We start from the raw sequence: 461,373 nt of genomic DNA, 5'->3' as shown, positions 1-461,373 counted from the left end.
ACCGTCACCGAAGTCGTCGCTGACGGATTCAATGACGACGTGGAGGAGTCGGGTGCGGCGAATCATCCGCCGGTCGAAGAATGGCAAATCGAACATTCCGTCGAAACCGTGCTCTCTCGTATGAAACTCAACGGCGAAGACCGGTTCGCGGCGCTCTCGTCCGGGATGAAACGCCGTGTGCTGTTGGCACGAGCCTTGGTCCGCGAGCCGAACATTTTGTTACTCGACGAACCGACAAACCACCTCGACATCGAAGCCATCTCCTGGCTAGAGGGCTTTCTCAAGAACTACAACGGCACGTTAATTGTCGTCACGCACGACCGGGTCTTCCTGCAGGCAATCGCTACTCGGATCATCGAAATCGACCGCGGACAACTCTTCGACTGGACCTGCGACTACGCCACTTTTCTGGACCGGAAACAAGCAGCGCTGGAAGCCGAGGAAAAACAAAACGCCGCCTTTGACCGTAAGTTGGCTCAGGAAGAAGTCTGGATTCGTCAAGGAATCAAAGCCCGCCGAACGCGCAACGAAGGACGCGTGCGAGCGCTGAAGAAACTGCGTGAAGAACGCAGTCAGCGTCGCAACCAAGTCGGCAACGTCCGCATGGAAGTCTCTGAAGCTGAGAAATCGGGACGGATGGTGATCGAGGCCAAAAACATCTCGTTCTCCTACGGCGACACACCGATCGTCGACGATTTCTCAACGCTGATCACGCGCGGCGACCGCATCGGCATCATCGGCCCCAACGGCGCCGGCAAGACGACATTGCTGAAACTCCTGCTAGGCGATTTGGAACCCCAGCAAGGTAGCCTGCGGCATGGCACGCGGTTGGAAGTCGCCTATTTTGACCAGTTGCGGGAAACGATCGAAGAAGACAAGACCGTCGCTGAAAATGTGGGCGAAGGTCAGGACAAACTGATGATCAATGGCCGCGAAAAACACATTTATGGATATCTGCAAGACTTCTTGTTCACCCCCGAACGCGCCCGCCGACCGGCACGATATCTCTCAGGCGGCGAACGCAATCGGCTGATGCTGGCCAAACTCTTCAAGCGGGCCGCCAACGTGCTGGTATTGGACGAACCGACGAACGACCTCGACACTGAAACGCTGGAACTGCTCGAAGAATTGATCGACAACTTCGGCGGCACACTGTTGATCGTCAGCCATGACCGCGCGTTTCTCAACAACGTCGTCACCGGCACGTTTGTCTTCGAAGGGGAAGGGCAAATCAAGGAGTACGCGGGAGGCTACGACGACTACATCCGCCAACGTGACCTGAACCTTGCCGCAGAACAGCCCGAAAAGCCGGCGAAAAAACAGGCCAAGAAAACCGAACGCACGCCGCAAAAAAAACTGACATTCAAAGAACAACGCGAATTGGCCGACTTGCCCGAAGAACTCGGCTGGTTAGAAAAACAAATCGCCGACCTGCACGATGCGATGGCCGATCCCGCCTTTTTCAAACAAGACAGCGCAGCAATCACCCAAGCCACCACCGAGTTGGAGTCACTAGAAAAGCAACTCGCCGAGACCTACGAACGCTGGGAATCACTCGAAGCCCGCGCGTAAATCACCCGCTTTGGGTGCCGCTGCTGGCTTGTCCAACAGTGCCATCAAAACAGTTAGTACGCCAGCGCATAGCCGTCGCGGCGAGGGTCGGCGGCTGCCATTCGTGCGCCCGACTCCGGATCGATCATGACCCCTTGCCCGCCACCGACCAACGGCGAGAAATCTCCGACCGGTTCCAGTGCGTGGTGTCGACGTGTGAGTTGATCGCGAACGGCACGGGGAATCCGCGTTTCAATTTGCATCCGCGTCCGCTCCCACACGCGAAACCGCGGTGCTTCGATTGCCGCTTGCAGATCGGCACCGAATTCGGCGACGTTTAAGAACATCTGCATCGTCGTCTGCAAAATCCCCCAGCTCCCCGGTGTCGCCACCGAAAACCAAAACCGACCGTCGCGAAACGCGTGCAGCGGCGCCATGCAACTCGACCAGCGTTTGCCGGGAGCAATCAAATTCGGAGTCGGACAAGCGGGATCGATTTCGCACCACCAGGCAAAATTGTTCAGAACAATTCCCGTACCGGGAATCATCACCCCGCTGCCAAAACCATTCCCCAACGACTGTGTAATACTGGCCACATTGCCCGCTTCGTCCACCGCCGCCATGTGCGTGGTCATGCCATTGATTCGCCCGGGACCGACGGTTGCCTCATCGCGGGGACCAAACCAACGTTCCCCTTCACTGTGTGAGGCCCACGTGCGGTTGATCAGGCTTCGACGCTCGGCGATGTAGTCGTCGCTCAGCAATCGCTCGAGCGGAATTTCACATAACTTGGGATCGCCGTTGTTTGCAATACGATCCGCTACAGCCAGTTTGATTGCTTCGCTGACCAGCTGAATGTAATCGGCCGAATTGTGCCCCATTTCGCCTAAGTCGAACGACTCCAACATGCGCAGTTGCTGCAGGATCTGAAAGCCTTCATTATTCGGCGGACAGGTCTTCACCTGCGTGCCGCGATAATCGACCCCAATTGGTGATTCCCACTCCGGACGATAGTTCGCCAGATCCTCACGGCTGAGCAGGCCGTCTTGCGATTGAATATGCTCGGCGATCTTGCCAGCCAATTCGCCTCGATAAAAGGTCTCCGCTCCTTCGTCGACGATCTGCCGGTAGCTGTTCGCCAAGTCGGGTTGTTTGAGCACCGCGCCGATACGATGCGGTACCGTCGCAAAAACCCGTTGCCCCGTGTCGTTGAGTCGTGGTGTGCAAATCTTCAAAAAGTGCACGTTCGTCGGATGCAGCGGAAACCCATCCTCGGCATGACGTATCGCCGCGGCAAAGATGTCGCTGCGTTTTAAAGTCCCCTCACGTTCGACCGCTTCCAGCCAACCAGCAAGGTTGCCGGGAATCAAACAAGCCCGCGGACCACACTCATGTGATTCCGGAGTGAATTGATCGGGCGTGCCGGCGGCTGGTGTATTGCCGCTAAAATTCAACACCCGCGTCGTGCCGTCGGCTTTGTGTAACAGTAGAAACCCAACGCCACCCGGTCCGCTCATGTACGGCTCGACGACAGCCAGCGTCGCAGCAGTCGCGGCAATCGCATCGACCGCGTTTCCGCCGCTGCGAAGAACATCCAACCCCGCTTGCGAGGCCAAGGGGTGCGCCGAGGCGACGGCGCCGTGCAAACCGCTGATCGTGGGACGCGTGCGCGCCCATTTGTCGGCATGGGACATCTGGATGCGTTTTTCGTCAAGAGCGAATCAAAACAAAACAGCGTTATGCGGCGCAGCTTATTCTTTTTTCAGCGGATGCAATTCGATTTTGCGAAAGAAGATCTCGGCGCCTTCGGATTGGAACATCAGCTTGCCGGATTCCGGTTCCGCCATCTCGCCATAGTTAACGACGGTCCCGTTCACAATATTGGTGATCTTCCCACCGTCGCAAATGCATTCCAACCGAGTCCATTTTTGACCCGGGCTGTCTTTGTCTTGCTCAAAACGAATCCCCAATTCGTCTTTCCAATCAGGGTCGCGCCCGAACCAATTGATGCGTCCACTGGTGAAAGCCTGCTTCTCGCCGCCTTTTTTCCAAACGGCTTCGCCGTCACGGTCTTTGACGAACTCGCAGGTCAGTTTGGGGACACGTTTGGTCCCGTCGTTGTCGGTTCCTCCCAACACGAGAAAATCGCCGACGCCCCCTTCGATGATCTGGCACTCGATACCCGCCATCCAGGGTGAGTTTCCACCACCCTCGTTGTAATTGCCATCGTCGCCGTTGCAGTGCAACAGGACGCCGCTGTCCTTTGCTGCCATTTTCCGTTGGCCCCAGGTCAGCTCACCCCAGCGGTACTCGACCACCAAGTGGTAATTGGTATATTTATCCTTCGTCACAATTCCGCCAAACCCGTCTCCTGAAGCGCGGATCACCGGCGTTCCATCGGCTTCTTTGGTTACGGTGAAGACCTTGCGAGGATCTTCACGTTTCGTATCCTGCAACCAGGTATAAAAATTCGTCAGATCCTTGCCGTTAAACAGCACGATCGGAGCATCCGTCGGCGTGATGACCTTTTCGGCCTCCTCTGCGCCGGCGGCGATTCGCACCGAAAAGCAAAGTGCGAGCAACGTACAAATCCAACAAGCCAATGTGTGTTTTTTCATGGTGATCGTTCTTTAGCGGGCGCTGTGTCTTTATATCTTCCACAGAGCGTTTCACAGAAAAACCGTCAACAACACATTCAGCGTAACAAGTCGCAAGTTCCGATGCCAGATACCGGGCACTCCCGGCCATGGTTTCTGGTCTCCGACTGCGGTATATGTAGAGCCTGCGATAAGTCAACATCCTCGCGTAACGTAACCGGGGAGGCAACCGAAATCAGCAGAGAATGTGCGAAACGTTTGTACCGCTTTCGCAGGCAAAGGGTGAAACAAATGGCTCGCCACTCATTCCGATTGCCGGTTTCAACCACCGCACAAATCGTTGTCCTCACAGCTACTTTACTCGCATGCTCGCAACAGGTCGCCATGACTGAAGAACAAAAAATCCCCGTCGACAAAGCACTGTTAAATCAAATCGTGACCGCCGTCAAACAAGGCGACGACACCTATGCCGCCATGGCCGAACTGGAAGCCGCTGGTGAACCAGCTGTAGTGGCCGAGCATTACTCGCAACTGCTCCGCCAATTCTATTTTCAGGAGAAGAACGTCCCGCAAATGGTTATGTTCGGTCGCGGCGGAATTGGATATGCGCTCTCGCAAGCAAAGCAACTCGAAACCACTAATCCGAAATCCGCAGAACAACTTCGCGGCATAGCCAAGACGATCGCTTATAACCTGGGCGTGAACTGCTGGCCCGGTTGGCGGGACGAGGGGATTACGATCACCGCATCGGATCGGGCGGCAGGCTACGATGCTGCGTTATTGAACCTTCGCTTGGCCCGTGAATTAAAACGGGACGCCGAAATACTGGGCCATGCTCATTGGCTCGTCGGCGCGCATCATCTGGCAGCCCATCGACATGCCGACGCGATTGCGGAATTCAACAAATCTTCCGTAGAATTTACGAAGGCGAACAAGACCGATTATCAATTCATGGCCGCCGGGTACACCGCGCTCGCAGATCAACTCTCGCCGAACGCAGCAGCCGACGCCAAACAAAAATACGAAGCCGCCCTCGCCGCCCTAAAATCCCGCAACACGGAGGACGCGAAATTCTTCGCCGAACAAATCAAAACAGCGGCCGAGGTATTTGCCGAGCCATAGCCTCTCCTCTCAATCAAACTTTCTGCACCCGCTGCCGAAGGGAACTCATGCACTTACGAATCTCACTCGCCACGCTCCTATTCTTGATCGCGTTTTGCACCGCACCCGAAATGTCGCGCACCACGCTGCGGGCTGCGGATAGCGAAACGGCACAAAATGCCACCACGCTCTTTGAACTGGGCGAAGGAAAAGAGAGCGAATTTGGTTTTCGTATTCCTGCATTGGCACGGACCAATTCGGGAACCTTGCTGGCGTTTGCCGAACGGCGCCTTGGTTTGCACGACCATGCCGAAAACGATATCGTGCTGCGCCGCAGTCTCGACGGCGGTCGCAGTTGGCAGCCGTTGCAAATCGTTGCCGAAGCGGGGGGCGATTCGCTGAATGATCCTTGCGTTGTTGTGCTGGACAGTGGACGTATTCTTCTACGGTACACGCATTTCCCCAAAGGCGTGCATGCCCGCACGACCAAACACACCGTCATCGCCGAGCCGGGATACGGGGGCCCGAAAAACGTGTCCCTGTTTTTGACACATTCTGATGATGACGGCGCCACTTGGTCGAAACCGCGCAACGTCACGCGAGACATGCGGCGAAAAACGGCGATCTCCGTCGGCAGCCCCGGCGCCGCTTTGCAACTGACCCGCGGCCCGCATCAGGGGCGCATCGTGTTCCCCAATTACGAAGTCTACCATCTGGGCGGCGACAAGCGAAAATCGGCGAATAGCGTTTCGTATAGCGACGATGGCGGCGCCAGTTGGAAACTCTCAGGTACGATTGCCGAACCGGGACCAAAGGGATTTGGAAATGAAGCCCAGTTGGCCGAACTGGCCGGCGGCGGCATCCTCCTATCGGCCCGTGATCAAGAAGGCGGAACCGTTCGGAAGCTCTCCGTGAGCAGCGACGGCGGAGCAACCTGGTCGCCGCATCGATTGGCTACCGATCTACTGACCCCGCAATGCATGTCCAGCGTCATGCGCTATACCTGGCCCAACGACCAGCAAACGGGTGTGCTCTTGCACACCTTGCCGCACACCAAGGACAAACGTGCCAACGGCACGATCATGATCAGCCGCGACGAAGGCCAATCCTGGAAACCGGCCCGCGTAATCGTCCCAGCCGGTTTCGAATACAGTTGTTTAATCCGCTTTCCCGACGGCGACATCGGCTGCCTGTATGAAACAGACCACTGCCGCTCAATCGATTTCCAACGTCTGAAAGCAAAGACAATCTTCGGCGACCAATAACTCTATTGGACGTGGCCACGAATTCACCAGACCTCAAGGCTGGTTAAATCGATTTCATCCTCGCTCGGGATTCGCCAACCAGAGCGTTCCATGTGCCGAACGAACTCATCCGAGATTTGTAGATGGTGCTCAGCAACGTAGAAAGACAACGCATCCGGCCAAACGTACACGCCATCTGTGTATAACCCTGTGACATTGTGAACAATACTGGGATCAGTTTGCTCGCCCGGGCCACCGGGGGAAAACGCCACTAAATGCCCTTCAGTTAGGTACCGAACAATTTTCTCTTCGTCCTGGACGGCGTGGCTGCGGAACAGACTCTCCATGGGAACGCCATCATTGTTTCCCAATCCAAACTCTCGAAAGAAGCCCTCTGTGCGTAGTTTCATGTGGCACCCTTTGTCATCGGCCATCTACACGGCGTCGTTGTCTTGCAATGCGGATTCAAAGGCGGTCCAGAAACTGTGGTCGCGGGCGTATTGATCGGGAGGCGTTTGATTTTTGAAAGACTCAAGCGACTCGATCGCCTTGCGAGCTTTGTTCAAATAGGAATAGTCGGAACTGGCCATCGGATTGACGAAGTCCGCATCCCCCGGTTCGGAGCGACTGAGAAATCGGCCCTGGTCATCAACTTGTATGTTGGCCAGCAAAATCTCCGATGTCATTTGAAGTTCGCGCGTCATCCGCTCAGAGAAACTCAAACCAGCAGTCGCCTCTTCCCAGGCATCAGCAACCGCACGCGGAGTATGACTGTCGGGAAAACGCAACGAATAACCAATGCCCGACTGGGTCAGACCGTCGTGATTCAAGTCGACTTGGGCTGGCGGAGGCAACAGAAGATTCAATGCTCCTTCGTCCGACAATGCGCCCACGTTGATCGGCTGGGCCAAATGGTGAACGTGTTGAATCGTTTGCAATTGGTCGTCGCTGAGACCACTGAGAAACGCTTGCGGCGCCGCATAGGCGCCGGCATCGTGAGCCTGGACCATTAACTCGCTAAAGTCCTCCAAGGTCGACTCAGCCGCATCCAAAGTGGTGTACCGCGTGTGACCCGAGACATTCAACCACTCGTGCCAACTGTCGGTAATTTCGTCGGCAGTCACTGCGGAACCGTCGCTCGCCTCGGCGGAGGCAAAGCCGCTGCGGCCCACGGACGACAAAATATCCGTGAAGACTTGTTGCACGCCCCGCTCGGCGGCAACGCGTTGCGTGTTGGCAGTGACGAGCACCGAATCGTTGGCCTGAACTCTCATGACTCCGGCTTCCTTGCGCATGAAACTGGGCGAGCGGAATGACACTAAGCCCATTTTCGACGCCTCCCCACTCCCCACTTGAGGTCCCCCAGCAACTCAAAAGTGCCGATCGTGCACAACCTACGGGTTTGACCTGTTAGGCCCCCTGTTGAAAATAGGCAGACTTTGCGGCCCACCCTGGATAATCAACCACAAGGGTGGCCGCGATAGCGCCAGCTATCGGGGCGGGCGCAGCCCGCAAGAAGCCGCAATTTCAGCGTTGCCAACCGAAGAACTTTCGACGACCAACTCTCGCGTTTGATTCCCCCTGGTTCCCAAACTCCAGTTTGGGAACCCGATTTCTCGAAGCTCTGCTTCGAGTGATCATCCCGAAAGCAAACCTTACAGTCATGCCAATCAGCGAAACAGAGCTTCGCGAAATGGCGTTCCAAGTCGGAGCTTGGGAACCAAAAGCAACTTCACTTGTTACGCGAACTCAAGTAACTAAGCACTTGATACACAAATCCCCAAAGTATTCCAAAAGACAATCCCAGAGCTATCCAAAAAGCCCCGTCGTTGCTCGAACCATCGATGGATCCTATCGGTGTCATCATCAACAGAAGTTCCATCAGTGCCCCAATTGCCAGCCCAATCATGCCGCAGACCAAACAAAACACCCCGCGCCCAATCCGGTCACGCAATGAATGTTCAGCTCCTTTGGTAGGAAGCATTAAAACCACTGTCAGAGCAAAAAAGACGATTGCTAATGGAATTGAATATTGGAAGACGCTAGACATTGGGTAAAACTCCTCAATTCTAGTCGGGCCCCCGGTGATTCCGTGGTTCGCTCGACGTGAAATAATCACTCCATCAACCCACGATCCTTCAACCACCCCACAAACGCCGTCGGCCACTGGTTGATCGGATTGCCGCGATCCTTGATGCCGTAACCGTGGCCCCCCTTTTCGCGAATGAAGGTGGTGCATGGGACTCCCGCGTCTTTGCAGGCGGCGGCGAATTGGTGGGTGTTTTTGACCGGGACGGCGGTGTCATCTTCCGTATGCACCAAAAATGACGGCGGCGTGTTCTTGGAAACATGCAGTTCGTTGGAGTATTGGCGAATCTGCTGCGGCGTCGGGTTTTTGCCGAAGGCCGTTTTTTGATAACGGCCGCCGGTGACTTCGTTCCGTAGTGAGACCAATGGATAGCCCAGCCCGACAAAATCGGGACGGCATCTTTGCCGCTCGACCGGGTCCAAGGAACTGCGTTGCCCTGGATCGAAATGCGTGGCCGCATACGAAGCGATTGATCCGCCGGCGGAAAAACCAAACACGCCGATCTTCTGCGGATCAATGTTCCATGCCGCCGCTCGCGCCCGCGTAAGCCGAATCGCTCGCTGCACGTCGGCCGTCGCCGCGCTGATCCCGTAAAAATGAGCTTTCGATTCCGCTGTCCGGTACTTGAGCACAATGCCGGCAACGCCGTGCTGGTTCAGAAACTTCGCGAAATCAATGCCCTCCTTGTCGATCACCACCCGCGAGAATCCGCCGCCGGGACAAATCACGATCGCTGCGGACGGTTTCTTGGCTTTCGGCAATAACACAGTCACGGTCGGCTGGTGCACCTGAGCGATGCTGCGATCGCGATACCCCTTGCCTGCACCTCGATCCATCACGATTTCCGCCTCGTCAATATTCTCAGACCCCGGCGCGTCCCCCGACCACAACGGCAGCACCAGCGGTTCAGCCGCAAAAGCAGTCAGCGGACCGGAAAGCACCACAAGCAGGACCAAAAACGCTGCACACCGGCGGAATACAAAAGTCGTCTTGGAATCGATAGGAATCATGATCGTTGATGTCTGAGAGAGCAGGTTGGCGGATTGTCCACTTCGCAAGGAGCGGTTCTTAGGCTCATCATGGGACGAAAACGTTGGTCGGATCAAGGGAGAGTAGGTATTTCGGTTTTTTCTCGTCGTCAAAAAAACGTTTCCAACATTCCCCCAATCTATCGCGTAGTTATTGCAATTGAATTGCGGATAGACTATTTCCGTAGCAACACAACTATTGCCTGCTTCGACTGCTTGACTCGAACGGGATCTGCAAAGATGATGGCCAACAACGAACGCCGCTCAACCTTGACGGTCGTTGCAAACAGCTGAAATGGAACCACTTACGAAATGCGCCCTCCGCTAAAAACTGGCTGAGATCGTGTCCGCAGTCACTCCCGGATGATATGGAGCCGGAATGTCGTTAGAACTTAAAGGGGTCCGCAAAAGCTACACCGAGCCGGACGGCACGAAACTGCCGATTTTGGACGTGGAGCATTTTGCGCTGGAAAAAGGGGAGCAGGTCGTGCTGGTCGGCGAAAGCGGCGGCGGAAAGACGACCTTACTCAACGTGATTTCCGGCATCACCCAAGCCGATGCCGGCAGCATCGCCGTCGATGGCTACGACTTGACCGGCATGATGGAGGTCAAACGGGATCGGTTTCGCGCGGAGCGGATTGGGTTTGTCTTCCAAACGTTCAATCTGCTGGACGCTTTCACGGCGTTAGAAAACGTGATGCTGGGCATGAGCTTCGCCGGCAACTCGGGCGGTAAGAAAGTCGCTCAGGAACTTCTGGAACGGGTCGGTTTGGGACATCGCCTCAATCACCGTCCCGGCACGCTTTCGGTCGGCGAACAGCAACGCGTGGCCGTCGCCCGCTCGTTGGCCAACCAACCTTCCTTATTGTTAGCCGACGAACCGACTGCCAATGTCGACGTCAAAAATCAGGAGTTGGTCTTAAAGCTCATTCGCGATGCCTGCAGCGAACGGAACGTTTCGTTGTTGCTGGTCACGCACTCGCTGGACGTTGCCGGTCAATTCGACCGGACGGAACGACTGGGAGATTTCAATAAACCGGGAGGGTCGAAATGAACCTAGTCACAATCGCATGGAAAAGCATTCGGCAACGGGCCTTGGCATCGTCGCTCACGGCACTGAGCGTCGCACTGGGCGTCACGTTAATGGTGACCGTGCTGGTCATGCACGGCGTGATTTTCAAAACATTCAATCAGCCCGCCACGGGGTACGACCTAATCGTCGGCGCCAAAGGCAGCTCGCTGCAATTGGTACTCAACACGATTTTCCACCTCGGCAAACCGGTCGAAAACATTCCCTACCTGTATTACAAAGACCTCAAAGCCAACCCGCGCATCGAAGCAGCCATTCCCCTGGCGCTAGGCGATACCACCCAACAGGGGGGCTTTCGCATCATGGGCACCATTCCGGAGTTCTTCGGCGTCGAATACATGCCGGGCAAAAAATATGGCGTCTATAAGGGAGGGCGGTATATCTCCAAGCCGTTCGACGCGGTCATCGGTGCTTCGGTCGCCCGCGCGAACAACTGGGACATCGGCAGCACCTTCAAACCGGTCCACGGTGTCGACGACGGCTCGGGCGATGCGCACGTGCATGATGAAGAATTCACCGTCGTCGGTGTCCTCGGTCGTACCGGCACACCAAATGACAAAGGGGTCTTCGTACACCTCGATGGGTTTTACATGATCGAAGGGCACGAAAAACCCGCCGACGAAGCCGCCGCGAAAGCAGCCGCTCTGAGGAAAATGAAAGGCGAAGCCGTACCTGCCGCAACAGCGCACGATGAGACACACGACGACCACGCAGACGGTGACGATGCTCATGGCGACGATGCGCATAGCGACGATGCGCATAGCGACGAATCGCACGATGCTCATGCCGGGCACCATCATCACGATCACGGACCGATCCCCGACGAGCAAAAGGAAGTCACGGCGGTCCTCGTTCGTACGAAATCGCCAATCGTCACGCCGCAGTTGCAGGGCTTCATCAACGACCAACCCGAGGCTCAGGCGGTCAGTCCGATTCAACAGATCAGCCTGTTGTTCTCAACGTTCATCGACAACGTGCAGTTGATGCTGCTGGTGTTGATCTCGATGATCATCTTGGTCTCGGGTGTGGGAATTTTTGTGAGCATTTACAACTCCATGTCGGACCGCAAACGCGAGATCGCCATCATGCGGGCTCTCGGCGCGCGACGCGGCAGTGTGTTTGCCATCATTCTGGCCGAATCGATTTTGCTCTGTGTGGGCGGTGGAATTCTGGGCGTTCTGCTCGGACACGGATTGGTTTTCGCCGCAGCCCCGTATGTCGAAGCCAAAAGCGGTATCGTCATGAATCCGTGGGCGTTTGAATGGTTTGAACTGGTTTTGATCCCCGCACTGGTTGTACTGGCATCCCTGGTGGGAATGGTGCCTGGGATGACAGCTTATCGCACGGATGTGGCCAAAGCACTGTCCAACTAACAGTTGACTCTGTCGGCGATACGTGTCGCGCAAAATCCAGCGGCATGCAGGAAAAGACCTCGGCGTTAGTCAACGTTTTGACGGACGAGGGGTAGTCCTGCGCTGGTTTGATGATATGATAGTACGTAGTATTTCCTTACGTTTCTTCTCCGATTCGCGAGGCCGCTCACGGTCCAGAACCGGCAAACTGTTTTATCTTGTTATTTCATTGCGTTAATCCAGGACCTGAACTGACGACAGGGTGGCGATTATGTCGACGATCGAAGCTCCACAACATCATGAGATGGAAGAATCCACGGAAACGGCCGTCGAGACTTCTACAGCGACGCCGATATCTCCAGCAGTAGACAAAGAATTTGATTACCGACCCGTAACGCCCTTGGCGCCTGTTGCGCTGTTTTTTGGGCTTTGCTCGGCCGCCGGTTTCTTGGCGTGGGAAGCCTTGGCAATCGGGGCGATGGGTTTTCTGATGGGCGCAGCAGCGCTATGGAAAATCCGCAGCTCCGGGGGTGAGTTGGGCGGCGGCATGCTGGCTAAGGTGGGCCTAGCGCTTTCATTGATCAGCGTGATCGGTGGTTCGACTTTTTTGACCTACCAATACATCGCTGAACTCCCTGAAGGACATGAGCGAATTAGTTTCAAGTGGTTTGCCCGTCAGTCCCCGAAAGTGGTCAACGGTCAGTTCCAATTGGATGAGGATATCCAAGCGTTAGACAACAAGGACATCTTCATCAAGGGCTATATGTTTCCCGGACGCAAGACGACGGATATTGATACGTTTGTGCTCGTTAAGGATTCGGGTGATTGCTGTTTTGGGGGACAACCGAAAATCGAAGACATGATTTTGGTTGAGTTGCAAAACGACATGAAAATTGATTTGCGCTCACAAACAACGCCGGTTGGAATCGGCGGCAAACTGAGGCTGGACAACCGCGTCCGTATTTCCGATGGCCTCAGACCCGTATATACGTTGGAAGGATACCACGTGAGATGAAAAGCAAACGTTGCGCTGCGCAGTCCATTGGGTTATGCATGATTTTGGTCACGGGTGCCGGCCTGCTCTCCGGTTGCGGCAAAAATCCCCCCGACAAACCGCTGCTCACAATCGATTCTTCGGAAATGCAGTCGACGTTAGCTGAGCTCGAAGCGGAAAAACAAACCGCTGCTGAAGCAACGTCTCCGACGGAATCCACAGCCGCAGAGCAAGCCACTAAGCAAACCGCAGACCAAGCCGCTCCCATCGAGCGACCACCGGCTCTCTTTGCCTCAAAAAACCCACCCGAAGATCCCTCCTTACAACTGGCGACCGCATCGACGGCGCCGGACGCCTCAGCGACCAACACGGCGAACTTTCCTCCCACAGCAGCGAACACGCTGCCCAATGGCATGCGGCCTGAAGAGATCACCGGTGAGGATCCGTCGGAGTTGATTCCCGCTGAACCGCGAGAAGTCAAACTGCTCATCCCGGACAAGTCCTTTCAAAAAGTGGAACCGGACGGAGCACTGCGCGTCTCTTACGACGACGTTGACCTATTGAAGATCCTCAACATGGACCCAGTCTCGCTAGACGCTCCAGATTTGATGCCAAAATGGCTGAAGGACCTCGACGGCAAACGCATCCGCTTGCGGGGGTTTATGTACCCACCATTTTCAGATACCGAAAATCCGTCGTTCATCTTAGCGCGCGACAACGAAATCTGCTGCTTCGGCCGCAATCCCAAACCTTATGACGTGATACAAATCGTGATGCGCAAAGGCGTCACCACGAAATACATTCAAAACCGTCCCTTTGATGTTGTTGGCACGTTTCATATTGAAATGCTGACCTACGACGACAAAAAAGTCGACGGGCTGTATTTGATCGATGACGCGATTGTCATGGATCGTTAATCCCACTTTCAAAACCCGGCCGCACCTATTTGCGAGACTGACAGTCAATCGTCCGCGGAAAGCGACTGAGGGTTTTGCAACAAAATTTCACAGAATTCACAGTTGGTTCGGCCTGTTCGGACAAGGAGTACTTCACATGCGAATCGCCCGCCAGATGGTTATGTTGTTAGCATTGGGCATCGCAACGTTCGTATCGACGGCCGAAGCGACGCTACTCGCTTGTCCGTTTTGCAGCGCCCCCTCGTTGACCTTCAGCGAACAACTCGCCACCGCCGACGCTGCGGTCCTGGTGCAATGGGTCTCCGCTAAGAAAGGGAACGCATTCGACGATGATGGCTTGGCGCTTGAGGACCCCACCAAGCTTATTCCCGCTAGCACCACTTACAAAATCACCCAAGTGCTGCGGAACACCAAAGAGAAGACCCTCAAAAAAGGGCAAAAAATAGATTTGGCTCGCTTCCGTTCCGCCAAAAAAGGCGACCTTTTTCTGATCCTGGGGACGCAGGGGAACGAACTGGAATGGGGTAGCCCGATTGAAGTCACCGAAACCAGCTTCAACTACATTGCTCAAGCGCCGTCGCCGGAATCGGATCAACAGAAACGTTTGGCGTACTTTCTGAAGTTTCTAGAGTTTCCCGACGAGATGATCGCCAACGACGCCTATGCGGAATTCGCCAATGCTCCCTATAAGGACATCGCGCAACTGACCGATCAACTGCCTCGCGAAAAACTCGCCGGATGGATTACCAACGACGATACCCCAGCCACACGACTCGGCCTGTATGGCCTATTGCTTGGCCTGTGCGGTAAAGAGTCCGACGCGGAATTGATGCAGAACAAAATCACCGAAGAGACCGAGCAATTTCGGTTGGGAATGGACGGCATCATCGGCGGTTATCTGCTGCTCTCCGGCGAAGAGGGCTTGAAAGTGATCGAGCAGACCAAGTTCGTCAAAAACCCCGACAAGAAAGTCCCGTTTAGCGAAACTTATGCCGCCATGCAGGCGCTGCGATTCGTCTGGAAGTATGCGGATGACCGCTTCGAGCCGGAACGTTTGCGGCAATCGATGCGAATTCTCCTGGAGCGCCCCGAGCTGGCCGATTTGGTGATCGCTGACTTGGCGCGGTGGAAGGATTGGTCGGTGCTCGAACAATTGATGGCGCTCTACGACGCCGAGGAATACAACGTTCCCTCAGTGAAACGGGCCATCGTCCGCTACTTGCTGACCTGCTCGAAAGATGATCGCCAAGGCGAAGACATCCAACCCCCACCCCGCGCCGCCGACGCCGAAAAGGCCTTAGCCGTCTTGCGTCAAAAAGACCCCCGCACCGTCAAGGAAGCGGAACGGTTCTTCATCATCAATTGAACAGACCGCTGCAGCCAAATTATCTTGCGCTGCCGGAAATGGATTGATATATGCAATCGCCAGATCCCGTTGTCTCCCGAATTCACCGGGCTGGATATGTCTTCTGCTTGGCGGTGGTTGGTGTGTTGCTCTGCGCCGCGACCACGGTTGCTTGCCCGTTTTGTGCTCCGACTGACACACTCGCCAATCAGATTTTTCTGGTCGATGCCACCGTGGTCGTGAAACGTGTTGCTGGTGAAGAAGGCCAAGACGGGCAGCCGGGGACGACGACGGTCCGCATCGAACGAGTGCTGCATATCTCGACCGCTTTGGCCAAGGCCTTTGTCATCGACCAATCAGCGGACGCCAAACCCGGCGCCATGCCGCCGGTCGTCGGCGATGAGATCGTGATCCGCCGCTACTATCCCCCCAAAGAGGGAGCACAGTACCTGCTCCGCGGCGCCGATCCGGAAAACCTAGTCTGGGGTGACAACATGATCGAGGTGACCGACGAAGTCATCAAGTATGTGATGGACGCCCCTCCTGTCGATGCACCGGCCACCAAACGGGGAGATTACTATTTGGCGCTACTGGAAAACAAAAACCCCGAAATCGCTCAAGACTCCTACGCCGAATTCGCTTCGATGCCTTATGAAGACGTGGTCTCGTTTCGGGATCGCATGCCGCGGAAAAAATTGCGGAAGTGGATTTTCGACGAACAAATCCCCGGCACGCGTCTCGGACTGTACGGCTTGATGCTGGGGCTGTGCGGCGACGAAACGGACGCAGCGCTATTGGAGAAAAAAATCCGCGAACGCGCGTCTGATTTTCGCTTGGGGGTCGATGGCGTGATGGGGGGCTATCTGCTGCTCACTGGTGATCGTGGACTCGATTTTCTGGAAACCGAAGTCCTCAAAAACAAAGACATCCCCAACGGCGAATTGCTGGCCGCCATGCAAGCCATGCGGTTTATGTGGACTTACGGCAACGGCCGCGTGAGCAAGCCACGTTTGCGTGCAGCCATGCGACTGCTGATCGACCATCCGCAGCACATCGACATGGCAATACGCGACTTGGCTCGCTGGGACGATTGGGACGACATGGACCGCGTGGTTGGCCTGTATGGCACAAAAGACTACGACGATTTAACCGCCCGCGTAGCGATCGTCAAATACGTCCTCGCAGCCGTCAATCGCAAACCGAACGGCGACGAGACCGGCCTGCAAGAAAAAGCCCGCCGGCATTTGGCTGAACTGCGCAAGAAAGATCCCAAAATCGTGCAACGTGCCGAACGTTTCTTCGACATCCGCTAGGCCGGGTTCTGGTTATTGCAATCGCCTCACTCCTTGCAGAGCGGCATCAACGACCTGCCGTCCTAAATCACGTCCATAAAAACTGACGCTCGCCTCGTATCCACCGCGGTCGTATTCCTCTGCTGAGAGAATGTAGCTGACCCATTCATCCGCTAACCCGCCTATGACGGGATATTTTGCGCCGGTGATCAACTCAGTATCCTTTTTGATTTCCAGTCCCAACTCCACCGCCAATTCACCCGGGACTCCCACGATCACCAAGTCCCCCAGACGCACAGCGACGCTGGCCGACGTTGTAGGAAACATCTTCGGCAACATCTCTTTCAAAACCTCTTCGGTCAAACCGTACTCTTTGCCGCCCGTTTCTTTGAAATTGGGATGCCATGCCCGCTGCGGCAAAGTGATTGTCTGCCGTACTGTTTGAAAGATGACATTGGGCCGCGGCGTGATTGTCCGCCACTGCCGAAATGCGATGACCGCGAGATCGCGTCCGAAAGCCTCGGCGCGCTCCCAATGACTTTCGCCGCTGCCCGGCCGGGCAATCGGCGATTGGTCCCCTTCGGCGCCGTTGTAGTACATGACCGTCACATCTTGTCGAATGAGCGACTCCAACGTGCGTTGCAAGTGTCCTGGCCAACCGCCGGAAAACCACATATCCTCGCCCGACATAAATGTCGGATGCGCCGTGAAATTCACCAACACCGCCAACGCGCGGCCGTCCGCTTGGTCGATGCGTGTTAGCGTCAACTCTGGGTCAACCTTCCCGCGTCGTGCGCGGCGATTTCGATTGTAGCCCTGCGTTTGGGTACTCGTTGTTCCAATCGTTACCGGGACCAATTTTGCTTCAGCCGCGCGAATTGCTTGGGCAAAGTTGGCAACCGTGAATTCAAACAGTTTCGGATCGTGAATACCGATCTGAGGAATTTGAAACACGTTCAACGGATTGATGGCGTTCATTTCGATGCTGGTATGCGAATGGCTGGGCAACAGCATCAGACGTTCGTGCGTCCAGCTTGGATCGTCCAGTTCATCCAATACCGCTTGCTTGAACGGCGGGGGGAAACCCAACATGTCGGCCGTTACGATCGCAATTTTTTTACGACCGTCGGAGACCACTAACGCTTTGGCAAAAATGCGATCGTGCACTCCCGTAGCCGGCCGATTGAGCCGCTCTCCATAACCGCCCAACGGCGCTTTCATCGACAACGGCGGCGTGAGGTCAACTCGCGCCACTCCCGCATGAAGTTCCGCGCCATAAACCACAGCGGAGGACATCAACAACATCCCGGACGTGGCGATCACCAAACAAATAGTGCGCAGCATGAATAGCCCCTAATTAGCCCGTTAAAGAAATCAGAAAACCGTTACAAGGTAGGTACCACTGCTAGCCTGTTAATCAGTGCCATTGCCGGTCACGCCGTTTGCAATAGCGGACAAGCTACCAGTGGCACTCTTTGTTAACGGCCTGCTATCGAAAGCATTGAAAGACAAAATCGACTACCGCACCATAGCATACGGGGGATTTTGTGACGACAAACACCTGCTCGGCAAAGCCAACGCTCCAATTCTTCATCCCCCACAGAATTCACGCGTGGAAATCGTAGGAAAATTCCTTAGGATTCGCCATCGAAACTCGATAATGAATAGACTGAAATAGAGAACGCAACGGTATCGTCAAGACGTATGCGACATGCGTAATCAAGCAGTAGAACGTTCGTCATACGTTGAATTCACAGCTGCATAGTATGCTGTCCACTTTCAGGCACGCAACTGGAAATCTGTCGTGAGTCATTTTCAATTCAACTGTCGTTCACTCTATAATCGCCCCAGCATCCCAATGGGCAGAGTTGAGCGAGGATAGTGAATGAAGGCATCGCTCACCGGTCTTCACATTTTATCGAAAACTGTTTCATCTCGCAGGCTATAATGACTGAACTCACTTACCGCGAGGGTGTACCGCAATACACACTCGAACATTATGAAACCGACTACGCCGACCGCCATTTGCTGCATGGGGTGATTCGAAAATGGGCTGTCGAAACACCCGATACAATCGCGATCATCGATGCTGAGACGGGCAATCAATATACCTATCGGGAATTTGACGAAGCCATCACCGCATTGGCGCTCAGGCTATTAAACCTCGGCTTCGGCCCCGGTGATTTTCTAGCGACGTCGTTGCCGCTGTACGTCGAACACATTTTCTTAGAGTACGCTTGCTTTCAATTGGGTGTCATCCACGCGCCGCTCGACTTGCGACTCAAAGAGGAGGAAATCGTTCGCTCGCTGGAAATGATCCAGGCCAAGGGCTACGTCTTCCCAGGCGATACGGGTGTCGTCGACCTTTCGCACCTAGGCCGCATTGTGCAGGAACAATGCCCGTTCGTCGAGCACTTCATTCAGATGTCGCCAACCGGCGAAACCATTCCCGGCGCGCTGGCTTACGAGACCCTTGCCGCGCAACCCATTCCCGCCGACTCCGACGTGCATGCTCGCTATGTCGAAATCACTGCTGCGGTCAAACCGACTGACGGCGCACAAGTGATTTATACGACCGGCTCGACCGGCCTGCCCAAGCCCGCACTGCTGACGCACCGCAACATCACCTGCCAAAACATGTGTTTGGGAGGTGGTTTTAATATGACCCACTCGAAGCGGCAACTCGTCAATCTGCCCCCTTCGCACGTCGGTTGCCAAGCCGAACAATTGATGACCAGTTTCTTTTGCGGCATCACGGCTGTGATCCTGTATGTGTTTGACGCTGAAAAAACATTGCGGGCCATTCAGGAATATCAGGTCGACTTGTTCGGACAAATCCCAGCGATGTTCAACATGCAGCGTTTGCTGCCCAACTACGACAGCTACGATTTGTCGTCTGTCCAAGCGGTGATGTTTGGCGGGCAGCAAGTTCCCACGCAATTCGTCGAACAGGTGCTGGCCGAGTTCCCGAGCTCCGCGACCGGTTTGGGACTGTCAGAAATGGCCGGGTTTGTCACGTATACACCGGTGACCCGCGATGTGCGTCAATTGACCGAAACGCTCGGATGGTGGATGCCCGTGACCCCGCTAACGATCCGCGCGCCGATGAACGAAGACGGAACGGCCGGTCCGGAATTGCCCGATGGTGAAATCGGCGAAATTTGTTTCAGCGGGCCGCAAGTCTTTCGGGAGTATGTCGGCAATCCCGAAGCCTATCAACGGACCGTCTCCCGCGACGGAGTCTGCTATACGGGCGACTTGGGCGCAAAAAGCGAGCATGGGCTCAAATTTTCCGGGCGTTCAAAATTAGTGATCAAACCCAAGGGGTATCAGATTCACCCAGCGCAGATCGAAGAACATTTCTCCCGGATGAAGGAACACGTCGCGACCTGCGGAGCGGTGGGAACGGATCATGCAATTTTCAGCGAAGGGGTCGTGTTGTTCGTCGAGCTAAAGCCAGACGCCACCTTGAGCCGCGATACTTTAGAAGAACACGCACGCGAAATCGCATCCTACATGCGACCGTCGCACTACGTGTTGATGCCGCCCGGTTCGTTTCCGCTCAATCGTGTCGCCAAAAGCGATTACGTTCGTTTGCGGGAAATGGCGACCGCGGAAGTCGAGAATCTACGTGCCGAGGGGGGTTGGGATTGTGTGAAACCGGAAACATCCCACAGCACTTAAACGCCGTCCCGCCTGAAGTTGGATCGGGGAGAAGTTCAGAATTCTATCAATCGAGCAACGCCAATGAGCCAGCAACAACGCGTGGAAGAGATCCGCCAATTTTATGAATCCCAGTTGGTTTCTGATTGGCATACCGCAGAGCAAGAGAACATCAACCAATTCGGACGCGCCACCGGTGACGAGGATTGGCTACACACCGATCCGGAGCGGGCGGCCCGCGATAGCCCGTTTGGCGGAACGATCGCTTTCGGATTTTGGACAATCGCGATGCTGACGCACTTGTCACGGCAGGCTGCCGGTCAGGATTATCCCGAGGGCGCGCAATTCGGCATCAACTACGGATTTGACCGTCTGCGGATGATGGCTCCGGTCCGAGTCGGCAAACGCATTCGCTGCCACATCCGGCTCTTGGATGTCACGCCGCGCGGCGAATCACGTATCTTGGTCAAAACAGAAAACACCATCGAAATCGAGGGAGAAGACAAACCCGCACTGGTCGCAGAATGGCTCGTTATGATGTTTTATCCAGAGCAGACGAGTTGATTTGCCGTAGAGAGTTCTCCGCAATGAGTCCCTGCCGGTCGCGATAATCGCCGTCCTGAATGCGTCATTATCGCTGATGTCCCCCGAGATAAAACGACCCAAAAATCGCACGGCGGCCAACTGTTCATCGCCCAAGGCACTCGCTATGATGCGCTCTCAAACGACTAGTTTAGGCGAGTTGGGGACTGAATGACATATGTCTGGCCGCTCGCAAACCACGTAAATCGCGTGAACATGCTCGCCAGGGTTTCTCGTGATCGGCACGATGTTGTTGAGCATGAAAGCGTCGCTCCATGGCCGTAAAACTTGTCTTGATCCTTAGCGTGATTGCCCAATTGACGGCCGCCGGCTTGGCGTTGCGGCTGAATCAATTGTACCGCCGCCGGTCCGCATGGATATTTATCTCCGCAGCTGCCATCGTGATGACCATCGGCCGTGGTACGAGCCTGGTCAGCACGTGGGGCGAGCGACTTGCTGATGCAGAGGCCGACGCCGCATTTTGGACCGAAAGCCTGATCAGCCTATTGGTGTCGATCTTGCTCGTGGCTGGAATCGCCCTCATTGAACCGCTATTTGTTGAACTCCACAAGGCGGATGCGTTGCTGAGACGCGATAAAAAACGGCTGGAGCAGGTTGTCCGGCGGAATGAAGACGAGCTGCGCATCGCTCGGCAAATTCAGGAAAACCTATTTCCCGACGAACCGCCCGACATCAAAGACTACGACGTTGCCGGGGCATCGAAGCCGGCCGAGTGGGCCAGCGGAGATTATTTCGATTACATCCCCATGCACGACGGCAGCCACATCGTAGTCGTGGCTGACGTCAGCGGACATGGCATCGGTCCTGCGTTGTTGATGTCCGAAACGCGGGCGTTTCTTCGGTCCTTGGCCCAAACTCGCAATGACATCGGCGAGATCCTGACACTGGCCAACCATGCCGTCGCCCAGGATGTCGAAGAAGGACGCTTCGTAACTATCTTCATGGCGCGGCTGGAATCAGGATCCTCGACAACAACATACACCAGTGCCGGGCACAATGCCTATCTACTACGGGCCAACGGCGAAGGGCAGGTCCTTAGCCCCACCGGCATCGCATTGGGCATTGACGAAAACGCCGTGATAAACAACTCCCAGCCGATTCACCTGGGACGCGGCGATCTCATGTTACTGGTGACCGACGGAATTTTGGAGACAACTGATTCTGAGGGCACACTGTTCGGCGAGGAGCGACTCTTCGAAGTGGCACGACAAAGTCGTGACCGTCCAGCTTTAGAGGTGGTTGAAACCATCTTCAAAGCTGCCGATGATTTTTCCGCCAGCAGCACTCAAAAAGATGACAATACCGCCGTGGTTGTCAAATTCCGCTGAGGCACCACGGAGACACAGCCGACTCAAAGAGCATTCTACATCCACCGATTTTGCTCCGTATTTTTGCGTCAAACACGGGCCGCATCTTAGATCGCGAATCGAATGTAAAAAACGCCAAAATCCATCGTCGCGCAGTACGTCGTTTTTACAAACTACCGGCGCTTAGTCAACGCGGCGACTAGAGAAAGATCGTGTCATTTAAGAAGTCGTGACGATCGTCGGTCCCCGAGGATCGCGAATCCTCATCGTTGGCCTCTTCCATTGATTTCAAACGGTCCACTTCGGCGATGAGCGACAAAACATGTTTGCGCCACAAGGGGTTGCAATAGGCAGTCTCGAGGAGATGTTTGATTTCCGCCAATTCGGCGTCGGTCATGGGAGAGGTCATCGTGTTCGGGCCCGCTGGAATTTTGAGAGAGATTCGACAAGCGGAGAATACTGCTAAGCTCCGCATGCACAATCGAGAGGCGGGATGAGCAGTGCAGTTTTTGTGCCAGGATCAATAGAGATCCACAACTTGCAGACGCAAGAATCGCGTCGGGAGGGGTGAAGTGACGTTGACGGGAGGGTGTGGAAATTGGACTGCGTTTTATTCCCACCGCGCAGCAAGAAACGCCCGACAATGCGGGCGCTTCTTGACAATACAATTCATCTGCGAAAACTCAATCTCTGTCGATCATCGGCGTCAATTGTGTTGTGATTTTCGCAATCAGTTGGTTTGGCGGATTTGGCGATGAGTTCCTGGGAAGGAAGGCACGATTGCTTTCCTCCCCAGGCATTCTACTCACGTTCGCAAAGCAGCCGATTTGGTTTGCAGCACTCAGGATGTTCATCCCAGCCGGCAGCTTTGTATCCGATCAACCAATCAGTCAACTAGGGAGCACAGCAGCCAGCGGCAGCCGGGGCACAGCAGTTGGCCGGAGCCGGGGCACAGCAGCTGGGAGCGGCCGGAGCACAGCAAGTCGCCGGAGCCGGTGCACAGGCAGCCGGAGCACAGCAAGTTGTCGGAGCCGGGGCACAGCAGGCCGGGGCACAGCAGGCCGGGGCACAGCAGCTGTTGCAGCACTTTTTCTTCTTGAACTTACGGCACATCTTTTTGAACCAACCGCACTTTTTCTTTTTGCAGCAGCAGCTGTTGCAGCAATCAACCGGAGCACAGCAGGTCGTCGGGGCGCAGCAAGTCGTGGGAGCCGGAGCACAGCAGGCGGCCGCGGGGGCACAGCATGAAGGCGCGGGCGCACAGCACGAAGCTTGGGGGGCACAACAACGATTTTTGTGCTTACCGAACAAGCCGGCGTCGGCTTGGCTCGTGATGGCACAACAGATCATCAATGCCGCAGTAAAGGTCATCCACTTCATATCAGAGCATCTCCTAATTTTGCTAATGCGAACGTGAGCGACACCCTCGGTTCACAGGAGGCGAATCACGCCATTGGGTTTGAGGATTTTTTGTCGCCCATCAAGTCATTTCGGGTAAGACGTAGTTTTTTTCGGCGATCTGACGAATCCAGGCACATCGAATATTGAGATCGGACCGTAATCGGGCGAATCCCGCTAGCGATGGGACGATTATTTCGATTGTCGCGATCTCTCCATGCACGGATATCCTCCGGAATACGTGCAATCGGCGCGACCCTATCTCATTGAACTGCGCCCCGATTCGCTAAACCATTCGGAGCGAATTTCGCAGCACACAATTCGCTCCCTTTTAGGCCGATTCCCACCTCACAGGTCAAACCGGGCTTGAGAGAATCAGGCTTCTAGCTACCATTAACTAGGGAGGGTGTCCGCAAGAGGACAAAACTCACCCGCCGTTTTGTGTTCCTCAGCGAGGTCCCTTGGATGAACCGCGTACTTGCACTCACTTTATTTTGCCTCGTATTGGCATCTGGAGCCGAATCTCAAGCAGCACGGAAAACCGACCCCAAAGTGGCCGGTGCTGTCCAACGTGCCTTGGATTATCTCGCCCGCGAACAACGGCCGCAGGGTTATTGGGAAGCCCAACATTCCCAATACCGTGTTGCCATGACCGCCCTGGCGGGAAATGCCTTGTTGTGCGAAGGTTCGACCACCACGCGCGGAAAATATTCCCGGCAGATTCAATTGGCCGTCGACTATCTCATAGAGCGTTCCCGCAAGAACGGCTTGATCGGCTACCAAAACGATTACCACTATATGTACGGCCACGGATTCTCCATGCTGTTTTTGTCGCAGGTGTTCGGCGAAGAAGAGAAGGAACAGCGCCGCGAGGAACTCAAATACGTCCTCACCAAAGCTGTCGATTTTTGCGGCAAAGCACAAACCAAATCGGGCGGTTGGGGTTACGTCTCCGCGCGTGACGGTAACGATTTTGACGAAGGTTCAACCTGTATCACGCAAGTGCAGGGCTTGCGGGCCTGTCGCAATGCCGGGATTCCCGTCCCCAAGGAGATCATCGACAAGGCGGTGACCTACATCGAAAAATGCACGACCAAAGAAGGGGGCGTGCAATACTCCATTCGCGGCGGCGGAGCCCGTCCCCCCATCACAGCCGCCGCATTGGCCTGCATGTTCAATTCCGGCGAGTACGAGTCGGAATACACAAAGCGGCTGCTGGCCTATTGCAAAAAGAACCTCACCGTCACCGGCGGTTCCTCCCGCTCCTTCGGCCATTGGCATTACGCGCACTATTATTACGCACAGGTGATGTATCGGCTGGACGGTAAGGAATGGAACAAATACATCCGCGACCTAAGCAACACCATTCTCCGCCGCCAATCAGCCGACGGCAGCTGGAAAGAAGGGCACGTGGGACCGGTCTACACCACCGCAATCAACGCCACCATCCTACAACTCGAGAACGGCTTCTTGCCGATTTACCAGCGTTGAGTTCTGAAAAAACTTAGCCACGGATTAACACGGATTAACACGGATAGAAGTCGTTGGCCCGCGTTTCACACACGTGTCCTTCCCGCTCCGTGCCTCCGTGGTAAACTTTTGGCGATCACGCAGCTAGGCATCTCGTGAATCGGTCGACTGTTTCACTTCGTCCCAGAGCGGCCCGTAGACTTCCTTATCAAACGGCGGGCAGCCGGTTGCATACTGGCCGAGTTTGTTGTGCTTGGCGCGCATCAAATTCGTGCAATACGAAAATGTGCGACAGACCTTCTTGCGATTGAGACTTCCGGTCTCTTGAATCGTTTTGACGAAATCGGGATGCGACAACGTTGCCCGGCCGAAGCCCACGAAGGCAATGCTGCCGTTGGCCACGTTGGCGGCGCCGACGTGCGGGGCGAAATCCTGCAGCCAACTGTATCCGCTCCCCACGACAGGGACCTCACCGACAGTTTGTTGGATCCGCTGCGCGATGCGAAAATGCCGCGCAATGCCGTCCAATGGATGTTCGGGCGAGTGATAACCATCCACCGGCGGAAATTCTGCTGGACGCACAATGTGCGGATTCGCATAAGGATTGCCCATCGAAACACTCAGCAATTTCATGCCCCATTGCTTCATATTCTCCGCCAACTGCACCGGTTCGTCGAGCTGTTCCTTGCGATGATTCTGCGGGTTGGTTCCAAAGGCGACCTGTAACGGCAACTCGTGAGGATACGGCTCGCCGATTTTGTCCTCGGCTCTCGAACGATAGGGAATCCCATCGTAGGCATTGAACCGCGTCGCCAGGATCAGCTCCGGCAGTTCCGCCGCAATCCGCTGGGTGATATTGCGAATCAACCGCGTCCGATTCTCAAAGCTCCCGCCATATTCGCCCGGACGATGCTTCGCCCCCAACAATTCCGACAGCAAATAGCGGTGGCATTGTTTGAGGTCGATGAAATCACAACCCACCTTGGCCGCCAGCCGCGCTGCTGCCAAGTATTGATCTTCAATCTGTTTCAAATCGTCATCGGTCAGCACCGGATACGACGCATCGATAAATTTCCCGGTCGATTTATCCAGCGTGATCGGATCGAGGATTGGGTCATGGCAGGCGATTTTTGGTTTGCGAAAACTAAATCGTCCCGAATGCGTCAGTTGCAGACCGAGCAACAAATCGGCATCGTCGCCAACCGATTCACGATGCGCTGCCCGGCAATCGGCGAGCATATTTTCCAACCCAGCGGCATTCGCGTCATTGATCAACAACTGCCGCGAATTCATTCGCCCGTCGTCAGCGATCGCGGTCGCCTCGCCCCAGATCAATTTCGCGCCGCCGGCGCCGAAGCGCAGGTACCGCCGATAGGTCAACTCATCGGGATGCCCATCCAACGTGCCGTCGCAACCCTCCATCGGATGAATCGCGAACCGATTGCCCACGGTGCGGTCACCAACCGCGACCGGCTGAAACAACGGCGCAAGGTCTTCGGTGGCGGGAATGTCATACCCCAACGTCGCGGCATCGGCGGTCACGTCACTGGGGGACTTGTACTTGAAAAAGCGAGCCATGGAGGGATATCAATGTTTGGGGAGAACGAATCATCAGTTTTCAAACCAGTCGCCATGATACCCCCGCAATAACACATCGGCCATCCACCGGGCCTCGGCTTCGGTGAGACTAAAAATTTCCAACGTGTCACGGTTGTCGTTGTCGACGAATGCGAGCGAACATGGCGAATCATCACCGAGTTCGTGAAAAGAGTGCTTGTCCCTATCGCCTAGCACTTGTGGATTGTCGGTCCAGCGAAGTTCAATTCGATTGAGACGGCCGGCGTCGTAGTATCGATCGCGACGGAATCGCCCCAGCCGAAAACGGCGGCCGATATTGTGGGACGTGAATGCATACGAGACGCTCTTCCAAGGAGTCAACAGCATCCACACAAAATAACCAATCAATGAGACGCCAATCACTTCAAACGGGATGAGAAAAAAGAATAGCAACCATTCAAAATCGGTAATCAATTTGTAAATAAACACCCCCACAATTCCGTTCCAAAACAAGTTCAAAAATGCCACGCCGACCACAGCCAGGACGATTTCTCGCCGCGAATTGGGAAGCGACGTAAATTGCGAGGTGTCGTCGGCTTGAGCGCAGCAGATGCGGCTTCCGTCGGGCTGACTTCGCGGGACGTCGCTGATCCCCACTATCTCAACGTCTTCCGGGGCGATATGACGCTGATCCCAATCGACGATTTCGTCACCGTCGCGGTCCGCCTGTTCCAAACGCTCGGCCAAGATTTCAAGGATTGTTTTACATTCAGGCAATTGCGCGCCGTCAGCAAAAATAAATGATTCTCCGTGCGTCTTAATCAAAAGACCGTATAGCTCTAGCTCGTTTTCCGAGTTGCGAAGATCGCCAAAAACGATGCACACACGGCGGATATCCACCCGAGGAACTGTCCATTGTCTAGCAAACTTCCGAACGCCTTTACGGTACGAAAGTGCGACTTCGCCGAGAACCAACTCTTCCATACCCCACATTTCGCAGCGGATGAGGAATGGCGTCCCTACCCAGAGGGCGAAGAATGGTATCGCAAATAATACCGTTCCCCACGACGGATGATCAATCAACAGAAAAACTAGAACGCCGCAACCAAATGTCCAAAACAGCCACCACAGGGAAAGAAAAACCACGATGCCGTTCGACCCAACGCGGCGGCGTACGTGCAGACCGGATTCGTCCTCAACGATTTGCAACTTGGACTTGTAGGCCGGCAATGGCAAGGTTGGATATGCTGCCAAAGCGCTCATGGAATCCTCCTCCGGCGGCTATTATGACATTCACCGCGCGACTTTCAATTCTATTCTACACCAATCGCCGCCAACCGGCTAGAATTTGCTTAAGCGTCATACGGTGATTTATTCCTTGCGTCTCATTCGATTTTCCCAACAGGAGGCAATCCATGACGGCTGCCGCTTCTCCCCTCTGGATCGACGGACTGACGATTGGTGAGATGCTCCGCGAAACCGCGCAGCGATCTCCCGATGCCGATGCGCTGGTCTTTCCGCAACTCGACCGGCGCTGGAGTTACACCCAACTCGACGCCGACGTCGATCACGTCGCCCGCGGTTTGCTCGCGCTGGGCGTCGAGACTGGGAGCCATGTCGCCGTCTGGGCTACGAATTGGCCGCAATGGGTTTTGCTGCAATTCGCCACCGCGCGGATCGGTGCCGTGTTGGTCACGATCAATCCTGCCTACCGTGCCTTTGAACTGCAATACGTCCTCAAACAAGCCGACATCGATACGCTATTTTTATTAGACAAATTTCGCGGTTCCGATTACCGCGCCATGCTCAACGAAGCAGTGCCCGAACTGGTCGGCTGTGATCCGCAAAATGTGCAACTGAAAGATTTCCCCAAACTGCGGCACGTCATTGCCATCCAAGGCGAGCCCACCGTCGGCATGTTGAGTTGGGAGTTATTTCTCAAAGGGGCCGACACGGTAACAGGCGCTGACCTTTCCGAGCGCGAAAGCCATTTGAAACCCGCTGATGCGATCAACATCCAATTCACCTCCGGTACGACCGGGTTTCCCAAAGGGGCGACACTCACCCACCGCAATTTGCTGCTCAACGCCTATTACATCGGCCAGTGCCAACAACTGACCGCCGCTGACCGTATCTGTATTCCCGTGCCGTTTTATCATTGCTTTGGCTGCGTTTTGGGTGTCTTGGGAGCTGCTGTGCGTGGAGCAGCGATGATCATTCCGGCCGAACATTTTGATGCCGAAGCGACGCTTGCCGCAATTGCCGCCGAACGGGCGACGTCGATCTATGGCGTGCCGACCATGTTTATTGCTCAATTGGATCACTCCACACGCCCCGCACTCGATTTGAGTTCTCTGCGGACCGGGATCATGGCGGGCAGTCCTTGCCCGATTGAGGTGATGCAGCGGGTCGTCGACGAATTAGGGGCTCGCGAAATCACGATCGCCTATGGACTGACCGAAGCCTCGCCGGTGATCACACAAACCCGCACCGACGACCCCTTGGAACTACGCGTCAAAACCGTCGGCCGGCCGCTGCCCGACGTGGAGGTCAAAATCGTCGACCCGGCCAACGGTGAGGAATTAGGCGACGAACAACAGGGAGAACTCTGTGCTCGCGGACACGTTGTGATGCTAGGCTATTACCAAATGCCCGATGCGACCGCCGCCGCCATCGATGACGACGGCTGGCTGCATAGCGGCGACTTGGCGGTGCGTTTACCCAACGGCTACTACCGCATCACCGGCCGCATGAAGGACATGGTTTGTCGTGGCGGTGAGAATATCTATCCCCGCGAAATCGAGGAATTCTTATACACCCACCCCGCCGTAGGAGACGTCGCCGTCGTCGGCGTGCCCGACGCAAAATACGTTGAAGAACTCGCCGTCTGGATCCGCCTCAAACCCGACGCAACTTTGACCGAACAAGACGTACAACAATTCTGCCGCAGTAGCTTGGCGCACTATAAAGTGCCACGCTACGTCAAATTCGTCACAGGATTCCCGCAAACAGTGACCGGAAAAATCCAAAAGTTCAAAATCCGCGAAACCATGATCGCCGAATTGGGCCTCAACGAATCCGAAACGGCGTGACTTAGAAATCACCACGGAGGCACGGAGACGGGAAGAGGCCTTAGACCGTAGGCTTTAGGAACGAGTCAGAGTGTCTTCCTAAGGCCTACGGTCTAAAGCCTACTGTCTCGTTTTCTCCGTGTCCTCCGTGCCTCCGTGGTGAACTTTTAACTTCCATAAACGAATGCCACATCCATGATCCTCGGCGACTTTCAACTCACCACAATTTCCGGCGGCGTTTTTCGTATCGATGCGGGGACGATGTTTGGTGTTGTTCCTAAGGTCCTTTGGCAACGCGTTGTCGACGTCGATGCGAATAACCTGATGACCTCTGCGACGAATTGCGTGCTGATCGAGACTGGTGAAAAGACGATCCTCATCGAAACCGGGTATGGGTCCAAGTTTTCGGAAAAGAAGCGGCGGATTCATGGGGCTGAGCCGGGGGATCCGTTGGTCGAAAATCTGGCGACTCACGGCATCGGCGTTGAGCAAGTCGACATGGTGATCCTTTCGCATCTGCATTTCGACCATGCCGGGGGAGCGACGCAATTGGACGATCAGGGTAATCCACGTCCGACATTTCCCAATGCGACCTATGTGGCCCAGCGTCTGGAATGGGTGAATGCCACGGCAAATTTCCCCGAACTGCAAGGCGCGTATCCACAGGACAATTTGTTACCCCTTGCCGCAGCGGGACAGTTGCTGCTGATCGATGGCGATGTGGAGATCGTGCCGGGCATCCGCGCTGAAGTCAACGGCGGCCACACCAATGGGCATCAGTCGCTGTTCATCGAAAGTGGCGGAGAAACCGCTGTGTTCATTGGCGACATTTGTCCCATGGCAGCGCATCTGCCGCCGCTGTGGTGCATGGCGTATGACATCGACCTGCTGCAAACACGCCGCGCCAAGCCGGAACTACTGGGCCGCATCGCTGAACACGGTTGGTGGGCGCTGTTCGATCACGACCCCGACATCGCCGCTGCCCGTTTGCAACGCGATGCAAAACGGGGATTTGCCATCGCCGAACAGTTGCCGCAACTCTGAACAGTCGCAGCTACGTTGTGAAAAAACGGGTGCTACTTCCTCCGCTCTCGACGATCGGCACGCGGATGGCTGTGGCGCAGCGGGGGCACCAACCGGCATAAGCGTCGCCGGCGGCGTTGGGGTAAATCCGCTGATAGATGTTGCAGCACTTCAGGTGCACCGACAAAAAAGGGCGACCCGTGGCAGCGGATGGTTTTGGCTTTTCATCCATGTTGAGCCTGCGTGGTTCATTGTCTTCTAAATGAGAAAAGTCGCACGACGGCGCAGAATTGTGCCTACGAAAAAAGCCGGACTCATCCACTCGTCCGGCTCTTCACAGTGTCTCTTGGGGGTTCAGTCGTCTTGAGATTCTTCGTCGATATTTCGCATTTCTTCGAGAACGACCGGATGCCATTCCATGTCCCGATCTTCTGCGGAAACAAAGTTTTGCCGTGCCCACGTCCGCAAGCGAAGCTCCTCTACGAAATCGACATCCACCATTGTAGACGAATACATCCTCAGAACCTTTCCGACTAGTGCGACTGAGTTGTGAAAGACCAACTGCCGGGCCATGCCCGACGTGCCAAACTGCTAACTGTCGTAGCTATTATCGTACCGATTCCGCCTTCACCCACAACCCGATTCCAGGTTTTTCAATCCAATTTCTGGGGAATAATTGACCGACGAATTCGCCGATTTTGCCGGTTTTGTTGACCATTTCGCCTTCAAAACCGACTTGGCGCTGCCCGGTAGCCACGGTACGCTCCGATCCCAACCACTACCTTTCCTAAACCAAACTACGGAACCGTTGCCTGTCAACGGAGTTCAATATGCGGACTTTTAGCGAATTGGCTGCTTCACGGCGAGACTGGATTGATCGAATTCTCATTCCCTGGTGCAAGCAAGCCTGCCGCCGCGATTTGCTCGCCGCCCTACAGGATTGGCCCAATATCGCGGGTAAGATCGATGCGCATAAAACCCTCTGGTTTTGGGCATGGAGCCGGTTTCCCGATCTGGTCCACGACGAGTTATCCGGGATTGATGAAACAGTCAACATCGTCGTCACGCTGAACGACGGCACCACCGCTGCGGGATTCCCGGATGCCCGCGAAAGCGATCTCGGTCAACTCGTGCTGATAGCGACCGCGGCTGATGCGAACCGTCGCGTCGAACAACTGGGACCGTTCTCCATCGACGATGTCGTCTCGATCACACGCCGGTAGCTGTAGCTTGCCACATCCGGCTGCGGGAAATTTGCTCCGGATTAGCTCCGGAAAAACACCCGTTCGGCCGTTTTGCGGAGTATCCACTCGCGGTCATCCGCTGAGAGGAATTCGAGCTGTTTTTCGATCAACTCGATCGATTGCAGGTACGTATGGTCGACCACTTGAAACGGGCAATCGGTGGCCCACATCAACCGCTCTGGCCCAAACGCGTCGTACACCTGCCGAATCATCGGACCGAGATCCTTATAAGGCGGCGTTTTCTTGCCCAAGGCGTAAAAGGCGGACACCTTGACCGTCACGTTTTTGTGAACAGCCATGTCGCACAGGGCGCGCACGTCGGCTTCGCGAATTTTGCCATCGGTGCCGATGCGGCATAGATGGTCAATGACCACCGGTGTGTCGGGAAATTCCCGGCAGGTTTTATCCAGCGCGGGTAACGCATCCGTGTCGATCAGACAGCACATATTCAGATTTCGCTTCGCACCGAATGCGAACATCTTTCGCAGTCCCTTGTTGTCCAACCACCGCTCGACCGGTTGGTCTTTGGGATAAATGCGAAAACCGGTCACGCCTTGCTTCTGCAACCGGCCCATACGGATTTCCGGATCCTGGGCGTTTTGGTCAATGACCACCACTCCCACAAACTGATCGGGAAACCGTTCGATCGTGTCCAGCATGTAGTCGTTGTCGTAACCGTAAAACGACATTTGAATCAACACCACGCGATTGACCCCGGCGGGCTTCATCTGCGCCTGTAACTCTTCAACCGTAAAACTGGGAGGCTGCATGTTCGCTCGCCGGAACCCGGCCGCCAGCGGATAGTGGGCGGTGTCGGGTGTCCAAATATGCGAATGGGCATCAATGTACTTCATGAGAGCAGCCTATTCTTCAACACGCGTGTTGTGGAGATTTTTTTTGCGGAAATAGCGATCAACTAACTCCGCCGGCGGTGGGGGCGTCATCAGTGTCACGACATAGACAGCAATGAACGAAACGAATAGCCCGATCACGACCGGATCAAAATCGAAGAGTTGATACGGGCGGACATTCTGGAAGAAATCTTCAAACATGAAGATGCCCGCCACATACATCGACAAGTGAGCCGCAAAGCCCGCCAACATTCCCGAGATCACCCCAGGTGCATTGGCCCGCGGCCAATACAGGGTGAACACCATCGGCCCCAAGAAGCAGGCCGCCAGCCCGCCGCCCGTGTAAACGATGATGTCCTGCAGGTATTGCGGCGGATTCAAGGCGCCAAGCATGGCCCCGGATCCGACGACAAATGTGCAGGCATAACTCAGCAGTTTGACCGTCTTTTCCGACGCCTTGGGGTTGATGTTCCGCTGATAAATGTCGCGCACCACAGCAGAGGAAATCATCAACAAAAAGCTGTCCACAGTAGACATGACAGCCGCAAAGGGCGCTGCCACCAGCAATCCCGCCAACCACAACATTCCCACATTTTTCGTCAACAGAATCGCCATCTCAGGCATGATGCGATCGGTCGTCGAGTCCATACCCGGAAGCAAAATCCGCGCACAGCAGAAGATCACCACCAGTGGAAAGTAGATGAAGGAGAAATACAACGTGACGGTAAAGATCGACCGTCGCAGCGTTGTCGAACTATTGAATGCCATCAACCGGACCATACTACTCGGCTGCCCGGCTCCGGAGATTGCCCACATAAAGAAGAAGGAAATCGCCAGGGAAAGCGGCAAAAATCCGTTCGAGTTGCTTTTGTGCGGACCGGGACCGACGACATACACGCCCCGCTTCCCGGCGCCGAATTCGTATTCGCTGACCTCAATGTCGCTGAGTTGGTATTCAACTGGCAATTGATCGGTGACGGGATCGCGTTCCAACTGGCCTTTGATACGGGCGATTTCCTCAGGCGTGGTGATCTCGACGACATCCACTTCCTCCACCTGGGTTCCTCCCGGTGGAATCGAGGTGTTCTTAGATACGCGAAACAACCGAGCTTGCTGATCTTCACCCGGAGCCTTCAGCCAAGTTTGTGCCTGCAGTACGAAACTGTCCTGTTGCGGCTCAGAGAGTTGCAATGTCACCGTCCCAATCCGGGGCGGCGTCATTTTAGACATTTCCTCCGTGGCATGCTGCATGCCGCCCGCCTGCCAAATGGCCAAGGGCAGCATAATCATCACGCCGATGACCATCACGACCCCTTGCATCACATCGGTCCAGACAACCGCGTGAAATCCGCCATATGTCGTGTAGATAATTACGGCGACCCCGAATGCGAACAAGCAAATCAGATAGCCAGGATCCACAGCAGCCAAAAACGGTACGCCGGCCGTCATCTCATTCACACTAGCGGTCGCGTCGTGATAAAGTTCGACATCGCTCAACAGCGTCGTCAGGATTGTCGCCCCGGCTTTGAATTGCGCCACCAGGTTGAAAGTCATGAAAAACACGATGAGCAGCGTCGCTAAAATCCCAAACGCCGCGCTGTGAAAACGATCGCGCAATACATCGGGAACCGTAATCGAGCCGGAGATGCGGGCGACTTGGTTGATTCGCTTGCCCAACAAACCCATGGCACAGATCGGCACCACCATGTAACTGCCGATCCACAGTGCCAATGTCCACCCGTGGGAATAAATCTTCGAGGGAAAACCAGTAAAACTTCCCCCCGAGGCACTCGTCGCAGCGAACGTTAGGGCAAAAGCCCACACGCCCAAACTCCGACTCCCCAAGAAATACTCGCTCATGAAGCTTTTGGATTTGAGCAGTTGGTTCGACATGGCCGCCAACCCGAACACGGCCAGCGTATAAGCCAGAAACGTGTACAGAGCCGCATTGGAACCGGCTGCTAAAACCGGTGTGATAATGAGTCCGTCGCTCATGGGTTTGCTCCCTTTTGCTCCGCGTCCATTTCGGAGATTTCTTCAGCGAGGTCACTTCCCTCGTTCGCGACGCCTAGGTCGTCATCCTGCATGTAAAAGAAGCAGAACCAAATCGTAAACACATTCGAGAGCAGCCAAGGGACTAAAATCCCCCAACAGACCCAACTGGGAACACCCATGTAGGTCGAGAAGGTCTCCGGATTGAACTCCTCATCGCTCGGCGGATAACCGTAGAGGTAGCAGTAGGGAACGGACCAAGCTAAACAAATGAGCCAGACACTAAAAATGATCCATGCCTCACGGCGGGCGTTGAGAAATACCGGGTCAAACGATTGATCATCGCGAGCTGGCTCGCGGGAGACTGCATTCATAATAGTTGTTGGTCCCCGGGACTCTCCTTGGTCGTAGCATCAATAGATTATCAAATGACGATTGTAATGACGCCAGCGCGTAGTTGCAAAAGGGATGAGGCCCAACTTTTTCATCAAGTGCCGGTTGGCTCCGCTGCTTCTCTCACGGTTGTTCCTGTCATTGCTGGGGGACAGAACAACAGGAAAGGTGCATTTTTTCAAGTTTTTTGTTGCCATAGGCTGGTATTTTGGTACAAACGACTGCACTTTGTGGTTGTCGTTTTTGACAATAACAGCAAGATGTTGTGTCTCATGTGGCACTCCAGATGCAAGGACGGTACCGGAAAGAGGCTTTCCAAAAACGGTGGACCTCTTTTCAGACTTCCAACCGCGTCGCGATTTTCAAGGCGATGTCTCCATTGCCAATCGCAACGCAGATGAGTTCGTTCTGCTCTCGCAAACAGATTGTTCTGACTCGGCACGCTTGGTCCTGCCATCCCGCAATGGGATTGTTCACTTTCTAAAAATCTCGTCACCGCCGATTCAGCGGTATTCATAGAAATGTTCGCCGGTAATCTTCCGTAGCGTTCGACGATCATCACATCTCAGAGAAAACTTCAGCAAAGTTCATGGATTGAACCTTTGGCGTAGGAGAACCGCATGAATAGCAATCTTTCACAGTTTCATGCGCCCCGTCCGCAATCAAAGTGCTTGGAATTTCACCCGAGCACCGCACTAGCCTCGCACCCGGATTGTGCTGCGCTCTACCAAAAAATTTCCGACATCAAAATCGAATTCGTTGCCTGCGAAATGTTCTCCATCCCCGCCGCCCAGGAAAAGATTCTAGCGCCGGAACCGCTCGCCGAGGATACCGCCCACGAACGATTCCTGAACGAATCGGTAAAGAAACCCCCATCCGGCATCCCCCCCTATCTGGCGAGTCTCTACGAGACGCCGCTACTCACTCCCGAACAGGAATTCCACCTGTTCCGGAAAATGAATTTCTACAACTACCGGGCAGCCGAACTGCGGGCCGCTGTCGATGCTGACACCGCCACTTACCGGCAACTCGAAACCATCGAAGGGCTACTTCAGCAGGCGCACGCGATTCGCAATCAAATTGTGCAAGCCAACCTCAGATTGGTCGTTTCGATCGCCCGCCGTTTTGTCGATACGGCCAATTCGTTCGAAGACCTTGTCAGCGAAGGAAACGTACCTTTGATTCGCGCCGTCGAAATCTTTGACTACACGCGGGGCTACCGTTTCAGCACCTATGCCACCTGGGCGATCCGCAACAGCTTCGTACGGTTCACGCCGCGCAGTCGGCGGCGTTCGGCGCAATATCTCACCGGGACCCAGGACTTATTCGAAGAATTTTCCGACGCAGGCATCAGCCCCACCGAGTACGAACGCGAGCATCGCCAAATGACCACATTGGTCTCCAGCATGCTGGCCAGTCTCGACAACCGCGAACGGACGATTGTCATGTCCCGTTTCGGGCTGGATGGATCGGGAACCAAAATGAAGTTCCGCGAAATCTCCAGTCAATTGGAAATCAGCACCGAACGGGTCCGGCAAATCGTCGCCCGCGCCTTGGCCAAACTCCGCACCACACTCGCCGAATCCGGCACCGATTGCTTTGATCTCCGCTCATAGAGTTGGCGGTGAGGCGTGAAGGGACAGGCGTGAGGTAATGCAGTCTGGGTGAGTGTTGGGCTGTTGGCTAGTTTTCCGACTTGGAGTTGGGAAAATCACTTGTCCTACGTGAGAAAGGTGCGTCGCGAGGCACCCTACGTTCTCTGCTTGTGACCTTGGAATTCCCTAGGTACGATTCACTTTGTGCGCTATTCCCTATGGCTACCGGTCACTTCTTCTCTTCGCAACACCATGAACGACGATCGTTTCCACGCTGCCTCGCCGACCGCTGCCCGCGCTGCTACCAATTGGCGGAAACGAACCCTCGTGATCGTGGTGCTTGTCGCGGGCTTGGCTGCCGGCAGCTATGCCTTTTTTGCACGCCAGCAACCGCCCGGCGAAGAGACGCTCAAGCGGGCCACGCAGGCGTTGTTGGACGAAGATTACAACGCCGCCGAACGCCATGCGAACCTAGTACTGGACATTCACCCGCAGTCCGGCCGGGCACTGATGATCGCCGGTGAAGCGGCCGCCAAACTCCGCCGCTATGGCGATGCGGTCAATTATTATGGTCTAATCCCAGAACAGGATCCGGCCGCCCCGTTGGGACTGGCCGCCGCGGCCGACATCCTTCTGAAGAGCGGACAACTTGCCGATGCAGCGGCGCGGCTGCGGCGTTTGGTTCTGATCGATCCCGCCGATCAACGCGCGGCACGGCAGATGGCCTTTGTGCTGGACATCTCCGGACAACGCTGGGCCGCCGAACGGTATCTCTTTCAATTGGTGCGAACCGGCAATGCCAACTTGGACGAACTGTTGTTATTAGGCGACCGCCGAACATTGCTCACCTTGCCACACAACGAGGAAGTTGATAACTCTCGCTCCTCGGTCGATCCGTTCGTCGTGCTTGCAATCGCCAAACAGGCGGTCCGTCGACAAGAGTGGGATGTCGCGGAACCCTTGCTACAGGAATTGATTGTCAACTCTCCCAAGCTTGTCGAAGCCCATGCGCAGTTGGGCATCCTGCGGCAGGAATCCTCGCCCTTGCCCGCTTGGCAAGCCTGGCAAGCAGCGTTGCCCTCCGAAGCGGACCGGCATCCTGATATTTGGGTTGTGCGGGGAAATCTCGCCGCACAAACAGGCAACATGCAAACAGCTGCCCGATGCTACTACGAATCGCTGCGTCTGGACCCGAATCATCGTCAGGCGAACTACCTGCTGGGCCAAACATTGACCGCTTTAGACCGCTCCTCGGAGGCTGCACCGTTTTTCGCACGCTCTGAAGTCATGCAACAATTGGAACAGGTTTTGTTTGAGATCTATCACGCGGCCGACCGCACCGCTGATCCGGACCTGTTGCGCCGTGCGGCTGAACTCAGCACATCGGTCGGCCGTTACTGGGAAGGCTACGAATGGGCGAACCATGCCGTGGCTGCCGGCGCTGACTTGTCATGGGCCACTCCGTTTGTGGAACAGACCAAAGTCGCGTTGAATACAATTCCCCCCCGAACGCATCGTCCAGCGACACCGGTTTCCGATATCAACCTGTCGGATTACCCGTTACCCCAGAGTGATGCCACGAACCCCAGCGAGGGTCGCCGCCCGTCGCTGGCCAACAGTACCGCCACGATCACTTTTGCCGATGTTACAAAAACGGCCGGCATCAACTTCACATACTTCAACGGAGGGAATGCCACTCAGGAAACAAAGAAGATGTACGAATTCACGGGCGGCGGCATTGCCGTGTTGGATTACGACAGCGATGGCTGGCCCGACATCTATTTCACGCAAGGCTGCACCTGGCCGCCGGTCGCGGGACAAACCGAGTATCTCGACCGCCTGTATCGCAATCGCGGCGACGGCACGTTCGAGGATGTCACCACCGCCGCTGGAATCGTCGAAGACCGCTTCAGCCAAGGAGTCACCGCTGGCGATTACAACAACGACGGACACACTGACCTTTTCGTCGCCAACATCGGCCGTAATCATCTGTACAAAAACAATGGCGACGGCACGTTCAGCGATGTCGACGATTCAATCGCCACGCAAGACGAAGCCTGGAGCACCAGTTGTGCGATCGCCGATTTCAACGGCGACGGCCACCCCGATATCTATGCCGTCAACTACCTCACCGCTGCGGACATCTACGACGTGGAATGCGAGTTCCCCTCCGGCTATCGCGGGCTGTGTCCCCCACAACGATTTGAGGGACAACAAGACCGTCTGTTCCTGGGCACCGGCGACGGCCAATTTCGCGACGCCACCGACGAGACCGGTATCGGGGTCCCCCACGGAAAAGGTCTCGGGCTATTGGTCGCTGATTTTACGGGGAACCAACGACTCGATATCTTCGTCGCCAATGACGGCGTTGCCAATTTCTTTTTTCGCAACACCACCCCCACCGACAGCCAGAAATTACACTTCACCGAACAAGGACTCGCCTCGGGGACCGCTTTGAATTTCGAGGGGGTTGCCGAAGCCGGCATGGGCATTGCCTGTGGAGATGTGAATGGCGATGGGCAACTCGATTTATTTGTCACCAACTATTATCAGGAATCCAACACGCTGTACTTGGGACGCGGCGCCGGATTTTTTGAGGATGCCACCCGCCGCGCCGGCCTGCATATCGTGAGCTTGCCGTTCCTGGGATTCGGCACGCAGTTCCTCGATGCCGACCTGGATGGCGACCTGGATTTAGTGATCGCCAATGGTCATGTCGACAATCCTCCCGGCGACCCCAAACCGTATCACATGCGTCCACAACTCTTCCGCAACGATGGCACAGGCCGGTTTCAGGAATCCGCAGCAGAAAGCCTCGGCCCCTATTTTGAAGCCTCACATCTCGGCCGCGCTCTGGCCAAGATCGATTTCGACGGCGATGGCCTGGAGGATATCCTCGTTTCCCATCTCGACGCACCAGTCGTGCTGCTCAAAAACACAACCCCGCGCCCCGGCAACTCCCTCACCCTCCGCCTCCGCGCGACCGGGTCCCCCATCGACGCCTTGGGGACAACCGTCATGCTGACCGCTGGGAAGCAAACTTGGCAACGACAACTCACCGCCGGCGATGGCTACCAAGCCAGTAACGAGCGGCAACTCGTTTTCGGCCTGGGCCGGCATTCAACGATTGATCGCTTACAAATCCACTGGCCCTCCGGCCACGAACAAGTCTTCACGGACGTCGCTGTCGGTCATACATTAGAAATCACTGAAGGCGAAACTCCCCACCCGATCGTGCGAAAACGTCCCGCTACTGAAACGGCCGAGTGATTGTTTTCCGTGCGCCCCGCTGAGCGCACAAAAAAACCGCTTGCAACTGCAAGCGGCGATTCCACGATTGGACCAGCGCGTCACTACGACGGCGAGAAGCCCAAAAATATCCCCGCCACGATGGGAGCGATCGACGCGATTTGCAACAAAAACGGCCGGCCGGCTTTGTTCCAATGGATGACCAAAAAGAACAGCGACACAAACGGCAAAAACAGACAGCCCAAGCCCCACAGGATGTTTTCCGAAAACGCTTCAAACAAAAACCAGAGCCCCCCGGCAATGCTGCCCAACATGCCGAGATAAAACAACGTCATTCCAAAGATTTCCATGCGATGTTCCTTATTGATCAAGAGCCGCAGAGATTTGCCTAGCGAAGCGAGAAAACGGCGCAGCATCTCCTCGCACCAGTCACGCTGAACCGTATGTCGCGTGAGCGCATCCCGCAGAGTTTTTTGCGGGATTGGCAGCAGGCCTCACGGCGCCGAAGAACGGTTATGCGGAATTTGCTGGCAATACGGCATCAATTGTTGATAGCTCTTCGGTCGGACGGCTGCCTGCCGCAGCCCGGAATCATTTGGCCGAATGGATGTTTGGTTGAATTTGTTACCGGGTTGTGCGACCTCCACGAATGATGTGGGAAGCACTTGCCTTCGCGCGAAGGGGCCGCATAGGTCAGCAATCACAAATATCGATATACAATTCCTTCGAATTCCCGTATATGTTAAGGACACGTCAGTAGCGAGCGCCGCCCCGAAACTTCCAATTGGATGAGGAAGAGATGCTGATTAAAACCAAGCGAAAACTGTTATGGATCGCGCTGATCGGCACGATGCCATTCTTAGTTGTTACGATAATTTGGGGTCTGTTCCTCTTGAACTGTATTAACCCCATGCAACTCGCCTTCATCTCAGATTTCGAGATCGAGAATAAAACGCAACAGACTATCTGGGTCACACCGGTGGGGACATTCAACTCCGGCTTCAAGGCTGTTTTACCCCAATCAATGGCGGCTTTCCCAGCGATTCCCGCATGGCATTCTCGTGACCTACCGATCGCTCCCGGTGCGCGCCGCCGGGTCTACTATGATTGGGACGACATTAACTTTTCGGAAATCGTTGTGCGTGACGCGGTCGGTACGGTCGCCGTACAGCTTGTCGATGCCCACCCGCCCACAAAAGATTACTATGCCAACAAAATGGCTCTCTATGAGATATCCGACATTGGAACACTTCCAAAACCAACACCCGCTGTGACGAAAGCCGTTTCACCTCCGCCACACCAAACTCTTTTTTGGACTCTTGCTGTGTGCGGGCTGTTAGCCCCATTTCCCTTAATCTGGATCCGGCGACAGTTTCGACGCTTGCCCAAAATGCACGCGACACCAATCAGTTGATATTGCGGCGTCGGGAGAAATATCAATGTTAGTGCTTACCCGCGAGGTGGGGCAAAAGGTGATGATCAATGGCGACATTGCGGCGACAGTGTCGGCCATCGGACGCGACTTTTGCGACGTAAACATTAGTCATCGCGACGGTCGCCTGATCAGCAACGTGACTCTTCGTATTGGCATGAGCCGCCAGGAATTGGCGCACGGCGTGTGGGGTCACCTTGCCAATGTGGCACCTCAGAAAAAGGTTCGCTTAGCTTTTGAAGTCCCCAATGGCGTCACGGTTGTACGAGAAGGTTAAGGACGGACATCAGACGCAGCTCGGAATCATTTGGCCGAAGGCCTCTTTCCACCATAGCCTGAGGCAACGCCCCAGGTGGGAGAATCAATAGGTCCCGTTTGGCCGAAGGCCATGTACACCGCTGGCCATGCAGTCCTGTGAATTTGACCGGTGGCCAAATCAATGTTGGGTTGGGATCGCATTCCAGGGGCGATGCCCCAGGCTAAGGTGTCGAATGGCCTTTGGCCATTCTTTTGCATGGAACGCCTGATGTGCTAAACGACGTGCCTTACACGCGATCAAATGATAGGTTCATTCCCCAATACATCCGCCGCAATGGAACTGGTTCGACGACCTAAATACTCGTCCCACTCACATCCACCACAGTGGTGTCGCGGTGCGAAAAATCATCGACCGAAGCGTCGCGATCTGGGCGAGGGATTGTCGCTATCAAAGAGCGTCACAGTGGTGCTGATAGACGTGCAAATCAACGCGCAACAACCATGAAGAACAGGCAAATCTTCGACGCGTAATGTGCATCATGTATCGGCTCGTAAACCGCCGCTGTTGGTCGCCATGGGGCGTGGACAGGGAAAAACGACGCTTTTTCCCTGTTTTCTGCGGGAAAAAGGCGGAAATTCGTGCGAGTGTACATTGACAACTTGCTTGCACGAGACTTAACTACTACACCAATGACGCTTGATATTGCGGGCGCAACGGCGAATTGGCCTTGGATGGGCGAGTGGAATTCGTTGCCGTGAAATCAAGACAAATGAGATTACCCACCAGTGTTGCGGTATCCGCTTGACCCCGATGGAATAGGAGCAAACATGGCGAAGAAAGCAGCAACCCTGAAGCCGTTGACCAAGACCGAGATCCTCGCTTCCTTGGCAGAATCAACCGGCTTGACGAAGAAGGAAGTCGGCACCGTTCTTGAGGAACTTGGCAGCCTGATCGGTTCGAGCCTTGGCAAAAAAGGCCCGGGCGTGTTCAACGTTCCCGGCTTGATGAAGGTCAAGGTTGTCCGCAAACCGGCTACCAAAGAACGCGAAGGCATCAACCCCTTCACCAAAGAACCACAAATCTTCAAAGCCAAACCAGCACGCAACGTCGTCAAGATTTTGCCGCTCAAGGGATTGAAGGACATGGTCTAAGCGACCGTTTGGCAACGTGCCAAACTACGGAATCAACCTGAAAGCCCATTCCGCATCGCGGTATGGGTTTTCTCTTTGACCTGCTGCAATAGACCAAACAGGAACGACTCATGCCCAAGCCGTTGGTGGTCATCAATGTCGTCGGACTGACGCATGAACACCTCGGTCCGCACACTCCCAACATCACAGCGCTCGCTGCCGATGGATTTGCGCAACCGCTGGGCACAGTCCTCCCCGCCGTCACGTGTTCTGCGCAAACCACGTTGCTCACCGGGTTGACGCCCCGCGAGCATGGGATTGTCGGCAACGGCTGGTATTTTCGCGACCTCTCCGAAGTCTGGTTGTGGCGGCAATCGAATCGTCTGGTGCATGGTGAGCGGATCTACGAAGCGGGCCTCCGCCGCGATCCCGCGTATTCAACCGCCATCATGTTTTGGTGGTACAACATGTACGCGCGGGCCAATTGGTCCATGACGCCCCGTCCCAGCTATCCGGCGGACGGCCGCAAGGTCTTCGACTCGTACAGCCAGCCGCCGGAGTTGCGTGACCGCCTGCAAGAAAAATTCGGCGTGTTTCCCCTGTTGCGATTTTGGGGAGCAGGAGCCGACATCACCAGTTCGCGCTGGATCGCCGATGCCTCCGTTGAGGTGATGACCACACACAGCCCGTCACTCACGTTAGTTTATCTACCGCATCTAGATTACAACCTGCAGCGACTGGGACCGGACGACCCGGCTATCGCTGAGGATTTGAAATTGGTCGATGCCGAAGCGGGCAAGGTGATCGACGCAGCCCGCGCGCGCGGCGCGGAGGTCGTGGTGCTTTCGGAATATGCAATCACCGCCGCGCAAAAGCCGGTCCACATCAACCGCGTTCTGCGTGATTCGGGTTATCTGCAAGTTCGCATGGAACCGCTCGGCTGGGAAACGTTGGACTGCGGAGCCTCCCGAGCGTTTGCCGTCGCCGATCATCAAATCGCACACGTCTATGTGGAGCGTCCCGAAGATATTCCCACCGTCAAAAGTCTACTGCGCACGACCGACGGCATTGAACTGGTGCTGGACCGGGAAGAGCAAGCGGAGTTTGGCATCGACAACGCACGGTCGGGAGAATTGGTAGCTGTCGCCGCGCCTCAGGCATGGTTCACCTACTACTTTTGGCTGGATGACGAGTTAGCACCTGACTACGCGCGAACAGTCGACATCCACCGCAAACCGGGCTACGACCCGGTGGAACTGTTTCTCGATCCGAAGCTGCTCGCCCCCAAACTGCGCATCGCGTCTCGGCTACTCAAAAAGATGCTCGGTTTCCGCTACTACATGGATGTCGTCGGGCTGGATGCAAGCATCGTTCGCGGCACGCATGGCCGACTGCCCACGCCCGGTCGCGAAGCTGCCGAAGCCCCAATCTTTGTCAGTTCGTCCAAAGCCATTGAACGCAACGACATCCCCATGACAGCTGTGAAGCAGATGCTGCTCGACCTGCAATTCAACTAATGATTGGCTGAATATGACACGAAAACGCACTAGTCGTCACTCATAGTCGTACTTCACCACCCAGGGGTCCTTGGTTTGTTCCTGAAATGCCCGCAGCTTCGCCTGTAACTTTCGTAGCTCATCCGCATAGGCCGGATCGTCCGCGAGGTTTTCGATCTCTTTGGGATCCTCAGAGATGTGATACAGTTCGTGCCGTGGGCGATGCAGATAAGCGTCGACACTGCGGCTGCCGTAATAGGAATCCTGCCGCTTGAGCACCCCTTGCCACGTCAGCGAGTCGTGTAGATCCGAGGCGAACGGAAACGGCAACTGGTGCGCCAAATTCAACACGTATTTGTATTTATCGGTGCGAATCACCCGCATCGGATAATACATGGTGATCTCGTGAAAGGTGTGCGACCCGAACACCTGATTCCACCCCTCAGGTTGTTCCTCTTCCAATACGGGTAAAAACGATCGGCCATGCAATGGATAATCCGGCCCGGCTGCGCCGGTGAAATCGAGAATCGTCGGAACCAGATCGACCCAACTCACCATCGCCTCGGTCCGCACGCCGTGCCGTTTCTGATCAGGAGACCGCACGACCAAGGGCAGATTCATTCCTGGGTCATACAAATTCGTCTTAGCACCGGGGAAAGGGATGCCGTTATCGCTCAGATAAATCACAAGCGTATCATCCGCGTGCCCCGTGTTCTCTAAAGCTTGCATCAACCGCCCCAAACCTTGATCGGCGCGATTCACCGCTTGGTAGTATTCCGCCAATTCCGCGCGCGACTCCGGGCTGTCGGGCAGGTAGTGCGGCACGATGACGTCGTCGGGGGAGACCTTGTTTTCCTTCACGCCGGGATACTGCCGGTTGTTTGCAAAGCCAACCCGAGCACGGTGTGGATCGGCGGTGCAGAAGTAAAGGAAAAACGGCCGATCATCTTTTTCACGGATAAACTTCTCCGCATTCTCCGCCATCTGCACGGTGCTCCGCGAACCGCCGTCAAGTCCTTTGTTCGCATACGTCTCGAAGTGATACGTCGCCTCGGGCTGCACGTGGTACTTGCCGATTGAGCAAGTGCGATACCCCGCTTTGGCCAGCAGGACCGGCAGACTCTTCACGAATTTCAATGTGTGAAAATTGTGGTAGCTATGTTGATGCCCATATTGCCCGTTGGCGTGATTGTGTAATCCACTGAGAATCACCGACCGGCTGGCACTACAACTAGCGGTCGTGCAAAACGCCTGCGTGAACAACGTCCCCTCAGCGGCCAGAGCATTGAGATGTGGTGTGGTAATCTGATCGTTGCCATAACAGCCCGCATCCAATCCCTGATCGTCCACGACCATCATCACCACATTCCGTGGCGGGGCAGCTACGACAGTCGAACAGGTCAGCACAAACGTTACTGCAATCGCGGCGATCAAACGCAGCATGAGCGGGCCTTTCCAAAAACAAGACGGCAATAGTTATGCGCGTTGAATGGCGGTAATTTTCCTACTGAGTCGCTTGCCATAACAGTCTGTCACCCGACGACCGGGCAATTTCTAGTTTTTCGACCGGTTGTTAGCCGTTCGGCTCAAGCGTTCAAACGTGCCGAAATCTCGGCGACAACGTCGGCCAATGGAATCCGTGATTGTTCTAACGAATCGCGATCCCGCAATGTGACGGTGTTGTCCTCGGCCGTTTGACCGTCAATTGTGATGCACCACGGCGTGCCGATTTCGTCTTGCCGTCGATACCGTCGGCCGATGGCCGCCTGTTGGTCGAACGTGCAAGCGATGCCGGCTTGCTTCAGATCGCGATACAGCCCAGCTGCCGTTTCGGGCATGCCGTCTTTTTTGATCAACGGGAAGACAGCTACCTTGATCGGGGCCAATTGCGGATGAAATTTCATATACACCCGCGTTTGCATCTTGCCCTTTTCGTCCGGCTGCTCATCCTCTTGATACGCTTCGCAAAGAAACGCCAACGTCGCTCGGTCCGCACCGGCGGCCGGTTCGATGACGTGCGGCACGAATCGCTCGCGGGCCTGATCGTCGAAGTACCGCAGATCCTTGCCGCTGCCACGATATTTTGGTTGACCATGCTCATTTTGTTCGACAACCAACTCTTGGTTCTCATCGAGCACCAACTTGCCTTCCATATGAGAACGCAAGTCAAAGTCGGCGCGGTGTGCGACGCCTTCCAGTTCGCCGTATTCGCCGTCGCTGAGGAACGGATAGGCGTATTCAATATCAGCAGTCCCCACCGCATAGTGTGCCAACTCTTCGGGCGTATGATCCCGCAAAATCAGACGATCGCCTGCCAGCCCGTATTTCACATACCACTCGTACCGTCGGTCGCGCCAATATTCGTACCATTTGCGTGAATCATCCGGATGGCAGAAAAACTCCATTTCCATCTGCTCAAATTCCCGCGAGCGGAACGTGTAATTCCGCGGCGTGATTTCGTTGCGAAAACTCTTGCCGACCTGGGCAATGCCGAACGGCACCTTGACCCGGCCGCTATCGACCACGTTTTTGAAGTTCATAAAGATGCCCTGTGCCGTTTCAGGCCGCAAAAAGGCAGTGCCTTCTTCACCCGCCATTGCGCCGACGGTCGTTTTGAACATCAGATTGAATTCGCGAGGCAGCGTTAATTCGCCGCGGCATTTCGGACACCCGGCTGCCGGACCGCCGACAGGGGCCGCTTTCAAATAGTCGTCCAGGCTCATTGTCACCTGTTCGCACTCAATATCGTCGCCAAACTCCTTTTTGTATTGACCCACCGTCTGATCGAGTCGTTTCGACTGCGTTTTGGACAAGCCGGTGCCCGTTTCCGCATCGACGATAAATGTTTCGCATGCGACCGGTTTTTTGTCACCCGTGGTTCGCCGAACAGCCACCGTCACATGATCCACGCGAAAACGACTTTTGCATTCTTTGCAGTCGACCATGAAGTCGTGGAACAGATCGTAGTGCCCCGAGACCTTCCAGACCTGCGGGTGCATGATGATCGAACAATCCAAGCCGGTCATCGAAAACGACGACGGGGCTCCCTCCAGCACGCTCAATTCGTCGTGCCGCGTAATCATATCCTTCCACCACGCCTCTTTGACGTTGCGCTTCAATTCCACACCGAGCGGACCGTAATCCCAAAAACCGTTCAGCCCGCCATAGATCTCCGAAGACTGAAAAATAAAACCCCGCCGCTTACACAGGGCTACAATCTTGTCCATTTCCTTGGCCATGCTGATCTTTCTGTCTCGAAAACGTTTGCAACGCTGATGTTCGGTGTTTTTTCACCACGGAGGCACGGAGTAAACTAGACTGTAGTCCATAGACTGTAGGTTTTAGGGTTGGTCGATCATATCTTTCCTAAAGCCTAGGGTCTAAAGTCTACAGCCTTTTTCCTGCTCCGTGCCTCCGTGGTGAATTCTGTTTGTTTAAACGGCCCCAGCCACATTCTAATGCGGTCGGGCGGATTCACAAGCACTCGTTGGCGGGTGGATTATTTCGCTGGTTTCAGCCCCGATGGCAGATGCCACTGAGAGTTGAAAACGTCGGCGAATACGGTCTCTTCCTGGTATTGGTCGCCGGTCTCGTCCTGCGTGAATTTTTGCACGGCAATGTCCCCCAATCGCGGAAACAACCAGGAATTGGAAGATTTGAAATCCTTTTCGTGCATCGTGTGGCCGGAATTGACCACGACGTAGCGCCGCGGGTTCAACGGATTGGGATAGACCAACGACAGGCCGTGCAGGTTCGGGTCATAGTCGACACCCTCGACCGTAATTTTGTCTTCAGTCCATTGGACCGGCAGCTTGGCAAGCACTTTGGCCAGCAGGGAATTCGAGCCAGGATCGCCGAAGAGCACCAGGTTTTTGTTCGCGATCATCTCTTCGGTGACCTGTGTGTCGTCGATGACCAGTACTTTGCCCCGCAGCCATTTGTCGAACTCCGCCGCAAATCGGTCGAGCGTCCAGGTCGCCCAATCGTGATTCGCTTGCGACCACGGCTTGCCGGTGCCCCGCACGCAGACAAACGGTTCCATAAAGGCGTCATCAATCGGGCCTTGCAGATCGTGGCGTTTGTGCAGATCGGGATTTTCCGCAAACCTTTCCGCCTGGTCCGCGGTCAGTTTTCGCCATTTCTCCCCCTCAAGAACCAGTGTTTCCCAAACCACTTCGTCGGTTTGCGGCGGCTCGAAGCTGATGTAACTGCTGTCGATGAGCAGATTCGGCGAGATACGGGGATCAACCTGCAGCGCGCTGACGTTGGTCGTGGTGACCTTCAACGCGTCATCGGCAACGACTTCGGAGGCCACAATCGCCGGTTGATAAACCAGCGGCATCTCCTCAATCGTCAGCCATTCGCAACGATTGTATTTCAGCGAATACGTTATGAAGCGGATCTCCTTTTGTCCCGGCTGGGCAGGGCGGCCTGTTTGGGAATGTAGGCGATGAAACTCCATGAACTTCTTTAAGCTCTCCGGATCAAACTTGTGCCCCATCCCCGGGCCGATCAATTGCACGATGTCTACCGCATATTTTTTGGCAGCTGCCACGCTCATTGTGCTGGCGAGCAACTGCGCGTCCTTCTCCCCACCGTAGGTGATCACCGACACATTGTCGGCATTGAGCGCGTAGTCGACGGCATCATAAATGTGCAGCAGATGATGCTGATGGGCTGGCCGGAGTTCGGTTTGTTTTTGATACGTATAGAAATCCACAAACCCCGCACCCGCTCCGACCGAGGACCACAGCGACGGATGATGCAGGCCCAAATGCCATGCGCCCGCTCCCCCCATTGAAAACCCCCACAACGTGATGCGGTTGTCCTCGATGTTGTAGCGGCTTTTTACGTCGGCGATCGCCTCGAACACATCGGTCTCACCCGCCCAGCGATAGGCGTTGTTGGTCCGTCCATAGACATCGAGTTGAATCCAATCCTGCCCACTCTCTGGCGGACGATTGTCGTGCTGCTTGATGAAGGACACTTCATTCATCCGGCCATTCCGGCCGTGCAATTTGACGTACAGCGGCCACTGCTTGTCCGATCCAGGGGTGTAATTCAGCGGCAGTGACAAAGCATAAGGTTGGACCGACTCATCAACGCGCGAAACATAGCCTCGTGCCGTCGTGCCGATCTTTGTGGTCCAGGGCGATTTCCCTTCTGCCAGTTCACGAACCCGCTGTTGGCCTAACTTGAGCACCACCAACGTTTGTTTGGCGTAGTTCTCACGATAAAACTCACTGTGCCGCGCGATCCAATCTGCCGCCTTAGAATAAATCTGCACATCGGCCATCAATTGCGGCCCAATTTTTTGCGCATCGAGTTCGGCAATGCTCTTGTCTAATGTCGCCCGTTGTTCACGGATCTTAGCGAGATCCTCATCCGAAGCAGACTGTGCATAAAGTGGAGACGCCGCCGCGACGACTAAAAACAAAGCGATTAGCAGCCCGCGGGCCGAACGTATTTTGGAATGGTACATCATGTTGGTTTTCGTCAAATCCCCAGGTGATCAATAAAACAGCCATTCAACTAAGAGCCGGATCGATCCGCTTCAAACTCCGCCTGCTTATGAGCGCCGTCACAAAATGGCCGGTTCGCGGACTGTCCGCAACGGCAGAGCACAAAATCATCGCAGTCGCCGACGTCAATTTCGTTTCCTTGCGAATCAACCAGCTTGACCGGTCCGCTAACTAGGTACGGTCCGCGATCGCGTACCTTAATGGTGACCGATTCCGGCATCAACTTGTTCCCTTCGCCGAGATTATTCATTTTGGATTTCTTCAATCCGTTTCCGGCAAGCATCGATCTCTCGTTCCACACGAGCGACCTCATCCGGTTCATCTGTCTGTTTGCGTGCGGATGTCAGGACCTGTTGTAACTTGGACATCTTTTTTCGCTCAACGTCCAACTGCTTTTTCTGCTTCTTATTCAGAGCCATCAGCGATGCCTTCTTGGCAAAATTGTGATCAAAACGGACACCCTGTTTTTTGACGTGTTGCGTTGAGAGCTCGGCACGCAACACGTTGCTTCAATTCTAACACCACAGACGACTTAGCTCCACACCCCCGCCCCAAGAGCTCACCCGCCCCATTCGCATTTTCATCAGGCCATTGGTATCGTCATGAAAACGGTATCGTCCTGAAACCATTCCCCCCGTCGAGGTTCGGGAGAAACATCCATGCTAGTCGGCTATGTCAGTAACGAACGCTATGTCGCTCTGTGCGACGTCGCTTTGGAATTCAACAACGAATCGAGCACCGTACAGGCTCGCTCCTCGGCCTCCGGAGCCGTGCATGCCGACATCTCGCCGGGGACCTACCAGGTCGCCCTTCAGCATCCCGGCTACGGTTCCAAGCGGGTCACGATGACTGTCGATCCGGACCAACCGTATCATTTCCGGTTACTCACAGATTGTCTGTTGGGCTACATGTGGCCCAAAGCGGCCGCTGCCGGGGAAACCTCGGAATTTCGCGTCCATGCGGTCGAAGAGTACCGACTGGAGTTGTGGCGGTACGGAGCGGAGAAACAATTCATCCGCCGTATCGGTACCTTCGACGAACATGGTCCGCGGGCCACGATGCAGATCACCCCCGACGGCGACTACACACAAACCGGTGTCCAGTGGAACGACCAGGGCTACAACCGCGTCGCCCAAGGCCAACACCTCACGGCTCCTGATCGCAGCGGACTGTACTACTTGCACGCCCGCACAAAATCGGGCGACTTCTTTTCCTTCCCGTGGGTCGTCTCCCCGGCGAAACCACAATCTCGCGTAGCTGTCTTGGCCAGCGACTTGAACTGGAACGCCTACAACAGTTTCGGCGGCCGCAGTAATTACATCATGCCGGACGAATTTCCCGCTGTGCCGATCGTCAATTCCCGCCAAGAATTGGAACGGTATACCCGCGCGGACCATTTCAATTACGGCAGCGAAACCTATCCGCCGTTGTCGCTGGATCGCCCCGAACCGTATAACCACATCGACGAACGGGAACAACTCAACGATCCGGTCGAAAGCCGCCAAGGCTGCCATCTCGCGCCGACCGAATGGCGGTTTTTAGGTTGGATGGAACAACAAGGTCTCGATTACGACCTGTACAGCGAAAGCCAATTTCATTTCGATCGGTTTCAGCTAGATGACTACCGCACGTTGATCATCACCACGCATCCGGAGTATTGGACGCGGCACATGTACACCACGCTCAAAACCTGGGTCTACGAGCGGGGCGGGCGACTGATCTATCTCGGCGGCAACGGCCTGAATTGCGAGGTGGAATTTCAGGGGGACGACCATCGCGTTGTGCATCATAACGGCCTCTGGCATCACCCGCCCATACTGGTCGAGCATTTCGGCACACCGGAGATGCCCTACGAAAGTCGCATGCACGCGCGGCTGGAATCCGAAGCGAACCTGCTGGGTGTGGTATTCACCTTCGACGGCGCCATGGGAGCAGCGCCCTATCGCGTCGTCGACGAAACGCATTGGTGCTTCGCCGGGACAGGCTTAAAAAGCGGGGACACCTTCGGCCACGAAAGTCAAAACCGCCGCGTCCCCGGTGGAGCATCGGGACACGAAACCGATAAGGTCTCTCCCAGTTCGCCGAAGAATTTGAAGATCCTCGCCCAAGGGACCAACCCCGGTGCCGGCGGAGCGCACATGATCCATTACGAAACACCGACCCACGGCGAGGTCTTTTCGGTCGGCAGTATCACTTGGCCGGCGAGCCTGCTGATGGACGAACAGGTCTCCACCATCACCGCCAACGTCATCCGCCGCTTCACGCAGGCGTGAAGCTTTGCTGCCAATGCAATACGAATTTAGCCACAGATTGAACACAGATCAAACACAGATTTTGTGAGCCGTTCATCCCAGGCTAGGTTGCCCCCACCGCTGGATCAACGTGCGTCGTCCTCTAAATATAATGGGACGCACAATCACTTTTCATCTGTGTTCTTTCCGTGTTTCATCTGTGGCTAAGAATTCAAACAGCAACCCGTGGCCACTAGTGCCAAGTGCCGTCTTTGCCGAGTTGAATTTTGTACTTCGCTGCCGGGTCGCCCAGATCGAGTTTGTCGCCCACTTCCCATGCCGGTCCGGTGGAGTAGGAATTGACTCCCCGCGGCGGGTAGTGGATGCGGTCCAGGTTGACGTGCGGACGGTATCCATATTCGTACCAGGTTCGCTGGTCCAGCCAATACGAATCCAAGTCTTGCTGTTTGACGATGGCGCCCAGGTCGCGCCGTCCCAGAATGTTTTCTTTGCCGGTGACGTTTTGGGCATCACCGAACGCGCCGGTCACGTCTTGCGCATCGGCGGTCGTGGCCAACGGCGCGACGGCCAAGATGCCGGCAATCACCCATTTGATTTGCAGAATATTTCGCATTGCACTTCTCCCAAAAGGTGTATTTTGCAGTTGTGTTGATTTTGCTTGCCTGAAAACTCGAAAGCAGGCGTTATTTTTTCAACGCTTTGACTTCCGCCCGCAATTCTTGGACTTCCTTCAAAACGGCCTGCATTGTGATTTCCAGACGTTGATTCTGTTCCATCAACCGCCGGAACATTTCGGCGTTCATGTCCTTGGCACTGACGCCGGCAAAATTAGCCGATTTCGGATCGCGCGGGTCGCGACGCATCATTTCGTGGATATAACTTTCGTGAAATTCCCGCAAGCTGCCCACGATAGCGGCAAGTTCCACTTCGTTGTCGCCCCGCATCACCGTGATCGTCAGTGCAGAACCTGGTTTGGATTTTTCAACAGCTTCGATCAGCATTTTCGGTGATGTCAATTTTTTATTGCCCACACTGACAATTTTATCGCCAACGCGAACACCCGCACCCGCCGCCGGACCACCCGGAAAGACCTTCTTGACCAGGGCTCCCCCTTTAGATTTCTCATCCAGCACCACACCGACCCAACCAGCGCTGGCCGCTGCGGCAGGTTTCGCCCCCTTGTCGGCTGCGACACTCGTTGAACTTTGGCCCAAAGCCAGTCCCAAGAGCACCAGCACGGTTGCGGCACCACCCCATTTGAGCATTGACATCGTTGACTCCTCACCTCGATTAGTAAGCGTTAACCTGATTTGCATGAACAACAAGACGAGTTTCGCCCCGATTCTCCACCAGCAGTGAAGTCAATATACGTTAAAAACGTGGTCTGGGCGATGTTTGAAATTGTATCCTACTTTACGGCATATTGCAGCAGTTTTCTTTGATTCTCCCCATGCGCGGTCAATAGAACGACCGCCTGGAAAATCTCCGCAAGCGCATGAGATCAATGTGCTTTCCAGAACGAAGGCACAAAGAGCACTAGAATTGCAAACAGTTCCAACCGCCCTAACAACATACAAACTGTCAACAAAACTTTTCCTGCTCCGGAAAACCCCGCATAGTTCTCTGTGGGGCCGACGACCCCGACACCGGGACCAATGTTGTTTAGCGTCGCGGCAACGGCGCTGGCACAATCCAACAGTTTCTCGGCCCTGTGCGGTCGATGTTCGTCCGCCATTTCAGCCACGGACAATGTCGTATCGCGCCATTGATCGTCCGTTTCGATCGCCGCCAGCAACATCCAACTGCCGATATAGATGGTGAGAATCAAACAGAAATAAACCAAAACATCATGCCGCAATGAATTGTCCAACGTGACCCCCGCAATTCGGAGTGGACGCACCACATTCGGGCGAAACGCTTGCTCGATCTCCAACCGCATGATCTTGGCAAACAATACAAAACGAATCACTTTCAGCCCGCCCCCGGTCGAACCAGCGCAGCCTCCCACGAACATCAATAACAAGAGCAGGCCTTTAGAAAATTCGCTCCAGCGATCGAAATCATCCGTACCGAATCCGGTCGTAGTCATGATGCTGACGACTTGAAAACTTGCGTTTCGAAAAGCATCGAGCACACTTTGATAATGCTCGATCCAAAGCAAATCCATCGTCAATATGATGGTGGCGACAAAAATAATCGTAAGATAGGCGCGGAATTCCACGTCGCTAAACAGAGGCTTGAATCGCCCCCACCACCCCTCGCCGTACAACGGATTACGTCGCTGTAAAGTGACGAGGTAAAACAACGTAAAGTTGGTCCCGGCGGCGATCATAAAAATGATGATCGTGTATTCGATCAGCGGGCTATTGAACCCGCCGACACTCCCATTGAGCGTACTGAACCCGCCGGTGGCCATCGTGGCAAACGTATGGCACAGCGCGTTATAGATCGTCATTCCTTCCAGCTGCAAAATGCCGACCAAGATGGCGCTGAGCACCACGTAGATCACCCACATCACGATCGCCTGTTCGCGAACGCGAGGCCGCACTGATTCCGAAATCGGTCCAGGGACTTCCCGCCGCATCAGCGCCTTACCCGCTGCTCCCAGTTGGCCCAGGATGGCAACAAACAAGACGATGATGCCCATCCCCCCCAACCAATTCGTAAAGCACCGCCAAAACATGATGCAGCGCGGAATCTCCGTAGGGTCTTCCAATTCCGTCAGCACCGAGGCCCCGGTCGTCGTAAATCCCGAAACCGACTCAAAGACTGCATCAGGAATCGACATCGGCGTCTCGGCATCCCGCATGGTGCCGGAGAACAAATAAGGCAACGCGCCCAGCAATCCGGCCAAGATCCAACCCAGGCCCACGATGGCCAGGGCCTCTTTGCGCAGAATCGTGCTATGTTCCTTCCTCCCCAGGAACGAGAGTGTGCCCCCCACCCCCAAGCTGACGCCAATTGCTGAAATCAGTCCCCAAAAACCATGGAACTCAAACTCCGTCGTCTGGCCGAATTCAGGAAAGGCCCAGGGCAAACTGAACACCATCGACCCGCCGACCAACATCGCCAACAAGCCCAGCATGCGACACAGAAGCAGCCAATTCATAGAAGTTGATCTGTCGTAAACTGAGTAGTTGAAAACCGAAAGGCCGTCCGCAAGCAGGTAACCATTCCTGCCCTGGCCGCAAAGCGCAATAGTTTAACCGGTCGTCATGCAACACAACAGCCACGCTCACAAGCAGTGCCAGCTGGGCACGAATCCACGTCGAATTCGCAGTTGTTGCTGCATTTCCATCGATTGATCTCGTATGATTCGCAGAATAGCGACCGATCCGTCGAAAATGAAAGTAAACCGTTATGTCTCCCTCAGCCCTATTATCCGCCGAGCAATTCGCCGATCGCAAGTTCGATTTTCCCGAAGGAGGCCGCTGGACGGAGTTGCACGCGGGCGAAGTCGTCTCCTTGTCCCCTCCCGATGAACTGCACGGCAACGTGGTGCTCAATTTCACCAAGGCGCTCGCCAAACATGCCCAACAAGTCCAAGACGGCTATGCCTGTTTTGAACTGGGGCTGATCGTTGCCCGCGCCCCCGACACAGTCTGCTGTCCGGCAATCAGTTACTTTCAATCGGACGAGCGCTTTGCTGAAACGGACAACCTAGTCACCAAAACCGTTCCCACACTGGTTGTGGAAATCGCCTCCACCAACGATCGTCGCCGCAATATGGCTGCGCGGGTCGAGAACTATCTGAATTGGGGCGTCGGCCATGTCTGGTTGGTCGATACCGAATGCCAAGAAATCCACCTCTTCCAATCCGGCGTTTCCACAATCAAACTCGGCAGTGACGAAGTGTTGCACGGCGGAATGGTCCTCAGCCAATTCCGCAGCCGCGTCGAAGACCTCTTCGCCAAACCCGCTTGGTATTGAGAAGAAACCGTAGGGCAGGCTCCTGCCTGCCACCGCAGACATTCCAAGCGTCTCGTACTCTGCCGGCGCACATCACACACAACGCCCACGCGCATCCACCGGCCAAATCTCGACCAGCGTGTCGCCCCGCACACAATGATAATGGTCGAAGAGATTCACCGTCGGATCACAATGCGACGTAACGCACAACACTTGGTCCCCCACCGTCGCCCGGTACGCTGCATCGGCATACAGCAGGTGGCCATGCTCGTCGCCGCGAAATTCGTATTCCGTATCCAGCGGTGCGCCGGCGGCAATCGCCGGTTTCGGACCACGGGGGAAGAAGCATTTGTAACCGGCGTCGATCGTGGCCAATCCGGGATGATTCGCGCTGACGATGGTCGTCTGGACAAATAGGCTGGTCTCGAATCGCAACCGTTCCTCCGGCGAAGCGGCGACCGCGTTGTAATCGGAGTCCATAAACAAATACGAACCGCACTGCAGTTCGTTGAACACATCCAACGACGCATCAAACTCAAACGTCCCCGTGCCGCTGCCCGTTACAATCCGCGGGGAATGGTCGGCCGCATCCAGTGCGTCGCACACGACGCGCAACTCGGCGTTCGTCGCCAGCGCCGCCGCCCGCCGCTCGTCGTATTCGATAATGTGCTGCAATTGCCCCGCATAGGCATGCACGCCCTGATACTCCACACCTTCGGTCTCGCGAATCAATCGCGCCAACTCAACCGCCGATTCGGGATTCGCAACCCCCATACGGTGAATTCCCAAGTCGATTGCGACCAACACTTTTAAAACCTGTCCGGCGGCTTGTGCTGCCGCTGCGAGATCCCGCACGTTTTGTGATTGATCGGCCACCACCAGCAAGTCGTCCGCTTGCGCGTTGATCGCCAACAACCGTTGAATTTTCCGTTGCGCAACAAGCGGCGATGTGATCAGTACATTCCCGACCCCCGCACCAACCATCACTTCGGCTTCGCCCAGTGTCGTGCAACAGACACCAACTGCCCCGGCAGCAATTTGCCGCCGCGCAATTTCGACCGACTTATGCGTCTTGGTATGCGGCCGCAATGCATGGGACCGCCCAGCGGCGAAATCCGCGAGTTTATGCAGATTGCTTTCAAAGACATCTAGATCCAACAGCAAAACCGGAGTGTCGAGCAATTTGCGCGAACCGGGTTGTCCGATCAAATCGGTATTGGGTAAATCAGCAGACGGAAAATCGGGCATGGGCGTGGGGCCTGTAGTGATTCAAGAACGATCGAGTAGCGCACCCAAGATAGCGGGCAGACCTCGTCCGAATCAACGACCAGCCGCCGCTATTGGTAAAACCCACGCCCCGCCGCCGCCAACGCTTCGATCTGCCGTCCCGCCACATATCGCGGCCCTAACCGCCGCAGCGGACGCAGCATTTCCAGAATCGTGGCCAGCCCCACCCCGTCGGCCCAGCGCAATAATCCGCCGGTCGCTTCAGGAAAACCGATACCGTGAATCAACGCTTCGTCAATGTCCTGCGGACTCGCAACCAGCCCCGCTTCCAAAACCAACTCCGCCTCGGTCAGCATCGGCAGAATCAGCCGCGCAGTCAATTCGTCGCGTGAGAACGCACGTTGTTCGCGGCGTCGCTCGTGAATCAACTGTTCCGCGGAATGTGAAAGGGTCCCACCGCCCACATCCCCGTCGTATTGAAAAAAGCCGCTGCCGGTCTTTTGGCCAAACTGTCCGGATTGAAATAGCATCAACAACAGTTCCGAGGTCACCACCCGCTCAGGAAACGCGTCGTAGATCGTGGTCCCGGCTCGCAAGGCGACGTCGATACCAATTGCATCAATCGCTGTGAGCGGTCCAATCGGCATACCGAACTCGGTCGCGGCGGATTCAATCGCACCGACCTCCGCCCCTTCTAATAACAATTCCAAGGCCTCATTCAGGTACGGTGTCAGCAACCGATTGACGACAAACCCCGGACTGTCACCGACCACCACCGGCCGCTTGCCGATCGCGCGGGCATAGTCGATCGCAACGGTAATGGTTTCATCGCTCGTCTGTTCACCACGCACGATTTCCAACAACATCCGCTCCGCCACCGGATGGCAAAAGTGCAGTCCGACGAAATTCTGTGGTCGAGTCAATTTCGCCGCTATCTCGGTCACGGGAATACTGGACGTATTGGACGCAAAGATCGTCTGCTCATGAGCGAGCGACTCGAGTTTCTTAAAGACGCGACGTTTGACCGGCAGCCGTTCGATGACCGCTTCGATCACCAAATCCGCCGCAGCCAACTCTTCCGCTGCTTGGCTGCCGCGAATCAACGTAGAATCCACATGCGTTTGGATATCCGCCACACCATGCGCGACGGCTTCCTCCGAAGTATCCGACAACATCACACGAATACCGTGCCGCGCATTGGCCATAGCAATGCCGCGTCCCATCACTCCTGCACCGATGACTGCGGCAGTGCTGATCGCGCGCGTCCCTGCTGCATTCGTACCGCGATGTTCCGCGAGCCGCGTAATCCATTCAGGAGAATTGACAGTTGTTTTAGTGCCGGTCGGCATGTGATTGCTTGCCCGTTTTGAAGGACCACTACAGGGGTGTCACTGTCGGCTTGATCGTTAAGCGGCCCAGCGAACTGTGGCAGTGGATGAGGCTTCGTCGAAGCGTGAGAGGACCAGCGCCGCGTTTTGGCCGCCAAATCCGATGCTGTTGCTCAACACGTGCCGGCAATCAATTTCGCGAGCGATGTTGGGTATATAATCCAAATCGCACTCCGGATCAGGAGTTGAATAGTTGATCGTCGGTGGGGCGACCCCATGTTTGATCGCCAACAAGCAAACCGCTGCCTCGATTGCGCCACAAGCAGTGGTCGCGTGCCCCAGCATGCTTTTTGTGCTGGAAATCGGCACCGAATGCGCCTGTCGGCCAAAGGCTCGTTTGACTGCCAACGTTTCGATCTTGTCATTCAGAACCGTGCCGGTCCCGTGCGCGTTGATGTAATTGATGTCCTCGACGTTCAATTCCGCTTCGTACAACGCCCGACCAATGGCTGTCGCGATACCGCGGCCATCGGGATGCGTATCGGTCACGCGATACGCGTCTTGCGAGGACCCATAGCCGTCGACCTCTCCCCAAATCTCCGCACCGCGCCGCCGCGCGTGTTCCAGTTCTTCCAGCACGAAGACAGCTGACCCTTCACCAATTACGAAACCATCCCGCTCGCGATCAAAAGGGCGGACAGCTGTTGCCGGATCGTCGTTCCGGGTACTCAACGCCGAGAGCCGTTGAAAACCGGTCACCCCAAACGGATGTATCGTGCTGTGCGATCCACCGGCTAACATGACATCGGCATCGTCGCGGCGGATCAACCGTGCCGCTTCGCCGATGGCTTGCGTACTAGAGACGCAAGCAGCGATACAATTGAAATTGGGGCCTTGCGCGTCGAACAACGATGCCAGATGACTCGCCGGCAAATTCGGCTCATATTCACATTCCGCATGTGGATCAAAAATCCGTAGCGCCGTGCTATTGAATTCGCCGGTCGTATCTCCGCCAACCGTGGCCCCGCTGATGGATTGTGTAAACCGGTCAAAATCCGCAAAGGCCTCGCCGCAACCCAAATAGACACCCATGCGCACCGGATCAATCCGCGATGTTTCCAACGATGCAGCCCGTCCCGCTTTGAGTCCCGCGCCGATAGCAAATGTCGTTTGCCGTGGACAATGTTCCCATTGCCGTGGGTTTTCGCCGACATCCCACAAGTCCCAATCACGAACTTCAGCCGCAATCCGCACGGGAAAATTGTCAGCATCGAACAACGTCAACGGACCAATCCCAGATCGTCCGGCCGTCAATCCCTGCCACAATTCCTCCGTGCTGGCCCCCAGAGGAGTCACGCAACCCACACCGGTGATCACAATGCGTCGTTTCATGCCCATGCTTCCATTCCCACTATGACTCCCTCTCCCTCTGGGAGAGGGCCGGGGCGAGGGCCGCACAACAACCGACTTCCCCACCCGCTAAAAAACCTCAATCACAAGCCCCCACCGCCAAACAACTTGCTTGGCCCTGGGCGACAATGCTTAGATTCACAAAACTTTCTCCCGCCTCACAATCCGCCGAACGGACCGGCGCGACCGGACATTGTGGGTCGGGTTCTTCATAATTCAAAACCGGAAACAGTCGCCCTTTTTTGAGCGCCAACAAACTGGCCACCAACTCCAAAGCGCCGCTGCCGGCACCGGCATTGCCCGTGTTGCTCTTGGCGGCCACGACCGGCAATTTTGACGTCCGTTCGCCGAACACCGTGCGAATCGCTTTGGCTTCCTCTATATCCGAGCGATGTGTGCTCAACCCGTGTGCGTGAACATGGCCGATGTCATCCGGCGATAGATGCGCTTTTCGCAAAGCAGCGCCAATCGCGTTGGCCAAAGCCTTATCCCGCTGGGCCACCCGGCCTGGACTGACCACGCAGGACGAACCGACGCCCTGAATCTCGCCGAAAATCGTAGCGCCACGATCCAGGGCCGCTTGATATTCCTCCAGCACCAACGCCGCCGCCCCTTCGGCTATGACCGCTCCCTGCCGATCGCGATCAAACGGCCGACAGACGGCATCGGGATGTTGTGTGTCGAGAGCGACTTGCCCTTCGAGTTCCGCATGCAATCGATTGAACGGTAAAATGGTTGTACCGGTGGCGCCGCTAACCATCGCATCGGCAGCCCCTTCTTGAATCGCATAACACGCTTCAGCGACCGACAGATTCGCTGCCGCTTCGCGCTGTGTGATCGAATTGTTCGGACCCCGCAAGTCGTTGTAGATCGCCATGTAACATGCAGGCATGTTCGGCAGACATTTCAGCAACCACAGCGGCGCGATCTGATCAAGCCCTTCGCGCCCCCATCGCTGAAAATCAAAACCCGCCGCATCGCTGCATGCACGGACGCCCGCTTCGAAGTCCTGCGGCATCATCGAGACGTTGCCCGCGCCGAAACAAACCCCGACGCGTTCCGGCTCATAACCAACGCTCAGCAGCTCGCTGTTATTGAGCGCCTGTTGCGCGGCTGCGACTCCCATCTGGGTTTCGCGGTTCATCAGTTTGAGCGCTTTGCGGATGGTCTTTTTGAGGCCCTTTTCCAGCGGACCAAAATCATCGATCGCCCCAGTAAAATCACGGGCGACCCCGGCACACATGGGGACCTGCGGCGATGGTTCTTCAGCGACAATACCGCTGCGGCCATCGACGAGCGCTTGCCAGAATTCGTCCACCGAATTACCAAGCGGACTGACAACTCCCACGCCGGTTACCACGACGCGTCGTTTCGTATCAAAGGCGGAAATCACGTATGCATCCTTGCATAAATTGCCGCGAAATGGGAAAGGGAAATCCCGTTGCTTTCAAGAGGCGGAAGAATACGGAAATGCCCCTTTTCTGTCGAGGCGAGTTTTGAGTTGACCGCAGACCGTTTTGAGATATTTTGAACCGCTCCACACTGCCGTACGTTGGCTATTTGGCGGCACCGGGCCAACGTGGTACAGTCGCTGAAAGTTATCTCATTTCTCATTCACTTCACGACAGCACGAAACCATGAACTCCTACCGGGCGTGTCATTGTTGCGGAATGATTCACAGCTTGCCGGATTTGGTTGCCGGACAAGTCGCCGCGTGCACGCGGTGTCGCGCCACCATCTGCCGTGCGGGAAACGAACGGCGCTCAGCGCAACGCACCACAGCTGCCGCCCTGGGCGCATTCGTACTTTTTTGGCCGGCCATCTTTCTGCCAATTTTGGAAATCGAAAAACTCGGTCATCATCACGAATCGAGCCTGATCGGCGGCATCATCGAATTGTTTGCACACGGCAACTTCTTCGTCGGCGGAATCGTGTTGTTGTTCTCCGTGATCTTTCCACTCACAAAAATTGTCATGCTGCTCGAATTGAGCCTGCTGGAATTAATGCACCGCAAACACAAGGCGGTCACCTACCGCATCATGGAGACGGCCGGCAAGTGGAGCATGATGGATGTGTTGCTGTTGGCATTTCTGGTTATGTTGGTCAAATTGGGCAGTCTCGTCGAATTTCATTTCGGCCCCGCCGTGTTTGCATTCGTCGCTTGTGTCGCCATGAGCATGCTGGCCTCCTTATCCTTTGACCCACATGAAATCTGGGAGGTCACCGATGAGTGAACAGCCAGCAAATACCAATCCACCTTCTGCTCCGAGCGAATTTCCTCAAGCAGAAATCCGCGCTGCCGCAAATACTTGGTGGCGCCGCGCCGCCACCGGACATCTGTGGTGGCTAACCGCCGCTTGTGTGATCTTGGCCGTCTATTTGATCGTCTCAGCCGTTCGCGCGCGAGGGCCGGAGATTGCGATCCATTTTCAACAAGGACACGGCATCAAACCGGGGGACCTGTTGCGACATCGCGGTATCGCCATCGGTGAGGTGACTACAGTCGAGTTAGACAAGGACCTGACCGGCATCACGGTCCGCGTCGCTATGGAACCCCGCGCCGTCGGCTTAGCCCGTGCTGGAAGCCGATTCTGGATCGTCCGGCCTCGCATCAGCTTGGGACGCGTGAGTGGTCTGGAAACGGTTGTCGGAGCCAAATACATCGGCGTCCTGCCCGGTCCCCCCGATGCAGAAAAACAAGTCGAATTCACAGGCGCCGAATCGCCGCTGATGATGCTGGACACCGAAGTCGTCGATATCACGATTCACTTTCGTCAAGGATACGGACTCTCTGTCGGCGATCCGATCAAGTACCGCGGCATCGCGGTCGGCGAAGTGACCGCTGTTGAACTCAACGAGGATCAAAACGGAGTGGATGTGGCGGTGCGACTTTTGGCCAACGCCAGCCGCTTGGCGCGCGTCGGCAGCCAATTTTGGGTCGCCCGCCCCGACATCGACCTGACCGGCATCCGCGGCTTGGAGACGGTCGTCAGCGGCCGGTATATCGCCGTGCTCCCCGGACCAAACGAGACCGAGCCACTCACACAGTTTCACGGACTGGATTCCGCCCCTCCTTCCAGCGAACGGGAGCCGGGTGGTTTAGAAATCGTCCTTTACACCCCACATCGCGGCGGCCTGCAACGCGGGGTGCCGGTGATGTATCGCGGCATTCGCATCGGACACATGATGACCGCCGGCCTCTCCAGCGATGCGACCACCGTCGAAGCCCGCGCCTATATTCAACCCGCCTATCGCGAACTGGTGCATGAAAAAACCGTCTTCTGGAATCAAACCGGCATCGATTTCCATTTCGGCGTCACCGGCGTCGACTTCAAAGCCGATTCGCTCTCCAGCGTCGCTCTCGGTGCGGTGGCGATGGCCACACCCGATTCCCCGGGCCAGCGCGTCACCACCGGGCATCGGTTTTTGTACCATGCCGAAGCCAAAGACGAATGGCTAACGTGGCAACCCAGCATCCCGGTCGGCTCCGCCCTGCTCCCCGAAGGGATGTCGCTGCCACAACCATTGCGGGCAACGTTACTCTGGCAAGTGCGGACTTTGGGAATCAAACGCGACCAAGAAAAACTAGGTTGGGTTCTGCCGCTAGCCGACAATCGTCTCATCGGTCCGACTGACCTTCTCACCCCTTCTACCGATGCCATCGAGAAACAACCCACACTAGAAGTCGCTGGCCAAAAGTTAACGATCTCCGCTGACACGACCCGCACCTACGGCGCGCTGGCGGAAATCGCAGTCGGCAAATCATTCTCAAACGCCTGGCCGGTCGACCGCCTCCGCGCTCCCACAGCTATCGAAGAATGCCTGATCGTCGGAGCGACACAAAAAGACCGCATTCCCCTCCCCGCAGCGCGACTCTCAGCAGGGGAGGGGGGCTGGAAAATCGATCCCGCGCTGCCCATCGACCCCGACTGGCACGGAGCCAGCGTCCTGGCCGTCAGCGACGGAAAACTGATTGGCGTTATAACAATCGATCAAGCCGTCGCCCAAGTCACACCACTCACCGAAGAGTTAGTCTTCAACGACCAATAAATAGCAGCTGGATGCGACGCGTAGCACTCTAAGCTATCCGTGCGAATCCGTAGCAAAAACGCATCAATCCCGCAGATGAAACAACCGCCTCAGCGCGTCCATCAGACCGTGCGGGGTGCCTTCGCGAGCTTCTTCTTTGAGTGCTTCCAGCGGCGGGTGCAGGAGTTTGTTTACCAGTCGGTTAACCCATTGCTCGACGATTTTGCGTTCGCGGTCGTCCATCTCGCCCAATCGGCCGAATAGCCAGGCGAGTTCTTCGTCGGTCACATCCCGCCATTTTTCACGCAGGTTGCGGATGATCGGTCCGGTCGCACGGTGATAGACCGCGTGCATAAACTCGTCGGTCTCTTCGTCGATGATTTTTTGCGCTGCGGCAATCTCTTTTTTCCGGACCTTGCGGTTGTTTTCGCAGGTCTCTTCCAGATCATCGATGCAATATAAAAACACATTGTCGTCGATGTCGCCCACGGACGATTCAAAATCACGCGGCGCGCCCAAGTCGAGAATGAAGACTTGTTTGTACTCGCCCTGCTTGCGAACGGCGGCAAAGCGATCGCGGGTTACGATCGGACGATCCGCACCGGTGGTGCTGACAATAATATCCGCCATCGCCATCAACCGGTCGAGTTGGTCAAACTCCACATACGTTCCGCCCCACTCATCGGCCAATTCCTGTGCGCGATCGACGCTGCGATTCACCACGACCAGTTCGCGGACCCCTTCCTCCTTGAGATACCGCAGCGTTTCAGTCGCCATTTCCCCCGCCCCGATCACCAACACCTGTTTGTCGTCGAAACGGTCGAAGATGCTTTTGCCGAAATCCCCTACAGCCACACTGGCAATCGAGATGCGTCCCTCAGCTAAGCCGGTTTCGGTGCGGATGCGTTTGCCGACCTTTAAGGCCCGCTCGAACATCGCGTTCGCCATCGGCCCCGATGCCTGATTGACACGTGCGGTGGCGTAGGCTTCGCGAACTTGGCTGACGATTTGCGGTTCCCCCACCACCATGCTGTCGACACCCGAAGCGACGGAGAACAAATGCCGCACCGCATCGGCCCCGGTCCGTTCCAGCAGGTTGTCGAAGAACTCGTCGACCGGAATGGCATGAAAATCAGCGAAGAAACCGGCCAGTTGTTGGTGAGTGGGAATATTCTCTTTGGACTCTTGAGCGGTGTAAAGTTCGACGCGGTTGCAAGTCGACAGCACGACGAATTCCGAATCCGGAAATTGGGAACGCAAATGGTCGTAGGCGCGGACCTTCTCTTCTTCCGAGATGGCGAGCTTCTCGCGCAACGTCAGATCCGACCCTTGGTGGCTACAGTAGACGACTTGCAGGTTCAACGCCGACTCCAGAATTTCATCGTAAGTGTCGGCCGCGCCGAACACGCCTTGGTTTCGCGTGAGTTTAATCGCATCATTCGTTGCAGCTAGCTATGCCAACTGTCCATATTCAAGACCTGCAGGCCCACGATCGTGAGTAGTAAAAATCCGCAGCCCCAGATCGTCATCCACGCGACCTGTTTGCCCGCCGCCGGTTTGGCGCGCAGCAGCCAGCCGAAGAGCACCGCCATCACCAACCAAACAACGCCGTAGCCAATAATCACCGGATCAAGAAACTGCACCGGCTCGGGTGTCTTTTGGGAATACAGCCCCAAACCGACACCGGTCAGCATTCCAGCGGTCAGCAGCGGAAAACTCAGCATGACACACAGACGGTTCCACCGCGCCAGCCGCGCTAAACTGGGCATGCTCAAGCCGGTCGTCTGACCATGTTTGCGTTTGAGGCGTCGGTGTTGCACCAGATACATCATGCCGATCACAAAACCGATGGTCACCCCCCCAATTCCAATGACGAGTAAGCCGGCATGCACCATCTTTAGGTTTTGTTGTGCCGCCAATAATGGTTTGGGAGCATCCCCCACCAGATACGTGGAGGCCACAACCAACAACACCACCGGCAGAATAAAGACTCCCCATGCTGATGTCTCATCTAGAAACGTAAAGACCAAGTAGAAAAGCACCATCAACCAGGCCAACACCAGCATCCAATCTTGTTGCGATCCAACCAGTGGCGGCAAATTGGTCGCCCGGCTCCGCATGAGAAGATAAATCGTATGCGCACACAAACCCGCTGCAGCGAAAAGCAAGACGAACAACCGGCTCGCTTTGCTGCGACCCCAAAGTCGTGTGGCTTCTAACACAAACGCCACGAGATAACTGGCGAGGAAACAGTAGATGCCGACATTCGTAAAATTCATAATGTCCGATATCAAAACTTTGAACCGGTTTCGTGAGGGACCTTAAACGTCGCGCCCCGTTTGTGATCGTTCTCGACTGACCAGCGACTCATTCCAAACTGCGCTCTTTAGGCGAGTTATGCCTCAAAATACACGCGAGGGAAGGTCACCGGGGGAAAACCCTGTGAAAAACGAATTGATTCTTCACATTTGTTGATTATACGATAACGCCCATGGCTGAAACAACGTGGCGCTCCGGGACAACGCGGAAAACCATCCGATAGGGAGATGTCCGCTTCCCAGCGGGATAAGGCGATGGAACACGACCTCGCGATTATATTCGCGGCAACAATCATTCTCTCATTGCTGCGATTGTTGCCCGAATTCCGCATCTGGATCACACCAGTCGTCATCCGCTGCTCTGGCGAACCACTCAAAGGGCATGAGCGGTCCGTGGAGTACTACTTTCGCACGGTACTGGATTACCGAGGAACCTTGACCGTCACCGGACGGCATACGCAGAGCGGACGGCTCAAACTGCGGTTTCGCGGAAAGATTTCCGACAACGACCGCCAACTGGTCTCCGCCTTTCTGACGGCGATCACCTATTGACCGACTTGCGACACGCGACCAAGATTTCTCGAAAACGCCGACCTAGCTCCGCCCTTCGTAGGCGAGGCCGTCAATGAACTTTCGAGCGGCGATGTAGTCGGCGCTCGGCATGCTAGAGACATGTTGCTTGAGCGTTTCTCGCATGGAGACCGTCGTCGACTTAATCTCATCGCTCGTCTTTGCCCCCATAGCGCCACCAGTTAAAGTCAGATGCTCAAAGAGATCGTCAAGTTTGGCGCGGTCTTCCTCGAAATCGGGCGATTGCAAGACTTCTGGCCAGAGAATCTTTCCGGTTACCGAATCAAAATCGTCAGGGCCGAGTCCCTGATACCGGGGACCGTTGCTGGAGCTTTCGAGGTTCGCGCGGTTCTTGGCACGCCGTTCCGCGTCCCGTTGATATCCCTCTTCCTTTTGCTGACGGTAACGGTCCTTCATCGCCCAATAGGTATCGGCCGCCTTTTTATTGTTTTCGATATTCTTCGTGCGGGCCTCTTCGCGTGTGAGCTGCGCCGCGGCGTTGTCTTTGTTTGCTTGGCCTTGGGCGCGAATCACTTGCGACATCCCCTCCCCATAGCCGCCGGCGACCGTACTGGCGCCAGAATTCCAACCCCAGCCCCCATATCCGTAGCCGCCATACCCGTAACCGCCGGGGCGATACCACCGCCTAGCCCCGCCGACCCGCACTCGATATTGGGCTTGCGCGGAGTTTTCACTCCAGAGCATGGCAACACCCGTAAAACCGGTTACGAGCAGCAAAACGAATGAGGTACTTTTCATTGGGCCTCTCCCAGAAGCGATACGGTCCGAATTCTGTTTTCGAAATCCGCTTGCGAAGTCCCAGGCGAATGGGAAAAACAGGTCTCCACAGACGCATCCCTGATCGTGAAAATCAGGAGATTGTCGTCAACTTAATTTTTCACAACACTGAAATACGTGAAAACAATACTGTAAATTGGCGCGTCGCTGAGTAGAATGAACGCACACCGTTTACGTATATATATTATGGAACTTTGGCGGCCAAGGCAATCACCTTCTTCGGAATTGGCAAGCGGAGCGAATAATGAGACGATTTTTGATGTTTAGCGTCGTAGCGATCCAATTGGCAGCCTGCAGCGTCTCGTATGCGGAAGAAGCCAGTATCTCCGACCTGTTACGCGACCTGAAATCCCCGGAACCCTCCGTGCGTGCCGCTGCTGCCATCGAACTTGGCCAACGGCCCAACGTCCCGCCGGAAGTTGTCTTGCCGCTGGCAGCTGTGCTGCGGGATAAGGACCGCACAGTCGTCGAAGAAGCCCTGATTGCCATCCAACGCATCGGCCCCGAAGCCCGCGCTGCCGTCCCCACGCTCATCAGCCTTCTCAACAAGGAAGATCCGGCCCTCAATCACGAAACCTTGCACGCCTTGGCGGCCATTGGCCCGGCCGCAGCGAAAGCAAAACCGGGAATCCAAAAATTCCTGGATAGTCCCAACAAACGCTTGAAGATTGTCGCCTCCATCGCGCTGTGGCGGATCAATCCCGAAGACACGGAACCGCTGCAAGCGATTCTCCCCGACGCCATCGCCGCATTGGGTTCGGGGGACGAACACCTATCGCGTCAAGCGGTGCGACTGTTATCAACTATGGGACCCGTCGCTGTTGCTGAACTGGTCAAAGCGGTTGAAGCGGGAGACCCCGCCGTCTGCTGGCGGGCGAGTGATGCGCTGGCCAACATCGGACCGGATGCCCAAAGTGGCGTGCCCGCTTTGGCAAAATTGGCCGCGGCAGAAGATGAGCGAGCCTGTTGGCACGCGATTCGCGCCATCGGCGAAATCGGTGTCGCTTCGCCCGTTGCTGTGGAAAGCCTGACGACGGCGCTAACCAACGAATCCCCCATGGTCCGCGCTCATGCCGCTACCGCTTTAGGGAAACTGGCCCCCGACTCCAATTCGGCAGTGCCTGCACTCATCAAGGCCTTATCCGATGACGAATTGGGTGTTCAAATTAGCGTCGCCGATGCTTTGGGAATGTTGGGACCCGACGCTGCTGACAGCTCCGACGCGTTGGTCGTCGCCGTGCAAACCGAGGAACCGGCCGTTGCCATTCACGCAGCCAATGCCCTCTCCCAAATCGGCGCACCGGCGGCACCGGCCGTTGCCAAATTATTGGCCGATGAAAACTCGCGGCAGTTGGCCGCCATGATTCTCGGCGAGATGGGCCCCGGCGCAAAACCGGCTGTTGATAACTTGATTCAAGCGATCGATGATAAAAACGAACTCGTCAAACGAGACGTAATCGTCGCCTTGGCACTCATCGGCCCCGATGCCAGCAAGGCCTCTGACAAACTCATTGCCCTGCTGGACGACCCCGATGCCGCCGCACGACCGGCCGCTGCATTTGCCTTGGGAAAAATCGGTGAAAAACGGGCGATTCCCATTTTGGAACGGACCGCCATCGTCAAAGATAACGACCGCCTCCGTCTGGCAAGCGCTCATGCACTGATCACGTTGGATCCCACAAACGACAAGTATATCCAACTCGCCGTCCCCCGCTTGACCAAAGCCCTTTCCAGCGAAATGCCCAGGGTCCGACGCGAAGTGGCTGCTGCCTTGGGACGCATCGGCGCCAAAGCGAATTCAGCGGTTCCTAAGCTGTCCGAACAACTGGCCATCGAAGAAGACGAAATGGTCCGCGATCAACTGTTGGTCACCTTGGCCGAACTCGGCCCGGCGGCTGGTCAGGCCGTCCCCACCATTGTCGGCCTACTGAACGATGACAATGCCGCCAATCGATATACCGCTGCATTTGCCCTGGGTAAAATCGGCCCCGAAGCAAAAGAAGCTATTCCAGAATTACGAAAAAACCTCCGGGAATCCGACCGCTTTCTGCGGTTGGTTAGCGCCTGGGCCTTGGTACAAATCTCGCCGGACGACTCCGATATTGGACGTGAGGCTGCCCCCATTCTGCGGACCGGCCTGGATCATGCCGACGCGCAGGTCCGCGTGCAGGTCATCAATGCCCTAGCAGAAACCGGGAGAACCGATCCGTTGGTCCTGCGGGCCTTGCGTAAAGCGGCCAAAAGTGACAATGAAGACGTCCGCAATGCCGCTCAAGACGCTCTTAAAAAACTTGAACCCCAAAAATAGCGCCGGCATCCGCCGCGTTCCTACCGAATTCGTTTCCGCCTCCGGTTCTGCTGGGGGCGGACTCTTTATCTTTCCCCCCATCGTGCCCCGCCACGTTCCACACAAGCCGAATTGTTGACACTATGACGACGTCTATCCAGTTCCCCGGTGAAGAACAATCCAACGAAAACCGCGCGACGGTCGACGCCTATCAACCGGCCGCACTCAAAACTTTCACCCCCAGCCAAGCCGTGCTCGCCAAATCGGCCGGATGTTTTCACTGGACCCCCGAAGGCCGACGGCTTTACGATTACTCCTCCGGTGTGCTCGTCTCCAACCTGGGACACAACCCGTTGCGTTGGCAACAAAGTTTCGCCCGGCATCTCGGCTGGACTCCCGAACAGCTCACCGCTCCCACGGCTGACGCTGACCAACCCGATACCTTCTTCGAAGCGCTGCCGCTGACCGCCTACAACGCGCTGACCCCCGTCGAAGCGGCCGCTGCTCAGCGGCTTGTTGCCAATGCTCACAATCGCCCCGGCGGAGAGCGGATCAATGCCGTCATGTGGGCCGCCTCGGGGTCGGAAGCCATTCAAAAAGCGATCTGGGCCTGCCTGCACCGAGATGAAAACCGCGATCTGATTATCGCCACCCGCTACGGCTTCCACGGCAAAAAAGGATTGGCCGGAGCGGTAACCGGTTGCGAATCCGACGCCGACCGCGATCCCCGTGTGAAGTTCATAAGCTTTCCCATGCACGAAATCGACGACGTCAGCAAATATGGCGACGATATCGAACTCGACACCTACCGCGATGAGCTGGAAGCGCTCTGGAATGAATACGGCACACGGCTAAATTGCCTAGTCACCGAGCCTTACTTGGGAGGCGGCGGCAGCTACCATCCCCCCGCGGCCTATCACCATCTGTTGGAAGAATTCTGCCGCGCGCATGATATTCTGTTGATCTTCGACGAAGTCCAAGCTAACTTCGGCCGCACCAAGTGCATGTATGCCTTCGAAGCCTACGGCATCGAGCCGGATCTGGTCGCCCTGGGCAAGGGACTGGGCAACGGCATCCCGGTCGCCGCTGTCGTCGGCCGCCGGGATGTGATGGACAGCTTGCACTACGGCGAAGCCTCCGACACTTGGAGCGCCAACCCACTTTCCTGCGCAGCTGTACTGGCGACGCTGGATGAATTTGAAAACGCCGGCGTCTTGGAACATGCCGGTGGAATCTCCAAAATCATGTTCGCCGAACTCGCCAAACTCAAAGAGACTCCCGTGATCGCCAAAGTCCGCGGCGAAGGGATGGTCTTCGGCATCGAATGCGCTGCTGTCGGAGAGTTATCCGCCGAGCAAGTCGCCAACGCCATCGTCGAAGCCGCCTATGTAGGAAACGGCGGAGACGGCATCCACCTGTTAGGCCCACTCGCCGGCAAAGTCATCCGCATTAGCCCGCCACTGACCATCAGCGAAGCCGAAGCAACAACATCGCTGCGGCTGTTGCAAGACATCTGCGCCCAAGTCGCCAGTGGCACCCAGATGGGCATCACGAAAATCGCGAAGCGATTCAACGAATTGAGGTTGGAGCACTAAGGGCATTCAGTTTTGTCCGGCGGTTACCAGTTGTAGGCCATGTTGCAACGGCTACGTCACGCCTTCAACTCAGTAAGATGTTGGCAGTGAATCTGAATCTCGCCGAAATAATCCAAGCCTACGAAAACGAAAATGTCGCCATCTTTGGACGGTACCTTGGTGTCGATTTGAATCGTGTCACAGCGTGCGAGATACGCATCTTCGCCGATGGCGTCATTGTTGATTGAGGCGATAAATCGAGAGACTGAATGATCGTTAAAGACTCCGCCAAATCGCAGAGTAACGGTAGGTGGTTCAGAGTAGATGATTGGGCAGAGTTTAAAAACGAGAGACGCTTCGCGTCGCGGGCCGGACGTCGCTGTGACAAGGCCAGCGTCGTGGTATTTGTACTGGATTGCGATCATGGATAACCAAGCGTAACCACCAGGATTTAAATCGTAGGTCGATTATCAGCCGCCGCCATCCGCAATTCAAGCCCACCCCGCAGCCACCTAATTCAGCGAAACGCGGCGACGTACCGTGACGCCGTATTCCAATTCACCGGCGGGAGAATCGTCGTCAGCTTCGCCGTAGGACTTGATCGGAATTACCGGAAGATTGAGGACCGGTTCGTCCCCTTCAGGAACGTCGATCACGACCCAATCGATATCATCGATGTCGAACTCCCGCTCTTTGATCACGTCACCATCGGCATCGCAGACGGTCACTAGAACCTTATCGATCACGCCATCTTCGTGGATGTAGGAAAGATCGATCGTGTCAAACGGATTCGTACAAGTGATCTCCAACACGCCGTTGCAAAGTTCCACGTCAGCGGCCATTAAACGCGGGTCGTCCAGGCAATCAAACCGGATCTTTTGGTCCATGGTGGATGACATCATTTCTCTCAACCTTTGGAATAGGAGGATAATGTAGTAGTAGGTCGTTGAAAGTCAGGAACAAGCATCGCTCTATTAGGAAATGCCCAACGGCCTGATCGAAAGGCCACAAAAATCACGAAATCCTCAAAAAACGCGATTTTCGAACCGAATAGCGGCAAACCCAGAAATAGATTTGCGTCGCAAGTTGTTTCCGGGTAGTGTGTTAAGGGCAATCTCCCGCCAAAGGAAATACGTCCATGAGCAACAATCTCTCAGCCGATGATTCCGTCGTGGGATGGATCGAAGGGCTAAAGCAAAAAGACGAACATTCCGCGCAACAACTTTGGGAGCGATACTTCTCGCGTTTGACCGCCTTGGCCGGCAGCAAACTTCCCGGAAATATTCGCCGTGACTTCGACGAAGAAGACGTGGCGCTCAGCGCGTTTCACAGCATGTGCCGTGGTGTGCGGCAGGATCGGTTTCCCGATCTCAAGGACCGCGACAACTTATGGTCCTTGCTAGTCGTGATCACCGCCCGCAAGGTGTCCCATCAATTGCGGGAACGGTCGGCAAAAAAACGGGGTGAGGGCGCGACCCGCGGCGAGTCGATCTTCGAGGTCGACGTCAATGCGATGATGGCGGGGATCGATCGTGTGATCGGCAATACCCCCACGCCGGACTTCGCTTTACAGGTCTCTGAAGAATCCGAGCGACTGATGGGAATGCTGCCTGATGATTCGTTTCGCGAAGTCGCACGGTTGAAATTCGAAGGCTATTCCAACGAAGAAATCGCGCAACTCAGCGGGCAGAGCCTACGCACTGTCGTTAGGCGGATGAGTTTGATCCGCAAACTGTGGAACAGTGAATTTGAAAGTGAAATGCCGGCCGAATGACCGAACCTTTGTCACAAACCGGACTCAGCCTCGAACACGAGTTGCAACTCGATACGCTGTGCGTTCAATTCGAGAAAGCCTGGCGACACGGTCACACCACGGCGATCGAAGAGTACTTGGAACAGTCCGCTGCGGTCCTCCACCCCGCATTGCTCAAGGAACTGTTGCTGATCGAACTGGATCGACTACGGCAAAAAGGCATTGCCACCGACCCGGGTGATTATCATCGACGTTTCCCCCATTGGGCTAGCATTGTCGACGCCGTGTTCCAAGAAGTCTCGGCGACAGAAAACCCATCGGGCGCAAGCGTTGCACACACCGAATACGAAATCATTTCCCAACTCGGCGCCAGTCGCGAGGGCTTGAGTTATCGCGCCATCCGTTCCGGCGACGGCAGCGAAGTCGACATTGTCGTTTTGAATCAGCTCGAACCGACCGAAGCGGACCGCGTCAAAAAACGCGTGCGGCTGGCGCGGCAATTGTCGCATCCCTCGGTAGCGCGCGTGCTCGAATTGAACTTGGATGGCGACGAACTCTCCGTAGTTCTCGAACCGGCAGCTCAACAACGACTCTCCGACGTGGACCTGCCATCGACCAATGGCGATTCGCACCAATTGATCGACTATAGCTGTCAAATCGCCTCGGCTATTTCAGCCGCCCATCGCCTGGGGTTGGCACACGGCGGTTTGACGCCCGCGTCGATTCGCGTTCGCTCCGACGGCAATCTTCAAATCGATTTTGTCCGCCCCTCGTCACCGGGCGATTCAGCCAACGATGAGACGGTGGACACACAAGCACTCACCAAGGAGGTAAGCCCTCTAGCAGAAGCTGACATTGCCGACGATGTCTACAGTCTTTCCGCCATGCTGGTCTGGTTATTCACCGGCGAGCAAGACCAGCCTATCGAACAGGTGGAGAATTTTCGCGAGAAATTACTGCAATGGATTCCAAAGTCCGCGCAGTCCGAAACTCTGATCGACGGATTATGCAAAGCGGTCGAACATGCATTGAATTCCGATCGCAGCGAGCGCGGAACCGCATTGGACATTTGCCAACAATTGGAACTGGTGGCTCGCGCCGCCGGCATTGCCTGGCCGGTGGAACAAGGCGAGAAGCCAACGTTCCTCGACGGTTCCGCTGGATTGTCTCCACAACAGCAGGCAGATGAAACGCTAGATGACAATCGACTCTCAACAGGTCGTGCTGAAAAACATCCCGCACAAATTGGCCGGTTCCGCATCGCGCGAAAAATCGGCGCCGGCGGGATGGGCGATGTGTTTGAAGCGGAAGATTCGTCCGACGGAACGCGCGTGGCAATCAAACTCCTCAGCCAACGTATCCTCGATCATCCAGATGCCATTCGCCGATTCTATAAAGAAGGACGATTGCTCGGCGAAATCAACAGCCCCTACGTCACGAACCTCGTTGAGGTGAACGAAGACGCTGGCCAACATTACATTGCCATGGAATTTGTGTCCGGCACGGATCTGCGGCAACTGATTCGCTATCGTGCTCCGCTGGAAGAACGCGTCGCGCTCTCGCTGATCGCCGATGCCGCTCGCGGACTGGTCGGCGCCCACGAACTGGGCATGATTCATCGCGACATCAAACCGGCTAACATCTTATTGGCTTTCGATGGCGGCAATGAACATTTCGATGCCAGTTTGTTAAATCCGACTCCGCAGACGGTCAAGCAACTACGCGTCAAGCTCTCCGACTTTGGTTTGGCGCGGCAGATCGACCAAAGCGAATCGATGCGGATGACTCAAACCGGCGCGCTGCTGGGCACGCCGTCTTATATGTCGCCCGAACAATTCGCCAATCTCGGCGATGTGGGCCAGGCGACCGACATCTATGCGCTGGGCATCACGCTGTTTGAAATGCTGGCCGGTAAACCCCCGTTCGAAGCGGGGGATGCTGCCAGTTTGATGAACATGCACTGCAACGAACCCGCCCCGCCACTGCAACGATTCAACCCCGATGCCAGCGAAGCCACCTGCGCGATCATCAGTCGCGCGCTGGCTAAAAAGCCGCAAGACCGTTATGCCGATGCTGCGCAGTTTCTGCACGAGGTCGACCGCCTTCTGCGGGGTGACGCAACCGCGATTGAAGTCCATCCGCACCTTCCGCCGCACGACCCGAAAAAAATCTTCGAAGAAGTCTTCGAATGGGACCTGAAAGGATCCGCCGAGGACCTGTGGCCCTACGTTTCCAACACCGATCGCATCAACTGCGCCGTCGGCGTGCCGTCGGTCGTTTATCAAACCGCGCGGGACGAGCGAGGACGACTCCGCAAGTACGGCGAATTTCGCATGGCCGGACTTCAAATCGGTTGGGAGGAACATCCGTTTGAATGGGTCGAGGGACAACGACTGGGCATTCTCCGCGAATTCAGCAAAGGTCCTTTTGAGTGGTTTTTGAGTATCGTGGAACTGATTCCACTGGCCTCGGGCGGCACGAAACTGCGGCACACCGTACGGATCAATCCGCGGGGTTTGGTCGGCCGACTGGTGGCCACCATGGAGGTGACCGTCAAAGGCAAGCGGGCTTTAGATCGTGTCTACAGTCGCATCGATCAATCCGTCACCGGCCAATTGAGCCATTCGCCCACCACAGATCCATTTATCGAACCGCAGCGACTCACCAAGTCAGGCTCACAACGTCTGGAGATCCGCCTGGATGCCCTGGCTCAACATGGCATCGACCCTGAGACGATCGAGCACCTCACGGAATTTCTCCGCGACGCCCCCGCCCAAGAACTCGGACGGATTCGACCACTCGCTGTGGCTCGCAACTTCGGATTAGACGACCAGCAATTCGTCGTCAGTTGCCTGTATGCCGCACGGGAAGGGTTGTTGAATATTGGTTGGGACATCCTTTGTCCTACTTGCCGGATCTCCGCACGCGTCACCGACACACTCAAAGAGATCCAGCAGCACGAGCGCTGCGAGGTCTGTGATCTCGATTTTGAAGTCGACATGGCCAACTCATTGGAGTTGATCTTCCGCGCACATCCGGAAATCCGTGCGGCCGACGTGGGGACGTATTGCATCGGCGGCCCGGAACATTCACCGCACGTTGTCGTACAAATCCGTTTGGCGGCAGGCGAACGCGCGGAGTTGTCACCGGTTTTATCCGAAGGGGAGTACGTCCTGCGCAGCGCGCAACTCGATTCGGTGCATCGCTTGCGCGTCCTTCCGCTGAAAGGACCCACCCACGGAGAAATTGGCTTATCCCCTGAAGTGATCGGCCCCTCCTCGCATCATCTGCGCGCGGGACGCATCGTGCTGGCCATCACCAACGACTATGACCAGGAGATCGTCGTTCGCTTAGAACGCCGCATCCCGCTACAGGACGTTTTCACCGCCGCTCAGGCAGCGGCGCTCCCCGCGTTCCGCGATCTGTTTCCGGAAGAATCATTCCAATCGGGCCGGTTGTTGAACGTCGCGACAGTGACCCTTTTAGCAATCGACTTAGCCGACGTGGACCGCCTGTTCGACGAACTGGGTGATGCGGAAGTCTATACACGGGTCGAGCGCTTTCAACAACTGGTCGATCACAACGTCCGTCTACACTCTGGCGCTCTCGTACATTCGCTCGGCACCGGAGCACTGTGTGCATTCGACGCGCCGCAAGATGCGATTTCTGCCGTGTTGAGCCTCGATAAAGACCTCAGGCGCCCGACAAACCGTAACCTGCAACTGCAAGCCGGCATTCACCGTGGAACGGTGTTGGCAACTTCCGACGCAGGACGGTTGGGATACTTCGGAGCAACCACCCGCATTGCCGAAGCGCTCGTTCGAAAGGCACAGCCGGGTGAAGTATTACTCACTGAAACAATCGCCGCCGACCCGCTAGTGGCTGCGTTGCTTGAGCAATCTCACCTTGTGAGCGAAATCTGTGACCTGCCATTGCCCACTGATCAGGGGCATCGCTGCCGTAGGATACGCTTGGGCTGACGGCTATCTCAATTCCCGATTCCGAGTGCACGGTCCAACTCCCGACATACGCCTAGGTAATTCCCCCACAAATCCCGCAAAATCGACAAAGTCGACAAAAGCACCCCATGCTACCCAGCCGGCACGGCCGATACCTGAGAAGTCAGGAAATGCATCACAAATCTACGGCAGAGATTCTATCTGCTCAACATGGCATGGGGCGTGAATATGAAATTGGTAGTTCCTCACACGCGCAAATCGGCGTGCATCAGAAACATTGTCTTGATCACGGCCGTCATCCTCTGCGGTAGAGCGGCGATTGCCGGGGACGCTGATTATGGAACTAAATCACCGGCGCTTACGTTTGGAGCGCGTTCATACGGAGCAACAGACGAGACCCTGTCAAAAGTCAATGCATCCTCGACCACAAGGGCTGAATTCTTTCGCACAGAGAGCGATGCGAATTCCATACAAACCGTCTCGCATGAAGTCGGTTGCGACACCTGCGACCCCGACCAACCGTGCGAATGCGGCTCTGCGTGGTACGAAAACCTGTCAATATTCGGCGGGCTGGATGGATCGAAACAGCCACAAGATTTCGGGGTGAACGCCCAGTTCGGCGGCCGCTTCCACGTCAACTTGGGACTTCCGTTGTGGGAAGAACAAGGACTCGGTGTGCAAATCGGGACAGCGCTAAACTACACGGACAACGCCGTGCAAGTCTTCGAACGCCTCGACGGCACGAAAGATCGATTTCAAAACTACACGACGGTCGGATTGTTTCAACGAATCGATTCGGGATTCATGTGGGCCATCGGATATGACTTTCTGTACGAAGATTACTACGACGATTTCAATTTGGGACAATGGCGCGGCGACGTCGGGTACACCTGGGACGATGAGAATGAATTCGGGACTTGGTTCACCATCTCCAATCAAAAAGATAGCGGTCACTACCTCAACATTCCGTTAACGCTCGATCCGATTACCCAAGGCAACCTGTATTGGCGGCGCACTTGGGAAAATGACGCGCAGACGACCTTTTGGTTGGGTATCGCCGAAGGTCATGGCGAAGTCAATCTCGCGTTGGGCGATCTGCGACCCGTAAATGAACGGTTGGTGTTCGGAGCAGATGTATTCGTGCCGCTCAGCCCCTATTTAGCGTTGTTCGGTCAAGCGAACTTCATCACACCGGCTGATTCAGGAACCGTCGACGCGTTTTTGGGAATCGCCTTCTATCCCGGCGGTTCACACGGCGCCCGCAACCGCCGCTTCGCTCCGCGACTTCCCGTCGCCAACAACACAACGTTTGCGACGGACCTGTCTCGGTAACGGTTGAACTTATACGATCAGTCCCAGTCAAGGTTGCCGTCCGACACGGCGTTTTCAGGGGCAGCCAAAATATTGTCGCCAACGGCGCCCCCTACGGTATTGTTCCGTACGAGATTGTTTTTGCCACCACGAATGCGGATGGCTTGTTGCATGCTCGGTTGTTCACGGCGATCAATAACGTGATTGCCCGTCACGCGGCAACGGGTGCAGTTTTCCAACTCAATGCCCCGATGCCGCGGATCGACGATGTTGCAGTCGCTCACCGCAAAGTCACGGCAATCGACGAGCGTCACCGCAGCGCCTGCCTCTGGAGATCCACTGCTCAAACCGTGTGTCACCAACCCCGACAGCACGCCGTTGTCGCACTCTTCCACACGAATGCCATCGCGGGGCGGGTCATTGGGCAAACCTTGCCAAGCAACTGTATTGCCCGACATCGACAGGCCCGAACAATGTTTCGCAAACAGCGACAAATCGGGCGCCCCATAAATCGTGTTGCCTGTGATGGCGACACGTTGCGCCGAGATCAGTTCGATGCCGCGCGTCTGGCTGCCCAGGATATTGCCGATGATCGTCAACAGCCGCGCACCATACGGAGCATGCTGACCGGAACCATGAATGCGAATGTTCGCGCCGCCCGGTTGCACGGTCGCTTGAATCGTATTGCTGGCAATTGTGACTTCGCTAATCACGCCGTCGGGCGCTTCGAACCAAATCTCCGCACCGGTCGGTTCGCCGTTCGGCGACTCGTCGACGCCGGGATGATTGTTGTATTCGATATCGTTGCCGGTGATTTGTAGATTGTGCACGTCGCCATCAAGCGACTTGATCCCGGCACGTTTGTTGTAGCTGATGTGATTTCCCGTGACGTTGATCTGATGCAGATTGCAACGATCGAGAAACAGCCCGTATTCGGCATTGTCATAAATATGTGAATCGCACAGCAAAAAGTTGCGATTCCGTTCGACCAAATGCACCCCGTATTTGCAATTCCGCACGAGCACCTTCGAAACGGTCATTTGCATCGTTTTGCGCAACTGGATACCAATCGCCTCGGGATGTTCGCCGAGAATTTCGATTCCGCTCACAATCGGAAACCGCTCATTTTCCCAAGTGTGCGGTTGGACGGTATCCGGCTGTGCGGTCCCGCGATGATCCCCTAAGACTTGAATGGCCGGCCCTGGTCCCGCCATGACGATCCGCGCGGTCCCGCCATCACCGAGAATTGCGGTATACCCTTGTTTCGTGAGGTCAAACACTAGAGGCTTTGTGATGCGATAGGTTCCCTTGCTCAGCTTGAGCACGCCCCTCCCTTCTTCGATGGCGTGCTTCAGGGCATCGGTATCGTCAGTCACTCCGTCGGCAGCGGCGCCGAAATTGTAGGCGTAAGGCATGGTTCTTCGTTTCGCAGTTGGAGAAATTCAATGTTGATTGTCTCCCTCAATACTACTGGAATTGCGGCAAAATCAAAATCGACCTGCGCTGAAGTTGGCTCCCCCCAACTTGACCCTCGCCGGGCACCCGATACACTCAAGCCAACGGAATGACCCGATACGGAACCGCCACGGACTGAAAGGCCCGACCAGTGAGTGATACACAATTTGTTGATGCCGCCGTCCGGGCTGCGCGATTGGCCGGGGCTGTTTTGCAGGAGTGGGCCGACAAATTCACGGTCAAGCACAAATCTCACGCCGCCGACTTGGTGACTGAAGCAGATTTGGCTGCGCAAAACGTGATTTACGACGCGCTACACGGACAATTCGCCGATCACGGCTTTCTGGGCGAAGAAGGTTTGCAACACGACGGCGGGACCTCCCAATATCGCTGGGTCATCGATCCGCTAGATGGCACCTCCAACTACGTGCACGGTTATCCCGCCTATGCGGTTTCCATTGGATTAGAACACCAAGACGAACTGGTCGCTGGTGTGATTTTTGATCCGAATCAGGACGAAATGTTCACCGCCGCAAAAGGGCAGGGGGCAGCCCTAAACGGCAAGCCGCTGCAAGTCAGCGACGCCGATCAACTGTCCCAATCCATGTTGGTGGCAAGTTTTCCCCCTGGTGTGAAGCGAGACGGACCAGAGATCGCTCGGTTTTTGAACGTTTTACCGCAGGCGCAAACCATCCATCGCACGGGATCAGCGGCCCTCAACCTGGCCTACATCGCCGCAGGGCGGATGGAGGGATATTGGTCAACCAGTTTGAAGCCGTGGGACATGGCAGCCGGGGTACTGATTGTCCGAGAGGCAGGGGGACAAGTCACCGCCTGCAACGGTCAACCTTGGGTGTTGGAAGATGCCGACCTGCTGGTAACGAATGGCACGGCAATTCATGCGGAATTGATTGAATTGCTAACGTGATGCGGAATTCGGTCGTGTTATCAATTTGGTGCTTTCCCCACCCCAATTTGAGGGGTAGAATGAGGGAAAAGATATTGATCATGCACGTGGCGCAGGTGCGTCTGGGTGCAGTTTAAGTCTGATACTTAAGGTCTTGCCGGTTTTCCGACACCATTTGGCGCGAGAGTGCAGTCTGGGTCAACACCCATTAGTGTCGATCACCGCCAAGAACGCTCTGTCGGAATGACAATTTTCCCCGGCAGGCACAAGTTTCGTTGAAAAAACGGAGTTTTCTCAATGAACGGCTGAAAGTCAATTTCCACCGCATTTTCGATAGCATTTCTATTCTGGGTCCCCGTCCGAATTCGCTTTCAATAAGAAAAGTCTCGTGGTCAACGCTACTGCGCATCGTCGCTGGAGAATTGGACCGATTCGTTTCCTTCGAATGCGGATGCTTTGCGCGCTTGGTCTGGCACTCTTCTGGGGATTCACGTCGCAGTCATTGAGCGCACAGCCACCAACCGATGGAAACAAGACGGCCCCCACAGCCACACAGCCCCAGACACGCTCCTCCTCGACTGCCCCCAACGAATCGTCTCGTACGATCATTTATTGGATCGACGAAACAGGAAAACGAATTCCTGTGCTACGGGGCGAACCGGGTGAGACCTTGGAACAGGCGCTCGACCGATTAAAAACAGACGAAACCGCGTCGAAACCTCCAGCTCCACAAACGGCGACGATCACTCGCATTGACCTTTCCGGAAAAGTCATCGGCGAGCGCGCCGAGTTGACCGCCGATTTCACGGTAGAAGTCTTGTCCGAAGATGCATTTGTGCCGATTCCGCTACGGATCCCCGAAGCGACCATTACCGGCGACGCGAAACATACAGGGCCCGGCAAATCGATCCCCGGCGGGATAGATGGCAAGGATGGTTACACATGGTGGTTGCGTGGCATAGGCGAACATCATCTGCAGCTCAACCTCAGTGTGCCTATCGAAGCCCGCTCTCCCAAGTTGCGGCTCAAAATTACGTTGCCACCGACAGCGGTCAGCAAATTCACATTGCAAGTCCCACAGCCACAGGTCTCGGCGACGGCTCAAAACAAGGATTCACGTTCGCAGCCGGTGATTTCAAAGATCGACGGATCGCAAATCGTCGTGCTTGGATTGGGAACAGCATTTGAATTGAGTTGGCAATCCACCAGCGTTGCCGAGCCGGGTAACTCGGTGCTTGAAGTTGAAAATACGATATCCGTCGATGTCGACAACGAGGCGGTTTTTGTCAAAGCGCAACAACGTCTCAATGCCATCGTTGGCACGGCAACGTTCAATGTTGTACGAGTCGATTTGCCAAAAAATGCCAAGTTACAAAGTTTGCACGGTTTGGATGTCGTCGGACATGCGGCCGATCCCGCTGCGCCGCAAACAATCATTATTCAACTTGCCAAACCGACACTCGGCCCAGTGGTATTGAATTGGCTCGTGGAATTGGACCATCCACAAGGTGTGACATCGCTGTTGGTGGAAGGTTTCAACGTGCACGAAGCGGTCCGTCAAAGCGGACTGATTGGAATGCGTAGCGATGCCGACCATCGTCTGGACATCGACGCCGATGCATCAAAATTCGTCAGACGCGTCGACGTCGCCTCGGTCAAAAATTACTTCGACTTCGAAGCAGCTCCCGATTCGGCTTTTCGCTTTAGCAAACAGCCGTTTCGATTGGTTACAAAAATTCGCAAGGTCGAACCGCAATTGACGGTCACACCGCAAGTCTTGCTTTCCTGCTCGGGTAGCGCGATCGACTTTGAGGGCACATTTCAATTTCGAGTCACCGGCGGCGAAATTGAAACAGTGGATATCAATTGGCCCGACTGGCAAAGAAATGGTTGGACGCTACAACCCTTTGAACCACAAGGCGAGATCGTGGAACGGTCCGAAGAGGGAAACCGTATCACGTTTCGATTGAAAAAGCGGACCGGTTCGGCGTTCACCGTCCAACTCAAAGCCCAACGGGCGATTTCCGACGAGAAGGAACCGCTCGATTTCGATTTACCCGCCGCCGAGGCCTCACGGCACCAAACGGCTGTTGTGATTGTCGCTATGAACGACAATGTGCAAATGCAGTTCGAACCCGAGGGAGGGGAAACTGTCGCACGTCTACTTTTAGAACCGCTGCCCGTTGCCTTGCGGCTTCCAGAAACGGTCCGTGATCGCCGTCATATTATTTATGAACTGGAATCGATCTCGCGACGATTTACCGGACGGTTATCGACTCACAAGAAGCTTGTGCAGACCAGCACGATTGTCAAGTTGATTCCCACAGCACCGCAAATGACCGTGCGACAGACCATCTCTTACACGGTCGCATGGGGCCGACAAGCCACGGTTTCACTGCTGGTCCCCAATTCCCTCAAAGGTCGCGTGCGGTTTACTTCAGATAGCGACGACGAATTACTGCCCACCCCGTCACAAGCCTCGTCGCTACCCGATTACCACCAAATCAATCTTCCGCTCAAAGCGCCCGGCACGCGGCGATTTCATGTGATTGCTGAATTTAATATCGACGACGTTGCCGTCGGGGAGCCAAGCGGCGAAGCAACAGTCACGCTGCCGTTCATCAAATCGCTCGACGGCGCATTCGCCTCAACCACAATCGAGACCGAACAATCGGCCAAAGTCCAAGTGCAATTTGAGCAGGAAGGCTGGCGACAGCAAACCGACGCAGCCGGGAATTCTACCTGGAGAACCAACCGCGACGTTATATCGATCCCGGTCACAATTCGCCGCATTGGCGGGCCGCTGGATCAACCGGGCATTGTGATCACAAAAGCATTAGCGCGCACAGAGATCGATGCCACTGGCACCGCTGAAACGCAATTGGTCTATGAGCTACAGCAGACCCCCGACCGGATTGAAATCACATTGCCGACTGGGCAAACACTCGTTGAAGTCCTCTGGAACGGCAATAAACTACAGCGCGAGTCGGTCGAATCAAGTTCCGAAGCACTGGATCGTTACGGATACAAAATCCAGCCGACCACTGACCGTGATGGGCGACGGTTATTGATTCGCTACCGGGCTTTGACCAGCCAACCGTTGGCATTCACTGGATCGTATCGGCTGTCCATTCCCCGCATCACTGGTGAGGTGTGGGCAGGGCAATCTGTCTGGGATGTCCAATTGCCTCGCAACCAAATCCTGTTCATTGATCCCGCTGGATTCACATCACAAAACCAGTGGACCCGCGGTGCGCTGGGTGGACTGCTGTGGCAGCGAAGACCGCAACAAACTCCGGCGGAATTGCGGCAATGGCTCAACTTCGCCGAACCAACCGATGCCCCGTCTCCTTCGGGCGGAGGACACCGTTATCAGTTCGCGCGGTTGGCGCCGCTACGGCAGTTGAGTGTGCAGACCATCAGTTGGCCCATGCTAATCGGCATCGGGTCCGGCCTTTCGCTGATTCTGGGTTTGATGTTTCAATATGTTCCCGCCACTAGAAACGTGTTGGCCTTACTCCTCATTGGCTGTGCCTTGGCGGTGGTGGGAATCTGGTATATGACGCCCGTGATCCTATTGTTGCAGGCCTCGGTCTTGGGAATGGTCTTGGCATTCATCAGCGCCATGATTCAAGCCTCCATCCGTCGTCGTCGCTCAACAGTGGTCACAATGTCCTCGGGAAGCGGTATCGGCTCGATGGCGGGATCCTCATTCGAGCAGGATGTGATCGGCACCGCCGGGTCCCAAACGCTGGTTCGCCCTCCCTCGGCGGCAGGCAGTTCTCCCGGCCAATCGATTCCCTCCTCGACGATTTCAGGAGCATCCGAATGACAACGCTGCGCTATTCTGGCGTTGTCCACAGCTTGCTCGGCCTGGGAATGCTGTTGCTCGCCTGTGGTTGGGAAAACAGCTCGCTCCTGTTCGGCCAAGAGAGCGAAGCTGCGGTTCCGAACATTCAATGGAATTTAGTCCCGCTAAATAAACGCAGCGTCTGGCCGCCAGGCGACTGGCAACCCATTCGACGAGATCGGCTCAAGCAACAACACACCAAGGACGGCAAACCAGCTGCTCAGGTGCCGCGCGAATTCCCAATTCGCCACGCGGTTTATTCCGCCAAGCTCACGTCAGAAAACGCCCTGGATGGCGGACTCGTATTGAAGGTCGATCAACCGCAAGACGGCCCGGCAATGATCCCCTTGGATCCTCTTTCGCTGCCGGTGCATGATCTGACTTGGCCCAACGGGGAAGCAGTCTGGGGTTCAACGCCGCAGGGACAGCTAGTTGTGAAGTCCCACTCCGATCAGAAAACGTTGACGGGGCGTTGGAAACTCCGCGGCGAGAAACGCCCTGGGGGGTTCTTGTTCGACGTGCAGGTTGCTCAGGCAGCCGCATCGCAGCTTATGTTGACAGTGCCGGAAACCTACGACGTCCAGTGTGAAACCGCCGTCGTCGATGCACCGGTTGCCGCCGATGTGCCTGGCTGGCGGAAATGGAGAATTGAACTCGGCCGCCAGACGCGCTGCCGAGTGGTACTGTATGAGACAGAGCCGGACGAGAAGCCTGCGCCGCTGATTGTGCTAAGCGACAACCGCGTCAAATACACATCGGCTCCCGAACAATTCCGAATTCAAAACCGGATGCAGCTCGACATTCTGAAAGCTCCGCTGTCCGATTTAGAGTTTGTCACTGATTCCGACGTGCAGATTCACGCCGTCTTGGCCGGGGCTGCCGCATTGCCGATGGAGCAGCACATCACCGAGGGCCGCCGGACGGTGCGTGTGCATTTCGACCCTCCGATCTCCGGTCCCGGGCACGTGCTACAACTGCAAGCGACAGCCCCGCTCACTACGGAACGCCAAATTCAATTGCCGCGAATTTTGGTTCCCGGGGCCGTAGTCGGCGGTGGGCGGATTGACGTCATCGTCCCCGCTCCCTTTGAGCTTCAAAAAATCACCACCCCTCCCAGGTATCGGCAAGAAGATGCTTCGAGCGGCGGAAACGCAGTCGCCTTTCATTACTATGGAGCTGCGGGCAACGTAACGGCGGTCTTCGGTTGGCCCCGCGCTGAAGTCAGCTGCCGCATATTCAGCCACCTGCGATCCACGCGCGACCAATGGGAAGCGCAAACGCAAATGCAGTGGCAATGCCAGTCGGGACAGCGGTTTACTTTGCAATGTGAGTTTCCTTCAGAGTGGGACATCACCGTTGTCTCACTGCAAAACAGTTCTGGAAGATTCGTCACGGCCGAGGATTGGACCATCGTCCCCGGCGCGCGTGATACGCGGACTTTGGTCGTCAAATTGAGCGAATCCTTATCCGCCACCAACCCGGTGACCATGGAATTCATCGCAATGCGACCGATGACCGCACACCATGAACCCTTGGCAATTCCGGCCCCCGTTCCGTTGAATACCGAAGACGTGGAAACATTGGTTTCGGTTGCCGAAACCTCTAGCGTTCAACCCATGCTCCAACCCGGCACAACGTTTTCGCCAATGTCGCGGCCCCGCGTTTCCCCAGCCTGGCAACAGTTTTCTCTGTGGGAGACGGCCAAACAGACCGACCGATCCTCACAAGTCTTCCTCTCAACCGCCGCACGTCCCCAGGGACAATTCCTCTTCCAGTCGGACCAAACTCCACTCAATATCGCCGCCAAGGTGCAGATGGAATTGTTCGAAGACCGTGCCCAGGAAGACCTGAAGATCATCGGCCGCGCTACTGGCCCCGCAGTCTCTCAAGTCCTCGTTTTCGTCAACGAGCCGGGACCAAAAATCTCCTGGGAGTTGCCCGAAGACAAGGAAACAAAAGTCACGCCCCGCAGACTCACCACTTCGCGGCAGCTTGCCCTAGGCCTGCCCCGTTTCGGCGAGTTGTGGGAAATTGAATTCACACCCCCGACAGTATCATTTACGCTGGTCGGTAGCCGATCGCGGGCTTTCTCCGCCTCGGGACAGGCCCCATTAGTTTCAGTACCGCGTGCTGAGAGTTTTCAAGGGACAGTGGAAGTCGAGTCCCCTCCGGAAATTCAGCCGCGGTTCATCCCCCAGGACTTAGTCGAACTGCAAGAAGTCGACGCATCTCCCGGCAACAATCCATCCGCCGCAAAAGTGCAGCGTTGGAGCTATCGTGCGGTGGATGCCAGACTGCGTATTGAAACACAAGTTCGCTCCAGCGGATCGCCGGCTGCCGCCATCTCCTCAGTCGATATCCATTCGCATCTCTCGCCCGCTGCTGATGGTGAAAATCGTCATTGGGCGGTGGTTGATCTGACCGCGCTATCCGAGACCGCTGAACTCGAATGGACCCTCCCCGAGTCCGCATTACCAGGCTCGGTCCGCGTGGGAGACCAAACTGTCGAGCCGTACCGTGTGAGAGAATCTTTTCGCTTGCAACGGGGTACGCGCGATCAAACCGGCATGGCGGTCATCCATTATCGGACACCTTCGGTGCCGCAGTTCGGACCAGGGATTATTCAGACTCCCGTGCCAAAATTCAACGTGCCTGTCCTACGATTTTCCTGGACAGTTGTTTGTCCGCCCCGTACACAAATACAGATACTCAACTTAAATGCCCGCCCCTATCAAGCGGCCATCGGTGATTCGTGGAGCCGACGTTTTCTAGGACCGCTGGCCCAGCAACCAGCATCCTCGCCCAGCCAAAACGCAGAAGAAAATCCGATACTGAATCGTTCCCTCGACCAAGGGGAAGCAGGGACGGGAACGGCAATTCCGGACGCTCCTTCCGGTTGGCAGCCGCAAACTTTTGAATTCGCAATGTCCCCCGTAGCCATCTCAGCCGCTATGTGGGACGTCGACCGTAGCCGGTTCATTGCGGTGGCGCTCTTGATGAGCTGCTTGATTATCGCCGCCGGCATCCGAGCCTGTGGCCTGAATTTCAGCCGACGTTTTGTGATCGTCTGGCTTTTACTGTGTGTGGTGATTGCTACTTGGGTACCAACCGCCTATGCGGAAATCGCCGGCGGAATTGTTATCGGTTCATTGCTCGCCTGTCTGATTCCACTGGTGGAAAAAATCATCGTCCGCGATTCTTCACGGCCGGAAGAGCCGGTCTCGATGGGCAGTACGCGTAAATACATCCCGGTCGCCACGGCAATTGTCATGGCAGCGCTCTGTCTCAGTCGGACAATGGCGCAGGAATCGACGACCACCCGCCGCAGCACACAACCGGAGTTGCATCGAGTGCTCATTCCCTATGAACCCGGGGATCCGTTAGGCCGCAATGCCAAATGGGTTTATGTTGAGCCCCATACTCTCGCCGCATTGTCAGCCGGTCAGCCGGACGAGTCTGCCATTCCGCCTTATTTGTTCCGCTCAGCGCGCTACGATCTTGCCGTCACTCGACAGGGGGGAAGCCAATGCGACATGCGTTTCGACGTGGATGTTCTGGCAACTTCCGACGACGTGACAATCCAACTACCGTTGGAAAATGTGAATCTCCTGGCTGATGATCCCTGCCGGGTGAACGGTAAACCGCATCCGGTTTGGCGAGACGCCGTGACCGGAAACTTGAGCCTGCGACTCAGCGGCCCCAAGCCGATTGCGGAGCAATCACCCGCATACGATGCTGCCAATACGGACGGCGAATCCGCGTCCCCCTCTCCCCAGCACGTGCGGTACCGGATCGACTTGTCGACTACAATTGCCAACGTTGCGGTGGAGAATCACAATAATCTGCGCTGGAACATCCCGCGCGTGGCCAATAGTCTCTTGTCGGTCCGACTACCAGCAGACCAAACGTTTGCACGCATCGGGTTGGATCAGCGACCGCCGTTCATGCTCCAGCTGAAAAATGAAACAGAGCCGGAAGTGATCTCGGTGGGCAACGCCGAACATGTGGACGTCGTTTCGTCCGCTGAGGTGATTCCCAGCGCAGGTCGCGTTACCGTTTCAGCTGTCTGTCTGGCGGATGTGACCCCATCACTGATTCAATACCAAGCGCAGATCTCCTACCGAGTGCGGCAGGGGTTTGTAAACCATCTCCTGTGGAAGCTGCCTCCCGATATTGCTGTCCGTTCGATCCACGGCAAAAATGTGGCCGGGTTTCACGTATTGAACAAGCAACAGATGGTTGTGGTCGAATTGGATTCGCTCAGTTCCGATCCCATTGAGATTCTTGCTGATTTCGTACTGCCGATTGCTGATGAATCACACGAACCGGTTGTGCCCGCTTTGGATTTCAGACCGCAAGAGCAGCTCGTCGAGGACTCTATGTCCCCCGTGCAAATATTCGCTGTCACTGCGCCCTCGGAATTTGAACTGGAAATCCAACCCGCGGATACCAACATGGCGGCGTCGCTAGAGAAGTCGAATTTCCTACAGCGTTGGAAAGGCAACGCCGCGCAACCGCGCGCCGTGTACGCGATCGAAGGCTCGGTTGATTTCGAAACGCACCTGCAATCTTTGGCTCCCAAGCGCAACGTAAAGACAGTTTTTCAAGGGCGGATTTCTCGGCATCATCTGAATTGGGAACTCACCGCCGAAATGGACGTGCGAACCGCGCTGGCGTTTCAGCACCGCATGCAAATTGATCCGCGACTTCGCATCGAATCCATATCGATCCAACAAGCCGACGCAGAGCGTCTACGCCGTGCAACGCGAACCCGTGATCAACTCGTGTTGTTTTTGAAAACCGGCGCTACGGGAAACCAAACCATCCGAATCAAAGGTGCGATGTCGCTGAAGTTTCCCGGCGAATTCACGCTCCCTGCGATCGGGTTTTTCGACGCCAACCTGACGGACGCCGAAGTCGTCCTGTGGCAAGAAAATGATTTGGAGGTCCAATTGACGGGAATCGATGAGAATCTTCCCGTCCCTGACCGCACCGCCTGGGAATTGGTGAACGACAGCGACCTATTGGTCGGCCGGTACCAAATTCCCACTGGAACGGATATGGAACAAGTCGTCGTCAAGATCGACAAGAACTCCCCCGACATCGTCATGGATGCGGTCAATCTCCTCGATATGCGGGTGGTCGGCATTCAAAAAATGACAACTGTGCTGCGATTCCAGGTCGCCTCGGGCCACGCTTCGGAATTCTCCGTCAGACTGCCCAAGCAATTCGCTGATACCTGCGAAGTCATTTCGCCAGCGTCCACTCGTAAGGAACTCCGTGATGACGGATTGGAATTGACCTTCCTCCCCGACGACCCACGTCAACAAGAGATGGTTGCGCGCCTCAACTTCCCCATCGAACTCGATAAAAATGGGGAACTGGTGATTGATGAAATCTTTCCCATCAACGCCACCGTGGGAGAGGTTTTTGTACAAACTCTCACCGACGAAGAATCGTTTGGTCCGGCGGCCGAATACTCTGGCCTGACCGAAGAGGAACTACCGGCGCAATTCGCCGATTGGATTCCCGTTGAGACACCGGCAGCGTATTCCAAATCTTACCGTGGCGGCGCGGGGCCTTGGCGATTTCGTAACCGCAACAGCCCCTCACAGGACGCGCTGACGATTGAATTGGCTGATACGCGACTGTGGCTCGATCACGCGCGGGGACTCGTCGGCCACACCAGTTATTTGATCTTACCCGGCAACAAAGAGCAGTTGGATGTGACGCTGCCCGCTGGCGCGAAATTGCGTGCTGTGCTCACCGATCACGGATTGGCCACCGTCTCACAAGTCAGCGGCCAGGACATCACGATCACCTTGGATTCCGCGCAGGTCGGCCAGATGATCATGCTCTATTGGACGCGCCCCGCCGCCGACCACAACTTGCTCACCGATTTCTATCGTCGCATGAATGTCCCCACCCCGCAACCACAGCACTTCGTCGTCAAACAAAGCGCGATGACCGTGATTCCCGCAGCTCACATCGGCCTAGAAGGTGCCGGGGATGACCTCACGCCGTTGAAGTACGCGCTGCTGCGGCTGGATGCGGAATTCACATTGTGCCGCGCTCAAACCAATGCCGGCCACCCGCGGCTGAAGTTCTTGTGGAATCGGCTGGAAGCACACTATCAACAAGTCGCTCATCTCTTTGATCAAGATGCCGACGAATTAACCGGCGACGATGCGGCACAGCTTCGTACAGAATTCGCTAAACTCCAGCAGCGGATTACCAACCAGTTGAGGCAATTGCCCTCATTAGAGATTCCCGTTCTCGCCATAGACGACACACCGATTAGCGATCCCACGTTATCGGACATCGTTTCCCCCTACGGCAGTCTGCATGAATTCGATGCGATGAAATCTCGGCAGGCTACAAATTTCTCGACATCGGTATTCGACGAACGGCTAGCGCCGGCCATCGCGACAGTTATTGGAATTCTTTTAGTCGCTATGGTCCGCTACATTTTGCGGCGACATATCGAATTCGATACCATCGCATGGCTGATCGACCATCCCCGCATCGCCTGGACCGCCGTCGGCCTCTTCTGGTGGCAGTTCATGAGCCCCAGTTGGCTAGGACCGGCGATTGTCGTGATCGCCATCATCTCGCGATTCTATCCCCGGCAAAAAGCGGCGAATGCGAGCACAGAACTAGACTTTGTCGTCGGCACATCCAGCAGCGCGTAGCGCGGGTGCCAATGGCTTTGCCAATGCCTCTCAAAGCCTAACATCAAAATACGCTCTAGCAACTTCCCAAACCCGCCACGGGAGGGCGAAGCTCCTGCTGAGCCGCGTATTGGCATTTGGTGTTGGGAAATGTGGAGATTTCAATAGCCGAGGCAGCGATATGGTGCATTGTTCAAAGGGTCTCGCTACCTGACCGGTTCCTCAACACCATTCTCCGATCAGCCCGCGGTCGACCACGGTCCGAGTTGCCAGATCAGCGTTCCGGTGGCCATCGCCAAGCAATAGTAGGCGAACCAATGCAGCCGCATTGTTGCCACTGCTTTGAGGAGCAGCTTGAGCGCTACCACGCCGACGACGAATGACGTCAGCGCGCCGGCCAGCAGTGCCGGCCATTGCGTGACCAACATGGAAATGGCGGATTGGTCTGCCGACTCGAGCGAGAGCGCATCCATCAGTACTTTCAGCGCCGCTGCTGAGATGGCGGGGATGGCGATAAAAAATGAAAACGTGGCTGCGTCATTCCGCCGCAGCCCGCAGAGCATGCCCCCGGAGATCGTACTGCCTGACCGCGAGATGCCCGGCACCAACGCCACGGCTTGAAACAGGCCGATCATGATCGCCTGCCAGGCGGTCATTTCTGCCAGCGGTTTCGCTTCGGGTCGGTTGGCCGATTTTTGACCGACCAGCAACATCCCCGCTGTGGCGATCCATCCGATTGCCACTACCATCGGCGTCTCAAAAGCGCGGTCCAAGAGCGGCTTGAGCGTTAGTCCGGCAATCCCCAACGGAATCGTCGCCAGCACGATGTACAGGCACAGGCGAAAGTCCTTGAGCAGGTCCCAGATTGCGCGGCGATAGACCACTAGAATGGAGAGCAGGGTGCCAAGGTGCAGCACCACATTGAGCACCAGATTCTCGTCGCTGTGAGCGGTCGTTCCCAGCCAGCGGCCGACGGGCGGGCCAAAGACCACCAAATGCCCGGACGAGCTAATCGGCAGAAACTCGGCAATCCCTTGCACGACGCCCAAAAGGACCGCTTGCCAAAATTCCGGACTGAACATGGGGTATCAATACATCTCGTGAATGCGCGTGGGCCGGCAGGCGACGACTACCAACAGGCCGGACGAAAGCTGACTCACCACAGTATAACCGGTATTTGTGACTGCGGCGGCAGTCAGCCACCTTACGCCTCGGTCGGCATCTCTAGCGGCCTCGGGTCGGAACGGTTACGCCGATAAATCAGCCCGGATTCCTACGCGACCGAAGACTTTGAGCGACAGTATCGGGGGCTATTTCTAAAACATCCCCAGATGATCGCGGGCATCGTCGGTCATACGCTCTGGACTCCAAGGCGGTGCCATGACCAGTTTGATCTCGGCTTCGCTCACATCTTCCAGATTTTCAAGCGCCATTTTCGCCTGTTGCATCAATTGCGGACCAGCGGGGCAAGCGGGGCTAGTCAACGTCATATCAACCGAAACTTTGCCGTCATCATCCTCGATGGCATAAATCAATCCCAGGTCAACAATATTGATCATCAACTCCGGATCAATGACATCTTTGAGTGCTTCAAGCAGCGCGGCTTCGTCAGCCATGTTCGGTACTCCTAAAGGGATCTTTGTAACTATTGTCCCCCGCGTAGGGGGCCACTGCCGCCCAACCAATGCCGCAGGCGACCACCACCAAAAACGCCACGATCGCCCGTCGCCGTTTTCGACTCCAAATGCTTCGAGCTATGACCCATAGCCCAACACCTATACCCAACGATAACGCAGAAAACAGCAGATTCAAGGGGGTCATGGCAATTGCATTGTGAGCATTTTCGGCGTGAGGAACGATCGGCCCATATTTGATGTTGAACCACAGCATTAACGCCAGTTGCGCACCATACCCCAATATCATCAAGCCGCTGCATACATAGCAAAACGAGACCGCAGCCATACTCAGCGGACGCGACTTTCGCTTTTCTGGGTCGGGCTTGAGGTTCATCGAACGCGCTCCCGCATGCCACGAATTCCGGCACCTTTGAAAAAAACGTCGCAGCCAGACACCGTTGGTCCTGCTCACGTCGTCATCTCACGACGAGTGCTCTCGCAATGAATGAGCAAGCTGGAGCAGAAAGTCGCGGTTGTCGGCGGTCAGATAGCGCATGTGGCCGCCCATGCGATTGAAGCTCTTGTTGTAGCGCAGGTAGTAATCAGGGTTGTCGACCGGCGGCTCGCCTTGGGTCCAGTCCCAGTGAGACTCAGCCAGATCGACGACGTAGATCGAGTGATCTTTGATCAAGTCGTCGTGCTGAATGGCGACATTCTGGGAGATCGACAGCGATTTTTCGAATACCATCGGAGACATCACCGCCGAGCCGATCGAAAGGTAAACGCCCCCATCGAGCCGGCTCACACTCTCGGCGAAGGTGAGGAAGTCGCATTCGGCAACGCGGCCCACGCTGGCGCCGTGATTCATCGGATGGTTGTAAATAATGTCGTGACCGAACATCGGATGCCCCGTGGATGGCACACCGAGTCGATACGCAGCGGCTTGTACGCTGAAACGCTTCCAGGCATGCGACACCTTCATCCGTCCTGCTGGCAGGTCGAACGTCTTGATGATCGACAGCAGGTCAGCGGCTGCGGCTGCGCGAGCCGGGTTATCGGCTGCGTGCGTGTTGATTTCTTCGAGCAGCGAGGCCGTGTCAGGAATGTCGCCTCCTTCATTCTCGATGAAGGCGCCGACCGACTCGCCATAACCTTTGCCTTCGTAAGCGCCGAGGTTCAAGGCGAGGTTGATGTTCCGGCCGGTTTCCTCCCAGTTGCCAAACTGGCCTTTTTTGACATAACCTTCAACGTCTTCGCTGGATTGCCCCTGAAAGGCGAACTCCCAGTCGTGAATGATGCCGGCGCCGTTTGTGGCTAAGTGCGTAACCCAGCCCGCCTCCATCAGTTCGATCATCACCAGCGCTAGACCGTTTTTGATCGAGTGAGCTCCAAAGGTGAGCATCACCGGCGCGTCATTTTGACGGGCCTTGACGATCTGCTCGACAGCTTCGGCGATTACTTTTTGGGCAACATCGGTGAGTTGTTGCGGTGCAGCGTCGACGGGGACGTGGTCGCGCTCGATTTGATTTTTGTTGACGCGCGTCGAGAGCGGCAACATCTTGATCTTATGGCGGTCAAACTGCGGATAAGGCATAGCTGTGTCACAATTCCAAATCAATCAAACCGAGCAGTGTGGTTTTCACTGTGGCTTAAGTTTTAATCAAACCCATGCGCCGACTGGGTCGCATCAAACATCCGCGCCGTTCGTCAAATACGCTAACAACGCATCTCGTTCGCGGTAGTCGGGGATAATAATATCCGCGCCGGCGCGCATCAGGCGATTCCGTTTCCACTCGTTGATTCCCTCGCGATGTTTTTCATCGCTGGCAACACCCACAGCGATGCCTCCCACGCGTTTGATCTCTTCGATTTCCACGTAGCCATCACCGAATCCCAACAGCCCGCCGTCTCCGAGGCTATTCTCCGCCATCAGTTTTTCGATGATCATTTTCTTGGAAAAGCTTTTGTACTCATCCTGGGCGCCATACACGTGCGGGCCGAAATACGCATCCAGTTTCAATGCGGCCAACTCGTCAGCGACGAATTGGTGATCGGTTCCACTGGCTAAATACAGATCGCAGCCGGCCGCTTGCAGTTGCTCCAGCAGTTCACGCGATCCCGGCACGGTCAGGATCTCCGCTTCGACGCTGCCGTCTTTGAGGCCTGAAACTCGTCCCGAAACCCGTTCCCACAACAGGTCGTGGTATTGCTGTTTGTATTCGAGCGGTTCCTTGGCCGTGCCACCCCGCTTGCCGACCTCTTCGGCCAGATGAATCATCTGGTAGATGGTCTGCTTGCCGTTGAGCCGCATAACGAACTCTTCGACGTGCTCGGACAATGCTTCGCGCGGTTCCGCCTGCGGAGTTTCCGCGAGGATGTCGACCATCATCGGGATCATGACTTCCGGCCAACCTTCGCGGACCAGCGACAACGTCCCGTCAAAATCAAACAACACAGCTGAAAACTGCCCACGCGGCAGATCAGGATTCACAATTTCAATACGGGTTCCAGGTAGGAACATAGGTGTGACTTTTTTCTGGAGCAATGTTTATGGAGTTTCTTCACCACGGAGGCACGGAGGAAATAGACCGTAGACTGTAGGCCTTAGGAACTAGCGATCTATTTCACAATCCTAAAGTCTACGGTCTATGGCCTAAAGCCTTTTTCTTCCCCCGTATCCTCCGTGCCTCCGTGGTGAAATACTTAATGTCAAATAATAATCGTCTGTTCGCGGTCAGGACCGATGGAGATGAATTCCACGGGGACACCGACCAACTCGGCGACGTTGTCCAGATACTTGCGTGCGTTGGCTGGCAAGTCTTCAAGCGTACGTGCACCGGTGATGTCGGTTTTCCAACCCGGCAGCGTGCGAAAGATCGGCTTGACCAACGCCAAGTCTTCGACATGCGAGGGAACATCGGTCGTTCGTTGGCCGTTGATTTCGTAGGCTTCGCAAATCTGGATTTCGTCCAGTTCGCTGAGCACGTCCAACAGCGTGACGGCGATGCAATCGACGCCGCAGACTCGGGCGCTGTAACCGGTCGCCACGGCATCCAACCAGCCGCAACGTCGTGGACGTCCGGTGACCGTGCCGTACTCGTTGCCGGTGTCGCGAATCAACTGGCCGATCTCGTTGTCCAGTTCCGTAGGAAACGGGCCGCCGCCGACGCGTGTGGTGTACGCCTTGACGATGCCGATCATGCGTTCGATATGCCGTTGCGGCACGCCGCTGCCGTTGTGAATTCCAGCTGCGGAACTATTCGACGACGTCACAAACGGAAACGTACCGTGATCCACATCCAGCAAACTGCCTTGGGCCCCTTCGAACAACAACCGCTTGCCGGCGGTGATCTCGCGATGCAGCCGCGCCGTCGTGTCGGTCACGTGCGGTTTGAGTATGCGGGCGTATTCTAAATACTCTTCCGCCACAGCCGCATGGTCAATCGTCTCAGAGCCAGGCGACAGGGCTTGGATGATCGTATTTTTCTGGTCGACGATACTTTCCAGCCGACTGCGGAAAGAAGCTTCGTGGTACAAATCGCCTACCCGAATCGCATGCGTGCGTCCCGCTTTATCACGATAGCAGGTGCCAATGCCCCGCATCGTGGTGCCGATCGCATCGTCTTTGCGGCTGGCTTCAAGCACCGCTTCTTCGGCCATGTGGTGCGGGAAAATGACATGAGCGCGATCGCTGATGATCAGGTTCTCGCCGATCTCGATCCCTTGCTGGCGAATCGCCTCCATTTCGCTGAGCAGGGCTTTAGGATTCACGACCAAACCCGGCCCGATCACCGACAATTTCTCCGAGCGCAAAATGCCCGTCGGTAAGAGCGACAGTTTGTAGGTCTTGCCGTTAAAGACGACAGTATGGCCGGCATTGTTGCCCCCTTGGTAGCGCACGACGATATCGTGCTCAAGGGTCAAAATATCGACGAGCTTCCCCTTGGCCTCGTCACCCCACTGTAATCCAACGACTGAAGTTGCCGACACGAGATTCAATTCCTCAATAAATTTCCCGCATTCCCATCCGGTCACTTGCGCCGAGTCGGAATGTTTTTAGTGATATACGGGCGCATACTCTGCCCGAAAACAGGCCTGTTGTTTCAATGACCGAAGATTCTGGACTTAGCATTCCGCTCGCGCGTGTCCGGTCATCCCAGCGGTACCATGTGATTTCTTACCCGGTTGCGGTAGAGCCAGTGGTGGACCAATTTCGTCCAATCTGTCCCGCTACCTGCATCAATGAATCTGTCCGCAGGTCGCTTCACGATCAATAACGATTCACCGGATTCGGCAGTCGCTGGGACGTGGTTTGCCCCGTAAGGACATCAGATTGTGAAGGAGTTGCATCCTGTTTGCAAGGCTCGCGCAAGGGGCCAGTCGAGATAAAGCCGACTGGCAATGCTAATTCGCCGGAACCTGCTTGACAGTAGTAACTTGCGAGCACGCATCATCAAAACCGGAGGAAGAGCGATTTTTGCTGGGAATCTTGAAGACTTTTTACGTATTCCGCCGACAACGAGTACTGGTCCGTTGTATGTTTAAAGCAGGCATAGGAACTCGACAGTGACAAATGCCCGAGCACAGCGGTCACCTTCCTCCCCATGTTTGTTGCCGGTGCTGTGATGAGTGACAGTAAAAAACGCGTCCTTGTCGTTGACGACGACAACGAAATCCTCGACTCCTTAGAGATGGCGCTGGGGTCGCGCGGTTACGACGTCGTGCTCGCACACGACGGCAACGAAGGTCTCGCCCGCGTCGAACGGGATTCCCCGGATTTGGTGATCCTCGATATCGTGATGCCGCGGCGCAACGGTTTTAACGTGCTGAAGTGCCTCAACCTCATGTCGACGCTCAACCCGCGGGTGATCATGGTCTCCGGGAATGAGGACCCGCGGCATCGAGCCTTCGCCGAATCTAGCGGCGTCGATGCCTTTGTCAGCAAACCGTTCGATGTCGACTACGTGCTCGATTTAGTCGATCAACTGCTCACGTTCAAATAGCGTGCGGGGCTTTCACCAATCTTTGACGTCACCACGATTGCGCGCCTAAAGCATTTCGCGAGGGACGTTGCCCCCTTCCAGCAGATGCACGGGGCGCCCAGTGGGATCGGTGATCGTGTTGTCCGGCTGTAAGCCCAACGCGTGATAGATGATGGCACAAAAATCATTGACGCCGATTTTACGCGAGGTGGGATGCTCGGCATTTGCGTTGGTACTGCCAATGACCTGACCGTGGCGATATCCCCCACCGGCAAACAGAATGCTTTGTGCCTGTGGCCAGTGATCGCGACCGGCGTTGGCGTTGATCTTGGGGGTCCGGCCGAATTCTCCAGCTGTGACCACCAACGTATCGTCCAACATGCCGCGCTGCGCCAGATCCTCGATCAGAACCCCCACCGCTCGGTCGTGTCGCGGCATCTTGCTGTTCAAGGCATTATTAATGTTGCTGTGATCGTCCCAGTATCCGGTATTCAGCGAGACAAACCGCACCCCGGTTTCGATCAGCCGCCGTGCCAATAACGCCTGTTCTCCCCAGCCCGGTCCGTAACGCTCTCGGGTCCGTGGATCTTCTTGGTCCAATTCAAACGCCTGTCGCGTGCGACCGGAAAGCACGATGTCCAACGCCTTTTGATCGATCTGATCCAGGTTTTGAAAATCGGAGTTGGAATCGACCCGGCGGCGCAAGCCGTCAAATTGCTCCTGCAAGGCGACGCGATTCATCAAACGGTCGCGACTCAAACCGTCAACAAGTTGAAAACTTTTGTGATCGCCGGTCGGCAAGCGGCCCGCTTCGTTCCCGTAGCTGTATTCCCCGTAACGGAACGGATTGTGCGCGACTCCCATCCAAGCGGCACCGTGGTAGCCAAAGCCGCCGTCGTTCATGTTCACCGTCGCCAGCGTGTCTTTTTTTCGCGGTCCCAGCAGGTGAGACGCGACCGCCCCCATCGAAGGTTGCCTTGCCGGTCGATCCGAACCTGTCGCCCCCAGACGTCCTGTCAACATCCAGTGCGCTGCGGCCCAGTGATCGCCGTTACCGTGTGAAAAACTGCGGATGACCGTGCACTTGTCCATCACCTTCGCGTGATAGGGCAACAATTCGCCGACATCTAAACCGGGTAGATTGGACTGAATCGACGAATAAGGCCCACGCACTTCGGCTGGGGCGTCGGGTTTCATGTCGAAGGTATCGAGTTGCGAAGGTCCGCCATGTTGCCAAATGAGAATCACCGAACGGGGTGAGATTGCGCTTGCCGCGGCTCCACCAACGTTGGCTCCGCTGGCCGTTCGTCGCAACAAATTCGGCAACGATAATCCTAAGAGTCCCAGCGAACCAATCTCAAGGAAACGCCGCCGGTGAATTCCGTCACAAAATTGACCGGCCGGTCTTGAAGTATCTGCGATGCGAAACACAATGAATCCCTACCGAGGAAGGTGTCGTCTGGGGTGTGAACACGTAAGGGGGCGTGGAATCAATCAAACGGCAATCTCGCCATTTGACCGAACAAAATTATAGCACGCTCCCGATGCTAAGGGCAGCCTTCTTGGCTCGCTTGGCCACAACCGTGAACTCGGCAGTTCCCGAGGTGCATTGAAGTTTCGCTCCTGGGACCGTTCAATGGGAAACAACCCCAGCCTGTGAGCGGCGCGCGTCGTTGCCCTTAGCAAATGCGGGGTCTGCATTCACTTCCCGGGAAACGGCCATGCAAGACTTGTCTTTCAACAATCTCCTCCGCACCGCACAGCGTGGACGGTTTCAAACGCTATTCGTCAGCTTGATTCTATTCGCATTGATGACGCCTTTCGTCAAGCACTCATCGTTTGAAGGCGTGCTTTTCTATGGCTTGCTCACCTTGAGTCTAGCTGCGGCAGTTCTGGCCGTCAGCGATCAACGCAGCCTCGCCTACGTAGCCAGCGCTTTGCTAGGAATTGCTTTCATGTCCATTACATGGGCGACCTTTATCGAGAGCTCGCTGATCTCGAATGTCGCGGCGAATACCATCGCTGATGGGGCGGCATTTATCGCCTTCGCATTTACCGCCACTTTGATTCTCAAGACCGTAGTCAAGCCGGGACCGGTCACTACGGAAAAAATTTTTGCCGCCGTCTGCGTCTATTTGGTATCGGGCATCGCCTGGGGTTTATTGTACGTTCTGGTGTATCTCAACGATCCCAGCTCGTTCATGTTTTCTTATGGTGAGCCTTGGCGCGAAAACGCACCAAACGAGACATCTTCAGTCTTTTCGGTGTTTTGTTATTTCAGCTTCGTAACCATGACAACACTAGGCTACGGCGACATTTCTCCGACGTCGGATATCTCCCGAACGTTGGCCTGGCTTCAAGCCGTGCTGGGGCAATTGTATATCGCGATTCTGATCGCCCGCTTGGTCGGCATGCATGCTCAAACTGAGCACGAACAACTCCAAATTGACCAACCCACCAAGAAATAGGCACCTTGGCACGAGGCAGTCTGATCGGTGCATCGTTTGGACGACGTTGAAATAGACGTCGCGACGGTCGCAGATTGCGTTAAGGTGCGGGCTTCCGCGAGCTCCAACCGTTAATCTTTGTCTTGTTGAGCAGCGTATTGTTGGTCGGCCGCGTCGATTTGGCGGATGGCTTCTCTACCGGCGGAACGGCATTCGTTGCCGGTTCGCTTTTAATGGGCATAGTTTTAAGCAATTCCGGCGGCGCGGGCTCTGTTTTCTCAGCAGGCGGAATCGCTGTTGGCGGCGGTTTAGGAGACTCTCCGGCCACCTGTTTGACTTCAGACTGTGGATCCGGCGTTTCGGAATCAGCAACCACCATTGTGGATTTTGCACTGGCAAAATGTGCTTCGTCCTCGAAAGGGATCACTGGCGAGTCCGTCTCTTCGACTTCTTCGCCTAACAATGGCAAGGCAATCTTGGAACCGGCGAATTCCGTCCCTTTGTGAATCGTACCGGATTGAAATGGACCGATGCCAAATACGGTGGTGCTGCGTGCGGTGCTCTTGGATTGATTCGTTCCTGATTGCCAAATCGGTTGTCCTGTTTCGCGGTGATAGGCAAAAACACCAATTTTGGCGACCGCCAACTCGTCTCCCTTTTTGGCGAAAGCAATTTCCGGAATTGTCGGCGGCGCCGCCGACGGGGCATTGGGGACCGCTGAGGCGACTGTCCCCAATAGATTGTTAGCAGGGATTCCCCACACGATTTCGTGACGATCCGCCCCCAACGCACCCACGCGGGCCTCGATGACAAAGTCCGCTTGCTCACGGGTTTCCCGTAACCGGCAGTCTGCTGCCATCATTTGCTGACGCAGAGAACTGATGATGTAATCGGAATTCACAAAACCAACTGAGGCCACGTTTTTGATATAAGTTGTGTCAAAAAACACGTTTTGGCCGCGCAAGTCCCGAAAATCGATATCGCGAACGGAGCGATCAACCGCGTCGGAGGCCAACAATTGCTCCGTCGCGTTCCGGCTGATTGTGGTCCCACAGCCACATAGGAGCAGACTTACAGCCGCAAACAGCAAATTGAGTCGAATAGTGGCGTTCGGGATCCGCATGGTTGTTGGTTTCGTGCCGGAATGGGCATCGTGAATGAGAGGGCGGGCATTCGATTGTTGGACGGCCCCCCGGCAAGGGGAGGCCGCATTCAAGAGGGGCGGGAGTATAACGGATCGCCGCTGATCTCCAAACGGGAGTTTTCGCGAGAAATTCGCATCTCAAATCGGTTTGCGCGGGTCGCGAAACCCGCTCCGGACATTCTCATTTTTGATAATTTCCCGCTGAAGTCGAAAAACCGCATGAGCCACGATTGGCCAGTCCCACGTGAGCCGACTATAATTTTAGGACAGGCTAGTGCGCATGACGGCCGGCTGCCGTCTAGCAGAATTGGTCAATCGAGTGATCCACGGATCCCTCGAACGGCAGCCATTTCGGATTTGACGATTGGAGAGACTTTCAACGATGACGATTTCAGTCACCGACTATTTCGAAACCCGCAAAGCGGACCGCAAAAAAGAGACCCGCTACTTGGCGGTCATCAATAAGGACTCCTGCACGTCATGTAATTCCTGCGCGACACAATGCCCGGTGGACTGCATCTACGAAGTCGTTAGCAACATTCCGTCGGAAAGCTATCACCAGATCGACACATCCCGCTGCATCGGCTGTCAGATGTGTTACCGAATTCCAGCGGAAAGCAACGACCACTATAACTTGGAAATCTGTCCCTGGAACGCGATCGACATGCTTCACAATCCCAACGTGAAGCCCGATGAAGTCTCCGCGATCGAGCCGTACTATCAAGGCGAGGAAAGCGATCTGCCTTGGCCCAAACTCGAAGAGTACGCCTACCAGTTCTTCCTCGACGGCGAAGTCTTTCTGCCGGTTGGTGATGAGGGTTTAATTGCATTCATGCAACCGCTGGCGGCTGACGTGTGGTTTCTGACACCGGATGAAAATGCACCCCTCATCGTCGAAGTCCCCGGCGGTAACGACTTTGTGCGTTATCGTGCCACTGAAGAAGGTCGGGCGATATTGGACGCGATGTTCGAAGATTACGACCGCATCTTTTTGGACTGATAGACAAGCCGCAGAATTCGGCTTGAAGCGTAATCACAAAGCAAGACACTTGCCGGGATGTCTCAGAGGGTTTTAAAACGACTTGTAGGGACGACACACGACAAAGGCGGTTCCGTGAAAGTTCTCGTCCCCGAAACAGAAATTCAATCGGCCATCGCGAAACTGGCCGCAGAGATTCACGCCGAATACCAGGGTCGTCCGCTGACCGTCTTGGGCATTTTGACCGGCAGCGTGATTCTCTTAGCCGATCTGATTCGCCAAATCGAATTGCCGCTCCGCGTCGGTTTGCTGCAGGCCTCTAGTTATCGCGGCACCGCAACGACTGCGGGGGACTTTGTGATCAATCCCGATTTCATTCCCGATATCGCCAACCGCGACGTGCTGCTGCTGGATGATATTCTGGATACCGGGCAGACACTCACGCGAATCTTAGAGCAAGTCCAGACACTCAAACCGCGCAGCATCCGTACAGCTGTGCTCTTGTGGAAACATGAGCGGACCACCTTCGAAGTGCAGCCGGATTACCATTGTTTTCGGATCCCTGATGAATTCGTCGTTGGCTATGGGCTGGATTACGACGATCACTATCGCAATCTCCCCTACATTGCCACGTTGGACGACGAAGATATCGCCGCCACGGGCAATTGAGTTTTTTCAATGCCCAATGCTGTTGCCACTGCTGAAGTCATCACCCCCCGCGGGCGGGGCGCCGTGGCGACGCTCGTACTCACCGGCGATGGCGACCTATTGGACCAGGCACAGCTATTTCGCGCCGCCAATGGTCTGTCGGTGAGCAGTCAATCGCTGCAACGCATCCTCTTCGGAGACTGGGGCAGCCAGCCGAGCGAACAAGTTGTCCTTTGCCGGACCGCGGACGACCAACTCGAAATCCACTGCCACGGCGGAGACGCTGCCGTCCGCAGGATTCTCGCCGACCTGCGGCTGGCTGGATATAGGACGGCCGATTGGGAAAACAAAATATCGCAGGCAGCCAGCGGTTTCGCCGAAGAATGCGCTACAGCAACCGCAAACGCCAGTACACTGCGCACAGCGGCCATTGCCCTCGATCAACAAAATGGCATCTTGCGAGCCGCCTACGAGCAATTGCAAATCACCGACTGGAATGAAACGACGCGTGCAGCGGCAACTTCGCAATTAGACGCGCTGCTGTGTTGGGCCGACATCGGCCGACACCTGACCCGGCCTTGGAGTGTGGTCCTGGCCGGGCAACCTAATGTCGGCAAATCGAGCTTGATCAATGCATTGGTCGGATTTTCCAGAGCGGTAGTACATGACCGTCCCGGTACGACGCGGGATGTCGTCACCGCCGAAACCGCACTGGAAGGTTGGCCGATTCAATTCGCCGATACTGCTGGAATGCGCGCAGCAGCGGAACACATCGAAGCGGCCGGTATTGAATTGGCGCAAACGAAATTTGCCGCGGCCGATTGTCGCATCCTCGTTCTCGACCGCGCTGCTCCGCCCAACGACGAAGCCCGCGCTCTCCTGGCCGCTTGGCCCGATGCGATTGTGGTGGCCAACAAATGTGATCTCCCCAACGCCTGGAACGATGCCTTGCCGACCGACGCACTGCTGACATCCGTGACTGCCCCGCAAGGCATCGATCAATTGGCTCGAGTCGTCGTCAAGCGATTAATCCCCACCACACCACCCGACGGCACTCCCGTTCCACTATCGCAGCGGCAGATCGATTTACTACAGATCGCCCGCGCCGCCCTCGTTGAGGGAAACCGAACTGAATACGCTCCAGCCATTGAAGCAATCATTGCAGGAAGCGTGTAAAGGAATGACGCGCCTGACCTAAAACGGTACTTTCATGCTCTTGAAAATGCTGCCAATGAATGCGGTGACGGGGGCTGATGGGATGTGCTTACACAGGATTATGGATGCAAAACGGGGCCACTTCTATACCAATTGCTGATAGAAGGTAGACGTCATGAGGATTGACAAAAAAACGAAGGAAGCCTGGGTCCACGAAATCTTGAATGAGTTGGAAGACACCATGAAAGAGCTCGGCTTCAAGAGGGCTAGCAAGCACAAGTATAAAAAAGTGGTGGATGGATGTGAGAGCCGCTATCTATTTTCCATTCGCCATCCCAGATACGGGGACGATCCCCATCAATTATACGTCAATCCTTGCGTTCAAGTTGTTCACAAGAAGTTTCTAAAAGCATGCTGTGAAGTGTACCACGAACCACGCTATTTGGAATTCGCCACGCTAGGAGGGAGCTTGGGATTGTACATAGCCGACGTCGGCAACAGTCAGGAGTGGCCTGTCGACGACGAGAAATCTGCCAAAACATTGGTGCCACAGTTGCTAGCTGACAAATCCTCAGTTGCAGTTCCGTTTTGGGAACACTTGGACTCGCTCAGCAAGGTTCTTGATTCGATTGAACGAAATGATATTTGGGCTCAGAGGACAGATTCGTGGAAGTATAAACAAGTAGTGTTGTTGTTTCTTGAACGAGGTATTGACGAAAGTCTGCAATTCGTAATTGAAAATAAGAAAAAATTTAGAGAGATTGATATTGATGTGCTGAGAGCAAAGCTGTTGGCACTTGAGTAGAATTGCCGCCCCATGTTCCAGGTCTATTCATCGCGACGCAGCACCTAAAACGGTTCCTTCATGCTTTTAATGATGCTGCCAATGAAGGCACTGGCAGAGACGTGTTTGAGCAGTTGATCGCGGCCCCAACCCAAGGCGCTCGAATCGACGAACATCATGCGGCCGGCGGTGCGGGAATCGTTTTGATTGGCTTTGACGATCTTGTAGCACCGCTTTTCATACAGCTCTAATGCCAGTGGCACGAGTTGGGCATCGGCGCGGGAGAGTTCATCGGCCAGCGCCGCGGCGGAACGCATGGCGTTGGAGGCACCGACGCCGGCAGTGGGCAAAAAGGCCATACCGGAATCCCCGCACAGTACAACGCGGCCTTTGGTCCAATGTTCCATGCGGACGTCGTACATCGGCCAAGGAAACAGTTTCGGAGCCTCGTCCAATGCTTGGGCGACCGCTTTGTCGTTGCCGGTCAGTTCGGCTAGATGCATGGTGAGTGCGTCCCTCACGACATCGTCGGGAGCATGTTTATCGCCTACCACTTTGGTGGGCAGTCCGGCGCAATACATGCGGCGGTCCGGGGCAGGGTACCCCCCAAAAAACCAGCCCCGGCCCCAATACTCGCGAACCAGTTCCGGCGGAAACAAATCGCCGCTGCCCCACCAAGTCCAACAGGTCCACTCGGAATCAAATTTCTCACCCGTGCCGAAGACTTGTTTGCGCATGTCGGAGTGAATGCCGTCGCAGGAAACGACAAGGTCAAACTCGCCTTGTGTCCCGTCACTAAAGGTGGTGTGAACCGTTTCGCCTGTTTGCTCGACTTTGGAAACCGTCGTCCCCATACGGATCGGCAAGTCGCCGCACGCCTTACGCAACAGATCGATCAACGCCGAGCGCGAGAGCATGTACATCGGGCCAATTTCGTTGGTCAGGACCGACATGTCCAGGCTTTGCAGGACTTCGCCCGTATGATCGGCGATTTCGTAGCGCTGTACTTCCAAACCGCAGGCGACCAGATCGTCGTAGACGCCCAGTCCGTGGAGCACGCAACTTCCCAGCGGATAAAGGCCGATGCCGTAGCCGATGTCGGTGTACGCGTGCGCCTTTTCAATGACGACCGGTGTGCGTCCCTGTTGTCGTAATTTCGCTGCGAGTGTTAACCCGGCGATGCCGCCTCCCACAATCAAGATACGCATCCGTGGTCTCTCCCTTTGTTTGAATGGGGCGTCTTCAGCGGTGCTTAAGATCTTCAACCACGCTCAATTTCACTACCGATTGCTCCCTCATCGACAGTGGCTACTTGCTGGAAAATAGTACTATGTCTTCGCTCCAATGGCGACCCTAGGAATCCCTCCTGAGCTGTTTTGACCGTCAATACATGAGTAGCGGTTGGGGATTACCAGTAATCGAATTGAGAACTTTATCTCATAACCGCGAATTTGTCGAAATCGACAGAAGCGGTGCCTGGACATCCGGTGCGTTCACTATCGGCTGCTTGCTGCTCTGCTGGAAAGAAGCCCTGATCCATGAAAGACTCAAGCCATCTAACAAGTTGGGGCGGGCAGGACTGCCTGACGTCGACGAACGACTTAACGACGTTTGTTAAAGACCTGATTCCACGACAATCCCACACCGGGCGTGAGATGCGAATTAATCTCCGTCGCTCCTTTGTCGCCGAAATCCTGGTGCAAAAGGTCAATAAGGATTGCCAACCGGTAGAGGATGAGTTTGTGACTGTCACGCGGGACATTTCTGTCGGCGGCCTGTGCTTCATTGCCCCGATTTTCATCGAAACCCCGCTGGTGATTGTGCAAATCGAGCATCCCTCGGGTGTGACTAAGCGACTGCTGATGGAAGTCTGCCGCTGTCGTCCGTTTCGTAAGTACTTCGAAGTGGGCGGCCCGTTCGTAACGAATGTGCCCTAAAGCGGCCGCGCGTCAAACGCGATATGTGGCAACGGCCGCTAGGACTGCCTATCGTCCTCGACGGACGGTTTATCACCCGGCAGGCGACCGGCGTCTCTGAGGGCTTGTCGCAACAGATATTCGATCTGACCATTGATGCTGCGCAACTCATCATCAGCCCAACGTCGGACTGCGTCCAACACTTGGGGATCAGCTCTCAACAAAAACGAATCACGCTTCGCCAACGAACTAGCTCCTGTTCTGCTAGGTTGCACCACGAAGTTTAAGAGACTGTTGGCTAAAAACTGTAGGCTGTAGGCCATTGCGTAAGACTGTCTATTCGACCGCCTGCTGTCCACAGTCTACGGCCTCCTTATTCCTCCGTGTCTCCGTGGTGAATATTTTGCATTAGTGATACAGCGATCCCGTATTGACCACCGGCTGTGTGTGGCGGTCGCTGCAAAGGACGACCAATAGATTGGAGACCATAGCGGCGCGGCGTTCGTCGTCCAACTCTACAATTTTGTCTTTCGCCAAATGCTCCAGCGCCATTTGCACCATGCCGACGGCCCCTTCGACAATTTTTGTGCGGGCAGCGACGACCGCTTGTGCTTGTTGCCGCTGCAACATGGCAGCAGCAATTTCCGGGGCATAGGCGAGTTGGCTGATGCGGGCTTCGATGACATGCACGCCCGCTTTGTCAAGCCGTTCTTGAATATCGTGCCGCAATTGGTCGCTAATTTCGGTCGTACTGCCGCGCAGCGAAACCTCGTGGTCCTCACTGTCATAAGGATGCCGACTGGCAAGATTGCGCAATGCCGCTTCGCTTTGGATAGCGACAAAGTCCTCGTAGTCATCAACTTCAAACATCGCCTCGGCGGTATTGACGACCTTCCAGACCACGATGGCGGATATGTCGATCGGATTGCCGTCGCGGTCATTGACTTTGGAAGGAGATCCGGCAGAGCGTGATTTTTTCTGCGTCACGCGGCCTTGCTCGTTCTTGATTTCAGGGGTGGTTGTGGAACCGGTTTCGAAATTGTGGACTCGCAACGAGACCTTCTTTTTGGAGAGAAATGGATTGACCCAATAAAAGCCGGAGGTGACGACCGAGCCTTTATAAATCCCAAACAACAACAGCACCCGCGACTCGTTTGGTGCCACGGGTAGACAGCCAAACAGGCCCAGCAAACCGAACAACCCGACTCCGACCCCGAGCAGGATCGGTGAGAATTCATTCTGACTCGCCCCCACCCCGATGAGGACAGGCGCCGCAACCACCAAAGCCAAGCAAATCACTAAGGGAATCCAGCCAGCCGGCGGCTGAACTTTTCGTTCTTCATGCATGAGCATTTTCCTCATAAATTGAGACAAAGTGATATCACTATGCTATCTTTCCGGTATCGTCGAGTCTAGGGCATTTTGGATGATGAAATCGCTGTTTAGCACCAGAGAGAACGGGTTGATTTCGGGATTGGATCACGGAGTCAGACGTTGGGCCTGCATGGCTACGATATAAAGGAATTGGGAATTCGAAAAATATTAGCAATTCATTGTCAGTTGGAATCAACGGTTTCACCCAATTCACCCGAGAACAGGGCAGAGGCAAGGTAAAATTTAGTGCAGTGTATCAGCGGCGATTCGATTGACTCCCTCGCAAAACTAGGGTTTAGTACCAGCCCCAAAACTGCAAATACCGCATGTATGACTAACAGGAACGAGATGCGCTCGGTGGAAAGATTTAAACGCGATGTCGGCTCATGGACAGGCTGAGGGCACTAGTAATCAGTCAATTCTTACGAATGCCGAGGAATTATCGGCATTTGTTGCGTCGTTGGTGGGCAATGCTGACTACAGCGGACGCGAGAAACGAATCAGTCAACGGCATCCGTTTTCAGCGGAAGTGACCATCCAGCAGCTCGATTCGAATCGCCAGCCGGTTGGCGAGGCTATTGCGGCGGTGACACGCGATATTTCTACAGGTGGTGCGAGCTTAATTTCCCCAACGTTTGTGAGTGCGGCGTTTTTGATCGTCGAAATTGCTCACCCGACAGGAACGAAGAAGAGACTGTTGATGGAGGTTAGTCGCAGTCGTCCGTTTCGAAAGTATTTCGAAACCGGTGGTAAATTCGTAACTGAATTGTAGTAGCCGCTGTAGGATGATTTACGGGGGATCGCCGCGATTCGCTTCCCGGTGAGCTTGCTGGAAAAGCGGAATTGTATTGCCGTGCTCAGTGAGGATTGACGCCCGTAACACCCCACCTTAGACTTATCGGTCACAGTCGCGGGACGTAGCTCAGCTTGGCTAGAGCACCGGCTTTGGGAGCCGGGGGTCGCAGGTTCGAATCCTGTCGTCCCGACTATCTTTCCAAACAAGCCCATCGTCGTTTTGACGGTGGGCTTTTTGCTTGGAATCGCAGGAATTCTCGCTCATCCTCTTCGGTTCAAACGGTGTCCATTTACCAGAAGGTTGGTGAATCGACTTTGCTGCAAGTCCTTGCCTGCCAACAAATGGCGTTGTCCGAAAAAACCGGCAACAACCTGCCACGAGGTTTGTGTTCACATCGCGTCATGACCACTAAACTGGCAGAAATCAACTTGGAACGATCACGCTAGTAGGAGTTCGCCAGAATGAGTGTTGAGAGCAAAGAATGGTCGGGATCGAAGGAAGCCAAAGAATTTGTGGAGCAGTCCATCGTTCTTGATTTTTTTGCGTCTCCCCACGGCACGGGATGGACCGAACCTGCGGAGTTGCTGAACTATCTGGCTTCGGCGAGGGCAGCGGGGGTGACCGGCCACAGCATGACGATTGCTCAGGCAGACGATAATTGGGAGACATTCCTGAAATCCCACCATCAGTTCCGCAACACTTTGTTGCAGGACAAAGAAAATGTGACTTTTGTTCATAGCGTGCGAGACATTGAACATGCACATGAAAACGGCACCACTGCTGTGATTTGGAATTCGCAATCATCGACCATTCTGAGCGGTGATCTGACTAGGGTTGCGGCACTTAGGGAATTCGGTATCGCCAACATGCAGCTTGTGTATAACGGCAGATTCCGAACGGGTGTTGGTTGTATCGAAGCAATGAATACCCCCGACACGGGATTGACTGACTGGGGACGTGCCATCATTGACGAGATGGTACGGCATGGAATCGTACTAGACCTCAGCCATGCAAGTCGCAAGACCACTGAAGATGCCATCGCCCACATGGATCAAAATCACTCTGGCGTGCCTGTTGTCTATACGCATTCCATTCCTTCAGGACTCTACAAGAACGAGCCAAATGCGACTCCAAACGGTTGCTATCGCAACATATCAGACGAACAGGCGCAGAGGGCTGCTGAAACAGGAGGTGTGGTTGCACCTACGTTCACGGAATGGATGATGGACGGTGTTTGGCCAGACGACATCACGCCGCTGCAATGTGCCCAAATGATAGATTACTACGCCAAACTTGTCGGCGTGGATCATGTCGGAATCGCTACTGACGACATGATGAGGTTGGACTTGGTGTTGGCATTCACTAAAGCAAACCCCTCGCTTTACAACGATGGAGGCTACATGGTTGATGCGTTTGATCGGGGAGCAGCCGGATGTGGCGAGTTGTCGAAGATTATTGCTGCGGTGACTGATGAACTCTGGAAGATGGGTTATTCCAACGAAGACATCCAGAAATTCTACGGCGGGAACTTCATGCGTGTGTGGGATCGAGTGTGGATGTAGCACCGAAAAGCCGTGTTAGGTCACGCCGCCATCACCAAACGCACGACATCACCATCCCACTCGGCGACAGAGGCCACGAAAAGTTCAACTGGGCTTCTGAACTCTCGACTATTCGTAACTGACGTTGAAACAGTAGTTTCTGTTACCTGCCGGCGGTCGGCAGTGCAGCCTGAGATTCAACGAAATCCGGTAGTCTACCGGATTCGGTGAAATGGAAGGTGCACTACCATGCCGAAATCGCCCTCTCTTCGCGTCCCGTCCTATCGCTGCCACAAGCCCACAGGGCAGGCTGTCGTCAACATCTACGGCAGGGACCTGTACCTCGGCAAATGGAACACCGCAGCAAGCAGGAATGACTACGACCGCCTGATCGCCGAACTCCTCGCCAACGGGCGACGACTGCAATGCGATGCTGATGTGACCGTGGTCGAAGTACTCAATGCTTACCGGAAGTTTGCTGAAGGCTACTACCGTGAAAGCGTCAAGCAGTGGCAAGAGCGGCTTACCGACAGGCAGCGAGCCGAACTCGACCAGTGGAAATCTGACCATCGGTGGAGTCCCAACCGCTTACGCCACTCCGCCGGAACAGAGATCCGGAAACGGTACGGGCTGGAAGCCGCGCAGGTTATTCTGGGACACGCATCGGCCGACGTCACGCAAGTCTATGCCGAACGGGATTTGCAAAAGGCGGTGGAAATTATGCGGGAGGTGGGTTGAGACAAAAAAGCAACATTGGCTCGTGCATATCTCGTCGTAAAATAGTGCGATACGGCCACGCGGATAGGCCACACGATGAGGTACAGACGCAAAGGGAAAGTCATGAACGGATCATTTACAGCGGACCAAGTTGAGCGGGCGGCGCAGTCCCCTGGTGATTCCACGGCTGGGGCCATTCACACGCGTGAGGTTGATCCGCTGACCGTGACACGGAGACTTCAGTGTGAGGGCCGGTGGAAGGACATCGAGTCCGAGCGCGATGAAATGATGCGGCTGAGCAAGAAACGGATCCCCGATAAGTTCGAGCGGCAATTGTGGGTCTATGGCGAACTGGACCGAATGTACCCACCGCTGAATCCTTCCCCCAGATTGCCCAGAACCAGGTTTGGTTAACCAAAAGCGGAAAATCTCCGTTTCAAATGCAGGGACGGGGAAAGATGGGGAAACGCAGCCCTGGTCCGATGATGGCCAGATTCAGGGGCTCGCAGCCATTCCCGCGGCGTGGCCCGAGCTGCTGGCAAACGCTTCGCTATCGGCCGAGTTTGGTTGGATGCAGGCGAACCGGCTGCGGATCGTCGAGGAGCGATTGGCGGGTGCGACCCTGGTTCATCTTGAGATGGCTCTGTCTCCTGCCCCGAGCTGGGCCGCACTCGGTTGGTTGGAAACCAGCATCCGCAGCTACGCGAAGTTTGTTGACGTAGCTTCAAAGGCCACAAGCTCAGATGACGGTGAGCATGGTGTGATGCGGCGAGAACGCATGGCCATTGATGAGATTAAGGCGCTACTCGATGAGATGCGAGAGGCCGAGCCGAGGCCATGTCCTCATTGCGGAAAGCCGATCTGACGGCGACCGGAAATCGAACCGGAACCGGCCCCCGGTTGATGAGCCTCATACGTAATATGCCCCTCAAATCTAATGCTCCCACGGGTGTTAAACTAGGCGATTCGGCTGTTGCCCTGTTTGGTTGCGTTTGTGGGCCTTGCCGCTGGAAGCGGGCGCGTTCCACGGAATCGGGAGGTCAAGCCGATCAAAGTCTCAAATTGACATTTTGATTCTTCGCTTTCGCCATTGGTGCTTATCCTTGTGAGTGGTGATTCGGACGACTGCCACCAGAAATCGGACCAAACTCCACGGTGTCTGTGGGTTGTTTTAGTGCAACCCGTGTACAGCGCAGCTTTGGCCATTTCACAGATGAATTAATGATCAGCTGCAATAAGCGTTAATAGATCGCCGATTTTTCGGTGGGCTTCAATCGGATGCCGCAGAGGTGCGTCCAAATTAACGCGATAGTGATTACGCCGCCCAACTCGCTCACGCTCAATGTAACTGTCGGCTTCAAGATCCTGCACGATACGCTGAACTGCGCGTTCGGTGATTCCGACTTGTATAGCCACTTGCCGCAGCACGAGTTCGGGATTTGTGTGAAGCAATATCAACACGTGCGAGTGATTGGTTAGAAACGTCCATTTGTGCATCGCGCTCGTTTTTGGAACTGACGGTTCAGCTGCAGCAGCCAATTTGCCAGGCGTTTTGGGCTTTTTCCTCGCTCGATTTGTGTTTGCCATTCTCGCTGAACTCCAATCCACGCCACGTGTAAAAACAAGCGAGGCAATCCACTTTCCTGTCACTCAGTTCAGCTACGACGTGTCTGCCATGGCCCATTTTGCGAATCTCAATTCACGAATCATAGTACATTTGTCCATGCCACACAACGTTTTTCGCATTCCCAGAAAAAACACTCAATCCACGACGTCTTTTTGGCGAATAACTATTGACGACATTAATTTCGCGTATTATATATCATGCATCTCGTGTCGCTGTTCTTGTGCTAGGGAGGTTTTCTCATGCAGACTGTCATTGCCGCAACAATATCCATACCAATTTGGGCCATGCTCTCAGCGGTGCTTTTAAATAAAAGCTGGGCGAATCGACATGCGACCAACGTCATTTGGACGCTCAATAGTATCGCAGCAATAAATGCGGTAGCGGCCCTACTTTGTCTAGTGTTTACGATTAACAATGGGCCGCTTTATCTGGTGCTTTTCGACCTTGGACAAGACAGTCTATTTAAGGTCAGTCTGTATTTAGACACGGTGTCAGCGCTTATGCTGTCATTGGTGGCAGGCCTTGGTTGGGTAATCTGCAAATTCTCGATTCGATACCTCGACGCTGAAAAAAACCAAGGCGAATATTTTCGTTGGACGGCGTTTACGATCGGTGCAGTCTCCCTGGTTGTTGCTGCGGGCAACCTCGCAATGATGTTAGTTGCCCTACTTCTAACGAGTCTCGGCCTGCATCAACTGCTGGTTCATTACTCTGAACGTCCGGCCGCTCATCGAGCGGCGTCCATTAAATTCATTTTCAGCCGGGTTGGCGATTTGTGCCTTCTATTGGCCTGCATTCTACTATATGGCGAGTTCGGGTCTCTTGAGCTGCCGATACTTTTTTCCAAGGTCGGGACTTTAGACGAGACGGGAATCGCCAATAGTGATGCCATCCAGCCAGCAGGCTGGCTACTGGCGTTATGCGCGGTATTCAAATCGGCCCAATTTCCGTTCCATAGCTGGCTTCCTGAGACGATGGAAGCACCGACCCCGGTTTCGGCTCTAATGCATGCCGGCATCGTAAATGCTGGCGGCTACCTGCTGATTCGCATGGCTCCAATCGTGTCATTAACACCAATGGCAATGTGGGCCATCGCAGGACTTGGAGCATTCACGGCCTTTATCGCAGCTTTAGTGATGCTGACGCAGACCAGCGTCAAGCGAACGCTCGCTTGGTCAACGATCTCGCAGATGGGTTTCATGATGTTGCAATGTGGCCTCGGGGCGTTCTCCGCGGCAATGCTGCACATCATTGCGCACTCGTTGTACAAGGCTCACGCGTTTCTGGCTAGCGGTAGTGTGATGTCGGAAAAACTAGCGATGGCTACCGCGAATCCGAGACCTCGAAGCAACCTTGCAAGCTTTGGGCTATTCGCTGCTTCGGCTGCAATTTCACTTTGCTTATTGACCGTAATCGCGTGGTTGTTGGGAGTTTCCTTGCAAGAGAAACCAGGCGGTTTTCTGCTAGGGCTGATTGTGTGCTTGGGACTAACCCGATGGATGTGGCACATGCTGGAAAACGGCGGACGTTTCGTCATACCAGGTCTCGCAATGACTACGCTGTTCATCGCGGCCTATCTAGGGAGTTTTACTGCCATCGATGCGTTAGTTGCTGAAAATGTCCGTTCGCTCCCGATGGTGCTATCCAGCCAAAGCTTGATGTTCATCATTGCCATCGCATACATGGCTTTGTTTGTACTGGATCTGACGGCTTACCGGAGGCAGCAGTCAAAGTGGCTCCGGGCTCTCTACGTTCATTCATCCAACGGCTTCTATGTCGATATTCTCTGGAGGCAATTGGCTAAATCCGTTTCCACCTGACGCAACTTCGGGGGCAATCCACGACCACTCAAAACTCCGAAGTCAATCAATCAAACACCTACTGGTAATTAACGAAGGATGAGCAAATGTCCATGATTCAGCACGCAACGACTCCGGCACTCGATTTCGAAATAGAATCAACATCTGAGCGTCCGCAAGATGCTTCTTTGAAATTTGCGGCAACAGGCTTGGAACCTCAAGCACGGGACACTTGGATTGAATCGAACACGGGTGCTCGACATCTCAAACATGCCATACAAAATGTTTCCGCCAAAATAGCCCCGGTTTGGCCCCTCAAGGACTACGTGGCGGTCAATCCCTTTCTTGGGTTAGCGGATCAACCCTTTCTGAAAGCCCGCAAAATACTGCGAACAATTTCCAACTGCGAAACGCTGATGTCACTGAGCTACTACCAAACAAAGTTTCAGAACGGAGAGCTAAATGTTCCCGAAATCGAAGCTGCCGTAGCTCAGATTAACGAGGGATTTGATCTGCCACATATCTTGGTGGAGGAGGTGCTACAACAACTTAAAACAGTGCAAGATGACTCCGAATCGGATGTGACGCTCAATCCAGAACGCCGCTTTCGATCAGTGGCGGAAATTGCGGGAAGGTATGGAACGCAGGACTGGCCAAGCATGATCCTAGAAGAGATCAGCAAACACTGTGCCGCCCATTATGACGAGGGACAAGCCACCTGGATGAGTCCATGGAAGAAATTGCCGTTATTCCAAGCGTGGCATGAGGCTGCTCAACAGGACCTGCGTTTCAGTCTCCTAGGCGCGGCAGGTTTCCGCAAATTCGTGGGCGCACTTCCCCATCTGCCAGAAGCGGCTATCGCAATCTTGCTTCAGAAGTTGAGCGTACCTCAAGATCTATGGGAACCGTTCCTACACTGCCAAGCCCAAACTATTCCCGGCTGGAGTGCGTGGACGAAATACAAGATCGAGGCGGCGAAGAAATGTGGTCGAGATACCCACGACTTTACCGACCTAATGGCAATTCGACTCGCATATGATGTGGCCGTGGCTGAGGCAACCGATATTCAAATCGACTGGAGTTCCTACTACGGAATCGCCTCGTCTCCCAATACGTCGGCTCAGACCACAGCCGATCAGGAGGTCATCATCCGGTTTGCTTTATTGCGCGCGAGCGAGATTGCCTATCAGCGTAAACTCGTTGGTGCATTGTCATCTCAATCATTGACATCGAATTATGACGAGGCAGCGCGGACCTTATCAGATCCACAGTGCCTTGCTCAAATGGTCTTCTGTATTGACGTCCGATCAGAACGGTATCGTCGTCACCTGGAGCAAAGCTCAAAGGCCGTGCAGACGTTCGGATTCGCAGGATTCTTTGGTGTCCCGATGGCTTATGAGGCCCTGGGAGATACGACACAAACGCCTCAAGTGCCTGCATTATTGTCTCCAAATCTGGTCATTCATGAACACTTACGCGACACCAACAAACACGAGACGACGGCTGCCGCAGACCGTAAACGGTTCAGACGCCTCATTAGAAAAAGTTGGAAGCAATTTCAAACTTCGGCGGCGAGCTGTTTTGGTTTTGTGGAAACTTCGGGCCTTTTTTATGCGTGGCAACTGCTAAGGAAATCTGCCGGGGCAAAGGGCAAAAACTCGAGATTTGATGGTGTCAGGTCAAGGGACAAGGCGAAGCTCGGGCCCGACCTCTCAAACCTGAACCAGCAAGGACTACCAGCGGCCAAGCAAATTGAACTTGCTGAATCGATTCTCCGTGGTATCGGACTGACACACAATTTCGCCAAACTGGTCGTTTTCTGTGGCCACGGTAGCACGACACAGAACAACCCCTTGCAAGCAGGTCTGGAATGCGGCGCGTGCTGCGGTCATTCGGGAGAACCGAATGCGCGTTTCGCTGCTGCGTTGTTAAATCAGCCGCATGTCCGTACCGGACTGAAGGAACGTGGCATTGCCGTGCCCGATGACACCTGTTTCCTTGCCGCACAACATGACACGACGAGTGATAGCGTTAGCTATTTCGATACAGATCTGCTTCTCGAAACACGCCAAATCGATCTACAGGAACTTGCTGCGCACACATCGGACGCGACAGCAAAGTGTCAGTTGGAACGCATGCCCAATCTTAAAGCAGCAAACATTCATGATGTTCTGAAACGCACGGAGGATTGGTCGGAAGTCCGACCTGAATGGGGATTAGCCGGCAACGCTGCGTTCATTGCGACTCCTCGGAGTGTGACCCAAGGCGCAAATCTGGAAGGGAGGGCGTTTCTGCACAGTTACGATTTTCGAGATGATCCAGGATTTGGCATTCTGGAACAGATCATGACAGCCCCAATGGTCGTTGCTCATTGGATCAATATGCAGTACTTCGCCTCCAGCGTCGACAATCAACACTTCGGTAGTGGGTCAAAAACTATTCACAATGTCGTAGGACAGTTTGGCGTTTTTTCAGGGAATGGCGGTGACCTCACCACCGGTCTACCGTGGCAATCCCTCCACGATGGCGATGAGTTACATCATGAGCCGCTACGACTGTTGAGTGTGATCGCAGCCCCGCGCAATGCTGTTGCGGAGGTGATCCAAAGCAATCAAGTCGTTGAGGATTTGCTAATTAATGGATGGCTGAACTTAATCGTAATTGAACACGGTGAATTCTATCGGCACACGACAAACCAAAAGTGGCAAAAAGTCGAAACCGATTTGCACGAACTACAGATAACAATGTAAGTCGAAACCCTTCCCCTTCGAGGCAACAGGCCTGAATATAGTTTAGTCCGCAGTTCTGCCGCCACATCTTCACAGAATCTAGGAGCTTGTATCATGAGCCAGTTAGACACGGTAGCATTTTCCCATAGTAGGTATATCAAAGTTCTACGAGATTTGATTGCAGGTGAGTCCAAGCCAGTCGACACTTTGATTATTGCGCACGACGACTACGCCATGATCAAAGCGATTGTCGATGCCATGCCGGACGGTTTGATTGCCGTTTTACCGATCCGTCAAGCAGAGTGGGAAGGCAACTTGAAGGAAGTCATCGCGTGTGCGATCGACTCACAAATTAATGATATTCTTATTGCCGGGCATTCATCAGGGCTTGAGATCCTATCGCCGGAGCTTTTGCGAAAAGAGTCGCAAAATTTCGGACGCGAAACCTCTTTGCCAAATTACAACCGACTTCTGTCAGGTGCTTGCAAAACAGGGCTCGCAAACAGGAAATCTAGGCAGCATTTTGCAGATCAGATCTCGCAACTCGTTGACTGCCACGAGCTGGGCGAGCAAATGTGCAATGATGACTTTCGATTGCAAGCGATCTTCTATGTGAAAAACAGCGGTGTGTTTCTGCTTCATGATTTTCGAGACGGAGTCTTTGCTCCCATTTGGAAACAGAATTAAAGATCCTTGAAACATCACACCTCAAAAAATCCTGCGGTTTGGGACGCTAAACATGAAGGAGGCAAACCGGTGCAGAGCAAACGTTTCGTAACGCAGCGTTTTATTCTGCTATCGCGCGATGAGGAAGATAATCAGGGGAAGTCGCTTCCATTGGCATGAATAGCAGCACATATGTTTCTTCCAAGGAGGACCACGTAAATGATCAAGAGTCGACGCAGTTGGTCGTGGCGAAATAATTTCGGGGGAACCTAAATCACAATTCAAAGTCAACCGAGTGAGAATTTTCCTCGTGATGCCGCGGGTGGCCCCGGCAACCATAGGTAAAGATCAATATTCCAAGGATTGCGAGGTAGAAAACATGCTTGACGAAAACTCCGCACAGCCACAGGTCGGCATAATAATGGGTAGTCGCTCCGATTGGACGAGTATGCGATGTGCTTCCGAAGTGCTGAATAATCTTACGGTTCCTCACGAATGCCGTGTGGTATCCGCTCACCGAACTCCGGATTGGATGGTGGAGTATGCGAAATCCGCGCAGGATCGCGGGTTAAAAGTCATCATTGCCGGTGCGGGTGGGGCGGCACATCTGCCTGGGATGGTTGCGTCGCTGACCGATTTGCCAGTTCTCGGCGTTCCGATGCAGAGTCGCACGTTGAACGGCATTGATTCATTGCTATCAATCGCCCAAATGCCGAGAGGCGTCCCAGTTGGCACATTGGCCATTGGCGAAGCTGGAGCAGCTAACGCCGGTTTACTCGCGGCGCGGATCCTAGCAACGCTCGACCCGGAATTGGCAAAGCGAATACAAACTTTGCGGAAATCGATGCAACGCCGTGTTATGGATGATGTCAACCTCGATGAAGAGATGAAAAAGGAATAGTCCGAATGATTCTTCCTGGAAAAACGATCGGAGTATTGGGCGGCGGTCAGTTAGGGCGTATGTTCACGTTGGCTGCACAACGCATGGGCTATCGTGTGCATGTATTTTCCCCGGGGAGCGAGACGCCAGCAGGACAGGTCGCCAATTTAGAGATCACTGCTAGTTTCGACGATGAGGATGCGCTCCGTACTTTTGCGAGTCGTGTTGATGTCGTGACCTTTGAGTTCGAGAACATTCCACTAAGTTTGATCGAATCAATTGCAAGAACCGTTCCCGTTCGTCCGAGTCCGGAGGTTGTTGCTTTGACGCAAAACCGTATTGCGGAAAAGACGATGCTGCATGCGGAGGGTTTTCCGGTTGCTCAGTATTCGCCGGTTCGTGAGGGAACAGAAGCCGTAGGTTTTTTTGATCAAAATCCGATGGTTCGCCGCGCAGTCTTAAAATCGGCTGAATTTGGATATGATGGAAAGGGTCAAGCTGTCGTGAATGATCGTGAGGCCGCCGTTAGTGCGTTCGCCGATTTGGGCAGTGCCCCTGCAGTCATCGAGGAACACATCGAATTGGATTACGAACTCTCAGTAATTGGTGCGAGGTCAATCGACGGTGAAATTGCGTGTTTTGGCCCGGTGTTAAATCGACACTGCGATCATGTTTTGGACGTTTCCATCGCTCCGGTCGAACACATAGATCCGGTGATCAAGTCAGAAACGATTAACGTGACGCGGGAATTATTGGAAAGCCTCGATGTCTGCGGCGTGATTTGTGTCGAGTTTTTCGTCGACAACCGGGGCCGCCTACTGGTTAACGAAATCGCGCCTCGCCCTCATAACTCCGGACACATGACGATCGAAGCTGCTATCACTTCTCAATTTGAGCAACAGGTGAGAGCAATCTGCGGCTTGCCGTTAGGATCCATGGAGCAGACTCGTCCAGCTGCGATGGCGAACATGCTTGGACAACATTTCGGCAAAGATTCTTTGAAATGGTGTGAGGTATTTCTCCACCAAAACCTGTATCTGCATCTTTATGGGAAACGAAATTACCGACATGGCCGAAAAATGGGGCACCTGACGGCAACCGCCATGAAGGCAGTCGATGCCGAGGGTGTCGTGCTATCAGCGCGAAGCGCAATCGTGAACGCTGATTCACAAAACCAACAAATTGCCAACGTCTCGTGAGGCAAATACCGGAGTCATATTGCACGTGGTGTGAAGAAAACTATGCGGAACGACATGGAAAACCTAGGAGTCGAATAGATAGTCCAGGCTCTCTCTTAGCAGATCGAGGTTCATATATGGTTTGCGTCGAGCGGACTCACCGCAATGATTCAAGCAGTTTCACTGCGTCTAAATTCATGCAAGAACGGGATTTGTTTTTCGAACAGCATTTCTGGCTGCGACCATTTTGCTAACTGAGAATACATTTCCGAATTGATTCACCCTAATTCCGGTGATTCAACGACGGAAGCCTTCCGGTCACCCCCACTAGTTGCACGGCCTGCGTTTGAATCGAAAAAAATTAGGCAGGTATGATCGCACCAATTGGTGGAATTGGCTTTGTAACACTTCTGGGGTATGCCATTCCATTCGGCTGCAGCAATACTTCATCAAAAGATACCCAGTTGTCTAGGACTACAGGCTTGACTGATCCATCAATAAAAACAGCAAAACTTTCAACGAGTGAGAGTCCCAAAAGGTGCAAAACGCGAATCATTCACAGGCGGCTGGTCTGTGGAATCTTCGTGAGCCTATTCCTACTTGACTCGATTTTTCTGGTCGGTGCGGTGATGAACGGGCTGCCTTCAGCAGACTTGACCAATAGCATTGGAATGAGATTCCGGATCATCCCGCCGGGGGACTTCTTAATGGGTGCACTTCCTGGGGACACAAAAGCAGACGACGATGAGCATCCTCAACACCTTATAGCAATTTCGCGAGTATTCTTGCTGGGGCAATTTGAAGTCTCGCAGGCGGAGTATCGGCAAATTATGGAGCGGAATCCCAGCCGGTTTCAACCGGGGGAACGAGGCGAGACTCATTTGCACTGGTGGACAGACCCTGACAACTTACCGGTGGAAATGGTGTCCTGGTACGATGCGGTTGAGTTTTGTGAACGACTGAGCGCTCTTCCTGCCGAGGTTGCAGCGGGGCGATCTTACCGACTGCCAACTGAAGCGGAATGGGAATACGCGTGCCGCGCTGGCAAGACGACACGATATCATTTTGGTGAGATTTTTCGTCCCGGTATGGCGAACATGAATGAATCTTATAACCGTCCGTTGGCTCGGGGATCCTTTCCGCCCAATGGGTTCGGTCTATATGATATGCACGGCAACGTGTTGGAGTGGTGTGAAGACTGGCATGATCCGAATTACTACGCGGTCTCGCCAGAAACGGATCCTCAAGGACCACAATTTCCCGACGAAGATCATCACGTGCTTCGCGGCGGAGGCTGGGCATTTCCTGCTGCAAGCTGTTCCTTTCGAGACCGGATCCCTACACAACTCAAGGGGCCGGCGCACGGCTTTCGTGTCGTCTGCGAGATGGACGACCCCGCCTTGTTGATTCCATAGAACACCACGTAAACATGCGTTCTACACTCTCGGAGTTTCGTTTGATCCAATTTGAATTGCCAAACTCACCAATTGAGTGAGTTCGAGCCTGCGCGACTCATCGAAGGTGTCATTACTATAACAGGGAGCATGTCTGATGGCTAAGATTCCGTCATGGATTCGACCAGCACGTGAGAATTGGACATATCATGGTCAGACCCGGCCTCCGTTTGCAGTACCGCCCGAGGCAGGTCAAGAATCGGTCTGGGATTATCCCCGTCCCCCGCGCATTGAAAGCGACTCCCGAGAAGTGGTCGTCAGTCGAAACGGCATTGAGATCGCACGAACCAATCGCGCACTCCGCGTCTTGGAAACGGCCAGTCCTCCCACGTATTATTTGCCGCCACTAGACGTGCGCGTCGACTATTTGGCAGAAGCGTCTGGCGATTCAATCTGTGAATGGAAGGGCTTAGCGCGGTATTGGTCTGTTGCTCTGCCGGACCAAAGACTGCTTCAAAACGCAGCATGGTCTTACGAAGATCCGTTCGAGGGTTGTGAACAGATTGCTGGTTACTTTTCCTTTTATGCCAGTCTTCTGGAGTGTTATGTCGACGGAACTCGCGTTAAGCCACAGCCAGGAACAATTTACGGCGGCTGGGTCACTCACGAAGTGGTGGGACCGTTTAAAGGCGAATCGGGCTCAGAAAATTGGTAGGTCTTGAATGTGTTCTCTGCGGTATGCACGACAGCCGGCGCGAATGAATAAGAGGGGAGAGTACAGGATCGAACGCAGCCAGGTGCCGTACAGAGTCGCAGCCGTCTCCATTTTGGGCACAGTGACGCAGAACCCGTATACTGGTACTTCATCGGGCGGTTCGTCGAGTTGCAAATCAGCGGTCCAAGCGGACCCGGCGGAGGTATGTCTTCCTGCCTTTCGGCACACGCCGCCCGGTTCGGCCCGACGATAGAAAGGCAGGCTTCACATGGAATTCTACGGCATCGGGCCGAACACACCCAACGCCGATCGGTGGCAAGAAGTTGCCAGACAGATCGTGGACATTATTCGGGAGTCGGGGGATCGAGTTCTTCCGGCAGGCCGTCAGGCAGGTGGTATGCGACCGGCTGAAGATTGAAGATGAGCGGGAACGACGTGAGGAAGAAAGGCACGAGGTGCTGAAGGAGCAGGGTGTTTTATACCGCGATGGTGCAATCCCGGAACGCCCGGGAGGCGACTGGCACTTTCACCAGGATATTCTCGGCGGCTATGTCAAGTGACCCTCGAAGGTCAAATTGCCGCCAAAGCAGCCGGAGCGTCCGAAACCTCCGCAGTGTTTACGGGACCCCAAACTGCATAAAGACTGGGACGAAGCAAACAAGAATGCGGTTGACAGCTTCCACGCGGAAGAGGCGAAGTACAACAAGAGAATCCAAGCGTTCTGGCCCAAATGTCACAGAGCTATCCTTCTACTCTTTGAGAAAGTGAAGAAGCGGGGATTTCCGAACGACGACAAGGGCGAATATCGATATGACTTCGACCTATGCTGCTGGGTTCCTCGCGAACTGCACCCGGCCAAGGATCCACGTAACGAGGAACTTCTGCCAGTCCCGAGGCGAGCGCTGACGGACGTTGAGAAGATCACGGTCTTAGCGGCCGTTTACGACGCTCATTCGCGGGGAAGCGAAAAGGTTGCACCGTAGGGCCTGTCTGAAGACGGCAGCGACCCCGATGCCTGGCAGGCAGGCGCAGAGCAAGACGAAAAGCGGGCGGCGCTTGTTTACTTTTCGCTGTTTCAGAAAGCTCGGCAATTGGACGACTTCGACCAGCCGGTTGTCGAGAGTTGGCTCAAAGATTTACCAATGGCCATAAAGTAAGGTGGAGGCTGACGAGCTTGAAGCCGCGGAAGAGAACGCAAACGAGGATAGGCAAAACGGGAGTGTGAAAAGTACTCAGCCAATGGCTTCTTCGGACTTCGAAAGGGAATTGCAGAACGCCTTGGAGGCCCACGGAATTCGCATGGACGTTGCCGAAACGCTTTCACCGGAACAGAAACGAAACATCATCATGGCGCATTGGTCTGATACTCCCGCGAAGACACGTGATCGATGGCAAGAAGCGAAGTGGCTACCATCACTCGGCAAAGAACGCAATACGAAGGTGCGCGACAAAGTGAAGACCTATATCACACGAGGGCAGAAAAAGTTGAAGGAACTGGCCAGCCAAAAATGAAATTGTCCCCGGTGTTCCCTATTCTTGTTCCCTAGTGTTCCCCATTCTATTCCCTAGTCTCATCGCTTGACTGTTCCCGCAGAGCTCATCGTACCGTTGCATCAGTAGTTAAATCTCACTGATCTGAGGTACTGAAATGAGCATCGACCTTGCGAACGAAACTCCCATCACTCTTGCCAAAGCCGCCCAGACGCTTCCTGGTGGTGCAGTCCACGTTTCCACGATTCACCGCTGGCGGATGAAAGGTGTTCGTGGCGTCCGACTCGAAACGTTTCTCCGTGGCGGCATTCGCTACACCACCGATGAGGCGATCGAGCGATTCTTTGCGGCCACCACCGCCGCGGCCGATGGCGACACTCCGCCCGTTCGGACACTGCGACGGCGGGAGCGGGAAATCACAGCAGCCGAGCGTGATTTTGACACCAACATCTGAGCTACGGAGCACAAAGCAAGCCAGTGCGGCCCAGTAGCTCAATTGAATAGAGCGCGCTTTTGTCAAAGGCGGGGATGTCGGGTCGAGTCCGACCGGGGCCAAACTGGCTGTGTGAAGCACAATGGATAGTATCACATCGCCCAAGTCTACGGCTAGAAGGCGGCAGCGGAGTGCGGAATTGGGACATGACCCAATTTCAGAACGTCCGCTTTTGGAAATTCGTCCGTCGCCTGAAAACGACGATATCTACGGCGTCATCAATCGCGATGATCCAGAGATTATCGCGATGGCCGAATCTATTCGGGAATTCGGAGTTCGCGAGCCCCTGGTGATCAGCTTGGACGGCTTCATCCTTTCCGGCCATCGTCGCTACACCGCGGCTAAGCGGCTAGGGTTGCTGACCGTGCCTTGTCGGGTTGATCCAATTCGGCGCGAGGATGACATCGACCAATTCGTTCTGTTGCTCCGCGAATTCAACCGCCAACGTGATAAGAGCTTGGCCGTCAAACTGCGCGAAGAGCTGATTAACGCGAATCCTGAAGAATCCCACCGGGCGCTTTCGGAGTATCGAACACAGCAATCCGGTGTCGATGCCGATGCTTTCGAAATCGTTGGTCGCAAACAGCGGGCGAAGATCAGCAAGGCCAAGCAGCCGATGCTGGATGCGATTTTCAAAGTCATTAACGATGGGAGGAAGTTCTGGCCGTTGTCGGACCGCGCGATTCACTACGGCCTGCTGAACGATCCACCGCTGAAACACGCCAGCAAATCCAATTCGGTATACGACAACTCGGGAAAGTCGTACAAGGCATTGGTCGAATTGCTCACCAGGGCGCGGTTGGCTGGTCACATCGACTGGCGTGCAATCCATGATCCCACGCGGCCGGTCACCACGTGGAAGGTGTACGCTAACCCCCGTCGATTCATCCGGGAACAAGTCGATCATCTTCTCAAAGGTTACTACCGGAATCTGATGCAATCGCAGCCCCATCACATCGAGATTGTGGCCGAGAAAAACACCATCAAACCGATTCTTAAGCCCGTGGCAGGAGACTTCACCATACCGCTAACCTCGGGTCGCGGGTATTGCAGTTTGCCACCCCGGTACGCGATGGCCAAGCGGTTTCAACGCAGTGGCAAAGCCAAGTTGATTCTCCTGATGGTTTCCGACTTCGATCCGGACGGTGAAGAGATTGCACAAAGCTTCGCCCGGTCGAAGCGTGATGATTTCGGCATCGAGGAAATCCATCCGATTAAGGTGGCGCTGACCGCGCAGCAGGTGCAAGAATACGAATTGCCACCTGTGATGACGGCCAAGGCCACATCGACCAATTATGACCGGTTCGTTGATCAGTACGGCGATTCGGTTTTCGAGTTGGAAGCCCTCGATCCGGACGACTTGCAGACGATTCTCACCACGGCGATTGAATTGGTCATCGACATAGACGCCTACAACCACGAGGTTGCAGAGGAAGAAAAAGACGCGGCATTCCTGGACGGCGTGAGGAACACCGTACACGTTGCACTCCAGCAAATGAATTGGGAGTCCGACGAATGAACGGACTTTTCCAATTCTGCTTGCCTGAATCGTTTCACCCGCGTGAATTCCTGCGGACACCGAATTTGATTCACCAGGCTGATGACGCTCGCTATTTCATGTCGCTGATTCTCACCAAGACAGCTCGCGGTCAAGTTGATCAATTTGGGAACGTCCGCCTAATGGCCAAGTACTTACGGAACATCATGCACAAGCACCGCTACAACCATGTGGTGGATGCATTGCTGGAACGTGGAGCTGTTGAGCGAGTTCCTTATCAGGTAGGGAAGCAGTCGTTCGGGTATCGGTTGGCAGAGAGATTCCGCGACGACAAGCACGTCCGCATCGCGGCGGAAGATTTCCGGTTGATTGATCGACTGCGATCGTTTCACGAGGAAGCAGAACACGAGCGGCAATCAAGAATGAAGCCCGAGCACTTCGCCCTGGAGCGGCATCAGCAACTTTTGACGATCGACGGGAATCAGGTCCGTGACATCATCGCGTCTTTGCCCCAACGGTCGAATCCGTGGGATAGCCAAGGCGTGCTGGTCCGCGATATCGAAGATCGGGATTTTCATGTCAACGTCGGTCGATTCGGACGACTGAGCAACAACATCACTTCCATGAAACTGGAGATTCGGCCGGCGCTTCGCCTCCGGTCAGAACCGCTACAGCACGTCGATATTCGCTGTTGTCAACCAGCACTCATCGGGAGAGAGTTAAGGTCCAAGACAGAGGACAAAGCCCAATCAGGGCGCAGGAAGGAACAGGCAACAGAAGCAGGACAAGCGGGCTCCATCGTCCCACGGCGGGGATGTTGATCGATACTGCGAGCTGGTCCAGACGGGTGAATTCTACGATTTTCTGCTGACCGAACTGAGAATTGGGGCATGTCCCAATTTCACCCGCAACGACCTGAAGAAGCGGTTTCTGGCCGATGTCGTAGCGAAGCGGAAGGCCAATCGACACGGGGCTGAATATCCGTCCGATGTCGAGGATGCATTCCGACGGTTGTTCCCTTCGGTATACCAATTTATTCGCGAAATAAACCGGGACGGTTGGGAGCACGAAAACCTGATTCGTCGGCTACAGCAGGAAGAGTCGAAGCTCGTCATTGAGACCGTCGCGGCCGACCTGATTGCCCGGCATCCCGAAGTATTCGTGCTGACGTTGCATGGCGCGATATTTACCACGGCCAGCGGAATCCCGGTGGTGGTCGGCGCATTTGAAGCGGCATTCGATCAGATTGGATACCCGATGTCGTTGAAGGTGGCATGATGCGACGCAGATGCCAACCGCTGTGTATCGCCATATCCCCCAAACGGTGAGACGACGGGGCAAACGCGGCCTGGGGGATGTCCTTCTGGGGCGAGAGAGGATTCCGAATTCTTTCTTCTCCCTCGCACGCACGCGCGAGGCAGGACTACCGGTAGTCTACCGGATTCGCCACCGGCCGATTCTTAAAGTACCGCGAAAACATGGGAAACAATGCACTTCAGTGATAGTGTTTGCAAAAGGCGTTTTGGTGGCTAGAATGCCTATAAACACCGAGGAATTTCAGGCTATTCGCGTCTAAGATAGTTGCTTTGGGAGCCGGGGGTCGCAGGTTCGAATCCTGTCGTCCCGACTATTCTTTCAATCCGGCCATTTGTTTGAACGCTGCTCTCATCGGTTTGGCCGTCCAATTACTACTTATATCTGCCGCCAACAATTAATTGTTCTTGTGCGTCGCAAACAATATAACTTGGCCGCGACATGCTCACCGTCGCGTCAAGCAAGGCGTAGATGGGGACGCTTTTGTGGACCACCGACGCGGCTTTCGCCACCTTGAAACTGTTTGTCTAGAACCAGTTTCAAAACCCGGTTGCGCTTGTTCTCGAAACGTTCAGATCAGTGTCAGTGAGACGCGTCAGAGAGTTTTGAAACTACTTGTAGGAGTTTCCGATGATCTCTGCACGAATCACCTTCGCATTGTTTTTCTGCCTCACGTCGACTGCGGCGTATGCCGGCGAACCAGTCAATGTCCTGAACTATGTTCGTGCTGAGAGCGACATGCAGTTTAAGGGCTATGCTGACAAGGCCGGGGGCGTGGGCAAGTTCATGAACTTTCGCGAGGTGTACTCGGTCGAGAACCAGACGACGATCCGTGGCAACCGGGACACGCTGTACTCGTTCGGCGTTTATGACCTGACCAGCCCGGTGACGGTCATCAAACCGGAATCAACGGACCGGTTCCAGTCGCTGTTAGTGATCGATCAGGACGAATACAACCCGGTGCTCAAGAACGGCGCGGGCGAGGTGAAGCTGACGATCGACACTGTCGGCACGCGGTATGTGATGGTTTTGTTCCGCACGTTTTGCGATCCGAACAGCCGGGAGGACATGAAGAAGGCCCACGCAATGCAAGACGCGATCCAGATCAAGCAGGCGTCGCCGGGCAAGCTGGAATTGCCGGATTGGGACGAGACGTCACTCGTGGCGACCCGCAAGGCGCTTAATGGTCTGGTGTCGAAGCTCGATGGCGTGCCGAAGGCCTTCGGTCCCCGAGGTGAAGTCGACCCGACGCAGCACCTAATCGGTGCCGCGTACGGCTGGGGTGGCAACCCGCAGCGCGGAGCGATGTACTTCAACGTCGTGCCGGAGAAGAACGACGGCAAGACCGCCTACACGCTGACGATGCCCAAGGACGTGCCCGTTGAGGCCTTTTGGTCCGTCACGCTCTAAAACAAGGACGGTTTCTTTACTCCTAACAAACTCAACGCCTACTCGTTCAACAGCATCACCGCCAAACGCAACAGTGACGGAACGGTCACGATTCACTTTGGCGGCGACCCAAAGGCGACGAACTACTTGCCAATCAATGACGGGTGGAACTACATCGTTCGTTGCTACTTGCCCGGCTGGCAAATCATCGAGGGCAATTGGACCCCGCCAGCGCCGCAACCAGTCAAATGAAAGCCACGTTGAGCACCGTTATCTAAAGCCAGGTCGCTCCGCAACGTCGTCCCGACAATGTTAGAAAACGAGCCTTTCGACGCGTCCTGCAGGGCACTCGGCGAAAGGCTTGCTCTATTTCCGAGGCGGCGGTTTTGTTTGTTTGCCCCTGCGCCCCAGGAGAGACCATCAGCGCTGATAAATCGGGAGTAGCTGATACGGGGGTGTGAGGGCCAGGATGGTGAGGGCTGTCGTGTAGACGTTGCCGAATTGGCCGTCGTGCATCGCTTCGCGGTCCCAGGAACCGTCGGCCCGTTGATTGGTGAGCAGCACTTTTTGCAAGTCGGGGTAAAACCGCTCCCAGTATTTTCCGCCGAGCTGAAACATGGCTTGGCTGCAATAGTAGGCGCTGTAGTGGTAACGGTCGTCGCTTTGTTGACGGCGATTGTAGTGCGTGAAGGGGTGTTGCAAGATCCAGCGTCCGCCGGCCTGCGCCATTTCGGTATGGTGTTCACCGCCCATAGAGAGGGCCACAATGCCTCCGCCCACAGTGCCGCCACTGGCGTAGTGTTCTTCGTCATGCGCTAGTCCATAGACGAATTCCCCCTTCTGCGGGACATAACAGCGGCGAACGTACCCCATTGCATCATCGATGAATTCGGCCGGCACGTCGAATTCGGCGTTCTTGGCGGAGCGGTAAAACATCAATTGCCAACTCGTGGCGGTCAGGTCAGAATCGTTGGGGCCGTAGGGAGCAATGTATCGCCAACCGCCGTGATCGCGGGGATTGCGTTTGCGGCGGGTTTGTCGCATGCGGGAAAACTTAAGCGCGCGGGGAATTGATTCTCGGATGCGGTTGCTGAGATCTCCGGTGGTCATGCCATAGACCTCGCCTAGCATCAGCCCGGCGATGGCATGATTGTAATTCGGCCGCCCCCTGCTTCCGCTGCCACGAGGCTCGATCGAGAGAACGCCGGAAGCATGTTGTGTGGAAAGGACAAATTCAATCGCGCGTTCCAACTGATCGCCATAGGGCCCCATGCCGGGAACATGCCCGCGCGAGAGAAACGCCATGATGCACAAACTGGAAACGCCGGGTTGCCCTGACCTGAGAGTCATGAACGAACCGTCCGCTTGTTGATTCCGGGCAATAAATTCCAGACCGCGATCAACAGCCGTGTCGATTTGTTGCCACTGCCCCGCGGAAAGCACATTGAGATTGGGTGTGGTATTCGTCGCGGCAATTGACCGCTCCTGCGCAACGGCCGTTGCTGCCGGAAAAATGCAGAGAACGGCCACGCATGTGAACAGTAGAATTCGAGAAGGTTGCGACATCGAGTGCATAGTCAGCCACCGTGCTAGGAGACGTTCGAGGAGTGGGCGGACAGGGATCGGTACGCAAACCACTAACCTTCTTTCGTGTTTTGCAGCGGATTCTTAATGTAACATACGCGCCGCAGCAAACCACCCGAGTTCTAAATCGGCCGGTCTCGAGAAACGATGAGATGAGCACCGTTCGGTACTACCGAGAGAGCATTACCGTCAAATAAACAGGGCCTTTGTTCTGAATTTCGCGCGGCTTTCCGTCTTGTCCACCGACCGGGATGATCACGGTTCCGTAGCCGGGTGCGGAAACTTCGGCCCAGACTTTTGACGTGAGCACGGATCCGACTTCGGAGTACCGGCTGTATGTGCCGTGGGCCATGAATCGCCGCGTCAGCACGACGCGCCCCTGCTGGTCCGTCTCCCCCTGTAGAGGATTCGCATGATCTGCATCGGGACCAAAATGTATTTTACTCAGGTTTTCTGGGCGTATTTCCAATGGATGTGATGGCCCATCGAAAAGAGTGACCATGGCCTTCGGTATGGGCATTTGCGTCCTTGCATCGAGCACAAGGACGTGCACGTCAAGTTCGTGGGAACCAATCCAATGGACTCGGGTAAAAATACCGGCCGCGGAAAGAAGGCCGAACAAAATGCCAAGTACGGCCAACACCGCTAAAATAATTAACCACCACCGCCTGCGGTCTAGGCGTGCAACGTAAGCATCCAATTCTGCGTCGGTTGACTTCTGCATACACATCTCCGGGAGTTCACCCATCAATCATATCCGCGGCCGGTCGTCGAGGCAAAACGGGGATTGTGCTTGCGAAATCAGATTCGTTCAACGCACAATGGTGGTATCACACGAATGATGCACGGCAGACGGGGTCTGCCCGACAATGCTGCACTACGAATCAATGCAAAAACAGGGAACTGAAATTCATGGCCGATCAATACCGCGTGGCGATCATTGGCAGTACCGGGCGGGGCAATTATGGGCATGGGCTGGATACGGTGTGGCATGAGATTCCCCAAACCGAAGTCGTTGCCGTCGCGGATGACAACGCCGAGGGACTGGCCGCTGCTTTAAAAAAGACCGGGGCGGCTAAGGGATATGACAATTACGCACAGATGCTCAAACAGGAGCAGCCGGATATTGTCGCCATAGGACCGCGGTGGATCGACCGGCATCACGAAATGGTGCTCGCCTGTACCGAGGTCGGCGCCCATATGTATATGGAAAAACCATTTTGTCGTACGATGGCCGAAGCGGATGAAATGATGAAAGCCGTTGAGGCAACCCACGTGAAACTGGCGATCGCTCACCAAAGTCGATACTCGCCTGTGCTAACAGCCATTCAAAAAATGATTGCCGAAGACAAACTCGGTACGCTGCTGGAAATTCGTGCGCGGGGTAAGGAGGATCGCCGCGGTGGAGCGGAGGACCTATGGGTGTTAGGGACGCACGTGCTGGACTTGATGCGCGCACTGGCCGGTGATGCCCGTTCTTGCAATGCGCGGATGACGAACAAGGGACAACCGTTGACCAAAGCGGACGTCCACCCCGGCGGCGAAGGACTCGGCCCGTTGGCCGGTGATGGCCTGTCGGCGACGTACGTTTTTGATAAAAATGTGAACGGCTATTTCTCGTCGTATCGCAATCAGGCGGGCAATCCGCGACGGTTTGGGCTGCAGATATTTGGCTCCAAAGGGATCGCGGAGCTATTCACCGGATATCTGGTGCCGGGCTATTATTTGCCCGACTCGTCTTGGTCGCCGGGACGTACCGGCGCGCAGTGGGTGCCGATCACTTCCAATGGACCGGGCAAACCGGAAAGTCTCGACGGCGGCAACTTGCATTCGGGCAACGTCGCAGCCGTTAAGGATTTGATCGTAGCGATCGAAGAAGACCGTCTGCCGCTGGGCAACATCTACAATGCCGCCGGCGCGACGGAGATGATTCATGCGGTCTTTGAATCGCACCGCCAAAAAGGCCCGGTCGAGTTCCCGCTGAAGAACCGCGAACACGCGCTGACGATGTTGGACTGACAGCCGACTAGTATGTGGCGCTGGTCGGCGCGTTGAGCGTGTGCCCGGTCGATTCGTGCCAGACCTGTCGCGCTTCCACGACATTGGTGGTCGTCCCCTTCCAGTCGGGCAACAACGCCTTGGCTCGCGCGGCGGTACACGCCGGGCAGCTCAGCAACAGCAGTGTGATTAGGACATATCGCATGCAGGTCTTATCGACATTGCACAACAGGGCACTTGAATGACCAGTTGTGAGATGGCCGAAAGGTGCGAATTCTGTTTCCTAGCGCAAACCGCCGCCCCGGGACGCTAGCATGAGCATCCCGGGGGGCGATTTCGTTATTGGAGACTAGGCGATGGTCTTGCCGGTGGAGCGGAGTTCTTCGCAGGCTTGGCCGAGACGTTCGGCGACGCCAGCTTCCCCTTTTTTCAGGTAGCTCCGCGGATCGTAAGCCTTTTTGACGCCGATCTCACCGTCGATTTTCAGCACGCCGGCGTAGTTCGTCATGATGTGATCGACGATCGGACGCGTGAAGGCATATTGCGTGTCGGTGTCGATGTTCATCTTCACGACGCCGTAGGCCAACGTTTCGCGGATCTCTTCCAACGGCGTGCCAGAGCCACCATGGAACACGAGATCGAATTCGGCTTCTTTACCATGCTTAGCAATCACCGCGTCTTGGCCTAGCTTCAAAATATCCGGACGCAATTTAACCGCACCCGGTTTGTAGCTGCCGTGTACGTTGCCAAATGTGGCGGCGAACAGAAAACGTCCGTGCCCGTTGAGGGTTTCGTAGACTTCCAGCATGTCTTCGGTCGTTGTGTACAACTTTTCGGCCGGTTGATCAGAGTGATCCACGCCGTCTTCTTCACCACCGACGACACCCGCTTCGACCTCGAGAATGATCTCGTTGCCCGCACACAGCTTGAGCAATTCGAGTGAAAGTTCCAGATTCTCTTTGAGCGGCAATTCCGAAGCGTCCAACATGTGCGATTGGAACAGGTTGGGCAAGCCGGCTTCGCGGCGGCGGGCTGTTTCGGCAATGAGCGGACGCAAGAATCCGTCGACTTTGCCCGGTTGACAGTGATCGGTATGCAGGCCGACGAAGATGTCGTATTCCGCAGCCAGGCGATGCGCCGCTTCGGCGAGCACGATTGCGCCTTTGGCGGCGTCGTTGACGCTTAAACCCGAGGCAAATTGTCCGCCACCGGTGGAGACCTGAATGATGCCGTCCGACTTGTTATCGGCAAACGCCTTCAAAGCGGCGTTGATTGTCGTCAACGAGGTGACGTTGATCGCGGGATACGCATAATCGCCCGCTTGGGCGGCGTCGAGCATACGGCCATACTGTTCCGGTGTTGCAATGGGCATTGTCTGAAGCCTAGTCACATAAAGAAGAGAAAATTCGCGCAAAATCCAGCCAAACGGCTTTCAGCGCAACGACCGCGCACGACAGAATGGGGCGGTCAGGCATCTGTATTACCAGCTTTACCAGTTCGGTTCAAGCGAGCGAGTTTTCGCCATAAAACGGCACCGCACAACGGCTTTGGCAATGACTGGGAATGGCCGATTTACGCTACAATATCGGTGATCACATTGCCGCCGTGGGCGATCGCAATCGGCCGGTTCGTGCGGTCGGGAACCATCATATGCGGGTCGATGCCCAGCAAATGGTAGATTGTGGCAACGATATCTCCCGGTGAAACGGGGTGGCTAGTCGGATAGGCCGCTTGTTTGTCAGTGGTCCCGAAGATCGTACCGCGACGGACTCCGCCCCCGGTGAGCAGGCTGAATCCGCACTGCGGCCAATGGTCGCGACCCGCTTTGGCATTCACCCGCGGAGAACGTCCCATTTCTCCCATGACCACAACCAGGGTCGAATCCAGCAAGCCACGTTGTTCGAGGTCTTCGATTAGTGCCGGGTAGACCATGTCGAGTACCGGCAGGTTTTCTTCTTTGAGCATGCCGAAATTGTTTTGGTGCATGTCATACGAATGCCCATAGCGGCCGAAAATCTCGGCGTGCACGCTGATAAACGGCACCCCCGCTTCGACCAATCGCCGTGAAACCAGCAGGCTGGAGCCCATCATGTTTCGACCATATTGATCGCGCAAGGAGTCTGGCTCGCGGTCGAGATCAAAGGCATCGCGGACTTTGCTGGTGGAGAGCATGGCCAGCGCGCGTTGTTGGACTTCATCCATGCGAGCAATCGCCGGCGACGATTCCGCTTGCGCGAACGCGCTGTCTAGTTTTTGCAGCATCGACAAACGACGGTCGAGTCGATCGACGTTCATCTCCGGTAAGACGTCCAATGCCGGCAGCGTCGGCGCTCCCATCGGGCGGACTGGATCGTAATAATTCACGCTCGGTTCGCGATCAAATTTCGGATCGCATTCTCCAAACAGCGGATCGTAGCGATGTCCTAAAAATCCGCCGTAAGGTCCCGGACGGCGGATACCGGGGTACATGGTCCGTTCGCCGAAACCGGGAAAACAAGGCAAGCAAACAGCCCCCGGCATTTCCCGGGGCCCCATATTCAGGTACTGGCAGATGGCGCCGATATCGGGCGGATCGGTGGGTTCCGGGGCCAGTTGATTGTTGGCCCCGCCGGTGAATCCGGTCATCATAGCCAACGGATTGTGTGCGTTGTAGGTGTGAGTGACCGTCCGCACGATGGTCGCCTGATGCATGTACCGCGCGGTGTTGGGCAAATGCTCGCAGATTTGTAATCCGGGCAATGAGGTGTCGATGGGCTGAAACTCACCGCGGACTTCCACCGGCGCGAGCGGTTTCATGTCGAACATGTCCATCTGGCTCGGACCGCCCAGCAAGTTCAGCAAGATCACCGACTTCGCAGTACCACCGATCGGAGCGGCGGGGGAGGGACGTGCGGCGGCTAATAAGCGAGGCAACGTCATGCCGCCGAACAGAGAAAGCCCACCGACGCGCATCAACTCGCGACGGGGCAGGCCATCGCAAAGTTGTGTGCGGCTCCCGAGAATTCGTAGCATGGAAGCCTCCCACCCCAGAGAATCCAGCAAAGCTGATGTTTATCGCTTATTTAATGTATCGCTGCCTAAGCGGCGGGTCAACGACATTCTTTTGTCAGTTGACCCTCGTTCAGTCGTGCGTTAGCGTGGAAATTTGAGGAAATAACCACGATCCGCCATTCTGTCCTGTTGGAAAGCAGTCATCATGCCCATGATTGATCGCCGCGCCTTTTTGGGAACCGCCGCAGCTGCGGGGTTTGTGACCGCCCAGTCGGCCGATGCAACTGAAGAGGTCTCTGCTGAAGAGCTCAGCCAATTGGGTCGCACGCCACACACAAAATTCGCAGTCAACATCGAAATGTGGTGGAAGAAGCTCCCCTTCCTGGAACGGATCAAACAAGCGGCCGCGTTCGGTTATCCCGCTTATGAATTCTGGCCCTGGGAGCGGCAAGACATTGACGCGATGGCTGCGCTAAGCCAAGAATTGGGCATTGAGTGCGCTCAGTTCACCGCCTGGGGATTTAGCCCCGGACTGAACGACCCTAAAAACCATGCAAACTTCGTCAAGAAAATTGAGGAAGGATGCGCAGCGGCGAAAAAGCTCAATTGCAAAAAGATGACTGTCGTCGGCGGCAACGACCAACCCGGCATGACGCAAAAGGAGATGCACGAGAATATCATCACCGGTCTGAAATTGGCTGCTCCCATCGCCGAAGCCAACGACATCATGCTGATTCTGGAAGCGATGAACATCCGCGTCGATCACAAAGGGCATTGCCTGTATGGCAGCCCGCCGTCGATTCATATCTGCAACGAAGTCGGATCGCCGCACGTGAAGATCAATTGGGACCTGTACCACATGCAAATCACCGAAGGGGACTTGTGTGGGCATTTGCGGGAAGGGATGAAAGCAGGGCAGATCGGATATCTGCAGTTGGCCGACACCCCCGGTCGCAATGAACCGGGGACAGGCGAGATCCATTACAATCGTGTGTTGAAGGAAGCGTACGACTTAGGTTACCGCGACTTTCTGGGGCTGGAATGCCGCCCCAAAACCACAGAATTGGCTGCCGCACAAGGAGTTGCTGCAGCCGACGTGTGGTAACCCAGGCAACACGCTCTCTGGACCTCTTCTTTGCAACCGCATCGGGGTATGGTAGACTGCAAACAGTTGTTCATCTCTTAAAGAGACCGCGTTTCTCGAAGGGTCAGTCGGGCGGCGCAGTTCGTTCGGGTAATTGGAGTTGGCTGTGACGCAAAGCACGCTAAACGTCCGTGCGGCTGATCCCCCAGGGACGGCTTCCGCTACAAAGAGCGGTCCGGCTTATTCCCGCTCAAAATGGCGTCTTCCCCGCGGCAAAAGCGCCCGCGCTTGGATCGCCAGTCTCGCATTTCATTTTGGACTGATGCTGCTCTTGGGCAGCGTCACTTATGTCGCCACCCAGGAATTCAAAGCGGCCGAAATCGAGAGTACGTTCGATCAACCGGAGCCGCGACGTGAATTTGAAACCGTGATACAGGCCGACGCCATCGGAAATGATTCCGATATGCAGTCTCAAGCCAACTCGGCAGCGATGGCCGCGATGTCGGGGCAGAATCCAAAGACGAATCTGGATGAGCAGCTCAAGGAACTCGATGACGCCGATTTCACCTTACCGGATGTGATTGAAAGTCCCGCGATGGCGGACTTGATTGAGCGGGTTGAGGTCAGTGGTGAATTTTCGGATATGGTCGGCGGTGTCGAAGGAGCACTGGACCGGTTGGTGGCCGAAATCCGGCAGTCGTTGCAAGAGCGCAAGACACTCGTGGTTTGGTTGTTCGATGCCTCCGGTTCGCTCAAAAAACGACGCACAGCGATCGCCGATCGTTTTCAAAGTATCTATTCGCAATTGGGCCAACTGCACGAACAAGACGACCCGCCACTAAAAACAGTCGTCGCTGCGTTCGGCGAAAGACACACCTTCATCACGGACAAACCGGTCGACGACATTGCCAAGATGACTGAGGCTGTACGTGACATCGTGATGGATGAATCGGGGACCGAAAACGTTTACGCCACCGTGCGCGACGCAGCGCAAAAGTACTACAAATATCGCACACGCGCCGGTTACAATGTGATGATCGTCGTGGTCACCGATGAGCGGGGGGATGACGAAGCACTGCTGGACAGTGTGATCAAATTCAATCGCCGGTATGGCATCCGCACCTATACGATCGGTAACGCCTCTAGGTTTGGCCGCGAGCTGGGATATGTCACCTGGACCTACCCCGATAAATCCACCAAACAGTTTCCCGTGCATCAAGGACCGGAAACAGCGATGGCGGAACGGTTGCGGCTCAGTTTTTGGGGAGGATCGAATCGCAACATGGTGCTGTCATCGGGACACGGACCATACGGCCTGACGCGATTGAGCGCCGAAACGGGCGGGTTGTTTTTGATTACCGATGACGTCGCCGGTGGTGCCAAATTCGACAAAGCAGTCATGAGAAACTATCGGCCCGACTACGTATCCCGTGCCGAATACGATCGGCGCGTGTCACAAAACAAGGCCAAAATGGCATTGGTGCAAGCCGCCGCCCTAACGAAAAACGAACGTGATGGCGAGATCAACGTCCCCCGAACTGAGTTCCGCGCCGACAGCGACAACATCCTGCGGCAACAGATGACTGAATCCCAAAAACCGATGGCCAAACTGACCTATCAGTTGGATCAGATTTTGAGCATCTTGGAAACCGGCGAAGCGGATCGCGAGAAGATTAGCGAGCCGCGTTGGCAGGCCGGTTATGATTTGGCGATTGGCCGCGCGTTGGCCATGAAGGTCCGCAGCTTAGGTTACAACTCCGTGCTGGCCGAAATGAAGGGCCAGCCGCGTAAATTCTCCGACCCCAAGAACGATCAATGGGCGCTCATTCCCTCCGACCAAATCATCTCCGGCGCCCGCGTGAAAAAACTAGCGGGTCGTGCGCGCACCTATCTGACACGCATTATTGACGAACATCCCAATACCCCTTGGAGCCTGTTGGCCGAACGCGAACTTTCGCAGCCACTTGGTTGGCAATGGGTTGAGCGCAGTGTGGGCTATGCCAAGATCGAAGAACGCATGCGTCAAGCAGGCGAAAACCAACCGCCGCGCGATGAAGCGGCACAGAAGAAGCGCCAACAACTTCAACGCGATGGACCGAAAGGGCTGTGATTGAATACCCGTGCGATAAGCCGCCGCGTCTCTTATCGAGATAAAGACGGATGCCCGCGCGATGCCCGGCCGCAGGCAGGAATCGTAAATACAGCACAACGAAACGATCGGAATTCCCTCATGCGTCAAAAACGAGAAGCGTCAGCTTTGATCACCTCCTTGGCGGTGCATCTTTTCATTTTGGCTGCACTCTTTATGGTGCAGTATGCGGTGGTCCAAAAGATCGAAGAGATCGACATTCAAACGGTGTTTGAAGAACAGGAGCGTCAGCAGCCAGAGTTCAACAGCACCTTAGATGCGGAGACCGAAATCTCCAACTCTCTGGCCGCCATAGCCGGCGGCGTGGCGACCGACGCTATCGGCGGTAACGAAGTCAATAATAACGCGAGAAAGTCGATCGAGGATACCACTAAGCCTAAGGACACCGATTTCCAGGCGAATATTCCGGCACCGCTTCCAGGCTTTGAGGAGATGGGCGACCAATTGGAGGACGGAGGAGAAGTGAACGGCGAGACCGGCGCTGCCGTCTCAGGCTATCCCGTGGCGATGAGCCGTATGACAGATGAGCTGCGACGACTGATGCGTGAAGGGAAGGGGCTGCTGGTCGTCTGGCTGTTTGACGAGTCCGACAGCATGCAGAATGACCAAAAGATGATTCGTGACGAATTCCATAAGATCTATGAAGAGCTGCGGATCGTCGAAGAGCAGGGCAAGCGCGCTGCCAAAAATCAGGACGCACCAATTCTGACAGCCATGCATAGTTTTGGCAAAGGAATCACAGACCTGACCAAAAAGCCAACCTCCAATGAAAACGTGATCAAAGCGGCGATCAACAATATCAAAGTGGACAAAAGTGGCGAAGAAAATATGAGCGGCGCCATCTCATACGTCATCGACAAGTATTCGACTATCGCCAATCGCGGCAATCGGCGATTGATCCTCGTCATTGTTTCGGATGAATCGGGAGATGACGGGGAAGCCTTTGACCTGACGCTGGTCAAGGCTAAAAAGGCCCGTGCCCCTTGCTACATTCTTGGCCGCGAATCGATCTTCGGGTATCCCTATGCCCGAGTGCGTTGGAAGGACTCGCAATTTGGGCTGACGCATTGGCTGCAGATTCGCCGCGGCCCCGAAACCGCTTATCCCGAATCGTTGCAATATGATGGTTTGCACGGACGCTGGGACGCGCAATCCGCCGGCTTTGGCCCCTACGAGCAGGTCCGGCTGGCCAAGGAATCGGGTGGAATCTTTTTCATCCTCCCCAGCGAAGAGGAAAATCTTGTTACGACCCAACATGGGGAGGAGCGGAAATTCCGTTTTGAGGCGATAAGAGAATATGCACCGGATCTGGTGTCCAGGAACGAGTATGCGCAGGATCGCAATGAAAGCGAATTTCGACGCACGATTTGGGATGTGATCGTCAAACTCAATCCACATCGTGACAAAGACTTGTACATTCGCGAACATTGGTATCAGGGCGACGAAGAAGGTTTCCGCGAAGAAGCGAAAATCTATTTCGGCCGCGCACTCCGCGCCATGGGCATGCTCAACGAAGCAAACAAAACGTTAGACAGCATTAAAGATCTGCGTGACACGGAGACCTCGCAGCGCTGGAAGGCCAATTACGACCTAGCTGCGGCGCAGGTCCTGGCCTATCGCGTGCGGCTGTTTCAATACTTGCTGGCAATGGACCAACACGCCAAGAACTACCCCGAACCGAAGAACCCTAAGAGCAATCGCTGGAACCTCCGTCGCACCAAGCAAATGCTGCCCCCGGATGAAGAGCAGGTAAAGATCACAAAGGTCGACATGAATGAGTTGAATAATCAGTTGGCACTGGCCACGAACCGTTTTCGGCAAGTCATATTCAAACATCGCGGCACCCCCTGGGCCTACCGGGCCAAATACGAAATGGACCAAGGCTTCGGCATGGAGTTCTTTGAAACGTTCCGCGACCCGCGTTACGATGAAGTCACAGTCGAATTGCCAAAACAATAACCCTCCTCGCGGTCACTTCTCCGTGGCAACTATAGATTCGGTCACGTCGGCCTCCGCGGCCCAACGGTCGGCCACTGCCGTGTCGACAAACAATTGCGACGCGTGATACATCAGCATCGGAAACACGGCAAACGGGAATGCCCCGAACATTGCCGGGTCGGTCGCGATGTAGACTCCAATCGGCAAGGTCTTTTGGCTGCCCGAAATCGCCACCGCTTTACCATCCGCCTCCGTAATGCCCAGCTTCCCGGAGAAATACCGGCCCGCAAACAGCACTGTTGTGTGAATTCCAACGCAGCTGGCCCAGACCACAGCCACGGCCAACAGACTCACGTGAGCATTGGTTACGGCTAAATTCCGGCCTGACTTCAGCGCCGCAAACAGCACGAGCACCAAGACAAAAGACTGGGCAACAACACCCAGCACCGTCTTTGCGCGGGTCGCAAAGTCTGCGACGACTCCCCGTTGGCGAAGCAGCTGTCCAACAGAGCAGGGGATCAGCACCGTTTCGACTAACCGGCGGACCATCTCCCAAGCATCCAAATGGGCGGCGCCGGTAGGGATCGCCATGTTGAGCCACAGTGGCGTGACGATAAAGCAGATGGCATTGGTCGACATGGTGACCAACAACGACACGGCGTCGTTTCCCCGGGCCTTGCGCGTCCAGACCGAAGCGGCCGCCATCGTACAGGGTACGCTCCCGGCGATCATCAGACCAAAACGAAAATCCTCGGAGAGTTGTATCGACATCAGCGCCCAAGCGGCGGTCGGTACAACCAGGTAGTTCAGCCCCACAGCCAACAGCACCGGCGCGGGCGCACGAAACGAGGCACGTAGCTGTCGGCTGTCGAGTGTGATCGACATCAAAAACAACACAAACCCGGTCAGCCATCGCGGATGCACAAATTCGGTGAGACTCTCAATCCCCTGCGGACGCTGCCAGCCGTACAGAATCCCGCTGGTGATTGTCACCGCCAGCCCGACCAGGAACCATTTTTTGATGAAGAATTGTTTCATGGAGGAATATATTCAGAGTGGTGAGTGGCCGGAAGAAGGAGCGTTCGCGTCGCCGGTGCTCTGCCTGCTAAATACTGCTCAAGCAGCGTAGGCAATCTGAGCGTGCGTCGCTACTCTCGTCGGCTTGGTTTCTTGTTATAAGTGATCGCTTGCTCCGTATGTTCTGACGGGCGTAAAAGGCAATCCCAGCAAGTAACTCCACTGGCCATTTGAGATAGCCCAACTGCACATGGCTCACCTTGCTGCTCTTGAGCGAATGTGCTAAAAGCCCGCCCTTCCTCTCTCGACTCATTGTAATATCCAGCGGCATGGAGGCTGCGCATGACGGTACGCTATTCTCGCGCGAAAATGAAACTGGCATTGGCCACGGCTTTGATTCCGCTGGTCTGTTCAATCGCCGCCCATGCCTCCGCACCTTTGGCGCGACCCTTCGCGGTCAATCCCTCCCCGGCATCGCTGGCATTTACGCAATATCTGGTCGACAAAGGACTGGTCGATCCCACGGCAGAGGAAAATGCAAGATACGGTTTCGTGAATCGCGGGAACACACCCGTGATCATGACCAAAATCTCCGTCAGTTGTGGATGTTTGAAACCGGAAGTGATCGTCGGCGATCAGCGTTTTCGCCCCAATGATAAAGACGAACTGCTGCTCCCGATTCCCCCCGGCGAACAAGGCATGATCCTGCTGCGTGTGCTGATGGCCAACCAAGAACCGGGTAACCATGAGTACACCGTCACCGTCGAAACCCGCCCCGCGCGTTCCAAGGAATCACAAAGCACGGATTTGGCATTTCAACTCCGCGTCCCGGACCGCGGCGTGACCGTGCGACCGGCCAGCATGGTTTTATATCACAACGGCGGCCGAATTGAGGAGCAATCCATTACCGTAACCGACATGCGTCCCGATCACTTTCGGGTTGAGGGTGTCAGTTGTGACTCCGACCTCGTCCAATTGCGCCTCGAAGATGCTGTCGCTGATGAAAACGGTTTCCGCCGGATTCCCGTCAAACTGGCAGTCAGCGATCAAGTCCCGTCCGGCAAACATGTGACGGTGGTGCGAATCTTCACTGACGATCCAGAATATCCGGAGCTACGCGTGCCGCTGTGGATCTATGGACCCCAGCAACCGAACGCACAAATCTCCACCGGCGATGCGCCGACAAAGCACTAATCTTAGTCACACGCCTCCCGCAGAACCGGTTCCATCGGGCTGCCGTGTTTAGTGGTCGCCGTCGAAATAGGGTTCGACGTGGACGACCACATCGCGGACAGCGGGCCAGTCGGTTTGAATTTGGGCGCGGACGTGTTGCGTGATGACATGCGCCTCACTGACGGTTTGACGCGGATCGACTTCGATGTCGATATCAACATGGGCATCTGGACCGGCACATTGCATCCGCACTTTTTCGACGTCCAACACCCCTTCGACCTTCTCCGCCGAAGTCCGTACGCGTCGAAACCATTCCGAGTCAGGGACGCGGTCGAGCAGTTGATGCACGTTTTGCCAAACGGCGGTCGCTCCCAAGCCCAGCATGATCGCCGCGAGTAGCATGGCTCCGATATGGTCGACCAAATTGCTGAACTGCGGAATCGCGCTGGCCACCAGCAATCCCACGGCGGCCAATAAACTGGTGATGCCGTCGACGCGATAATGGTACGCCTCGGAGATGAGTGCGGTACTGTGCTCGCGTCGCCCGATCCGCAAAATCATGCGGCAAATCAATTCGAAGATCACAGCAGCCGCTAACGGAATTGCAGCCACCCAGACATTCACGTTGCCCGCGGGGGCTTCGGTGAAGACGGCAAAGAATTGCTGGCCGATCACTCCGCCCCCCAACATGCAAATGAGAATCCCCATTTGCATACCAGCCAGCGGTTCAAAGCGACCGTGACCGAAGGGATGATCCTCATCGGGAGGTCGCTCGGCAATTTTAATGGCAATGATAATGGCGACACTCGCCACCACGTCCGCCAGCGACGCGACCGCATCGACCAGCAAGACCGAATAGCCCCACACCCAAAACCCGGCCAACTCAATGCCGATAATCATCAACCGAACGACCACGCCAATCGTGGAAACCCCCACTAGACGCGACGTGCGGGTCGCACGCGCAAGGTCCACGGTTTCAGGCAGCCCCACCGGATCGGGGAATTCACGATGCGGATCGACATTGTTGTTGATTTTAATTGTTGGCACTGGCAAAAAATGGTTGTGATTGAAAAAACAATTTCGGGACAAGCCGAGCACCTACAAGAACCCAACCGCTTGCTACAATGAAGTATGTCAAACCGCCCGCCCCTTTGGCAACAATGATCAATAGTTTCGACCCGCCCAAATCGCTTTCTACGAGAGGCCAAAACATGCGTCGCAAGCAGACATTCTCAACGGATTGATACCATGGCTAAGGACTGAGGAAGGGCAGGGCGGTCGGATTGTAGAGTCGCTTAGCACACGCAGCACAGAGTGATAAACTCTTCGACGCCGCGTGCATGATATTCAATCGAGGTTAGCTCGCCATGAAGTTATTTTACGACAAAGACGACCTGCCCGACGCGAAACGCTTGCGCGACAAACGCTTGGATTGGCTGATCGAAGTCAATGCCCTGGACATCCAACAGTCTCATCGGGATGACATGGGTTTCTTATTCGGCTACGAGTGCGGAGTTGAAGACCTTGACTGACAAGTCGGTGATCGTCCCCACATTCATGATCGCCCGGAAGAACGCCGGGAGCTTATTGGCTTAGACGATGTGCTCGGAAAACTTGAACAACATAACATTCAAGTCCCGATGCCAACGACCTGGGTGATTGGTCTTGATGATGAAATACCCAACGATCTGACATTTCCACTTTTTGTACGAACGCCAAAGTCATCGTGGAAGCGCGGCGGTCAGCAGTCAAAGGTGGCGGACCTCAAGGAATTGAAAGACGAAGCTCAACTCCTCAGGCGGAGTTTTGGCTGGGACAAGCCGATCATTGCCCGTCAATGGCTGGATATCGCCGTTGCCGGTCATTGGATGTACGGCGATGTACCACAAGAAATCCGCACATGGATTATTGACGGTGAACCGGTAGCGTGGAGTTTTCACTATCTGGATGCCGTCGCAGAGCCCAACGGATTTCCACCAACAACACGAGATTTGCGTCAATTAAAAGCAATGGCTGCTTCAATCGCTGGTCCTTTTCGATCTCGATTGATTGCCGCAGATTTCGTGCGCGACGTTCGAGGTGAGTGGTGCTTCATAGAAGCCGGACCGGGCGCCGTCGCAGGAACAGCACACGAGAAAGTCTTCAAATATGTTGCACGAAGACTAATAGGCGAGATGCCGGCAGCGCCAAAGTCAATCGTTGGCGGCGCATTTTAACGCGGTTGCATTTCCGGTACCGAAAATCCCCGCTTCACGCCGATTCCCGCAACGGAATCAGCTTGGGCACGGGCAGGCGGATGCCGACGACTCCGCCGTGTTGTTTGGCGAGTTTGCGAAAGTCGGTTTTGAGGAACTTATGCTGCGCGGCTGGCGGCTTTTGCTTTAAGTATTGATCCACCAAGCGGGCGCACATTGCGTCGTATTCTTTTTGGCTGTGCGAATGCACGTGGTACCGGCCGGAATGTCGGCGGATGTCTCCGTCGAAATGGGGGCTGATGTGGTGCAATTCATGGACGATCGTGATCATCTTTTCACGAAAGTCATGATCTAAAAACCGCGGCAGGTAGAACGTGAGTATGTAGAGGTACTCATTTTCGCCGCTGTGATCGTACAGCCGTTGGACCGTCCATTCCCGGCCATAGCGGGAGGTCGTCAGCGATCCCCCTTCGAAGCGCATGGGGGTCAGTTTGGCCTGCAGTCCATAAGGGACGCGGCGGCGGGCTTGTGCGAAGGTGACGGCTACTTGGTCCATCCGCACATGCGAGAATTCATCGAGCCTGCCGACGATGTCGCGGCAGAGTTGTTCCATTGCCCAGCTAAAATCAAATCCGCGGTTGGCCATATTTGTTGAGAATCCTTTCTCAACTGGGCGGGGGCGACGCGGCAGGATGATCCGCGCGTCGCGTTGATTATGCTTCAGCCTTTTTGTCATCGTCCGCCGGTTCCTCACCAGCGACCTCTGCTGTTTCCGCCTCAGTCTCGGAAGTTTCGCTTCCGGCGGCCGATTCGTCAACTGCGGTTTCGCTTTCCGTGTCGGCGTTGTCTTCCGTGTCGGCGTTGTCTTCCGTGCCGGCCTCGGTTTCGTCATCTTCAACGACCATGGGGGCCGCAGCTTGTTTGCTCGTGACGCGGTCACGTTCGCCAACGAATTCGATCAATGCCTGTTCACCGGCATCACCGAGACGAACATCGGCCAATCGAATCACACGGGTGTATCCCCCGGGGCGATCTTCAAACCGTTCAGCCAATTCGGCGAACAAAACATCGACGGCCGTTTTATCGCGCAACAGGGCGAACGCACGACGACGATAGTTGACGGCCGGTGCAATCGCTTGATTCCACTTGTTCCACTCTTCCGAATTCCGCCAACTCTTCCACTCTTCGGTGTTGCGATCGGCGGAGGTGCTGAACTCGGCAGCGCGTTCGGTATGGGCCAATGACTTACGAGCCATGGTGACCAGTTTTTCGACGTACGGGCGGAGTTCCTTGGCCTTGGCCACGGTTGTCACAATCCGTCCGGGAACCTTGGGCGCCTGCGGATCATCTTCATCCACGCGGACAGAGCAGATCAGGCTGGTGGCCATGTTGCGAAACATCGCGCGGCGGTGTGATGCATTGCGGCCGAGCTTGCGGCCTTTCATTCGGTGACGCATGGGACTCTCTTCAGTCTTCGATCAGTATTACAGTTGCGCGAAACCGGCGATGACTCGTCAGTGGAAATCCAAACCGTTTCGGTGTTTATTACAAAGTCCGTGTTACATACCAGCGGGCATGCCGGGCGCGCCTTGCGGCACACGCATCCCCAATCGCAAGTTGATGGCGTCCAGCCGTTCACGAACTTCGGTCAAAGTGGTTTCGCCGAAATTGCGGACTTGCAACAATTGGTCTTCCGTGCGAGACACCAAATCCCGCACGGTATTGATTCCTTCGGATTCCAGACAGTTGGTCGCACGAACCGAGAGGTTCAATTCGGCCAACGACTGGTTCAGCTTTTCTTCCAGTTCTGTATCGACTGGAGCGTAACCGGTGGCTTCCATCATTTGTTTCAAACTGGCGTCCGGCGGCAACTCGGGACCCGGTTCGCGATAAGTCACAAACGGGTTGAGGTGTTTGCGGAGAATCTTGGCCGCTTCGACCAACGCCATTTCCGGTGTGACCGTGCCATCGGTCCAGATCTCCAAGATCAGTTTGTCGTAGTTGGTCTTTTGACCGACGCGTGTATCTTCGATTTTGTAACGCACCCGCACAACCGGCGAATACAGAGCATCGAGCGGAATGACACCGACTTCGGTTTCCATCTCATACTGTTCGCTGGCCGAAACGTATCCACGACCGGTTTGTGCTGTCAGTTCCATCACCAACGGCACGTCATCGGTCATGGTGGCGATCACCATATCCTTGCTGATGACATCAACCGTTTCATCGGTGATGATATCGGCACCGGTCACCACACCGCGCTCATGACGCTCGATGCGGAGTGTTTTTGTGTCCCCGGAGTGATTCTTGAGGACGAGTGACTTGAGGTTCAACACCACGTCGGTCACATCCTCGACAACGCCGGGGATTGTGGTGAACTCGTGCTGCACACCTTGGATTTTGACTTTTGTCAAGGCAGCGCCTTCGAGGCTGGATAGTAAAATCCGCCGCAGGCTGTTGCCAATCGTAACACCGAAACCACGCTCAAACGGTTCGGCGACAAACTTGCCGTAAGTCGGGCTGGCCACGTCCAATTCGGGACAGACCTTGCTCGGAAGCTCCAAACCACGCCAACGAATTCGCATCTGGTTCTCTCCAACAAACTTGATGACAAGGCGAAACTCCGCCTCGGTCATAAACTCTCAATGTGATATCGCTGCCTGCCGTTTCAACCGTGGCCCAATGGCTGAAAAATCACGAACAGGGGCGCGATGGACTCCGCTCGCCCAAACGCATCAAACGCGGCGGCGTTTGGGAGGACGGCAGCCGTTGTGGGGCAACGGGGTCACGTCTTCAATGGCTTTGATCGTCAAACCGGACGACTGCAAACCGGTGATCGCACTTTCTCGGCCTGACCCGGGACCTTTAACGCGGACTTCGATTTCCTTCACGCCAAACTTGGCGGCACGCTCGGCACAGGTTTCCGCAGCCCGCTGCGCTGCAAAGGGGGTGCTTTTCCGACTCCCTTTGAAACCGCTCGTGCCTGCGGTTGCCCAGCAAAGCACGTCGCCGTTGACGTCGGTCACGGTCACCGTGGTGTTATTGAAAGTCGCCTTAATGTGTGCGACAGCGCGCGTGACGTTGCGTCGCACCTTGCGTCGTTTCGACTTGGCCACTGCGGACTCTCCTTCGGAATGTTTTCCGTAAATGTGTGTATGGGGGCGCTATATGTAAAAAATTGCAGGACGGCGCAAACGCCGACAGCATACCGGTTATCTGTCTTTGACACCCTTTTTGCCGGCGACCGTTTTGCGGACACCTTTGCGCGTCCGGGCATTGGTCTTGGTCCGCTGGCCCCGTGCCGGCAAACCGCGACGATGCCGCAAGCCGCGATAACAACCGATATCCCGCAAACGGGCGATATCCTGCTGCACCTTGCGTCGCAACTGACCTTCGGTCAAATAGTCTTTTTCAAGCAGATGCGCGATCCGCGTGATGTCATCTTCGGTCAGATCTTTGGCCTTAGCGTGCAGATCCAAACCCAGCGTGTAACAAATGTTGATCGCCGAAGCTCGCCCGACCCCGTAAAGGTAGGTCAACGAGATATACACCGGCTTGTCATTGGGAATGTCGACGCCCTGAATACGAGGCATAAAACAACAGCTCCATTGTGCGAATTGGTTACGCACACCTAATAAAAAAGTTTAGTTCGGCACGGCGACGATACGGAAACCATCGACCCTCAAGTCGATGCTGGCCCACGCGATTCCACCAGCGGTGGCGACTACGCGGATCGTCACGATGGCGTTAACCCTGCCGCTGTTTGTGCCGCGGGTTGGATGAACAAATCACGTAGATCTTGCCTTTACGGCGGACGATCTTACAGTTTTCACAAATGCGTTTAACGCTGGCTCGGACTTTCATGACGCCAACCGAATCTCCTGTAATTCAACGATGTTTCGCTGACCGCGAAACAAAAAACGGCAAGATACACACCAACCAAGGATCGAAATCCCCGTCCCATGGTCAACACGGTCAGCGACTCCGTCAGCCTGCCGAGGAGGGATGTTGCTTGATTTCTTTAGATTGACCCGGATTATAAGCACGCCCTCAGGGGGCAAACAAGTAATACGACACACTTTTCAGCGAATTTGGAGCTTCCCGTCCGCACGAGCGCGGAATTTCCCCCAACCAATCGCCGCTTTGCCTATTTTCCCACCGCTGTGGTGGAAAATCGCCACTCAATTTTACGGTCTGCGACAAACGCAACCGTAACTTTCCCTCCGGCGAGATCAGAGTGCCGTTAAAATCCGGACTCCCTCGGCTGTGATGGCCAAGGTATGTTCATAGTGCACGCTCGGGCGACCGTCAGCTGTGACGATCGTCCAGTGATCGTCCATCAGGCAGACGTCCGCGGTCCCTGCATTGAGCATGGGCTCTACGGCAAGCACCATTCCGGGCACAAGTTCAAAATCATATTCTTCTAATTCAGGAGTGACGAAATTGGGGACCTGCGGATCTTCATGCATTTCCCGGCCAATTCCGTGCCCCACGAGTTCTTCGACGACCGAAAACCCCGCATCCTTCACAGTCGATTCCATGACCTCGGCGACCCCCGCCCAAGTCTGTTGACGCTGCAACTCGTCAATGGCGGTCGTCAGAGTCGACTGACCCGCCGCCATCAATTTTTGTTTCTCTTCGTCGACGCGGCCCACCGCATAGGTCCAAGCGGCATCTCCACACCACCCGTCCAAGCGACAACCGGTGTCGACGCTTACTAAATCGCCTTCCTCGAGCCGGCGGTCCGATGGAATTCCATGAACGACTTCGTCGTTGACCGAAATACACGTTGCCGCCGGAAAGGGGACGACTCCGGGAACCCCTTTGAACAACGGTGTGGCATTGTGTTTTGCGAACACGCGTTCCACAGCGTCGTCAATTTGCCTGGTACTCACCCCAGGTGATACAATTTTCCCAACCGCTCGATGCGCCCGAGCCACAACAAGGCCCGCCTCACGCATCTTTTCAATCTCAGCTGGGCTCTTCAAAACTATCACGGGTTAGCCAACTCATTCGGTTCGCGCTGATCCGTATGAAATGGAAACTGGGAAAGCACCCCGCAACCCGACATGGACCAAACCAACGCTAGTTCCGGTCCGTGCTCAATGTAATGATTGGAAATAGTACTTTGCCCCGACGCCACTCCATTCGGCGTGATGCGTTATCCACCGCAGCCCAGTCATTCCCACGGGGGGAAAGTTAGGACGCAGCGCGGGAATCATCGGAATCCAACAAGCCCGAGTAATTCCGCATCACGAGGTGGCTGTCAATTTTTTGTACTAAGTCCAAAGCAACAGAAACAACAATCAACAATCCGGTGCCACCAAAGAAACTGGCCACCATAAAGTCGATTCCCATAACCGAAGCGATGACTGTCGGAATCACGGCCACGACCGCCAAGAATGCAGCCCCGACATAAGTGATCCGCACCATCACGCGTTCCAAATACTCGGCAGTCCGTTTCCCTGGACGATACCCGGGAATAAAGCTGCCGTAATCTTTGAGGTTGTTCGCCATATCCTTGGGATTGAACGTGATGGCGGTCCAGAAATAACAGAAGAAATAAATCAAACCGACGTAGCTAATGTTGTACAAAAATCCGCGTCCCGCACCGCTGAACGCCGCGGCCAGATCGGACCAAATCACCGAGTCGAACCACTTGGCCAACTGGCCGAAACCAATCATGGGGATCATCAACAAACTTGAGGCGAAGATGATCGGCATCACGCCGGCTTGGTTCACCCGCAAAGGCAGGAATTGTCGTTGTCCACCGTAAACGCGACGACCGCGGACGTGCTTGGCGCTTTGTGTGGGGATCTTGCGCTGGCCTTGCGTCATAAAGACCACTGACCCCACCACCACAACAAATAACACCGCCAAGACAAGCAGTTTTTCAATTCCCGAGTCGGACCCGAGAGCGACTCCGTTTTCCATGGCCGGACGCAACAACTGGATCGCAGCGTCGGGCATACGGGCCAAAATCCCCGCCATAATCAGCAAGCTGATCCCGTTGCCGATCCCGTATTCATCGATTTGCTCACCTATCCACATCAGGAAGATCGTGCCGGCCGTCATGGTGATCGTGGCCACCATATGGCCAAAGAAATTGTTATAGTCGGGGATGATCGTCCCCCAGCCGGATATTGTTTTGACCCAAAAGTAGCTTTGGATTAAACAGAGTACGACTGTCGCGTACCGTGTATATTCATTGATTTTCTTACGACCCGATTCCCCTTCCTTTTGCAGTTTTTCCAAAGGCGGATAAACACTGCCCATCAACTGGAAGATAATCGAGGCGGAGATATAGGGCATAATCCCCAGACCGAAGATCGTGCTCATGCCGATATTCGATGCGGAAAATAGTTGAACGATCTGCAGCGCTTGTCCGATCCCGCCACCGGTGGCCAGATTTTCCATCTTATCGGCCAGGGCTTGTTGATCGACAATCGGCAACGGTACCCAAAACCCCATACGGTACACCGCAAGCAGTGTCGCAGTCAGAACGATCTTCCGACGCAACTCCGGGATTTTGAAAACAGTAATCAGTTTTTCAAACATCGTTTCCGATTCCTCTCCGAGGAATGATTATGCCAAACTTCGCCGCAGTTTGTGTTGTCAAGGTGCCGGCCGTCAAGGGGTGCAAGAAATTAGCAGCACCCACATTACAAAAAATACCAACGACGGCGAACATCAACAGCGGGCCAACAGCAAATCGGCCCGGTCGACGCGAACTCCGGCGTCGGTGAACTTTATTATCAATATTCCTCAGAGGGAAGCCCAGATCGCCATGGCGGCTCGGCTGCCTTCACTTATGCGTAGATGATTTCAATGCTGCCGCCGGCTGCGGTAATCTTCTCTTCAGCCGACTTCGAGCATCGATGGACACGAACGGTGAACTTTTTGGTGATGTCGCCATCTCCCAGAACTTTAATGACATCGAAGCGCCCCTTGGCCAAATTCGCTTCGGCCAGCGCAGTCGCATCGATGGTCGCACCGCTATCGAAGCGTTGTTCGAGGTCACTGACATTTACGATCGCCACTTTCGTTGCGAAGCGTTTGTTATTGAAGCCCCGTTTGGCAATCCGCCGCGCCAAAGGAGTCTGTCCCCCCTCAAACGATATGCGTTGGGACGAACCAGCACGACTGCCGTAGCCATTGTGACCGCGTGCTGCGGTTTTACCGTTGCCCGAGCCAGGACCACGACCAATGCGTTTCCGCTTTTTGTTCTTTTTAATTCCGCGATGGACGTCATCAATAATCATGAGGACACTTCGTTCCGAAGATTCGTAAAGTTATAAGTAGGTGTTTGGTGACAACAGCAGCACTGCCCCGGACCGATCTGCCGGTCACGTTAGACGTTCACGCCTCTGAGGCGGGCGACATCTTCTCGCGTACGAAGTTGTTCCAAACCGTTGATTGTCGCTTTCACCAAATTCATGGGATTGTTTGAACCCCGGCTTTTGGTGAGAATGTCATGAATACCGGCAGCTTCGACGACGGCACGCACGCTGGCACCGGCAATCACGCCCGTTCCCGGTCGTGCCGGCATGAGCAACACGCGGGCCGCTCCAAAGCGACCAACCACCGCATGCGGAATCGTCGTTCCGGTCACGTTCACTCGCGATGAGTGACGATGGCAGTTCTTATTGGCTTTATCTACGGCAAGCGGAACTTCGGTCGCCTTCCCATATCCGTAGGAGACGCCGCCCTTGCCGTCACCATTGACAACCAGCGCGGTAAAGCTGAAGCGACGGCCACCTTTGACTACGCACGAGCACCGGCGAATTTGCACGACTTTTTCTTTGCCATCTGATCGGTTGTCTGTCGACACGGCGAATTACTCCAAAGCCTTTACGTGATTTAAAAACTCGTTTCCACACTCGATTGTCGCCAGCCTCACAGCGGCGAAATTGCCATCGAATTTGGAAATGGCATGTCTGAACTATTTAAAAACCGGGTCGATTAAAAATCTAACCCACCCTGACGAGCCGCGTCGGCCAAAGCGGCGACACGACCATGGTATTTGTACAATCCGCGATCAAAGGCGACCTGGGTGATTCCAGCTTCGAGAGCTTTTTTGGCCAACGCTTCACCGACCTTTGAAGCCGCTGCGACGTTCCCGCCATTTTCACCATCAGCACAAATGCCCGCTTCACGCGTACTCGCGGAAATCAACGAACGTCCTGCGACGTCATCAATAATCTGGGCATAAATGTGCTTGTTGCTGCGGTAGACCGAAACTCGCGGCCGCGATGTGGTCGCACGAATCTTGTTGCGAACGCGAAAGCGACGACGGCTACGCTGTTTATTGACTTGGGCTATGTATTTCATCGAACTGCTAACTTTCCTACCGATCGGCCCTGTTTTTCACTGACCAGAAACATCGCAAACCATTTAAAGACAAACATCACCGCATCAGCCGCTGGCCAACGCCTTACCGGCTTTCCGACGAACCTGTTCGTTCTGGTACCGGATTCCCTTGCCTTTGTAAGGCTCAGGCGGGCGGACGCGGCGGATTTCAGCGGCGAACTGTCCCACCGCTTGCTTGTCAGCACTCTTCAGGGCGATCTGAATATTACTGGGCAATGAGCAGTCGACATTTGCGGGAATCGGCAATTCGACAACGTTCGCAAACCCAACCTGCAAGCAGAGCTTCGTACCGTCGATTGTGGCTTGGTAGCCGACACCCACGATGTCCAATTTCTTTTCGAAATATGTCGTGACGCCGGCCACCATGTTATTCAACAAGCTACGGGTCAGCCCGTGGAACTTGCGATTGTCGCGCAAATCGGTGGGGTTCTCCACCACGAGTTGCTTGGAGTCACCATCAAAACTGACCGAAACGGATGGATGATGGTCCAACGTCAATTCGCCGTTGGGGCCTTTCACCGTAACGACGGTGCCATTGATCGATACTTCGACAGCATCGGGGACCGCAATCGGTTTTTTCCCGATTCTTGACATGATACTTTGCCTTCTTCTTTTTTACCGAAACCGGCCCTCAGGGCTCGGATCCGTCAACTGTTTTTACTTGCGTCTGACAAGAACGATAATGCCGCAGCGGCGGGGAGACCCGCTACCAAATACTGCACAGCACTTCGCCGCCGACCAACTGTTCCTTGGCTTCGCGGTTGCTCAACAAACCTTTGTTCGTCGAAACGACGCTGATGCCCATGCCTTGCAGAATTTCCGGCAAGTCGTTGACACCCAAATAGACCCGGCGTCCCGGCTTGCTGACGCGATCGATTTTTTGAATCACACGTTCGCCGTTGGGACCGTATTTCAGATGGATCCGCATGGCACTGCAAGGCTGCTGTTCGATTATTTCGTAATCCCAAATATAGCCTTCGCGTTGCAACACATCGGCAATTCCCCGTTTCTCTTTCGAAAGGGGTACGTCGACGAATGCGCGCTCAATCGACACCGCATTACGGATTCGCGTGAGCATGTCGGCAATCGGATCTGTCATCATAATGGAGTACACCTCAAGGAGCATTGCTCCTCTACTTTTCGAGCGGTGCAAGACATATTGCCGCACCATCTGTGCTGTGTCGTTGTTAGTATAGGTTTTGCGAAACGCACCCAGTCGCCGCCGGGCTTACCAACTCGCCTTCTTGGCACCGGGGATCATGCCGTCCAAACAGAGGTCGCGGAAACAAATCCGGCACAGTTTGAACTTGCGGTACACCGCGCGGGGACGTCCGCACAGGGCACAGCGCCGTTCGAGACGGCTGCTGAATTTTGGCGTCCGGTTTGCCTTTTCGATCTTTGCTTTGCTGGCCATCTCGCTAAATTTCTTCTGGAAAAAACCTGTAGCTTATGAATTACACTTTATGTTTTACGCGGTGAGTTCTTTACGCCGTGCAGCAATCTCTAAAACCGCCGGACACTAATCTTTGCGAAACGGCATTCCCAGTTCTTTGAGTAATTGCCGCCCCTCATCATTAGTCGTGGCTGTCGTCACTAAGGTAATCGTCATACCTTGTTGATTCTTCACGCGATCCGGATCAACTTCCGGAAATACCATTTGGTCGCTGATACCCAGGCTGTAGTTTCCATTGCCGTCAAACGCTTTGGGGCTCAGGCCCCGAAAGTCGCGGACCCGCGGTAGGGTCAACGTAATCAGTCGGTCCAGGAATTCATACATCCGCTGCGAGCGGAGCGTGACCATGCAGCCAATCTCCATCCCTTCGCGAAGTTTGAACCCGGCAACGGACTTGCGAGCGCGGCGAATGACCGGCTTTTGTCCACTGAGAATCGTTAAATGCTCGACGGCTTCTTCCAAGCACTTCCGATCTTGAGCAGCCGCCCCAACACCCATGTTGACGACGATCTTCTCCAACTGGGGAAGCGAGTGGGGGTTTGACCGCCCCAGGGATTTCGCGAGTGTCGGCCGGATTTCATTCCGGTATCGTTCCAATAACCTGGCCATTGTACTTACACACATCCAATTTTCGCCACTCACGTCGAGCAAGCGATTACTGCCGGATTGCGATTGAAGGTCGACCCTCGGCTACACACCGAAGCCTCCGCACACATCTGCTATTTGCTGTTACCAGTCTCGCTGCCGACCTTCGAGAAGAAGATCAAAAGGCTGCGTCGCTGGATTAAAAACTGTTATATTTGCGATTGTCGTAGCAACCGCGTTTTAAAAGAGACCGAAAGCCGGCCTCGCCGTCGCCAGATTTATGACTGAGCGTAATGAGCCTTGGGAGGGCTGATGTTACCGAGCCCGGCATCGCAAATCTTGCAACACCGCTCTTTACTGCCATCTTTTGTATAGCGATACCCAACCCGCACGCCTCGACCGCACGAATCACAGTAAAGCAACACATTTGAAATGTCAATTGGCATCTCTTTCGAGAGCCGGCCCCCTTGCGGACTGCGGGGATGGCCGCGTTTTACGTGTTTGTAAACGCGGTTCACGCCTTCCACAAGAACCTTTTTTCCACCGGCCTCGACCGAGAGGACTTTCCGTGCTGTCGTGCTGGCGTCGTCGCCAGCAATGACTTGCACCGTATCTCCACGTCGAATCTTCATCGGTCAAACTACCTCACTTGCCAGGCTGACAATTTTCATAAACTTGCGCTCACGCAGCTCGCGTGCTACTGCACCGAAGATACGCGTCCCCCGCGGGTTGGCATCTTTATCGATCAACACGATCGCATTGCGGTCAAAGCGGACATAACTTCCATCACTGCGGCGCGTTCCCTTGCGGCAGCGAACAATCACACCCCGCACGACTTCGCCCGATTTTACCGAACTACCCGGAATGGACTTTTTAATGCTGACGACGATAACGTCTCCCAGCCCGGCGGTCCGCCGTCCCGTGCCTCCCAGAACTTTGATGCAACAGGCGACCTTGGCCCCCGTGTTGTCACAAACGTCCAGAAGTGTTTGCATTTGAATCATGATAACTTCCACTGAATCTCAAACAACGCCGTACAAACCCACGCGACGATCACCGTTCGTGGCCAACCGTTACTCAACCACAACTGCGGCGCGAACGATCCGCACCAAACTCCAACATTTTGTCTTCGACAAGGGGCGGCACTCGATGATTTCGACAGAGTCGCCTTCGTTGGCCTCGTTCTTTTCATCATGAACGTGGCATACGGTACGACTACGGATAATCTTTCCGTAGCGCGGGTGTTGATAGTTCTTCTCAACCTCGACCCGCAACGACTTGTCCATCTTATTGCTCGTCACTACGCCGATCAATTTCTTACGCATCTTAACCTGTCCTCAACTTGCCTCGAGACTCGCCCGCCGCAACCGGCGATATTGTGTCATCAGTGCCGGTCACCGCAATTGCGGGGGTTTCGAAATATGTGTCTGTAACCGCTGTCCCTACTCATTGCCACCTTGTGCCGGCTGTCGAAAACCACTTGCCAGCCGCAAACCTTGCCCCCGTCTCAGGCTTCCGCCTGTGGCGCCAGATTGGCTTCCGCTTCTTGCGCCAATTCCCGTTGCCGCGCGATTGTGTGAATGCGGGCGATGTCGCGGCGGATCTTCCGCAACGCGCTCGGCGCATCGGATCGTTCCGCAGCCGCTTGGAATCGCAGGCGGAACAATTCTTGTTGGGCTTCGCGCAATGTGAACGCTAACTGTTCGTCACTCATCTCGCGGAGTTCTTGCGGCTTGGTCATGTCGACTCGTCTTTATCTGCATTTTGTCCAAAAGTAATAGCAATTCATTCCGTACATCGGCTCAGGTACCGGGACGACGGCCTACCAACCGCACGCGGACCGGCAATTTGTGCGCCACACGATTGAAGCAATCCTTGGCAGCATCTTGCGAGACGCCGGCCAATTCAAACATTACCGTGCCTGGACGAACAACTGCGACCCAGTGATCCGGTTCACCTTTACCTTTACCCATCCGAGTTTCCAACGGACGAGACGTGCAAGGCTTGTCCGGGAAGATGCGGATATACAACTTCCCCTCACCGCGGACGTATTGTGTCGCGGCAATCCGGCAAGCTTCGATCACGTTGGCTTTGATATATCCACCGTCGAGCGACTGCAAACCCCAGTCACCCAACACCACGGTATTCCCGCGGGTCGCGTTACCTTTTATACGTTTTCTTTGGCTTTTTCTGTGCTTGACCCGTTTGGGCATTAGCGCCATCGCCATCCTCCTCGTCTGTATAAAGACCCAAGTCGATCCACACTTTGATCCCAATAATTCCCTGGGCCGTGCGTGCCTTGGCAAAACCGTAGTCAATATGTTTCTGAATTGTCGACAAAGGAATTGATCCCCTCATCGCTTTTTCGGTCCGAGACATTTCCGCTCCGCCCAATCGGCCGGAGAGGACAATCTTCACACCCAACGCGCCCGCATCCATCACCGAATCCATCGAGCGTTTGATCGTGCGCCGAAAGCTGGACCGTTTGCTCAACTGCTGAGCAATGTCTTCAGCTACCAACACCGCGTTTTTCATGGCGTTGTTGATTTCGACGATCTTCAATTCCATTCGCCGGCCGGTCAGATCTTCGAGCTCTGCTTTGAGGCGGTCAACTTCCTGCCCCTTGCGGCCGATGATGATGCCCGGACGGGCTGTGTTCAAATGCACGACCACTTGATCGCGCGTGCGTTCGATTTCAACTTTCGAAATCCCCGCAAACTGGTATTTCTCTTTGACGAACTTGCGGATCTTGAAGTCCTCGACCAAGAGGTCGCCGAACTCTTTCTTTGACGCGTACCAACGACTCCGCCACTCTTCAACAATCCCTACGCGGAAACCCGTCGGCCGAACTTTCTGACCCATGATCCGTATGCCTTATGTAATTCAAAAACTGCTGGAATAACGAACGAACAACACCACAGCGAAACCAACACAGTCTGCTCATCGCAGCCTGGCCGCCGCCAACTAGACGATGTCCGGACCTTCAATCCCTACATGAATGTGCGAAAAACGCTTCCGAATAATAAATGCCATTCCCCGTGCTCGCGGTTGCAACCGCTTGAACATCGGACCGCCATCGGCGCGGGCATCCTTAATCATCAGACTCTCAACATTACGCGCACCGGACTGCTCCGCGTTGGCCATTGCGGTCCGCAAGACTTTTTCCAAGAACCTTGCACCGCGATTCGGCACAAAACGCAACAAGTCCAGACCTTCGCCGGCTGACTTCCCACGAACCAATTCCGTAAACGGTCGGACTTTTGTCGCTGAAATCCGCGCGAAACGATGCGTCGATTTGTATTCCATAGCTATCTTCCTCAACCTGTCCGTCAACCAATCTCGTAGACCAATGCCGCAATCGCGGGAGGTTATCTTTTAGCCTTACCGCCATGCCCGCGGAACGTCCGCGTTGGTGCGAACTCCCCGAGTTTGTGCCCCACCATTTCTTCCGTGACGTACACATTGATATGTGCCCGCCCATTGTGCACCAGGAAGGTATGGCCGATAAAATCCGGTGAAATCGTCGAACGACGGCACCAGGTGCGAATCGGCTCTTTGCGTCCGGCATCATCCAATCGCTCAATCTTCTTGAGCAATTTGGCATCAACGTAAGGCCCTTTTTTCAGAGAGCGACCCATCCCGCTGTCCTTCTGTTTTTTGACTTAAATCAAACTTAGATGCGTCCGCGTCAGCCGACAATTTCTTAAACGCCACATCAACCCAAACAACACCTGACCAACTATCAGAGCTTCAACTGGCCATAACGCCGCGACTTACGCCGCCTGACAATGGCTGCCGATGACGACTTCCTTCGCTTCCGCGTGCGGCCACCCTTGGCCAACTTGCCCGTAGGACTACAAGGATGCCGACCGCCCGAGTTGCGACCTTCACCACCACCCATCGGGTGAGCGACCGGATTCATAGCTGTTCCCCGCACGCGAGGCCGCCAACCCATCCAACGCTTCCGCCCGGCTTTACCGAGCACAATTTTACTGTGTTCGCTGTTTCCAATCGGCCCGATCGTGGCTCGGCAACTACTCGGGACACGTCGCACCTCACCAGAAGGTAAGGTGATTTGTGCCCAATCGCCTTCGCGGGCATTCATCACCGCTGCGGTCCCGGCACTGCGACACAATTGGCCACCACGTCCCGGTTGCAGTTCGATGTTGTGAATCGTGGCCCCTGTAGGAATCGCCGACAACGGCAAACAGTTGCCCAAGGTTGGCTCCGCATTCGGACCGCTCTCAACAACCGCACCCGCATTGAGCCCCTCGGGAGCCAAAATGTATGATTTCACCCCGTCGACATAGTGCAACAAGGCAATCCGTGCAGAACGATTCGGATCATACTCGATGGACTTCACACGCGCCGGAATCCCGTCCCGCAAACGCTTGAAATCTATTACCCGATACATCCGCTTGTGGCCGCCGCCACGATGACGGGCAGTAATTTTGCCCTGGTTGTTGCGGCCACCTTTTTTCTTATACCGTGTCAGCAACGACTTTTCCGGCTTTTTCTTACGGTCGGTGATCTCCGCGAAGTCGCTTACGGAGGCATCCCGACGGCCGGCCGTCGTTGGCTTATAAAATTTGATACCCATGACTGTCTTTTTCTGTTATTTGCTCGAACAATCGAGAATTCCGCCACCGGACCAAACCGGCTCTGACTCTAACAAGACTGCAGTAGCGGCCTAAAAGAACGCGATCCGATCTTCATCGTGCAATTGCACGATCGCCTTCTTCCAACCACTTGTCCGCCCGACCTGATTCTTAGTCCGCCGCGGCTTGCCGATGCGGTTCTGAGTCCGCACAGCAACAACGCGAACCTCCCACAGCTTTTCAACCGCTTCTTTGATTTCAGTCTTTGTGCACAGCGGATTCACTTCAAACGGGTACGCATTGTACCGCGTTGAAATGTGCGTACCTTTTTCCGTGATCAACGGACGATAAACGACCTGATACGGCTCCAATGTCAGCCCCGATTTTTTTTCCACCGTAGCCATTGCCACACACCTTTTCAAATACGCCAGCATCTCGTGGCGAGAACACACTTACTCCGCGGAGACGCCGCGCAATTTATCCAAAGCCGCTTTGGTCACCAAAAACTGCCGCTGACGCAACACGTCATAGGCGTTCAGGTCCGCAGCCGGCGAGACTCGCAAATCCGCAATATTTCGTCCGGACTTCCACAAGTCAGCGTTGTACTCATCAATAGCCAGCAAACAGGACTGCCGATCCAAGCCGAGCGACCGCAAAACACCGGCCACAACCTTTGTCTTGGGAGCATCAACCGACAGCTCATCCAAAACCACTGCCTGGCCGTCCAGAAACTTGCTCAACAAGGCCATCCGCGTCGCCAACCGAACTGCCTTTTTGGGCAGGCGATAACTAAAGTCGCGAGTCACTTTACCAAACGTAACACCACCACCGCGACGAACCGGCGTCCGCTTGGCACCGGCCCGAGCACGACCCGTACCTTTTTGGCGATACATCTTCTTAGTGCTGCCTGCCACCTGCCCACGCGACTTGGTCGCCGAAGTACCAACACGACGGTTCGCTTCGTACATCACAACCACATCATGGAGCAACTGCCGGTTCACACCAGGCGCCAAGTCAGCGGGGTCGAACTCATACGTCCCCACTTCTTGCCCGGACTTGTCGCGAATCGGAAGAGAAATCATAACTCACTACTCTCAATAACGTGCACGTTTAACTGTATGGAATCAACTGCCTGAAACGCCCGAGCCAAGCCGCAAAATGACTAGCCCAGCTTGTTTGTTTTCCGAATCACCACGTAGCCACCCTTGGGGCCGGGAACCGAACCGGCCACCAGCAACAACCCATTCTCGCCGTCGACTCGCGTCAACTCGAGATTCCGAACCGTAATGCGAGCGTTGCCGTAGCGACCCGCCATTTTTGTCCCTTTAATCACGCGTGCCGGATCAGCACTCTGCCCGATCGATCCACCATGGCGATGCACACGCTTCACACCGTGACTGGCACGCTGGCCGGCAAAATTGTGCCGCTTCATGACACCCGCCGTCCCACGCCCCTTGCTTGTCGCAATCACGTCCACATTAGATACGTCCGCAAACAGATCAACGGTCAACTCCTGACCAACTTCGCAATCGCAACTTTCTCCGTCTGTACGAAACTCACGCACAAACCGCTTTGGTTCACAATCCGCTTTCGCCGGCAACTCAACACCCGCAGCCGCACGAGCCTTGGACCGCTTGCTTTTGATCGCCGCTACGTGCCCGCGTTCCGACTGCCGAGCCAACCGCCGCGGCTTGTCACCAAACCCGACCTGCACAGCCTCGTAGCCATCGCGTTCCAACGTGCGAACCTGCAGCACCACACAAGGTCCGGCCTGAATGACCGTCACGGGCGTAATATCGCCCGCCTCGTTATAGACCTGCGTCATGCCGATTTTGCGCCCCAGTAGTCCAACTGACATGATCGTGCCTCAAATCCCTGCAACGCTATACGAAATATTTCACAACCAACAATAAATAACCACAAGCAGAATTGCCGCCCAGCCTGAAGACCACAGCAACCCCGCAGACATGGACCGATATCGCCGAAGCAACACAAGCCAGTCGAAACCCGAGGAGCAACTCCAGGGGATACCCCAGAGCCCAAGCCAACCGCCAGCGCGAAACACGCCCGCCGAACCCAGGCAACCGGGCCCAACAAGACGCAGAACAGCCAACCGCCACCACTTCACAGCCAAACGGCCGATCAGCGACCCGCAGCAGCCGCCTTAATCTTGATATCCACACCAGCCGGAAGAGACAACTTATTCAACGCGTCGATTGTCTTCCCCGTTGGCTGCACAATGTCCACCAAACGCTTATGCGTCCGGATCTCAAACTGCTCGCGAGATTTTTTGTTCACGTGCGGACTCCGCAGCACCGTGTAACGCTCAATCCGCGTCGGAAGGGGAATTGGTCCGTGGACATCGGCTCCGGTCCGCTTTGCCGTGTTGACGATTTCCGATGCTGATTGATCAAGCACCGAGTGATCGTACGCCTCCATGCGGATTCGGATTTTTTCTTGCTTCTTGCCGGCCACTCAAACCATCCTTCGCTAACAGTTTATGCCTACACCAATAACGACAATTTCCCCGCACTTTGGGCGGGAAATTTCGCAATGGTAGTGGTCTAGAATACTTTTGTCAATAAAGTGACCCACGACTTTTGTTTATTTCAAATCTTTGTGAATTCCAGGCCCCTGCGACCCGCTTTCAACCACAAACTACACCCATTTGCCCTTCGATTAGCCCAACATCTCCTTCAAAATCTCCGGCGGAGCCTCCCCGTAACGCAGCGGCTCCATAGAATATGATGCTCGACCGGTCGACAAGCTGCGGATCTGGGTGGAATAGCCAAACATTGCCGCCAGTGGGGCCTCTGCATTGACCACCCGCAAATGCTCCCGCTGCTCGCTATTAAGAATTGTGGCTCGCCGGGAGTGCAAATCAGCGGTAATGTTCCCCAAAAACTCGTCCGGAGTCACCACCTCGAGCTTCATAATCGGCTCCAGGAGCAAGACATTCGTATCGGTTAAAGCGGCTCGGACCGCATCGATAGCCGCAGCCAACACCACCGACTCCACGTCATCCGAATCACTATATTTGATGCCCAGCAGCGTGAGCTTGACGTCCGCCAAGCGATATCCCAGCACGCCACCCCCGCTGGCCTCATCCTTGACCGCCTGGCGAGCCAGATTGGCTAACTGCGAAGGAAATTCATTCGGCTTCAACTCGTCTTCGAATGTTAAGCTAGATTCGCCCTGGAATGGCTCAACCCTCAATTGCACCTGGGCAAATTGAGGGACGCCGGCGACCTGTCGATTAAACTCACCAGTCACCGTAATCGACTTACGAATAGTCTCGCGGTAACTGACGCGGGGCTTGTGCGTGCGGATTTTCAGGTGAAAATCTCGCTCCAGGCTGTGTTGGATGACTTCCAAGTGCAACTCACCCATCCCGCTGATGATGGTTTGTCCCGTTTCCTCGTTGGTCACAGCCGTAAAGGTCGGGTCTTGCCGGGCTAGGATCGCCAGCGTTTGGGCCAATTTCTTACGGTCCGCACTCGATTCCGGTTCGACAGCCGTCGAGATCACCGTCTCAGGGAAGACAATACTCTCCAGCAGCATCGGATGCTGCTGCGCACAAAGCGTGTCCCCCGTAACGACAGTCTCTTTGAGGCCCACCACACCGACGATGTCACCAGCCGAGACCTCGTCAACTTTTTCGCGGCTGGAGGCTTGGATGTGCCACAACTGGCTCACCAGTTCTTTTTTTCCAGTCCGCGGATTCAAAACCCGCGAGCGGCTTTTCAACACGCCGGAATAGACCCGCACAAAGCACAAATCGCCATGCTGATCGCTTTGAATCTTAAAGACCAACCCGCAAAACGGCTCCGTCGGCGAGGGCTTGCGAACTTCGATCTCCCCTTTTTTCTTAGGGGTCATATTTTCCCCCTGCACCGGGGGACGATCGAGCGGACTGGGCAAATACAATGAAACCGCGTCCAACAACGGCTGCACACCAATGTAGTCCAGCGACGAGCCACACATGACCGGCTGAAGTTGACCGGAGATTGTCCCTTGCCGCAGCAATCGGTGAATATCCTCGACAGGGATGTCTTCGGTCTCAAGATAGCTCTCCAGGACCTGCTCATCGAGCTCGGCGATCGCCTCCAGCAGTTGCGACCGCGCGCTCTTGGCCGCCTCCTGGTACTCAGCGGGAATCTCCTCGGTCCGGAAGTTCTCCCCACGGGATTCCGCGTCGAAGTAAATCGCCTTTTGCTCAATCAGATCAATGATCCCGCTAAAGGCCTGCGGGTCAGGGGGTGAGCCCGCCCCCATCGGCAGCTGAATCGCAATCGGATTCGCATTGAGGCGGTTCTTGATTTGTTGAAACGTACGCTGAAAATCCGCACCGATTCGGTCCATCTTGTTGATGAAGCAAATCCGCGGCACCCGATATTTGTCAGCCTGCCGCCAGACAGTCTCACTTTGCGCCTCGACCCCTTCGCGGGCGCTAAAGATCACCACGCCGCCGTCTAGAACTCGCAAGCTGCGCTCGACCTCGGCCGTGAAATCCACGTGCCCCGGCGTGTCGATGATGTTGATCGTCGTATCGCGCCAGGTGCAGGTGACGGCAGCTGAGAAAATCGTGATCCCCCGCTCCTGCTCCTCGGGATTGAAGTCGGTTTCAGTGGTGCCGTCATCGACGCTCCCCATGCGGTGCGATGACCCTGTGTAGTACAAGATCCGCTCGGTGGTGGTCGTTTTACCCGCGTCGATATGGGCAATGATCCCGATATTCCGGAGATGTTCTATGAGTCTGGACATGGATCCGCATCTTAGGCATGAATGACAATAAAAAGCACCGAGCAATCGCAACAAAGCGCATCGGACACGCAAGCTAGCGAAATGGTTCAACCAGCCACAGGATAATGTTCATATCGACTGTCCAGTAAAACCACAAGCTGCCCAAACGGCCCGCTGCCCAACTACATCCGCGCAAAAAGCAACGCGGGACTTTTTCACAAGTCCCGCGTTTAAATTCGTCCGCCGCCAAACGGCGGGGAATATCAAGTTTTTCTAGCGACGGCTGTAGCCGAAGTGGGCAAACGCCTTGTTCGCTTCAGCCATACGGTGGACGTTTTCTCGTTTGGTCATCGCGGCGCCCTCACGACGGTAGGCGGCCAGCAATTCGTCAGCCAAGCGATTCGCCATCGGACGACCCCGTTTTCCGCGAGTCACTTCCAGAATCCAACGAATGGCGAGCGTCTGTTGACGTTTGGGGCTTACCGGAGTCGGCACCTGGTAGGTCGCACCACCGACCCGTTTAGAACGCACTTCCACCGACGGCTTCACGTTCTCGACGGCTGCGTTGAAGACTTCGATCGGCTCTTGCTCGGGGGCTCGCTCTTTGATGATGTCGAGCGCTCCGTAAAACAAGCCTTGTGCGACGCTCTTTTTGCCGTCACACATCAAGCAGTTGATGAACTTGGATGCCAAAATTGATCCACAACGAGGATCGGGACGCAACTGGGTCCGGCTGGCGGTGAATCGAGTGGCCATCTTAAATTCTCAACCTTCTGCGAGTTATCTGTTTGAATTCGGCTGCAACGCGTATTCGCCACCCGGTCCCCACTGGACGGCAGCGCTGTTGATTGACCCCTGAGCCCGGACACGTCGACACTGTGCGAATCGACCTGTCGGCATTGCCTGCGGCGGCCGATCTATTTAGGCCGCTTGTTTCCGTAACGACTACGGGCTTGACGGCGATCGGAAACGCCCAAGGTATCGAGCACACCACGAATGACTTTGTACCGCACACCCGGCAAGTCGCGAACACGTCCACCCCGCACCAACACGATCGAGTGTTCCTGCAGGTTGTGGCCTTCACCCGGGATATAGGCTGTGACCTCTTTCCCATTCGAAAGTCGCACACGTGCCACTTTCCGCAAAGCCGAGTTCGGCTTTTTCGGTGTAATCGTTTTGACCTGCAAGCAAACGCCCTTCTTCTGCGGGCAAGTTTCCAATAGCGGAGTCTTGCTCTTTTGGACCTGCTTTTTGCGGGGTTTTCGAATGAGCTGATTGATCGTCGGCATGAACTTTACCCGAACCGTTTCGTAGGCTGCTCCAACAAGTGTCCCGGCCCGGCATTGCTGTGTTTCAAGCGTCGGCCGCACCGCGAGATCAACTCGCGCCTGGGAACCTGGAGTCTGGTTGTCAACGTTTTGCTATGAATTGAATCGATATTAAATAACGCGGTTGCCGGACAACAAAAATGACCGAAACCGTTTACAAACTGGGGGAACCTTCGACGCACTGCACGGATCGTGAGACGAAATCGGACAGTTGCGCGAATGTAGCAATCTATAGTGATTGCCTGCCAGCGTCAATGGTCCCGGCGGGAATCCCGCCGGAACAGGTCGGATCTTGGTTGATTTTCCTATGGTTTCCGCTCACTCACCACTCTCCGGAGCTGCTGCACCGCCCGCTTCTCCTCGCGAGACGTCCATCGCCTCATCCGGAATGATGGGTGATTCACTACTCCCTTGAGGCAGAGACTGAGGTTGCGGATCGGACTGCGGCTCAGCCGGTTGGGGTGGCTGAGGCGGTTGCGGTGGCTGAAGCGGACGTGCCTCACCGGCCGGCAATTCATCCCCCTCGTTGAGTAGGTTAAACCGCGCCTGCAAGATCCGTTCTTTTTCTTCCTTCAACTCTTGCAGAGCTTCGGGCTTGATACGAACTTCCGCTTGCTGGTGCGTATAAAAACCGGTACCCGCCGGCACCAAGTGCCCCAGAATCACGTTCTCCTTCAGACCGACCAGATTGTCGCTCTTGCTGGCCAACGCCGCCTCGGTCAGTACCTTGGTGGTTTCCTGGAAACTGGCCGCCGAAATGAAACTTTCACTTTGAACAGCCGCCTTGGTAATACCCAATAACATCGTGTTGGCCGTCGCCGGACGTGGTCGGGCGGAACTCGCAGGAGTTGCCCCCGCAGCCTCGACTTGGCTATTCACCTCTTCCAATGTTTCCGCCGGGACAATGTCGTCGGCATGGAATTCGGTATCACCCGGATCGACCACGCGAACGCATTCCATCAACTGTTGGTTGATGCGGCGGAACTCGAATTTGTCGATCACAATACCGGGCAACAAGGTGGTATCGCCCACGCTTTCGATGCCGACTTTACGCAACATCTGGGCGACGATGATTTCGATATGCTTATCGTCGATTTCCACACGTTGCGAACGATAGACGTTTTGCACTTCACGCAGCAAATACTGCTGTACGGCTTCTTCGCCACTGACGCGCAGAATATCGTGCGGAACCAACGGGCCATCGACAAGTTGGTCCCCCGCATTGACCAGATCTTTGGCATGCACCCGCAAGTGCTTTCCGTGCGGAATGATGTGCTCGATCTCAGTGCCGTCTTCGCCGCGGACAATAATCACCCGCTTGCCACGTTTCTTTTCACTGACCAGGTCGATCTCACCATTGATCTCGGCAACAACCGACGGGTCTTTGGGACGCCGTGCTTCGAAGAGTTCGGTCACCCGCGGCAAACCACCGGTGATGTCCTGCGTTCCGCCCGCTTCACGCGGCGTCTTGGCCAAGACCATTCCAGCGGTGACTTGCTGACCGTTGCCTACTTCAATGTGTGCACGTTCAGGCAGGTAATAGAAGTCGAGAATCTTGCCCGTACCGTCTTCCAAAATAATCTGCGGATGCAAATCGCTTTTGTGCTCGATAACGGTCAAGCGGACGTTTCCGCTGGCCTCCGTTTCCGACCGAACCGAAATCCCTTCGACACATTCTTCGAGGCGGACTTTACCGCCGACTTCAGCAAGAATCGGCACCGAGTGAGGATCCCACGTACAAAGCAGGTCGCCCGGTTGCACTTCTTGGTTCTCTTGGGCGACGATCACCGCTCCGTTGGGGATCGTATACTTCTCGAGTTCCCGCTCCTTGGCATCCAACAGGATGATTTCGCCGCTTCGCGCCAAGACCACGTTTTGGCCTTCGTTGTTCACCACACTGCGAATGCGAGCAAAGCGAACTTTACCGGCACGTTTCGTGCGGATTTCGCTTTCTTCAATTTCGCGAGAGGCGGTCCCACCAATGTGGAACGTCCGCATCGTCAACTGTGTTCCCGGTTCGCCGATACTCTGAGCAGCGATAATCCCCACAGCCATACCTTCCTCGACCAACGAACCGGTCGAGAGATCCATACCGTAACACAAACGGCAAATCCCGAGTTGTGCCTCGCAGGTCATCGGGCTGCGGACCTGGATTTTCTCCAGTCCCAACTGCTCAATCTTGTGGGCGATGGCGACAGTAATCAATTCGCCTTCCCGGACGATTAGTTCGTCGGTGATCGGATTGACGATGTTTGTCCGGCTGACACGTCCCAAAATCGCGTCGGTCAGGCTGACTTCAACTTTTTCGCCCCGATAAACAACACCACGCGTAATCCCTTGGATGGTGCCGCAGTCGTAGGACGTGACAACCATATTTTGGGCCACGTCGGCCAGTTTCCGCGTCAGGTAACCACTATCGGCTGTCTTGAGTGCCGTATCGGCCAAACCTTTGCGGGCACCATGCGTGGAACTGAAGTATTCCAACACGGTCAACCCTTCACAGAAGTTGGCCTTAATCGGTGTCTCGATGATTTCACCACTCGGCTTGGCCATCAGACCCCGCATACCAGCCAATTGGCGAATCTGTTCCACACCACCACGGGCACCAGAGTTGGCCATGAGGAAGATCGGATTCACATACGAACCGTCACCACGGACGTCGTTCTCCAGTTCCTCCATCATCGCAGCCGTAATTTGTTCACGGGCGTGCGTCCAGGTGTCGAGCACCTGGTTGTACCGTTCCTGGTTCGTGATAATACCGCGATCAAACAACTTCTGTTGTTGCAGCACTTTCTTTTCCGCTTCGCCGATGACTTTATCTTTGTTGGGCGGAATCTTCAGGTCACTGGTGGCAAACGAGAGGCCGCTCCGCGTGGATTCTTGGAACCCACGTGCCTTCATGCGATCCAGCAATTCAATCGTTGCCCGCCGTCCCAGGATCTGGTAGCAGTCAGAAACGACGTTCGCCAGGTCCTTGCTCCGCATGGTGAGGTTGTAATAGGGCATCCCTTGGGCGACCACATCGTCGTTGAAGATCACGCGGCCGACGGTCGTGTCAATCAAACCACCGGGCTTAAAGGTCTCGGCGCCTTCCCCTTTGATCTGCGTATCGGATGCCAATCGGAGTTTAATCCGAGCATGCGTGGTGACCTTGTTTTGAGCAACCGCCATATGGACTTCGGCCACCGACGCAAAAACCGTGCCCTCGCCGGGACGATCCGGCTTGGAGAGTGTCAGGTAATAACTACCCATCACGATGTCTTGCGACGGACTAATAATCGGCGCACCATTGGCCGGGCTGAAAATGTTGTTCGTCGACATCATCAGCGTTGTGGCTTCGACCTGGGCTTCGATCGACAGCGGCAAGTGGACCGCCATCTGGTCGCCATCAAAGTCAGCGTTAAAACCTTTGCAGACCAACGGGTGCACCATGATGGCGTTCCCTTCGATCAGCGTCGGTTCGAACGCCTGAATTCCCATACGGTGCAAAGTCGGAGCACGGTTGAGCATGACGGGGTGATTGCGAATCACCGCATCCAAAATGTCCCAAACATCCTCGTCCTTGCGTTCGAGCATCCGCTTAGCGCTCTTGATGGTATCCGCATGCCCGAGATCCTTCAGGCGGCGAATCACGAACGGCTGGAATAACTCCAAGGCAATTTTCTTGGGCAAACCGCATTGGTGCAATTTGAGTTCCGGACCGACGACGATCACACTCCGTGCAGAGTAGTCGACCCGTTTCCCCAGCAGGTTCTCACGAAACCGCCCTTGCTTCCCTTTGATCATGTCGGTCAGCGACTTGAGCGGACGGTTCGACGATCCTAATACGGGCCGCTTACAACGGCTGTTGTCGAACAGGGCGTCGACCGATTGTTGCAACATCCGCTTTTCGTTGCGGACGATGACTTCCGGCGCGTTGAGGTCGACCAACTTTTTCAAACGCGTGTTGCGATTGATAATCCGACGATAAAGGTCGTTCAAGTCGCTGGTCGCAAAGTTGCCTGAATCCAACAGCACCAACGGCCGCAGATCCGGCGGAATGACCGGAATCACATCCAGTACCATCCACTCGGGATGGTTATCACTGTCGCGCAGGCTCTCCACCGTTTTGAGCCGCTTGATCAGATCCTTCATTTTCTGCTGACTGCCGGTTTCGCGCAGTTCGTTGCGCAATTCGTGCGATAGCTCGACCAGCTTGAGCTTGCCCAGCAGTTTCTTGACTGCTTCGGCGCCCATTTCGATTTCAAACGAATCGTCCCCATATTTAGCGCGGGCGTGGCGAGCTTCTTCTTCGGTCAGCAATTGCCGTTCACGCAGCGGGGTGTCACCCGGATCGATGACGACATAATCTTGGAAATAGACCACCTTTTCCAAGCTGGTTGTCTTCATGTTCAACAACGATCCCAAGCGGCTGGGCATCGACTTGAAGAACCAGATATGTACAACCGGCGCGGCCAATTCAATATGGCCCATCCGCTTGCGGCGAACGCGACTATGCGTCACCTTCACGCCGCAACGGTCGCAGATCATTCCCTTGTATTTCATCCCGCGATATTTACCGCAGGCGCATTCCCAGTCCTTCTCCGGACCAAAAATCCGTTCGCAGAATAAGCCGTCACGCTCCGGACGATAGGTCCGGTAGTTGATGGTTTCCGGCTTCTTCACCTCGCCGAACGACCAACCGCGAATATCGTGCGGACTCGCCAACCCGATTTTCACCGCGCCGTAGTCGTTAATGCGATCGTATGCTGCTTCGCCGGTGCTCACTGCACACACTCCTAAAATAATGTTGGGGATCTGGCGTAACTGTCAATTCGAGCCGCTCGTGTGATACACACCCACACTGGGACTCGGTCCCATGGCCGCGTTATATCCGAGTTTTCTCAAGCTGCAGATTCAAGGCCAGCCCGCGAATTTCGTTGTTCAAAACGTCGAAGCTCGCCGGGGTACCCGCTTCCAGCGTGTTCTCCCCTTTGACCATCGACTCGTAGATCTTCGTCCGTCCTTCGACGTCGTCACTTTTGACCGTCAACAATTCCTGCAGAATGTAGGCGGCCCCATAGGCTTCCAAGGCCCAGACTTCCATTTCTCCAAACCGCTGTCCGCCAAATCGCGCTTTACCGCCCAATGGCTGCTGCGTGATCAACGAGTACGGTCCAGTAGCCCGTGCGTGGACCTTGTCGTCCACCAAGTGGTGCAACTTGAGCATGTAGATCCGGCCCACGGTCACCTTTTGATCCAACTGTTCACCAGTCCGACCGTCGAAGAGCACCGACTTGCCGTCTTCGGGCAATCCAGCGGCTTTCAACTCGCCTCGCAGTACATCTTCAGAAGCACCGTCGAAGACCGGGCACACCGCACGGTATTCCAACTTCTCAGCAGCCCAACCCAGGTGGGTCTCCAAAATCTGTCCCACGTTCATCCGACTCGGTACGCCCAACGGGTTCAAAATGATGTCGATCGGCGTGCCATCTTCCAAAAACGGCATATCTTCTTCAGGCAACACTTTGGAAATCACACCCTTGTTACCGTGCCGTCCGGCCATCTTGTCTCCGACGGAAATCTGTCGCTTCGATGCCACGTAAACCTTGACCATCTGCAACACACCGCTGGGCAATTCGTCGCCCCGTTTTAGCGAGTTGAGCATTTGGTTGTGCGTATCGATCGCATTTTCGACCGTGACCCACGAACTTTTGATAACAGCATTGCAGGCCGATTTTTTCTGCGGGCTGCGGATGTCCAAACCTTCGTAGCGGGACAAAAACCCTTCGGCGTACTCGGCAATCGCTTTTTCGTTTTCGCTGGAACCCACGTTTTGGCCGTCATCGTCGGTGAGTTTTTTACCCAAAGCCGATTCAAACTCTTTCAAGAATTCCAAGAATGCCTCGGCAATCGCCTTGTGACCTTCTTGCTCCTTGGACTTGAGTTCCGCATCGAACTTCTTGCGCTCCCCTTCGGTCAAGCTCATCTTGCGGGAGAACTTTTGCGTGTCGATCACGATGCCTTCCACGCCCGAGGAGACTTCGAGGCTTTCATTCTTCACGTCTTCGCCGGCACGTCCGAAGATGGCGTGCAGCAACTTTTCTTCCGGAGTCAATTCCGACTTGGCTTTCGGAGAGACTTTGCCAACCAAAATATCTCCAGAACGGACACGCGTACCGATTTGTACGATCCCGTCCTCGCCCAAATGCCGCAACGCCTTTTCGCTCACGTTGGGAATATCACGCGTGAACTCTTCACGCCCCAACTTTGTTTCACGAATTTCCACATCAAATTCATCAATATGAATCGACGTGTACGTGTCAGACTTGACCATCTTCTCGGAAAGAATAATCGCGTCTTCGAAGTTGTAACCTTCCCACGACATGAAGCCGACCAACACGTTCCGGCCCAATGCCAGCAGGCCATTTACTGTGGCGGCTCCGTCGCACAGTACTTGTCCTTTTTTGACTTTTTGCCCCAAGGCCACAATCGGCTTTTGGTTCAGGCAAGTCCGTTCGTTCAATCCCACGAATTTCTTCATGGGGTATTTCCGGCCGTCCACCTCGACGACATTCGCATCGACGTAATTGATCGTGCCCGATTTTTCGGTGCGAACCAACATGCCGGAGTTTTCCGCAACCGGCCCTTCAATGCCCGTTCCCACCAGCGGCGGTTCGGCGACCAACAGCGGCACCGCTTGCCGTTGCATGTTGGAACCCATCAAAGCCCGGTTGGCATCGTCGTGCTCCAGAAACGGAATCAATCCCGCCGAGACACCCACCATTTGCCGTGGTGAAATATCGATGTAGTTGATCTCATCGGCGCCGACCCAGACAAAGTCGCTGCGGTGACGTGCGATCACGCGATCGTTGGTCAGTCGGCCTTTTTCGACCGGAGTATCAGCCGGGGCCAAGTGCGACGACGCTTCTTCGTCGGCACGCAGCCAGCAAATTTCGTCGGTCAGCTTGCCCTTGTTCACTTTGCGATAGGGCGTGGTCAGGAAGCCGTAATGATCCACCTTGGAGTACATACTCAAGCTGGAAATCAGGCCGATGTTCGTCCCTTCCGGCGTCTCAATCGGACAAATACGACCGTAGTGCGAAATGTGAACGTCACGGACTTCAAAGCCGGCCCGTTTACGATTCAAACCACCCGGCCCCAACGCACTCAAACGGCGTTCGTGCGTCAGCATCGAAAGCGGGTTCGTCTGGTCGACAACTTGCGACAGTTCGCTACGACCGAAGAAGAACTCGATTGCTGCCGAAACACTCTTGGGATTAACCAAAGTCCGTGGAGTCATTTCCTCCACATCCTTGTGTGTCATCCGTTCCTGGACCGTCCGCCGCAGTTTCAAGAAACCTTTGCGAACCTCATCGGCACCCAACTCATCAATCGTCCGCAAACGGCGATTTCCCAGGTTGTCGATGTCGTCGACATAGGCCGTCGGATCGCTCACCCGCAACCGGATGATATAACGGATCGCGTTGATGAAGTCCTCGGCACGCAGAGTCATCTCCGTGTCCGGCACGTCTTGATTGAACTTGCGATTAATGCGGAAGCGTCCGACGCGACCCAACCGGTAGCGATTCACGTCGTAGAACTTTTCACGGAACAGGTCCGTCGCCTTATCCAATTGCGGCGGGTTCCCCGGACGCAACCGTTGATAAATCCGCAACAAGGCTTCTTCGTGACTGCAGGTTGTGTCCTCTTCCAGACTGTTGAGGATCAACGCGTCATCGACCTTTTCAATCACCGAAATCGACTTTAGCGACGACTCTTTGATGTCGTCGTGCATCTTCTCAGTGAGTGCCTCGCCCGCCTCGGCAATGATTTCACCGCAACGCTCATGCCCTGCGGGAAACACGATGTCTTCGGCGGCAATCTTGCCTAACGTTTTTTCCAAACTGGCCGGCGACGTCTTGTTTTCGGTCACCTCGTAGAACAACTTCAACAACGAAGCATCGGTCGAGTATTCCGGGTCCATGGCTCGCAGCAACGTGAGAGCCGAGAACTTACCACTTTGGTCAATCCGAACGCCAAGACCTTCCTTCTTCGAGATGTTCAACTCGATCCAGCTTCCCCGCTCGGGGATCACGCGACAGGAATAAGTCGGCTTTCCACCCGGTTCCGAAGAAGAGACAAAGTCCACACCTGGCGAACGGTGCAACTGGCTCACAACCACCCGCTCGGCACCGTTGATGATAAACTCACCACCACCGAGCATGATCGGCATGTCGCCCAGATAGACTTCTTCCTCGATCGGCTGCTCTTTGTTGAGGCGCAACCAGACACGGAAGGGACGACCGTACGTCATCCGCAACTGGACACATTCGGTCGGCGTGTAGCGAGGCTTTCCCAGCTCATACTTGACGTAGTCCAGCGAATACTGGCCGTCATAGCTTTCTACGGGAAAAATCTCACGGAGGATACCCTCCAAGCCTTGGTCCTTGCGTTGCCGCGAGGGAATGCCGACCTGCAAGAACTCCGCGTAAGACGCGGTCTGAATCTGAGTCAGGTCAGGCAACTCAAATTCGTCGGGGATTTCACCAAAGTTACGAACTTCATCAAAAATCAACGTGCGTTGGTGAGGAATAGGCATGCGTGGCTCTCTAAATTCCTAGGTTCTGCCTGATGTGCGTGACGGCGGAAACAGGAGACTAATCCATGAACAGCCCCCAATCGCGACCTTCGCCTGCGACGCGGAACATCACGCGCGTCGAAACAGCTTCGCGCAAGCAGCGACATGACGCGCAGCGCGTTTGAGGGCCAGCGATATCCGGGACCGAATGAGTGACAACTCTCAGCCAAATTGCAGTGGGGCGATGTTTGAGCAAGAGCGAAGATTACCAAGGATCCATGAAGTTGGTTTCAGGGGCGGACAGCTCGCCGCCGTGGCGTTACACCACGGCACACGCGCCATACAGTCATCACCACAGCGGCTCCAACCACTGTGGCCAGCGCCTCAACGGACTCGACCCGACAAGCAAACGACTTAGCCGCGCAATTGCCGAACCGCACTCCGCCAGAGACTGCCTCTACACGCCTGCACGATCAAAACCACAACTGCCAACGACGGAGCTATTCCCCAAACCCACCTGGACAATACACCCCGCCGAATCCTCACACGGTTGCCTAACAAAATCGACAACCGCCATCCCTCAAGCAGCCCGCACCACGGCAACACCTGCGATCACTTGATTTCGGCGGTACCACCAGCGGCTTCAACTTCCGCCTTCAGCTTCTCAGCATCTTCCTTGGAGACACCCTCTTTCAATGGCTTGGGAGCACTCTCAACCAACTCCTTGGCTTCCTTCAAGCCCAATCCGGTCGCGGCACGCACGACTTTAATCACCGGAATCTTGCTGTCACCAAACCCGGTGATCATGCAAGTGAATTCCGTTTGCTCGGCCGCAGCTTCGCCGCCGCCACCATCTCCACCGGAAGCCACCATAACCGCGCCGCCGCCAGCCGGCTCGATGCCATGGTGATCTTTCAAATAGTCGGCCAGCTTCTTGGCCTCCAACAATGTCAAGCCAGCAATCTTGTCACCCAACTCAACCGTCGGTTCATCGTATTCAATAACATCAGCCGTCGCCATAACCGTGTTCCTTTCTCAGCACATCAAAATCGTTGGACGCATATACAGAATTTATAGGAGATTCGCAGACAGGATCACTCACGAGCCGACGCCCCCAATCGACGCAAATCAAGCTCTTCTAGTTTCCAGCCGCTCTTCAAAACTCAACTCAAACAATAAACCGAAGCGACTACTCTTCTTCTCGCTCCGAGTGGGCCTTAACCTGCCCGGACACCTTACCGCCGGGACCAAGCAAGGCACCGACCAATTGACCACCTGGGCTGAGTGCCAACCCGGCAATCTGACTGATCAACTCCAGACGGCCTGGACTCTTACTCAGGACTTCCACGTCAGCGGCCGACAACGTCGTCCCCTCAACCGTGCCGCCCTTGATTTCCAATCCGTCGATTTCCTTGGCCCAGCTGGCCATCTCCTTGGACAACGCGACGATATCCTCGCCACCCCAAACCAAGGCCGACGGACCGGCCAAGATCGGATCCAAGGCGGAAACACCCGCCTGATTCAGTGCCATACGGGCCAAGGAATTCTTGACCAGCACCATCTTGATTTCTTTTTTTCGCAGGTCCAAGCGCAACTGATTGGTTGTGATCGCATCGACCTTCGACGGATCAATCACCAAAAGCTCCTGCACGTCGCCGATCCGCTCACGGACATCCGACGCAATCAATTCCTTGATGTATTTACTCATGCTACTTAACAATCAATGCTAGTGCGCCCAGCGCAAATTTTTCACCGATCCCAAGGGCAGCCCAGGAGGCTGCTACAAACCGGCTGCGCCGGGGCTTCTCGCGTACACTAAACCAACGGGAGAAAAAAGTCACGCGTCCGAAGCGATTTCTATGCCAAAAGCGTCAGAATCGCCCAAACAATCCCGCCGATGCCACATTTCAAGCAGCCATGTTGACTGAAAAACAGTCAATGCGTCGCTCAGCACACACTCCGGCCAACCGAGTGCGTACCGCCGCAAGTATCACAACGCGATACCAATTCCCGGGCTGTGTGTGGCTGACACGGCGATGGTTCGCACGTAAACCCCTTTGGAGCCCGACGGCTTCATCGCCCGAATCTGTTTGATGAAAGCGGAAATATTGTCCACCAACTGCTCTTCACTGAACGACAATTTGCCCATCACACAGTGCACATTGCCACCAGCATCAGCGCGGAACTCCACCTTACCCGCTTTGTATTCCTTGACCGTGTTCGCCACATCTTGGGTCACCGTGCCAGCACGAGGCGAAGGCATCAGCCCCCGCGGTCCCAACACACGGCCCAACGGCCCCACTACACCCATCATGTCGGGCGTAGCGATCGCTGCGTCGAATTCCAGCCAGCCATCCTTCACCTTATCCGCCAATTCCTTGCCACCCACAAAATCAGCGCCGGCTTCTTCGGCCGCGGTCGCATTTTCACCCTGAGCAAAAACCAGTACCGTTTTGGACTTCCCGATTCCATGCGGCAACACAATGGAACCCCGCACCATCTGGTCAGCCTGACGGACGTCGATGCCCAACCGCATAACGACTTCTACTGTTTGGTCAAACTTACAGGCCGGAATCTTCTTAGGCAGTGACGGTTCCAAGCCCTTGAGCTTGGCGACCGCTTCGGTCAAACCAACACTCGTTAGCCCCTCGACCTGCTTCAACAGAAATTCCTGCCGCTTGGATTGCTTTGCCATCATCGAGCCTCGACTACTCTTTCCAACTGACTTGATCACTTCAAATGTATCCGGTGCCTTCACAGCGCCGCTGATTAACCGACGACTTCCAGCCCCATGCTTCTCGCGGTGCCGGCAATGATCCGTGCTGCCTGGGCGATGTCCGGTGCATTCAGATCTTCAAATTTCGTCTTGGCGATTTCTTCCAACTGCGCCTGTGTCACAGTGCCGACCTTATCCGCTTTGGGGTTACCAGACCCCTTGGCGATTTGAGCCGCTTGCTTGAGCAAAATCGCTGCAGGCGGGCTTTTCAGCACGAAGTCGAACGAGCGATCGTTGTAAACACTAATGATCACCGGAATCGTGGTACCAGTGAACTCCTTGGTCCGTTCGTTGAACTGCATCACGAACTGACCAATGTTCACACCGTGAGGACCGAGCGCGGTACCGACGGGAGGGGCCGGCGTTGCCTGGCCACCCATCACCTGAACCTTGATCGTTGTAACTAATTCCTTCGCCATCGCTTGCCTGCTTTATTAAACTGCCGAAAAATTGTTTCTTGGTGACATCGAACCCGCTGGCCGATCCCTCAATATCGCATTCCCCGAACGAGACGCACGCTCCGCCACGCTGATTTCAGACGGCCTCAACTTGCCAATGCTCGAGCTCTTCGACCGGTGTCGTGCGGCCGAAAATTTCAACCAGCACTGTCAAACGACCGGTTGTCTCATCCACGGTATCAATCGCGCCTTCAAACCCCTCAAACGGGCCTTCTTTGATTTTCACGGTATCCCCCACGCCAAACGTCAGGGCCACCCGCGGCGCCTCTTCCTCCTTCTGCTCTTCACGACCCAGCATCCGAGCGATTTCGTGCTCCTGCATCGGAATCGGCTTATTCGCCGAACCGGTAAAGTCCCCCACTCCGCCTGTTTCCCGCACCAGAAACCACGTATCATCATTGAGGATCATGTTGACCATCAAATAGCCGGGAAACAACTTGTGCTCGGTGACTTTCTTCTTTCCGTTTTTAACTTCCGACACTTTTTCTGTCGGAATGATAATCTCACCGAAGTAGCGTTCCAATCCCTCACGATTGATACGCCGCTCAAGCGACTTCTTTATGGATTTCTCACGGTTGCTCTGAATCTTGAGCACATACCAGAGCATTTCCGTATTTTCAAGCTCAGCGGCTTCGCCACCTGCATTGGTCTCATCAGCCATGACGGCCTTTCCTTCACCCTGCCGGAACCCCAGTAGAATTTGACGACTAAACACAATCGCCAACAAGGCTCCCGTCTGCAAGCGACGCAACACAGCAGACGACCGGCCAACCCACACACCAAGGGCGATCTCGCCCCATAACGCTAAGACGACGCCTCAACAAGCACGCCGACTGTTGTCATTAATTTGTACCAAAAAAGATCGTATACCAACAGCATGCCGCCCAAAGCGAACATCGTCACCACAACAACGATCGTCGAATTCTTCAATTCCTGCTTGCTGGGCCAGGAGACCTTGGTCAACTCTCCCTGCACGGCAATCAAAAAGTCGGCAAACACAGAATAGTTCACAACCCGAAAAGCGAACACCAAGCCAACCAGAAACAACAACACCGGTACACCGATGCGAACCAATTCCGGCTCAACACCAACCATCGGGCCCTGCGAGAGCGAAACCGCCCCGAGCAGCGCAATCAGCGCCACGCCAGCTGTCGTCAGCTGCCGGACAAGCCGTCCCTGCTTTGGCTTATACGACTGCAAACTCAGCAGTTCGCCCAAAAATGAGGTGCTTTTTTTTGCGTTTGCCATGAATTCACGCCCCAGGGCGATTTGTATCACGTGTGAACGACCGGCAACCTTTTCCTAAAAGCTGCGTGGCCATGAAAATTGGCTCCGAAAAACCACATCCGCACTACGGCGGCCCCCGCCATCCTCTCAACAGCCTGGACAATACGCGGCAAACTGCCGGCAAGCCACACCATCCTCAATCATGTCGTGCCAGCGGCAAGTCAGCGGCGAGCATAAAAACAGGGGCGGAGGGACTTGAACCCCCAACCGCTGGATTTGGAATCCAGTGCTCTGCCAATTGAGCTACACCCCTAGGCATTGGTGAATTGCCGGACTCCCAAAAACGCGACGGAGAACCCGCCGCCCATCGCCGCGACATCACTTCTTCCGTGACTCTTTGTGGACCGTATGACGGCGAAGCCGCGGGCAATATTTTTTCAATTCCAGCCGCTCTGCACCACGTGTTTCTTTTTGAACACGATAGTTCCGATCACCGGTCTCGGTGCATTCCAGCCAAACATACTCGCGGGCCATGACTTCACTCCACCTATTCCCGGCACGGGCACGCGGCCGCGCCGAAACCGATACAGAAAATGAACACCCGCCGAAAAACTGCCGGCGGGTGCCCACTGAATCACAATTACTCAACAATCTTGGTCACAACACCCGAGCCGACGGTCTTGCCACCTTCACGAATCGCGAAGCGACTTCCGTCCTCCAAGGCGACCGGCGAACCCATTTCGACTTCCAAGCGAACATTGTCGCCCGGCATGCACATCTCGGCATCACCCAGCAGCTTGGCAGCCCCGGTCACGTCGGTTGTACGGAAGTAAAATTGAGGACGATAGCCACTGAAGAAAGGCGTGTGCCGCCCACCTTCGTCTTTACTCAGGACGTAAACTTCGGCTTCAAACTTGGTGTGCGGATGAATCGAACCCGGCTTGGCCAAGACCTGCCCACGCTCAATATCTTCACGCTTAACACCACGCAGAAGCAAGCCCACGTTGTCGCCAGCCATACCTGTTTCGAGAGTCTTATTGAACATCTCGACACCCGTGCAGGTGGTCTCGACGGTATCCTTCAAACCGACGACTTCAATTTTTTCGCCGACATTGACAACGCCCTGCTCAATCCGACCAGTGGCAACCGTCCCACGACCTTCGATCGAGAACACGTCTTCCACCGCCATCAGAAACGGCTTGTCGGACTCACGCGCCGGCTCAGGAATATTCGAGTCCAAGGCGTCCATCAACTCGGCGATACAGCCATTAAAGGCTGGATCAGTCGGGTTATCCAACGCACCCTTGGCATTTCCGCGAACAACCTGAATGTCGTCGCCGGGGAAGTCGTACTTGCTCAGCAATTCACGAACTTCCATCTCAACCAGCTCGAGCAACTCTTCGTCGTCGACCAGGTCGCACTTATTCAGAAAGACCACCAACGCCGGTACGTCAACCTGACGAGCCAACAGAATGTGCTCTCGCGTCTGAGGCATGGGGCCGTCAGCCGCAGACACCACGAGGATCGCCCCGTCCATCTGGGCCGCCCCGGTAATCATGTTTTTAATATAGTCAGCGTGCCCAGGACAGTCGATGTGGGCATAGTGACGGGTTTCAGACTCGTACTCGACGTGACTAACGGCAATAGTCACCGTCTTTGTCTCGTCACGGACGGTTCCGCCCTTAGCGATATCGGCGTAACTTTTCACCGTCGCCAAACCCTTGGCACCCTGCACCATCAACAACGCCGCGGTGAGTGTCGTTTTTCCGTGGTCAATGTGACCGATCGTCCCAACATTGACGTGTGGCTTCGTACGCTCAAAGACCTCTTTGGCCATCTCTTCTCCCTACCTATTCAATCTCCCGGGACAGTTGTTAATTCCAACTCAACACTTAATGCAACACGGCCTCATCGACCGCAAAAACTTGCTCGCCAAAATCAGCTGCAAGAGCTGCTGGCGGGACTTGAACCCGCGACCTCGTCCTTACCAAGGACGCGCTCTACCGGCTGAGCTACAGCAGCGAATCAAGTCGCTCGGACTCCCAACTCGAATCGCCAAGCCGGCCACCCCGCAACTCATCGCGAAAAAGCGGGCGATGGGAATCGAACCCACGTCTCCAGCTTGGAAGGCTGGGGTAATACCATTATACGACGCCCGCAACGTTTCTCCGGAACCTACGACCAACAGCAATGAACGCCGAATCACCGCTGCCCTCTTGATTGGGGGAAGCAGGATTCGAACCTGCGAAGGCTGAGCCACCAGATTTACAGTCTGGCCCCTTTGACCGCTCGGGAATTCCCCCTAATTGTCGACTTCAAACAAACGGCGAGCAACAGCCTTGCGACCCCAGCCTCGCCCCTCACGAAGCGGACCACCGAAGACATCTCCTCCGCCTGTCCGCTGGAGCTAGCGGTGGGACTTGAACCCACAACCTCCGGTTTACAAAACCGGGGCTCTGCCAATTGAGCTACGCTAGCGGTAAACTAAATTTATTCGCTGTGAAAACTAATCGAAACAATTCCGACGCAACAAGCTGCCCAATATAGCATTCCGATCCGCCCATGCAAGTCGAAACGCAAGGAGATCGCAGAAAACCAGATTGAGTGGTCGGCACATGCTGGGAACAGGTCGAACTTCAACCAGCCCAATGGGCTGAGACCTTCGACGTCATTGCCAGTGCGAAACCGCGTATTAGACAAACGTCCTGCGGATTTATCAACGCTCCGGCTCCCCTTTTCTGAAATTTTGCTCGCTTGCACCCCAATCACGCCACATTCAACGATCCGCCGACGCCCCTGGGCACCTCAAATCACCTTTGCACACCCCAAAATGGAGCCAAGCCGTTTTCCAAGTTTGGTGATGACCAATAAAAAAAACGCCGCAAACCTGGACACCCTGATGGGTGAGAGGTTCGCGACGTTGTGATGCGATACCAAACTCCCAACGCCTTGCGGCGCGATTGCTCGGCAAGCCGGGAGGGAGTTTTAGACTCCGGGAATGTCGAGCCGGGCCTCCTGGGCAATTTTTCGCAACTTATTTAAGGCCCGCGCTTCCAGTTGTCGAATTCGTTCCTTCGTCACACCGAAGTGGTAACCGACCTGCTCCAACGTCTGGGGCTCGGTTCCCTGATTCAGTCCGAAACGGAACAAAATGATGTCTTTTTCCCGGTCGTCCAGTTGCGACAGGATACTCATAATCGCTTCGTGCTGGCGTTGATTATTCAACTCCAGCTCAAAGGGAACAGAACGCGTATCCGATTTCGCCTGGAACACCTCTTCGTTTCCGGTACGAAAACGATCCAAACGGGTGTGCTCGGCTGGGATCGATCGCGCGAAGTTCTTCATAATCGCCCAGGTGGCGTAGGTGGAGAACTTATTCCCGCGGCTATAGTCGAATTTTTCAATCGCCCGCATCAGCGACATATTCCCATCGCTGACCATTTCGAAGAAATTCGTGTTTGGTCGAAAATGCCGCTTGGCAATCGAGACGACCAATCGCAAATTACTCCGAATGAGCAGGTTCTTGACCGAAACGGCCTCATTGAGCAGCTTTTCGATCGCGTCCATTTCTTTCGATTTGGCTTTTCGCGAATCCAGGCTGCCACGCAATTCGGCCGCTTTGAACTTCAGGTAGTTCATTTTACGGAAGTAGTAGACTTCCTCGTCCTTAGTCAGCAGCGGCACGCGGTACAGGCTGGCCAAATAGGGCGGCAAGCCCGGCGGCGGCTTAAATGCGGCTGCCTTCTTCTCGACGACGGGTACCGGGCCAAGAATCAACTTGTCGGCATCGTCCCGCACGAAATCTTCACTGTCGATGAAATCGATCGGTTGAGCAATCAGCCGTTGCGCCCGCATTTCCGATACAATTCGGTAAATACTGGCCTTGGTGCGGCAAAACTGCTTCGCCAACCGCTCAACGGGAATTCCCCGGCGGAAATTGCGGTAGATCTGCTTCTTGCCTTCGTCGGTCAACGGACCACTAGCGTGCGGAAATACCGCGGATTCTGGGTGCTCAGCGTCATAATGCTTAAGCGTGTAACGGATCGTTTCCGGGGACCGACCCAACCGCTTGGCAATACGTCGACTAATTTCAGCCGGGCATCCACCAGCGCGAGCGAAACGGCGTGCCCGTGTGATTATGTCTTCACGCTCTTCCACCGTCAGCTGGCTAAAGCGCGTGCTACGGTGCACATCGTCGGAATTGCGTCGCACAAAACGATCCACCGAGGATTTCAGGAAGCCGATTCGCTTACGGTTACCAAACTTGAAGCGACGACTCACCAAGCCCTTGCTCCGCCAGCGATCGACGGTTTTCGTGGAGACGTTAAATTGTTCGCTGACATCGCCAACCGTGAGCACCGGCTCCGCCAAGCTCTCGACGGCAATGTCTGCGCTGTCAGATAAGTCTTCGACAAACAAACGCACGTCGTGCGCCGCATCAGCCCCAGAGAGGACTAAGTGCGGGTACATCTCGGCCTTGTAGGTCGTGATTTTCTGACAGAGATCATTGTAATGATACTCTTTATCGAGGTCGATTTCCTCGAGGAGTTGTTCGGCGCGTTCGATCTGCCGAAGGCGAGCGTCGCGCGGCGTATAGCGGACTTGCTGCTCGGTAAGTTGTCGAATTGCCGGATTACGATAGCGGGACATTTCCAACGTCCTCCGTTTTCTAGGGTGGCGCTCCCCAAGTTGCCGGGATACTTGACCAATTTCCAACACGGTTTGTGCAACTTCGCAGTGAAAGGCAGGCTGCACAAACAAGACATTACTTGTGCCTATCCTTCAGATGTTGACAGTTCTACGTTGTGAAAGTTCGCCACTGAAACATGAACCGACCCTCGAATTCGCCCCCCATGTTTGGATGGGTGCTTGACGATCGGCGTTTCAGTGATCAGCTTTCATGAGCAACTTCCATACCTGCTTAAAACGTAAACAACGTTTGGGAAACTTGCGGGACTCACTTGTCCGTCCATTTCGCGTTGTCCAGAACCTAAACCGGCAATGCTATTTGCCAAAAACTATTCTTAAGACGCCGCCATTTTGGCTTCTGATGACTACGCCCTTGTACCAACTAATACGGGAAACAAGACGCAAATGTGGGCAAAAAAGTTCGCATGCGAACAGTTTTCTCGTTTAATCCCAAGCAGAAGTCGTAAGTCTCATTTAAAAAACACCTTGCGTCGACGAGGCTGTGATGAAAAATCTGCTAAATTACAAAGAGTGACGCAGGAATTTTGTCCGCTGAGAGGTGGTATCGTTGACCAGGAAGTTGCGAGCAAACTGACTCGCCCCCTCCCTGAATAGAGATATTCGTTTGTGCATTATTTATCTTAAAATCTCGGCCAGCGTCTGTGAGGTATTAGACATGAGTGCCGCGAATTCCAATCTTTCCTGCGAAGTCCGTTCGAGTAAATTCTGCAAACTCTTGCATGGGCCTGCAGTTTGGGGCTCATTCGCTGGCAAAAAATTGCTCGATTCCCCAGAGATGCATGGCCAATATGTTTCCAATGATCGATTTGCCGCATAGGTATTAACGCGAATTTCAGTATAAAATTCGCGCACAGTCGGTGTACCTCGTCACCGATATTTAGCCCCGATGCCGGTCGACAGCACATCACACTGATCGCCTATGCGTCAGGATGCCTTCGCGCAGAAACTCGTGCACAACCCCGCTCCGACGCCCGGTCGTTGACTTGATGTCGGACCGCTCTAGAATGGAATTTACGTCAGAAACAGTGTGTAAACTCACTAGAGCCAGTTTCAAAACTGAGTATTGCTTGTGCCGAAACTTGCAAACCCAGCCTCAGCAGGACGCGTCAGAGGGTTTTGGAACGATTTGTATAGATTGCTTTGCCATGCCTGGTGTCCTCGTTGCTCTGCCCGTTTTCAACGAACAAGAGCATGTTGCTGATGTCCTGCAGGCGGTCCAAAAGCTTGGCTCCCAGATCCTGGTCGTCGACGACGGATCGCAGGACCGCACTGGCGAGATCTTGCGTGGATTCCCAAACGTTCAGGTAGTCACACACACGGAAAACCAAGGCTACGGAGCGGCACTCCGTTCTGCGTTCGCTTACGCGCAGGCCCACGCCTATGACGTTTTGGTGACGATCGATTGCGACGGACAGCATCAGCCCGAATTGATTCCCACGATTGCAGCGGAGCTCACTGAGGCGATCGATATTGTCAGCGGCAGCCGATATTTGCGTTCCTTTGACGAGGACAGCCTCCCGCCCGAGGATCGGCGGCGCATTAACGCCACAATCACGCAGGAAATCAACCAACGCTTGGGATTGTCGCTCACGGACGCTTTCTGCGGATTCAAAGCGTATCGCGTCTCGGCATTGGCAGCGCTGAGCGTCACCGAAACCGGCTATGCCATGCCGCTGCAGGTTTGGGTACAAGCCGCTCGGGAAGGGTTGACCATTCAGGAAATCGCCGTTCCGCGGGTCTATTTGGACGAGGAACGCTCTTTCGGGGGTTCGTTGGACGATGCGGAGCGGCGGCTAGCCTATTACCGTACCGTGCTGGATCGCGAGCTTGGGGTGCAACCGACATCATCCGAAATATCGTCGTCATCCACGCCTGCGACATGTAACCGCGAGAAGCTCCGCGAGCCGTGCCGCATGAGTTGAGTTTCGGGGGCAAGTCTCCTTAACATGGATTGGACAGCCAAAACGCAGCTGATAATCGTTCCTCGAAACTTGTTGCCACCCACCTATGTTTGAATCGCTGGTCATGCCGGAATCGGAAACTCAAGCCCAGGTCGCTCAGCGGCGGATACGACTGAGCGTCCCCCGCGACGATGGCAGTTTGTATTCCGTTCCCGCTTTGGAAAACGCAACACGGTTTGCCAACGAAAACCATCAGCTTCTCACAGCGGCCACCACCGATATTCAGGGACGTTCACTTTCCGTCGTACGGGCCGGAGCGCGAAAGGAACTGTGCCAAGCCGCCCGAAGCTATACCGGGACCTGGGCGGATGTGCCGAGCTGCAGCGACTCGACGGAACTTGTGTACGTGACGGGGCATCAGCCGCTGCTGTTCCATCCCGGAGTCTGGGTCAAGAATTTTGCGATTGGCAAGCTGGCGCAAGCTCCCCAGGCGATCGGCATCAATCTGGTTGTCGACAACGATACATTTGCCTCAGCGGCATTGCGTGTTCCCTCCGGCAATCGGGACCAGCCGTCGTTCGGGTCCATCGCCTTCGATAGCGGCCATTTCGCCCGCCCCTGGGAGGGAGCGGAAATCCATGACCGCAAGTTGTTTGAAAGCTTTGGGGATCGCGTTGCTGACGAAATGTCGTCTTGGGGCATCGACCCGTTGATTCGAGAGTTGTGGCCGTTGGTCGTTGAACGCTCGCGGGATTCCCAACAGTTCTCCGATTGCTTTACGGCAGGGCGAAACCAATTGGAACGGCGTTGGGGTGTGAACAATCTGGAGCTGCCGCTCAGCCGATTGTGTCAGAGCGAGTCGTTTCTGTGGTTTTTCAGCCATATCGTTGCGCAGCTACCCCGATTCGGAGACGTCTACAACACCGCATTGGCCGAATACCGCACGATTAACAAAGTCCGAAGCCATACCCATCCTGTTCCCGAATTGCGACAGCAGGACGATTGGCTGGAGGCACCGTTTTGGATTTGGCGTGACGGTACCCACGAACGCCGCCGCGTTTATGCCAAGCAAGTGGCAGCGGAGATTCATCTCCAAGATGGTGAAACGGTCTTCGCCAAATTGCCCTTAACGCCCGATGACGAAGCATGTTGTGCGGTCGAGGTGCTGCGTGAATTGCCGCAACGGGGCTATCACCTGCGTACCCGGGCGTTGACGACGACGCTGTTTGCGCGGCTCTGCTTGGGGGACCTGTTTTTACACGGCATCGGCGGTGCGAAATACGATGAAATGACGGATCGAATCATGGCCCGCTTCTATGGCCTAGCGCCGCCATCCTTCATGGCCGTTTCCGCCACAGTCTTGTTGCCGCTGCACGCGCATCAGGTCCAACAGGAAGACGTTACGCGAGCCAATTTCATGTTGCGTGACATGCGGCATAATCCTGAGAAATATCTCAGCGAATCCCAAGTGAGTGAATTCATGCCGCTTCTGGAAGAGAAGCACAAATTGCTGGCCGAAGCGAATCACGAGCGAGACCAACCGCTCATGCGGCGGCAGCGTCGTGCGGGTCGGCATGCCCGCATCAACCGTGGCCGCCGTTTGCGTGAAATCACGGCCACATTCGCTGTTGCGGTCGCTGGTCAAACCGAGCAGATCGTCCAGGAGCGCTCCGAACTGGAGAAGCAGCTCGTCGCCAATCAGGTCCTCTCCAGCCGCGAATTCTCGTTTTCGCTGTATTCCGAGGAGAAACTGCGACCGTTCATGGAAGGCATCTGCGTCTAAAACGCGAGATGCGGAAGGTGGATTTCGACGCTCTGGCTTGATCCGGCCCTTGATGTTCGCGCGGTGCGACGGGACAATGCAGGGGAGTTCCCGCGCGTTAGTTGTGGGCCACACTTCACGACGGAGGAGAACGTTGATGTCAACGGGGCCGCGAACCTGGGGCGGACGTTTGGTTCGAAGCAGCGGCTTGCAGTGCGCGGCGGTTCTCGTGTTGTGGATGGCTATAGCCGATGATTTGTGGGTCGGCACGTCGCTGCTGGCCATGCTGCCTTTGATGATCGGCAACGGGTCGGCGACGCCGGAGAATGGTCGCAACGGCAATGGATCGCTGCTCAGTCGGGCCTGGAAACGATATCGCCGCCGCTCGATGCGAGCCCGGATCCCGTACGAAGGATTAGCCTATATGGTGATCCTGATCATCTTGATGTGCGGGGCGCTATTAGGAAAATCAAACCTGCTGTTGTTGGTCTTCGCATTCATGGCAGGACCGTGGATCGTGAACGGCAGCCTGTGTTACATGTTGTTGCGCGGGATTGATGCAACACGGCGCAGTCCTCGCCACGTGATGGCGGGTGAGCCGTTTTCGGTAGAAATCACAGTGACCAATTCCAAGCGGCTGTTATCTTCTTGGGTGTTGACGGTGATGGATCGTGTCCAGCACACGCACGAACAGGTGCTCCCCCGTGTATTGTTCACGCGGGTTCCCGCTCGTTCTCAACGATCAGAGCACTATCAAGCGCGGCTGATGCATCGCGGCAAATACGAATTGGGACCGATCCGAGTGACCACCCGGTTTCCGCTAGGATTGGCCGAACGGTCGTTGATTATCCAGGAGGCGGAGGAGATCCTGGTGTATCCCCAAGTGGGTGACCTAGCTCCTCGTTGGCGGCGACAATCCCAGCACGCGCGGGAGTTGGTCCAACAATCAGCGTCGCAGCGTGGCAGTTACGATGATGAATTTCACCGAATCCGCGAATACCGCACCGGCGACGATCCCCGTGCGATCCACTGGAAGACCTCGGCTCGTCAGAATGAACTGATGGTGCGGGAGTATCACCAGAGTCGCGAGGATGACCTGACGATTTTGTTGGATCTATGGACCCCCAGACGGTCATCGGTTGCCAACTATCAACGTGCGGAATACGCCATTAGTTTTGCCGCGACAGTGGGATATATGCATTGCCTCGATGCACGGGGCAGTCAGCTGGGAATTTCGGTACTCGGTCAGGAAGTGGACGAGTGGTCAGGTGTCGCCGGTCCCTTCGCGATTCACCCTTTTTTAGAACGCTTAGCACTTTCTCAAGCAGGCACCGCGCGGACGTTAGACGAATTTGTGAACGAAGCCATGTCGCTGCACGGCACAAAGGGACGCTGCCTGTTGATCACTACGCGACCCACACGGCCCGCTGAGACACCCATGCCGAACGGCAAGGGACGTCGGTGGAACACCGGCGGCGAGGAATTGCGGGTGGCGCATGAGGAATTGATGCAATTATCAGCTGCGGATCGTGCCGACCGCAGTCAGTACAGCATGGAGATTATTGAGGCCAATCCGCAGGTCCTCTCCGATGTATTTCACCTCGCATCGGAGCCAGAATAAACCATCATGCCGTTCCTCAAAACCTTTCAATTGAGCATGTATGCCCAGGTCTTCTTGGCCAGTGGGCTGTTAGCGGCAGCCGAGGGGGGGGCATCGCCGGCCTACCTAACATTCGTCGTTGGCTTAGTCGCGCTGATTTTTAATGACTCACGCCGAGAGTTTGGTCTGTCGGAGTGGTGGGCGAATGGTTTGGCGTTGGGAGCATTTTTGGTGGCGACTTGGGAGTTCATGGGCGACAGTCCAGAATCCAAACTCCTCGCCGGAACGCACTTGATCATCTATTTGCTTTGGATCGTGCTCCTGTGGAATCGGGAAATGCGGCATTTTTGGTGGATCTGCGCCTTGTGCTTGCTGCACGTTGCACTGGCTGCCGTATTAACGCAAGCCAGCTGGTTCGGCATGGTGCTTGTCGTCTACGTGCTCTTCATGGTCTGGAATTTGACGCTGTTTTCGTTGTATCGCGCAGAAGAAGAGGTTGTCTCCGCCCCCACGGTGTTTGCTTCCGATACGGGGACCGCGCTACTGCAAGCTTCAGGGGAAAACGCGGGGAGACATAGCCGTGTTCAGGGCAATGTGCAAAGCGACTTCGGCAGGTCCCGCGTGGGAAGCCGTTTGGCATTCGGTTCACTTGTCACGTCGTTATCCGGTTTATTGGTGGGCTCCGCCATTTTTGTGATGACTCCCCGCGTGTGGATTCCACCGAAAAAATCGGAGCAAACCGAATCCCCCAATGTTTCGCCCATTCGATCAGTGACCGGCTTCACGGAGGAGGTTCAGCTAGGTGACATTGGCGAGATCCTGGAAAGTAGCGAGCCTGTGCTGTCAGTGCAGGTTGTCGACAATGATACGAATACGGCATTAGACGTAATCGATTTTGCCAACTCATATGATATGAACGAACCATACCTGCGCGGCTCAGTCCTCGTGAGATATCGCTCGGGCAAGTGGCACACAGGGAAGAGGGATAGCCATCCAGACCGAATGTCTCACGCACCGCCTAGAGGAAGCCAAGGGTGGATTCGCCAGGACATCACGTTAGAACCAATGGGCACCAAGCTGTTATTTGCCATGCGGCCTTTCTGTTCTGGCAGGACCGCCATCGGGGCACGTGACGGCAACGAAAACGCGCTCTTTCTGGGATATCCCTCCTATACGATTACCCCGCGTTCGCGCGAGTCTGGTTCGAAACAAATCAGATATGGAATTTATTCCCGCCCGCCAAACAACAACTCATCGCTCCCAAAAGATTTTTTGTCGTTTCGGTACCTGGAAACGACGCAAGCTGGCCGTGAACTGGTCGCAGTTCCCGAGTCAACGAAGCTGAACGCACTTGCGCAGCAAGTCGCCGCACGCGTCGATCAACAATCGCTACAAGAGGACGACTACACATTGGCCGTGGCCCGTGCTTTGGAATCGCATCTGCGCGACAGCGGTGAATTTAGCTATTCACTCAGTGCGGCGGTGATGGATCCAAATATTGACCCGGTGGATGATTTTCTATTCAACCGCAAATCCGGGCATTGCGAATACTATGCCGCCGCGTTGACGTTGATGCTACGTTCGGTTGGGATTCCCGCGCGGCTGATCAATGGATTCAAAGGGGGAGAATACGATCCACAAGAGAAGGTCCTGCGGGTCGAACAGCGGCATGCGCACTCTTGGGTTGAAGCGGCGATCGGCGACCGTTGGCTCACAATGGATGCGACGCCTGCGGCGGAGCGACAACGAATTGTTGCCTCACACAAGCCGGGATATTGGGAGGTCTTGAAACGGACTTTTTGGGGATTTTGGCAAGAGAACGTGGTCAGTTTTTCGTTGGCACAACAGCGACGGGAGATTTTCGATCCCATGCTGGCATATCTCAAAAAAGCGTTCAGTTCCACTGCCGGGATGCGGGCCGCTGCGGTCGATTTTTGGAATTGGTTTTACAGCACAGTCACCAATCCGCAGCGATGGATCAGTATCGATGGCGGGATACTTGTGTTTTTGCTTTTGGGTGTTCCGGTCTTGATTTTCCATTGGACAAGCAAAATCCTGCGTCGACTGCGAGGGAAATGGTCGCGGGGGAAATCGGCTCACTCCGGTCCGACCCGCTTGGTTGAGTTTTACCAACGGTTTCAAGTCCTCACGCGTCGGATGGGATTTATCCGGCAGCCCCAACAGACACAACGTGAGTACGCCGCCGCGATCCAGCAGGTCGTTGATGCCTCAGCGGAGGAACCGGAGCTGAACAACGTCAGCACCGCGATCGCCGACTCGTTTTATCGTGTTCGCTTTGGGAACGATCCCCTCGATGCCGAGGAACAACGGCAGGTCGATCGACAATTGCAGTTGATGGAAGCGTTGTCGAAACGGCGGCCCCGATAGTCTTAGCTTCGGCCGCGTTGGTAGCAATCGGACGCTGCGGGGAGTATTCTACCCATTGGCAATCGCTGGAAACGATCCATTGACGAACTTTCAGCTTGCCGCCCCTGACGGTATTAGTTTTTGCACACAAGGAGCAACAATGAGACTCACCGCGATCATCTGTACCATGGCCCTGGTTGCCGCCGTTTTTTCAGCAACGGCGCATGCTGGCAACGACAACGTGCCCCCCAAAGGCTTTAAAGCACTGTTCAATGGAAAAGACCTTGCTGGTTGGAAAGGGCTTGTTAAAAACCCCAAAGAGCGGGCCAAAATGTCGCCTCGGGAGTTGGCCACGGCACAAAAAGCAGCTGACGAAAATATGCGGCAACATTGGAGCGTCGACGACGGTGTGTTGATATTCGACGGAAATAACAAAGGCGGGCCGCTTTGCACCGACAAAGATTACGGCGACTTTGAAATGCTGGTTGATTGGAAGATCAAAGAGAAGGGGGATAGCGGCATCTATCTCCGCGGCAGCCCCCAAGTGCAAATCTGGGACATCAAGCTGTTCGACACTGGTTCGGGTGGGTTGTACAACAACAAAAAGAATCCCTCCAAACCGCTCAAGACCGCCGATAACCCCATTGGGGAATGGAACACGTTTAAGATCAAAATGGTCGGTGACAAGGTCACAGTACACCTGAATGACGAATTGGTCGTGGACAACGTGACGTTGGAGAACTTCTGGGAACGTGACAAGCCGATCTACCCCACGGGGCAAATCGAATTGCAAAATCACGGAAACACGCTGTACTTCAAGAACGTTTACATCCGCGAAATCCCGCGGAAGTAAACGAAGCCGTCAGGTCAACCACATCGGAAAGCTGGGACCGTGAACGTTTTGATCATTGGCTGTGGGTATGTCGGCCAACGCGCCGCGCAAGCCTGGCTGAGCGAAGGTCACTCCGTGAGCGCGTTGACGCGAAATGCCGAAAACGCGGCACGGTTGGCTGCGCAAGGCATCACGCCGATCATCGGTGATGTCACGCGGCCGGCATCGTTAATCGACCTGCCGGCCGCGGACTTGGTGTTATACGCCGTTGGTTTCGACCGATCGGCTGCGCATTCGCAACGTGACGTCTATGTGAACGGTTTAGAGAATGTTCTCTCTGAGATTCACGCGCGCACGGGCCGTTGGATTTACATTTCGAGCACGAGTGTGTACGGCCAAACCGGGGGCGAGTGGGTCGATGAGTCGTCCCCGTGCGAGCCCATTCGTGACAACGGCCAAGTTTGCCTGGATGCCGAACGTGTTGTCGAATCGCAACTGGGCGGCAATTCGCCTGCGGAGTTCCATATTCTCCGCCTGGCGGGTATCTACGGGCCGAACCGTTTGTTGGCCCGCGTCGCTGCCCTCCGCGACGGTGAACCGTTGGCCGGCAATCCTGATGGGTATTTGAATCTGATCCACGTCGACGACATTGTCCGCACAATTTTGGCCTGTGCGGCGCGCGGTGTCGCTGGGCAGACGTACCTAGTCAGCGACGACCGTCCTATAACGCGTCGCGCATATTATGAAACCTTGGCCCAACTGATTGGAGCGTCGCCTCCCCAATTCGGCGGTGGTGGCTCGGGTCGGCACGGGGCGGAGAGTCTCAACAAACGCTGCAAGAACCGCCGGTTGCGTGATGAATTGGCGGTCGAACTGGCGTATCCGACGATCGAAACCGGCCTGCCCGCGGCTTTGGGCGAATTACAGTAAGCGACCGACGGGCTCAGGCAAGGTGATTTCGTCTTGTTCCGGAGCGGGAACCAAGCGATCCATCCAGCGAATGCCGAACGCTTCGATTTCTGATGTCAGCGAGTTGACGAGACGCCGGGCGCGGCTGCGGCTGTCGTCCGCTCGCGCCCGGCGTTGTTCTACGCGTGCCATCAGCCCCTGCCGCTGCTCAGCCCAATACTGCGTCGCACTGTTGCGGACATCGTCCAGCCATGGCCCCCATTGCATGACTTGCGGCTCGGCAGATTGAGTGGGCGCGGATGCCCGCATCGATTCGAAGCAGGCGCCGGTGGGATAGGACTCAACGTCGCCCGCGGCCGTGTGCTTACCTGCGGGGGTTGATGTCGTGGCGGCGAGTTCGAAGGCGCGGAGGTTTTCAAAAATCCAATGCTGACTCTCCAGGAACAACAGATTGAAATCTCGCTGAGGCGTGGCTGTCCGGTTTTCGGCAGCGCTGATTTGCTCCGACACAAAGTCGAGGTTCCGCAAAGCATCACGGCAGTTCCCAACGCAGCAGCATTCCGGCCAAATGCCGTCGGGCGAGGGAAATGACGCAATGTGAAACAGATCCACGGAAAAACAGGACACGTCGCGGGATTGCTCGGCAACGGACACAATCCTCACGGTGGAAGGGGCGACATCGTCGAGCGCCAATTGCGATGCGGCAACAGCGCGGCGAGCGATACGCTCTTCTCGATTCTTGTGTTCCGTGGACCAAAGCCACGCAAACAGTGTTAGAAATGCCACCAGGGCGATAATGCGGTCGTTCATGGGAGTTCGTACGTCAATATTTCGGCAACAGGGACGGCTGTTGCGTTCTGGATTTCTACAATTGTCTGCGGACGGTCCTAGAACCCGATTCAAAACCCGGTTGCGTTTGTTCTCGAGACTTACAGATCAGTGCCAGCGGTACGCGTCAGAGGGTTTTGAAACGACTTGCAGGAACATCGATCCTCACTACGCTGTGCATCGGAAATTGCAGCCACGTCCGATTAGGGGAAATGCGGAAAATAGGATCATGCGGGTTGTGGCTGATAAGATTGCCCTCCCGACGATTGGCCGGGAAGCCGAGCTTTGATTGTGGGTTTTAAGGCATGCTCCTATAATGGGTTACGAGATTCCCCTCCCAGTAAGAACCGCTTGGGGGATACATCTCCGGGAAAGCACGCGATTCCCCACACTCATGGCTAACGCAACATTTCACAACCAAGTCACGGCGGCTGAACGACAATTCGACTATGTCTGACCCACTCCCCATTTCGCACGTCACACAACCACTCTCGGGGACTGTCCGTCCGCCCGGTTCCAAGAGTCTCACCAACCGTGCCTTGATTGTGGCCGCTTTGGCCGATGGAGACTCGGAATTGACGGGCGTTTTAGACAGCCAAGATACGCAGGTCATGCTCGAAAGCCTGACGCGGCTGGGTTTTAAAGTGCAGCATGATCAGTCGCTGGCCAGAGTCAGTCTGAGAGGCTGTGGCGGAACGGTCCCAGCCGGTGGTGCGGAGTTATGGCTGGAAAACAGCGGCACGAGCATTCGATTTCTAACGGCACTTTGTGCGGCGGGCCAAGGCGATTTTCGTCTCGATGGGTCGACGCGCATGCGTGAACGCCCGATTGGCGATCTGATTGCCGCTTTGAATCAACTGGGAGGCCAAGTCACTTCGGTTGCCGGCACGGACTGTCCTCCGGTACGCGTTGTTGCTGACGGTCTGCGGGGAGGCACGGTCGATGTCCCGGGTAGTATCTCGAGCCAATTTCTCAGTGCCGTGTTAATGGCAGCCCCCACGGCGGCAAATCGTGTGGATATTCAAGTCGCCGGCACATTGGTCTCCGTGCCCTACGTCGAAATGACGTTGGCCGTGATGCGACAATTTGGTGTCGAAGTCGAATATGATTCGTACACGCGATTTACAATCGAACCGCAATGCTACGCGCCGACACGTTACGCGATTGAACCGGATGCTTCGGCCGCCAGTTACTTCTTCGCCGCCGCGGCCGTCACGGGGGGAGAGATTACGGTGCAAGGTTTAACCCGAGACGCACTGCAGGGGGACGTGCGGTTTGTCGATGCGTTGGCGGAAATGGGCTGTACAGTGATCGATGGCAGCGACAGCATCTCCGTGCGTGGCGGAGCGTTGCGAGGGATCGACATCGACATGAACGCGATCAGCGACACAGCCCAGACATTGGCAGCCATCGCGCCGTTCGCCGAGGGGCCGACACGGATTCGCAATGTCGCCCATATGCGGCACAAAGAGACGGATCGAATTTCCGCCCTGGTCATCGAATTGCGGCGGCTGGGCGTGCGAGTCGACGAATTCGACGACGGGCTGATGATCCACCCTGGTCCGTTACACCCGGCAACGATTGAAACCTACGACGATCATCGCATGGCAATGAGTTTCGCGATCACGGGCCTCAAATCGCCCGGCATTCAAATTGCGGACCCGGGCTGCACTGCGAAAACGTATCCCCGCTTTTTCGAGGACCTCGCCCAGCTGACTGACGCCCCGTAGGCGACCGACAGAGCACCAGCGCCTCAATTGAGCCATCGATCCCGGCACGCGTGCTTCGCACTACGGCTTGGACCACAGCCATCCGCCCGATCGAGACGCTGCGGGTTGCCGCGGCGACGGTTGAGCTTGTGTGGGGCGATTCGAGACCGAACGAACGGGGCGTTCGTATCCCGACAACTCGATCATGCGTTGATAATCCTCTTCGTCGCTATAGTCCGCGGGCAAGGAGACCGACTCGTCGAACTCCAGGTCCATTTCGAACTGCTCATTCAACTGCGGCGACAATTTGGGTTCCGCTTCAGGCTCCGGAGCCGGCACAGGAGGAGTAGATACCGGGGGCGGGGGCGGAAGTTCCTCGGGCATCGGGGGGACACCCGACTGGGGAGGCTGATTGACTTTGGGGATAGTCGTTGTGGGTTGTGAATAAGATTGCGCCGGCTTTGTTGGTGACGAAGAAGTGGGAACCGAGGGCGTGGTCGACTCCGCATAGTCCGTGTTTTCCAACCAGCGCAAGTCCTGCACTCGGCGGCGTTCATCCCAACCGGTTTCAACAAGTTCCACAAATCCCGACGGTTTTTTGCATTCGCGGAAATCCAATCCTCCGCGCAACGTGATACCCTTCTTGGGGTGGCAGCAACACCCGGCGCAGGGGGCGAGTACGATCAGGAGTCCCAAAAGTTTTAAGATGCGCGAAGGAGTCATGTGCAGTATCCATCCTACCAACCATGTGCTGTTCTACCGCGTCGACCGGGCAGCTGCCTGTTATTCCGCAAAGCCAAATCACTTTGCGTGTCTGTCAAAATCGGCACAACTAGAATTTGAGACACAGGGCAAGCTCAGCACATGGCACCGCTCAGCGAATGGTTCGTTCTACGCGCCGCACGATCCCTAAAACCCGAAACCCCTGCGTCGTCTAGCTGGTCGGCGAACCTTGCCTATTCTCAAGTCGCATGCACGACGGTCAATCAAAGTAACCGCACGATTTGAGCGTATCGACGCTGTCGATGATTCGTTGCTGCGTCTCAGCGAGAGAAAGCTCCGGTTCGCCGCGAATGCCTTCCAGTTCTAAACTGTAGGGTCCTGTGAATCCGCAGCCGCGCATGATGTGCAGCACCTGCAAGAAATCAACCGCCCCTCCAGACCCAAGTGCCGGAAAATACCATTCGCCTGGATTTCCCTGGCTGTCCTTCAGGTGCAGGTGTTTGACGTAGTGGGAGACCTTGGCCAATCCGACTTCAACGAAGATGTTTTCGTTGTAGTACAACATGTTGCCGGTATCGAAGTTGATCCGCAGATTGGGGTGCTGCAGCTCCTCCATGGTTTGCAGCATATAGCGATGATTCACACAGATTCCCGGATGCGTCTCGAAACAATAAGTGATGCCGTGCGTCGCCGCGCAATCGCCGATCTCACGGAGATGCGTGTAAAGCTGCGAAAGTTGTTCAGCACCCTCCGCTTCTCCCGCGCCCCCGACAACGAGTTTCACGCCGAACTCGGCGGCGATGCCAAGTTTGTGTTTTGTGATATCGACGACATCACGCTGCAGTGGGTTGCCGCTGGTGATATTGCAGCTGGCCAGTTTGACACCATGATCGCTGAGCAGACTTTGGACAGCTGTTAAATCCGCCGTGCTCGTCTCGGTTGTTACTAGTGGCTCATCGCCGAAAATCGATTTTGCCCCGGCGGTGCGGATCGGCAGTTCGAGGTATTCCAACCCAGCAGCCTGGATGTTTTCAATCGCGCCCCGCGCTCCGAAGCGTCCGTAACTGTTCGTCAAACAAGAAACAATTGCCCGCATAGATGAATCCTTAACGCCAATGTGCTGTGTCAGTCCTGTCATTGTGACGGGATACCGACGGCACGGCAATGACGGTATCCGTCGCCGAGGGCCGAATTGTTTGGTATAACGTGGCAAGGCGGAAATCTCCGCACGAAACCTCTGCACTTCTTCCCTCATTCATTCCATGCGATACCATGACAACCGAAGCTTATCATCCCGGACTGGAAGGCGTGATTGCCGGCGAAACTGCGATCTCGACGATTGAAGGGGGATTGCAATACCGCGGTTATTCGATCGCCGACCTCGCCGAGCACTCCACGTTTCTCGAAGTCGCTTATCTCTTACTGCACGGCAAACTCCCCTCGGAAGAAGAGTTGGCGGACTTTCTGGCCATCTATTCCGAATCGGCGGAAGTCGACGACTCGATCATCGAGTTTTTGCGGCAGATTCCGCTGCACGTCGGGGCGATGGACGTGTTGCGAACCGGAATCAGCGCAATCTCGCATTTCGACCCGCAACTCGACGATGATTCCGAAGGGGGCAACATCGCCAAAGCGGTCCGCATGTTAGCGCAGATTCCCATTCTGATCGCGGCGCGGTATCGCATGAGTCTGGGAATGGACTTGATCGAACCCGATCCCGACCTCAGCTTCGCCGCCAACATCCTGTACATGATCACCGGCAAATGCCCGTCGGAACAGCGGGAGCGGGCCATGGATGTCTCGCTGATTTTATATGCCGAACATGAGTTCAACGCATCGACATTCACGGCGCGGGTCGTGACCTCGACGCAGTCCGATATTTATTCGGCCATCGTTGCGGCGGTCGGGGCGCTCAAAGGTCCGCTGCATGGCGGTGCCAATGAACGGGTGATGGAAGTCCTGGAGGAAGTTGGGTCTCCGGATAACGCTGAAGATTGGATCCGTGATGCGCTGGCGAAGAAACGTCGCATTATGGGATTCGGACACCGCGTCTATAAAACGGGTGACCCGCGGGCTGTGATTTTGAAACGTTACTGCGGGGAATTGGCTGAGAAAACGCGCAACCTGGAATTGGAAAAAATGGCCGACGTGATTGAAGGGATTGTTGTGGAGGAGAAAGGACTTCCTCCGAATCTCGATTGGCCCAGCGCGCGGCTGTATCACTATCTCGGCTTGGATGTCGAATTGTATACGCCCCTGTTTGTCGCCAGTCGCGTCTCCGGCTGGGCGGCACATGCCATCGAGCAAACGGCCAATAACCGACTGATTCGTCCACGCAGTCGCTACACCGGACCAACCGGGCAACGCTTCCTCCCCATCAGCGGCCGGTAACATCGTCTCTGGGATTGGCATCCCACATTCGCATTGAATTTCACTCCATAACGGGACACATCCGCATGGCGGCCCCGGATGACAACGTAGCCACGACTCAACCCGCCGTCGCTGCCCAGACCGCAGGAACACGTCCGCCGTTGCTGCAGCGCCTCCCCATAGGCGGAATCGTGGTGTCGATTGTTGTGTTACTGCTGATGGGGATCACGGTGCGCGACTACGGTCTGACGACCGATGAACCGATCTACATTCTCAACACGCATCGTTTCATCGATTGGACGGCTGATTTGTTTCGGCAGGGACCGTCGGTTGCGTTTGAGGAGGAGCGATTGCGGGAAGGGATTTACTTTGCGCGGAGCGACAGCAAGAATCTTCCAGCCACAACGCTGATTGCCGCATTGGGCTACGTCACCGTTGGCCAGTTCGATTCCGCCCCGGCGGCTTATCGTTGGGGGAACGTGATTGTTTTTGCCATCACGTGTGGCGTGGTGTTTCAATGGATACGGCGGGAGTTGTCGTACGGCGCCGCCCTGATTGCCGTGCTCGCACTGCTCGGCACACCGCGACTGTTTGCCAATGCGCATTTTTTGAACATCGATACGCTCGTGGGCTGCTTCTGGGTCTTGGCCGCCTGGGCACTGTACTACAGCCGCGAGAATTGGCGGTGGCCGATTGGGTTTGCCCTGTTTTGCGGCGTGGGCATGATGACCAAACCGACGTTTTGGTTTGCGCTGCCGTGGTTTTGTGTGTGGGGTCTGTTCTATCACCGGCGAGGACTGTGGCGCGCGGCAGTCTGTTTGGCCACCGTGACACCGTTGACGGCGCTCTTGCTGATTCCCCTGTGGTGGTCCAATCCCGTTGGCGGGTTTTTTGATTACATCGCTCTGTTGCGGCAAGAGGAAAACGGTTGGCAGATCGATGCCTTTTACCTGGGCGACGTCTATCAAATGACCGGCATGCCGCCGGTTCCCTGGCACAGCGTGATCGTATTGCCGTTGGTCACCACGCCGATTTGGATCTTGGTTTTAGCTGCGGGCGGATTGGTGCATTGGCTGCGCCGCGAACGCACTTCGGACCTGTTGGGGCTGTGGGTCGGCAGCAGCGTGGTGCTGCCGTTGATCGTCATGCTTCCCTCGACCCCGGCTCATGACGGCGTGCGGCTGTATCGCGCATCATTTTTCTTTTTGGCGCTGATCTCCGCTTATGGATTCCAAACACTCAGTGACCGATGGCTACGGCGGACAGACCAATCCACAGACTCGACGCGTTCGCGCTGGGAGTGGGCGGCAATCGCCGCGCTGGCAGCCGTAGCCGTTTGGCCGCTGTGGCGGATGCATCCGGGGCAGCTTTCGTATTACAACCTGGCAGTCGGCGGACTGCACGGTGCGGCCACGCCGCAGGAGGTGAGCTCCTTGCCGGGGAATCTCAAACGCCCGCAATTTGAAATTGATTATTGGTGGGCAGCGATGAACAAAACGGCCTGGGCGGAGATGCAACTGCAACTGCCGCAAGGGGCCAAGCTGTGGGTCTTTCCGGAACACTTCGGACTCGAACAGCTGCAAGAGTGGGGCGACCTGCGGCAGGACATCACGATTGTCGGCCCCGATCAAGCCCAGTATCTGCTGCTTTATGGACGACTAGGACGCTTGCTGGACCCTCGCAGCGGAAACCTGGGGCGGTTGTTTTTACAGGGCCAGCCGCTTTGGGAATTACGGATCGACGACGTACGTGTCGCTGCGTTGTTCCGATTGTGAGAAGCCTGCCCTACTCGTGGCCTGAGCCGCAACCGCCCGAACCGCAGCCTCCGGAGCCGCAACCTCCCGCTTGTGGCGGAGGTTCGACGAGCGGGAAAAAGCGGACCTCGAAATGGAATTGCTTCGAGAGTTGCTCGCCGATGGTTTCCAACTCGGGGAGTTGCTCTCCCAAGAAATACAGCACAACCGTCTCGCCATCGAACAGAAACTCGAAGTCGACGACATCCACCGTGGGGTCGTGTGCGGCCAACAATTGCTCGCAGGCATCCAACAATCCGGGGGGTTCAGCAGACATCAGTTTGACTTGCGCCAGATCATCGTCGCTCGCGCGGCGTAGCACTTCGCCGGTTGGTTTTTCGGCGTTGACGGAAAGAGGACGGCGTCCGTCCAACGGGCTCGACAGAACTTCTCCGAGTTCCAAACCGCGTGAGGTATTTACTACGACCCGGTCTTTGTGGCGACATTCCACCGTTTCAATCGAACCGAACCAAGCGACCCAACCCAGCGCGCCGTAACGGATGAGATAACGATGCACGCCATCGTCCTTGACCGGCGGGGGTTCGACGGCCGGAGGAATTTCGATTCGCAGCTCGCCCGCTTCAACATGGACCTCGAACCGCTCGACCGGGTTGCCTGCATGCGAGGTGCAATCGCCGGTGATGACATCAAATTCCCAGCCATGCAGCGGACAGGAAACAATTGTCCCCGACAGGTGACCCACAGCCAGCGATGCACCGCGATGGGGGCAGGTGTTGTCGATGGCATGAAATTGGCCGTCAAGATTGAAAACCGCCACGCGGCGACCGTCCGATTCAAAAATCTTGCTCGCTCCGAGCGGAACCTCGCTCGCTAGACCGATCGGTATCGTTTCCAACATCCACTCAACTCTCTCGATATTTAATTTCGCCCCGCCCACGGCAGGTACGAGGAAGTTCAGAATCCCTACGTCACACGCCGACGGCGGAATTCTCCGATGGGCTTGTGACGGGCCTTTCATCTAATAATACTCGTTAGAGGACCGGTTTTTATAGTCTGGATGCGGAGAGGCACTGGAAGATGTTGGAGATGAACCGCGGTGTGGTCTGCTTGACTCTGTTGCTCGGACTTGTGATCTACGCTCCGGCGGCGAGCGGGCAAGGTTATTCTCCTGCCGACGCGGCTGGAAAGATGACCGTCAGCGACGGGCTGGAGATCCAAGTTTTCGCCTCGGAACCGGAAATCCGGCAGCCGATTTTTGTGAAATGCGACGATCGTGGGCGACTGTGGACGATCCAATACCTGCAATATCCCAATCCGGCGGGGCTGAAACGGGTCAAAGTCGATCGTTGGTCGCGGACTGTCTACGACCGCGTCCCCAAACCACCGCCGCACGGACCGCGGGGTGCGGACAAGATCACGATACTGGAAGACACCGATGGCGACGGACACGCCGACAAATCACGGGATTTTGTCGATGGATTGAATCTTTGCACGGGCGTCGCCTTTGGGCAGGGCGGAGTATTTGTCTTGCAGGTGCCCTACCTGCTGTTTTATCCCGACAAGAACCGCGACGATGTTCCCGATGCGGATCCGGAAGTGCTGTTAACCGGCTTCGGCATGGAAGACGCGCAGTCGCTGGCCAATCATCTCACCTTTGGACCGGATGGTTGGTTGTATGGGCTGAACGGTAGCACGACGACTTGCAACATTCGCGGGATCGAATTTCAACAAGGCGTCTGGCGGTATCATCCGGTGACGAAGGAATTCGAATTGTTCGCCGAGGGCGGAGGCAACCTGTACGGGCTGACTTTCGACGCTGACGGCAATCTGTTTTATAGCTCCAACGGCGGATTGTTTTGGCATGCGGTGCAGGGGGGGTACTATCAAAAAAGTTTCGGCAAACATGGCCCGCTGCACAATCTTTATACCTACGGCTATTTCGCCCACACCCAGAACTCCGGCGTCACCGGCACGCCGACCACCGGCGGCACGATTTATTTGGGCGATACGTTTCCCAATAGGTTTCGCGGCGCGTTTTTGTGTGGGAATTTTTTGGGGCACTCCGCTTCGTGGTGGAAAGTGACGCCACGGCAAACGACGGTCGCGGCAGAGCACGGGGGATTGTTGTTTGATTCCCACGACACCTGGTTTGGGCCGACCGATTTGGCGTTGGGACCGGATGGGGCGATGTACTTCGCCGACTTTCACGATCAACGGACCGCCCACCCCGACCCCGATGCGAATTGGGATCGCAGCAACGGTCGGATTTATAAACTTCAAGCGACGGACGCGAAACCGACGCCACCGATCAATCTGGCGGAGCTTTCGAGCAACGAATTGGTCGATCTGCTGTCGCATCCCAACGGTTGGTACGGACAGCGGGCGCGGGTTTTGTTGGCCGAGCGGCGGGATGCCTCGACGTGGCCGCGGTTGCGTGAAATCGCCCTCACTCAAGACAACGGTCGTTATGCACTGCAAGGGCTGTGGGCCTTACATGTCAGTGGCGGACTGGACGATGAATTCGCTGCTCAACTGCTCGCCCATCCTTATGAATATGTACGTGCCTGGACGGTGCGATTGTTGGGGGATGCCAAGTCGGTTTCTGAACCGATGGCGAAACTGCTGATCGCCTTAGCCGAAACGGAACCGAGTCCGATCGTGCGAAGCCAATTGGCCTGCACCGCCAAACGGCTCCCAACAGCGACGGCCTTGCCGATCGTGCAGGCGATTCTGAATCGCAATCTGGACAACGACGACCTACGAATTCCGCTTTTGTTGTGGTGGGCGGTGGAGAGCAAGGCAGTCACCGATGCCGATCAAGTTCTGGAACAATTCGCCCACGCAGACGCCTGGAATGTGGTGGCCAATCAACCGATCCTGCGAAACCTGATCCGTCGTTATGCCGCCGAAGGGACACCGGCCGGGTATGCCGCTGGCTTGCAGCTCTTGCAAAACACACCCTCGCAAGATTTAGCCGAGGCACACAAAGCGCTCGGGCAAGGGTTGTCGGAACGAGCGGGCGGATTAGGGGGGATTGGACATGGCGGACTGTATGCGCAATTCGCAGCGGGCGGAAACGACGCGGCGGAGCGGGCTCGTCGCACATTTGTCGAACCATCGCCGGAGCTGAAGCAATACATTCTCGGCATCTGGCGAAAAAATCAACAAGACCGCGACGCCTTAACGCTGGCGCTGCGGGCGGGCGTTGAGGAAGCACATCAATATCTCCTCGAGACCACGATGCAAGCGGCGGCCGACGACCCCCAATTGATATCCTTATTGTCGCTGCTACAGGAATTTGGTCGTGAGGATTGCGAGGCTGTTGTGTTGCAGCGTCTAACCGATGACCAGCCGGACGACGTCTGGGCGGCGGCGATTCAAGTGCTCAATCGGTTTGGATCGGCGGAATACATTGACGCGCTGTTTGAGCAGTACGCGACTCTTCCGGCACCGCTGCAATCGCAAGTTCGCGACGTACTGTTGGCACGGCATGATTCGGCACGGCGGTTATTGGCACTCGTGGAAAAGGGCTCGATTTCACCGGAGAGTCTCCCCGTCGATCAACTCCGCCGCGTCGCGTTGTATGAGGATGAGGAGTTGGATGCGATCGTCCGTAAACATTGGGGCAACATTCAACCCGGAACAGCGGAAGAAAAACTCGCACAAATGCGGCGGTTCAATAACGATCTCCGCGCTGCCTCCGGGAACCCCACCGCAGGAGCTGAACTCTTTAAGAAGCATTGCGCCACCTGCCATACACTCTTCAACGAAGGGGGCAAGATTGGTCCCGATTTGACGAAAGCCAATCGCAACGATCTGGCAGCACTGTTGGCCAACATCGTCGACCCCAGCGCTGTGATTCGCAAGGAGTATCTCAGCTACGTGTTGGAGACAACCAACGGACAAGTCATGACCGGGATTTTAGCGGAACAAGACGCGGCGACGATGACGTTGGTTGATGCCAAGGACAAGCGCACCAAAGTGCCGCGCAATCAAATCGAAGCACTGCATGAGTCGGCGACATCGCTGATGCCGGAAAATTTGCTACAGCAACTGAGTCCGCAACAACGGCGGGATTTGTTTGCGTATCTGCAGGGCAATGCCAAGCCGTAGCATTGATTGGCCTTTTATTCTGGTTCCCAAACTGGAGTTTGGGGACCAGGGGGAATTACTATTCACCGTTTTAGACTGCCATCAACGGTGCTACAGATGACGTTTGCGACATCGCGAGCGGCGAGGGGGCGGGCGAGGGTGTGCATTGCATGACGCATCTCCAACCTTCTATTTTCATCAGCCAGCAGGTGGGAAAGTTGTTTTGCCAACAGTTCAGCGGTTTGATCCAGAGTCGATTGTTGCTCGACGATCTTCGCCGCTCCCGCGGTCTCAAATTCGCGAGCGTTGAGTCGTTGGTGGTCATCGGCGGCATAGGGGTAGGGGATGGCGATTGTGGGACATCCCGCGCAGGCCAATTCCGCTAGCGTGGTCGCCCCGGCACGTGAGACTGCCAAACCAGCGGCCGCATACCGTTGCGGCATGTCGGAGAAAAACGGTGACGTCGTATGCTCGAGCCCGAGTCGTTGGTATTCATGTTCCACTTCCCGCCAATCGTTGATGCCGGTTTGATGTACGATCGTCCAACCGGTCAATTGGTCTCGCAAATTTTCCGCAGCCATTGTCATCGCGCGATTGACCGCCGAGGCTCCTTGGCTGCCTCCGAGAATCAATAATATCCGGCGGTCGTCGGTGTGGCTCGAGGCGACTAAAGCGGCGATGTCGGTGTGCATTGGATTGCCGGTCTGTTCCACTTTCACCGCGGCCGGCAGATGCTCCGCACTAGCGGTATAGGAAACGCAAACAGCCCGTGCGCGGCGGCACAACCAGCGGGTGGCGCGGCCGGGAATGATGTTTTGCTCTAAGAGAACAGTGGGGATCCCCATCCGCCGCGCTGCTACGACCGGGGGGACACTGGCAAAGCCGCCGAGTCCGATCACCGCCGTAGGTTTTTGAGTCTGAAACAGCGTCCTCGCCTGCCGTACCGCTCGCCAATTCCGCCAGAGAAATTGCCAAGGCCGCCGCCGCGCTGTGGCAAGTGATTCCGACGACAACGCATAGTGCTGGAAACCAGCAGAAGCGACCAATCCCTCCTCTTGGGGCCGTCCCGACCCAAGGAACTGCATGACCGCCTGGGGATAGCGTTGCTGCAATTCACGGGCGACGTTCAAACCTGGAATCAAATGTCCTCCCGTACCGCCACCGGCAAAACAGAAAATCGGGGAGGCGTTAGATGAGGGTTCGGACACGAGGTGAATGGCGCTTGCGGCGAACGAATAGGTGGAATGGTGGTGAAGACGAATCGATCATGCGCCTGCAAGGTTAGAACGAATTGCGCTGCTTGGCCAGAGGACTTAGGTCGCAATTGCCTAAACGCTTTTACGCGGCGAGCGGCTGTGGCGTCTCAACTTCTGAATCATCGACCGCGGCTGACTCAACGGATTCTGGTGCGCGTGAAAAACTCACAATCAGGCCAACGGCCATTAAAGTCGTCACGAGGTTACTGCCACCGTAACTCATCAGCGGATGGGGAATGCCCTTGGGCGGGACCATGGCTGTCACCACGGCCACGTTGATCGCCGCTTGCAAAATGATCTGCGTTAATAACGTGGTCCCCGCTAAAAAAGTAAACGAAAGTTTGTCGTGGCAGGCCAACAAGCGGATGCCGAATATGTAAACGCCGATCCACAAAGCGATCACGGTAAACGTGCCGATCAGCCCCAGTTCTTCACCAATCACAGCAAAGACAAAGTCGGTGTTGGCCTCGGGCAAAAAACTCAATTTTTGCCAGCCTTTCCCCAATCCAACGCCTTGTCCTCCTCCCGCCCCCAGTGTCATCAAGGACTGTTTCAATTGATACGGGGCAGAACTGGGATCGGTCCATGCTGCCACGAACCCCGAGATCCGCTGCATTTGGTAGGGGCGATGGATCACCAGATAGGCGATGGCAGGAATGGTCGGCGCAGCTATCAATGCGAAATTGCGCAGCGGCCAACGGGCCACGAACAGCAGAATCCCGCTCCCCGCCGCCAAGAATAAGGCTGTCCCAAGATCGGGTTGCCGCATGACGAGCGGCACCATCACTGCCGCCGGCAAACACGGTAAGAGAAAACCCGCCCACCAACCTGACTCTCTCACTCGGACTTGCACCACCAACCGCGCTAAAAATAGCGGCAGCGCCAACTTGGCCAATTCGGCGGGCTGCATCGTAAACGTGCCCAACCGCAGCCAGCGCTGCGCGCCGTTGACCTGCGTACCGATTCCAGGCAGGAGCACCAAAACCAACAGACCGGTCACCACGGCAAAGAGATAGGGGGCGGCGCGATAGAAGAAGCGTGCGGGCATCAGCGAGGAGATGATGCCTGCCGCGATACCGCAGGCCAAGAACACCAAGTGCCGTGACAGATAAATCTGCTCCGATTGGCTGGGGTGCGACGTCATACTGGCGCTATGCACCATCAGCACGCCCAAGGCGAGCAGCATGCCAATCAATACCAGAAAGAATCCGCGATCGTTGTTCACGGTTTGAACATTCGGCTGGGGTGATCCGCACCCCGATAGACCGGGATACGGCTGATAAACAGTGTGCGACGTCTCCTTCATAAATCGTCGATTTGGTCGATCAGCGCTGAGTCCGATTGAGGTTGCGCAAGCTCGCGGCGAGAGGATCGACGAGCGCGGTCAAACATTCGCGGCAAGAGTCATAGCCCGACATCCGGTTGAGCAGATTGTGCGTATTGTACGGCCGAGGGACTCAATGGATCTTGAGACTCGCAACGGCGATGATCGCCAGAAGTGCCGAACTGATCCAGAATCGCACGACGATTTTCATTTCATGTTGGCCGCGAAACAAGAAGTGATTGTGCAGCGGACTACAAGCGATCAATCTGCGGCCGGTCATCCGAAACCAGCCAACCTGAGAGATCACGCTCACTGTTTCGATCACAAACACGCCGCCCACGATGACCAGCAGCAACTCTTGTCGAATCACCAAGGCCGCCAATCCGAGTAGAGCGCCCATCGGTAGCGACCCGGTATCGCCCATGAAGACCTGCGCGGGATAACAGTTGAACCACAAGAAGCCCATCACCGCTCCGACCATGGCGCCTAAAACGACGCTCATTTCGCCGGCGCCGGCAATATACGGCACGCTGAGGTATTCGGACATCTCCCGATGTCCCGACAGATAACACAGCGCGACAAAGGCCGATCCGGCAAACACCATGCACCCACAAGCCAAGCCGTCGAGTCCGTCGGTCAGATTCACCGCATTGGAACTGCCGACCATGACGAAGGCACCCCACAGGATAAACCCGATCCCCAAGTAGATGCTGTGCTCTCCGAACGGCCAATATAGATCCAGGCCCTGTGGAACTTGCCGGTGATGCCAATATAAGAGCAAGGAAGCCACACCCGCCAGCACGAGTTGCACGACGAGTTTTTCCTTAGCACGCAAGCCGTTCCGCGCGCCTTTGAGTTTGACCCAATCGTCGATTGCGCCCAGGACGCTGAAGCCAACCACCACGAAAATGGCAACTAGAACGAACGGACTGTGGAGATTGCCCCACATCAGAATCGAAATCAAAATGGCTGCCATGATGAACAGACCGCCCATTGTAGGGGTCGCGTTCTTCGACGCCTGGATTTCGTTCAAACGGGCCGAGCCACTAACCACTCGTTCGCGAAACCGAGATTGCAGCCAGCGGATCGCGGCTGGTCCTGAGAGGAGTGCAATTAAAAAGGCAGTCAGGCTAGCTAAGGCAGTCCGCGCCGTGAGGAACACGCGCGAATCACCGGATGAGAATATTTCGACCCTCTCCAGCAACGGAGCAAAATGGTCAAGAAGCCAAACTAGCATGCGGGTGACAACACTACGAAACGGTCTGACGTACCGCCAAGTGTTCCGTATCTAAGGAAGGGATTCGATATCGAAAAGGGGTGAGCCGAAAGATCAAACGCCCGCAGACGCTTGCGACGTCATGCTGTCAGACTTGGTGGAAACCCTGATTCGATGGTGGCTGCGTCGCTTTCTGCGCTAAAAGCCACTACCACGCGTTCTTTGGGGATTCAAAATTCCGTCGCAATAAACCATTGCAGTATACCGTTGTAAGTACCGGGCGCCGAAGTCCCCACCTCGGCGCCCGGACAGATAGATTCCGCTGCGAAGCGGCATTTGGAGTGATTGACCCAGTAACCACTTGATCCATTTGCCATTCACGCTTCTACCCAAAATATTTGAGCAGTGCTTAGATCCCCGCAAACCCTCAGCACGTAGCGGAACTACCCTTTCGTTTTTCAATCAATGGGGGTTGTGTATGTATTGGTTGTGATCAGAGAGAAGTTTTATCATTAGGCGGGCACGCTCAAGGCATCGAGGTTGTTGACCTCTTCCGTCTGTCGTGTCGCCCATTCGACCACGCGTTCCATACGCATGGTCCGCGAGCCTTTAACGAGCAAGACGTCGCCCGCTTCCAGCCAGCAATCCAAGTTCATCAGTAGTGATTCAAACATGGGGCACTCAGCCATCTGATGTGCATCCATTCCCGCTTCAAAAGCGCCGGCGATCACGTTGTGTGCGTTGTCTCCATAGGCCAGCAAGCAATCGACGTCGGCCTGTGCGATTTGAATTCCCAATTCGTGGTGATACCGACCGGCTTCCTCACCAAGTTCTAACATGTCGCCCACGACGGCGATTTTCTTGTTTCCTGTTTTCCAAGCCTGCATCAATTGGCAGGCGGCCCGCATTGATGTGGGGTTGGCGTTGTAAGAATCGTCAATAATTGTCCACGAGCCGACCTGTTTGATTTGGCAACGCCCTGCGGGAGTCGCAAACCTTAATAAACCTTCCGCAATCTGCTCGGCCGCCATGCCGACTTCCGTGGCGACGGCGACCGCGGAGAGTGCCGCCGACAAATGATGCCGTCCGCTGACCGGTATGTGGTACTCGTGTTCCCTGACAGCAAAACTCAATTGATGCTGACTGGCGCGGACGTTCGTTGCGCGATATTGGTTCTCCTGCGATTCCCCGACAAATATCACCGGGCAATTGGCATAAGCCGCGACGCTCTGAGCGTGTGGGCAGTCGCCGTTGACGACCGCAAATCCATGACTCGGTAACGCCTGTAGTAACTCCGCTTTGGTTTGAATGATCTGGTCCAGACTGCCGAATTTTTCAATGTGCACCGGCGCGATTCCGGTGATCACTCCCACTTCCGGTTGAGCAATCACACACAGGTCGCGAATGTCGCCGGATTGGCAGGCTCCCATTTCCAATACGCCGTAATCGTGTGTTTTCTCCAGTTGAAAGAGACTCAACGGCAGGCCGATTTCGTTGTTGTAGTTCGCAATACTGCGAATTCCACAATGATCGGCAGATAGCGCCGCATGGATCATTTCACGAGTTGTTGTTTTTCCTACACTGCCGGTGATACCAATCACCAGCGGTTCCAATTGTTCTCGATACCATTGTGCGAACTGTGATAAGGCAGCGCCGGTATTGGCGACTTTTACCACAGGTCCGCCCCAGTCGTTGCGGTCTGAATTGACAACACAAAATGCCGCACCGCGTTGACAGGCGTCACGTACAAAATCTTGGCCGTCGCATAAAGTACCCGGCAAGGCCCAGAAGACGCTTCCCGAGGTGACTTGTCGCGAGTCGATGACCACTTGTTTAAAATTTGTATCTCGATCCAGCCCGTCGGCGGCATGACCGCCGGTGGCAACTAAAAGATCCGAGATAGAGATGGGATCCATGTTGAAATTACACCGCTGCTTTTCCCGGAATCGTAATCCGCGACAGGAACGTGATCGGACGGATTGGTTCCTGGTGATTCAAAGTTGTATTCGCTTTGTGTCGCATGTTGTGGACCTGTGTTTTTGCACCGATCGCTTTTTACTTGATGTTTGTTTCCAATGTGGCCTCTTGTACTAGGCGATTTGGCCGACGTTTTTGTGCGGCCCAATGAGATTTGTAGCGGGAATGTCGTGCGGGCCCTTCAGCCCTGCTGTCACGAGGCGGCCGATGACTTCTCGGTCGTCGAAATGTAATCGCTGACTGCCAATGATTTGTTCGGATTCGTGCCCTTTTCCGGCGACGAGGACGGTGTCCTGCGGACCGGCTTGGGACAATGCCCAGCGAATCGCTTCCGCCCGATCTGCTTCGATGTGTGATTGTGCGGTGATAGGCATTCCGGCCACAATCTCGTCGATAATCTGAGTTGGTGATTCTGAACGTGGATTGTCACTGGTCACCACAGCGACATCGGCGGATGCCCCGGCACAACCCAACAGTGGGCGTTTGCTGCGATCCCGATCTCCTCCAGCGCCGAAGACACAAAACACACGACCGGTCGTCAGCGTTTTTGCCGCGGCAATCGCCCGCTGCAACGCATCGTCGGTATGTGCATAATCCACAAAGATGTTGAAAGGTTGTCCGCAATCGACCCGTTCCAACCGGCCCGGAACATCGGTCAAGGCTTCGATGCCGGCGGCAATATCCGGCAGGGCAATTCCGGCATGTAGCGTTGCCGCTGCGGCCGCGAGGCAGTTCGATACATTGTGTTCGCCAATCATCGAGGTCCGCACTTCGATGCGCTCAACTCCGGCCGTTAAGACGAAAGTCGTACCCTGCGATGATTGTTGCAAAATCGTGGCTGAAACATCGGCTGAATTGTGAATGCCAAACGTGATGACTTGTCCCGGAGCATGCGCCAAGCAGGAGATGCTGCCTGGATCATCGGCATTCAGCACAGCCACGCCGCCCGGTTTGAGGTTTTCAAAAATGCGGAGCTTACTGGCGCGGTAGGCGTCATAGTCCAGATGATAATCAAGATGGTCGTGTGTGATGTTGGTAATCACCGCGGCGTCGATCAATATCCCCGCGCAACGGAATTGATCCAAGGCATGGCTGGACATCTCGATCGCAGCGTGGGTCGTCCCGTGCGACACCATCGAGGAGAGCCAATCCGTCAGCATCATCGAATCGGGCGTGGTCAAGGTAGAGGGTTCGACGCGAAACCCGTCGTTGTATTCAATCGTTCCCAGCAGTCCGGTTTGGATGCCGGCCGTTTGCAAAATTGATCGTACTAACCAAGTGGTGGTTGTCTTTCCGTTCGTGCCGGTGACGCCGACGGTTGAGAGTTCCCGCGAAGGATCGCCATTGAGCGCGCTGCAAATACGAGCAAAAGCTTGTCGTGAATTGCGGACAACGCATTGCGGGACCGGCACGTCTGATTGTGGGTATTCGACTAAAACCGATGTCGCACCATGTTGGATTGCATCACGAATGAAATGATGGCCGTCAAATTCTCGACCACGCAGTGCTGCAAACAAGGCTTGACTGCCGCAATCGAGACTATTGTTCGTGGCATGTTGCACGCGAATGTCCGCACATCCGACGAAGCTGGCGCCCGACAAAATGCGGCGCAGCGTAATTCCCAGGGGAATTCGAGGGTGAATTAGGGACATGCGAAAGGCCTCCTGCCTTTCCGCTTGATCCAGGCTTGGTGATACGCCAACGCTGGCGAAACCATCCTGGCAAAACAAATGGACGTGTGAGAAAAACCGACGGCCAGCTCTCGAGAGAAACGGTGAAACTGTTTTTGCATATCCGGTAGTCAAGACCGCACGCGCAAACGAATTTCAAAACAAGGAACGGGCTCGACTCAGAACGTGGGAGATGACGGCTAGGCGCCGCAGCACTGAATCGAATGGTGGTCGTGAACCGACCGCTGAGATGTGTTGAGTGTCACGAAATGCTGACTCGTCGGGTGTGTTTGAGTGGTCGGCATTCTCGTGATTCTTCAAAAACGGTCAACCCGATTTTGGCCCTTTTTCACAATGCTTGTAAACGTTACAAAACCGCGCATCAGCGATCATGGTTTACGCATAGAGGCAGTCAGCACAACGAAGTGTCGCTGGCAACTTGCGGGCTAGCATTTTCAGATGCTACGCCGCGGGCGGCGACCGTAGTTGAGTGGTTAGCGAGCGGGCAGCGACGGACTCATCTTGTTTTGAGCATTGACGGTCCGTGTTCCATCTTGTTTCGCTTCGTCCGCTAAGGCCAACCGGCGATGCAGTTCGGCCAGCTTCTTTTCCTTTTCCTGCCGGGCATGCCATTCCCGGATTTTTTCTTCGACTTCGTACTTGTGTTGCGTACTGCTGAAACCGGTCGGCTTGTATTGTGGATCGAGATAGTGGCAGCCGCTGATCGCCAGCATCAGCGTCATGAGCAAGATGTTCAACCAACGCATCGCCACCGAGACTCTCCCCGTGAGAAAAGGAAACTTCGTCTCATTGTATCGGTTAGGCAGGTTGTCCGGGCGCATAAAAAGACAGGGAACCCGCCAAGTTCGCGGCGGTTCCCTGTCTTGTTTTATTCGCTGCAGATTAAGAGATAAGCCAACCGCTGTTACGCGACTCATCTCACAAACGGCGCGAGCTTATTTGGCGGCGGCAAAACGGGCGGCCACGGTATCCCAATCGATCACGTTGAAAAACGCCGAGACATAATCCGGACGGCGGTTTTGGTAATTGAGATAGTAGGCGTGCTCCCAAACATCCAATCCCAAGATCGGCGTGCGTCCTTCGGACAGCGGCGTATCTTGATTCGGGGTGCTTTCCACAACGACCTTGTCGCCATCGACCGACAGCCAAGCCCAACCACTGCCGAATCGAGTTGCGGCGGCGGCACTGAATTGTTCCTTGAACTTGTCAAAACTTCCACAAGCGGCATCGATCGCGGCAGCCAAATCGCCGGAGGGCGTTCCGCCTCCTGAGGGACTCATGACTGTCCAAAACAGTGAGTGGTTGGCATGTCCACCACCGTTGTTCCGCACGGCGCCACGAATGGCTTCCGGCACGGCTGCCAAGTCGCTCATCAAATCTTCGATCGTTTTGGCCGCCAAGTCGTCATGCCCTTTCAGAGCATCGTTGACCTTGTTGATGTAGGCTTGATGGTGTTTCGTATGGTGAATTTCCATCGTACGAGCATCGATATGCGGTTCCAGAGCATCGTACGCGTACGGCAAGTCAGGCAATGAATAAGCCATGGTCGGTGTTCTCCTTGTTGGGCCTCGGTCAATCGAGAGGCAACGTGTAAGAAAAGCGATAAACTGAAGCTCAGCTGCGCAGAATTTCCGCCGTGAACTTCCCTTTATTTGTGGTTTCGATTGGTTATATCAACCTGATTCGCATCTTTGCAAAGCACACGCCTGAGCACGGCGACGCATTTCCGGAATTTTAGGCGATTCCACCTAAAGGCAACCTAGAGAAACTGCCCCGAGGGTAGAAAGTGGTCAGTGGCTGGTGGTCAGTGACCTGAGAAAATGAGAGGGGCCATGCACCATTCGGCACAAAACCGCCAACCCTCACGCCTCAAGCCGACCCCGTTACTTCCCGATGCAAAACTTGCTGAAAATGCGGTCTAGAATGTCGTCTGTATAGACCGCTCCGCTGACTTTACCTAGTTCCTCTAAAGCAACGCGGATTTCAATCGATAGCAGTTCGTCTCCGGCTGACAGTTCGGCGACCTCCCGCGCTCGTTGGAGTGATTCGACCGCACCGTGGAGACTGTCGCGGCAGCGCGCACCGGTGGTGCCCAACAACTGTTGAGGGGCTGCACTGTCTTGCGACAGTTCGCTGGCGACGGCGGCGGTCAGCTCTTCCAAGCCCGCGCCGGTTACGGCACTCACGCGAAGGGCTGATGCGGGCCCCGTTGTATCAGGAAGATCGCATTTGGTGAGCACGGTCAGCGAACGGGCGTTTCCACAATCGGCTTCCTTGAGAAGCGGATCGGGCGGTTCATCGGCGGAGACGCACCAAATGATCAAATCGGCGCGTTGCAGTTGATCTTCGCGCAGCGCCAATGCAGCTTGTAACGGTCCCTCGCTCTGTAGCTCCCAGCCAGCCGTATCGAGCAGTTCGATCGGCCGTCCATGCCAATTGACCTCAGCGGCCAGATAATCGCGCGTCGTGCCGGCGATTTCGGAAACCAGAGCGGCATCGCGGCCGAGCAATGCATTGAACAGTGTGCTTTTGCCCACGTTGGGACGACCGGCGAGCACGACGCGAGCCGTTCCAGTTGAGCGCATGCGGTCGACCGCTTGTTCCAACAACGAGGTGATCCGTGTTTCGGCCAGCGTGAGGCGGGCCAAGATTTCGCGGTTATCGACGAACTCGATATCCTCTTCCACGAAGTCCAACCCCGCTTCAAGGTCCGCCAACAATGACAATAAGTCCTCGCGGACCGTGTTGATGTCGCCCGAAATTCCGCCGGCGAGTTGCTGCAGCGCCGCGTTGAGTTGGACCTGATCATCGGCGTCGATCACTCCCAATACTGCTTCGGCTTGCAGTAGATCGACCTTGCCGGCCAAGAACGAACGGAGCGTGAATTCGCCGCCTCGCGCCGGGCGGACGTCGGCGGCATAAATGGCGGCCAGTATCGCTTCCAGCAGCGGCGGCGATCCGCAGGTGTGCACTTCGGCCATCGGTTGCCCGGTGTAACTACGCTGCGTTGGCCACAGGAAAATATCGACCGACATCCATCGCTGAATATCGGCTAACCAAAACGAACCGGGATGCCTTTGCGGCAGGCGCGCGGTTTCCCATAACGGCGGATCATCCGGGCGAAACAATCCGTTCAACGCATCGCGAATAGCGGATCCACTGATGCGGACGATCCCTCGCTGCGCCGGACCGGGCGGCGAAGAGAGCGCGGCGATTGTATCGTGCAAATCGAATGGCATAGCCGAAGCTTACGTTGGCTGTCGCGTCGAATTCCGCTGCCGGGTGCTCCAGCACTGTGCTTTGCCGGATGTATGCTTTGCACTGGCGGGCAAGCCGTTAGGGGCACCCTGTTTCCAGGCGGGCCGGTTAGCGACGCGGTCGTGATTTCTTCTTAGCAGCTCCCAATTTGGGTGTTGCTTTGGGACTCGCCCCTGGCGTGGGGGATCCATCACCTTTTGAGCCACCACCCTTATCGCCTTTCGAACCGCCGCCACCATCGTCCGAACCTCCGCTGGAATGTTTTTGGACCTTCGGCAGCAATTTGCGTTCGGCGATGCCCCACAAGCTGGACGAGATGAAATACACGCACAGTCCGGCCGGTACGTTGTAGAACATGAATCCCATGAAGATCATCATGTACTTCATCATCTTGGCCTGCATGGCCGATTGCTCATCGGTTGGCGGCGGCATGAATAATTTCTGTTGGACGATAAACAACACAATCGTGATGATCGGTAGCAGATTGAACGTATCACCCAAACTAAAGGGTAATTCGAAGCCCAAGGGAAAAAGCGCATCCGGGGCGGCGAGGTTGTCGATCCACAAAAAGTGAGCCATCCGCAAATTCACGCTGCTCCGCAACGCGGTGTACAGACCGAAAAAGACCGGCATCTGAATGAACAACACCAGACAACCGCTAAAGGGGTTGTATTTGTGTTTGCGGAACAACTCCATCTGGGCGCGGCCCATTTTTTCCCGGTCGTCGCCGTACTTCTTTTTCAGCGCATCGATTTCCGGTTTGATCTCCTGCATCTTCGCGGCGCCCAGCGCCTGCTTACGGGAGAGGGGAAACATGCACAAGCGAACCATGACCGTGAGCAAGATGATCGCCACACCATAGTTGGGAATCACCGCATAGAACTTGTCCAGCAACCATAGCATCACCTTGGCGATGGCTCCGAACCAGCCCAGATCCATAATTGTCTCGGCGCCGTGCGGCTCCAGCAATTCTTTCCGCTTTGGTCCTGCAAAGAGTTCGTACTCGTGCGTCAGCGATTCACCCGGCTTCAAGTCCGCGTCATTGGAGGTGATCGACACGCTAATGTCGGTCCGCTCGGGATGCTCCTTGTCGATGGTGCCGCTGGCGACTGGCGTATAGTTGCGGAAATAAGAATCTTCCACCGTCGGTTCGTTGGCGGGCTGCAGGAAGGCGGCGAAGTATTGCGCATCGACACCGATGTATTTTAAAATCGGTTGCTCCCACAGACTCGTTTCTCCTTCGGCAATTTCCTGGGCCGAAAGTGAGTCGGAATGAAAGGCCTTGTCTTCGCGGTTAAGAAATGCGAATTGCACATCGCGAAACTTGCGGGCTCCTACCACACTTTCCAACGGGACGCCCACCGGACCTTGCAGAACATAATTCACGCTCTGCGCTTCTTGGGACAGGTTCTTGATGCTGAAATCAAAATCTAGGACGTAAGCGTCGACTTCGTCTTCCGGTTTGTCACCTTTGGCCTTGTTCACCTGATAGGTCTTGGTCAATTCGAATCGGCCATCGGGCGAAGTGATGCGAAAGACCGCCTTTGAGTCATCCTTTGCCTTCTCCACCAACTCCCAATTCACCGAATTCAGCGATTCGATTGCCTCGGCGAATTGGTCTTCAATTTGCGGCACCGTGACCTGCAACGTCATCGGTGTCAGCATGGGTGCACCGATCTCGACCCAACGCACAATGTCGTTGATGTCTTTGTCTGAGAGCTTCTTCCCCTCGGGGGGCATTTTGAAATGCTCGTTTTCCTGCCGGATGGCCTGCACGACCAAACTGTGACTGGGGTCGCCGGGCACAATCGGCGCGCCGGTATCACTGCCGGCGAACAAACCATTGCGGGAATCAATCCGAAAGCCACCCGCCGGTGCGGGCTTGGCGTGACATTTGTAACAATTTTTGCGGAAGATCGATTGGACTTTGAGAACCAGCTGGTCCTGTTGCCGTTGTTCTTTGCGCAACTTATCGTGGTCCGCCTGATCGCTACTGCCGACAACCTTCAATGGGGCTTGGCGATTCTTAAGATTGCGATACCGCGGATCATTGAGTTCCACATATTCGATAGCCGCGCCGCGGGTATCGATCGTCACAGCCATGCGAAATCCGGTTTCGGGATTGTCGGATCCGATCAGGACTGTCTGGTTCAGAAACTCTGGGATTTTAAGGTCAGCAACTGCCGGTTCTTCCTGCTTGTCGCCATCTTCCGGGGCGGCTTCGTCTCCGGCAGCTTCCGCAACAACTGCCTTATCATCGGCATTCTTATCGTCTGCGGCAGCATCCGCCGGTGGCGCGTCAGGGTCCTGATCCGCCACCGCGGCTGGTTGCGGATCCTTCTCGGCAACCTCAGCATTCGCGGCCGGTTTATTGGCTGCAGGGTTTTGTCCCGCAGGGGGATTGAACCACATCCACCCCAAATAGATCGCTGACGCAGCGACCATAAAAATCCAAAAGCGTTGATTATTTTCCATTGTTTACCGGCCGTCGCGGAGGCGATCCCCCAGGAAGTTATCGAGATCGGGGATGTCGTAAATTTTTGCCGCCGTGTCTTCAAAACCATAATCAACGCGGCGATATGTCAGTTTGGCCGGAGGAGCGGGAGTGGCCGACTCCACGTCGGTCTCGGCGGCCGCTTCGGCATTGGCGTCGGACGCGGGTTCGTTTTCCAACACAACATAACAAGCGCGGGGGTCGCCATCGCGTGGCTGTCCCACAGAGCCGACATTGACCATCAATTTGCCGCCGGTCAATTCATATTCATGATTGATTTCCGACGGGCTGAAGAAATTGAGGTTTTCGGTGAAGACGCCGGGAACGTGTGTGTGTCCTTGAAAACAATACTGCTGAATCAACCCGAAGATCCGCTCCATTTTGAGCTGGTTATAAATGTCTTCGGGAAAAACATATTCATTGAGCGGGTTGCGAGCGGACCCGTGCACAAACTTAAAGTCGCCCTCGTTGTGCATGCGTGGCAATTCTCCCAGGAACTCCCAACGGCGTTCGTTGCCGGCCGAATCACCCGATTCCAAGACCGAGCGTGTCCAAAAGATCGCCCGCTCGGCACCGGCGTTAAACCCCTCAGGATCAAACAGTGCCCCTTGATCGTGGTTTCCCAGCAAGCACATCTTGCACGATTTCATCACCAAATCGACGCATTCACGCGGATTGGGGCCGTAACCGACCACATCACCCAGGCAATAGATTTCGTCGATTCCCAAACCTTTGATGTCCGCGAGTACGGCCTCGAGGGCTTCCAGGTTTCCATGAATGTCGCTGATGATGGCTTTCAAATTCAGTTACACCGTCGCAAAAAATGGATGTACGGGGAGACGTCTCGAACCTTAGGCCCGGATCAGGATCGCTGCAAGTCACCTGGGATGCGGCTAAGTCGCAAAGCCTACAAAATAACATGGTCTGACGAGAATGAAACTCAAAGCGCCCCAGCAATTCAATCGAACCCACCGCAGGGTGTTTACCAAGCCTACTCTACCCGGTTTCCGAGTATCAAGGCTGCAAAATATCAACTTCGCGAATCAACACCTGCGCACGGCGACCGAAATTCCTGCCTCGGAAAGCCATCTGCGCTCAGCCGACACCCTGCTCGATTCGATTCCAATAAAACAAGAATCCAATAAAACAGGGTGTAAACCGCAATTCTAGCGATGTCGAAGTCGGAAGAGTAGGGAAAAACTGCATTCCCTGTGAGACAATGCTCCTCCCACGGTGTGTAAATTGCCCCCACGTTGCTTCTCAGTGAACGTTATACCGTAACAATCAAATTGTCGCGGTGAACAATTTCTACATATGGAAGTGATTCGTACAACTGGGCGATTTCTTCGCTCCTTTTGCCTGCCAATCGGCGAATCTCCGCTGTGCTGTAGTTCGTCAAGCCGCGAGCGAATTCGTTTCCCTTCGCATCAATCAACGCAACCACGTCCCCTTTTTCCACCTGTCCCTCGACTCCGACGATTCCGATGGCCAACAACGAACGGCCATCCCGCTCAACGGCTGTCCGCGCTCCAGCATCCAGAATCAGCTTTCCCTTGGGGGGCTTGGAATATCCAATCCACCGTTTCCAAGCCGGAACGGACGCTCCCTGCGCTAGGAACAACGTCCCGGTTTCCTCGCCCGCTAAGACTTTCATCAGTGTGCCCGACTGCGTCCCGTTCGCCACAATGACGTTCTCTCCCACGGCTGTCGCCATCTTAACCGCGCTGAGTTTGGTGCGCATTCCGCCGGTCCCGCGTTTGCTGCGGTCGGCGGTCGCCAATTGCAGCAGTTTGTCATCCCATTCTTTGACCAACGGAATCGTCTTTGATTTCGGATCATCCGGAGGACCATCCATGAGACCGTCCACGGTCGACAAGATGACAAGCAACGGCGAATGCATCAGATTTGTGACCAATGCGGCCAATCGATCGTTGTCACCAAAAGCGATTTCGTCGACGCTCACGGTATCGTTCTCGTTGACGATGGGGACCGCGCCGTTTTCGAATAACGTCAAAATCGTATTGCGGACATTGAGATATCGTGAGCGGTTATCGAAATCGTCTGCATTGAGCAGCAGTTGGGCCGCATGACAGCCATGTTTTTTCAGACAATCGTCATAATGCCGGATCAAGTGGGCTTGTCCGACGGCAGCAGCAGCCTGCAGATGCGGCAAATTGCGGGGCCGCTGTCGCAAACCGAGCAAGCCCATGCCGGCGCCGACCGCACCGCTGGAGACCAAGACAACCCGCCGACCGGTTTCACGAACGCGCTGGATTTCTTCGCTCAAAGCACTCAGTCGCTCGAGATTGAGCGTATCGTCCTCGCGGGACAGGACGCTCGTCCCGACTTTGACGACCAACGTGCGGGCGGTTTCAATCACCTCGCGGCGAACCAAATTGACCATGTCGCGGTTTCCATCCAATGTAATTTAGGAAACCTCGAATTTACCGCATGGCTCGGTTTACGGCAACTTGATCGACTTTGCGGTCATTTCCACCGCCTGTGCCGAGAAATCATTCGTTTGTTGGTTGGTTCATGGCGGCTGGTTGAGTATGATGCCAAAGTATTAAGGAAGCATAAAGACGCACTTGCTTTCCTCGCCCCACCCTCGCATCCCTAAGTGAATGCCGAATCACCGATGGCCGAGTTGAATCACGAGTGCGGCGTTGCCGCGGTTTACCACCTTCCCGACCGTGGCGTTAGCCCGCTCGCCCCGCCTCAAGGTGTGGAACATACATCCAATTTGATTCCGCGGTTGCTGCTCGACATCCAAAATCGCGGCCAATTGGCGGCGGGGATGACGACCTTCAATCCGCACCGCAATCAACTCATCGATACCCACAAAGACGTGGGCACGGTGACCGAAGTCTTCCACTTAAACCATCAGGATAGCTACCGATCCCTGATGCGGAAGTACGCTGGACGGGCTGCGATTGGACACGTCCGCTATGCCACGTGTGGCAAGGATGACAAAAGTTACGCGCAGCCCTTCGAACGGCATCACATCGAAAAGCCAAAATGGTTTAGCTTTGCTTTCAACGGACAGTTGGCAAACTATCCGCGCTTGCGGGATGAAATCCTCTCGGAGAACGATTTCCACCTCGCTCGCGAAACTGACACCGAAGTCTTGATGCACATGATTTGTCATCAACTCTCGGGAGATCGCCGGCCAGAAATGATCGAGATGCTGACGGAGCTGAGTCTGCATTTCGACGGCGCTTATAACATCGTCTACCTCAACGCACTGGGCAACATGTTTGTCGCCCGCGACCCCTTAGGGATTCGCCCGCTGTGTTATGCGAAAGAAGGCCCGCTATTTGCCGCTGCCAGCGAATCGGTCGCATTGGCCAATCTAGGATTTCGCGAATCGAGCATTAAAAGCCTACACCCGGGCGAAGCGGTCATCATTCGCGATGGCGAGTTTTCGATTCAACAATTCACCGCCAGCCCCAATCGGGCCCACTGTTTCTTCGAATGGATTTATTTCGCCAATGTCGCCAGTACGCTGGATGACCAAAGTGTCTACCTCACTCGCAAACGGCTGGGCGAGGAATTGGCCGCGGTGGAAACTCTCGAGATCGACGATGACACGATCGTCGTGCCGGTTCCCGACACAGCCAAAGCGGCAGCCGATAGTTTGGCCTTTCAATTGAAAGTCCCCTGTCTGGAAGGCCTGATTCGCAATCGCTACGTCGGTCGGACATTCATCGAGGGAGCCAACCGCGCCGACAAAGCAAAGACCAAATACACGCCGCTGCCCGAAGTTCTCCGCGGCAAAAAGGTACTGCTCGTCGAAGATACGATCGTCCGTTCGACGACCATGAAGGTTCTGGTCTCCCAACTCAAGGAACGGGGCGGAGCCAGCGAAGTTCACGTGCGGGTGGCTTGCCCGCCAATCATCGCCCCCTGTTTTTACGGAATCGACATGTCGACGATTTCGGAGTTGTTCGCGCCGAAGTTCATGGACAACGGCCCGTTGACGCCGGAAATTGAAGACACGATGGCCGAGACGCTTGGAGCGGACAGCTTAAAGTACCTGCCCATCGAAGCGATTTCCCGCTGCGTCGGCTTTCCCAAAGAATCGTTGTGCCAAGCTTGTATCGACGGAAAATACCCCACTCCCGCCGGCGTGCAACTGTACCAAATCGCGCTGGAAAAACTGGAAATGGGTGAAGAGGAAAACGATGGGCGGGCCTATGACGCCCCTTTATCTGTGACGGCCCGAACCTAGACCTCACCGCGCGCCAGTCGATGTTTCCGCTGCAGCCTGACGATTCCACCGAGGAAGAACCTCCCGAGGAAACCGGCGACACACCGGACGATGACCGCTAATTCATTTCGCCATACTCACTAAAAATAACATGCTCCGCGAACACGAAATCCAAGTCCGCGTCCGGTATAGCGAAACCGACGCCATGGGTTACCTGCATCACGCCAACTATCTCAACTTCTTCGAGATGGGCCGCACGGAATTGCTGCGAGCCTCCGGGGGAAATTATCGCTCCGTTGAGGAGCAAGGTCTGTTCATCGTCGTCGTGAAAATGGAAGTCCGCTATCGCGCCCCGGCGCGCTACGATGACATGCTGACCGTCAAGACCCAGCTCATCCGTTCCTCGCCGGCGAAGTTGATTCACAACTACCAGGTCTTTCGCGATGACGTGTTACTCTGCGAAGCGGAAACGCTGTTGGGGTGCGTCGATGCCGAAGGAAAAATCCAACGCATGCCCGATTTCTTGAGCGAGCAATTGTAAGGCGTTCTATCGATTTGGGGGGCTCACTCGTGATACTTCTGGGAAAAATGCCTTTTCCGCTCACACCTGATACACGCCGGTGCGGAACGGTTCGTCATTGGCATGACGGGTGGCGATTGCCAGTGATTCAATTAGTACGGCTCGCGTGTTGGCCGGTTCGATGATCTCATCCACCCAACCCCGCGCTGCTGCGTAACGGATGTCGGTTTGTTCTTCATAGGAATCGACGATCCGCTGCCGCAAGCGTTCCATTTCATCGGCATCAGGAATTTGTCCTTGCCGTTTCAGGGCGGCAATATTGACTTGCAAAATCGTCGAAGCTGCTTGTCCGGCTCCCATTACGGCGTAATGCGCCGTTGGCCAGGCAAAAATAAATCGCGGGTCAAACGCCTTGCCACACAGTGCATAATTCCCCGCTCCATAACTGCCGCCCAGCACGACGGTCAGCTTGGGGACGCGACTGTTAGAAATGGCGCTGACCAACTTGGCCCCCGCACGGATGATGCCCGCTTGCTCCGAATCGCGGCCCACCATAAACCCATAGACGTCCTGCAAAAACACAATCGGCAACCATGTCTGATTGCAGTCCATCACAAACCGTGCCGCTTTGTCCGCGCTTTCGTGATAAACCACACCGCCGAATTGTAGACCCGACTTGTCTGTTTTTTCCGGATGATGTTGGTTCGAGACGATCCCGACGTTCTGCCCCCCAATGCGCGCATAACCACAAACCATCGTTTTGCCGTACTCGGCTTTGTATTCCTGAAAACTGCCGGCATCGACGATGCAGTCGATCACGTCGCGGATCTCATATTGCCGCTGCGGATCGGGCGTAACGATCTCGGTCAGCTCCGCGGGATCGCGGGCGGGGGGCACCGGGTCTTGCCGAGTGAAATTGTCGCTCACCGCATCGTGTGGGAGCGTCGCCGCTAATGCCCGCAGGCGGGCGAGACAACTTTCGTCGTCCGGTTCACGGAAATCAATCGTGCCGCTGATGGCCGCATGCATCTCCGCGCCGCCTAACTCTTCATGCGAAGCGGTCTGTCCGATAGAACTTTGCACGAGCGCCGGACCAGCCAAATATAATCCCGAGCCTTCGGTCATGACCAATTTGTCGCACAGCACCGGCAAATACCCACCTCCGGCAACACAGTTCCCCATGATGGCGGCCAACTGCGTGACGCCCATGGCGGACAGGACCGCGTTGTTGCGGAAGATGCGGCCGAAGTCGTCTTCGTCGGGAAAAATTTCATCCTGCATCGGCAACAGGACACCGGCGGAGTCGACCAGATAAATTAACGGCAGTCGATTGGTCATCGCGATGCGTTGTGCGCGCAACACTTTTTTTGCCGTCATGGGATAAAAGGCGCCTGCTTTGACGGTGGCGTCGTTGGCGATCACCATAAACGACCGTCCTTCAACGCGCCCTAGTCCGCAAATCACGCTCGCCGCCGGCGCCGGGCCCCACTGTTCATACATACCCCACGCCGCCCAGCGACCGATTTCCAAAAACTCGCTACCGGGATCGATCAGTCCGGCGATTCGCTCTCGAGCCGTCAGGCGGCCTTTTTCGTGTTGCCGCACAATGGCTGCTTCGCCGCCCCCTTGCGCGATCTCCTCGCGCTGCGCGCGATGTTCGCTCAACAATTCCTGCCATGCGTTTGCCGAGGACTCGTCATTCATGGAATTTAGGTTTTTCTATTTAGAACCAGATGCAAAACCCGGTCGCGCTTGTTTCGGCAGCTTACAGATCAGTCTCTCCCGGACGCGGCGGAGCGTTTTGCAACGACCGGTCGCCGGGTCAGCGATGCGAACGTGCTGGTGCGGGTAGCCTGTCCATGGTTCTCGCTGTTAGAATAGTAAATACTATAATCGAAAACGGCGCCTGAAGCGTGTCATACCGTTTGAAATCCCCACTGTAAATCGCGACCGGAAAATCGCGACCGGAGTCGATTGAATGCCCCGCCCGTTGATGTGCTTGCTCTGTCTTGTGATGCTCGGATTGTTTGTCGCACCGGTTGCGGCGGTGGAAGAAGACGAAGAAGATGCGGATTATCTGCCCGGACTGTCCGCCGTTTATTCATCCGGTAAAAAAAACATTCGCCGTATTGACCCGGACATTGAGTTCGCTTGGGGAACCGCTAGCCCCGATCCTCGCTTGCCCGCTGGCCGCTTTCAAGCCAAGTGGCAAGGGCGATTGCTTTTGCAGGAACCGAGCACTTACCGGTTCTTTGCCTACGTCCAAGGTCAAGTTACGATCACGCTCGACGGAAAAGAAGTGCTTTCTGGAAAGCAGCAACAGCCGGGGTGGATCAATGGTCCGCCGTTGGAATTCGACTTCGGTGAGTTTGAACTGGATGTGCAGTACAAAAAAACGGGAAAGGCCGGTCAGCTCAAATTGTTTTGGTCCGCGGACCGCTTCGACCGCGAACCACTGCCGGCACGTTTCCTGTACCGCAATGATGTTGCCGCCGAGCTGAAACAAATTGAACGGGGACAAACGGCTATTGCTGCTAACCGCTGCAATCGCTGCCATCGCCGAAAACAGGAACAACTCAGCAACCCGGCTCCCAGTTTAGCGCATGCTGCCGGCGGGTTGTCGCGTGCTTGGATCATCGATCAATTATCCGGCGCTGCAGCCGACGATCCGCATGCCAACATGCCGCAATTTGGTTTCGACCGCAAACAAGCCGAGACCATCGCCGCATTTTTACTACAAGGCGATCCGGTCGCCACCACGGACCTGCCCGCAGTCAAGGACGAAACCGTCGCCCGCCGGGAAGGCGAAATTCTGCTGCGCTCCGTCGGTTGCCTCGCCTGCCATACCCATGGTGAGTACGGAACGACTTCAGAATTTACCGGTGGGGACCTAAGTCAGATTGGCAAAAAAAGAAGCCGCGATTGGATCTACACCTGGTTGGCCCACCCGGAAAAATTGAATCGAGATCACCGCATGCCGGTGGTCAAATTGTCGAAAGAAGAACGCGCGCAATTGGCGCTCTATTTAACGCCGACTGAGCAATCGGCTGATCCAGGCAAATCACAACAGGACTCGGCGCAAACAATTAAGGCCGGTCGTGCATTGGTTGTCACCGCCCGCTGCGCCAATTGCCACCGCATCCCGGGTGTTGATGAAAACCTCGCCAACATTCCGAGGTTGTCCGCCGCGACAATGAAATCGGCGAAGTCTTGTTTGTCCGCACAACCCGCGGACCAACATTCCCGCCCATTTTATCCGCACGTCGATTCAGCAGACATTGCCGCTTATGTCGCAACGCATAACGAACTGCGGACTCCCGTGGGAGAATTTGAACAGGGACGGCAATTGTTGGTGCAGCGGAATTGCTTGAACTGCCATGAACGCGACCTGGGCAAAGGAATCGTGGCCATTGCCGGAAAGATGTCGCGGGTCGATGAAACCTTGCAGGGACAAAGCGAAGCACTCATTCCGCCGGCGCTGACGGCGGTCGGCGATAAGTTGCAGGACGATGCGTTATCCGAGGCCGTCAGCGGCGAACAAAAGAAACCACGGTTGCCTTGGCTCAAAGTCCGCATGCCGCGATTTCAACATACCGACGCCGAAAAACAAGCCTTGACGAAATTCTTAATCGGTCATGATCGCATTCCAAACATCAGCACCGAGCCGCTGGCCAACATCACTGAGACCGAGCGCAGACAAGCCTTGATTGCCGGACATGAACTCGTCGGCGGCAAAGGATTTAGTTGCGTTGCCTGCCACGCCTTTGGCAAATTCGAACCGCGTAACGTCGCACTGGGCACGCGCGGGTCTGATCTGCTGATGTTGGGCCAGCGCATGCGGCGGGAGTATTTTTTGCGGTGGACACGTTCGCCCCTGCGGATTGTACCGGGTATGGAGATGCCTTCGTTTGACAAACCGGTTCCCAAAATTTTGGCCGGCAATCACGATCGGCAATTGGCGGCGATCTGGGATGGACTCAATGATCCCAACTTCACCGTGCCGACAAATCCCTCGGTGGTCGAACAATATCTGGTCGTCCGCCCAGACGAACCCCCGCGCATTGTTCGTGACGTGTTCACGAATCACAAAGCGGACGGCGGTTATACGCCGCGCTCATTCGCCGTGGGACTACCGAATCGGCACAACGTGCTTTACGACCTCGATACGTTTTCGCTACGCCAATGGTGGCTGGGCGACTTCGCCCGCCAACGCACACAAGGCAAAAGTTGGTTTTGGGACGCGGCCGGTGTGACTATTGCCGTAGGAACACCCAACGCCCCCGACATCGCACTTCACGTCGACGGCACAGCAAGCGATGCGTTGTTGATGCCTACCCGTGCCCAAGGCACGCATGGCCGCTTGGTCAGTTATCATACTGACAGCAACGGTGTGCAGCTTGAATATGTTTTGAATTTCCCCAACGACCGGCAACTGCACGTCACCGAAGACATCCGCCCTGCCGTGGCCCCAGACCAATCTCAACTAACAGGTTGGAAGCGCCGCATTTCCGTGAGTGGTATCCCGGAGGGATTTCAAGCGGTTTTATTGCATCGCACGCCTGAGGTTGCTTTTGGTAATCCCCTGGTCAAAGCCATAGACGAATCGGCCACGCCGTGGGAGTCCGTTTCGGCCGATGGCAAAACTCAAGGCAGCATGATTGACAAAACGGGCGATACGGCCTTGGGGGCGTTCCGCTACCTGTGCGAACTGAAACCGGAGGAACTCGGCAAGAATCCCGCAACGCCTTCGAAGTTCCCCATCGAAAAAATCACCTCGGTGCCGGGCTATGACGGAATACGTTTGCCGTTGTCGCGATCGATTATGCCGACAGCGATCACCTGGACGCCGGACGGAAAGATGGTATTCACCTCGCTAAAAGGGCATGTTTATATCGCCGAGGACACCGATGGCGACGGCATCGAGGATGAATTGCGGCTCTTCGAAGAAGGACTTGCCGCCGCTTACGGCGTGATCGCCGACGGAGCGGATTTGATCGTGGCCCACAAACCAGAATTGCTACGACTGCGCGACACCGACGGCGATGGCCGCGCGGATGTGCGGGAAGTCGTCGCCACCGGTTGGGGATTCAACGACAATTACCACGACTGGACGACCGGCATCGTGCGAGACTCGTCCGGCAATCTGTACGTGGGGTTGGGCAGTGACTACGCTCAAAAAAAAAGGCGCGCCGAACATACACGCTGGCGCGGCAAAGTGTTGCGGATTGATCCGTCGGGCAAAATCGAACCGCTGGGGCATGACCTGCGTTATCCCACCGGATTGGCGATCGACCAAGCCGATCGTATTTATATGTCCGATCAACAAGGAGTGCAGAACACCTTTAATGAGATCAATCACCTCGTGCCGGGACGCGGTTACGGCGTGACCAGTCCGCACCGTGACTCACCCGATTCCCCCCCCATGTGGCCGGCGGTGCAACTCCCGCACCCCTGGACGCGGAGCGTGAACGGCATCTTCTTTTTGAACTCCGAACTTGTCAAAAACCCTCAAGTCTTCGGCCCCTTCGCCGGTCACGGCATTGGCTGTGAATACGACACACGGGCGCTGATTCGCTTTACGACGCAACAAGTCGGTGACGTTCTGCAAGGCGCCGCCTATCGGCTCAGCCGCACGGATATCGAAGACGCAACCGCCAATTTCACCGGCGCGCTCAGCGGTGCCGTCAGCCCCGATGGCGATATCTATATCGGTAGCATTCACGACAGCGGATGGTTGGGCGGACACAATCTCGGCGACATCGTGCGGTTGCGACCCAATGGAAAATTACCACTCGGCATTCGCGAACTCCGCGCGAATCCGCAAGGCTTCACGTTGACCTTCACTGCTCCGGTGAATCGCAAAGCTGCCGCCGATCCGGAAAACTACACCATTTCGGCCTACACACGCATCTGGGAGGGTGGCTACGCAACTCCCGAATCAGGCCGCCACAAAGTGACCGTTACCGGCGCCCAAGTCTCCGAAGATGGACGCGAAGTCGTATTGACTGTCGACGCACTGCAGAAAAAGTTCGTCTACGAAGTCAGCTGCGGCCGCATCGGCCCAGACGCCAACCAACCCCTCTGGCCGGCAATCGGCTACTACACGATGACGGTCGTGCCCCAAAAGTAGGCTGCGTCGCGAAGCACCTTTCTCTTAGCGGAATGAGGCGATTCAGACCGTGCCGCGCGCTGGCGGAAAACATCATTCCCAATACCTAGGCGCACCTACTGTCAAACGTGCTAGCGTGGCTCAGCAGGAGCTTCGCCCTCCCGTTGTGTTGTTTGTAACCTGCCGATATTTTCTGCTGACGGTCGTAACCTTCTTGAACGCTGCGAGCGGCCTTCCTAGAATCCATAGCACGCCCCGCGCTGGCGGCCGCGATATTCCTCCGGGTCATCTACTCCCAACAAGCAGCGATCACTCATGGCAAAAGAACCCCGCGACTTCGGCGAGTTTTTGGAAAAGTTCAAACGGCATCGCGATGTGATGCACGAAGAACTACATAAAGTGATCATCGGCCAGGACGAGGTGATCGAACAGATCTTCGCCGCCATCTTCACCGGCGGGCATTGCCTGCTGGTTGGCGTTCCCGGTTTGGCGAAGACGCTCCTCGTCAGCACGATATCGCAAATTCTCGACGTCCGCTTCAAACGGATTCAATTCACGCCCGACCTGATGCCCTCAGACATCACCGGGACCAACGTGTTGGACGAACAAGAATCGGGCCGCCGCGACTTCCGTTTTGTCGAAGGTCCGGTGTTCACCAATATTCTGTTAGCGGATGAAATCAACCGGACGCCTCCTAAAACTCAGGCAGCGCTGTTGCAGGCGATGCAGGAACATGAAGTCACGATTGGGCAAACCACCTATCCGCTGCCCGATCCGTTTTTTGTGATCGCCACACAAAACCCGATCGAACAGGAAGGGACCTATCCGCTGCCCGAAGCGCAGTTGGACCGCTTCATGTTCAACATCATCGTCGATTACCCCACCGTCGAAGAAGAAGAACAAATCCTCGACAGCACCACCGGCGCCGAACAGCCCGAGATCCGCAAAGTTCTCTCCGCTCGTTCGATTCAATATCTGCAAAAGCAGATTAAGATGATCGAAGTCGCGCCGTTGACAATCAGCTACGTTGCCAAGTTGGTCCGCTCCAGTCGTCCGCGTGACGAGTCCGCTCCCAAGTTCGTTCAGGAATTGGTCGATTGGGGAGCCGGTCCGCGTGCCGGGCAAAATTTAATCGCCGGCGGGCGAGCCATGGCCGCCATGGACGGACGCCCGAGCGTCTCGTTGGATGACATCCGCAAAGTGGCCGTCCCCGTTCTGCGGCACCGCATCTCGACAAACTTTCAAGCCCAGGCCGAGGGGATGTCCACCGACGACATCATCCGCCGCTTGGTCGCTGAAACCCCCGAACCGACCGTGCCAAAATACGAAAAGGCGTAAACAGACCGTTCTATGTCTTCTACTGAAAAATACCTCAAGCCCGAAGTCATCCGCACCGTCTCCCGGTTGGACTTGCGCGCGCGATTCATCGTCGAGGGGTTTTTCAATGGGTTGCACGCCAGTCCTTACCACGGATTCAGCGTCGAATTCAGCGAACATCGCCGCTACACACAAGGAGACGACCTCAAAGATATCGACTGGCTGGTCTTTGCCAAAACCGATCGGTACTACGTCAAAAAATATCAGGCCGAAACCAACCTCACCGGTTATCTGGTGATGGATCTGTCTGAAAGTATGGCCTACACCTACCGGCAAGAACTGACCAAGTTCGACTACAGCATCTGTCTGGCAGCGGCGCTGGCGTACTTGATGATCCACCAGCAAGATCCGGTGGGATTGATCACGTTCGACGAAAAAATCCGCCATTCGATCCCCGCGAAAAGCAAACGGACACAGTTGGGCAACATCTTGGCGCTGTTGTCCAAACTACAGCCGACAGGGCAGACGGAGATTTCAAAAAACCTGCAACGGATCGCCGCGATGCTGCGGCATCGCAGTTTGGTGATGATTTTTTCCGATCTGCTGGCCGATTCTGGACCGGTCATCGATGCGCTGCACATGTTGCGGTATGCCGGACATGATGTGATTTTGTTTCACATCATGGACGAAGCGGAAGTGAATTTTCCGTTTGATGGGATGGTCGATTTTCGCGATCCGGAGACCGGTGAAACGATGCTGGTCGACGCTGCCGGCATCCGCGGGGATTATCTCGACAGCGTGGGTGCCCTGCGTGAGAACTACCGCAAGGAATGCCTGTCCGCCGGGGTGGATTATGTCGCGCTCGACACCAGCATCCCATTTGACCGGGCGCTAGTGGAATACCTGTCGCAACGAAAAGCCCGGTTTTAAGCCACCGAGTTCCAGTCCCTAGCAACAGCCACCTGCAAGAAGCCGCAATTCCGCGCTTTTATTGAGAGCAGAGTCTCAATGGCAGGGACAGCAGAAATTGCTGCGTCTTGTGCCTGCGGCACATCCTGCGGGGGTTTCCTATGGTGAAATGCTATTTTTTACCGTGGGAGCGATGAGAATCACGAGGTGGTCGGTAACGGGACGTTCAATTCTGTGGCGGTTTTTACTAATCGTTGCCAGTTGCCATCGTCGAAGGGAATGCCGTCGCGCAGACGTTGTGCGCGCACCTCGCGGCCACGGTCGCCGGGGAGGCGAATTCGCTCGACGTTCGCTTTGCGGCGACTGTTGCGCGTCGAGGCGATCAGTTGGTCAGCTTGCGCCAGAAAATGTTCCGTCCCGGCGAATTGTTGCGGCTGCCAGACGATTGCCAGCACATTGTTGCAACTATCGACATCCTCTTGTGGGGGGCAGAATCCACCCGAGAGGCCGCCGACGAGAATATCCAACATCAGCCCCAGACCAAATCCCTTATAACCTGCCTGCGTCCCGCCCAAAGGTTGAATGGTGCCGGGTGGATCGGCGCGGCGTACCTGTGGGTCGTTAGTCGGTTCCCCTGCGCCATCCAACAACCAGCCATCGGGGCAGGGGACCCCTTCGGCGAGCGCTAAACGAATTTTGCCGTTGGCGACGGCCGAGGTTGAAATATCCAACACCAGTGGACCGTCACTGGTGGGAACGCCAATTGCCAGTGGATTGGTGCTGATCTGCGGTTCGGTTCCTCCCGGCGGAGCCACGACCCGCAGTGAGGCGTTGTCATTGACCGCCACCAGCGCTGCGAAACCCGCTTCAGCAGCCAATTCGACCCATTCTCCCAAGCGGCCAATGTGCCCGCACCGCATGAGTGTTCCGCTGGCAATGCCCAAGGAACCCGCTTTATCCATCAATCGCGCGATCAAACGACGGGCTTGGACTTGTCCGAAACCAAACTGCGCATCAGCCGCCAACATCGCCGCCGTTTCTGTGCGTACAGCCAACTCGACACCCGGCACCAGCTCGCCGATACGCAATTGCCGCACGTAGTCGCGAATCCGCATCACCCCATGCGAATCATGCCCCCGCAAATTCGCCTCGACCAGGCTAGCAGCCACAATCTCAGCTTCCACATTGGGGACACCCGCAGCTTGGAATAGTTGTGTTGCGAATTGTTGTAGTGTGGTCGCGGAATAAATGGGCATGGTCGAAGAGTTGTTTTTAGCCTTGAGTTGTCTTCAGTTTCCGGAAAAGCCTCACGGTAAGACGTACAGGCTCGCTAGTGGCACCCAACACGAATAATAAATCGTGACAAAACGCTAGACACAGATTTCGACTTCTAGGAATTTATGGGGATCCTTTTGGTACTGTGCGGCGAGTTGTTTGAGAGTCTCCCAGCGGGTGCTGTGACGCGGGGACTCGAATTGCGGCATCTCTTTAGGAAGTTTTTGCAGCAATGCTTTTTTGATCAGCATCGCGCGGATTTTTCGCGTGCGCATGTCACCGGCGCATTCACAGGTGAGGCAGATCAGGTACCGTTCCACCTTGACGTCGAGGTGCATGTCGCGTTTGAGCGTTCCGGAAGCGAATTTCTCAGCGACCTCGTTGAGGACCGCATTCAAGTAGTACCAATGGTCCTCTTTTTCGAGCGGAATGATTGCGTCTTGCTCGCTGGTCTTTCGTGCAGCGGCGTTGATCGTGTCGACGGCGACCGCATTGAGAAATACATCGGCGCAATTTTTTTCGATCACCGTGCGAATATAAAGTTTGCCGTCGTGGATCGTGTTGAGCGACACATTGATGCGGTCGAAGAATTCCTTCTTAGCCCAATCCGCTTTGGCTTTGCGTTTGCCAAAGAACCAGCCAACCGCCATAAAGCCGGCGGCTGTTAGGAATTTGATCCAGTGTTCCTGGAATTGCTCAACGACAGCATCGAGAAATTCTTGCATGGCGGATTGCGTCCATCCTCCGGCAGGCTTGTGTAATTTCTTAGGATCCGTTTCAAAACCGGGTTGAGCTTTTTTCTGAAAACTCGCAGTTCAGTCTCAACGAGATGCGTCAGAGGTTTTGAAACGACTGATAAGGGTATAGACAAGCATTCTACTGAAGTTGTTCGCAAAAAACGACGCGACCGATGCGTTGCTTCAAATGTCGATTCGCAAATCGATGGAGAAGTTCGAGTGCGATTCGTCGCGATCGATCAGTTCCATGGGCGTGATGCTGTAGTAGCCTCCGAGTTTGGGGCCGCCCGCGTAACTTTCGCGGCGGGGGTCTTGATTCACAACCCGACGAAAACCGTACTGCTGTGTCATAAAGTGCGTTAGCCGCAATGGATTTCCAGTGGTCCCCACAAATGTGATCCGTCGTAAACGTTGCCGCGTATCGAAATAGTACGTTAGGCTTCCGGCCAGATCCGTGTCATCGATTCCCGTCACCAGCGGCACGCGATAACCTTGTAGATCCAAATGCCGCAGGCTGGCGGAGACCTGTTGCCATTTGTTCATCACGTGGTTGGGTGTCAAATCGAAGCGAAAGATCTCGGAAAAGTCCTGGACCTGGGGGCCGGCCACCGCGACGACCTCGTTGCCAGCTTCCGCCAATGTCTCGCTGACAATCTCGGGGTCGATCAGATTTTCATCCTCAACGAACATTCCCGTAAACCCATCCTCACCGGCCGGCGCGGTTTTATATTGCATGTAGCCGAAACCTGCCGCCGTGAAAATCATTGCTGAAATGAGCAGTCGCATGACCAAATTCCCTCTGCGGGAGATGAGGAGTGCACCGGATGAACAACACATGTTTTAATGACGGCTCTCTCCCCGCCCAGTGCGCAGGGGGCCGCCTTGCTAACATTATCGACCACCGACCGGCCCCAACATCGGACGTCGAATCCCCAAAGGTAGAGGCTACGGGACCACACGAACCGATAGCGGCCGTAGAACATGCAACATCCGCACCGTCACCGCGCCGTACGATTGACAGGGGCACGTACAAACCTGACAACTAGGATGTCTTAACACCGTACCTGTATTTCCAGACTGGTGATGAACCATGCTGAATGTTTTAACTGCGACGGCCGTGTTGATCCTGTGGGGTGCTGCTTCTCAACTGTGCGCCGCTGAACAGCGCCATCCCAATGTGATCATTATCCTGGCCGACGACATGGGGTACGGTGATGCGGGATGCTACGGCAGTACCACGTTAAAAACCCCACACTTAGATCGATTGGCGGCTGAAGGGATGCGGTTCACGGACTTTCATTCCAGCGGTGCGGTCTGCAGCCCGACCCGCGCGGGTTTTATGACCGGCCGCTATCAACAGCGGGCGGGTATCCCGGGCGTTGTGTTTGCCGATCCGCAGCGCAATCGACATCATGGTCTGCAGACCACTGAAATCGTGATTCCAAAATTGCTCCGCCAAGCGGGTTATGCGACCGCATTGTTTGGAAAGTGGCATCTCGGGTATCGCAAGCAGTTCAATCCCATACACCACGGCTTTGATCGATTTCGGGGATTCGTGAGCGGCAACGTCGATTATATTTCACACATCGATGGCACGGGCGTTGCCGATTGGTGGCACGACGATCAACTCACACCCGAAGAGGGCTATACAACGCGGCTGATCAATCGCAATGCGGTCGAATTCATTGAGCAACATCGTGACCAGCCGTTCTTTCTGTATCTGGCGCACGAAGCAGTGCATTCTCCCTACCAGGCGCCGGATGATCCTCCGGTCCGCGCAGTAGGCCGCAAGCGGATTCCTGGCACAGCTCGAAAGGACATTGCCCGCGCTTATCAACAAATGATGACCGAAATGGACAACGGCATCGGCGAAGTGTTGAACACGCTCGAGCGATTGGAGTTGGACCGGGAGACGTTGGTGTTCTTTTTCTCCGACAATGGAGCGACGAAAAACGGTTCCAACGGCGCATTGCGGGGGTTCAAGGGAAGTCTGTGGGAAGGGGGACATCGCGTGCCCGCCGTGGCGCGCTGGACGGGGCACATTCCGCAGGGAACAGTCAGCGGCACAACATGCATCAGTCTGGACCTGATGCCCACAGTTTTGGCCGTCGCCGATGTCGACCTCCCGGAGGGCCATTATCTCGACGGTGCGGACATTTCTTCCATTCTAGCCGGGAAAGAAAAACGTCTCGCGCGGCCACTTTTTTGGAGCTATCGCAAGAGTTCAGCGATGCGCGATGGCGATTGGAAGCTAATCGTCGAACGAAACAACGAGGATCCACAGCTTTTCAATCTGGCTGACGATCCGCAAGAAGCGACGAACCTGGCTGCACAGCAACCTGCACGCCTCGAGGCCATGCTCACGTCGCTTGCGGCATGGAAGGCGGATATCCTCAGCGGAGCCACCAAACAGCCGGAGAAGTAGCGGTATCTACGGGAAGTTTGCCGATTATACAGCCGTCTCGTACTCGTCTGCGCTAACGCGTTTCACCGACTGATAGGCGATGAGTAAGCCCAAGGTGAGCGTTAAGACCCCTTGCAGCAAACCAACCGAGGTGATTTTGTCACTTAGCCCGACGTTGAGTAGTCCATCAATAATGGCAACGCCGGCACTGAGTTGCATGCGAAACATAAGGAGGTTCTCCGTTGGGTGCCCGCGATTTGATCCGCAGGATGTAAGTTGAAGTCCAACAATGTTTTGCTGAATTCATCCAGTGGGTGAATTTCCTTCCCGAAAATTATCAGGATTCGCCGTGAACGTCAATTTCTCTTCCAGGCGTCGGAAGATCGCACTACGTAACATGCTGCAATGAAACAGATTACACGAATTTACTTTACAACCACGGGAAACACCGGAGGCGAATCTGGTGCTCTCTGATGGTGCAGTTCATTGACGGGCCAGGGTTCGGGAGTTACCGTATTTTTTTATTCCGTTATCACTAAACAGCTTTGGGCGGTTACGGACGTCATTGATCGTCATCGATGTGCCGACCGAAGCTGGTCAAGCCGCTGCTTCAATGGCCCCCAACAGTCATGCCGGGACCCGGTTCCGTCCTGATATTCTCCTCTATAACCACCAGCACCGTTGCGCTGGAATGCAGGCCATTGCGGGCGAAGTATTGGTTGGATTTAGTCGTCATTCGACGTCATCGCCGATTATGGACATCTTCGCTGTCGTTTCTATGGATTAACAATTCATTCCTATGTTTGGCAAGCTTGGTAAACTGATCAGCGGCCGATGGAAGACTGTCTTCATCGGGTGGTTGATATTCTTTGCCTTCATCCAATGGGTGTCGCCCAAATGGAAAGAAGTCGCCCTGGATGGCGAGTTCGATCATCTGCCCAAGGAAATGGACAGCATCCAAGGAGAAAAACGGTTCGCCGCAGCGTTTCCCGATGATCTGTTGGCCAGCAGTATTGTGATTGTCGTGCGCCGCGAGAAGGGCGAACTGAACGACAACGACATGGCCTTCATCGAGGAGGAATTGCGAACCCGGCTGGAAACCATTTTGGCCGACATCGACGATGTGGTCATCAATGAGCAATTGGCCGTTGCCGAAGAGGAATTGGGCGAAGAAGAATTCGCCCGTCAGAAAACGGCGCTCGAAGACGATCTGGTCCGTCGCCTCGAAATCGGTCCGATTCCGGAAAGCGAAATTACACAGATCACGTCGATCCGTTCTCCCACGGATGAGTGGATTGGCGAAATGTTGATCAGTGAGGACCGGCAAGCAGCGCTCGTGATTGTGGGGCTGTCCGAGAAATTTCTCGAATATGGCAACCGTGATACGATACACCGGATTGAGACATTGATCGCCAGACCCGGGGGCGAATTGTTCGAAGAAGAACTGATTCCCGATGGTCTCGACTTGCAACTCAGCGGTACAGCGACGGTCGGCCGCGATATGCTCGAAGCGCGTGACGAGAGCGCCGCCGCCACGGAGACTTGGACCGTCGGTTTGGTGATCCTGCTGCTGATCTTGATCTATCGCGCGCCGTTATTGGCGTTGATTCCCTTGATTACGGTGGGGATTGCCAACCAAGTCTCATTATCGTTGGCCTCCTTGCTATCGCAATTCAATGCCAACGACGGCGACATTTTATTTGGCTTTCGCACCTTTGTGGAAATGCACGTCTATATGACGGTCATTCTTTATGGGGCGGGCGTCGATTATTGCCTGTTTTTAATTGCTCGGTACAAAGAGGAACTGGACGCCGGCGCCGATATCGATCAGGCAGTCTCAGAAGCAGTCGGAAAAGTCGGGTCGGCGCTGACCGCCAGCGCGCTCACCACGGCGTTCGGCATCGGCATGATGGTGCTGGCCGCCTTCGGTAAATTTCGCGACGCCGGTATCGGCATTGCTCTGAGCTTGATCGTGGTTTTGATCGCATCGCTGACGTTGACACCCACCCTGTTGCGGTTGTTTGGCCGCTTCGCATTTTGGCCGCACATTCGTAGTGAACGGATCACTACGACCGCCGGGTGGATCTCCGGCAGCACGCTGATGTCGAAGCTGATCGAGCTAAACCCGCTCAGTAACGGCTGGGAAAAAATCGGGCAGGCGGTGCTGGAACATCCGCGGAGGCTGTGGGGTTGGACCATGGCGATCATGATCCCTTTTGCTGCGGTCGGTGTGCTTTCGTGGAACCACCTCAGCTACGGGCTGATGTCAGAATTGCCGTCGGATGATGCTAGCGTTGTTGGTGCCAAGGCCATTCAGAGGCATTTTCCGGAAGGAACGGCCGGGCCGCTCACGGTGCTTTTGGCAAACGATCAAATGAATTTCAATAGCAGTGATGCCAAGGACAAAATCGCTGAATTGACCACAATACTGCGGGAAAAAAGCGATGAGCTGAATATCGCCGACGTCCGTAGCCTTTCTTCCCCTTTTGGTCGGCATGAACCAAGCTGGGAAGGACTTTCAGGTTTTCGTCTAGCTGCAAAACGGCAAGCGGTCAATGAGAAGACCAAGGAGTATTACGTCACGCAAGTTGAAGGCTTGAGCGGCGATACCACGCGGTTGGATGTGATCTTCAACGAAGATCCGTTTTCCAAAAACAGCATTGCGCGGCTGGATGGCGTGGAACAAGTCATCCGCGATTTCTTCTCCAAACAAGACGAACCGCTCAAAGCGACCCATATGAATTTCATCGGGTCCACGGCGAACATCCGCGACTTAAAGACGACCACGGACCGCGATCGAATTGTGATCGACGTTGCTGTGTTGTCCGTTGTGTTGGTGATCCTCTGGATTTTGCTTCGCCGGTTTTCGATCTCGTTGTATCTGATCCTGACGGTGTTCTTCAGCTACTTCGTCACCATCGGTTTTACGTATGTGTTGTTCTGGTTCTTGGAATCGACTGGGGAATTCGCCGGCCTGGATTGGAAGGTGCCGATCTTCCTGTTTACGTTCCTGATCGCCGTTGGCGAAGACTACAACATCTACTTGATGACGCGTATCGATGAGGAACAGCAGCGGCGTGGACCGATTGAGGGGATTCGTGTCGCGTTGTTGCGCACCGGTGGCATCATTTCCAGTTGCGGCATCATTATGGCGGGCACATTTTCGTCGCTGGTGTTGGGCGGAACGCTCAAGGGCATGCAGCAGTTGGGGTTTGCGCTGATGTTCGGCGTGTTGTTAGACACGTTCGTCGTCCGGCCGATCCTCGTCCCCGCCTATTTGGTCATGCTGCATCGTGGCGATTTTGGCAAATGGACCTGGCTGCTAGGCGGCGGGGCGGTCCCTACAACGACCGAGCCAGAATCGCCGTCCGCCAACCTCGAAACGCCCGCCGATAACCAACTCCAAAACGGCTAGATCCATAAACGGTGAACCGTGCGGCAACCTTTGGGAGTGGCGACTCAGCCTCAGAGCACCGGCAGCATTAATTCGGCGAGCGCCGCGGACCGCGTCCCTGGCAGAGGACGGTTTTTCGTTGGGCGGAAGGTAAACACCACCGAGAACTTTGATTCGTCCGTTGTGTTGTTTCCCGCTGCATGAAACGTGCGGCTGTGGAAAAAGAGAACGTCGCCCGGCGAAAGTTTCACGTCCACTCGGCGGTCGATCAGTTCTTGGTTTTGCGGTTGGGTTGGATCCAAGAAACAGCCCGCGTCAAACCGGTCGGGTGCGAACTGCATGGCGTGCGTGCCGGGAATCACGCTCAGACAACCGTTTTCCGGCGTCTCCTCACCCAATGCCAACCAGGTGCTAACCAGATTGGGTTGTTCAAACGACCAAAAACGGATGTCCTGATGCCAATGCGTCTGGCTGCTGTATTGCGGCTGTTTGGTCATGATGCAATTGTGATGCGTCAAGGGCATCACAACGGGAGCGTCCAACAATTGCGATAATCGCCCCGCCACTCCCGGGCTGCAGATCCACTGTGTGAACACCGGATGCCGCGCATGGGCCATCAACAGCCGACGCACCGTTCGACCTCCCGCAGCGGACCGTGATGGGGGGGCACCGGGGTAGTGCACATCGGCCTCAAGTTCCACGGGTTCGATGGGCTGTTCCAAATGTGCGCGGGTGACCGACAACATCGTTTCCACTGTCAACGCATCCCCCATTCCCGGGACGATGATAAAACCGTCACGGCGAAATTGCTCGATTTCGTCCGCCGAAAAATAATCCGGCGGCAATGGTGATGAACGTTTCGTGGGAGATGAGATTTCAGTGGGCATCGTCGGAATGTGAGTTTCAGAGAGTAATTTCGGCCGGCAGCCTTGGATTGTGATCCGCAGCCGTTGTGTATGGGGTAATCGTCGTAGCCTTCACCCGAAAGGTCAAGCGGTCCTGGCATTTTTGCGACCAGCGGGGCAAATTGGGATCGTTGTGCGGATTTCCTAACATGAGAACAGGATTCATTTTGCGAGAAAGGGAAGGGTGGGTGATCCGAGTTTGCGAAATCGCGGATGTTGCCGATAGACCTTGGCGGGTATGCTGTCTATGATTCAGTGTGACAATTATCGTGGATCGTCGGTTCGCCGATTATTCCAAAGCTCGATGTCTGTACAAGTAGTTTCAAAACCCTCTGACGAATCACGCAAACACTTGTATTACAGATTCCTGAATAGGCGCAACCGGGTTTTGAAACTGGTTCTAGACAATGGGACGGTTGAGTGAATATGGCGGACGAAAAAAAACCAAAGCAGACGCGCGGTTGGCTGCGAGTTGTCATTACCATTGTCTGCTGCATCCTTGCCTTGGTGGGCGGAGGCATGGTGTTTCAAGCACTGGCCAGCCTGAAGGAAAAACCCCAGCAGAGCGAGGTCGAAGAAAAGGTCTACAAAGTTGACGTTTTCAAGACGGAGCAAATCCCGCTGGGAGAAGTGATCTCGGGCTTTGGAACGTCTCGGGCTTATCGAGAAGTCGTTTTGTCCGCCGAGGTCGGCGGGCGGGTCGTTGAGAAACATCCCTCCTTAAAACCAGGGGCGAACGTCGTTGCCTCACAGGTCGAGGTCGATAGCCAAGGCCGCACGCGGTCGACAACCCCATCGTTGCCCTTGGTCCGCATCGACCCGGAAACCTACAAGCAACGCGTGGTGCAGGCATCGGGCCGCATTGCTGAGATCGACGCGGAACTCAAAGTGCTAGCCGAGCAGGAAGCCAATAACGAACGCCTGATCAAAAAAGCCGCTGCCGATGTCGAAGTATACCAAAGCGAATATCAACGCATTGAGGATCTGGGAAAACGGGGCGTGATCTCCAAAACGGAACTGACGACCGCCCGATTGGAATTGGAGCGGTACAAGCAATCCGTTTTAAATCTGGACAACGAAACCCGGTTGTTTCCCGTCCGTCAACTCCAACTAGAACGCAAGCGAGCGACGGCGGTCTCGGATTTGGAAACAGCGCAGCTCGACCTTGCCCGAACAGAAATCCGGCCACCCTTTAGCGGCGCTCTGAGCGAAGTCATGGTCGAAGTCGGCCAAAACCTGCGTCCCGGCGATCCGTTGGTGAAATTGCTGGACTTGGACGTGATCGAAGTTCCCGTCCCGTTGGCCTTGGGTGACTATGAAAAAGTGGCCGCCTTGTTAAAAGCGGGCGACAACCCCACCGTGACATTGGCTCGGAATACGACTTCTCCTGGGCAGTGGACGGGGATCATCGAACGGGTTTCTCCTCAAGCGGACGAGTCGACACGAACAGTCGAGGTCTACATTCGCGTGGAAAACGCCGACCAGCCGATCCCCTTACTTCCCGGCACGTTCGTCAACGCCAGAATCCAGGGACCGGTGATCCCCAGTGCCATCGCCATCCCGCGGGATTGCATCACAGACGGGACGGTGTACGTTGCCGACGACGGCCGCGCCGTGAAGCGTCGCATCGTACGTGGCCAAACCTTGCAATCGTTGGTGCTGATCGACGAAGGGTTGGAAGCGGGCGATCAAGTCATTTTGACGAATCTCGACATCCTCGATGATCGCGCCAAAGTCGACGTCCAACAAATCCGCACGTTGGCGGATGAATTGGAATTGATGGAAGTTCCGTTGGTCGTGCCCAAAGTCGCCGAACAGGAACGGGTACCCCAGGACGGAGCGAGCCAATAGTGGGGGGAACCGATTCGATTGCTTCCCCGAATTACGGTTTAATAACAGTCCCGCGCATCAAAGTTTGTGTCGCCCTTTCAGGGCGAATTCTTTACACTTGACCGCATCCCAGGGCGGCACTGCGTTCGCTGCGCTCACGCGAGTTTGCCCTGGGTTACGAGAATGCCCGCAACACAAATAGCCCTGAAAGGGCAGCACAATCTGACCGCCTCACTCCCCGGGAGACTCGACGTTGAGCGTTCTTGATCGCAAATTGAGCCGCGATCTTTATGCGGTCAAGGGGCTGTTGATCGCTATCGTGGCGATCCTCACTGTGGGGATTGCCGGGTTCGTTTTGTATCTTTCGCTGTACTTCAATCTGGAACTCTCGCGCCGCAGTTATTACGCACAAAGCCGGATGGCTGATTTTTGGATCGACATCGAAAAAATCCCTCAGCTTGAATTACAGCGCCTGCGGGAAATCCGCGGCATCTCTGACTTTCGACCGCGGATCAACTTCAGCGTCTCGGTCGATCTGGAGGGAGTGGATCGGCCGCTGTCGGGTGAGGTGATCTCCCTGCCCGCTGAGCCGACGCCGGTGATCAACAATATCGTGATCCGCAGCGGGGGATACTTCACCAATCTCCGTAGCGAAGAGGTCATCGTCAGCGACGCCTTCGCTCGGGCGCGGGGACTCAAACCAGGTGACACGATTCACCTGTTGCTCAACAACCGCCGTCAAGAATTGTTCGTCGTCGGAACGGCCGTTAGTCCCGAGTACGTCTATACGATGTCGCAGGGGGGCATTTTTCCCGATGCGAATAACTACGGCATTTTCTTCGTTAAGCAACCGTTCGCTGAGGAGGTATTCGATTTTCAAGGGGCGGCCAATCAGGTGGTCGGCCTGCTGGCTCCCGAAGTCCGGCAGCGACCGCAGCGCGTGCTCGATCAAATCGAAACGGTGCTGGCTCCCTATGGCAAAGCAACAGCGACGGCGCTGGCCAAACAACCCTCGAACCAGATGGTGGTCGACCAACTCGAGAAGATTAAAATTGAGTCGATGATTTTGCCGCCGATTTTTATGGTGGTCGCCATCCTAATTCTCAATGTGCTGATGATGCGGATCGCTGAGCAACAACGCACGATCGTGGGCACGCTGAAAGCGATCGGCGTCAGTAACTGGACCATCTTTGGACATTACTTGAACTTTGGTGTGATCATTGGACTGATCGGCGGCCTCCTCGGCGTGGGATTGGGTTATTGGCTGGCCGGCATCGTCACGGAAATGCAGGCGCAGTTTTTTGAGTTCCCGCGACTGATCAATCGTCCCTATCCGTACATCTTAGGTGTCGGTTTGTTGTTGAGTGTTTTGTTCTCGGTCTTGGGGACTCTCCGCGGCGTGCGGGCGGTGATGCGGCTCAAACCGGCCGAGGCGATGCGGCCCAAGCCGCCGGTTGTGGGACGACGGACGTTTTTGGAACGAGGAAGTTTTTTTTGGCGGCAGCTCGATTTCCGCTGGCAGATCGTGCTCCGCAGCATCTTCCGCCAGCGCGTCCGTACAGCCACGGGACTATTCGCTGCTATGACGGGGGCGTCGTTGGTGTTCGTGACTCTGCATATGCTGGACTCGTTCCATGAGGTCATCACATTCCAGTTCGATAAAATGATGCTCAGCGATTACGAAATCTCGCTGAAAGGGGAGCACGATTATAGTGTGGTTTACGAGGCTCAACGCTTGTCCGGTGTGGATCTTGTCGAACCGGTGTTCTCGCTCGGCTGCACGTTTCACAACGGCCTGCACAAGAAAACGGGGGGCATCACGGGGATCGTGCCGACCGCGCGTCTGACGGTTCCCCGCGATGCGCAGGGAAATCCCGTGCCCATTCCCAAGACCGGCGTGATGCTCAACCGCCAACTGGCACATATGCTGGATGTCTCTGCCGGCGACCAGTTGACCATTGCTCCACTCAAAGGAGAGACACGAGAAATCAAGATTCCGGTGGCCCATGTGTATGAATCGCTGATGGGCATCTCCGCGTTCGCCAATCTCGAATACTTAAATCATCTTGTGGGAGAAGAGACGTCTGTCACATCGCTCCAATTGAAAGTCCAACCGGGGGAAGAGGCGCGACAGAAGTTGTTCCGAGAATTGAAACAGTTCCCCGCTTTGCAGGGCGTTGGGTCGGCGCGCGAGCAAAAGATCTTACTGGAAGAATTAATCTTAGGTCCCACGATCGCCGTGGTGGCCATCATGGTGCTATTCGCAGGTTTGATTTTTTGCGGCAGCGTCTTGACCGCTTCGCTGATATCCTTGGCCGAACGGCAACAGGAAATCGCCACGCTACGTGTGCTGGGATACACGCCGCGCGAAGTGGGGGCGATCTTCTTTCGCGAGAGTTTTTTAATCAACATGCTGGGAACGGCCATCGGGTTGCCGTTGGGTTATTGGCTCAGCTATGTGATCGACGAAGCCTCGAGTACTGAAATGTTGCGGATGCCGTTTGTCATCGAACCGCGTAGTTTTGGGATCACCATTGTCACCGGTGTTGTCTTCACATTCCTAGCGCACTTCCCGGTCCAATGGGCGGTCCGTAAAATGGACTGGCAACGGGCATTGAACGTGAAGGAGTGAGATGCTAGTGGTTGGTGGTCGGTGACTAGTGGCCAGAAAGAATGTGCAGAGGCGACAAACGTAGAAATGGCCATGGTGTTTCGTATCCACTATCAACATGCATCGGCCAGCCCTCGCGCCTGTCCCCTCAAGCCTCAAGCCTAACAAAAGGAATACCATGTTGCGTTGGATCTGGGTGGTGCTCATCCTGGGAGTTGTTGTCGGGGGCGTAGCGTTTTTTCGCTCGCCTACGGAAGTTCCTGTGGATGTGGCGCTCGCTCACAAGGGGGACATTCGTGTGTACGTCGAAGAACGGGCGAAAACGCGCGTGCCGGAGACGTATCGTATCTCCATGCCGCTCGCCGGACGCGTGTTGCCGATTTCGCTCAAAGCGGGGGACCGTGTCACTAAAGGGGAGGTCGTTGCCAGGCTCGATCCGGCAGATCTGGATCGCGATGTCTCACAAGAGTCGATTCGTGTGCTCGGTTTTGATCGCATGATTGAAACGCTTGGGAATAGCATCAAAAGCTCACAGCAGCAATTGCTGGCCCGCGAGGCGAAACTCAAGTTTGCCGAAGAAGAACACCGGCGGATTTCACAATTGTTTGAACGAGAGGCAGTCCCCGAGGCTGAAAAGAGCGAAGCGGAATTATTGGAGATCGAAAGCCGTGCGGAACTGCGCAAAGACGAGTTGACGCATCTGAACTACAAAATTGCGTTAGCTCTCACGCAGTTGTTTCGGCAGGACCAGATTGAAACGCAAGCCGCAACGCAGCGCGATCGCAAGCGGGCGGAGATTCATAGTCCCGTCGACGGCGTGGTGTTGGAAAAAATGGAATCCAACGAACGCGTACTCCCGTCGGGTGAAGTGCTGTTGGAAATCGGCCAACCGGACGAGTTGGAGGTCGAAGCGGAAATCTTGGCGCAAGATGCGGTGACCATTCAGGTCGGCTTCCCGGTGGAAATCAGCGGCGCCGCGATTGGCGCCGAACCGATCACCGGCAAGGTGACGCGGATTTATCCGCGCGGCTTCACCAAAGTTTCGTCGCTGGGCGTGGAGCAACAACGGGTGAAGGTCGTCATCGCGTTTGACCCTGAGGGGCTGGAGCAACTCAAAAAAGCGGGGCGGAAACTGGGCATCGATTATCGTGTCCGTATCAAAATCTTCACGCAGCAAAAACAAAACGCACTGATCATTCCACGGTCGGCAATCTTTCGCAGCGCTGCCGGCAATTGGCAAGCGATGGTGGTTCGCGATGGGGCGGCGCAGTTAGTGGACCTCAAGATTGGACTGGCCAACGACTTCGAGGTCGAGGTTCTCTCGGGAGCGAACGACAACGAACCGGTGATCCTCGCGCCCGATTCTTCTCTCGTCGACGGCCAACCCGTCGAAACGATGCTCCCAACCGAGTCACAATAAACTGGTCATTTACCACATCCATGTATATTAAAAAACCGCCAAATGGGCGTACCCATTCAGCGGTTCTTGTTTAAATTTAGATCCTGCAATTCACCGCCGCTCAATGCGGCGCAAGTTCCGGTTCCTTACGGAACTTATGAATCCTTATCTTTTTTACCCTTCAAATTGCTTTTATTATTCTTTTTTGCGTTTGCTTGTTCGACAAGTTGCGGGACTTTGCCGGTAAAATTTTCAGGATCGGCTTTGAATGCGTCTGGACAATTGGGACAGCAGAAGTAGACGTTTTGGCCTTCGAACGACACTTTTTGGTCAGCTACGATCGGCTTGCCGGAGACTGGGCAGTCGGTTTGCAGCGTGAAGCCTTTGTCGAACTGAGAAAACACCAGCTTGATGGCCCGATCATCCGCTTTTTTTGCCTTGGCCAGACAATTGCCGCAGCAAAAACCAACTTTGACCCCCTCGATGTCGAGCGTCTTTTCTTCATTGATCGGCTTGCCGGTCAGCGGACAGGCGACCTCGGTGATTTGCTTGGTGTACAGCAATTGGTGATTGGCTTTGGCCAGAAACTTGTCGGGATTCGCCTTATACGCCTTGGGGCAATTCTCACAGCAGAAGAAGAGCTTCTTGCCGCGATAGTCCACGAAGGATGCCTCTTTGGCCGGTGCGCCGGAGACGATGCATTTAGCGTCGAATTTTTTCTCGGCGGTCTTACTGTCTTCAGCGCTTTGGACGCTGACGGTGAATCCGAGCGCGACACATGCGCAGACCACGGTGAGGAAGCGTTTAGACATGCGGTTGCCCTTTCTTGAAATTGTGCGATTGTCGGATCGTCAGCAGCAAACTGAACTCTATGATCCGTGATATCCGTCGTGGGAAATGTAATCTATCACACACTTTTTGTGTGAATTCAGACATTCACCGAGATGGCAATCGCTTAGCCTACCATCAATTCGCAGGTTTCCTCAACCGCAATCCCCGCATTCGCAGCAGGTTTCACTGAGGAATCCAGAGATCAAAAACCGCTGCGCGGGCAGGCGGGCCCCTCAAGATTTCACGTTTGCGATGGCGGAGTTTCGTTGAAACCATCGAAGCGGAACATTTCCATGTCGCCTTTTCCTTTGACGGTAATCGCTCCCAGCGGCGTCCCCTGGCTGTCTTTTTCGACACGGTTCCAGGCTTCACGGCTGAGGACGATTGAGCCTTTGATGCCGTGACTTTCCATGCGCGCGGCTGTGTTCACGGTGTCGCCCCACAGGTCAAACAGGTATTGCCGGCGACCGAGCACACCGCCGACGACCGACCCGGTGTGGATGCCGATGCGCACGTTCCAGCCAATGGGTAAATCGAGCGTGGCTTGGATCATTTCCAATCCACAGCGGACGCAGTTCAGCACCGGTTCGTCACTGTCTCCAAACAGTCCGCAGGCCGCCATAAACGCATCGCCGATGGTTTTGACTTTTTGCACCCCATGCCGCAGGGCAATTTCTTCCCAGGTGACGACGAGTTTCTGCAAATTGGAGACGACCTCTTCGGGGGAGTGCTGTTCGCAAAAGGAAGTGAAATCGACGATGTCGGCGAACAGGACCGCGACATTGTCGTAGCGGCGGGGCGCGACCTCGTTGGTGGTCTTGAGTTCCGAGACGATATCGGCTGGTAGAATCACGTGCAGCAATTCGTCGGCACGCTGTTTTTCCTGTTCGATGCGATTGAGGTAGGAGATTTCGCGTTGCCGGAACCGCCGTTTTTCTAAACAGGCGCCGACCCGCGCTTTGAGTACCACGGGGTTGAACGGTTTGGGGAGATAGTCTTCGGCGCCCAATTCGATACAGCGGGCGACGATTTCCATTTCCTCCAGTGCGGAAATCATGATGATCGGAGTTTCCCGCAACCGCGGATCACTTTTTGTCCGCGCGAGCACCTCGAAACCATTGATGCCGGGCATGACGATATCCAGGAGCATCAAATCAAAGTCGCCGTTGTTGAGCAATTCCAACGCTTCCTTGCCGTCCCGTGCGGTGACGACCGTGTGTCCTTGGATTTCTAAATGCCGACTGAGAATGTCACGATTGATGTCGTTATCGTCGACAACCAACACATGTCCCTGTTCCGTGGCGATGGCGGAGTCCTTTTTGTAGTCGAAAATTGCGTGAAGGTGATCCAAGTCTCCCAGGTCGGAGGCCACGTCGGAAGCATCGATATCCCAAGCCGCCAAAATTTTGTCGACCAGTTCAGCCGAACGCAATCCCGCGTTATGAATCAGCCGCAGTTCGGGAATGAAGCCGGACAGAAATTGCTCTTCGGCATCTTCCAGCCACATCTCCGAATAGTTGATGACCGGGTTGAGTTCGTTGAGCATATCATGCCGCAACCGCGAGCGGACCGATTCGTCATCGACGGTCGGTTCTCCCGGTGCTGCCGGGGCGAGGATTTGATGCACCAAGGCAGTGAGCGACTCGCCGGCGGATTGAATTTTGAGGATGTCACCGGAGAAGCCGGGCTGATCCATGTCGCGGGCGACTGTGAGTATGTGACCGCTGACATCGCTGATCACGCGGACCGGTGTCAGCAATTCGTCCCGTTTTGTAGCCAAGAACGCCCGTCGGACGCGGTCGGCCACATGTGTGGTGGTGGTGGTGGGGAGGTCAGACTGTGCGTCATCGTGACGACGCTGTTGGCCACCCGACCGAGGTGTGTGTGTCATGGGGTGGACCGTTTTTTCAACAGGGCTTGGATGGTTTCGAGCAATTGAGAAAAATTGATCGGCTTGGCTTCATAGTCGTCGCAACCGGCTGCCAATGCCTTTTCGCGATCGCCGGCCATGGCATGTGCGGTCAACCCGATGATGGGGATGTCGCATGTTTCGGCCGCATTTTTGATCGTCCGTGTGGCTTCGTAGCCATCCATCACGGGCATCTGCATGTCCATCAAGACCAAGTCAGGCGCTTCGGAAGCAGCCTTTTCGCAGGCATCGACGCCGTTGACGGCCCCCACGACTTCAAAACCTCGCTTTTGAAGTCGGCGCGTCAGCATATCGCGATTGTCTTCGGTGTCATCAACAAGCAAAATCTTCGGCATCCGCCGCGTCCTTTCGAGTATTGAGGATGTCGTCCGTTATCCTGAATCTTCATTTTTCTCCGCCCCCCGAGACAGAGATCACAAGATCGTACAAAAACCGGACACCGTACGGGCAAAGGTTTCGTGAATCGCTTCAAACTGCAGGCACGAGGTATCGATGAGCGCGATTACAACCATTGTTCCATCTCAAAACCCTAGATGCAACGTGGAATCTTGAATGCAGAATGTTCCATCAGCAGTCACACCCAGGCTCGTGACATAGCAACTTAATTCTCATGGGTCTTCCCAATCCGACCGGGATTATGACTCCTCTTCAGTGCTTATTTGTGTGATCTCGCTCGCCGAGTGCATCATTGCGCGGACCTCGCTTAGTAAATCGTCCCGCGAACAGTGCCCTTTTTGCAAGATCCGCGTCACACCGCCATTGAGCCGTTTGCGGTCTTCGGCGTCAAGTTCTTTGGCAGTCACCACAATCACGGGGATGCTCCGCCATTGCGGCGCCTTGCGAATTTCGGCCAAGAACTCGAATCCGTCCATTTCGGGCATCATCAAATCCAACAGAATCAGCGATGGCCGGACCTTGGCAACCTCGTCCAATGCGAGTCGGCCGTTGGCAGCTTCGGCGATGGTCCAATTCGAATTCTGCAACATCCTCCTGAGCAATTCCCGCGTGGCATCATCATCTTCGACAATCAACACCGCATCCTGAGACGGCACGCCGATGCGGTGTTTATTGACCAACGACATCAACCGGTCACGGTCGACCGGCTTGGTCAAATAGTCGGTCGCCCCCAACGCGTAACCTAGGTTTTTGTCATCGACCATCGTGATCATAATCACCGGTACGTCGCAAAGCTGCGGATCGGATTTGAGGTCGGACAAAACAGCCCAGCCGTCGACCTCGGGCATCATTACATCGAGTGTGATGAAGGCTGGTTTGGTTTGCCGTGCGATCCGCAGTCCTTCATGTCCGCCATCGGCCGTGACTACGTGGAACCCTTCCTTCTCTAAAAAACGTCGTAGCAAATCACGCGACGCCGGGTCGTCGTCGATGACCAACACGTCGGTCGATTCCCCAGGACGCGGCTTGATGAGGGGCATTTCGTGCACGACGGGAGTTTCCGGTTCCTCAACCGGCGCCGACGGAACCACCTCAGCAGGAATCCGGACTGTGAACGTCGAGCCTGTCCCGGGGTGGCTTTCCACTGCAACACCCCCGCCCATCAGTTCGCAGAATTTGCGGCTGATCGATAACCCCAGTCCCGTGCCGCCGTATTTACGCGTGGTGGAACTGTCGGCCTGCGTGAATGTCTGAAACAGTTTGCTCAAATGTTCCGGCGTCATGCCGATGCCGGTATCTTTGACTTGAAATTGAATGTACGGCGCGGCATCCACATCGATTCGCTGAGCGACGAGATCGATCTGCCCATTTTCGGTAAATTTGCAAGCATTGCTCAGTAGGTTCAATAGCACTTGCCGTACGCGTGTGTGATCGGCGTACATCTCGCCCACGTCGTCATGACTCTGCAGCGTGAGTGTATTGCCGTTCTTTTTGACCAAGGGATCGACCGTGTCGACAACGCTCTCCACCAGCTGCTGGATGTTGAACCGTTCTAGGTGCAACTCCATTTTTCCGGCGTCGATTTTGGAGAGATCGAGAATATCGTTGATCAGCGTGAGCAGATGCCGCCCGGCTTCGATGATTTTGTTCAAGTCGTCGATCAATGACTGGTTGCCATCGTCCTCGGCATCTTCGATCAAGAGTTCGCCGTAGCCAATTATCGCATTCAAAGGCGTCCGCAATTCGTGGCTCATTTGCGCCAGAAATGCGCTCTTGGCGCGGTTGGCGTCTTCGGCTTCGTCGCGAGCGGTGGAGAGATCGGCGTTGGTTTGTTGTAGCTTCAAGGTCCGTTCGCGGACGCGGTTTTCCAAATGCACCTTGGCTTCTTTGAGGTGTTCATTCAGACTGCGAATCTGGCGTTCGGTTTCCTTTCGCTCCGTCACATCCCGCGCAATGGCGGTGAACAATCGGCGCTCGCCGATGCGGACTTCGCTAACCGAAATTTCCATGGGAAACTTAGTGCCATCCTTGCGTTCGCCGATCGTTTCGCTGGCGAGTTCCATAATTTCGCTGAAGCGGGTCAAAGTAGGCGCTGAATCCGAGGCGCTACCCGTAGGGAGCGGCGGGGTATGCCCTTCGCGGCCCAGCAAACGGCTGAAACTGGTGCCGATCGCTTCCTCGGCCGTATAGCCAAAAATCTCCTCAGCCGCTTGGTTATACGATTCCACCATCCCCAGCCCGTTACAGATGATGATGCCTTCGGCAGCTGTGCTGACAATGGCGCTCATGCGTGCTTCCCGGTCAGCCAGATCAGCGCTTCGCTCTTGTAACTGCTTGACCATTTCGGAGAACGACCGGGCGAGCACACCGATTTCGCTCTTGTCTTTGACCGGTAGCGAGACGTCGAAGTTGCCGTCGGCCAATTGCGTCGTCGCTGCGTTGATGCGTTGTAAAGGACGCGTCATCACTCCCGAGACGAGAAAGGCCAACAAGGCCCCGATCAGGATCAACATCCCAACGACCAACAGCGCATAATTCCGGACCGCAGCTCCTTCGGCGAGAAACTCCTCATAGGAGGCAGCAATCACCATGCCCAGGTACCGATCGGAATTGCCGGGATCGAAATACAAGCGGCGAAAGTGCAGTGCAAACGTATCCATGCGGACGTTTGTATCGCGTGTGAGTTTTCCGGGAAAGCGTCTTTCCAAATCGCGAGCAACCCGTTCGAGCACCTCAGGGTCGTTCCCACGCACACGAATGATGCTCACATCGGGAAACACATCGCGAAAGAACGGCACCGAGGATTCTTCGTCTTGAATTTCCCGCAATCGTTGGTTGAGCTCGTCGACACCTTCAGGCGCTGCCGCGCTATCGACGTGCATCGTTAACATATACAACGGACGTTTTTCGATTTTCGACTCGTCCCGCAGATCGAGTCGCTCTTTATCGACCGAGATACCGCGGCGCTGAAGATCTTCAGAATTGGGAAGGTCGTAGACGTGTTTGAGTTCGGCAAACCCCTCCTGGTTCTGCAGACGATAGTGCTTCCCGAATTCCTTGTGGTCAGCGGCCCACTTTTCGACATCAACCGCGTCAAAGACGAACTGTTTGTCTTTATCGGGATGGATCAAAAAGTCGCCGCGATCGTTCGTCAGATAGACAAACAGCCGTGATGAATGAATGGTGCGCGCGAGTTTTTGAAAATCGAGATTGATCACGGCGATCCCGATGAAATCCCCCTCGTCGTTCAATACTTGCACGGCGGCGCGCAGCACCGGCAAAAACGGCTGTTCAACGACCCCCTCTTCATCGCGATTTAAGTTGATTTCTGACAAGTAGACCTGTTGCGGCAACAGTTTTTCAGTTTCGGTGAAATACAATTCTTCACCGTTGCGGGCCTCGGGATATAAGTGCTCGTGCACCTCCCCGTCTTTCACGTCAATCCGAATCAACTCACGGCCGCCGTCCGCTTCGCCAATCAGCCGCACTTGGTCGTACGGCTTATTTTTCATCGCTTTTTGAAACGCGATCGACAGGGCCTTGCGGAGCTCTTGTTCCGTTTGACCGCCAATCGGATCGATGCCATCGGGGGAGTTTTGCGCGCGAACAAGCTCTCTGACCTCCGGCAGTCCCGATAAGGCCAAGACATCTTCGCGAAGCGTCGCAATCGACGACAACATCTGCAGGCCGAGGCTGTACCCTTCGTCGCGAAAATCGGTCAGTTCATGCTCGGTGAGAATTCTCTCCGACTCATTGATCATCAACAGACCAATGGTCCCCGCAGTTAAAATGACCAACCCGGTGGCCAGCGCACCGATTTTGAAAGCAATCCCGAACTTCATAAATGCTGCCGGCTTTGAAAAATGGTAATTGATGAACAATCAACGGGATTGGGCGACTTTCTCGCTCATTTCACCAGCCTACTTACGAGGGTGCCCGAACGCAAGATGATATTAGGCTCGGGGCTTGAGGAGATCGGCTTGAAATAGAGACCGCCGCGCCTGTTCCGATTGCCCGGGTCTGAAGTGGGTGTTCGCCGTAAAGGCCGGTCGAAACCTTAAGATTAGATTAACAGGAACAATTGGCCGAGACCGGACTATTGTTGTGTTTTATTCCCCGCCTCGGTTACCATAGATCGTGTTGAATATAACGTGATATTTCGCGACAGTCGAAGTCTCGGCGACTGCCGCCACCGGAGACTCACAACAAATTTTAACGCTGAAACCGGGCACAAAACATGTCGGACCAACATGACATTGTCGAACTGATTTCGCTCAACCGGAAACTGTTAGCAGCCATCGACGGAAAGGACTGGGGCACGTACATCGATCTGTGCGACGCGGATCTCACCGCCTTCGAACCGGAAGCTGTTGGCCATTTGGTCAAAGGTTTGGAGTTTCATCGCTTTTATTTCGATTTGGAAAAAGAAGGGCCGCGACAAAGCACGATCAGCTCTCCTCATGTCAGGTTGGTCGGGGATGTTGCCGTAGTGACTTATACACGATTGACGCAGTTTATCGGCATCGAGGGGGAGCCAGAAACAGCGACCGCTGAAGAAACCAGAATCTGGCATCACATCGATGGCAGTTGGCGACACATTCACTTTCACCGGTCGGCTAATTGAAAACACTACCAATTCTACACCTCTTGACTCGAAACTATGACGATGAATCATCCCAACCTCGCCACGAACTTTGCCGATCAATGTTCCCCATACAATCGCCGACAGTTTCTCAAGACGGCCGCAGCGGCCGGGTTATCGATCACAGCTGTGACCAGCGGACTGCAGGCGGCAGCTCCCCAAGAGCTGCCCCCCACGCGGACAATCACGCGCGGGCCAAAATATCATTGGTTTGGCTACTATGACAAATTGGAATTCGACCCCAGCGGGCGGTATGTCTTGGGGATGGAGGTCGACTTCGAACACCGCTCGCCGCGGGCGGATGACGAAATCAAAATCGGCATGGTCGATCTGCAGGACAACGACCGTTGGATCGAATTGGGCAGCAGCACGGCGTGGGGTTGGCAGCAGGGATGCATGTTGCAATGGCGCCCCGGTTCGGACCGCGAGATCGTTTGGAATGATCGTGATGACGGCCGGTACGTTTGTCGCATTATGGATGTCTTCTCGCGCAAGCAGCGCACCATCGACCAAGCGATTTATGCGCTCAGCCCCGACGGACGGTCGGCGGTTGGCTTAGATTTTGCGCGTGTCAACGACGTACGTCCCGGTTACGGCTATGTGGGGATTCCTGACAGCAACGCGGATGAGTTGGCGCCGTCCGACTCGGGGATCTATCGCGTCGATCTAGAGACGGGAGAATCCCAGACCATTATCCCCATTGCCGAGGCGCTCAAAACCGTTGACAAAAAGGAATGGAATCCGGAGTGCAAACATTATTTTAACCACTTGCTCGTGAATCCTGACGGCACGCGGTTCATCATGTTGCATCGTTGGCAATATCCCGACGGTCACCGCCGCACGCGAATGTTAACGGCGAACACCGACGGCAAGGACTTGCGGATTGTCGACGACAACGGCTTGACCTCGCATTTTATCTGGCGTGACCCGAACACCATTCTGGCCTACTCCGAGCAACAGCCGCACGGTCGGGGATTCTTTTTGTTCCAGGACGAGACAGGCGGCGAAGCCGAGTTCATTGGAAAAGGGATCCTCAAACGCGACGGGCATTGCTCATATCTGCCGGGTGACGAGTGGATCCTCAACGACACCTATCCCGACTCGAACCGCAACCAAATGCCGCATTTGTTTCATATTGCAACTGGCAAAGTGGTGCCGCTGGGTTATTTTCGCTCCGCGCCGGAATATAAAGGCGAGTGGCGCTGCGACACGCATCCACGGTTTAGTCCCGACGGGACCAAAGTCGTGGTTGATACCCCGCATGGTGGACACGGTCGACAATTGCATCTCATCGACATCGGTGGCATTGTGAGTTAATTGGCGTCTTACGCTGTGGGTGCAATGGCCACTCCGCGGCAGCCTCTCCTGGTTTCGGATCAATGACAAACGTGGGATAGCGGTGCAGGTAATCGCGACGATCGACTGGTGGACCATCGGGGGATACGGCTTGGCGGTCGTATTGTGCGCAGTCGTCGCCGTGCCGATTTTGCTTGGGATTTTTTATACCAAAGAATTCCAACGTCTGTTTGAAAGCGCGCCGCCGTTGCAGGCACAACTCGTCGACCCCGCTCCAGACGACGATCCCGTCGAGTTGACCACCTCAACTGGCCGCCGACTTGTGGGAAGTCTGTTTCGGCATCGCGGCGGTGAGCGCCGCGGGCTGATCATCTTTTGCCACGAATTCACCGGCAATCGCTGGCTATTTCAACCTTACGTGGACTTCATTCGCGATGACGGCTTCGACGTCTTTACGTTTGACTTCTCGAACCACGGACAAAGCGACGCGATCGATGGCTACCAGCCGTTGCAATGGGTCACCGAGCACGAAGTGGCCGATGTCGATTCCGCGATCGAATATGTGACGTCGCAGCAAATTGCTTCGTTCGAAGAAATTGGATTATTTGGAGTCTCCAAGGGTGGTGGGGCGGCAATTGTCGCAGCCGCGCGCAATCCACGAATTCAGGCAGTGATTACAGATGGCGCCTTTCCCACACATTCCATCGTCACCATTTATGTAGAGCGGTGGGTGCACTTGGTCGTCGCCTTTGGCGGATTGCTACGGATGCTCCCCCCATGGGTGCATGCGGGTATTACTCGCATGGAGTTGGCGCGCATCCAACGTCGCCGACATTGTCGCTATCCCCATATGGAGAAATCGTTTAGGTCGCTTACCCGGCGGCCGTGGTTCCTGATTCACGGTAATCGGGACAATTACGTTCGCACGGAGGTGATCGAGGCGATTTTCAATGGAAACGGCCAACCGGAGCAATTTTGGAAGGTCAATGGGGCAAAGCACAACCAGAGCATTCAAGTGGCACAGCATGAATACCACGACAAGGTTCGCTCATTTTTCCTAACGCACTTAAATCCTAGCAATATGTGAACCCATAAGTTTTACGTTATGCGAACATTCTGCATTGGGACAGCACTGTTCTCCCTTATTCGTTTGCGATTTTCCCGGTAGAACCTTACCATGAGCTGTAAAGAGTCTGTGTAAACTGCACAGAGTTGTGCGTTTCGGTCGGTATGGTGAATTGGGACTTCATCATTTTTGCGACCGTTTCAATTCTGCAGTTACACACTAATGGAAACTATCGTTGGGTCCTCCCGCGATCGCATCTCCCAGGGCTGGAAACAATCGGTCATAGGCAGTTAGTTGATAGTTTTCCCTGAAGAAGCACGAATCGGGTGTTTCTGGCCCGGTCTGGTCGTAAGATCAATCGTGGTAACTCGGATAACCAATTCGCTAAATCCCCAGTGAGGGTTCGCATCGTGTAAGCGATGCCAAATTGTGTCGTATGCACAGGTCGGCAGTCGATGAGGAATTAAGTTCGGTAGGGTAATCCTCAAGTTGCGCCGTCTGAATTAAACCGCACTGTATCGATTGGCAACCAAGGAAATTGATGTCGGTAGGCGTACGCAAAACAATTGACGAAACAGCTGAAACGGTCAAAGCCCATTCCACGGCCGACCCGGTCGCTTGGCTTTTCCCCGGACTGGGCTCGCGGTTCGTTGGCATGGGAGCCGATATCATCGGCAAATCCCCCGCAGCCGATAAGTTGATTACGCTCGCTGCTCAGAAACTAGGTTATGACATTCATGAGGTGTGCTTTTCCGGTAGTGGCCGAAAATTTGTCCCGCCACGAATCGAAGCACAGGTCATTTATGTCATCAATTGTGCCTATGTTGATGTCTTGCGCAGCTTAGGCCGACAGCCGCAGTTCGTCTGCGGGCACAGCCTGGGAAGCTGGGCCGCTGCTTACGCCGCCGGAGCGATCGATTTCGAATCCGGTTTAGAAATGGTCACAGCCGTCGAAGATCTGTTGGAACAACGTATTCCCGACGGTGAACAAGCGATGGGTGTGATCATCGGGCTGGACGAGGAAACTGTGACGCGGATCTGCGCCGACGAACAATATGTTTACCTTGCCAACAGCAACTCTCCGAAGCAATTTGTGATTGCCGGCCGCGCCGTCGGCGTCGATGCTGCCTTGGAAAAAGCTGGAGAGCAGGCAGCAAAGAAAACCCAACGCATCGCCGGTTCGCGGGCCATGCACACACCGTTGCTGGCCGATGTGAACCGCGAACTCCAAACAGCGCTGGCGAGGATTACGATCGACGATCCGACTATTCCTCAAATGAACTGCGACACAGCGAGTCCCATGCACACCGCTGTGGATGTTCGCCGATATTTAGGCCAATTCCTCCAACGACCCGTGCGTTGGGAAGCAACCATGCATGCGTTGGGGGATTTGAGCATTACGCAGTTTGTGGAAGTCGGCGCTGCAGCCGTTCTGACCGGGATGATGCCGTTCATTGATCCCTCCGCGAAAATTGAAACGGTCTCCGATTTGCTCGCACGAGATGAAACGGCCAATGCCATTGACCCGACAACTCCTGTTTTGACGGACCGGTAGTTCATGACGAACCCTTTGGAACCACTATTACTTTCCGGCAACCAAGCAGTTGCGCGCGGCGCCTATGAAAGTGGCGTTCGTGTCGCCACCGGGTATCCCGGAACCCCCGCTACAGAAATCGTGGAGAGCGCCTCGACCTATGGCTCACTGGAAGCCATGTGGTCGGTGAACGAAAAGGTCGCGCTGGAGACCGCGCTGGGAGCCGCATTTGCCGGCGTCCGCTCAATGGTCTCCATGAAACACGTTGGGTTGAACGTGGCCGCCGATCCGCTGTTCTCCGCTTCGTACACAGGCATCAACGGCGGCATGCTGGTCATCGTTGGGGATGACCCTTCGGCGCACAGTTCGCAAAACGAACAAGACAGTCGGCATTACGCCCGCGCCGCCAAACTGCCCATGCTCGAACCCTCCAACAGCCAGGAGGCGAAGGACTTTGTCGGGATCGCTTTGCACCTGAGCGAAAAATACGACACACCGGTCATGATGCGGCTCACCACGCGGGTTTGCCATACGCAAAGTCGCGTCACGCTGGGGTCCCCCGATCCATCGCGCAACGGAGCCACCGGGTTTCAACCCGATTTTGATAAATACGTCCTGCTGCCTCGGCAAGCGATTAGCCGGCACATGGTGATCGAAGATCGCATGCTGCATATGGCCGACTTGGCTGAGCGACTCGATATCAACCAGACGGAAATCCGCGACACCAAATTGGGCATCGTCACGTCCGGGATGTGTTATGCCTATGTCCGCGAAGCGTTTCCGGAAGCGTCGGTCTTGAAATTGGGCATGACCTACCCGCTGCCGGCCGAATCGATTCGCGATTTCGCGTCGAAGGTCGACCGGTTGTTGGTCATCGAAGAACTCGACCCGTTTCTCGAAGAGCATATTCGCGCACTGGGAATCGAAGTCGAAGGCAAGAGTTGGATCCCCCGCGTCGGCGAGTTGACTCCGCAGCGGATTTTGGCAAGTTTCGCCGCTGGTGTTCCGCAACCGATCGAAAATGGCGACCCCGAGGTCCCCGGCCGCGCCCCACGCATCTGCCCTGGCTGCCAATACTTGGGCATCTTTTCAGTGGTTTCCAAATTGGGTGTGACAGTCGCCGGTGACATCGGCTGCTACACGCTCGGATCGTTCGCCCCCTGGAATGGCATCGATACGGTTGTCTGCATGGGGGCCAGCATCGGCACTGCCTTGGGCATGGAAAAGGCGCTCAAGAACAAAGGCCAAGGTCGGATTTTAGCGGTCATTGGTGACGGCACGTTATTGCACTCCGGCATTCCCGCGTTGATGGATGTGGTCTACAATAAGGGGCAGATCACGATTCTCATTCTGGACAACTCCACGACCGCCATGACCGGCCTGCAAGGGCATCCTGGCAACGGCCAAGGCCTACAAGGCCGCGAGTCGCAGGGCATCGACATCGAAAAGCTGTGCGAAGCGATCGGCATCGAGTGGATCCGCGTCGCCAATCCGTACGACATGGATGAGACCGAGGATATTCTCCGCGACGCACTGGAGCATCCCGGACCAAGCGTCGTCATCAGCCGCGCCCCCTGTCTGCTCATCGAACGCAAAGCCCCCGTGCAACAAGCCTTCGTCACCGCCGAAGCCTGTACGGGATGCGGCGAATGCATGAAAGTTGGTTGCCTGGCCGTCGAAAAGCAGGTGCTGGATGACAATTGGGTGGCGCGGATCAACGAGGATCTGTGCATCGGTTGCACGTTGTGTGTTCAAGCCTGTCCCGAAGATGCGATCGCGCCGCGCTCATTGACGGCCACTCCCAACTTGATTGAGTTGCAACCCTCATGAGATCAGCAACGCTAACGACCGAGTCGTCCGTAATGTTCACCGGCGTCGGCGGGCAGGGAATCCTGCTGGCGGGCGATGTGTTGGCGGCTGTCGCCCTGCAAGCGGGGCTGGACGTCAAGAAAAGTGAAATCCGCGGATTGAGCCGCCGCTTCGGCAGCGTCTGGTGCCAAGTCCGTATCGCCGAAGAAGTCCACTCGCCCGTCTGCGGCGAAGGGGCGATTGATTTCTTAGTTTCGCTGGAGATGCAAGAAGGCTTGCGACGCTTGCCGTATCTCAACAACAACGGCACCGCACTGATCAACCGTTTCTGGATTGATAGCAACGGCACCGCCCGCTCCGAACCGCCGCCGGAGTTTGACGAACTGAAATATCCCAACTGCCTGTGGCTGGACGGTACCGAAACGACCCACGACGCCGAGCAAACGCGGAGCCTGAATTTTTATATGCTCGGCGCGCTGTCCGGCATCTTGCCCTTCGACGAGTCGACCTGGAAGGCCGCTATCGAATTGGTCGTACAACCACGGTTCCTCCCCGCCAACCTCGATATGTTCGCCGCTGGCAGCGACGCCGTTCTCGTGCACCCCGCCGCCCCGCGCAAACCCAAATAGCGCACAGCGTAGGGTGCGTCGCGACGCACCTCTCTCGCGTAGGACGAAGGATCCCCCTCAACTCAATCAGCGCCACCAATGCGTCCCAGCGCTGATCCGATCCAGCAATTTGACAGCCTCCCGCGCGCACGAATCACTGGGAAAACCTTGCTGTCGGCTGACAAAACGCGTATGACAAAGGATCAGTGCGAACACATTGTCATCCCACCGAGGTACAAACCTATGCCCGGAATTATCTATGGCGGCGCGGGGAGATATGCGGAAAGCTTGCAAACCGAGTTTGACGAAAAGATGCAGCAAATCGAGCAGCAATTCCAGTCGGCAGCCAGCCTACCAGCCCAAGAAGACTTGAAGCGTCAAATCGCCGAGACCGAAGCTCGCCACCGGGAAACGCTGAAGTCGCTTTGTTACAATCTATACTAAGCCTCGCCGCTCGAATTGTTCTACTACGCCTTGGCCGGTCACACCCATGCCACATCAACAAACCATTGATACGATCGTCCGCATACTTCGCAAAAGCCGGAGCATCCTGTTCGTGACTGGAGCGGGAATGTCAGCGGACTCTGGGGTACCGACGTATCGCGGGATTGGGGGGCTCTATGAGGTTGAATCCACGGAAGACGGGTTGCCGATTGAAGCCATCCTTTCCGGAACGATGATTCGCACCAATCCGCTACTGACTTGGAAGTACCTCGCTGCCATTGCCTCAGCAGCGCAGGGGGCCACTATCAACCGGGGTCATGCTGTTATCGCGGAAATGGAACGCCATTTCTCCCGTGTCTGGACTTTGCCTCAAAATGTCGATGGTTTTCATCGTGCGGCGGGTTCACGCAACGTGATCGAAATACACGGCAATATGCGGTCACTCTCCTGTATGGGCTGCACTTTTCGCCGGAACCTAGATGAGACGGCTGGTTTACAAATCCCGCCTCGGTGTCCTGCTTGCGACGACATCCTCCGTCCAGACGTCGTACTTTTCGAAGAGGCCTTGCCCGAAGAGTCGTTGCGGAGGCTTCAACGTCAATTGGAAACCGGCTTCAGTGTCGTCTTCAGCATCGGTACCAGCGGTCTGTTTCCTTACATCCAAGAACCCATAGTGGCCGCCCGTCGACGAGGTGTGCCGACAATTGAAATCAATCCTGATGAAACCATCATTTCGTCCATGGTTGATTATCAGCTACAGTTGGGTGCCGCTGACGCGCTGCAGCAGATATGGCAGCGGTATACTTTGGCGAGCTGATGTCGGTCAATGACTGATGAAATTGAATAGCTGTGTCATGAACAACCGTGGGATGACTCCAGGATACATATTGCCGTAGGGCAGGCTCTTTAGCGTTCGGTAACCAACATGAACGAACCGCATTTGTCGCAACATCGCGAGACGACTGCCGTACTTCGTAACGCGCTGGCGGCGGCGGTGGAGCAGGGGGCTTCCGACTTACATGTGGTCGTCGGGCATCCGCTGACGTTGCGGTTGAACGGCCGGTTGCAGGAATTGCCTGGGCCGGTTTTGACCGATGAGATTGTCGCCCCGGCATTGCGCGACTTGTGCCCGCCGGAACGTTGGCAGTTGTTTGAGGCAGAGCACAATGTCGATTTCGCGTTGGAGTTGAATATCGCCGGGCAACGGGGCCGATTTCGCGTGAATTACTTCGTGAATGGCGAGCACTGCGGCGGCTGTTTTCGCGTGATCCCCACTGCCATTCCCAGTTTTCAATGGGCGGGTTTTCCGGTCGAAGTTGCAGACCGATTGACGCAGATCCGTAACGGATTAGTGCTCTTTTCCGGCGTGACCGGAGCGGGCAAGACGACCTCGTTGGCGATGATCATCAATCTCTTGATGCAAGGCAGCGGGCTGCGGATCATCACCGTGGAAGAGCCGATCGAATATGTCTTCCCCACGCGGAGCGGTTCGTTGATCACGCAGCGCGAAGTCGGTCGTGATGTGCGGTCCTTTGCCGATGGTTTGAAGTACGGTTTGCGGCAGGATCCCGATGTGATTTTGGTTGGCGAAATCCGCGATAAACAGACCGCTCAAATGGCACTCAGCGCCGCCGAGACGGGGCACTTGGTGTTATCCACACTGCACACCCGCGATGCCAAGGGGGCGATTTCACGGTACACCGATTTCTTTCCGCAAAACGTGCAAAACGAAATCCGCGGGCAACTCTCGCAAAGTCTGCAAGCCGTGATCTGCCAGCACCTACTCCCCAGCTCCGGCGGGGAAAAACGCGAGTTGGCCCTAGAGATCCTCTACCGCAACTCCCCCATCGCCAGCGCCATCCGCTCCGGCAAAACCGACAGCATCGACCGCAATATCCTCACCGGCCGCGCCGACGGGATGATCACCTTTGACGAATCGATCAAACGTTTGCTGCATGCTGGAAAGATCGAACGCGATACAGCGGAGCGGTTTGTGACGGACACGGGGATGTTGGCACGGTGAAGCCCCAAACATCTTGTAGAAACCGAAGGAACTGATGATGCCGTACGTAAACATTCAAATTACCCGCGGCGCCACCCGCGAGCAAAAAGCAGAGCTGGTCAAAGACACGACCGATTCGCTCGTCCGCGTGCTGGGAAAGCAACCGGAACATATCCATGTCGTGATTCAGGAAATCGCCGAAGAAGACTGGGGCTATGCGGGCCTGTTGACGGATGAGTGGAAGCGGCAGCAATCGGAATAGGAACATGGCCCGCATTCTTTTTTCGTGAATTTCCTCCGTTGAAAATAACCCTACTTAACCACGGTGCAAACATGAGATGGTTTTATGCCGTTTTGATGACGGCCATGATATTCATCACAGGATGCGGAGGATCTGCCGGAGGCGTTAATGTTTGGGACGCTGTTGAACAAAACGATGCGGCGGCCATCAGAACCTATTCCAATGCGGGTGGTGACCTTGACATCCGTAGCTTCGGTGGAGAGACACCATTGTTTCTCGCACTCTCCCTGAAACATTTCGAGAGCTACAAAGCGCTTTTGGAGTGCGGTGCGGGTCCCAATGTCATTATGAGCAAGCAGCGCGTTGTCACACATTGGGCAGCCATAGAAGAGGATCCGAAATGGCTCAAGTTAGCCTTGGAGCATGGAGCCAATCCAGATCTAGTCAATATTGGTTCTGGGCCTCCCAATAAAGGGACTCCATTTCATTTCGCCATTTCCAGCAGCCACATCGACAATATCAAGCTCCTGATTGAATACGGTGCTGATATCAATAAACCGGACCGCTTGGACTGTCCTCCGGTAACGGTAGCCACGTTACAAAACGATTTTGAAGTCGTTTTACTCCTCCTCGAAAGTGGCGCAGATTACAAAAGCGCGCGTTGTGGAGGAAGGACATTTCAGGAGATCATGGATGAAAGAAAACTGATCAAGGGCAAGTATTTTGATCGGCCTGAAGTTCAAGACCAATTGCGCGCTATTGAAACCTGGCTAGAAGAGCACAAATAACTGCCCCGGGGTGGCTCACAAAGATTCTTTGTGGGCCGACGAAGTCGGCAGGCGTTGCTTCAACTTTCACGGCGCTGCGGCGCAGAAAACTCCTGCGGCTGCGCCGCCCCGAAAGAGAATCTTTCGGGGCCACCCGGCGTTGCTTGCCATTTCAATTTTTTCGTGCCTTTCGTGGTTGTAATCAATGAACCACGAAATTTACGAAAGACACGAAAACACGGCCGGTACATCCGCCCCCACGTCCTCACCCCAGCAACCCATTGTGCCGCAACAGCGCTTCAGTACTCGGTTGGCGGCCGCGGAAGTCTTCGAAGACTTCCATGGGGTGACGGCTGCCGCCTTGGGAGAGGATGGTGTTGCGGAAGCGGCGGCCGGTGTCGGCGACGGCGGCTTCGTCCTCCAAGCCGGCATCCTCGAAGGCGGAGAAAGCGTCGGCGCTGAGGACTTCGGCCCATTTGTAGCTGTAATACCCCGCCGCATACCCACCGGCGAAGATGTGGCTGAAGGCGCACAGGAAACGGTCTTCGGGCAGCAGCGGCAAGACGGAGGTGGTTTCCGCCACGCGGCGCTGCACGTCGAAAATGGTTTCCGTTCCGTCGGGATCGAAGTTGCTGTGCAGTTCCAGATCGGTGATGCCGAACGACAATTGCCGCAGCATCATCGAACCGGCGCGGAAGTTGCGCGCTGCACAGATTTTCTCGAACAGTTCATCCGGCAGCGGTTCTCCCGTTTCGACATGCGACGTCATGCCGATCAACGTCGGTTTGTGGTAGCACCAATTTTCCATGAACTGGCTGGGCAATTCGACCGCATCCCATTCGACACCGTTGATCCCCGACGCGTCCGCTTCGTTGACTGTGGTCAGCATATGTTGCAAACCGTGGCCAAATTCGTGGAACAAGGTTTCGACTTCGCGGAAGGTCATCAGCGATGGTTTGTCGCCCACCGGCGGCGTGCTGTTGCAGACCAGATGCGCGACCGGCAATTGCACCTCGCCATCCAACATCCGCCGGCTGAGGCAATCGTCCATCCACGCGCCGCCCCGTTTGTTTTCCGGACGGGAAAAGGGATCAAGATAAAACGCCGCCAACGGTGTGCCATCTTCATCCGCGATCTTGAAGTAACGCACGTCCTTCTGCCAAACCGGCGCTTCGCCATCCGCCGCCGTCACCACGATGCCAAACAACCGCCGCACCAAACCGAACATCCCTTCCAGCACGTTAGGCAAAGCAAAGTACGGACGCAGTTCTTCGTCAGTGTAATCAAACTTCTGTTCGCGAAGTCGTTCCGCCCAGAAGGCGACATCCCAATGCAACACGTCGCCGGTTTGCCCCGAGGCGGCGGCGAGTTGTTTGAGGTCTTCTAAGTCTTGCTGCGCATTGTCGTAGGATGCGGCCCGCAGTTCTTCCGAGAGTGTGAGCACCGCTTCGACGCTCGGCGCCATTTTCTTGGCCAGACTCAGTTGCGCGAAATTTTGATAGCCCAACAGCGCCGCTTTTTGTTGGCGGAGTTGCAGCGTGCGCGTGATGATGTCGGTGTTGTCCCATTCCCCAGACGAAGCACGCGTGAGATAAGCCCGATACACCTGTTCGCGTTGCTCGCGATTGCGGCTGTGCTGCAAAAATGGCTGCACAACTGGGCCGTCCAACGTGACCCGCCAGGGGCCGGCCTCGGGTGTGGATGCGGGTTCGTCTTCGTCTTTGGCCTGATTGTGAGACTGCGCGGTGAGTTGCTTGAGGCTTTCCGGCCAGCCTTCGACATCGTCCGCAGCGGTGACGGTCAGCGACCAAGCTTTGGTGGCATCGAGCACGTGATTGGAAAAATCGGTGCTCAGTTTCGAGAGATCGCGGGCGATTTGATTGAACCGTTCGAGCGCCTCTCCTTCCAATCCAACACCAGCCAATTCGGCGTTGAGCAATTTATCGTCAACGATGCGCTGCTGCGTTTCGGATAACGTTGCCCAGACATCCCCGTCTTTGATGGCTTTGAGTGCTTTGTAGATCGGTTGGCTTTGCCCAACGCGGAGTCCGAAATTCACGACATCCTGGAGCACCGTTTCATGCGCTTCACGGATTTCCGGCGAGTTTTGCACGCTCAACAAATGCCCCACCGGCCCCCAGGCCTGTTCGAAGGGTTGATCCAACTCCTCGAGCGGCTGCATAATGCCGTCCCAGGTGGGAGTGGCGTTTTGTTCAATGTCGGCCAACTGTTTTTCGGCTTCGGCAATGCAATGTTTGACCGCCGGCACCACGTGCTCAGGTTGGATCGCGTTAAACAGCGGCAGGCCCGCATGTTGCAAGAGCGGATTGTTTTCCAAGGTGTCCGTGTTGGATGTCATAGGTTGAGTCCCTTCGGTGTGAATGTTTTCGTAGTGCTCACCCTGGCGTTTCCAAACAGAGTTTGGGAACGAGTTGTCGGGTGAATGTGCCTTCTCGGTCTTTGCGAACTTGGCAGCTTTGCGTGAGGTTTTTTTAGTAGGAGAATCGGTCGTCCTACGCGAGAAAGGTACGTCGCGACGCACCCTACGTTGTTTTATTTATTCTTCTCAATATGGTTGCGGATGAATTGTTTGAATTCGTCTTTGATGTCTTGCGGGGCGGCGTGGCCCATGGCGGGGCGCTCGACGGTTTGTTTTTCGCCGCGGAGTTGATTGTAGGCGGCGAAGTTTGTCGTAGGCGGGCAGACGGCATCGATGAAGCCGATGCTCAGAATCGCGTCCGCGTCGGTCTGAGCAGCGAAGTTCACTGCATCGAAATACCGCGATGCCTCTAAAGCCGCTGGTGCGGGTTGGCCGGTATCGTCGGTCGGTACCAACTTGGGCCAACCGTTGATGCGATTGATCACGCGTCCGGAATGATCACACATCGCAGGCACGCCCACGGCAATGGCGGTCACGCGTGGTTCCAATCCTGCCGCCACCAGGGATTGTCCGCCCCCTTGGCTGTGGCCGCTGACGATCAAAATCTTGCCATCCCATTCCGGCTGTGCGGTCAAGAAGTCCATTGCCCGCATCAGTCGCAGATACATGCCAAGAAAGTAACTCGTATCGCGCGAGTCGCGACCATCGTGGCGGTAGTTTTTCAACTTTCCGCTCGCCAAGTCGCGATAGAATTTTGCCGGACGGCCGTTGGCGATGCCATGGGCGTTGATGTCCAAAGCCAATAAACCCATCCGCGCCCCTTCGACGGCATTGCCCAACGAAGAACTTCGCACGCCGGCGCCATGCACATAGAGCAACGCGGGCAAACTATTGGGCGCTGCGTTTTTGGGCCGCGCCAAATACCCCGACACTGGTGTGGGTCCGAGACAATTGACCTGCACGTCAAATGCCTCAATCTTCTCATCCGGTGACTTGACCGGCGTGACTTCAGCCGTCGCAGGCACTGTGGCGAGACGCTCCTTTTGCATCGTCCAGAACTCGTCGAAATCTTCCGGAGTTGGCAGGCTGGGTTGGATCATTTCGGGACTGACCGCCGCCGCGGCGATGGCCGTTAAGGAGCGACCGGCGTCGGGAGTGAACTTCACAACGCATCGCAAAAATCCCGGTTCGGGCATCACACCACGAACGTGGATTGGTTCCCCTTGTAGTTCCGCTCGCCCAACGGTCAATGCCGTCAGGCCATCCTTGGTCAATGTATAGTTCACCCGGCCCGACGTCGCTGGTTGGCCGTATTTAAGTACGTCGATTTGAAAATCAACCGCTTCCGACGTCTCATAGCGCGCGTTTTCGCGATCAGTCGAAACACTCACATCATAGGGCTGCACCTCTCGTACGCGATGACTGAGGGTATCGCCAATGAAGATTTCGTCGCTGGGACTCACGCAGATCCCGTGCGGACGCGCCAAGCCCGCTGTGAGTGCCGGGCGATTGTCGCCGTTATATTTTGCGACATCCGGTCCAGCTCCGGCCACGGTGGCAATCATGCCGGTCCGTGGATCGATTTTGCGAATGACTTGGTTCTCGGTGTCGCAGACGAATACGTCACCGTTGCTCCCCACAGCAATGCCCTTGGGACCGTTGAAGGTCGCTTCAAGTGCGGGTCCGTTGTCACCGGAATATCCTTTTTCACCCGTTCCGGCAATATGTTGAATTTTGCCGCTGGCCAGATCCAATTTCCAAATACTGTGTCCTTCGCGCAGTGCAATCCACATGGTTTGGCCGTCGATATACAAAGCGCGCGGCCCAAGAATGGGTTTGCCTTTTACCGCTGCACCGTCGGTTGGCAAGGTTTTTTCGCCGTTCCCAGCAATCGAGTCGACGATACCTGTCTTGAGATCGACGCGGCGGATGCGGTGATTGCCGATGTCGGCCACATACAAACCACCATTGTCATCCAAGGCAATACTGTGTGGTCTGGAAAACTGAGCTTCAATCGCCGGTCCGCCGTCGCCGGCATAACCTTGCTGGCCCGTTCCTGCCACGGTGGAAATGATTCCCGTTTTCGCATCGACGCGGCGGATGAGGTGATTTTGCATTTCGACGAAGAACATATTTCCGTCGGCATCAAAACGAACTTCGTACGGTTCGTTGAGCATGGCTTCGGTCGCCGGGCCGCCGTCGCCGGAATACCCTTTTTGGCCATTACCCGCAACAACGGTCAATTTTTTTGTTTTTCGATCCAGTCGCCATACGCGGTGGTTGAGCACTTCGGTGATATACAGTGCCCCATCGGGTCCAAGCTCTACGCCGAACGGCTGTCCGATATTCTGCCGAAGGCCCTTGCCGGCATCGGCGTTGTTGTCCGGTTTGCCGGTTCCCGCTACAGTCGATATCTTTCCGGCGAGGGCAAATTCCGTCACGCCTAAGGCGACAGCCAATACGGTGACGAAAGCGAGCAGATGACGTTGTCTCATTATGAACGGCCTTAGGTTGATGGCAGCAGTGATTGATCGTTGTGTGAGCGACTCGTAGTTTATCGCGGAACCGGTTGGAATTCCAAGGCGCGTGTCGTAATGCGCGTGGCCGCTGCAGTTACAAACCACTACCATAACAATGGCTATTTCGTCCTCCCAGCCTCCGGCTCCGCCGGGGGGTCTTGCACAGCAGTAGATCAAAATGACGACCACCCCCCCCGATCCCCGCTCCCTCACCCGCGAAGAAATCCGCAAAATCCAGTCCGAGAGGCTGGTTGAAATGTTAGCGGAGATCATTCCCCAAAACTCGTTTTGGACGACTCGTCTTAAAGAAGCGGGAATTGATCCGGCGACGATCAAGAGTGTCGAAGACCTGCCGCGATTACCAACGGTGACCAAAGCCGAAATTCTTGCCGACCAAGCGGCACATCCGCCGTACGGGTCGAATCTGACCTACGAATTTGATGCCTATAGCCGTTTGCACCAAACCTCGGGCACGACCGGATCGCCCATGCGTTGGATGGACACGCCAACCTGTTGGAACTGGCTGATGCGTTGCTGGTCCCAGATCTATCAAATCATTCGTCTCACACCGCAAGACCGGTTGGTGTTTCCGTTTTCCTTTGGACCGTTTCTGGGATTCTGGGCCGGGTTTGAAGGAGCGGTCCGGTTGGGAAACCTGTGCCTACCGGGTGGCGGAATGAGCAGCCAAGCCCGGCTGGAATTGATCGAACAACATGGCGCGACGTTTGTCTGTTGCACGCCGACCTACGCACTACGACTGGCCGAAATCGCGCGAGAACAGGGCATCGATCTGGCCGGCAACTCGGTCCGTATTATCTTGGTAGCCGGCGAACCGGGTGGAAATATCCCTGCCACTCGTCATGCCATCGAAACGGCTTGGGGCGCCCGGGTGATCGATCATTGGGGAATGACCGAGGTCGGCGCGCTAGCCGTGGAAAGTATCGACCGTCCCGGCAGCTTGTACATGCTGGAAACCGAGTGCATTGCTGAGATCATCGACCCCAAGACCGGACAACCTGTGGCCGTAGGCGAAGAAGGGGAATTGGTCATCACGAATCTCGGCCGTCTCGGTAGCCCGCTCATCCGTTACCGGACAGGGGATCGTGTCCGCGCCGAAATCCCGGCAGCCGACGACGACTTACAAATGCTTTGTTTGGACGGGGGAATCCTGGGCCGTACAGACGACATGATCACGATTCGCGGCAACAATGTCTATCCATCCAAGTTAGAAGGCATTTTGCGAGAATTCGATGACATCGTCGAGTACCGCATCGAAGTCAGCACTCGTAAATCGATGCATCACGTCAAAATCGAAATCGAGCCGCAACCGCACATTTCCGAATCGGAAGCCAAATTTCAGTTGGCGTCGCAATTGGCTGAGGCGATCAAGGACCGCCAAAATTTCCATGCGGAGATCAAAGTCGTCCCCAGCGGCAGCCTCCCCCGCTTTGAGTTAAAAGGCCGCCGTTTTTTCCGTGTGGATTAACGGTGGCAGTGCACACAGTCGCCAACCGTCATCCAATAACCATGGCAGCAGCTCCTCCATCGCCGCTGGTGTCACGCTGCGGGACTTGGGGTTGTCGTGTAAGCAAACAATGCTTCCCGGGCGAATGCGGTTGTGTGTCCATTGTGCGACTTGCGCTGCCGTCGCAGTCGGTGTGAAATCCCCCGGCAGGACGTCCCACATGACTAACTTCTGACCGGCGTGTTTGCACCAGGTCAGTGCGGCGGGCGTGATCCGTCCGAACGGGGGGCGCATCCAACGGATTGGCTCACCGGCCAATTGCTGCAGGATGACGGTCGCGCGTTCCAATTCCGCTTCGTATTCGTCGCTGGATACCTTCCAGGCGTTGGCGTGCGAATAGGTGTGGTTGCCGATCGCATGCCCTGCGGACAGCACATCCCGCACGAGTTGCGGCCGCTGCTTGGCGTGGTCGCCTCTTAGAAAAAATGTGGCGTTGGCCTGATGCCGGTCTAAAATCTCCAACAACTGCGGCGTGGCGACCTCATCCGGTCCGTCGTCGAACGTCAAATACAGATTTTTTCCCTGGGAGGGCATTTTCCAAAGCGGATCCCAGATGACATGGCGAAGCAAGCGCGGCAAATAGGTGCCGATGACGTGAACCATATACCATTCCTACAGGCAAGATCGTCGATGAGCCGAATTTGAGGCGGCGGAAGTTTAGCCAAATCCGGTGATCTTGTTGAGAGCGAATGCAGCGTGAAGGAATTCGATTGGAGGCCAACCGCCCACAACGCCGAAATTGACATATTGGTGGGGATTGACGCCCAAGCAGCGGTCTGCGACAAATAAAGTCCACGATTTTTTTATCCACAATTCCAGCCGTCGATTTCCAACGCACTCATTGTATTGGGAAATACGTTCACGGTTCTCTTTGCCGCGTTTGCGGCCAAAATTCAGGACGTTATGCAAACCACATTTGGCCGTTGCTACCAAGTCATCGATGATTCGGTCTCTGAAATGGATGCCGAGTTGACGGAACTCAGGCGATTTTTGCACGCCCATCCCGAACCAAGCGGCGAAGAGGTGCAGACCACGCGGCTGGTGCTGGGCCGCTTGGAGGAGGCGGGGCTGGAACCGCATATTTGTCACGGGGGGTTGGGGCTGATCGCTGACCTCGAACTGGGCCATCCCGCCGCCGATGCACCGCGCATCGCCGTGCGAGCCGATATGGACGCACTGCGATTGGTGGATGAAAAAGACGTCCCCTACGCTTCGCAAAACCATGGCGTCACACATGCCTGTGGCCACGATGCTCATACAACCATCACCTACGCCGCTGCCAAAACAGCGATACAACTTCGCGCAGCCATGGCTGAGTGCGAACCGGGGGTGGGGGTCAAGATGCGATTCATTTTTCAACCGGCAGAAGAAACCTGCGAAGGAGCGAAATCGCTGGTGGAGCAGGGGGTGCTCAAAGGTGTGGACGCCATCCTGGCTTTGCATCTCGATCCCGAACGGCCCGTTGGCGATGCCGGCGTACGCGACGGATTTTTGACGGCCAATTGCGATGAAATCGATTTTTTCGTTCAAGGCCGTGGAGGACATGCCGCCCGCCCGCATCATTCGATCGATCCCATCGCTGCCGCATCACAATTGGTCGGGGCGTTGTACCAGTATATCCCCCGGTCGGTTGATTCACGCGATCCGGCGGTCTTCACCGTCGGCAAAATCTTGGGGGGTTACGCCGCGAATGTCATTCCAGAAAGCGTTGAACTGCTCGGTACGCTCCGCACGATCGGCCGCGACACCCGCTCGCGAATCATTCAACGCATCCGCGAGATCACGCATGGCGTGAGTGAATCGAGCGGCGTAAAAATCACCGTCGAATTCCGCAACCCGCTCGCATCGGTCGACAATGATAAAAACATCAACCGTCTAGTCACGCAGGCCGCCCGTGACGTGCTGGGTGACTCGCATGTCAAACAAATCGATAAACCCAGCATGGGCTCAGAAGATTTCGGCGTCTATTTAGAACATGTGCCGGGCGCCATGTATCGGTTGGGCTGTGCTGCTCCCAATTGTCCGTCGCACTTTTTGCATTCGCCAAAATTCGATATCGACGAGCGCGTGCTCCAACTCGGGCCGCGTATTTTTTTACGGGCGGCGCTATTGATTTCTCAAGAACTGAAAGCCGATTCCGAGGGGTGAGTGACTGATGACGATGCAATCATTGGATTTTAAACGTAACGACTATCCCACGATCGGTGTGGAGATCGAATTACAACTCGTCGACGCCGAAACCATGGCCTTGTCGAATTCCATTTCCGATATCCTGGCCGGACTTCCTGCGGAAATTGAAGCGCGGGTCAAACCGGAACTGATGCAGTCGTATTTAGAAATCAATACCGGCATCTGCAATACCGTCAACGATGTCGAACTCGACCTCCGCTCGGTCCTGCAACAGGTCGAAGCCATTACCGACAACTTGGACTTGAAGCTGTTCTGGGGAGCGACGCATCCCTTTTCTTCCTGGCGGGATCAAAAAATCACCGTCAACGACCGCTATTATCGCCTCGTAGAATTGATGCAGGACGTCGCCCGGCGGCTGGTGACATTTGGGCTTCACGTGCATGTCGGCGTCGACACGGGCGACAAGGCGATCATGATTTGCGATCGCATGATGCGACATCTGCCGCTGTTTCTAGCCTTGTCGGTCAACTCCCCCTTTTGGGAAGGCCGCAATACGGGGCTGCACTCCAATCGTTCCAAAATCATGGAAGGCCTCCCAACGGCCGGACTCCCCAGTCAAATGCGCAACTACAGCGAATACGTTTGGCTGGTGCGTCACTTGGAAGAGACAGGGTTTATTAACTCCGTCCGCGAAATCTGGTGGGATGTGCGGCCGCACAACAATTTTGGCACGGTCGAGATCCGTATGTGCGACATGCCCGCTCGACTCGATCAGGTGCTCGCCTTGACCGCCTTAACCCAATGCTTGGTGGTGGCGCTCTCGCGCGAAATTGACAACGGCACCTATCAATCGGAATATCACCCCATGATGGTCGAGCAAAACAAATGGCGGGCGACCCGTTACGGTTCCGATGCCCGCTTGGTCAACAGCGACGACTATAAGACTTACTCGGTCCAAGAAACGACCGACAACTTGGTCGACTTGCTACTCCCCATCGCCAAGGACCTGGATTGCCTCGAACGACTCGAATCGGTCCGCGACCTCCCCAAGCAAACCGGCGCCGACCAACAACTAGAAATCTTCGCCGAAACCAACAGTCGCAAAGAAGTCGTCCAACAAATGCTAGCCGCCAATCACTGGGTGAAATAGGCGTGAGGCGTGAGGGAACAGGCGTGAGGCCCGGCCGATTCAGACCGAATCGCACTTGCCAAACTCGCCGACAATGTAAGGATTACAGCAGCCCCCCCCGCTTTATTTCTGGCCACTGGCCACTGCATCAGGCTGTAGACCGTAGGTATCGTTGGCCTGAGGCGACAGACGTGAGGGCCGGCCGATCCAAGCAGAAACGTACCTGCCGTACTAATTGACAACCTAAGGAACAAGCCACCCCCCCCTTTTTTCTGGCCACTGGCCACTAACCACCGGCCACTCCTTTCTGCCTACTGCCTACCAAACAAAAATGACCACCCCCACCAAACCAACACCCCCCGATCCGCGTGAAAAGGTTCGTACCTTTCCCTCAACGCCGGGGGTCTATCTGATGAAGGATGGGCAGGGGCGGGTGATTTATGTTGGCAAGGCGGTCAACCTGCGGAGCCGCGCATCGAGTTATTTCACCGAGGCGGCTGCTATTGAGCGTCGCACGGCGGAATTGGTGACGCAGATCCGCGATATTGATTTTCTGGAGGCGGATAGCGAAGTCGATGCATTGTTGATGGAAGCGCGGTTGATTAAGGACATTCAGCCGACCTTCAACCAAGAACTGAAGGACGACAAAACGTTTCCGTATTTGGAAATTTTCATTCGCGAAGATTTCCCCCGCGTGGAATTCACCCGCACACCACAAAACCGCGGCACGAAGTTGTATGGACCGTTCACCAATGCCAAGAAATTGCGGGGCACGATTGCTGTCTTGCAGAAGATCTTTCGTTTTCGCACTTGTACCCTCGACATCGAAGATGGCGACGAGCGCTGGCGGTGGTTTCGGCCCTGTTTGCTCCACAGCATCAACCAATGCACGGCGCCCTGCAATTTACGGATCAGCAAGGAAGATTATCGCCGCGACATTGCCCGCTTGCGGATGTTTCTCGACGGCAAAAAGGCGCGGTTGCTCACCGACATGCGGAAGGAAATGGAACAGGCGTCCTCGTCACTGCAATTTGAAAAAGCAGCGCGGCTGCGCGATCAATTGCATTTGCTGGAGAGCATGAACCTCCGTGGCGATTTGGAGGAGCACGTGCAACCGGAAGTGTTTTATATCGATCCTAAAAAAGGGGTCGCCGGGCTGAAGCAGATTTTCAAGCTGGAGCACCCGCCCCGCCGCATCGAAGGGGTCGACATTGCTCACCTGGGCGGGGGCGAAACCGTGGCGAGTTTGGTGCAATTTATCGACGGAATGCCATTCAAAAGCGGCTACAAACGTTACAAGATTCGCACAGTTGCCGGCGTGGACGATTTTGCCGCCATTCACGAAGTCGTCGCCCGTCGATTGGACCGTCTGCGCAATGAAGGCGAGTCGTTTCCCGATATTCTGCTGATTGACGGCGGAAAGGGCCAACTCACTTCGGCAATGGCCGCCATGCGCGCCCTGGAGATCGACCCGCCGTTTACGATTTCTCTCGCCAAACGTGAGGAAGAGGTCTACGTCCCCGGCGAAGAGGAACCCCGCCGCCTGAGCCGACATTCCTACGGTCTGCGGTTGCTGCAATACGTCCGCGACGAAGCCCACCGTTTCGCGCAGCACTACCACCACATTCTGCGTAGCAAATCGACACTTGGTGACTAACCGAGTGCCCCGGCAGTGTTTTAGGCGGCTGGTGTGGCGACCTTGGCGTCGCTGAATTTTTCGTTCCCTTTGGCCATCTCTCGCAATTTGGCACAAGGGGTCATCCGCGCCATTTTCTCGGCGAACTTGTCGAGCGTTTCACAGACATGCTGGATGCCCACGGCGTCGGCATATTGCAACGGGCCACCGCGAAACGGCGCGAAGCCGGTTCCCAGGACCATCGCCAAGTCAATATCGTCCGGCTTCGAGGCGATGCCTTCTTCCAGGCAGCGGGCCGCTTCGTTGATCATGGGATAGATCAACCGCTGGATGATCACTTCACGCGATAACGTGGCACTGATTCCCGACGGACCACTCCGCCGCATTTGGTCAATGGCTTCTGTCACGTCCGGAGCGAGTTGTTTCTTTTTGCCGGTTCCTTGGATCAGGCGTTTGCCGCCGCCGGATTTGGCGCGCATCTCACCCAACTTGGTCCACAGCGTGGCCGATTTCATGCGGTCGCCATAAGCGGCGTGCATGTTGGCGGCGACGTGGGCGGCAATATCCAAACCAACCAGATCGGCCATTTTGATGGGCCCCATCACCATCCCAAACTCAGTTGCCGCACGGTCGATTTCCAACGGTTCGGCGACTTCCTCGAGCAGATAGCCGACTTCGTTCATATACGGCGCTAGTATGCGATTCACCAGAAAACCGGCGCAATCCCCGACAACGATCCCCGTCTTGCCGAGTTTTTGCACCGTGGCAAATGCGGTAGCGATCGCCGCATCGTTGGTGTAGGGCGTGCGAATGATCTCCACCAGTTTCATCTGTTGCGGAGGATTGAAAAAATGCAGGCCGACAATCCGCTGCGGACGGGACATGCCTTCGGCGATATCGGAAACAGTCAGCGAACTCGTATTGGTCGCCAAAACCGTATCCGGGCCGGTCGCTTCAGCCAGATCGCGAAAGACTTCCCGTTTGATCTCGAGGTTTTCGACGATCGCCTCAATGACAATATCCGTGCGCTTCAAGCCGCTGTAATCGGTGATCGGCCGCAAATGATCCAACGTACGCGTTCGCTCCAGCGGCGTAATCCGCTTCCGCGCGAGATCCTTTTTCAACAACCCGTTGATCGTTTGCAGACCAGCGGAAACCGCTTTGGAATTGATGTCCTTCAGCCGCGTCCAAACATTTTTGCGGGCCAGTAGCAGCGCGATTCCAGCTCCCATCGCTCCAGCGCCCAAAACAGCCGCATCGGTCACAGCGTTTGCGTCCGGTTTGACGGTCAAATCTTCAGGCGGCTTTTTGGCCGCTTCACTGAGAAAGAACAGCCGCATCAATTCTCGTGTAACCGGACTTTGTCCGAGCTGCGCAATCGCATTCGCCTCAACATCAAAGCCGCTATCCATTCCGGACGCGATTTGTTCACGGAGCGATTCAATCACTTTCAGCGGTGCGGGGTAATGTCCCCGCGTTTGGCGTTGGACCTGCTGTTCGGCTTTATTGAGGATATACTTTTTTATCGGACCGAAATTATTGGCAATGCGTTTCCACAGCGGAGGCTTGCGGGCGGACATTTTTGGCAAGCCCGATTTCAACACTTGGATGCCAGCGCGCTCTAACCCTTCGTTGGGAAGCACATCATGCACCAATCCCTTGGAGCGTGCCTGAAAGCCGTTGAGCATTTTTCCGGTGAGCATCATCGGCAGCGCATCGATCAGTCCAATCAGTTTTGGCAACCGGACCGTGCCCCCCCAACCGGGAATCAGCCCCAACATCACTTCCGGGAGTCCCAACTGCGTCTTGGGATTTTTGTCGGCGAGACGATATTTGCAGGCCATGGCGAATTCTAATCCGCCGCCCAAACAGGCGCCTGAGATCAGCGCTACGGTGGGAACCTTGAGAGCTGCCAACTGGTCAAACACCTTCTGACCGAATTGCGACATCTCGCGGGCCGCCGCTTCGCCATCCAGGTCTTTCATCTCGGTGACATCGGCACCCACGATAAAGTTGCCCGGCTGTCCGCTGCAAAAAGCGACGCCCTGAATCGAGTCCTCGTTGCGCACGTGAACCAACAGATCGCGCAGTTCCTCTAAGGTTGCCCGCGAAAACGAATTCACCGGCCGATCGGCGCGATCAATCCGCACATGCAACAAACCGTCCACCGGTTCGTCATAGTGCCACATAATGGCCATCCTGTTTCCTCCCTGTCCGTCGTACTGACGGTCAATTCCGTTCTGCTGTTTTTAATAACTTTTATCTGTGTTCAATCTGTGGCTCATTCAAATTTGAACATTTCGCAAAAACGCTCACGCAGCGATGCGTTCGACGATGACCGCTGCGCCTTGTCCGCCACCGACACATAATGTCGCCAATCCGATGCGCTGGTTGCGCCGTTCCAATTCTCGCAGCGCTGTTAAGACCAATCGCGCCCCGGTGGCCCCCACAGGATGTCCTAAGGCAATGGCGCCGCCATTGACGTTTAATTTCTCTTGATCCAGCGGCCCCAGCAGCGTGCGGTCCTCATAGGCGGCACAATCCTGGGGTGGATTTTCAAAACCTTTCAAGCACGCCAGCACCTGGGCGGCAAAGGCCTCGTTGATTTCGACCAATTCCATTTCGCTGAGTTTCATGCCACTGGCTTTTAACGCTTTGGCGCTGGCATAGACCGGTCCGAGTCCCATGCGTGCGGGATCACAACCGGCGTAGGCCGAACCGCGAATTCTCCCCAGCGGTTGCAGTCCGTGCATCTTGGCGGTCTCTTCTTCCATGATCAACAGGGCGACCCCGCCGTCGGTGACTTGGCAGGAATTGCCTACGGTAACGGTCCCCCAACGACGATCGAAATAAGGTTTCAATTTGCCAAGGGCCGTGAGGCTTTGGTTGTCGCGCGGTCCGATATCCTGTTCGATCGGAGTCGCCTTTTTGCCGGCATAGGCGGTCATGGTTTGATTGCTAAGCCGGTCCTCTTTCCAGGCTTCGACCGCGCGCTGGTGGCTGCGGAGCGCAAAGGCATCTTGTTCTTCACGGCTGATGTCATATTCACGGGCTAACTTTTCAGCCGTGTCTCCCATCATCAAACCGGAAACGGGATCTTTGAGGCCCATCTCGATGCCGATCTGCGGCTGAAAATCGGCTGGGCGAAACCGGGTGATGGCTCCCAATTTCTGTAGCGGACTGCGACCTTTGACGACGGAAAACAGCTTTTCGGCGAATCGTTTTTTCCAAAAGACGGGGATATTGCTCATGGAATCGACCCCCAAAGCAACGACGCAGCTTGCTTCGCCCGCTTCGATTTTGGCGACTGCTTCGGTCACGCTTTCCATGCCGCTGGCGCAATTGCGGTTGACGGTGTGCGCGATACTGGCCTGCGGCATGCCGCACCGCAGCGCGATCACACGTGCGACATTGGCCGAATCCGCGGGTGACGCCACATTGCCGGCGATCAATTCGTCGACGGCCGCGGGATCAAAGTTATTGCGGTCGAGCAATTCACGGACGACCATCCGCCCCAATTCGGGCGCGTCGACGTCGGTCAGCGGTCCTCCCGCTTTTACAAACGGCGTACGAATCCCATCAACAATGACGGCTGTGGCCATCGGTCCCTCCCTGCCATCATGGCTATCCTAAAGTGACCGGCGCACTGGTGCACCGGCATCCGTCGTTGTGACGCGTCGATTCAGAGCGAGCGGGCTCCGCGACGGTCTCAATCTTTCTGGAACCCATATTCTTCGTTTGAGCGATCAAAATCAAGGTCGCTCAGTGGAGTGCCCAGTACCAAGTCGCAATAACCATAATATTCGATCAACGTTTCGTCATCCATTTCCTCGCAGCCCCAATCCGCACCCCAGTCCGAATCGGGCCAGGTAAAGTTGGCGATTTGGACCGGAACGGAGAGCTCTTTATCGATAAACAAGTCGGATTTTCGATAGGTCGCAGAGACCTGCTGGCTCCCATATTCCAGGACAAATCGATAGCAGGGGCGTTCGTGGCAGACTTCATCGTCGAACAATTGGCACTTCAACTCGGTCTTCTTCTCTATGTCATTTCGACGATCGGTGATGAGGGTCTCTACCAAACGCAGCAAGCCCATTTGAGTCACCGGGTAACGTGACTGGCTCATAGCCAGCACGCAGTGCGGATCCAAGCTAATGACCGGGAGAAGTCGCGATTTCCAACCCACTTGCTTTAGCAAGAGATTTCCGTCATTGACGCCGTCGGCGTACAACATTTCCTGCCCGGCATCTGTTTCGACCCATTTCATATACACACTGAACGGCTCGTGACGGACCTTGATTTCCGTAACGTCCCCTTCGGTCAATTCATCGCCCACGCGTTCTTGTTTGATAAACGTCGCGGTGTAGTGATTGATACTTTTGAGCCGGTCGCGTCCGTTTTGCAGCAAGGTCAACGCAGTCTGTAGTGCATGTAGTTGCGGGTCTTGTTGCGCCTCAACAGCCACAGGCTGCGCGGTCGTGGACTGCAAAGTCTGTTCGGTCACCGAAACCTGGAGAATATCGCTATTTGAAGCCTTGGCGATGGGAGCAACCGCCGCCGCGCGACGACTGGCTTTACGGAAGTCGTGCGGATCGGCCACCGGGCGTTGACTGCCCCGATGCGTGTTGACGATCACGCCGAGGATACAAATAGTCGAAAGCAACATTAAGATACGAAGCCGGCGGGGTTTAGACCGCCCAATCGGCGAAGAATGCTGTAGAGTCATGATATCGCTCCAAGTAAAAACCGACGATTCGTCTCAGAGCTTCGCTCCTTCTTCGCTGAGATGGTCGTAGTGTCCGCAAACTCGATTTGTAGAGAATTAAGAATTAGGGGTAACTCTCGTCGACCGCCATCGCAGCTGCCTTCCGAGTCCGCTTGGGGGGGGGTAAAGTTGGTACACGAGCCGCCGGCACTTCGACCGTTGGCTGAGGGGGTTTGCTGTTCCAAGTAATCATGCTTGTCGTAACTCGCAGCCAGTTGCATAACCACCGAAAGAGTGAACGATGCATCGTTCCTCGTCCAAGCGGAATCAACTTAACCAGCCACGGAGTCAGGAGCTGTTCCTGATTCTTGCGAACAGAATTGATGATTTGGTTCGCCAGTTTTTTCGGTGTCAGCATCGGAGTAAACCGCGGCGTGCACACGCCGGCGAACATTCCCGTTCCGACATAACTGGGGCAGACGGCAGTGACGCCTACGTGTCCATGCCCGTTGAGCCGCAATTCCTCGCGCAACGACTCGGAAAAACCGAGCACGGCCCATTTGCTGGAAGCATAGGTTGCCGCATTGGGCAAGGCGATCATGGCTGCGGCGCTGGCGATGTTCACGCAGTGCCCTTCACTATTTTCCACAAGATCCGGCAAGAAGGCGTGTGTCACGATCGCCGGTCCCAGGGTATTGACGCGATAAGTCGCCATATGTTTTTCGATGGGGACATCCATGAATGCGCCGCCGAAGACGACGCCCGCATTATTGATGAGGATGTCGATACTCCCGACACTTTCCCGCACTTGATTGCGGACCGCTTTCACGGAGACCGGGTCCGAGACGTCCATACGATAACCGACTGCCGTATGGCCGGCGTTGGTCAAATACTCAACGGTTGACTCGACACGCACTAAATCCAGATCGGTGACGATGATCGTCGCCCCTTGCATGGCGAATTGCAGTGCTAGTTCACGACCTAGGCCGTGCCCGCCACCGGTGATCAACACTCGTTTTGCCGTCAGATCCCGCATGATCGATCCTCGTTTATAATGTGATTCATTTGTTGCGTTTCTGAAGCAAGTCCATCCGTGTCCATGATTCCTTTTATCAACATCACCGTTATTCTTTACGTCACATTCGTTATGTACGCAAATCTTTACGCAGCACCTTGCCTAAAAAATTGCGAGGCAAGTCTCCGTCGGCGATTTCGATCTTCCGTGGTTGCTTGTGTTTCGACAGGTGTATTTTGCATTGATTCAAGAACTCTTTGCGGTCAAACTGCACACCGCGCTCTAAGACCAATATGGCTTTGACGATTTCACCTCGGTCAGGATCGGAGACGCCGACCACCGCCGCGTCTTGAATACCTGAAAACTGTTTGATCACTCGTTCCACATCCGATGGATAAACATTAAATCCGGATGTAATGATTAAATCCTTTTTGCGGTCCACGATGCGAAAGAAGCCTTGGTCGTCGCAGACTGCCAAATCGCCCGTGTACAACCAGCCATCGCGAATCGCGCCGCTGGTTGCCTCGGGGTTGTTCCAATAGCCAACCATGACTTGCGGAGCGCGGACCGTGATCTCACCCACTTCGCCCGGCGCAACCGGTCGAAACCCTGTATCGGCGTCGACGATTCGTACTTCGGTGTCCGGCAACGGCATACCAATTGTTCCGGCCCGCGCAGACCCGTCCAACGGACCGGCATGCGTTACGGGACTGGCCTCTGACAGACCGTATCCTTCGACAACAATCGCACCGGTATGTTCGGTGAATTCTTCAGCCACGCTAGTTGGCAGCGGAGCCCCCCCCGACATGCAGTAGTTGATCGACGTATAATCTCCCTTGCCGTCGCGCATCAATTTGTTCAGCTGACACAACATGGCAGGCACGGCGTGGAAGACCGAAGGTCGTGCGGTTTCGATCGCCCGCAAGACCCGGCGGGGGACGAATCGGTGCTGTAACACCAATGTGGCCGCCATGGCTGTCCCCGTCATAGCGCAGGTGGTTAAGCCGTAACTATGGAAAAACGGTACGACCGCCAAGACAGTCTCTTCAGCCATCGTCGCACCGCCCCAATGGTGCAATTGCCAAGCATTGGCGACGAGATTGCGGTGGCTGAGCACGACCGCCTTCGGAGCGGCTGTGGTCCCCCCGGTGGGAAGAATAAATGCCGGATCATCGAGAGAATGGTTTTGGATCGGTTGGAATATCGGGTTGCCTTGAGCGAGTTCTTTCGCCAAATTCCGGCAACGGTTGTCCCACGCTTTGCTGCGGATTCCCAATCGTACGATACGAGCAGCCTTATATGCCAATTTTTGCAACAACGGCAATCGATCAGCGATTGTCGTCAGCAAGACGGATTCGGGTTGATACTCGCCGTCGAACAATAATGGCAACAACATGTCCAAACCGATAACGGTCTTGCACTGTGTCGTCTTCAGCAAAGCAGTGACTTCGCCCGCAACCATCAGGGGGCTAACGGCGACAACAACGCCGCCGGCCATCCAAATGCCGTTTAAGGCGACCAGCATCTCAGGAGTGTTGGGCAACAACACGCCCACGCGATCACCCGGCTTGATCCCCGATTTGACGAGCACATGAGCCATCTGTCGCGCGGCTGCAAAGAGCTCCGCGTAGGTCATGCGTTGGTTATAGTAGTGACAGGCGACGCGATCGCCGTAATCAGCAGCGGTCCGCTCCAGAAAGCCCCAGGCAGGGATTTGCGGATACTGCAGCGAGGCTGGAACGCCCTCGGGATAATGATCCAACCACGGAGCAGTCCGTGATCGTTGTTCGATTTTGGTGCGTTGGGAAGTTACGGCCATCGTGTTCCCTCCGATGCTTCAGCGGTCGCGCCACAATCCAGAACAGAACTGTGGCTTTGCTCCCCCCACTCTGTAAGATAGGGGCGGAACATTAACCGAAAGCAGGAATTAAGGCATCACCAATTTTCACAGGCGCAAAAAACAATCCTCCATGGCACGACAGGGTGCCATAGTCAACATACACAGACATTTGCGGACGTCGAACTGATTCCTTGTTCGACACGCCACAAGTTTACCCAGCCTGGGACGATTCGTCAGAAACAACGATTTGGAAATGATTTACAACATGTCACTTCAAACCCAAACGACTGAAGCCGTCTGCCCGAAGCATGTGAGACAGAGATGACTTCTCCATCACAAAAGATGTGGCAACGAACCGAATGCTGATATCATCCGATTACAAATTTTCAAAAAAAACTACGGCGGGCGGCTGCGTCCGCAGATGGACTGACATCAGTGCCGGAACAACAATAGCTTTCTGCCGTCTACCGTGAATGATCGCACTGACATCTCTAAAGTCAATCCTTCAGTCAACAAAAACGGCATTCGCCATTAAAAACGTACGTTACAAATTCCCGCACGTCAAATCGGCCCCGGCGACCGTCGGCCTTGTTGTGTTCACTGCGAAGTCGCAAAATGTCGAACCTGATTTGAATACCAACTCTTTCCACAACACTCCTACTCTATTCTCATGCAAAACTCTGAAATCGCGCGCGCGTTTGATGACCTGGCCGATCTTTTAGAAATCGACGGCGCCAATGCATTTCGCTTGCGGGCTTATCGCAATGCGTCGCGACTAATCACCGATCTCCCGGAGTCCATGACGGCGATTGTCGAGGACCCCGACCGCTCCCCCAGTGAGCTGCCCGGGATTGGCAAAGATCTCGCGGAAAAAATCGTGACGTTGGTCGAAACCGGCATCTTGCCTCAACTCGATGAGATGCGGGACAAGATCCCACCGGGAGTTGTGGAGATGCTGCGGTTGCCCGGCATGGGCCCCAAAAAGGCAGCCATCTTGTTTCATGAACTCTCCATCACAACGCTGGAGGATTTGAAGCAAGCCGCTGAGCAAGAACAAATCCGCGCGCTGAAAGGGTTCGGTAAGAAGACCGAAGAATCGATTTTGGAAGGATTGGCACACGCACAGCAATCCGCCGGACGTGTCTTTTTGGCCGATGCAAAAATCCAAGCCGACGCCATCCTCGAATCGCTATCGCAGCTACCCTCGGTTCAACAAATCGCTGCAGCGGGCAGCTTGCGGCGGCGGCGGGAAACCGTCGGTGATTTGGACGTGTTGATCACAGCCGACGACTCCACCGAACCGATGGACGCGCTGGCAGAGCACGAGTTGGTGGAAAAAGTTCTTGCCCGCGGAGAAACCAAACAGCGTGTCCGACTGCGATCCGGTTTAGAGATGGACCTGCGGGTCGTCCCCGCAGAATCGTACGGGGCTGCTTTACAATACTTCACCGGCTCCAAGGCACATAACATCGTCGTCCGCCGCCGCGCCCAGGAACGGGGTCTGAAGATCAATGAATACGGCGTGTTTCGCGACGATGACGCCGTTGCGGGACAGACCGAGGAAGACGTCTACGCCGCCGTCGACCTGCCATGGATTCCACCGGAACTGCGCGAGGACCGATGGGAATTTGAATGGGCAGAGAACAATCAGCTGCCAACGCTGATCGAATTAGAAGACATTCGCGGCGATTTGCACATGCACACCACCGCCACCGACGGCAAGGCTTCGATCGCTGACATGGCGGCCGCTGCCAAGGCGCGCGGGTTGAAATACATCGCCATTACCGATCACTCAAAACGAGTCACCATGGCTCGCGGTTTGGATGCCAAGCGGTTGCGCGCTCATTGGAAAGAGATCGACAAGGTCAATGCCGAGACCAAGGGGATAGAGATCCTCAAAGGCATTGAATGCGATATCCTTGAGGATGCGACACTCGATTTGCCCGATGACGTGTTGGCCGAAGCGGATTGGGTGATCGCCGTGCTGCATTATGGTTTGAAACAGCCACAGGAACAGATTCACAAACGGTTGCTCACAGCGATCCAAAACCCGCATGTCTCCATCATTGGGCACCCGACTGGACGTCTGATCGGAAAGCGACCGGGAGCGGAGATGAACATGCAGGAGATCCTCAAAGCGGCCGCCGATCACGGCGTGATGATGGAGATCAATGCGCACCCCAGTCGATTGGATCTCGACGACGTCGCCGCCGCAGCGGCAAAGGATCTGGGCATTCCCATCGTGATCAGCACCGACGCCCACTCCACAACCGGCTTCGACGTTCTACAGTACGGCATCTACCAAGCTCGTCGCGCGGGGCTCGAGAAAAAAGACGTGGCCAACACGAAGACGTGGGGGCAGTTTAAGAAGTTGTTGCGGTGAGTTCCTAGCCTCGCCGGTTGTCACTCGAAAGTGCGACGATACCATTGCGACCTTTACCGTTTCCTTCTGCGGCGTTTGTGAATTTCTTTGCGGCGACAAATCCATTTCCGCTCTAATCGGTACCAACGGACCTTTTCGGCAATTGTGGCGTAAATGATCGCTGCGACTAACAAAATTGCAAACGCCAACAGGAGTACGAAGGTCAAATTCGAGAACCATCCCAAAACCGTCTCGAATGGATGTTTGGAAGCCATTTTGAGCGTCTCGATTCTTCCATTTTGCCTTCGTATTTAAATTTCACCCAACGGTATGGCTATGGTCGAGGAAGGTCAACTTTTTAGCTGCCAACCTCGTTTAGAATTCCCCAAACCCTTAGAAAATCTGCGGGAATTCGTGTTGATTTGTACGAGTTCATAGAAAATTTCAGCATCAACCCTAGTGTCGTCAGCAGAGGCAATTTGCGGTGGTTTTGGTCCGTTGGATTGGTTCGCCCAACCCTGCACAAATCACGCCTTCCGCGTTGACGCGTCCTGCGGCAGGGGCAACAATGACAGGCGGAGGTTGCGGCACGTCGCGCGCGGCCGGCGGAGGGGAGAAAACGTAATGGGTGTCATGCGATTCGTTGTGCCTCAATGCGAATCGCTTAGCGATTGGCCCGAGGTGTTTCGCGCCTATTCCAGCGGACTGGATCGCAGCGTCTGGCCGACCCGCATCGAATTTGACGGACAGTCCATCGTTTGTCGGCGGCAAAACTCCGAAAGCAGCCGGATGCACGTCGCTTGGCCGGTTCAGGACTTTGGCCGTCCCATGCTGGCGACCGCCATGCTCCCCGAACGCGAAGCCCCTTATGTCTTGGCCGTCGAATTAGCCCGCGGCAAAATCGTCCAGGTTCGCAATCTCCGCGCGGAATTAACTCAGGCCGATTTGACCTTGCCGCCTGAGTATCATCAGCGGTATGCGCAGGCTCACCGCGAATTTGGACACGCAGCCAGTTGCCAGGATGATGTCGCTAATGCAACCGACGCTGCCAATCGAGCCATTCACCACGCCTGCCACGCCGCTGAACTGTTGGCCCGCGCCTACTCGCAACAGTTCCTGGAATCGCGACATCAACAATACGACCAACTGCCGACCTCGCTGGGCTGCCGATTGGACAATCAAATCCCTGAGGCGCCGGAGCAGGAGTTATTCTGTTCCGCTTTCAATTCAGCATCCGTGCCAATCGAATGGCAGTTGGTGGAGCCGATCGAGGGGCAAGCTGATTGGACCGTATTCGATGCGCAAGTCGAATGGTGTATGGAAAACCGATTGGTCATGCGGGGCGGACCGTTAATTGATCTCTCCCCGCGCGGATTGCCGAAATGGCTGTGGGAATGGGAACAGGATTTTTGGAACCTGCAGAGTTTTGTCTGCGACTTTGTGGAGACAGCTGTCTCACGGTACATCGGCAAAATCCGCATTTGGGAATTGGCCGCCTGCGCCAACAGCGGCGGCGCACTGGTGCTCAACGAAGAACAGCGTTTGACCCTCGTCGCCAAGGCATTAGAGGTCGCGCGGCATATCGATGAAGAAGCGCGTTTCGTGATTCGCATCGACCAGCCTTGGGGAGAATATCAGGCCCGCGGGCAACACCGGCTCTCCCCGCTACATTTTGCCGATGCTCTCGTGCGGGCCGGGCTGGGACTGTCAGCGCTCAATCTGGAAATCGCTATTGGTTATCGTCCCCGCGGGACGCCGTCTCGCGATCTGCTTGATTTTTCGTCGATGATTGACCGTTGGTGTGCATTGGGAATCCCTCTGCACATCACCTTGGCATTTCCCACCAGCGACCAGCCCGATCCGCTGGCAGACAGTGATTTGGAAGTCGACCGCTCCGCCTGGAAACAACCGTGGAGTCCCACCGCCCAAGCCCAGTGGTTCGACATGCTACTGCCGCTGTTGATCGCTAAACCGGCCGTCGCCGCAGTCTACTGGGCACAATTCTCCGACGCCACGCCACACACCTTCCCGCATTCCGGTCTGATCGGCCCTGACGGGATCGCCAAGCCAACCTTGCAACACATGATCGACTATCGCCGCAAGCACTTGAAGTAACGGTCTTGTCCGCGTGTGCCACGTGACTATAACGTAGCGCCGCAGAACTTATTTCTTCAATGCGTGACTCACTATGACTGCCACAATCGTGCGGTTTCGTAACGACCTGCGGATTGATGATCACCCGGCGTTGACCGCAGCTCTCCAACGCAATCAGCCGGTGATCCCGGCCTTCGTTTGGTCCCCAGACGAAGCGGGTGATTGGGCGTCTGGGGCAGCAGCGCGGTGGTGGCTTGACCGGTCACTGCGGAGTCTCGCTGCGGATTTGCAGCGACGTGGTTCGCGGTTGATCATCCGCTCCGGTGACGTCCATAAGGAAATCGCTAAGCTAGTCGAAGAAACCACCGCAGATGCCCTCCATTGGAGTCGCGGCTACGAGCCGGCGCTTCTGGAAAGTGACCAGCAACTGGAAACGTCGCTCACCAAACGGGGAGTGGAAGCCGTCTCCTACAGCGGACGGCTGCTGTTTGAACCGGACGCCGTGCGGACGAAACAGGGGAATCCTTACCGGGTATTCACGCCGTTTTGGAAAGCCTGTTTAAATCTTGACCCGCCGCGCGAGCCGCACTCCGCACCCCGCAAAATACCCGCTCCGCAAGACTGGCCCGCATCGGCGTCGATTGATTCGCTCGGATTGGCCCCCCAACGGGATTGGGCCGACCAGTTCTCCCAGCGCTGGCAACCCGGCGAGCAGGGAGCGAATCAAAAACTAAAGCGTTTCCTAAAACAGGCCGTTGCTGATTACGAAACGGGTCGCGACCGGCCGGACGATTACGGCACCTCCCGCATGTCGCCGCACCTGCACTTTGGCGAAATCAGCCCGCACAAAATTTGGTATGCTCTGCAAACGCAAGGCAGTGACGGTTCCCAAGCCTACTTGCGGGAGCTCGGCTGGCGGGAATTTGCGTATCACGTGCTTGTCAATTTTCCTGAGACCCCGGACCAACCATTGCGGTCCCAGTTTGAAAACTTTCCCTGGCAGCACAATGCAAAAGCACTGCGGAAGTGGCAGCGTGGGCAAACCGGTTACCCGATCGTCGATGCCGGTATGCGCGAACTGTGGGCAACCGGCTGGATGCACAATCGCGTCCGCATGATCGTCGCCTCGTTTCTGACTAAAGATCTGCTGATCGATTGGCGGGAAGGCGCGGGCTGGTTCTGGGACACACTGGTCGACGCCGATCTGGCCAACAACACCATGGGCTGGCAATGGACCGCCGGCAGCGGCGCCGACGCCGCCCCCTATTTCCGCATCTTCAACCCCGTCCGCCAGGGAGAAAAATTCGATCCCGCTGGCGACTATGTACGTCAGTGGGTGCCGGAATTAAAATCGCTACCGAAGAAATGGATCCACAACCCGTGGGATGCCCCCGCGGACGTATTGGCTGATGCGGGCGTTGAGTTGGGCGAGGATTATCCGCAGCCGATTGTGGATCATGGCGAGGCGCGGAAGGCGGCGCTGGCGGCTTATGAGGAGATTAAAGCAACGTAGGTAGATGCGAGAAACAAAGAGATGAGTTGCCATGACTGTCTACACTACAGGATACGCGATTGATTTAGAGGCGATTTCATCCACACCTCGGTCAGAGGCAGTAGGTATTGTGGAAATTGCTCTCGACGAATTATCAGCAACAGGGGATTTGGTCGACGATGACGTGATTACACTTGAAGTGATATTTGGATTGCGGGAAGTCTTGTCCATTCCAAAACGCATTGACCTCGCAGTCGCGTTTCGTTGGTTCTGCAAGAACTTTGGTGTTGTGCTTCCAGGGACAATGTGCGGTGTTTACGTTTTGGAAATCGACACGGCGCTTCTAGATGGAATACCTCCGTTCGGATTCCCGGCAGGCGACGAGAATGTCTCGCATATCGCACTCGCCCAAGTGAAACAAGAGCGTGAGAAGTTGGCAGGATGCGTTGAAGAGATTGCGACAATCGACACAGTCGAAGACCTGAGTTGGTTGGCCGACGAGAGGCGTACGTTTCTGAAATGGCTGGACATCTGCATCGAGAAGGATAAGGATCTCCTGGTCACACAGGCTTAGCACCGTAGCTCAGGCAGTCGCCAGACGCGCTCGACCTGGGACCGTCAACTACGCAAGCCCTCAGACAGCCAATTCACCCATGCGCTATGAGGAATGCATTGATAGAGATTCATCGTTCCAATTCCAAATACAGGAATAATCCAAAGCAAGACTGCAGGGAACATACCGTCGTGCGCACCCCATAAACAAACAATCGGAATAGCGAACAATGCACCAATAGACCAAACGCTAATGATCAGTTTGCAAAACGTATTCAGCTCGGGAACAATTAGAAACGGGGTGAAGAACATCATGGTGGAAGCCATGAAAAAAGGCCCGAAATGCACAGGAGCCATGACGATCAGAGAACTCCAGAAAAATGTGATATCATATCCCTGCCAATGACCCGGATCTGCTAACCCCCCTCGTCCGTGCCCATTGATCATTGTCAGTGGCATTGACAAGAGAAAACAGAGGAACAGAACCAGTCTTGCAGGGTATAAATATTTCATGACAGGATGCACCGTAGGTCAGACTCCCGCGTGACGCGCACGACATGGGAACGTCAATTGCACGAGTTATCAGTTGCTGACTCGACCGAATCACTGGTCGCTATGCTACTTTATTTTGCCTCAAATTGTGTTCGCGAGATTCTCCGAATCAGATTTTATCTGCAATCGACGTCCCGTCGGCGAGCCCTCCCCAAGGTTGGCCGCTCCAGTCCCACAACTGATCGAGAGCAATCCGCTGTGGTGGCCCAAACCCAAGACTCGAAACCGCGCCGCGTGACAAATACATCACGTTCGTGGTGCGAATTCTCGCTGCAATAAATCCGTCATCAATATCATGAGCAGAGAGAATCATGACATCCCGACGAACGTCACGCGCGATAAATCGAGACAGTACACATCCATCGCGATAGATCTTGCGATGTCTCCGTTTCATCAAATAACGGAAAAGGTTCTTGATTGGCTTCAGCATGATTTCTGAGTGACCTAATGCTAGATCACTTGCCTCTCTCCTCCCCAAACCGCTCATCAACAATCGGCGTCTCCGCCGGCAGCGGGATGCGATTCAAGTCGACGATTTTGCCATCGACAATCAACTCAATGTAGATCGTGTCGGCCCGCCACCATGCCCTGTGCAGTTTTGCATTCTTGGGAACCACGGCCCGCTTGTTCTTTTGGACCGCATTTGCGGGCGGCGTATGTATACAAACTCCGGCATCGCCTTTGCCGTCCAACCAAAAACTGGGGCCGCGCCGCAGCACAATCGGTGCTCCTTCGGTTTTGACCTTCAGGATGTGTGGCCACGCTGCTTCGAATTCTTCGCGCGTTGAGAAAGGGATCGCATAATGCAACTGTGGTAGCATCGGTCCTTCCAGGGTCCGCGCCTGCTTGCGGAGCGGCTCTAATTCCTGGGGCCAATCTTTCGGCCAGTCCCCGCTGTCTTTCACCGAATAAATGGCGTACAGCGGGCCGGCGGAAAGAATCAAGATCGCTGCTAGCAGCGGAATCGCGCGTTTCATTGTGATCGCTCCAATGAGAATGTGACCGGGGGAAGCTCTTGATTCTGACGCAGTACTCGCAGTAATGGTTCCGGAAATTCTACGGAACTTCGACCCCATTGAATAGACGAGCCTGCCTCATGCGAGCGAGGCAGCACAGTCAACTCGCCAAGCATCTTGCAACGAGACCGGCTCTGTTTCAGAAAAGGACCTGAAAAAATTTGACGCGGCGATTTTTCTCCTGTACCGTTGGTTTCAATGTGATAAGGCGGTGGAAATCATCGCATTGTAAAAGCAAAAGTCTAAGTGCTGCGCATGCACTAGTCGTTATCTTTTTCTTTCAAATTAGGATGCTCTTCATGTCTGACACGCTCAACGATGGAGATTCTCTGAAGCCCACAACGAACACCGAACCGCAGGGGGATGCTGGAACATTGGTTTCCTGGACGATCAGCAACAGCGACGGGAGTAAGTCACATATTGTGCATATCGATCCTGCGGGCATGACTTGGGCCTTGGGGATGAAAAAGCCCGAGGCATTCGGGCAACTCGTTGGCAGACTGGCGGCTCAGCCGGATCAAACCGCCGCTTTGATCGGAGAACAAAAAGGCGGACAGCATCTGTCGCGTAACGACATCGCCCGCGTGACTTATGTAGAAGACCTCAAGCAGTTGGCGATCACCGACAAGGCCGGAAAAAAACAGAAGATCGCAAAAGGAGACGACGACGAGCAGAAACAGGTCTTTGAAGCAGTCGGACAACACCTCGGCGGCAAGGTCAGCGAGGAAGAGGCCGACGCTTGGTCGGTCATACAGGGGCCGTTGGTTACGTTGGCAATCTTCGCCGCGATCGGTGGATTCTTCATCTACTTCACCACAATCTCCGACCCAAACTACGAAGCCACCGGCCGTCGCAGCGGAATGAAGCAATTGATGAATTGGCTCGGCTACACCATCGGCCCCACCTGGGCCTCGGTCATCGTGGGTGCCCTGATGCTACTGATCATTTCCTTAACGGTCTTCCAACTCGTGAAACGCCCCACGCGGCAGGTCTTGGAGTTGTGATTGCTTGGCGTGAGATCGCTAAGCAATACCCACCAAGCGGCCGCCTAAGGAGGTGGCTGAAGTAGGGAGAGACTATTGGAATACTCCGATTTGAGTATTGTTCAAACGGATGGTAGCACGACCGTCAGGCTACCCATGCCGTTACCTTATTCCCCGGTCCCCGAGTGGATTTTGTCACTTGATTTTTTTTCGTTCGTCGCCATTCCGGTATGGGTGACTTGTTCGATGCTGGTTCGGTCGATTTGTCGCATACAACCACCGCCGCGCGCCATCTTTTGTGTCACACCTGATAGATTTCGAATGGAATTGGTATCGCGTGAGAGCGGTAATTTGACGACCTTCGAGTGTGATCGGGAAAAGATCGTTGAACTGCGAAAGAATCGATTCGAACGAGGGCTTTGGATTCACGTGCGTGGCCAGAAGATGCACTCGTATCTGCAAGATGTAGACGAGGACACTATTCACTCACTATGTCGTGAATTGCGGACGATCCTCGCCTCAAATGGCGCTATGGTGCCCTCTGGCCTGTCATGTGAAACTGAGTGAAATGCGTCTGACGGCTGCCTGACGCGCGCGATCTCCAATGATCAACCGCGCACGCCTTCAAGCAGCTGCCTGACCGATTCACATCATCACCCGCCCGTAACGCCTTGCGCGATGCGGTCGCCGATGGCTTTGTCGATGTTGCGCCAGTACTCAAACGCACGCTGCAATACCGGATCAGAGACGCCTGCCGAGAGGTGTCCGACGACATTCGACACTAACCGGTCGCGCTGCGCATCGTCCATGACCTCGCGGACCAAGGTGCCGGCTTGGCCCCAATCATCGTCGTCTTCTCGCAGAGTGTAAGCGGCGCGGATGAATTCGCCGTTGGCCTCCCAGACGGCCGACTCAGGATAGCGCTCCCCGTCAGCCTGCGGGCCTCCTTTGGAGTTCGGGGCATACACGGGATCGGACACGTTGTCGACGCGCATAGCACCATCCTTGCTGTAGCTATGCACAGGCGACTCGGGGCGGTTGACCGGAATTTGCTTGTAGTTGACTCCCAAGCGGTGGCGGTGGGCGTCGGCATAAGCAAACATGCGGCCGAGCAACATTTTATCCGGGCTGATTCCGATTCCCGGCACCAAGTTGTTTGGTTCGAACGCCGCCTGTTCGATTTCCGAGTGGAAGTCCGTCGGATTGCGGTCGAGCGTTAGCCGGCCGACGTCGTGCAGCGGATAGTCGCCGTGCGGCCATACTTTCGTCAGGTCGAACGGGTTGAAGCGATACGTTTTCGCTTCTTCGAAAGGCATGATTTGCACCTTCAGCGACCAACTGGGGTAGTCCCCGCGCTGGATCGATTCGAATAGGTCACGGCGATGGTAGTCGCCGTCGCTGCCTGCCAGTCGGTCCGCCTCGTCCTGCGGGAGAAAATCGATTCCCTGATCGGTCTTGAAGTGGTACTTCACCCAGAACCGTTCGCCAGCCGCATTGACCCACATATAGGTGTGACTCGAATAGCCGTTCATGTGCCGCCAATTCTTGGGAATCCCGCGGTCCCCCATCAACCAAGTGACTTGGTGTGCCGACTCCGGCGAAAGGGTCCAGAAGTCCCACTGCATGTCGTGGTCGCGGAGACCATTGTCCGCACGGCGTTTCTGAGAGCGGATGAAGTGTTGAAACTTCATAGGATCGCGGAGGAAGAACACCGGCGTGTTGTTCCCCACCATGTCATAGTTGCCTTCGCTGGTATAAAACTTCAGCGCAAAGCCACGCGGATCGCGCCACGTATCGGGGCTACCCCGCTCACCGGCCACCGTGGAAAAGCGGATCAACGTGCCCGTTTTAACCCCCGGCTGAAACAACGCCGCTTTGGTAAAGCCGCTGACATCGTGAGTCACCTCGAAGTGCCCAAATGCGCCGGACCCCTTGGCATGAGGTTGCCGCTCGGGAATCCGCTCCCGATTGAAATTCGCCATCTGTTCAATCAGGTAATGGTCGTGTAGCAGAATCGGTCCATCAGGCCCCACGGTCAGCGAATGTTCGTCACTGGAAACGGGAATCCCTGCATCAGTTGTCGTGGGTGGGGGTGTCTCTTTTTTCATGACCATGCTCCTTATATTGCTGTGTTCGACCTCAGCGACCCAACGACCACAAATTCAACCGCGGTATTGCGGGAACCCGTCGCCGCCAATCTGCCGCCTAGCCAGAGATGTTCAAATTCGAGGGAGCAGCAACAAAACGCACGCTTCCGTATCCAAATTGCACCGCCTCCCCCTGTAGACTTGGCCCATGTTTTTCACGAGCGGGCATCATACTCCGTTCTGCCCCTGAAGAGATAGTGTGCGAAGAAACGCGCGAGTAATGGCTCGTGCGGTGGGGCATCTGGGGGCGTCTGTTTTCGCCGGACATGGGATGACAGAGACGTGATCAAGGGTGCCAACCAACGTAGGTCAGGCTCCTGCCTGACGTGAATGACACAGGACGATCAATTGCGCTCAGGTGCAGATCCATGGCCGAAGGCCTATTGACATCATAGCCAGGGGCAACGCCCCTGGAATCGGAAACCGCAAATTCCATGGTTGGCCAACGGCCAACATCACCCGCTGGTTCATTCACCGCGCGTTGAATATGGCCTGCGGCCAAATTCGTGTTGTCGCACATGCTCCCTACGGCGTTGCCGCAGGCTAAGGTGTCGGTTGGCCTTCGGCCAACATGCCGCTCGGTGCGGTAGGTCAGTACCGTAGGTCAGGCTCCTGCCTGACGTGAATGACACAGGACGATCGATCGCGCAATCCGTTAGGTGGTCGCTCAGCCGACCCGCTTACAAAGCTGTGGCAACGGAGCGCTCTGAGTGAAATGCGACCGTTCAATGGCCGCCTGGTTGCCATCCTGGTTCCATGAGGGTCACCAGCTCGATTCCGTTGCAATCCTTGGTGTACTGGATATGCAATAAGTATTCCGCTCGGGTGTATCGGTCCCACCGCGGGATATAACCTAGAACCTCAATGACCTCGTCGCCTCCCTCTTCGTCAGATGGTCCTAGATGTTTGTGAACTTGCTGTCTTGTTGTATTGAAATGAATCTCTTCAGGCAGCAAGCCTTGAAACGACACGAAATCATCATCGTACGCTTCCCCATAAAACTGAATGGCCCGAATACGCCCTGTCGATGATGCAACGAAACTAATCCCAGCTGTCAAATAGCTGATATAGGTGGTGCCAACAGGATCTGTGCTGATATGCGGTTTCCCAAATCCTTCGAAGCTCTGCTCAGCAGTGACATGCTGTATTTTTTTCCCCAGAAACTCATGGGAAGCATTATTCACAACCACCTCCTGATCACATCCAGTGACATGGGACACCAAAACCCCCACAAAAAAACGCCCCGGCTTTTGGCCGGGGCGTTGGGAACAGGATATGCGATGAGCCCTCCTTAACTACAACCCATGCTGTTCCCGCAGTTGTGGCAGAGATAGCAATTTCCATTGCGGACGGTGATCGCTCCGCAATTGTCGCATGCCGGAGCATCCGATTGGTATTTGGCGAACAACTCGCTGCGAGCTGCGGGGGTGTCTTCCAACTGCACCATATCCTGTTTGGTCACGTTCGTGGAATGACCATTGGCAGGGGTGTCAGGCAGAACCTCCGGCGTGGCTACCGTTGCGGTTTCAGCAGTTGCCGCCACGGCTGTCGCTTGGGAGGGCACTTCTTCCGGCTCCTCCCGTTGCGGAGCATTTGCTTCGCGATAACCGGTGAGGAACTCCATGCCCAACCAACGGAAGATATAGTCCACCACGCTTTTGGCGTTGGGAATATCCGGGTTGTTCGTCCAGCCCGCCGGTTCAAACCGGGAGTGCGAAAACTTGTTGACGAAGACTTCCAACGGGACACCGTATTGCAGACCCATCGACGTTTCGGTGCCGATGACATCCATCAGTCCGCCGATCGTGCTCCCTTCTTTGGCCATGTTGATAAACAACTCACCCGGCGTGCCATCCTCGAACAGCCCCACGGTGATGTAGCCTTCGTGGCCGCCGACGGAAAACTTGTGCGTCAGCGAATTCCGCGTCGAAGGCAACCGTCGCCGCGCCGGAGCAGCCACTTGCGGGGCTTGCTTTTTGCTGTCGTCTCCGTTTTTGCTGGTGTTGAGCGGCTGGCTTTTCTTGGAACCGTCGCGATAAATCGCCAACGCTTTCAATCCCAGTCTCCAGCCCTCAACATAAGCTTCCTCGATGTCCTCGACGGTCGAGTTTTCGGGCATGTTGACGGTTTTGGAAATCGCACCGGAGAGGAACGGTTGAGCGGCGGCCATCATGCCGACGTGTCCCCGCCAACTAATCGAACGCTCGCCTTTGAGCGCCTTAAAGGCACAGTCAAATACCGGCAAGTGCTCTTCTTTGATGTCCGCGGCACCTTCGATCGTGTCGAACTCTTCGATGTGCTTGCAGATCCCGTCGATCGCAGCACCGTCGTAGCCCAGTGATCGCAACGCCATCGGCACTGTGCGGTTGATGATTTTCATCATGCCGCCGCCGGCGAGTTGCTTGTACTTGACCAACGCGATGTCCGGCTCAATACCGGTCGTGTCGCAGTCCATCATAAACGCGATCGTGCCGGTCGGAGCCAACACCGTCGCTTGGGCGTTGCGGTAACCATGTTGACGGCCCGAAGTCAGACAGTCGTTCCACACTTCGCGAGCTGCGTCGCGGAGATACACCGGACATTGCGGATCGATCTTCTCCACCGCATCGCGATGCATTTGCATGACGTTCAGCATCGATTCGCGGTTTTCGTGGTATCCGGCAAACGTTCCAATGTTGCTGGCGATCTGACTGGAGGTCAAATACGCTTGCCCATTGAGCAATGCCGTCAACGAGCCACAGATGCCGCGGCCGGTCTCGCTGTCGTAGGGAATTCCCATCGACATCAGCAGGCTGCCGAGATTGGCATAACCCAACCCCAACGGGCGGTACATATGGCTGTTCTCGGCAATCGCCGGCGTCGGATAGCTGGCGTGGTCGACGAGAATTTCCTGAGCGGTGATGAAGATCGCAGACGCCCGGCGGAACCGGTCGACGTCGAACGTCGCATCGGCGTTCTGATACTTCATCAGGTTCAAGCTGGACAAGTTGCAAGCCGTGTCGTCCAGGAACATATATTCCGAGCAGGGATTCGAGGCATTGATCGGTCCCGAATTCGGGCAGGTATGCCACTGATTGATCGTCGTGTCATATTGCACGCCGGGATCACCACAGTACCAAGTGCCTTCGGCCATGGCCCGCAGCACATCTTTGGCTTCGTATTCGGGGCCGGGCTGATTTTCGTCAGTAACCCAGTGCGTTTGCCATTTCTTGCCGTTGGTGGCGGCTTCCATGAACGCATCGCTGGTGCGGACCGACAGATTCGCGTTTTGAAACATGATCGAACTATAGGCTTCGCCATTGAAGTTCGATTCGTATTCGCCGCTTTCGATCAGCGTCCGGGCTTTTCTTTCTTCCTTGGCCTTGGCTTCGATGAACTCCAAGATGTCCGGATGCCAATCCTTCAGGCTTTGCATCTTGGCCGCACGACGGGTTTTGCCACCCGATTTGACCACAGCCGCGATTTGGTCGTAGACCCGCATGAAGGAGAGCGGTCCCGAGGGAATTCCGCCGCCCGTCAGTTTTTCGCGGGCACTGCGGATCGTCGACAGATCGGTTCCCGTTCCCGAGCCGAATTTGAAGAGCATCGCTTCGCTGGTCGCCAGCCGCATGATGTCTTCCATGTTGTCGTCGACCGACTGAATAAAACAGGCCGAGCCTTGCGGGTATTCGTACGGCGTATCGGGCCGCTTGATGGAGTTGGTCTCAACATCCCAGCGGTAGTTGCCACGACAGCCTTTGACGCCGTATTGGTGATACAGCCCCACGTTGAACCAAACCGGTGAGTTGAACGACCCGTGCTGGTGCAGCAGCAACCAAGTCAAATCGCGGTAATAGATTTCGCCATCTTCACTGGAAGCGAAATAGCCATCCCGAATGCCCCAATCGGTGATCGTCCGCGAGACGCGGTGAATCAACTGGCGAACGCTGTTTTCGCGTTCCGGCGTTCCCGGTTCGCCAAAGAAGTACTTACTGACGACGACGTTGGTCGCCAGCGAACTCCAGCCGGCGGGAACTTCGCAGTCGGTTTGTTCAAACAGAACGTTCCCGTTCTCGTCTTTGATATGGGCGGAACGATGTTCCCATTCCACCGTATCAAACGGGTCGGTGCCAGCTGGACAGAATGAGGGAGTGGTGGCGACCTTCATCGAAGTCGGCTCCACGGGACGGTGGCCGTTATGGCCGTTGTGGGTGTGAGACTCGGTGGTAGCAGTTCCATGCACTTTGTGCATCATGCACTCCTTAAGATTCCATAGGTTAAACGCGGTTGCGTCTGTGTCGAACGATTGGTCCTGTTCAAAACCGCCGTCTGAGCAATTCAATCACGGTTGTGCTTGGTGGGGGGAGAAGCGTGCATCTTGGTGATGAAGCCATGGCTTCTCAGCTGTAAAATCAGCAGTGCGCACCAACCAACCCCATTGCCCGTTTCGCGGCCTTTCGTGGATGTTTATCGACAGACGACTGCCAGAAATGTGAACAAACGACCACTATATTGTAGGAATGGTTGGCACTTCATGCAATACCATCCCTTGGGTACATCGGCAATAACGTGCACCACATGTAGCGATCACTGGAAGGATCTACTATAAATTGGCGATTCACTTTGTCAATACGCGACTGCTTGCGTTTCGCCATTCCTCCCCGGATCCAAGTTCGTAAGTCCCAGCCCTAAAAAGGACTTGCCGCGATTCATATAATTTTCATTTTTGCCAATTTTGAGATAAGCCACGCGGAGTTCCCCCGGAAAATCCGACCGTTTCCCGCCAATCCCCCCAAACAGCTATACATCAACAATTCCTCTCAAGTCATTGAAATAAAAAGACTTGCGTCCAGCGTCTCTCTTGGCAAAATTTACTCGACAAAAGCCCAAATCCATCAGCCACCGACAACAGGTACCGGGACTGGTATACTACGCCTCCGCGTCAACAGCCAGCACTCGACTATTGCCGACAATTCGTTGATTCACCTTAGGAGTCACCCATGTGGAAGCCAACCTGTGCCCTCTCAATGGTCCTCATCCTCAGCCATTGCGCTGGAGCGTTTGCTGCGGAGTCTGCAGTCAGCTTTCATGAAAGACCGGGGCAAGTCGACGTCCAGATTTCCGGACAGCCCGCCCTCACCTATGTCTACCAAGATGACGCTACGCTGCGTCCCTATTTCTCCAACGTCCATACGCCGGGCAACATACGTGTCACACGGAAACACCCCATCGATCCGCAGAGCGAAGGGGGGGATCATGGCACGATGCATCCGGGGATCTGGCTGGCCTTTGGCGATATCAACGGTGCGGACTTTTGGCGAAATCGCGCCCAGGTCGTGCATGCCGGTTTTGTAGAAAAACCGCACGTCAAAAACGGCCGCGGGATGTTTGCGGTGAAAAACGAATACCGGCATGACGGCAAACTCATTTGCACCGAAACCCGTCGCTACACGATCGTGCCTCAAGAGGGCGGATACTTGCTTGCCAGCGACTCCACCTTCGCCAACGACGACGGTCCGTTTGCTTTCGGCGATCAAGAGGAACTCGGTTTCGGCGTCCGCGTGAATCGTAAACTGCGTGTGAAAGGGGGAAATGGCCAAATTCTGAATGCAGACGGGCACAAAGACGAGAAACAAGTCTGGGGCAAAGCGACCGACTGGTGTGACTACAGCGGCACCATCAACGACCGCCACGTGGGCCTGACCGTCATGCCGCACCCGGACAATTTCCGCCGCAGTTGGTTTCACGTCCGCGACTACGGCCTGATGCTGGCCAACCCTTTCGGCCGCAAGGCACTCACCGGCGGCGACAAGAGTTCCGTTGCCGTCAAACCGAGCGAAACCCTGCGGCTACGTTTTGGTGTCTTCATACACGACACCCCCAGCGCAGAGCAGTACGCGCCCGCAGCCGCTTATCGTAATTATCTAAACGAAACGCAATCGCCGAATGCGTCGTGAAAGCTGTTTTTGAAAGCGAACGCATAGCGCCTCTCGCCACTCCTTGTGGAAGTTGAATTCCATGCCACGCATTGCGATTTGTTTTGAATATCCGACGCTCAATGGCGGGGAGCGGTCGATGTTGGCAGTGCTGGATACGCTGCGGACCGAGGCGACCGATTTTGTGATGCTGGCGCCCGAAGAGGGTCCGTTGGCGGCGGCGATTCTCAAGCGCGGGTGGGAACTGATTCCACTACGTCTGCGCGACGCGACTGGGCAACGCCTCACGCGGGACGCGGTCATGGCCCATCTCCTCGAGGTGATTGCGCAAATTGGAGCGGATTTAGTTCATGCCAACAGTCTCGCCATGGGACGCTTGACCGGTGCGATTGCCGCGCAGTTGCAGATCCCTTGTACGGCCCACATTCGCGATATTTTGCGGCTAAGCCGTGCAGCGATTACGGATCTGAATCGCAATACGCAGATCGTCGCAGTCTCGCAAGCGACGCGCGCGTTCCATGTCCAGCAGGGACTTTCCGAGGAACGATCGCGGGTGATTCATAACGGCATCGATACGGACGCTTTCCAACCGCGCGCGGCCAGCGGTTGGCTCCGCCAAGAATTAGGACTGCCGCCGCAGACGTTGCTCATTGCGACAATTGGACAGATTGGACTCCGCAAAGGGCAGGATGTCTTGGCGGCAGCGGCGCGGGCGTTGCCGCCGGAATTCGCTGACGTGCACTATTTGCTCATCGGAGAACGGAACTCCTGCAAACAAGAGAACATCGATTTTGACGAGTCGCTTGCGGGACGATTTCCAGCCGGGCGCTTGCACCGTTTGGGGGTGCGGGACGACGTGCTGCAGTTATTGACAGAGATCGATTTGCTCGTGCATCCGGCGCGGCAAGAACCGTTTGGCCGTGTCCTCTTAGAAGCCGCTGCCTGTGGACGGGCGATTGTGGCGACCGATGTCGGCGGCACGGCGGAAATGCTGACTAATGGAGACTCCGCACTGCTCGTACCAGCCGATGACGCAGCAGCGCTCGCAGCCGCTATGGGTGAACTCCTCAGCGACGAAAACAAGCGACGCCAACTAGGAGCGGCCGCTCGCGCGCGCATTGAAGCTGATTTCACGATTGACCGCGCTGCCACGCAATTGCGTGATGTTTGGATGAAACAGACGGAACGCCACATCCCTTGAAGGTCGGCCAATCATTGGCCATGGAAACGCATAAAATGACGTTGCACGTTGGCAACGCACGATTGGCCATCAGCCGCCGCTGTGACGCAGTGGGCTTCTTCGGTGGCAGCACGCCGCAGATGTTCCCGTACCTGAGCGACATCGCCACTCAGGGCAGCCTCTTCGATCTCATCACACGTCAGCCCGAAACAGGGGCAGATCGGCGCAGCGGAATCCTTGGGATAAACCGGCTGCAAGAGACTCTTGGCTGCGATCGTGCGTTCCAACTGATCGAAATAAGCGACAGAGCAGGGGGGATGCGGGCAAAAAAAGGCGGCGTCGCTGATTTGGTTCCGCAACTCCTCCGGCAAATGGACGGCAAGCGTCTCCCGATAAACAGCGTGCCCGGCTGTTCCGCAAGCCGGACAGCGGTCGCCATGATCCTCGGGTTCTTTGACAAACGCTTTATTCATTTTCAACGGGGAGCCTTTCCAAGACAATCTTACCCTGAAATGGCACTCTGCTCCTAGTCAGTTTACATCGCTCATATTGCCGCCCGATGAAGCATCGGGGCGGACGGGGGATCGCTCTTCCGGTCACGTGGAATTCCGTTAACATACGCGCTATCGCAGCGCGGCAGCATAGCCGGACTGCATTGTGGAATTCCTTAAATCAACGAACTCACGGACGAAAATCATGGAGACATCGGAAAGTTGGAAAATGTTGTTCGAGAATTGGCCTGACTCGATCTCGCGTAAAGGGCTATTAGTCACAAAGTTCCAGGAGACGATCCCCTTCGTCGATTTTATGATTTCGGGCGGCATCGTATTGTTCGAACGAGACAAACCCGATGCGGTCGGCGGCCGAAAAGTGATGCTGGCTTACGAATCAATTAGCGCCGTAAAAATCACCGAAATCATCGACCTACCACGATTCCAAGTCATGGGCTTCCAACCCCCATTCTAAGGATGGCAACAACACACCGTAGGGTGCGTCGCGACGCACCTTTCTTCGTAAGCCGAGAGATGCGCCTTTAAAAAAAGGACTCACGCAAAGACGCTGAGCCGCAAAGAAGGGAAAAGAGGAAACCGTTGAAATCCCGTGTAGATAAAACAGTAATACCTGTTTCCAACCAAGCCGCACGCGACCCCTCAATGTGACACAACACCTCAATCTTCAAAAGATAACTCTTTGCGTCTCCGCGCCTTTGCGTGAGGTTTTTCTTTCTTGTGAGCGCGTCGCGACGCACATCTTTGCAGAGAGGACTGGAGCCAATAGCGGCTTGCGTAGCACGGTCGATGCATTGGTAAACGGAGAGATCCGCGCACTGGCTGTGCTTCTCCGTTCACAAACCGGCTAGAGTTTACTCAATTGATTGCCGGCCTTTAACGACCGAGCGCGTTCGACGAGTTCTACAAACTCCGCGCGGTACCCGTGGGGATCCCAGGTCAGATTGGCGCGGGCAATTTCCAAAACCGCGTCGAGCGTGGCTGTACCGCGATGTTCCGAATCACGCAACAGCATTCCAAAGGCGGCGATTGCTGTTGCGAATTGAAAATCGGGCGAGGCTTCCGCAAACGACTTGTCGCTGTGCTGCAGTGTGAACCGCAACTCGCGACTGTCGCTGCCGTCGGGATCTTTGTAACGCAACCGCAGCGTGAGCACTTCGAACTCATTAGCAACTGCAGCTGGACTCGTCGTTTCCTGGTATTGCGACGGGTCGACCTGGGGCAGGGGGGTCTCGCTGCCGACCGGCACAATTTCGTAGAGTGCGGTCACCGTATGCCCCGCACCAATTTCGCCGGCATCTTTTGCGTCATCCTGGAAATCCTCCGCTTGCAGCATACGGTTTTCATAACCGATCAGCCGGTAGCCAGCGACGCGCGCCGGGTTGAAATCGACTTGGATCTTCACGTCTTTGGCAATCGTGATCAGCGTGCCGGTCATTTGTTCAACGAACACCTTGCGGGCCTCGTTGAGCGTATCGATGTAACCGTAGTTGCCATTCCCGTGGTCGGCTAATTTTTCCAGCGTGGAGTCTTGGTAGTTCCCCATGCCAAATCCCAGCACACTCAAATAGACACCACTTTGGGCTTTGCTTTCGATTAACTGCACGAGTTCGCTTTGGTTGGTGGTGCCGATATTGAAATCACCGTCGGTACAGAGAATCACGCGATTGACGCCGCCGGCAATGTAGTTTTCGACCGCCACTTTGTAGGCCAATTCAACACCCGCCCCGCCGTTGGTCCCGCCACCGGCATTCAACCGCTCCAGGGCGTCGTGAATCACATCGCGTTGATCGCCGGTCGTGGAGGGCAACACCAATCCCGATGCGCCCGCATAGACCACGATCGCCACGCGGTCGTTTTCGCCGAAGTTGTCGACGAGCATTTTGATCGCCGATTTGACGAGCGGAAGTTTATTGGGTTCGGCCATCGACCCGGAGACATCTAGCAAGAACACCAGATTGCTGACCGGGCGGTGCGCACTGTTGATTTCCCGCCCCTTTAGTGCAATGCGCGCCAAACGGTGTGCAGAATTCCAGGGGCAACCCGCCATTTCGATACTGGCAGAAAACGGTTCGTCGCCGCTGGGAGGAGGGTATTCGTACGGGAAGTAATTCAGCATTTCCTCAATCCGCACCGCCCCAGCCGGTGGCAGTTGCCCTTGTTTCAAGAAGCGGCGAACGTTGGAGTAGGAAGCGGTGTCGACGTCGATCGAAAACGTCGAAAGGGGATTGACCGCGGCATTGAGGAAGCGGTTTTCAACAATCTGGTCGTAGGCTTCGCCGCTAAAATCTGTGTCGCTGAGAGCACAGCTTTGTGTCATGGACTGGACATCAATCGATGCCGCCTTTCTCTCTGCGTCCATCGGTTGATTCACCTCGTAGCTGCAACCAACCATACACATCGTGCCCAGCAGGACCAGAACAAAGCGCATCGCATCCCCTCCTCAAGAATTGTGAGGTGCCCGTGTTCGATAGAAGTTAGCGTCGCGGTGCGAGCATTGAGCGCGACCGGCATTGGCTATCTATTAGAGATGCGCCGCAGCGAGAAATAATTCCCGGAGATTCACATTTTTTAGAGAATCCGCGCAGTGTGGATCACCATCACGGGGAGCAAACCGAGCCGTTTACATCCGCTCGCTGGTGTGGATGCCGAGCAGCTCAAGACCTTGAGCGATCACGCGGGCAGTCAGGTCGCACAGCAATAAACGGCTGTTGCGCAGGTCGTCCGTTTCCGCATTGACCACGGGACAATGCTCGAAAAACCCGCTGAACACACCGGCGGTCTTGAACAGATATTCAGTCAGATAATTCGGCCGATATTCCGCCGCCGCTTGCGTTAGCGCTTCGGGAAATCGCAATAGCGACAATATGAGTAGCCGTTCAGACTCGTGGGAGAGTCGAATGACGGCGCCGGACTGTCGCAGCGACTCCCGGTCGACCTCAGCACGACGGAGAATACCGCACACGCGGGCGAAAGCATATTGTATATATGTCGCCGTATCACCGGTGGTGGCGAGCATCTTGTCCCAGTTGAAGACGTAATCGCTGTCGCGATTGTGGTGCAGGTCGGCGTATTTGATGCCGCCCAGTCCGACGATCTCTGCGATGCGACGACGCTCCGGTTCATCGAGTTCCGCACCGTTGGGCTTGGCATCGTCGTTGTCACTGACAATCGTATAAGCCTTGGCGATCGATTCGTCCAGCAATGACTCCAACCCCACCGTATCGCCCGAACGCGTTTTGAAAGGACGTCGATCATCCCCGAGGATCGTGCCGAAACTGACGTGCTGAAGCTCGGTCTGGTCGTAGCCCCATTTACGAACTGTTTCAAATAGCAGCTTGAAGTGCTCCCCTTGGCGAGCATCGACGACGTAGATGATAGAGTCGGCCTTCAACTCCTCGATGCGGTATTTGACCGTCGCCAAGTCGGTGGTTGCGTACGTAAACGCTCCGTCGGTTTTGCGAACGATAAACGGGGCATCGAAGCCTTCGACGAATGCGCAAATCGCTGCTTCACTCTCGCGGGCAATCCCTTTTGCCTGCAGGTCGGCGACGACGTCGGCCAGCATCGGTTGATAGAAACTTTCGCCCAGCGACTTGTCGAAATGGATTTCTATCCGATCATAGACGCTCTGCAGTGCTTCCAAGCAGAGCGGAATGAACTGGTCCCACAACGCCCGGTTTTCCGCATCCCCGGCATGCAGTTTGGCGGTTTCATTGCGGGCAGCGGTCGCAATCTGGGGATCTGCGTCAGCCAGGGCCTTGAGTGTCGCGTCGCCACCGACTGTGGCGATTTTGCTTTCAGCGACTTTGATTTTATCCTGCAGTCCGACGACTTGGTTGGTGAGTTGCTTGACCGCTTTTTTTGCTTTTTTGTCTTTGGGGTCGGCGTCCTGTTGGGCCGCAGTTAAAGTGGCTTCGCGCTCTGCCAAAGTCTCGCGCAGTTGCGGAAGTTGCGTGGCGGCGGCGTGGTAATCGCTGAGTTGATTCACCAGACGATACAGCCGCGACAACTCGAGCACGGGAGCTTCCTCGTAAGCCGACTGGTCGAGGAAGTGTTTGTACCCGTAGATGATCATGCCAAACTGCGTCCCCCAGTCGCCGATGTGATTGTCACCGACGACATTGTGGCCCAGACTGCAGAGGATGCGGTACAGAGCAGCGCCGATCACCGTGCTGCGGAGGTGCCCCACGTGCATCGGTTTGGCGACATTGGGGGCGGAGTAGTCGACGATGAAATTGCGCGGTTGGGCGACCGGCTCGACGCCGAGGCGCTCGTCGTTGACCAGATTGTTGACGGCCGTTTCCAGCCATTCGTCGCGCAGTTTAAGATTGATAAAACCTGGACCGGCGACTTCCAGCGGTTCGCACAGCTCGTCCAGATCGACGCTGGCAACCAGTTCAGCGGCCAATTCTCGTGGATTCTTTCCAACCTGTTTGCCCAATGGCATCGCGCAGTTGGCTTGATAGTCACCGAACTTCGGGTCGCCGGCCGGTTTGATCATTGCAGCGAACTGCGGTGCATCGTCGGTGTAGCTATTGAGCGCGGACTCAAATTGGTCGCGGAGTTGTTTCAGGACGTTCATAGCGGCCTTTGGCAGAGGGTCAGCATCGCTGCGATCACGGAGGGATCACTCAGCGTCGTCGAGGGGGACCGACTGCCAGTCGATTTTTTCCGCATCGGCCCACAAGTGTTCCAGATCATACAACGTGCGGGTCTCGGGATTGAAGACATGGATGACGACGTCGCCGTAATCCTGCAACACCCAGGAATCGCCGTCGTACCCCTCGGTTCCGATCCGCTGCGACCCGGACTTCCGCATCATGCGGCTCGATTCATCGGCGATGGCGTGCATCTGTCGCCGACTGGTGGCTGTGGTGATCACGAAGTAGTCCGCAATCCGTGTCACGGAAGTCAGATTCAGCACGACCGTATCGGTGCCGCGATAATCATCGGCCACGCGTGCACAGCCGCACGCCAACTGTAAGGCGCGCTCCTGTGCAGCGCTGTTTTGCGGTTCACTGGATTCAGTCGTAATCGTCTTCATCTCCCCAATTCCGGCCGGAGCCATTTCAGTTAGAAACGTGATTTGTCTGGAGGACACGTTTCGATGGTTCGCGGCCGGTTCTGCTAGAAACGTCGCCAGGCTACATGCCCAACGCCATTTTCACAATCAGGCCGGCGAAGACCACTGAAACCATACTCATCAATTTGATCAAGATATTCAAGCTGGGACCGCTGGTATCCTTGAACGGATCGCCAACAGTATCTCCCACCACGGTGGCTTTATGAGCATCAGTCCCTTTTCCACCGTGGGCACCCGCTTCGATGTACTTCTTGGCGTTGTCCCAGGCACCACCAGCGTTGGCCATCATAATAGCGACGGCAAAACCGGAGGTCAGTCCGCCAGCCAGCATGCCCATGACTCCAGCCACGCCCAACAGCAATCCGACCACAATCGGGGCGACCAAGCCCATGACTGCCGGCAGAACCATCTCGCGCTGTGCGGCCGCCGTACTAATGGCGACACAGGCTGCGTAGTCCGGTTCGGCTTCGCTTTCCATGATTCCTGGAATATCGCGAAATTGTCGGCGAACTTCTTCGACCATCGCACCCGCAGAGCGGCCCACAGCTTTCATGGTCATTGCACAGAACACGAACGCTAAGGCCACACCGGCAAACATGCCGACCAGTACCCGCGGGTTCATGACGGTGACATTGTAATAGCGAACAAAGTCTGGGATTTTGGCAAAGCGGTTATTCACGATATAGCCTTGATTCGCCAACTTATCGAGGTCGACAGTCGTGGAATCGCCTGGCTTGAGGTCAATGAGTGCTTGAAGGTCTTTGTCCCGGTGTTCCTCTTTAACGGTCGGCGGGAAGACCAACCAAGCTTCGTTTTTGCCACCTTCTTCTTTCGAATTTGTCGCGAGCAACCCGCTGGCAATTTTTTTGACCGTGCCTTCGCCTTCTGTTCCCACAATCGAGGGTTCCACCCAGCGGTCGAAACCGATACGGACTTCCTCGACGTAAGCGGCCAACAGTGCCAAGGCGGTCAAGGCAGCTGAGCCGATGGCAAAGCCCTTTCCAGTCGCAGCCGTGGTGTTACCCAAGCTGTCGAGGGCGTCGGTCCGCTCGCGAACGATCGGATCTTGGTGGCTCATTTCCGCGTTGCCACCCGCGTTGTCGGCGATTGGCCCATATGCATCAGTCGCCAAGGTCAGGCCCAGCGTACTGAGCATGCCGACAGCGGCAATACCGACTCCGTACAGCCCCAAAGCAAACGTATCGGCGTTGGCATAGTCAAAACCGGTGCAGGCACCGAAGGCGACGAGAATAGCAGCACCCACGATAACAATCGGAACCCAGACGCTGTAGAAACCTTCAGCAACACCAGCGATGATGACTGTGGCCGGTCCTGTGACGGCTTGGTCAGCGATTCGTTTTGTGGGGGCGTATTCTTCACTCGTAGAGTATTCCGTCCATTTGCCGATTCCGATTCCGGCGACCAGACCGGTCACCACGGCAATAAACACACCAAATGCCAATCCCCACCCATGCGGCATTCCTGCAGTTTCCAGGATTTCGCCGACATCGCCGGTTGAGGGTAGATACAAGATGAAAAATGCGAGTACCGCCGTCACTACGGCGACCAACGCACTCGAAATGTTAATCCCCTTAGCCAAGGCGGCCAACAGATTACGCTGCGAGGCTCCTTCTTCGGTTTTGACGAGGAAGACACCGTAGATGGAGACTGCGATTCCCGCTGCTGCAATAGCGAACGGCAACAACAGCATCATGGCCTGCATTTTTAGGTGACCCTGAAATGCCGCCACGCCCAAAGCCGCGGTCGCCAAGATCGAGCCACAATAGGATTCGTAGAGATCCGCCCCCATACCGGCGACGTCTCCCACGTTGTCTCCCACGTTGTCGGCGATCGTCGCGGGGTTCCGCGGATCGTCTTCAGGAATTCCAGCTTCGACTTTACCAACCAAGTCGGCACCCACATCAGCCGCTTTGGTAAAGATGCCACCGCCCACGCGTGCGAACAACGCTTGGCAACTGGCTCCCATGCCAAAGCAGAGCATGGTGACGGTGATTTCTTCCAAACTAAAGTGATAGCCCATCATAGGAGCAATGTAATACAGACCGCCAAACCAAAGCGTGATGTCGATCAGACCGAGTCCAACCACCACCAGTCCCATGACTGCACCGCTACGAAAAGCGACTTGCAGGCCTTGGTTAAGTGAATTCTTGGCTCCCTGAGCGGTCCGCGAACTGGCGAGCGTTGCCGTTTTCATACCGAACCAACCAGCCAAACCAGAAAAGAAACCGCCGGTCAGGAAGGCAAAGGGAACAATCGGGTGCTGGGCTTTAAAGACGAACGCCACAATTCCCAGAATGATCCCGGTGACGATGAAGAATATCGTCACGACTTTATATTGTTGTCTCAGGTAGGCGTTCGCACCGTCACGGACGTGACCGGCGATTTTGACCATCACCTCGTCGCCTTCGTCCTGGGTGATCATCCAGTCGTAGAATTTCTTGGCGTACCACAAAGCCGCTATCGAAGCGACAAAGCAAAGGCACCAAATCATGAATATCATGGCGCCAGAGACCTGATTCGAGGCACCGAGCGCCGCGTTAGCATCCGCAGACTCTTGTGCGAATATCGGCGTGGTAAACAAAGCCGTAATCGCCAAAGGCAAGAGCAGTTTCCAACGATTCACCATCTGACCGACTCGCGATGAGAGGAGTTTCATCCTGGGGTTGATCTCCATTGTACTGAGGCTGACACAACCAGAGAGAAAACGCAGACGGACCACTTGGTCGGGACGAGCGATGCCCCAATTAGAATGCCGCTACGCAACTGGGCCGGTTGTGCCGCAATTCATGGTTAATTCATGATTTCCAGCGACTAAAGGCCGCGAGTGTAGCGGTCGTCGACGTTCGTTGTCAACGTCGCGGCTATCGGCAAAAGCGGCCGATTTGCGGAAAATCCGCGAGATTTTTCTCGACGGCGCGGATCTGTCGCCACAGAGAAAATTGCCCGGGCGGTAGAGCTGACGATTGAGCGTAAATCAGAGCGGAGTGCTGTCTCCACTAAGCCCTTCCCGCCCTGATGCGGCGGGTGGCTTGTCCGCTTCAACGGATTATTACATCGTGGAACGATTCTCGCCGTCTTACTGGCGAGTCCGCCGTCGCAATTCCGATTGCGCGTTGGGGACTCGAGATTGGTTCATGTTCCACATTTTCTTGAGCGGATGCACATCGACGCGTTTTCCCAGCGTTTGCTGGATGTCGCGATAGATTAAGATGGCCACCAGCCCTTCTTCGACGGTGAGTTCCTCATCGAGCAATACCGGAAAGTCCTCCAGCATTTTTTCAAACTTCCGCATACCGCGAAGCAATAGTGCCTCGGCTTCGATAAATTCGCCGGTCTTGTACTTTTGCTCACCCTCGTACAGATCACTGTGGGCTTCCATGGTATTGGTTTCGCGCTCAGCCAAAACGCGGGTCCGCCAGTACGTGTAGTTGGTCAAATTGTGAAAATACGAAACGGCCCGTTTGACGGATTCCACGTCGACATTGTATTCGGCCGCCATTTCTTCGAATTCGGCTTCGCTTTGCACTTCCATGCGAATTTCGCCGAAATCGGTACGGATTTTATCGTTTCCAACCGCCAGCCAGTCATCGGATGCAGTTTGCCAGGCCTCCCGAGATCTTTCGCCCACTTTGCCTTCACGACTGAATACATCCGCGTAGTCGATTTGTGAACGTGCGGGATACGTGTTGAAAATCTCATTGGTCATGATGTGTTGCTGGTTTTGCGGGTATTGCGCTGCAACATCCTTGGACTTTTGAAACCATTCCTTAGCCACCAAGTAGTTGTCCTTGCCGTCTGGATTCAAGTCGCGATCGATCCGTTCGTCACTTTCGCCGATCTTCGGGTTGGGATCTTGTTCCGTAAAGTATTGGCGAAACTGTTTCCATTCGTCGGAGCGTCCAATTTTTTTGCCGAGCATACTTCCGGTATGCCAGTAGAGTTCGGGCAACTTATGGTTCCGCTTCGTGCCTCGCTCCAAAAATTTGATGCCGGTCTTGACCCAGTGATAGCGGTCCGGAACCGCATCCCATTCCGCTGAGACGTTGTATGCCAGGTTCCAACCTTGAAATTGCCAGACTTTCTGAAAGTGCGGCTGCAACAGAATAATCGATTCGGTCGTGCGATTTAGCTCGGCCCAGTCCTTATGCTGTTGCTGTTCTTGAGCTTCCATCCACAGCAGATTGGTCGCAACGCCGCGCAATCCCAGCAGCACCAAATTCATGGTGGCACTCGAGGGATCGACGTTTCCCAGATCGGTGACACCGAGGTCGTTCTGCCTCCGCAGCGCGTCGAGATGGCCCCCTGTTTCCGCAGGAATCGCGGCGCGCGTTTCCGTCGCGGGAATCGCGGTACGCCCTGGACGTCCCAGCAACAGGATCGGAATCAACAGCAGGATAATTCCGAACAGATATACCAATTTGCGTTGTAGCGAATTGAGCTTGTTCATTTCGATTCCAATTCACGATACTTCAGTGCAACGTACGCTAAAAAGATCCACGGCAAACAATGGCCGACCATAAGGGCAATTCCGGGCAGCAGTGCCGCTGAAAACGGAACATCGAACCCGTTGGCCGTATATTCCGTAAAATCCAACGACCCGAAGTTCGGCACCAACTTTTGGGTCACTTTCAAAAACGCTTCAGGCACGGCATCGATCGTTTCGATCACGGTCTGGCCGGTCGATTCTTCGAGATCGACATTGGGTGTGGTGTGCTTGTAGATCCGGACCATCGATTCCAGAACACCACCCCCTTTGACGTTGCCAGCCGCCAACTCTTCAAAGAACCCTGAAAAGCTCTTACCGACGATCAACATCACCGAACTGGCGAGCGTGGCGACCGGACCTTTGACCACACAACTCCAGCCGACACACAGCACAACGGCCATTCCCATCATCATCCAAATTCCAAACAGGGCTTTGCAATAACTGGCGGCAAAGCTGTGTTCGGGTAGGCGGATGAACAAGTCGGGACGTGCCATCCCCAGGTATTGGCCAGAGGTCAAACATTCGACTTCGACCCGTAGCTTACCGTCTTTAACCAAATCGTCGATCAGGTCGACGGTCTCTCCTCGGCGAACCGGCAAGTTGCGGGGGACTGTTGTGATGTTGGCCCCGTTATGAAATTCCTTGACTTCAAAGGGTGCAATCGGCACCCGCAAATCTTTGTCTTCGTTCACGAATGTATAGCGGGCACGAATGCCGCGGTCGGCATCCCCAATGAACGAACGAAACACCTGAAATGACGATTCCAGCCGCAACTCCGGATCGCCGGTTTCGGGATTGGGACGTAAATAATCTTCGCCCACACCGTCGAAGACCCATGTGGCGCGGGCCTTGGTATTGCCCGGGATGTAGCTACGAAACTCCCAGACATCGCCGGTATTGATGCCAGATTCGGCGGGTTGGCCCTGCTGGTCTAGCCAGATGATGTCGTCACCGTAGACTGGTACTTTTGCGGTGAGCGAAGCGCGAGAATCCTCGTCGACTTGGCGATACAGCCATGCATAGCCTGCCACCCCCATTGCGACTAAGGCCAATGTGCCGATCATCCCATAGCCAAAAATTCGCCCCAGGACAATTTCACTGCGATACACCGGTTTAGTCACCACGGTGTGCAGCGAGCGGGCTTTGATATCGTCGGGGATCCCCCAACAGGCCAGCAATACGACCAACGGCAAAATCAACCAACTGATCGAGGTGAGCACGAAACTGACGAGCACTTTGACTTGCGTGTCGGGCTGATCGCCGGGTGAGCTCAAGAACCAACCCGCAAACATGATTAACAGCACAAAAATCACGCCGACCGCAAAGATCTTGCGACGCCAAGCTTCGCGAAATGTCAGTATTGATAATGCGAAAACGCGCCGCGGGGAGGTGGAAATCCAGTCATGGACGCACGCCCCGATCTGCGTGATCAACCAACCTGGGCCGCTCGTCCCGCGGGTCAGCAACGACATGACCAGCAGAAACAAAAAGATGGAAGCCGTTGCGATCCCAGCCACAATTGCCCAGTTGGACAATCCGCCGAGAACGTCAAATGGTATTGGATCAAAACTCATACTTCACCAAGAAACGCAATGCGCGATGTGAAAATGCTGAAAGTTGCGGGTATCGGGCGTCATTTGCCCCCAACCGGAAATATTCAATCTCGTGGTTGCCAACCCGAGGTCGGCAACCGACCTCACGACTCCGCAGCTTCTTCGCTTGCCGGCAGCGACTCCGCTGGCGCTGCCTTGTCTTCACCTGGCGGCACATACCGCTGCCCTGGTCGGTCGGCGGAATCGCGGACCGTCTTGAGGAACAGGTCTTCCAAGGTGGTGACCGGATGGTCGACATCGACCGAGTCGCTGTTGTGTTTTGCGATCACCGCTTTGACCTCGGCGATGGCATCTTCACTGAGCGTACTGGCGCGGATTTGTGTGACACCCTGGTTTTTGAGCAATTCATCCACGCGGCCGAGCACCTTCAATTCGCCGCCGTCCAAAATTGCCACCCGATCACAGACATCCTGCACGTCGGATAACACGTGGCTGCACATCAGGACCGTCTTGCCCTGATCACGCAGGTTCAAAATCATATCCTTCATATCCCGGGTCCCCAAGGGGTCCAGGCCGCTGGTCGGTTCGTCGAGCAACACCAAATCGGGGTTGTTGATCAAGGCTTGCGCCAAACCAATCCGCCGCGTCATCCCTTTGGAGTATTCGCGCAACTGACGTTTGCGGGCGTGCTGCAATTTCACCATGTCCAGCAACTCGTCCATCCGTTTCCGGCGCTCTGCCTTGGACATATTGAATAAACGCCCGTAAAAATCCAAGGTCTCGTCGGCGTTCAAAAACCGGTAGAGATAAGATTCTTCCGGCAAATAGCCGATCCGTTGGTTCTTCGAGACATCTGTTGCCGGTTGACCCAGGATTTCCACGGTTCCTTCGGTCGGAAACAACAACCCCAACAACAATTTGATGGTCGTTGTTTTGCCGGACCCGTTGGGGCCCAACAATCCAAAAATCTCGCCCTGTTTCACTTCGAGATTCAGTGAATTGAGTGCGCGAACTTTCTTTCGCCCCCAGAAGTCGCGATAGACTTTCGACAGACTGCGGGTTTCAATGACGGCCTCGGAGTTCATGGACGTCCCTTACACAAACGAATGACTCAAAAAAACTCAATGGAATGAATAACAGCAGCGAACTTCGACCTACGGAATTTGCCCCTCGGATTCCCCACAAAGCGTTCCACTCGGGCCGATATTTTCCCCGTAAAACCAAATGGGAAAGGCAGTTATCGATCAGAATGTGCGATTCGCGAAAGATAGGACTCTAGGGATGTGTACGCTCCGTCCTGCCGGGATGTTGGGACAGGTTTTCGGATTTCTCCACAATTTGCGTATCCTGCCCGACATTCGCCATGCCACTGCTGAGTCAGGTAGGCTCGGAAACACCAACAATCCCTCACACTCAACCGGGCGGAACCTACAAACGCCTCGTTCCGCCGGGCCGTATCCTCCGTGCCGGTCTCCAATTTAGAGTCGCCGACCAGCGGATGCAATAGCTTAGCCCCCTCGTTCAATTCGCAGCGACCGACAAGCGCCCGTTTGTACCGGCTACACCGATATCGAGAGCGTTTGCGTCTCGGGCGGGCCGCCTGCGAGGCAGAGATTCAAATCATCCATAAAATGCAAAAAGCCTCACGCAACAGGTCACCCACGACTGCCACGCATCACTCGCCCGTCAACACCGGGAAAATCTGATACCGCTGATACACCGCCGTCGCTTTGTTTTCCGGCGGCAGGACGATCGAGCGTTCTAGCGAGGGGGCCCATTGTTGAACATCGGCGAGTTGCGTCGGCGAGAGTTGATCGAGCGGGCCGTAGCCGCTGGAGTCCTTGACCGGCCACTGCGGACCGAGGATGCCCATTCGCTGCATCTCGGCGAACCGCGCCGGTGTGACGAAATCGGTGTAACCATACGACCCCGCATCGCGATACCGCAGTATCTCCGCCCAGTTGATGTAGATGTGCGCAATGCCCGCATCGTGGAGTTTGCGACGGATTTCATCAGCGGGACGTAGTTTCCATTGACCGGCGGGGACGCCCGATTGTTTGTCCGCGAACCATTGATCAAAAATTGAATAATCAAAGACCGTGTTGTACACATTCGGGAATTCGGCAGCGAACACCACGGCATTGCCTACGCAAAGCACTTTGGAGCCGGGGGGAAGCTCGCGATTCAGCTTTGGCAGACCGGGCGAATAATACCCTTCGGTATGCTGCCGCGCGAGAGGGTAGTCGATCAGGTAGGCGTTGTACCCACACAGCGACAACGGACCGGCGATCATCGTCAGGTGATACAGCGAAACGACGCTGAACAGCCCGATCCAGAAAATCCGCCACGACAGCCGCGCACTCCACGTCGCCCCCGCACCGGCGAGCAGGGCGACGACCGGAATTAGTGGGACCCAAAACCGGTCGATGCGATGCGTAAAGATCCAATACGTGAGAAACAAATATCCAACATAGGCCCACAACCAGATCACCAAGCGTCGCTTCGATTTCAATAAAAACGCCAACGGCGCCAGACCGAACAAAAACGGGCTCAGCCAATCGCTTTTAACGGTCACATCCTTGACCTTTTCCGCCAAGTCGAGCAGCGAATAGGTGTTCGGGCTGTGGCCGTGCTTCCACTTCGCATTCAAATCCGCATCCCAGTCCGCGCCGCCGAAGACCGAATAGACCAACGGATAAACCGGATTGCCCGTTTCGATCGTGTTTTTGAGCAACCACGGACCAATCGTGACTGCCGTTCCCAGGGCGAAGATCAATCCCAAACGAAAGGCCCCTCCTGTCTGCTCAGCGCGTTCGCCGGGGCGTGTGAAGGGCAGAGCCAACGCCACTAGTCCCAAGGGAATCACCACTGACAATACGCCGGGGTACTTGCAGGCCATGGCCGAACCGGCGCACAGTCCCGCCAGTAGAAAAGGCCGCCACGGCATGCGTGCGTCGAGCGCAGCACAGTAGCGCTCATAACCAATCATCACCGCATACAGCGCGGCGAACAGATAAAACGTCAGCCCCCCTTCGGCATAGGCGATTGTGGAGATACGGTACGTCCAGGGGGTCGTCAAATGAATCGCTGCCGCATAAATTCCCGCGCGGGTGCTAAACCAGCGCGATCCGGCGGCATAAATTCCGAGGGCGGTCAGCGGGCCGAAGCTCATCAACACGACTTTTCCAGCCACAGCCCCCCAATACCAATCCCCCAACATGACCATCGACAACAGCGTGAGCATTTCGGTGCCGAAAGGGAAACTGGTGTAGACGTTGTGCGGCAACATTTCGATGCGGCCCGCTTGAAAGTATTCCTTGGGACCGCCCAGGTGATACTCCAGCACATCAAAATCGGTTGAGGGGAGCAAAGCCCCCAGGAGCATGCAGAGCACAAACGGCACGATAATGAACAGCCACAAGTTATAATTCCGCCAATGGTCGTCGGTATCCTCATTAGGCGGTGCCGGCTTGCGACGGAATATTCGCAGACCGATTTCAGCCAGCACGGCCAAGGCCAATAGACCGCCGAATAGCTCGCGGGAAAGTACGCCAAACCAACCCAACGTGAGAGTGATCAGTGACCACGCAGAGAGGCCCAGCGCAAAAGCAAAGAACGTTCGCTCACTCGCACGCCGATTGGGGTCGGGGCAGACAACGCGCAGCAGCAACTGCCCAGTCGCCCACGCCCCCAGGAGAATCGCCGTTGCGACCAAAAGCGGCGGAATACGCTGGGAAAGATTTCCCCACGAGGAAACCACAGCCGGCAAGGGATCGGGGGGATCGATCAAATCGAACAGATCCCACGGCACGCGTTGCCAGACATCGGCGCGCGAGACGGGAAAGTTGGGCAATTTGAAACTAAAAAAGATCGCTCCAAAAATGACGAGCCAAACCACGATGGCAACGAAGATTTTGGGATCTTCGCGCTCAACCGATGCGTCCGCCTTCGCGCGTGGCTGTTCGGTTTTGGGGGCGGTTGTTGATTTGGTTCGTCGTTTGGAACTCACGTGTGGGTTGCTTTTATTCAAGGGGCGCGGCAGTACATTGGCGATGGCAGGCGGGAGCCTGCCCTACTAATTTGACCGCAATCATTGGCCGGACCAGTCGAAGGCTAGGTCGAGGGCGATGGCGGAGTGGGTTAAGGCGCCGATGCTGATGCGTTCGACGCCGGTTGCGGCGATTTGTGCGACGGTCTCCAACGTGACGCCGCCGGAGGCTTCGAGTTGGACGCTGGGTTGCCGTTGGTTTCGCAATTCGACCGCGCGTCGCAAGGTGTCGCAACTCATATTGTCCAACAGCACAATATCGGGAGGGCCATCGAGCGCGTCTTGAAGTTGCTCCAGCGTATCGACTTCGACCTCGATGGAAATTCCCGGTTTGACGCTCGCCCGCGCCGTTTGGATGGCAGCTGCGATGGTCTGTGCCTGTTGCGACACAGCCCAGCCGGCAAGGTGGTTGTCTTTAATCAACACGCCGTCATACAGCCCGATCCGGTGATTTGTTCCCCCACCGGCACGGACGGCATATTTCTGCAAATGCCGCCAACCCGGCAGCGTCTTGCGGGTATCGAGAATCTGCGCCGCAGTTCCCGTCGCGGCGGCAACATACCGGTGAGTGAGTGTGGCGATCCCGCTCAGGTGCGTCAAAAAGTTCAGCGCCGTCCGCTCACCGGTCAAAAGCGTCCGCAACGGCCCGCGGATTTCTGCAACCGTCACCCCTGCTTCGACAGCGGTACCGTCTTCAACGAGGCGGCGAACATCGACGTCGGAACCGAGTTGCTCGAACACCATGTCGACGATCGGCAGCCCTGCGACAATGCCCGGTTCGCGGACGACAACCGACACATGTTCGCGCTGCTGCTCGTCGATCAACGCGCGCGACGTCAAATCGCCCGCATCCTCAAGATCTTCCCGCAGCGCCATTTCCAACAACTGTCGAGCATTCGCCCGAGCATGGTCATCGAAGACCGGAACGTTCAACGATCAACTCCTCAAGCTCAATAAAAAATGTTTTGCAACCACAAAATTCAATTCACTTGCCCACACACACGCAACCAGTGAATAATGCCTACTACCTACAGCCTACAGCCTATTGCCCACTACGAACAACCCGGAGCAACCCCATGATCGTTGGCGTGCCCACCGAAATCAAACCGGATGAATACCGCGTCGCCCTGTTGCCAGTCGGAGCGGAGGAACTGACCCGCCATGGGCATCGCGTGCTGATTCAATCCGGCGCGGGAATCGGAAGCGGGATTCCCGACGAATTGTACGCCGAAAACGGTGCGGAAATCGTCACTACAGCCGACGAGATTTTTGCCCAAGCCGATTTGGTAATCAAGGTCAAAGAACCGCTGCCCGCCGAATGGCCCAAACTGCGCGCTGGGCAAATCTTGCTGACCTACTTTCATTTCGCCGCCAACGAAGAATTAACGCGGGCCGTTTTGTCGACCGGCATCACAGCTGTCGCCTACGAGACGCTGCGGGGCGCCCAGGGAAACTTGCCCTGCTTGACCCCCATGAGCGAAGTCGCCGGGCGGATGAGCATTCAGCAAGGGGCCAAGTATCTGGAGCGTCCGCAAGAGGGCCGTGGAATCTTGTTGGGAGGCGTGCCGGGTGTGCCGCCGGCGGACATTGTGATTTTTGGCGGGGGAGTCGTCGGCAAGAACGCCGCCCAGATCGCTGCCGGTTTTCAAGCCGATGTAAGTATCCTGGACATCAACGTCGACCGGTTGCGGTATCTGGAAGACATCATGCCGGCCAACGTGAACACGCTGTTCAGCGACCGGCACACTGTTCGCGAACAATTGATGAAGGCTGATTTGTTGATCGGAGCGGTGCTCATCGAAGGGGCCCGCGCACCGGTGTTGGTCAAAGAAGAAGACCTGAAACTGATGAAGCCCGGAGCGGTGATCATCGATGTCGCCGTCGACCAGGGCGGCTGCGTGGAAACAGCACGCCCGACGACACATTCCGATCCGACTTACATCGTCAATGACGTCGTGCATTACTGCGTCGCCAACATGCCCGGAGCGGTCGGCCGGACGAGCACCTATGCGCTGTGCAACGTGACGTTTCCCTACGCCCTGCGCATCGCCAACCACGGCCTCAGAGCGGCCTGCGCCGCCGATCCCGGTTTGGCACATGCCGTGAATATGTCCGCCGGCAAACTGACGAATCGCGCGGTGGCGGAGACGTTTGGGTTGGCTTATGAAGAGTATTTACCGGGAACATAAACCGACAGCCCCCAATCAATCATCCGCAGGGACGGTCATCTGAATCAGGTCAAACACCGCTCCCTGCGGGTCGCTGACGATGCTGATATGGCCGACCGAAACTTCAAACGGCGGTTGACAAATCGTACCCCCCAATTGCACTACGCGGTTGGTGGTCGCTTGAATATCCTCGACTGAGAAATAGACGCCCCAACAAGACGGGATGTCACCCATTTCGGGCGTCTTCTGCAGCATGCCCGCCAGCGGGCGGTCGTTGAGTTGGAATGTCCAATAAGGGGTTGCGTCCGACTCTTCCTTCTCCACCGCCCAGCCAAAAAGTCCACCATAAAACTCAAGCGATGCCCCCACGTTGTCGGTGAGCAGTTCGTTCCATGACCAACAGCCGGGATCGTTGATCATTTCGGCACCGAAGTGGTCCAAGCCTTGCCATAAGGAAACGACCGCACCGCTGGGATCGCTGATGATCGCCATGTATCCGGCGTCCATGATTTGAAACGGCTCCATCAACACGGTGCCGCCGCACGCCTGAGCACGTCGCGTGGAGGCTGCAATGTCATCGACATTGATGTAGGAATTCCAAATCGGCGGCATGCCGGTCGATTTCATCTCATCGTTCATCGCCCCCATGCCGGCAACTTGCAGGTTGTCGATTGTAAAGACCCGGTACGGCGGTCCGCCCGGTGTCTCTTTTTTTGCGGACTCCCAACCAAGCAGTTCTCCGTAAAACTCCTGTGCAGCTGCGACATCGTTCGTCATCAAGTCGACCCAACAAAACTGCCCATTCGCATACTCTGTTCTGGTTCTGGTCGCCATCGTTACGCTCTCCGTGAGCTTGATGAAGGATAAGGGAACTTGCACAAAGTATGCTGGCAGAATTCGGAGGCGGGTTCAACAAGATTCTTGACGGAATTCTTTCACGGCTGCGAATCAGCATGAATGGGAGTGGAGAGACAGAGGGACGCTGCGAGCGGCGGAAACAGGACCGTCTGTTCCGGTTTTCCTAAGCCCCGGTTTTCCTAAGCTACAGAGAAATCCCCGGCAGAAAACAAAATCGTGGCGTGTCCCATTGCCCCAACCTGATCGTTTGCGGTCGCAGTCTGCGATCCGTACCGGCTGATGTACCGGCGTGATTTCCCCTAAAAACAACGGGATTTCCCCTTCCCTACGATCGTCGCAATCGGCCTCGCGCGGTGACCAACGAGACGAGACAAGAGTTGCAATGTCTCTAGTGGCACGTGATAATAAGGGTGCGCTTTCTTGCCTGACAAACTCTCGCTGACCAAGACAGGAGCAGCCATGACAATTGCCCAAAAGTGCGGTGGCTGTTGCAAGGTCTTTCTGGCTGGAATGATCAACGGTTTCTCCGGCTGTCATCGGTTCTCCGGCTGTCAAAGAAAACTGGGTATGAAACGACTGATTTTACTGCTGGCATTGGGAGTGATCGGGTGCGGGCCTGCTGAGGTAACCGAAACCAATCCTGCAGAGGATGGGGATAGTCACCAGCGTATGCTCGCCACCCTGAAGGAAATTCAGGCCAGCAGCACAGACGAACAGCCCTACCTGAATGATGGCCGGCAAGAGCAACTTGCCCAGCAGTTAGAGAGCTTACCGGCCAACGTCCCCCCGCAAGTGAAGTTGAAAACGCAACTGCAACTTTCTGAAGCCCAACTGCAGGCTGGAAATTCGCAGCAAGCCGTAGAACAACTCTTAGAGGCAAAGAAATACTTGCTGGAAGTGGCGAGCGTTGTGCCGAGGTCGGACCAGGTACGGGACCTCTTAAACATGAAGCTGGCGGTTGCTTATTTGCGGCTGGCGGAAGACCAAAACTGCGTGAATTGCCGCGATGCCGAATGCTGTATCTTCCCGATCCAAGGAAAGGGAGTGCATCGCAACAAGCAGCCTGCCCAGAATGCGGTGAAATATTTGACCGCTTATCTGGAACGGAACAAAACTGATGCGACGGCGACTTGGCTGCTCAATGTGGCTTATATGACATTGGGCGAGTACCCCGAGGGCGTGCCCAAAAAATGGCTGTTATCCGACGGCCAGTTTGAACTCGACAGTGAATTCCCGAAGTTCAAAAACATCTCCCCGCAACTGGGGCTCAATACGTTCTCGCTCTGCGGTGGAATGATCGTTGACGATCTGAACGGGGACAACTGGCTGGATGTGGTCACGTCGTCGTGGGATACCTCGGGGCAGATGCGGTGCTGGTTGAATAATGGGGACGGAACGTTCACCGACCATACAGAGGAATCGGGATTGACCGGTCTGTTCGGCGGTTTGAACATGATTCAAGCCGACTATGACAATGATGGCGACGTGGACATTCTTGTTCTCCGCGGAGCATGGCTCAGAGAGAGTGGCCGCCATCCCAACTCATTGTTGCAAAACGACGGCCACGGCCGGTTTCGCGACGTGACGTTCGAAGTCGGACTGGGCGATCATTTCTACCCGACACAGAGTGCTGCCTGGGCTGACTACGACAACGATGGTGATTTGGATTTGTACATCGCCAACGAGATTGGCAGTTCAGAGCTATTCAATAATGACGGACAAGGTCATTTCACCAACGGAACAATCATGGCCGGCGTTCCGGGGGGCCGTTATCCGAAAGCTGTTGTTTGGGGCGACTACAACAATGACCGCTACCCAGATTTGTATCTCTCGAACTTAAAAGGACCGAACCAACTCTATCACAACAACGGCGACGGGACGTTTACTGATGTCGCTGCTCAGGCAGGCGTGGTCGAACCCAACCGCAGTTTTCCCACTTGGTTTTGGGATTTTAACAACGACGGGGTACTCGATATTTACGTCGGGGCCTATTGGGCCAAGATCGGTTATTTTGCAGCAGACTATCTGGGCCATTCTCACGCAGCTGCCACGGATCGACTCTACCAAGGCGATGGAAATGGCGGTTTTCACGACGTCACTGAGGAAATGAACCTGGCGAAAGTCACGTTGCCGATGGGTTCAAATTTTGGCGACATCGATAACGATGGCTTTCTCGATTTCTACCTGGGGACGGGATACCCAGACTATGCGGGTATCATGCCCAACCGAATGTTTCACAATCAAAATGGACTGCGTTTCAAGGAAGTCACCACAGCAGCCGGACTGGGGCATTTGCAAAAAGGGCATGGCGTGGCCTTTGCGGACTACGACCATGATGGGGACCAGGACATCTTTATTGAATTGGGCGGCGCCTTTCGAGGGGATGCCTTTTCGGACGCCGTATTCCAAAACCCAGGATTTGGCAATCATTGGATCACCGTTCAACTCGTCGGCACAAAATCGAATCGAGCGGCAATCGGTGCACGAATTCGAGCTGAAGTGAAAGAAGACGGCAAGCTGCGTTCAATCTACAAATGGGTCAACAGCGGCGGAACCTTTGGAGGAAGCCCGCTGCGACAGCACATCGGATTGGGCACCGCAAATCGCATCGAACGCCTAGAAGTCTACTGGCCCACCACCGATACGACGCAGGTGTTCACCGATCTTGAGGTGGACCAGATGATTAAAATCATCGAAGGCGAAGACAAATACCACCCGATCTCCGGTGTCCAGAATTCAAACAACGTGGTAGAAGTCGGTGCTGCCCATTAACGGGTTATCCGTTCTGATAGTCAGTCTTTTTAGAGAAAAACAGACACCCGCTGGTCGAACTTGTAACCGCATGAGATTCTGATTGATTGCCGGCTTCTCTCACGGATCGAAGCGGTAAGGCTTGCACCCTGAGATGGTTGTTTCACCCGCGCTGCTGCCCCAACCTGGGCCACAAAGTCTGTGTGGCCAGGCGCTTGCACCGGCAACACAGCCCCCAACGCCGGAAACCATGGCGTGGGAACTGTCGGCTGTCGGCTTTCGGCTTTCGGCTTTCGTCACATTCACCACTTCGCCGAAGTGGACCAGACGACTCGGCGGGGCGTCTGCTAACTTTCCGAGTCCTCAGCAGCCTTCGGTTCCTTAATGTCGGCTGACTCGATTCGGTGGTAGCGATTGGTTTCCGGGCTGGGGATTTTCACGACTGCGCCGTCGGGCCATTGGATCTCGATTTCCTCGACCTTGGATTCACTCCCCAGACCGAAGTGCACGACCGGTGCGTGTTGGGAAACAAATGAGTCGCCGGCGACAATCGGGGCCACGTGAGTCTGGCTGGGCGTCTTCACCGTGACTTTTGCACCAAGTCCGGAACGCGATGTCCCTTCCAAGTTGACACCGATCCAATTCCCATCCGAATCGTCCTTATTCTCCAGAACATGGATCGACCAAGTCCGATTGACCGGCTCACGGCTGCGGATCACTAAATCCATATGCCCGTCGCCATTGAAGTCGTCGCTGATCACATTCCGCGAATCATGTTCTGAGGAAACTCCCGCTAAAAAATCGATTCGCAGAAAGCCTTCGCCACCTTCATTCATGAGGAGCACATTATGCTCGAATCCATTCCACGAAATCCCTTGATCCGAGAAATTCAGTTTTCGATTCATTTCAAAGAAGTCGCGCAATTTCGGATCCGTTTTTGACGAGCCCGTATAGATGTCGTGACACCAAAATGACGTGCAGTAATCTTTCGCCGTTTTTTGACTGTTGTGACCGTTGGCGACGAAAAGATCTCGATAGCCATCGTTGTTAAAGTCGAACGATGTCGATCCCCAGGACCAGCCCGTTCGTGCGACCTGATCGTTAAACGTTGCCTGATTGAAGTCTTGCCCATCGGCAAGATACATACGATTGCCGTAGCCCATTTCGGGGCGATTCGATTGATAATCCTCGAACTCTTCTTGCCCAAGCCCCATTTGATGCAACCGCTTTGCTGTCGTCGAGGACATGCCCGTCATAAAGAAATCAAGCTTCGAGTCCGCATTGTAATCGGCAAAGCTGAGAGACATCCCGAAGGCATGCCGGTCGCTCAGTCTCTCGCCAGTGATGTCTGTGAATTTCCCGGTTCCATCGTTCGTGTACACGTCAATGCCAGAGAAATCGCTGACAACAATCAGGTCCAGATCCGAATCGTCATCCACATCGGCCAAGGAGGCGGAGTAGGTCCGGCGATTCCGCTTTTCGGTCAAACCACTCGACTCCGTGATATCCTCAAAAGCGCCGTCCCCGTCGTTGCGCAGTAAATAAGCGGGATGTCCATCGTTGGCATCAAAATAAGGGGTCGGCATCTGGCCGCCACTGTACGGTTGCCGGTATTGGCCAATCCAAACATCTAAATCACCATCGGCATCGATGTCTCCAGCCGTCAGGACAGTTGGCTCACGAATATCCTTGGCTGAGAAAATCGGCTTTGCACGTGCTGTGAACCGCCCATTCTCATCGGCAGTGTAAAGAAAAACTATGCCGTTGCTGCCTGCTCCCAGGAAATCTGCTCGCCCATCTCCCGTGAAATCAGCCATGACACCCGAAAAACCCAACCCAGGCGGTGGGGGGACTTCGAAGAGTGTGTCTTGCTCGAATTGGAAGTCTCCTCGATTCCAATAGAGTGCATTTTCTACGGGCGAAATCAACTCCGACAAACCATCGCCATCGACATCATTAGCGATTAACAGCAGCCGAGATTTCGTGTTGACTTTCAAAGTAGCAGCTTCCTCAAATATCGGAGCGGCTTGGCGTTTGAGGATTTTGACATCGGTTGCTTCGATGCTGCGCGCCTCGGGGCGACTGGCGGGTGTCGAAAGCGGTTTCCAATGCACCACCAGCTTTCCTCTGACATTATAAAAAGCCTGCTCCGAATCATTGGCAAGATCCAAGACAAACGACACATCTGAGCGTGGCGACTCCGCATCGGGTTCGAAGCGACTATGATGCCATTCGGACTGGACGATTCGTAAGCCGGATTCTTTCCATTCGCTCAGCCACTTCTCCCACTGATCGGGATCGAACGTTTGCGTGCCATTGTCACATTGAAACGCGTCAATCCCGTGATCATGACGGGTCGGCTCGCCCGGCATCCCGATCGTCAAATCCTCGAATGTGAAATCCGCCAGTTCGTTCATCTGGTCTTGACTGGAACGCATCTTGTCCCACAAGCCGATAAAAGGCTCTTCGTATTTTTGAGCCGTAACTTCATCGGACCAAACGGTCTGATCCAACTCCTCGCGCTTAGCGACGATCTGGCGAATGACACCTTCATCCACGTCATCTTCGCCGGTCACGGCCTCGTTTTTGGCTTCTTCGCCTGTGACACCAGCGCCAGTCAAGACTTCGTCGATGACGACTTGGTCTTTCTGAGCCGCTCTATCTTTACCAGCCTGAGGTTTGTTGACTTCGTTTTCACGACTGTTGAAAAAGTACACGACGCAAATCGCAATCAGCAGCAGCGCGACTCCAACGCCGACGGCTTTCGGTGCCTGACCTGCCATAACTCTCACCTTTCGCGTTATTTTTCCGTCTCACCTTGGTAGTTCGGAAAAACTGGAAATATAGAACGGATCATAGATATGATTTTAGAAGCAATGCTCATTCTATAGGGGATCAGTCCCTAGTTCAAACGATGCCAGCTCGTTCGGGCAACGTCGAATAAAGATAAAAACCTGCCCCATTGTTACTCGACCGGGCGGAATCTTCCCAGTTACGTTTAGTTTTCCGCAGATCGCACCGCCGGTAAGGGAGCATCGCACCAGAATCGCGAATTTTGGCACTCGGCCTTGACGAGGCTCCCGTTTGGCAATGCCGGGGAATCGGTGTTGATATTGGCCAATCCCAGCAGCATTACTACGGCACACCAATAGATATCGTTGGAATCGATGAACCGGTTGATCGCTCTACGGCTGGACAGCGCGGATGATCTGCGGCCAATCATGACCGTCGCTGCGCTGCCTCACTTCAAACGACAACGGCAACTCCCCATTAAGCGCAGTCAACGGGCGCCGGCATCTGCCGGAGATCTCTTGCAGCAGTGATCCCGGAGCAGCACAAAACTGTTCGTAGGCGACGTGGATCACTCGCTCCTGGGGAATCGCTGCGGCGCCGCGTTGAATCGCCGCATTGGTCGCCAAGACCTGCCATGCGGTTTGCTGCGGCGGCGGGAGCGACAAAACTTGTTCATATCCGGGCGGTTTGAATGAATACCACGCTGTCTCCGTGCCGGAAAACTCTCGCCGAGCGGCGAGCAGTGACTGCGCGTTGTCCGCAACATCTCGCTGCACGATCACAAAATAGCTGTTGGAAAACAGATTCGCGAGGTAGGGGATGTGCCAATTCAGAATCATTCCCTTGAGGACCAACGGCTTCGCGAACGCCGTTTGTACAGCGCGTAGTTCGCGGATAAACGTTTGCCCATCGGACGATGCGAGTTTAGCGTCGCTGAGTTGTTGCATCTCGCCGAACTGAAAAAACCGCCGCCAGAAGTACCAGAACTCGTGCGGAGAAAGGGCGCCCCGAGTTTTACCGAGTTGCGATTCAAACGCTGCTCCGACGGCCCCACCAATTTCATCACGGAAATCGCAGTCGTACAACATTTTTTGCAATTGCGCCCCCAGATATGGCGCATAGTAAAACCGCGAAAGGAAATTCGACGGATAACAAAACAAGCCGGACTGAGCCAAGTATTGGTAAACCAACGTCGTGCCACTGCGGGCGCAACCCATGATGTACACGATTGGCTCATCACACAGTGGCAGCTCAGCGATTTCGCGTTGTTCAACCGGCCCCAAGCGCGCTGCGAAGAACTTGAGCAGTGCTTCCAACTCGTCGGTCCGTTGGTATTCTGGAACCCGTTGGTCATGCGACGGCATCGAGCACCTCCAGGATGCGATCCATCTCCGCGCGGCCCAGTCGTTGGTCGATCGGCAGCGACAACAATTCGCGGCTCAATTCCCGTTCCCAGTCAAAACCACGGCCATCGCGGGAGACGCATTCGGCCCACAATTGCGGGGCGAAGATCTGCTGATCCCACAACTGTTGATGCAAAATCGGCGGCTGCGGCAGAAAGGGATAACAGAAGGGAACCGCCTCGGCATCGAGATGTAACAGGCTCTCCTGCAATCGGTTGCGCGAGTCCAATTCGCCGTGCAGGTACTGATAGTTCTCGCGGCGAATCCTTGCTGCTTGGGCGTAATCGACACCGCCGAGGATCGATTCGCTCAGACGAGATATCTGCGTTATCGCTTCGCCGTTGCGTCGTTCATTCTCGCGAAAAATCTCATGCCCTGCGAAGATTTCTCCTTGTTCGCGCAGGATCAAATGTTCGAACCGATAGTTCGCATTCCGCTGCCAGGTCTCGGGTGAGGGCAGGGCGGCATCGTCAGGGCTGTACAAATAACCGCCATCGGGAACGCCAAAAAACTTGCGAGCAGAATTGAAGTAGAACGCTTTGGGGGCTTCGGGCGTGTGGAAAAACGCCTGCGTATTGTCGACCCACAAACACTCTGCCCAACGGTCTGCGAGTGCGGCGATTTGTTTGTTTTGCAGGCCAAAGTAGTTGATGACGACAATGCGCTCACCGCGGCCTAACTCAACCCCAGGCGAAACCGACAAGTCCGGTTCCAAACCATAATGCTTGAGGGGAATGTCAGCAGCCCGAAATGGCTCCAACAGGGCGTCACAACAATAAAACGGAACCCAGACCGCCGCCGGTTTTTCAACATTCAACAAGCAGCCAACGCAACTGCGTCCGCTATTGAGGGCCAACCGCGCATGCGGATGTAACGGTTCGCCGCTAGCGGTCGGCTCCCATTCAAAATATCCGCCGACTACATTCATGCCCAAAGGTGTCCGACTGAAAACTAAAATAGTGAAAGGTCATCCACCCCGCAGGATGTGTCGCGACACCCTCTACAGGTTATGCGCAGCGAACTCGTGTTTCGTGAATCACCGCAGCCCACTCGACATGGTCGCCGCCAAACTGAAACTCCAAGGTTCCCGCCTTGCGCGTGAGACGTTCCATCCGTTCGACGGTGACGACGGCGAACATCAGGCAATACTTCCCCGGCGTTAAATTCAATTTCCCGAGATCCATGCGTACGCCTTGCTTGGTCTTCGTGAATCGCAATTGTTCGCGCTGCTCTGGTTTGATGGCCAGTATGGGATGCCCGGAGAAATCTTCGATCGTGATCCGTAGTTCCACCTCCGGTAGGCCCGTTTCTAAGTCGAGATCCAATTCCACGGACAACTCATCGTCGCCGTGGATCACCGCTTGTTGGTTGTCGAGAACTTCGACGTCGTTGATCCGCAGTTTCTCATTGTGAATTCTAGCAGCGGTATTCCCGAACACTTTCAGCTGTGTCTGGCACTGTGTGTAATACGCCTGCAGCCCTTGCGACAAATCGTGGCTGTTGCAAATGATCCGGCCTTCGGAAAACACAGACACTCGCGTGCAAAACCGCGTCACGAATTGCATGGAATGCGAAACGAACACAACGGCGGCATCCTCAAGCAACTCCTGAACGAGATTCAGGCACTTCAATCGAAAACCAAGATCCCCAACCGCCAGCACTTCGTCCAGAAGTAAAATATCTGGCCGAATCATGATGGCAGCTACGGCAAAACCCAATCGGACCTGCATGCCGGAACTGTAGTTGCCGACCGGTGAGTCGATGAACTTGCCAAGTTCAGCAAATTCGACGATCTCGTCGAAGCGTTCGTGGATTTGTTTTTTGCTCAGCCCCAGTATCGAGCCGTTGACGAACACGTTTTCCCGTCCGGTGAGGATCGGATCGAAACCCGCTCCTAATGCGATCAACCCGCCTACGCGGCCCCGCAGCATGATTTTTCCAGCGTCGGGTTGAATCAGCCCGTTGAGCATTTTGAGCAGCGTGGTTTTCCCGGCGCCGTTGCGGCCGATTAGCCCCAGGCATTCGCCGCGGCGGAGATCGAAACTCACGTCGTCCACGGCCCAGAATTCCTCCGGTCGCAAATCACCCGGCGGCGTCCCCAGAATGTCGCCCGCAAGATCCGTCAGCCCATACCACAGTGATTTTTTCAAATCCCGACAAAACTTTTTGCCGACATGATCGCAACGCAATAAAATTTCCGACATGGCGATCGATCCTCACATGCCTTTCCGGGCAATGATGTGTGGCCGCGCCACGTGTAAGAGAATCAATCCGATCGCCAGCATGCCCGCGGCGATTATCACCATGACGATGGCGGGCAACAGCGGTTGTGCATGCCCACCAAACAGCAGTTCTCGGCAGACGTTCAATAACGGTGTAAAAGGGTTCCACTGCATCAGCGCTCCAAGCCACCCGGTCTCGCGCACAGGATAGATCACCGGCGATAAATACATCAGTCCCATAAACACAATGTGTGTCATTCGGCCAATATCCCCGTACAAGGCAGCCAACGGCGCCAAAAAACAGCCCGCCGCCGCACCCGTCAACACCAACCCCGCTACCGCAAGTGGAAACAACAGCACCGTCGCCGGGAGCCGATACTGATAAAGCAGGAACAAGCAGCTCAGCGGGATTCCTGCCAACAAAAACTGGAAGGCAACATTGGCCAGATTCCGCGCGATGAATGCCTCGATGGGCACGTTGAGTTTCTTGAGAATGTCACTGGAGTAGACGTCGACGGTGGCATCAAAACCAGCGCGTAACAAACCCCACAGGATCGTGCCGGAGAGCACGAACAACGGATAAGGGATTTTGGTGTCGATCGAAACCACCGCCTGCGACCGCAAAAACACCCACATCGCCGCCGTCATGATCGGACCGCTAAACAGCCAAGCGTATCCCATAAAACTGCGACGGACTTGTGACTTGAGGTCGCGCGTGAACAAAATCCACGCCAACTCGCGCGTCGACCAAAAGTTGCTCAATGATTGCCGCAGCAACACCAACGGATGGGACCGTGCACCGCTGGGAGCATAGACCACCCAATCCCCGGAGCGCGGACTGTGTCTCACGTCCGGCTCGATGGCAGCGATCTTTCGATGGTCAACGGTTTCGACGGACGACACCTGGTGCTCCAGTTCCTTCTGTAATTCCCATAGCGGTCGTTGAATTGCCGGATTCGCCGATGGGGGCGGTCAACCATCCATGGATTTTCCCCACGCCGGCAATTCAAGATGACGAAAACCGAAGCCGTCTCTTATGGCAATTGCCAAATCGTGTCAAGTTGTCCCGCGACGATGCACTGTTTTGAGAAAAGCTGGCGGGAGCGGCCATCTCTCGCAAGCTCGTATAGCGAACATTTGCTCGATGCGGTACAAGACCGCCTGCGAAACGCGATTTGAGATTTGGAGACGATCCTTGATCACTGATGACTTACGAGACTCAGTTCCCTATCAGGAAAACCCTGTTCCCGACAGCGACCGGACGCTACACGTTGGGCAACCCAATCTGTCGGATCGCGCAGCTTTTGATCGCTTGGTGGACGAAATGTATGAAAACCGTTGGTTCACCAACAACGGTCAACTCGTGCAGCGTCTCGAACTCCGGCTCAGTGAGTACCTGCAGGTCAAACATGTCGTGCTGGTAAACAACGGCACAACTGGGTTACAAATCGCCGCACAGGCGCTGGGACTGACCGGCGAAGTGATTCTGCCCGCTTTTACGTTCGTCGCAACAGCGCACGCATTGCAATGGGTCGGCTTGAAACCGGTGTTTTGTGACATTGATCCGCAGACTCATTGCATTGACCCGCAAAAAATCGAAGCGCTGATTACCGAACAGACCTCGGCAATCGCCGGCGTGCATGTCTGGGGCCGTCCCTGTCCCACGGATGCCATCAACGAGATCGCCCGCCGTCACGATTTGGCTACCTTGTATGATGCGGCGCATGCGTTTGGTTGCCGTCATCAAGGCCGTATGCTCGGAAATTTTGGGCAATGCGAAGTCTTCAGTCTGCATGCGACCAAGTTCTTCCACACCTTCGAAGGAGGAGCCGTCACCACAAACGACGATGCCTTGGCTGAGAAAATCCGCCTGATGAAAAACTTCGGATTTGAAAGTATGGACCGCGTCGTCGAATTGGGAGTCAACGGCAAGATGCCCGAGGTCTGCGCCGCTATGGGGCTCGCTTCGCTCGAACAGTTGGACGACGTCCTCGAAGTCAACCGGCGAAACTACCGTGCCTACGATTCGGGTCTGTCGGACATCCCCTATGTGCATTTGCATCCGCAGACGGACTTGGAGGGGACGAATTTTCATTACATCGTTGTCGAGGTCGATGAAGACGCGCCACTGAGCCGTGACGAAATTTTGAAACAACTCCACGATGCCCACATTCTGGCCCGGCGATATTTTTCCCCGGCTTGCCACCGCATGGAGCCGTACCGCACGCTGTACCCCGAATATCTCGATGCCCTTCCGGAAACCGACCGTTTGTGTCAACGCATCATGATTTTACCAACTGGAACGGCGATTTCGCCGGACGATATTTCTCGGATTTGCGCAACGATCCGCTCTTCACTCACACGAAGGAAAGTTGCTTAGATGAAACTGCGGGAGGACTGCACAACACGACCGACATCAATGACTGAGGCCGACGAAATCATTGCCGCCGCCACACGCGAACATGCTGCTGGCCAAATCGAAACCGAGCCGCTGCTTAGCGTGTGCATCATCACCTACAATCAAAGCCGCTTCATTCGCCAAGCTGTGGAAAGCGTCTTAGCGCAAGAGACCGATTTTCCCTACGAAATCATCATCGGCGACGATCAGAGCAACGACGGCACCACCGAGATCGTTCAGGAACTGCAACAGTCGCATCCGGATAAAATCCGTGTCTTAACAGCGACGGAAAACCTCGGCCAATATACCGGAAACGGTCGGCTGAACATGATCCGCACATTGCGCGCGAGTCGCGGGAAATATGTGGCGCTGCTCGAAGGGGACGACTACTGGACGTCGCCACAGAAACTGCAACAGCAGGTCGATGCGCTGGAGGCGCATACCGACTGGGCCATCTGTTTTCATTCCACCCATTGTTTCTGGGATGATGCCAGCAATCCTGGGTTTGACTTTCCATTGGAATTTGACCGAGACATTTCCACGATTGAAGATTTGATCGAAGGGAATTTCATGCAAACATGCTCGGTCGTGTATCGCAATGGTCTATTCGGCAAGTTTCCGGATTGGTTTCTTGAAGCTGGATTGGGGGATTGGCCGCTGCACATTCTTAATGCCCAACACGGTGACATTGGATATCTGCCGAAAAGCATGTCCGCCTATCGGGTCCATCCTGGGGGGGTTTGGACATCAAAATCACAACAAGATTGTGAAGCGATCATTTCGCAACTTTATCTGCTCCTCCATCGAAATCTGCCACGCCCTTTATCCGATCTCGCTGGGAAACGTCTGTTGAAAGAGTTCAGAGTTCAAATCGTCGCCTTGCACGATGCCTGCAAAAAATATGACCAAGCCATCGGAACCTTGGAAGAGCACATCGTCAAACTGAACGCGCAGCATGAACGCTCCTCAAGCTACCGGTTGGGACGTAAGTTGCTCTTGCCGTTGCGGATGCTGCGAAATTTATTTCGCACTCACATGCCGGCACAAGTTCAATAAGGCAGGAGCCGCGCATGAAACTCGGAATCATGCAGCCCTATCTCTTTCCGTGGATCGGCTATTTCCAGTTGGTAAACCACGTCGATGAATTGGTCATCTACGACGATGTGCAGTACATCAAAAACGGGTGGATCAACCGCAATCGCATCTTGATCAATGGCCAGCCGCGCTATTTCACATTGCCGGTGCTCAAGGCATCCCACGCGCTGCCGATCTGCGCGCGGCGATTCGCACCGTCGTTTGAGCGTGACAAACGGCGTGCACTCAAGAGCCTCGAAATGGCCTACGCCGCTGCGCCGCATTTCCGGGACACGCTCACGTTGGTGCAGGACTGCTTTACCTGCCGGGACAACAACGTGGCCGCGTTTGTGTCCCACACGTTGTCGAAGTTTTGCGACGCTTTAGGAATCGAGACGCTGTTGCGGCGTTCCTCCGAACTTGAATATTCCCCCGCCATGCGCGGCCAAGACCGTGTGCTCGACATCTGCCGAGCCCTGCACGCGTCGCATTACGTGAACGCCATCGGGGGAACCGACTTGTACGAAGGCGACGTGTTTGCACAACACGGCCAGCAACTCAGTTTTCTGCACACGCGCGACATCGCCTATCAGCAATTCCAGAACACGTTTCGACCCAATTTGTCTATCATCGACGTCATGATGTTCAACGACCGCGACCGAATTGCCGCGCTGTTGAACGAATTCGATTTGAAATCGCCGCAACCCTAATACCGAATCCCTAAGCGGCGATAGATGAAGGCCAACAGCCAGATTGGGCCGATCAATAGATATTGAATATCTTCGAAGAAGGCGGGCTTTTTCCCCTCGATTTTGTGTCCGATGAATTGGCCGATCCAAGCCACCACAAATACCACCAATGACGCCACCCACACCGGGCCCAAGCCCGTGCGCTGATAAGCAACCAGCACGCCGACCGCCGCTGCGGAGACCAGCAACATGCCGGCGGCCAGCATCAGCGACAACCGCAAATAGAACAACAGGCTGATAACAATCAGCAGCATTCCCCAATTCCAATAGGGGGAATTCATGCTTGCCGTCCCGGGCAGCGCCACGCCCCACAACAAACCGATCAAGCTCAGCACAATCAGCGGAATGCAGATCCAGTGCAACGTTTTATTGGTCGCGTTTTGATGGCAGACTGCGTATTCAGTGAACCATTCATCGGCGGATTTTTTGGGCATGGCGGAATGCGGCTTGAAGTGACAGGCTGGAGGCCTCGGGGCGACTCCGAATGAGTCACCACGCAGACAGGACGGTACTCAATTACTTAAGTTTTCCCGTTTTGACGAACTCCACGATGGCATCTTTGTGCGTAGCCAATGTCCCTTGAGGGCCGGTGGCTTTGACGAAATAGTTGTCCATGGGGGAAAAGGGAATAATGAAGCCGAGCATGCGTTGGTTTTCCGCCGGGCCTTGGCCGGGACGTTGACTATTGAAGGTGCCGCGAATATCGACCATCGTTGCCGTCTTGCCGTCGACGTCGATTTCGGTCACCGCCGGTTCGTCACCATCAGCCATTTTGAATTGACCAATCCAACGATTGATATTGGCCTGCTTGTCACCACCGGCCGGCATGATTGTCATGCGCGCGTTGCCGTCGTCGCCGGGCAGAAAAAACTCCGCTTCGACGAAACTCGGGCTTTCATTGCGCTCCCAATCGGCCGGAGCGGCAAAGGTCATGCCTCGCAAATCGACATTGGCGGTCGCGGTCGTCTCGTTGTTGTCTGCGGCGTCCGTTTTCGGGGCGGCAGCTTCCTCCTTGGCCAGTTCAGCGGTTTCATCCGCGGCAGCTTGGGGAGTTTCTGGTTCGAGCGGTGGGGCGGTGTTGAGTTTTTCCGTTGCGGATCCGGTCGAGGCGGGTTCTCCGCAGCCGACACAAATCAACGCAGCGACACACAAAGTCGCAACAGGCAGGAATCGTGAACGCAGTAACATCTCGGTTTCTCCTTGGCAATGAGTCGTTTTTTGCGGCGCGAGACAGTGCTCGCGAGAAGATTCTAAACACTCCAACGATCGCTTTTGTACTCGATTCGCCCGCGACTTACCATTTCGCCGCACGTTTCTCCAAAAACGCGTTGACCCCCTCCTGCGGCTGGCCGGTCGCGTAACAAGCGGCAAAGGCGACCGCTTCTTGTTCTAGTTGCTCGTCAATATCACCCGGCACGAACGAATTGAGCAACCGCTTGGACGTTTCCAACCCAATCGGCCCCCGCGCCAACAGCCGCGCAGCTTCCTGTTCCACAGCTGCCTGGAATTCCTCGTCGGGAAACACCTCATGCAGCAAGCCCAGGCCGAGGGCTGCATCAGCCGGCCACAATTCAGCGGCCAACACAATCCGTTTGGCGACTGACGGTCCAAACAGTCGCGCGGTTCGCACCGTGCCCCCCCAGCCGGGGATTACACCGATTGATGTTTCAGGCAACCCCATGCGACAACCCGCGGCGCCAAAACGCAGATCGCAAGCTAGGGATAATTCGCACCCGCCTCCCGCGCACGCCGCATGAATGGCGGCGATCGTCACCGGTCGCAACCGCTCGATTCGCGACATCAACTCCTGTCCCTCACGGGCAATCGTGTACGCCGTTTGCTCGTTGAGGCTCCGCAGTTCGTATATATCCGCCCCGGCGCAAAATGTGCGTCCGGCGGAACTAAAAATCACCACCTGGCTGTTGTCGTCCGCTTCGAGTTGATCCAACGTGGCCGCAAATTGTCGCCGCGTTTCCTGACTGAAGACGTGCACGCCGTTCTCGGTCGACATCCGCACACGGGCGATTGGTCCGTCGAATTGCAAAATGATTTCGGTCGCCATCTTGACGCAATTTCCTTCTACCAAAGAACGAAAACAGGCACCGGCCAGTCGACCGGTGCCTGTTGATTATTACGAATGTCCGCGGCAAATGCTAATTGCCGCTCAGAGCCACAGCCCGTTCCGGGAAGGCCGGACCTTGCGGTGCAGCAATCGCCGGGGCCGAGGGTGTGCGATGAGCAATCCATTGCCCCACACGTGTGGCCGTCGAACGTGCTCCGTTGGCCGGACGAAATCCAGCCATGCGGAAGTCCGCCTTTTTCGGGGCCGGTGCCGGAACCTTTCTGGCCAATTCCGACCGTCGCTTTGGAATCACTGTCGTTTTCGGCTCGTCATATTCGCTGAAATCGTCATTGTGGTCGCCGTGGCTGTCGTCAGTTTCCCGTTTAGGAATCGGTTCCGATTTCAAATCCGAACGGGTGCTCGGATCGCGGCGTTGAGCTTCACGTCTGCCCGGTTGCGGTGCCGGGGCACGCGCGGTTGTCGGGCTGTACGGGGCTGCATACGTCGCAACCGATGATCCCATCGGAACCGAACGATAGACGGTGACAGGCCGTCGGGTGACAACCTCTTGGCTGGTCATCCGCACGGTGTTGACGGCCACTTTTTGAGTGGTTGTTCGGGGAACCATCCGCGTCACGCGGTAGTTCACCTTACGCGTACCGTGCACAGCGACGCGGCGCGTCACGGGGACGTTGACGGTCTGCACGTTCGGCACATAGGCGTGTTGCACGGAGTAATTCGGTGTAAAGGCCGAACGGACGCCGTAGCCAACGCGATTCAGAAATCCGAACAGATCCGGCCGACTGTCATACTGGCAAGGAGTCATTTTGGGGCGCGGTTGATATTGGGCCGTCCAATATCCGCAATCCCGTGTCACTTGACGGCATTCGGTGACGTCCTGATACGCCACGGTGGGAACTTCGGTTTCGCGATCTTCCACTACCGGTTCATAGGTGGTGACTTGTTGATCCACGTAACTGGTTTCGACAACGGGTTTCTGCACGATTTGGCGATACTCGCGCATTTCGGTGACTGGGACCGTTGTATAACAAGGCTGCGGTTGAACGCATTGAACGACGGGGGGCGGCGCGCACGACGCACAAGACGGCTGCCATTGGGCAGAGGCCGAATTCCCGACGGATGCGACCGCCGCTGCACCAACGAGCAGTATGCGGGGGAACATGCGGGTCATAGGTTCCTTCCTGAGAGACCAAAAACTAAGTGTGTTGAGAGAGGTAGCGTGAGAGGACGAGCCAACTATGGTTTTTTGTAGGAATTCGCGACGGGGAAACTCTGCACCAGCGCTGAATTCGCCTGAGTTTTGGCTCGGGGGGCGGAAAATTATCGCAATGCAATTTTTCGGTCAAGTCCGCCTGCCCCGATGTCGAGGTAGCAACGGATTAAAAGATAGACATTCACCCCCATCTCAATCCGAACGACCGACGGCAACTAACGGCGAGCTAATCAGATAGGTCTCACCGCGCTGCAAAGCAGAGAGAAATCCAAAAAAAATCTCTCAATACTCCTCTCAACACTGTGGTGCGATTTGGAGATACGGACGCAGAGTGTTTGGTGTGGTCAACCGCCCGGGAGGCTTGTTTTCCCCCGGGCGGTTTTTTCTGCGCTGGCGGTTTGGAGATAGGGTCACGGGTGGCACCGCAATCTGTAGTTTTGCCGCCAGATGACATAGCAATGGGTCAATCGCTGCCTGATAAGGTCGCTTAGACCCCTCCGTGAATCGAATGATAGAGGATCACCGCCGATTCGGTCTCTCCTTGCGTGACAAAATCGAATTCGATCCCAAACTTGACTCTATTGACGAACCTAAAGGTTTCGGCGTCCATTATCAGTTGGAAAACAGGAAAGTCTACAGCGACATCGCCATCACGAACAACATCGTCGATTGTACAATTGCGATCACCGGCGGAATCAGTTGAGTCCATGTGATACGTGACACGCACGAACAGTTGTGGGCGCATCAAACTAGATGGCGGCGCCTGCAACAGCGATTGTAAATATTCTATGGCCGGTTTGGTAAAACTAAGTCGGGGCAGGGAATCCGACCAGTCGCCAAATGTGGCCACCGGAATCGTCTTGTTAGGTGCACGTTCGACACGACGAATCTCTCCGAGCTTCCGCCAGGATTCTTCTCCCGGAATTCGCACCAAATGTTTTCTTTCGCCCGTTTCGAGGTCTTCCTCGTCTCGGGTAACACAACCGCAGCGCCGAAGTGCCATGGCAAATAGCCAATCAAGCCCTTTGGGAAAATTTGGAAAGGAATTGAGAATGACATCAATAGCGGCAGGCGCTCCTATTCTTCCTAGTGCGTCGATGGCACTAGTTTTCGCGTTTATTTTTGGTCCATCTGCCACTTGGCCAAGTTTTTTGATGGCTGGCTCATAGCGGTGTGTCCCGATGACATCACACGCGCGAGAGACGACGTAGTCATCTTCATGATCAAGGAACGGCAGAATATCTCCGACATCTGCTGCAGGGGTAACTCCCATGATGTTGTGCGTGTAATGATACAGCCTCCAATCATTGGAAACGGCGGCGCCTTCCAACTCTTTGCGCAATTCACGCACGGCGTTTCGATCAGATTCCAGATCACCTGTGGTGGCCGGTTTGCAAATCCCTTGCTCCCAACTGTAATACCAGTTTTCAACGAAGTAGTCCGTGACTAGATGAGTCCAACTCGAGCCCGGTTGGCGTTTTTCGAGTTCATCCACCGATTCGAGTAAGGACTCGACGGAGCGAAATGCCACAGAATCTATCCGGCCGTCGTAATCCCAATAGTAGATTCGTCCGGCCAACGGCCCACGGACATACAGGAATGCGAATTCACTGTTGTCACTCGCTCCTTGCCAAAATGGGCACGAGCCCCTGAGGTCTTGCCATTCGCTATATTCACGAAATGTTTGGATCACCTCGTCAGACGACATCAATCTTAGGGCGCGTTCCCCAAACGTCGGAACGGGACGATCTTCAAAGTCGTAGCGTTCTCCATCCCCGCGCTCGTACAATTCACGCAGCGTGGCAGGTAATGGTGCCTCAATAGCGGCTTCGATCGCTTCGATCCAAGGTGCCATATCGGCTGAACCTAAATTCTACAGGGGAGGAGACTGGGGCGTCACAAAGAATGCCACCAATTCACGTGCAATACACAACAAACCTCTAGTGCTTGTAAATCTTGTGCTGCGGACGGCCGCTGAGGATTTGTTCCTTGCCCCAGTTGGTCACTGCCCGGAACGCGTCGCTCTGAATGAAATCGGTAAACGCCTTCTCGTCCGACCATTCGCTGGTGATCAGATACGACGCATCGTCGCTGACATCTTTCCACAACGTCGAACTGTCGTGCCCTTCGGCTGCCTTGAGCGCGTCGATCACGCCGGCAAACTTGTCCTCAAACTCCTGCTGCTTCCCCTCAATGACGTGATAATTCATGCCGACCGTAATCATAATTCATTCGCTTTCGGTGAGTATTCTAGAAACTACGACTGTCGTCGGCCTATGATATCGCATTTCCACACAAACACAACCGGGGGCAATGCGATTGGGAAACGTAGCGATCCCGCCAGCTTCTGCCCAACAATGGGTGGCACGGATTGCATCGCTATCCTTGTGCCGCAGGCACAAGAAGCCGCAGTTTCGGTGTTCCCTGCCAGGCACGTCTCTTTTGCCATGCATCAGCGGCCACCCGCGACATCTCCTGTGAGTGGTATCCGCCCTGACGGCAATCGCAAATTTGGACGAACTGCGAACATCAATCGTGAGATCACACCGACCGTGTGATCCCACCATCTACGCGAATGTTCTGACCGGTGATGTATTGTGCACCCTCTGAGAGCAGGAACAAGGCAGTCTCGGCAATCTCATTCGTCGTTCCATAACGCCCCATCGGAATGCGGCTGCGAAATGCTTTTTTCTCCGGCAGGCTATCGATAAAACCCGGCAGAATGTTGTTCATGCGGATGTTGGCTGACGCAAATTCATCGGCAAACAGTTTTGTGAATGCGGCCAGGCTTGCGCGAAACGCACCGGACGTTGGAAATGCAGGTTCGGGTTCAAAGGCTGCGTAGGTTGAGATGTTGACAATGGCTCCCCCGCCACACGACTTGAGGATCGGCGTCACGAGTCGCGCCATGCGTATGACATTCAACAGATAAACCTCCATCCCCAAATGCCAATCGTCGTCGCTGATTTCTAGGATTTTCCCCTTCGGCCCATGACCGGCACTATTAACAACCGCATCAATTCGGCCAAAAGCATCCATGGCCGTTTCAACAAATCGCGTCAGGTCTGCGGGGCTTTGGTTAGAACCAGTAACGCCGACTCCACCCAGCTCAGCAGCCAAGGCTTCACCTCGACCGGATGAAGAGAGAATCGCGATCTTGAAACCACTTTCAGCCAGCTTACGAGCAATCGCCGCGCCCATGCCGCTCCCAGCAGCTGTGATCAGTGCAACTTTATCAGTCAATGTTCGTGCCTTTCTTCGGTCACCTCAAGCAAATCAATAATTTATAAGCCGTCTGCAGTTCAGTAGCGAGCTTGCTACCGAAGTCGCACTGCGTTACTTCGCCTTCAACTCCGCCGCGGCCGCCTCGTATGCTTTATGACCGGTCGAACCTTTGCCCAGGATCGGTTGTTCGTCCTGGGGCAGCCATTTGCGGTGGGCGTTGAGGACGCTCTTCATCTGCGGATCACCGGCCAGATTGGTCCATTCATGGGGATCGTGGTCGTGATCGTACAGTTCCTCCGAACCGTCGACATAATGAATGTACCGCCAGCGCGTTGAACGGACCGCATGGTTGCCGCGGCCGAAGGTTGTGATCGCCGGGCGGTCCCAGGCGCGCGACGGATCTTCCAGCAGCGGCACCAGTGATTGCCCTTCATGCTGCGGATTTGCTTTCTGGCCGGACAGTTGCAGTAGCGTCGGATAAATATCGATCAAACCGACCGGACGCTCGCAGACTGCCGGTTTGATTTCCGGCCCGGCAATGATCAACGGCACCCGCGTGCCATCCTCCCACAGCGAACGCTTTGCCCAGCGTTCTTTTTCGCCCAGATGAAATCCATGGTCGGAGAATAAACAGACGATCGTGTTCTGCTTGTCCGCCCGCTGGTCCAATGCATCCAGGACCTTCCCCACGCAATAGTCAGCAAAACTGACCGAGGCCAAATACGACTGCACTGCATGTGACCATTGTCCACTCTCCTGAACCCATTGATGCTCCGGCGCGACATGCTTGAGCGTCACGAGGTTTCGCGCATAGGGGGACAGATCATGGATGTCCCCTTCGCTGATGACCGGCAGCAGGACCTTCTCGCGGGGATGCAGGTCAAACCAGATTTGCGGGACATACATCGGAACATGCGGACGGAAAAACCCAACCGCCAGGAAATACGGTTTCTCGCCTTCTGTTTTCAGCTTCTCTGCCGCCCAGGTCGCGATTTTATAATCCGGCATCTCTTCGGTCCGCTCGGGATATGCACCCCAGTCCCACAACGGATGCCCGTGCGGTTGGCTGATTTTTTCCTTGGGCCGCGGACCAAAACTGCCAAAGCTTCCGCCATACTCCCCCACGCGGTTAAAGATCTGCTGATTCGCCTGACTGTGAAACAACTTGCCGGCTCCCATGACCTGGTAGCCGTCATCGGCAAAGGCTTCGGGAATCGTCTTCTCGTTTTTCGTCACCTCCGATTGCGGCAGGCCGGGATTGAGAAAATACAACCCCGTCGACGAGGGCAGCCGCGAAACCATCAGACTGGCTCGCGACGGCTGACAGACTGGAGCTTGGCAATGTGCGTTGGCAAACAACACCCCCCGCGCCGCCAACCGATCAATATTTGGCGTCAGCGCCTGCGGATGCCCCGCCAAACAGCCCACCCAGTCATTCAGGTCATCAACGCTAATCAAAATCACATTCGGCTTCGCCGCAATCGCAGTCTTGCCTGGAATACAAAGCAGCATCAAGAACAAAGCCATAAAAATACGCATGAGGTGTCCTTAAGTTTCAACAATAATCGTGCGTCAAACATGCCAGCGAGGCTCGGCAGGAGCCTCGCCCTCCCGGAGACGTTCTCTTGTTACCTTACTTCTTTTTTTCCGTGTTTTATCTGTGTTAATCCGTGGCTAAAAAAACGTCACTTGGTTTCGATCTCAGCAAGTTTCTTGCGGACCAAAGCGGATTGCTCGTCGTTTAGGATCTGCCAACAGGCGAGGCCGTTGCCGACGAGGTCGTATTCATCGAATTCCCAGACGATGTTTTTGTTGCGATCGATTTCAAAGATCTGCGGATTATCCGGTCCCGCATGGCAGTTGCCGACGACAAAGTTGCCGTTGTCCAATTCCTCTAGGCAAGTCGTCCATTTCAATTCCACATCGGTGCCGGGCACCTTGTTCTTGATTTCCCAAACAACCTGATTGTCGGGGGTGACCTCCAGCACGCTATTGCCTCCGCCCGAAGCGATCAACGTGTTGCCGTTGCGCAAACGAATGGCACCGTAGACGCGGGTTTTGACGGGGTACTCCCAAACGATTTCCCCATCGCGATTGTATTCCGTCACCACGCCGGGGTCTTCGGAACAGACGAGGTATGTCCCTTGGGGCGTCATCCGCACCAACCGCGTCGACTGCGTGCCACCCGGTTTCAGTGGGATCTGATGCACAATCTTCCCCGCACCGTCGACTTCAATCATCCGCCCCACGCCACTCTCGGTAATCAGAGTGTTTCCATTGGGCAGACGGGCAAAAGCGTGCACGTCGACCCGTTTGCCAGCATTGCCGTTCATCGTGGCGGAGTCATACGTCCAGACGACCTTTTTATCCAAGGTCATCTCGGTGAGCTGGGTCCAACTGTCGTGGAACAGAATGTTTCCATTGGCCAACAACTGCACATCATGATGCCCCGCATGCCCCTTGCTCGGCCCAGCAGTCTTGTGTGACCAAATTACTTCGCCATCCGCATCACAAATGGCAAGCACATTTTTACCATACGAAGCCCCCACCAAAACCAACCGCTCCGCTTGTGCGTTTGCGGCGGTGAGGAGACCGGCGAGACAAAAGACGGTAGTGAGACAGTGCTTCATGTGGTGGTCACTCCTTCGATTTGTGGGGCTGTCATGCTCTCTACGGGAGAATCGCCGTTTTGCAATCTTTCGACGGCGGCTTTCAAATTCTTGATTTCTGATTGTTGTGATCGAAACACGTGGAACATTGTGCTATAGGCAATTGACAACATTAATAGGGACACGCCCATGAGATTAAAAACGCTGCTACCGCGGTCGCCCCCCAAATAAATCTCTGCCGCGATACAAAAGACCGCGAAGGCAATGCAGAAAAAGGCCATTCCGCGGCTCATTTTGATCCACTCATCAACTTTGAATTTCTGTTTCATACGTCACCCTTTCACATCGTTACGAACGCATTAACGAGCCGTAGGGCAGGCTCCCGCCTGCCGTTGAAACCGTGTCCTCGCGCGACGGCAGGCGGGAGCCTGCCCTACACGCTGGTTGCCGATTGACCAATGCCCTGCAATTGTTGAACCGTCGCTTTCAATTGGTCAATTTCCGCCTGCATATCTTCGGTTTTCGATTGCTGGTATCGAAACACGTGGAACACTCCATGAAAGGCACCGCATACGGGCCCTAGAGGCAAGGCCGTCATTAGTAAGCCCATGGCGAAAGGAATTGCCGTGGCCCCTTTATCTTCCGAGGCGAGATTTAAGAAGTAGAACACCATCGCAATATAAATAAACGACAAGCCAGAGCAGCTGAAGGCCATCCAGCGGATTCCTTTGATCGCGGTATTCACGTCGAATTTCTGTTTCATACATCACCCTTTCTCATCGTTACGAACGCGTTAACGATCCGCAGGGCAGGCTCCTGCCTGCCATTGAAACCGTGTCATCGCGCGACGGCAGGCGGGAGCCTGCCCTACACGCTGGTTGCCGATTGACCAATGCCCTGCAATTGTTGAACCGTCGCTTTCAATTGGTCAATTTCCACCTGCATGACGTCAGTTTCCGATTGCTGTGATCGAAACAAGTGAAACATTGTACCAAAGGCAGCCGCCAACAAATTCAGCGGTAGTATCGCCACCAGAAAAGGGACGCCGCTTTCGACCCCCAAAAACAAAGCTGCCACCACAAACATGAACGACAACCCAGTGCAGAAAAAACCCATCCAACGGGTCGTTTTGATCGCAGTCTTTACGTCGAATTTCTGTTTCATACGTCACCCTTTCTCATCGTTATGAACGCATTAACGAGCCTGCCCTACGGGCTATTCGCGAGGTTTCAATTCCAACACCGATGCCTCTACCGCCACATCGGCGCCCTTCTCGGGAATCGGATATTTCAACGTCCAAAGAATGCCTTGCTTGACTAACCGGCGGTACGTTTCGTGTTTCCAGTTGTCGTGGAAATGCAAACCGCTAAAGCCAAACGAACGGCCGCCGTTGGGGCGTTGCCAGGCCCAGGAGACGGTTTCGTCTTGGTCCTCGATGCGAGCTTTGATCAACGGCGTAATTTTAGCCGGCGGTTTGGGGAACTTCAGTTGGTAGTAAAATTCCTCCTCCAGTTCGAGCGTTTTTAAGCCGCGCGTGATGGGGTGCTGACCATCAGCGACGGACATTGTTGTCGTCAGGAATTTGTATTTGCGGTCCGGTCCGCCATGGCAGCCGCCGAAGAGATTCACGAACGACGCAATGTCGGCTGCCTCCCGGGTTCCCATTCCCCAATGCAACACCGAAAAACCGCCGCCCCGTTGGGCGAGCCGCTCAAACGCTGCCAACCGTTCCGGGTTCTGGCTGAGCCACTTTGCCCCTTGCGAGACAAACAGCACTACTCCATCGGCACCGTCGAGCAACTCCGGTCCCTCGGCCCACGGTTCGTCCGCTTTGGTGATGATCGTTTGCAGACCGTCGACATTCTGCAGCAAATGGGCGACGACCTGCATTCCGGCCATGTATTCGTGTGTCGTCGGTTTGTGATTGTCCGGCCCCTGCCCAATGAGCAGCAACCGTTTTGTCTTGGGGGCCTCCTCGGCAGCGGCGGAATGGGGCAGCGCCGCACAGAAAATGGCAGCGATCAACAAACAGCATAGGAATGGCAATCGAGTCAGCATCGAATCGCGGACCTCCGGCGGTTCAGGGGGGGAGTGGGACGAACGTACACCCATCGTAACCATCTGCGGCGAAATTCTCCGCTGTTTTGAGAGAAGTGGAGGTTGGATTTCAAGGAATTTGAGTTTTTTTAATTTTTTAGCGATTTTGTTGTACGAAATGTGAGCGGATTCCCCACTAACAGGAGTAGGGGATGTTTCCCAAACGCGACGTTGATTGAAATTTGATGTGAAGGAGTAGGACCGTGCGGTTGACCCTGAGAACACTGCTGGCATATCTCGACGATATTTTAGAGCCGAAGCAGACGAAGGAACTCGGCGAAAAAATTGCCGACAGCCATTTCGCCACGTCGTTGATCAACCGCATTCGCGAGGTCTTACGACGACGACGGCTGACCGCACCGACGCTAACCGGTCCCGGCAGCGGATTGGACCCCAACACGGTTGCCGAATATTTGGATAACACACTGCCGCCGGAGAAGGTGGCGGACGTGGAGAAGACCTCTCTGGAATCGGACATCTACTTGGCTGAGGTCGCGGGTTGCCATCAGATTTTGACGCTCGTTCTGGGCGAACCGGTCGATATCGTTCCGGAAAGCCGCGAACGGATTTACGCCCTCACCGCACCGGAACAGGTCGCCACGCTGCCCACTCCCGCCCCGGAACCAGCCCCCACGAAAGAGCGGTCCAAATCGAAGTCGGGCGCTCGTCCAGCGCCGCAGCCGGTCGCCGCTCGTCCGGCGGTCGCTGAACAAGACGACTTTCGCAAAGGGATTCCCGACTATTTGCGAAAACCGCCGCTGTGGAAACGCGCGCTCCCCTTTGTGGCAGTCGGGGCTGGGTTGTTGCTGGTCGCGCTCATGATTATAGATCCCAGCCAGTCGGACGAAAAAAACGTCACGGATAACGCCGGCACTGGCGGGCAGGCGAATTTTGCCGCGATTGAGAAAAAGCAGCCCAAACTGCCCGCGCAAGAGGAGCCGACCGTTGATGAAGTTCCCGTGGAAATTGCCAGCAATGAGCTTGCTGGTACTGAAGAGGTAGAGGTCGTCGAGGAAGTGGTTGAGCCGCCGGCACAGGCGGAATCCGCAGACGAACCGGATGATACACAGCTCGCTGAAATTGAAACGTTCGATCCAGAAGCATCCATCGATCCCCCTGCGCCACCCGATGGTGCGGTTGAAGTCGCCACCACCTTGCCCGGCGAAATTGATACCGTTTTGCCCGAGGTCGATCCGCAGGACGACAACCTCTTCCCGCCGGATGTCCCGGTAGAAACGGAATTGGAAACAGAAACCGAGACACCATTGCCCGCGACTCCGACGGATACAACGCCGACTGAAGCGCTGGATGAAACAGCAACGGAAACAGCGACAAGCGAAACGGATCCCGGGCCGGAACTTGTTTCCGCTGAGAGCGAGCAGGACAAAGTTGCGGTTGTCGAGACACCTCCACAGCCGTTGGAAACGGTCCCAACACCCCCCGAAAAACTGCGTTCGCCAGTGACCGCGCAATACCAACCCGGACAAAACGGGATCATGTTGGTCCACGATCCCCACGAAGCGGGCTGGAGTAAGTTAGCGCCCCGTTCGAAGATCCACCCGGGTGATCGGATTGCGGTGCCCGATCCCTATTTTGCATCGGTTCGGCTCTCAGAAGGAAACACGCACGTCACGCTGTTGCCGGGCAGCCAAAACGGATCATTGATGGAATTGTCTGAGTCCAGCGAGGCAGGACATTGCACACTTAAAGTCACCCGCGGCCGGTTAGTCTTTCGCGGCAATTCAAAATCAGCAAACGACCATGACGGGCCGGTCGAAATTGGTTTGAAAGTGGGGAATGAGTTATGGCAGGTGAAATTCCTCACACCCGATGCCGTCTGGGGCTTGGAAATCAACCCGCGTCGTCCCGAGGGATCGGACCAACCGTTGGTAGACAATTCCTACACCGGCGACCTCTATGTGGCAGCGGGGACAATCCAATTCTTTGATGGAAAACAACTCAAAATTGTCAAAGATGGTCCCGCTTGGATCCCCTTAACGCCAGGGCAACGCCCTCAGGTGAGTGCAGATGGCACCGTTGAGCCATCTGCTCCGCTCACGACCATGCCCAACTGGCTTGGTATGCCGAAGTTAACAGGAAAGCAATTGGAGCACAGCCGCCGCTTCGCACGAGAATTTGACGAGGTACAGCCGATCGAAATCTCGTTGGTTGGAGCTGTAGATCACGCCGACGAGGACATTGCCGCGTTGGGAGTCAAATGTTTTGCGTTGACCGAAAATTACGAAGTGCTGGTCAAGGCACTTTCCGGTTCGGAATCTGAAAGTGCCCGGCGGGCCGCCGCGGATGGACTGCGGGACTGGCTGCCGACCGATCCCGAGAATGGCGACAAACTCAAACAGGAGCTTTCCAAGGTTTACTACGAAGAAACCCCCGACGTGATCTATAGTCTACTTTGGGGTATTCCCAAGGCCGACGCCGAACGTTTGGCGCCGTCGTTGCAATTGGTGAAGTGGATGGGACACGATCAACAAGTGATTCGGGAGATGGCCTTCGACGAAGTGCGACATCTTTCAGAAAAGCAGGGAACTTTGGGGTATCATCCCAGCAGTGGTTCCGTGCAAAAACGGAGCCGTGCCATCGAAAGTTGGCGACGTTTTGTCGAAAGGACCGGTGGTCTGCACATGCAACGCTAATGCCCGTGTCAAAACCGGGTTGAGCATGTTCTGGAAATTTCAGGTCCGTATCAGCGAAATGCGTCAGAGGATTTTGAAACGACTTGACGAAACTACCTAGTCGTGTCCCCCAACCGCTGCTCCATCTTGCAAACCACCCCACATCGGATTAGATTACCAGCGGGCCACTATTTCCGAGGGTAGAGGATGCCGCGGCCCCCAAACCGTTGATGCGACAGTGCGGGCCGCAACTCAATTGCTGCGTTGTCAAACAGACTCGATTGGCAGCGTGTGGGAACCGTGTACTTGCCAGCGAATGCCATTATGGCCAGCGAAGATCAACTGCGGTCTTCTTCAGTCGACGGATTCCCCGTTTCGAAAGAGCTTTCGCACGCCTTGCTCGAAAGCATGCCGGTGAACGTCATCTTCAAGGATCTCGGCGGGCGGATCCTGTTCGCCAATCAGCGGTTCTGCCAAGAATCAGGCTCTCGCCCTGGTGAGTTGATCGGCAAAACCGATTATGACCTGTTTCCCCAGGAAATGGCGGACAAATACCGCCGCGATGACGCCGACGTGCTCAAACGAGGCGGAGTCCTGCACGATGTCGAGCGGCATTTGAATATCGACGGCGACATCCGTTATGTCGAAGTCTTTAAAACGCCCGTGCAGGATGCTCAAGGGCACCACATCGGTGTGCAGGTCCTCTTCTGGGATGTGACGGAACGAAAACTGGCCGATGAGCAATTCGAGGACGAGCAACACCAGATCAAGTCTTTAACCAGCCGCATTCCTGAAATCGCTCTGCGGCTGGATCGCGTGGAAAACGATTTCCAGGCTCGCGAAACCATGGACGCTCTCCAGGAAGTACTCACGCGCACCTCAGCAGCCTTGGCTAGGTTATCCGCCGGCGACTCCGGATCGGGCCGCGAATCGTGATTGCCGCTCAGCTGGAATCTCCAACCCATACCGCTAGGCAACACGAACGGCTTATTTGGCAACGATCGCACAAAAGGGACGTGTGGAACCAATTGTATTTGCGGGCCCTAATCAGGTACCATAGGCCCTTGACCACAAATCGCGAAGTGCGACAGCACGATATTTGCGATGCCATGCTGAACGTTGCCGATTTCGCTCATTTGTTCCCAATGGGGACGCAGTAATCGTCGCGTGGTGGACTGACAAAAGGGATTCTCGATTCGGAACGACGAATAGCGCATGAGTATCTATGAAACGGAACAGAACGGCGATATCTTAATCCTCATCCCGCACTTCGGCGCGGGTGAATTTCGATATCGCGATTTTCACATGGCCTCCAGTTCCATGCAGCGGGATTTAGCCAGCAAAGAGATCAAAGGCCTCTTGATCGATCTCTCGGACGCCTTTTATTTCGGGTCCGAATTCATCGGCATGATGATTGTCTTCTCCAAGGCTGTGCGTAAGCATGGGGGCAAATCGGTCATTTGCAACGCATCGTCGCAGATGTTGGAGGTTTTGGGCACAATGAACATGTCCAAAATCGTGCCGATCGTGGCGACCCGCGAAGAGGCGCTACAGACATTGACGGTTTGACGTGTGCGGGCTTTCTGCCCTTATTCAGACTTCTTCATTTTTGGTTGCGGCAACATCACGCCCATGAATCACGCTCCCCCAGACAGCATCCCCGCCGAAACACAAAATGGTACCCACATCGGCGAACAGCTCAACAGCCAAAGTTTGGCATTCGTCGAGCAGCTATTCGCCGAATACCAGCGCGATCCCACGTCGGTCCCCGAACAATGGCGGGCTTGGTTCCGCGAGGAGATGCTGGGCCAAGACGGTCCGCCTCCGCAATCCGCGCAATCGCCGTTCGGCCAACGCAGCCTGTTCAATCCAACATCCAACGTCTCGGCCAACGGCAAAAAATCCAGCGATGTCCACGACATGGCCGGTTTGCAGGAACGATTGGATCAGTTAATCCGCAACTTTCGCGTGCGGGGACACATCATTGCCGCTGTCGATCCGCTGGATCAGCCACGCAGCAGCCCGGCGGAACTGGACCCGGCCTTTTACGGCTTCACCGAGGAAGACCTACAGCGGCCGATGTCGACCGAATGGTTCGGCGGCCCGGAAGTCAACACGATCCGCGCCATGATCAAGTGGCTGCAAACCACATATTGCCGCTCCATCGGCGCGCAGTTCATGCACATTGATAGCCTGAGCGTACGGCAATGGCTGCAAGATCGTATGGAGAAGACCGCCAATCACATCAAGTTGGGCCGGGACGAGCAGTTGCGAATTCTGACGCGTTTGAGTAACGCGGTCCTGTTTGAGGAATTTATCCAAACCAAATTTGTCGGCGCCAAAAGTTTTTCGTTGGAGGGAGCCGAAAGCCTAATTCCGTTACTCGATATGGCCATCGACAAAGCGGGGGATGACGGTGTCCGCGAAATCGTGCTGGGCATGGCGCATCGCGGGCGGCTGAACGTGTTGGCCAACATTCTGGGAAAAAGCCCCCGACTGATTTTCCGCGAATTCGAAGACAAAGATCCCGAGCTGAACTTCGGCCGCGGCGACGTCAAATACCATCTCGGACATAGTTCGGATTGGACGACCGCCGAGGGCAATGAAGTGCACCTCACGCTCTGCTTCAACCCCAGCCATCTGGAATTCGTGAACCCCGTTGCCGTGGGACGACTACGAGCCAAACAGGATCGTAAAGGTGACGCCGAAGGTCACCGCAGCATGGCGATCTTAATCCACGGCGACGCTGCCTTCGCCGGTGAAGGAATCGTTCAAGAGACATTGAACCTCAGCGAGTTGCCCGGATACTCCACCGGTGGCACGATTCACGTCATCGTCAACAATCAAATCGGTTTCACCACCGGGCCTAAAGAGGCGCGTTCGAGCACTTATGCCACTGACGTCGCCAAGATGCTGCAAAGCCCTATCTTCCACGTGAATGGTGAAGACCCCGAGGCGGTGGCACAGGTGGTCGATTTGGCGCTCGATTTTCGCCGCGAATTCCAGCGCGACGTGATCATCGATATGTACTGTTATCGCCGCCGCGGACACAACGAAGGCGACGAGCCGATGTTCACGCAACCGGTGATGTACCGCGCGATCAAAAACCGGCCCACGGTCTTCGAAGCATATTTGAATCACCTGCTGTCGTTGCGGGGCATGACCAAAGAAGAAGCCGACGCCATCATCGAGGACCGACGCAAAGAACTGGAGAAGGACTTGGCGATTGCCCGCCGCGAGACCTTTATTCAATGCGTCGATAAGTTGGGAGGGGTTTGGCTGGGCTATCATGGCGGTCACGTGAGCAAGGCGGACCAAGTCTCGACAGCCGTCGACAAATCGGTGCTCAGTGAAATCTTGAAGATCCAAACTGAACTGCCGGACGATTTTACTCCGCACCCCAAAATCAATCGGCTGTTAGCAGCCCGTCGGGAAATGGCTGAAGGCAAACGACCGCTCGATTGGGGGGCTGCTGAGGCATTGGCCATGGGGACCGTGGTTGCTGAAGGGACACGATTACGGCTAAGCGGCCAAGACGTGGGCCGCGGCACGTTCAGTCATCGGCACGCCGTGCTGTGCGACTACGACGACGGGCACTCTTATATTCCACTCAGACATCTTGCTCCTGAACAAGGCGCGGTTGATATCTTCAACAGCCCATTGTCCGAAGCAGGGGTCCTTGGATTTGAATATGGCTACAGCCTCGACTGTCCCGACGGACTGGTCATCTGGGAAGCACAGTTCGGCGACTTCGCCAATACCGCGCAAGTCATCTTTGACCAGTTCATCGCCAGTGGTGAGGATAAATGGGATCGGCTCAGTGGCGTGGTCGTGTTGTTACCACACGGATTTGAAGGGCAGGGTCCAGAGCATTCCAGCGCGCGGCTAGAACGGTTTTTGACCCTGGCCGCGGACGACAACATGCAAATCGTTTCCCCCACAACCCCGGCACAAATGTTTCATTGTTTGCGACGACAAGTCTTGTGCCGTTGGAAAAAACCGCTGATCGTCATGACGCCAAAAAGCCTGCTACGGCATCCCGAAGCAGTCTCTACACTCGACGAGTGTGCTACCGGTGAGTTCCAATATTCGATTCCCGACGCGCTCGAGAGTGATCCAGCCGAGGTCAAGCGAATTTTGTTGTGTAGCGGTAAGGTCTACTACGATCTGATTGCCGAACGAGAGGAATGGGATCGTCATGACGTGGCCATCATCCGCATCGAGCAACTTTATCCACTGTATGAAGAAGGCCTAAACAAGATTCTAGCCGACTATCCCGTTGGCACTCCCGCAGTGTGGATCCAGGACGAACCGGAGAACATGGGTGCCTGGCGGTATCTGTTTTGCCGGTTCGGCGAACGATTGTTCGGCCGGTTTCCGCTCTCGTGTGTCTGCCGAGCCTCGTCGGCCAGTCCGGCAACCGGTTCGGCACGGAGCCATCGTGTGGAACAGGACGTCATTATCGCACGGGCCTTCAATCGCGAGTAGCCGTTGCGTATGACTTCCTTCGACGATCTCATTCCGCTGCTGATGACGCTGGCCGGATTCATCAGTGCCGCTGTCTGGGCAACCGCTGTGCGCGAGTTCACACAAGGCCGTCTGCCACTCCAGCAATGCGAACCCCAACCGGTCCGCTGGGACCACTGGTCGATCTTAGCAGCGCTCGGCATTTGGGTGCTCGCCGATGCGATCGTCGTTTCTCTGCTGGGTCTGGAAAGCGAATCCAGCCCCCTCACTCGAATTCAAGCCGGCACATATTCCGGGCTGGGAAAATGTGCCCTGTTGATCCCATTATGGCTTTATGCCGCCGGCGCCAAGCCGCGCGATCTGCTGCCGCTGCCCGGCCAATGGGGAGGCGACTTCAAAGCAGCCCTATGGGGTTTGTTCGCCAGCCTACTTCCCGTGTGGATCGTGAGCCTATTGATCGAACCGCTCCGCACAGCGAACAACGGGCACCCCCTCATCCGCATGCTGCAGGACCATCCCTCGGTACAAACAGTTGCCTGGATCACGCTCGCCGTATTGGTCGCCGCACCGCTCTGCGAGGAGCTGCTATTTCGCGTGATCCTACAAGGCTGGTTGCAAGACCGCGTGACCCCATCCACAGCGATCGTATCGGTCGCTATTGCCTTCGCCGCCATCCACGCCAACTCCTGGCCCGACCCACTGCCGTTGATCCCGCTATCGTTGATCCTAGGCTACGTCTACTACCGCCGCCGCAGTTACCTAACCAACGTACTAATGCACGCCCTGTTTAACGGCGTAAACCTGCTATTGGCACTCTCACAGGGGCCGACGTCGTAAAGCGGAATGAGCGATTTTGAATGCCAGCAGCGCCAACATCCGTGTTTGATCTGTGTTAATCCGTGGCTCATTTAATCACGAGCGATTTACGCTTTCCAGATCTTCTCGCGCCCATCAACGACATTCTTCGTCGAATTCCGCGTGTCGACGATCAATTGCCCGTGTCGCACGATGGCTTCGTAGTCGAAACGGGTGTGGTCCGTCGATATCAGCAGGCAGTCTTGTGACGCTAGAAATTCGGGCGTCAATTCTTCACTGCTCAGATCCGGGACGTCGTGGTGCCGCATTTGCGGCAGTTTGGGGACGTGCGGGTCGCTGTAGCTCAGCACCGCTCCCCGTTCCCGCAATAGGTCCATCAGCACGAACGATGGGCTTTCACGGGGATCGTCGACGTCTTTTTTATAGGCGACGCCCAACACGCAAATTTTGCTCCCCTTGATCGGCTTGCCGTGCTCGTTGAGCGCCAGCGCCAGTCGGTCGATGACGTATTGCGGCATGTGTGTGTTGACTTCGCCGGCCAACTCAATAAACCGCGTCTGCATACCTTCCTTGCGGGCGACCCAGCTTAAGTAAAACGGATCGATTGGAATGCAGTGGCCGCCCAAACCGGGGCCGGGATAGAACGCCTGGAAACCAAACGGCTTGGTCTTGGCCGCATCGATGACTTCCCAGACATCGATGTCCATCCGATCGAGCAACATCTTCAATTCATTGACCAGCGCGATATTGACCGCACGATAGGTGTTTTCCAAAATCTTGCACGCTTCGGCGACTTCTGGCGACGAGACCGGCACCGTATTGACGATGGCCGAATCGTACAGCAGCTTTGCCAGCCGTGAACTCGTTTCATCGATGCCGCCTACCACTTTGGGAATTCCATCGGCGGAGAAATCGAGATTACCCGGATCTTCACGTTCGGGGCTGTAGGCCAGATAAAAATCTTTGCCCGCTTCCAATCCCGAAGCTGACAGGATCGGCAACAACACATCGCGGGTGGTGCCGGGATAGGTCGTGCTTTCCAGAATCACCAATTGCCCCGGGCGCAAGGAGGCGGCAATTTGCTGAGCCGTCCCTTCAACGTATGACAGATCGGGATCGCGGCTATCGGACAGCGGCGTGGGAACGCAAATCAGCAGCGTATCGGCTTCCGCCATGCGCGCCATATCGGCGGTCGGCTCAAACTTCCCGGAAGCAGTCCATTCTTGGATCCACTCCGGTTTGATGTGATCAATGTAGGTCTTCCCGGCTTTCAGCAAATCGACCTTGCGCTGATCGACATCAAAGCCCATGGTGTCGAATCCCGAGGCGATAAACGCACGGATCAACGGCAGTCCGACGTAGCCCAAACCCACAATTCCAATTTTAGCGGTTTTGTCCGCAATGGCTTGATCCAACGGAACGGTCATAGTTCGGCAATCCAGAAGTCAGGGGAATTTCGGGGGAAGACTAACAGGTTGTAGCGGTTATACGGTGCACACAACAGCGACAGCGCACGTGTCACGGAAACTTAGTACGCGTTGTAGGTTGCGTCAAGCTGCGATTCTCCTACTGCCATGGACAGCGGGAGGTTTTCTTAGCCACAGATGAAACACGGATCGAACACGGATCAAAAGAAAACTGGCTCTGATTCCCAAACTCTTACCGAAAGTCAGAAAAAGCCCTTTTTGAATCTGTGTTCGATCCGTGTTTCATCTGTGGCTAAGAATTCTATCCCGAACCGTTTCTCATAAGCCAGAAACGGTCCTCGCATTAAAAAACGCCCGGGCCGTTTGATGCGGCGCCGGGCGGGTGGTTTTTCTCAGTGCTGTTTTATAACCGCTTAGTTATCAAAAGCGGCATCGAAGGCGATGTTTGATGGGGAGAAGTCGACATTTTTGACGAACTGACACGCTTCCCGCGCGCCGGCTTCGCGTTCCATGCCGGTGTCTTCCCATTCCACCGACAGCGGGCCGGTGTAGTTGATGTGGTTCAAGGCACGGATAATTTCCTCGAACCGTACGCCGCCACGGCCGACGCTGCGGAAATCCCAACCACGGCGTTCGTCGCCAAACGTAAGATGGCTCGACAAGATCCCGGTCCGGCCATTGAGTGTGACGGCTGAATCCTTCATGTGTACGTGGTAAATCCGGTCTGGGAAGAAACGGATGAATTCCGCTGGATCAATACCTTGCCAAATCAAGTGGCTGGGATCGAAGTTGAAACCGAATTCTTCGCGACCATCCAGGGCAGCGACGGCACGTTCAGCGGAATAAATATCGAACGCGATTTCCCCAGGATGCACTTCCAAGGCGAATTTGACTCCGCACTCTTGGAACACGTCCAAAATCGGATTCCAACGCTCGGCCAACAGATCAAATCCGGCGTCGATCATCGACCGCGGGATCGGTGGAAAGTCGTATACCAGATGCCAAATGCTGGAACCGGTGAACCCATTGACGACATCGACGCCCAGTTTCTGAGCGGCACGGGCGGTATTCTTCATTTCCTCGATGGCACGTTCGTTGATTCCAGCGGGATCGCCATCGCCCCAGACATACTCGGGTAGGATACTCTTATGGCGTTCATCGACTACATCCAACACCGCTTGGCCAACCAAATGGGCGGAGATCGAATGCAGCTTCAGGCCGTGCTTTTCCAATAGTTCGCGTTTGCGGGCACAATAAGTATCGTCCGAGAGGGCTTTATCGACCTCGAAGTGATCGCCCCAGCAGGCGAGTTCCAGCCCGTCGTAGCCAAAATCGGCCGCTTTTTTGCAGAGTTCCTCGACAGGAAGATCAGCCCATTGGCCGGTGCAAAGAGTCACGTCGCGCGCCATGGTCGGTACCTTTCAGGTTGTTTTCGCTAACGTCAATGTCACAAGGTGGTTTGAGAGAGCCTTGAATGAATCATCACGTTAAAAAACTGCGTGGATAAAGTCAACGAAACGAAGGGAGACGACAAGACCCCAGAGAGGTATGACAATACCGTATGGACGACAATTCAGAGAATTGAAGGCGAGTTTGCGGGGTGTCTGTTGCCCAGGGAACGTCCATTCTATATCCCAAACGCCCTCTTAAAATCCAAGGGAACGTCGCAAATTTCGTCGCTCACAGGTGCCCCGCAGACAACTTGCAAAGCAGGGAAGGGCGTACCCAATGGTCGAGATTCACAAGACATGCGTCCGCTACCGTCTGCCTTTAGCATAGGCGGGTAATGTTGCTTTTAGTTCATCACGACTCGCATCAGTCATCTGCGTATTGTCGAGGGTGAGCCGTTTCAGTTGGGGCATCGCTTTAAGATATTGAAGCCCGTCATCAGTGATCGAGGTATCGTCGATATATAGAAAATGCAGGGTGGAAATCCCCGCGAGCTGTTCCAAACCCGCATCGGTAATTAGCGTCCCGATAAGAGTCAGCGTGTTCAGACTGGGCAGTCCCGTGAGATGTGCCATCCCCGCGTCCGTGACCTGATCTCCGGAAATGTAGAGTGTATTCAGGCTGGCAAGTCCCTTGAGGTGTTCCAATCCAGCGTCACTCATCGATAAGCCTTTGAGGTTGAGCGATCTCAATCCGGTGAGCCCTTTAAGGTGTTCCAATCCCTCTCCGTTGACTTGAGTCCCAAACAGTCTGAGTGTGCGCAAACCGGTCAGCCCTTTGAGGTGTTCCAGCCCCGCATTGGTGATGGCAGTATCGTTGAGATAAAGATCTCGCAGATTGGTGAGACCTTTGAGATGTTCCAACCCTTCATCGGTGATCGGTGTGTCATTCAAGTCGAGAAACTGTAGGTCGGTGAGCCCCTGAAGGTGTTTCAAATCCGCATTCGTGATCTGCAAGGATTTGAGGTCGAGCCCCTTATTGTCCGGCGAAAACGAACCTCCCAGCTCCTTGATCGCAGCTCTGGTCTCCTTCTCCGTGTTCGGCGCATCAGTCACCGCCGGTTGTTCACCAGGCGCCGGTGCCATATTAGCCGCATCACAACCTGAGAAAACCAGCAGGGTCACGACCATCAACAGGCATTTCGATTCAGTTCTCATGGAATGACCTTATATTACGAATCAATTAGGGCAGACTCCCGCCTACCGTGAGTTTATAGAACCAGTTTCAAAACCCGGTTGCGCTTGTTCTCGAAACATTCAATTCAGTGTCAGTGGGATGCGTCAGAGGGTTTTGAAATTACTTGTAGTCAACTCAACAACTTTTCACCGCTGCATCCGTCGTCAACCGGTTGTCAACAAGATTAAACCGATTGAAAGCGAATAACACTAGGCAGAGGACGATCGCATAGCATGCACCAATCTTTGCCGGCCAGATGGAGATGGCGCCAACGACTCCGGTGAAAGTCATCAGGTCCACGAGTCGCGCGCTGATGCGCGGCGCAGCAGCGCTGGGCGGTTGTCCAATCGGGGGATGAAAAATTGCTCGCCACATCTGGAAGAGGCCGGCTGCGACGATCACAATTCCCGCCGGAGCGAAAATGATCTTCCGCGCTGTCGGCCAAGCGTACTGGTCAACGGCTTTTGGATCATACAGCCCCAACAGAATTCCTTCCCGTTCGGATACCCCCCAGGCCATAATAAACAGCAAAAGAAACACGCTGTAAACAAATGAAACGCCGCGCTGCCGATCACCAACCGCTTCCTTGTGAAATGCCGTTAGCATCAAAGGGGCGACATACAAAATCGCCAAGAAAACGCCGGCGCTCAAAAAATAATCGCGAGAGAGGACATGAACGATCAGTGCGACGCCAGTCGCAGCTGCCGTCGTCTCACACCATTTTTGATAAGTCGAACGTTCGGTGCCGGAATTTTTTACACTTTTGTTCTCGACCTTAGCAACCGCCCAGTAAAGCACGGCAACATACAGCAAACCTAAGTTGAATCCCGACTGGAGTTCCCAGATTTTCCACCAATCCACCAAATGGGGATCATATTGATACCCCAGGCACCAAAGCGCCGACAACGGAAATCCCACACCAAAACCGGCTCCAATTACCAAACCCGCCAACCATGTCTGTCGATCGCGATTGAGGGCAGCGACAAACAACGCGCCGATCCACCAGCCAACAACGATCGCATTTTGCGAGTTGGTATATACCGTGCGACTCAAATGGCCACCGAGTTCTCCGGCGAACATGCCAAGCGCGTCGCTGGGAAAGAATAACCACTGCGCAACTGGCAACAACAACACGCTCACGATTCCCACGGCCGAAATTTGGACGCCGCGTGCAATCCACTGGGGCAATGTGACTTTCGTTGTCAAAACACAAGCGATCACACTCAACAATGCGCAAAAGAACCAAATTGCCAGCATGGTCCCTTGAGTGGATGTGGATGCCTCCGCTGCGGCGGTTGCATTCGATTCTGCAACGTACAGGCCCAGATCCCATTTCGGAAAGAACAGCCACGGCCACGTTTGGATCGCGATGCGTGTGAGAAACGCAAATCCCAGTGGGATCATCAGTCGGGCCAACCAGACGCCCAGCGATTTTCTTCCCGCGAACGTCCACCCCAAGGCTATGCCCCCCGGGGCGGCCCAACCGATTCCGCAAACCCCAAACCAAGCCAAGCTGAGCCACGCAGATATCGGCAGGATTTCGTCGCCGACGTTGAAGTCACCCCGTAGCCACGATACATATTGCCCGTACCCCAACTCGCCTCCCAGCGTGATTCCTAACCCGAGCCACAACGGAATTCCTCGGGCGTCAATTCCTTTTTGCCAGCAGACGTACCACCACAACAGGCCCCAGGTCAGTCCCGGCACAAGGGTTCCATCCATGCCACCCCAACCGGCCGTACCGCGAATTGCCCAGGTGATTGCGCCCATCCCGGCAAAGACCAACGAAACCAACACAACCTCGCGCATCGAAGTGCGATTGTCCTTGTGGCGTTGATAGATTTCGGGGTCCGCAATGTTCATGGTTGCATCGAATGCTTGCTGAGGGAAAACGGCTGCTTATTTCACTTTTGTTTGAGCAACCAGACTTCGGCCAAGTGTGACCGTTTTTTCCAATGCACATGTGACTCGTCGACATCATCCCAATGCAGGCGTAGTCTTCCATCAGCGGTTAACTCTGCGGGAACGGCGAATTCCTGGAACTCTCCAATGTGACTCGCCCGTTTGGTAACAGGCAGTTTCTTGCCGTCACCGCGTAGAGGCGACTCACCCTGTCCGGTCAGTCGCACCACATAACGTGCATCGGGGTCCAGTCCATCGTATTCGACTCCCACCGGCCAGCGCATGTGGTGCAGCCAGGACAAACGCCGCTTGCTCCGACCTTCGTCGACCCATTCATGTCCGGGGTTCCAGGCATGTCGGCCTTCGGGATCGGTGTTAAACTCCTCACCACGAATGACGTGTGGAGATTTTCCAACATGCCCGATGTCGTCATAAAAACTGCCCGCACCGGGATTCTCCCAGGTGCGAATCACATCCAGTCGCGCCACTCTTTCCTGCTCGCTGCTAATCTTGCGAATCTTCGCGAATTCCGCTTCCAGCCACCAGCGGTCATTGAGTGGGCGGTCGACAAAGTCCATCACACAGCCACGCTCCGCGCCGCTGCCCCCAAACCTTTCGACGCTCGTCTGATAACCAATCGATCGAAACAAATCCTCGGCTAGATCATCAATCCGTGCCCGAAGTTCCGGCCGGCAAGGCGCGGACACCACGCGCTGCAAAATGCGTTCTGCACGCTGCATCGCTGTTTTGGCTCCAAATTTTGGTGCCTGGGCTAATGCCTGCAAGGCTTCCTGTTCAAGCTCTGTTTCGTAGAGCAGTCGCTGGCGGGTATAGGCGTCATAATACGCACGCATCAAATGTTGCTGAAACCGCCAGTTCTTCAGTAATTCTGGATGTTGTTCTTCCAAACGTTGCCAGAGTGCCAATACGCCATCAACGCCGGCGTTCTCAGCCAAGCTGCCCTGCCAATTGTTTTCCAGTCCCAGTAATGCATCCGCAATCGACTCAGCTGCTTCTGCCCCAAAATGAAAATGTGCGTATTGCACGAGTATCTCACGCACATTCTGTTGAGAGTCCCACCCCAGCATACTCCAGACAGCCTTGTTGACATCGTCGTTGATGCCGTCGGAATAAGTCACAAAACCATCGGTGTGCGGTGCAAAACGGCGGAAGATCGTCGAGTACGTCGTGGGACGCGGGTTTGTCGGTTCGCGCACTAATGTGACAGCATAAGCCGGATCCCACCAACTGACGGGAAACTGACATTCGACAGTATGCGTAATATCGGGATAAGACCGCACCGGATAGCGCTTCGGCAAACGCGTCCGTGTCTCACGTATGGAGAGCGCAGAGGTATCGGCCACAATTCCGCCCAACCAATCGGGCTGTTCCCGAGCAATATAATCCATCACGAACTTGATCTTGGGTTCATCAAAATCCTGCAATGAAACCCAGACATTGGCACGCGGGTGAGACTTCGCCAGCAATTGCGCCAAGTCTTCCATGAAGGGAATCACCAATTCCGGCGGATTGTCCCCCGGATCCCCGCCCGGCACAAATACAGCATCCAATCGTGGCGTCGATTCATAAAACTGCGCGTGCTTTTCGAGTTCAGCTTGGCGGCGTTTCTGATCCGTCAACGAGAATTCCACCGGCGTCCACACCCAATAATCGACGTCGTAGCGGTCACAAATTTCGCCGATGATCCGATTCATCTCCGGCCGCGGGGACTGCATCAGCTCGTTCGTGCGCCCGTCTTGAAAGGGAATATTCTGCACGCAATTCATGCCGAGCAAAACCTGTTCGCGGATGTACTGATCGTACTGCGCCCGCGACCACGCATCGTAACTATTCGACAGCGCTCGGTAGCCCATTTCATGCCCGCGATGGGGATATTCGGGCGCCGTCGCAACCTGCAAATCCTTATCGAGTTTGATTTCCCCTTTGCGGCAGTCGAGTTCACGCAAAAGGCGGCCCACCCCATAGATCGCCCCCCGTCGATCGGCCCCCACAATAAAGACTGCAGGCGACTTTTGGTTTGGAGCGTCCACAACCTGAATCGCAAAGCCTTCCGGCTGCGCTTCAGGAAGCTTCGGATCGTCGCGTCGAGGAACACGATTCGACCAATCCGCCTTCGCGCCGCGCGTCGTCACCACAATCACCGGTCGATCAGATTCCGGCCATTTGTTTTGAACATCAAGTTGAATGCCGGTTCGTTTCGCAAGCTCTTCCACCAAGATGGTCGCCGCCACATCTTCGGTCTCACCCCCCTCGCCAGCGGAAACGACAACTGCCTGCGAAAGATCAAGCCATTGAGGAGCAGCGTGCACATTGGAACTCCCCAACAGGGATCCGCAAAACACGACACCAAACGCAACACTGAGACGTAAATCAACCATGCCAATATTTCCGCTTCTCTTTTGCCTGAATCTTTGCCTTAATCCCGACGGTTCGGCAGCTGAAATCCGCAACCTTCACCGAACTCAGTTGGCAACAATTCTCGCAGATCACGTCGCGTATTGTTAGGGTGTAGATCAGCGCCGCACAGCGCACGGCTCAAAAAACAATGACGAACGCAAATTGAACCGGCAGTGAAGATTACCACAGGATGGCCCCGAAAGATTCTTTCGGGGCGGCGCAGCCGCAGGAGAGACCGACGACGCCGTACTCACTGCGGTCTCTGCGGAGACCTATCACCAATACCATGCTGTGACAGATACGAAAACAGACGACGCGACTCGTCTTCGAGCGGTTGCGATTTCCCGTGTTTGTGGTCCAGGAACGGTTGCCAAAACCGGAATGTTTTCGCCCAGCGCAGTGGGACGAAGACAATCACGATGGGGTTGAACTCGCGATCACCAGCAAAATAGCGAAACACCCGTACCGGCAAAGCGTACCAACTCCAGGACCGTCTTTGCGACCAGTTTAGAATGGCCGTCGATCGCGGCAATTGCGTGATAATGTGCTCTTCGATGTAGTCGTGCCAATGCGGACTATCCGAATAGACCAAGAGCACGAATCGCCCTCGTGCGCACCAGCAAATCCAAACCAGAACGTTGAGCAGCACGCCATAGAGCAACCACGCCCCGACAACCAACAACACAATCGGCAGCAGGATCACGAGCAGTGGAATTGCAATCAGAATTCTGAGGTATCTGGGCATTGTTGCTTAGCCCTAGCCTAAAACCACCGCCGCTTCAATAACTCACCAACCCCGCCACCTCTTCCGCCACCGCTTCGGCTTGCGGTCGGGAGATTGTGCGGGAGTCATCGGCGTAACCCACCAACAATGCCAAGTCGGCTAAGCGGTTGATTTTTCGCGGGATACCGCCCGATTCGGCGAAGATGGTTTCCAGCGACTCCGCATCGAACACCGGTTCGCTTGCGCCGGCTGCTTGGAGACGGTGTTGGATGTAGGCTACCGTTTCGTCGAATGAAAAGGGCTGCAGTAGGCAATTGACGGTCAGGCGTTCTTCGAGTTCCCCCAAACGGCGGATACGGCTGAGCAGACTGTGTTGGGCCAAGAAAATCAGCGTGAATTTCATGTGCCCTTGCTCCTGAAAATTGAGCAATAACCGCAGCGTCGCGAACACGCTGGGATCGTCGATGGTGTGGGCTTCGTCGATGAGAATCACCGGTTGTTGGCCCCGCTCATTGGCGGCGGCCAGTTGCTGTTGAATGCGTCGCACGATCACGTCCAACCCCGCGCCACAGATCTGCTGTTCGTCCGCACCTAACTCCACAGCTAAGTAGGCCAACAATTCCGCCGACGACATTTGGGGAAACACGATATGCACCAAGGGCGCAAAGTTCTCGGGCAGGTCGGCTGCCAGCATCCCGGCGACGTAGGTTTTCCCCATCCCCGTGCCACCGGCCAAAATCCCGGCCCCTTTGTTGTTCTCAATCAGATAACGCATTTTCAGCAGTGCGGCTTCGTGCGTTTCGCTACGAAAGAAAAAGCGGGGGTCGCTGTTGTTTTCAAACGGATGGTCGGCCAACTGCCAATGTTGTTCGTACATAAGATTTGTCGCCAGGTAACTTGAGGAATCCGTATTCAAAAACAATTGCAATCCGTGTTTCGCTACCCCATCATCCGCGGCGAGGCGATTTCAGCCCCCAAGTCTTCGCGGTGTGTCTCAATGACACCCAAAAACATGTCCGATTTTTTGGCCAAAGACTCGACAACCACATTGCGTTGTCCGCTCTCTCGATCGTCAAAGTCGACCAAAATCGTCGTGCCGACCACACCCGCCGCCCAGAGCGCCGGTGCGTCCATCGGATCCGCGATACAGCCCGCATCGATCAAGATCAACGGATACTCATCGGCCAACCTCGCCACCAAATTCGAAATCTCCGCAGCCGCATCATCGAGCGAAACGATCGCCAATCCCGATTCGCCCAGTTTGCGCGGCGATCTCACTTCAGGACCGACAACCTGCAGTTGATCACACAATGCCGGCCGTGAGCGATTGGCTTCGATCAGCAACACGGGTTGCGCCGCACGTGCGGCAAGCGTGCGTGCCAACGTCAAATAGACCGACGTACAACCGACACCCGTCTGCGAACCGGCCAACGCCACCAACGATTTTTTCCCGCAAGCGGCCAAGGCCTCGAGTTCGGCCGCCACTGATTCAAATCCCTCGGTAGCCCCGCGCAACAATTCATCACAAATCGCCGGCCATTGCCAGTCGGGTGATGTCGTTGTGAGGGGGACGACGTCTGCATCCGGTTTCGAATCGATTTCCGAATCTGAATCAACCAGGGGCGGCGCACCCTCAGCCGCGAATTCGCCGCTGACCTGTTCAGTCGGTCGCGGGCAATCCGATTCGGTTTCACGGCGTCGAAACGCCTTGATGAATGTCCGGTCCAGTGCGGTCATTTCGAGGAGGTATCGACTCTTTGTGTTGGTTCATCTTCAATCGTGCCCACCAGCCAAGCCGGCGAATCATGATCGCCCGCAGCTCCGCCTGGAATAGCGGGACCGGGTGCGGCAACTTCCATAGGCAAAAAGGCAGCGTCGGGAGACGAACTGCTCTCGCTGAGAAATTCGACTTGTTGGATCTCCCCAGTGGCGGCTCCCAATTCGACCGCCCCCAGTTCCGCTCCTGCTACCAAATGATCGATCTGGCTGTCTTGGTTTTTGGTCTCAGTTTGTGGCCACAGAATGGCCGCCAGCCCCCACACAACGAGGCACATGCCGACCGCGGTCACCCACGAACTGGTCTTCACCGACTGCAGCTTGAACAGCCCGCGCGCAGAGTATATTTTTGTCAGACGCCAACGCGAAGGTCGGCTGCGGGGCGATTTCACCGCGTTCGCAGCAGACAGTTGCTCATCTGCGACGACTACATCTGTGGCAGATGCTGCTATGGAACCGTCGGAGGAGTGGACGAATTGGGACACGTGCCGATTCCTCTGTTTTGAGACACGACAAACTGAGCGATCCCGCGCAGCGGCGCGCGAGACAACGATACAATCGATATCGGCGCACGATTCTCACGATCTTGAAGGTTTTGCCGGTTATCCGGCCTAGGACATCCGCTTTGCCACGTCAGTCAAAGCCCCAGCGCTTCCTCAATTGTGTACAACCCCGGCTCTTGTTCGCAGAGGAACCGCGCCGCGATCAACGCGCCATGGGCGTAACTGTCCCGTGTATGCCCCCGCACGGTCAGGTCGATGGTCTCTCCCATCATGCCGAACACAATCGTATGTTCGCCGACATTGTCCCCGGTGCGTAGTGCATGATATCCGATCTCAGATTGCGGCCGCCGTCCTGGTTGGCCCTGCCGGCCGTGCACGTGCTCGGTCTGTCCCATTTCATCCGAGATGATCTGACCGAATTTGAGAGCGGTCCCACTCGGAGCGTCCTCTTTAAATCGATGGTGTCGTTCGATCACTTCCACATCGACCCCGCTAGAGACCCCTTTTAAGACACGGGCCGCTTCTCGCGCCAACTTCATGGTGAGGTTGACCGCGATGCTCATATTCGGCGCCAACAATAACGCAGCCGTATGCGAGGCAGTGAGGACTTGGTCCCGCTGTGCAGCAGAGAGTCCCGTTGTTGCCGCGACCAACGGGATACCTCGTTCCCCACAAATCTTGGCAATCGCGACCAAGCCGGTGGGGAGCGAAAAATCGATCACGGCATCCACGCGATCACCCAATTCACTGGTCACCGGAACGCCGATGTGACCAACGCCCGCCAATTCACCAGCATCTGCGCCGAGGTGCGGACAGGCGGAATACTCGAGTGCCGCCCCGACTTCCAAGCCGTCCTCTTCATGGACAAGAGCGACAATTCTCCGTCCCATCCTGCCGGCGGCACCATTCACACCAATTTTCAGTGGCTGCGTCATCCGTTCAATCCTTGCGTTCGTATTGCGATCAATAGCTGGGCTTGTGGCGCAAACTCGCAGATTTGCCGGGTAAACTCAAGCCAGCCAGATTAGATTTCTCCGCTGCTATGCGTCTTTCGGCGGCGATCCGGCTTCCTTGCCTGCGATTTCCAATAAGCCGTAGTCGACGCGGCGGAGATTGGTCAAATCGATGGCCTGTTGCGCGCGAGATTCGTCCAATTGGTCGGGTTGGTCCGCGAGATGCGTCGGCACCGTCACGGTAAATGTGCTCCCCTTGCCCAATTCGCTCAACAGCGACACTTCCCCCCCCAGCAACTTAGAGAGTTCCTTAACAATCGAAAGCCCCAATCCCGTTCCGGCGAATTCTCGCGTGAGCGCGTTGTTCGCGCCGGGTGCGGTGTTTCCCTGGCGAAACTTTTCGAAGATCGTTTCTTGATCCTCCAGCGGAATTCCCACACCGGTGTCGTCGACCGTCAATTCCAATTGGTCGTTATCGATCGCTGTCACCGCGATCCGCACACGCCCCCCCTCGGGAGTGAACTTAATGGCATTGGAAAGCAAATTGTAGATGATCTGCTGCAATTTCCCTGGATCTTGACGCAGAATCGGCAAGCGAGGATCGACCTCGTAGTTCAGCGAGATGTTCTTTTTCTCCGCCAACGGGCTGAGCATACCCACGAGCCGTTCAATCGTCTCGTCGATCGGAAAATCGGCAAGATGCAATTCCATTTTACCACTCTCGATTTTCGCGAGGTCCAAAATGTCGTTGATCATCGCCAGCAAATCTTTGCCTGCGCTTTGAATGTTGTGCAGATAACGCTTTTGTTTCTCGTTGATGTTCGCCGACCCGGTCAATACGTCGCTGAACCCCAGAATACTGTTCAGCGGCGTTCGCAACTCATGGCTCATTGTGGTCAGGAAATCGTTTTTGAGGTTGTTCATCTCGAACAGCCGCATGTTCACCTGCGCTAATTCATCGACCTTGGCGTCCAGGCTGCCGTTAACGTGCCGTAGTTCCTCCTGCACCGCCACCAGATGCCGCAACATGCGGTTGAAGGCGTGGCTCAGTTCCTCAAATTCATCCCCCGTGCGGATGTCCGCTCGCAAATCGAGCATACCGCGAGCAATTTGGTCGCTGACATCCTTTAAGTGCAACACTGGTTTCACGATGACGTACCGCACGATGGCATAGGCCGCCACCATTGCCAAAAAGGCGGTCGCGATGGCGGTCGCCAACAAGATGGCATCGTTCTCGGCCAGCTTCTTTTCGGTTTGATGTGCCGGAAAGGTGATCTCCACCATGCCCAGCAGATCGCCCTCTTGCTTGTCCGCATGTTGGTGGCAGGCAATGCAGGCCGTGGTTGCACGGACAGCACCATAAAACTTATATGCGCTATTGGCATCGCTGCGGTGCACGTTGGCTGCATCCTTATTCTGCAACAAATACGTCATCGCCTGGTGCCCTTTGAAATCTTTGGGGCGCTCCGTATCTTGCACATCCGGTGACCGCACCGCCCAGGTCAGATCCGTCGAAAACTCAGGCACCTTCACATTGTGTGTCGCATCACTGGGCAGTGCCGCTTGGTCAAGCCCCGCCTCTTCAGCGGCTCCGGGCTGCTCGTCGGCCTCGCCCGCTTTGTCCGACTGGGATTCTTGAGCTTCCTTTTGCTTCACCCAAACCGGGTGCTCATAAGTCATGATTGTCTGGGTCAGCATTTCGCCCGTGATTTCATGCTGCTCATACAACAGATTCGCCGTGCGATGGCCGTAAAACGCAAAACTGCCCACGATCAGAATCAACAGACCGCCCCCAAACAAGAAACGGCACTTCCGTTCCAAGCTGGTTTCCCCGAGCAGACGTTTGAAAGTTCGGTAAGACATAAAAGCATTTCGCGGTCAAAAATAACGACAACCGACCCGATCCGTATTCTATAGAATTTCCACACCCCTGGGCAGAGCGATTCTCTGCAGGAGGCTTGAGGCAACAGACCCGAGCGAACAGGCAAATCATTTCTGCCTACTGCCTACTGCCTACTGCCTACTGCCTACTGCGTCACTTCCCTCGCACATTCCCATACAGCTCAATGTGCAGCCGCGAGGTAAACTGGTAGCCGCGTTGAACTGCTGCGGCTTCGATCCAGGCCGACTTCTCCGTTAAGGCTGCGGCAGTGACGGCTTGCGGCATCAACCAGACATGGCTGGATTCCGCTTCGGGGATTTCCGCCAAATACGCCTCGACTTCGTCAAGATCACTGGGCTGATCAATCACGAATTTCAACTGGTAATCATAATCCCGCAACAACCGGCGAATGACTTGCGGGCGATGTCGGTCGCGCTCATGTCGCGCGCGCCATTCCCCGGCCCGTTCCAAACTGGGGACGGAGTTTGAGAGTTTGGGACTGATCGACATCAAATCCGCCTGCAGCAACAAATCGACCGTCCCGGCCGTCTCCACCGTGATGAATTTTCCATGTTCACGCAGTGCTGCCGCCAACGGCTGGACCTCAGCCTGCAGCATCGGCTCTCCCCCGGTGATCACCACATGCGTGCAATCGTATTGTAGAACGTCTTCCACAATTGAATCCCACGAGCGATTTTCCCCTTCAGGATTCCACGAGGTATATGGGGTATCGCAAAACCAACACCGCAGATTGCATCCGGAGGTACGCACAAAAACCGACGGCTCGCCACTGTAGCGGCCTTCGCCTTGCACGGAATGAAAAATCTCGGATATCTGCACAGTGGTCTCGTCAAAGGATCTGGTAAAAACAGAATAGAAAAGCCGCGAGAAGCGTTATCAGCCTTGCGCCGGATAGGTCAGCGGATCTTCCAACCCCGCATCGTGGAAGCCCTTCAACCGCAACAGGCATGCATCACACTGCCCGCAGGGTAGGCCCGCGTCGCTGGGATCGTAACAGCTGATGGTCAAACCGTAATCCACACCCAGTTCCTGGCCGCGACGAATGATCTCCGACTTGGTCAGATCAATCAACGGCGTGTGAATCCGCCAAACCCCATCCCCTTCGACCCCCGCTTTGGTGGCCAGGTTCGCTAAATGCTGAAATGCATCGACAAACTGCGGCCGGCAATCCGGGTAGCCACTGTAATCGACGGCGTTCACCCCCAAAAAAATATCAAACGCCCCCAACGTCTCCGCCCAGCCGAGCGCCAATGAAAGGAACAACGTATTCCGCGCGGGGACATACGTCACCGGAATGCCGCCGCCAATCTCCTCCACCGCGGCATGCTTGGGCACCGGCGTCGCCGAAGTCAACGCCGACCCGCCAATCGCCCGCAAATCCAACGGCAAGACCAGATGTCGCGAGGCACCAAACGCCGCAGCCACCCGCGCCGCCGCCTGCAATTCCTGCGCATGCCGTTGGCCGTAATCAATCGTCAACGCAAACAGCTCAAACCCAGCCTCACGCGCAATCGCCAGCACGGTGGACGAATCCAACCCACCACTAACAAGCACAACCGCCGGTTTTCCGGAAGTGGACATAACAATTCAAAAGTTTCAAAGAGACAAAAAACCCGGCAAACCGCCCCCTACGGCGGGCCAACGGTCGAGTTTAGCAGATCGGTATAGGGTCTGTCATTTGCAGCGACAAGTGAGGCGTAAGCAGGGGACAGGCCTGCCCCAACGGCCGATTTCACCCGCGCCGCTCGCTTTGCCAACCGCAACTACCCCGATATGCTGAATAAGCTCCTGCAGGGGATTCATCGGCAGCATCATAATTTGCAAGACGGAACCGTTTTAGGTTGGCTGTGTCTATCCATCTTGTAGGGTCCGTTGTGCGGACCATTTGCGTTGGATTCGGCTAGGATCTAAATTGGCAGTAGCCTTTGCACAATAGCGACGCGTGGTGTCGTGGTTGCGGAAATGCAAAGAGCTACTCGGCCGGAGCCATACTTATGGCATCTTTTTTGAGGTCTCGCTAATGCTACGACATCCAGTCGATCCTAAGAATTTTTCATTAATTCAATCAATAGATGACATTGCTCGCGCTAACCAATTACCGATCACTGAAAACAAAACACAAGAATTGTTATTGGAAAAGCTTACTTCGTCGCTTCGAGAGCATGTTGCCCACGGCGCTCGGCTTCATGGTTTTCGCACACAGTCGATGTTCGCTCATGTCGCAGCGGCAATGGGCGAATGTCTTATTATTAAGGAAGAAGACGGTGGTGCATTTTTTGATATTGCCGGCGATTTAAAGCAACCGGATTTTCGAATCGTCACTCGACAGCATGGACGCATGCTTGTAGAAGTAAAAAATTTCTACCAAAAAAAGCCGCATAAAAAATATACAATTAAAGGGAAATATCTCCACTCATTAAAAGAATATGCCAAGCTCAATGAAATCCCACTAAAAATTGCGATTTACTGGGCACGTTGGGGATGTTGGACCTTGTTGGAAGCGAATCGACTTGACGTCAATACTCCGACCATCGAAATCACTATGGATTATGCCTTCAAGCACAATGAGATGTCGCTATTGGGCGACCACATGATCGGGACGGTACCGCCCTTGTCACTTAGAGTATATGCTGACAAAGACAAACCAAGGAATCTGAGCGCCAATGGAAAGACTTTGTTCACAGTCAAGAAGGCATGCGTATGTGCAGATGACATTGAAGTTGTCGACCCCCTTGAGGAGCGAATTACTTGGTTTCTCATATTGAACGGAACATGGAATGACATATTCGAATACGCAAGTGTAACAGACAATCTCTTGAATTACTTGGATATGCAATTGCGGCCAGAATTGCCAAATGACGAAGCTTCAAATCAAGAACCATTTACCATCATCGGAACGATGAGCCAGATGATTTCAAATCAATATAAGCTTTCCACATCACCAAACGGTCCGATTACAAGCTTGATTCCAAACCAGCAGCCCGACGAATTTGGAATCCTCATACCCCATGATTATGTCGGAAAAACCTTGAAATTATGGCGACTTTATCAGCAAACAGATTCCACAGTTTCTCCTGAGGTCAAAAACAAGGAATAAGCCCCACAGATTCACCCGCGACGCTTCCACGGATAAAACCAAACCCCATACGGCAAAAACAACACCTCCAACGGTTCCGCAAACCGCACCGGGTCGCGCAGTTCCCAGGCGTATTGCCCGTCCAACATCGCTGCGGGCACACAGGCCGCCGTCGCGTCTCGTTTGCGGATCGGTCGCGTGTTGTGCAATTCGACGCTTCCCACGACCACGCCGCGGGGCAGGGGGGTGACATCTAGGTCGTGCCGTTTGGCGGCTGCGAGTGCAGGCGGTGTTTCGGCCAGTTTCTTGGAGGCGTACAGATAAATCCGCCCCCGCTTGCGGGTGTTCACGGTGCGGACTTCGATCGTTTTGATACCCTGTAGGATCAATTCCACCCACGGTTGGCGAATTCCTACGGTGATTTGGTCGGGATCGGGGTGCGGCTTGTCGGTGGGTGGGACGGACACGGCGAGCGATTAGACCTCGAACGATTCAAACTGCTGGGGAATGATTGGATCCTCGTCGCAATAGTCTCGCAGGATTGTCGCTAGACTTTGCGAGGACTCCGGCTCACCATGCACCAAAAACGCCTGACGCACGCCGCCGCGCGATGCCAATTGGTCGTACCACCACTTAAAATCCTCGACATCAGCATGCGCCGACAGACCATTGAGCGTTTTGACCTGCGCCTTGAGTTTGTAGTGGCGGTTGAAGATGCTGACCTTCTCGCGCCGCTCCACAATCCGCCGCCCCAGAGTATGCGCCGCCTGAAAACCGATGATCACAATCCGGTTCTTGGGATCCTCGACCGAGTTTTTCAGGTGATGCACCACCCGCCCGTTTTCGCACATCCCACTGGCGGCGATCACCACAAACGGCCCCTTGCGACGATTGAGCGCCATGCTCTCCTGCCGGTTGCCAATGTACGTCAGCCCATGAAACCCAAACGCGTCCGCATCGGTCATCAACGTCGATTGCACATCGGCGTCCAACAACTCCGCATGCCGCCGATAAACCGACGTCAACCGATTCGACAACGGACTGTCTACAAACACCGGCACCTCGGGCAGTAGGCCTTCGTTGGTCAGTTGATTCAAAAAATAAACCACCCGCTGCGTGCGTCCCAAGCTGAACGCCGGGATGATCACCTTCCCGCCTTCATGGACCGCCTCTTGGATCACCTCCAACAGCGCCTGTTTCAAATCCGCCGCCGGGGGATGCACGCGATTGCCGTAGGTCGATTCCGATATCAAAATGTCACAACCATCGACCGGTTGGGGATCGTGCAACAACGGCAAATTCCGCCGCCCCAAGTCACCGGTGAAGACCAACCGCCGGGTGCGCGCGCGTTCCTTGAATTCCAATTCACAGATCGCCGAACCGAGAATGTGCCCCGCTTCGACAAACCGCAAACGCAGCGCCGGATTCAGCGTAAACCATTCGTTGTACGGCATCGGCTCCATCAATTGCACAACGGCGCGGACATCGTCCTCGTCATAGAGTGGCTCAGGCGGCACTTGCCCTCGCTCCAGATGCCGCGCGAGATACTTCGCATCCTCGGCCTGAATCCGCGCCGAATCCAGCAGCATGATGTCGGCCACATCGGCGGTCGGATCGGTACAAAAAACCGGCCCGCGAAACCCCGCGCGATACAGCCCCGGCAGGTTCCCACAGTGGTCGATGTGCGCATGCGAGAGAATCACCGCATCCAAATTGGGAGGATCACAGCGAAACGTTTCATTCTTCCGTCGCGACTCCGCACGGCGTCCTTGAAAGAAACCGCAATCCAATAACACGCGTAGGTCACCGAACTCCAACAAATGCTGGCTCCCCGTCACCTCTCCAGCCGCACCACAAAAAGTGATCTTCAAGCTGTCACCTCCCTGTTCGGTTGCCGATCCTAAAACGGCCAAGCGCCGCTGCCTCCGATATATCAACTTCAACACCCGCACGCCATTGTAATGCCCGCCCATCTCTCTCCCCTCTCCCATTGGGAAAGGGGCCGAAGGTGAGGACTCCCCACCAGACGGGTGGCCGCGATAGCTTCGCTATCGGGGCGGGCGCAGCCCGCAAGAAGCCGCAATTCCCGCGTGCCTACACAAGCAGAGTCTCGTTGGCACGGACAGCTGAAACTGCTGCTTCTTGTGCCTGCGGCACACCGATTGCCATTGGCAATCGCTGCCACCCGTTGATTGTCTTCCCACGGACAAATACAAATTATTGCTTTAGGAGGGCAGGGGATGAGGACCGCCATCAGTCGATTTGTCCACCATAAAAAGTCAAAGCCACAAACCAAACTCCCCTCTGTAAAGCTGGAAATCGAATGGACATATGACGAATTGATAGGAGGTGTCCCAAAGCGATCGCCTCGCCGTAAGTCCTTATGAGATAACGCCTCGCGAAATCCCCCTTTGAACGGAATGCGATTTCGCATAAAATTCATTGAGTACCGAGCCAGCGTCCCACCACGGACGACCACTGTCGAAAGTCTTCGAAAATAGACGACAGTGACTCCGTACATCACCTATAATTGAAACAGACGAAACAGCACATCGCGTTAAGAGTTTCCACGCTGTTACCACAATCCACGCCGAATCCAGAAATCTTCATTGCGAAGATCTTGGGAAGTGAGTCCGTCCGTAATGTAGCCAGACAAAGGAGAAGTGATGGTCGCTCCGATCAGTGGGGAGAATTCCCTGGACCGCCTGTTTGCCGCTCTGACCGAGCACACGTTCCAGAACGATCTGGGCATCGCCGATCCTCCGCTGATTGACTACCTCTCCAAGTTACTGCTCCGTTTCATCCGCACCGATGCCATGTATCGCGTCCGTGACGTCGAAGGCAACTGCCTCAACGAAGTGGTCGACATGCTGGCCGAAGCGGAGGCTCGACAAGCCAAACCGCAACGGGAAGCCTTCCGCCACATTGGCGACTACACGCTCTTCTGGACCGGGGTCTACCCCGAAGCTCTGCCGAGATTTCAAGGCGCCAGTTCCAAAGATCAATTGATCGACTACTGCGCACAGGGCAAACGCTCCTACTTCATCGCCAGCACATTCGATGACGAACCGTATCGCGACGAAGCACCCATCTTGCGACGACTCAGCGAAGAGTTCGAACTCTGCATGACCGGTCTGCATCAGGTCCGCGCCGAGTGGGAAAACCTACCCCACGAACATCAAAACGACGCTGGCCAAAATTAGCGCAAAGTCAAAGCGATTCGTTGGGGTGCCACTAGCGGCTTGTCCGCCAGTGCTTGCTGGCCATACGGACTGCGTCCCAACCTGCTCAACTCGCCAACGACCGCGAAACATCAAACCGCTGAAACGCCCAAGCCACCAGTGGCAAGATGCCTGCCACGGCGAGCATCAGTAGACTCCATGCGACGATCAATCCGGCCGCTGTAGATTTCCCCAACAGCACATACGCCGCTGCTCCGCCGCCAGTCGCGAATCCGACGATCACAGCCAAGAACAGCATCTTGGCCATCATCATCATCATCTGCCGGCCGAAGTGTTGAAAGTCGCCCGGCGTACTGGCGGCAATCCGGACCGGATAGATCAGAAACGTCACGTTCTCCACGCCGTACAACAACACATTCAACGGCACAACAAACACGCCCGCCAATCCAGCGACAAGCACGTTGCCCGTGAAAACCGCCACCACTACGAACAACACCAACTGCAAGAGCGTGACCAAAATGATCGGCGCCGCCAACTCTCCGGCAGCAATGGCGATCGGCCGTAGCGGCAACTGCTTGAGCAATTCCATTTGCTCCAAATCGCCGCGAAAATCAAACGGGAACAGCGATGAAAAAATAAACGTGCAATACACCGATGCCCCCACCAGCACCCCCACCAAGTTTTCGCCTTCCATCTTGTGCACCAAAAACAGCACAACCCCGCCACCCACGAAAATCATGATCAGCGGAACCCACATCGAGCTCCGCAAGGCTTTCGTAAATTGACGCCGCGCGATGGTCCCCACTCCGCCCAAACGCGGGAATTGGGGAAGCCGGCGACCGATGGCCCCTTCGTTGGCGGTGAACTTAAAGTTCCCGCTCCGCATCCGCTGCATCCGCTGATAGACCGCTTGACTGCCGGCGACCGCGGACTCCAAATAATTCGCGTCTAGTTGCACAATGAGCAGCACCAACGCGGCATTGATTGCCACCGCCGCACTGGCCCAGAGGATGAATTCCGGAAACACCTGCTCGGCGGCCATCACGCGACCATAGATATCAAAGGGAGCCAATAACACAATGCCCGCTGTTGTCTGCCGCACGGCGTTTACATAATCCTGCGGTCGATCCCCTTGACGCGCCTCCAAGCCATTCCACACGGCAATGGCCAGCACCACCCCCAACGCCAGTAGAATCAATTTTCGCGACAACGACACACCGTGCTCAGACAGCGTTTGCACCACCAATACAAAGGCGATTTGCAGCAACTGCACAAAACAGATGGCCAAAAACAATCCCGCAATCACAAACCACCACGACACGGCGTATCTAGTCGTCCACGTTGAAAACAGCAGCGACAGAAAAACCGCCCCCACCACATTGCCGGCGATCTTGTAGTACAACAACTCGCGACGGGCAAACGGGCCGGCGAATAAAAAGTCCACCTCCGCCGGCCAAAAATGAATCGCCTGCAACTTTGCACTGGAGTTCAAACTCAACAGCGTAAAGCCCAACAGAAACACCGGCACCATCGTCCGCAATAACTCAGTCTGCGGTTCGTGAGGCGTACTCAACAGCACAAACACGTTGGACCCCAGCATCAAAACCAACATCATCGCGCCGCAACAAAACGTAATCGCTCCGCGAACCGACTTCAGGCCACTCAACGTCCGCCGCAAATTCGCGCGATACCGTAACCACAATAGTTTCCACAAAGCCGGATGCATGAGGGGACCTTTTTAGGCTACAGGCCTGAGGCTACAGGGGACAGGATTGGCTCGCAAAAGTCGAATGACATAGAACGCCGCTTGGGAAATGAATAGCAATTGAACACACCACCAACAATCCAGTCGTGAAAGAACACCCCTCAAGCCTCACTCTGCGTCCGCGTGCCTTCTGTTGCATGAAAGAACACATCCTCCAACGACGCTTCACCACCCAACTCCTCGTAAGCTGAACGCGCCTCAGCGATGGTTCCGAAGAACAATTGGTTGCCCGAACTAAGGATCAACACATGCGTGCACAAGCCTTCCACCAACGACATCAAGTGCGAGCTCACTAGCACCGCCGCCCCCGCTGCGGCACGCTGCTTAATCGACTCCCGCATGATGCGGATGCCCCGCGGATCCAATCCGGTCAGCGGCTCGTCGAGTAGAATCGCCCGCGGATTGTGCAAATAGGCGCAGGCAATGGCCAGTTTTTGCCGCATGCCCCGCGACAGTCCATGCGCGAACGCATCTCGTTTTTCGGTCAGCTCGAATTGCTCCAGCAGCGATACTCCTGCGGTTTCTAAATCGGCGACTTCATAGGCCGAAGCGATGAACTCCAAATGTTCCCAAACCGACAATGCGTCGAATAAATGCGGATCGTCCGGGACATACGCGAGTTCTCGTTTGGCAGCAACGGGGGTTTCCACAACGTCATGCCCGGCAACCAAAAGCCGGCCGTGCGTCGGTGGCAAAATCCCCGCGATTGCCCGCATCGTGGTGGTCTTCCCGGCACCATTGGGACCGACCAATCCCAAGATGTGCCCCGGCTCAACGTCGAACGACAGTCCACGTACCGCCACCGTTTTTTCGTAGGTCTTGTGGAAATCCCGGATCGAAATCACTTGCATCTGCCTTTAACGACGTAGAAAACTCGACCCGTTTGGTCCCTCAATCACGATGCATCATAGGTCCCCCCCGCCGCCGAGACAATCGGAGCTAATCCCCCGTAAGACATTCTCAGCCATAATATCCGGGAAAAAGTCTTCGAAGCTGCCCGAATTGCGCGTACAATAAGGGCAGCAGTCCACCCGAATTTCTGATGGGGAGCAGCACGCATGAGTATCACCGAGAACCAGGGAACATATCACCTCGGCCCTGAGTTGAACGGGATCGCCATGACCGTCTATCACCAAACCGACCAGGGCGTCGCTGAACAAATTGTGCCGGAAATGAAAACCTACCGCACCGACATTCTGCCCGGCTTTGAACTTCCCATCACACGTTTGTTTGCCGCTGCCGACCGTTGGGGAAAAGACTAACACGCCCGCCACAACCACAGTTTTCACATCGCTGATCTCACACCCCGGATGCCCCCCATGCTGGTGACTTGCCCTCATTGCGATACACAGTTTACCCCCACAGCTGTAACCTGCCCCGCTTGCGGTGACTACCGGCCGCCGTTGGCATCCACCGCTGATTACGAAACCAATCAAGCCGAACTCGACATCTCCCACGGCGCATCTGTACTTTGCGTGCATCAACGACTCGTCGACAAAGGGTTCAGTGAAATCGTCGCCGACGACATCATCACCTCCGCGCGCCGTAACGTCCGCCGCGCCAATCGTCGCACCGGCGGGTACCGCATTCTTGCTGGTGCCGGTTTGCTGGCTGGGGCAGGCTTGTTGGCGCTGGTTAGCCGCGGCGCGATCGTCGTGTTCAGCATCCTCGCCATCGGGTTAGCGCTGTTTGTTGCCGGCATCATTCAATACGTCAGTGGCGCGAATCTGGACTAAGTGGTCATTTTTGCCTTGTTGTCTAACATTCCAGACATCATGATGGGACGCAGCGGTTAATCTTTGCCGCCATTTCTCGGTTCATATCATTCATCGCACGATCACTGCGCTTCCCGTCGGCACGTACAGGAGACGTTAGTCCAATGAAATTCTTGGTATCCGGAGCAAGCGGACTTGTGGGAGGAGCGGTTGTTCAGGCATTTCTTGATGCAGGACACGACGTCGCTCGACTCGTCCGCCGCCGCATCTCAGTTTCTGAAAATGATTATTTCTGGGATCCAGCCGCCGGCAAATTAGACCCCGCCGCATTGGAAGGTGTCGACGTAATCATTCACCTCGGCGGCGACAATATTGCTGAAGGACGTTGGACTCCCGAAAAAAAAGAACGCATCCGCGACAGCCGAGTCGATAGCACTCGCTTGCTCGCCGAAACCGCCGCAAAGCTTGAGCATCCGCCCAAGACATTTCTGTGCGCCTCAGCCATTGGCTTCTACGGCGACCGCGGAAACGAGACCCTGGACGAAGGAAGTTCTCCCGGGACCGGATTTTTACCTGAGGTCTGCCAAGCCTGGGAAGCCGCCTGCCAACCCGCACGCGACAAAGGAGTCCGTGTCGTCAACCTCCGCTTTGGTATGATCCTCAGCCCCGATGGCGGATCGCTGGCCAAAATGCTCACGCCATTCAAAATGGGCGTCGGAGGGAAAATCGGCACCGGAGAACAATACTACAGTTGGGTCTCCTTGCTTGACGTGGTCCGAGCGATGGAATTCATTCTCGACGTCCCCAGTTTAGAGGGGCCGGTCAATATCGTGACCCCCAATCCGGTGACCAATTTGAAGTTCACCAAAACACTCGGTGCCGTCCTTTCACGGCCGACCGTACTGCCCATGCCCGCCTTTGCCGCTCGTTTGGCTTTCGGGGAAATGGCCGACGGGTTACTACTGGCCAGTGCCCGCGTGATTCCCGACAAATTGCGCGACGCCGCTTTTACATTTCAACACGATCAGCTCGGCAATTGCCTGCAAGCATTACTCAAATAGCCGATCGCTGCCCACAAGCTGCGTCGCGAATTGCCCCGGGACCCTTAGTTGAAAACCCCCTTGCGTTCTGCTACCGTTTGACATCGCACGTTTAACTCAGATTCCCCGCGCGGAATCGACGCAAGTTCTTACTCAATTTCAGGTTCCATCGGACCGCACAGGCAGGTTTTTTATGTACAAGGTGACGTTGATTCCCGGAGACGGGGTAGGTCCTGAAATTGCCGAAGCCACGCGAAAATGCGTCGATGCCACCGGCGTGAAAATTGATTGGGATTTCCAGGAGTGCGGGATTGAAGTCATCGAAGCCGAGGGCAAAGTCCCCGACCGCGTGATGGAATCGATCCGCGCCAACAAAATCGCCCTCAAAGCCCCGATCACGACCCCCATCGGCAAAGGCTTTCGCAGCGTCAACGTTTTCTTGCGACAAGAACTCGGCCTGTACGCCTGCGTCCGCCCCTGCAAAACCTACAAGGGCGTGCGAACCTACTTCGAAGATTCCAACGTCGACCTAGTGCTCGTCCGTGAAAACACCGAAGACCTGTATGCCGGCGTCGAATTCCAAGCTGGTGAGGAACGGACCGCGCAATTGATCGCCAAGATCAACGAAGCCGCCACCGGACGAACAATCGATACCGGCAGCGACACCACCGGCGTGAGCATTAAACCGATCTCTATCGAAGGCACGCGACGGATCGCCGACTACGCTTTCCAATACGCCGTCGACAACAAACGCAAGATCGTCTCGTCGGTCTGTAAAGCCAACATCATGAAATTCACCGATGGGCTGTGGTACGATGAAACCCGTGCGGTGGCGTTGGCCTACGGCGCGAAATTCGAATGGCCCGATTTGGCCGAAGGCGTCCAACCTGACCCCGCTCTTGTCGGTAAAGTCAGCGATACCAATGGCGAAATCGAATACAACGAACGCCTGATTGACAACATGTGCATGCAGTTGGTGCAAAAACCGGAACTCTATGACGTAATCGTCACCGAAAACCTGTACGGCGATATTCTCAGCGACCTGTGTGCCGGACTCGTCGGCGGACTGGGTGTCGCCCCGGGAGCCAACATCGGCACCGAAGCCGCCATGTTCGAAGCCACGCACGGCAGTGCTCCCAAGTACAAAGGCCAAAACAAGGTCAACCCGGTCGCCTTGATCCTCTCCGGCAAAATGATGTTGAACCACATCGGCGAACACGAAGCCGCCGCCAAGTTGGACAACGCTGTCGCCGAAGTCATCGCCGAAGGCAAAGAAGTGACCTACGACATGAAACCCGACCGCAACGACCCCACAGCTGTCGGCACCCAAGAAATGGCCGAAGCCATCTGCCGTCGCATGTAGTCGGCAGTGGATAGAGTGGCCTGTGGCCAGAATCAGTTTCAAAACCCGGTTGCGCTTGTTGCGACAACTTGCAGATCAGTCTCAGCGATTCGCGTCAGAGGGTTTTGAAACGACTTAGAAAAGTAGGGCAGGCTCCCGCCTGCCGCTTTGAAACACCGGCACCGGGTGCCACCGACGGCTTGTCCGCCAGTGCCTTGGAGCGGTAACCATTAACTATTCGTCGGGTGCCACTGGCGGCTTGTCCGCCAGTGCTGCTGGGCGGTGATTCCTTCCGGGCTATCGTCCCGTCGTGAATGAAAAATCCTTCCGCGACCTGATCTCCGGACAAACGCGAGGAGCGGCCGCTACGCTGGCGCGCGGCGGCCTGCGACTGCTCTCACCGTTCTATGGCTGCGGCGTTAGACTTCGCAACGCGGGCTTCCATTGCGGCCTGCACACGATTCATCGCGCCCCCGTTCCAGTGGTCAGCATCGGCAACCTCACCACCGGCGGCACCGGCAAGACCCCCTTCGCTGCTTACCTCGCCCATTGGTTTCGCGAACACGACCGGCAGGTTTGCTTCCTCAGCCGCGGTTACCGCGCCGAATCGGGGCAGGTCAACGACGAAGCCCGCGTGCTCGAGCAACTCTGCCCTAATGTCCCCCACCTACAAAACCCCAACCGCGTCGCCTCCGCACAGACAGCCGTCGCTCAGTTCGATTCAGAAATACTCATTTTAGACGACGGATTCCAGCACCGCCGCCTACACCGAGATCTGGACATCGCCTTAATCGATGCCGTCAATCCCTGGGGCTATGGCTATCTCTTGCCGCGCGGTTTGCTGCGAGAACCACGCACCGGTTTGCGCCGCGCTGACGTCGTTGTCATCACCCGCGTCGATCAAGTCGACGAAGACCGTCTCGCTGCCATACGCCGACAAATTGCCCAATACACTCGTGCTGAACCGGTCGAAATCTCGTTCCCTCCGGTGCGGCTAATCAACGCTGCCGGCCAAACGGCTGAAATCAATTCGCTGCACGGACTACCGTTGGCAGTCTTCTGCGGGATCGGCAACCCCACCGCTTTTCAAGCAGCCATCGAAACCCTCGGTTTGACAATCGCCGCGTTTCGCGAATTCCCCGACCATCACCCCTATGGCAACGACGACGTCACACAACTCAAACGTTGGGCCGCAGACACGAACGCAGCAGCCGCGCTCGTCACGCAAAAAGACCTCGTCAAACTGAACATGACCGAATTAAATGGCGTTCCCCTGTGGGCCTTGGAAATCGGCTGCAAAATCAATCGCGGCGAAGAGACGCTCTCAGCGGCGCTGACCCGCCTCACTCAATCATCCACAGCCTCCGACTCTGCGGAAGCATAACCGTCCTCACTTAGATCACCCTCTTCGTCTTCGGGGACCTCTTGCGGGAAGGACGTTAATCCATCGATAATTTCACGGGGGACGATCATGTCCTTGAATAAGTCGAGTGTTCTCGTTTCCCACGCGCCTTGCTTATTAATTTCAGTGATGACTCGCCAGGCAGACAGGAAACAGGATTCTTCACAACCAGGACATTGATACGGCGTCAGCTGTATGTAGTCACTGTCGTGGATAATCTCGCTTCGAAACTCCATGAGTGCCGAATAACGCTCGGTTTCAAGGACCTGAACGAGTTCATCGCGACAATCCGATGAAACCCGTACCTCCAATCCCATTGCTTCCGACCAGCGCCCACATGCTTCACAATAGGGAGGTCTTTTTCTGTATCCTGACACGATGACCAGCCCGCAAATCATTACAGCTTCGCAAACCCAAATCACATACAGTTCCGCACCCAGCGGCTCTTCACCGTTGAATTCCCAGACGCCTTGTTGGGCAATGATTTGAATCACTTGCCAAATAATTTGCGGCGAAAGAATGATAGAACCAGTGAGCAGGCCGATATAGGCAACCCAACTCACGTAGACCAAAAACAATCCGACAACAATGCTCACGCTATGGACAACAATTCGATTGCGGACCTTGCCCACGCGCGCCCCATAGTCAACCGCCGATCCTCCCAGGGCACCGATGATCAAAGCCCCAAAAAAACTAAAGACGACAAACGGATCGTAAAAACTAACTAGTGCGTAGATTGCGCCCATCACCATGGCCGCAAGACCGCCAACGGTGAGCATCGTGAAAATACCCGAAATCGGAGCAGCACTTGATGGGCGGTAATAACGATCGGCAGCTTCAGGCATCAGCGCAACCCTTTCACGGCGCAATGAACACGCGGCGGATTTCCAACAACTAAACTCATCGATGGCACCTAGCGAGCAGATATATTGAGGAGCATTAGACTTTACGGAATTCCGCGAGTCCCCGGCTCTGCATTGGTAACAATACCATCAAACCGCCGGTGGCTCTTCGACGTCAACATCCGCCTTCGGGGGCACCGTTTCCTCGCTCGACAAAACCACCTCCTCCGCTGGCGCCTCTGCCGGCAAGGTGGCTAACCCTTGGACCACGGAGTGTGGGACAATCATGTTCTCGAAGACGGTCTGTTCCTGCGTCTCTTCCTCACCTTTGTCATTGGTCGACGTCGTCTTCCGCACTGCGGTGAGGTGGTCTGCCTCTTCACACAGGGGACACGCATAAGCAGTCAGGTGCACGCAGTCCAACGGATTGACCGTCCCGCTGCGCAACCCCAACAGCTTCGAATACTGCTCCCCTTCCAAGGCTTGTGAAAAATCGGCCGCGTTCTCCAACGGGATCTTCGCAGCCACTTCTTCCGGTTCCGTCCACCGATTGCACGCTTCGCAGAACGGAATGCATGCCCCCACCCCCGTGAGCAGCACCACGCCCCCGATAATCAGCGCTTCGATCGCCCAAATGGTATAAAGCCCCGAGGCCGACGGCTTCGAACCGCGCATTTCCCACAGTGGGTTTTCAGCAAAAAACTGGATTAAGGCCGCGACAGCCACCGGATTCGTGACGACGAGGCCGATCGCAGCTTTGTCTTCTGCATTGGCGTTCATTTGGATGACCAACGACACATAGGCCACCCAACACAGATACACAGCAACCGCCGCAATCACGAAACTGACGCCGATAACGACTTTACGATTCCTGACCCGCCCAATCCGTGTGCCATACTGAATAGCCATTCCGACACCAGCCCCAAAAATGGCTGCGGCAATGAATGTGAAATAGACGAGCGGGTTGAAATACGCCACCAATCCATAAATCACCGCTAGCACAGCTGCTGCGAGCGAGCCGACGGTGAACATGGTAATGATGCCGGAAATCGGAGCAGCACTCGACGGGCGATAATAACGGTGAGCGGTTTCGGACATGTCCACGGCCCTTTCAGTTCGTGGTGATTGCATGGCGAATTTCTAAAAAACGAAATTCTCAAGCCCCCATCCTACGGCGGGAATTTCTGGGGAGCAAGAAAATTCGCCAACCGTTTCAAAGTTCCCCCCCGGCTCCGCTGAGCGTGATACCCAAGCACAAAAAAACGACCGCTACCAATCAAGGTAACGGTCGTTTTGAATATCAATTCATCACCGCGAAATTACTTCGCGTCGATCCAACTCATCATGCTCCGCAACTGCTTGCCGACCGTTTCGACTTCCGAGGTTTGACCCCGACGTCGTTTCGCTAGGAACGTCGCACAGTTGGCTTTGTTCTCCAAAATCCATTCCTTGGCGAATTCGCCGTCCTGGATCTCCTTGAGAATCTTCTTCATTTCCTGTTTGGTCTCTTCGGTGACGATCCGCGGTCCGCGGGTGTAGTCGCCGAATTCAGCCGTGTTGGAGATACTGTACCGCATGTAGCTCAGGCCACCTTGGTACATCAAATCCACGATCAATTTCAGTTCGTGCATGCATTCGAAGTACGCCATCTCCGGCTGATAACCCGCTTCGACCAACGTTTCGAAGCCCGCGCTGACCAGCGCGCTCACGCCGCCGCACAGCACGACTTGTTCGCCGAACAGATCCGTTTCGGTCTCTTCTTCGAACGTCGTTTCAATGATTCCCGCACGGCCGCCGCCGATTCCCTTGGCATAGGCCAACGCCAATTGCCGCGAACTGTCCGACGCGCCGTCGCCCAAAGCGATCAAGCTCGGCACACCGCCGCCCTTTTCGTATTCGTACCGCACCAAGTGGCCCGGTCCCTTGGGAGCCACCAAGGCGCTGTCCACACCTTCGGGGGGCACAACTTGGCCGAAGTGAATGTTGAAACCGTGCGAGCAAAGCAGCAAGTTGCCCGGCGAGAGATTCGGTTTGATCTCACTATGATACAAATCGCCTTGCACTTCATCCGGCAGCAGGATATTCACCAAATCGCCCTGTTTGGTCGCTTCGGCGATCGAGACCGGCTCAAAGCCATGCTTCACAGCCAAGTCGTAATTGGCCGAGCCCTTACGCTGTCCGATGATCACATTCAACCCGCTGTCACGCAGGTTCTGTGCCTGGGCATGCCCCTGGCTTCCGTAGCCCAGAATGGCAATGGTTTTGTCTTTGAGTAATGCCAAATCGGCATCGTCATCATAATAAATCTTCGCGGCCATGATTCTGCTCTTTCAGTTTCTGCGAATTACAATCTGTGGTTTGTTAGGTTTATTGTGAATCGTCGTTAACTGGTTCCCAAACTCTGTTTGGGAACCAGGATATCAACACTTAGACATCAGCCGTTATTTCCCAACCGCACTCTCCGCCCCGCGGGTCAGGGCGATCCGTCCGGTGCGGACGAGTTCGATGATGCCATATGGTCGCATCACTTCGACGAACGCTACCAGTTTTTTCTCTTGGCCGGAAATTTCGATCATCACATGATCCGGCCCCACACCGACGATGCTTCCCCGGAAAATTTCGGTCAATTCCTTGACGTCGCTCCGCGTCCCGTTTTCCGTTTTGACTTTGATCAACATCAAGTCGCGTTCGACGTATTCTTCTTGCGATACATCCAGTACCTTGACCACGGTAACGATTTTTTCCAGTTGTTTACGTGCTTGATCGAGTACCCGATCATCGCCGGCTACTACGAAAGTAATCCGCGAAAACTCGGGGTTCTCAGTTTCACCAACAGCCAGGCTGTCGATATTAAAGGCGCGGGACGCCAACATACCGGAAATGTGGGCCAAGACCCCGGGTTGGTTCATCACCAACGCCGAGAGAACGTGTCGCATAGAACGAAATTCTCCTGTCAAAAAACGAGGGTAAAAAGCAAGCCTTGCCCACTCAAACGGGCAAGTGTGCACCATCAGCGCGGCCGGGTCGGCGCAGACCGCCTCCCTGCCTGTGCAACTTGAATGCAAAGAGTGTAATTGTCGAGACCTCGGATCACAAGCGTCCGCCGTTTTCGCCCCCAAATCCCCACACTTGAATTCCGCCAGCCGACACTCGACAATAGAGGATGACCGCCGCGTATCTTTCGCAAGTTGTTCCTGTAGTATGAGATAGGCCGACACTCCGGTATTCGCATGGCATCCAACTCCCCGCCCACAACACAACCGATCGAGCCATTGCTCAAACGGCTCGCCGAAACCACCGGCGAGCTCGACCAACAACAAATCTGGCCCAGCCAGCAATTGAGCTGGCTGGACGAGGCGGGCGTCTTGGGTTGGACGGTCCCCCGCGCCTATGGCGGATCCGAAATCTCCGCTGCCGAATTGGTCGCAGGTTACGAGCAACTCGCCGCAGCTTGCCTCACGACCACCTTTGTCCTCACACAGCGCAACGGCGCCATCCAACGTATCGCCGGCTCCGCCAACGAATGCGTACGGGACACGCTCTTGCCCGGCTTGGTTCACGCCGACATCTTTGCGACGGTGGGCATCTCGCACCTGACCACCTCCCGGCAACATGTCGCCAAACCAGTGGTCTCGGTTCGCGAATCCGCTGCCGGTTTCGTCTTCGAGGGATTCATGCCTTGGGTCACCGGTGCCCGGGCGGCGGACTACATTGTCAGCGGCGGCACGCTGGACGACGGACGACAAGTCCTGGCTGCGATCAAAACCGATCACCCCGGCGTCCAGCCGCAAGACCCCGTCAGTTTGATGGCGCTCTCCGCCACACAAACCGGCGCTGTGAAGCTCAACGATGTCGAAGTCCCTCGCGACATGTTGATCGCCGGGCCCGTCGAACAGGTAATGAAACAAACCTCCGGCGGCGCCGGTTCGTTCACCACCTCCGCATTGGCGCTGGGCGTGACAAATGCCGCTGTCACCTCTCTCGCTCAAGAAGCTTCGCTGCGCCCCGACCTCACCGAAGTCCACGAGCAATTCGCCGTGTCCGCCACACAGTTGGCCGAGGACCTACACGCCGCCACGCGCGGCGAAGCCGGTGCCGAACACACTGCCGAATCGCTCCGCCGCCGCGCAAACTCACTCGCACTGCGCAGCACGCAAGCAGTCCTCACGGCGACAAAAGGAGCCGGTTACGTTTCCGGCCATCCCGCCGAGCGCGCCGTCCGCGAAGCCATGTTCTTCCTCGTCTGGTCCTGCCCCCAACCCGTAGCCGCCGCCGCCCTCAAAGAATTCGCCTGCACAATGGACGGGTAAGCCCTCGAAAAACGCGACGCAAAAGACGCCCCCATTCTGGCCACCGGCCACCGGCCACTCGCTACTGCCTACTGCCTACCCAATTCAGCAGTCCTTAAACCAAAACCCCCCATCCACGCGCAACACTTCGCCGGTAATGTAGTCCGCATCGTCGGAACACAAAAACGTTGCCGCTTTGCCGATGTCGGACGGGGTTCCCAATCGCTTCAACGGAAGCTTCGCGCCTTGCTCGCGGATCGTCTCTTCGTCGAAGGCGATGTGTTCTCCCGGTGTGTCGATCCAGCCCGGTTCGATGACGTTCACACGGATGTTGTGCTCGGTCAGTTCCACGGCAATCGTCCGCGCCATGTGGTTCAGCCCCGCTTTGGCTGCGTTGTACCCCACGCTCAACCGATACGGCATCGCCGCTTGCACGCTGGAAATGAACACGATTCGTCCCGGCGTCTTCGATTCGACCATCTGCCGCGCCGTCAATTGCGCCACGTGAAATCCGCTCACCAGTGTTCCCTGAATCACTTTTTCAAACACGTCCGGATCATAATCGAGGAATTCACAACGCACGGCGTAAGCGGGGTTACTCACCAGAATATCCAGCATCCCCACAGCGGCAACGGCGCGCTCCACTAAGTCCTCGCAGCCGCTACGGGAAAAGATGTCGGCCTCAACCACGGTGCACTGTCGCCCCAAGTCGCGAATCTCTTGTGCGGTTGCCTGCACATCGGGACTCCCAGGGCGATCGTTAATCACCAGGTCCGCGCCAGCGCAAGCCAACTCGAGCGCGCAGCCTTTGCCGATCCCGCGTCCCGCACCTGTCACCAACGCCTGTTTGCCGGCAAGTTTCATAAAACACAATCCTAATTTTGAATCAAACACAAAATATCGCGCAACATCCAATGCGCTGAAAACTTCACCATACGCGGCATTTCAACGAATCACCATTGCCCATCACTATCGACTTTTGATAATACGGATATCGTAACGGGCCACAAGTGTTGTACTTCGCGGAATGATCGCCACGCGAATGCGTTCTCCACCGCGTGATGAATGGGGGAAACAAGGATGAAAAATGTTCTCGCCATGGTCTTGGCGGGTGGAAAAGGCAGCCGGCTCGAACCACTCACGCGCGATCGAGCCAAACCGGCGGTCCCTTTTGGCGGGCAATACCGCATCATCGATTTCACGCTGTCGAATTGCCTCAATAGCGGATTGCGACAGATACTCGTACTCACGCAATACAAGGCTGCCAGCCTCGATCGGCATATCAACCTCGGCTGGCGATTCCTCAATCGCGAACTCGATGAATTCATCGACATCCTACCTCCCCAGCAACGCATCGACGAGCAGTGGTATCAGGGAACCGCTGACGCCGTTTATCAAAACATCTACTCCATCGAAAAAAGCCGCCCCGAAGATGTACTGATCCTCTCCGGTGATCACATCTACAAGATGGATTACTCCGAACTCATTCGGGAACACAAACTCTCCGGCGCCGATGTAACCATCGCCTGCATTCCCGCCAGCCTCGAGGAAGGTCGGCAATTCGGCGTGGTGCAAGTCGATGACCGCCGCCGCATAGTCAATTTCCAAGAAAAACCGGCCAACCCTCAACCGCTCCCCGACGACCCCAATCGCTGCCTGGCTTCGATGGGGATTTATGTCTTCAAGGCGGAGTTCCTCTTCGATGAACTTTGCCGCGACGCCACACACAGCGACAGCGCCCACGACTTCGGTAAAAATATTATTCCCTCGATCATTGATACACACCTCGTGCGCGCCTATCCGTTCCACGACAAGAACACGGGAGACAGCCTGTACTGGCGCGATGTGGGGACCATCGATGCTTATTACGAAGCCAACATGGATCTCGTCGCTGTCGATCCCGAATTGAACCTGTATGACAAATCGTGGCCGATTCGGACCTACCAACCGTTGATGCCGCCGCCCAAGTTTGTCTTCTCCCAGGCAGATGCCGATGACCCCCGCGTCGGACAAGCTTGGGACAGTATCATTTGCAGCGGATCGATCATTTCCGGCGGCCGCGTACTACGCTCCATCTTGTCCACCGACGTCCGCGTGAACAGTTGGGCCGAAGTCGAAGACTCGATTCTGTTCGATGGCGTTGACGTGGGTCGGCACGCCAAAATCCGGCGAGCGATTATTGACAAGGGCATCTCTGTCCCCGAAGGAATGGAAATCGGCTACGACCTCGAGGCTGACCGCGCGCGGGGGTTCACGATCACCGAATCGGGAATCGTCGCCATCGGCAAACTCACCGGCCTGGGCGACCTGGTCGATACCAACCGTGCCGATGCTGTTGCCTGAAACCTAGGGGTTGCACTTCTAGCTCAGCGCCCAGCGACCGCGCTCACCGCGGTACTTGTATGCCATGCTGTTTCAGCGCATCTTCCAAGCGTTTGATCCGCTGTCGGTCACGGGCCTGTTGTTTTTGCGTCTGGGCTTGCCGGTCCTTCGCCACTTGACGTTCCTCATCGACAGCCCCCAGCGCGTTGGTTGTGCGGACATAACCAACCGTGGCGACCACAGCCACAGACAACAACAAGATCAGCACGGCGCTGGCCAACCGGGCGATTGTTGAATTGCGTTGGCACCATCGCCAAAGCACCGCCAACGGGCGTTTGCGTCCCGCATGAATCACGTCGCCGGCTGCGAACCGCCGCAGGTCCTCGGTCAATTCCAACGCCGATTGATAACGGTCGGCGGGATCAGCCGCGATCGATTTGAGGATGATCGTTTCCAGATCACGGGGGATTTCGCGGTTGATGGCCCGCGGCCGAATCGGCGGCTCGGTCATCGCTTGTTGAATCAAACGCGGCGCTTCGGGTTCCGTCACCGCCGGTTGCAACGTGGCGATTTCGTACAACGTCACACCCAAATTGTAGATTTCCGTCCGCACATCGAATTCGCCGCGAAATTGTTCCGGCGCCATATAACGCAACGTCCCCACGGTGTCATGCGATTCCGTGAGATTCGTGTCGCCCAACACCCGCGCCAATCCAAAATCAGTCACCCACACCTTGCCCGTAAAATCGATCATCAGATTCGACGGTTTAATATCCCGGTGATAAATCGCCATGTCATGCGCGTGTTGCAAAGCACCCCCCACTTGAATACCCATACCGGCAATATTCCGCCAATAATACGACTCCGTCCGCACCCCCGTGGGCTGAACGAAAAACCTCCAAAACCGCGTCGAGGAATCTCCCCCCGACATCTCGCTTTGGTCGCTTGCAGACGATCTCTTCAACGAATGCGGATCCGGCGGATTTCGCCCCTCCAGATGGGGTTGTTCCGTGGTGACTTTTGAGGAGACTAGCCGCTGCGCTATCCCGGTCGAAGACAGCGTCGCATCGGGGCGCGAATCGAGGTACTCATCCAGAGCGGCGGCATCATCGCCCTCTTCCTCGGTCAGCCGTTTCAAACAACCAATAATACTGTCTAACGAATAACCGTCGATCAGCTGCATCGCGTAATAATGCGATCCGTCTTTATCCCCCACGCCAAACACCGGCGCAATGTTTGTATGGTGCAATTTTGCCGACGAGAGCGCTTCTCGTTTGAATCGCAAGACGTGTTTGGGAGACGGTAGATAATTGGCCGGTAGCACTTTCAGAGCGACGCGGCGGTTGAGTGAACTTTGCATCGCTTCATAAACGATACCCATCCCGCCGCGACCGACCTCGCGTTGAATGACGAAGTCGCCGAACACAGTTTGCGCGGGAAGCGCCGGTTCATTCACGACCACCGTCGGGTGCGAATCGTCTTGCGGCTTGGCTTCCTCAAGGATCGCAATGATCGGAAACAGACTGCGAATCCCCTCAGCATAACTGGGGTAATTGACGAGGTACTCGTCAATCGTCGGCTGATCACCCGCCTGCAATCGCCGTGAAAAATCCTCGGCGAGCATTTCAATCGGGGTCCGCCGTGAGTCGTTCCGTGTCATAATAACCGCCGTCCGCCCCGCATGACTTTGAATCCCAGTCTCATTTCCAAATCACGATCCGTACACAATGTATGTACAGTATAACAAACGAAGGACTCGCCGATTCCTCCCAGTATATTCGTGCGTTTTAGAGAGTAACGATAAACCGTTGCCTCGTTTCACAAAAATTCTCCCAAACCTCCACCAGCAGATCTGTGCTTCACCTGCGTTCAACCTGTGGCGAAAGATGAAGTCTGAAATGAATTGCGATTCGGTTGCGCTGCAATGTTCACCGTGAACGTGTCGCCAACCTGGAACGACTAAATGGTTCCCGACTCGTCGACCAGGATCGTCCGCAACCGATTCAAGGCGCGCAGGTAACGGTTGCTGGCCGCCGGTTGTCCGATGCCCAATAGATCCGCAATGTCCTTGTTGCTCATCTCTTCAAAATGTCGCAACACCAGAATCTCGCGGTCGATCTCGTCCATCCCATCAATCGCGTCGCGCACGCGGGCCAATTTCTCTCGGCGGTCCGCCATGCTCGATGGCGAGGCAATGTTGGAAACCAACTTGTCAGCCAAGATCGCGTAGGAAGAGTCCGCTTGTTGCATCGAGACTTCTTGGCGAATGTCGCGCTTCTGCACGCCGAAATGCCGCCGGTGGATATCGATTAAAGTCTGCATCGTGATCTGCCGGATCCACAATGAAAACGGCATCGAACTTTGCTCTAAAAAATGTGGCAACCGAGATCGCGCTTCGATGAACGACTGCTGAACCACATCCGACGCATCAACTCGTCGAGTCAAGCGACGGTCCATGTGAAACGCGACAAGCCGTTGCAATTGATCGCGATATTGATCAAACGACGACGCAAGCGTCGCTGAATCTTGATGCTCTCGCATTCGCCTAGACGCGTTTGAACGCTCGTCCGCCATACGTCGATTTCCCGCAAATGCAAAATGACCGCCGGCTCTACTTCATTCCACAGCTTGCCGGTGAGCTTGTGGTTGCGCCTCACTTCCCGCGAAGTGTTTACTGCTGCCGCCCCGTCTGCCTGGTGATCCACCGCGAAGACTTCGCATCAAGTTCCATTCTTTGACTCGATCGAGGTGTTGTCAACCCGCGGATGCGGTTTCGTGACATGCCTGAGTAAACTGGCGGTTGTGTCGCACCGGTCATTCTGCCAGAGAATTTGCTAAACAATAAACGGAATACCTCTTAATTCCCAATCGAATCGGCGCCCCCATCAGTGAAAACCCTCACTTTATCTCGTTTGGATACCTATGGAAACTTTTACTCCTCTCTGTCTTTTTTGAAAGGGACAACCATGACTGATCAGGTTCACAAACAACCTCGCATCAAGTCGAGATTTCGACCGTGCGCCGCGATGGGCTTTGCCATCGTTGCCGTGGCCGCACTCGCGATGCCAAACTCCGCGCAAGCACAACAGTGCCCAAACGGGGGAACGTCAGGTGGAACCACCGGTGGAACGGGCGGCGAAACGGCGTCAACCGGCGGAGCAAGCGCGAGCAGTTCTGCCACAAGTGCGTTAGCTGCCGTACAAGCCGCGCAACAGATGATGCAAATGCGTCAACAGCGTAACGAACAGTACCGGCAGTACCTCCAACAACGCCGCGAGATGTATTTGGCTTCGGTTCGTAACAACAACACCGAGACCAAACGAAGTCGCCGCGTGAGCGAAAAAACAGTTCAGGCACGACGCGAAGAACGACGTCTACTCCGAGAGGAACGTATCGCCCGAAATCTTGAACGGTTGAATCGCATTCGCGAGCAAATCGAAGCGAAAGCTGAAGCGGAGTCGGAGACTCGCATCGCATCCACCGGCGGACAATAACCAACCACGGAAGTGTGAGCCCGCTGCAACGGTGCCACTGCGCACCAAACTCATGAACCCGGCCCGGGCGACGACCGGTTTCTACAAACTCATTTCGCAGGTCGCCCATTGACCAAAATTTTCTTCGACATCGACCCGTATGGATTCGACCGGCGCTCCCGCCTTTTGATGGACCACATCCTCCAGGCGCCGGCCGATCCAGCGGGCGATCAGCTCCGCCGTCGTGTTTTCTACCGGTAACAAGATACAGTCCTCCCGAGGAAACACCCACCGCCGCTCCTGGAAAGTCGCCTCGACTTCACGGTTTCCTGCCACGACTTTGATTTCCGCATGCCCGGTCGGCAACAACACGCGGTGATCGAGTTCATCGACAATCGCCTGCAACTCATCGCGCAGCGCAATGAAATCAAACACGTAATAATTCTCATCGAGCGCCCCAGCCACCTCTGCCGCCACACGCCAATTGTGGCCATGCAGCCGCTCGCAAATGTTGCCGGCAAACGTGATGAAATGTGCCGCACTAAATACGAGATGGTCTTTGGTCACGCGCACACGAAATCGTTCGTTGGTCATCGTCTTCTTTCATTGATCAAAATGTCCTGACCCGCCGCGCTGTCTCTTGCGTCGTTGAGGGTCTGCCGTACGTTCTCAAAATCGGCATGCCCGTCTCGGAAAGCGGCGAATAAAATGGCCGCGATCAAGTCCGCCGTCGTCCCCGGATTGCGACGGTGCCCATCGCCGCGCAACCAAACATCCAACTCAGCCACTTCCGTCGATGCCATATCGGCCGACTCCTCAAACGAGTCCAATACCCGCTGCGCGCGCTGTTGAGCTTCGCTGGCAATCGCTGCTCCACACTTCCGGGCGATCAACGAATCACCAAATCGTGTCATCAACTTCAACTGCACATGGATGATCGATGTGTTCCATTGCTCCCAACTCGAGGGGGCATTCTCGAAATGTGAGGCGGCAATGTCCAAGACCACGCCAAACTCATTGGCATATTCAGCCGCAATTTGATCCCACTCCGCTGCCCGTTTCATGACGGCCAACAACGACTCGGTCGGCGCGGTGGCCACATCTTGATCCTCGACCGTCCCCATCCCACCTGGGGCGGCGAGACGAATCGCCTCGTAAACCAGCGCGGCATCTTCGTTGTCCAGCCCCTCTAAAATGTCGCCGATCCCGGCAGCCAACGTGCGACCTGGCGGCACCGCTGCCAGTGGCGCGATCAACAAGACGATCCCCAAATTCACGTTCCGACCCAACGCCTCGCGCGTCGCGCGAGTCGCCGCCAACACCGTTGGTCCGACTCCCAGTTCTTCTGAACGGGCCAACACCGGTGCGACCACATTTGCCGCTTGGACAAAATCATCGTAGGTCAAATCGACGAATGCAGCGGCGGGATGAACGTTCCCCGGCTTGCGCGCCGTCGCCTCCCACAGGCAGGCGACGCGGATCATCTCTTCCAATCGTATTCGGTCTTGGTGCATGTGTGCATTGTAATCGAATGCTCAATTCGTTGTCGCCCGCACCAAAGATAGCCCCCGGAGTTGCCGTGGGCTGAGGGTTGCGACGGGGTATGCTATGATCTTTCACGCCCAAACAGACCGTCACGCATTCTTAAAAAACCGACCCGTCGATCAACCTCAATGAACTCACCCCGCCAACCCATCTCAGCACTGACCGTGATCTTGCTCGTGGTCGTCGCCGGCTTTTTGCTTCGCGGCGCGCTGCCCAGTCGTATCGCGATCGAGCATTTCGACGAAGGGGTCTATGCCTCGAATCTCGTCACCGGACCCGAATACGAATACCGGTATCCCAGCCGACATCTCTTCGCGCCGCCGCTCGGTCCCTGGTTGATCGAGTGGTCGCAGGTGGCGTGGGGCATCAATGATTTGGCATCGGTCGAGGTGAATCTCATCGCGGGCGGGCTGACCGTTTGGCTGGTCGGCTTCATCGCCGCACGCTGGTTCAACGATCGCGCCGGCATCGCCGCCGCCGCGCTGGCTGCATTGTCGGGAGTTCATATTCTGTATTCCCGTACCGCTCTGACCGACCCGCTCGTCTGCTTTTGGATGCTAGCTGCGGTCTATGCCATTTGGTGCTCTCTCTCCTACGGAGACAAAAGCTGGGCGTTGATCGCCGGGCTGCTGACCGGTTTGTCGTGGTGGACGAAGTACAACGGCTGGCTTCCCCTGGCCATCGGTGTTTCGGCGACCATCCCTTGGTTGATCGTCTGTCGCGACCGCGCACGGCTCCGCACGTCGCTCGTCTGCCTAGCGATCATCATCGCGACAGCCGGGCTTGTCTGGTCCCCGGTCTGGTACAACCTGCCCGATGGCTATGCCGCGGTCGCTGCCAATCATCGTCAATATCTCGTCGGCCTCGACCGCTGGCCGCAGACACTCTGGCAACAATTGCTCAACCACCGGATACTCGAAGGCGCCTTGGGTCCCCTGAGTCTGGCTGCGGCAGTCATTGTTGTGGGAGCCTTTTCGCACCTGCAGGACAATGCTTCCGCGACAACCCGCACCTCACATTTTTGGAAACTGGTCGCCCTCGCCGTGGGACTGACCGCACTGGCCAGCCTGTCAGCATCTAGCATTGTGCTTGCCGCGCTGGCCGTCTATTGGCTGTGGCGAAACGTCGAATGGCATCCCGCGGATTCACCTCCCGATGAAGATCCGGCTGCCGTCCAATTGGCGCTGTGGATGTTGATCGCTTGGATCGCCGGCCTCTCATTGACCACACCACTCTACACCGCCTACCCCCGAATCACGCTCCCCTGGCTGGTGCCGATCTGGTTGGCCGGCGGAGCAGCGATTGCTTGGCTGGTCGCCGGCATCCGACAAGCGGCCGACGAAACACCAACCGCCACCGCACCACGTGGAACCATCGCATGGGCTACCGGAATCATTGTCGTGGGACTCGCGGTTGCCATCGTTGGCCGCTATTGGAATCCCGGTTCCACGTGGAGCGCATGGCAGTCTCACACCGGTCTGGCCGACATTGCCGCTGAGGTCAAAACAGACATCGAACAGCGGATCACAGAGCAGGGGGGATCCCCCCGCAGCGACAATTACGTCGTCGATGTCTATGGCGAACCCAGCCTGTTTTTTCAACTGCGACAACTGGGCATCGAATTAGCCCTGCCGGCCAGTAACCTCAGATTCGCACAACCCGGCCTCGCCCCCCCGACACATCCCACTTTCCTGCTCGCCGGACCGCATGCCCTCCGCAGCTCACAATTCGAGGAGCAGCTTGCGGAGACCGCCGGCCGTCTGAAACTGCTGAAGACCTACCCGTACACCCCCAGCGATTTCGTACTCCTCAACCAACACCCCCCGGAAGAGATCCGCCAAGCAGACGGCCAGCAGCGCCAGTATTCCGTCCGACTCTACCAACTTGAGTAAAAGTTCCACGTGGAACTGCGGCATAGCCGCTTTGTGCGAGCTTCCGCTCGGTTGGGGTAGGCCGCTCCCGTTGGTCGCTGCGGATGATCCATACAGCGCACCGGGAGGGCGAAGCTCCTGTTGAGCCGCAACGGTACATCGGGAGCGTGGGGCTCTTAAAGGGCCTCGCCCGGAATGACCTATTCAATCGCTAAAGCACCCCAAAGGTGGTACTGCCGCCCCGGTCGAAGTTCCACGTGGAACTTCGTCTCAAACCGGCATTTGATTCGGGAACGGTCGGCATCCACCCGGGCAAAGGGAGCGTCAAACGTGGAACGCCCCTCATCCCCAGCCCCTCTCCCAGGGGGAGAGGGGGGATCCAATTCTTCTCCCTCTCCCTCTGGGAGAGGGCCGGGGTGAGGGTTTTCGCACAACAGTTGGCGCTCCTCATCCAACCAATCGCCCAAGGCAACCCGACGGAAATATGCCCCGTGCTCCCATCCCGGCAAAGGGTTGAATACGGTCGGCATTCACCCGGGCAAAGGGAGCGTCAAACGTGGAACGCCCCTCACCCCCGGCCCCTCTCCCAGAGGGAGAGGGGAGAGTTGTTGTCTCCCACTCCATTGGGGGGGGGCGGCGGGTGAGGGGGTTTTGACAGCCGGATCGCTGGTTATACGTGGAACCTCGCCCGACCGGACCGGACGGCCTAGAAGTCATCTTGCTTCTAATCGGCAATGGCAGTTAGAATCCCCGCCCGCGACGAGCCTAGACGTTTCGCCGTCGCGTTGACGACCCCGGGCATTTCAGTATGCCGCACTTCGGCATGTGGTTTTTTTTCGAAAGCGATCGATCATGGATGATCAACAACAAGACTCCAAACGGCGGCTGGGACGTGGACTGAGTTCTCTGCTGGGTGGTTCGGCTGTGGAAACACACGAACCCGATCCGCCTGAAGTGCCGGCCACCATCCAAGCTCCCGGCCCCTCGGAACTGGTGCATGTGGCCGTCGATGAGATCGAGCGCAACCCCTACCAGCCCCGCCGCGAGTTCGACCTCGATGCGATCAACGAACTGGTCGACAGCGTTTCGCAGCACGGTGTCCTGCAACCACTGCTGGTCCGGCTGACAGAGCAAGGCTATCAATTGATCGCCGGTGAGCGGCGGTTGATCGCATCTCAAAATGCCGGCCTGACGACGGTTCCCTGCCGCGTTTTGGAAATCGATGACCAGGCAGTCTTCGAAATCGCCATTGTCGAAAACGACCAACGGCAGGACCTGAACGACATCGAACGCGCCCAGGCGTATCAAGAATACCTTGATAAGTTCCATTGCACGGTCGAAGAATTGGCCCGCAAGGTGGGCAAGGGACGCTCCTCGATCAGCAACTGCCTACGGTTATTGGAGCTCCCCAAATTCATCAAGCAGACCCTAGCAGAGAAGAAAATCTCCGCCGGACACGCTCGCGCCCTCTTGCCGCTGGAAGACGAGTCACAGCAAATCGCCATGTGCCAGCGGATCCAATCGGAGTCGATGTCGGTCCGCCAGACCGAACAAGCCGTCCGCGACGCCAACGCCGAAGAGGACGAAGCAACAATCCCGTTCGAGAAACCACAAGCCGGCAAACCGGCCCCCCAGCCGAATCACCACCTCTCGTCGCTGCAACAGCAGTTGCGCGATCTGGTCAGCGCCAAGGTCGACATCCGCGTCAGCGGCAAGGACCGCGGCAAGATCATCATCCATTTCAACACCAACGATGAATTCGAGCGGATCATCGACCAGTTGAAAAAAGCAGCCTAATTCGAGCTAGCTAGAGAACCCCCTCTCCCTCTGGGAGAGGGGCGGGGTGAGTGGCAAGCCAAGTTTGACGCCCGACCTCGGAAAGGTTGTCGGTGTCAAAAAGGAGAAGGGCTTTGCATTCCGGTCAGTGAACCCGCCCCCCGACGCACGCCCCTATGCCTCTTCCAGCCATCGCTGGCCGGTTGCTGCTTGGATTTTTTCGGCCAAGCAATTGCTGATCGCAAAGGGGATATCGGGATGGGCCTGGAAGACCAGAGTCACATACTGATAAAAAAACATCTGGCTGCGAACCGCCTGAATCTCCTCCCACGGAATAAACAACGGTGGGTGAAAGAGACCGAAAAAGACGACCAGCGGGACAACCGCAATCCTCAGGCCTTGGTCGTTGGCGGTAATATTCAGGCTCAATCCGTACCCCGTCGAGCCCCCCATCGAGCCGGATTGCATCCACCAAGTGGTGCCATCGATCTTCTCACAGCAGGCATATGTTTTGGCCAGCCGCCGCCAGCCGCCAACTTCTGCCATGATGAACAGAATCGCAGCCGACGCCGCCAGAATTGCCGGGACCAGCCAGACGAACATCCATGGGGGCTGCTGAAAGTTGATCATGGGGCGCTTCCAATGATTCAGTAGACAACTCGTGACGTGCAAACTCAATGCACGATAGTCTGTCTTAGACAACGTGCCAACCATCGGCGCGGATCACTTTTTGCAATAGGCTCCCACCCCCGGCCCCTCTCCCGGAGAAAGAAATTGGCAGGGGGTAGCCGCGATTGCCCCCGGCAATCGGGGCGGGCGAAGCCCGCAAGAAGCCGCAATTTGTGCGCTCCTAAACAAGCAGAGCCTCTTCAGCAGGGACAACTGAAATTGCTGCGCCTTGTGCCTACGGCACACCGATTGCCGTTGGCAATCGGTGCCACTCGATGATGGTTTCCCCCTCTCCGGTAAAATGCAATCTGTTGCGAAGGGCAATGGGAACGCCAAACGTGGAACGCCCCTCACCCCCGGCCCCTCTCCCAGAGGGAGAGGGGAGGATTCATGGGACGGTTACCACCGGCGGTGCGGGTGCGTATAATGGTGGGCGTCCATTCGTCGTGGGCATTTTCCAACATTATCCGCTGAGTTCATCGAGCCTTCGATCCACCGTGACCAACCCGCAACATACCCTGCATACCGATCACTCGCGGCATTGGCGCGAGAATACATTTGTCTATCCGGTCCTCTCCCGCCGTAGCCGCGGGGTGTCGATCGGGGTGAATCTGAATCCGGACAAGGTCTGCAACTTCGACTGTATCTATTGTCAGGTCGATCGACGTAGCGAAGCGGAGACGCGGTTTGTTGCCACGGAGCAGTTGTTGACCGAGATCGACACGATGCTGGGATACGTCTCCAGTGGCGCGCTGTTCGCCGAAGAACCGTTCTCCACCGTGCCGCCCCAGTTGCAGCGGCTTAACGACATCGCCTTTTCCGGCGATGGCGAGCCGACGACGTATCGCAACATTGACCAGATCGTCGGAGAGGTCGCCGGTCTTAAAAAACGGTACGGATTGGACGACGTAAAGATGGTGTTGATCACCAACGCCAGCATGTTCCACCGCCCAGCCTGCCGCGAGGCCCTGCGGATTTTGGATGCCAACAACGGCGAGATCTGGGCCAAGCTCGATGCGGGGACGGCGGAGTATTATCAGCTGATCGAGCGGACGAAGATCCCGTTTCAACGGATCCTAGACAACATCACCGAAGCCGCCCGCGAACGGCCGTTGGTGTTGCAAAGCCTATTCATGCGCGTCAACGGCGATCCCCCGCCGCCGGAAGAAATCGATGCCTACTGCGCTCGGATCAATGAAATCCAAGTGGCCGGCGGACAAATCAAACTCGCCCAAATCTACACCGTCGCCCGCCCCCCAGCAGAGAGTTTCGTCTCGTCGCTAACCGATGCCGAAGTCGATGCGATCGCCGAACAGGTGCAGCGGGAGACCGGGGTGCCAGCGGAATGTTTTTATGGCGGGTGATCGATCACTACGTTTGATTTCATTGCAAGCGTGTGGTATCCCAAACCGACGGCTTTGCCGTCGTTCGCGGCGCGGGTGGGATGGATGACGTCCCAGGTTCGTCGCCCCTCACCCCGGCCCTCTCCCAGAAGGAGAGGGAGATATGAATCATCGAATAGTTGAGTGAACCCACCATGCAACACGACGTCAGCCACAACGAATTTCAACGTGCACAACAACTCATTCCCGGCGGTGTGAATAGCCCGGCGCGCGCTTTTGGTGGGGTCGGGGGCGAGCCGCCGTTTATTGAGCGGGGGAGCGGGGCGTATCTATATGACGTGGATGGCAACAAGTTGCTGGACTATGTGGGCTCGTGGGGGCCGCATATTTTGGGGCATCGGCATCCGGCGGTGATTGAGGCGATTCAGCAAACCCTGGCACGGGGAACCAGCTTTGGAGCGCCGACGGTACAAGAATCGGAATTGGCGGAATTGGTCGTTGATGCGGTTCCTTCGATCGAGCAAGTGCGGATGGTCAACTCCGGGACCGAAGCGACGATGAGCGCCATTCGGCTGGCGCGGGGGTTCACCGGGCGGGATAAGATCGTCAAATTCGCCGGCTGCTATCACGGGCATGTCGACAGTCTGCTGGTCCAGGCGGGGAGTGCGGCATTGACGTTGGGGACCCCCTCAAGCCCCGGAATCCCAGCCGGTTGCACGGCTGATACACTCTCCTTGGAATACAACGACACCCAGCAATTGGCCGAGGTATTTGCTGCTCAGGGGAGTGAAATTGCCTGCGTCATTTTGGAGCCGGTCGTGGGCAATATGGGCGTGGTTGCTCCCTCAACGGAGTTTTTACAGACGCTTCGCCGGTTGTGTGACGAGCACGGAACGTTATTGATTTTCGACGAAGTGATGACCGGATTTCGGGTTGCTTATGGCGGCGCGCAAGAGCGGTTTGGGATGCGGCCCGATTTGACGACGCTGGGAAAAATCATCGGCGGCGGCATGCCGGTGGGAGCCTACGGTGGGCGGGCGGATGTGATGAAATCGATTTCACCAACCGGTCCGGTCTATCAAGCGGGAACACTTTCGGGCAATCCGATGGCCATGGCCTGTGGGATTGCCACGTTGCAGACGCTCAAAGAAACCGATCCGTATGCCGAATTGGAACGGAAAACCAAGCGATTGGTGGCCGGTTTGAGCAAGGCGGCCAGCAAAGCGGACGTGCCACATACGGTTCCCCATGTGGGGAGCATGTTCACGTTGTTTTTCAACCCCGAGCCGGTCACTAATTATACAGTGTCCTCGCAGAATGATACGGAGCGGTTTGGGCGGTATTTTTGGGGCATGCTGAACCGCGGATACTATTTGCCTTGCAGCCAGTTCGAAGCGAACTTCGTGTCGGTCAGTCATACCGACGAAGAGATCGACGCGACGATTGCGGCGGCAGGGGAATCGATTGCAGCTGCGGTGGAAGCGGGCGAATAGCTTCGGCAATACCGAGCCCGCAATGCGACGGCGGAGCTGTCGGTTTGGGAGCTTTTCGCGATTAGACGACGCGGGCGGTGAAGAGGTGGCAGCCGAAGAATTCGATCTGTTCGAATTCCAACGGTCTGGCGAATCGACACATGACCGTCCAGTTTCCCCAGCCATCCGGTTGCTGACGCACGACTTCAGCAACGGCTATCAAGCGATGGTTGAAGAGCGGGTTTTCAATCTTCATGCAGATCGATTGTCCGAGTTCCAACGAACGGCCGAGCGTCATGGACAGACCGCTGCGACTGATGTCGACCATGCGGCCTTTGATTTGCGAACTATGCAACGTCCAGGCGCGCTTAAAGAGAGAATCCTCTCCTCCACCGGTATCGGCACATAGAGAAACCGTACAGCGGCTGATGCGACGCGGAAAAGCTCGTCGATCTTGGCGTGGCGGTTGAACGCTCGGTGCGGCGGTGTGGTGAATTATTACTGGGTTTGCAGCGACAGAAGGTGGCTGTGGAGTGCGCGTTGGTCGTTTTTGGGCGAGCGTTTTCAGCGCATGAGCCAGCGCCGAGCGTGGAGCTGTGGTTTGAACCGAATCCTGCTCCCCCTTCTCGTTCGTGTTCAGTGACGAGGGAGTGATGATTTGTTTGGTGTCTATCATAGTCCGGGCAACCGCTGCTTCTTCCACTGTTTATCTGGCGTTATGGACCTTAAATCGTTGTGGTACATAACGATATGAGTTGCGCAACCATAGTTCGAGGAGTGCGAAGTGTCAAAAACGGTAACCGTTGCTTATCAATATGTGGGGCCTGGTTGCCGGGAAGGTCGTATTGTGACGGTTGCAGCGGCGGAGGGTTGGGGTATTTAGGGACACATGCGCAGCCTGGATCAACGAGGCTTCGCACATATCCCAATCGCCCCAAGGCCTCAGACTGATAGCCTTGTGATGGATTTCGAGGCTGACTATACTCTTACGATTCTGGCGTAGCCGTGACGGAACTGGCTCAACGTCCGGAAAGATTGAACCGACTGACGATCGTGGTATGAACGGACTGCCGTCCGCCATCACGTGTTAAGTAACGATGGAGCAACACGGCGCGAGGCCGTAAAAAAGAGGATCGATGCGTTTTTCGCTTGTTGATAAAATTACGTCATTGGAACCGGGACGTTCGATCACGGCTGTCAAGAACCTGTCGTTGGCCGAGGAATATCTAGCCGACCATTTTCCCGGGTTCCCGGTCATGCCGGGTGTCTTGATGCTGGAAGCCATGGTGCAAGCCGGGGCTTGGCTGGTGCGTGCGACGGATGATTTTGCTGAGAGCACGATCCTGCTGAAGAGCGCCAAGGCAGTGAAATTCAATAGTTTTGTGACTCCGGGAAATTGCCTGACGATCGAAGTGAACTTGCAAAAAACGTCCGACGGAGAGGTCACTCTCAAAGGCAAAGGGACGGTGGATGGCCGATCGACGGTGAGCGCGCGGCTGACCTTGGAAAAATTCAATCTGGCCGACCGCAACCCGGAATTGGCGGCGTCGGACGAATATCGTATTCGCAAATTGCGCGAGCTGTTCGCGGAATTGTGGACACCTCTAGAACAAACTGTGTGAATCGGGGCCTGACCCTTTATTGAATCACGCTTCATTGTGGAAGAAGTTGGAATCTGATGAGTCTCGAAGGTAAAACGGCGTTAGTGACCGGTGGAAGCCGGGGGATCGGCAAGGCGATCGTATGGGCGTTGGCGCGAGCCGGTGCGAAGGTCGCGTTCGTCTATCAATCCAGCAAAGAGGCGGCCGACCAATTGGTCTCCGATCTGGAGCTGGATCAACACGAAGCCCTTGCGATTCAAGCAGACGTCAAAGACAAAGACGCCGCCGATGCCGCTGTGGCTCAGGTACTCGAAAAGTGGGAAAAGATCGACATTTTGGTCAATAACGCGGGGATTATCCGCGATACCTTATTGGCGCAAATGTCGCCGCAGCAATGGCAGGAAGTCATCGATACGAATCTGACGTCGGTGTACAACTTCTGCCAAGCGGTCACCCGGCCGATGATGTCGGCGCGTTACGGTCGAATTGTCAATATGTCGAGCGTCGCTGCTGAGTTCGGGAATTCCGGACAAGTGAATTATGCATCGAGTAAAGCGGGCATGATCGGTTTTACGCGTTGTCTGGCCACGGAATTGGCGCGGCGGGGCGTGACTGTGAATGCGGTCGCTCCTGGTTTTATTGAAACGGATATGACGGAAGCGGTCCGCAACTTGGCGGGCAGCGAACTGAAGAAAAAAATTCCTGCCCGACGGTTGGGTCAACCGGATGACGTTGCCCAAGCAGTCCTATTTTTGGCCGGTGACGGGGCCTCATATGTCACTGGTCAAACGATCAGCGTTGATGGCGGATTGACGTTGGGTGGATTTTGAGTGTGGGCCTCTCCCGGGACGGAGAGGCAACGGATATAGAAAAGTGGGTCGGGTCGGCATGCTGGATGGCGACCAAAATGACGATGAACAATTTGGTTGGGTATTTTCAAATTAGGGACACAGCGCGGTCCCTGTGACATCTCAGGTCACGGAACCGCCACTAGGAGGAGGCGTAATGCCGACAAAAGACGAGATTTACGAAAAAGTTGCCGAGACGATGGTGGATGCTTTGGGTTTGGATGACGACGAAGTCACTCCCGAGGCGACATTGGTTGGCGATTTGGGTGCGGAATCGATCGACTTTTTGGACATCGTGTTCCGTTTGGAAAAGACGTTCGATGTGAAGATTCCTCGCGGCGAATTGTTCCCGGAGAATCTGACCGCCGGCGATCCCAATTTGGTCAAAGACGGCGTCGTGACCGAAGAAGGCTTGGCGACTCTGCGTGAAAAGTTGCCGTTTGCGGATGTCGACAAGTTTGCTGCGGATCCCCAAGTGGAGAACATCGGCGACCTGTTCACCGTACAAATGATCGTCAATTACCTCGATAAAAAACTGGCGTCCTAACGCGCAGTTCGAGGTAGATTTTTAAACAGACCGGTTCGGCGTTAGATTCGCCGGGCCGGCCTTTTCACGTTGTTTGCGCGGATACCGCGGCCTAACGCGCGTTGCACTCAGAGCAGAGGCGAGTGATTCCATGCGGTGGATCTGGATAGACCGGTTTACGGAGTTCGAAAGCGGTTCGCATGCCACGGCCGTTAAGAATGTCACGTTGGCCGAAGAACATTTGCACGACCATTATCCCGGATTTCCGGTGATGCCCGGTTCGTTGATCATGGAAGGTTTGGCGCAAACGGGTGGGATTTTGCTCGGTGAGAAAAACGACTTCGAGCATGTCGTGATCCTCGCCAAAATCCCGAAGTGTGAATTTCACAGTTGGGCCTGCCCGGGTGACAAGCTGACCTATAAAGTCAACCTAGTGGAGTCTTCAGAGCAAGGCGGCATGGTGGAATGTACGGCAACGGCCGGGGACCGCCTCGTCGCCGAAGCCGAAATTGTGTTCGCCCACGTCGACAAGACCCGTCCGGAAGCGGCGGCGATTGATCAAAAGAACTTCGTTTTCAGCATGCGGTTGCTGGGAGTGATGGATGTCGGCAAAGCAGGGGACGGCAGTACCAAGATTTCCGTGAAAGCCGAATCCCACTAACAGGCTTGTTGACCCAGAATGAACCGAGTCTGCTGGGCGGTCCCGTGGCCACATCTCTGAGAATCGTGCTTGGCCTACAAGGGGCTACACGGATACAATAGTTGTCGCCCGCGGCACGTGATGGATGCCCGGCCGCCGCAGTTGAGTTTTCAAATCCCCGCGTTTCCATTCCTTTGAGAATTTGGATAGCAGTTCCATGAGACGTCGAGTTGTCGTAACCGGAATCGGTTGTATCACGCCCGTGGGCAACACTGTGGAATCCATGTGGAAAGTCTTGCAGGAAGCGGGTAGCGGCGTGGGGCCGATTTCACACTTCGATGCCTCCAACTTTCCCACGCAAATTGCCGGCGAAGTCAAAGGATTCGACTTCAGTAGCTACGTCGATGACGAAAGCCTGTATGAGCATGCCGGACGGAACGTTCGCTTTGCGATTGGGGCGGCGACCGACGCGATTAAAGACTCGGGACTGATGGACGATCCGAATCTCGACCCGGTCGATTTTGGCGTCTATCTGGGGGCCGGTGAAGGGCAACAGGACTTCATGAGCCTGATGCGGATCATCGCCGATGCCTCGAAAAACGGCGAAGTCGACTTGGTGCAATTTACGCGAAATGGCTTAGCTGCTCTGCATCCTCAAGCGGAATTGGAACAAGAACCCAACATGCCTGTCGGTCACTTGGCATCGATTTTCAATGCCCAAGGCCCAAATGCCAATTGTCTAACCGCCTGTGCCGCCTCCAGCCAAGCAATCGGCGAAGCGACAGAAATTATTCGTCGCGGTGATGCCGACGTCATGTTGTCGGGCGGCTCGCACAGCATGATTCACCCCTTTGGCGTGACCGGATTTAACCTATTAACAGCCCTGTCGACCAATAACGAAGTCCCCCAAGCCGCGTCGCGACCGTTTGACAAAAACCGGGATGGTTTTGTGTTAGGCGAAGGGGCGGGGATGTTGGTTTTGGAAGAATTGGAACGGGCCCAAGCACGAGGCGCCAAGATTTATGCCGAGATTGCCGGTTACGGTTCGACAGCTGATGCGTTTCGCATTACCGACACGCATCCCGAAGGACGGGGAGCGATTGCCTGTATCAAAATGGCGCTCAACGATGCGAAGTTGAATACGGATCAGATCGACTATGTGAACGCGCACGGCACGAGCACTTCGGTGAATGACCGCGTGGAGACGTTGGCGATCAAAGGCGCGCTGGGCGATGATGCTCGCAACACGCCGGTTTCCAGCATCAAAAGCATGATGGGACATTTAATCGCCGCTGCGGGAAGCGTGGAAGCGATCACATGTATTATGGCAATGCGCGATGGCGTCCTGCCGCCGACGATCAATTACGAGACTCCTGACCCGGATTGCGATTTGGACTATGTCCCGAATGAATCGCGTCCGCAAGATGTCACACGAGCACTCTCGAACAGTTTTGGATTCGGGGGACAAAATATTTCGCTTATCTTCTCCAAGTTCCAAGACTAATCCGCGTGGATTCGTTGGGGCGACACGCCGGTGGAGCTCAGCGTTTGAAATCGTTCCTGGGGCGGGATGGTACCGATTTCAGTTGAAAAGTGGGACAAAGATCCCTAAAATCGCGGATTGCGGCAATTTGTCCCGGTCACCGCGACGAATCGTGTGCTCAGTGTTGTTGATCGTCTAATTTGCGGAATTTTGGTCTTTAGAACGTCAAATCTGTTGTGTCGTTTATGGCGGCTAAGCGGATAATTCAGATACAGATCGTGTCAAGCAAGCGCTTGGCATGCACAAGGCAGTCAACCGGCGGCGTGTTGCCGTAGTGGTTTTCGAGACAGTGAAGAGAGGTTTAACGTGACAGTTCATAAGAGTTTACGTCGGGGAGGCCGTCTGGCGCGTTCGCGGAATGTGTTAACGCGAGCGGAGCGGGTCGCCCAAATGAAATCGGAAGATCGCTGGGTCGAAGGACGCAGTCCTCTGGGACTTCCCAAAGTTCGGGTCATTAAGTTGGTCATTGGGAAAAAGAAGAAGAAGAAATCTGCGGAAGAAGACGAAACTAATTGAGAAGGACGCTAGAGGAGTTCCAGCGACGGCTACGTACGGCCGTATTGTTGTAATTCCCGAGATTTTGAGCGGATTAGCCAAATACCAGGACGGATATTTGCCCGCATCGAATTCTCATGCGTTTGCTTTTGCAGCACGGTTTGAATGTGCACCGTGATTCGAAAGTCACCGGGACCCGCCAGAGGAGGTCGGGCTGGTAAAGCATCCTTCGCGTTTTCGTTTTCGTTGGTCGAGCCACATAGGGCTGCTGATCGATACTCGATTTGACGGGTATTGCATTGGCGGTGGGTCGCCTGTCGAATCGGCTTTGATACTGCACGAATTCGCGGACAGGAGTCATGCTCGATACAGTCCGATACTGGGGCGGTGCACCAATCCGTCTCCGCATGCGCCGTCAAGTTGCGAGCTTTGTGAAGGCTACGCAAAACTCACGCGGTGCGCAAAATGCCGTCCTCAAGCGTCTGATCGCGCTCAACGCAGACAGCGATTTTGGTCGCGAACATGGCTTTTCTGAGATACGCAACGTAGCCGATTTTCGCGCCCGCTTGCCGATTTCCGATTACGAGTATTTTCGCCCCTACATCGAGCGGCTTAAAAACGGGGAAAGTTCGGCGCTGCTGGGCCCGCAAAACCGGCTGTTGATGTTCGCGCTTACCAGCGGAACAACCTCCGGTGCGAAATACATTCCGATCACGTCGCAATTCATGGACGACTATCGTCTGGGTTGGCGGATCTGGGGTGTCTGCGCTTATGACGACCACCGCGCTTTGTACAAGCGAAGGATCGTGCAGCTCAGTAGCGACTACGACCAGTTTCGCACACCGGGAGGGACGCCTTGCGGTAATATCAGCGGACTGGCCTGCGAAATGCTCAATCCGCTGATCCAAACGATGTACACCGTGCCCAAGCCGGTGATGAAAATCAAAGATCCGCGGTCAAAATACTATGCCATGCTGCGGGCGGCGATTACGGACTCGAAAGTGGGTATCGTCACCACGGCCAACCCGAGCACCCTGCTGCATCTGGCGAAGTTGGCGGACGAATGCCGTGAGGACTTGATTCGCGACATCGCCGACGGCACGTTGTCGACAAAGGTGACGGTCGATGATGAGATCCGTCGTGGATTGCAGCGCAAGACGCGCGCAAACCCGCAGCGAGCACGTGAACTGGAAGCGATTGTCAATCGGACGGGTCACCTGTATCCCAAGGACTTCTGGCCCGATTTGGAATTGCTGTCGGTCTGGACCGGTGGCAGCATGGGACCGTACTTGGCGGGCCTGCCTCAGTTTTACGGACAAAACAACATCCGCGACCACGGCCTGTCGGCCAGTGAAGGTCGCATGACGATTCCTTTGTCCAGCAATACGTCGTCCGGTGTGCTCGATGCAACGTCGCACTTCTTCGAGTTTATTCCCGAAGAGGAAATGGGCTCGGCTGATCCGACGGTGCTCGCAGCGCACGAGCTGATCGAAGACCGGAACTATTTCATCCTGTTGACGACCGCATCAGGGCTATACCGATACGATATTCACGATGTCGTGCGCTGTACGGGATTCCTAGGAACGACGCCGACATTGGAGTTCCTCAATAAGGGTGCTCACATTTCCAGCATCACGGGCGAGAAGATTTCGGAAAGCCAAATCGTTGCTGCTGTTCGCGAAAGCGTGGATCCGCTGGGTCTGGAATTGGGACATTTTACGGTCGTCCCGTCGTGGGGCGAGCCGCCGCAGTATCGATTCTTAGTGGAAGAAACGAATCTGCCTTCGGCTGATGTCGGCGCTAAAATTGTGGCCAGTACCGATCAATACTTGAAGACGTTGAACCCCGAGTACGACGAAAAACGAAACACCGGCCGGCTGGGACCAATGACAATGCAGTTGTTGCCCAAAGGGACCTGGGAGAAGTTTTGCCTGAAACGGCAGTCCCGTCTGGGAGGCAGCCTTGAGCAATACAAGCATCCCTGCCTGGTCCCGCAGTTGGAATTCTACCAGGAGTTTATGGCCGAATTCGTCAACGGTTGCCGGACGGAGACCGATGGGATTCCGCGTCCTTATTCATCAGCAGCGAATCGTGTGGACGCTAAATAGATCGAATCAGAATCGGAATCGGCCGCTGTTTGGGAGCGGTCAGGGAAATCGGTGAGTTCGATTTCTTCCATCCAATGCCGGATCTCCGCAACGTACTCGCTGGACAGATCCCCTTTGACGAGAACGTTTTGAAACTCGGCGGCGCCGTGTCGTGCGAGATCGGCGTCTTCGGCCGTTTTGAATCTCTTTTCAGGATCGGGGTGCACCAGTTTCCGCAGCATCCGAATCAGCAACTCATTGAACGCCAATTCTTCAGGCGGCAGCAACTGGGGAATTTGATCCAGGATGGTGTGCTTTGCTTTGAGAGCGGCATTCAGGCTTTTTTTGCCGAGAAAAGGCTGTGCCCCTGTGAGCATTTCAATCAGGACGTAGCCCAAGCCGGCCAAGTCGGCTGCGGGTGAGCCGACGGTGCCCTGCAGGACTTCCGGTGCGGCATAAGCGGGTGTACAGCGTCCCGTTTCAGGCCGATTGCGAAGATCGTAGGCCGATCCAATATCGATAATTTTCACGCTACCGGTCCGTTTGAGCATGATGTTGGCCGGTTTGATGTCGTTATGAACAATCCCGCGTCGATGTAACGCATCGAGCGCGGACAGGCAGCCGCGAAACACGGCGATGGCAAATGCCGGCCTCAGCCGTGGCTTGTCCAGGCCGCGCGTTACAACGATCTCATTGATATCGCGCCAGCGCTCCGCCGAGACGCGTGACTTGAGATGTTTCATCATGCCCGGCTTGAGCAGGCGTTGTAAATCGAATCCGTCGACCCATTCCATCTCCAACAGACGCAAGCCATCGATGGCCACGAAGTCGTGGACGGCGATCAAATTGTCGTGTTGAACGCCGGCGACCTGAGAGGAGACCTGCGCAATGCGGGTCATTTCCCGCTCGTATTTGGCGGTTTCGTCGAAATGCTCGGGGGAAAAGATTTTGAGGGCAACGGGCAATGAAAAGCCGTCAACGCCACTGCGTTCGCTCAGATAAACAACTCCTTGCCCCCCGACGCCGATACGGCGCAGAAAGGGGCGTTGAGCGACCCAATCGAGCTTTTGCCGATCGAGTATCGCGTTGTAATTGGCCAGCAATTCCTGTGGGGGGCCGTTCAGAGGATATTCCTCACAATGGGAAGCAACCCCATGAAAGGGGCTGGGTGAGTGCGACGCTCAAGATATTCTTCAAACATCACGTGCCGAAAGGGTTCTGGACACCAAAATTCGGCCAGCGGTTCGCAGAAGGATGCAGCGAACTTAGAACGATCTTAACAGAAACCATTGGCGAGGAAAGTTGAGTTTCTGAAAAGTCTGATCGCATTGCCCCAGTGCGTCTCTAACACCGGACAATCTTGTTGGGGACTATTCTCGAAAGCCTTAAATTTCTATCGCAATTCGAATTGCTACTGGCGATGGGATTCCTGGAAGATGGCCTGAATATCGCGAGCGCCGTGCAGTATGCGGGCAACACCGATCCCATCACCTGTCGGTCGGTAGATCACGACATAGACTCCCACTACAAAAAAACAAACCTCGGGGGCCAACTCAGGCCAAGATGTTCCCATATTGGGTTGCTGCGAATATGCCTTGCAACGCTCGCAAATCAGGTCAATAAAGCGATCCGCCGCGATCGGGTCATGGTTCTCTGAGCCGATGTAATCCCAGATATTGTCTAGGTCTTGGATTGCGGCTTTGTCCCACAATACCTGCGGCATCAGTCCCTCTTGATTCGGGAAGCAAGCCGCTCGGATCCGCGGCGTTTGATATCTTCAAAATCTGCTTCGACACCTTCACCTTGCTCAAGGCGGTCCAGGGCAGGTTGCACTTCAGCTTGCAGTTCCTTCAGGCGTTGATCGCGATCAAACAATTCCACAGCAGCTGCGCGAACTGCTTCGGCCAATTCATTGGGCGTGTGGAATTGGCCAGCAGCAAACTGTTGGGAAACAAACTGCTCTAAGTCTGTAGGAATGGTGTTTGACATGGTTCTGTGATTTCCAAAGGAAAAAGATGTCCTTACTAGGTTATCACGGAGAGAGTATTAGGTCAAAGTTGCCCCCATGCCGGTAGCCAATGCCCGTAGATAGTGACTCTTGCAACGTTAAGGTTAATCAAACAAATAGCTGACTGATTCAGCGCGGTGGATGCGTTTGATGGCCTCGCCGAGTAAGGGAGCGACGGTGACTGTGTGCAGGTTTGGGAGGTCTTGAGCTTTGGCGATTGGCAAGCTGTTGGTGACGACCACTTCCTTGACAGGAGCCTCGCACAACCGTGACACGGCTGAACCACAAAACACGGCATGTGCGGCGCTGATGTAGATTTCGTCGGCTCCATGCTTGTGGGCGACGTCGGCAGCACCGCAAATCGAACCGGCGGTGGAGATCATGTCATCGAACAGCAAGGCAATTTTACCCTGCAGCGGTTCGCCGATGAGATTGGCCTGTTGCGTGCGGGTGGCACTGCTGCGGCGTTTGTCGACGATGGTCAAACTGCCACCCAGGTGACGTTGATGATGCAAGGCGCGCTTAATGCTGCCCTCGTCGGGACTGACGATGGCTAGTTTGTCGGGGGGCAAATTTAGCGAACGAAAGTATTGATCCAGAATCGGCGCAGCATACAGGTGGTCGACCGGCAGGTCGAAGAACCCTTGGATTTGGGCAGCATGCAGATCCATCGTCAGCACACGATCAGCACCGGCGGTGACGATCATGTTGGCGGCCAACTTGGCGGTGATGGGAACGCGTCCGGCGTCTTTGCGGTCTTGTCGGGCGTAGCCGAAGTAGGGGATGACCGTGGTGATCCGTTCGGCGCTGGCCCGTTTGCAAGCGTCGATCATGATCAACAACTCCATTAAGTTGTCATTGACCGGCGGGCCGGTGGGTTGAAACAAGAACACATCGCGGCCGCGAATGTTCTGCTCCAATTTGCAGCCGATTTCCCCATCGGGAAAATCCCAGAGATCAATTTTCCCGAGCGTGATGCCGAGATAATCGGCGACTTCACGGGCTAATTCGGGATGTGCCCGGCCGCTGATCAGCGTGAGAATATCGTGCATGGCGGATTTTGCTGCGCGCGGGAACGTGGCGGAATGAGAGAGTACCGGCACGCGCCATTGAATCGTGGGACGGAGGGAGTGTCAAGCGTACGGCGGCGGCGGTAGGCGGGGCAGGAGTGGCCGGTAGCTAGTGGTCAGTGGCCAGAAGGGGGGCAGTGCTCCGCTAGCCCGCGCCGTTGTGGGGGAGGAATGAAACGTTCATTACCCGATTTTGGCGAATGGTTCGACCGTCGTGCCGTCGGGGATGCTGGCTGTTCCGTCGATGGCTGCGTGGGGGCCGATTTGGCAGTTGTTGCCGATGGTGACTGGGCCGCTGATTGTGGTGAAGGGGTAGATCGTGGTGTCGCGGCCGATTTTGGCGCGGGGGTCGATGTAGGTTTGTGCCGGGTCGACGATAGTGGCCCCCTCCAGCATTAACGTCTGCATGGTAACTTCTTGGATGTTGCGATGCACCTGTGCCAGTTGATCGCGGCTGTTGACGCCCAAGGCTTCTTCGATGGTCAACCGGTGAGCGGCGACGACGCGTTGGCCGTCGGCCAGCATGATGGCGGGGGCGTCGGTCAGGTAGAGTTCGCCTTGCTTGTTGTCGGTGTTGACGTGTTTCAGGGCAGCGAAGAGCCGTTGATTGTCGAAGACGTAGCAACCGACGTTGATTTCGGTGATTGCTTTTTGAGCAGCATCGGCATCTTTCTCTTCGACGATGCACTGGAATTCACCGTCGGCGTTGCGGACGATGCGGCCGAGTCCGAAGTTGTTTTCGGTGACAGCGGTGCCGATCACGCAGGAGGCTTTTTCTTCTTCATAGTCCTTGAGCAAGGCGGAGAAGGAACTGCTTTGCATCAGCGGCGCGTCGCCGGTGAGGATCATGGTGGCGCCGTCATGCTGGCGGAGGTTTTCTTCACAGACCATCACCGCATGCCCAGTGCCGTTTTGTTGGGCTTGCAGGGCAAATTCGACATCCTTGTGCACCGAGAGCGCACTTTTGACCTGCTCTGCCTCATGCCCCACGACGACGACTAGCCGCTCGACACCGGCGGAACGGGCGGCATCGAGGACGTATTCGATCATCGGCCGGCCGCACAATGGGTGCAGGACCTTAGGCGTCGCCGATTTCATACGGGTGCTTTTTCCGGCAGCGAGGACGATGGCGACGGGGGCGGCGGTCATGGTGTGGCTTTCTCAGTAGGCAGAAAAGAGTGGCCGGTGGCGAGTGAAGGTGTTGTTTGTTTGTTTTGTGGATTGGGTTGTTTTGTTGGTTTCGAACGCACGGCGACCCGCTTGAAATTCACGGTACGGGACGTGGGTTTTGTCGCTAAACCACTGGAGTCGTAAGCGCCAAATCGTTCTTGGATCCACTCCGGGAGATTATTCCCCGTTGTTTTTTCGTAGGCAGTCTTTGCGGAAATGAACAGGTCTAGATCGGGCTTTTCCTTTAGCACGTGGAAATCGTCGTTGAATTGATTTGATATCCAGACCTTCCCTGAAACTTTGTCACCATCGTTGAGGGTCACTGGATTATCGTGACCAAAGGGGTCGTGCCCAGACAATGTGCAGAAAGAAAACACGTCTTTGACACGAAATTGGTCCGGTATTCCGGAGACCTCTTTCCAGCTCCGATTGGGCTTTGACCAGGGAAGATTCCACTTATTGATAACAACTTCGTCGGGACAATAGGGGGCAAGGAACTCTCCGGCATCCTGTTTGTTGTAAGCCAATGTGAGGGATACCCAAACATCACCCTTTTTATCGACTTCAAGGCTGTCTGCTTGCAGAGTCAAGGCACGGTCCTGCGCGAACGCGACTAGGTACTCCTGGCCTAGTTCCGACAGCAAGCGTCCGAGGGCGAGAATGTGTTCCATGGTAAGTGGAGTATTAGCCTGCCCGCGAGGATCGGGTTCCCACAATTCGGTGGTCCGGTTGAAGATTTCACCAGTTTGACCGTTGATCATCATGCCGCCACTTTTGGCAGAAAAACGAGATTTGAGAAGGCCAAGCAGATTGAAGACATAGTAATTATTTCCGTCGGCATAGCAGTGGTCGGTGAAAAGCTTCGCGCCATCTCGTGCGAATATGATGTCACGGACTTCGGTGGGCGAGATTTTGAATCCCTCAGGTGTCTTGAGGTCTGCAACCTCAGTGATTTCGCCGACGTACTGAATTGGCGATTTGTTCAATATCGCGTAGGCAATGACTGTGATCAGGAGGATGAGTATGCCAGAGCGAAAAATAGTTGATCGCATTCGCAGGAGGTCTCGGCACGAGTCCATGCTCTCACCATTGATCACGTTAAACATACATTCCTGTCAGTGGCCGGTGGCGAGTGGAGTGTTCGTTTGCTCGCGAGGATCGGGTTCCCACGTCTCGGTGGTTTGGTTGTAGATTTCACCGGTTTGGCCGTTGATCATCCGGCCGTGCTTTTTGGCAGAAGAACGAGACCCTCTAAAAGGAAACCCATTTCGGACATAGTAATTGTTTTCGTCGGCATAGTAATCGTCAATAAAAATTTTCGCGCCATCTCGTGCAAATATGATGTCTCGTAGTTCGCTGGGCGAGACTTTGAATCCGTCTGGTGTTTCGAGGTCTGCGACCTCAGTGGAATTGCCGAGGTATCGCATTGGCGATTTACCCAATCCGGCGCAGCCTATGACCGTGATGAGAACGGCAGGTAAGGCGAAGCGATTCAGGGTTGATCGATTTTGCACGATGCCTCAGTTTTGATGCGTTATGCACAGCATGACCTACGGGATTTATCTGGCCACTGGACACCGGCCACTGGACACTGGCCACTTTTTCCCCTAAAACCGCAGGCCCATGCGGGCGATGAAGCCGCTGCTGATGTCTAGGTCGGGGGCAATTGTTTGGAAGCTGAATTCGCGGTTGAAGACCCAACCGGCTTCGATGAAGCCTGACACACAGCAGCCGTAGTTGCGAAAGCCCATCAGGATGCGGAAGTCTTCGATTTGCATGCGGTCGGTTAGGCCTGAGTCCTGGAGCGTGACTTCGTAGGCTTCGACGTGGTATTCACCGCGGCCATAGAACCACGTCGGTCCGAAGGCGGTGTTGCCGATGAAATAGTCGATGCGGGGGCGCGGCCAGACCATTGTGAATTCCCAGCGGGAATCGGGACGCCAGACGAAACCGGCGTAGGGAACAATTAGATCGTCGACCCGGTCCCAATATTGTGCTCCGAGGGCCCAGGTCCATTGGGGGCTGGTACGGATGAACAAGGCTCCCCGGCCGTCAAACATCCAGGCTTCGGACGAAGCCTTTTCGAAGTCGGTGGCGACTTGGGGAGTAAAGCCAATCTCAAAAGAGTAAGGGCTGCTGACGGAAGTCGAGAGTTGGAAATCGCTGGCAAGGCGATAGGCGTTCGAGCCCAAAGCCAAACCCGCCGGACCGCCCCAGTTGCGATAGTTGAATTCCGGACTCCAGGAAAAGGCGGAATCTTGAAACCACTTCCAAGTCCGCCGTAATTGGGCGTCGAACTCGAAAACGCTGAATTTGCCGAACGGGCTTTCGGTACTGGCGGCCGGTAGATATCCGACTTCCCATTTCGAACTCCAGCCGTATCGGACCGGTTCGGGGCCGGCGGAGCCGTAGAATCCGTTGGAACCGGGAAACGTATTGTAGGTCGTCATCGATTGGTCGTAAGGGGTGACGAATCCGGGCTGCGGAGGCAGAAACGGATCCCCGCCGGAATAGGGAGGCGGAGTTCCATAAGGGGCCGGATCGCCGTAAACCTGTGCGACCTGGACCGGTTGTGAAAAAGTGGGCGGCGCCAACGGGGCGTTGTAAGGGCCACCCGCAGCTGGAAACGATTGGCCGACCGGAAATGCTGTGGGTTGTTGCATGTAAGTCGGGCTTTGCCCGCGCACATCGGCAGCGAAAGCGGCTGACGGTGACGTTACATGAATGGGACCGGCAGCTTCAGGCTCAGCGGATATCAGGGCCAGTAGGCAAAGTAATTGTGCGTTCACGCCAGTGCACCTATGATTTCTGGGAAGTGCGGGGGGAAATCGGTGGCGAAATGTCCTTGAGAGATGCCACGTTTGCTCCGGGGATGGGGCGAATCCACACGTTGTGTAGTCCGCGCGTTTAAGGAGCGGTGTGCGATTGTCTAAAACCGGCGATTTTCGTCAACAGCAAGTCTGTGTCTGGGGGGAATTGAGATGGGAAAAGCTTTTTTTGAAGTGGGCGGTGGGGAGTAGGCAGTAGGCGGTAGACAGTAGGCAGAGAAGGGGTCGTCCGGTAGCCAACTCCAAGTGGAGCGGCATCCCTACGAAAAAGGGGGCGGGAATTGAGATGACTGCGCGGGTAGTGGTTGATAAATATTTATTTAACAATAGACTCGCGCAGAGCCGCCAAGCCGCAGAGGTTTTAGGGGGGCGATGGTTGGTGAAAACTTTGCGGCTTGGCGGCTTTGCGCGAGATCTTTTTTCTGAAAGTCGATCACGAGCGATCCCCCATGCGATCGAATCTATTCTGCTTCGGCGGCCAACATGGTGTCGCTTCGACCCCGGTGAACGGTTAAGCTGACGGCAGACAAACTGGGAGGCTGCTCGCTATGAAACGTCGTTTTCTGATTGTCATCACCCTGCTGGCCGTCATGGCCTGTCCGCTCTTAGTGGGGCCGTATGCTTGGCTCGACTATAACAGTCATTTGTCGGACGGGATTCGCACGGCGGTCGATCCGGCTTATGCATTCTTAGAGACCGAAGCCGGGAGGTTTGAAGTTACTGATCGCTTGTTTTTTTCTTATCTCGCACTTTGGCTGGGCGGCGAATTTGAAGCCGTGATGTACCAAGTAGACAGAGTCGATTTGTCACACCTACCATAGAGCCTGGGTGAATCTTCTCGTTGCTGCTGTTGTCGCTCACACGAAAGTCGTAAACATGGCAAATCCGAAAACCTTCAGAAGACTTGGCAAGACGTTCCTCCTCGTGGCCGTGCTCGCCTTGCTCGTCGGCTTCCTCGTAACTGTTGTGGGAATGACCAATACCTATGAACAAATCAGTCAAACCGAAGTTGTTCCAGAGGTGGCGGTTGAACAAGCAGTCGAGAAGACGGTGTCGTTGTCATGGCGAACTAACGAAATCGTAATTCCAATTGCACTGGTTTGCCTAGGAGCGGGCTTATATTGTTATAGGGTGGCCACACGATTGAAACGCCGAGCGGGTATTCTAAACAGCGAAATTCCCGCTGCATGATCTGTTGCCAAGTTGGGGCGGCGGGTATGATATAGGTCTAGTTAACGTCTCACCCCGCAGTCGAGGTCGACATGCTGCAGTTGCTTTCCGATTCTGGTTCGCCCAATTTTTGCGATGGGTTATCGCGGCGGCGGATGTTGCAGGTCGGGGGGTTGGGGACGCTGGGGTTGGGGCTGCCGCAACTGCTCAAGGCGAACAGCGAGGCGGCATCGTCTGCGTCGACGTTTGGCCGGGCGAAGCGGGTGATCTTCTTTTTCATGTGGGGCGGACCGGCGCATCAGGATACGTGGGACCTCAAACCGGATGGTCCTTCCGCTACGCGGGGCGAGTTTTTGCCGATCGCGACCAACGTGCCGGGCATGCATGTTTCGGAACATTTTCCGCTGATTTCGCAGCACGGCGACAAGTTGGCGATCATTCGTTCCGTGGGACAGGAAGACAACAACCACTCCACCGGTGCGCATGCGGGTTTGACCGGACGGCGGCATGAGCTGAAGCAAGAACGCTTTGCCGCCCGCGAAACGGATTTTCCGCACATCGGTTCGGTGCTCTCGAAATTGCGTCCCAATGCGGCGGGGATGCCGACGTTTGTGTCGATGCCGGAAATCATTGCCACGACCGATGGCACGGTGACGCCGGGACAATTCGGCGGCATGTTGGGCAAGGCGCACAATCCGTTTCAGATCGATCAACACCCGGACTTGCCTGACTTTTCGATATCGAGTTTGGCGCTGCGAGGCGGGATGAATCCACAGCGGATGGATACGCGGCGGCAGTTGCTGGAACAAATCGACGACGTCCGGCGATTGGTCGACCGCGATGCCCGCGTGCGGGACATGGACGCGTTTTATGCGCGGGCGCTCAATTTGGTGTTGTCGGCCGAAGCACGGCGGGCGTTTGATATTTCGTCGGAGAGTGAAGAGACGCGACGGCGATATGGTTGGCACACGTTTGGCCAAAGCACGCTGCTCGCCAGGCGATTGGTCGAAGCGGGGGTGAAGTTGGTGACCGTTTATTGGCACCGCGAAAAACCGACGGTCGATGCCAGTTGGGATACGCATTGGCTGAACAATCAGGAACTGCGCAATCGGTTGATGCCGGTCGTCGACCGGCCGATTGCGGCGCTATTGGAAGACCTCAAGGCTAGCGGATTGTTGGATGAGACGTTGGTGATTTGGAACAGCGAGTTCGGTCGTTCACCTCGTTTCAATCGTTATGGCGGCCGCGATCATTGGGGCGCTTGCAATTCGGTGGTGATGGCCGGCGGCGGCGTTCCCGGCGGGCAGATTTTCGGGGCCTCCGATGAACAGGCGGCGCATCCGATTTCGGAAAAAGTCACACAAGACGACATAGCCGCCACGGTGTATCACCTGTTGGGGATCGAACCTGAGACCGCCATCCAAGACAAACTGGGCCGCCCCTATCCAGTCGCGTTGGGCGAACCGATTCACAAGTTGCTGGGCAATCGCGCTCAACCAGAACCGTCGCTCGATCCGCCGCCCATTTTAGGACGCCCGAAAATCGGTCGGTTCACGCAAATGTTGCGGGAGCGTGGGCTGCGGTATTTGACGGTCGACTTCGGCAATCCGGATAGCGAAGCGGATTGGAAGCTGGCCGGTTTCGGCGAAGCGGTTGGTGAAGGTCTGGAGCGTTATCGCCAACCGGCTGCCGAGGTGGCACGAGTGACGTATCAAGGCATTTGGCATGTGATGTTCGACTGGGCCTACTTGGTCCTGCGTTGCCCCGAACCGCGCACGCTGGACGGCTTGGTCCTCACACTGGAAGGCCAGCCGTTGCCGATTCCTGAAAACCTGGCACAGGAACCGCCGTCAAAAATCTGGCACATCCCATTCCCTCCCGGCACGATTGCCGGGAGCAAGAATTTCGATTTAGAAATTTGCGGTGCGGATTGGCGGCTGACTGACCTAGTTTTGGTGGGGGATCGGATATCGGAGCGGCATTTGGGGTATGTTTGATTGGGGTTGGGGTAGGCGACTCTCGTTATCTGTCAGGCTCTGGTTGAAGTTGTTTCAGCTGTCTTTGCTAGTGAAACTCCACCTGTTTCAGAGCGCGGAAATTGCGGCGTCTTGCGGGCTTTGCCCGCCCCGATAGCGGAGCTATCGGGGCCACCCAGTTAATTGGGGTGGGCTTGAGGTAGTGGGTTTGTCTTTGGTTGGGGGCCCTCACCCCCGGCCCCTCTCCCAGAGGGAGAGGGGGGAATATTGGCGGCCGATTTTGTGTTTGTTTTGTGGTCCGTTTGTTGTGGTGCGCGTTTGGTTTAGGTGCTTTGGCTGGATGTTTTGCTGGATTGTACGAATCGCTCGGCCAGTTCGTCCGGTGATTCGGTTCCGTTGATTTCCAACTCGCGGCATTCTTCTAAGTTGCGAAACCAGGTGTGTTGCCGTTTGGCGAATTGGCGGGTGCGGGTTTGTAGGGTTTCGATGGCTGCGGGCAATGTGGTTCGCTGCTCCAAGTGTTCGATGATTTCTTTATAACCCAGCGCCTGCCGCGCTGTGTTGGCCATTGGTGGTGAAATCGTTAAGAGTCCGCGGACTTCCTCGACCAACCCGGCAGCGATCATTTGCTCGACGCGGAGGTTAATTCGCTGGTACAGCCAATCGCGCGGCGGGGAGATCCAAAATACGTTTGCGGGGCGTTGCTCGCTGGGCAGCGGGCCTTGTTGTTGTTGTGCGGAGAGTGGCTTGCCGGTCAGTTCGTGCACTTCTAGGGCGCGAACGATCCGTCGCAGATCATTGGGGTGCAACCGGGCGGCAGTCGCCGGATCGACTTCCGCTAATCGACGATGCAGTGATCCGGCGCCGTGCTCTTTTCCGAATTGGTCGAGTTGTTTCCGCAATTCCCAATCCGCCGACGGGCCTTCGAAGACACCTCGTAAGACGGCGCGCAGATACAAGCCTGTCCCCCCCACAAACAATGGAACTCGGCCGCGATTTAGGATCTCTTCGCACACGACTTGCGCCTGGGCGACGTAATCTGCTACGCTGAATTCTTCGTGCGGATCGACGACGTCGAGCATGTGATGCGGGATGCGGGCCTGTTCTGCGGGATCTGGCTTGGCGGTGCCGATATCCATGCCGCGGTAGATGGCCATCGAATCCAACGAGACGATCTCCGCCGACAATTGCTCCGCCAGCCGCAACGCCGTTGCTGTTTTTCCACAGGCGGTCGGACCGGCCAAAAATTGACAGCGGGGCAAAATATCGGGCGAAAACTGCATAAAAATGGCATCGTCAGCGGGAGAAACAGAGGGTGGTCCTGTATTCCGCCAGCATAGAGACCCCGTTACCATTTGGCCAGATCTTACGGCGGATGGCCGAATTGATCGCATCGCCTTCCCGAATCGGTTACTATGACATCGCGCGTGAATTTAGACCGGACTTGAAGCACCGAGGAAGACAGGGCGAAATCTATCGATGGCGGAATTTGAACGTAGCATCGTCGTTACGAGTGGACTGGAAGAAGTGTTTGATTTTCTGCTCCGTCCCAAAAATGTGACCCGCATCAGTCCCCCCGATATGGGGCTGAACTTTGTGAATGCGCCTGAAGTGGTCGAACTGGGCAGCATCATGGAGTTCAAGGTGCTCGCCCGCGGGGTCGTGCAGCAGATCACTCACGAAATCACGCATCTCGACCGCCCGACGAGTTTCATCGAAAAGCAGGTCCAGGGACCGTTCAAGCAATGGCAGCATGAACATGCATTTGAAGCAACGGGTGAGGGTGTGACGATTATCGATCGCATTTCCTTCGAACCGCCCGGCGGATTGATCGGTTTGCTGGTGACCGAAGAGTCGATTTTGGATTCCTTAGACGACGGGTTTGCGCACCGGCACGCACAATTGCAAAAACTGCTGGGCAACGAAAGCTAAACGGCATGTTCCCACACCTTTCGATGAACGGCCTCCTTCCATGAGCCAACCTCGCCCCCCAAAACTGCCGGCCTCGCGTCGCAATTCGGAATCCAACGCCGGGATCTTGTTGGCCGTCTTTTTCATCCTGCTGATCGCCGGGGGGTTCCTGGCTCTGATCGGGGCCGCCACTCAAACCGGATTCTTCTTTTTCATCCCCGTACTGCTCATTGCTGCCACACTGGTCGGCCTATTGCACTATCTTGTCTGGGGGCGGTTGTTGTCGCAGCGGATCACCGACGAAGACGAAGCCAACGCTCAATTTCCAGAGTCGGGCCAATGAGGACGTGACGGCTGATTCCCTGGTGGAGACCGTATAAATTCATCGAAAACTCTCTGAAAACGTCGTCTCACCTAGCACTGCGTCGGGGCCTGAAATCCGATGCGTATCGTCGTTTACTGGAGTGGAACATTTGGGCTTAACTCGTTATGAGGGCCTAGTTTGACAATCTCCGTTCTGTGCCGTATTATTGGAATTCTGTTCAGGTGACTCTCTTTCATCGTGGATTGCTCAGATGTCTCGGTTGCTAAACGATATTCAAACTCCTCATAGCGGCGCTATTGGCGTGCGCATTGGCGAGATTATTATTGAGCAACCCCCGCGACCTTGAGCACCAACGGTTTTCACACAACCTTCCACCCTCAGGTCGATTTGATCTGAGGGTTTTTTTGTTTCCAGCAGGCAGTATACGGTAGACAATAGACAGCTCTTTATAGGGAGTCTGTTCTGTCTACTACCCTCTGTCTACTACCTACTCACACAGGTTTTCGTATGGCCCGGATACAACTTTACGACACGACACTCCGTGACGGCAGTCAGGGAGAAGGGGTGAACTTTTCACTGCAGGACAAACTGCTGATTACGCGCAAGTTGGACGCCCTTGGTTTTGACTACATTGAAGGGGGGTATCCTCTCTCCAACCCGAAGGACTTCGAATACTTTCAGCAAGCAGCGGAGTTGTCACTCAAGCATGCACGGGTGTGCGCGTTTGGCATGACGCGTCGTCGCGGTGTGATGGCGGAAAATGATGTCGGCATGCGAGCCTTGATCGATTCGCAAGCGCCGGTGGTGACTATTGTCGGCAAGTCGTGGGATTTGCACGTCGAGGAGATCCTCCGCGTTAATGAGGCAGAAAACCTAGCGATGATCCGCGACTCTGTGGAGTTTGTTGTCTCGCAGGGACGGGAGGTCATCTATGATGCCGAGCATTTCTTTGACGGATATCTCCACAACCCCGAGTTCGCCCTAGCTACGATTCGGGCAGCGCAAGAAGCGGGAGCCACAATGGCGGTGTTGTGCGACACCAATGGAGGTAGCTTGCCCGAGCAAATTGCCCGCACCGTTGGGATCGCTTGTGACACGTTAAAAATCCCGATTGGAATTCACACGCATAACGACGGTGATCTTGCGACGGCGAATTCCCTGGCTGCTGTGGCAGCGGGGGCTGTGCAGGTGCAAGGCACCATCAACGGCATCGGCGAACGTTGCGGCAATGCCGACTTAGTCTGCGTTGCTGCGAATTTATCGCTGAAGCAAGAGCATGAAGTACTCGACGGCAAAGGAGTGCGGCATCTGACCGAATTGTCGCGCTACGTTTACGAACTGGCCAACATGAATTTCCGTAACAACCAGCCGTTTGTGGGCGCCAGCGCGTTTGCCCATAAGGGAGGCATGCACGTGCATGCGGTCAATCGCATCGCGCACAGTTACGAACACATTGAACCACAGGTCGTGGGGAACGTGCGTCGCGTGCTGGTGAGTGAATTGTCGGGCCGGTCGAACATTGTGGCCAAGGCGACCAAATACAAATTGGAGCAAGATGCGGACCTGATGGCCAAGATTCTGGAGCGTGTGCAGGATCTGGAGAGCGAAGGCTACCAATTCGAGGCGGCAGAAGCATCGTTTGACCTGCTCATCAAAAAGGTCGCGGGCAATTACGAAGCGATGTTTGAGCGGATGCATTACCGCGTGAACGTGGAAACCGATCAGAAGTCGCAACCAGTCACCGAAGCAACGGTCAAACTACGGGTCAACGGCGAAGTGCGGCACGAAGTGGCCGAAGGGGACGGACCGGTCAACGCGTTGGATTCGGCTTTGCGAAAGGCACTCAACGGGGCCTATCCGGGACTGGAGGAGATGCATCTGGTGGACTATAAAGTCCGCGTGATCAACTCCACCGAAGGAACCGCCGCCCGTGTACGAGTCGTGATCGAAAGCCGTGATAAAGAAGAGATTTGGAGCACGATCGGCGTGAGTGAAAATGTCATTGAGGCAAGTTGGTTGGCGCTGGTCGATAGTGTGGAATACAAATTACTCAAGGATGCGGGACATTTCAAAATCGAAGCGATGAGCGCCGCCGACTAATAGCCCGCAGGTCAGGCTCCCGCCTGATCCCCTTATCGTGTACTGTCCAATAGAAACCGCGTCAGGCGGCTGCCTGGCTTACTGAAATACGAAGAATCTAGAAAACCTCATGACGACTGAACTGCCCAAGCAGTATGAACCGAAAGCCGCGCAAGAGCGGTGGTATTCGCAGTGGGAACAGGACAGCCGGTTTGATGCCGATCCTGATCCGGATAAGCCATCGCATACAATCATGATCCCACTGCCGAACGTCACCGGCGCGCTGCACATGGGGCATGCGCTCAACGGGACGTTGCAGGACCTGATCACCCGCTGGCGGCGGATGCAGGGCTTTGAGGCGCTATGGATGCCCGGCACGGATCATGCCGGAATCGCCACACAGTCGGTCGTTGAACGACGGATGTTTGAAGAAGAGGGGCTCTCGCGACATGATATTGGCCGCGAAGCGCTGGTCGAGCGGATTTGGAAATGGAAGGACCAATACGAAGCTCGCATTCTCAACCAACTGAAACAGATGGGGGCTAGTTGTGATTGGCGGCGGACTCGGTTTACGCTCGACGACATGTGCTCGGCCGCTGTGCGCAAGACGTTCTTCAAGTTGTTTCGTGATGAATTGATCTTTCGCGGGAAGCGGTTGGTCAATTGGGATACCTTCCTGCAAACCGCGGTCGCCAATGACGAGGTGTTTCACGAGACGGTTCCCGGCCATTTTTGGACCTTCACTTATCCGGTCGTTGGCAGCGATGAGACTCTCGCGTTTTCGACAACGCGGCCTGAGACGATGTTGGGCGACTCGGCGATTGCCGTTCATCCCAGCGATGAACGTTATGCGCATCTGATCGGCAAAAAGGTCAGCATTTCGGTCACCGGCCGCGAGATTCCGATCATTGCCGATGGAATTTTGGTCGACAAGGAACTCGGCACGGGAGCGGTCAAAGTCACTCCCGCGCATGACCATAACGACTACGCTTGCGGCCAGCGCAACGATCTGCCGGTCATCAACATCCTCAACAATGACGGCACGATCAACGAGAACGGTGCTCCCTATGAAGGGTTGGACCGATACGAGGCTCGCAAGAAAATTGTTGCCGATATGGAGGCAGCGGGACATCTGATCAAGATTGAGGACCGCGATATTGAGATCGCGCATAGCGATCGCAGTAAGACACCGATTGAACCCTATTTGTCCGACCAATGGTTCGTCGCCATGCAGGACTTGGCACAATCGGCGATTGATGCGGTTGACGATGGTCGCGTTCGCTTCTATCCGGCGCGGTATGCGAAAACCTACAACGACTGGCTAGGTGAAAAACGGGATTGGTGCATTAGTCGCCAATTGTGGTGGGGACACCAGATTCCGATTTGGTATTGCGATACTTGTAGTGAAGCGGATCTGCAAGCCGCCTTCGGTGAACGCGAGGATGTCACCTATCGCCGTGCCACGGATGATACGACGTGGTTGATTTGCGGCGAAACCGATCTTGCCGAAGATGAGCTCGGCGCTGAACACACATTGGTTCGCGATCCGGACGTTCTCGACACGTGGTTCAGCTCCGCCCTGTGGCCGCATGCGACGCTCGGTTGGCCGGAGCAGACCAAAGACCTGGACTATTTCTATCCCGGCAATGTGCTGATCACCAGTCGCGATATTATTACGTTGTGGGTCGCGCGAATGGTCATCATGGGGTTGTATAACATGGGCGACGTTCCCTTCGCGCATGTTCATATCCATCCCAAGATTTTGGATTCCTTCGGCCAAACGATGTCCAAAAGCAAAGGAAACGGCGTCAATCCGTTGGACATCATCGACAAATACGGCACCGATGCGATGCGGTTTACGATCGCCTCGTTCGCTGGCGAAAGCCAGGACGTCAAGATTCCGGTCGACTACGAATGCCCCCATTGCGGCGGGTTGATTCCGCAGACGCTCAAGAATCAAAAAGCGACTCCCGACGGCGGTGCGAAACCGCGCGTCACATGCAAGCAGTGCAAGAAGAGTTCACAGTTTTCCAGCCCGTGGTTCGATCCCGACGAGGGAGAACCTGTCGCGCGGATCGTTAGCGAGCGGTTTGAATACGGCCGTAATTTCTGCAACAAGCTGTGGAACGCCGCTCGGTTCGCCATGTTGAACCTCGAAGGCTATACACCCGGCGAGATTGCCCAGGACGAATTGCAGGTCGAAGACCGTTGGATTCTCAGTCGGTTGTCGCGGACGGCCGAGTCAATCAACGCGCTGTTGAGCGAATACAAATTCGACGCGGCGACGCGTGCCTTGCGGGATTTTGTCTGGAATGAATTCTGCGACTGGTACGTCGAGATGGTCAAACCACGGCTGCGCGATGAAGAGGCAAAACCCTCGACACAGCGAATTTTGGTGGGGGTGCTAGATGGCATTGTCCGATTGTTGGCACCGTTTACTCCCTTCCTGACAGAAGAGCTTTGGGCGCGGCTGAATGAAATCGCGCCGCAGCGAGGCTTGTTCTCGCCACAACCGGCGGCCGAGAGTTGCATGATTGCCTCGTATCCTGAGTTCCCGCTCGACTGGCAGGATGCAGGGTTGGAATCGCGGTTCGCGCGGCTGCAGGAAACGATTGTCGCTGTCCGCAACCTGCGGGCGGTGTATCGCATCGCCAATGCGGTTGAACTGCAACTGCACGTCCGTTGCCCCGCGGAGGTCGCGGCGGAACTGGATGATGTCGCCCCGCAATTCGACAATTTGGCCAAAACGAAGTTGGCCGCTACCGGACCGGACATCGATCCTCCCCCGGCGTCGGCGAGTTTTTCGTTGACCGATGCGGATGGATTTGTCCCACTCGAAGGAATTGTCGACCTGGGAGAGGAATTGGAGCGACAAAAAGCGGAAGCGGAGAAACTCCGCGGGCATATTGGCGGCCATGAGAAGAAACTGGCCAACAAGAATTTCGTGGACCGCGCTCCGGCGGAGGTTGTCGACGATGTTCGCGAGACGTTGGCGGGCCTGAAAAAACAGCTGGAGAGTATCGAAACCATTGTCGCCCAATTGGGTGGGTCATAGAATTCTCTCGATACCGACAGCCCTGTAGCGGCTTGGATTTTGCATTGCCGGCCAATTGCCTATACTGGGCGATAGACATCTATTCGTATACACCCGGAGAACTCAGCCGTGCTCGTCCATATGGAATTGGCCCGCATCATTATCAACGAGATCAACGATCACCAGATTGTTTATCTGCGGGAAGTGAATGGCGACCGGCAATTTCCGATCGTCATCGGATTTTTCGAGGCATCGAGCATCGATCGTCGCGTCAAAGACGAAGCTCCGCCGCGGCCGTTGACCCACGAATTGCTGAAAAACACAATCGAAGAGCTGGGTGGCGAATTGCAAGACGTGGTGATCAACAACCTGTTGGATCACACGTACTACGGTTTGCTGCGGATTCTGCAGGACGGTGAAACGGTCGAAATCGACTGCCGCCCCTCGGATGCGATCGCCTTGGCGGTCCAATTCACGCCGCACTTGCCGATTTATGTCGATGAGGAAGTGCTTGCCGAAGCGGCGAATTGACCAATCCCATTCCGACCGCTTGCGGTCGATGTCGAGGTCGCATTGAACACTATGCGTAGGTCATGCTCTGCATGACCTACATGAGGCAACAGAACAGGAACACACTTTGACTGCCAACCAGTACGAAAACCCGTTGATCTCACGATATAGCTCCGCGGAAATGAGCGGCATTTGGTCGCCGCAGACGAAATTCTCCACCTGGCGACGCTTGTGGGTCGCGCTGGCTGAGGCGGAGCGCGAATTGGGGTTGGATATCTCAGCCGCGCAGATCGCTGAACTTCGTGAAGCGGTGGACGATATTGATTTTGCCGCTGCCCGTCGACATGAAGAAACCTTGCGGCACGATGTGATGGCCCATGTGCATGCCTATGGCGACCGTTGCCCGAATGCGCGAGGCATCATCCACCTGGGGGCGACGAGTTGTTATGTCACGGATAACACCGACTTGTTGTTGTTGCGGGACAGCTTGGAATTGATCCGAGCCCGGTTGGTGTTGACGATCGACCAGTTGGCGAAATTCGCCGCTGAGTATCGCGATGTCGCCTGTCTGGGATTCACGCATCTGCAACCCGCGCAACCGACAACCGTCGGCAAGCGAGCGACGCTGTGGTGTTATGATCTGGTTCTCGATTTGGCGGAAATTCAGCACCGCTTGAATACACTCCGTTTTCGCGGTGTGAAAGGGACGACCGGAACGCAGGCGACTTTCTTGCAACTGTTTGACGGCGATCATGCCAAGGTCGAAACACTCGATAAACTCGTTGCTGAAAAAATGGGCTTCGAGACGACCTATGCGGTGACCGGTCAAACCTATTCGCGCAAGATCGACGCACAGGTGTTGGCGGTCTTGAGCGGCATTGGGCAATCGGCGCACAAGGCGGGCAGCGATCTGCGGTTGTTGCAAAGCCGCAAGGAATTGGAAGAGCCGTTCGGCAAACAACAAATCGGCTCCTCTGCCATGGCCTACAAACGCAACCCGATGCGGGCGGAGCGGATGTGCGGACTGGCCCGTTATGCGATTAGCCTCACCAGCAGCGCGGACAACACGTTGGCGACGCAGTGGATGGAGCGGACGCTGGATGACAGCGCCAACCGTCGCTTGAGTTTGCCGCAATCGTTTTTGGCCATTGATGCGGCGCTGATTTTGTACCGCAACGTGGCGGACGGACTGGTGGTCTATCCGCAGGTGATCGCCAAACATGTCGCCGAGGAGCTACCGTTTTTGGCCACCGAAGAAATCCTGATGGCGGGCGTCCGCGCCGGTGGGGATCGGCAAGACTTACACGAAAGCGTCCGCGTACACAGCCAAGCGGCCGCTCAGCAGGTCAAAGAACATGGCCAGTCCAACGACCTGATCGCGCGGCTTAAAGGGGACCCCGCCTTCGCGAATGTCGATTTGGACGGCGCGCTGGATGTCAACAAATACATCGGCCGCGCTCCGGAGCAAGTCGACGCCTTTATCAGTGAAGTCATCGAACCGATCCGCACGCGGTACGCCGAGGACCTGGATCGTTCCGCAGGTGAGGTCCGGGTTTAATCTCCTTGGGATAACATGCCCACTGCCGCCATCAAACAACATGCCCGGGACGTGGGTTTCGACCTCGTCGGCATTGCGCCGGCGGTCCGCCCGGCGGGGTTTGGTGATTTCCAGGCGTGGTTGCAAAAATGTTACGATGGCGAAATGCGGTATCTCCGCGGCCGTGAAGAGGCATACGCGCATCCCGAATTTGTGCTGCCACACGTGCAAAGCGTGATCATGCTGGGGCTGAATTATCGCACGGAGGAACCAGTCGCGCCGCCACCCACCGCAGGGCGAACTTCGCGCTATGCCTGGGGCGACGTCGATTATCACGATACGATTCGCGGCAAATTACGGCAGCTTGCGGGGCATGTGCACGAACAACTCCCCGGTTGTCGCACACGGGGTGTCGTCGACACTGCACCGCTGCTGGAACGCGATTTCGCTCAACTGGCGGGACTGGGTTGGTCGGCGAAAAATACGATGCTGATCAATAAGCAGATCGGTAGTTGGACGTTTCTAGCGGCGCTGCTCATCGATCGCGAACTCGACTACGACGCCCCGCACGAAACATCGCATTGCGGCAGTTGCACGCGGTGTCTCGATGCTTGTCCAACCGATGCGTTTCCCGAACCGTTCGTGCTGGATGCGAACCGTTGTATTTCGTATTTGACCATCGAATTGCGGGGTCCAATTCCGACCGAATTGCGAAAGCCGATGGGGGATTGGTTGTTTGGTTGTGACATTTGTCAGGAGGTTTGCCCGTGGAATCGCAAAGCCCCGGTGTCCGACGAACCGACGTTTCAACCCCGCGATGACATGCGTCCGGTCGATGCACTGGAATTGCTCACGCTGAGCGAAGCGGAGTTCCGTGAGCGTTTTCGACACACACCGCTCTTCCGTCCGGGTCGTGCGGGATTGTTGCGCAATGCGGCGATCGTGTTGGGCAATGCGGGGGATGAGCGAGTTGTGCCGGCGCTGATAGCGGTGCTGAACGATGACGAACCGCTGATTCGCGGGGTGGCCGCTTGGGCGCTGGGGAGGATTGGTGGGGCGGTCGCGCGAGTGGCCCTGATAGAGCGAAGTAGGATCGAAAATGATAGCAAGGTGATCCTTGAGATCGACGCGGCATTAACGAACTATTCAGCGTGAATCTCAGGTACAGAATAGAAGTTGACATCCCCCTCACTATTTCCGGTTGCGAGCGTTTTTCCATCAGGCGAAAAAGCAACTGCAGTGACACCCCAATATTCGTCGTCGTCTTTCACAGTGGCGTCATCCCTGATTGTTTTAATTAACTCGCCCGCTTCGATATCCCAAATCAAAGTCATACCTTGATCTTGGCCGTCTGGTGTTTCGGTACAAGCCGCTAGTAAGCGAGCATCGGGAGACAGAGCGATTCCACAGATCACGACATCACCGGCATTGAACGTACGGTATAGGGACCCGTCATTGATGTCCCAAATCGAAATGACATCTCCACAGCAAAACTGGGTCGTCGCTATTCTCGTCTTGGCGTGTGCCATCTGGATGGAAGTGGTCGTACGAAGCAAACAGCGGCTTTGCTCCGATTGACTGGCAATATCGTAGATGGCGAGGTAACGACTATTGTCCGCTTCTGTCACTTGAATTGCCAACAGGCGTCCGTCATCAACAAAACCGATGGGCCACATATCAAGGCCGTCTGCGGACAACTCCGCGCGCTTCTCGCTCGTCTCCACTTCCATCACGACCACCTGATCATTGCCGGTCCTGACAGCGACATGACGGCCGTCGGGCGAAACCAAACGGGGGTTCTTGACTGGGAAACGTTCCGGTTTCAGTTCGTGGATGTTCCAGCGGACGACTTCGCTGCCCCCCATCACATGGACGCACTCGCCGTCTGGAGTAAAATAAAGGGGCGCATATCCGACCATGGCGTCAATCGTGAGCGAAGCTTGGTCGACCCAAAACTCAAGGCCGGAGCCAAAGTCCTTGGGTTCCCAGATACGAACCGTTCCCGGCGGATTTTCGATTAACCATTGAACCCGCCAGCTGCTCGGATTTTGCGGGTAGTGCGTACTCGCCAATTTCTTACCCTCTGGCGAGAAGGCCAGCGAATCAACCGCAAATGCTCCGGCTGAGACCGATCCGCTAAACGCCCAGCCATCGTCGTCCTGAATGGCTCCATCCATGTCGATTTGCGAGGCACATCCGGCAAACGTTGCGAGGCACAATGCCATTGCCAGCCCGAAGTATGAATTCCGTTTCATCGACAACGGCTCCAGAAAACGATTGCGATTCGCTGAAAACGTTATCCGATCCCTGAAACGGCAGCAATAGCGACTTGCTGGATGGCGGCGTGACCGATCACGACTCGGACATAGCCGACACCGGCAACTCAAAATAAAACACGCGGTTTTGATCCAGCGGGCCGCCGATTTCTTCCTTGGGGATCAATAACCGGTCGCCCAGGATCGTGCGGCTTTTGATTGTGCCGTCGGGGGCGGTGACTAAAAATTCCGCTGGATGCACGAAGACGATGTATTTGCCGTTTTGCCGCGAACGGCTTTGGACGATCGGGTCGTTACTTCGCGGACCGAACATGCCGCCGGAAGGGCAGATCAGAAATTCCGCGCCGTTCTCATTGAAGCGGCCCACGATGGATTGTTCCGTCCGGTCGGCGCAGATCATTAGGCCGGTTTTTCCGAAGGGGGAATCAAACACCAACGACTGATCGCCGGGAGTGTTGCGGACCAATTCGTGTTGTAGTTTCTGCTTGCGGTATTTTCCTACCAGTTCACCTTCGGGACTGATGAACACAGCGGTGTTGTACCGTTTATTGCCGTCGGCTTCCATCATGCCTGCCACGAGATGAATGTCCAATTCGTCCGCCAGCGCCGCTAACTTTTTAAAGTATTCGCCATCGGGGATCGGCTCGCCCAGTGCGCGGTATTGTAGGAGCGGAATCGATTTGTCGGCGATTGCGTAACCATCCAAAAACGATTCGGTGGTGACGACGATCTTCGCGCCGCCGGCGGCCGCTTCGCGAATTAATGCCTGGGCCCGTTGGTAATTGGTTTCCTTCTCGGTACGAATCCATTTGAGTACGATCCCCGCGACGCGAACGGTCGGTTGATCGCTTGTGGAAGCCGCATCTTTTTCAGCGATGCGTTTTTTGATCAGGGGTGCTAGGAACTTGGCTATTTCATCGCCGATGACATGATAACCGGCCAGGTTGGGATGCCGGTCGCCGAACCAGCCGGGGACGTCTTTGAGGTGCGTGTCGTAGCGATTGCCCATGGCAATCACTTGCTGGCCGTAGATCGCTGGGCGAATCAGCAGATGAAATTTCTCCGGAACATTTTTGAGTGGAACGCGGCGATAGGTAAGAGCCTGCGGACCGGCCGATTTCAGCTCTGCGGCAAACCGCTTGTGGACATCCAACAACGGAACGTTTTCGCTTTCGGCCACCGCGCGGACAATGGTATTGATGTCCTCGTCGCGTTGATCGCGAAAATAGGGAAACGTGGGCATTAGAATCAACTCGGCTCCGGGATGATCCTGACGTAACCGTGCCATTAAATCGCGTAGATCGTTGGGAAAATTCTTGGCAAAGTCCTTGCGTTTACCACGATCGTTGAGTCCGTAACGAATCAGCACATAATCGATTCCTGGTAACGGTTTGATATCGCGGTCATACCGTCCCGAGGTGATTAAGCCATGCACGAACTCTCCGTCACGGCCTTGGTTGATCACATTCGTGGCGGGGATGTCGTTGTCCGCTTTGAGTAAATCGCGAATCACATGTTCCAGGTGATGCGCATCAGGGTCGGTCTTGCGGCAGATGCTGCCGATACATGTGCTGTCTCCCATAAGCAGGATTTGCAATTTCCCGTCATGATCGGCGCGCGCGGCGCTCATGACGACGGCAATATTCAACAAGCAAATGCTGGACAACAGGAGAGGGCGGAAGCGCGGCATGAAAAAACTCCGGGAAAATCCAAGTGCCGGGGAACTTATCGGGCGGCCAACTGCCATCATAACCGGGTCGAAACCTGTTCGTCCACGCCGCGAATTGGGCGCCGGCTTTGACGAATTCGATTCATCGTAGACGTGCGCGCGTTGATCGCGGACAATCATGAAACGCGTCACACTGTCAGCGACGGCGCAGCCAACGGATGGGGAAGTGCAAAGAATGAATTGGGACGCTGGTGCGTAAGGGGACTATGAATTCACCGAACGATGATCAACTGCGGGCGGAAGGGGATGTGAATTTCTCCGCGGTGCGGCGGCAATGGCAGGCCGCGCATCTTGATGAGCGAACGCGCAGTATCTTAGATGACGATGCGCGGGCGTTTTTGCATCAATCACTCTCCACGCCTTGCCTAAATGCCCTCGAGGGCTGCGAGGGCATCTATCTGATTGATAGTGCCGGACGACGGATAATGGACTTTCACGGTAATAGCGCCCACCAAGTCGGCTATGGACATCCACGCGTCGTGCAAGCAGTGAAGGATCAACTCGATAATCTGCCATTTTGTCCCCGGCGGTACACGAATGCACCTGCGATTGAGTTAGCCAAAAAATTGGCCCAAATCGCGCCGGGCGATTTGAGCAAAGTGCTCTTTGCCCCCGCCGGGACCGCTGCGATCGGCATTGCTTTGAAACTAGCACGGTATGCGACTGGGCGACACAAGACGATTTCGATGTGGGGCTCGTTTCACGGAGCCTCGTTGGATGCGATCTCGGTTGGCGGCGAAGCCCTATTCCGTGAGGGGCTGGGGCCGCTTTTGCCCGGCAGTCTGCACGTCCCTTGGCCGCACAAAGAAGAGGATGCTGGCGAGATCGAACAATTGATGATCCAGGAAGGCGATATCGGTGCGGTGGTCGCCGAACCGATGCGTTGTACTACCGTCGATGCCCCACCGGCCGCTTATTGGCGGCGGGTCCGTGAACTCTGTGATGCGCACGGTGCATTATTGATTTTTGATGAGATCCCACTCGGCCTGGGACGCACCGGGCGGTTCTTTTGTTGCGAACATTTTGACGTCACCCCCGATGTGCTGGTGATGGGCAAGGGGTTGGGCGGCGGTGTGATGCCCCTGGCGGCGGCGATCACCCGTGCCGATTTAGACGTCGCTCCCCATCGTGCATTGGGGCACTACACACACGAAAAAAGCCCGTTGGCCGCCGCAGCGGCGCTGGCTACGATCGACGTCATCGAACAAGAGAACCTCGTCGCCCGCGCCCACGCATTGGGACAACACGCAGCCCGTCGTTTGCGCAACCTGCAACAGCAACTCCCCTTGATCAGCGACGTGCGGGCGCTAGGGTTGGCGATCGCTGTTGAATTGTCGCGCGATGGTCAAAGGGCGAATGCCGAAGCGGAGCGGGCGCTATATGAGTGTTTGTCGCGGGGCCTGAGCTTCAAAGTCTCCGACGGCAACGTGCTCACCTTGATGCCTCCGTTGGTGATCAGCGAAGCGGAGTTGGATGCGGCGCTGGATATTGTTGAGGGCGTGTTGCGCGCCTTGTGAGGCGTGTGATGGATTAGGGGCCCAAGAAGGCTGCTGGTTGTGCGAAAACCCTCACCCCCGGCCCCTCTCCTAGAGGGAGGGTGGGGACAGGTTTGGGGGTTTGATTGTGTACCATTTTGGCGGCTGCAACAACACCGGGTAGTCCTCATGGGTGTCGGTGGCGGGATAGAGCGTGTGATTGGCGGTGGACAGTTCCGGAACGATGGGGTGTGTGTCCCAGTGCGAGGCGATCACGATATCCGAGTCGAGTCCGAGCTGGCGGAGATTACGGCCGCCGTAGCTGTTTCGCAATGTGCTTAAAAATGTCTCCCTATCTTTCCCGGCTGATTCCCATAGCGACATGGCTAGCGCGGTTTGGTCGTCCTTGATGTCTGGGCAGCCATGCTGTGTCCACAAGGCATTGGCGATGGCTCCGGCGCAGAGGGCGTCTTCGACGGTGACTTCGCCGTTCGTGCCGGCGCAGATTAAACGCACCGGGCGTCCGTCGCGAATCAACACGTCGAGTAACGCATTGAGGTTTGCGAAACATCCAATCACAATCCGCTCGGCAGCGGCAACCGCGTCGATTGCTGCTGTACCGTTGGTGGTGGTGAAGATGATCGTCTTGCCGGCAATTCGCTCAGCAGTGTACTTTGCGGGGGAGTTGTCTAAATCGAAACCTGCGATCATTACTCCCTGCCGCTCACCCCCTAGCAGGATTTCCTTGTCGGCGAGTTGTGTGGCCAATTGCCGAGACGCGTCGACAGTCGCGCAAGGAACAACCGCTTCAGCGCCGACGGCAAGTGCGGTGGTTATTGTCGTCGACGCGCGCAACAAGTCGATCACGACAGCGACAGAACCCAAGAGCAAATCCTGGTCGAGCAGGTGTGGCAAGAGGTGGACGGAGAACGGGAGCGCTGTATTGGCGGTGGGAGCGGTGGGGGTTTGCATCGGGTTAACTGCCTCCCAACACCGTGCGGAGCCGCCGCAAGGCTCGTACGTATCGCATTCCGGCGGCCGGTTGGCTGAGGTCGAGTGCCTGCGCGACTTCGCTGTTGGAAAGTTGTTCGATATGCCGCATCAACATGATCTCGCGATCGTCTTCGTCTAACTCATCCAGGGCGGCTAAGAAACGTTCCTGCAATTCCCGTCGAATTGTGGCGGCGGCCGGGGTGAGTTCTTGGTCGCGTAATTGGGCAGCCAAGTCCAGGCTCGACTGATCGCCAGTCCCCGGGCGGTGCATGGGTTGCTCGCGGTCGACGCTGCGCCGCTCGGCAACGCGGTGTTTGCGATGCGCATCGATCATGTGGTCCTTGGCCAGATGTCGCAACCAAAGATGAAAGGGCATCTTCGGGTCATCCAGATAGCGGGCAAGCCGGCGACTCGCCTCCAACAGCACATCCTGCACCACGTCGCTGGCATCGACACGCTGCGCTAACTTACGATCTAGACGGAGGCGAACCATCTGCCGCAGCGCCTCGCGATGCCGATCCAGCAATTGTCCCACAGCGGCGGAATCACCCTGTTGGGCGCCACGCAGCAGTTCTTGCGTTTGGTCGGAATCGGGCCACATCGTTAGGCTTGAGGCTTAAGGGGATAGGCTTGAGGGTTTGCGGGTTGCACGTTGTGTCTTGCGCCGTTATTTCTGGGCACCCGTCATTCGTCGCCGTTTATTAGGCTTGGTCGGCGGCGACCATTGACTCGGATTTTGCTGAGGGGAGCGGATTGACGGGGGCGTCGTAGGCGCCGAAATCGTTGAAACAGAATCGCTTGACTAAGCGATAGATCAGGTTTTTCTCCGGAATCTCGACAGCGGGATTGTACTGTGAAGTGCGGTTTTCCATCGCCTGCAATTCTGCCAGCGCCGTTTGCCGCACGGTGGCATCTTTGGCGCCGTGTAGGACGACCAATTCCTCCAACAAGTCCGGCCGCTCCAGCACGATGCAACCCCGCGTCGACGAGGCGGCGAGTTGGCGGAAATCCTGCAGGAAATCCGACTCACGGAAAACGTCTCGAATGTGCCGTTCGTCGTGGATCGACTCTTTGGAAAACTGCACGATCGGACAGGGTTCGATATCGCCCCAGGGATTGATGTGGTGACTGATCCCAGTGGCCGCCGGGCAGAGCGCGCGGCCTTCTCCGTCGTAATAGGCATCGATGACGCCGATCGGTTTTGTCGCTCGGGTCTCGACTACGAATTTGCGAATGCGGGTCTGTTGTTCGGGTGTGAGCGCCATCTCTGGTTCGGGATCGGGACCCATCGGGCGATAGACGTGATACCAGGTGTACATCACACCCATTTCGATAAGTCGGTCGACCCACGCGTCGGTCACCAAATCATCGATGTTGGTTTGGCAGACGGAGGTGCATACACCGGTGAGCAGTTTGTTGTTCACACAGTTTTCAATGCCCTGCATCGTCTTGCTGAGCACGTCTTTACGGCCGCGGCGTTCGTCGCTGACGATTTCCGTTCCTTCAACACTGATTAGCGGCGTGACGTTGCCCAGTTTGCGAAGCCGCTTTGCTTTTTCATCGGTGATGAATTGGCCGTTCGTAAATACCTGGAAATAGCAATCAGGATGTTGCTCGAGGATATCAAACAATTCCGGATGCATGAAAGGTTCGCCGCCGACGATGCCGAAAAAGCTGTTGCCGACCTCTTTGGCTTCGGTGATCAGCCGGTTCATGGCTGTCAGATCGATGGTCTGCTGTTTGGCAGCGACGTCGACCCAGCAGCCTTGGCAGCGGAGGTTGCAACTGTTGATGATTGAGACGTACAAAAATGGTGGAAAATATTCGCCGCGTTTGAGCCGCTGCTTGAATTTGTAAACGCTGCGCAGCCCTTTAAAACCCATGTTGTACATGAGCTTCCACAACAGCCGCTTGTCGGTTTCGAACAAGGCGCGTTTGGCCATTCGCAGGTACATCAACAACGTCCTCTCAGATGGAAATGTAGGTCCGGATATCCCAGACGATTGTGTCGGCGACCGGAATGAAAACCGGACTATGCTCAGAGAGCACTCGTTAGCCAACAGCGGCCGGTAAAATCGGCCCTACGTGACATCTATCGTAACGGCCAGAGGATTGTTTAGCCACAGATTCATAGGGAATTCACATGGTTACGCAGTCGCCCTGCCGGGAAATCCCCAACCGGCAACTCGTGGTCGCAATTGGCGAGGCATCGAATCGGACTGTGGGCAAGGCAAACCGCAACAAAAATGCCCCGCCGCGGACGAATCCGAGGCGGGGCGGTTGAAAATTGACATCCGTTTACAGCTATTTCCTTACGGATGGTAAACGTTTTGGTACGTATCCCCTTCGGCACTGTTGTAGCCGTAGAGGTATTGTTGCAGCAGCCAGTAACCGGAGGTTCCCAGCGGCTTGTAGTGGCGGACGAAGACGTCAGATCCGCTGCCACCATAAATCGAGTCGTACACGCCGCCGACGGGGTCGTAACCACCATCGAGGTAGTCGTCGCCGGCTTGACCGGACAGTGTGTCCCGGCCGGTTCCGCCGTAGAGGTCATCGTCGTCGTTTCCGCCGTACATGGCGTCATTTCCGGCGTCGCCATAGAGGCGGTCGTCGCCATCCGAGCCCCACATGCGGTCGTCGCCATTTCCGCCGCGGACGTAGTCGTTGCCGTCGTTGCCGACGAGCTGATCGTTCCCGTTATCACCATAAATCGAATCGTTGCCGTCTTGGCCCCACAGTGAGTCGACACCATCGCCGCCCCGCATGTAGTCGTCGCCGGCTTGGCCAAGCATGTAGTCATTGCCGTCTTGGCCGTACATGTAGTCGCGGTCGTTCCCGCCGTACAACCGGTCGTTGTCGTTACCACCAAACATCCAATCACGGCCGTCGTCGCCGTAAATGCGGTCGGCACCATCATGACCGTACAGCGAGTCGTTGCCCGATCCACCTCGGATATAGTCGTTGCCGTCACGGCCATAGACACGGTCGTTTCCGGCATCACCGTACAGATAGTCATTCCCAGCGCCACCGTCGACAGTGTCGTTGTTATTTCCACCGTACATAAAGTCGCTACCGGCTTCGCCACGCATATTGTCGTTTCCGTTTCCGCCATACATGCGGTCGTTGCCGTTCCCACCATACATATTGTCATTGTCGTTGTCGCCGTAGATGCGATCGTCGCCGTCGCTACCGTAAAGATTGTCGTTCCCGTTTCCGCCGCGAACGGTGTCATTACCGGCTTGGCCGTCGATGAAGTCGTTCCCGCTATTACCCACCAACGAATCGTTGCCGGTTCCACCGTACAGATTGTCGGCTTGTGATCCGCCGACCAGCGTGTCATTTCCGGCTCCACCGTCGGCCGTCATGCTGATGTCGGTGTTGTTGATAACGTTATCGTTACCATCTTTGGCATCGACGACAATCGAGTCGACGTCGTCGAAGTCGTAGTCACGGTCTTCGATGATATCGCCGTCGGCATCACGAATGACGACGAGGACTTCATCGATTTCGCCATCGTCATAGGTATAAGAGATTTCAATCGTGTCGTCTTCGTTCGTACCTTCGATTTCGAGTACGCCATCATCGAGATCGATGTCCGCCGCCATGAGCCGGCGGTCTTCCAGTGCTTCGAATTTCATTTTGCGTTTGTTTGGGAAAGTCATTTCGTGTTCGCCTTTTCGTTGGAACGGTGTGTTTGAAAAAATGGTCCAATACTCTGTGAAGCGAAACCGGTGGCGAACTGTTACACAGATATTGCAAGAAAAAGAGCGGGACGCAGCATTTCGTGCAGGGAGGTGCTGTGGGCAGCGAAATCGTGTCGAGAGGCTTCTGTCTCAATTCGATTCGCCATTCGACCCGCGTGTTTTGAGAGCAAATAATCTTATGGCAAAATTGGCGAATCCCCGTTGACGTGAATGAAAGAACTACTTATCGTTCGCCGCTCTTCACTTGGGGGACCCCAGGCTCCGGTGACTGGCCGCGTTTTTTTTGAAAACACGACCACGGTCACATCTGCCTCCCCCGCCGAACACTTCCTCTCAAGATCCACTTCAAGATTTCAGAATCGTGCATTCTTTCCGGTGTCGTTCGCGTGACCGTTGTGTCAGGACGAACGGATTGGAAAACCATGCTATTGAGATAATCCATAGCCGCCTCACCGTTTCCCGAATGAACTGCAGGTGGCTCGACCCTACTTCACAGCCTCTTCTCGTTTACCGTCACATTCCCTGAATTGGGCAGGCACGCATCCCGCGGGGATTGTGTGAAGTCCATGATTGGTAACCTGAGAATGGAAACGGGCTGTGCCACTTCGTTCCGCAAAGGACTGCGTTATGAGACAATTGCTTTTGACCGTTGTCGGAATTTTTTCGTTGACCATGGCGGCCGGGTGCTGCTGTTGGAGCAAACCTTGCAACTCCTGTAGCCCGTGCAGCACCGGCAACTGCGGTCCAGGTGGCTGTGGCGTGCAACAATACGGACAACCGTACAACAGCGGCTCCTACTTTGGTCCGGCGTCGCCTCAAACGGCCTATGCACCACTGCAACCCATTCCGATGACTGCCGTCGGTCCGGTGGAATCGTTGCCGACCTATCGCTAAGCCGATAACGAGATCGAAGCGTTGAGCAGTGGCCTGACCTTCGAATTCTTGGTTTTGCAGGAATCCCGTCTTTGTTCGTCGAATCATTTGCCGCGGGGCGATGTACTCGACGACAGGGGCGGTACGTCCTATAATTCAATCGTGGTTTTTGTCTACGGTTGGTATGGGGACGTGTTGGTTCATGGAAATTGTTAAGTATCCGCATCCTGCGTTGCGGTGGAAATCATCGCCCGTTCAGGCCATCAATGCCGAACTGCGGACGACTGTCCGCCAGATGTTCGAGTTGATGTATGAAGCCAACGGCATCGGATTGGCCGCCAATCAAGTGGCGCTGCCGATACGACTGTTCGTGCTCAATCTCCTGGCCGACCCGGCGGAGACGGAAGAAGAATTCGTCTTCATCAATCCGGAGATCGTCCGCCGTAAGGGAAATCAGGAGGCCGAAGAAGGCTGCCTGAGCATGCCCAGCCTTTATGGCGATGTCCGCCGCGCTGGAGAAATTGTGGTCCAAGCCTACGGTCTGGACGGGCAAGGTTTTGAATTGACCGTTGACGATCTGGCCAGCCGCGCGATTCAGCACGAAACCGACCATCTGGACGGGGTTCTATTCACCGACCGCATGACCGAGGCGGCCCGCCGCGAGGTCGATCCGATGTTGTCCGATTTTGAAACGCTGTTCCGTCGCCGACAGGAACAGGGAAAATTCCCGTCCGACGCCGAGATCCAGCAGCAACTCCAGGAATGGACTCCGTAAGTGGAGGGGGTGCACGGATGACGAGGTTACGATTGGCCATGATGGGGACGGGCGCGTTTGCTGTTCCCACTTTCGCCGGCTTATACGACACGCCGCACGACGTCGTGGCGCTCTACACTCAACCCGCGCGCACCGGTCGCGGGCATCACAAACATGTGCGCAATCCGATGGTCGAACTGGCCGAAGCGCACGGCACACCGGTCCTGCGGCCGGCAAAAGTCAACACGCCCGAGTCGTTGGAAGAGATGGCCGATTTGCAGCTTGATCTGCTGGTTGTGGCTGCATACGGACAAATCCTTTCCGCCAAGCTATTGGGCACCCCGCGACTCGGTGCGGTCAATGTGCATGCCTCACTACTGCCGAAATACCGCGGCGCTGCTCCGGTGAACTATGCGATCCTCAGCGGCGAAACGGAAACGGGTGTAACGATTTTCCAAATCGAACCCAGCCTCGACTCTGGACCGATCTTGGGAATGGAGTCGCTGACGATCGGCACGGAAGAAACGGCCGGGGAATTAGAACCGCGACTCGCGCAACTCAGCGTGCCGTTGGCACAGCGCGTCATCAGCGAATTGGCAGCGGGCACCACGAATCCGATTGTCCAGGACGACGCCGCAGCGACGTTAGCCCCGAAGATGAAAAAGGAACAGGGAGCAATTGACTGGACGCGTTCAGCCGACGAAGTCGATTGGCACATCCGCGCCTTGCAGCCTTGGCCTAAGCCGTTCACATTTTGGCATCGCACCAACGGAAAACCGCTGCGACTGGTCGTGCCGCACGTTCACAAAATCGACGCCCGCTCAGCCGAATTGCCCGGCACGGTCCTGGAAAATGACGAAGGCGGCTTGTGGATTCAAACCGGCACGGATGTGGTCGAGATCGTGGAAATCCAACCCGAGGGAAAACGCGCGATGCCCGCCGGCGATTTCCTCCGCGGTCACAGCGTCCCTGCCGGTGATTGCTTCGGGCCGCTTGAGTAACGACGAGTGGCGGAGTATCAGCTCGCCGGTTTCGCGCCCAAGCAAGGACATCAGCCCGCCATGCCACTCACATGCTCTGTTTTCATCGCGACTAGTAGCGACGGTTTTATTGCCCGCGCCGACGACAATATCGACTGGCTAGAGAACCCCGCCTATACGATGTCGGCCACTGAAGACTTCGGGTATGCCGAGTTCACCGGCAGCATCGACACGCTGGTCATGGGCCGCCGCAGTTTTGAAAAAGTCCTCACGTTTGCGAACTGGCCGTACGACAAATTACCGGTGGTCGTGCTCTCCAGCAGGACAATTCACATCCCTGCAGAATTGCAAACCAAAGTACGCAACATCCATCAAGAGCCGCAGGAATTGGTCGCACAATTGGAAACCGAGGGCCGTCGGCATCTATACATCGACGGCGGTGAGACGATTCGCCGATTTTTACGTGCCGGTTTGATAGCAGATATGACGATCACGCGGCTCCCGGTCTTGCTCGGCGAGGGAATCCCGCTGTTCGGCGCAATTGATCACGACATACGGCTCTCACACGAATGGACCCGTACGTTTGGCAATGGGTTTGTGCAGACGAAGTACCGCATTGTGCGGGAGGCGCGAGGGGACAGGCGTGAGGAGGACGGTTTAGGCCGCAGACCGTAGGCCTTAGGGTTGGTAGATGACTGCTGTCCGGCGCGGCATGCGTACGTTCTGGCCACTCGCCACCGGCCACTCCCTGCCTGCCCGCCGACTACACCAAAAACACCCACGTCAGCAACAGTGATAGCGGAAAGAGCACGGCGCAGCTGTAGGCCATGTAGCCGAAGAAGCTGGGCATGCGGACGTTGTTTTTTTCGGCGATTGACTTGACCATGAAGTTCGGCCCGTTGCCGATGTAGGTCATGGCTCCCATGAAGACCGCTCCGAGGCTAATGGCGATGAGCGATGGCTCGGCCACGCCTGCAACCGTGGCGGCGTCGGTGGGGATTGTTTTCGCTGTTTCGAAGAAGACGACATAGGTCGGGGCATTGTCTAAGAAACTGGAGAGCAACCCGGTCCCCCAATAGAACTGCCACGATTTGTCGATCCCCAAGGAGGGGCCATAGGTATGCAGAATTTGAATCGGTGCCTGCATACAGATGAAGATGCCAATAAACAGCGCCGCCACCTCGATGATAGCCTCATAGTTGAACGAGTTTTGTTTCCGAATCGCCGCCGATGTTGAGAGCAACGACATACCGGTCAGTGCCAGCATGACGATTTCGCGAAAGTAAACCGGCGCGTGATAGTGCGTGCCGGGGACGGCTTTCGACGGATCGAGCAGTGCGACGCAGAAGATGACGCCAAACAACCAGAGGAAATTGATTCCCCCACGAATGGCAAATGGTTGCGGGCGCTGGGGTTGGGTTTCCACGGCGGAACGATCTTCATGACGATACCGCCACGTATCCCAGAGGTAATATACGACCAGCAGACTGCCGTTCATCGCCAGCCATTGCGGCCACAGCTTGAGTGTCCAAAAGAAATCCACGCCGCGCAAAAATCCTAAAAATAGCGGGGGATCACCAATCGGCAACAGGCAGCCGCCGGTGTTGCATGCGGCGAATATGAAAAAGACGACGGTATGCACAACGTATTTGCGGTTGGCGTTGGCTTTGAGCAGCGGGCGGATCATTAACATGGCAGCGCCGGTGGTCCCGATCAGGCTGGCCATCAAAGCGCCGACGGCAATAAAGCCGGTATTCAATTTTGGCCGTCCGACCAGATGTCCCTCGATGGCAATGCCGCCGCTGATGACATACAGGCTGAATAGCAAGACGATGAACGGGATGTATTCCACAAGCATCGCGTTTCTCAACACCGTGAGCGCCGCACTCCAACCGGGGGCGGACATCTCATGCGAGGTGTGATCCAACACGCCATGACCATAGATAAAAGCAAAATACAACAGTGTCAGCGCCCCGCAGCCCACTGCGACCAACAGGCGATTGTGATTGTGTTCCCACCACTCTTCGGAGAAATGAAACAACGGCAACAGTGCGATGCACAGTAATAATCCGGCGAATGGAATGATGCTATAGGCAGCCGGCGTTGGGGCTTCATGCGCGGCGTGCTCTGCATGTGCGGCGGTCGCGCCGTGTCCCGCTTCCACGGCATGGTGCGCCGTGGCGATGGAAGCGACCGTTTGAAACTGCCACAGACCATAACAAATGGCGATGCCTACGATGGCACTGACAACCCAACGTCGGGTGAGATCGTGTTGTCCACCCGGGACGGCGGTGATTTCCATGTTTCTAACTTTCCAAAAATTGCGCGGCGCCCGATTTAACGGGGATCCGTCGGGGCAATTCCACATGAGGGGGAGGGAACTGAGTCCGTTGTTTGATGAGTCGCAGGACTGGCAGCGAAGAATTCCGAACAAATGACGTCGGTGCGACTCGTCGCATAAGCTTCCAGTGCGCATTGCAATTCGACGCTGCTCAAGATTTCCTGGGATGCGATTGCCTGGAGCAATGCACTGGGGTCTTCTCTCTGCAGGATCAACAGATCGACGATTTGGTCTTCGTTGAGTAATTCCAGCCGCAGGGCGACCTCGCCAAATCTCTCGCCAGTGCATTCTTGCTCGGCAAGAATCGTTTGAACGTCAACGGATCGCAGCACTTTGCAGGAAACGGCTAATTGGCCGATCTTCGCTTTTTGGCCGGTCACTTGCAGCAATGCCCGCGAGACGACGGGAATATCCAATACGTGTTGCGCAACGAGCCAGCGGCTGAAACGATTATTGGTGACAAGTTGTTCCAACAGCGCCGAAGATTCGCTAATTAGCGAACGAACCTGCGAACGGTTGCCGCCATCATGTTTGGCTTTATACATTTCTTGGTCGGCGGCGGCGATCACACGGTCTCCGACATCGACGCAATTCCGTCCGGGAATATCTAAGGCGGCGCCCAGGCTGACACAAATGGTGACAGGGCAACCATCGAATTCAAATTGCTCAGTTTCGACTCGCAAACGGATGCGTTCGGCAAGTTTTTTCAGTCCCTTGAGTGTGGGATTGCTGACCAGCACAACGAATTCGTCACCACCATACCGAGCGAGGATATCATCGGGCCGCAAAACTTCAAGAAATGCAGCTGCCACTTGTTTTAAAATATGATCGCCAAATTGGTGCCCATAGGTATCGTTCGCCTGTTTGAATTGGTCAATGTCGCAGAAGATCAGGCCGAGTGGATGGGCGTTTTGTACGCAACGTCCGACTTCGGCATCCAGAGCTTCGTCGAAGTACGCTCGGTTGAAAACGGTGGTGAGGCGATCGTACTGAGATTGCTGCTGCAATTCGTGATGCTGGGACTCCAAGTCGTGTTTGGCTTGAACGGCTGCTTCGTGCCGTGCCGTCGCATGCAGGTTGGCCACGCTTTCTTGCATAACAAGATTTGCCAATTGTTCGCTCGCTTCGGCCATCAATTCGGCTGGATCCTCAAGTTGGTTAGCTTGAGCCGAAAACTGATCGGCGACGACTTCGATGCGCGCACGCACCTCATTGAGGAATTCTCCCAACCCCTGTTCATCCATTCCATAATCGCGTGCGGCACGTTTTTGCAGTCGCTCATAGGCGATGCCTAGATTGTTGGCGCAAAAGAAATCCCCCACACAGGCGGCGAGCGCTAATGCGCGCTCTAGAGAATTGGCGGAGGGATCCACCGAAGTTTCGAGTTCTTCGACCGGCGCATGATGAGAGCGAATGAACGTCCAGAGCGTTTCAGGCAATTCCCACGTTTCGGCCAACTTGGCACCGATTTCCATGTGGTCGAAGCCCAGTTGTTCGCGTTCGATTTCGTAGAGATCACGGGGCTGCGTGGCGGCGGTGGTCATCACGGCCTGGTATTCGTCGGGAATCGCCTTGAGCATCGCCAATCGGCCTAGGTCGAGCAGCAGGCCGGATAAAAACAGTTCCGATTCCATCCGTTGTTTGGCACGTCGCCCCAAAGTTTCTGCTGCGGTGGCTTGTACGACAGATTGCAGCCAATACCGCGCGTAATATTCTGACAACGTCCCGGTTGTTGATGCGTGTTTCGACAAATAGAAACTCAGCGCCAACGATGTCACATACGTGCCACCCAGCAAGCCAACCGCCCGTTCCAGCGAAGTGACCTGCGAGGAAACTCCAAAGAACGTGGAGTTGACCGCCTTGAGGATTTTGGCCGAGATGGCCGGATCGTTTCGGACCAACGCTTGCACTTCAGCGATGCCCGATTCAGGATCATTCCTTAGTTTGAGCAATTCGACCGCAACTGTCGGCAAAGTGGGTAGATGTTTGGACGTCCAAATAGTTTCAGGATCGATCATCGTCTCGACCGGTTGTAAGGGGATATATGGGGAGCAAGCCATTCAACCTTCGAATGGTCGATTGAACGTTTCGTCGTCGCTGCAAAACCGTAATACAGGACCACTTCGTAGCAAGTCGTCCAAGACGTCAATGTGGGGTGGGTGGATTCGGCAGGCTATTTTGGTAGGACTTTTACGTTGGTGTGGTAGCGCAGAGCAGGATCAAGGATCTGTGACAGTGAGTCGCGGTCAGACTGGACTGTTGTTCGTCAATGCAGCGGTTTGGTGAAACCCACCTCGATGGTGAACGGTCCCAGGTCGCTGTTGAATGAAATACAAATCGGTACGACGTTCGAAGGATAGTGCACAACGTGCCCCGCACCGGTGACGACGTTCGGAATGCTTAACGACAGTTCCAACTGAGCCAAGTGCGCTTTGGCAGCACCGGCAATCATGTTGGCCAATTCGCCAATTGCGTCGCAAACCTCATTGTTGACTTCATCGGTTTTGGTACCGACCAATTGGTCCAAGACGGAAAATGACATTTCTTTTCCGAAACTCAATACGAACGTCCCTTGGACAAGGCCTGTTAAACCGATCACAGCACTCACTTCATGTTCGGGCGTGACTTGCGACTTGAGTTTGAGGCCGGTCCGAGCCACTGATGCACCCAACATCATTTCAAAAACGTTTTTTGTAGAAGTAATCACCGGATTGATGTAGTCGACGTCTGACGCCATATTTTGTTCAACAGCCGCACTCATGGTGACTTTCCTCAAGGGGGAGCAATGTTCAGGCGGATTTGACATCGAGACGAAGCGGTTCTCCGACCTCTCCGATAAAGCTCACAGACCAATACTCCGGTCGTAAACTGAGAATCTATCGCCACTATAGGTCAAGAATTGCGAAGAGTCGGGCATTATGATGCACGACGTTGCCACTTTCTCAGTCAGGCTATTAGAAAAAGGGCGCGGTTTTAGCTGCCGTAGGGATCATTCCGGCAAACCGAACGGACTTGCCGGATGACTGCTTGGATTCGACGCGGCATAGCGCGCAGCCTGACGTGACTGTGCATTGCATGGGCGCGAGGGTCGGCTTCGGCCGGTTTTGAGGAACAGCCCAATTCACTCGGGCGTACATTCAGACCGTTAGCGGTCCGGATCGGCGATTCGGCGCAAGTAGATCGCCAGGTGCATCTCGGTTTTGAGCAACCGTTGCCAGACCGCTGCAGGGACCTCGATCCGTGCTTGCTCGCCGCCTCCGGTGCGTTCTTCAGCATTCTCTAGCACGGCTGCGATTTGATCGTGGACATAAGCCAAGACGTCCGACACCAACGCCGCATGAACCGGTCGCATGTCGCGGGGGATCTCCGGCGGACCTTGCGGAAACAATTCCCCGTCCGCCCGCGTGCTGCCGGGTGCCTCGGATTGATCATCGCCGTGCAGCGACATGGTGTGCGAATCGGATGACAGAACGCCGCTGTTGAGCAGTTCGTTCCGCGTCTGTTGTATCGAGATTTCTTCTTCACTGCCGAAGATCAACAACGAACGCCCGACAGCGACCAGATCACCGACCTGTAGCACGCGCATGTGCATCGGATGCCCATTGACGCGCGTACCGTTGGTGCTGTCTAAGTCGGTCAAAATAAACCGACCGTCATCGTCTTGAATCTTCACGTGAAACCGGCTCACGCTTTCGTCATTGAGACGAATTGTATTGTCGTCCTCACGGCCGATCGTGACCGGCGTGGGCAAATCTGCGTAAACCGATCCTTTCTCCAGACCGCTCACAACTTGAAATGTCACCATGGCCATGCAGCACGCTTTTGTAGAGAGTCTTGCCAACGTGGTTGTGTCGTGATGTCCCGGGATACGAGCGAGGCGAAATGGTTATCGAGAATGGCTCGCTGAGAACCAAACTTTTGAGCCATTCGACAACTGACCTCCGCTTGGGAACGCAATCAGGAGAATTGCGGATCAGGAAAAATCCGCCGCATAAACCAACTTGTAACATGGTAACGCGCCGAGCGTCAAGAACTTCTCCTCGCGCACGCCTGGTTAAGCACAGTGCGTTAGTTCAGTGAGGCGGCCCAATTGAGGATGTCTGGGTCGTTATAAGTCTGGCCGATCGCATCCGAGACGGACTTGACCACCTCGATTTTCGTAACCGGTTTGGCCAAAACCGAATAAGCTTCCGCCTGTTCGGCGTCGCGACGCAAATCGTCCGTTGCATCAGCGGTGATGATAATACACGGCAGCAATCCGTGCAGCGATTTGACAATCCGCACCGTTTCCAACCCGGTGAGGACTTCCATATGCATATCCAACAACACCAAATCGACGTGTTGTTCTTGCACAATATCGATTGCCTCTTCGCCCGATTCCGCCTCGACCAAGCTAAACCGCAGCTCAAAAATTGAGCGGAGTGCCTCGCGAAAATGCGGATCGTCATCGGCGATCAACAATTCATAAGGACGGTTGCCTCGACGTCTCACAGGAACCTCCTTTGATTCCAACGATCAAACATCACACGAAATTCTGCGCAAACAGTCCCTCCGGGACTGGTGCCTGACTCCCTATAACAGCAACAACAATGCCAACACGCCGCAAATCAGTGGCGAATCCCTAAGTATCACTCTCATAATGTGTTCCGAAATTGGCTCGCAAGCCGGGTCATCGATTGTACCAGATGATTCCGTCCGAAATCGAGATGAATTTACAACCGGCATTGCCCAAACTGTCAGAACGGCAGGTTTTTTAAGTCGCCAAAATGGCCTAGAAAGCCGTAAAACAGGGGCACACCTCTCCTGGGTCGCTGTTATTTCAGTGTTTCCAAATATGCCAGCAGGTCTCGAAATTCGCGAACCGTTAACTGATCCAGGAGTTTTTCGGGCATGATTGACGTTTTTTGAGGCACCCGTTCGTCGATTTCGTTGCTCAACAATTCCAGGACATTCCCCTGTGTATCGCCAATCGTCACTTTGCCCTCGCGGTCCTGGGCGAGGATCAACCCGCTGTGGACTTTGCCGTCCTGCATGACGAACGACCAGCCGGAGAACTGGGGAGCGATCTCGGCGCTCGGTTCGAGGATCGACTGCACCAGTTTGTCCTGCTTGAGCGTGCCGGCGACTTTGGAGAGTTCCGGGCCGATGTTTCCGCCGCGGCCGTTGACTGTGTGACAACGATAACAGCCCGCTCCTGCGGAGTGAAAAAATACCCGCCGCCCCGCATCCGCATCCCCCGGTTGCTCAAGCAGTTTTTGCCATTCTTGGATTCCCTGCGGCCGTTCGGGTACCAGAGCGGTCAGTTCAGGCGATACCTCAGTTCCACTGGCTATCAATGTCCGGGCGAGTTGCTCGGTCAATTCGCGATCGACGTCAGTCACATCATCGCCTTTCGCACGCATTACCAATGTCGACAAATCAGCCAGCGTCGTGTTGAGCTCCGCATCGAATTCCTTCGGCGGGATTTTGCGGACCGCTCGTAGGGCTTCGATTTGCAGGACGCGATTGTCGGAACTTAATAGCGACGTCAACAGCTCGCGCGATGCGGCATCGATCGGTTGAGCGGCCAATCCAACCAGTGCCTCGGCCCGTACATTGGTCTCCAGGTTTTCATCACGCGCGATGCCTGTCAACAATTGGGCAGCGGTGGGCATGGGGGAGGCTTGTAATGTGCGGACCGTTTCCAAGGTGAGCACCGGATCTGCGACCGCTAGCAAATCGTTGAACAGTTTTTCATTCAGCCCGGCGTTAGCCGGATCGAGTGCCCGCAAGGCCCGCGCCCGTAACTGTGGTTTTTGCTGGGGGTCGGCGACGAGTTGCAACACATATTGCGATCCATCGATTTCGTTTTTGATTTTTGTTTTGAAATCGCCGTCGCGTTCGACGCCATCCAAAATCGCCAACGCGGCCAGCGTGGCCTCGAACAGATCGGTGGAGAGATTGCCGTCGGTTAGCAACTGTCGCAACTTCGGCCGCAGGTCTTGGAAATCCTCTTCGGCGATCCACTGTACAGCGGCGCGTTGGATGTCGGGGGAGGGATCGGTGAGACCTGCTTCGGCGGCCGCTTTGAGTTTGGGGGCCTTTTGGCGCAGGGCTAGAAAGAAGCCGAGGCGGGCGCGGGGTCGAGGCGTCGAATCGACGGTGGCTAGCTTGAAGAGCAATCGCGCGGAGAAGGATTGGCGGACGACATGTAACAACTTGCCGAAAATGAACGGATCAAGTTTTTGGAAACCGGCCCCAATTTTTGTATAGTCTTCCTCCGGTGGCAACTTCTTATATGAGCGTGGCCCCATCCAGTCCAGAATTGCCAGCACGATCGTGTGATCGCGTTGAACATACATATTAACCCACGTACTCAGGGTGGATTCAACAACCGGTTTAATGTCTTCAGGTGAGATTTGGGTGTTCTTCGACCAATCGTCATCGGTTTGATTCAATTCCCCTAACACGACCTGACCTGCCTTAAATTCCGGTCCCAAACCGTTATCAGGATCGACTCGCTGACTCCACTCCAGACTCGTCTGCCAAAACTCCGCTGCTGAGATCGTACGGCCTAATGCCCAAACCATCTCAATCTTTCCGCGTCGGGGCATCTGTTTGTCAACGAATACCGCGACCGATTCTTTTCGTGCCTCCGTCGTCTTCGCTAATGCCGTTGCCGCTGCGCGACGCACTTCAATCCGTTTTGACTTCAGTAACTCCTTCAACTTCGCCACCGGCCGGCCGGGGATCGTCGCCACGTCAATCACCTCCTGCTGCGGTTCATCCACCGCCGAGACGCGCCAGATGCGGCCGTGGCCGTGCACCGGGTAGTCCTTCAACACCCAGTCGGTGAAATACAAACTGCCGTCCGGGGCGACCGCCAAGCCGACCGGGCGGAAGTTTTCGCCGCCGACGATCAACGGTTCCGCCTTGGAAGTGAATGACGTGCCGCGGGGTTTGAGTTGGAATCGATCGATGCGGTGGTCGCCCCAGGAACCAACCAGCAGCGAGCCGATGTATTCTTCCGGGAAGCCATCTGATTCGTAAGCGACGATGCCCGAGGGGGCTTCGCCCGTGCCGGCGACCATCGGTAGCGTGCCGGGGAGTTCGCCATTCCAAGAGGTAAACGGATGCACGCCGCGACGGCCGTTGCGGTAACGATAACCGTAATCGCCGCCACGTATCGTGTGCAACAACCGGCAGGGTGGACGGCTGTCGGGATCGTTGTCGACGGTGAACATGCGTCCGAACGTATCGAAACAACTGGCATAAGGATTCCAAAATCCGGTGGCGAACCGTGTGAGCTTCGAACCGTCGGGGCGGCAGCGAAAGATGTTCCCCCCTTCACCGCCACCGGTCTCGACACTGCCATCGGTGCCGATCAATTTGTAATCCGCACCGAGATTTTCCCCCATACCGATATACATCCAGCCGAGTGCGTCAAAGGCGAATCCGGCCAGACCGTTGTGTGGATAATCGCCCGGCGTGTCGAGATGCAAAATCCGTTCGCGGCTATCGGCCTTGCCGTCGCCATCGGTATCGCGAAACAGCAAGACTTCTTTACGCGTCGCGATATACACTGCCCCATCGGGCCGCACGGCAATGCTCATCGTATGCACCAAGCCGTCGGTGAAAACGACGATGTCGTCCGCACGGCCATCGTTGTTTGTGTCGCGCAGGATCAACACGCGGTCGCTGTCGTGCCTTTGGTAGTCGCTCGCGCGGTGGTGCGTATTGCTTTCAATCGCCCACACACGGCCGAGATGGTCAACGTCGGTGCCGGTCGGCGTGACGATCTGCGGATGCTCAGCGAACAATTCGACTTTCAATCGTGGATCGAGCGATTTGGGCGGCGCATCTTCCGCAGCGCGGGCGAACGTAGGAAACGCTGTAATCAGGGCTACGGCGGCGAGCGATATCATGCGAGCGGTCATGCGATTCCTTTTCGTGTGATTGTGCGTTCGAAATCGAGATTGAATTATGGCCAGAATGCGATTGTCATGGCGGACGCACCATCAGCATGTCAAAGTCTACGCCGAAGGCGTTAAACATCATAGCCTAGGGTTGCGAACGCAGTGAGCGCTCCCTAGGTGGACGAGGTAATAATGCGCGGCAACCCTGTAGGGGTTGTTCAATCGTGGTGGGAACGCGATGCTGGGCATGCGTCGCGGTGAGAAACCCCTTCAGGGTTTGTGCGCGGGGGGCTTGGGTTCCTAGGGTGGCGCGGCTGCGCCGCTTACCCTAGGCTATGATGTCTTACCCCGTTGGGGTAAGTTCGGGCGGGCGTTGACGGGTAGCGTGCGTTGATTTTCCGCGTGGGTCGACAATTGGCGGGCGTCGATGTTAAGGGGGTAGCTGCATGGTTTGTGCGGCTCAGCGGGAGCTTCGCACTCCCTTTATGCCCGTTGGTGTGGTTTGAGTTCCACGGCTAGGGCTTGTTGGCGCCTGCTGATACGGCGACGTCGTCGACGATGCCATTGGTGTGCCGGATTTTCACGCGCCAGCGTTTGGTTCCGAAATATTCGCCGCCGGGGCCCAAGTCGCAATCGAGGTACGCGCCGGTCTCATCCGACTTTTTCTCGATTTTGAAACCGTTGTCCGACATGACCGCTTCGGCTTTTTCAATGGGCGTGCCGGGTGGGGTTTGTTCGAGGATTCGCTGCTGCATTTTCTCCACACCGGGCAAACCGGCGTCGCGAAATTCGGCAGGCAGGTCGCTGGTTTGCAGCGGCGTTGGGGCGTGGCACCCGGCAATCAGGAATAACGGCAACACGACCGCCAGAATACGTGAGATCATGGGTCACCCTTTTGATAAACACTGGCAGGGCCAGTGGCACCCCAGTTCATTGATTTTTAGCTGTACTCGATCTGTTTTTTATGACACGCACGCGCCGCATCCAGCTTTTTGCCAATTCCCATTCCAGCCGGCAACAATAATGTCCGGCGAACAAATAGGCCGGTACGCCGCAAAACGCCAACCAGGCTAATGCGGGGACACCAATAGCGACTGAAATGAAACAAGTCAGGCCCGTCACACAAAACAGGCCCGCTAAAAATCGCAGCACCGCCCAGCGGGACATGCCACGGCCCAGCAAACTGTGATGCATGTGTCGTCGGTCGCCGTGCCAAACATCTTGTCCGATCAAAGCGCGGCGGAGGATGGCTAGGGAGGTGTCCAAAATCGGGACCGTCAATAATGCCACGGCGACACCCAGATGCAGTGCGTCACCCGGTGCGCGGGGCGCTTGGATTGCTAAGTACGACACGGTCATACCGATCAGCATGCTGCCCGAATCGCCTAAATAGACGCGGGCCGGCGGCAGGTTATAGACCATGAAACCAATCAATGCTCCGGCGTGAATCAACGCCAACAGTGCGATCTCGGTGCGGTCTGTGATCAGGGCAATCGCAGCGGCGGCAATCGACAGCCCGACGCCGGTCAATGATCCCAACCCATCCATGCCGTCTAAGAAATTGATGGCGTTGATTCCGGAAACCAACCACAGCATGGTTAGCATTTTTCCGAACATCCCCAAATCCCACACCGTGCCGAACGCCCAAATGCGATCAACCGCATCACCGGCCATGACGATCGGTAGCACGGCGATAATTTGCCCGACAAACTTCCAGCGTGGTTTGAGATTGAAGACATCGTCGTACGCCCCAACCAGACAGATGATCAGTGAGGAGAGCAGCACGGGAACCAAACCCCCAACGGGGACTTCGGTCAAAGCAGCGACGCAAGCGGCTAAGAGAATGGCGACGCAGACTGCGACTCCCCCGAGCGTGGGGACGGGATATTTTTGACGTTTGCGTTGGCCATCGGGGCGATCCATGGCTCCGGTGCGCGCAGCGACAAATCGCACGCCGGGCGTGAGAAAAATCGCGGCCATAATTGCAATCACAAACGGAACACTCAGCATCCAGGTATCCATACCTTATGCTTTAGACACCCGCCGGAGCGGATGTTCAGTCGATCAATGCGGTCAATCCATTCCCGCCGCGCACTACGGCAGGCCCGCAAAAGATAAGGGGTCGAGTGGCGGAGTATAAACGCTCTCTAGAAATCGACAAACCCCATTATCGAGATACATTATATGCTCGAAACGGTTGCGAGATGGCGCGGGCCAACGCGCGCGGGTTCGCCTTTTGAGACGGCGAATACTGGTTCGGTCCCCACTGCGGCTCACATGGGCTGGGCGACGCAAAGCATTGCAAAGGAGCGTTCGCAAACCGGTGATTCGGAGCGAGGCGACTCCCCAGAAAACACTGGCGAAGCCAGTGGCACCCCCATTCTTAAGTGAGACGATTCTCTAGGCGGCGCGTGATTGTCGGTGTTGTTGCAACGTATGCACGACCGACCGCAGACCTTCGTCAAGGGTAATCGACGGTGCCCAGGCGACTTCTTTCGACAGTCGCTCCGTCACGGCGGAGATCTCCGGCGGGTTGTCTACCGAAGGTTCGCCGTTTTCGATGGTAGCATTGCCGCGGCCCACTGTTGCAACCAAACGGGTCGCGATCTCTTCCAATGTGACCGGACGGCCTGAGGCGACATTCACCGGGCCGGTTACGTCGCTCTCCAACAATGTGGTGAGCGCGTTCCCGACGTCATGCACGTGCAAATAATCGCGAACATGCGAACCGTGCCGGCAAATTGCTGATTTGTCAGCGAGCAAAGTTTTCACGGTTGAGGAGACAAAACGTTGTTCTGATTCTCCCGGACCGTAAACATTAAATAAGCGGCCCCAGGCGGTGCTGAGACCGGTCGTGCGCGCGTACTCAGCGACCACTTGTTGCAGGGCGTTTTTGGAGACTCCGTACAAACTTGTGGGACGCAAGGGGGTCGTGATTTCGTCGCAGATTTCGGCGGATTCACCATATTCCGCGCAACTACCGGCGAAGACCGCCCTATGCCCGCCGCATGCTGAAAAGCCACGCAATAGTCCTAAACTGGCTTCGATCCATTGCGCGTTACTTGGCGAATTCCAAAACCGGCCATGCGTTGTTTCCCAAGCCAAATGCAGCAGGTGCGTGGGTTGAATCATTCGTAACAATCGGCAGACGTAGTCGTTGTCAAACAGATCGCATTCATGGATCCGCATCCGGGGCGATGGCGCGAAGGGGCCGTTGTAGGTCCGCGAAGCGACATGCACTTCGTACCCGTTGCGCAACAAGGCGTGTACGGCATGCCGACCGATGAATCCTGTTCCGCCGGTCACAAACACAATTTTTTCATCCGTCATAAGAACGCTCCATCGTTTCCGCCCCGGGGTAGGCCGCTAAGGCAGTCTCGTATTGAATCTGTTGGTCAAGGACCGGTCCAAAACTTCGGTCACGCTCTGAAATACAACGCACCGGTAGCGGCCATTCGATGCCGATCGCCGGGTCGTCGTGGCAAAAACCGCGAGCGTGTCGGGGCGAATACGTGTGCCCCATTTGGTAAAACAATTCCGTGTCGGCGGTCAGCGTTTGAAATCCGTGCGCCATCCCACGGGGGATAAACAGAGTGCGGCGATTCGCGGCGGTCAATTCCACGGCATGCCAACGGCCGTAGGTTGCCGAGTCGGCACGGAGGTCGACGATCACGTCATAGGCCGCGCCACGAAGGCAGCAAACCAATTTTTGTTCGGCGTGCGGCGGCACTTGATAGTGCATGCCTCGCACCGTGCCGCGGCGGCGGTTTTGCGAAAGGTTGCATTGCACAATGTCGACATCAATGCCATATTCGCGCAGCGTCTCACGACAAAATGTCCGCGCGAAAAATCCGCGCTCATCGCGCCGCAAGTCGGGCTGAATGACAAATGCGCCGGCCAAAGGTGTCTCGGTTAGATTTATGGCAGCACCTCGACTTCCGGAATCGGCACCACGAATTGCCCGCCCCAGTGGCGAATGTCGGCCAGTTGCTGCGTGATCTCGTCACGAAGATTCCACGGGAAGATCACCACATAATCGGGACGATGCATGTTGATCGCATCGGGATGCAAAATCGGAATCTGCGTGCCGGGAATAAAGTGTTGTTGTTTGCGCGGATTGCGGTCGACGGTGAAGTCGATGAATTCGACATCCACGCCGCAATAATTCAACAGCGTCGTTGCCTTGGCTGGTGCGCCATATCCGGCAACGCGCGCCCCTTTCAACTTTGCGTCCAGCAAAAACTGTAACAACGACAATTTCGCCACGCGCAACTGGCGGTTGAAGTCGCGATACGTCTCGAGCCGCTCCAAACCGCGGTCTCGTTCGGTGTCAATCAGATCTTCAACAGCGGTCGCAATCTCAGGGTTTGATTCGGTGTGCCGCGCAAAGACCCGCAGTGAACCGCCGTGCGTCGGCAATTGCTCGACATCGGTGACGGTCAGATCGTGAGCTGCAAAAATGCTCTGCACGACGGCCAACGATAGGTAGGAAACGTGCTCGTGGTAAATCGTGTCGAACTGAATGGACTCGATCAACCGCAATAAATGCGGAAACTCGACCGTGATCAGACCGCCAGGTTTTAATAACAATTTGAGGCCGGCGACAAAGTCGTTGATGTCCGGCACGTGGGCCAACACGTTATTGGCGATCAATAAGTCGGCGTTTAGTCCCCGCGTCGACAAATGCTCAGCATACGGTTTGCCAAAGAACGTTGCGTCTGTGGGAATTCCGGCAGCAACGGCGACCTTGGCTACGTTTGCCGCTGGATCGACGCCGTGAACCGCGATGCCTTGTTTTTGAAAACAGCTCAGCAAACAACCATCGTTGCTACCAATTTCCACCACCTGTGCGGCATTGTCGAGTTGGAGTTGGGTTACCATTCGTTCCGCGTACTGTTGGCAATGCCTTAACCAACTGCGGGAATAGGAAGAGACGTACGCATATTCCCCAAACAGCGCTTGCGGCGATTCCAAGTGCTCCAATTGCACGAGTCGACATTCGGGACAGACCTGGACGTGCAGCGGATGGAACGGTTCCACCGCGCGCTGCCGATCCATGGGGACATAGGAATTCGCCAACGGCATCATTCCCAAGTCAGCGAATGTGACGTTTAACCGGCTTTGGCAAAACCGGCAGTGGGCACCTGTGTATTCAACGGTATCTTCGTGCCGAGGAATTGGCAAATTTGCTGCTGCGTTACCGCGCGTGCGTCGAGTCCGTTCTGAAACGCTTGGTACCATTGAACCGTCCATTGTAAAGCGGTGTCGAGTGTCGTGCGGGGCCACCATCCCAGTTCCTCCCGCGCCTTTTCACAATTCAGTTTGAGCGAATGGGCTTCGCACGGCTGCTCGCCGACGGCCAATTTCCAGGAGGCGTCTCCCTCCCACAATTCGACCAATCGATCGGCAATCACCGAAACCGGTTGTGCATCTTCATCGCGGGGGCCGAAATTCCAAGCTTCGGAAAAATCACCGGGGGCGTCCCACAGCTTTTCGGCCAACATCAAATAGCCCTTAAGCGGTTCCAAAACGTGCTGCCAAGGCCGCACGAACAGGGGATTGCGGATTGCGGCGGGTTGATCCGCTGCAAAGGCCCGCATCAAATCGGGAACTAGACGGTCTTCAGCCCAATCGCCGCCGCCAATGACATTGCCGCTGCGGACCGTTGCGATGGCTGTCTCAGCTGGTGTTGCTGATGAGAAAAAGGAGGCACGGTAGGCGGCGGTGATCAGTTCAGCACATCCCTTACTACTGCTGTACGGGTCGCTGCCTCCCATGGGGTCTGCTTCGACGAAGCCATGGATCGCATCGTGATTTTCGTAGCATTTGTCACTCGTGACGACAATCGCGACACGGACACCCGATGTCTGTCGCACGGCTTCCAACACATGGGCCGTTCCCATGACGTTAGTGGCATAAGTTTCCAGCGGTTCTTGATAGGAGCGTCGCACCAAACTCTGCGCCGCCATGTGAATCACGATCTCCGGCTGTGCATCGCGAACCATAGTGCGCAGATGTTCGTAGTTGCGGACATCGCCGCGGATCGAGTGTAGGTCATCGTCGAGATGGGCGAGCTCAAACAGCGCCGGTTGTGTGGGGATATCGCGGGCAAAACCGACGACCTCGGCGCCTAGCTCTTTGAGCAATAAACAGAGCCAAGCTCCCTTAAAGCCCGTATGGCCGGTCACCAGCACACGTTTTCCGCGCCAAAACGGCTGCCATAGTCTGCCGCCTTCCATGGCGTGCCCTCCTAAACTCATTTCCAGTGAGATCATTTTCGCCAGACGAACTCCGTCGTCGAGCGAAAGCGGGGCGTAATGTGGCAGAAACATTCCCCAGGGTCAATATGTAATTGAGATGCCGTTCCCCCCTCTTCCCCCAGGTCTCCTTCATCCCCACAATGCCGTCGAGCAACTCAGGTGACGATGTTTTTAGCCACAGATGAAACACGGATCAAACACAGATTAACGGGCCTGAAATCGCAACATCCCCAAACCGACGGCTTGCCGCCGTGCACGGCGTTCCATGCCAAGTCACGCCCTCGCACTGGCACCCCATTTTTGGTTGTGATCATGCATTGCGTGATGGGAATAGACACCATTGGTGTGATTGGCGTGGCCAACTCTTCTATTTTATTGTTGCACCGTGATTCAGCGGTTTGACGCAGTGGATGTCGCAGTTTTGGCAATGGGGGTTGGTGTGCAACTCGCCGCACAGCATATCTGCGTGCAGTTGATCTCGACAGAGCACAAAGAGCGTTGGGCCCCAGGATGTTTGTCCGATTCCCGTATAGCCACGTTCACGGATGACGGGTGCCAATTTTTGCATCGCTGGTGAGGCGAAGACTCCTCCTTGCGTCGGGGCAAAATATTCGCCGACCATCCGACCGAATTCATAAATGGCCGCGCTACAGGCGTCGAAATCGGCTTCGATCACAGCCGGCATCATTTGCAATAATAAAATCCGGCAAAGTGTATCGGTCATGACAGTCGGCATAGGCGCCATCTCCGCAAAGGCCTTCAATTCCGCTGATCCGGAGAGCCCGCTGAATTCTTTGGGAGTAACCAGTATGAATCGCCAATCGCTTGGAAACTCGGCGTTCCCGACTAGTGGAGCAACTACGTCAGTGCTCCGTTTGCCGCCGTCGATCAGAAACCCTCCCCGCTCAAAACCATGGATGCCCAATCCCGACCGCAAACCCCGTCCGACGCGCTCGGCCAAGGGGACGGCAGGGGTGGCCGACTCGCCCGACAGCACCGCTAGCACGCGGGCGACGGCCAAGCCGAGTTGCGTTCCCGAGCCAAGCCCGGCGTGCGGCGGAATCACCTGTTCCAGGTCGATGCGGCAAGGGGGGGGTTGTTGGCCGCTCGGAATCGATTCCCGATAGATGCCGACGAATCGCCGTACGCGTTGGGCGGCTCTCTCCTCTCCGAGAATTTTGTCAACGTCGGCAACGGTTCCTCGTAGGCGATAGCCGATTCCAGAGACCATCACCCCGGCGCCGCCGAATTGCCGCTTGATTTGGGGCGAATGCGCTAACAGCCCAAAATGCAGCCTCGCACCGGTTTCGACAACTACTTCGTCGGTCATGATCTCACTACTTCCGTCCGCCTCAGCCAAGCGTCTCTTGATTTCCGGTTTTTCTTACCCCAGATTAACGAATCGGCTGTCAGGACGCAAAATCGTGGCGGTGGATATTTTTTCCGGTGAGAAATATTGCCTCTGTGGGTTATCTTAAAACGCCATCGCTGCGAATCGGCATTGACTCAAAACGTGTTGCTGACGATCATTCCCGCCCCTCGCTACTGATGGAGATCACCGAGTCACAGAAGTGCTCTGCCTCGCGGTGCGTTTCCCATTCCGGCTGCGGTTGATTGCTCTCCCTACGGGGAGCGGATCATTGTCGCTGGGGCAAGGACTAGAAAAACCCGATCTGTAGACTCTTTCGCAATGGATTGCGACCGACGATGTCCAATGATTTAATCCAGGTTCTGCAAAACCTTGGCCGCCCACAGGTGTTGGTGTTGGGTGACTTGATACTCGACCGCTACATCTGGGGCGACGCCGAACGGGTCAGCCAGGAAGCGCCCGTCATTCTTCTGCAAGCCGATCGCAGTGAAACCCGTTTGGGCGGCGCCGCGAACGTCGCGCAGCTTTTGCGAGGCTTGGAAGCCGGCGTTTCGCTCGCAGGTGTGACCGGTGATGACCTCGACGGACGCGAACTCCGCAGCGAATTAGAAGCCTTGGATGTGAATTGCGATGCGGTGCTTGTCGACGACACGCGGCCGACCACAGTCAAGGAACGCTTCATCGGGCGCGCACAACATCGGCATCCGCACCAAATGCTCCGTGTGGATCGCGAACAGCGCACGGCGCTCGACACCCAACGCTCGGAGACGTTGCTGCAGACCGTCCTGCCGCTGATTGAAAAACACCAAGTCGTGTTGATTTCTGACTATGCCAAAGGCGTGTGTACTCCGGAAATCGTGCAACAGATTATTACCCATGCTCGTCAAGTCGGCGTCCCGGTGATTGTCGATCCGCGCCCGGGTGAGGACTATTCGTTGTATCACGGGGCGACGGCTGTTACGCCGAATCGTTTAGAAACCACACGGGCGACCAGCATCGACGTGCAATCCAGCGACGACGCTTTTACCGCGGGACGGCAATTGTGCGAAGAGCTGGGCCTGAAGAATGCGTTCGTAACACTCGATAGCGACGGCATCGCTGTCGTCCAAGCGAATGGGGACGCGGAATTACTGCCGACTCGGCGACGTGAGGTTTACGACATTACTGGTGCGGGAGACATGGTGCTGGCGACCATCGGTGTCGCCATGGCCGATGGGGTCTCGTTGGCGGACACCGCTCGTTTGGCGAATATCGCCGGCGGTTTGGAGGTCGAGCAGATTGGAGTGGTTCCCATCACGCGCGACCAAATGTTGGGAGACTTGTTGACCGGTCCTCGTAAGACCTATCAAAAAGTCTGCGATCTCGACGAACTTGCTCAGCACGTTTCCGCGCGGCGGCAATTGAAACAAAAAATTGTGCTCACCAACGGCTGCTTTGATTTGTTGCATGTGGGACACGTGCATTATCTCCAGCAAGCTGCTGATGAAGGGGATTGCCTGATCGTCGCCGTCAACAGCGACGCAAGCATCCGCCGCTTGGAGAAGGCTCCGGATCGCCCGTTGTTTCCGCAACAGGAGCGAGCCACGATGTTGGCCGCACTGGACGCGGTGGACTATGTGCTGGTCTTTGACGAAGAAACACCGCACGCCCTGTTGGATCGCCTCCGACCTGATTTGTTGGTCAAGGGAGGGACGTACCGCCGCGACGAGATTGTCGGTTGGGAACTTGTGGAATCCTACGGCGGCGACGTAAAGCCGTTGTCGGTCATTCCCGGTGTGTCCACGACACAGATCGTCGAGAGATTGCGGGGCCAGACGATTTTGAAGACACCCGCGGTCCCGAAAGCTCATGCGCCGGAGCGAAAAGCAGGATGAAAATTGCAATGTTTTGCCCGAACTGGGTCGGCGACCTCGTGATGGCGACTCCCGCACTGCGCGCCGTGCGCAATCGATACCCCCGCGCGGAAATCATCGGCATCATGCGGCCATACCTTTCCGACGTACTCGACGGGACGGGGTTGATTGATCGTGAATTGTTTTACGACCCGCGCGGCGCCAATCCAGCGCAGCGGGGATGGTCACTCAGCCGCCAATTGCGCTATGAAGACATCGATTTAGCGCTGTTATTCACCAACTCATTTCGGACCGCCATGATTGCTTGGGCGGGACGGATTGAGCGTCGCGTTGGTTTTGCACGCGATGCGCGGCGTTGGTTGCTGACGGATGCTTTGAAACCGAAATCTCGGCGAACGCCGCATCCGGTGATCGACGAGTATTGGCGCTTGGCAGAGTATGTCGGTGCGAAATCCACCAGCGGAACCGCCCAGCGGCGGCAGATGGAGTTGGCCACCAGTTCTGAAGATGAACTGCGGTTTCAGCGGATTCTGGCTCGTATCGGGTCGCCGGAGGAAACGCGTGGCCTCGTCTGTCTGAATTCCGGAGGCGCCTTCGGAGCCGCGAAACATTGGCCAACGTCATCGTTCGCCGAGTTGGGTCGATTGATTGCCGATAAATTTCACAAACAAGTCGTCGTGTTGTGCGGACCGGCCGAACAAGCGCAAGCCCGTGAGATCGTTCGCCTTGCCGGACATCCGCACGTGGTCAGCCTGGCCGGCGAATCACCCAGCTTGCGGCTGACTAAAGCGGCCATCCGCCAAGCCGATTTATTGGTCACGACCGATTCCGGTCCACGGCATTTTGCTGCTCCGTTCAATGTGCCGGTCGTCACGATTTTTGGGCCAACGCACATCGCTTGGAGCGAAACTTTTTACCCCAAGGCGGTCCATTTGCAGCTGCATGTTGATTGCGGACCATGTCAAAAGCGGGTGTGTCCGCTCGGACATCATCGCTGCATGCAGGAACTGGGTGTGGATCGCGTGTTCAGTGCGGTCACGAGACAGTTGCACGAAACCGCGCGGCGGTCCGTGGCTTAATAGCGATTGATAAGAGACAGAAGTTTCATCGCCCCCTAATACGGACCTCATGGCTATCAGTACCATACAACAGGTCAATACACCGAAAGCCGGCCCCCCTGCCCTTGAACGGCAGCCGCTGAAAATCGCGATTGCGCGGCGCTATTACTCTCTGCAACGTGGTGGAGCGGAGCGGTACTGTGTGAATTTATCGCGGCAGCTGCTCAAGCTGGGGCATGATGTTTCGTTTGTCGGCGAAGGCATCGACGACGAGTTGAGCGACGAACTGCCGTTTTTACCCGTTCGCGTGCAATCCTCGACCTCCTCGGCCCGCAATCGCTCGTTTGCCGAGAACTGTGGCAAGGTGATTGCCGAGCAGAAATTCGATATTGCCTATGGATTGGGACGGAGTCTGGGCGTCGATCTGTTTCGCGTGACCGAACGACTGCAATCGCACTGGTTGAACGTGCACTATCGCAATCGGGCGAATCGGTTTCTGCAGCAACTCAATCCGCGGCACCGGACACTCATAGAGTTGGAACGGACAATCTGCCAGTCACCGCACACACGGCGAATTGTGACGATTTCCTCCGTCGACGGCGCGTTGTTGCAGCGATATTACGACGTGCCGCCGGAGAAGATCCGCACGATTTACAACGGCGTCGACATCGATCACTTTCACCCCCGCGCCAAACAGTATTCCGCGGAGGTCCGTCGTGAATGGGGAATCGGGGAACACGATCCGTTGATCACCTTTGCCTCGATGGATTTTGCGGGCAAGGGGCTGCGCACCATCCTGGAGTCGCTCCGCGCCGCTCGCAATCAAGAGATTCAACTTCTGGTGTTAGGACGGGGACCACAACGCAAGTTCGCGCGACTGGCCAAACGATTGGGCGTCGCGAACCGTGTCACCTTCGCCGGCCGACAAGACAAAATTGAGCGGTTTTATGCGGCGGGGGATCTGATGGTTCTCCCGACGACTTATGAGCCGTTTCCCAACGTGGTCGTCGAATCGATGGCCTGTGGTGTTCCTGCGATTACGACAGCCACCGCCGGCGGCGCAGACATGATTGACGAAGAGGCCACCGGCTACCTGTTGCCAGATAGCTGGGCGGTATGCGAATTGGCGGAATCACTAGACCACCATTTTTCGAAAACGGACGCACAGCGCGAATTGATGGCGACTGCCAGCCGGGCTAAGACGGCCACGATGACGGTTGAGAACAATGCGCGGCAAGTTTCGGAGTTGTTCTACGAGGTGTTGCGTGACAAGTATCGCGTTTGAGGATTGGCAAGGCGGAAAGTTGCGAGTGAATCGCGACTTTGCGCAGATCCTTCGCACCAACCAACTCGACACGTTCGATGCCCTGATGAATCACACCGGTGGCACGATTGCCAAAAACCTGTTGGCAGAACGGACTACAAGGCGGATCATGCTGCAGGATGGGGAGCATTCCCGCGGATTTTATATCAAACGTCATTTGCCCTCGCCGTTCAAAGAATACTTCAAACCCTTATTACGGCTCACTTGGCCGATTCTGGGTGCTCGCAACGAATGGGATGCCCTGCTCGAATTCCACACGGCTGAAATCCCGACAATGACGCCGGTGGCACTGGGTGAGGTGGGCCGGTATTCGTTTCTAGTGACCGAGGCAATCGACGGGTACACGAAGCTACCCGAATGGTTGTCGCAACAACCGGGAACGGCTGATTTGACGCCGGTTGTGGACCGCGTAGCGGAAATC

Annotated in this window: 380 protein-coding genes, 7 tRNA genes and 2 pseudogenes (2 of these 389 only partly in view); 164 read left to right on the top strand and 225 right to left on the bottom strand. The window is 55.5% G+C overall.

Annotated elements, in window-relative coordinates; translation table 11 throughout:
* Window positions 1-1,572: the 3' portion of an ATP-binding cassette domain-containing protein gene (locus tag CA54_RS13370; RefSeq protein ID WP_146372381.1), read on the top strand. 243 nt of this gene lie to the left of the window's left edge; the window shows 1,572 of its 1,815 coding nt (coding positions 244-1,815); its start codon lies off the left edge, out of view; its stop codon occupies window positions 1,570-1,572.
* Between the two features lie 53 nt (window positions 1,573-1,625).
* Here CA54_RS13370 and ggt read toward each other — a convergent pair whose 3' ends face one another.
* Together ggt and CA54_RS13360 are read right to left on the bottom strand one after the other, a co-directional pair.
* Window positions 1,626-3,245 carry a gamma-glutamyltransferase gene (gene ggt / locus CA54_RS13365; protein ID WP_146371238.1) on the bottom strand — a complete coding sequence of 540 codons (1,620 nt, stop codon included), beginning with the start codon at window positions 3,243-3,245 and terminating at the stop codon, window positions 1,626-1,628.
* Window positions 3,246-3,302: 57 nt separating this feature from the next.
* Window positions 3,303-4,169, bottom strand: coding sequence for a 3-keto-disaccharide hydrolase (locus tag CA54_RS13360; protein ID WP_146371237.1), 867 nt, complete (start codon window positions 4,167-4,169; stop codon window positions 3,303-3,305).
* Between the two features lie 270 nt (window positions 4,170-4,439).
* Between CA54_RS13360 and CA54_RS13355 the strand changes: the two genes are divergently transcribed.
* Together CA54_RS13355 and CA54_RS13350 are read left to right on the top strand one after the other, a co-directional pair.
* Window positions 4,440-5,270: a hypothetical protein gene (locus tag CA54_RS13355; protein WP_146371236.1), complete on the top strand. Its 831-nt coding sequence runs from the start codon at window positions 4,440-4,442 to the stop codon at window positions 5,268-5,270.
* A gap of 47 nt (window positions 5,271-5,317) precedes the next feature.
* Complete coding sequence (locus CA54_RS13350) at window positions 5,318-6,514, top strand: sialidase family protein (RefSeq protein WP_146371235.1); 1,197 nt, start codon at window positions 5,318-5,320, stop codon at window positions 6,512-6,514.
* A gap of 23 nt (window positions 6,515-6,537) precedes the next feature.
* Here the strand turns inward: CA54_RS13350 and CA54_RS13345 are convergent, their stop codons facing one another.
* From CA54_RS13345 to CA54_RS13330, 4 genes are all read right to left on the bottom strand, one after another.
* Window positions 6,538-6,903, bottom strand: a complete 366-nt coding sequence (locus tag CA54_RS13345) for a hypothetical protein (RefSeq protein WP_146371234.1) — start codon at window positions 6,901-6,903, stop codon at window positions 6,538-6,540.
* 24 nt (window positions 6,904-6,927) lie between these two features.
* Window positions 6,928-7,767, bottom strand: coding sequence for a hypothetical protein (locus CA54_RS13340; RefSeq protein ID WP_146371233.1), 840 nt, complete (start codon window positions 7,765-7,767; stop codon window positions 6,928-6,930).
* A 458-nt stretch (window positions 7,768-8,225) separates the two neighbouring features.
* Window positions 8,226-8,543: a hypothetical protein gene (locus tag CA54_RS13335; protein WP_146371232.1), complete on the bottom strand. Its 318-nt coding sequence runs from the start codon at window positions 8,541-8,543 to the stop codon at window positions 8,226-8,228.
* Window positions 8,544-8,608: 65 nt separating this feature from the next.
* Window positions 8,609-9,640 (bottom strand): alpha/beta hydrolase, encoded by a 1,032-nt coding sequence (locus CA54_RS13330; RefSeq protein WP_146371231.1) that lies wholly within the window; start codon window positions 9,638-9,640, stop codon window positions 8,609-8,611.
* A 349-nt stretch (window positions 9,641-9,989) separates the two neighbouring features.
* Between CA54_RS13330 and CA54_RS13325 the strand changes: the two genes are divergently transcribed.
* The 6 genes from CA54_RS13325 (at window position 9,990) to CA54_RS13300 (ending at window position 16,621) form a co-directional block, all read left to right on the top strand.
* The gene (locus CA54_RS13325) at window positions 9,990-10,664 is read left to right on the top strand and encodes an ABC transporter ATP-binding protein (protein WP_146371230.1); all 675 of its coding nucleotides are present in this window, start codon (window positions 9,990-9,992) and stop codon (window positions 10,662-10,664) included.
* Window positions 10,661-12,073 (top strand): ABC transporter permease, encoded by a 1,413-nt coding sequence (locus CA54_RS13320; RefSeq protein ID WP_146371229.1) that lies wholly within the window; start codon window positions 10,661-10,663, stop codon window positions 12,071-12,073. The genes CA54_RS13325 and CA54_RS13320 overlap by 4 nt, the downstream gene beginning before the upstream one ends.
* 250 nt (window positions 12,074-12,323) lie before the next feature.
* Entirely contained in the window at window positions 12,324-13,067 is a 744-nt protein-coding gene (locus CA54_RS13315) for a DUF3299 domain-containing protein (protein ID WP_146371228.1), read from the top strand.
* The gene (locus CA54_RS13310; protein ID WP_146371227.1) at window positions 13,064-13,963 is read left to right on the top strand and encodes a hypothetical protein; all 900 of its coding nucleotides are present in this window, start codon (window positions 13,064-13,066) and stop codon (window positions 13,961-13,963) included. The genes CA54_RS13315 and CA54_RS13310 overlap by 4 nt, the downstream gene beginning before the upstream one ends.
* A gap of 136 nt (window positions 13,964-14,099) precedes the next feature.
* Entirely contained in the window at window positions 14,100-15,329 is a 1,230-nt protein-coding gene (locus CA54_RS13305; RefSeq protein WP_146371226.1) for a hypothetical protein, read from the top strand.
* A gap of 50 nt (window positions 15,330-15,379) precedes the next feature.
* Window positions 15,380-16,621, top strand: coding sequence for a hypothetical protein (locus tag CA54_RS13300; protein WP_146371225.1), 1,242 nt, complete (start codon window positions 15,380-15,382; stop codon window positions 16,619-16,621).
* Between the two features lie 12 nt (window positions 16,622-16,633).
* Here CA54_RS13300 and CA54_RS13295 read toward each other — a convergent pair whose 3' ends face one another.
* A complete protein-coding gene (locus CA54_RS13295; protein ID WP_146371224.1) occupies window positions 16,634-17,944 on the bottom strand; it encodes a neutral/alkaline non-lysosomal ceramidase N-terminal domain-containing protein in 1,311 nt (436 codons plus the stop codon).
* Between the two features lie 603 nt (window positions 17,945-18,547).
* Between CA54_RS13295 and CA54_RS13290 the strand changes: the two genes are divergently transcribed.
* From CA54_RS13290 to CA54_RS13280, 3 genes are all read left to right on the top strand, one after another.
* Complete coding sequence (locus CA54_RS13290) at window positions 18,548-20,284, top strand: class I adenylate-forming enzyme family protein (RefSeq protein ID WP_146371223.1); 1,737 nt, start codon at window positions 18,548-18,550, stop codon at window positions 20,282-20,284.
* A gap of 63 nt (window positions 20,285-20,347) precedes the next feature.
* A complete protein-coding gene (locus CA54_RS13285; protein WP_146371222.1) occupies window positions 20,348-20,827 on the top strand; it encodes a MaoC family dehydratase in 480 nt (159 codons plus the stop codon).
* 293 nt (window positions 20,828-21,120) lie between these two features.
* A complete protein-coding gene (locus CA54_RS13280) occupies window positions 21,121-22,194 on the top strand; it encodes a PP2C family protein-serine/threonine phosphatase (RefSeq protein ID WP_146371221.1) in 1,074 nt (357 codons plus the stop codon).
* Between the two features lie 178 nt (window positions 22,195-22,372).
* On the opposite strand, the gene CA54_RS13275 is transcribed toward CA54_RS13280, so the two are convergent.
* The gene (locus tag CA54_RS13275) at window positions 22,373-22,570 is read right to left on the bottom strand and encodes a hypothetical protein (protein WP_146371220.1); all 198 of its coding nucleotides are present in this window, start codon (window positions 22,568-22,570) and stop codon (window positions 22,373-22,375) included.
* A 537-nt stretch (window positions 22,571-23,107) separates the two neighbouring features.
* Between CA54_RS13275 and CA54_RS29345 the strand changes: the two genes are divergently transcribed.
* Together CA54_RS29345 and CA54_RS13260 are read left to right on the top strand one after the other, a co-directional pair.
* Window positions 23,108-23,590 carry a hypothetical protein gene (locus tag CA54_RS29345; RefSeq protein ID WP_197532436.1) on the top strand — a complete coding sequence of 161 codons (483 nt, stop codon included), beginning with the start codon at window positions 23,108-23,110 and terminating at the stop codon, window positions 23,588-23,590.
* Between the two features lie 446 nt (window positions 23,591-24,036).
* A complete protein-coding gene (locus CA54_RS13260; protein ID WP_146371217.1) occupies window positions 24,037-25,062 on the top strand; it encodes a prenyltransferase/squalene oxidase repeat-containing protein in 1,026 nt (341 codons plus the stop codon).
* A gap of 123 nt (window positions 25,063-25,185) precedes the next feature.
* On the opposite strand, the gene CA54_RS13255 is transcribed toward CA54_RS13260, so the two are convergent.
* Both CA54_RS13255 and CA54_RS13250 read right to left on the bottom strand, forming a co-directional pair.
* Window positions 25,186-26,619: an oxidoreductase gene (locus CA54_RS13255; protein ID WP_146371216.1), complete on the bottom strand. Its 1,434-nt coding sequence runs from the start codon at window positions 26,617-26,619 to the stop codon at window positions 25,186-25,188.
* Between the two features lie 33 nt (window positions 26,620-26,652).
* Window positions 26,653-27,861 carry a hypothetical protein gene (locus tag CA54_RS13250; protein ID WP_146371215.1) on the bottom strand — a complete coding sequence of 403 codons (1,209 nt, stop codon included), beginning with the start codon at window positions 27,859-27,861 and terminating at the stop codon, window positions 26,653-26,655.
* Window positions 27,862-28,013: 152 nt separating this feature from the next.
* Between CA54_RS13250 and CA54_RS13245 the strand changes: the two genes are divergently transcribed.
* On the top strand, window positions 28,014-29,690 hold the full coding sequence (locus tag CA54_RS13245; RefSeq protein ID WP_146371214.1) for an AMP-binding protein: 1,677 nt from the start codon (window positions 28,014-28,016) through the stop codon (window positions 29,688-29,690).
* A gap of 174 nt (window positions 29,691-29,864) precedes the next feature.
* Complete coding sequence (locus CA54_RS13240) at window positions 29,865-30,713, top strand: MBL fold metallo-hydrolase (RefSeq protein ID WP_146371213.1); 849 nt, start codon at window positions 29,865-29,867, stop codon at window positions 30,711-30,713.
* A 10-nt stretch (window positions 30,714-30,723) separates the two neighbouring features.
* Here the strand turns inward: CA54_RS13240 and CA54_RS13235 are convergent, their stop codons facing one another.
* From CA54_RS13235 to CA54_RS29335, 3 genes are all read right to left on the bottom strand, one after another.
* Complete coding sequence (locus CA54_RS13235) at window positions 30,724-30,924, bottom strand: hypothetical protein (RefSeq protein WP_146371212.1); 201 nt, start codon at window positions 30,922-30,924, stop codon at window positions 30,724-30,726.
* 122 nt (window positions 30,925-31,046) lie between these two features.
* Window positions 31,047-31,208, bottom strand: coding sequence for a hypothetical protein (locus CA54_RS29340; RefSeq protein WP_197532435.1), 162 nt, complete (start codon window positions 31,206-31,208; stop codon window positions 31,047-31,049).
* Between the two features lie 91 nt (window positions 31,209-31,299).
* Complete coding sequence (locus tag CA54_RS29335) at window positions 31,300-31,449, bottom strand: hypothetical protein (protein WP_197532434.1); 150 nt, start codon at window positions 31,447-31,449, stop codon at window positions 31,300-31,302.
* A 73-nt stretch (window positions 31,450-31,522) separates the two neighbouring features.
* Between CA54_RS29335 and CA54_RS13230 the strand changes: the two genes are divergently transcribed.
* Complete coding sequence (locus CA54_RS13230; RefSeq protein WP_146371211.1) at window positions 31,523-31,915, top strand: hypothetical protein; 393 nt, start codon at window positions 31,523-31,525, stop codon at window positions 31,913-31,915.
* Window positions 31,916-31,956: 41 nt separating this feature from the next.
* Here CA54_RS13230 and CA54_RS13225 read toward each other — a convergent pair whose 3' ends face one another.
* The 3 genes from CA54_RS13225 to CA54_RS13215 are packed head-to-tail and all read right to left on the bottom strand — an operon-like array spanning window position 31,957 to window position 35,153.
* Window positions 31,957-32,790, bottom strand: a complete 834-nt coding sequence (locus CA54_RS13225) for an amidohydrolase family protein (RefSeq protein ID WP_146371210.1) — start codon at window positions 32,788-32,790, stop codon at window positions 31,957-31,959.
* A 9-nt stretch (window positions 32,791-32,799) separates the two neighbouring features.
* Window positions 32,800-34,782: a sodium:solute symporter family transporter gene (locus CA54_RS13220; protein WP_146371209.1), complete on the bottom strand. Its 1,983-nt coding sequence runs from the start codon at window positions 34,780-34,782 to the stop codon at window positions 32,800-32,802.
* Entirely contained in the window at window positions 34,779-35,153 is a 375-nt protein-coding gene (locus CA54_RS13215) for a DUF997 family protein (RefSeq protein WP_146371208.1), read from the bottom strand. Before CA54_RS13215 ends, CA54_RS13220 begins: the two co-directional genes overlap by 4 nt.
* A 639-nt stretch (window positions 35,154-35,792) precedes the next feature.
* Between CA54_RS13215 and CA54_RS13210 the strand changes: the two genes are divergently transcribed.
* Together CA54_RS13210 and CA54_RS13205 are read left to right on the top strand one after the other, a co-directional pair.
* Window positions 35,793-36,788, top strand: a complete 996-nt coding sequence (locus tag CA54_RS13210) for a sigma-70 family RNA polymerase sigma factor (protein WP_146371207.1) — start codon at window positions 35,793-35,795, stop codon at window positions 36,786-36,788.
* Window positions 36,789-37,670: 882 nt separating this feature from the next.
* The gene (locus tag CA54_RS13205) at window positions 37,671-40,037 is read left to right on the top strand and encodes an FG-GAP-like repeat-containing protein (RefSeq protein WP_390816751.1); all 2,367 of its coding nucleotides are present in this window, start codon (window positions 37,671-37,673) and stop codon (window positions 40,035-40,037) included.
* Between the two features lie 83 nt (window positions 40,038-40,120).
* Here the strand turns inward: CA54_RS13205 and CA54_RS13200 are convergent, their stop codons facing one another.
* Window positions 40,121-40,366 (bottom strand): hypothetical protein, encoded by a 246-nt coding sequence (locus CA54_RS13200; protein ID WP_146371205.1) that lies wholly within the window; start codon window positions 40,364-40,366, stop codon window positions 40,121-40,123.
* A 449-nt stretch (window positions 40,367-40,815) separates the two neighbouring features.
* On the opposite strand from CA54_RS13200, the gene CA54_RS13195 reads away from it, so the two are divergent.
* The 4 genes from CA54_RS13195 to CA54_RS13180 all read left to right on the top strand — a co-directional run bounded on the left by CA54_RS13195 (window position 40,816) and on the right by CA54_RS13180 (window position 44,354).
* Window positions 40,816-41,430, top strand: a complete 615-nt coding sequence (locus tag CA54_RS13195) for a hypothetical protein (protein ID WP_146371204.1) — start codon at window positions 40,816-40,818, stop codon at window positions 41,428-41,430.
* A 25-nt stretch (window positions 41,431-41,455) separates the two neighbouring features.
* Window positions 41,456-41,725: a carbon storage regulator gene (locus CA54_RS13190; protein ID WP_146371203.1), complete on the top strand. Its 270-nt coding sequence runs from the start codon at window positions 41,456-41,458 to the stop codon at window positions 41,723-41,725.
* A gap of 809 nt (window positions 41,726-42,534) precedes the next feature.
* Entirely contained in the window at window positions 42,535-42,858 is a 324-nt protein-coding gene (locus CA54_RS13185) for an HU family DNA-binding protein (RefSeq protein WP_146371202.1), read from the top strand.
* A gap of 110 nt (window positions 42,859-42,968) precedes the next feature.
* Entirely contained in the window at window positions 42,969-44,354 is a 1,386-nt protein-coding gene (locus CA54_RS13180) for an alkaline phosphatase family protein (RefSeq protein WP_146371201.1), read from the top strand.
* Between the two features lie 36 nt (window positions 44,355-44,390).
* On the opposite strand, the gene CA54_RS13175 is transcribed toward CA54_RS13180, so the two are convergent.
* From CA54_RS13175 to CA54_RS13155, 5 genes are all read right to left on the bottom strand, one after another.
* Window positions 44,391-45,776 (bottom strand): sulfatase family protein, encoded by a 1,386-nt coding sequence (locus tag CA54_RS13175; RefSeq protein ID WP_146371200.1) that lies wholly within the window; start codon window positions 45,774-45,776, stop codon window positions 44,391-44,393.
* Between the two features lie 143 nt (window positions 45,777-45,919).
* Window positions 45,920-47,572, bottom strand: a complete 1,653-nt coding sequence (locus tag CA54_RS13170; protein WP_197532433.1) for a glycine--tRNA ligase — start codon at window positions 47,570-47,572, stop codon at window positions 45,920-45,922.
* A 260-nt stretch (window positions 47,573-47,832) separates the two neighbouring features.
* Complete coding sequence (locus CA54_RS13165; protein ID WP_146371199.1) at window positions 47,833-49,818, bottom strand: alpha/beta hydrolase-fold protein; 1,986 nt, start codon at window positions 49,816-49,818, stop codon at window positions 47,833-47,835.
* Window positions 49,819-49,865: 47 nt separating this feature from the next.
* Window positions 49,866-50,105, bottom strand: a complete 240-nt coding sequence (locus tag CA54_RS13160) for a CDGSH iron-sulfur domain-containing protein (RefSeq protein ID WP_231963051.1) — start codon at window positions 50,103-50,105, stop codon at window positions 49,866-49,868.
* Window positions 50,098-50,358: a hypothetical protein gene (locus CA54_RS13155; protein WP_146371198.1), complete on the bottom strand. Its 261-nt coding sequence runs from the start codon at window positions 50,356-50,358 to the stop codon at window positions 50,098-50,100. The genes CA54_RS13160 and CA54_RS13155 overlap by 8 nt, the downstream gene beginning before the upstream one ends.
* 156 nt (window positions 50,359-50,514) lie before the next feature.
* On the opposite strand from CA54_RS13155, the gene CA54_RS13150 reads away from it, so the two are divergent.
* Window positions 50,515-52,128 (top strand): N,N-dimethylformamidase beta subunit family domain-containing protein, encoded by a 1,614-nt coding sequence (locus CA54_RS13150; RefSeq protein WP_146371197.1) that lies wholly within the window; start codon window positions 50,515-50,517, stop codon window positions 52,126-52,128.
* 211 nt (window positions 52,129-52,339) lie between these two features.
* On the opposite strand, the gene CA54_RS13145 is transcribed toward CA54_RS13150, so the two are convergent.
* The 3 genes from CA54_RS13145 to CA54_RS13135 form a co-directional block, all read right to left on the bottom strand.
* Complete coding sequence (locus CA54_RS13145) at window positions 52,340-52,720, bottom strand: hypothetical protein (protein WP_146371196.1); 381 nt, start codon at window positions 52,718-52,720, stop codon at window positions 52,340-52,342.
* A gap of 70 nt (window positions 52,721-52,790) precedes the next feature.
* Window positions 52,791-53,378, bottom strand: a complete 588-nt coding sequence (locus tag CA54_RS13140; RefSeq protein ID WP_197532432.1) for a PDZ domain-containing protein — start codon at window positions 53,376-53,378, stop codon at window positions 52,791-52,793.
* 230 nt (window positions 53,379-53,608) lie between these two features.
* Window positions 53,609-55,216 (bottom strand): TrkH family potassium uptake protein, encoded by a 1,608-nt coding sequence (locus CA54_RS13135; RefSeq protein ID WP_146371194.1) that lies wholly within the window; start codon window positions 55,214-55,216, stop codon window positions 53,609-53,611.
* 251 nt (window positions 55,217-55,467) lie between these two features.
* On the opposite strand from CA54_RS13135, the gene CA54_RS13130 reads away from it, so the two are divergent.
* On the top strand, window positions 55,468-56,037 hold the full coding sequence (locus CA54_RS13130; protein ID WP_146371193.1) for a Uma2 family endonuclease: 570 nt from the start codon (window positions 55,468-55,470) through the stop codon (window positions 56,035-56,037).
* A gap of 72 nt (window positions 56,038-56,109) precedes the next feature.
* Here the strand turns inward: CA54_RS13130 and CA54_RS13125 are convergent, their stop codons facing one another.
* The 4 genes from CA54_RS13125 to CA54_RS13110 all read right to left on the bottom strand — a co-directional run bounded on the left by CA54_RS13125 (window position 56,110) and on the right by CA54_RS13110 (window position 61,374).
* Entirely contained in the window at window positions 56,110-57,264 is a 1,155-nt protein-coding gene (locus tag CA54_RS13125; RefSeq protein ID WP_146371192.1) for a DSD1 family PLP-dependent enzyme, read from the bottom strand.
* 89 nt (window positions 57,265-57,353) lie between these two features.
* Window positions 57,354-58,592, bottom strand: coding sequence for a 3-hydroxyacyl-CoA dehydrogenase NAD-binding domain-containing protein (locus CA54_RS13120; RefSeq protein ID WP_146371191.1), 1,239 nt, complete (start codon window positions 58,590-58,592; stop codon window positions 57,354-57,356).
* A gap of 57 nt (window positions 58,593-58,649) precedes the next feature.
* On the bottom strand, window positions 58,650-59,963 hold the full coding sequence (locus CA54_RS13115; RefSeq protein ID WP_146371190.1) for a beta-ketoacyl-[acyl-carrier-protein] synthase family protein: 1,314 nt from the start codon (window positions 59,961-59,963) through the stop codon (window positions 58,650-58,652).
* Window positions 59,964-60,060: 97 nt separating this feature from the next.
* The gene (locus tag CA54_RS13110) at window positions 60,061-61,374 is read right to left on the bottom strand and encodes a beta-ketoacyl-[acyl-carrier-protein] synthase family protein (protein WP_146371189.1); all 1,314 of its coding nucleotides are present in this window, start codon (window positions 61,372-61,374) and stop codon (window positions 60,061-60,063) included.
* A 289-nt stretch (window positions 61,375-61,663) separates the two neighbouring features.
* On the opposite strand from CA54_RS13110, the gene CA54_RS13105 reads away from it, so the two are divergent.
* The gene (locus tag CA54_RS13105; protein ID WP_197532431.1) at window positions 61,664-62,215 is read left to right on the top strand and encodes a paraquat-inducible protein A; all 552 of its coding nucleotides are present in this window, start codon (window positions 61,664-61,666) and stop codon (window positions 62,213-62,215) included.
* Window positions 62,208-64,031, top strand: coding sequence for an MlaD family protein (locus CA54_RS13100; protein WP_197532430.1), 1,824 nt, complete (start codon window positions 62,208-62,210; stop codon window positions 64,029-64,031). Before CA54_RS13105 ends, CA54_RS13100 begins: the two co-directional genes overlap by 8 nt.
* A gap of 63 nt (window positions 64,032-64,094) precedes the next feature.
* On the opposite strand, the gene hemA is transcribed toward CA54_RS13100, so the two are convergent.
* Window positions 64,095-65,417, bottom strand: coding sequence for a glutamyl-tRNA reductase (gene hemA / locus CA54_RS13095; protein WP_231963050.1), 1,323 nt, complete (start codon window positions 65,415-65,417; stop codon window positions 64,095-64,097).
* A gap of 41 nt (window positions 65,418-65,458) precedes the next feature.
* On the bottom strand, window positions 65,459-66,289 hold the full coding sequence (gene ccsA / locus CA54_RS13090; RefSeq protein WP_146371186.1) for a cytochrome c biogenesis protein CcsA: 831 nt from the start codon (window positions 66,287-66,289) through the stop codon (window positions 65,459-65,461).
* A 294-nt stretch (window positions 66,290-66,583) separates the two neighbouring features.
* On the opposite strand from ccsA, the gene CA54_RS13085 reads away from it, so the two are divergent.
* A complete protein-coding gene (locus tag CA54_RS13085) occupies window positions 66,584-66,880 on the top strand; it encodes a hypothetical protein (RefSeq protein WP_146371185.1) in 297 nt (98 codons plus the stop codon).
* 42 nt (window positions 66,881-66,922) lie between these two features.
* Here CA54_RS13085 and CA54_RS13080 read toward each other — a convergent pair whose 3' ends face one another.
* Window positions 66,923-67,657 (bottom strand): hypothetical protein, encoded by a 735-nt coding sequence (locus CA54_RS13080; RefSeq protein ID WP_146371184.1) that lies wholly within the window; start codon window positions 67,655-67,657, stop codon window positions 66,923-66,925.
* A gap of 283 nt (window positions 67,658-67,940) precedes the next feature.
* Between CA54_RS13080 and CA54_RS13075 the strand changes: the two genes are divergently transcribed.
* Window positions 67,941-70,004: a HEAT repeat domain-containing protein gene (locus tag CA54_RS13075; protein WP_146371183.1), complete on the top strand. Its 2,064-nt coding sequence runs from the start codon at window positions 67,941-67,943 to the stop codon at window positions 70,002-70,004.
* Window positions 70,005-70,126: 122 nt separating this feature from the next.
* Window positions 70,127-71,578, top strand: coding sequence for an aspartate aminotransferase family protein (locus tag CA54_RS13070; RefSeq protein WP_146371182.1), 1,452 nt, complete (start codon window positions 70,127-70,129; stop codon window positions 71,576-71,578).
* A 56-nt stretch (window positions 71,579-71,634) separates the two neighbouring features.
* On the opposite strand, the gene CA54_RS13065 is transcribed toward CA54_RS13070, so the two are convergent.
* Both CA54_RS13065 and CA54_RS13060 read right to left on the bottom strand, forming a co-directional pair.
* The gene (locus CA54_RS13065; protein ID WP_146371181.1) at window positions 71,635-71,982 is read right to left on the bottom strand and encodes a hypothetical protein; all 348 of its coding nucleotides are present in this window, start codon (window positions 71,980-71,982) and stop codon (window positions 71,635-71,637) included.
* An 87-nt stretch (window positions 71,983-72,069) separates the two neighbouring features.
* The gene (locus CA54_RS13060; protein WP_146371179.1) at window positions 72,070-72,459 is read right to left on the bottom strand and encodes a hypothetical protein; all 390 of its coding nucleotides are present in this window, start codon (window positions 72,457-72,459) and stop codon (window positions 72,070-72,072) included.
* A gap of 236 nt (window positions 72,460-72,695) precedes the next feature.
* Between CA54_RS13060 and CA54_RS13055 the strand changes: the two genes are divergently transcribed.
* From CA54_RS13055 to CA54_RS13045, 3 genes are all read left to right on the top strand, one after another.
* Window positions 72,696-73,331 carry an ECF-type sigma factor gene (locus CA54_RS13055; protein WP_146371178.1) on the top strand — a complete coding sequence of 212 codons (636 nt, stop codon included), beginning with the start codon at window positions 72,696-72,698 and terminating at the stop codon, window positions 73,329-73,331.
* Window positions 73,328-77,290, top strand: coding sequence for a protein kinase domain-containing protein (locus CA54_RS13050; protein ID WP_146371177.1), 3,963 nt, complete (start codon window positions 73,328-73,330; stop codon window positions 77,288-77,290). Before CA54_RS13055 ends, CA54_RS13050 begins: the two co-directional genes overlap by 4 nt.
* Window positions 77,291-77,551: 261 nt before the next feature.
* Entirely contained in the window at window positions 77,552-78,601 is a 1,050-nt protein-coding gene (locus CA54_RS13045) for a DUF6666 family protein (RefSeq protein ID WP_146371176.1), read from the top strand.
* A gap of 17 nt (window positions 78,602-78,618) precedes the next feature.
* Here CA54_RS13045 and CA54_RS13040 read toward each other — a convergent pair whose 3' ends face one another.
* Window positions 78,619-79,995, bottom strand: coding sequence for a right-handed parallel beta-helix repeat-containing protein (locus CA54_RS13040; RefSeq protein ID WP_146371175.1), 1,377 nt, complete (start codon window positions 79,993-79,995; stop codon window positions 78,619-78,621).
* A 191-nt stretch (window positions 79,996-80,186) separates the two neighbouring features.
* On the opposite strand from CA54_RS13040, the gene CA54_RS13035 reads away from it, so the two are divergent.
* From CA54_RS13035 to CA54_RS13025, 3 genes are all read left to right on the top strand, one after another.
* Window positions 80,187-80,963, top strand: a complete 777-nt coding sequence (locus tag CA54_RS13035; protein WP_146371174.1) for an inositol monophosphatase family protein — start codon at window positions 80,187-80,189, stop codon at window positions 80,961-80,963.
* Window positions 80,964-81,393: 430 nt separating this feature from the next.
* Window positions 81,394-84,774 (top strand): MFS transporter, encoded by a 3,381-nt coding sequence (locus tag CA54_RS13030; protein ID WP_146371173.1) that lies wholly within the window; start codon window positions 81,394-81,396, stop codon window positions 84,772-84,774.
* Window positions 84,771-91,484, top strand: a complete 6,714-nt coding sequence (locus CA54_RS13025) for a hypothetical protein (protein WP_146371172.1) — start codon at window positions 84,771-84,773, stop codon at window positions 91,482-91,484. Before CA54_RS13030 ends, CA54_RS13025 begins: the two co-directional genes overlap by 4 nt.
* Before the next feature lie 218 nt (window positions 91,485-91,702).
* Here CA54_RS13025 and CA54_RS13020 read toward each other — a convergent pair whose 3' ends face one another.
* From CA54_RS13020 to CA54_RS12995, 6 genes are all read right to left on the bottom strand, one after another.
* On the bottom strand, window positions 91,703-92,545 hold the full coding sequence (locus tag CA54_RS13020) for an undecaprenyl-diphosphate phosphatase (protein WP_146371171.1): 843 nt from the start codon (window positions 92,543-92,545) through the stop codon (window positions 91,703-91,705).
* 234 nt (window positions 92,546-92,779) lie between these two features.
* A complete protein-coding gene (locus CA54_RS13015) occupies window positions 92,780-93,079 on the bottom strand; it encodes a metal-sulfur cluster assembly factor (RefSeq protein ID WP_146371170.1) in 300 nt (99 codons plus the stop codon).
* Window positions 93,072-93,473 carry a hypothetical protein gene (locus CA54_RS13010; RefSeq protein ID WP_146371169.1) on the bottom strand — a complete coding sequence of 134 codons (402 nt, stop codon included), beginning with the start codon at window positions 93,471-93,473 and terminating at the stop codon, window positions 93,072-93,074. Before CA54_RS13010 ends, CA54_RS13015 begins: the two co-directional genes overlap by 8 nt.
* 87 nt (window positions 93,474-93,560) lie before the next feature.
* Entirely contained in the window at window positions 93,561-94,673 is a 1,113-nt protein-coding gene (locus CA54_RS13005) for a hypothetical protein (RefSeq protein ID WP_146371168.1), read from the bottom strand.
* A 93-nt stretch (window positions 94,674-94,766) separates the two neighbouring features.
* A complete protein-coding gene (locus CA54_RS13000) occupies window positions 94,767-95,600 on the bottom strand; it encodes an HAD family hydrolase (protein ID WP_146371167.1) in 834 nt (277 codons plus the stop codon).
* Between the two features lie 188 nt (window positions 95,601-95,788).
* The gene (locus CA54_RS12995; protein ID WP_146371166.1) at window positions 95,789-97,069 is read right to left on the bottom strand and encodes an adenylosuccinate synthase; all 1,281 of its coding nucleotides are present in this window, start codon (window positions 97,067-97,069) and stop codon (window positions 95,789-95,791) included.
* A gap of 635 nt (window positions 97,070-97,704) precedes the next feature.
* Here CA54_RS12995 and CA54_RS12990 point away from each other — a divergent pair.
* Window positions 97,705-98,082 carry a response regulator gene (locus CA54_RS12990; RefSeq protein ID WP_197532429.1) on the top strand — a complete coding sequence of 126 codons (378 nt, stop codon included), beginning with the start codon at window positions 97,705-97,707 and terminating at the stop codon, window positions 98,080-98,082.
* 45 nt (window positions 98,083-98,127) lie between these two features.
* Here the strand turns inward: CA54_RS12990 and CA54_RS12985 are convergent, their stop codons facing one another.
* Entirely contained in the window at window positions 98,128-99,387 is a 1,260-nt protein-coding gene (locus CA54_RS12985) for a DUF1501 domain-containing protein (RefSeq protein WP_197532428.1), read from the bottom strand.
* 467 nt (window positions 99,388-99,854) lie between these two features.
* Here CA54_RS12985 and CA54_RS12980 point away from each other — a divergent pair, with 467 nt between their 5' ends.
* A complete protein-coding gene (locus CA54_RS12980) occupies window positions 99,855-100,529 on the top strand; it encodes a potassium channel family protein (protein WP_231963049.1) in 675 nt (224 codons plus the stop codon).
* Window positions 100,530-100,608: 79 nt separating this feature from the next.
* On the opposite strand, the gene CA54_RS12975 is transcribed toward CA54_RS12980, so the two are convergent.
* A complete protein-coding gene (locus CA54_RS12975) occupies window positions 100,609-101,631 on the bottom strand; it encodes a DUF6655 family protein (RefSeq protein ID WP_146371162.1) in 1,023 nt (340 codons plus the stop codon).
* Window positions 101,632-102,034: 403 nt separating this feature from the next.
* Between CA54_RS12975 and CA54_RS12970 the strand changes: the two genes are divergently transcribed.
* From CA54_RS12970 to CA54_RS12955, 4 genes are all read left to right on the top strand, one after another.
* Window positions 102,035-102,652 (top strand): 4Fe-4S binding protein, encoded by a 618-nt coding sequence (locus CA54_RS12970; protein ID WP_146371161.1) that lies wholly within the window; start codon window positions 102,035-102,037, stop codon window positions 102,650-102,652.
* 114 nt (window positions 102,653-102,766) lie between these two features.
* Window positions 102,767-103,300: a hypoxanthine phosphoribosyltransferase gene (hpt, locus tag CA54_RS12965; RefSeq protein ID WP_146371160.1), complete on the top strand. Its 534-nt coding sequence runs from the start codon at window positions 102,767-102,769 to the stop codon at window positions 103,298-103,300.
* A 9-nt stretch (window positions 103,301-103,309) separates the two neighbouring features.
* On the top strand, window positions 103,310-104,455 hold the full coding sequence (locus CA54_RS12960; RefSeq protein WP_146371159.1) for a GTPase: 1,146 nt from the start codon (window positions 103,310-103,312) through the stop codon (window positions 104,453-104,455).
* 154 nt (window positions 104,456-104,609) lie between these two features.
* A complete protein-coding gene (locus CA54_RS12955) occupies window positions 104,610-105,239 on the top strand; it encodes a hypothetical protein (RefSeq protein WP_146371158.1) in 630 nt (209 codons plus the stop codon).
* A gap of 44 nt (window positions 105,240-105,283) precedes the next feature.
* Here the strand turns inward: CA54_RS12955 and CA54_RS12950 are convergent, their stop codons facing one another.
* Window positions 105,284-106,426 (bottom strand): FAD-dependent oxidoreductase, encoded by a 1,143-nt coding sequence (locus CA54_RS12950; RefSeq protein ID WP_146371157.1) that lies wholly within the window; start codon window positions 106,424-106,426, stop codon window positions 105,284-105,286.
* Between the two features lie 330 nt (window positions 106,427-106,756).
* Between CA54_RS12950 and CA54_RS12945 the strand changes: the two genes are divergently transcribed.
* Window positions 106,757-107,155, top strand: a complete 399-nt coding sequence (locus tag CA54_RS12945; protein WP_146371156.1) for a PilZ domain-containing protein — start codon at window positions 106,757-106,759, stop codon at window positions 107,153-107,155.
* A gap of 38 nt (window positions 107,156-107,193) precedes the next feature.
* Here CA54_RS12945 and CA54_RS12940 read toward each other — a convergent pair whose 3' ends face one another.
* Window positions 107,194-107,379 carry an Arc family DNA-binding protein gene (locus CA54_RS12940; protein WP_146371155.1) on the bottom strand — a complete coding sequence of 62 codons (186 nt, stop codon included), beginning with the start codon at window positions 107,377-107,379 and terminating at the stop codon, window positions 107,194-107,196.
* 163 nt (window positions 107,380-107,542) lie between these two features.
* On the bottom strand, window positions 107,543-108,481 hold the full coding sequence (locus CA54_RS12935) for an SPFH domain-containing protein (RefSeq protein WP_146371154.1): 939 nt from the start codon (window positions 108,479-108,481) through the stop codon (window positions 107,543-107,545).
* 490 nt (window positions 108,482-108,971) lie between these two features.
* Here CA54_RS12935 and CA54_RS12930 point away from each other — a divergent pair, with 490 nt between their 5' ends.
* The 20 genes and pseudogenes from CA54_RS12930 (at window position 108,972) to CA54_RS12830 (ending at window position 128,987) form a co-directional block, all read left to right on the top strand.
* Complete coding sequence (locus tag CA54_RS12930) at window positions 108,972-109,280, top strand: PilZ domain-containing protein (RefSeq protein WP_197532426.1); 309 nt, start codon at window positions 108,972-108,974, stop codon at window positions 109,278-109,280.
* Window positions 109,281-109,419: 139 nt separating this feature from the next.
* A tRNA-Pro gene (locus CA54_RS12925) sits at window positions 109,420-109,494 on the top strand.
* 271 nt (window positions 109,495-109,765) lie between these two features.
* Window positions 109,766-110,866, top strand: coding sequence for a dipeptidase (locus CA54_RS12920; RefSeq protein ID WP_146371152.1), 1,101 nt, complete (start codon window positions 109,766-109,768; stop codon window positions 110,864-110,866).
* Between the two features lie 228 nt (window positions 110,867-111,094).
* Window positions 111,095-111,583, top strand: a complete 489-nt coding sequence (locus CA54_RS12915; RefSeq protein ID WP_146371151.1) for a tyrosine-type recombinase/integrase — start codon at window positions 111,095-111,097, stop codon at window positions 111,581-111,583.
* 102 nt (window positions 111,584-111,685) lie between these two features.
* Complete coding sequence (locus tag CA54_RS12910; RefSeq protein WP_146371150.1) at window positions 111,686-111,976, top strand: hypothetical protein; 291 nt, start codon at window positions 111,686-111,688, stop codon at window positions 111,974-111,976.
* Window positions 111,969-112,427 (top strand): hypothetical protein, encoded by a 459-nt coding sequence (locus tag CA54_RS12905; protein ID WP_146371149.1) that lies wholly within the window; start codon window positions 111,969-111,971, stop codon window positions 112,425-112,427. The genes CA54_RS12910 and CA54_RS12905 overlap by 8 nt, the downstream gene beginning before the upstream one ends.
* Before the next feature lie 1,001 nt (window positions 112,428-113,428).
* Window positions 113,429-115,009 carry a proton-conducting transporter transmembrane domain-containing protein gene (locus CA54_RS12895; protein WP_146371147.1) on the top strand — a complete coding sequence of 527 codons (1,581 nt, stop codon included), beginning with the start codon at window positions 113,429-113,431 and terminating at the stop codon, window positions 115,007-115,009.
* An 86-nt stretch (window positions 115,010-115,095) separates the two neighbouring features.
* Entirely contained in the window at window positions 115,096-117,738 is a 2,643-nt protein-coding gene (locus CA54_RS12890) for a YbcC family protein (RefSeq protein ID WP_146371146.1), read from the top strand.
* Window positions 117,739-117,831: 93 nt separating this feature from the next.
* Entirely contained in the window at window positions 117,832-118,404 is a 573-nt protein-coding gene (locus tag CA54_RS12885) for a hypothetical protein (RefSeq protein WP_146371145.1), read from the top strand.
* Between the two features lie 358 nt (window positions 118,405-118,762).
* A complete protein-coding gene (gene purE / locus CA54_RS12880) occupies window positions 118,763-119,284 on the top strand; it encodes a 5-(carboxyamino)imidazole ribonucleotide mutase (RefSeq protein WP_146371144.1) in 522 nt (173 codons plus the stop codon).
* Between the two features lie 5 nt (window positions 119,285-119,289).
* The gene (locus tag CA54_RS12875) at window positions 119,290-120,462 is read left to right on the top strand and encodes a 5-(carboxyamino)imidazole ribonucleotide synthase (protein WP_197532425.1); all 1,173 of its coding nucleotides are present in this window, start codon (window positions 119,290-119,292) and stop codon (window positions 120,460-120,462) included.
* Between the two features lie 350 nt (window positions 120,463-120,812).
* Complete coding sequence (locus CA54_RS12870; RefSeq protein ID WP_146371142.1) at window positions 120,813-121,856, top strand: formylglycine-generating enzyme family protein; 1,044 nt, start codon at window positions 120,813-120,815, stop codon at window positions 121,854-121,856.
* Window positions 121,857-121,992: 136 nt separating this feature from the next.
* Window positions 121,993-122,550 (top strand): DUF427 domain-containing protein, encoded by a 558-nt coding sequence (locus CA54_RS12865; protein WP_146371141.1) that lies wholly within the window; start codon window positions 121,993-121,995, stop codon window positions 122,548-122,550.
* Between the two features lie 1,299 nt (window positions 122,551-123,849).
* Entirely contained in the window at window positions 123,850-124,062 is a 213-nt protein-coding gene (locus CA54_RS12860; protein ID WP_146371140.1) for a hypothetical protein, read from the top strand.
* A 136-nt stretch (window positions 124,063-124,198) separates the two neighbouring features.
* Window positions 124,199-124,495, top strand: coding sequence for a DUF1580 domain-containing protein (locus tag CA54_RS12855; RefSeq protein WP_146371139.1), 297 nt, complete (start codon window positions 124,199-124,201; stop codon window positions 124,493-124,495).
* Window positions 124,496-124,522: 27 nt separating this feature from the next.
* Window positions 124,523-124,596 (top strand) — tRNA-Asp (locus tag CA54_RS12850).
* A gap of 77 nt (window positions 124,597-124,673) precedes the next feature.
* Window positions 124,674-126,053: a ParB/RepB/Spo0J family partition protein gene (locus CA54_RS12845; RefSeq protein ID WP_197532423.1), complete on the top strand. Its 1,380-nt coding sequence runs from the start codon at window positions 124,674-124,676 to the stop codon at window positions 126,051-126,053.
* The gene (locus CA54_RS12840) at window positions 126,050-126,853 is read left to right on the top strand and encodes a hypothetical protein (RefSeq protein WP_146371137.1); all 804 of its coding nucleotides are present in this window, start codon (window positions 126,050-126,052) and stop codon (window positions 126,851-126,853) included. The genes CA54_RS12845 and CA54_RS12840 overlap by 4 nt, the downstream gene beginning before the upstream one ends.
* Before the next feature lie 190 nt (window positions 126,854-127,043).
* Window positions 127,044-127,310: a hypothetical protein gene (locus tag CA54_RS12835; protein WP_146371136.1), complete on the top strand. Its 267-nt coding sequence runs from the start codon at window positions 127,044-127,046 to the stop codon at window positions 127,308-127,310.
* Between the two features lie 666 nt (window positions 127,311-127,976).
* Window positions 127,977-128,987, top strand: a pseudogene (locus CA54_RS12830) (DUF1214 domain-containing protein).
* Between the two features lie 168 nt (window positions 128,988-129,155).
* Here the strand turns inward: CA54_RS12830 and CA54_RS12825 are convergent.
* Window positions 129,156-130,301 carry a hypothetical protein gene (locus tag CA54_RS12825; protein WP_146371135.1) on the bottom strand — a complete coding sequence of 382 codons (1,146 nt, stop codon included), beginning with the start codon at window positions 130,299-130,301 and terminating at the stop codon, window positions 129,156-129,158.
* Between the two features lie 187 nt (window positions 130,302-130,488).
* The gene (locus tag CA54_RS12820) at window positions 130,489-131,067 is read right to left on the bottom strand and encodes a hypothetical protein (RefSeq protein ID WP_146371134.1); all 579 of its coding nucleotides are present in this window, start codon (window positions 131,065-131,067) and stop codon (window positions 130,489-130,491) included.
* 164 nt (window positions 131,068-131,231) lie between these two features.
* On the opposite strand from CA54_RS12820, the gene CA54_RS12815 reads away from it, so the two are divergent.
* On the top strand, window positions 131,232-132,338 hold the full coding sequence (locus tag CA54_RS12815; RefSeq protein WP_146371133.1) for a Gfo/Idh/MocA family protein: 1,107 nt from the start codon (window positions 131,232-131,234) through the stop codon (window positions 132,336-132,338).
* Window positions 132,339-132,345: 7 nt separating this feature from the next.
* On the opposite strand, the gene CA54_RS29325 is transcribed toward CA54_RS12815, so the two are convergent.
* The 3 genes from CA54_RS29325 to CA54_RS12805 all read right to left on the bottom strand — a co-directional run bounded on the left by CA54_RS29325 (window position 132,346) and on the right by CA54_RS12805 (window position 135,329).
* Entirely contained in the window at window positions 132,346-132,522 is a 177-nt protein-coding gene (locus tag CA54_RS29325) for a hypothetical protein (protein WP_197532421.1), read from the bottom strand.
* 144 nt (window positions 132,523-132,666) lie between these two features.
* Complete coding sequence (gene fbaA, locus CA54_RS12810) at window positions 132,667-133,689, bottom strand: class II fructose-bisphosphate aldolase (RefSeq protein WP_146371132.1); 1,023 nt, start codon at window positions 133,687-133,689, stop codon at window positions 132,667-132,669.
* 200 nt (window positions 133,690-133,889) lie between these two features.
* Window positions 133,890-135,329: a DUF1501 domain-containing protein gene (locus CA54_RS12805; protein ID WP_146371131.1), complete on the bottom strand. Its 1,440-nt coding sequence runs from the start codon at window positions 135,327-135,329 to the stop codon at window positions 133,890-133,892.
* A gap of 184 nt (window positions 135,330-135,513) precedes the next feature.
* Here CA54_RS12805 and CA54_RS12800 point away from each other — a divergent pair, with 184 nt between their 5' ends.
* From CA54_RS12800 to CA54_RS12790, 3 genes are all read left to right on the top strand, one after another.
* Entirely contained in the window at window positions 135,514-136,413 is a 900-nt protein-coding gene (locus CA54_RS12800) for a hydroxypyruvate isomerase family protein (protein WP_146371130.1), read from the top strand.
* A gap of 145 nt (window positions 136,414-136,558) precedes the next feature.
* On the top strand, window positions 136,559-138,502 hold the full coding sequence (locus CA54_RS12795) for a vWA domain-containing protein (protein ID WP_146371129.1): 1,944 nt from the start codon (window positions 136,559-136,561) through the stop codon (window positions 138,500-138,502).
* Window positions 138,503-138,622: 120 nt separating this feature from the next.
* On the top strand, window positions 138,623-140,500 hold the full coding sequence (locus tag CA54_RS12790; RefSeq protein WP_146371128.1) for a vWA domain-containing protein: 1,878 nt from the start codon (window positions 138,623-138,625) through the stop codon (window positions 140,498-140,500).
* Between the two features lie 12 nt (window positions 140,501-140,512).
* Here the strand turns inward: CA54_RS12790 and CA54_RS12785 are convergent, their stop codons facing one another.
* Window positions 140,513-141,517 carry a bile acid:sodium symporter family protein gene (locus tag CA54_RS12785; RefSeq protein ID WP_146371127.1) on the bottom strand — a complete coding sequence of 335 codons (1,005 nt, stop codon included), beginning with the start codon at window positions 141,515-141,517 and terminating at the stop codon, window positions 140,513-140,515.
* Between the two features lie 321 nt (window positions 141,518-141,838).
* Here CA54_RS12785 and CA54_RS12780 point away from each other — a divergent pair, with 321 nt between their 5' ends.
* Window positions 141,839-142,690 (top strand): DUF1573 domain-containing protein, encoded by an 852-nt coding sequence (locus CA54_RS12780; protein ID WP_146371126.1) that lies wholly within the window; start codon window positions 141,839-141,841, stop codon window positions 142,688-142,690.
* Between the two features lie 48 nt (window positions 142,691-142,738).
* On the opposite strand, the gene CA54_RS12775 is transcribed toward CA54_RS12780, so the two are convergent.
* On the bottom strand, window positions 142,739-143,716 hold the full coding sequence (locus tag CA54_RS12775) for a cation diffusion facilitator family transporter (RefSeq protein WP_231963048.1): 978 nt from the start codon (window positions 143,714-143,716) through the stop codon (window positions 142,739-142,741).
* Between the two features lie 320 nt (window positions 143,717-144,036).
* Between CA54_RS12775 and CA54_RS29320 the strand changes: the two genes are divergently transcribed.
* Both CA54_RS29320 and CA54_RS12770 read left to right on the top strand, forming a co-directional pair.
* Window positions 144,037-144,201, top strand: a complete 165-nt coding sequence (locus CA54_RS29320) for a hypothetical protein (protein WP_197532420.1) — start codon at window positions 144,037-144,039, stop codon at window positions 144,199-144,201.
* A 69-nt stretch (window positions 144,202-144,270) separates the two neighbouring features.
* Complete coding sequence (locus tag CA54_RS12770; RefSeq protein ID WP_146371125.1) at window positions 144,271-144,885, top strand: ATP-grasp domain-containing protein; 615 nt, start codon at window positions 144,271-144,273, stop codon at window positions 144,883-144,885.
* A 34-nt stretch (window positions 144,886-144,919) separates the two neighbouring features.
* Here CA54_RS12770 and CA54_RS12765 read toward each other — a convergent pair whose 3' ends face one another.
* The 47 genes and pseudogenes from CA54_RS12765 to CA54_RS12535 all read right to left on the bottom strand — a co-directional run bounded on the left by CA54_RS12765 (window position 144,920) and on the right by CA54_RS12535 (window position 183,612).
* A complete protein-coding gene (locus tag CA54_RS12765; protein ID WP_146371124.1) occupies window positions 144,920-145,510 on the bottom strand; it encodes a putative metallopeptidase in 591 nt (196 codons plus the stop codon).
* 172 nt (window positions 145,511-145,682) lie between these two features.
* A pseudogene (locus tag CA54_RS12760) lies at window positions 145,683-146,321 on the bottom strand (bL17 family ribosomal protein); the annotation flags it as partial.
* Between the two features lie 102 nt (window positions 146,322-146,423).
* On the bottom strand, window positions 146,424-147,449 hold the full coding sequence (locus CA54_RS12755; RefSeq protein ID WP_146371122.1) for a DNA-directed RNA polymerase subunit alpha: 1,026 nt from the start codon (window positions 147,447-147,449) through the stop codon (window positions 146,424-146,426).
* Between the two features lie 150 nt (window positions 147,450-147,599).
* Window positions 147,600-147,980, bottom strand: a complete 381-nt coding sequence (rpsK, locus tag CA54_RS12750) for a 30S ribosomal protein S11 (protein ID WP_145379460.1) — start codon at window positions 147,978-147,980, stop codon at window positions 147,600-147,602.
* A 96-nt stretch (window positions 147,981-148,076) separates the two neighbouring features.
* Window positions 148,077-148,457, bottom strand: coding sequence for a 30S ribosomal protein S13 (gene rpsM / locus CA54_RS12745; protein ID WP_145379461.1), 381 nt, complete (start codon window positions 148,455-148,457; stop codon window positions 148,077-148,079).
* Between the two features lie 154 nt (window positions 148,458-148,611).
* Window positions 148,612-148,728: a 50S ribosomal protein L36 gene (gene rpmJ, locus CA54_RS12740; protein ID WP_145379462.1), complete on the bottom strand. Its 117-nt coding sequence runs from the start codon at window positions 148,726-148,728 to the stop codon at window positions 148,612-148,614.
* A gap of 368 nt (window positions 148,729-149,096) precedes the next feature.
* Window positions 149,097-149,861: a type I methionyl aminopeptidase gene (gene map, locus CA54_RS12735; RefSeq protein WP_146371121.1), complete on the bottom strand. Its 765-nt coding sequence runs from the start codon at window positions 149,859-149,861 to the stop codon at window positions 149,097-149,099.
* A 202-nt stretch (window positions 149,862-150,063) separates the two neighbouring features.
* Entirely contained in the window at window positions 150,064-151,422 is a 1,359-nt protein-coding gene (gene secY, locus CA54_RS12730) for a preprotein translocase subunit SecY (protein ID WP_146371120.1), read from the bottom strand.
* 251 nt (window positions 151,423-151,673) lie between these two features.
* Window positions 151,674-152,126: a 50S ribosomal protein L15 gene (gene rplO / locus CA54_RS12725; protein WP_146371119.1), complete on the bottom strand. Its 453-nt coding sequence runs from the start codon at window positions 152,124-152,126 to the stop codon at window positions 151,674-151,676.
* 89 nt (window positions 152,127-152,215) lie between these two features.
* Window positions 152,216-152,695, bottom strand: a complete 480-nt coding sequence (rpsE, locus tag CA54_RS12720; protein WP_146371118.1) for a 30S ribosomal protein S5 — start codon at window positions 152,693-152,695, stop codon at window positions 152,216-152,218.
* Between the two features lie 131 nt (window positions 152,696-152,826).
* Entirely contained in the window at window positions 152,827-153,195 is a 369-nt protein-coding gene (gene rplR / locus CA54_RS12715) for a 50S ribosomal protein L18 (RefSeq protein ID WP_146371117.1), read from the bottom strand.
* Between the two features lie 84 nt (window positions 153,196-153,279).
* A complete protein-coding gene (rplF, locus tag CA54_RS12710) occupies window positions 153,280-153,828 on the bottom strand; it encodes a 50S ribosomal protein L6 (RefSeq protein ID WP_146371116.1) in 549 nt (182 codons plus the stop codon).
* A 112-nt stretch (window positions 153,829-153,940) separates the two neighbouring features.
* The gene (gene rpsH, locus CA54_RS12705) at window positions 153,941-154,336 is read right to left on the bottom strand and encodes a 30S ribosomal protein S8 (RefSeq protein ID WP_145379470.1); all 396 of its coding nucleotides are present in this window, start codon (window positions 154,334-154,336) and stop codon (window positions 153,941-153,943) included.
* A gap of 126 nt (window positions 154,337-154,462) precedes the next feature.
* On the bottom strand, window positions 154,463-154,648 hold the full coding sequence (locus tag CA54_RS12700) for a type Z 30S ribosomal protein S14 (protein WP_145379471.1): 186 nt from the start codon (window positions 154,646-154,648) through the stop codon (window positions 154,463-154,465).
* A gap of 105 nt (window positions 154,649-154,753) precedes the next feature.
* On the bottom strand, window positions 154,754-155,296 hold the full coding sequence (gene rplE / locus CA54_RS12695; RefSeq protein ID WP_146371115.1) for a 50S ribosomal protein L5: 543 nt from the start codon (window positions 155,294-155,296) through the stop codon (window positions 154,754-154,756).
* A gap of 254 nt (window positions 155,297-155,550) precedes the next feature.
* On the bottom strand, window positions 155,551-155,904 hold the full coding sequence (gene rplX, locus CA54_RS12690; protein ID WP_145379473.1) for a 50S ribosomal protein L24: 354 nt from the start codon (window positions 155,902-155,904) through the stop codon (window positions 155,551-155,553).
* A gap of 3 nt (window positions 155,905-155,907) precedes the next feature.
* Window positions 155,908-156,276 carry a 50S ribosomal protein L14 gene (gene rplN / locus CA54_RS12685; protein WP_145379474.1) on the bottom strand — a complete coding sequence of 123 codons (369 nt, stop codon included), beginning with the start codon at window positions 156,274-156,276 and terminating at the stop codon, window positions 155,908-155,910.
* A 69-nt stretch (window positions 156,277-156,345) separates the two neighbouring features.
* Window positions 156,346-156,597: a 30S ribosomal protein S17 gene (rpsQ, locus tag CA54_RS12680; protein ID WP_146371114.1), complete on the bottom strand. Its 252-nt coding sequence runs from the start codon at window positions 156,595-156,597 to the stop codon at window positions 156,346-156,348.
* A gap of 182 nt (window positions 156,598-156,779) precedes the next feature.
* The gene (rpmC, locus tag CA54_RS12675; protein ID WP_146371113.1) at window positions 156,780-157,013 is read right to left on the bottom strand and encodes a 50S ribosomal protein L29; all 234 of its coding nucleotides are present in this window, start codon (window positions 157,011-157,013) and stop codon (window positions 156,780-156,782) included.
* 61 nt (window positions 157,014-157,074) lie between these two features.
* Window positions 157,075-157,494, bottom strand: a complete 420-nt coding sequence (rplP, locus tag CA54_RS12670) for a 50S ribosomal protein L16 (protein ID WP_145379477.1) — start codon at window positions 157,492-157,494, stop codon at window positions 157,075-157,077.
* On the bottom strand, window positions 157,433-158,134 hold the full coding sequence (rpsC, locus tag CA54_RS12665) for a 30S ribosomal protein S3 (protein ID WP_145379478.1): 702 nt from the start codon (window positions 158,132-158,134) through the stop codon (window positions 157,433-157,435). Before rpsC ends, rplP begins: the two co-directional genes overlap by 62 nt.
* Window positions 158,135-158,236: 102 nt before the next feature.
* Window positions 158,237-158,578 carry a 50S ribosomal protein L22 gene (rplV, locus tag CA54_RS12660; RefSeq protein WP_146371112.1) on the bottom strand — a complete coding sequence of 114 codons (342 nt, stop codon included), beginning with the start codon at window positions 158,576-158,578 and terminating at the stop codon, window positions 158,237-158,239.
* A 62-nt stretch (window positions 158,579-158,640) separates the two neighbouring features.
* Window positions 158,641-158,910: a 30S ribosomal protein S19 gene (gene rpsS, locus CA54_RS12655; protein ID WP_145379480.1), complete on the bottom strand. Its 270-nt coding sequence runs from the start codon at window positions 158,908-158,910 to the stop codon at window positions 158,641-158,643.
* 104 nt (window positions 158,911-159,014) lie between these two features.
* Window positions 159,015-159,872, bottom strand: a complete 858-nt coding sequence (rplB, locus tag CA54_RS12650) for a 50S ribosomal protein L2 (RefSeq protein WP_146371111.1) — start codon at window positions 159,870-159,872, stop codon at window positions 159,015-159,017.
* Window positions 159,873-159,962: 90 nt separating this feature from the next.
* A complete protein-coding gene (gene rplW, locus CA54_RS12645) occupies window positions 159,963-160,274 on the bottom strand; it encodes a 50S ribosomal protein L23 (RefSeq protein WP_146371110.1) in 312 nt (103 codons plus the stop codon).
* A gap of 48 nt (window positions 160,275-160,322) precedes the next feature.
* The gene (rplD, locus tag CA54_RS12640; protein ID WP_146371109.1) at window positions 160,323-160,952 is read right to left on the bottom strand and encodes a 50S ribosomal protein L4; all 630 of its coding nucleotides are present in this window, start codon (window positions 160,950-160,952) and stop codon (window positions 160,323-160,325) included.
* Between the two features lie 80 nt (window positions 160,953-161,032).
* The gene (rplC, locus tag CA54_RS12635; protein WP_146371108.1) at window positions 161,033-161,728 is read right to left on the bottom strand and encodes a 50S ribosomal protein L3; all 696 of its coding nucleotides are present in this window, start codon (window positions 161,726-161,728) and stop codon (window positions 161,033-161,035) included.
* A 284-nt stretch (window positions 161,729-162,012) separates the two neighbouring features.
* Window positions 162,013-162,345 (bottom strand): 30S ribosomal protein S10, encoded by a 333-nt coding sequence (rpsJ, locus tag CA54_RS12630; RefSeq protein WP_145379485.1) that lies wholly within the window; start codon window positions 162,343-162,345, stop codon window positions 162,013-162,015.
* Window positions 162,346-162,549: 204 nt separating this feature from the next.
* Window positions 162,550-164,634 (bottom strand): elongation factor G, encoded by a 2,085-nt coding sequence (fusA, locus tag CA54_RS12625; protein WP_146371107.1) that lies wholly within the window; start codon window positions 164,632-164,634, stop codon window positions 162,550-162,552.
* A gap of 252 nt (window positions 164,635-164,886) precedes the next feature.
* Complete coding sequence (gene rpsG, locus CA54_RS12620; RefSeq protein WP_146371106.1) at window positions 164,887-165,369, bottom strand: 30S ribosomal protein S7; 483 nt, start codon at window positions 165,367-165,369, stop codon at window positions 164,887-164,889.
* Window positions 165,370-165,530: 161 nt separating this feature from the next.
* Entirely contained in the window at window positions 165,531-165,902 is a 372-nt protein-coding gene (rpsL, locus tag CA54_RS12615; RefSeq protein WP_145379488.1) for a 30S ribosomal protein S12, read from the bottom strand.
* A gap of 357 nt (window positions 165,903-166,259) precedes the next feature.
* On the bottom strand, window positions 166,260-170,708 hold the full coding sequence (gene rpoC / locus CA54_RS12610) for a DNA-directed RNA polymerase subunit beta' (protein WP_146371105.1): 4,449 nt from the start codon (window positions 170,706-170,708) through the stop codon (window positions 166,260-166,262).
* Between the two features lie 100 nt (window positions 170,709-170,808).
* Entirely contained in the window at window positions 170,809-174,522 is a 3,714-nt protein-coding gene (rpoB, locus tag CA54_RS12605) for a DNA-directed RNA polymerase subunit beta (RefSeq protein ID WP_146371104.1), read from the bottom strand.
* A 591-nt stretch (window positions 174,523-175,113) separates the two neighbouring features.
* Window positions 175,114-175,521 (bottom strand): 50S ribosomal protein L7/L12, encoded by a 408-nt coding sequence (gene rplL / locus CA54_RS12600; RefSeq protein ID WP_146371103.1) that lies wholly within the window; start codon window positions 175,519-175,521, stop codon window positions 175,114-175,116.
* 169 nt (window positions 175,522-175,690) lie between these two features.
* Window positions 175,691-176,209 carry a 50S ribosomal protein L10 gene (rplJ, locus tag CA54_RS12595; protein WP_146371102.1) on the bottom strand — a complete coding sequence of 173 codons (519 nt, stop codon included), beginning with the start codon at window positions 176,207-176,209 and terminating at the stop codon, window positions 175,691-175,693.
* A 282-nt stretch (window positions 176,210-176,491) separates the two neighbouring features.
* On the bottom strand, window positions 176,492-177,196 hold the full coding sequence (rplA, locus tag CA54_RS12590; protein ID WP_146372376.1) for a 50S ribosomal protein L1: 705 nt from the start codon (window positions 177,194-177,196) through the stop codon (window positions 176,492-176,494).
* 74 nt (window positions 177,197-177,270) lie between these two features.
* Window positions 177,271-177,696 (bottom strand): 50S ribosomal protein L11, encoded by a 426-nt coding sequence (rplK, locus tag CA54_RS12585; protein ID WP_146371101.1) that lies wholly within the window; start codon window positions 177,694-177,696, stop codon window positions 177,271-177,273.
* A 115-nt stretch (window positions 177,697-177,811) separates the two neighbouring features.
* On the bottom strand, window positions 177,812-178,450 hold the full coding sequence (gene nusG / locus CA54_RS12580) for a transcription termination/antitermination protein NusG (RefSeq protein ID WP_231963115.1): 639 nt from the start codon (window positions 178,448-178,450) through the stop codon (window positions 177,812-177,814).
* An 89-nt stretch (window positions 178,451-178,539) separates the two neighbouring features.
* Window positions 178,540-178,983, bottom strand: a complete 444-nt coding sequence (secE, locus tag CA54_RS12575) for a preprotein translocase subunit SecE (RefSeq protein ID WP_146371100.1) — start codon at window positions 178,981-178,983, stop codon at window positions 178,540-178,542.
* Between the two features lie 219 nt (window positions 178,984-179,202).
* Window positions 179,203-179,275: transfer RNA gene (locus CA54_RS12570), tRNA-Trp, on the bottom strand.
* Between the two features lie 65 nt (window positions 179,276-179,340).
* Window positions 179,341-179,496, bottom strand: a complete 156-nt coding sequence (rpmG, locus tag CA54_RS12565) for a 50S ribosomal protein L33 (protein WP_145379497.1) — start codon at window positions 179,494-179,496, stop codon at window positions 179,341-179,343.
* 106 nt (window positions 179,497-179,602) lie between these two features.
* Window positions 179,603-180,799, bottom strand: coding sequence for an elongation factor Tu (tuf, locus tag CA54_RS12560; protein ID WP_146371099.1), 1,197 nt, complete (start codon window positions 180,797-180,799; stop codon window positions 179,603-179,605).
* A gap of 112 nt (window positions 180,800-180,911) precedes the next feature.
* A tRNA-Thr gene (locus tag CA54_RS12555) sits at window positions 180,912-180,984 on the bottom strand.
* Window positions 180,985-181,050: 66 nt separating this feature from the next.
* Window positions 181,051-181,121, bottom strand: a tRNA-Gly gene (locus CA54_RS12550).
* A 62-nt stretch (window positions 181,122-181,183) separates the two neighbouring features.
* A tRNA-Tyr gene (locus CA54_RS12545) sits at window positions 181,184-181,265 on the bottom strand.
* A gap of 99 nt (window positions 181,266-181,364) precedes the next feature.
* Window positions 181,365-181,440: transfer RNA gene (locus tag CA54_RS12540), tRNA-Thr, on the bottom strand.
* Between the two features lie 507 nt (window positions 181,441-181,947).
* On the bottom strand, window positions 181,948-183,612 hold the full coding sequence (locus CA54_RS12535; RefSeq protein ID WP_146371098.1) for a sigma-70 family RNA polymerase sigma factor: 1,665 nt from the start codon (window positions 183,610-183,612) through the stop codon (window positions 181,948-181,950).
* Between the two features lie 1,205 nt (window positions 183,613-184,817).
* On the opposite strand from CA54_RS12535, the gene CA54_RS12530 reads away from it, so the two are divergent.
* The 6 genes from CA54_RS12530 to CA54_RS12510 all read left to right on the top strand — a co-directional run bounded on the left by CA54_RS12530 (window position 184,818) and on the right by CA54_RS12510 (window position 193,064).
* A complete protein-coding gene (locus CA54_RS12530; protein ID WP_146371097.1) occupies window positions 184,818-185,594 on the top strand; it encodes a glycosyltransferase family 2 protein in 777 nt (258 codons plus the stop codon).
* A 103-nt stretch (window positions 185,595-185,697) separates the two neighbouring features.
* Window positions 185,698-187,356: a hypothetical protein gene (locus tag CA54_RS29315; RefSeq protein ID WP_197532419.1), complete on the top strand. Its 1,659-nt coding sequence runs from the start codon at window positions 185,698-185,700 to the stop codon at window positions 187,354-187,356.
* A 136-nt stretch (window positions 187,357-187,492) separates the two neighbouring features.
* Window positions 187,493-188,956 (top strand): DUF58 domain-containing protein, encoded by a 1,464-nt coding sequence (locus CA54_RS12525; RefSeq protein WP_197532418.1) that lies wholly within the window; start codon window positions 187,493-187,495, stop codon window positions 188,954-188,956.
* A gap of 6 nt (window positions 188,957-188,962) precedes the next feature.
* Complete coding sequence (locus tag CA54_RS12520; protein WP_146371095.1) at window positions 188,963-191,323, top strand: transglutaminase TgpA family protein; 2,361 nt, start codon at window positions 188,963-188,965, stop codon at window positions 191,321-191,323.
* 139 nt (window positions 191,324-191,462) lie between these two features.
* Window positions 191,463-192,155 carry a 3-keto-disaccharide hydrolase gene (locus CA54_RS12515; protein ID WP_146371094.1) on the top strand — a complete coding sequence of 231 codons (693 nt, stop codon included), beginning with the start codon at window positions 191,463-191,465 and terminating at the stop codon, window positions 192,153-192,155.
* A 39-nt stretch (window positions 192,156-192,194) separates the two neighbouring features.
* Window positions 192,195-193,064 carry an SDR family oxidoreductase gene (locus tag CA54_RS12510; RefSeq protein WP_146371093.1) on the top strand — a complete coding sequence of 290 codons (870 nt, stop codon included), beginning with the start codon at window positions 192,195-192,197 and terminating at the stop codon, window positions 193,062-193,064.
* Here CA54_RS12510 and CA54_RS12505 read toward each other — a convergent pair.
* Window positions 193,056-193,853, bottom strand: coding sequence for a hypothetical protein (locus tag CA54_RS12505; protein ID WP_146371092.1), 798 nt, complete (start codon window positions 193,851-193,853; stop codon window positions 193,056-193,058). The two genes, CA54_RS12510 and CA54_RS12505, sit on opposite strands and share 9 nt — an antisense overlap.
* Before the next feature lie 467 nt (window positions 193,854-194,320).
* Here CA54_RS12505 and aroA point away from each other — a divergent pair, with 467 nt between their 5' ends.
* Window positions 194,321-195,601: a 3-phosphoshikimate 1-carboxyvinyltransferase gene (aroA, locus tag CA54_RS12500; protein WP_146371091.1), complete on the top strand. Its 1,281-nt coding sequence runs from the start codon at window positions 194,321-194,323 to the stop codon at window positions 195,599-195,601.
* Window positions 195,602-195,661: 60 nt separating this feature from the next.
* Here aroA and CA54_RS29310 read toward each other — a convergent pair whose 3' ends face one another.
* Together CA54_RS29310 and CA54_RS12490 are read right to left on the bottom strand one after the other, a co-directional pair.
* Window positions 195,662-196,303, bottom strand: a complete 642-nt coding sequence (locus tag CA54_RS29310) for a hypothetical protein (protein ID WP_197532417.1) — start codon at window positions 196,301-196,303, stop codon at window positions 195,662-195,664.
* Window positions 196,304-196,562: 259 nt separating this feature from the next.
* Window positions 196,563-197,399, bottom strand: a complete 837-nt coding sequence (locus CA54_RS12490; RefSeq protein WP_197532416.1) for a sugar phosphate isomerase/epimerase family protein — start codon at window positions 197,397-197,399, stop codon at window positions 196,563-196,565.
* A 176-nt stretch (window positions 197,400-197,575) separates the two neighbouring features.
* Between CA54_RS12490 and CA54_RS12485 the strand changes: the two genes are divergently transcribed.
* Window positions 197,576-198,694 carry a citrate/2-methylcitrate synthase gene (locus tag CA54_RS12485; protein WP_146371088.1) on the top strand — a complete coding sequence of 373 codons (1,119 nt, stop codon included), beginning with the start codon at window positions 197,576-197,578 and terminating at the stop codon, window positions 198,692-198,694.
* A gap of 65 nt (window positions 198,695-198,759) precedes the next feature.
* Window positions 198,760-200,448, top strand: coding sequence for an ArnT family glycosyltransferase (locus CA54_RS12480; protein ID WP_146371087.1), 1,689 nt, complete (start codon window positions 198,760-198,762; stop codon window positions 200,446-200,448).
* 10 nt (window positions 200,449-200,458) lie between these two features.
* On the opposite strand, the gene CA54_RS29305 is transcribed toward CA54_RS12480, so the two are convergent.
* Window positions 200,459-201,325: a Rieske (2Fe-2S) protein gene (locus CA54_RS29305; protein ID WP_197532415.1), complete on the bottom strand. Its 867-nt coding sequence runs from the start codon at window positions 201,323-201,325 to the stop codon at window positions 200,459-200,461.
* 179 nt (window positions 201,326-201,504) lie between these two features.
* On the opposite strand from CA54_RS29305, the gene CA54_RS12470 reads away from it, so the two are divergent.
* A complete protein-coding gene (locus tag CA54_RS12470; protein WP_197532414.1) occupies window positions 201,505-204,540 on the top strand; it encodes a PVC-type heme-binding CxxCH protein in 3,036 nt (1,011 codons plus the stop codon).
* Window positions 204,541-204,602: 62 nt separating this feature from the next.
* On the opposite strand, the gene murG is transcribed toward CA54_RS12470, so the two are convergent.
* The 11 genes from murG to proB form a co-directional block, all read right to left on the bottom strand.
* The gene (murG, locus tag CA54_RS12465; RefSeq protein ID WP_197532413.1) at window positions 204,603-205,727 is read right to left on the bottom strand and encodes an undecaprenyldiphospho-muramoylpentapeptide beta-N-acetylglucosaminyltransferase; all 1,125 of its coding nucleotides are present in this window, start codon (window positions 205,725-205,727) and stop codon (window positions 204,603-204,605) included.
* A 130-nt stretch (window positions 205,728-205,857) separates the two neighbouring features.
* Window positions 205,858-207,000, bottom strand: a complete 1,143-nt coding sequence (locus CA54_RS12460; RefSeq protein ID WP_231963047.1) for an FtsW/RodA/SpoVE family cell cycle protein — start codon at window positions 206,998-207,000, stop codon at window positions 205,858-205,860.
* A gap of 232 nt (window positions 207,001-207,232) precedes the next feature.
* Entirely contained in the window at window positions 207,233-208,336 is a 1,104-nt protein-coding gene (mraY, locus tag CA54_RS12455) for a phospho-N-acetylmuramoyl-pentapeptide-transferase (RefSeq protein ID WP_146371085.1), read from the bottom strand.
* A gap of 491 nt (window positions 208,337-208,827) precedes the next feature.
* Complete coding sequence (locus CA54_RS12450; protein ID WP_146371084.1) at window positions 208,828-210,231, bottom strand: UDP-N-acetylmuramoyl-tripeptide--D-alanyl-D-alanine ligase; 1,404 nt, start codon at window positions 210,229-210,231, stop codon at window positions 208,828-208,830.
* A gap of 174 nt (window positions 210,232-210,405) precedes the next feature.
* Complete coding sequence (locus CA54_RS12445) at window positions 210,406-211,944, bottom strand: UDP-N-acetylmuramoyl-L-alanyl-D-glutamate--2,6-diaminopimelate ligase (protein WP_146371083.1); 1,539 nt, start codon at window positions 211,942-211,944, stop codon at window positions 210,406-210,408.
* 512 nt (window positions 211,945-212,456) lie between these two features.
* Entirely contained in the window at window positions 212,457-212,735 is a 279-nt protein-coding gene (locus CA54_RS12440) for a hypothetical protein (protein WP_146371082.1), read from the bottom strand.
* A 183-nt stretch (window positions 212,736-212,918) separates the two neighbouring features.
* Complete coding sequence (locus tag CA54_RS12435; RefSeq protein WP_146371081.1) at window positions 212,919-213,527, bottom strand: superoxide dismutase; 609 nt, start codon at window positions 213,525-213,527, stop codon at window positions 212,919-212,921.
* 339 nt (window positions 213,528-213,866) lie between these two features.
* Window positions 213,867-215,222 carry a tRNA modification GTPase gene (locus CA54_RS12430; RefSeq protein WP_146371080.1) on the bottom strand — a complete coding sequence of 452 codons (1,356 nt, stop codon included), beginning with the start codon at window positions 215,220-215,222 and terminating at the stop codon, window positions 213,867-213,869.
* A gap of 127 nt (window positions 215,223-215,349) precedes the next feature.
* Window positions 215,350-217,716, bottom strand: a complete 2,367-nt coding sequence (locus CA54_RS12425; protein WP_146371079.1) for a YidC/Oxa1 family insertase periplasmic-domain containing protein — start codon at window positions 217,714-217,716, stop codon at window positions 215,350-215,352.
* 3 nt (window positions 217,717-217,719) lie between these two features.
* The gene (locus tag CA54_RS12420; protein WP_146371078.1) at window positions 217,720-218,535 is read right to left on the bottom strand and encodes a metallophosphoesterase family protein; all 816 of its coding nucleotides are present in this window, start codon (window positions 218,533-218,535) and stop codon (window positions 217,720-217,722) included.
* A 470-nt stretch (window positions 218,536-219,005) separates the two neighbouring features.
* The gene (proB, locus tag CA54_RS12415; protein WP_146371077.1) at window positions 219,006-220,139 is read right to left on the bottom strand and encodes a glutamate 5-kinase; all 1,134 of its coding nucleotides are present in this window, start codon (window positions 220,137-220,139) and stop codon (window positions 219,006-219,008) included.
* A gap of 234 nt (window positions 220,140-220,373) precedes the next feature.
* Between proB and CA54_RS12410 the strand changes: the two genes are divergently transcribed.
* Both CA54_RS12410 and CA54_RS12405 read left to right on the top strand, forming a co-directional pair.
* Window positions 220,374-221,966, top strand: coding sequence for an amidophosphoribosyltransferase (locus CA54_RS12410; RefSeq protein WP_146371076.1), 1,593 nt, complete (start codon window positions 220,374-220,376; stop codon window positions 221,964-221,966).
* Window positions 221,967-222,096: 130 nt separating this feature from the next.
* Window positions 222,097-222,486, top strand: coding sequence for an acyl-CoA thioesterase (locus CA54_RS12405; protein WP_146371075.1), 390 nt, complete (start codon window positions 222,097-222,099; stop codon window positions 222,484-222,486).
* A 60-nt stretch (window positions 222,487-222,546) separates the two neighbouring features.
* On the opposite strand, the gene CA54_RS12400 is transcribed toward CA54_RS12405, so the two are convergent.
* The gene (locus CA54_RS12400) at window positions 222,547-224,169 is read right to left on the bottom strand and encodes an acyl-CoA carboxylase subunit beta (protein ID WP_146371074.1); all 1,623 of its coding nucleotides are present in this window, start codon (window positions 224,167-224,169) and stop codon (window positions 222,547-222,549) included.
* Between the two features lie 274 nt (window positions 224,170-224,443).
* Between CA54_RS12400 and CA54_RS12395 the strand changes: the two genes are divergently transcribed.
* The 3 genes from CA54_RS12395 (at window position 224,444) to CA54_RS12385 (ending at window position 230,821) form a co-directional block, all read left to right on the top strand.
* Window positions 224,444-228,595 carry a DUF7133 domain-containing protein gene (locus tag CA54_RS12395; RefSeq protein WP_146371073.1) on the top strand — a complete coding sequence of 1,384 codons (4,152 nt, stop codon included), beginning with the start codon at window positions 224,444-224,446 and terminating at the stop codon, window positions 228,593-228,595.
* A 294-nt stretch (window positions 228,596-228,889) separates the two neighbouring features.
* Window positions 228,890-229,912: an AAA family ATPase gene (locus CA54_RS12390; protein WP_146371072.1), complete on the top strand. Its 1,023-nt coding sequence runs from the start codon at window positions 228,890-228,892 to the stop codon at window positions 229,910-229,912.
* A gap of 12 nt (window positions 229,913-229,924) precedes the next feature.
* Entirely contained in the window at window positions 229,925-230,821 is an 897-nt protein-coding gene (locus tag CA54_RS12385) for a DUF58 domain-containing protein (protein ID WP_146371071.1), read from the top strand.
* 179 nt (window positions 230,822-231,000) lie between these two features.
* Here CA54_RS12385 and CA54_RS12380 read toward each other — a convergent pair whose 3' ends face one another.
* The 3 genes from CA54_RS12380 to CA54_RS12370 form a co-directional block, all read right to left on the bottom strand.
* Window positions 231,001-232,056, bottom strand: coding sequence for an Ldh family oxidoreductase (locus CA54_RS12380; RefSeq protein ID WP_146371070.1), 1,056 nt, complete (start codon window positions 232,054-232,056; stop codon window positions 231,001-231,003).
* A 114-nt stretch (window positions 232,057-232,170) separates the two neighbouring features.
* Entirely contained in the window at window positions 232,171-232,800 is a 630-nt protein-coding gene (locus tag CA54_RS12375; protein WP_146371069.1) for a hypothetical protein, read from the bottom strand.
* A gap of 195 nt (window positions 232,801-232,995) precedes the next feature.
* Window positions 232,996-233,598 (bottom strand): DUF6690 family protein, encoded by a 603-nt coding sequence (locus tag CA54_RS12370; RefSeq protein WP_146371068.1) that lies wholly within the window; start codon window positions 233,596-233,598, stop codon window positions 232,996-232,998.
* A 304-nt stretch (window positions 233,599-233,902) separates the two neighbouring features.
* Here CA54_RS12370 and CA54_RS12365 point away from each other — a divergent pair, with 304 nt between their 5' ends.
* A complete protein-coding gene (locus tag CA54_RS12365) occupies window positions 233,903-235,237 on the top strand; it encodes a sulfatase-like hydrolase/transferase (RefSeq protein ID WP_146371067.1) in 1,335 nt (444 codons plus the stop codon).
* A gap of 24 nt (window positions 235,238-235,261) precedes the next feature.
* On the opposite strand, the gene CA54_RS12360 is transcribed toward CA54_RS12365, so the two are convergent.
* Window positions 235,262-235,444 carry a hypothetical protein gene (locus CA54_RS12360; RefSeq protein WP_146371066.1) on the bottom strand — a complete coding sequence of 61 codons (183 nt, stop codon included), beginning with the start codon at window positions 235,442-235,444 and terminating at the stop codon, window positions 235,262-235,264.
* Between the two features lie 337 nt (window positions 235,445-235,781).
* Between CA54_RS12360 and CA54_RS12355 the strand changes: the two genes are divergently transcribed.
* Both CA54_RS12355 and CA54_RS12350 read left to right on the top strand, forming a co-directional pair.
* The gene (locus CA54_RS12355; protein ID WP_146371065.1) at window positions 235,782-236,003 is read left to right on the top strand and encodes a hypothetical protein; all 222 of its coding nucleotides are present in this window, start codon (window positions 235,782-235,784) and stop codon (window positions 236,001-236,003) included.
* A 12-nt stretch (window positions 236,004-236,015) separates the two neighbouring features.
* Window positions 236,016-238,631, top strand: a complete 2,616-nt coding sequence (locus CA54_RS12350) for an MMPL family transporter (protein ID WP_146371064.1) — start codon at window positions 236,016-236,018, stop codon at window positions 238,629-238,631.
* Between the two features lie 50 nt (window positions 238,632-238,681).
* On the opposite strand, the gene CA54_RS12345 is transcribed toward CA54_RS12350, so the two are convergent.
* Window positions 238,682-239,497, bottom strand: coding sequence for a phytanoyl-CoA dioxygenase family protein (locus CA54_RS12345; RefSeq protein ID WP_146371063.1), 816 nt, complete (start codon window positions 239,495-239,497; stop codon window positions 238,682-238,684).
* A gap of 444 nt (window positions 239,498-239,941) precedes the next feature.
* On the opposite strand from CA54_RS12345, the gene CA54_RS12340 reads away from it, so the two are divergent.
* The 3 genes from CA54_RS12340 to CA54_RS12330 all read left to right on the top strand — a co-directional run bounded on the left by CA54_RS12340 (window position 239,942) and on the right by CA54_RS12330 (window position 245,376).
* The gene (locus CA54_RS12340) at window positions 239,942-241,366 is read left to right on the top strand and encodes an efflux RND transporter periplasmic adaptor subunit (RefSeq protein ID WP_146371062.1); all 1,425 of its coding nucleotides are present in this window, start codon (window positions 239,942-239,944) and stop codon (window positions 241,364-241,366) included.
* 232 nt (window positions 241,367-241,598) lie between these two features.
* The gene (locus tag CA54_RS12335) at window positions 241,599-243,977 is read left to right on the top strand and encodes an ABC transporter permease (RefSeq protein WP_146371061.1); all 2,379 of its coding nucleotides are present in this window, start codon (window positions 241,599-241,601) and stop codon (window positions 243,975-243,977) included.
* A gap of 157 nt (window positions 243,978-244,134) precedes the next feature.
* Window positions 244,135-245,376 carry an efflux RND transporter periplasmic adaptor subunit gene (locus CA54_RS12330; protein ID WP_197532412.1) on the top strand — a complete coding sequence of 414 codons (1,242 nt, stop codon included), beginning with the start codon at window positions 244,135-244,137 and terminating at the stop codon, window positions 245,374-245,376.
* A 134-nt stretch (window positions 245,377-245,510) separates the two neighbouring features.
* Here CA54_RS12330 and CA54_RS12325 read toward each other — a convergent pair whose 3' ends face one another.
* The 4 genes from CA54_RS12325 to CA54_RS12310 all read right to left on the bottom strand — a co-directional run bounded on the left by CA54_RS12325 (window position 245,511) and on the right by CA54_RS12310 (window position 252,354).
* Window positions 245,511-246,167: a YHS domain-containing protein gene (locus CA54_RS12325; RefSeq protein ID WP_146371059.1), complete on the bottom strand. Its 657-nt coding sequence runs from the start codon at window positions 246,165-246,167 to the stop codon at window positions 245,511-245,513.
* A gap of 260 nt (window positions 246,168-246,427) precedes the next feature.
* Window positions 246,428-248,077, bottom strand: a complete 1,650-nt coding sequence (locus CA54_RS12320) for an adenylate/guanylate cyclase domain-containing protein (protein WP_146371058.1) — start codon at window positions 248,075-248,077, stop codon at window positions 246,428-246,430.
* Window positions 248,074-248,451, bottom strand: a complete 378-nt coding sequence (locus CA54_RS12315) for a response regulator (protein ID WP_146371057.1) — start codon at window positions 248,449-248,451, stop codon at window positions 248,074-248,076. The genes CA54_RS12320 and CA54_RS12315 overlap by 4 nt, the downstream gene beginning before the upstream one ends.
* Window positions 248,452-248,751: 300 nt before the next feature.
* Window positions 248,752-252,354, bottom strand: a complete 3,603-nt coding sequence (locus tag CA54_RS12310) for a response regulator (protein ID WP_146371056.1) — start codon at window positions 252,352-252,354, stop codon at window positions 248,752-248,754.
* 395 nt (window positions 252,355-252,749) lie between these two features.
* Between CA54_RS12310 and CA54_RS12305 the strand changes: the two genes are divergently transcribed.
* The 11 genes from CA54_RS12305 (at window position 252,750) to CA54_RS12255 (ending at window position 262,942) form a co-directional block, all read left to right on the top strand.
* Window positions 252,750-253,136 (top strand): DUF4440 domain-containing protein, encoded by a 387-nt coding sequence (locus tag CA54_RS12305; protein WP_146371055.1) that lies wholly within the window; start codon window positions 252,750-252,752, stop codon window positions 253,134-253,136.
* 42 nt (window positions 253,137-253,178) lie between these two features.
* Window positions 253,179-254,471, top strand: coding sequence for a hypothetical protein (locus tag CA54_RS12300; protein WP_146371054.1), 1,293 nt, complete (start codon window positions 253,179-253,181; stop codon window positions 254,469-254,471).
* A 19-nt stretch (window positions 254,472-254,490) separates the two neighbouring features.
* Window positions 254,491-255,537 (top strand): alpha/beta hydrolase, encoded by a 1,047-nt coding sequence (locus CA54_RS12295; protein ID WP_197532411.1) that lies wholly within the window; start codon window positions 254,491-254,493, stop codon window positions 255,535-255,537.
* 520 nt (window positions 255,538-256,057) lie between these two features.
* Entirely contained in the window at window positions 256,058-257,071 is a 1,014-nt protein-coding gene (locus CA54_RS12290) for an ACP S-malonyltransferase (RefSeq protein WP_146371052.1), read from the top strand.
* Window positions 257,072-257,074: 3 nt separating this feature from the next.
* The gene (gene iorA / locus CA54_RS12285) at window positions 257,075-258,880 is read left to right on the top strand and encodes an indolepyruvate ferredoxin oxidoreductase subunit alpha (protein WP_146371051.1); all 1,806 of its coding nucleotides are present in this window, start codon (window positions 257,075-257,077) and stop codon (window positions 258,878-258,880) included.
* Entirely contained in the window at window positions 258,877-259,488 is a 612-nt protein-coding gene (locus CA54_RS12280; RefSeq protein WP_146371050.1) for an indolepyruvate oxidoreductase subunit beta, read from the top strand. Before iorA ends, CA54_RS12280 begins: the two co-directional genes overlap by 4 nt.
* Before the next feature lie 222 nt (window positions 259,489-259,710).
* On the top strand, window positions 259,711-259,911 hold the full coding sequence (locus tag CA54_RS12275) for a hypothetical protein (protein ID WP_146371049.1): 201 nt from the start codon (window positions 259,711-259,713) through the stop codon (window positions 259,909-259,911).
* A 46-nt stretch (window positions 259,912-259,957) separates the two neighbouring features.
* Window positions 259,958-260,728, top strand: coding sequence for an NAD-dependent protein deacylase (locus CA54_RS12270; RefSeq protein WP_146371048.1), 771 nt, complete (start codon window positions 259,958-259,960; stop codon window positions 260,726-260,728).
* 108 nt (window positions 260,729-260,836) lie between these two features.
* Complete coding sequence (locus CA54_RS12265) at window positions 260,837-261,934, top strand: type IV pilus twitching motility protein PilT (protein WP_146371047.1); 1,098 nt, start codon at window positions 260,837-260,839, stop codon at window positions 261,932-261,934.
* A gap of 37 nt (window positions 261,935-261,971) precedes the next feature.
* A complete protein-coding gene (locus CA54_RS12260; protein ID WP_146372373.1) occupies window positions 261,972-262,175 on the top strand; it encodes a tautomerase family protein in 204 nt (67 codons plus the stop codon).
* A 71-nt stretch (window positions 262,176-262,246) separates the two neighbouring features.
* Window positions 262,247-262,942 carry an ankyrin repeat domain-containing protein gene (locus CA54_RS12255; RefSeq protein WP_146371046.1) on the top strand — a complete coding sequence of 232 codons (696 nt, stop codon included), beginning with the start codon at window positions 262,247-262,249 and terminating at the stop codon, window positions 262,940-262,942.
* Window positions 262,943-263,186: 244 nt separating this feature from the next.
* Here CA54_RS12255 and CA54_RS12250 read toward each other — a convergent pair whose 3' ends face one another.
* Window positions 263,187-265,280 carry a M3 family metallopeptidase gene (locus tag CA54_RS12250; protein WP_146371045.1) on the bottom strand — a complete coding sequence of 698 codons (2,094 nt, stop codon included), beginning with the start codon at window positions 265,278-265,280 and terminating at the stop codon, window positions 263,187-263,189.
* A 194-nt stretch (window positions 265,281-265,474) separates the two neighbouring features.
* Window positions 265,475-267,796 (bottom strand): acetylxylan esterase, encoded by a 2,322-nt coding sequence (locus tag CA54_RS12245; protein ID WP_146371044.1) that lies wholly within the window; start codon window positions 267,794-267,796, stop codon window positions 265,475-265,477.
* A gap of 202 nt (window positions 267,797-267,998) precedes the next feature.
* Between CA54_RS12245 and CA54_RS12240 the strand changes: the two genes are divergently transcribed.
* Window positions 267,999-269,306, top strand: coding sequence for a phenylacetate--CoA ligase family protein (locus CA54_RS12240; protein WP_146371043.1), 1,308 nt, complete (start codon window positions 267,999-268,001; stop codon window positions 269,304-269,306).
* Here CA54_RS12240 and CA54_RS12235 read toward each other — a convergent pair.
* Complete coding sequence (locus tag CA54_RS12235) at window positions 269,274-269,948, bottom strand: polysaccharide deacetylase family protein (protein WP_146371042.1); 675 nt, start codon at window positions 269,946-269,948, stop codon at window positions 269,274-269,276. The genes CA54_RS12240 and CA54_RS12235 overlap by 33 nt on opposite strands.
* Before the next feature lie 300 nt (window positions 269,949-270,248).
* Between CA54_RS12235 and CA54_RS12230 the strand changes: the two genes are divergently transcribed.
* The 3 genes from CA54_RS12230 to CA54_RS12220 all read left to right on the top strand — a co-directional run bounded on the left by CA54_RS12230 (window position 270,249) and on the right by CA54_RS12220 (window position 274,261).
* Window positions 270,249-271,493, top strand: a complete 1,245-nt coding sequence (locus CA54_RS12230) for a M20 metallopeptidase family protein (RefSeq protein WP_146371041.1) — start codon at window positions 270,249-270,251, stop codon at window positions 271,491-271,493.
* 7 nt (window positions 271,494-271,500) lie between these two features.
* The gene (locus CA54_RS12225; protein WP_231963045.1) at window positions 271,501-272,625 is read left to right on the top strand and encodes a carboxylate-amine ligase; all 1,125 of its coding nucleotides are present in this window, start codon (window positions 271,501-271,503) and stop codon (window positions 272,623-272,625) included.
* Window positions 272,626-272,935: 310 nt separating this feature from the next.
* Entirely contained in the window at window positions 272,936-274,261 is a 1,326-nt protein-coding gene (locus CA54_RS12220) for an excinuclease ABC subunit UvrC (protein WP_146371040.1), read from the top strand.
* 20 nt (window positions 274,262-274,281) lie between these two features.
* Here CA54_RS12220 and CA54_RS12215 read toward each other — a convergent pair whose 3' ends face one another.
* From CA54_RS12215 to CA54_RS12195, 5 genes are all read right to left on the bottom strand, one after another.
* Window positions 274,282-276,438: a 3-hydroxyacyl-CoA dehydrogenase NAD-binding domain-containing protein gene (locus CA54_RS12215; RefSeq protein ID WP_146371039.1), complete on the bottom strand. Its 2,157-nt coding sequence runs from the start codon at window positions 276,436-276,438 to the stop codon at window positions 274,282-274,284.
* Window positions 276,439-276,552: 114 nt separating this feature from the next.
* Window positions 276,553-277,842 (bottom strand): thiolase family protein, encoded by a 1,290-nt coding sequence (locus CA54_RS12210; RefSeq protein ID WP_146371038.1) that lies wholly within the window; start codon window positions 277,840-277,842, stop codon window positions 276,553-276,555.
* Window positions 277,843-277,949: 107 nt separating this feature from the next.
* Window positions 277,950-278,966 (bottom strand): DUF1571 domain-containing protein, encoded by a 1,017-nt coding sequence (locus CA54_RS12205; RefSeq protein WP_146371037.1) that lies wholly within the window; start codon window positions 278,964-278,966, stop codon window positions 277,950-277,952.
* A 103-nt stretch (window positions 278,967-279,069) separates the two neighbouring features.
* Entirely contained in the window at window positions 279,070-279,981 is a 912-nt protein-coding gene (locus CA54_RS12200) for an SDR family oxidoreductase (RefSeq protein WP_146371036.1), read from the bottom strand.
* 109 nt (window positions 279,982-280,090) lie between these two features.
* A complete protein-coding gene (locus tag CA54_RS12195) occupies window positions 280,091-281,779 on the bottom strand; it encodes a long-chain-fatty-acid--CoA ligase (protein WP_146371035.1) in 1,689 nt (562 codons plus the stop codon).
* A gap of 691 nt (window positions 281,780-282,470) precedes the next feature.
* Here CA54_RS12195 and polX point away from each other — a divergent pair.
* Entirely contained in the window at window positions 282,471-284,183 is a 1,713-nt protein-coding gene (gene polX, locus CA54_RS12190) for a DNA polymerase/3'-5' exonuclease PolX (protein WP_146371034.1), read from the top strand.
* 53 nt (window positions 284,184-284,236) lie between these two features.
* Here polX and CA54_RS12185 read toward each other — a convergent pair whose 3' ends face one another.
* Window positions 284,237-284,437 (bottom strand): hypothetical protein, encoded by a 201-nt coding sequence (locus CA54_RS12185; protein WP_146371033.1) that lies wholly within the window; start codon window positions 284,435-284,437, stop codon window positions 284,237-284,239.
* Window positions 284,438-284,786: 349 nt separating this feature from the next.
* Between CA54_RS12185 and CA54_RS12180 the strand changes: the two genes are divergently transcribed.
* From CA54_RS12180 to CA54_RS12170, 3 genes are all read left to right on the top strand, one after another.
* Window positions 284,787-286,277 (top strand): endo-1,4-beta-xylanase, encoded by a 1,491-nt coding sequence (locus CA54_RS12180; RefSeq protein WP_146371032.1) that lies wholly within the window; start codon window positions 284,787-284,789, stop codon window positions 286,275-286,277.
* A 73-nt stretch (window positions 286,278-286,350) separates the two neighbouring features.
* Complete coding sequence (locus CA54_RS12175; protein ID WP_146371031.1) at window positions 286,351-287,769, top strand: cryptochrome/photolyase family protein; 1,419 nt, start codon at window positions 286,351-286,353, stop codon at window positions 287,767-287,769.
* 31 nt (window positions 287,770-287,800) lie between these two features.
* Window positions 287,801-288,322, top strand: coding sequence for a hypothetical protein (locus CA54_RS12170; RefSeq protein WP_146371030.1), 522 nt, complete (start codon window positions 287,801-287,803; stop codon window positions 288,320-288,322).
* Window positions 288,323-288,366: 44 nt separating this feature from the next.
* Here CA54_RS12170 and CA54_RS12165 read toward each other — a convergent pair whose 3' ends face one another.
* The 3 genes from CA54_RS12165 to CA54_RS12155 form a co-directional block, all read right to left on the bottom strand.
* Window positions 288,367-288,813, bottom strand: a complete 447-nt coding sequence (locus CA54_RS12165) for a hypothetical protein (protein ID WP_146371029.1) — start codon at window positions 288,811-288,813, stop codon at window positions 288,367-288,369.
* A 148-nt stretch (window positions 288,814-288,961) separates the two neighbouring features.
* On the bottom strand, window positions 288,962-289,282 hold the full coding sequence (locus CA54_RS12160) for a hypothetical protein (protein ID WP_146371028.1): 321 nt from the start codon (window positions 289,280-289,282) through the stop codon (window positions 288,962-288,964).
* A 25-nt stretch (window positions 289,283-289,307) separates the two neighbouring features.
* Entirely contained in the window at window positions 289,308-289,829 is a 522-nt protein-coding gene (locus tag CA54_RS12155; protein WP_146371027.1) for a hypothetical protein, read from the bottom strand.
* 338 nt (window positions 289,830-290,167) lie between these two features.
* On the opposite strand from CA54_RS12155, the gene CA54_RS12150 reads away from it, so the two are divergent.
* Entirely contained in the window at window positions 290,168-290,872 is a 705-nt protein-coding gene (locus tag CA54_RS12150; protein WP_146371026.1) for a hypothetical protein, read from the top strand.
* A 632-nt stretch (window positions 290,873-291,504) separates the two neighbouring features.
* Here the strand turns inward: CA54_RS12150 and CA54_RS12145 are convergent.
* From CA54_RS12145 to CA54_RS12135, 3 genes are all read right to left on the bottom strand, one after another.
* Window positions 291,505-292,959: a catalase gene (locus tag CA54_RS12145; protein WP_146371025.1), complete on the bottom strand. Its 1,455-nt coding sequence runs from the start codon at window positions 292,957-292,959 to the stop codon at window positions 291,505-291,507.
* 764 nt (window positions 292,960-293,723) lie between these two features.
* Window positions 293,724-294,182 carry a hypothetical protein gene (locus CA54_RS12140; RefSeq protein ID WP_146371024.1) on the bottom strand — a complete coding sequence of 153 codons (459 nt, stop codon included), beginning with the start codon at window positions 294,180-294,182 and terminating at the stop codon, window positions 293,724-293,726.
* A gap of 107 nt (window positions 294,183-294,289) precedes the next feature.
* Window positions 294,290-297,145: a vitamin B12-dependent ribonucleotide reductase gene (locus CA54_RS12135; protein ID WP_390816748.1), complete on the bottom strand. Its 2,856-nt coding sequence runs from the start codon at window positions 297,143-297,145 to the stop codon at window positions 294,290-294,292.
* Window positions 297,146-297,977: 832 nt separating this feature from the next.
* On the opposite strand from CA54_RS12135, the gene CA54_RS12130 reads away from it, so the two are divergent.
* A complete protein-coding gene (locus tag CA54_RS12130) occupies window positions 297,978-298,934 on the top strand; it encodes a DUF6807 domain-containing protein (RefSeq protein ID WP_146371023.1) in 957 nt (318 codons plus the stop codon).
* Window positions 298,935-298,995: 61 nt separating this feature from the next.
* On the top strand, window positions 298,996-300,114 hold the full coding sequence (locus tag CA54_RS12125) for a glycosyltransferase family 4 protein (protein WP_146371022.1): 1,119 nt from the start codon (window positions 298,996-298,998) through the stop codon (window positions 300,112-300,114).
* A gap of 11 nt (window positions 300,115-300,125) precedes the next feature.
* Here CA54_RS12125 and CA54_RS12120 read toward each other — a convergent pair whose 3' ends face one another.
* Window positions 300,126-300,566, bottom strand: coding sequence for a hypothetical protein (locus tag CA54_RS12120; RefSeq protein WP_146371021.1), 441 nt, complete (start codon window positions 300,564-300,566; stop codon window positions 300,126-300,128).
* Between the two features lie 223 nt (window positions 300,567-300,789).
* Here CA54_RS12120 and CA54_RS12115 point away from each other — a divergent pair, with 223 nt between their 5' ends.
* Window positions 300,790-301,059, top strand: coding sequence for a hypothetical protein (locus tag CA54_RS12115; protein ID WP_145379618.1), 270 nt, complete (start codon window positions 300,790-300,792; stop codon window positions 301,057-301,059).
* A 390-nt stretch (window positions 301,060-301,449) separates the two neighbouring features.
* Here the strand turns inward: CA54_RS12115 and CA54_RS12110 are convergent, their stop codons facing one another.
* From CA54_RS12110 to nadC, 9 genes are all read right to left on the bottom strand, one after another.
* Entirely contained in the window at window positions 301,450-303,033 is a 1,584-nt protein-coding gene (locus CA54_RS12110; protein ID WP_146371020.1) for a vWA domain-containing protein, read from the bottom strand.
* 192 nt (window positions 303,034-303,225) lie between these two features.
* On the bottom strand, window positions 303,226-305,187 hold the full coding sequence (gene argS / locus CA54_RS12105) for an arginine--tRNA ligase (RefSeq protein ID WP_146371019.1): 1,962 nt from the start codon (window positions 305,185-305,187) through the stop codon (window positions 303,226-303,228).
* 45 nt (window positions 305,188-305,232) lie between these two features.
* Entirely contained in the window at window positions 305,233-305,649 is a 417-nt protein-coding gene (gene rsfS, locus CA54_RS12100; protein ID WP_146371018.1) for a ribosome silencing factor, read from the bottom strand.
* A gap of 100 nt (window positions 305,650-305,749) precedes the next feature.
* A complete protein-coding gene (locus tag CA54_RS12095; RefSeq protein ID WP_146372370.1) occupies window positions 305,750-308,209 on the bottom strand; it encodes a sodium-translocating pyrophosphatase in 2,460 nt (819 codons plus the stop codon).
* A gap of 576 nt (window positions 308,210-308,785) precedes the next feature.
* Window positions 308,786-310,156 (bottom strand): hypothetical protein, encoded by a 1,371-nt coding sequence (locus CA54_RS12090; protein WP_146371017.1) that lies wholly within the window; start codon window positions 310,154-310,156, stop codon window positions 308,786-308,788.
* Window positions 310,153-311,769 (bottom strand): ABC transporter permease, encoded by a 1,617-nt coding sequence (locus tag CA54_RS12085; RefSeq protein ID WP_146371016.1) that lies wholly within the window; start codon window positions 311,767-311,769, stop codon window positions 310,153-310,155. The genes CA54_RS12090 and CA54_RS12085 overlap by 4 nt, the downstream gene beginning before the upstream one ends.
* A 122-nt stretch (window positions 311,770-311,891) precedes the next feature.
* Window positions 311,892-312,833 (bottom strand): ABC transporter ATP-binding protein, encoded by a 942-nt coding sequence (locus CA54_RS12080; RefSeq protein ID WP_146371015.1) that lies wholly within the window; start codon window positions 312,831-312,833, stop codon window positions 311,892-311,894.
* 590 nt (window positions 312,834-313,423) lie between these two features.
* A complete protein-coding gene (locus CA54_RS12075) occupies window positions 313,424-315,757 on the bottom strand; it encodes an ArnT family glycosyltransferase (RefSeq protein ID WP_146371014.1) in 2,334 nt (777 codons plus the stop codon).
* 81 nt (window positions 315,758-315,838) lie between these two features.
* Window positions 315,839-316,729: a carboxylating nicotinate-nucleotide diphosphorylase gene (gene nadC / locus CA54_RS12070; RefSeq protein WP_231963042.1), complete on the bottom strand. Its 891-nt coding sequence runs from the start codon at window positions 316,727-316,729 to the stop codon at window positions 315,839-315,841.
* A 143-nt stretch (window positions 316,730-316,872) separates the two neighbouring features.
* On the opposite strand from nadC, the gene ald reads away from it, so the two are divergent.
* Window positions 316,873-317,985, top strand: a complete 1,113-nt coding sequence (gene ald, locus CA54_RS12065) for an alanine dehydrogenase (RefSeq protein WP_146371013.1) — start codon at window positions 316,873-316,875, stop codon at window positions 317,983-317,985.
* Between the two features lie 15 nt (window positions 317,986-318,000).
* Here ald and CA54_RS12060 read toward each other — a convergent pair whose 3' ends face one another.
* A complete protein-coding gene (locus CA54_RS12060) occupies window positions 318,001-318,798 on the bottom strand; it encodes a VOC family protein (protein ID WP_146371012.1) in 798 nt (265 codons plus the stop codon).
* Window positions 318,799-319,389: 591 nt separating this feature from the next.
* On the opposite strand from CA54_RS12060, the gene CA54_RS12055 reads away from it, so the two are divergent.
* Window positions 319,390-321,594, top strand: a complete 2,205-nt coding sequence (locus tag CA54_RS12055) for an FG-GAP-like repeat-containing protein (protein WP_197532410.1) — start codon at window positions 319,390-319,392, stop codon at window positions 321,592-321,594.
* Window positions 321,595-321,920: 326 nt separating this feature from the next.
* Here the strand turns inward: CA54_RS12055 and CA54_RS12050 are convergent, their stop codons facing one another.
* From CA54_RS12050 to CA54_RS12030, 5 genes are all read right to left on the bottom strand, one after another.
* Entirely contained in the window at window positions 321,921-324,356 is a 2,436-nt protein-coding gene (locus CA54_RS12050; RefSeq protein ID WP_146371010.1) for a CRTAC1 family protein, read from the bottom strand.
* Between the two features lie 402 nt (window positions 324,357-324,758).
* On the bottom strand, window positions 324,759-325,730 hold the full coding sequence (locus tag CA54_RS12045; RefSeq protein WP_146371009.1) for a sulfotransferase: 972 nt from the start codon (window positions 325,728-325,730) through the stop codon (window positions 324,759-324,761).
* Window positions 325,717-326,697 carry a hypothetical protein gene (locus CA54_RS12040; RefSeq protein WP_146371008.1) on the bottom strand — a complete coding sequence of 327 codons (981 nt, stop codon included), beginning with the start codon at window positions 326,695-326,697 and terminating at the stop codon, window positions 325,717-325,719. Before CA54_RS12040 ends, CA54_RS12045 begins: the two co-directional genes overlap by 14 nt.
* 79 nt (window positions 326,698-326,776) lie before the next feature.
* Complete coding sequence (locus tag CA54_RS29300) at window positions 326,777-327,973, bottom strand: ABC transporter ATP-binding protein (protein WP_197532409.1); 1,197 nt, start codon at window positions 327,971-327,973, stop codon at window positions 326,777-326,779.
* A 12-nt stretch (window positions 327,974-327,985) separates the two neighbouring features.
* Window positions 327,986-328,894 (bottom strand): ABC transporter permease, encoded by a 909-nt coding sequence (locus CA54_RS12030; protein ID WP_197532408.1) that lies wholly within the window; start codon window positions 328,892-328,894, stop codon window positions 327,986-327,988.
* A 292-nt stretch (window positions 328,895-329,186) separates the two neighbouring features.
* On the opposite strand from CA54_RS12030, the gene CA54_RS12025 reads away from it, so the two are divergent.
* Genes CA54_RS12025 through CA54_RS12015 form a run of 3 tightly spaced genes read left to right on the top strand, consistent with a single transcriptional unit; the run spans window position 329,187 to window position 332,173 of the window.
* Complete coding sequence (locus CA54_RS12025) at window positions 329,187-330,371, top strand: aminotransferase class I/II-fold pyridoxal phosphate-dependent enzyme (RefSeq protein WP_197532407.1); 1,185 nt, start codon at window positions 329,187-329,189, stop codon at window positions 330,369-330,371.
* Window positions 330,372-331,445, top strand: a complete 1,074-nt coding sequence (locus CA54_RS12020; protein WP_146371005.1) for a glycosyltransferase family 2 protein — start codon at window positions 330,372-330,374, stop codon at window positions 331,443-331,445.
* Between the two features lie 14 nt (window positions 331,446-331,459).
* Window positions 331,460-332,173 (top strand): WbqC family protein, encoded by a 714-nt coding sequence (locus CA54_RS12015; protein ID WP_146371004.1) that lies wholly within the window; start codon window positions 331,460-331,462, stop codon window positions 332,171-332,173.
* On the opposite strand, the gene CA54_RS12010 is transcribed toward CA54_RS12015, so the two are convergent.
* The 13 genes from CA54_RS12010 to CA54_RS11950 form a co-directional block, all read right to left on the bottom strand.
* Window positions 332,170-332,646 (bottom strand): Mpo1 family 2-hydroxy fatty acid dioxygenase, encoded by a 477-nt coding sequence (locus tag CA54_RS12010; protein WP_146371003.1) that lies wholly within the window; start codon window positions 332,644-332,646, stop codon window positions 332,170-332,172. The genes CA54_RS12015 and CA54_RS12010 overlap by 4 nt on opposite strands.
* An 82-nt stretch (window positions 332,647-332,728) precedes the next feature.
* On the bottom strand, window positions 332,729-333,400 hold the full coding sequence (locus CA54_RS12005) for a hypothetical protein (RefSeq protein ID WP_146371002.1): 672 nt from the start codon (window positions 333,398-333,400) through the stop codon (window positions 332,729-332,731).
* Window positions 333,401-333,506: 106 nt separating this feature from the next.
* Window positions 333,507-334,274: an enoyl-CoA hydratase/isomerase family protein gene (locus CA54_RS12000; protein WP_146371001.1), complete on the bottom strand. Its 768-nt coding sequence runs from the start codon at window positions 334,272-334,274 to the stop codon at window positions 333,507-333,509.
* Window positions 334,275-334,365: 91 nt separating this feature from the next.
* On the bottom strand, window positions 334,366-335,466 hold the full coding sequence (locus tag CA54_RS11995) for a hypothetical protein (protein ID WP_146371000.1): 1,101 nt from the start codon (window positions 335,464-335,466) through the stop codon (window positions 334,366-334,368).
* Between the two features lie 529 nt (window positions 335,467-335,995).
* Window positions 335,996-337,039, bottom strand: a complete 1,044-nt coding sequence (locus CA54_RS11990) for a HEAT repeat domain-containing protein (protein WP_197532406.1) — start codon at window positions 337,037-337,039, stop codon at window positions 335,996-335,998.
* A 409-nt stretch (window positions 337,040-337,448) separates the two neighbouring features.
* On the bottom strand, window positions 337,449-337,733 hold the full coding sequence (locus tag CA54_RS11985; protein WP_145428498.1) for an antibiotic biosynthesis monooxygenase family protein: 285 nt from the start codon (window positions 337,731-337,733) through the stop codon (window positions 337,449-337,451).
* Between the two features lie 316 nt (window positions 337,734-338,049).
* Complete coding sequence (locus CA54_RS11980) at window positions 338,050-338,751, bottom strand: SDR family oxidoreductase (RefSeq protein WP_146370998.1); 702 nt, start codon at window positions 338,749-338,751, stop codon at window positions 338,050-338,052.
* A 93-nt stretch (window positions 338,752-338,844) separates the two neighbouring features.
* The gene (locus CA54_RS11975) at window positions 338,845-340,272 is read right to left on the bottom strand and encodes a sulfatase (RefSeq protein WP_146370997.1); all 1,428 of its coding nucleotides are present in this window, start codon (window positions 340,270-340,272) and stop codon (window positions 338,845-338,847) included.
* 146 nt (window positions 340,273-340,418) lie between these two features.
* Window positions 340,419-341,363: an outer membrane protein assembly factor BamB family protein gene (locus tag CA54_RS11970; RefSeq protein ID WP_146370996.1), complete on the bottom strand. Its 945-nt coding sequence runs from the start codon at window positions 341,361-341,363 to the stop codon at window positions 340,419-340,421.
* Window positions 341,360-341,671: a hypothetical protein gene (locus CA54_RS11965; RefSeq protein ID WP_146370995.1), complete on the bottom strand. Its 312-nt coding sequence runs from the start codon at window positions 341,669-341,671 to the stop codon at window positions 341,360-341,362. Before CA54_RS11965 ends, CA54_RS11970 begins: the two co-directional genes overlap by 4 nt.
* A gap of 104 nt (window positions 341,672-341,775) precedes the next feature.
* Window positions 341,776-342,105 (bottom strand): hypothetical protein, encoded by a 330-nt coding sequence (locus tag CA54_RS11960; RefSeq protein WP_146370994.1) that lies wholly within the window; start codon window positions 342,103-342,105, stop codon window positions 341,776-341,778.
* A gap of 104 nt (window positions 342,106-342,209) precedes the next feature.
* The gene (locus tag CA54_RS11955; protein WP_146370993.1) at window positions 342,210-342,506 is read right to left on the bottom strand and encodes a hypothetical protein; all 297 of its coding nucleotides are present in this window, start codon (window positions 342,504-342,506) and stop codon (window positions 342,210-342,212) included.
* Window positions 342,507-342,557: 51 nt separating this feature from the next.
* The gene (locus CA54_RS11950; RefSeq protein ID WP_146370992.1) at window positions 342,558-343,400 is read right to left on the bottom strand and encodes a ThuA domain-containing protein; all 843 of its coding nucleotides are present in this window, start codon (window positions 343,398-343,400) and stop codon (window positions 342,558-342,560) included.
* A 242-nt stretch (window positions 343,401-343,642) separates the two neighbouring features.
* Between CA54_RS11950 and CA54_RS11945 the strand changes: the two genes are divergently transcribed.
* The 5 genes from CA54_RS11945 (at window position 343,643) to CA54_RS11925 (ending at window position 351,376) form a co-directional block, all read left to right on the top strand.
* Window positions 343,643-346,093, top strand: coding sequence for a hypothetical protein (locus CA54_RS11945; protein WP_146370991.1), 2,451 nt, complete (start codon window positions 343,643-343,645; stop codon window positions 346,091-346,093).
* Between the two features lie 303 nt (window positions 346,094-346,396).
* Entirely contained in the window at window positions 346,397-347,008 is a 612-nt protein-coding gene (locus tag CA54_RS11940; RefSeq protein WP_146370990.1) for a PAS domain-containing protein, read from the top strand.
* Between the two features lie 279 nt (window positions 347,009-347,287).
* Window positions 347,288-347,641, top strand: a complete 354-nt coding sequence (locus CA54_RS11935) for an STAS domain-containing protein (RefSeq protein WP_146370989.1) — start codon at window positions 347,288-347,290, stop codon at window positions 347,639-347,641.
* Window positions 347,642-347,704: 63 nt separating this feature from the next.
* A complete protein-coding gene (locus CA54_RS11930) occupies window positions 347,705-350,560 on the top strand; it encodes a 2-oxoglutarate dehydrogenase E1 component (protein ID WP_146370988.1) in 2,856 nt (951 codons plus the stop codon).
* A gap of 9 nt (window positions 350,561-350,569) precedes the next feature.
* Window positions 350,570-351,376: a CPBP family intramembrane glutamic endopeptidase gene (locus CA54_RS11925; protein WP_146370987.1), complete on the top strand. Its 807-nt coding sequence runs from the start codon at window positions 350,570-350,572 to the stop codon at window positions 351,374-351,376.
* Between the two features lie 86 nt (window positions 351,377-351,462).
* Here the strand turns inward: CA54_RS11925 and CA54_RS11920 are convergent, their stop codons facing one another.
* From CA54_RS11920 to queC, 13 genes are all read right to left on the bottom strand, one after another.
* A complete protein-coding gene (locus CA54_RS11920; RefSeq protein ID WP_146370986.1) occupies window positions 351,463-352,782 on the bottom strand; it encodes a nucleotide sugar dehydrogenase in 1,320 nt (439 codons plus the stop codon).
* Between the two features lie 413 nt (window positions 352,783-353,195).
* Entirely contained in the window at window positions 353,196-354,191 is a 996-nt protein-coding gene (locus CA54_RS11915) for a sugar phosphate isomerase/epimerase family protein (protein ID WP_146370985.1), read from the bottom strand.
* Window positions 354,192-354,539: 348 nt separating this feature from the next.
* Window positions 354,540-355,388 carry a leucine-rich repeat domain-containing protein gene (locus CA54_RS11910; RefSeq protein WP_146370984.1) on the bottom strand — a complete coding sequence of 283 codons (849 nt, stop codon included), beginning with the start codon at window positions 355,386-355,388 and terminating at the stop codon, window positions 354,540-354,542.
* Window positions 355,389-355,542: 154 nt separating this feature from the next.
* Window positions 355,543-357,270, bottom strand: coding sequence for a hypothetical protein (locus tag CA54_RS11905; protein ID WP_146370983.1), 1,728 nt, complete (start codon window positions 357,268-357,270; stop codon window positions 355,543-355,545).
* 41 nt (window positions 357,271-357,311) lie between these two features.
* Complete coding sequence (locus CA54_RS11900) at window positions 357,312-359,708, bottom strand: alpha-glucuronidase family glycosyl hydrolase (protein WP_146370982.1); 2,397 nt, start codon at window positions 359,706-359,708, stop codon at window positions 357,312-357,314.
* 269 nt (window positions 359,709-359,977) lie between these two features.
* Entirely contained in the window at window positions 359,978-360,472 is a 495-nt protein-coding gene (locus CA54_RS11895) for a hypothetical protein (RefSeq protein ID WP_146370981.1), read from the bottom strand.
* 34 nt (window positions 360,473-360,506) lie between these two features.
* Window positions 360,507-361,328, bottom strand: coding sequence for an ExeA family protein (locus CA54_RS11890; protein WP_146370980.1), 822 nt, complete (start codon window positions 361,326-361,328; stop codon window positions 360,507-360,509).
* A gap of 62 nt (window positions 361,329-361,390) precedes the next feature.
* Complete coding sequence (locus CA54_RS11885; RefSeq protein WP_146370979.1) at window positions 361,391-362,188, bottom strand: hypothetical protein; 798 nt, start codon at window positions 362,186-362,188, stop codon at window positions 361,391-361,393.
* Window positions 362,185-362,712 (bottom strand): hypothetical protein, encoded by a 528-nt coding sequence (locus tag CA54_RS11880; protein WP_146370978.1) that lies wholly within the window; start codon window positions 362,710-362,712, stop codon window positions 362,185-362,187. The genes CA54_RS11885 and CA54_RS11880 overlap by 4 nt, the downstream gene beginning before the upstream one ends.
* Before the next feature lie 152 nt (window positions 362,713-362,864).
* Window positions 362,865-363,665 carry a 4-hydroxy-tetrahydrodipicolinate reductase gene (gene dapB, locus CA54_RS11875; protein WP_146370977.1) on the bottom strand — a complete coding sequence of 267 codons (801 nt, stop codon included), beginning with the start codon at window positions 363,663-363,665 and terminating at the stop codon, window positions 362,865-362,867.
* A 105-nt stretch (window positions 363,666-363,770) separates the two neighbouring features.
* Window positions 363,771-365,546 carry a sensor histidine kinase gene (locus CA54_RS11870; protein ID WP_146370976.1) on the bottom strand — a complete coding sequence of 592 codons (1,776 nt, stop codon included), beginning with the start codon at window positions 365,544-365,546 and terminating at the stop codon, window positions 363,771-363,773.
* A 172-nt stretch (window positions 365,547-365,718) separates the two neighbouring features.
* A complete protein-coding gene (locus tag CA54_RS11865) occupies window positions 365,719-366,378 on the bottom strand; it encodes a 7-carboxy-7-deazaguanine synthase QueE (RefSeq protein WP_261343733.1) in 660 nt (219 codons plus the stop codon).
* 84 nt (window positions 366,379-366,462) lie between these two features.
* The gene (gene queC / locus CA54_RS11860) at window positions 366,463-367,173 is read right to left on the bottom strand and encodes a 7-cyano-7-deazaguanine synthase QueC (RefSeq protein WP_390816745.1); all 711 of its coding nucleotides are present in this window, start codon (window positions 367,171-367,173) and stop codon (window positions 366,463-366,465) included.
* A gap of 433 nt (window positions 367,174-367,606) precedes the next feature.
* Here queC and CA54_RS11855 point away from each other — a divergent pair, with 433 nt between their 5' ends.
* The gene (locus tag CA54_RS11855) at window positions 367,607-368,683 is read left to right on the top strand and encodes a hypothetical protein (protein ID WP_146370973.1); all 1,077 of its coding nucleotides are present in this window, start codon (window positions 367,607-367,609) and stop codon (window positions 368,681-368,683) included.
* Window positions 368,684-368,694: 11 nt separating this feature from the next.
* Here the strand turns inward: CA54_RS11855 and CA54_RS11850 are convergent, their stop codons facing one another.
* The gene (locus CA54_RS11850; protein WP_146370972.1) at window positions 368,695-369,129 is read right to left on the bottom strand and encodes an ASCH domain-containing protein; all 435 of its coding nucleotides are present in this window, start codon (window positions 369,127-369,129) and stop codon (window positions 368,695-368,697) included.
* Window positions 369,130-369,138: 9 nt separating this feature from the next.
* Entirely contained in the window at window positions 369,139-370,533 is a 1,395-nt protein-coding gene (locus CA54_RS11845; protein ID WP_146370971.1) for an MBL fold metallo-hydrolase, read from the bottom strand.
* A 795-nt stretch (window positions 370,534-371,328) separates the two neighbouring features.
* Between CA54_RS11845 and CA54_RS11840 the strand changes: the two genes are divergently transcribed.
* On the top strand, window positions 371,329-371,865 hold the full coding sequence (locus CA54_RS11840; protein ID WP_145379714.1) for a hypothetical protein: 537 nt from the start codon (window positions 371,329-371,331) through the stop codon (window positions 371,863-371,865).
* A gap of 85 nt (window positions 371,866-371,950) precedes the next feature.
* Here the strand turns inward: CA54_RS11840 and CA54_RS11835 are convergent, their stop codons facing one another.
* Complete coding sequence (locus CA54_RS11835) at window positions 371,951-373,570, bottom strand: putative ABC exporter domain-containing protein (protein ID WP_146370970.1); 1,620 nt, start codon at window positions 373,568-373,570, stop codon at window positions 371,951-371,953.
* A gap of 140 nt (window positions 373,571-373,710) precedes the next feature.
* Complete coding sequence (locus tag CA54_RS11830; protein WP_197532405.1) at window positions 373,711-374,454, bottom strand: ABC transporter ATP-binding protein; 744 nt, start codon at window positions 374,452-374,454, stop codon at window positions 373,711-373,713.
* A gap of 213 nt (window positions 374,455-374,667) precedes the next feature.
* On the opposite strand from CA54_RS11830, the gene CA54_RS11825 reads away from it, so the two are divergent.
* From CA54_RS11825 to lpxK, 5 genes are all read left to right on the top strand, one after another.
* Window positions 374,668-374,871, top strand: a complete 204-nt coding sequence (locus CA54_RS11825; protein ID WP_146370968.1) for a hypothetical protein — start codon at window positions 374,668-374,670, stop codon at window positions 374,869-374,871.
* Between the two features lie 57 nt (window positions 374,872-374,928).
* Window positions 374,929-375,345, top strand: coding sequence for a hypothetical protein (locus CA54_RS11820; protein ID WP_146370967.1), 417 nt, complete (start codon window positions 374,929-374,931; stop codon window positions 375,343-375,345).
* A gap of 143 nt (window positions 375,346-375,488) precedes the next feature.
* On the top strand, window positions 375,489-376,385 hold the full coding sequence (locus tag CA54_RS11815; protein WP_146370966.1) for a TIGR01777 family oxidoreductase: 897 nt from the start codon (window positions 375,489-375,491) through the stop codon (window positions 376,383-376,385).
* Window positions 376,386-376,557: 172 nt separating this feature from the next.
* The gene (locus CA54_RS11810; protein ID WP_146370965.1) at window positions 376,558-377,727 is read left to right on the top strand and encodes an isocitrate/isopropylmalate dehydrogenase family protein; all 1,170 of its coding nucleotides are present in this window, start codon (window positions 376,558-376,560) and stop codon (window positions 377,725-377,727) included.
* A gap of 289 nt (window positions 377,728-378,016) precedes the next feature.
* Window positions 378,017-379,090, top strand: a complete 1,074-nt coding sequence (lpxK, locus tag CA54_RS11805) for a tetraacyldisaccharide 4'-kinase (protein ID WP_197532404.1) — start codon at window positions 378,017-378,019, stop codon at window positions 379,088-379,090.
* On the opposite strand, the gene CA54_RS11800 is transcribed toward lpxK, so the two are convergent.
* The 4 genes from CA54_RS11800 to ilvN all read right to left on the bottom strand — a co-directional run bounded on the left by CA54_RS11800 (window position 379,054) and on the right by ilvN (window position 382,886).
* Entirely contained in the window at window positions 379,054-379,953 is a 900-nt protein-coding gene (locus CA54_RS11800) for a hypothetical protein (RefSeq protein ID WP_146370964.1), read from the bottom strand. The genes lpxK and CA54_RS11800 overlap by 37 nt on opposite strands.
* A 147-nt stretch (window positions 379,954-380,100) precedes the next feature.
* Window positions 380,101-381,048, bottom strand: a complete 948-nt coding sequence (locus CA54_RS11795) for a hypothetical protein (protein WP_146370963.1) — start codon at window positions 381,046-381,048, stop codon at window positions 380,101-380,103.
* Window positions 381,049-381,269: 221 nt separating this feature from the next.
* A complete protein-coding gene (gene ilvC / locus CA54_RS11790) occupies window positions 381,270-382,268 on the bottom strand; it encodes a ketol-acid reductoisomerase (protein ID WP_146370962.1) in 999 nt (332 codons plus the stop codon).
* A 123-nt stretch (window positions 382,269-382,391) separates the two neighbouring features.
* A complete protein-coding gene (ilvN, locus tag CA54_RS11785) occupies window positions 382,392-382,886 on the bottom strand; it encodes an acetolactate synthase small subunit (RefSeq protein ID WP_146370961.1) in 495 nt (164 codons plus the stop codon).
* A gap of 294 nt (window positions 382,887-383,180) precedes the next feature.
* Between ilvN and CA54_RS11780 the strand changes: the two genes are divergently transcribed.
* Window positions 383,181-384,260 (top strand): acyl-CoA dehydrogenase family protein, encoded by a 1,080-nt coding sequence (locus CA54_RS11780; RefSeq protein ID WP_146370960.1) that lies wholly within the window; start codon window positions 383,181-383,183, stop codon window positions 384,258-384,260.
* An 84-nt stretch (window positions 384,261-384,344) separates the two neighbouring features.
* Here CA54_RS11780 and CA54_RS11775 read toward each other — a convergent pair whose 3' ends face one another.
* Window positions 384,345-385,103, bottom strand: coding sequence for an SDR family NAD(P)-dependent oxidoreductase (locus CA54_RS11775; protein WP_146370959.1), 759 nt, complete (start codon window positions 385,101-385,103; stop codon window positions 384,345-384,347).
* A gap of 216 nt (window positions 385,104-385,319) precedes the next feature.
* Between CA54_RS11775 and glgC the strand changes: the two genes are divergently transcribed.
* Window positions 385,320-386,582, top strand: a complete 1,263-nt coding sequence (glgC, locus tag CA54_RS11770; protein ID WP_146370958.1) for a glucose-1-phosphate adenylyltransferase — start codon at window positions 385,320-385,322, stop codon at window positions 386,580-386,582.
* A 43-nt stretch (window positions 386,583-386,625) separates the two neighbouring features.
* On the opposite strand, the gene CA54_RS11765 is transcribed toward glgC, so the two are convergent.
* Entirely contained in the window at window positions 386,626-388,221 is a 1,596-nt protein-coding gene (locus tag CA54_RS11765; RefSeq protein WP_146370957.1) for a serine/threonine protein kinase, read from the bottom strand.
* Window positions 388,222-388,520: 299 nt separating this feature from the next.
* The gene (locus tag CA54_RS11760; RefSeq protein WP_197532403.1) at window positions 388,521-389,102 is read right to left on the bottom strand and encodes a sigma-70 family RNA polymerase sigma factor; all 582 of its coding nucleotides are present in this window, start codon (window positions 389,100-389,102) and stop codon (window positions 388,521-388,523) included.
* A 425-nt stretch (window positions 389,103-389,527) separates the two neighbouring features.
* Between CA54_RS11760 and CA54_RS11755 the strand changes: the two genes are divergently transcribed.
* Window positions 389,528-390,055 (top strand): hypothetical protein, encoded by a 528-nt coding sequence (locus CA54_RS11755; RefSeq protein WP_146370955.1) that lies wholly within the window; start codon window positions 389,528-389,530, stop codon window positions 390,053-390,055.
* 81 nt (window positions 390,056-390,136) lie between these two features.
* On the opposite strand, the gene CA54_RS11750 is transcribed toward CA54_RS11755, so the two are convergent.
* Both CA54_RS11750 and CA54_RS11745 read right to left on the bottom strand, forming a co-directional pair.
* A complete protein-coding gene (locus CA54_RS11750; RefSeq protein ID WP_146370954.1) occupies window positions 390,137-390,628 on the bottom strand; it encodes a 6-pyruvoyl trahydropterin synthase family protein in 492 nt (163 codons plus the stop codon).
* Entirely contained in the window at window positions 390,625-391,548 is a 924-nt protein-coding gene (locus CA54_RS11745; RefSeq protein ID WP_146370953.1) for a triphosphoribosyl-dephospho-CoA synthase, read from the bottom strand. The genes CA54_RS11750 and CA54_RS11745 overlap by 4 nt, the downstream gene beginning before the upstream one ends.
* Window positions 391,549-391,707: 159 nt before the next feature.
* On the opposite strand from CA54_RS11745, the gene CA54_RS11740 reads away from it, so the two are divergent.
* Window positions 391,708-393,471, top strand: coding sequence for a glycosyltransferase family 39 protein (locus tag CA54_RS11740; RefSeq protein ID WP_146370952.1), 1,764 nt, complete (start codon window positions 391,708-391,710; stop codon window positions 393,469-393,471).
* 831 nt (window positions 393,472-394,302) lie between these two features.
* Entirely contained in the window at window positions 394,303-395,247 is a 945-nt protein-coding gene (locus CA54_RS11735) for a ParB/RepB/Spo0J family partition protein (RefSeq protein WP_145379753.1), read from the top strand.
* Between the two features lie 153 nt (window positions 395,248-395,400).
* On the opposite strand, the gene CA54_RS11730 is transcribed toward CA54_RS11735, so the two are convergent.
* On the bottom strand, window positions 395,401-395,856 hold the full coding sequence (locus tag CA54_RS11730; protein ID WP_146370951.1) for a hypothetical protein: 456 nt from the start codon (window positions 395,854-395,856) through the stop codon (window positions 395,401-395,403).
* Window positions 395,857-396,233: 377 nt separating this feature from the next.
* Between CA54_RS11730 and CA54_RS11725 the strand changes: the two genes are divergently transcribed.
* Together CA54_RS11725 and hemL are read left to right on the top strand one after the other, a co-directional pair.
* Window positions 396,234-397,259 (top strand): radical SAM protein, encoded by a 1,026-nt coding sequence (locus tag CA54_RS11725; protein WP_231963041.1) that lies wholly within the window; start codon window positions 396,234-396,236, stop codon window positions 397,257-397,259.
* A 173-nt stretch (window positions 397,260-397,432) separates the two neighbouring features.
* Window positions 397,433-398,731, top strand: coding sequence for a glutamate-1-semialdehyde 2,1-aminomutase (gene hemL, locus CA54_RS11720; RefSeq protein WP_146370949.1), 1,299 nt, complete (start codon window positions 397,433-397,435; stop codon window positions 398,729-398,731).
* 61 nt (window positions 398,732-398,792) lie between these two features.
* Here the strand turns inward: hemL and CA54_RS11715 are convergent, their stop codons facing one another.
* On the bottom strand, window positions 398,793-399,386 hold the full coding sequence (locus tag CA54_RS11715) for a PilZ domain-containing protein (RefSeq protein WP_146370948.1): 594 nt from the start codon (window positions 399,384-399,386) through the stop codon (window positions 398,793-398,795).
* 460 nt (window positions 399,387-399,846) lie between these two features.
* On the opposite strand from CA54_RS11715, the gene CA54_RS11710 reads away from it, so the two are divergent.
* From CA54_RS11710 to CA54_RS11680, 7 genes are all read left to right on the top strand, one after another.
* On the top strand, window positions 399,847-400,332 hold the full coding sequence (locus CA54_RS11710) for a 3-hydroxyacyl-ACP dehydratase FabZ family protein (RefSeq protein ID WP_146370947.1): 486 nt from the start codon (window positions 399,847-399,849) through the stop codon (window positions 400,330-400,332).
* A 56-nt stretch (window positions 400,333-400,388) separates the two neighbouring features.
* Window positions 400,389-401,141, top strand: coding sequence for a 3-oxoacyl-[acyl-carrier-protein] reductase (gene fabG, locus CA54_RS11705; protein ID WP_146370946.1), 753 nt, complete (start codon window positions 400,389-400,391; stop codon window positions 401,139-401,141).
* Window positions 401,142-401,316: 175 nt separating this feature from the next.
* Window positions 401,317-401,706, top strand: coding sequence for an acyl carrier protein (locus CA54_RS11700; RefSeq protein WP_146370945.1), 390 nt, complete (start codon window positions 401,317-401,319; stop codon window positions 401,704-401,706).
* Window positions 401,707-401,836: 130 nt separating this feature from the next.
* Window positions 401,837-402,346, top strand: coding sequence for a 3-hydroxyacyl-ACP dehydratase FabZ family protein (locus tag CA54_RS11695; RefSeq protein ID WP_145379768.1), 510 nt, complete (start codon window positions 401,837-401,839; stop codon window positions 402,344-402,346).
* 196 nt (window positions 402,347-402,542) lie between these two features.
* Entirely contained in the window at window positions 402,543-403,829 is a 1,287-nt protein-coding gene (gene fabF, locus CA54_RS11690; protein WP_146370944.1) for a beta-ketoacyl-ACP synthase II, read from the top strand.
* A 345-nt stretch (window positions 403,830-404,174) separates the two neighbouring features.
* Complete coding sequence (locus CA54_RS11685) at window positions 404,175-404,384, top strand: small basic protein (protein ID WP_146370943.1); 210 nt, start codon at window positions 404,175-404,177, stop codon at window positions 404,382-404,384.
* Window positions 404,385-404,722: 338 nt separating this feature from the next.
* Window positions 404,723-406,471 (top strand): GH3 auxin-responsive promoter family protein, encoded by a 1,749-nt coding sequence (locus tag CA54_RS11680; protein WP_146370942.1) that lies wholly within the window; start codon window positions 404,723-404,725, stop codon window positions 406,469-406,471.
* Here the strand turns inward: CA54_RS11680 and CA54_RS11675 are convergent.
* From CA54_RS11675 to CA54_RS11640, 8 genes are all read right to left on the bottom strand, one after another.
* Complete coding sequence (locus CA54_RS11675; RefSeq protein ID WP_197532402.1) at window positions 406,435-407,553, bottom strand: serine/threonine-protein kinase; 1,119 nt, start codon at window positions 407,551-407,553, stop codon at window positions 406,435-406,437. The two genes, CA54_RS11680 and CA54_RS11675, sit on opposite strands and share 37 nt — an antisense overlap.
* Before the next feature lie 308 nt (window positions 407,554-407,861).
* Window positions 407,862-408,173, bottom strand: a complete 312-nt coding sequence (locus CA54_RS11670; RefSeq protein WP_146370940.1) for a type II toxin-antitoxin system RelE/ParE family toxin — start codon at window positions 408,171-408,173, stop codon at window positions 407,862-407,864.
* Window positions 408,173-408,439, bottom strand: a complete 267-nt coding sequence (locus CA54_RS11665; protein WP_146370939.1) for a type II toxin-antitoxin system ParD family antitoxin — start codon at window positions 408,437-408,439, stop codon at window positions 408,173-408,175. Before CA54_RS11665 ends, CA54_RS11670 begins: the two co-directional genes overlap by 1 nt.
* 123 nt (window positions 408,440-408,562) lie before the next feature.
* Window positions 408,563-409,510: a ribose-phosphate diphosphokinase gene (locus CA54_RS11660; protein WP_146370938.1), complete on the bottom strand. Its 948-nt coding sequence runs from the start codon at window positions 409,508-409,510 to the stop codon at window positions 408,563-408,565.
* A 201-nt stretch (window positions 409,511-409,711) separates the two neighbouring features.
* A complete protein-coding gene (locus CA54_RS11655; RefSeq protein ID WP_146370937.1) occupies window positions 409,712-410,677 on the bottom strand; it encodes a bifunctional UDP-N-acetylglucosamine diphosphorylase/glucosamine-1-phosphate N-acetyltransferase GlmU in 966 nt (321 codons plus the stop codon).
* The gene (locus tag CA54_RS11650; protein WP_146370936.1) at window positions 410,674-411,750 is read right to left on the bottom strand and encodes a hypothetical protein; all 1,077 of its coding nucleotides are present in this window, start codon (window positions 411,748-411,750) and stop codon (window positions 410,674-410,676) included. The genes CA54_RS11655 and CA54_RS11650 overlap by 4 nt, the downstream gene beginning before the upstream one ends.
* A 63-nt stretch (window positions 411,751-411,813) precedes the next feature.
* A complete protein-coding gene (locus CA54_RS11645; RefSeq protein ID WP_146370935.1) occupies window positions 411,814-412,212 on the bottom strand; it encodes a hypothetical protein in 399 nt (132 codons plus the stop codon).
* A gap of 93 nt (window positions 412,213-412,305) precedes the next feature.
* Window positions 412,306-413,487, bottom strand: coding sequence for a hypothetical protein (locus tag CA54_RS11640; RefSeq protein WP_146370934.1), 1,182 nt, complete (start codon window positions 413,485-413,487; stop codon window positions 412,306-412,308).
* A 587-nt stretch (window positions 413,488-414,074) separates the two neighbouring features.
* Here CA54_RS11640 and CA54_RS11635 point away from each other — a divergent pair.
* The 3 genes from CA54_RS11635 to CA54_RS11625 all read left to right on the top strand — a co-directional run bounded on the left by CA54_RS11635 (window position 414,075) and on the right by CA54_RS11625 (window position 416,693).
* The gene (locus CA54_RS11635) at window positions 414,075-414,347 is read left to right on the top strand and encodes a hypothetical protein (protein WP_146370933.1); all 273 of its coding nucleotides are present in this window, start codon (window positions 414,075-414,077) and stop codon (window positions 414,345-414,347) included.
* 55 nt (window positions 414,348-414,402) lie between these two features.
* Window positions 414,403-414,717 (top strand): hypothetical protein, encoded by a 315-nt coding sequence (locus CA54_RS11630; RefSeq protein WP_146370932.1) that lies wholly within the window; start codon window positions 414,403-414,405, stop codon window positions 414,715-414,717.
* 71 nt (window positions 414,718-414,788) lie between these two features.
* A complete protein-coding gene (locus CA54_RS11625; RefSeq protein ID WP_146370931.1) occupies window positions 414,789-416,693 on the top strand; it encodes a DUF1501 domain-containing protein in 1,905 nt (634 codons plus the stop codon).
* A 302-nt stretch (window positions 416,694-416,995) separates the two neighbouring features.
* Here the strand turns inward: CA54_RS11625 and miaA are convergent, their stop codons facing one another.
* Window positions 416,996-417,955 (bottom strand): tRNA (adenosine(37)-N6)-dimethylallyltransferase MiaA, encoded by a 960-nt coding sequence (gene miaA, locus CA54_RS11620; RefSeq protein ID WP_146370930.1) that lies wholly within the window; start codon window positions 417,953-417,955, stop codon window positions 416,996-416,998.
* Window positions 417,956-418,151: 196 nt separating this feature from the next.
* Between miaA and CA54_RS11615 the strand changes: the two genes are divergently transcribed.
* From CA54_RS11615 to queG, 7 genes are all read left to right on the top strand, one after another.
* On the top strand, window positions 418,152-418,604 hold the full coding sequence (locus tag CA54_RS11615; RefSeq protein ID WP_146370929.1) for an SRPBCC family protein: 453 nt from the start codon (window positions 418,152-418,154) through the stop codon (window positions 418,602-418,604).
* 40 nt (window positions 418,605-418,644) lie between these two features.
* Complete coding sequence (locus tag CA54_RS11610) at window positions 418,645-418,926, top strand: hypothetical protein (RefSeq protein WP_146370928.1); 282 nt, start codon at window positions 418,645-418,647, stop codon at window positions 418,924-418,926.
* Between the two features lie 489 nt (window positions 418,927-419,415).
* Window positions 419,416-421,008 carry a citramalate synthase gene (gene cimA, locus CA54_RS11605; RefSeq protein WP_146370927.1) on the top strand — a complete coding sequence of 531 codons (1,593 nt, stop codon included), beginning with the start codon at window positions 419,416-419,418 and terminating at the stop codon, window positions 421,006-421,008.
* A 109-nt stretch (window positions 421,009-421,117) separates the two neighbouring features.
* Complete coding sequence (locus tag CA54_RS11600; protein WP_146370926.1) at window positions 421,118-424,042, top strand: valine--tRNA ligase; 2,925 nt, start codon at window positions 421,118-421,120, stop codon at window positions 424,040-424,042.
* 108 nt (window positions 424,043-424,150) lie between these two features.
* On the top strand, window positions 424,151-424,552 hold the full coding sequence (locus tag CA54_RS11595) for a bifunctional nuclease family protein (protein ID WP_197532400.1): 402 nt from the start codon (window positions 424,151-424,153) through the stop codon (window positions 424,550-424,552).
* A 106-nt stretch (window positions 424,553-424,658) separates the two neighbouring features.
* Complete coding sequence (purB, locus tag CA54_RS11590) at window positions 424,659-426,089, top strand: adenylosuccinate lyase (RefSeq protein ID WP_146370925.1); 1,431 nt, start codon at window positions 424,659-424,661, stop codon at window positions 426,087-426,089.
* 15 nt (window positions 426,090-426,104) lie between these two features.
* Entirely contained in the window at window positions 426,105-427,223 is a 1,119-nt protein-coding gene (gene queG / locus CA54_RS11585; RefSeq protein ID WP_146370924.1) for a tRNA epoxyqueuosine(34) reductase QueG, read from the top strand.
* Here queG and CA54_RS11580 read toward each other — a convergent pair.
* Both CA54_RS11580 and CA54_RS29295 read right to left on the bottom strand, forming a co-directional pair.
* Window positions 427,211-428,323 carry a WD40 repeat domain-containing protein gene (locus CA54_RS11580; RefSeq protein ID WP_146370923.1) on the bottom strand — a complete coding sequence of 371 codons (1,113 nt, stop codon included), beginning with the start codon at window positions 428,321-428,323 and terminating at the stop codon, window positions 427,211-427,213. The genes queG and CA54_RS11580 overlap by 13 nt on opposite strands.
* 97 nt (window positions 428,324-428,420) lie before the next feature.
* Window positions 428,421-430,034, bottom strand: a complete 1,614-nt coding sequence (locus CA54_RS29295) for a nitrilase-related carbon-nitrogen hydrolase (protein WP_197532399.1) — start codon at window positions 430,032-430,034, stop codon at window positions 428,421-428,423.
* Window positions 430,035-430,279: 245 nt separating this feature from the next.
* Here CA54_RS29295 and pbfA point away from each other — a divergent pair, with 245 nt between their 5' ends.
* Window positions 430,280-431,590 carry a (R)-1-hydroxy-2-aminoethylphosphonate ammonia-lyase gene (gene pbfA / locus CA54_RS11570; RefSeq protein WP_146370922.1) on the top strand — a complete coding sequence of 437 codons (1,311 nt, stop codon included), beginning with the start codon at window positions 430,280-430,282 and terminating at the stop codon, window positions 431,588-431,590.
* A gap of 69 nt (window positions 431,591-431,659) precedes the next feature.
* On the opposite strand, the gene CA54_RS11565 is transcribed toward pbfA, so the two are convergent.
* The 4 genes from CA54_RS11565 to CA54_RS30100 form a co-directional block, all read right to left on the bottom strand.
* Window positions 431,660-432,520: a 2-phosphosulfolactate phosphatase gene (locus CA54_RS11565; RefSeq protein ID WP_146370921.1), complete on the bottom strand. Its 861-nt coding sequence runs from the start codon at window positions 432,518-432,520 to the stop codon at window positions 431,660-431,662.
* A gap of 4 nt (window positions 432,521-432,524) precedes the next feature.
* Window positions 432,525-433,142 carry a sigma-70 family RNA polymerase sigma factor gene (locus tag CA54_RS11560; protein ID WP_146370920.1) on the bottom strand — a complete coding sequence of 206 codons (618 nt, stop codon included), beginning with the start codon at window positions 433,140-433,142 and terminating at the stop codon, window positions 432,525-432,527.
* 100 nt (window positions 433,143-433,242) lie between these two features.
* Window positions 433,243-434,496, bottom strand: a complete 1,254-nt coding sequence (locus CA54_RS11555) for a radical SAM protein (protein ID WP_146370919.1) — start codon at window positions 434,494-434,496, stop codon at window positions 433,243-433,245.
* Between the two features lie 357 nt (window positions 434,497-434,853).
* Window positions 434,854-436,203 carry a calcium-binding protein gene (locus tag CA54_RS30100; RefSeq protein ID WP_146370918.1) on the bottom strand — a complete coding sequence of 450 codons (1,350 nt, stop codon included), beginning with the start codon at window positions 436,201-436,203 and terminating at the stop codon, window positions 434,854-434,856.
* 669 nt (window positions 436,204-436,872) lie between these two features.
* Here CA54_RS30100 and CA54_RS11545 point away from each other — a divergent pair.
* From CA54_RS11545 to CA54_RS11530, 4 genes are all read left to right on the top strand, one after another.
* On the top strand, window positions 436,873-437,139 hold the full coding sequence (locus tag CA54_RS11545) for a hypothetical protein (protein ID WP_146370917.1): 267 nt from the start codon (window positions 436,873-436,875) through the stop codon (window positions 437,137-437,139).
* A 181-nt stretch (window positions 437,140-437,320) separates the two neighbouring features.
* The gene (gene def / locus CA54_RS11540) at window positions 437,321-437,893 is read left to right on the top strand and encodes a peptide deformylase (protein ID WP_146370916.1); all 573 of its coding nucleotides are present in this window, start codon (window positions 437,321-437,323) and stop codon (window positions 437,891-437,893) included.
* 17 nt (window positions 437,894-437,910) lie between these two features.
* Window positions 437,911-438,873: a methionyl-tRNA formyltransferase gene (gene fmt / locus CA54_RS11535; protein ID WP_146370915.1), complete on the top strand. Its 963-nt coding sequence runs from the start codon at window positions 437,911-437,913 to the stop codon at window positions 438,871-438,873.
* A gap of 60 nt (window positions 438,874-438,933) precedes the next feature.
* Window positions 438,934-439,527 carry a dihydrofolate reductase family protein gene (locus CA54_RS11530; RefSeq protein ID WP_146370914.1) on the top strand — a complete coding sequence of 198 codons (594 nt, stop codon included), beginning with the start codon at window positions 438,934-438,936 and terminating at the stop codon, window positions 439,525-439,527.
* An 88-nt stretch (window positions 439,528-439,615) separates the two neighbouring features.
* Here the strand turns inward: CA54_RS11530 and CA54_RS11525 are convergent, their stop codons facing one another.
* From CA54_RS11525 to CA54_RS11465, 13 genes are all read right to left on the bottom strand, one after another.
* A complete protein-coding gene (locus CA54_RS11525; protein ID WP_197532398.1) occupies window positions 439,616-441,154 on the bottom strand; it encodes a sodium:proton antiporter in 1,539 nt (512 codons plus the stop codon).
* Window positions 441,155-441,189: 35 nt separating this feature from the next.
* Window positions 441,190-443,253, bottom strand: a complete 2,064-nt coding sequence (locus CA54_RS11520; protein ID WP_146370912.1) for a sensor domain-containing diguanylate cyclase — start codon at window positions 443,251-443,253, stop codon at window positions 441,190-441,192.
* Window positions 443,254-443,459: 206 nt separating this feature from the next.
* Window positions 443,460-443,954 carry a chemotaxis protein CheX gene (locus tag CA54_RS11515; protein WP_146370911.1) on the bottom strand — a complete coding sequence of 165 codons (495 nt, stop codon included), beginning with the start codon at window positions 443,952-443,954 and terminating at the stop codon, window positions 443,460-443,462.
* A gap of 384 nt (window positions 443,955-444,338) precedes the next feature.
* The gene (locus tag CA54_RS11510; RefSeq protein WP_146370910.1) at window positions 444,339-445,004 is read right to left on the bottom strand and encodes an FHA domain-containing protein; all 666 of its coding nucleotides are present in this window, start codon (window positions 445,002-445,004) and stop codon (window positions 444,339-444,341) included.
* Window positions 445,005-445,261: 257 nt separating this feature from the next.
* Complete coding sequence (locus CA54_RS11505) at window positions 445,262-445,684, bottom strand: response regulator (protein ID WP_146370909.1); 423 nt, start codon at window positions 445,682-445,684, stop codon at window positions 445,262-445,264.
* 323 nt (window positions 445,685-446,007) lie between these two features.
* Window positions 446,008-449,109 carry a PVC-type heme-binding CxxCH protein gene (locus CA54_RS11500; protein ID WP_146370908.1) on the bottom strand — a complete coding sequence of 1,034 codons (3,102 nt, stop codon included), beginning with the start codon at window positions 449,107-449,109 and terminating at the stop codon, window positions 446,008-446,010.
* A 494-nt stretch (window positions 449,110-449,603) separates the two neighbouring features.
* Window positions 449,604-449,972, bottom strand: a complete 369-nt coding sequence (locus tag CA54_RS11495; protein ID WP_146370907.1) for a hypothetical protein — start codon at window positions 449,970-449,972, stop codon at window positions 449,604-449,606.
* Window positions 449,973-450,018: 46 nt separating this feature from the next.
* Window positions 450,019-451,098 (bottom strand): MraY family glycosyltransferase, encoded by a 1,080-nt coding sequence (locus CA54_RS11490; RefSeq protein WP_197532397.1) that lies wholly within the window; start codon window positions 451,096-451,098, stop codon window positions 450,019-450,021.
* Between the two features lie 390 nt (window positions 451,099-451,488).
* Complete coding sequence (locus CA54_RS11485) at window positions 451,489-452,418, bottom strand: NAD-dependent epimerase/dehydratase family protein (protein WP_146370905.1); 930 nt, start codon at window positions 452,416-452,418, stop codon at window positions 451,489-451,491.
* The gene (gene rfbC, locus CA54_RS11480; protein ID WP_146370904.1) at window positions 452,408-453,010 is read right to left on the bottom strand and encodes a dTDP-4-dehydrorhamnose 3,5-epimerase; all 603 of its coding nucleotides are present in this window, start codon (window positions 453,008-453,010) and stop codon (window positions 452,408-452,410) included. The genes CA54_RS11485 and rfbC overlap by 11 nt, the downstream gene beginning before the upstream one ends.
* Complete coding sequence (locus tag CA54_RS11475) at window positions 453,007-454,173, bottom strand: class I SAM-dependent methyltransferase (RefSeq protein WP_390816742.1); 1,167 nt, start codon at window positions 454,171-454,173, stop codon at window positions 453,007-453,009. Before CA54_RS11475 ends, rfbC begins: the two co-directional genes overlap by 4 nt.
* Before the next feature lie 26 nt (window positions 454,174-454,199).
* Window positions 454,200-455,327 carry a CDP-glucose 4,6-dehydratase gene (gene rfbG / locus CA54_RS11470; RefSeq protein WP_146372367.1) on the bottom strand — a complete coding sequence of 376 codons (1,128 nt, stop codon included), beginning with the start codon at window positions 455,325-455,327 and terminating at the stop codon, window positions 454,200-454,202.
* Between the two features lie 388 nt (window positions 455,328-455,715).
* A complete protein-coding gene (locus tag CA54_RS11465) occupies window positions 455,716-456,678 on the bottom strand; it encodes a beta-ribofuranosylaminobenzene 5'-phosphate synthase family protein (RefSeq protein ID WP_146370902.1) in 963 nt (320 codons plus the stop codon).
* 377 nt (window positions 456,679-457,055) lie between these two features.
* On the opposite strand from CA54_RS11465, the gene rfaE2 reads away from it, so the two are divergent.
* The 4 genes in view from rfaE2 to CA54_RS11445 are tightly spaced (at most 49 nt apart) and all read left to right on the top strand, a layout consistent with a single transcriptional unit that may run on beyond the window.
* Window positions 457,056-458,591, top strand: coding sequence for a D-glycero-beta-D-manno-heptose 1-phosphate adenylyltransferase (gene rfaE2, locus CA54_RS11460; protein ID WP_146370901.1), 1,536 nt, complete (start codon window positions 457,056-457,058; stop codon window positions 458,589-458,591).
* On the top strand, window positions 458,588-459,649 hold the full coding sequence (gene waaF / locus CA54_RS11455) for a lipopolysaccharide heptosyltransferase II (protein WP_146370900.1): 1,062 nt from the start codon (window positions 458,588-458,590) through the stop codon (window positions 459,647-459,649). Before rfaE2 ends, waaF begins: the two co-directional genes overlap by 4 nt.
* 49 nt (window positions 459,650-459,698) lie before the next feature.
* Window positions 459,699-460,913 (top strand): glycosyltransferase family 4 protein, encoded by a 1,215-nt coding sequence (locus CA54_RS11450; protein ID WP_231963038.1) that lies wholly within the window; start codon window positions 459,699-459,701, stop codon window positions 460,911-460,913.
* Window positions 460,894-461,373 carry the 5' portion of a lipopolysaccharide kinase InaA family protein gene (locus CA54_RS11445; protein WP_197532394.1) on the top strand. 330 nt of this gene lie beyond the right edge of the window, so only the first 480 of its 810 coding nucleotides appear in the window; it begins with the start codon at window positions 460,894-460,896; the stop codon falls past the right edge of the window. The genes CA54_RS11450 and CA54_RS11445 overlap by 20 nt, the downstream gene beginning before the upstream one ends.

This window comes from Symmachiella macrocystis (genome assembly GCF_007860075.1).
In the GTDB taxonomy this organism is placed as follows: Bacteria; Planctomycetota; Planctomycetia; order Planctomycetales; family Planctomycetaceae; genus Symmachiella; species Symmachiella macrocystis.
This window is presented reverse-complemented; position numbering and strand designations above follow the sequence as displayed.

Bases quoted from the DNA above. Each gene is read 5' to 3' on its own strand.
- CA54_RS12175 (WP_146371031.1), top strand. From the start codon at position 286,351: ATGACTGCCACAATCGTGCGGTTTCGTAACGACCTGCGGATTGATGAT.
- fabG (WP_146370946.1), top strand. From the start codon at position 400,389: ATGAGTCTCGAAGGTAAAACGGCGTTAGTGACCGGTGGAAGCCGGGGG.
- rfaE2 (WP_146370901.1), top strand. From the start codon at position 457,056: ATGTCCAATGATTTAATCCAGGTTCTGCAAAACCTTGGCCGCCCACAG.
- rplD (WP_146371109.1), bottom strand. From the start codon at position 160,952: ATGATTTCTCTTCCGATTCGCGACAAGTCCGGGCAAGAAGTGGGGACG.
- CA54_RS13170 (WP_197532433.1), bottom strand. From the start codon at position 47,572: ATGGCCAAGGAAATGGACAAGATTGTAGCCCTGTGTAAGCGGCGGGGT.
- CA54_RS29325 (WP_197532421.1), bottom strand. From the start codon at position 132,522: ATGCGATATGTCCTAATCACACTGCTGTTGCTGAGCTGCCCGGCGTGT.
- CA54_RS13190 (WP_146371203.1), top strand. From the start codon at position 41,456: ATGTTAGTGCTTACCCGCGAGGTGGGGCAAAAGGTGATGATCAATGGC.
- CA54_RS13100 (WP_197532430.1), top strand. From the start codon at position 62,208: ATGAGTGAACAGCCAGCAAATACCAATCCACCTTCTGCTCCGAGCGAA.
- CA54_RS13050 (WP_146371177.1), top strand. From the start codon at position 73,328: ATGACCGAACCTTTGTCACAAACCGGACTCAGCCTCGAACACGAGTTG.
- CA54_RS12890 (WP_146371146.1), top strand. From the start codon at position 115,096: ATGTCCATGATTCAGCACGCAACGACTCCGGCACTCGATTTCGAAATA.
- CA54_RS11710 (WP_146370947.1), top strand. From the start codon at position 399,847: ATGCGTTTTTCGCTTGTTGATAAAATTACGTCATTGGAACCGGGACGT.
- fbaA (WP_146371132.1), bottom strand. From the start codon at position 133,689: ATGCCCATTGCAACACCGGAACAGTATGGCCGTATGCTCGACGCCGCC.
- CA54_RS13230 (WP_146371211.1), top strand. From the start codon at position 31,523: ATGCGGACTTTTAGCGAATTGGCTGCTTCACGGCGAGACTGGATTGAT.
- CA54_RS12085 (WP_146371016.1), bottom strand. From the start codon at position 311,769: ATGAGTTTTGATCCAATACCATTTGACGTTCTCGGCGGATTGTCCAAC.
- purE (WP_146371144.1), top strand. From the start codon at position 118,763: ATGCTTGACGAAAACTCCGCACAGCCACAGGTCGGCATAATAATGGGT.
- CA54_RS11560 (WP_146370920.1), bottom strand. From the start codon at position 433,142: ATGTGGCCCGATTCCGACCAAACGCAAGAACTGCTGCGTGGCGCCCAA.
- CA54_RS11950 (WP_146370992.1), bottom strand. From the start codon at position 343,400: ATGCTGACTCGATTGCCATTCCTATGCTGTTTGTTGATCGCTGCCATT.
- CA54_RS11670 (WP_146370940.1), bottom strand. From the start codon at position 408,173: ATGCCGCAGGTATTGTGGGACAAAGCCGCAATCCAAGACCTAGACAAT.
- rpsQ (WP_146371114.1), bottom strand. From the start codon at position 156,597: ATGCGTAAGAAATTGATCGGCGTAGTGACGAGCAATAAGATGGACAAG.
- CA54_RS11940 (WP_146370990.1), top strand. From the start codon at position 346,397: ATGGCCAGCGAAGATCAACTGCGGTCTTCTTCAGTCGACGGATTCCCC.
- CA54_RS11900 (WP_146370982.1), bottom strand. From the start codon at position 359,708: ATGGTTGATTTACGTCTCAGTGTTGCGTTTGGTGTCGTGTTTTGCGGA.
- CA54_RS11795 (WP_146370963.1), bottom strand. From the start codon at position 381,048: ATGTCCGAAACCGCTCACCGTTATTATCGCCCGTCGAGTGCTGCTCCG.
- CA54_RS12230 (WP_146371041.1), top strand. From the start codon at position 270,249: ATGCAAACCACATTTGGCCGTTGCTACCAAGTCATCGATGATTCGGTC.
- CA54_RS13140 (WP_197532432.1), bottom strand. From the start codon at position 53,378: ATGTCAATGCTCAAATGGGGTGGTGCCGCAACCGTGCTGGTGCTCTTG.
- CA54_RS12755 (WP_146371122.1), bottom strand. From the start codon at position 147,449: ATGCGAATTCGTTGGCGTGGTTTGGAGCTTCCGAGCAAGGTCTGTCCC.
- CA54_RS13115 (WP_146371190.1), bottom strand. From the start codon at position 59,963: ATGAAACGACGCATTGTGATCACCGGTGTGGGTTGCGTGACTCCTCTG.
- CA54_RS29320 (WP_197532420.1), top strand. From the start codon at position 144,037: ATGAAGTTATTTTACGACAAAGACGACCTGCCCGACGCGAAACGCTTG.
- CA54_RS12805 (WP_146371131.1), bottom strand. From the start codon at position 135,329: ATGCTACGAATTCTCGGGAGCCGCACACAACTTTGCGATGGCCTGCCC.
- CA54_RS11975 (WP_146370997.1), bottom strand. From the start codon at position 340,272: ATGCGTATTTTTATGGCTTTGTTCTTGATGCTGCTTTGTATTCCAGGC.
- CA54_RS12435 (WP_146371081.1), bottom strand. From the start codon at position 213,527: ATGGCTTATTCATTGCCTGACTTGCCGTACGCGTACGATGCTCTGGAA.
- fabF (WP_146370944.1), top strand. From the start codon at position 402,543: ATGAGACGTCGAGTTGTCGTAACCGGAATCGGTTGTATCACGCCCGTG.
- CA54_RS11600 (WP_146370926.1), top strand. From the start codon at position 421,118: ATGACGACTGAACTGCCCAAGCAGTATGAACCGAAAGCCGCGCAAGAG.
- CA54_RS11545 (WP_146370917.1), top strand. From the start codon at position 436,873: ATGAGACAATTGCTTTTGACCGTTGTCGGAATTTTTTCGTTGACCATG.
- CA54_RS12390 (WP_146371072.1), top strand. From the start codon at position 228,890: ATGGCAAAAGAACCCCGCGACTTCGGCGAGTTTTTGGAAAAGTTCAAA.
- CA54_RS12205 (WP_146371037.1), bottom strand. From the start codon at position 278,966: ATGACTCTACAGCATTCTTCGCCGATTGGGCGGTCTAAACCCCGCCGG.
- CA54_RS13180 (WP_146371201.1), top strand. From the start codon at position 42,969: ATGCCCAAGCCGTTGGTGGTCATCAATGTCGTCGGACTGACGCATGAA.
- CA54_RS11895 (WP_146370981.1), bottom strand. From the start codon at position 360,472: ATGCCCAGATACCTCAGAATTCTGATTGCAATTCCACTGCTCGTGATC.
- CA54_RS12895 (WP_146371147.1), top strand. From the start codon at position 113,429: ATGCAGACTGTCATTGCCGCAACAATATCCATACCAATTTGGGCCATG.
- CA54_RS11450 (WP_231963038.1), top strand. From the start codon at position 459,699: ATGGCTATCAGTACCATACAACAGGTCAATACACCGAAAGCCGGCCCC.
- rplE (WP_146371115.1), bottom strand. From the start codon at position 155,296: ATGGCCAGGTTATTGGAACGATACCGGAATGAAATCCGGCCGACACTC.
- queG (WP_146370924.1), top strand. From the start codon at position 426,105: ATGCCCACTGCCGCCATCAAACAACATGCCCGGGACGTGGGTTTCGAC.
- CA54_RS12255 (WP_146371046.1), top strand. From the start codon at position 262,247: ATGAGATGGTTTTATGCCGTTTTGATGACGGCCATGATATTCATCACA.
- CA54_RS11625 (WP_146370931.1), top strand. From the start codon at position 414,789: ATGCTGCAGTTGCTTTCCGATTCTGGTTCGCCCAATTTTTGCGATGGG.
- CA54_RS11650 (WP_146370936.1), bottom strand. From the start codon at position 411,750: ATGCGATCAACTATTTTTCGCTCTGGCATACTCATCCTCCTGATCACA.
- CA54_RS12125 (WP_146371022.1), top strand. From the start codon at position 298,996: ATGCCACGCATTGCGATTTGTTTTGAATATCCGACGCTCAATGGCGGG.
- CA54_RS12950 (WP_146371157.1), bottom strand. From the start codon at position 106,426: ATGCGTATCTTGATTGTGGGAGGCGGCATCGCCGGGTTAACACTCGCA.
- CA54_RS12095 (WP_146372370.1), bottom strand. From the start codon at position 308,209: ATGATATTCATGATTTGGTGCCTTTGCTTTGTCGCTTCGATAGCGGCT.
- CA54_RS12180 (WP_146371032.1), top strand. From the start codon at position 284,787: ATGGGTGTCATGCGATTCGTTGTGCCTCAATGCGAATCGCTTAGCGAT.
- CA54_RS12785 (WP_146371127.1), bottom strand. From the start codon at position 141,517: ATGAAACAATTCTTCATCAAAAAATGGTTCCTGGTCGGGCTGGCGGTG.
- rplO (WP_146371119.1), bottom strand. From the start codon at position 152,126: ATGATTATTGATGACGTCCATCGCGGAATTAAAAAGAACAAAAAGCGG.
- CA54_RS13300 (WP_146371225.1), top strand. From the start codon at position 15,380: ATGCAATCGCCAGATCCCGTTGTCTCCCGAATTCACCGGGCTGGATAT.
- CA54_RS13000 (WP_146371167.1), bottom strand. From the start codon at position 95,600: ATGTTCCTACCTGGAACCCGTATTGAAATTGTGAATCCTGATCTGCCG.
- CA54_RS13325 (WP_146371230.1), top strand. From the start codon at position 9,990: ATGTCGTTAGAACTTAAAGGGGTCCGCAAAAGCTACACCGAGCCGGAC.
- CA54_RS12410 (WP_146371076.1), top strand. From the start codon at position 220,374: ATGGCCGAGTTGAATCACGAGTGCGGCGTTGCCGCGGTTTACCACCTT.
- CA54_RS11955 (WP_146370993.1), bottom strand. From the start codon at position 342,506: ATGAAACAGAAATTCGACGTAAAGACTGCGATCAAAACGACCCGTTGG.
- rplR (WP_146371117.1), bottom strand. From the start codon at position 153,195: ATGAAATACATAGCCCAAGTCAATAAACAGCGTAGCCGTCGTCGCTTT.
- CA54_RS11580 (WP_146370923.1), bottom strand. From the start codon at position 428,323: ATGAAACGGAATTCATACTTCGGGCTGGCAATGGCATTGTGCCTCGCA.
- CA54_RS11765 (WP_146370957.1), bottom strand. From the start codon at position 388,221: ATGACACGGAACGACTCACGGCGGACCCCGATTGAAATGCTCGCCGAG.
- CA54_RS12235 (WP_146371042.1), bottom strand. From the start codon at position 269,948: ATGGTTCACGTCATCGGCACCTATTTGCCGCGCTTGCTTCGCCATGTC.
- rplJ (WP_146371102.1), bottom strand. From the start codon at position 176,209: ATGAGTAAATACATCAAGGAATTGATTGCGTCGGATGTCCGTGAGCGG.
- CA54_RS11730 (WP_146370951.1), bottom strand. From the start codon at position 395,856: ATGATCAACTTTCAGCAGCCCCCATGGATGTTCGTCTGGCTGGTCCCG.
- CA54_RS13285 (WP_146371222.1), top strand. From the start codon at position 20,348: ATGAGCCAGCAACAACGCGTGGAAGAGATCCGCCAATTTTATGAATCC.
- argS (WP_146371019.1), bottom strand. From the start codon at position 305,187: ATGAACGTCCTGAAACAACTCCGCGACCAATTTGAGTCCGCGCTCAAT.
- CA54_RS11485 (WP_146370905.1), bottom strand. From the start codon at position 452,418: ATGACGGATGAAAAAATTGTGTTTGTGACCGGCGGAACAGGATTCATC.
- CA54_RS12870 (WP_146371142.1), top strand. From the start codon at position 120,813: ATGATCGCACCAATTGGTGGAATTGGCTTTGTAACACTTCTGGGGTAT.
- CA54_RS12520 (WP_146371095.1), top strand. From the start codon at position 188,963: ATGCCGTTCCTCAAAACCTTTCAATTGAGCATGTATGCCCAGGTCTTC.
- CA54_RS13245 (WP_146371214.1), top strand. From the start codon at position 28,014: ATGACGGCTGCCGCTTCTCCCCTCTGGATCGACGGACTGACGATTGGT.
- rpsG (WP_146371106.1), bottom strand. From the start codon at position 165,369: ATGGCCACTCGATTCACCGCCAGCCGGACCCAGTTGCGTCCCGATCCT.
- CA54_RS13015 (WP_146371170.1), bottom strand. From the start codon at position 93,079: ATGGCTGACGAAGCCGCGCTGCTTGAAGCACTCAAAGATGTCATTGAT.
- CA54_RS12315 (WP_146371057.1), bottom strand. From the start codon at position 248,451: ATGCCGAAGATTTTGCTTGTTGATGACACCGAAGACAATCGCGATATG.
- CA54_RS11515 (WP_146370911.1), bottom strand. From the start codon at position 443,954: ATGAGTGCGGCTGTTGAACAAAATATGGCGTCAGACGTCGACTACATC.
- CA54_RS11965 (WP_146370995.1), bottom strand. From the start codon at position 341,671: ATGAAACAGAAATTCAAAGTTGATGAGTGGATCAAAATGAGCCGCGGA.
- CA54_RS12800 (WP_146371130.1), top strand. From the start codon at position 135,514: ATGCCCATGATTGATCGCCGCGCCTTTTTGGGAACCGCCGCAGCTGCG.
- CA54_RS12275 (WP_146371049.1), top strand. From the start codon at position 259,711: ATGCCCGGAATTATCTATGGCGGCGCGGGGAGATATGCGGAAAGCTTG.
- CA54_RS30100 (WP_146370918.1), bottom strand. From the start codon at position 436,203: ATGACTTTCCCAAACAAACGCAAAATGAAATTCGAAGCACTGGAAGAC.
- proB (WP_146371077.1), bottom strand. From the start codon at position 220,139: ATGGTCAATTTGGTTCGCCGCGAGGTGATTGAAACCGCCCGCACGTTG.
- CA54_RS11780 (WP_146370960.1), top strand. From the start codon at position 383,181: ATGGCATCCAACTCCCCGCCCACAACACAACCGATCGAGCCATTGCTC.
- CA54_RS12220 (WP_146371040.1), top strand. From the start codon at position 272,936: ATGACCACCCCCACCAAACCAACACCCCCCGATCCGCGTGAAAAGGTT.
- CA54_RS13130 (WP_146371193.1), top strand. From the start codon at position 55,468: ATGTCTCCCTCAGCCCTATTATCCGCCGAGCAATTCGCCGATCGCAAG.
- CA54_RS12780 (WP_146371126.1), top strand. From the start codon at position 141,839: ATGACGGTACGCTATTCTCGCGCGAAAATGAAACTGGCATTGGCCACG.
- rplF (WP_146371116.1), bottom strand. From the start codon at position 153,828: ATGTCAAGAATCGGGAAAAAACCGATTGCGGTCCCCGATGCTGTCGAA.
- CA54_RS12345 (WP_146371063.1), bottom strand. From the start codon at position 239,497: ATGCCCACTGAAATCTCATCTCCCACGAAACGTTCATCACCATTGCCG.
- CA54_RS12150 (WP_146371026.1), top strand. From the start codon at position 290,168: ATGTCTGACACGCTCAACGATGGAGATTCTCTGAAGCCCACAACGAAC.
- rpsC (WP_145379478.1), bottom strand. From the start codon at position 158,134: ATGGGTCAGAAAGTTCGGCCGACGGGTTTCCGCGTAGGGATTGTTGAA.
- rfbG (WP_146372367.1), bottom strand. From the start codon at position 455,327: ATGGAAGGCGGCAGACTATGGCAGCCGTTTTGGCGCGGAAAACGTGTG.
- CA54_RS13360 (WP_146371237.1), bottom strand. From the start codon at position 4,169: ATGAAAAAACACACATTGGCTTGTTGGATTTGTACGTTGCTCGCACTT.
- CA54_RS12375 (WP_146371069.1), bottom strand. From the start codon at position 232,800: ATGCAAGAATTTCTCGATGCTGTCGTTGAGCAATTCCAGGAACACTGG.
- CA54_RS12215 (WP_146371039.1), bottom strand. From the start codon at position 276,438: ATGGCCATTATGTGGCACTATGACGAACCGGTGGACGGTTTGTTGCAT.
- CA54_RS12865 (WP_146371141.1), top strand. From the start codon at position 121,993: ATGGCTAAGATTCCGTCATGGATTCGACCAGCACGTGAGAATTGGACA.
- CA54_RS12370 (WP_146371068.1), bottom strand. From the start codon at position 233,598: ATGCGACTGCTCATTTCAGCAATGATTTTCACGGCGGCAGGTTTCGGC.
- CA54_RS12450 (WP_146371084.1), bottom strand. From the start codon at position 210,231: ATGGATCCCATCTCTATCTCGGATCTTTTAGTTGCCACCGGCGGTCAT.
- iorA (WP_146371051.1), top strand. From the start codon at position 257,075: ATGACGAACCCTTTGGAACCACTATTACTTTCCGGCAACCAAGCAGTT.
- CA54_RS13235 (WP_146371212.1), bottom strand. From the start codon at position 30,924: ATGGATGAAAAGCCAAAACCATCCGCTGCCACGGGTCGCCCTTTTTTG.
- CA54_RS12380 (WP_146371070.1), bottom strand. From the start codon at position 232,056: ATGCCCATTTATTCCGCGACCACACTACAACAATTCGCAACACAACTA.
- rplB (WP_146371111.1), bottom strand. From the start codon at position 159,872: ATGGGTATCAAATTTTATAAGCCAACGACGGCCGGCCGTCGGGATGCC.
- CA54_RS13340 (WP_146371233.1), bottom strand. From the start codon at position 7,767: ATGAGAGTTCAGGCCAACGATTCGGTGCTCGTCACTGCCAACACGCAA.
- CA54_RS11755 (WP_146370955.1), top strand. From the start codon at position 389,528: ATGACTGATCAGGTTCACAAACAACCTCGCATCAAGTCGAGATTTCGA.
- CA54_RS12430 (WP_146371080.1), bottom strand. From the start codon at position 215,222: ATGCCATTCGATTTGCACGATACAATCGCCGCGCTCTCTTCGCCGCCC.
- rplL (WP_146371103.1), bottom strand. From the start codon at position 175,521: ATGGCGACGGCTGATGTTATTGAATACGATGAACCGACGGTTGAGTTG.
- CA54_RS12855 (WP_146371139.1), top strand. From the start codon at position 124,199: ATGAGCATCGACCTTGCGAACGAAACTCCCATCACTCTTGCCAAAGCC.
- CA54_RS13320 (WP_146371229.1), top strand. From the start codon at position 10,661: ATGAACCTAGTCACAATCGCATGGAAAAGCATTCGGCAACGGGCCTTG.
- CA54_RS12170 (WP_146371030.1), top strand. From the start codon at position 287,801: ATGACTGTCTACACTACAGGATACGCGATTGATTTAGAGGCGATTTCA.
- CA54_RS13275 (WP_146371220.1), bottom strand. From the start codon at position 22,570: ATGACCGACGCCGAATTGGCGGAAATCAAACATCTCCTCGAGACTGCC.
- CA54_RS12045 (WP_146371009.1), bottom strand. From the start codon at position 325,730: ATGCCGTCGCATGACCAACGGGTTCCAGAATACCAACGGACCGACGAG.
- CA54_RS11935 (WP_146370989.1), top strand. From the start codon at position 347,288: ATGAGTATCTATGAAACGGAACAGAACGGCGATATCTTAATCCTCATC.
- CA54_RS12015 (WP_146371004.1), top strand. From the start codon at position 331,460: ATGAAACTCGGAATCATGCAGCCCTATCTCTTTCCGTGGATCGGCTAT.
- polX (WP_146371034.1), top strand. From the start codon at position 282,471: ATGCAAAACTCTGAAATCGCGCGCGCGTTTGATGACCTGGCCGATCTT.
- CA54_RS12960 (WP_146371159.1), top strand. From the start codon at position 103,310: ATGCCCAATGCTGTTGCCACTGCTGAAGTCATCACCCCCCGCGGGCGG.
- ald (WP_146371013.1), top strand. From the start codon at position 316,873: ATGATCGTTGGCGTGCCCACCGAAATCAAACCGGATGAATACCGCGTC.
- CA54_RS12320 (WP_146371058.1), bottom strand. From the start codon at position 248,077: ATGACACACACACCTCGGTCGGGTGGCCAACAGCGTCGTCACGATGAC.
- CA54_RS12080 (WP_146371015.1), bottom strand. From the start codon at position 312,833: ATGAACTCCGAGGCCGTCATTGAAACCCGCAGTCTGTCGAAAGTCTAT.
- CA54_RS12060 (WP_146371012.1), bottom strand. From the start codon at position 318,798: ATGGCGACCAGAACCAGAACAGAGTATGCGAATGGGCAGTTTTGTTGG.
- CA54_RS12300 (WP_146371054.1), top strand. From the start codon at position 253,179: ATGAATCATCCCAACCTCGCCACGAACTTTGCCGATCAATGTTCCCCA.
- CA54_RS13305 (WP_146371226.1), top strand. From the start codon at position 14,100: ATGCGAATCGCCCGCCAGATGGTTATGTTGTTAGCATTGGGCATCGCA.
- rpsL (WP_145379488.1), bottom strand. From the start codon at position 165,902: ATGCCGACGATCAATCAGCTCATTCGAAAACCCCGCAAAAAGCAGGTC.
- CA54_RS12110 (WP_146371020.1), bottom strand. From the start codon at position 303,033: ATGCGCTTTGTTCTGGTCCTGCTGGGCACGATGTGTATGGTTGGTTGC.
- CA54_RS12480 (WP_146371087.1), top strand. From the start codon at position 198,760: ATGGCGGCCCCGGATGACAACGTAGCCACGACTCAACCCGCCGTCGCT.
- CA54_RS11465 (WP_146370902.1), bottom strand. From the start codon at position 456,678: ATGACCGACGAAGTAGTTGTCGAAACCGGTGCGAGGCTGCATTTTGGG.
- CA54_RS12120 (WP_146371021.1), bottom strand. From the start codon at position 300,566: ATGAATAAAGCGTTTGTCAAAGAACCCGAGGATCATGGCGACCGCTGT.
- CA54_RS12330 (WP_197532412.1), top strand. From the start codon at position 244,135: ATGTTGCGTTGGATCTGGGTGGTGCTCATCCTGGGAGTTGTTGTCGGG.
- CA54_RS11905 (WP_146370983.1), bottom strand. From the start codon at position 357,270: ATGAACATTGCGGACCCCGAAATCTATCAACGCCACAAGGACAATCGC.
- CA54_RS11760 (WP_197532403.1), bottom strand. From the start codon at position 389,102: ATGCGAGAGCATCAAGATTCAGCGACGCTTGCGTCGTCGTTTGATCAA.
- CA54_RS11930 (WP_146370988.1), top strand. From the start codon at position 347,705: ATGAATCACGCTCCCCCAGACAGCATCCCCGCCGAAACACAAAATGGT.
- CA54_RS11635 (WP_146370933.1), top strand. From the start codon at position 414,075: ATGAAACGTCGTTTTCTGATTGTCATCACCCTGCTGGCCGTCATGGCC.
- CA54_RS12090 (WP_146371017.1), bottom strand. From the start codon at position 310,156: ATGAACAAGCTCAATTCGCTACAACGCAAATTGGTATATCTGTTCGGA.
- CA54_RS13075 (WP_146371183.1), top strand. From the start codon at position 67,941: ATGAGACGATTTTTGATGTTTAGCGTCGTAGCGATCCAATTGGCAGCC.
- CA54_RS11695 (WP_145379768.1), top strand. From the start codon at position 401,837: ATGCGGTGGATCTGGATAGACCGGTTTACGGAGTTCGAAAGCGGTTCG.
- CA54_RS12200 (WP_146371036.1), bottom strand. From the start codon at position 279,981: ATGCGGGATCTGACGGCAAAACGAGTGTTGATCACCGGTGGCGGGCAC.
- CA54_RS12470 (WP_197532414.1), top strand. From the start codon at position 201,505: ATGTTGGAGATGAACCGCGGTGTGGTCTGCTTGACTCTGTTGCTCGGA.
- CA54_RS13250 (WP_146371215.1), bottom strand. From the start codon at position 27,861: ATGAGCGCTTTGGCAGCATATCCAACCTTGCCATTGCCGGCCTACAAG.
- pbfA (WP_146370922.1), top strand. From the start codon at position 430,280: ATGAATTCACCGAACGATGATCAACTGCGGGCGGAAGGGGATGTGAAT.
- CA54_RS11495 (WP_146370907.1), bottom strand. From the start codon at position 449,972: ATGATCTCACGTATTCTGGCGGTCGTGTTGCCGTTATTCCTGATTGCC.
- CA54_RS29340 (WP_197532435.1), bottom strand. From the start codon at position 31,208: ATGTATTCGTCTACAATGGTGGATGTCGATTTCGTAGAGGAGCTTCGC.
- CA54_RS12270 (WP_146371048.1), top strand. From the start codon at position 259,958: ATGCCACATCAACAAACCATTGATACGATCGTCCGCATACTTCGCAAA.
- CA54_RS13085 (WP_146371185.1), top strand. From the start codon at position 66,584: ATGGAACACGACCTCGCGATTATATTCGCGGCAACAATCATTCTCTCA.
- CA54_RS13145 (WP_146371196.1), bottom strand. From the start codon at position 52,720: ATGCGAAATATTCTGCAAATCAAATGGGTGATTGCCGGCATCTTGGCC.
- rplC (WP_146371108.1), bottom strand. From the start codon at position 161,728: ATGTCAGTTGGACTACTGGGGCGCAAAATCGGCATGACGCAGGTCTAT.
- CA54_RS12210 (WP_146371038.1), bottom strand. From the start codon at position 277,842: ATGGCCACAGCCGTCATTGTTGATGGGATTCGTACGCCGTTTGTAAAA.
- rplA (WP_146372376.1), bottom strand. From the start codon at position 177,196: ATGGCAAAGCAATCCAAGCGGCAGGAATTTCTGTTGAAGCAGGTCGAG.
- CA54_RS12970 (WP_146371161.1), top strand. From the start codon at position 102,035: ATGACGATTTCAGTCACCGACTATTTCGAAACCCGCAAAGCGGACCGC.
- CA54_RS13185 (WP_146371202.1), top strand. From the start codon at position 42,535: ATGGCGAAGAAAGCAGCAACCCTGAAGCCGTTGACCAAGACCGAGATC.
- glgC (WP_146370958.1), top strand. From the start codon at position 385,320: ATGAAAAATGTTCTCGCCATGGTCTTGGCGGGTGGAAAAGGCAGCCGG.
- CA54_RS13350 (WP_146371235.1), top strand. From the start codon at position 5,318: ATGCACTTACGAATCTCACTCGCCACGCTCCTATTCTTGATCGCGTTT.
- rpmG (WP_145379497.1), bottom strand. From the start codon at position 179,496: ATGGCCCGCGAGTATGTTTGGCTGGAATGCACCGAGACCGGTGATCGG.
- CA54_RS12885 (WP_146371145.1), top strand. From the start codon at position 117,832: ATGAGCCAGTTAGACACGGTAGCATTTTCCCATAGTAGGTATATCAAA.
- CA54_RS12250 (WP_146371045.1), bottom strand. From the start codon at position 265,280: ATGACATCCAACACGGACACCTTGGAAAACAATCCGCTCTTGCAACAT.
- CA54_RS11885 (WP_146370979.1), bottom strand. From the start codon at position 362,188: ATGACCGCACTGGACCGGACATTCATCAAGGCGTTTCGACGCCGTGAA.
- CA54_RS11475 (WP_390816742.1), bottom strand. From the start codon at position 454,173: ATGCCGTTGGCGAATTCCTATGTCCCCATGGATCGGCAGCGCGCGGTG.
- CA54_RS13160 (WP_231963051.1), bottom strand. From the start codon at position 50,105: ATGAATAATCTCGGCGAAGGGAACAAGTTGATGCCGGAATCGGTCACC.
- CA54_RS12490 (WP_197532416.1), bottom strand. From the start codon at position 197,399: ATGCGGGCAATTGTTTCTTGTTTGACGAACAGTTACGGACGCTTCGGA.
- CA54_RS12135 (WP_390816748.1), bottom strand. From the start codon at position 297,145: ATGAAGGTCGCCACCACTCCCTCATTCTGTCCAGCTGGCACCGACCCG.
- CA54_RS12445 (WP_146371083.1), bottom strand. From the start codon at position 211,944: ATGTCCCTAATTCACCCTCGAATTCCCCTGGGAATTACGCTGCGCCGC.
- CA54_RS13120 (WP_146371191.1), bottom strand. From the start codon at position 58,592: ATGCCGACCGGCACTAAAACAACTGTCAATTCTCCTGAATGGATTACG.
- CA54_RS13010 (WP_146371169.1), bottom strand. From the start codon at position 93,473: ATGAACCTCAAGCCCGACCCAGAAAAGCGAAAGTCGCGTCCGCTGAGT.
- CA54_RS12155 (WP_146371027.1), bottom strand. From the start codon at position 289,829: ATGAAACGCGCGATTCCGCTGCTAGCAGCGATCTTGATTCTTTCCGCC.
- CA54_RS11820 (WP_146370967.1), top strand. From the start codon at position 374,929: ATGCTGGTGACTTGCCCTCATTGCGATACACAGTTTACCCCCACAGCT.
- CA54_RS11870 (WP_146370976.1), bottom strand. From the start codon at position 365,546: ATGTCTTACCGAACTTTCAAACGTCTGCTCGGGGAAACCAGCTTGGAA.
- rpmC (WP_146371113.1), bottom strand. From the start codon at position 157,013: ATGACCAAGCCGCAAGAACTCCGCGAGATGAGTGACGAACAGTTAGCG.
- secY (WP_146371120.1), bottom strand. From the start codon at position 151,422: ATGTTTGAAAAACTGATTACTGTTTTCAAAATCCCGGAGTTGCGTCGG.
- CA54_RS13280 (WP_146371221.1), top strand. From the start codon at position 21,121: ATGGCCGTAAAACTTGTCTTGATCCTTAGCGTGATTGCCCAATTGACG.
- CA54_RS11500 (WP_146370908.1), bottom strand. From the start codon at position 449,109: ATGACCGCTCGCATGATATCGCTCGCCGCCGTAGCCCTGATTACAGCG.
- rplP (WP_145379477.1), bottom strand. From the start codon at position 157,494: ATGGCGCTAATGCCCAAACGGGTCAAGCACAGAAAAAGCCAAAGAAAA.
- CA54_RS13355 (WP_146371236.1), top strand. From the start codon at position 4,440: ATGGCTCGCCACTCATTCCGATTGCCGGTTTCAACCACCGCACAAATC.
- CA54_RS12505 (WP_146371092.1), bottom strand. From the start codon at position 193,853: ATGAACGACCGCATTATCGCCCTGGTGGCATTTCTAACACTGTTTGCG.
- CA54_RS11715 (WP_146370948.1), bottom strand. From the start codon at position 399,386: ATGATAGACACCAAACAAATCATCACTCCCTCGTCACTGAACACGAAC.
- CA54_RS13165 (WP_146371199.1), bottom strand. From the start codon at position 49,818: ATGATGTACCATTCCAAAATACGTTCGGCCCGCGGGCTGCTAATCGCT.
- CA54_RS12265 (WP_146371047.1), top strand. From the start codon at position 260,837: ATGAACGAACCGCATTTGTCGCAACATCGCGAGACGACTGCCGTACTT.
- CA54_RS13125 (WP_146371192.1), bottom strand. From the start codon at position 57,264: ATGCCCGATTTTCCGTCTGCTGATTTACCCAATACCGATTTGATCGGA.
- rplV (WP_146371112.1), bottom strand. From the start codon at position 158,578: ATGGAATACAAATCGACGCATCGTTTCGCGCGGATTTCAGCGACAAAA.
- dapB (WP_146370977.1), bottom strand. From the start codon at position 363,665: ATGACGCAGCCACTGAAAATTGGTGTGAATGGTGCCGCCGGCAGGATG.
- ggt (WP_146371238.1), bottom strand. From the start codon at position 3,245: ATGTCCCATGCCGACAAATGGGCGCGCACGCGTCCCACGATCAGCGGT.
- CA54_RS13315 (WP_146371228.1), top strand. From the start codon at position 12,324: ATGTCGACGATCGAAGCTCCACAACATCATGAGATGGAAGAATCCACG.
- CA54_RS12050 (WP_146371010.1), bottom strand. From the start codon at position 324,356: ATGGCAGGTCAGGCACCGAAAGCCGTCGGCGTTGGAGTCGCGCTGCTG.
- CA54_RS11665 (WP_146370939.1), bottom strand. From the start codon at position 408,439: ATGTCAAACACCATTCCTACAGACTTAGAGCAGTTTGTTTCCCAACAG.
- ccsA (WP_146371186.1), bottom strand. From the start codon at position 66,289: ATGAATTTTACGAATGTCGGCATCTACTGTTTCCTCGCCAGTTATCTC.
- CA54_RS12910 (WP_146371150.1), top strand. From the start codon at position 111,686: ATGAACGGATCATTTACAGCGGACCAAGTTGAGCGGGCGGCGCAGTCC.
- CA54_RS12840 (WP_146371137.1), top strand. From the start codon at position 126,050: ATGAACGGACTTTTCCAATTCTGCTTGCCTGAATCGTTTCACCCGCGT.
- CA54_RS12405 (WP_146371075.1), top strand. From the start codon at position 222,097: ATGCTCCGCGAACACGAAATCCAAGTCCGCGTCCGGTATAGCGAAACC.
- CA54_RS13080 (WP_146371184.1), bottom strand. From the start codon at position 67,657: ATGAAAAGTACCTCATTCGTTTTGCTGCTCGTAACCGGTTTTACGGGT.
- CA54_RS13335 (WP_146371232.1), bottom strand. From the start codon at position 8,543: ATGTCTAGCGTCTTCCAATATTCAATTCCATTAGCAATCGTCTTTTTT.
- CA54_RS11915 (WP_146370985.1), bottom strand. From the start codon at position 354,191: ATGGCGCGCGACGTGACTCTTTGCACCGGCCAATGGGCTGATCTTCCT.
- CA54_RS13295 (WP_146371224.1), bottom strand. From the start codon at position 17,944: ATGCTGCGCACTATTTGTTTGGTGATCGCCACGTCCGGGATGTTGTTG.
- CA54_RS11825 (WP_146370968.1), top strand. From the start codon at position 374,668: ATGAGTATCACCGAGAACCAGGGAACATATCACCTCGGCCCTGAGTTG.
- CA54_RS13255 (WP_146371216.1), bottom strand. From the start codon at position 26,619: ATGGCTCGCTTTTTCAAGTACAAGTCCCCCAGTGACGTGACCGCCGAT.
- CA54_RS13070 (WP_146371182.1), top strand. From the start codon at position 70,127: ATGACGACGTCTATCCAGTTCCCCGGTGAAGAACAATCCAACGAAAAC.
- CA54_RS12290 (WP_146371052.1), top strand. From the start codon at position 256,058: ATGTCGGTAGGCGTACGCAAAACAATTGACGAAACAGCTGAAACGGTC.
- CA54_RS13040 (WP_146371175.1), bottom strand. From the start codon at position 79,995: ATGCCTTACGCCTACAATTTCGGCGCCGCTGCCGACGGAGTGACTGAC.
- CA54_RS12915 (WP_146371151.1), top strand. From the start codon at position 111,095: ATGCCGAAATCGCCCTCTCTTCGCGTCCCGTCCTATCGCTGCCACAAG.
- CA54_RS12765 (WP_146371124.1), bottom strand. From the start codon at position 145,510: ATGGCCAACCGCGGATTTGATTTTAGCTGGGCAATGGAACAACTCTGC.
- CA54_RS11630 (WP_146370932.1), top strand. From the start codon at position 414,403: ATGGCAAATCCGAAAACCTTCAGAAGACTTGGCAAGACGTTCCTCCTC.
- CA54_RS11700 (WP_146370945.1), top strand. From the start codon at position 401,317: ATGCCGACAAAAGACGAGATTTACGAAAAAGTTGCCGAGACGATGGTG.
- CA54_RS13195 (WP_146371204.1), top strand. From the start codon at position 40,816: ATGCTGATTAAAACCAAGCGAAAACTGTTATGGATCGCGCTGATCGGC.
- CA54_RS13135 (WP_146371194.1), bottom strand. From the start codon at position 55,216: ATGAATTGGCTGCTTCTGTGTCGCATGCTGGGCTTGTTGGCGATGTTG.
- waaF (WP_146370900.1), top strand. From the start codon at position 458,588: ATGAAAATTGCAATGTTTTGCCCGAACTGGGTCGGCGACCTCGTGATG.
- CA54_RS12145 (WP_146371025.1), bottom strand. From the start codon at position 292,959: ATGAAAAAAGAGACACCCCCACCCACGACAACTGATGCAGGGATTCCC.
- fusA (WP_146371107.1), bottom strand. From the start codon at position 164,634: ATGTCCAGACTCATAGAACATCTCCGGAATATCGGGATCATTGCCCAT.
- CA54_RS12815 (WP_146371133.1), top strand. From the start codon at position 131,232: ATGGCCGATCAATACCGCGTGGCGATCATTGGCAGTACCGGGCGGGGC.
- CA54_RS12325 (WP_146371059.1), bottom strand. From the start codon at position 246,167: ATGTCTAAACGCTTCCTCACCGTGGTCTGCGCATGTGTCGCGCTCGGA.
- rpsS (WP_145379480.1), bottom strand. From the start codon at position 158,910: ATGGGTCGCTCTCTGAAAAAAGGGCCTTACGTTGATGCCAAATTGCTC.
- CA54_RS12525 (WP_197532418.1), top strand. From the start codon at position 187,493: ATGTCAACGGGGCCGCGAACCTGGGGCGGACGTTTGGTTCGAAGCAGC.
- CA54_RS11985 (WP_145428498.1), bottom strand. From the start codon at position 337,733: ATGATTACGGTCGGCATGAATTATCACGTCATTGAGGGGAAGCAGCAG.
- CA54_RS12700 (WP_145379471.1), bottom strand. From the start codon at position 154,648: ATGGCCAGCAAAGCAAAGATCGAAAAGGCAAACCGGACGCCAAAATTC.
- CA54_RS11810 (WP_146370965.1), top strand. From the start codon at position 376,558: ATGTACAAGGTGACGTTGATTCCCGGAGACGGGGTAGGTCCTGAAATT.
- CA54_RS13175 (WP_146371200.1), bottom strand. From the start codon at position 45,776: ATGCTGCGTTTGATCGCCGCGATTGCAGTAACGTTTGTGCTGACCTGT.
- CA54_RS11815 (WP_146370966.1), top strand. From the start codon at position 375,489: ATGAAATTCTTGGTATCCGGAGCAAGCGGACTTGTGGGAGGAGCGGTT.
- CA54_RS13020 (WP_146371171.1), bottom strand. From the start codon at position 92,545: ATGTTCAGTCCGGAATTTTGGCAAGCGGTCCTTTTGGGCGTCGTGCAA.
- CA54_RS12820 (WP_146371134.1), bottom strand. From the start codon at position 131,067: ATGGGTGAACTCCCGGAGATGTGTATGCAGAAGTCAACCGACGCAGAA.
- CA54_RS13060 (WP_146371179.1), bottom strand. From the start codon at position 72,459: ATGATGTCATCCACCATGGACCAAAAGATCCGGTTTGATTGCCTGGAC.
- CA54_RS13240 (WP_146371213.1), top strand. From the start codon at position 29,865: ATGATCCTCGGCGACTTTCAACTCACCACAATTTCCGGCGGCGTTTTT.
- CA54_RS12020 (WP_146371005.1), top strand. From the start codon at position 330,372: ATGAAACTGCGGGAGGACTGCACAACACGACCGACATCAATGACTGAG.
- CA54_RS11680 (WP_146370942.1), top strand. From the start codon at position 404,723: ATGCTCGATACAGTCCGATACTGGGGCGGTGCACCAATCCGTCTCCGC.
- CA54_RS12935 (WP_146371154.1), bottom strand. From the start codon at position 108,481: ATGCATGAAGAACGAAAAGTTCAGCCGCCGGCTGGCTGGATTCCCTTA.
- CA54_RS12310 (WP_146371056.1), bottom strand. From the start codon at position 252,354: ATGAAGTTCGGGATTGCTTTCAAAATCGGTGCGCTGGCCACCGGGTTG.
- CA54_RS29310 (WP_197532417.1), bottom strand. From the start codon at position 196,303: ATGACTCCTTCGCGCATCTTAAAACTTTTGGGACTCCTGATCGTACTC.
- CA54_RS13210 (WP_146371207.1), top strand. From the start codon at position 35,793: ATGAATAGCAATCTTTCACAGTTTCATGCGCCCCGTCCGCAATCAAAG.
- CA54_RS12160 (WP_146371028.1), bottom strand. From the start codon at position 289,282: ATGCTGAAGCCAATCAAGAACCTTTTCCGTTATTTGATGAAACGGAGA.
- CA54_RS11740 (WP_146370952.1), top strand. From the start codon at position 391,708: ATGAACTCACCCCGCCAACCCATCTCAGCACTGACCGTGATCTTGCTC.
- CA54_RS13220 (WP_146371209.1), bottom strand. From the start codon at position 34,782: ATGAGCGACGGACTCATTATCACACCGGTTTTAGCAGCCGGTTCCAAT.
- CA54_RS12790 (WP_146371128.1), top strand. From the start codon at position 138,623: ATGCGTCAAAAACGAGAAGCGTCAGCTTTGATCACCTCCTTGGCGGTG.
- tuf (WP_146371099.1), bottom strand. From the start codon at position 180,799: ATGGCCAAAGAGGTCTTTGAGCGTACGAAGCCACACGTCAATGTTGGG.
- CA54_RS12040 (WP_146371008.1), bottom strand. From the start codon at position 326,697: ATGAATGTAGTCGGCGGATATTTTGAATGGGAGCCGACCGCTAGCGGC.
- CA54_RS11660 (WP_146370938.1), bottom strand. From the start codon at position 409,510: ATGCACGATATTCTCACGCTGATCAGCGGCCGGGCACATCCCGAATTA.
- rplX (WP_145379473.1), bottom strand. From the start codon at position 155,904: ATGAAGATTCGACGTGGAGATACGGTGCAAGTCATTGCTGGCGACGAC.
- CA54_RS12875 (WP_197532425.1), top strand. From the start codon at position 119,290: ATGATTCTTCCTGGAAAAACGATCGGAGTATTGGGCGGCGGTCAGTTA.
- mraY (WP_146371085.1), bottom strand. From the start codon at position 208,336: ATGCTAGTTTGGCTTCTTGACCATTTTGCTCCGTTGCTGGAGAGGGTC.
- def (WP_146370916.1), top strand. From the start codon at position 437,321: ATGGAAATTGTTAAGTATCCGCATCCTGCGTTGCGGTGGAAATCATCG.
- CA54_RS11615 (WP_146370929.1), top strand. From the start codon at position 418,152: ATGGCGGAATTTGAACGTAGCATCGTCGTTACGAGTGGACTGGAAGAA.
- CA54_RS12920 (WP_146371152.1), top strand. From the start codon at position 109,766: ATGAGTGTTGAGAGCAAAGAATGGTCGGGATCGAAGGAAGCCAAAGAA.
- CA54_RS12385 (WP_146371071.1), top strand. From the start codon at position 229,925: ATGTCTTCTACTGAAAAATACCTCAAGCCCGAAGTCATCCGCACCGTC.
- CA54_RS11745 (WP_146370953.1), bottom strand. From the start codon at position 391,548: ATGCACCAAGACCGAATACGATTGGAAGAGATGATCCGCGTCGCCTGC.
- CA54_RS11920 (WP_146370986.1), bottom strand. From the start codon at position 352,782: ATGACCGTTCCGTTGGATCAAGCCATTGCGGACAAAACCGCTAAAATT.
- CA54_RS12240 (WP_146371043.1), top strand. From the start codon at position 267,999: ATGACGACCACCCCCCCCGATCCCCGCTCCCTCACCCGCGAAGAAATC.
- CA54_RS12975 (WP_146371162.1), bottom strand. From the start codon at position 101,631: ATGCGGATCCCGAACGCCACTATTCGACTCAATTTGCTGTTTGCGGCT.
- CA54_RS11555 (WP_146370919.1), bottom strand. From the start codon at position 434,496: ATGTACCTGCGAATGGCCAAACGCGCCTTGTTCGAAACCGACAAGCGG.
- CA54_RS11910 (WP_146370984.1), bottom strand. From the start codon at position 355,388: ATGAGAACTGAATCGAAATGCCTGTTGATGGTCGTGACCCTGCTGGTT.
- CA54_RS29295 (WP_197532399.1), bottom strand. From the start codon at position 430,034: ATGCCGCGCTTCCGCCCTCTCCTGTTGTCCAGCATTTGCTTGTTGAAT.
- CA54_RS13225 (WP_146371210.1), bottom strand. From the start codon at position 32,790: ATGAAGTACATTGATGCCCATTCGCATATTTGGACACCCGACACCGCC.
- CA54_RS11960 (WP_146370994.1), bottom strand. From the start codon at position 342,105: ATGAAACAGAAATTCGACGTGAATACCGCGATCAAAGGAATCCGCTGG.
- CA54_RS12400 (WP_146371074.1), bottom strand. From the start codon at position 224,169: ATGAATGACGAGTCCTCGGCAAACGCATGGCAGGAATTGTTGAGCGAA.
- rplW (WP_146371110.1), bottom strand. From the start codon at position 160,274: ATGGCTACGGTGGAAAAAAAATCGGGGCTGACATTGGAGCCGTATCAG.
- CA54_RS11490 (WP_197532397.1), bottom strand. From the start codon at position 451,098: ATGCTGAGTGTTCCGTTTGTGATTGCAATTATGGCCGCGATTTTTCTC.
- rplN (WP_145379474.1), bottom strand. From the start codon at position 156,276: ATGATTCAAATGCAAACACTTCTGGACGTTTGTGACAACACGGGGGCC.
- CA54_RS12340 (WP_146371062.1), top strand. From the start codon at position 239,942: ATGGCGGACGAAAAAAAACCAAAGCAGACGCGCGGTTGGCTGCGAGTT.
- CA54_RS12535 (WP_146371098.1), bottom strand. From the start codon at position 183,612: ATGTCCCGCTATCGTAATCCGGCAATTCGACAACTTACCGAGCAGCAA.
- CA54_RS12005 (WP_146371002.1), bottom strand. From the start codon at position 333,400: ATGTTACTGCGTTCACGATTCCTGCCTGTTGCGACTTTGTGTGTCGCT.
- fmt (WP_146370915.1), top strand. From the start codon at position 437,911: ATGACGAGGTTACGATTGGCCATGATGGGGACGGGCGCGTTTGCTGTT.
- CA54_RS11925 (WP_146370987.1), top strand. From the start codon at position 350,570: ATGACTTCCTTCGACGATCTCATTCCGCTGCTGATGACGCTGGCCGGA.
- rplK (WP_146371101.1), bottom strand. From the start codon at position 177,696: ATGGCGAAGGAATTAGTTACAACGATCAAGGTTCAGGTGATGGGTGGC.
- CA54_RS12305 (WP_146371055.1), top strand. From the start codon at position 252,750: ATGTCGGACCAACATGACATTGTCGAACTGATTTCGCTCAACCGGAAA.
- ilvN (WP_146370961.1), bottom strand. From the start codon at position 382,886: ATGCGACACGTTCTCTCGGCGTTGGTGATGAACCAACCCGGGGTCTTG.
- CA54_RS29305 (WP_197532415.1), bottom strand. From the start codon at position 201,325: ATGTTGGAAACGATACCGATCGGTCTAGCGAGCGAGGTTCCGCTCGGA.
- CA54_RS12485 (WP_146371088.1), top strand. From the start codon at position 197,576: ATGACAACCGAAGCTTATCATCCCGGACTGGAAGGCGTGATTGCCGGC.
- aroA (WP_146371091.1), top strand. From the start codon at position 194,321: ATGTCTGACCCACTCCCCATTTCGCACGTCACACAACCACTCTCGGGG.
- CA54_RS12280 (WP_146371050.1), top strand. From the start codon at position 258,877: ATGAGATCAGCAACGCTAACGACCGAGTCGTCCGTAATGTTCACCGGC.
- CA54_RS11610 (WP_146370928.1), top strand. From the start codon at position 418,645: ATGAGCCAACCTCGCCCCCCAAAACTGCCGGCCTCGCGTCGCAATTCG.
- CA54_RS12365 (WP_146371067.1), top strand. From the start codon at position 233,903: ATGCTGAATGTTTTAACTGCGACGGCCGTGTTGATCCTGTGGGGTGCT.
- CA54_RS11530 (WP_146370914.1), top strand. From the start codon at position 438,934: ATGCCACTCACATGCTCTGTTTTCATCGCGACTAGTAGCGACGGTTTT.
- CA54_RS13005 (WP_146371168.1), bottom strand. From the start codon at position 94,673: ATGCCTTATCCGCAGTTTGACCGCCATAAGATCAAGATGTTGCCGCTC.
- CA54_RS12225 (WP_231963045.1), top strand. From the start codon at position 271,501: ATGACGATGCAATCATTGGATTTTAAACGTAACGACTATCCCACGATC.
- CA54_RS12530 (WP_146371097.1), top strand. From the start codon at position 184,818: ATGCCTGGTGTCCTCGTTGCTCTGCCCGTTTTCAACGAACAAGAGCAT.
- CA54_RS11525 (WP_197532398.1), bottom strand. From the start codon at position 441,154: ATGGAAATCACCGCCGTCCCGGGTGGACAACACGATCTCACCCGACGT.
- ilvC (WP_146370962.1), bottom strand. From the start codon at position 382,268: ATGGCCGCGAAGATTTATTATGATGACGATGCCGATTTGGCATTACTC.
- CA54_RS12955 (WP_146371158.1), top strand. From the start codon at position 104,610: ATGAGGATTGACAAAAAAACGAAGGAAGCCTGGGTCCACGAAATCTTG.
- CA54_RS12055 (WP_197532410.1), top strand. From the start codon at position 319,390: ATGAAACGACTGATTTTACTGCTGGCATTGGGAGTGATCGGGTGCGGG.
- CA54_RS11775 (WP_146370959.1), bottom strand. From the start codon at position 385,103: ATGAAACTTGCCGGCAAACAGGCGTTGGTGACAGGTGCGGGACGCGGG.
- CA54_RS12945 (WP_146371156.1), top strand. From the start codon at position 106,757: ATGAAAGACTCAAGCCATCTAACAAGTTGGGGCGGGCAGGACTGCCTG.
- CA54_RS13030 (WP_146371173.1), top strand. From the start codon at position 81,394: ATGCTTTGCGCGCTTGGTCTGGCACTCTTCTGGGGATTCACGTCGCAG.
- CA54_RS13345 (WP_146371234.1), bottom strand. From the start codon at position 6,903: ATGAAACTACGCACAGAGGGCTTCTTTCGAGAGTTTGGATTGGGAAAC.
- CA54_RS12515 (WP_146371094.1), top strand. From the start codon at position 191,463: ATGAGACTCACCGCGATCATCTGTACCATGGCCCTGGTTGCCGCCGTT.
- cimA (WP_146370927.1), top strand. From the start codon at position 419,416: ATGGCCCGGATACAACTTTACGACACGACACTCCGTGACGGCAGTCAG.
- CA54_RS11520 (WP_146370912.1), bottom strand. From the start codon at position 443,253: ATGGCTTGCTCCCCATATATCCCCTTACAACCGGTCGAGACGATGATC.
- CA54_RS12825 (WP_146371135.1), bottom strand. From the start codon at position 130,301: ATGTCGCAACCTTCTCGAATTCTACTGTTCACATGCGTGGCCGTTCTC.
- CA54_RS11855 (WP_146370973.1), top strand. From the start codon at position 367,607: ATGCTACGACATCCAGTCGATCCTAAGAATTTTTCATTAATTCAATCA.
- CA54_RS12350 (WP_146371064.1), top strand. From the start codon at position 236,016: ATGTTTGGCAAGCTTGGTAAACTGATCAGCGGCCGATGGAAGACTGTC.
- miaA (WP_146370930.1), bottom strand. From the start codon at position 417,955: ATGCAGTTTTCGCCCGATATTTTGCCCCGCTGTCAATTTTTGGCCGGT.
- CA54_RS12010 (WP_146371003.1), bottom strand. From the start codon at position 332,646: ATGCCCAAAAAATCCGCCGATGAATGGTTCACTGAATACGCAGTCTGC.
- CA54_RS12130 (WP_146371023.1), top strand. From the start codon at position 297,978: ATGTGGAAGCCAACCTGTGCCCTCTCAATGGTCCTCATCCTCAGCCAT.
- CA54_RS29300 (WP_197532409.1), bottom strand. From the start codon at position 327,973: ATGTCGGAAATTTTATTGCGTTGCGATCATGTCGGCAAAAAGTTTTGT.
- CA54_RS12165 (WP_146371029.1), bottom strand. From the start codon at position 288,813: ATGAAATATTTATACCCTGCAAGACTGGTTCTGTTCCTCTGTTTTCTC.
- CA54_RS13150 (WP_146371197.1), top strand. From the start codon at position 50,515: ATGCTAGTCGGCTATGTCAGTAACGAACGCTATGTCGCTCTGTGCGAC.
- hemL (WP_146370949.1), top strand. From the start codon at position 397,433: ATGCAACACGACGTCAGCCACAACGAATTTCAACGTGCACAACAACTC.
- CA54_RS13310 (WP_146371227.1), top strand. From the start codon at position 13,064: ATGAAAAGCAAACGTTGCGCTGCGCAGTCCATTGGGTTATGCATGATT.
- CA54_RS11800 (WP_146370964.1), bottom strand. From the start codon at position 379,953: ATGCCTGAAGCTGCCGATCGTTATTACCGCCCATCAAGTGCTGCTCCG.
- CA54_RS11565 (WP_146370921.1), bottom strand. From the start codon at position 432,520: ATGCAAACCCCCACCGCTCCCACCGCCAATACAGCGCTCCCGTTCTCC.
- CA54_RS11655 (WP_146370937.1), bottom strand. From the start codon at position 410,677: ATGACCGCCGCCCCCGTCGCCATCGTCCTCGCTGCCGGAAAAAGCACC.
- CA54_RS13065 (WP_146371181.1), bottom strand. From the start codon at position 71,982: ATGATCGCAATCCAGTACAAATACCACGACGCTGGCCTTGTCACAGCG.
- rpmJ (WP_145379462.1), bottom strand. From the start codon at position 148,728: ATGAAAGTCCGAGCCAGCGTTAAACGCATTTGTGAAAACTGTAAGATC.
- CA54_RS12395 (WP_146371073.1), top strand. From the start codon at position 224,444: ATGCCCCGCCCGTTGATGTGCTTGCTCTGTCTTGTGATGCTCGGATTG.
- CA54_RS11835 (WP_146370970.1), bottom strand. From the start codon at position 373,570: ATGCATCCGGCTTTGTGGAAACTATTGTGGTTACGGTATCGCGCGAAT.
- CA54_RS12245 (WP_146371044.1), bottom strand. From the start codon at position 267,796: ATGAGACAACGTCATCTGCTCGCTTTCGTCACCGTATTGGCTGTCGCC.
- rpsM (WP_145379461.1), bottom strand. From the start codon at position 148,457: ATGCCTCGTATTCAGGGCGTCGACATTCCCAATGACAAGCCGGTGTAT.
- CA54_RS12425 (WP_146371079.1), bottom strand. From the start codon at position 217,716: ATGGAAAATAATCAACGCTTTTGGATTTTTATGGTCGCTGCGTCAGCG.
- CA54_RS12115 (WP_145379618.1), top strand. From the start codon at position 300,790: ATGGAGACATCGGAAAGTTGGAAAATGTTGTTCGAGAATTGGCCTGAC.
- CA54_RS11890 (WP_146370980.1), bottom strand. From the start codon at position 361,328: ATGTACGAACAACATTGGCAGTTGGCCGACCATCCGTTTGAAAACAAC.
- CA54_RS29315 (WP_197532419.1), top strand. From the start codon at position 185,698: ATGCCGGAATCGGAAACTCAAGCCCAGGTCGCTCAGCGGCGGATACGA.
- CA54_RS13215 (WP_146371208.1), bottom strand. From the start codon at position 35,153: ATGAATGCAGTCTCCCGCGAGCCAGCTCGCGATGATCAATCGTTTGAC.
- CA54_RS11510 (WP_146370910.1), bottom strand. From the start codon at position 445,004: ATGGCCATGGTGACATTTCAAGTTGTGAGCGGTCTGGAGAAAGGATCG.
- rsfS (WP_146371018.1), bottom strand. From the start codon at position 305,649: ATGAAGACGATTACGACTGAATCCAGTGAACCGCAAAACAGCGCTGCA.
- CA54_RS11735 (WP_145379753.1), top strand. From the start codon at position 394,303: ATGGATGATCAACAACAAGACTCCAAACGGCGGCTGGGACGTGGACTG.
- CA54_RS12860 (WP_146371140.1), top strand. From the start codon at position 123,850: ATGGACGTTGCCGAAACGCTTTCACCGGAACAGAAACGAAACATCATC.
- CA54_RS13055 (WP_146371178.1), top strand. From the start codon at position 72,696: ATGAGCAACAATCTCTCAGCCGATGATTCCGTCGTGGGATGGATCGAA.
- CA54_RS12185 (WP_146371033.1), bottom strand. From the start codon at position 284,437: ATGGCTTCCAAACATCCATTCGAGACGGTTTTGGGATGGTTCTCGAAT.
- CA54_RS13200 (WP_146371205.1), bottom strand. From the start codon at position 40,366: ATGGAAATCTTTGGAATGACGTTGTTTTATCTCGGCATGTTGGGCAGC.
- CA54_RS11840 (WP_145379714.1), top strand. From the start codon at position 371,329: ATGGTCGCTCCGATCAGTGGGGAGAATTCCCTGGACCGCCTGTTTGCC.
- CA54_RS12990 (WP_197532429.1), top strand. From the start codon at position 97,705: ATGAGTGACAGTAAAAAACGCGTCCTTGTCGTTGACGACGACAACGAA.
- rpsH (WP_145379470.1), bottom strand. From the start codon at position 154,336: ATGATGACAGATCCGATTGCCGACATGCTCACGCGAATCCGTAATGCG.
- CA54_RS12260 (WP_146372373.1), top strand. From the start codon at position 261,972: ATGCCGTACGTAAACATTCAAATTACCCGCGGCGCCACCCGCGAGCAA.
- CA54_RS11970 (WP_146370996.1), bottom strand. From the start codon at position 341,363: ATGAAGCACTGTCTCACTACCGTCTTTTGTCTCGCCGGTCTCCTCACC.
- CA54_RS13260 (WP_146371217.1), top strand. From the start codon at position 24,037: ATGAACCGCGTACTTGCACTCACTTTATTTTGCCTCGTATTGGCATCT.
- secE (WP_146371100.1), bottom strand. From the start codon at position 178,983: ATGGCAAACGCAAAAAAAAGCACCTCATTTTTGGGCGAACTGCTGAGT.
- CA54_RS13025 (WP_146371172.1), top strand. From the start codon at position 84,771: ATGACAACGCTGCGCTATTCTGGCGTTGTCCACAGCTTGCTCGGCCTG.
- rpoB (WP_146371104.1), bottom strand. From the start codon at position 174,522: ATGCCTATTCCTCACCAACGCACGTTGATTTTTGATGAAGTTCGTAAC.
- CA54_RS11995 (WP_146371000.1), bottom strand. From the start codon at position 335,466: ATGACCCGCATGTTCCCCCGCATACTGCTCGTTGGTGCAGCGGCGGTC.
- CA54_RS13290 (WP_146371223.1), top strand. From the start codon at position 18,548: ATGACTGAACTCACTTACCGCGAGGGTGTACCGCAATACACACTCGAA.
- CA54_RS12000 (WP_146371001.1), bottom strand. From the start codon at position 334,274: ATGGCGACCGAAATCATTTTGCAATTCGACGGACCAATCGCCCGTGTG.
- CA54_RS12360 (WP_146371066.1), bottom strand. From the start codon at position 235,444: ATGTTTCGCATGCAACTCAGTGCCGGCGTTGCCATTATTGATGGACTA.
- CA54_RS12195 (WP_146371035.1), bottom strand. From the start codon at position 281,779: ATGGCCGTAACTTCCCAACGCACCAAAATCGAACAACGATCACGGACT.
- CA54_RS11750 (WP_146370954.1), bottom strand. From the start codon at position 390,628: ATGACCAACGAACGATTTCGTGTGCGCGTGACCAAAGACCATCTCGTA.